Source organism: Paenibacillus sp. FSL R7-0163, assembly GCF_037969975.1.
Lineage (GTDB): Bacteria > Bacillota > Bacilli > Paenibacillales > Paenibacillaceae > Paenibacillus_AQ > Paenibacillus_AQ odorifer.
On the sequence record NZ_CP150224.1, the window covers coordinates 2595215 to 3056587 of the forward strand.

A 461373-nucleotide genomic window follows, 5' to 3' on the forward strand; every position below is an offset into this window, starting at 1 on the left:
TAACTCATCATTCAGTGCCCCCCTTTTCCGTAGATTGATTAGGATGATCCTTCATCCATTTCTCCATCTCAGCTTCTGCTGGATTATTGTTGAACAAGCGTCTTAGCACGATTACACACATACTGCCGAGAACGATGTACAAGAGCAATAAGGCGAAGAATATAATTCTTACATTCGGTGAAGACGTGGCCGCCTCCTCAACACGCATATATCCACGGATAATCCACGGCTGTCGGCCAACCTCTGCATAAAACCAGCCCAGCTCAACAGCCAGAAAAGCGAGGGGGGCGCTCAGTGCGATGATGCGAAGCATCCACTTGTTAAGCTCATTACGCTTTTTCCAGAACACAAACAGAAAATATAGGAACGAAATCGCGAGCAGAGTAAATCCGATTCCGACCATTAAATCAAACAGATAATGAACGAGAAGTGGTGGCCATTCTTCCTTGGGGAATTCCTCGAGCCCCGTCACCTCTGCATTAAAGTCTCCAAAGGCCAGGAAGCTGAGCAGCTTCGGAAGATGAAGAGCCCCTAGAACTTCATGCTCTGCATTCAGCCATCCCAATAGAACCAAATCCACCCTGCTACTCGTCTCAAAATGCCACTCTGCCGCTGCAAGCTTCTCTGGCTGATGCTCGGCCAAAAACTTGGCGGACACATCACCGGCTAACGTGTTCAGCAAACCGAATAGTAAAACGACCGCCATCATGAGATTTAAAGATTTTTTGTGGTATGCGGACACACCTTTTCTCAGCATCGCGAAGGCTGCAATCCCGGCTAACAAGGCAGCTCCTGTTAAATAGGCCGAGCTTAATACATGGAACACTTTGGAGAACGTCGCCGTATTCAGCATCGCTTGCACCGGGTTAATCGCTGTGAATTGGCCTGCTTCCATGACAAAGCCTTCAGGCTGGTTCATGAATCCGTTCACCGTCGTAATAAAAACGGCAGACATGCCTGCCCCGGCGACAATCGGTATCGTCAGCAGCCAATGGGTATATGGATTTTTGAACCGATCCCACGTATACAAATAAATGCCCAGGAAGATAGCCTCGAAAAAGAACGCGAACACCTCCATGAATAACGGAAGTGCAATGACATTCCCAGCCAGTTTCATAAAATTCGGCCATACCAGGGCCAGCTGTAGTGAAATCGCTGTACCGGTCACAACACCAACCGCCACAGAAATGACAAATCCTCGAGACCACCTCTTTGCCATAAGTGTATAATGGGGGTCTTTCTTCCGGATCCCGATGAACTCTGCTATAGCGATCATTAGCGGTATACCGACGCCAATCGTCGCAAAAATAACGTGGAACCCGAGAGTCAAGCCTGTCACTAGCCTGCTCCATAGCACCGTATCAATTGCCATTCTTTACTGCTCCCTTCAAAACTCTGTTCATTTTTCGTCTTAAGTTGATACTTATGATTAGGCCCGCTAACTGTAGGCTGCATTCAATATCAGGTTTAGCAAGGCTCAGCGACATCGTTTCCTGTTCGTTTTAGTATGACATTCCTCGTTCTTTGCTATGTAAAAAGAGAAATATTTCACAAAGCAAGAGTTGGCGAACCTGATTTACCTGTTACTGAGCAGTCAAATTAATAACGTGGCCTAATAATTAAAGTTATCTTATCTTAAATTTTAAGTATTTCAATCATCGACATCTCTTAATCCCTAAACGTTCAAGAAAGGGACAAATCTTTCTAACAACTCAGTGAATAACACAAAAAGCACCCGAAGGAGCTATTGATTGATTAGCGTATATGTGATGTCACAAGTTTCCTCCTACTTCGATGCTAACAAAAAAACGAAATTTTCTGATTTTAAGCCGTAATATACCCCCTTTTTGCAACAAAAAAACACTGACTTAAATCATCAGTGTTTTTGAATTCAAGCTAATGTCATCTTCGTCATGACAAATCTTGAACTGCCACTATCATTTAGTACGACCGTAGAAAAAAGAATACCCATCTGACTTCCCAAGCTTAGTTGTCTCCGTTCCGTCCACTAGCTTGACCGCTTTCAGCAACGATACAATTTGCGTATGCATTAGCTTTGCATCAAATTTGTCCATCTCTCTGTTGTCACTATCCACGAGCAGATAGTCGGGCATTGGAATGAATCCAATCACCGGTATCCCTGCTTCAAATAAGGGCTGACTCTCTCCAAACTCAAACTTGTTATGTCCACGCAATAATACAGTACGTGTGCTATCTGTCTTTTCAATAGCCTTCAGCCAAATGGCTGCCATCATTTCATTGCCTGCATACGTATATTCTGTACTTATTTGTCCAGTTGGACCATAATGACCCGTATCATCGTCCTTCCACTCCATGCTGCCTAAATGCTCAACCGTAATTCCAGCTACAGCTTTTAAATGACCATTCTTGCCATCCCACAGCTCTCGATGCCCCTCCATCCAGGTGGAAGTTGCCTGAGAGGACCCTTTGAACTCCGGTAATCTAAAATGTCCTGTCACAAAAGCGAAAATCATCGTACGTTCCGGCTGCTCCTGCTGTAAGTAACGAATCATAGACAGCATGCCCACAGCGCCATTCTCCTCCACTACATTTATCCCATCCGTATGGGTATTTACGATAATCGCTTCGTCTTTATTCTTACCGTCAATTTTCACATAAAAGGATTCTGTTGGGGCATCTTTTTGAATTTCCGCTTCTAAAATAACCGTACCTTCTTTATGCTCCTGAGCTGCGCTGATCACCTTTTTCCCTTCCGTTTCATTAACCCAGATTGCAGGGATTCCTGCATAATCGGTGGTAAAAGGCACATATTGCTCTTCAACCTTATCGTCAGATACCCCTTTCCAGACTAAAACAACAGCTTTTACGCCCATTTCCGTCGCTTGCTCCAATTTAGCTTCTTTTAAAGCTGTAGTGAGGACCAGATCGCCTTCATTTGGGGCAATTTGGTTGTCCATTGGAGATGAATCCCGCATATTCATAACGATCCCACTTGGAAAATTTCTAAAATTCTCAATTTCAATGACAGCAATTTTTCCACTGGCCTGGCCATATTCACCACGCTTCGTATACACCAGCTCCCCTGTCACACCTTTTTCGTCAGTTTCCCCGGAATAGGGAAAAGCTGAAGAGACATGAATTGCCTGCTGATCAATCATTAAAGCACTGTTCTTTTCTTCCCATCGGTCAAAAGTATAGCGATCACGATGTACTTGCAGCCCCATATCCGTTACCTGCTGCTCCAGCCAAGCAATAAACTGATTGTGACCCTCAGAGCCGGTTGTACGGCTTCCAAAAGAATTCATTACTTCAATATCTTTCAGCATCATTGCTGCAGAATCCAATTTACGTTCATCGATCGTCATAGCCGCATCAGCTGATAATGCCACAGGTGTTGTAATAGGTTTTGCATAGATTCCAATCCCCCAAAGTGCAGTAACGATAAGTGCAGTAATGCTGAATAACACTTTACGAACGGCTAGAAACGGAGTGACTCTTTTGCTCCCCGATTGCCCAAAGAGTCCTCTACATATGCCCGCTACGATCAGCAGCAGGATAGAAAGCGCAAGCAGCCAAAATTCTCTTGTTAGTAAGAATAGCCCTTCTGCCACCATCACACTAATAAAAACCACATGTACCTTCTCACGTTTCTTTAAGAGTAAAAAAGAAATGCCTAAATCTGCTAACAAAAAGATAATGGTCACGATCGAGATTACCATTTCTTTGCCAATGAATACCGTAGCACAGAGTGCTAGGATCAAAAGCAGCACCGCTGACAATCGTCTATATAAGATTTCTAACATGACGCCCTCCCATTTTAACTAACGATTATTTTGACATTACATTTGTAATGCCTTATGGTTTTAGCATATTGAAAAGACTCATGAAAAACAATGAAACGAACATCAGAATGTACAAACGGAGGGGAAATGTCATCTCAAATCATGAATTATACAGTCCAAATACCTCTCAGCATCGTTCCAATAAAGAAACTAACCGTTTGACAAGAGAAGCCATCTGCACGGCATTAGTCTTCTTGATCCAGGAACAGTCTTTTAGTAAAATCACCATCACCGATATTGTGAAACGCGCAGGGGTTTCTCGAACGGCCTATTACAACAACTATTCCTCCAAGCAAGAGATCCTGGTGGATTTGGTCGATTCGCTTATTTTCGAAATTAATCAAAAACTCTTACCTTACACCAATGAATTAACAGGCAAAGCTAAAGAACCTCAAAAATTTATCAAAGTGCTTTTTGAAGTTATTTTTCAGCAGCGGAACATCTACAAAGCACTTCAAAGTGCAAAATTTGATCATGTAATTCTGGATTGCTTGAATGAAATGATGCTTTCTACTGCTCATGACAAAAGCGACGAGAATGTGTACCGAATATACTTTAAAGCAGGGGCCCTCTATAATGTTCTCCTTAAATGGATACAATCAGACTTTGCAAAATCCATTGACGAAATGACCAAAATTTGTCTTGAGGTATACCATACTCCAATGTCCCAGGAATAAGGTTTAAAAATCGTGTTTATAAATGAAAAAACAAAGAAACCACGGAACCAAGTTCGGCTCCGCAGTTTAATTATCAACCCTACTATTGAATTTGAATTTGTTTCATGTACTCTTTGAATGCCTCAGCGATTTCTTTATATTTTGTATGATGCAGATAATGTGAACCTTCCATTGGGATCATTTTGCCCTGTGCGGATTGTTTGACTTGCTCCTCATGCAGCGGAATCCACTGTTTATTGTGCTCGTTATTCGATTGAACGAAGAGAAGCAACGGCAAGTCATTTGGCATTGTGATTTTTTCTCCATTTTTGAAATTGGAACCGAGGTGGCTCAGTTCATTCATCAACGTTGGATTGGTCGCGACTTGATTCGAAATCAAACGCATTTGTTCTTTGGTATGCTCATCGAATGCAAGCGATTCATACGGATCTCCGCTCACTTTTTGGACCAATCTCATTAGACCTGATTTTTGAAGAAATTGCATGGCTTTCAAAGGTAATTTGACATCCATTCCGGGTTGATTGGGAACGCTGCTATCGATGCCGACAAAAGCAAGAACTTCATCCGGATATGTGTTCACATAGGTCGCTCCGTAAAGTCCCGCGATGGAATGTCCCATTAGAATGTAACGCTCTACACCCAGCTGCTGCAAAGCTTCGTGAACCTCACTTACTATATTTTCCGTAGTTCTTTCCTTCTCGGTTTCATCGCTCAAACCATAACCGAAAGGCTCGACCACTACGACTTTATAATTAGGGGTAATTTCATCGATCAGTAATTTGAAATCAAGAGCAGGCGTCGGGGTTCCTTGTCCCGGTAGGAGTACAACGGTTTGTTCTCCGCTGCCTTGAATAAGCACATTCATCTTTTTCCCATCCACATTGACATACTGGCCATACGATTCGATTTTCTTTTTCTCTACCCCGTCGCTGATTGCATCAACGATAAAAACGATGCCCATGAACAACACGAGCGCCCCTACAATACCTCCGATTATTTTTAACCATAGGTTCCGTTTCTTGTGGCTCTTAGTCCCAGTTGTTTTTATTTCCACCTTATTTGCCACGTTCATCTCTTCCCTTCCTTGTCCCTGTATCTGAAGTGCCGCCTTGACGACATATTCAAAGTGTAATCAATCAAGATGTACTCTTCGTGACGACAATATGAACGGAATATGAACAAGCCAAATAAGAGGTTTTAGATCAACATCAAATCGGAAATGAAATAATGTTCTTGTCCTTTACTCAAAAAGCAGCGCCTCTCATTTAGAGGATCGCTGCTTTTTATTGTTTACTTCATTTAATTATGTGTAGGTTCTCACTATTATATTATTTTTCAGCACAAATCATGAACATCGGTGTTGACCGGTTTAAGACTTGCTGTTTCTCATCCAGTACTTTGGCGTTCAAATTCTCTTCAGCAAAAATAGTGGTGAATCCTTCTTCCTTGAGAGTCCGTATATCCCATTCGGGACGCCACTCTCTGGTCAGTGGCAATACAAGACTCAGACGGTCTGTCTCCTCTATGTCCTTATGATGCGGGAGCTCACCAAAGCCCTTATCTACATAGACTTTCTGATCCTCTACTCGCTTTTGCTGCATCTCTTCGTCCCAGAGATGGCGATTCCAGTTGGCATCAAAAACCAGTAGCCGTCCCCCAGGCTTAAGTACTCTTTTCCACTCTTTGTAAGCTGACTGCGGATCGGTAAGGCTCCAGGTAACATTGCGGCACACGATCAAATCAAAGCTCTCCGCAGCAAAGTCAAGCTTGTGCGAATCCATCTTGCGGAAGGTAACGGTGACACCCTCCCGACTGGAGTGGGAACGTGCTTCTTCCAGCATATTGTCGGTACAATCGATCGCAGTAACCAGATGCCCGGCACTTGAGAGAATCACAGAGAAGAAGCCAGGCCCGCAGCCAATATCTAGAACCTGCAATCTTTCCTTCTGTGGTGCGTTAGCGAGGATAAGCTTCAGCCAGGCCTCCCGCTGGAATCCGTTCAGTTCCTTCTGAATGCCTTCGCTGTACAGCTCGGCTTCGCCTTCCCAATACATTTCCACCTCTTGTTGTATACCCATTTATCATTCACTCCTTCTTGGCAAGTATCATGAACCGGTTTACATTCTGGTAACCGTATTTCATATAATCTAGCGGCATCGCACGGGCAGGGATAAAGTTTCGGTGAACATCTATGCTGCGGAACCCGGCCTGTTTCAGCGCTTTCTCGTCAGCTTCAGGCCGTTGTACATTAACAAATGGCAACTCGCTTAGCAGGTTTTTATCTTGACTGCTTCGCTGGCGGATTCTTTGTTCTGTGAGCAGAATCAGCGTCCAGGACAAAGCATACCAAAGTTTACGGAATACAGTCTTGCTCTCTTTATATAAATAGTTGCCGTCAAAAATAATCAGAGTCCCGCCCGGTTTTAGAATCCGGTACCATTCAGCATAAGCCCTCTGTGGATCAGGAAGCGTCCATACTACATCCCTGCAGACCACTGCATCAAAGCTATTCTCTAGCTCCATATGCAAGTCGGCAGCATCAGCGACATAAGCTGGAACTTTGTATCCATAACTCTCAAAATTTCGTGAAGCTCTATCTATCATTCCCTGAGAGGCATCCACCGCTGTAGGCAGATGACCCATCTGTGATAAGAGTATGGAGAAAAAGCCAGGTCCTGTTCCCACATCCAGCACCTTTTGCTGGGGAGTTGTTCCCAACCCTTTAATAAGCAGTTGTTTCCAGAGGTTTATAGTTTTTTTACTGCGGAATTGAGTCTGTATGACTTTGTCATAACTCTCCGAGCTTGATGTCCAGTATTTCGAAATCTCTTTTAACATCATTTTTCTCCTATGTCGAGTAGATTCCAGAAGACCGGCATAAATGTGGAGTACCCCGGTTTAAATCCAGTCACTCTATTATTTACTGCCAAGATATCGTCAGGGAAATAAATAGCTGCAAACATAGCCTCCTGATACAATTTGGAAAAAATGGAGTCATATGCGGTCTGACGTTCCTGAATATCGGTTGTTCCTACTGCTGTGTCAATTTGAGATTCTAGTGCAGGATCAGACCATACCACAGCAGATGCATCAGCTGTTTTATGAAATAAGGAGAGCAAGAATGCATGCGGATTATAGGCATCGTCATAAGTCCGGTACATAATTAGATCATAGGCTTTGCTTGTCCATAAGGCATCGTAATAGGCATTCGGCTCAAGAACCTGAAGATTCACTCTAATGCCAATCTCCTTTAACTCAGACTGAACCAGTTCACTGATGGACTTCCATTCGGGATACTCAGCCTGCTGCAGCACGAAATTAAGCTCAAGCTGCGCTCCGTCCTTCTGTACCATTCCATCTCCGTCCGAATCCGTGTAACCGGCAGTTGCTAGCAGCTGCTTCGCTTCCAGCGGATCGAAGCCGTACCAGGTATTATTGGATTCCGTCACATAAGGAACCGTCAACGGGAACAGACCTTGGGCTTCACTGCCGATACCGTCCATAAGATCATCGACAATGCTTTTTTTATTAATTGCCAAATTGATAGCTTTGCGCACATTCAGATCTTGAAGTGCAGGCGTTTTGTAGTTAAAGATCATGAAATGAGAGTTTGTTCCTTGTGCTTTTTGCAAGGTCAGTGAAGAAACCGCTTCAATCACTGGCACGCTTTCGACTGGAATCTTTCCCATTTGTCCCCCGGCAATGTCAACATCTCCAGCTTGCAGCGCTAGTACTCTGGACTGTGGATCAGGGATTACCTTTAAAATAATTTTCGACAGCTTCGGCATTTCTCCCCAATAATTCGGATTTCTGACGAGTACGGCTTCCTGATCTGTTTTGTAGCTCTCAGCCATCCATGCGCCAGTTCCAATCGCTTTGATGAATTTACCCGTAATATCTCCTGCGGGTTCCACAGCGGAAGGGCTGATAATTCGGACCGGTCTTGCAAAGGATAACTCGGTTAAGAAGGGATAATACGCTTTGTTGAATGTCATTGTAATCGTATGTTCGTCCACAACAACAAGGGATTGCATCGCAGTTGCCACATTTAACGAATTGGCGGGATCCTTAATCCAGCGTTCGAAGGAGAATTTAACCGCGTCGGCATTAAACTCCGTACCGTCAGAGAATTTGACGTCATGGCGAAGATGGAACGTATATACTTTCCCATCTTCTGAAATATCCCAAGACTCCGCAAGCGACGGCAGTATTTCGCCTTTTTCACCATACTCCACTAACCCCTCATATATCATCGCGTGCACATTCATCGAACCATCATAGGCACCGGCATCCAATCGGTCTATACCGGCATCGGACGATATAGCAACAGTGACTGTCTTGTCCTGAGCTTCAGATCCTTGTGCAGCTTCATTATTGGCGGTATTATTGGCTCTAGCCGTAGAATTGCTGTTATTACTGTTACCGCAACCTGATATCACCATAACTACCACAAGAAGCATAAAGAATAACGATTTTGATAATAGGCTTTTTGTCTTAAGGTTCGTTCTCATTCTTGGTACATCCTTTCTCTACTTAACATCATAGGAATGGCTGGGTTGCCACTCTGTGCCCAGTCTCTTCTTCCTTAAGCGGGGGTCCTGCACGGGTACCGAAGAGAGTAATGTTCTTGTATAAGGGTGGTCTGCTTGCTGCAACATAGTTGCACCTGATTGCTTCTCTACTATTTCCCCTTGACACATCACTGCCACACTGTCGCAAAAACGATTTACAACTGACAAGTCATGTGTAATGAATACATAGGATAATCCCAGCTCATGCTTCAACTCCTGCAGCAGATCCATCATTTGCTTTCGCAGGGTGACATCGAGACTCGAGAAAGGTTCATCACAGATAATCAGCTCCGGCCGCAAGGTGATCGCTCGTGCAATTCCGACCCTTTGCTGCTGTCCACCGCTGAGTTCATGCGGATAGCGGTGAATATGCTGCCGTTCAAGTCCCACAAGCTCAAGTGTGTCTGCTACCGTAACCCTGCGGGCTCCAGCCTTCCTCTCTCCATAGTTTCGAAGAGGCTCCCCGATAATCTGCTCTACCGTAAACAACGGATTAAATGAAGCCAGACTGTTCTGAAACACCATCTGCATCTTCCTGCGGATCATGCGCATTTCGCTGAAGCTCCAGTCCGTATAATCCTCGTTCCGGTACATAACTCTTCCGGAGGATGGTTTCTCCAGTCCCAGAAGAAGTCTGGCCAAAGTGCTCTTACCACAGCCACTTTCCCCCACTAATCCAAGGGTTTCGCCGCTCTCCAGACTGAGAGACAGGTTGTTGACGGCATGAACACTTCTGGCATTACGTGTGAACCACCCCCTTTCCATCCCATATTTCTTGTTCAGGCTTACCGCTTCCAATAACTTCAAGATCACCACGTCCCTGAAAAATGTAATATTACCGTTGTTATCTGCACTCCATTAAGTATTGAGTATAGGGATGCACGGGATTAGAAAAGAGTTCAAACACATTGCCTGATTCCACGATCTTCCCGGACTTCATCACATATACATAATCTGCAAGCTCCGCAACAACGCCTAGATCATGGGTAATTAATAGGATGCCGACATTGTTCGTCCATCTGATTCGGTCCAGCTCTTTAAGAATCTGGGCTTGAATGGTTACATCCAATGCCGTTGTAGGCTCATCTGCAATTAATAATTTTGCACCGGATACCAGTGCGATGGCGATCATTACTCTTTGACACATACCACCGCTAATTTGAAAAGGATATTTATTGAAAAGTAATTCAGGATCGCTGAGCCCTGCTTGCTCCATCTGCTTCATGGCAAGTAATCTTGCTTCTTTTCCCGACACCCGCTTATGCAGTTTAATCGTCTCCGTGATCTGCCTGCCAATAGTAAGTACCGGATTCAGCGCGTTCATAGGATCTTGAAAGATTACGGCCATTTCTGTTCCCCGAAGCTTCCGTAACTGACGGCTGGAGCACTCACGAAGATTGTTACCCTTAAGCCAGATTTCTCCACTCTCAACTAAGCCTGGAGAATCTAATAATCCTAATATGGACATTGCCGTAACACTTTTACCGCTGCCGCTCTCGCCTACAAGTGCGACAATCTGCCGGGATTTCACCTCGATACTGACATCATCAACTGCCGTAACTTTATAACTGCCTGTGTGAAAGCAGGTGCGTAAATGACTGACCTTCAGCAGTGGAGACTCTGCCATCATGTTCTGGCCCCCCACTTCACTGCAGAATCGAAAACACGCTCTGGTTGTCGCAAGCCATCTCCCAACAGATTAAAGCCCAGAACCGCCAGCATGATCATCATTCCCGGAAATAGCATCAACCGTGGCTCCGTTTGAATATAGGCACGGCTGTCGTTCAGCATTACTCCCCATTCCGGTGTAGGCGGCTGAGCTCCCAAACCCAGAAAGGACAAACCCGCAATGGAGAGCATAATCGTACCCACTTCCATAGAAGCAAGAACCAGAATAGGCCGGGCTGCGTTCAGCAGAATATGCCTGAAAATAATTTGTAAATGAGAAGTGCCTGACGCTTTGGCCGCTGTAATATATTCACTTTCCTTGATTTGAAGGACCATGCTGCGTATCACTCTGGCATACCCCGTCCACCAGACAGCAGCAAATGCGATTAGCAGATTCTTCATACTGGGACCTAGCATGGCTGTAATCGCAAGGGATAGGATTAAGCTGGGAAAGGCAAGCAATATATCTATGATCCGCATAATCAAATGATCGATCTTGCCGCCAGCGTAACCAGCCAGTAAACCAACAGGGATGCTAATCGCAAAAACAACGATCAACACCATAAACGAATAATTCAGGGTGGTTCGGGTCCCATAGATTAATCGGGATAAGACACAGCGTCCCAGATGATCCGTACCAAGCGGGTATTGCCAGGAAGGCATAGCCAGTTTGTGTTCCATGTGAATCTGCAGCGGATCGGAAGGTGAAAGCCATGGGGCAAAGACTCCAACGCATATGAACAAAAGTACTATGCCCGCTCCTAACCTTGATCCCTTATTCTTAAATAAGCTAATACGAAATATGACAATCCGCTCCTTCTAAATCGTCACCGCAGCCTGATTCGCGGATCCAGCAGCAGATGTAATAAATCCACTGTCAAGTTAATCAGGACAACGACAACAGCCATCCATAATACGTAACCCTGAATGACAATATAGTCTTTCGCAAAAATCGCCTCAATGGCATACTTACCGATTCCCGGCCAAGAAAATATAGTTTCAACAATAACGGAACCGCCCAATAGCCCCGCTATGTTAACTCCAAGGAGGGTAAGACTCGGAAGAAGCGCATTACGAAGTGCATGCCGAATGATTATTCTCCATTCCTGCAGCCCCTTAGCTCTAGCTGCTGTGATGTACCGCTTGCCCAAAACGTCTAGAAGACTGGAACGAATCAAGCGGATGTAGACTCCTGCCATTCCAAATCCTAGTGTGAGGGCAGGTAGAATGACACTGGATACCCCATCCATTCCCATCACAGGAAATAGCTTAAACTTCACCGCACCATAATAAATTAGGAGCAGACTTAGCCAGTATCCCGGCATTGAAACACTGAGCAGTGCACATACTCTTCCCAGTCGATCAAGCAATTTACCCGGATTTAGTGCAGATCCCACTCCTATAGGCAAGGCAATAAGAATAGCGGACAATACGGAACAGGCACTGAGCAGTATAGTTGCCGGAAAGCGACTCATTAGCTCTGTGAATACTGGACGACCGCTGCTGTAAGATAGGCCTAAATCGAGATGGGACACCCGGTTCAACCAATGAAAATATTGCTTATGTACAGGACCATCCAGACCAAGTGCAAGTCTGGTCACCTCAACAGCTTCCTGCGTGGGTTTAATGCCGTCAGCACGCAGCATGATCTCCGCTGGATCACCTGGCGTTAAGTGCATCAGCGCAAAGGTAATGCAAGAGATACCGAGCAGCACGGGGATGAGCTGCAATAAGCGTTGCAACAAGTATCGATTGATGGCATTCAACTCCAAGATCTTAATCGTAATAATTACGATTATAGCATAATCTTTTTAAATTAATAGTCTTAATTTGATTTATTTCATGTAGGACATAAAAAAATCAACCCATATTAAATGAGTTGATCTTTAAACATTTGGCCTCTGCACAGTCGCAACTTTTTTTTGCAATAATATTGTCAAATCCTTAATAATCATGTCATTATAAGTAGGTTCATATTAAAAATAACAATAAAGGAAGTGTGTATTTGAATCGGTTCAATTTAGTCCTCATCTATGTTTTATCCATCATGATAGCTTTTCTTTTAGGAATTTACGTGGCCCCTAGCGTTGAAACACGCTTGAATGGGCAGAATGTGGCAAGTAATCCCGTTATCGAAGAAATACCACCTAGTACCGCAGATAAAGCTGCTATTGCTGCTGAATCCAACACTACTGGGTCCAATTCTATTGAATCAGATCCTACTGAATCTTCACCTTCCCCGGAAGCCGTTGTCTTGGAAGATATGCCTTCGGACGATGATACCGGACCCGCCGGTGATGAAGCTGAAGATCTGCCAGCAGCAGATACCCCATCCGGGCAAGGGATTGGTGCGCCATTAGAATTCAAGTATAGTACGAACTCTGCCGATGCTGTTAAGCTGACCTGGGAAGCTGACAACTTAACCGGTAAAAGGATCAATTATTACACAGCCCACATCAGCACGTTTAATCCAGTAGGCGATCCTTCCAATGATCAGCTGAACGGCAAGAGCAGCTTTTCGCTTAAATATGTGGGGCCGGTTGAGCCCAATGATACTTTATTTATTTTCAGTGATTTTACATATCAGAATACAATACATACGATTATTATTGACCAGCTCACACTTCAATATGATGATGGTACTATCGAGACCTTCGACTATGGTTACGAAACTACCGATGATAGCGGCCTATAATCCATATGATTTGCAGCCCTGGTGCGAACCAGGGCTTTTTGCGAGGCACAATGAACTAATGGTAATGTAAAAAACGAAGAGCGGCCTGGAATCCGGCGCTCTTCGTTTTTTACTGTTATTGTTACTGCCATTCAGTTTAGCGGATGACCGTTACCTTGATCGTATCACTGGCAGTTACTCCCGCCGCGTTGACCAGCTCCGCCCGATATTCGTACACACCGGCAGAGCGTCCGCTGATGGTGGTTGCTGCACTTTGCGCCGAAGGTGTATGGGCATTCAGCGGCTGTGAGTCGATGAGCTCCCCGTTTTCATACAGTCGGTACTCTGTAGCGTTAGTTCCCCACCAAAGATTCATCGACACCTTATAGGTGCCATCTCCGTCCCAGTTATCTTCGGACAGAATCGGCTTGCCCGGCGCAGAGTCACTTATGGTGACCGTAAGCGAATCGATCTTGGTCGTGCCATATTTGTTGGTTAACTCCGCAGTGTATACATAAGTGCCGTTCACCTTGCCATGAAGCTCTGTGCTTGCCGTCTGGGCAGCCGGCGATACATCCTTCAGTGTCTTAGAATCAATCAGTGTGCCGTTCTCATAGAGTTTGTAGCTCGTGCCGTTATTACCCCACCATAGGTTCATGGTGACCGTATAGTTACCATCACTAAGTCCATTAGCATAGCTGCTGTTGGAGGAAAGATCAGCCTGTCCTGGCTTACCAGTCGCAATCACCTGGCCGCCAATAACCTGGAAAGTATAGCTCTTTTCAGTCGTATTGCTGGCCGCATCCTGCACGGTGTATTTCACGGTGTGGGAGCCGGCCCCTAAATCGGCGGCGCTCAGGGTCTGGCCCTCGGCAATCGTTTTCCCATCTAATAGAAGCTGTTTCGAGGTGACACCTGACAATACATCGTCAGCAGTCAATTCAAAGTAAAGCTGCGCTCCTTCTTCTACATCTCTCACCTCATGGCCGGATTCCTTCAGTTCGGCAACCGGTGGAGCCGTATCAATATTGAGGTTCAACGTCTTGGGATCTTCCGATTTGCCTTTTCCCGGCACAGCATGGTATGTCAATGTATGCCGCCCGTCTTCCTTCAGGTCCACAGGTGTACTGTACTCAGCTTCCTTGTTGCCGTTAAGCGAGTAATAAACATTAGCTGTATCTGTATTCGCCTTCAGGGTAACGGTGACCGGCTGGTTAAACCAGCCGGAAGCATTAGGCTCGGCAGACAGCGTCGCCGTTGTCACCGGAGCCCCCTCTTCTTCTGCTGCGGCGAAGTCATCGAGGCTTCTCGGCTTGAGCTGGTAGATGCCTTTAAAAATTGCGGCAACACCTGTGATATTAAGTTTTTGTCCCTCAGTATAAGGGAAGATATCCTTAGTAATGCCTGTCCGGGCATCCACGCGCACATGATTGCTTGTCCCATCGGCGTTGACTGCGTCGAATTCAAAGGAGCCGCTTGGCGTAGCGTTGATAATGTTCGCCACTGTCACACCGTTCAGTTGAACCAATTGGCCTTGGTTGGCATCATTCACCATGTTCGCCGCAATCGGCTGCGGCAGTGCCGCCGTGCCCGTCTTCGCAATTTGTACTGCTTCGGTCAGCTCCAGCTCTGTGTTGTACAGTGCGGTGGACGCTGTTACCTTGACCTTATCGCCCACGTGGAAGCCGCTCTGACTCTGGAAGACATAAACCCCACCGGTTCCATCTTGGAGATAGAAGGACTGTCCGCCAAAGATACCCGGCTCGGTCGTCACGGTCCCCTCCACCGTTACCAGTGATCCGGCTGCCTTAGCCCGGGAATCGCCGATAGAGATTGCAGCCGGTATGGGATCTTCCTCAGCCGGAAGCGGTTCAGCAGGAACATTGCCCAGCGTCACCGATTCAGTCTTGAGGTTTGTACTGTTCAGACGGAGGCGCAGATTGGATGCAGCTGTGGTGCCCGGCTTGATCTGGATCGTCAGGTCCTTGTAGGCATGACCGTTCAGATCAGCCGTCAGATTGAATGAGGAGCTATAGCCGTAGTTGCTTGGCCAGGTGCCGTCGCTGTTCTGAATCTTGGCGATTTGGGCGCCGCTGCTTACCTGGTAGACACCTACCTGGAAGCCGGAAACGCTTGTGCCTGCTGGAAGATTATCTGCACTCACCCGAATCTGAAAATTCTGTGCATTTGGCAGCACAGCCTGGTGCGTGAAGTTATAAACCGCACTTGCAGTGGCTGCTGGTCCGCCGTAGGAGCCTGCTTTGAAGGTGCTGCGATCATACCATTTGTAGCCAGCATTTGGTTGAGCCCAAGGCTCCGGTTGCGGCTCAGTGGACAGCGCTGGCTCCTCGAATGGCAGCAGTGCTGTCGGCTGATCTAGCATCAGGCCATTCACCTGGGTGAAATCTGTATAGCTCTCCTGCTCAGCGAGCCAGTTGACGGTGTTAACCAGCAGTGTGGCATCGTCCACTTCCTTGAAGCCATCGTAAGTTGTTTTCTTGGCGCCGGTATCTTCGCGCAGGTATTTCGGTGTTGCATCTTCTACAGGAGATGAGTCACCGATAAAGGCTGCCTTGCCGGCGCCTTTTTTCGCAACTGCCACATAAGGACCTTCTGCCACACCGCCGCCGTTATAGACCCCCTGGTCTACGGCATTGGCCCAGGCAGCATTGGTTTGCGGCAGGTAGACGATACCTTTCGCACGTGCTGGGTCTAGAATGGCCAGCGTGGAACCGGCATGCATAGCTACCGCCGATACGCCCGTTGTAATGCCGAAGGCTTGATCGGGAGCCACGATGTTGGTTGCGTTAATGTCGCCAAGCGCATTGTAGCGGAAACGGACACCGAACTCGTCCGCCAGCCAGTCAGAGCTAACCACACCCTGCATGGCTGCAGAAGCGACCTCATCGGCATTCATGCCTTTGGCTGGATTGTCCCACGCTCCACGGCGGTAGCCGTTGAAAGCTTCAGAACCATCCCAGCGGTTTTTGTTGCGGTCGGCATTATAATGGTCGCCGATGAAGAAAATACTGCCGCCATCCTCCACATATTCCGCCATCGCAAGCTGCTCGCTTGCTTTGTAGGGCACGTTGGATTCGGCGACGATGTAGACATCATAATCGGAAAGATCACTCAAAGTAATTGGAGTCGTCTTGCGGAGTTCTTTGACATAATAGCCTTCCTGGGCAAGGGCATTCCCAAAGTCTGAAAAAGCGCCGTCAATCACCCAATCGGCTGCTCCCGCAGTCTGCTCATGGGTATTGTCAAACAGGATCTTCTGGCCTGCATGCTCATTGACCACTTTGGCCTCAATGTACGGTGCAGGATCGTTTGGTCCTTCTGCGAATACCGCCGAACCGGCTCCGAACGTGAACAGCTGAAGTGGTACGGCCACCGCCACAGCTAGAGTGCTGTTCATCAGCCTCTTTTTCCAAACTGAATTCTTCTCCTTCATACCCTTCCTCCTCAAGAAATAGTCCGGTGAGTAATTACCATAAATACCCACCTGCTTGACATCTACTATCCTATCTCAAAACAATTAAAAAAAAGATAGATTTATGTAAACTGCTGTAAAAATTATACTTTTGGCCTATAAAACGGGTCGAATATAGAAAGGGTATTATGAAAAAAGTCACAGTTGCTGAGGCTCATGATGAAGGATTGGGCTATCGGGATATTAGTACAAAAAAAAGCGAAACGGATAAATGCTCCGTTTCGCTCTCTCCTAAGTTACTGATAACCAAGTAACAAATTCACAATCGTATCAAGCTGAAGCTCTAATGAAAAAGGGTCCTCCATTACGAATTCATCATGATAATTATCGCCATACAAATAAACTTTGCCATTTTTCACTGCAGGGATGCCTTTCCATATGTTACTTTCCATTGCTTTATTGGTTGCATCCGCATCGCCATTATATACAAAAACATAATCACCTAAGTATTCTGGAAGCACTTCAAGTGAAATGGATTCAAACCCCTCCGCCATATTTTTGGCACTTTCTGTTGGAGGCAGCTTCAGCATATTGTATATAGTGGAAGAACCATAATTTCCTCCCTTTGCCGCTAAGACGTACACGGCCTTTTGTGAAAACTGAACAATCGAAACGGTTTCCCCTTCCTTGATAACCCCGGCAAGTTTCGACTTTGCTTCAGCTACTTTCAGTTCATATTCCGTAATCCATTCTTCTGCTTCTTTTTCTTTTCCGAATATTTTGCTTACACTCCTAAATTTATCAAGCGGCCCTGCTGTTTTTAACCCCTCCCAATAAGGCAGAAAAACAGTGGTCCCAATTTTCTCATATTGTTCTATGTTCTCATCGATCGAACCGATAATTAAGTCCGGATCTAGCATCGTTAATTTTTCCAAATTTAAAGGAAAATCCCCTAAGTCCTCAATTTTCTCGATCGTTTCTTTGGGTATGTCCGCTTTTTCCATCCACCCTTCATCCAGCATAAACGTTCTTGCTCCGATGGGTATAATTCCTAATTTCAATAAATGCCCCATATATTGGTCAGCCGCCACTCTTTTCGGCTCTGCTGGTACTTCCACATCTCCCTTAGGCGTTGATACTATTCGAGTGTTCGTACTTTCTTCTGATGTTGCTTGATTTACGGTTCCATTCCCATTACTTTGTTCCTTCGTAGCAGTACCCGTCCCGCTTGAGCAAGCACCTAATAATAGAGAACTGCAAAGCAGTAAAGCTGCCGTCGTCTGAGATTTTGTCATTTTAAACATAGGTAATTCCCCTTTTTCCGTATTATGATAATGATTATCATTATTAATATACTGTTGAACGATGGGTTCAAAAATAGAGGATGTGGGGAAGTTTAATGGACTTTCAGCAACTTTAGGCCGCTGAAACTCTCTTGTTCTAAAATGTGCAGGGGATACACCTTTTCTTTTCTTGAAAATTCGGCTGAAATAATATACGTCTTTATAACCAACACTTGCTGATATTTCCCCGACCGAAGCATCTGTTGTCATTAAAAGCTCCGTTGCAAGTTCAAGCCGAAACCGAATTAAGTAATCAATCGGACTCATACCTGTGTGCTCTTTAAACAAGGATGACAAATGATAAGCACTGAAATTAAATACTTCCGCAAGCGAATCTAATGTAATTGGCTCCGCATAGTACTCCTGGATATAGGTGATTACCTGGACTGCAACACTTGTTTGTTTCACTTCAGTCTCTTTTCTATGTAATTCTTTTAAAACCTGATGAATGAATTGATAAAAAAGTGATTTTACATTGAGTCTCTCTTCTTGCTCGTTCCATTTTTGATACATCAATTGCATTTTGTTATAAAGTAAAATGGGTGCATCTGGGGAAAAACAATATTGTGTTTGGAACAGATCCTCCTCTTGCATCCATGCACGGTAATAAATGATATAGTAAACAAAATTCTTGCTTGTCGGAACAATATTAAGGGTCGCTCCTTTCCCGCTATGCAGGACTTGAAATCCTGTAAAAGAAAATTCAGACTGATCTAATTGAACTTGAGCGCTCCCTTGTACCGAAAGTAAAAATATACTGGCAGGAATCTTATATTTATGAAGAATTTCGCCCCGAACCCTTTCAATACGGCGCACATCCAATAACTTGACCGTCGCTTGGTCCCAAAGCAATATTTGATTGCTTTTGTGCATAATGACTACCCCTCCGTTATCTGTCTAATACTCATCATAAATGATAACCATTATCAATAACAGTCAAGATATTTAACTTAATAACAAAAATCCGATTGCCCTAAAAGGTGCAATCGGATTTTGTAATATAATTTTATTGTTCAGACGCCAATTGCAGAAAATGATCTGCAGCCAAACGGACAGCCAGGATACTTGCGCTATTGAGTGAGTTATCAAAGATAAGTACATGATTGTTTTTCACTGCTTCCAGTGAGTTCCACACGTTCGAAGTTTCCTTGTCCTTGATGGCTGCCTTTGCGATATCCATATCATGCTGGATAATAATATAATCTGGATTCATGCTGTATATTCCCTCCAGAGAAAGTGCCCCTCCCTCTTCAGGATATCCCTTTGGTGGCAACAACCCAAAGCCTACAGTTTGATTGTAGTACATCGTGTTTTTAGAGCCTTGAGCATTAAAATTGGCTTTTCCGTCGACCCGTAGTAAAGCAAATGTTTTATTCTCAAGACTACTTAACTGTTCTTTTGTTTTTGCAATCATTTCTTGGGTTTCCTTAATGGCTTGTTCCGCTAATGTCTCTTTACCAACAATCTGAGCACACAGCATGGCCGTTTTTTCCCAGGTATCGGTGTAGTCAATTAAGATGACTGGTGCAATCTTATTCAACTCTTCATAATTGCTATCAACAGAACCCTTGAAGGTTACAATCACATCTGGCTTTGCATCCATGATCATTTCCAGGTTCGCATTGCTGCTGCCCAAATCAATAATTTCAGCAGTTCCAGCATAAGGCTGTAAAGTAGCAAAATCCTTCATCGCTTCCGCTGCATTGGTTGATGCGATTGGAGGCGTATCTAGAGCAAAAAAGTAATCTAAATACAAGGGATGCAAAACCGCTATACGCTCAGGACGTGTCTTAAGCACCACTCCATTGTCGCTGGCATCCGCAATTGTTCTTGGCCATCCCGCTTCATCGATCTTGCCGGCTTCCGGTGTAGGCGTGACTGAAGTTTCGGAACATCCAGCCAGTAATCCTGCAAGTATAATTAAGGATGCAATCCATCCATATAGTCTTTTCATTTGGCTCCCCCTTGAGTTGTTATCATTACTGTCTGTATAAATGCTTCATTAAATCACGGTTTTTCTGCGTGAACAGGTCATTATGTGAAGACACCATCCCGGACGAATTTGCCTCCGGTGTGATGTATTGTTTGGCTTGGTTTACCGCATTGGCAGCATCCTGGAATGCCCCCGCGATCAGGTGCAGTTTCCCATCATGGTGTAGAACATCACCTGCCGCATAAATACCCGGCACGGATGTCCCGCTCGTTACTGATCCTGAAATCTGATGTTCCCACAGATCCATTTTAATTTCACTGTTCACCAGCAGTTCTTTGTCGCGCTCATAACCGTGATTAATGATGACCTCATCGACAGACAGCTCAAATGCCTCTCCGTTGTCATTACTTTTCAGCAGTACAGTCCCTATTCTTTCGTGATCCGGTGTGGCAATCAACTTTTCGATTGAAGTATTTAACAAGCACTCTACGCCATTGTTTGCCAAGCGTGAAATATCGGCTTCATGCCCCTTTAAGTTCTCTTTCCGGTACGTCAGAGACACCTTTTTGGCAATCGGAGCCAGTTCATTCGCCCAGTCAACAGCAGAATGGCCGCCTCCCGATATTAGGATAGTCTTCTCTTTAAATCGGGCAAGTGACTTCACCGTATAATGCAAATTTGTGATTTCGAATCTTTCGGCACCCTCGATTTCGAGCTTGACCGGCTTCAGAATGCCTCCTCCAATGGCCAATATCACAGTTTTAGTGAAATGCTTCCGGTTTGCGGCGGTGTGTAAAATAAAGTAACCTGCTTCATCTTGCGAGATGGATGTGACCTTTTCATTAAAGGCAACCTCCGGTTGGAAAGTCATCCCTTGAGCAACCATTTGTTCAATAAGTTGTGAGCCAAGAATAGGCTGTAAGCCTCCTACGTCCCAGATCATCTTTTCCGGATAGACATGCACCTTGCCGCCAAGCACAGGTTGGAATTCTATAATTTTGGTTTTCATTTCACGGAGTCCGCTATAAAATGCAGCAAATAATCCAGCCGGACCTCCGCCAATAATCGTAACATCAAACAATTCCTCTTCATGCATCGTTCAATCGCCTCATTTCTCTTTTTTAAATCCCTAAATGCTCACGGAAAGTGCTTCCAGTATATTCACTCCGGAATAAACCTCTTTCAACCAGCTCCGGTACGAACTTCTCAAAAAACAACTCCATAGATTGTTCCGAGCCGCCTGGCAAGGCGATGAAGCCATCCATAGCCTCCGCATCAAACCGTTCAATAATATCGTTCAGCACATCCTCTACTGTCCCGACAGATACCCAATGTGCAGATCCGACAATCTCCGGCCTGTCCAAGATTTCTTTCACTGTAGGCTGGTTTTTGATAATATACCGCCGTAACAATTCGGCATGAGTCCGGCTGCGGACGGCCTGACTGGAATCGGGTAATATATCGTCAGTTACTCGCTTATCTAAGGGATAACCGCTTAAATCAAGACCCAGCACCGATTTGAGCGAAGCATGTCTGCGTTCAAGGCTTAAATTCGCATGTGCAGCCTTATGTAATTTAAGTGCTTCTTCGCGCGTATCGGCCAGGAAAAAATATAAGCCCGGCAAAACTTTGATAGCATCCGGATCACGGCCCTGCTCAGCCGCTCTTCTTCTCAGATCATTCCTTAGTTCCACTCCCGATTCGATATCCGGCATTGCCGCAAAAATAGCATCAGCTACAGATGAGGCGAAATTCCGTCCAATGTCTGAAGCACCAGCTTGAAATAGCGGCGGTGTTCCTGATTTGTGAGCAGGCAAAGTAAGCGGCCCTTTTACACTGAAAAATTCCCCGGAATGATTAATGGCAGTCACTTTATCCTTATCCGAAAACATACCTGACTGACGGTCGATAACAATCGCTTCATTCGGAAAACTCTCCCAAAGCTTGCGTACAACATCCGTGAATTCCATAGCCTTGGCATATCTTTCTTCCGGTGACGGCATAGGTGAATCGCTGAAATTATCGGCACCTTCAATCGAAGTGACAATATTCCAGCCGGCGCGTCCATTGCTCAGCCAGTGTAAGGACTGCAATTGCCTTGCAACAACATACGGCGGATTAAAAGTAGTGGAAATCGTCGTTACCAGTCCGATCCGCTCGGTTTCACGAGCTATCGCTGCAAAAAACAATGCAGGGTCGGGGCTGCCGAAATTTGAGGAGTCTCCTAACATCTGCGGGCTAACATACAGATAATCAGCCCTGAAAAGAAAATCGAGCTTTGAATTCTCAGCCATTTTTGCCAAATTAATATAGTAATCAATAGACTCCATCTTCTCTACTCCGCTATCCGGGTGTCGCCAGCCGTCTCCTTTCATCCAGGTTGCATTTAAGGACAGGCCAATACATAATTGTCTTGGTCTTTTTTCTGTCATATCTACCAGCCTTTCATTTATAAATCAATTTACTGATAATGATTCTCAGTTACAAAGGTGAGTTTATCAAAAATTTAAATAAATTCAAATGTACAAATCTCAAATCCAGCATGCATCATTATTTAATCTAAATAAAAAAAAGTCTGCACTTCTGGCTTATCACCAGTAGCTGCAGACGTAGTTCAAGTACAAGAAGCTCATTATGTACATTACTTATAGGCAGAGGGAGAAACACCGAATTTCTTTTTGAATAATCGGCTGAAATATAGTGGATTGTCATAACCAACACGGTCAGCAATCTCGCGGATAGGAAAATTACCTGCTTTGAGTAATTCACAGGCCCGTTCCAAACGATAATTAACGACATAGTCGATTGGTCGTAGTCCCGTATATTTATGAAAGAGGTAAGAGAAGCGGTTGGCACTCATTGCATGCTGTTCCGCTAACTCACCGAGTGTAAGTGAATTCATATAATGAAGTTTAATATACGCAAGAGCTTCGTCTACCATTTTTTGATTCGGAGAACTATCGTTCTCTCTGTAACTGCACGCAATCAGAACCTGATGCATCAGGCTTAAGAACAACTCCTTGATACGCAGCTTCCCAATTTCTCCGGATGGATGGGCATTCTGATGGAGCATAATTAGTAATTCAATAATCTTTAGATTCGCTCCCGGCTCCAGCTTGAAATGAGAGTCAAATTCGTGAGTACTATTCATTTCTTCCGGCATATCCAATTTATAAAAAAGTGAGTAATACTCGAGCTCAGATTGTCCTATAACCTGTGAATCCATCTGCATGCCCGGAGCAGCATGAAAAACTGATCCTGGCCGTAATTCATATACCGTTCCATTCACACGTATTCTGGCTCCCCCGCGAATGATAAATAGAAATCCATGCTTAACGGTGGTGAATTCACTTAATAAGCTTTTGGGCTGGATGACTAAGCGGCTTCTATCTTCTATTTCATAGACACCTTTAGTAAATGCCTTTGCTAATTTGTCCAAATTTATCAATGTTCTGCACCTGCTTCCTAGCACCATGCTTCTTTTAAAATCAGATCCAATTCTGATATTTATTTAAAACAGTATAGACAATAGTGTGCGAAATTGCTAGAAGTGTAGTAGATATTCTAATGTACATTGTACCCAAGAAGATGCTCAGGAGATTTTGGTTGAAAATATGCCGTTTTCATTACAATCAATTTGAAGAAGTTCATCCTGTAAAATCCAAACATCAGTTTTTTCAACAAAGAAATGAAATCCGCCAATGGATTGAACCCATGCGGGATCGATCGGTGTAGCACTTGCATTAATTCCAACAGTGAAGGCATCTGAGCCTCCATTGGCATATTTTGCATAAATTCTTACATATTGGTCCTCTTCCAAACCCCATTCATTCTTAAATGAATCCAATGCTTTTTCGGATACTGCAAATGATATCATTCCTCTTCTCTCCTTTCTGCTGTTCAATCACATTTTTTTATTTCGCCACGATAATTGGCCATTCTGAAACTGGCTCCGCATCCACATGAAGCTTTTGCATTAGGGTTATTCATAGTGAATCCGCCTACCATTCCACTCTCTTCATAGTCAATTTCAAGACCGTCAATATAAGGAATACTATTCGGGTGAACCAATATACTAAAATCCTTTTTATTTAATACAATATCCTCTTCTGCCTGCTGTTCATCTACGACTAGGGTATAGGATAATCCACTGCATCCCCCTTCATCAACACCCACTCTAAGGAATGGATTTCGGATATTCGCACTTAATAAGATTTCGGCGATTTTTTCTGATGCCTTATCACTGACCTCGATGATCATTGTGAACTCCTCCTTCGTTTATTTGTTTTTCAAACCTAAAGATTGGATACCCGTTCCTATCTGTTCAGCTACTGGTGAGATCCGAGTGCTCGCAAATAAACTCATTACAATCAACAAGAGATGGAAACCCATTGCTACAATTAATCCGGATTGGAGTGACATTCCGCCAGCCTGACAAACCACAAGAATGGAACCGCCGATCCCGATAACTACACCGGGTGTAAAAGAATCCGCAAATTGCAGATTTGCCGAGGTGTTGCCGACACCTCCTTCTCTTGTCTGAGAAAACGCCACAACACCGCTAATCGGATGCGCCAATCCAATGCCGATTCCAGCGATGATCTGTCCAAAAACTGCAACGGTAACGGTCACCACGGGTATCCAAAATACGATAGTAATCCCTATGGCAAGCAGCAATACACCCAGAATAATTCGCGTATGCCGTCCACGCCCCTGATCTGCCGAATCCCACCGTCCTTGCAGATACGCTATGACGCACCAACTCAACGCAGCACTCGCTACAATCAATCCGGCCTGAGAAGGCGTTATTCCCTTCACATCGATTAGAGCCAATACCAAGAAATTCTGTGTGCTGGTATAGGCAGCGAAGAACAGCCCACGTGTTGCCAGGATAGCTGGCATGCCTCTTCGAAGCGTAAGAGTTCCCTTCGGCAGCAGTTTGCGGAGCGGAAATATCATCAGTACTAAGCCGATAAGGACTAAAACAAATCCCATAATACTCGGAAGCATGCTTAGACCAACCAAGAAAACCCCTGTACCCATCGTTAACAGTAAAGCCATCCAAGTCGATGAAGCTCCGATATCCCCTTGTGTCTTCGGTGTTTTTAATTTCGTGAACGCAGGTAAACTAAGCAGCGCTGAAATTATCAGGATCGGTAATATTCCCCAGAAAACAAACCGCCAGGACCACTGATCTGCGATAAGACCTGCAACGTATGGACCGAGCATGGACGGAAGAACATAGGCCGTACCAAACGCTCCTAGTATTTTGGCGCGTAATTCATCCGGGTAGCTTAAGGATATTGCTGTGTACACACAAGTCATCATAGCTCCGGCACCCAAACCCTGCATGGCCCGTGATCCTATCATGGTATACATATCGCCTGATGTTGCGGCAGCGATCAACCCAACGATAAACAAAAGTAGTGCGATAGTGAACGGTACTGCAGGTCCTCTTCTATCTATGATTCGACCGACGACCAGAGTTCCGATAATCTGCGCAAGCAGATACGTGCTGAATATCCAGCCAAACAGGCTAAGGCCGTTCAAATCTCCAGCAATCGAAGGGGCAATGGTGGTTACGGACAGACCTTCGAATCCAACGGCCATCACTGACAGAATAATACCTATGGATAGTGCAAAATAACGTGGGCTGAAAATACTTTGATGATTAGACGACATGAAATGTGACCTCCAAGAAAATTGGTATGTATACATCGTATCCGGACACTTAGTAAACATTTTTGTTTATAATGTCTAAACTACAGTTCAGCTTTGACTTTGTCAACATTTTTGTTTAAAATGTAGTCTGTGATGTAGATTTAGTTGCTTCAAAAGGAGGTGCACCTTGAGCCGAAATCAAACCAAAAAGGATGTCTCAACCAAGACCCGAAGAGCGATCATTGATCTGTTAAAGCAGCAAGGGGGAATGGATGTTATGGCACTCTCCTCGCAGTTTTCGCTATCTGGAATGGCTATTCGCCAACATTTGAATGCGCTGAAAGAAGAAGGGCTGGTTACTAATAAAGAAGAGGCCCGTCCCATGGGGCGGCCCACCAAGCTATGGATCTTAACCCCCGCGGCCGATCGGTTTTTTCCAAGCGGATATTCGGATTTATCCGTCAGTCTGATCCATTCCATGAAAGAAGCTTTCGGAAACGAGGGGCTGGACAAGCTGCTGGCTGTTCGAAATAAGAATATGCAAGAACAATATCTTCAGCAACTTGGTGATACAGCAGACGTTAGAGGGAAGCTGGAGAAACTGGCCGAGATTCGAACAAATGAAGGGTATATGGCCGAGGTTAAGGAGCAGGATGATGGCAGTCTTTTATTCATTGAGAAACATTGCCCGATCTGTGAAGCTGCTGCTGTATGTACCGGGTTATGCAAAAATGAGTTACATCTATTTAAAACTGTTCTAGGTAATAATGTTCATATTGAACGGGGGGAGTACATATTAGCGGGAGGAAGAAACTGTGTATATACGGTTAGACAAAATAAGCTCCTGTTTCCAAGCTGCCATGCTGAATGACCGCGCCACTAAGGGAAGGGTGTTCCCGTTGAAATATTCATAATTTGAAGCGGTACCTTGCAGCGGTTTTACATATTGTAACAAATTCATGGGGCATAACTTTCCTTTTCTGATATGGTCATATCATGCTTTATTTCATAAATGGAAGTTTTAATAGAAAATTATGGATGGTTATGTTCATGGGAAAATGGTAGATTATTCTATGGTTGATATTTCAGCTTGTTCGTGTTCGATATATGTTATTAGGATTACGCGCAAGTCGGGAGATATGTTTAGGCTTATATAATCTATATTTGGGGCGGGTGTCTGCATGGACAAAAATTCTGGTCATAGAACAAACGTTATAGGCGCGGGTGAGGTTGGCGTCGCCATCTCGGTCGATATGAATACGAATGCTATTCATGAAACAAACAGCTTATTTTGGGATACAAAAGGAAATGATGTTTTAGGAGCTACCGCACTACCTTTATATGGAGCATTTGTCTCAGAAGAACAATGTCAACTTTTTGGTGATGTCTCAGGGAAAAAGTTGCTGGAGATAGGCTGTGGAAGCGGTCAATCTTTGCAATATTTGGGGGAACGCAATGCATCTGAACTATGGGGTACGGATATATCAGAGAATCAAATCGAAAAGACTAGGCAACTTTTGACGGCGCACGGACTTTCAGCAAATTTGATCTGTTCTCCCATGGAAGAAGAATGTGGCCTGCCAGAGGATTATTTTGACTTTGTTTATTCGGTTTATGCCATAGGCTGGACAACAGACCTTGAGGGTACTTTTAGCCGGATTGCTTCTTACCTTAAAAAAGATGGATCATTTATTTTCAGCTGGTCTCACCCTATACACAAATGTGTTGTTGCAGAAAATGATATGCTTGTTTTCAAAAAATGTTATTTCGATGAATCTTGGTATTCAGTATCTCTTGAAGAAAGTACGCTAACCTTATCGGATCGTAAATTATCAACCTATGTGAATGCGCTCTCTAAAGCTGGATTTGTTATTGAGCAAATGATTGAGCAATCTGATGATGAACTTATGCAGTCGCGGGACGATAAAAGCGATTTTGCAAAAAAAGCAAAGATGCTTCCTGTAACTTTTGTAATTAAAGCAAGAAAACTCTAGCATCCGATACCTATTGAACAACCTTACAACGTAATAATTATTATTCTAAGCCGATCCAGAAAAGGATCGGCTTATTTGATAGCTTTTTTAAGATCAATCTTGTCTGTTCTCAACAGATTTCATACGGTTTTGATCATCTGGCACTCGGTCATTACTGAATTCCTGGCCTGCTTCTACTTCACCATGACCGGAAGCACTTCGGGCAAAATTTGTGAACTGCCTCTTCTGCTCATCTAGCTTATGTTTACTTTTAAGAAGCTCCTGCGGATCTTGATTTGTCATCATTATCACCTCGCAAAATGGATTCATGCTGTTTATTCGCACTACATAAGTTTTCCATAATAGAGCGGTGCTTATGCAAGATAAAAAAACTCCTGCTCACCATAAGCAGAAGTTTCTAAATGAAGTTCTATTTAACGAAAAATATCAATTATTTTATGCAAAACAAGGTATTCCAAAACAACAATCCCACCGCAAATGAGTATAAAAAACTGAAGTCTTGCCGTATTCATTCTATCCAATACTCTCCCCGGAATAAAGAAATGATGTTAGGCGTAAAAGTATGCCTAATCGATTCGTTATAATCATCATTATCCACGAAGAACACGCGAAACAAAAATCTATATACTGGAATATTTAAGAACAGTAACAAAATGATCATCACAAGACTCAATGTCCTCTCCTCCCAAGATCCACTTATCTTAATTTTACCACATGAGTAAATGTAGAAATCGGAAACTGATGACAACTTTATAACCGCTCCACTAAAAAAGACCTTTCCTTTATAGGAAGGCCATTATTGAGTAATATTCACTTTCAGCTGCGTAAACGACTATTTATGCTCCAACCACTTACACTCAGTAATTTCCATTTCCGTGAAGACACCTTTAAATGAAGAATTCTCTGGGCTACAAGCATATAAGCCAAAATTTATTTCCTCATTCCCTTCAAACAAATGAAAAATACGCATCTGTTCAAATGTAGTTCCATCCAAAGAGCTTTCAATACAGAAATCACTTTCACGTCGACTTAGTCTATAATACATTGTTTTAATATTTGCATCGATATCTGTTGTTGCCCAATCTGAATATCCGTGATTTGTAACCACACTTCCAAGTCTTTGGAATTCCTCATTTTCATATTCTACCGATGCTTTGAACCAATTGTCACTGTCCTGATAGATGACTATCCCACACTGCTCGTATCTATTTGCACTATCATAATCTGTTCTTACTATAAATGAAAAATACTTCTCAGCAGTTTTCATTAACAGTGCAGGTGAATTATCATTTCTAAAACCATAATAGGTTCGTTGCCAAAAATCTGTATTCGGCATCGTTACAAATTTAATCCTGTTTTCTGTAATAGAATAGTCATTGATTGGATTTATCCAAAAAAGCTGTTCTTTATTAAAGTTCATTGCTCTACTCCTCACTTTTTATAAAGTTTTGTCAACCATTTTCATTGCTAAGATTCCAAATACAATTTAAATAGTTTTCAGCAGTTCATCCTAATAATACCATTTGAAGAATATAACGCACATCATTTTCTAATCTTTTATATTGAAGTATCCAGAGAATTAAATAAAAAGGTTGTCCCGTTCCCATAAGCTCTCAAAATCGCTTGAGCATATGGCTGCTCTTCGATCAAACCCTCGGTCTCTAGCGGATTCTCTGCATGAAAGCTATAGGCTTCGATTATTGCCATGACTAAGAAGCACTCTAGCTTCATTATATGTTCATCTTCCAGCTTTCTGATTCTCTGATATCCTTCGACGAAATAAGCTCTTTGTGTTGGGTATAATCCCATAATAGCCTGAGCTATATCGTAAAGATGGTAGCCGAAGCCACACCTGCCAAAATCAATAGGGTACGGTTCATTATCCTGAAAAATGACATTTCCATTATGTAAGTCCGCGTGGATCATCCCGTAATTTTGTTCATGTCTTGTGAACGTTTCGAGACATGTTGCCACTTTAGTGGCAGCTACGGAATACAACTTAAAACCCTCATCCGATATGAAATGTTTGCGATGTAGACTTAGGTGATCCCAGTCCCGTTTAAAGCTCAGTGCACCCCAAGAAGGACGAGTAAAGCCGCTGGAAGTACTAAAATCAGAGCTGGCCTCATGAAGCTTTGCCATCAATGATCCTGTTTTACGGATGCCCTCCTCCGTTAGTTCGCTTTTGTCTACATGCTTTCCCTCGACCCATCTCATTAAGCTCGAATAAAACCGTTGTCCGTCACACACCGACGTTTCCGTAATAAAGGCCCCTTCACGATTGATTACAGCTTCGGGCAAGATGAGGCCCTTACTCTTCAATGCGAACAACCACTCTATTTCTGAAATGGTTCCTTCGCGTTGTTTGTTATTCGGGTGAATACGGAGCAAGAACTGTTCCCCCACTTCGCTTACAATGCGGAAGGTGACATGTTCGGATACTTGAATGAAGTGAATGGAGTTCCAGTCTATTTCGTATTCCTGCAAAGCATGAAACGCCGCTTGCTTTACTTGTCTCAGAGTTCGGAGTCGATTCTCCTCAGTATTGATCTGAAAACCGTTATTCATTGCTTATCTCCTTTGTCTACCATACTTCCATCATTTTAACAGTCTAGACGGATAGCTGTAATGATAAAGTATGAATATAAAAAGAGTTTTCTCTTTTTGACTCACCTATAAAAATAGGGAATTCATTGCCATTTAGGCCTGAAATTCCCTACTCTTCAAATCTAATAAGATTCTTCTACAAGCGAAATTGCAACAGGTTCTATGACATTAGTATAAGTGCCATCACCAAGCTGGGCTAATCCATTATACCCCCAGGTCAGCAAGGTCCCCTCCTCACTAACCGCACCGCCGCTCATATAACCTGCACTAATAGCGACGATACGACTGCCAATGTTGAGCTTAGAAGCGAGGGAACGCTCCGACTCAGCACTACCACCGAGCTGGCCCTCATTGTTCGCTCCCCATAACCATACGTTTCCATCGCTTTTCAGAGCCATGCTATGCAAGGCGCCAGCGGATACACTGATAACTGAACCAAGATCCAAGGCTTGAACGGGAGTATAATGATCTTCGGTTGTCCCATCCCCCAAGATTCCCTTAACGTTCGTTCCCCAGCTCCATACGGTTCCGTCCTTTTTCACTGCCATGCTGTGATAAAAGCCGGCAGATACGGAAGTAACGCTGCTTAACTCAGCAACCTGCACTGGGGTCACGTGGTCGATTTTTGTGTTATCTCCGAGCTGACCGTAGGCATTGAACCCCCATGCATAAACCTGACCATTGTGGCTAACCGCGAGATTATGAAAGGCTCCGGCTGAGATCGATGCGATTGAGTCCAAACCTGCAACCTGCACCGGTAATGCACTATCCTCGGTGGTTCCATCTCCAAGCTGCCCATATGTGTTAAGTCCCCATGCCCACACCGTTCCATCGGACAACAACGCTAACGAATGCTGCTCACCTGCTTGAACCGCTATGACATTCACTAATCCAGTCACTTGCTGCGGCACAAGCTGGGGCGCCGACGTACCATTACCCAGCTGGCCCACGCTATTGCTTCCCCATGTCCAAATCGTTCCGTCCGTCGCGAGCGCGATGGAATGGTCTTGTCCAACGGATGTGGCGCTTATCTCCGGCAAGCCAACAATTCGCACAGGCTTATTACGAGCAATGGTTGTGCTATCACCGAGCTGGCCCATCCTATTATTGCCCCAAGCCCATACGGTACCATCCGGCTGTACAGTCAATGTATGAAAGGAATTCCCGTTGCCCATGCTCATAATGGGACCAACATTACTTACAACATCAAGTGTACTAACCTTCAACTCGTTACTAATTGCTGATTTGTTCCCTGCTTCGTCTATAGCTTGTACTACAAAGGTATACTCCTGTCCAGCCTTCAAGTCGACGGCCGTGTAGACCGTTGTGCTAACTGTTACTTCTGCCAACAGATCAGAGTCCTTATATAGAACATATTCCGCAACTCCGACATTATCCTCGGATGAAATCCATGCCAAGCTAATGCTATCTGATGTGCGACTGAAAAGAGTTAGCTCGGGCGTACTCGGTGATTCTTGATCGGCTAGAGGGAGTTCCTCTTCCTTCGTTGTTGGTGGGTACGCTTCCGCTGGAAGCGTACTTGCGGTTAAAGGTGGACTTGTTTTTGACACGGGTCCGGATATGTTTACGGCTTGGACCGTAAATGTATAGCTCCGGTCGGAAACCAATCCCTTCACCGTATACTCCGTTAATTCGCCTGAATCGAAGGTATAGACCACATCGGTTACGCTAGGATTGGTAGACTCCATTAGATTTACCTTATAACTCACATCCGTGTTAGAGGTTCCCTCTACGGCATCCCAGGTAAGGCGAATGCTTGTGGAGGTTGAATCGCTGACTGCCAGATTCGCTGGTGCAGCCAATAGCTTTACTTGTTCAAAAGAGCGTCCTTTTGCATCTCCTACAGACGGGAATTGAATGACGGATGGAAATATAAGAACTAACACCAACATTAAGCTCATTTTTTTTATCGGAAATAGCTTCCTTGCCATTTTTAATCACTTCCTATCAAATAAAATGGATGGTTCCTACCTCAAATCTTGAATTACTTAATCTCAATTCCGGCGCTGGCATAACCTGTTACAGTATTTATCAAGCTTAGACCGGAAGCCGTCGAAGAGAACACTAACATTAAGCGATCGCCAGCCTGAACAGCCGTATTTATGCCTTTGACTGATCCGTCACTAGTAGATCCAATAGAAATTATTCCTGTCAAACTAGGCGCCAAGGATACTGCTGAACCAATAATAGGTGTAAAACTGTTGCTATTACTATCCGCTTTATATATTTCTGCTTGAACGTTTATGGTCGTGCCTATTAAAGAAAACGCTAAAGTTGGGCTGAAAAAAGCATATATTGAAGTGATCGTACCATTACGTGGAACGATAAAAGCTTGGTTGTACGGATCTTTTGTAGGATCAGAACCATTACTTCTGGTTAAATCTATTTTTCCACCTACTATACTAGCTCCTGAGTACGAACTGCCAAATCCAAGCATCGCAACTGTACCTTTTAATCCCCCGACGATTGTTGTTACAGTAATTGGTGATCCGGAAGAGAATGGAATTATAGTTGATGCGCCAGATGCCCCGGTAGCTCCGGTTACCCCTTGAATTCCTTGTACTCCCGTAGCTCCGGTTGCGCCAGTTACTCCTTGAACTCCTATTGCACCTGTAGCTCCGGTAGTTCCAGTCACCCCTTGAACTCCTTGTGCGCCTGTATCGCCAGTTACGCCTTGAATTCCCTGAACTCCTTGTGCCCCGGTAGCTCCGGTTTCACCTTTAGAGACAAGCAGGGTAAAGTCGTTATTTATATCAGAAGGTACTCCAGATGGGTTGTTTATAGTAACGATGTAGATACTTCCTAAATAAGTAACGACTTGTCCTGCATGATAGGAAGTCGCTGAATTGAACGGAGCAATGCTATCAAGACCAATGCCAGTTGCGCCAGTCGATCCGGGAGCACCGGTTATCCCTTGAATACCCTGTGCACCCGTTACGCCAGTTGACCCCATCGCTCCATTAGCGCCAGTTGCACCGTTAGCACCCGTGGCACCTGTTGCCCCATTTGCTCCGGCTGCTCCAGTAGCCCCGACAGCACCAGTTGCTCCAGTTGCGCCAGTAGCTCCAACAGCCCCAGTAGCCCCGACAGCACCAGTAGCCCCGACAGCACCAGTCGCTCCATTAGCACCATTCGCCCCGGTTGTGCCAGTAGCTCCAACAGCCCCAGTAGCCCCGACAGCACCAGTTGCTCCAGTTGCGCCAGTAGCTCCAACAGCCCCAGTAGCCCCGACAGCACCAGTAGCCCCGACAGCACCAGTCGCTCCATTAGCACCATTCGCCCCGGTTGTGCCAGTAGCTCCAACAGCCCCAATTGCCCCGACAGCTCCGGTCGCACCAGTGACACCTTGCGGTCCACTTGAACCAGATACCCCATTTTGACCCGCTGGACCGGTAGCACCTGTGTCTCCTTTTTCCCCTTTCGAACTAGTCTGGCCTACAGCCCCTAATCCCAACACTTCAACGAAGGATGCCATTCCTCCATTATGAATAAGCGTCACCAAAGACCCCGCAGGAAACACGCCCTTGCCATTGTCCCCGAACAGAACAGATTTGCTATTGATTTCGAGCTTCTCTGTCTGACCGCTGCTGCTTAAGAGTTCGATCGAATTTTTGGACATCGAGACGACAGAGCCATGGATAATCCGATCGGATACCTTGCTCGCAAATATTTCAGTCTTAGACAAGATAGCTGCAAACTCGGCGCGAGTAGCCGTCTGCTTAGGCTTGAAAGTATTATTAGGGAAGCCAGATATGACCTTGCGGTTAACTGCGGCATTAATGTAGCCTGCTGCCCAGTCCGATGCGTCTGATGCATCCGAGAAACCTATGTCGCTATCCCTAAACTCGATAGCTTCGGATTCTTTGCCTGCGGCACGAATAATTAGACGTGTTATCCACTCTCGACTTGCTTGCTCTTTTCCCCAGATGACGGTGTTGGGTCTCGCTTCCTCGCTTGGAATCACGAGGCCGATGTCAATCGCTTGCTGAATCCAAACAGTAGCCCAAGAATCTACGGTGAAGGGCAAGCTGCCGCTAGTAGCCTTAGGTTGCTCATATCCCATGAACCTGAGTACCATAACAACCGCTTCCTGATTCGTGACTGGTCGGTTAGGGCTAAAGTTTCCGGAACCGTCTCCTTCGATTACCCCAAGCGCGGAAGCTTTAGTGATATACTGATATGCCCATGAGGTAGAATCGACATCACTGTAAGCTGCTGCACTTGCCCGGGGTAGAATACTGCTATAAGCAGGGCTCAAGGGTGCAATCAACTGACTCATCAGAATAAATGCCATTGAGCTCTTGTAAGCTAACTGCTTGCCACTTTTCTTGCCACTTGCCTTCGTCCTCTTTAATCTTGCCATTACTAAATCCCCCTCAAATTTATAAAGTTATGTATTGCTTCAAATAATCGCGATTAACCATGACGCTCGGATAATCCGGTACATAGCCCCCAGCTATCTCATTGTGATAATGCGCTTGTTCGTATTGTCCTAAGCGATCGTAACAGACGCATAATTGCAAATGCGGCAGCCACGTCCATGCCGGAAGGTCTACTCTAGCGTTAAGCTCAGTCGGCTTTGGTACTTCCGTGGCTAGCTTGTACCAAAAAGCAGCATTCTCGAACCGTTGTTCGATTAGCTCATAAGACCCTAATTGACAACAGGCTTCGGCTCGGGGAGGCGACAAGGCAAAAGCTTGAAGTACTTTAAGCTTGGCTTCTTGAAAGAGACCTAATTGTGACAATGCATCTCCGGCACGCCGACTCGCAAGTAGCTTGTCCTCCAACCAGCCATTCGGCATGACTATGAAGGCATCGTATTGCTCTATCGCTCGCTGCCATTGGCCGTGATCGTATAGCTCGTTGGCATAATAAAATAAATCCCGCGGAGTGAACCTCGTTTGCGCTTTCAACATCCCCTCATAGATGAGAAGATTACGCGAGGACTGCGTATGCTTTCGATCATGTGTTATGCCTAACTCGGCATAGAACACATTGCCTGCGACCTCAAGGTACTCATGAACGACTCCAATCCAACGGAATTCACAATTTCGTCTTAGAAGGCGATTACGTCTCAAGCTCGAAGTTACACTTCCGTCTTTGTCACGGTCGAGATAATAATGCATCGATACAACATCGATATCCCATGGTAGATCGGATACGATGGACTGGAGAGCCTTTGCATCCTCTAACTGCAGATAATCGTCCGCATCCAACCACATCAGGTACTCTTGAGTAGCGAGACTGAAGGCATAATTTCTTGCTTTGGAGAAATCGTTCACCCATTCGAAATCATAAACCCGTGCTCCATAAGATGCCGCGAGCTCTTTGGTTCCATCACTCGAACCTGTATCCACAATAATGATCTCATCGACAAGCTCCCTCACGCTGGATAAACAACGCCCTAAGGTGTACTCTTCGTTTTTTACGATCATGCATAGGCTGACAGTGACTTTCCTTGTGCCACTATACAAGGAAGAAGTTAAATCGAATCCCCACTTGCTTATGGCCATAGCACGATTTAAGATTAATCGGTTATTGTACCAATCAGGATCATTGGGATCTACTGAAGGAGGTTCATTCCGGAAGACTACGCATCCTTCGGCTATGTAAATATCCAGGTTCATAGATAACGTGCGATAACACAGATCGTCATCCTCGTAAGATTCGACCTCAAATCGCTCATCAAAGGACCCGATCTGCTCAAAGTAGCGACGGGGTATCATCATTAGTAAACTGACAAGTCTAGGAACCCGGGTCCAAGACATTGATTTCCCGATGGAAAGCATCGATGACGACTGATAGAGTTGCTCCATGTTCTGATATACAATCGGAATCCGTTGAGCGCCGCTAACATCATTCATCCTCGGACCCACGATTGCAGCATTGGAATGATGGTCCAGACAGCCCGACAACTGTTCTAACCATCCCTCGTTAACCATAATCTGATCGCGGATGAATACAAGATGATCTCCCGAAGATGACACCGCGCCCAGATTGAATGCTGCTGCAACCCCTTTGCTCCGGCTATGAATGACATGAACGCCGTATTCATACGCAAGGTAATTCGACACTTCGGCAGATTCGTTATCCGAGACGACAATCAGCTCATAGGACATAGACGTATATTTCTTAATCCGATCCAGACATTGTACGGTCAGGTTAAAGTGCTGAGCCAACAATATAATGCTAATATTCAATCGCTTTTCCTCCTATATTCGACATTTTCCCTAAATCTACCATTCTATTAGCGTTGCATTCAAGACAACCAAAGTTGCTATTAGCCAGTTTCACAAATAATGATAAGCTTAAAAAGACAGCCGGGTATGCAACTCTGCTCTATTAATGCAATAAATAATTTTTACAGAATGCAGGAAATTTCCACCTACTAATTCTGGCATGCAACGTATACCGTATTTGTTACGACTGGCAACGAAGGTATCGCTGTTTCCATATTCCAACAATATATATGTATAAAGAACATTTAAATAGTGTGGGTTGTCATCACTTTTGTCATATGACAATATGGTATTTAATGGGTTTTACATGAAAAGATAGGGTCGTTAATCATTTATCTGTTCCTATTGAGATTCAACATTCGATCGTCTTACATAAAAAAACTGCCTCTGAGGGCAGCTTTTTTTCTTAATATATCGTTTTTACGAATGGAGCGAATGAACCTTTAAAGCGCTCTTGTATCGAAAATTTGCACAGTATTGGCTATATAACTCCAACACACCTGATAGTGATTGAAAGGGATAGAGATTTCACAATTGGATTGTATTTTTTCTCAGGAAACTCTCATAAAAAAAAGGGTATCCCAAACTGGGACACCCTCTGATTAGCTTATCGTCTCACCCTCCGAGCAAAATCCACAAACTGAAATTTATCCAGCCGGTGTCTAGACTCGGTATATTGGTAAAGCACCGTGTTCTCCAAATAAACATAGTTTCGTACTACTACAATATGCGTAAAATTCTTCAAATCGAGCAGTCTATGATCCTCCTCTGTGGAAGGTTCAACAGATATCAGCTTCTTCGCATAACTGATCTTAAGGCCCAATTCCAGCTCCAGATATTCATAGATTGAGCCCTCGGCGATTTCCGCACTCAGGAAGGAAACGATATCCGCACGAAAATAATCCTTATCCAAAATGATCCGTTCACCTTCAATCTCTCTGGCACGAACAACCTTCCAAACCAGAGTTTCAGGTGGAATCTGCAGATGTCTGGCGAGAGCGGAGCCTGCCGGCTCTTGTATCGTCCGCTCTACCAGTGTCCGCGAGGCAGTACCCAGTGTATCGGCCATCTCTTTAAATGAAATCAAACCGGTAACGGGGAAATCCATTCGGGTCATGTCAAGCACAAAGGAGCCTCTTCCCTTAATTTTGTGAATATATCCTTCTCGGAAAAGTAGATTCAGCGCTTTGCGCACGGTCTCTCGTGAAGTGGCGTAAGCTTCGGCGAGTTCACTTTCGGAAGGCAGCTTGGTTCCCGGCAGCAGTTGTCCAGAATGGATTTGGTTGCTGTATTCATTATAAATTTGCAAATATTTATTTTCTCTCAATTTTGATCACCGCCCTTTATTGTATCACGTCATGCCTTTGGAAGCATCGATTCAATTGGAGGGGAATTCATAGCGTTGAACATATAAATTCTTATATTTATAGAAAAACAGCCCCCAAGGGGCTGTCTTTCTATAGTATAAAGTCTTTGCCAATATAGCCTTTATCAACCCTTGAGATGAATAGTCAAGATGCTTGTTTGTTTGGCCGTAGCTGGTCCGGTCTTCTCTTCAATCTTCTCGACCATCTCCTGACCTGCAGGAATGATGATTGGAGTAATCACCGGGTAACCTGCTGCGCGGATAGCTTCCATATCAAATTCTAGTAGAAGCTCGCCTGCCTGCACCTTATCACCAATATTCTTCAGGCTGGTAAAACCGCTACCTTTAAGCGCCACCGTGTTAATTCCAACGTGGATTAATACCTGAACACCGCTGGCATGCTCCAGTATAAGCGCATGTTTGCTCTTAATCACATGAGCTACTGTAGCATCAAAGGGAGCATATACTTTCCCCTCAGAAGGTTCGATTGCAATTCCCTCACCCATTTGCTTTTCAGCAAAGGCAGGATCGGGTACCTGTTCTAGCGATACTGCAGTTCCACTAAGCGGGGAGACAAGCTCCAGAATATTAACTGATTCCTGTGACCCTTGAACTGAATGACGGCTGCTCAATTCCTCTGGTTCGCTCGTAGTACTAGAAGCCTCTGTAGCTGTGTTCTTTTCGGAACGACCCACTACAGAACGTCCGTACAATACTGTGGCGGCAAATGGCACAACGAGAACAATAACCATACCTATGAAGAATACGCCCCACTGGTTCGGGAAAATCGAAAGGAAACCGGGAATTCCCCCTACGCCAATGGATGAAGCGCGAACCTGGTTAACGGTAAGGAGCATACCGGCAATTGCTGAGCCGATCATCCCGAAGATGAAAGGGTAGCGATAGCGGATATTCACCCCAAAGATTGCCGGTTCAGTCACGCCGAGGAATGCAGAGACGGAAGACGTAGCCGCCAAACCTTTTGCCTTTTGTTCTCTAACAACGAACATCATCGCCAGTGCCGCAGCGCCTTGTGCAATATTGGAGAGCGCCAGCATCGGCCAGAGGAAGGTGCCCCCCTCACTGCCGATGAGCTGTACATCGACTGCCAGGAAAGTATGATGCATCCCAGTGATGACCAGAAGTGCATAGAATCCGCCATAGATCAAACCACCAAGGAGCGCAAAATGATCAAATACATAGATCAAACCCGAGGTGATAGCATTGGCAATGGCGAACGTAACCGGTCCGATAATGGTGAAGGCCAGAAAACCTGTAACCAGCAGGGTCACTGGAGCAACGACCAGTAGTTTAATGGAATCAAGCACCCGACGGTTGAGGAACTTCTCCAGTCTAGCCAGAATATAGGCCGAAACCAGTACAGGCAATACTTGCCCCTGATAACCGATCTTCTCCAAATGCCAGCCGAACAAATTCCAGGTCGGAACGGTTCCCTCAGTTGAAGCACTTGCATAACTGTAGGCACTTAATAGATCCGGGTGTACGAGAATGAGACCTAGCACGATCCCGAGCAGAGGACTGCCCCCGAAACGTGTAACAGCTGCCCAACCGATAAGTGCTGGTAAAAAGGTGAAGGCTGTGCTGGCAATCGTGTTAATAATCGCAGCAATGTCTTTCCATGCAGGATAGACATCTACCAATGACTTACTATCAAAAAAGATACCAGGTCCGGTCAAAATATTATTAATCCCAAGCAGCAAACCTGCGGTTACGATGGCCGGAAGAATCGGAATAAAAATATCAGCCAGTGTTTTGATCGCCCGCTGCAGTGGATTCTGTTTCCGTGCTGCCGCTGATTTCACGTCATCCTTGGAAGAGCGGGCACCACCAGTGATCTGAATCATTTCATCGTATACTTTATCTACAGTTCCTGGTCCGATAACAATCTGGAACTGCCCCTGCGTAGAGAATTGTCCTTTTACGAGTTCGTTACGGTCCAGGGCTTCCGAATCCACCTTGTTCTCGTCATACAGCGAGAATCTCAGCCGGGTTACACAATGCGTCGCAACTTCAATATTCTCCTTGCCCCCAACCGCCCGTACAATATCTTCAACATTTTTGCGGTCTATAGCCATATCTTCACTCCTTACAAAATTGATGTGTGCTCCTTCTTAAGTACACCTCGTTAGCGGACTAACCACATGTAGGAAGCATAAGGACTGAGCTGAAGCTTTTGTGTTAATTTAGGTGCATCTGCTGTATTCCCAATCAGAAGCTCGTCCTTACCACTTGGCGACAATTCAGTCCAGTGATTATCTTCAAAGCGGAAAGAGATCTCTTTACTGCTGAAGTTCGAGACCACAACAAGTGTCTCTTCATCGCCTGTTCTGGCGTATGCGAATACTTCGGGATGACCTTCATCGAGTCTCTTGAAAATACCTTCTATAAATATTTCATATTCCTTGCGTAGTGCAATCAGTTTACGGTAATGGTGGAAGATGGAACCAGGATTTTCCAGCTCCTTCTGCACATTGATGTTTCGATACCGCTCATCTACCTTCAACCATGGAGTACCAGTGGTAAATCCGGCATTCCGGCTGTCATCCCACTGCATCGGCGTACGTGAATTGTCCCGCGAACGTTCTTGGAGAATGCTGAGAGCAACCTCCGGGCTTTTCCCCTGTTCACACAGAATGCGGTACATATTTAGTGACTCAATGTCGCGGAACTCATCGATGCTTTTCCATACCGGATTCGGCATACCGATTTCTTCCCCTTGATATACATAAGGTGTTCCCTGAAGGCCATGCAGAGTTGTCGCGAGCAGCTTGGCGCTTTCCACACGGTAAACCCTATCATCAGTGAATCTGGAAAGGGCACGTGGTTGATCATGATTGTTAAAAAATAGTGCGTTCCAGCCTCCGCCTTTCTGCATTCCAGTCTGCCACTGCGAGAACAACCGTTTCATTGCCTCGAAATCATAAGGCATCAGTTCCCACTTCTGTCCATTCGGATAGTCGACTTTTAAATGATGAAAATTGAAGGTCATGGAAAATTCCCGCTCTTCGGGACTTGAGTACCGGATACAATGCTCCAGTGTAGTTGAGGACATCTCTCCTACAGTCACCATCTCAAACGGACCAAACACCTCTTTATACATTGCTTTGATGTATTCATGGACCTGTGGACCGTCAGTATAGAATTTACGTCCATCCCCCGGTGGAACACTCCCGTCATCGTTAGGGAAGCGCTGATCTTTGGAGATTAAATTAATTACATCCATGCGGAAGCCGTCGACACCCTTTTTAGCCCAGAATAACATCATATCATTCACTGCTCTACGTACCTTCTCATTCTCCCAATTCAGATCCGCCTGGGTTTTATCGAAGAGAGTAAGATAATATTGTCCCGAAGTTTCGTCGAACTGCCAGGCAGGACCCCCGAACTTCGACTGCCAGTTGTTGGGTAAGCCCCCGTCCGGAGCCGGATCCTTCCAGATATAGTAATCACGGTAAGGGTTGTTCCTGCTTGAAATGGACTGTTTGAACCACTCATGTTCAGTCGAAGTATGGTTAACCACGATATCGATCATTAGCTTCATTTCGCGTCTATGCAATTCCTGTACCAGCTCGTCAAAATCCTCCATCGTACCGAAATCCGGGTTGATATTTTCATAATCTGCTACATCGTAACCGTTATCATGTTGCGGCGAAACATAAACCGGCTGTAACCAGACAATATCGATTCCAAGCTTCTGCAAATAATCTAATTTCTCTATAAGTCCTTTAATATCTCCTGTTCCGTTGCCTGTAGTGTCCTTAAAGCTCTTCGGGTACACCTGATACACCGTGGAGCGGCGCCACCATTCCGAATACTGGGACTGAATCAAGTTGAACACCTCCAAAAAGAATTCCTTTATTTCATCCATTAAACCTGTATATACAAGTTCAAACACTTCACACAGTTTAAACCTGTATATACAGGTTGTCAACACTATTACTATCGAAGGAGTAGCATGAGTAGAAACTAGATTATTTATAACGTTGTATTAGAATGCGATTCATCGAAAAAAGGATTAACGACAGGTGGCTATAAAATTAACCCCTTTAATAATTGATTATTACCCTAATAATTGATCCGTAATAACAAAAAAAGCCGCTTACTCGGCAGCTTTTTAGATACGAAGATGTGTAGATAAAAAAACAAACAGGATACCATTTACTAATACAAGTTAGGTACCCTGTTTCTATTCAAAGTGTCTATTCAAATTAAGTTTATTTAAGCTCCTGTAGGAGACTCTGACCAAATTGGGGCATGGTCACAACAAAGTTATCAGCAACTGTTGCTCCAATATCCGAAAAAGTCTTCGATATAGGCAGCTCCCCTTGTCGATTGAAACTCTTACTGTAGAGGAGTAAAGGAACATATTCACGGGTGTGATCCGTGCCCGCATGAATGGGATCATTCCCATGGTCTGCCGTAATTATAAGAAGATCATCTTCACATAGCTCCGCTAGAACTTCATGTAATCGATCGTCAAATTCTTCTAGCGCTTTCCCATACCCGATCGGATCTCTACGATGGCCATAAAGTGCATCAAAATCAACAAGATTCAAGAAACTAAGTCCTGTAAAATCAGTATGAAGGGTCTCCATGAGTTTATCCATGCCATCCATGTTAGACACTGTACGCAAAGACTTGGTGACACCCTCCCCATCGTATATATCTGCGATCTTGCCAATCGCTAGTACATCGAACCCGGCATCCTTGAGCTCATTCATCACGGTTCTTCCATAAGGCTTCAAGGCATAATCATGACGGTTCGATGTTCTTTTGAAATTTCCGGGCTGCCCGAGGAATGGTCTAGCAATCACTCTGCCTAGCATGTACTCCTCACGTAAAGTAATCTCTCTGGCAATCCCGCAGATTTGATACAGTTCTTCTAAAGGAATAACCTCTTCATGAGCCGCAATCTGAATCACGGAATCTGCTGAAGTATAGACAATGAGTGCACCTGTGTTCATATGCTCTTGTCCAAGCTCATCGAGAATAGCTGTGCCACTAGCGGGTTTATTCCCAATCACCTTTCGTCCTGTTCTTTCTTCTAATTCATTAATTAATTCATAAGGAAATCCTTCAGGAAACACTTTGAAAGGAACGTCAATTCGTAGGCCCATGATTTCCCAGTGACCTGTCATCGTATCCTTTCCATTAGAAGCTTCCTGCATTTTGGTCCAATAAGCTAAAGGGCGCTCTACTTTGGGAACTCCGGGTATTGGGTCAATATGACTTAACCCTAGCTTGGATAACGCAGGAACATGTAGCCCATTCATTTTTTCTGCAATATGCCGTAATGTATGTGATCCTGCATCCCCAAACTTTTCAGCATCTGGAGCTTCACCAATGCCTACAGAATCCATAACGATGACGAAAATCCGCTTAAACCGGGGTGTTTGTTTCATGTTAATACTCCTTGCTTCAACTAGAATATGATACCGATAATCAAAGCTGATAAAACGCTTACAAGTGTGGCGCCAAATAACAGCTTTAATCCAAATCGTGCGACGATATTCCCTTGCTTTTCATTCAATCCCTTCACTGCACCCACAATGGTACCAATCGACCCAAAGTTAGCAAATGAGATTAGAAAAACGGAGACAATGGCTGTAGTACGGCCACTTAAACCTTCTTGAATCTTAACAAAGTCAAGCATAGCAACGAATTCATTCGCAACAAGCTTTGTCGCCATAATACTACCGGCCTCAACAGCTTCATGCCATGGCACACCGATAAGAAAGGCGATGGGTGCAAAGACGTAGCCTAACACTCCTTGGAACGAGATTCCGAATATGCCACTGAAGACCCCGTTAATCAAAGCAATGATTCCCACAAAACCAACTAACATTACCCCAACTACTATGGCTACTTTAAAGCCATCCATAATATATTCGCCCAGCATTTCAAAAAACGTTTGTTTTTCTTCTACCTGAACTTCAACAATATCTTCTTCAGGTGTAACTTCATACGGATTAATGATGGATGAAATGATAAATCCGCCAAATAGGTTTAATATCAATGCAGCTACTACATACCGAGGTTCTAGCATCGTCATATAGGAACCAACGATTGACATGGAAACCGTAGACATTGCAGACGCACATAATGTATACAAGCGATGTTTCGGCAATAGTCCAAGCTGGTTTTTCACTGAAATAAACACTTCATTTTGTCCGACAATTGCGGCTGCAACTGCATTATAAGATTCCAATTTACCCATGCCATTTATTTTACTCAGTACCAGTCCAATATACTTTATAATGAATGGCAGTATTTTGTAATGTTGCAAAATCCCTATCAATGCTGACATAAAAACAATGGGCATCAAAACATAAAGGAAAAATGTATGCGCCCCTTCATTTGCAATCCCGCCAAACACAAAGTCAGTACCTTCATTGGCGTATCCAAGTAATTTTGCAAAACTATCAGCAAACCCTTTAATCAAAAATTCTCCAATGCTCGTTTTTAGGATAATTAATCCCAAACCTATCTGAATAGCAATCATTACAATGATTGGACGATATTTAATCTTTTTCTTATTGTTACTTCCTAGCCATGCCAGTAATAGAACAATAACCAGACCAGCAATAGAAATTAGATAATGCATTTTTAGCCCTCCAAATTATCGGTTAATTTTCTTGGAATCCTCATATCGGAATGCATCTTTCCACATTAACCCTTGTTCCAAAATAATCGCTAACAGGCTTCCGCATATTAATCCATTATTTAAAATGGCTATCACGATCGGAGATAAATGGGCCGTAGCTGATGCAGGAATAAACATTAAACCTACACCCACTAAAAGGGAAAGCCCACTGACAATAAATGTTCGCTCTTCATGAATAACCTTTTTCAATTCCTTTAGCGCTAGTCCGACCATCTTCACAAAAATGACGAAGGTAACAGAATAGCCTATGGGAGCTGGAATCGCAGATATGAAATTCATCATAGGCGGAAACAAGGATATTGAGATCACTAAGCTGCAGCCTATTAAAAATGATCTGCGCTCCCTCATCCCTGTTTGCTCAACATATCCCGCCGCTCCCGAAATAGGGACTGAGCCGATCGCTCCTAAACCACCACTAATAAGATGCGTAATTCCAGAAGTAAACCCGGCGCGCAAATAACGACGATGATCCCCTTGCTTGGGTTTCATAACGGTCTCCATCAAACGGATGGATGCCACTGCATTGGTTATTAATAATAGGGTTAGTAAAAATGCAGTAGTAATTGTCCCGGCATCGAATCGGGGTTTTCCAAATGGGAATATTTCCGGCAGCTTAAATAGAGTATCCGCACGAGAAACCGCCGGCATACTACCGCAGATTATAAATAATAGGCAGCCTATCACTATACTGAAAATTATTGAAAACTGGCTGAGTAATACAAAGCGGCTGTTGCCTAACCAAAAGGTAATGCAGACCACAATCACACTAAGGATGAACACTTTAACATCTAACATGGTGTGGGATATGGTAATCCCCATCATCCCTTTCATAAAAGATCCGCTTAATTGAAAGATCAATAAAAGTAAATAAATAAAGGTGATGGTTGGAGTAAATAGACGAGCGATTTTATCCATTAGCTTAAATGCTGAAATTAGGATAAACAACACTCCGCTAATGATCATCGCTCCACTTAAAGCCTGTAAAGCGCCGTTGTTAGAGGAATAAAGCCCCCCCACTAAACTCGCGTAAATGGTAAAAATGCTCCACCATAACCCTGCCGGACCTTCATGAATAGGGAATTTATGACCCATCAGGCCTTGTAAAAATCCAGCTATTGCTAAAGTAATCATGGTGCTCTGAATGAGTCCGGAAGTCTCTATGGGTGTTAAGTTATATAAATCTGCGATAGCAATGGGTGCAGCAATTGCACCAGCGATCATAAAAATCATCCACTGCAATCCTGACAGTATTACCTTCATTTCTTTCTCACTCTCTTTTCTAACAACACTACACTCTTATCAATAAATCAGCCTTCAATGACTGTGTTAAGAGCTACTTCGACCATTTCATAAAAGGATTGTTCACTTTCTTTATGAGTTAGGTGTTCCTGTCTTAACAATTGACTGCCGACGGTCAAAATCGATAAAGCTTTTACACCATATTTAGCGGCTAAAGTGTATAGGGCGGTACTTTCCATTTCTACAGCTAATACACCGAAATCCATAAACTTGTGAAGCCGATCTAAATTTTCACGATAAAATTCATCAGAATTATAGATGTTACCAACAAACACATTGGCATTTTTAGCTTGTGCTTGTTGATATGCTTTCATTAGCAATGAGAAATCTGCCGTTGGTGCAAAATTACAGCCATGAAAGATCTTTTCCGTCATATTACTGTCTGAAGATACTGCTTGGGCTAATATAATATCGCGGATATTGATTTCTTCCTGCATCGCGCCACATGTACCAATGCGAATCAATTTCTTAACTTCATAATCGACGATCAATTCTGTCGCGTAGATACTCATCGATGGATTTCCCATCCCTGTCCCCTGAACCGACACAGGCACACCCTTGTATAATCCAGTGTATCCATACATCCCTCTTACTTCGTTATAACAATAAGCCTCCTCTAAAAAGTGTTCTGCCACAAACTTTGCACGCAAGGGATCTCCTGGGAGCAAAACGAGCTCTGCTATTTCTCCCTTATTTGCACCTAAATGCCTACTCATAGTTCTTCCTCCAACTTTTAATAGTAAACTGAGGTTTACCGAAATCGCTTTCCACTTGCCTTCAAGTAAAATCAGTTTCGAAACTAGATTGAGCATAAGGTTTTTTAACATTACAAACTAGACCAAAAACTTACGGAGCTTACGGAAAATAATTGGTCAAATTATAAAAGCAGTTCTTTACGAATGTTGTCTAAGTCTCTTTTAGAGGGGATCGTAGAAATAATAACAACAGGCACTGTCTTTAATGCAACCGGGATATTACTAATGACAAGATCGATATTATTTTGCTGCATGATCTCGTCGGTCAGGCCTTTCATTATGGAAGTATTAAGGATCAACTGATCCCCAATTTCTTTTTTTATCAAATCTGCTATGTAATGACGAATTGAAAATTCTTCCCCGATCACTAAAAAAGCCCTCTTACTTTTGTAACGTAAACTCGAGCGGACAATTAAGGTTAGCTTTGTTAAATGAAAGTGATTAAACAAAACAGAAGGGTAAGTTTTATTCCACGTTTGCATACAGGTTTGCAATTCTTGATAAATCTGCTGGCACTCCTTTTGAACATATGTTGTTAAATGACTTGTTGAAATCATCATCCACTCAGGAATGGCATTTTCGATTAATAGCTTGTCAAAGAACCCGTAAATCTCCAAAATAAACCGTTCTTGCATATGCAAGTTCGGGTATACCTTTGCTAATAACATTAGAAGCAGATTCCCCATTTGATATTCTTCTTTATCCTTATGTAATTCTACTTCTTTCATCGGAGTGATCTCTGACCCTTCATAATAATGATATTGGCTGAGACTAACCATGGATTGCATAAAGAATATTTCACTGTTTGGAAATTTAAGGGACAGCTTGTCCTCAAGACGTTTTGCAATAGTTTTCACTGGAAAATAAAACATCCCCTTTTCCCAAGGGTAAGCATTTTCGTCTATTTTCACACACTTTCCTTTAGCCACTCTTTCTATAACAATGGCCAACAAAAACGATAATCTCCTTTTGGAATTGATAAAATATACAATGTTATTTTCATTTTCTATATTTGTGATTAACTGATTAATATAAGCAAAATCAACATTCGCAAAGGGCCAGCCTGTAAACTCATACGCATCACAATATAACTTCCAATAAAAATATCGAATATTCATTTCATTCCCTTTGATCATGGGGGTAGAAAAACTAATGCGTAGCTTATAAGCTTTTAGATCATCATTATTTAATTGCACAATCAATTTCTTCAAAGACGAGGTACTCATAAACATGGCTTCGGAGAGCTCCTCCACAGACAGTCGCCCTACATTCGTAAACAAAAAATCCATCAGCCGATAAAAGATGGTTTGTCTGAACATAGAAGAAATCACTTCACTAATCGTACTTCGCCCATCACGTTGAAGAACTATTCCCTTTCCTCTAGAAACCTCAATGGTTACAGTAGATGGTAATTGCTTGCTGATTTCCTCCACCATCTTCCGGATGGTCTTATCAGAGATCCCTAAACTTTTTTCAATTTCCGCTAAGGTAAACCATCTATGTTCCGTATCAAGCAGCGTTAATAGTTGACTAGCTAAATTAAATCCCTTATCCATTTTTCTACACCCACTTCAATTTCGTTTTAATTTTTATAGTATAAACAAATTCGCAACCATAACCCTATTATTTTTCAATAAAAAAACCCGGGTTTTATTTACCCGAGTTTCACATCACATTATATTTGTGTTTTTTCTTCAATAGGGCTAATTGCTTTCAGCTGCATCGTTATAACGGCTGCAATAACGGCTTTAATGATGTCTCCCGGAAGAAAGGCCAACGCTCCGACAAGACCAGCCCAGATCGAAGTATTGGTTATCAATGCCATGACAGGGGCACCAATCAGACTCACTAGTAATACACCGAAGATTATGTTGATAGCTACCAGCTTCCAAGTTCGAACCTTCGGCCAGATTTTTTCGGAATACCAGCCAATAAGGCCGGCCGCAATTGGAAAGCTAAATATGTATCCTGCAGAAGGTCCAACTAGCACCGAGATTCCGCCGCGACCGCCGGTCAGTACAGGCAGCCCAATGGCTACTAGTATGATGAAAATAATTAGACTGAGAGCGCCCATCCGTTTCCCCAGAAAACATCCAGCCAACATGACGCCAAGTGTCTGGGCAGTGATCGGAACGGGGATGAAGCCGAGTGGGATGGGCGGTATCATCCCCAACACCGCGATAAGTGCTGCGAATAATGCAGCATAAATAAGTTCTTTTGTCTTCAAAAAAATGACCTCCATTGGATATCAATGATTGTATTCTGGTTAGTAAATACGTCCAGTAAGCTGAATTATAATGGAGATATTCTTTATTGTAAACCATAAATTATTATATGGTTTACAATAGAATAAAATACCATGCTTGAGTTTTTCCTATTGTTATATAGAATTAGAGTATTCAGTCGCAATCGTTGGATGTTAATCTATTCAATGGGTTTTGGTCGGAGAGTTATACTTTTGGAGGTTTAAGTTCATGACAGTAAAAGAACATATTCTTGCCTTACTCGACAGTAATAAGGGTGAATATTTTTCCGGGGAGGAAATAGCCGTTCAGTTATCCGTGACGCGCAGCGCGGTCTGGAAAGCCATAAAATCTTTACAGACAGACGGTTATTCCATACAAGCTGTAACCAATAAAGGATACTCCATGTCACCACAAACGGATATCTTATCAGCCAGTGCAATTTCAAAGTACCTGGATACTCGGGGGCAAAAGTTACGAGTTGAAGTCTTTAAGACCATATCTTCCACGAATGAAGCCGTAAAAAACCTTGCCTCAAATGGAGAAGCTGAAGGTAAGGTGATTCTTTCGGAAGAACAAACAGCTGGTCGCGGGCGAATGGGCCGGAAGTTCTTTTCTCCACCTGGAACGGGTATCTATATGAGCATCCTGCTGCGTCCAAAGCTGTCCGCAACAGACTCAGCTTTATTGACCACTTGCGCCGCAGTAGCTGTAGCCCTTTCTATCGAGAGCGTATCCAGTAAAGAAACGCAGATTAAATGGGTAAATGACGTTTTCATGGAAGGGAAAAAAGTGTGCGGGATTCTTACCGAAGCATCCGTGTCACTGGAAAACGGCTGGCTTGATTATGCTGTTCTCGGCATCGGTATCAATGTAGTCCTCCCTTCCGAAGGCTTTCCCACTGATCTTACCGAGATTGCAACAACTGTAATTTCCGAAAACAATCCTTATGGTGATCTCCGCAACCGTCTCGTTGCAGAAGTACTAAACAATTTCATGAGATATTATGAGCATTTAACGGACAGATTGTTTCTTTCCGAATACAAAAAAAGGTTAATTTCACTTGGAGAACCTGTGACCGTGATAAAGGATAATGAACAACGTAAAGCAACAGCCATTGATATCGATGACGATTGCCATCTGAAAGTCAGATATGAGAATGGTGACGAGGAGTATCTTTCAAGTGGAGAAGTCAGCATTAAAATTTAACTGGAGTTTCGCCTCCAAAGCAGCTATGTGCTGCCTCATGGCAGGCTGCGTCATCATACGAGCCAAAAAAACCTTGCTGATCCAAGGTTTTTTTAGATGAACTTAAAGTATCAACTTAAAGCTTAGGATTTTACTGTACTAAAGTATCTAAATCAGGCTGCAATTTGTTCCGCAGAACATACAGCATGATGGCACCCACAAGGAACGCAACAGCATCCGAAATGACGAGCGACCAGACTACTCCGTGAAAACCGTTCATTCGATTAGCGATATACAATACTGGAATCAGAGTAATACCTTGAATAATTGACATAATAAAGGCGGCGGTTCCTTGTGCTGTCGCTTGGAATATCCCTGTAAACAACGCGGTCGTTCCTGAAATGAACAGGGATAAGAACGTTACATGAAGAATGTAGCTGCCCAGTTCAATTAATTGAGGGTCATTCGTAAATAAACCGATTAAGTGGTCTGAAATCAGATATACAATAATGCCGAACACGGCTGCTAATGCCACAGTCACTTTGATTGTAAAAGTAATGGTGTGCTTCATGCGTAATTTGTTAGCTGTAAAAGAGAAGGCAATCAGCGGCACGACTCCCTCACATAAGCCCATCAGGATAACCTCTGGAAATTGTAATAAACGTGATGAAATCCCGAAGGCCGCAATGGCCTGCTCCCCATATTCGACCAGAAAACGGTTAAAGATGAGTGACATTGCACCCATGAAGAGACTCATAACAAAGACTGGAACTCCAATTTTAAATACATTGCTGAGAATGTCTTTGGAAGCTTTGAACCATTTTACGGAGATGGTTAAGAATTGGCTCTTATATCCCATGTGGAAGGCATAGAATGCACTAGCAACCAAGTTAGAAATGACTGTAGCAGATGCAACCCCGATCACGTCCCAATGGAAGACGAAAATGACTAGCGCATCGAGAATAATAATTCACAACAACACTGAGAAGCATACCGATCATCGAAGTGATTGCTGCCCCCTCCGAGCGCACGATATTCTCCAGCGTGAAGAATAGAACGACGAAAGGTGAACCAATAAGCATAATCGTGACATAGTCCTTCGTGAATCCGAAGGAGTCAGGCGTCGCTCCCAAGCCATGAACGATTGAATCGATCAATGGGATGCCGGCAGCCATCAAAATAAGACCGAGAACTAAACTGCTGTAAAAGGCGAATGAAGACACATGCTTTACATCATCATATTTTTTCTCTCCCAGCAAACGGGAGATAAATGCACTGCTACCGATGCCAATCAAGTTACCAAGCGCCATTATGGCGGCAAATAACGGTAAAGTTAGTGCGAGTGCGGTTAACATCGCAGTATTGCCCAGTGTACCAAGGAAATAGGCGTTCAAAATGGAGTATATGACACTCATCGACATGCCTAGCATCATCGGTACTGCGAAGTGAGCTACGGCTTTTGCGACAGGTGCTTTTTCAAAGTAATGGAGGTTTTCTGCATCCATAGGGTTCACCACTATCTTTCTTTATTTTGTTTTTTGAAATTACTTAGAATTCTAACTATCGGTCCAATATGAACCGTGACGCAGCAACAAGCAAACCTGTACCCTAACGTCGAGTTCTCAGATTTGGCATACGAAATTTGATTATTCTTCAGTTTCACATTACGCTGCCTTTGCCGTTCATCTTTCTCTGGTGGAAAGGCAGCGCCTCAGCTACTGTTTGCAAAAAGACTCTAATTACTTATCGTCCGGGCCATGTGACTTGTCAGGTGACGAATTACTGTCATCTCTGGAAGGCCAGCCGAATCCGCGCATGTCACCATGCCCTTCTCCGCCAAACCCAGGGAATCTGCCGCTAAAGCGTTCGTCCCTAGAATTTCCCCACATTTTGTGCATTTGTCCGCGCATAGCCATCAGTTTTTCAAATTCCTCTGTTCCCATACGCTCCTTTGCGGCTTCCATCCACATAGCCATCACATCACGTTCTCCGTCCGTTCCAAGTTCTTCCTCCAAAGCTGTAATGACGCGAGTTAGGTAATCCCCGAAAGCTATCTGCTCTTCTGGCGATAAGCGAGAAAATATGTTGCCGTTGTCTATCTCTTGTTTCTCTTCCTCTTGCCCTTTTTGCGTTAGGTAAATCAACATGATACGTTTGTCTGTTTCTGAGGGCTTACGGGTGATGTATTCTGCTTTCTCCAGTTTACCAAGCAATTCATTGAGGGATGATACACGGATGTCCAGCATATAGGATAAGTCTTTGGTGCTGATACCGTCTTTCATCCGAAGAAATGCTAATATCCTGCCTTGCCCACGTGATGCGTCGGCCATAGGACCAACCGCGGCGTGAGTTTTCAAGTGTTGCCTTTGCAACAACCATTGCAGTTTCGCGAGTTTTTCGTATAACTCATCATTCATGTCCATAATGAATCCTCCGTTGAATTTTTACGGTACCTGTTGCTCTTTGTGACGGTACCTGTTGATTTGTATTATAACGGTACCTGTTAGATATGTCAAAATGTTTTTTGCAGGTACCGTTAGTATGTTGTTACGATGTTTCTGGGAGATGGCTTATAAGCTTGCAAACAAATACAAAACCCGCGCCCCGCGCGGGTTATTTTAAAATTATATTGTGATCAGTTTTCATTTTATATATCTGCAAGCAATCCTTCAAAGCACTTTAAAACGGTTTGCTCGCCTATTCGATGTGCCTTGATATTCTACTTATCACCGGCAAGTGTAAGCCACTTGCGGTTATGATGTTCCTGTACTTCAACAGGGGTATCGAAGAAATCGCTCAAGACATCCGACTGCAAGCAGTTTACTGTCTCATCCCCTTTGTAGATTTCGCCGCTCTTTACCAGCAGCGTGTGCGTAAAGCATGGTGTTATCTCTTCGATATGATGGGTTACATACAGCAAGGTTGGTCCACCGGGTTGCTTTGTTATCTTCTCGATCATCTGCAGCAGCTGTTCTCGGGCAAAAATATCAAGTCCCGTGCATGGCTCATCAAGAATTAGTAGATCTGGATTGGCCATTAGTGCGCGTGCTATGAGGACTTTCTGCCGCTGTCCTTGCGACAAGGTATCATATGTACGACTAACTAAGGAAGAGCAGTCTAGAAATTCCATTAACTCTTCGGCTTGTTTTTGATCCTCTTCATTTGTCTTATCATACAGACCAATGGTCGCAAATTTTCCGCTTAGGACGATGTTCAGGGCAGTCTGATGGCCGTACAGCTTCTGCTGCAAGGAGGTGCTTACCCAACCGATTCGTTTGCGTAGCTCTCTCAAGTCCACATCGCCGAAGCGATGGTCCAGCACCTCGACTTGTCCTGTTGTCGGCCAGATATAGCCGTTCACTACATTTAGCATCGTCGTTTTTCCTGAACCGTTCAGACCGACGATACACCAGTGTTGTCCCTGCTTCACTTCCCAATTCATATCGCGTAAGATCATTGTCGTATCACGTTGCCATGATACATTTTTGAGTGATATAATCATGCCCAATTTTCCCTCCTTAAACATGCTTCAATGAGTTCAATACTATCATGGTACAGCCCTTCCCGTAAAAAAACCATAACCTCAAGATTTTTTTACCAGTGGTTCTACGGACAATTAATCTTTGATTCTCTGTTTGTTTCGGTATACTGTCGGAGGGATCCCATTAAGCTGTTTAAAAATCTTGCTGAAATGATATTCTTCGTAGTACCCGCATAATTTGGCTATTTCCTTAACTGGATAATCGGTAAAAACCAGATAACGACAAGCTTGCTGGTTCTGTAAGTGCATATGGTATTCCTTCGGCCCCATCCCCGTAAATTTCAGGAACATCTTCCGCAAGTAAGATGGCGAAATGCCGTATTTCTCCGCCAATTTTTCGATCCGGTGATGATCCTTATAGTCGTTCTCGAGTGTTTTCTTGATCTGTTCGAAGGCGGCGAAAGCTCCAGACTCCATCAGATTCCAGTCCGGTTGTACGGTCTGGTGCAGCATATGCAGCAGGATCTGCATTTTAGCCCGGGATACAGCTATGCCATCGGTTAGTCCGGGCAGCCAGTCCTGGTGAATCCCCCAGACCAGCTTGCTAATTTCCTCAGCTTCCTGTTGATTATATTGGCTTAAGAAGGGAAGTCTCAGTTTTCCGATTGGCTTGACTTCCTTCCATAACGCATCATAACCAAGCTCTGCACAATCGAAGAGCAGCATCGTTATGCGAAGTGGAGCATCCATCTGCGAGCGCATGGACAGTTTAAGGCCTGGTTTTAAATAGCCTAGCATTCCAGCCTCTACTTTGTGCTCAACATTGGTCAGGAAAACCCCTTTACCTTCATGAATCCAGTACAAGCTGTGCACATTTACCATGTTACGGATGTCCTCCCAGCCGGGATAAGTAGCTTTGTCGAGTACAAAATGGATATGCACGGTGAGGTCATTCAGCTTGTAATCATTTTCTTCCAATTAATATCCCCTCCTGCTGCTAAAAGAGCGATTTAAACAAGACGGTAACGTTTTTTTCTATTCAATGCTTAAACTCCAAATGTTACTATCCATATTATCAAGATGTCTGAAATTCTCAATACATTACAGGAAAAAAAAGGAGGAACACACTTGTTAAGGACTTTTAGCGAGTATCAAATTCGGAGAACTGAGCTGTTGGATGGGCCTTGGGATTTCATGAAGGATCCGTTAAATACGGGTGTTCAAGAAAAATGGTTTGAGCGATTTCCACATTCTAGGCAGTCTCTTTATGTGCCCTCGTGCTGGAATAATGAACTGGGAATGTACGATTATGAAGGTGTCGGTTGGTATCGTAAAAAAATACAGATTGTGAATTCGCAGCATGTCAGACTCATCTTTCATGCCGTGCTGGGCCATGCCGATGTCTATTTGGACGGGCGGCACCTTGGGTATCACTATGGCGGATTTACACCTTTTGAATTTATTGTTCCTTCCTTAGAAGCAGGAGAACATGAGATTATCGTCCGGACGGACAGCACCTTGGACCTACTTACGATTCCGACAGAGCAGGTGGATTGGTATCATTACGGGGGGATCGTACGGTCGGTGGAGCTGCAATATTTGCCTGATATTTACATCGAACAGCTGAAGATTGATTATGCACTGCATGGATCAGATGCAGATGTTACTGTTCAGGTGCAGCTCCATTCCTTCCATAAGGAGCAGCATACTACCAAGATCACATTCTCCGAAAGCGGACATGAATTGCACTCGGAAGAAGTACAGATTGAGACTGGCCAAACCCTCAGTCATACGTTCAGGTTGCTTATGCCTGAAATACGTTTGTGGAACGTAGGTCTTCCAGAACTGTATACCTTTCAACTGCGGACAGAGGAAGACGACAAGATTGAACGGATCGGTTTTCGCTGTATTGAAACAAAGGATCATCGGATTCTAATTAACGGTTCACCCGTATATCTTAAGGGGGTGAACCGACATGAAGAGCATCCTGAGTGGGGTTTTGCCTTCCCACCGAAGCTGATGCACAAGGAGCTCAGTATCATTTTGGAATTAGGTTGCAACTCCGTCCGGGGCTCGCATTATCCCCAGAGCCCATATTGGCTTGATCTACTCGATGAGCAAGGGATTGTATACTGGAGCGAAATTCCGATATGGGGAGCCTTTCTGCCGAACGAAACGGTAAGTGAGCCGCTCTTCCAGGAGCGTGCACTGTCTATGATTGAAGAAATGATTGGCCTGCATTTTCATCACCCAAGTGTGATCTTCTGGTCCGTTCATAATGAGATTGATACCCGGACTCAAGAAGCATATGCTTTCACACAAGCTCTAGTCGGATTGGTGAAGAAACTCGACAGCACTAGGCTTGTCACCTACGCTACGATGCATCCACTCGAAGATATTCTACTTCCATTATTCGATGTTATCGGTATAAATAAATATTTTGGCTGGTACGAAGGCGATACAGCCAGCTTCAAAGACATGCTGGAACAGTTCCATGTGCGTGCGGAGCAGATGGGAGCCGGTAACAAGGTTGTGCTCATGACCGAATTCGGTGGTGCTGGACTATTCGGGGATGTGGGCTGGGAGCCGAGATTGTTCAGCGAGGATTATCAGGCAGATATTGTGACTGAAGCGCTGGCAATCTTCAAGAATGATTCGAAAATTGGCGGGACCTACATCTGGCAGTTTGCAGACATCCGCGGCGATCTGAAGAGCAGCAGTAAGAACTTCCGCGACCGGGCCCGCGGCTTCAACAATAAGGGTCTGGTTAATGAATACCGTAAACCCAAACAATCCTTTCGTGAAGTGCGCCGTATCTACCGATCTTGGACAGATTAATATCCACATTGACTAAGAAGCCCATCGTCAGCATGGGTTTTTTTAGTGTCTGCATTCTTAGATCCTTACAGCTGGTTTCGGATGCCGTATATATAGTTAAGCTGGGCGTATTAAGCCGGTTCTATTCTTTGCGTACTCGGGTAGCAGTAAGTTGATTGACTATTTTCGGCATTCGATACAAGTGCTTCTCCTCTTACATTGCAGATAGATAAAGGAGTTTTAATCTAGAGTGATCAGTATGGTATGAATAATACTTGTTAATTTTTTATGATCCGTTGCCGTTTTTACCATTGTACGCAGTCCTAACCAGGCATTCATTAAATAATGAGAAATGGCCTCGGGCTCCAGTGAAATTCTAAGTTCACCTCTTTGCTGGCCAGTCTGAACGAGGTCATATAACAACTTCTCCGTTTTTGAATAGCTATTCTCAACAAAGGATGCAACCTCCGGATCCAGTACTCCCAGCTCCACACCCGAATTAACTATGAAACATCCTTGAGGTTCTCCTTCGCTCCTCATCGAGGATTCTAGAAATTGTCGAATGATCTCCTTTACCGGTTCTTGCTTCTCAACCAAGAATCTCATTTTTTTGTTTTGAGTAGATTCGTACCGTTGGAGTGCCGTCAAATATAAGGCGTGCTTATCACCAAATGTATCATAGATACTTCTTCTGTGAATTCCCATACAGTCTACCAAATCTTGCATTGAAGTTTTCTCGTAACCTTGCATCCAAAATAGTTGTATCGCTTTATCTAGTACTTCATTAATTTCAAATTCTTTGCTTCTTGCCATTGTAATCACCTCAAGCAATCATTATACATTTAAGTAAACGATCCGCAAACTAATATATAAAACGTAAATAAAATCAAGCAAGATGCTTGATTTTATTCATAACATGATAACTGAACTGATGCTTACCATTGGATTCTTACTTTGGCTGTTTTTAAACAATCCAGAGTCCAATCTTTTTCCAACGTGTGCAAAAGTTGTACCCTACGTTTAAGAATAGGGAAGCCAGTTCTTTTTGCTCCAGTTTCTTCGACGATCGTTTTCGTGACTAATATCTAATTCGATTTAAAACTCAGATATAATTGGATAGATTTGATCTCTCAGATTGAAGTTATAATTCTGGTCAACAATCCCTATCATATCATTGCTATTATAAAGTTCTACCATGAAACTCGCCATTTGTTTGGCAGTGTGGTACTTAGGCATGTTTGCTTTGTAATCAAATTCTTCAGCATCTATTGATTTCTTCACAAATTCCGTTTCAGTTATTGCTGGAGCTAAAACTTTTGCTTTTAATTTCGCGCCTTTAAGCTCTAGTTCTTTTGCAAGCCCTTCGGTGAAGGCACTAACATAATATTTAGATGCAGAATAAGCAACGCTCCCAACAGCAATGGCATATCCGAGTGCGGATGATACGTTAATTAACTGAGTTCCTTCTACATCAGCATAATCTCGCACAAATAGTGTAGAAAGGATCGTCAAGGATTCGATGTTAACACGTAACATAGTTTCAACTTTATCTAAATTCTGTTCTACCACAAAAGAAGCTTCACCAAGTCCTGCATTATTAATCCAGGTTTCTATTTGGTATTCCTTCAAAGTGTTATACAGTGTGTAAGCCTGCTCTGTAACAGACAGATCACTTGAACGAACAAGAACATTTACATTAGGATCAATATTCTGAATTGTTGATTTAAGTTCTTCTAATTTACCTAATCTTCTAGCTACCAAAATTAAATTTTTACCGCGTGCAGCAAACGCCAATGCTGTTTCATACCCAATTCCTGAGCTTGCTCCTGTAATCACTGTATATTTCATATTATTCTCTCCCTTTTAAGTTTTTTGATCATTTAACAACATTTCGATAGAGTTTTGTTCACGATTAAACTTGTATCTCGTTCATCCCTCCCTTAATAAATTTCTTCGAAATATTCAAGAACGATCATTCTAGTTACAGCAAAAAAAACTACACTATTAACTCTAATTTAAATCAGTATATCAATTCTAGAATGATCAGTAAAGAATTTTTTGACAACCAATTGAGATATACTCCTTAAAATCTGATAATAACTTTCCCTTTAGGATGACCTTCAGCAACAAAATTCAGTGCTTCGTTAATCTCTTCTATGTGGAATTCTGTTGGGTCCACTGCTGGTACAATCCCATTATCTTCAATAATCTTCGTGATTTTCTTTAATTGTTCGCCATCACTGCGAACAAAAATGAAATGATATTGAATCTTCTTTTTCTTCGCTTTATGATCATACCTAGCCCCGGCGATGGTGAAGAGCTTTTTTTTCCAGCCAGAGAAGCCCAGATCTTCTGCAAAACGTTCGTTAGGACCGGTCCGCAGAGAAAGAAGGCGGCCTCCTGCTTTAATAATTGAAAGCTCATGATCAAATTCGCTTGGTCCCAAGGTATCAATCACATAATCTACATCACCAAGCTGTTCCCAATAGTTCTCAGTCGTATAATCAATATATTGGTCTGCACCAGCGGCCATTGTCCGTTCACGTGCTTCTGGATTTCCACTGATGATGACCTTGAGCCCCATACTTTTGGCGATAGGAATGGCCATTTGGCCAAATGAACCAGAACCTCCAGGGATAAACACGATTTCGCCAGCTTTAGCATCTAATTCTTCATTTAATCCTTGATAGGCTGTCAATCCTGTTAATGGCGCAGCTGCACCAGTCACAAAATTCAAATTAGCGGGTAGGTGCCCGATGGCATTTGCATTAATTGCCGCGTATTCCGCAAAAGCACCGATTTTTTGTAGTGGCAGACGTGAATAAATTGCATCGCCAACTTTGAAGCCTTGCACCTTCTTACCTACTTTTTCAATAACACCCGTCAGCTCGTTACCAAGTACCAATGGGAATTCATAATCCTGAATCAGCTTTACGCTTCCGGTACCAATGAGCAATTCCAAATGATTAACTGCTGCTGCTTTCACCTGGACCAAGACTTCGTTATCACTTATTTCTGGGATTGGAATATCGTTCACTTTTACTATGAACTTTTTTGAATATTTGGTGATCTGTGCTGCTTTCATAATTAATGACCCCCCATGCGTTAAAAAAAGTAACATTTATTTATTTTTGTAACTTATACAATAAGCATAAAGCAATAAGTTACAAAAATCAACAATTGTTACTGATTATTTTATATGTTAAAATATTCGCAAGTGTATTAACGATAAAAAGGAATTTATTGAAGAAAGAAGGATTGGCAGTACTGTGGCTAAAATCACACAAGAGCTCATTATTGAAACAGCTGAGGCATTAATTAAACGCACGGAAAAATCCGAAGTGACACTCTCACAAATTGCGGATGAATTAAGTATCACCCATGCAGCGCTCTATAAGCACTTTAAAAATAAGCAAGAGCTCTGGGCAGCCGTATCTAAGAGCTGGTTCAACCGGATGATTTCAGAACAAATTAAATTAGATATGACTAGTTTAACTAAACCGCAAGAATTGCTTCACGATTGGTTATGGGCATTTGTTAACGCAAAAAAACGGGCTTATAACGAGAATCCCAAGATGTTTGCCTTGAATACTCAATACGTGGATAGCAATCCACTGGTATTACGCGATGTTCTCTGGGATTCCTACCAAATTATTGACGGCTTCATGGACTATCACGATCCCCACTTGGAACGGGCTGAGGCGATTCTCTCTGCGTTTGCAGTATTTAGCCTCCCATCCTTCAAAGAATCCTGGAATTTACCTGACTACCAAGACAGGTTTGAACGCATCTGGAGTTTAATCAAACAGGGCCTATGAATTCAAATCCTCTAGTTTTTAAAAAAATTATTCTTCAATCATAAACATGGTCCAGAAGCTTCTGTCTTCTGAAGTACTGCCGTTGCTCTCCCACTTTTGTCCGGTTCCCCAATTTTCGTAAAACTCGGAATAAAATTATCATTACGAAGTCCTGTTTTGGTGGAATACGCGGAATTCCTGAATTCCTCACTGAGCATGCCAATATGTGCGGGTTACGGACGACTTCTGGAACCTGTGGCTGGTGAATGGCAAATTCAAGTGCGATTATCTTTAAATCTCTCCTAAAAATGGTTTGCTAAAAAAATGTAAAGCCGGTTATTCAGGATCATCCTGAAACCGGCTTTTTATTTAGAACAAATTAAAGGTATAAATTTTTTGCCGAGTCTGTAAATGCAGTCCTCAGTTCTAATCATAAAAATGGCCCCTATAGTTCCCTTTAACTCTAAAAAGTTTAGCTTTTTTCTCGGCTTCTATTCCGCAAGCCTGTAAGTCCAAGCAACCCTAAGAGACCCAACCAGCTCCAATTAGTGCCTCGATTCTCATCCCCGACTGCCTGCGCTCGGTAATTTCCATTCTCGACCGCTGTTGAATTATGATTACCCGTTGCATTAACATTCCTTGCATTCAGGTTATCATTTGTTTGATTAGCCGAGTAATGTGTTTGTATCCCTAGGTTTGCTTCATCTTGGTTCGCAAATGCTGGAATACTTAAAAGTAAACTAAGACATGCAACTGATGCAAAAGTAGCAATCTTCTTCATTTTTTTCCCTCCAGAACAATATTGGGCAGGCAGCACCCATTGCTATTTTCCCCTATTTAATCCTTCCTATCCGAGAATTTTGAGGAATAGCTTTGCTTCTGATTGTTCTTCCCTCCTGTCTTTCCCTCGCTTGGAGTAACAGCGAATAAGGATAGCAGTCACGTTCCGCCCCTACGGCTGCTATATAAAGAAGTGATCGTGCCTCGATTTCTTTTTCAATTCCTTCAAGGGTGCATACCATAACAATGTACCTAAATAAGCGCCGAGGACAGGGCTTAACATTTTACCAAAGGTGTTGGAAGCAATGACTCCCATTCCATCCCTGCCTCGATGGAGATACACTCGACTCTCTCCAGTGATAACCAACTTCATTGAATGCAAAGGCAATTATACTTGCAAGCGGTCCGTTAGAACGATTACTGATAAGTCCTCTCTAAAATAGTATCTGCCATCGTCCATGGAAGTATCTATCCAATCATCACGATGAAAAACATTTGATTCCTCCACAACTCGTGTTCAATTTTATCGTTCCTTATTTTCACATTTATCCTATTATGAGAAAATTAGTGCTATTTATTCTTAAACTTGCACGGATGTCGAAGCCTCAAATTGACATACCTATTTTATGTGAAAAGCTGCAATTTTCTTGTTGTTGTGGGCATGCTAATGTTTGTTCAAATCCAACAATAAAGGAGACTATTTATGACAGGGATTCTAGGCGGTAACCCCAAAGAAGAACCGATGCATTATGGAGAGATTTTTACGGTTTGGCAAGCCTCAATGGTCGCAAAGGGAGCCCTCTCTTGTTACAGAGCTTATATGTACCACGCGGGCGACAATGACCTGAAAAAAATATTAGGAGCTTTAATTGATCAAGCGGAGCTTGAAATCAGTGAGTGTGATACACTGCTCTCAGAGCAAGGTATTGCATCTGCACCAGTAATGCCAAATCGGCCCGATGCTAAACTTGAAGATATTCCTGTAGGGGCACGTTTCACAGATCCTGAAATTGCAGCCAAACTTGCAGCTGATAATGCTGTTGGACTTGTGGCATGTAGTCAGGCAATGGGACAATCGATCAGAGAAGATATAGGGGCTTTGTTTGCTAAATATCACCTTACCAAAGCAGCCATCGGCCTTAAAATTCTACATTTGACTAAGAAAAAGGGCTGGTTGATTCCTCCACCTCTTCTTGTTAAAAGACCTGAATCCGTGAAGGCGTAATTCTACTCACTCTTTAGTTTCTTATAAAAGAAGGCCCGCGATCTTCCGCGGGCCTTTTTTTGGTTGTCCTACCACTGCCTTTATCAGAATAAGCTATCTATATAAAGGAGGAGGACAACATTAACGTATTTATAGGTTATATGATTATAGGATTATCCCTCTCGGCACCTCTCGGACCCATTAATGCAGCACAGCTGGACAAGGGACTCCGCGGAGGATTTATGCCTGCCTGGATAGTCGGTTTAGGGGCGGTTAGTGCCGATATCATCTACATGCTGCTTGTTTATTTTGGCCTCATTCATCTGCTGGATGCTCCGTTTGTTAAAGTGTTTTTATGGTTGTTCGGATTCTTTGTCCTCGTCTATTCAGGTGTAGACAGCATTAAAAATACAGGTGACATTTCAGCTGACGGGCTGAGGGGCAACGATACCTCACTATCCAAATCTTATCTGTCGGGATTTCTCATGTCCTTGTTCAATCCCCTCTCGATCCTTTTTTGGTTGGGTATTTACGGCTCAATATTAGCCAAGGCGGTCAGCGAGTATCCGATGCAGCAATTATTGATCTATAGCGGAGCAATCGTACTAGGGATTCTTTTCTGGGATGTAACCATGGCTGCCGCCTCCAGTCTCTTTCGTAAATTTCTAACCGTTCGGGTATTGAAGGCGATCTCCGTTCTGTCAGGTCTGTCGCTGATTGGATTTGGTTTTTATTTTGGTGTACAGGCTGCCCGACTTCTCTTTTTTCATTAAACCTTGTTTTTTCGCATCCTTATGCCCTTAATCCGAAATTCAGGACCGCCCGGTAAAGAATGATATTCATGGGTCTGTTCGTCCGCCCCATGCCCCATAACATAACTGTCCTTCTTATTACGGATGTGTTGAACGATCCAATCACTCAAGGCAATCAGCGAAACAATTAGCAGGCTGATGTAGAAGCCTGGACGACTGAGCGCATGAAATAGCGTACCTGCTACAGCAGTAGCGATCAGCACTAAGCCTAGCCAGCGTTTCACCCCGTTTAGAAGACTGGGCTTAAGCAGCTTGCGGGAGGAGAGCAATATAAAGGACCAGTTATAGAGGATCATCAGTCCGGCAGCTGTTGTAATGTATTCGTATACTTTTCCTGGCAACCACAATGACATCATAATGGCACCCCCTAAACCTCCAGCTATTAAACAAAGGGCAAAAAACGGATATTTATCCTTCCATTTCTTCGAAAAAACCTTGGGTGCATCCCCTTCCTGTGAAAGAGTGATCATCATCGAGGTAATGGCATAAAGCGAAGCTGTCATCGTGGAGAACCCAGCTATGATCAACACCCCGTTAAACAAATGCGGTATAAAGGTCAGATGGTCGCTGCTGAGCGCGAGCACAAAAGGACTTTCTTTTGGATTAAAAGCACTAAGCGGCACCATGATTACTGCAAGCCCGATTGAGAGAACGTATACTGTAGCCAGTCCCAGCAACATCACCTTTCCTGCTTTTGGAGCTTCCTCAGGTTTCTTTAGCCTGTAGGACATAATTCCCAGCACCTCAATGCCACCATAGGCATAAAAAGCAAAAATAAAGGCAGACCACAACCCGATACCTCCAGATGGAAACAACGCTTTAAACCCAAGTGGAACTTTCGGTGAGAACTTAGAACCGCCGATCCAACCCGTCAGAAGTACGGCAGCAATAACAAGGAACATTTGTATAGCCGCCACTTTAATGATGGCCAGTATATTTTCAACCCTGTCAAAGCCCTTATTACCAAAAAACACAATCAATAGGCTCACGGCCGCAAAGCTGGCAGCAAATACCCACATCGGTACGGCCGGGAACCAAAAACGCGAGAATATAGACAATGCTGTGAGCTGACTTCCCATAATCAACAGTTCCGAAAACCAATATACCCAGCCGCTCCCGAACCCTGCCCAATTTCCAAATGCTTTTTTTGCATAGGATCGAAATGAACCCTGCTCCGGATCTTCCGCTGTCATCTGAGCCAGTGCATCAAATACGACATATGTTCCAATAGCAGCTAAAATGTAGGCTAGCAGTACTGCTGGCCCTCCCATGGAAATTGCTAGACCTGAGCCAAGAAAGTACCCGGTTCCTATAGTGCCTGCTATGCCTAACAAGCTTAGTTGCCACCATTTCAGTTTATCGTCTTCTTCAGTTTTACTGGAAGGTTGCTTCATGAATTCCGTCCTCATCCTGATTAGAATTTGAGATGTCTCTCATCTCTAGAATTCCCTTCAGGCGGGTACGTTATTTACAGGAATCATAATAAATAAGCTTCCCGACCAGAAAGGCTGACAGGCTTATAGTTATTCATACCGGGCGCTGTTCTTTTAAGAATAGCTAGGATACCCAAACGTGCTTCTACAATCATTTATCTCACTCCTAAATACTCCAAACCGTATCCAGTAGCTCGTCCACTGCTTGAATTCTGGTCACAGAGGGTGTTTGTATTAAATTCCCTCTGACCATAACCATAGCTACATCAGACAAAGCTTTTATGTTCTCCAATGGGTTTTGCTCCATCATGATTAAATCCGCATATTTGCCCACATCTATAGAACCTGTCAGGTGATCGATTCCCAAAATATCTGCATTTGATTTGGTTACTAGTTCAATAACCTCACTTGCGTTCAGCTTTGTTTGTCGCATGAAATGATCAAGCTCACGCCAAAGATCATAGTGGGTTACATAGGACATAGCAGCGTCCGTTCCCACACCGATTTTGATATCATGTTCTATAGCCTGCTGTAGCCCTGTTAACATAGAGTCATACACAAGCCGGGCATTTTCCTTAATGGTTGTATTCAACTTTGTCAGGATCGGATCTAATTTCGCACTGGGATAAGCTGCTTGTAAAGTAGGAATCACAGCGGTGTAGCCCTTTAAGGCTCTGGGATTATTTTTGTACAGCCTGATCATATCCTCATCCATCTCCGCGCCGTGTTCAATAGTATCCACTCCACCCTTTAACGCAACTCTTACACCTTCGGTACTTTCTGCATGTGCCGCCACACGCATACCAATTTTGTGAGCTTCCTCGCAAATGGCAGCCACCTCTTCTTCCGTCATTTGCAAGCGGCCTGCTTCTCCGATCCTTTTGGCATCGGTGACCCCGCCAGTTACACATATTTTGATTAGGTCCACTCCGTTTTTTACATTGATTCTTACATTTCTTCTCCCTTCCCATGGTGAATCACCGACCAAAGCCAAATAAGGTGCACCGTGGCCATCCGTTACGCTCAGGAAATACCCAGATACCAAAAGATTAGGTCCAATAGATTGATTTGCCTTAATATCATCCCTCAACTGAACATCAGTATAAAAAAATTCACCTACGCTACGCATCGTTGTTACTCCGGAATGCAGTGCGGTTAGGGCATTTTTTTTCATCCGTCTCTTCAACATGTATCTGCCCAGTCTCGTATCCAAAATATGATGAAACGCAAAATTCAGCAGCCCTTCACTGGCCGACAGCGTAAACGGCTTACCATCGGCAAAAAGATGGACATGCGCGTTGATGAGACCGGGCATCACATATTTCCCCGAACAATCGATCGTTTGGAAATGGGTGGGGACAGTTACAGCGCTTGCTTTCCCGATCTCCAGAATCAAGCCGTTTTCATCAATCAAAATCGTCATATGGGAATCAGTCCCTTTTTTCGCATCTCCATAAATAACATTACAGTCCATAAACGCATAACCTGTCTTCATTGTAACTTCCCCCGTTTCTTGATTACACCGCCCAATAATGAATAAATAATTCATTATTGGATTAAAAAAATAGGGACCCTCGTAGATGCTAAATGTGCATATCCACTTGGTTGTCCCTCATTGCAGCGTTGCGCCCCAGTTCCACCCCACACCTAATTTCGGCGCATTGATGTTATTCGTTTAAGCTTTTTAGTCCATGCAGCCAGTATAAGCTTAATGCCTCAAAAATCCTTCTCCGGCTATCGGCGTTCATCTCGTACTTTAATAAATCCAGAATCATATTGATGACATTGTTCGCGATGATCTTCAGCAGAATCATATTTTCTTCGGTTCCGATTTCGTATCTTTTATAATGATCTTTTATAAAGGGTCTTTTAGTTTCGATCATCAGATCGATCAGCTCGTTTTTGGCATTGCTATATACGGTCCCTTTATTCTTTTCAAAAATAATGACAATCTGCCTGCTGTACTGGGTTAATATATTTATTTGCTCTTGAACGATAGCTGATTTTTTCTCATTATTAACATCATCAAAAAAAGTCTGGTTATCGATACGAATATTTTCCACTAGCACATTCTTCAAATAGTCCACTAAAGACGGCGGAACAACCGAATAGAACAACTCTTTTTTATTTTTAAAATAAGTATAAATATTGCCAACAGAAATTTGAATTTCATCGGCAATATCATTCATTTTGGCATCAGAGAAGCCTTTTCGGAAAAATACCTTTAAAGCGGCGGATTCAATTTCCTGTTTTACTTCTTCTTTTTTAGACTGCATATTGCCCCTCACCTTTAATAATGAATTAATAATTCACTATTAAAAATAATTCAAAAGATTCGATTTGTCAAACTACATTCGTGATTCAACCATTACAATATTTCGATATAGCCTTCTGTACCATGCACACGAATTCGTTGCCCATCTTTTATCAATTTGGTAGCATTCTCCACTCCGACAACTGCTGGTAAGCCATATTCACGCGCAATAACTGCCCCATGGGTCATTAGTCCACCAACTTCAGTAACTAGGCCTTTTACAGATACAAACAATGGAGTCCAGCTAGGGTCAGTGAATAAGGTAACTAATATATCTCCATCCTCTAGATCAGCATCCTCCATGTTTAAGATGACACGCGCTCGCCCCTCTATAACACCGGAAGAAACCGCTAGACCTACAATAGCTTCTGTTGGGAGGTTTTCTCGGTTGTACTTACCCGCAATAATTTCACCATCAGACGTGAGAACACGTGGTGGAGTTAGTTTTTCATATAATTTGTACTCTTCTTTTCGTTTGCTGATGATCTGGTAATCCAGTTTGCATGTACTTATGACTTCGCGAAGTTCTTCAAACGATAAATAGTATATATCTTCTTTTTCAGGAATAACTCCTGCTTGTACGAGTTGTTCGGCTTCTTTTAATAAAGCTTGCTTATAAACGAAGTAGCGATTAACCATACCGTATTTGGGGTATTCCCTAAACCCGCTGAAATTCCGGATGAGATCAATCATTCGTTTTGTTTCTTTAGCTTTTTGTTCACCATCGGGTAATTGCTTCAATCGATCTAATAGCTCTTGTTCTTTTTTCAAAGCTTCCTGTCGACCTTGCTCAAATTTCCGATGGCCAGCATTAGGTTCAAAGTTTTTGATATTACTAAGAATCATGGGGACAAGTGTAGTTGGTTTTTCGCTCCAACGAGTTCTTGTAAGATCGATTTCTCCGGTACATCGCATTCCGTATTTACTGAGATAGTCATAGAAAGCCTCTTGGGTTTCCTGCCCACCCTCAAAACTAACCAGTTCATCTAAGAAATTATCGTCTTTAACCTGCTGTAAATAATCAATGACTTCCGGATAAGGCCGAATCACATCAGCGAGATTGAGTAACGCCAGACCCATTTCCGAAGTAATATTGCCCTGTACAGATTGAGAAAGCGTATCTGCTACGTTTTTTTCACCTAACCATTCGTTTATTTTTTCATTGATCCATGCTGAAGCATCCATAGCCGCCATAATCACACGCATACTTTGTGGGTTGAATAGAATCTTCTTTAATTGCTGCATATCTTCCAGAATAAAATCAAACAACTCCGCCCCTGATTTGGTTTGAATGTTTTGTTGCAACTCTTCTATTGATGCTTGGTTGCTCTTAATGAGGTCAGAAACGATTGTCGGATCATTTTCGAGTTGTACTTGAGAATCACTAGGTGGCAGGCTTGTATTGCTTTTACTCGGAGTAGAAGCTTTTTCATTATCTGCCGAAAATTTTATAAAATCTTCTCGCTCTACGAGGGTTATGAGTGCGTCTTTTATGAGGGGATCAGATTTACCTAAGGCTTCTATGATCATTTCTCTGCTGCCAGGTGAAGCAAGACTTGATGTGACATCAACAAACAATCTTCCGCCAGCTGTACGCATAGGTGCAGGAGTCGTTAACAGGTAAAAAGCCAATCCCAGCGCTTTCATGGGATCTGTCATCATTTGTTGATGACCAACAGATACATAAACGTGGTTTTCTTGATCATTCGCTTCAGGGATGGGGAATAAAGTCGTGATTGGCCGACTCTGGACGATATAAAATGTATCCTCGTCCAAACACCATTCGATATCTTGTGGGCAACCAAAATAGGCTTCAATCTGTCTGCCTATCCTTGCTATTTTTAAAATTTGTTGTTCAGTAAGTGTTTGAGTCTTTTGCTGTTCGAGGTCGATCTGCCGGGTCTCTGTTCCGCCTTCTTTTAGTCCGTAGATAGCCAATTTTTTGGTTGCTATTCTCTTATCGACAATTTTCTCTTGCTGTACTTTATAACAATCGGCAGATACCAAGCCAGAGACCAGTGCTTCGCCAAGTCCAAAACTAGCATCGATGGATAGCAGTTTCCGGTTAGAAGTAATCGGATCAGCGGTAAATAAAATCCCTGAAGCCTGTGGAAAAACCATCCTTTGAACGATAACGGATAAATAAACTTGACTGTGGTCAAATCCATTTTGCATACGGTAGATTACGGCACGATCCGTAAATAGAGAAGCCCAACATTTGCTGATATGCTGAAGGATTGCTTCTATGCCGATGATATTTAAATAGGTATCTTGTTGACCTGCAAAAGAGGCATGTGGTAAATCTTCAGCGGTGGCACTAGAACGCACTGCATAAGCATGTTCATCACCAAGCTGGGTGAGATAGTGAGAAACTGCCTTCACAACATCGGAAGGAATTTCTGCTTCCATAATGATTTGCCGAATCTTCCTACTGATTTCACCGATTTGATCCCGATCTTCTACTTTTAGCATAGTTAGTTGATCCAACAAAGCATGATACGTTTGGTTCTGTTCGAGGGCTTGGTGATATCCTACTGTTGTAATACAGAATCCTTCTGGTACTTGTATTCCTTCTATTTTTGATAATCTCCCTAAATTTAACCCTTTTCCGCCAACGAGCAAAAGCTGTGTATTGTCCACTTCCTGAAAACCGAGAACTAAAGAACGCATTTATTATCGCTCCTAACTATTAAATTGAGAAAAAAATTGACAAGAATTTAACGGCATGATAATATAAATATATAAGATGCAATTATTATGCCTAACCTTTGAATATCAGTCGTGAGTTGATTATATCATCGTGTCTTTTCATATGCAATATATAAGAATCTGATGAGATAAATCAGGTTCTTTTTTTTGATTTCAGCTATCATTAGTGTTAAAGCAAATAAACCGCAGCCCCTCAAGTGGCCTACGGTTTATTTGCTGTAATATTAGAATGTCGTAATAGGGTATATTATAATCCCTTCACTTCAAACTCATAGATCCGCGCTGCCGTATCGGCTCCCTGCGTAGGTTTGAGAATCAATAATTTTACATAGCGGGCTTTTACTAACGCAATTGAATCAGTCGACTCGGCAGCCGAGTTTCCTTGGACGTTGACAACATCCGTCCAGTTCGTTCCGTCGCTGCTGATCTGAATCGTATAATCACTGGTATTAAAACCGGACCACTCTCCTCCGCTCTCAGCATGCTTGATGACAAAAGTGCTGAGTTGATGTTCGGCGCCGAGGTCAACCTGAAGCCAATGGGGCAGATTGCCAATTGCGCACCATTTACTGTTATCCGTCACTTTACCATCTACGGCGTTAGGTGCCCCTTCCTTTTCCCCGCAGGCATGATCGGCTGTTGCAGTTTTACCAAGTGCCAGATTTTTCACTGCGCTAGCTTCCTTGCTCACTGTGATGAGTGCTTTTTTCGTAATTGTGTCTTGGCCCGAGCTGTTGGTTGCAGTCAGCGTCACGCTATAAACGCCTTCCTGAGCGAACGTCACAACTGGGTTCTTCGATGTGCTGACCGCCGGGCTTCCGCTTTCGAAGGTCCATGACCATCCTTCTGTCACTTCAGTCGACAGATCAGTGAAGTTAACGCTCTCGCCTGGAGCCACTAGGGTACGATCAGCCTTGAACTCCGCAATCGGCTTAGGATAAGCTGGCCAGCTGATCTTCACGCTAGTGGTTTGACCTTGCTCGTATCTTCCATTGATGGCAACAACCTTCAATACTGTGACCGTTTCTTTGTCTATTCTTCGCATCTCAGGAACGTAAAACACATGATTTGGTGTTGCACCTATGAACATTTCACTACCATCTGGCAGTACACGATAGATTTCGTATTGTTTGACCTGCTGGTCAAGCTGTTTCCACTGTAATCGGGCGTCTCCATAAATACCATTGCGGAAATCGGATTGAGTGACCTTAAGATCGCGAACCGCGGGCAATGGTTTGATCGAGTCATTAGCATTTTGAATAGAGAGCTGGCCAATTTGAATGTTGTAATTATTAATCGCATCCTTAGAGTCAAAATACAGTGACAACGCTACGATCCGTTTCCCTTTGTATGGGGTCAAATTCAATGTTTCAGTAGTCCAGTCTGGCGATGTCTTATCCTTCACGTTAAGGAAGACATATTGGTTGGGATGGTCTGCGAAAGCGAGACCAACCTTCAGGCTTGGCTTATTTTGTGTTTTGTACGTAATAGACAGCTTTGTGCTTGCTTCGATCTTAAGGTCGGTCTTGTAGAGCTTCAGATGTGTCGCATTGTTAGGGTTCAGCACGCCTGATACCTTCAGCGAACTGCCGCCGTAATAGGCATCGGACCAATCGAGCACTGGTGAAAGCGGGGTACCTTTGCTGTCTGCAATCCAGCGCCAGGAGGGAAGAATATCCTGCAGACTCCGGTTGTTCCAGCCCTTATCCCGCACCTGCTTCCCTCGTACAAAATATTTCTGTCCGCTTCCCGTGTTGAAGTTAGTGGTGAAAGGCAGCTCATTTACTGGTGATGATTCGATCACATCGTTTGCGATACCTTTCCAGGCTTGATCGCTCGAGGTGTTACTCGGATTCCCGTTTGGACCCACCCAGAATTTGTTCTCGCGTACGAAGAATTCTTCCATACTCTCTGCGCTGTTAAAAGCCCAATCCGGGCGGTAAATACCAAGGGAAGTAACGGCAGGATCTTTATCCGGAAACAACAGATTCCAGTTCACCTTTGTATCGTAACCCTTGGCTTCGACATCGATGCCTGCATACAAGTCATATGGACTTCTGCCCAAGCTTCTAGCCTTCTCTGCCGAGCTTTTAAGATCCTTCCACCAAAAGTTCAGGAACATATTGTCTGTAATTTGCTTTTTATTGTCTTGCAGGAACATCGCATTCTTGTCGTTAAGTGCATTTTGCCAACTGATACTGCCCTCATTGGTCATGGAATCATACCATACGATGTGCATAGAATTTGACTTGTGTGATTCCAGATAACTTAGGAAAGCTTTCATTTGCTGTGCGTCGGCCGGTGTTCCGCCCTCAGTCTCCTGGTTAATAAACCAGCCGTCAAATCCGTAATGGCTCGCAACCTGGATCAACTTGTCAGCAGCAGGAAAGGAGCCGTCACTATTCTGCTGAAGCATCTGCTTGACCCATTCATACTTCCCGCCATATACGGTTGGTGGGAAGAACACCGTTCCGATAATCGGCACGCCATTTTTATGAGCTGCGTCGATCGTATCAGCGCTTGGAGGTACGATGATCCCTTCGCCCGCGGAACCACCCCAATAGACCAGCTTGTCAACATATTGCCAATAGGTAAATGTGTTAGCTTCGAATTTGCTTGAACCCTGCGATGGAACTCCGCTTGTTCCCGGGTTCAGTGCTGATAAAGCCATGACTTTTGGCGCTTTGGTTGCATGAGCGTTGACTCCATCTGCTACAAAACGGTCCTGCAGCGGGACTGTGCTCCGGTTAAATGCCGCATCCGGGTCGGATGCCGGACTCCACTGAAGCAATTGCTCCGGAAACCAATAGGATGAATAAGGCTGTTTCGCGAACGCAGTTGTGGATAAGGCTGCGCACATCACAAGTAAGAATATAAAACCTGCCCCAATCTTTTTCATGCCATACTCCTCCAATCGATAGATTAAATGATTGCGCTTACATTTTATCAAGTTGAACAAAGCTATAGATAGTGGATTAATGGCAAGTTCAGGTGCAATTATTACAGGTCGTAAGTCTAAGGTCAATAATCTCAGTGGGGAATTTGCTCCTATAAATTTGATATTTATATACAAAAAGCCGCAATTATGCGGCTAGTAAATGTAAATGTATAGGATAAGGTAAAGTGTATAGTTATTACGCTTTCAGGTTTAAAAGAAAATGCCGTGTGTCCTGATAAGCATCTGTCCAGCCCATCTTAGCATAGAATCGAAGTCCATCGAGTCCCTTAAAATAATAGGCACCGATTAGCCGCTCCTCAAAATTCGGGGTCACTATTCTAGCTTTCTCTTGATAGTTTTGATACGCGTTAATGACATTACACCAAGGCATATGCTTGTCGAGAATCGCAAGGTCTATGAGAGAATCGCCATACATGCAATTTCCATCAATAATGCTGGTTATCCTTGTTCCGTTGGACAAAATATTCCACTGTTGAAAATCTCCGTGTATAAAGCTTCTATTAGATTCATTATAGGGTACGTAGGTCATCAAACGACTATAGATTTCTTCGTATACGTCTCTTTCCAAGCAAGACGTGCGGAAGAGTTCATGCCAATTCTCCCAGAATGTCCCCGTCTGATCTTCCGCATTTACAGCAATGACGAAGTCTTTCCAAGATGAATAGGAGCCATTGCCGTCAGGCCCGATCCAACCATACCCGTTAGTTCCCCCAATATCCGTTTCGGCCATTCTTGTTAAAATGCCGATAATTCCAGGCATCAGCCGGGTTTGTTCCTTTGCTGAACAATCGGATAGATTGCGACCTTCCATTCGCTCCATGATCAAATAGGTTAACTGATTAGTCCTCCCTAACCCCAAACATTTTGGGAAAGGGATACCTTGGTCGAGTAGCAAATTGGATACAAATTGTTCGGTCTCATATGCTCGTTCCAAATCGCTGAATTTAACAACATAGTCTTTTCCTTCGAGAATAAAAGAAAACACGTTGCTAATATTGCCGCCAGACATCGGTGTAATCTCAGCTGCTCCCTGTCCAAGATGATTCCACAGTACTTTTTCAATTTCACTCATGGTCAATTCCGGTTTTTCGTAAACCATTTTTACTCCAACTCCTGCTTATTTGAGTCTACTATGAATTTATCCGCAGCATATCATAAACACCATCATCCTAAATATCTCGTTCCTCATACTCAAAGGGTTCATCACATGAGTAAATTTCATGGAAAAACCCTACATATGGGATATCGTCTTCTAGACATTTTATACGATATGACAGCTCTTCATCGCATTCCGGCTCTTCACCATTGTTCCGCATTACCTCGAATGCATCAACGATGTTTTCCATGAGGGTTACTTGGATAAATAATGGCAATGTATCTAACATCGAATCTTCGATCCTGGTCTCGGATCTGTAGCCACCAAGGACTGTTTTAAAATAATCATCCATAAACTTTTTGCGTTTATCAGTATCTTGTTCAAATTGTATCCAGCCCACTCCAAGTGTCCAGAGATTTGCCAGGTCATACATATACCAACAAAAACAGGAGTTATCGAAATCAAACACAGTTATTTGTCCTGTATTAAAATCGATCATATAATTCCCATCGCAGTAATCAAAATGGACCATCCCAAAAGACTCGTGATGCCTGTCCATCCCTTCTAACGTTGTAAGGAGATCTACCAGCTTCTCCTTCAACAGAGATAACGAGTCAGGTATTAGCTTATCTATATAATCGGCATTGTATTTATCAAAAAAATCATACCGAGAATGGACAGGCGTATATCCCTTCGATAATTGATGCATTTTTCCAAGGACTTTACCGCAGTTATAATAGTATTCCGTAATAGGAACGCCTTCCCGATACTGATAATTATTTTCCACGAGCATACCCCCCTTGGCCTTTACAAACAAGCAGACAAAAAAGGTATGATTATTAAGAGTTATCGTTTCCAGCAGATTCCCCTTCTGGGAGTTAACCACATTCGAAACACTGCCGCCATGCTCGTACAAGTACCTGATATATTCCACTTCACCCAGAATATCTTCTCGGCTTCTGTCGCTTAAGAAGGCAATTCTGATTATTTTTGCTTCAGAATCAGCTTTATCACAGTTATATGCAACATTCCGTCCTCCTTCATGTGCATTGATAAGCCTGATTTCATAACCTTCCAATCCGTACAATTCCATCACTAATGGAAGTATGTGTGTATCAGCAATTTTAATAACCTCGTTATAATTCAGAATATCTCTCCTCTCAACTCCTTCAATATATGGTTAGTTTACCAGCTCCAGCTGATAAACTGCATGGAGAAAACAACTATAACTGAAATATCCTGCTTCATTAGGTCATCGTTCCTAGGTACACACGAATTAAAATATCTTGGTCATGATTACCGAATCCAGCCCCATAAAGTGTCAAACCACCAACATTAACAGCCTTCTCGTCAACTGCGAAACGAAGCGTCCAGAATTGTTCCCGTAGCAAAATATCTGCGACAGTAATGTCCGACATCCTTTCTTCATCAATAAATGTGCCCGAAGTATCAATGCGGATCGTCTTCAATAACCCGTATTGATTTACATTCCGATGCCACCAATCCGGAGTATATATGCCTCGTGCCGCTCTTCCAAAGTCTGCCGGACTGGTCCAAGTTCCAAGCTTCACACCGTTAAAAAAGAACTCAATATCCGAAGGCCAATGATCTCTCAAGCCCGGGGCTTCAGAAGCAATTTCCATTGAAATCTCGATGGCGTCGGGCATTTGACCGGGAAGTAAGTAGTTAGGCGTTTTGTACTCTACGTAACCTCTCCCAAACCACAAAATGCCGGCGTTGACCCGCTCGGGATCCAGAAAATAGCGGGGATCGTCCCAAACCCCAATTTCTTTCTCTTGTGTCCCAAGACCACATGTAGGCTGAACATCAAACGAAGTATAATGACCGACTGAAATGGTCTGCTCTCTGATCCTCGGGGTTTGAGTGGCAGTGGGGAGTTCGATCTCAACTCTTTTTTGTTTAAGGAAGCACATTTTGTGCGTTCCTCCGTTTAGGCGTACCCTGTGGCTTCCTATAAGTCCAGCTTGTTCGAGCTTTCGGATATGCATAGTAACTATGGAAGGGCTAAGCTCTAACTTAGCCGCGATCTCCTTCACATTCATTTCATTATCTGCAATGAGGCTCATAATCCTCCATCTGACTTCGCTTGCCAGCGCTTCATACAACGCCATGAATTTTGCTTCACCGTTTGCTTTGATCATCATCATAATCACCTGACCTGTGCTTATTGAAATTACATATATATTAATTTAATAAATATAACGTATATCTTCAACCCCGATTCATTGAAAACCCATAAGCAATAGTGTTTAATTTTCTTAGTAGTTAAATATATTGAATTCATATTTATATAAATTTATTAATGAGGTGGAGAAATGAAATACAATAATCCGGTCATCAAAGGGTTTTATCCTGATCCCAGCGCATGTAAAGTTGAAGACACTTATTATTTGGTCTGCAGTTCCTTTCAGTATTTTCCCGGTGTTCCGATTTTTGAAAGCAAAGATTTAATTAATTGGACCCAAATCGGTCATTGCTTAACCCGAAAGAACCAGATTCAACTGGATACTGTGGACAGCTCCGGTGGTGTATTCGCCCCCACCCTGCGGTACAATAATGGACGATTCTACATGACGACCACTAATGACACTTTGCGCCAGAACTTCTATGTCTGGACTGACAATATTTACGGCGAATGGTCTGATCCGATTAATGTAGATCAAGGCGGTATTGATCCGGACTTGTATTTTGAAGACGGCAAAACGTATTTCATGAGTAATGGGACAGACGATTACGGAGTTAATGGTATAATCCAATGTGAAATTGAAATTGAAACTGGGCAGAAGCTGTCGCCAAGCCGTTCAATCTGGCAAGGATCCGGTGGGCGTTATTTGGAGAGTCCTCATTTATACAAAATTAATGAACAATACTATCTGCTAGCAGCTGAGGGCGGAACCGAATATGGGCATATGGTCACTTATGCAAGGGGCAATTCTCCTGCTGGCCCATTCGAAGCCTATCCGCATAACCCCGTATTGACTAATCGAAATTTAGGCGGTTACGAGCTTCAGGGTGTTGGTCACGGAGATTTGGTACAAGATCATGAGGGGGATTGGTGGCTGTTACATCTTGGATTCCGGCAGACTGGCCAGTATCTTACCTATCACCATTTGGGGCGTGAGGTTTTTCTAACTCCGATTACCTTTGGCGAGGATGGATGGTTTACAGCAGGTCATGAAGGTACCACTCTAATAAGTTTCGAGACTGATCGTATTGCGGACACAGTCATTCAGCAGGAGAAAGAAGTCTATACGTTCGAGAACACAGATTGGAATTTGGACTGGTGTTACCTGCGTCACCCGGTTACAGAAAATTATCGGTTAGAAGCTGATAAAATAAAGCTTAAAGGAACTCCAATAACGTTAGATATCCCGGCTACCCCGACATTTATTGGTATTCGTCAAAAAGACTTTAACGCGATTATTTCATGCGAAGTCAGCCTTACGAATGGTGAAGCCGGAATTACGCTTTACATGGACGAAAATCACCATTATGACTTGGCCTTGCGTAAACATCCAGAGGGTTATGAGATTATCGAACGGCTGAATATCGGAGATATCAAATCCATTGCAAAAACAAAACATATAGGTCAATGTAACCATGCTTCATTAGTTGTCAAAAGCAGTCCAACGCATTATCACTTTTATATCCAGGTAGACGGTACTGAGATCTTACTCGGAGCTGCGCAAACCAAATATTTATCCTCTGAAATAGCCGGAGGATTCACAGGTGTGCTTATTGGTTTGTACGCCACTGGAGAAGACCAAGATTATAATGCGATATTCACAAATTTTAGCTGCCTTTATTCTTAAACCTCCAAATTAGAATGAACTGTACAAGGCTAAGGGTGTTCTTATAAATAAAAGATGGGTTAACCCCTTAATTATGGTTAACCCATCTTTTATCAAAACCAATAAGATCCTAAGAAAAATTAGATATCCAGCTTCCTAGTACTTAACGCTTTTACCATTACAGGATCTCTATGTGAAAAGAACAAACTCTCTTTTGTGTCTAACAGCGCAATTTGTTCTATATCCTCTGAATTTAATTCAAAATCAAAGATATTAAAGTTTTCAATTATTCTTTCTTTCCGGACAGACTTTGGAATCACAACAACTCCTCTTTGCGTCAACCAGCGTAAAACCACTTGGGCAACAGATTTATTATATTTTCGAGCTATTGATACTAAAACTTCGTTCTGGAACATGTTGTTTTTACCTTCAGCAAATGGACCCCATGATTCGATCTGAACATTGTTTTCTTTCATGAATGCAGCACTTTCAATTTGTTGGCAGAATGGATGTGTTTCAACTTGATTAACGGCAGGCGTTACTTCATTATGAATAATCAAATCAATCAGACGATCGTTCTGGAAGTTACTTACGCCAATCGCTCTGATTTTTCCTTCACGGTACAATTCCTCCAGCGCCCGCCAAGAACCATGCACGTCGCCAAAGGGCTGATGAATTAAATACAAATCCAAATAATCAAGTTGCAATCTTGAAAGGGATTTTTCAAATGCTTCCTTTGTACGTTCGTATCCGGTATCTTGAACCCATAATTTCGTAGTAATAAATAGATCCTCTCTTGGTACTCCACTCCGTTTGATGGCTCTTCCCACCGCTTCTTCGTTTAGGTAAGAGGCTGCGGTATCTATCAGTCGATAACCTGACATGATCGCATCGTAAACAGCTTGTTCACATTCAGCTTCATCTTGAATTTGAAAAACTCCAAAACCAAGTATCGGCATTTCAACACCATTGTTCAAAATAACTTTTTGCATAAAAAATCCTCCTATTAGTTGATGATACACCTCTAGTTAGAAGTGTGTACTATCAATTTCCATTTTAGACAAAGCTTCATTTAGTCTATCTACATCTTCCTTTGTTAATTTCAGATCAGCTCCATATAGGTTTTCTTCTAATCTGTTTAATTTTGTAGTGCCTGGAATTGGAATGATATATGGTTTTTGAGCTAATTCCCACGCTAATACGACTTGAGCCGGTGTTGCATTTTTACTTTCTGCAACTTGAGTAATTAAATCTAATAACACTTGGTTATGATCAATCACATCAGGTTTGAATCTTCCCATGAAACTTCGATAGTCATCTTCATCATATTTGGTTTCCTTAGTATATTTACCACTTAAGAAACCATTTCCTAATGGACTGTAAGCGATAAAAGCAATTCCTAACTCTTCACAAAGTTCAAACAACTCTTTTTCCGGTTCACGCCACATCATGGAGTACTGATTTTGGGTTGCAGTAATCGAACAAACAGCATGTGCTCGTTTCATATAATCAATCGGTGCATTTGAGACACCCCATGTTTTAATCTTCCCTTCAGCTATTAAATCTTTCATTGTTTCTGCGACAGCTTCAGGTTCGACATTCGGATCCACTCGGTGCTGATAATATAAATCAATACAATTGACCCTCAGCCTGTTTAATGAACCTTCTATTTGCTCACGAATAGAATCTGGTGTGCTATTTAAAATAAGTTGAGGTTGACCGTCTACAGCTTCTTGTCCTAAAATTCCAAATTTAGTTGCAATCACAACTTGATCTCTTTGTGGTGCAAGAGCTTCGCCTACTAATTCCTCATTGGATTGTCCATAAAAAGCAGCAGTATCAAAGAAATTACATCCTAGTTCAACTGCTCTGCGAATTAATTTAACCATTTCATTACGATCTGCTGGCTTTCCATAGGCATGATCCATTCCCATACAGCCAAGCCCTATTGCCGAAACTTCCAAGCCACTATTTCCTAATTTACGCATTTGCATCTGAGATCTTCCTTTCGCATGAAGTTCAGTCAAAGTTCAACGTTCAACGTAGTCTGCATTATTTTCAGCACGTTAATTCAGCTAAATTAGTTTGGGTACTATTTTAGTATGCAACAATTTTTCACAAAACAGATATCATAATAGTATTAAATCATTGCCTATTCCTCTCATTTTAACGAATAGACAGATATATGAGTCACTTTATAGCGACTACAAGGATTTCAAACCGAATCTTAAGATTAGATAAATATTGATTCTGCTCCCTTTAAAACAAATTCCCCACAGGTAATAATGGATACAAACCTACTATTGGAGTGAACAGTAATGATTAACATACTCGTTGTTGAAGATGATAAGCATGTAAGAAGACTTCTTGAAGCTGTTCTGAAACGCGAAGGATACGATGTAGTAACTGCTGAAGACGGAGTTAAAGCTTTGGAGGTCCTAGATTCACAACATATTGATCTGATCATTCTGGATATTATGATGCCTAATATGGATGGTTATGAATTCGCCAAGGAAGTAAGAGATGCCGATAGCTTGGTCCCCATTCTTATGGCTACAGCAAAACAGCTGCCTGAAGATAAGAAAAAGGGGTTCCGGATTGGAACTGATGATTATATGACCAAACCCATTGATACCGAAGAAATGCTGCTCAGAATCCAAGCGCTGCTTCGCCGTTCGCAAATCGCAAGTGCCCGTAAATTAGTAGTGGGTAAAGTGATCCTTGATTATGACGCATTGACAGTAACCCGGGAGGACGAGAAACAAACGCTTCCGCAAAAAGAATTCTATTTGTTGTATAAGTTATTGTCCTATCCTGAACGGATTTTCACGCGCATCCAGCTTATGGACGAAATATGGGGCATGGAAAGTGAAAGTACGGATACAACCGTTAATGTGCACATCAATCGTCTGCGGAAACGGTTTGACGCTTATCCAGAGTTTGAACTGGTTTCCGTCAGAGGTCTTGGATACAAGGCGGTGCGAAGCCAGTGAGCAAAATAAGTAACAAGCTTAACAACAGAATCAGCCTTCCCATCTATTTTTCCCTTATCATATTTTTCATCTTTCTTATTACCGTTGTGATTACAGGACTACTCTTCTTTCTCGCACAGGTTTTTGGTTTGTTGAACGAAGAGCTTGCCCAGGATGGATTCGTACTACCCATAATGGTATTAATCGCTTGTACAATTATCGGTACCACGATATCAGCCATCACAAGCCGGAAAATGGTAAAATCCATCCGGATATTTATTGAGGCCACAGAGCGTCTTGCCAGCGGTGACTTCTCCATGCGGCTCCAGCTCAAAAGCCCGCCAGAGTTTGAAATTTTATCAGAGAATTTTAACCGGATGGCTGAAGAGCTTGGGGGTATCGAAATTCTGCGAACCGATTTTGTGAATAATTTTTCCCATGAATTCAAAACACCGATTGTATCTATCAAGGGATTTGCCGAAGTCTTAAAGAACGATGATCTTACCAAAGAAGAACGGAATGAATATCTAGATATTGTCATTGAGGAATCGACCAGACTTGCCTCCCTTGCTTCGAATGTACTGGAGCTGACACAGGTTGAGACGCAAAAGATTCTGACAAACAAAATGAGGTTTAATGTTGGGGAACAAATTCGCCAATCTGTGCTTTTGCTAGCTGCCAAATTTGAGAAGAAGCACCTGAAGCTAAATGTTAATATTCAGGATTATGAACTCTCCGGCAATAAGGAGCTTTTAAATCAAGTTTGGTTAAATTTATTGGATAACGCGATCAAATTCACTCCTGAACATGGCGAAATTGAAGTTAACATGAAGAGAAACGAAGATAACGTGGTGATTCTAGTTCGTGACTGCGGAAGCGGTATTCATCCGGAGGCTCTTCCCAAGATATTCGATAAATTTTATCAGCAGGATACTTCCCACTCGACTGCAGGCAATGGACTTGGATTAGCAATTGTTAAAAAAATCATTCATCTACACAATGGAACCATTTCTTGCGAAAGCATTCCATTACAAGGAACCACATTTACAGTAACGATTCCAATTGGAATATAGTACGAGCCCTGGAGAACCTCATCGTTCTTTCAGGGTTTTTTCATTTTTCAGAAAAGTTAACTTTCAGTTTATCTTCATTCGTTATCATATAAGCAACACCACATAAAGGAGTCAGATGTATGGTAACTATACTTAAGTACTTAAAACCGAAGGAATGGGCCCTAATCGGTATCAGCATCCTATTCATTGTTACACAGGTATGGTTGGATCTGGAATTGCCCGGTTATATGAGCGAGATTACTCGTCTTGTACAGATACCAGGAAGCGAAATGAGCGAAATCATTGCAGCCGGAGGCTGGATGTTGCTCTGTGCCCTCGGCAGCTTAGCCACATCAATCATAGTGGCAGGGATCGCCGCTAAAATTGCCGCTAACTTCTCTTCAAGATTACGCTCCAAATTGTTTGATAAGGTACAGTCTTTTTCTATGGAAGAAATCAACAACTTCTCTACAGCTAGTTTAATTACCCGTTCAACGAATGACATTACACAAGTGCAAATGCTGATTGTCATTGGTCTGCAACTGCTGGTGAAGGCTCCCATCCTTGCCGTTTGGGCAATGCTCAAAATTACAGGCAAGAGTTGGCAGTGGTCGCTTGCTACCGGTGTCGCAATTGGGGTATTGATTCTTATTGTCGGCATAGTGATCGTGCTTGTGCTTCCGAAATTCCAAAAATTGCAGCAACTGACTGATAATCTTAATCGTGTTGCAAGAGAGAATCTTACCGGTCTTCGTGTCATTCGTGCTTATAATGCGGAAAGTTACCAGGAAGATAAATTTAGCGTAGCCAACAGCGAGCTTACCCGAACGAATTTATTTGCCAACAATGTACTGTCCATGATGATGCCAAGTATTTCTCTCATTATGAGCGGTTTAAGTCTCGCAATATATTGGATTGGTGCTATTTTGATTCAAAATGCCAATGGTACGGCGAAGATGGGCTTATTTTCAGATATGATTGTCTTCTCATCCTATGCGATGCAGGTGGTTATGGCATTCATGATGCTGATCATGATTTTTATCCTGATGCCTCGTGCCCATGTATCCGCTAAAAGAATCAATGAAGTGTTGGATACTAAGCCAAGCTTAGAGAACGGATCACTTACTACCTCCAAGACAAATCGGTTGGGTGAAGTCGAATTCAAAAAAGTCAGCTTTAAATATCCGGATGCAGAAGAATACGTTATTGAGGATATCAGCTTTACGGTGAAAAAAGGAGAAACTGTGGCCTTCATCGGTTCAACCGGATGCGGAAAAAGTACTGTAGTGAACCTGATCCCTCGCTTTTATGATGCTACAGCAGGTGAAGTGTTGGTGGACGGTATTAATGTTAACCAATATGAGCAAACTGCACTGCGCAATAAAATGGGATATGTATCTCAGAAAGCGATTTTGTTTGGCGGCACGGTGAGCTCTAATGTTGCTTTTGGCGACAATGGCAGTGATCTGTCCTCTGATGTTGTAGATGCCATTTACACCTCTCAAGCTTCAGATTTTGTTGAAAAGATGGAAGGAAGCTACGAGGCTCATGTCTCTCAAGGCGGTACGAACTTGTCTGGCGGTCAAAAGCAACGTCTTTCCATTGCCCGAGCCATTGCCCGTTGTCCTGAAATATTGATCTTCGACGATTCCTTCTCAGCACTTGATTATAAGACGGATCGCAAATTGCGTAGTGAATTGAAGAAGAAATCTAGCGGTACGACGATACTAATCGTTGCGCAGCGGATCGGTACAATCAAAGACGCAGATAAAATCATTGTACTGGAAGCCGGACGAATGGCAGGCATGGGAACACATGATGAATTGATGCAGACCTGTGATGTCTACCAAGAGATTGCTTACTCACAACTTTCAAAGGAGGAGCTAGCTTAATGAACAAAAGCAAAGAGCAACTCAACACGTGGAGCAAACTTCTCCACTATTGCAGAAAATATATCCCTGTAGTTCTTATAGCTATTATTAGTGCAGCAATCGGTACGGTTCTGACTCTGCTTGGACCGGATAAGCTTTCGGAGATGACAGACTTGATCACTGCGGGCCTCGTCACCGGTATTGATATGGAAGCAGTAACTTCTATCGGCCTTTTCCTTGTATTTATCTATATCCTTAGCGCTGTGTTATCTTTGGTACAAGGATTAATTATGTCCGCAGTTACGCAAAAGGTCTCCAAAAACTTAAGAGCCGATCTCTCACGCAAAATGAACAAACTTCCGATCTCTTATTATAATAATTCTACAACCGGTGACATCCTGTCCCGGGTTACCAACGATGTGGATACGATCGGGCAAGCTTTAAACCAAAGCGTCGGCACACTGGTAACTGCCCTTGCCCTCTTTACGGGATCCATCATCATGATGTTCAAAACAAATGTGATCATGACTATTACGGCGGTTGTTGCAACTATCATTGGCTTTGGCCTCATAGCGGCAATTATGAAAAAATCCCAAAAGTATTTTCAAAGTCAGCAAGAATACTTAGGGAAAATCAATGGCCATGTGGAGGAAGTATATACAGGACATACTGTAGTGAAAGCCTACAATGGTGAATCGCAAATGCGCAATACATTTGAATCCCTGAATATGAATCTTAAAGATAGTGCATTTAAAGCGCAGTTCCTCTCCGGTCTTATGATGCCGATTATGATGTTTATAGGCAATCTAGGTTTTGTGGCCGTTTGTGTAGTTGGTGCTGTACTTGCTATGAACGGAACGATATCCTTTGGGGTCATTGTAGCCTTTATACTGTATGTCCGTTACTTTACACAACCGCTCTCTCAGATTGCTCAAGCCGCACAAAGTCTGCAATCGGCTTCCGCGGCAAGCAAACGTGTCTTTGAGTTCCTCGATGCTGACGAAATGGACAATGAAAGTCATAAAGAAAGACATCTTAAAACTGCTGTGGGCAAAGTTGATTTTGAACATGTGCAATTTGCTTATGAAAATTCAGATAAACTTGTGATTAAAGATTTTTCTGCAGAGATTAAGCCTGGGCAAAAAATTGCTATAGTCGGTCCTACCGGCGCAGGTAAAACTACACTGATAAATCTTCTAATACGGTTTAATGAATTAAAGGGCGGAGAAATATATATTGATGATACCCCCATCAGCAGCTTAACAAGAGAAAACATCCATGATCTATTCTGTATGGTCTTGCAGGACACCTGGCTTTTTGAGGGCACTATCAGAGAAAATCTAGTGTACAACAAAACAGGTGTAACCGATAAAGAAGTTGAAGATGCTTGTAAGTCGGTAGGCTTGCATCATTTCATTCAGACCTTAAGTGCCGGTTATAATACCATACTAAATGACAAGGTTAATTTATCCACGGGCCAAAAGCAACAGCTTACGATCGCCCGCGCGATGCTCAAAAATGCCCCAATGCTCATCCTCGATGAAGCTACAAGCTCAGTCGATACAAGAACAGAGCTCTTGATTCAGCAGGCAATGGATAAGCTCATGGAGGGAAGAACCTCTTTTGTTATTGCGCATAGACTCTCAACCATTAAGAACGCCGATGTAATTCTGGTTCTGAAGGAAGGCGATATCCTGGAAAGCGGCAGCCACGAAGAACTACTTGCCAAAAATGGTTTTTATGCGGAGCTTTATAATAGCCAATTCGACCAAGCCTCTTAAAGCCTAGTTGACACTGTGAATTATATAGCGAAAGTCAAAAGGACCTACTCATTGTTCTTATCCAGAACAATGAGTAGGTCCTTTATTTGCTATGAACACATATCATCTACTGGCAAGGAATTCATCAAGCTGTTTTTGCTTTTCAGCAATGACTTTATCTAGGCCGGCCGATTTTTGGGCGGCGATAAATTTCGGCAATTCTTTGTCCAGATCAACCGAGCCGGTCTCAAGCATCTTTTGATATTCTCTTAGAACGTTTGCTAGTGCTCCGACTTCGGATTTGACTGGCTCGCTGTCAAAGGTGAAGCCCAGTGCCGGCGATGATTTAGCGCCTTCGTTGAACTTTTTGAACTGCTCCCACTTGTCTGGAGCTTCCGAACTCCAGACATAGTTCAGGAATTGATTTCCCAGCTCCCAAGCGACGCCCGGTGCGTACTGTCCTGACTTCTCCGTCTGCGTCATAACATTACCATTAAGTGTAAAGTGTGTACCTTCAATACCGAAGTTAAGCAGATTAATAATCTCTTGATCTGTATGAAGCAGGTTAATCAGCATCATGGCGCGTTCCGGGTTCTTAGACGTTGATGAGATGGCTAACATGGCGCCGGTAGTCTCCGATGTGGCGACCGTTTTACCTGTTAAAGTAATTTGTGCAAGCTTGCCATCAAGTCCTGTCGCGGATGCGATTTCTTCTGCTTTGCCTGGCTTAAGAGGCTCTACAGTGGAAAATACATTGCCCGTCTTATAAGCATCAAGGGATGACGTTTGGGAAGTGGCCGCATCTTTGTTAAGATACCCCTTCTGGAAGAAATCACGGGTTACTTTTAATGCATTTAAGTATTGTGGATACTCTTCGGCCGGTTTGACTGTCGCTTCCGTGCCATTCTTATCGATAGCGCCAGGTATCGTCGTATCACCTAAAAAATCCAATTCCACAAAGGAGTGAGAGGCGAACGTGCCACCCGTTGTATACAGCGGATACATGGTTGGCTTCTTCTCTTTAACGATCTTATAAACGGCATCTAAATCTTCGATCTTTTGCACTTTACTCATGTCAATGCCGAGTTCATCAGCGATATCCTTCCGGTACACAATGCCCCCTGACGATGCCAATTCTTTATTCGTAGGGACTGCATAATTTTTGCCGCCGATTTTGGAGCCATCGAGAAAAGCTGGATCTAAGCTATCCTTAATGCCCTGGCCATACTGATCGAGCAAGGGACCGAGATCTAAGTAAGCACCTTTGGCAACGTTCTTTGCATACCCGTTCCATGAGGCTGTAAATAGAATGTCTACGGGCTCTCGAGAAGCGATGATGAGGTTAGTCTTATCATCCCATGCTCCCCAATCGATTGGTGCGATATCTACCGTCGCGTTGATTTTTTCGGTCAAGATCTTGTTCAGCGCTTCCTCGACGATAGCCTCGTCCGCCTGTGGAGCTCCTTCGTAGACCAACTTTATTTTATAAGGCTCCAGCTTCGAGGGCTCATTGGATGTGTTATCGGTGGTTGAATTCGCTGATGAGCTCGGTGTGGCGCTTTCTTTTCCGGCATTATCCGGTGTAGCGTTGTTCGAGTTGTTTGAATTGCCGCAAGCCGTAGTGCCTACTGCTGAGATAAGCATCAGTGTGAGAAGCAGTGAAGCCTTGCTTTTCGTATCCTTCATTTTCAAGTAATCCCCCCGTAAAATAGAATGATATGCTAAACCATATACTGGTTTTAGCCGTTTCCGTGCCCACGTAAGTGATCGGCAATCTTAGCCTTTAACGGAGCCTACTGTCAGGCCTCTGATAAAGTATTTCTGGAAGAACGGGTAAGCAAATACAATAGGTCCAACACCTACAACCACCATCGCCATACGCACGGTTTCACTCGGGAAGTTGATCATTCCGCCAGCTCGGGTAATTTCAGCCATCGCGTTCGGGTTACTGGATAAGTACTGGATGTTGACCATCATCTTGTAAAGAAAGTACTGCACGGATATATTGTGGTTGTCTGTAATAAACATTAGGCTTAGGAACCAGTCGTTCCAGTATGTCAGTGTTTGGAACAGTGCAACGGTTGCCAGAACCGGCAGAGATAATGGCAATACAATTCGGATAAATATCCGTAGCTCCCCTGCCCCATCTATTTTTGCTGACTCCAGCACAGCTTCAGGTACGGTCTCCTTAAAGAAAGTGCGCATGATCAGTACCCAGAATGCGGACATGATCAGCGGCATGATCAGTGCCCAAAGTGTATCTTTTAATTCCAGCATCTGTACGTATACCAAGTACCAAGGGACTAAGCCGCCGGAAATCAGCATCGTTAGAAAAACAAAAAATGTAAAATACTTTGCCTGCGGAAAATTATTCCGTGAAATGGGGTACGCATACAGAGCTATTATGATGACACTTAGTATCGTACCTATCACCGTGACGGTTAGTGAGATTCCATAGGAATGAACGATTTGACTGATATCTTTCATTAGGAATCGATAGGCTGCCAGATTGAAATTTTCGGGCATAAATCGATATCCGTGTGTCATAACGGACTGCTCATCGGAGAACGATACCGAAAGAATCAGCAAAAGCGGTAGGATACAGAGCGCCGAATAGATGACAAAGAAGATGTTGATGAGGGTTGACGCCCATCCCGACAGCTGATTCTTTGGATTGGACCCAGATAAGGATTTACTCATTGTATTGGTCATAAGGGCTCCTCTCTTAGAACAGCGCGTTCTCGCGGTTAAAGCGGCGAACGACCCAATTAGATACAAAAACCAAGATGAAACCAACGACTGATTGGAACAGGCCTGCTGCTGAGGAAAGTCCGATATCCCCAACGGTCAGGAAGGTGCGGTAGACATAGGTATCGATAACGTTTGTCACAGGGAACAATGCCCCCGATTCACGTGGCACTTGGAAGAATAGGCCAAAGTCGGCATTGAAGATCCGGCCAACCTGCAGCAAAGTCATAATCGTGAGGACAGGCATGATCAAGGGAATCGTGATTTTCTTGATCTGTTGCCACTTGTTTGCCCCATCAATTGTCGCGGCTTCGTAGTACTCCTCGTCGATACCAATGATTGCTGCCATATACACAACCGTGTAGTACCCCATGTTCTTCCACGTGTTAATGATCGGCAAAACGATCGGCCACACTTCTTTCGTGAAGTACCAGCGTACGGAATCAAGACCAAGCGCCGGCAGCAACGTGCCGTTGAAGTATCCTCGCTCGTCGCTCATGAACCCATACACTAAGTACGAGATGACGATCATCGACAGGAAGTATGGCAGGAACATGATCGTTTGGTGTAGCTTCGAGAGGAAGCGGTTCTTCATCTCATTAAGCATCAAGGCGAACCCTAGAGGAAGCGCCATGTTCAATACAATAAACAGCGAATTATAAAGCAATGTGTTGCGAATGATGATGTACGAATCCTTCGAGGCAAACAGGTATTCGAAATTTTTCATCCCTGTCCAGGGGCTTCCCAGGATACCGTCCTGGTAATTGATTGTTTTAAAGGCAATAACGATCCCGAACAAAGGGATGTAGTTATTTATTACAAGCAGAACGATTCCCGGCAGCATCATTGCGTAGAACATCCAGTAAGTACGAATATTCTTCACGATGGAAAAATTACGTACAGTACGTATTGGTTTCCTATTTGTAGGAAGCGGCATAGCTTTCAATAGAGTTGTTGCACTCCTTTCACTGTCTTACACACTCCCCACACCGTTGTTTAGGCGGTAATGGGGAGTTCAGGTTTTCACTATTGAGCCGTAACGTCAATTGTGACGTTACTTATTGAGGTTCTGTTCCCCACTGAAGAGCGCCTGCGATATAGCCAGTTGTATGGCTCCAATCGATGTAAGTCGAATCGGTCGGATCGAAGGAGTAATCTCCCGTCTGCGTGTAGTTCGTCCAATCGGTCTTGTTCACGCGGATCTGAAGCTCAATGCTGGCTCCAGCTGCCAAACTTCCGGCTCCGCTCGTAAAGCCGATTTCCAGATAATGATCAGATCCTGTCAAAGGAGCCGGCAACTTGACGAAGTCGCCAGTTACGTTGCTACTGCCGACAGTGGACCAATCGCACCAGAAATTCTGGTCCTTCTCCCCATCGATCGTGTAATAATAATGAAGCTTCACGTCGGACAGATTGATGGCAGTGGTACCGGTGTTCTTCAGCTTTATCCGAGGGCTCAACGAATTGCTCGTTGCCGTAACAGGAGAATTGTACTGCTGCACTTTGATAGAACCACTTTCGGCAGTGGGGGTATCGACCACGGAGACCTCAAGATTCGCACTTACTCCTGCGCTAAAGTTGAACGTCAGCGTTGTTGTTCCCACCGGTTGGGCAGCCAGATATGCCTTCTGAATCGTCACTGTCGTGCCTGATACGGTGTAGTCCGTACCAGCAACTAGGGCAGTCGTGCCATTATTAATGCCGATGAGTGTGTTATCGTTCAGCGTCAAGGTCACCGGAATGTCGGTCTGATTCGCGGGTTGCTTGTCAAAGGCAGCGGTCGTCGGACTGATCGTCGAGTTAATAACCGACGAATCGTTCACAGCAACGGATAGCGTAGCAGATGAACCGGCGTTAAACAGGAAAGTGAGGTTGACCGTGCCGATTGGCTGCTGCGCGAGATAGCTCTTGTGTAGAGTGACCGTGTTACCCGAAACGGTATAGTCTGTGTCCACAACCAGAGATGTCGTACCGTTCTTAATGTCGGTGAGCGTGTTGCCGTTCAACGTTAGGGTCACCGGAATATCAGCTTGATTTGCGGTTTTCTTATCAAAGGCAGCAGTCGTTGGATTAATGGTCGAGTTGCTGCTATTTCCGGTTGCGAATGCGGCAATGAATACCAACCCTGAATTCCAATAAACGGTATGTTCATTTGTAGTCCATTCTTGGAAGTTATCGGTATAGTTTTTGGCTGCAAATCTTGATATCTGGTTTCCTACAGTTATGTCGTTGGAGTATTTATTCGGTCCTCCGACCAGATATCCCTTAGGTACACCAGGTAAACCATCCGTTCTATACATGATGCTGAACGGATATTTCACGCTGTTATCGCCGTAACCTGATACAAAAGATACGCCTACCGGGTTCTGCCCCAGAATCCAGTCTAACTGGCTATTGTTAATCTCATTAATGATAGCGCGGTTGCTCTCAAAAGTTCCCAGCAATTTCGTACCGATGATCATTTCCATCGGTGTGTCCGCAACCTGCATGGTGATTCCCCAATAGTAGTTACCATCTTTTATGATGCTTTTCCAAGGGCTGTCGTTGTATCTGCTCACTTTGTCATTGAACCATTGCTGGAATTTATCCGAATACCAGCTTAAGACTCCAGAGTCCGGATTAGCGGCTTTCAGATAGCTGAAGAAGCCTGTATTCCAGGTGTTTGCCCAACCACTGGCGAAATCAAGGGTATCCTCAAAAAATATTCCCATATCAGTGTAATTCGCCAGAAAATAATCGTTGTATTCGGCATCGCCGGTCGATCGGTACAGAGAGCCAGCAGCCCACAGACGATTCGAAGCGTCATCCGTCACATCGTAAGGCCATCTGCCCGTGTTAGGCGTCCGAATATTTTCCGGATGTGCTTCCAGGTACCCCCATGCGTCTATTGCCGCATCCAAGCAACTTTGGGCAAAAGCCGGATCAATATTCTGATACATTAAGTAGGCATGTGCCAATACACCGGCTGCGGTAGCTGTATCGGCGGTCGTTTTGATATCAGTACGCGAGCTTACCGTATCCTTATCGATAATTTCTCTGTCTACCATATTGTCGTCATCCTGAAAGGTCACTCGCGCATAGAAACCGCCAGTTGCAGCATCCTGCATTTTGAGCATCCATTCCAGTTCCCATCTTGCCTCATCCAGGATGTCGGGAATGCCGTTTCCGCTCTCAGGAATATTAAATTGATTGTCCGTAAATTTCTCCGGCATCATTTCATAGGCCCAGAAGAGATCCGACAAGGCTTTGGCTCCTGCGTTAACGTACTTGCCTTTATCGCCCGCATCGTACCATCCCTTGGAAACATCTTTTTTGATGGAAGGATTGGACATTAAAGGCACTGCGGTGTCAGGAGTAAAATCTGTTCTTTGATAATTTTGAGTGTATGGGCTGGTAATATTAATCCCGGTTCTCTGGTAATAGAAGTATCTCGTTACGTCATTTAAAAAGGGTTCATAGATTTCGTTAGCTTCGCTGATAGTGAACTTGGGCGAATTCTGAAGACCCTGAACTGAAACATAATATTTTCCCGGAATCGTTAAATTTGTGAAATCGGCGGTAAAAATACGCTCCCCGCTGTCAATAGCATCATAATTCTTGGTGAGTACAAGCGTTCCGGAGTAAGCTGTGGAATTATTTGTGGCGTTAATAACGTTAAACGGAGTACCTGCATCGACCGTGAGCACATCCTCAAAACCGGTTACGAGCGCTTGCTTTACTCCATCTACGGGATAACCTAATTGATTGACCTTGATGGGTGCGTACTCTTTTTCCTTATCGGGAGACGTAACCCTAATGTCATTAAGCCAGACTTTTAAAGGTTGAAAACCATTATTCTTGATGGATAATGCATCTATGGAAGATACATCAATTCCTTGGGAGACCTGAATTAGATCCTTTAACGGGATCTTCACATGGGTCCAACTTGTAGTAATGCTGACGTAGTTGTTAATGTTTACTGTAGTGGTAATTTCATTGCCGGCAGCTCTTTCGAATACCCGGTCTTTGAAGCCCAGTAAAAAGGACTCTCCACCCGCATTTCCTTTGATATTAAACTCAAGGAATCCATTTGGATGATAAGAGGTAAAGTCATACGCTTTCCAGCCGGCAACCGTAATTAAAGCGTTGTACCAGGAAGGACTGGTAGGCGTCTTCGCATTCAACAATAATGAAGGCAATCCATTGTACATTGCTGTAGAATCTATGGGCAGCTTGCTGTTCTCCGTCTCCAATCCAAACCCGCTATCTCCTGCCCAGCCATCGGATATATTACTGAATATTTGGTAATCTAGTAAGTCTCTCCATCCTGCAGGCGCTTCGGGGGTTGCCGCATTAGTCTTGATCGGATTTGAAAAAAAGATAGTCACAAACATAGTTAATGCCAGAAACACGCTTACTTTTTTCCTCATTACCTCTCCTCCTAAAAAGTTTTGTGAGCATAAACTGCTTCGCTCCGCTTCAAACAAAACTCAGTTCGAAAGTTTACACTTAGTTGTGAGAGTTACTCTATGATTAGCTTCGTATACCATCACCTCTTTTTATTGAAAACGCTTTCTAATAAAATCATTTTAATTCAATAAGTTAATCCTGTTATATAGAAGAAATAAAGGAACATAGAAGAAAACAAGCCACAATATTATGGCTTGTTTTCCATGTACCAATTATTTACTTCTCTCGTGATTACGTCGCCGCCATTCTTGTAAAATTGGGCTACGAACTCATCAAAGTAGGAGAGCGGCTTCTCGCTATAAATGATGCTCAGATAACTCTCCGTTGCGAGTTTCTGCAGGAACACTCCGTGTTTCTCCATCCCGTCCGTTAAAGGTCCGTGGTACCGGTTCGGGATTTCGAGTCCCTGCTCGGCAATCGCTACCCCAGCCGCCGTAAGTTGAGCCGAATTCAAACCTTTAATGGCTTGTTCGATCGGCGTCGTCACTATGGCTTCCGAATTTTCAGATAATTTTCTGATTGCATCCGCATTCATATAAGGCAAGGCTGGAGCGCCACCTGTCAGCGGATAGAGCATCCAGCGCATATCCATTGAAGACCCGTCCGCAAGCGGCCACTTATCATTCGGCACGCCTTCAGTCGCAAAATTGACAGTAATGACCTTGTCGTTCATGATCACATAATCGTAACCTTCGTGAAACCCTTGTGCGAATCGGGGATCGAAGTACGGATCATCCGGTCCGAAATTTTTGGCAAGCAACTTGTTATAATAAGCGAACCAGGCTTCCATATTCGTGAAATCCTTGCTGAACACCGTATAGATACCGTACAACGGCTTTTGTGCCTTGCCCTTTAACCCATCCGGTCCGGCAGGAACGGAATAAGCCTCCCAATCCGCTTCCGGGTCGACCTTCACTGTATCGCCGAGCGGCCAGGCTCCCATCCAAAACGGGCCGAACATGACACCAGCCATTCCGTTAACCGCCAGTTCGGACGCTTGGCTCGGGTCCTGCATGCCTGCATCTCTGTCCATGTAGCCCTTCGCCATCCAGGACGCCATCGTTTCCAGGTATTTCTTAGCATCCGGATGTACGGCGCCAAACATCAAGCTGCCCTTCTCGTCCTCATTCCAGAACAGTTTGATGTCAGACGTGCTAATCATCTGCCTTGAAAAAGCTCCGGCGATCGCATCTGTCTGCCCCATCCAGCTCCAGGGACCTTCCTTTAGCGGAACCGCCAGACCAACTTCGTCATCTTCACCATTCCCATTAGGATCTTGTTCAGAAAATGCCTTCAGCACGTTCTCCAACTCACTTATCGTCGTAGGCGGGTTCAGCGACAGTTTCTCAAGCCAATCCTTACGGATCCACATGACCGTTCCCTCATCTCCTGCACTAAAACGGGGAAGTCCATATATCTTGCCGTCTTTGGTCACTTCTGCCATAGTATAAGCGTACTTCTCGAGCGCTTCTTTTAGCTTAGGATGCGCATACTTCTCGATGGCATCATCCAGCGGAAGCAGCTTGTCGGCTTTCAGCAGATACTTCAGGATGTCTCCTTCAGCGCTAAGGGTGTCCGGCAGCTTGCCATTCACAGCCAGCGCCAGCCGAATTTTGGTATCTGCATCCTCGAACTTGCTGACAATCCAATCAAACTTCGTGACGATTCCCAGATTATCTTCCATCCAGCGGGTGTGCACGTTGTCTGTAAGGCTCTCATCTGGCTTGAATGCGTTAGGCCGATTCTCGTCCACGATTCCTGTTGTGATGGTTATAGGCGGATCGTATTTAAAGTCCCATACCGGCTTCGTTTCCCCATTGGATGTACTGTTCTGTGCCGTTTTCCCTGTGTTACTTAAACAGCCGGAAACTAGCAGTACTCCGCTCAGAACTGCCCATAGAAATCTGGCCTTTCTTTTTTGCTTCTTCACCGGCCCAATCACTCCATTCCCGATCGGTATCTATCCCTGAATTCCTGCGGTGTCACCTGATAATAGTCACGGAATTTCCGAATAAACCAGTTGGTATTGGGATAGCCAATACTTTCACCAATATGGTAGATTTTATTATTTGTATGCTTGAGCACCTCGCAGGCTTTGAGCATACGCTGCTCGTAAATATATTGGGATACGGTAGTGCCTGTACACTGCTTAAAGATTTTTGACAGATGGTTAGGATGTACGAAGACGCGTTTGGCCAGCAAAGTAAGTGATAAGTCCTTGTCCAGCTCTTTCTGGATGTAGAGTTGCGTCTTCCGGACGATCACCTGGCTGTGGTCCTCGGTCTCCTCCCCTAGCTTATCGCGAAGTGTGCGTAGTAAGTCGAGCGCCCAGCTTTCCAGCTGCGACGCGTGCAGCATCGCTTTTCCTTTAACGAAAGCCGATTGCTCAGGAGTGAGCATTTGGGCCAGCGTCCTGCCACTGCGATTCGCGATATACTGGAAGGCATTGGAGAGAAAGAAAAAGACGTCGCGCATGAGGTTAGGTGAACCCGTATGCAATAGCGGTGACACGAACGCTCGGATCTTAGCTTCCGCCGCTTCCCATTGCTCCGTTTCCAAAAGATGTGTCAGCAGAGGCGTTTCATACAGCTTGCGCATAAGACGCGCTTCCTCTTCATTCCGCTCTGGCACCTGCCCACCCGAAAAACCGTCACTATCTAATCGCGATTTAGCTGTCATATAACTAGCTTGCAGTCCTTCCGGGAATAGACAGTCGGTTTCCCCTACAGAAATTTTACCTTTAAGCAAACTCTGTACTTCTTGCTTTAATCGCTCTATCCGCTCAAGCACCCATTCCGGATCGGGTGGTGCTCCTGACAGGTCGTATACCAAAGCGAGCAGGTTTCCTTCATCATCCGCCGCCGACCAGCAGTCATAGCGGTCCATCAGCAATTCTTCCAGCATGTTTGTTACCGCGAACCGGATCAGTGACTGCGAATAGAGGTCTTGTCCATCGAAGGGGGAACCCAATCGGACCAGGCACATCGAGACATGACCTGGTATCGGAAGAGGGAGGTCAAACAGCTTTAACTTCTCTGCAAGCGCCTTGCTATTCAGATTTCCGCTGAGCACTTTGAGCAACAACCCTGCTTTCAGTTCTGCACTATTGTCTCGGTAGATACGGAAGCCCTGTTCGATTGATCGCTCCTGCTCAAGCTGCTTAATGATCCGGCCCATTGCCGTAAGTAGCTGCTCGTCCTTCGCGGGCTTCATCAGGTAATCGAGCGCTTGCAGCTCAATCGCTTTTCGGGCGTAATCGAAGTCCGCATAACCTGTGAGCAGCAGGCACTTCAGCCCTGGAATACGAAGCCTGGCCTGTTCGATCAGTTCCAGGCCGTTCATGCGCGGCATACGGATATCCGTCATAAGGATGTCAATGGGGAAGGTGTCTATCAGAGCAAGTGCCTCGCTCGCGCTGTAAGCCTTCCAAACGCGGGAGATACCAAGTGTCGCCCATGGAATTGTATCTGCCAGACTGTCCGCATAATGTTTCTCGTCATCAACTACAAGCAGGCTATTCATTGCTCTTCCTCCTTCGTTTCGTCTTTCATCCCAAGTCTCCAAATCAGCCTCACGTTTAGCCCCCCCAGTCTGGACGGGCAAAACTCAATTTGAGCGTCTGAACCGAAGTTGCCTTGCAGTCTTTGATATACGTTCCAAAGACCGCAGCCTGCATATTCGCTGGCCGGAATATGAAGCTCCATTTGCAGTTGGTCCATCCGTTCTTTATTTAATCCTTTTCCGTTATCCTCCACTTCCAAGTGCAATTGGTCTTCATTGACGTAAACTCTAATTTCAACCCGGCCTGGATATTCGACGTTCTCAAGTCCATGCACGATCGCATTCTCCACGATCGGTTGGATAAGAAGCCGGGGAATTCGCAGCTCCGCCAACTCTTCAGGCAGTTCGATGCTGTAGGACAGCGTCTCATTGCGAAGCCGAAGAATCTCGAGGTGAATGCGCACGAACGCCAGTTCTTCCCCCAGGCTGACTCCTTGATTATCCATTCGCGTCGTATACCGGTAATAGTCGGCCAGATGATACGCCATGTCTATGACAGCCCGATTCTTTCCCATCTTGGTCATATTAATGATGAAACCTAAACAATTGTACAGAAAATGAGGATGAATCTGTGCTTGTAGCTGTTTTAGCGTAGCATCGCGCGCAAGGATACGCGATTGTAGGACATTCTCGATGAGATCTTGGATCTGCGTCGCCATCTCGTTAAAGTTCTGCATCAGGAACGTGAATTCATTGTTTGATTTCTTCGGCAGGCGGTAGGCGTAATCGCCTTCCTTAATCCGCTGCACCGCACGCACAAGTTGAAAGATAGGCCGATGTACGTTCCAGTACAAGGCAGACGCGGCGGTAATACAGGATAGGAGCAAAATAATCGAAGAAGCTCCAAACAATAACCGCTGTTGCTTGATAGGTCCGATAATCTGGTTAAGTGGAACAGAATCGACGAGATGCCACTCAAGAATATTGGAATAATAATAGGTAATCAGATAAGGCCTGCCGTCGAAGGAATGAATTAAAAAACTTGAATCCCGGCTATTGATCCTGTCGCCTAATTCCGTGATAATTTGGTCCATCTTGGGCCCATCTGCGGACCGGCTGGCGATGATGGCATGTCCTTCTTTGTAAAAAAACGGGTTGTCAGAGTGACCAGATTTGTAGGTATCAAGCAAATTTTCGAAGCTCCACTTGTAGAGGTTAATGCGAACGGCAACATCCAGATCGTCCGGACGGGCTGGTTTGTAACCCGTAGTGACATAAGTTCGAGTAAAACCGGAGCCAATCTCCAAATCTTCGCTGTAGCTCCACCCTAGCGAAAATCGGCTTTCAAACTCTTTAAGGTCATATTCATAGGAGGGGGAAGAAGAAATACTATCGTCTCGTTGCGGGAAATAGACGGTTACGTCATTGCGCCAGTTGCCCGATGCGCTGGCCAGCGACAGCTTCTCTTGGATCAGCAGCCTTGTTTTCATTAGGGAATAATCGCTCATGTTGAGGTTGTAAAGGTACTCCAGCACGTTCGTGTCAACGAGCATAGGTGCGGAGACTAAGTCGAACTTCTCAATGCTGGCATCCAGTTGTGCCACGAAAAGCTCCATCCGGTTCAGGCTGGCTTTGATAAGCTCCTCCTGTATGACGTTGATGCTCTTAGAGGTAGAATAATAGTACAGCGCCACAACCGGAGTTAGCAGAATCAGCAATAACACTAACATTTTCTGAAAAATATTAAATTTGATCCGCATGGGATTTCCATCCTTGTTTTGTAATTACACCTCAACCTGTATTTTACAATGGATAGAAAGCGTTTTCTATACAAATTCTTTGCGTTTCAACAAATTAAAATAACCTCATTCCCAATGAACTCTACTTAGGAATGAGGCTTCGTTAAAATTTAAAGGCATTATCAACCGTTATTTTAGGACTCCCCAAAAAGAATCTCCGCATTAAATATCTAGCGATCCTGCTATTTCCCATCAGTTTCATGCACGCTAGCGAGAAGTTTTTAATCCCTTTAGGGGATTTAACGATCATGCTGATTATCAACTGTTGAGCAAAATGCACTAAACGAATTTCCCGATTACGAATGGACTGCAAACGATCTAAACGCTTGTATTCATGATTTGGCTCTAATTTTGATGTAACAATAAGTTCAGCTGTGACCAGCGCTGTTTCAAAAGCCAAGGACAATCCGATAGCTCCGAGTGGAGAAGAACAATGTGCAGCATCACCGATTAGAATACAACCCTTATCATGCCAATTGTCCACCATAAAAGTCTCTGATTGGATAGAAACGAACGATTTGAAATCACTGATTTTTTCAATGTCTTCTTCAAGCTCAGGAAAGGCCTTTATGAATTCAAGCTTTAATGGTTCGATGCCTTTTCTTTTTATGGTATTCCATTGGTCTTTCTTCATTGTAAAACCTATTTGCACACAATCAGAGGAATAAGGAAGCCCTATGAAGTTACTAAAATCAGACAATCTGAAAAGGAGTTTTTGATTTAGCTTGAACTCATTAGTCGATATTTTGCACCAGATTAAATCAAAATCTTCTTTTTTATACTTAAAAGAAAAATCGCTTGTCTTCCTAACCGTGGACATCCGTCCATCCGCTCCGACTACTAAAGAAGCATGGATCTCAGTCATTTGTCCATCTACTAAGGCGTTTACCCCGACTGTTCGATTTGTACTTTTAATAGTTGAAGTGACCTTAGCGTTAAAAATGAGCTCAAAATTAGTATAATCCTTTGCTAGATCGTAAAGAAAAGTTAACAGGACGGATTGTTTTATTTTAATTGCGTAAGGTGCCTCCGGCATTTCTTTTTCATAATCAATTTGAGTGATATATTTCTTATTATTCCATATTTCGGAATTAAATAATTTTATATGCTCATACTTTTCAAGACACTGTTCCAGGTTCAGCTCTTTCATGAGCCTTACAAATCGAGGCTGGAGAACTTCTCCTCTAAACTTGCGATTAAAGCTTGTTTGACTTTCCAGTACGGTAACTCTAATTCCGTTTTTGGCTAACAGCAGCCCTAGAAAGAGGCCAGAAGGTCCACCACCAACAATGCAAATCTCCGTTTCTTTAATCATTCCTATCACTCTGTGGGTAAAGAAGCAGCCCGTTCATTTTTTACTGCGGGTTCCCTAGCCGATAATCTAAGAAAAAGAGAGATTAAAAAACCTAATAAAAGAATAGAACCTAATATAGTAAAGGATAACGAATAATTTTCTGTTTTTAATAATTTCAAAGCTAATATCGGGCCTGTGCTAGCGCCTAGGAATAGAATAAATGCATTGAATGAAATAGCAGACCCTCTTGCATTTCCCCCTAATTGACTGACAATTGAGATGATAACGGGAGTTACCAGCGCGATACCAGCCACAAATACAACGCTCATTAGGACAAGAAGTGGCAGGTTCGTGCTAAAACCTAGAGCAAGCAACCCAATTGCAGCTAAAGCTAAGCCTCCCCTTAGAACAGCGGCCATTCCAAGTTTTTGAGCAATTCTTCCGGAAAAGGGTGCTAAAAGCATCCCCGCGATTCCAAATGCACGAATATAAAGGATATCCTGTGAGGAAAGTCCAAACTTAGCTGAGCTTAAATAACTTCCCAAAACAGTGTACATGCCAACTAAAGTTAATAGAAGCATAAAGGTTATCGCAAAAGCCAAAAGCAATTGTGATTGTTTTAGCAGAATTGTCATTTGTTTAAACTTCCGCAGAACATTTTCTTTCGGTCTTAGCATTTCATCTTTAGGAAGGAACCTTATTACAATCACTGAAGTAATACCATACACAATCCCCAAAATAAAGAAAATAGCACGCCAGCCAAGAGCTTCGTTAACAATCCCACTAAAAACCTGGCCTACTATGCCTGCCATTAACAGTCCTGAGCTTATAAATCCAACGGCTGTTAATCTTTTATGAGGCGGAAACATTTCCCCTGCATACACTAGCGCAATAGGTGCAAATGCAGCAGCCACTAGGCCTTGCACTCCTCTGAGCATAATAAGCCCGTAAAAACTATCCACAAATCCTAGCGCAAGCGTAACTACGGTTAACCCAATAATGCTGGCTACTAAAAATACTTTACGTCCATACCTGTCTGAGAAAGGTCCATACAAAAGACAGCCCAGCGCATAACAAAGAGAAAATGAACTCCCAATCCAAGCCGCCTCACTCGGGCTAATCTGGAAGGCATGCGAAAACACTTCGGATAATGGAATTGTAATATACATGCTAGTTAGAATAACTAAACCACACCAAAATAAAATAATCGTCATTAATGAATAGTTCTTATTGTAATTCTGAACGTCTATCGTCTGATTCATAAAGTGAATATCCCCCGGTTTACTATTAATTTGCAACAGTGATGCCTTCCAAGACATGGATCAACAAATCGTTTATGTAATCCGCATCCGGAATTTTTTTATAGATGAGAATTTGAAAGTAAATGGGACCATAAAGCAGATCTAAAGTTATATCCAGGTTAATTGTTGACTTCAATTCTCCCTTATCTATGTCTGCTTGGAGTAATTGTTTGGCTTCATTTCTTTTAGTCATTAAAAACAATACGTAAAAATCTTTCGCGATTTCTTCGCTCTCTGTAACTATAGTTAAAGTGGATTTCCCGATTTTGCTATTGAGGATACGAGCTAAAGCTTCAAGCTGTTGTTTAAAGTTAACCTCAATGGATTTATTGCTATCAAATTCAAACTCTGATTCTACGGTCATTAGAAAAGCGTCCAATACAAGACGTGCTTTATTTTCCCACCATCTATAGATGGTTGTTTTACCTACTCCAGCTTGTGCTGCAATCGCCTCAATCGTTAATGATGAATAACTGTTGGATTCTAACATTTCAATGGTTGCAGTAAGAATCTCCTTTTTACTTCGAGGTTCTTTGTTTTTCCCTTTCATATTCATTTCACCTCCTAGATGTTATTTATTAAAAGTATGTAATTATAGAACGATACGTATCGTTCCACTGTTACATTATCTTATATCATTTTCATCAAATTTAAAATAGCTAATTTGAGAATTATTATTTTCTGGATTTAGGCATGCGTTAGATGACTAAACATAACTTGTGCATACAAAAACTAACGCTTCGGAATGGTCCGAAGCGTTAGTTTTTGTGGATATTTGCAATTTAGGATTTGATGACTAGTCCAGATACATCATTCCACTGATGATGGCTAAAACTTGAGCTACATCTGTTATCGGTGCAATATCCTTTAAAATTCTTTCCTTTGTTGGATAGATTCTTTTATCCAATCATTTAAAACGGATGTACTAACAAAAATTTCATCTCCGATTTTAATAATGGGAAACAACACACCGGTATATGCACCTTGTGTTTTCAACATTGTTTCTTCTGTAGTAATAATCTTGCGCACTTGAGATTCAGTGATGTTTAAATATTTAGCAGTTTCTTTAAGTGTCATTAATGGTTTATTTGAATATTCATTGTTAATTGTTGGACTTATAGATGACTGACTGCCTTTGATAATAAAACAACCAGTAATGATTGCAATTCCTAAAATTATTGAACTAATAACGTTACTAAGATTTTTCATAGATATTCCCCCGCTTATTTAGTTCTTGTAATTTTTGCAGCTAATAAACTTCTTAATTTTATTTAGTTTGCTACCTTTAATAGAAACTTGTTCGTTTTTTCAATAAAGCACCATTTCTAATTCTTATTGTAATACATCAGGAAAAGATGAGTGTTGTACTTAGTTACATATTACTCCTCAATTTTATTCGACACACCACATATTTTCAGCTGCTCTCATTTTAAAGTGAAATAACTAAAACGTTCAGCAAATCATTAGACCCATGAAGATTGTGATAAAAGTCAAGCAAAGGGAACGCGATCGTTACAAAGTTGCATCTGGAGAGAAGTGCCGCTTATCATACTTCCATCGTAAAACACTCTGGATTAAACGAAAAATGTGCATATTACTATTCATTGTTTCTTTTCTTTTAGATTCTATATTAGCATTTAATACTTTTAGTATAAGCAACTATTACAAATCATCTTCATGAAATAATTACTTATCTCCTATTTTTATATTAATAATATATTTTTCTAAAAATTAAAAAAACTTATTGGTGTAAATGGTGCTAAACTTTGTTCTTTATTATTATAAAGAAGTTTTATTTCTGGTTGAAAAACTATATTCTCCTTTTTCTTAATAATATAATTACATTTAATTTCATAAACTTTCAGTTCTTTTAAAATTTTTTTATCAACTTTATTTCTGAATTCTTCCTTAATTTCTTCCTCTGCATATATATCTGGATTAACTTCTACAGTAACAATTTCAATAAAACTCTTTACTTCTTTCGGATAAATTAATTCTGCTTTTATATCACTAGTAATAATATGATTTGAATCTAATATCTTATACGAGTATGAATACTCTTTATTTAGTGCTGTTACATTTTTAGGGGATATCGGAGATTCCATTACGGAAATTCCATTTTCCTCACCAGAATAAAATTGTAAATATACTGGACTAATATTTTTTTTAAAGGTTTTACTTCCTAGTTTTATTTTGATTTTATCAAAACCCAATTTTTCTAAACCTAATATCCTATCAGAATTTAACCTTATAGAAAATCCTTCTACTAAAAAATTCTGGTCAGTCAATTCCCATTCTATATCGTCTGGGCTAAATTCAATTTCATCCTTTTTTTCATTGGATAAAGTTATTGTTATATCCGATTTATTTAATTTTTCAAAAGTATCTTTTTTTAAATTTGATGTTGATCCAAATAGCAGCAATGACGAACCATTATTTTCTGAATGTTTTATATTGATCGTATATATCCCAACTGCTTGGTTGAATTCTAGCTTATTTAGTATATTACTAATGCTATTAGATTCACACCCAAATACTATTAATAGAAGAGCTACTTCAATCAAAAACATTATTTTTTTCAAATAGTGTCAATTCCCTTCCAGTTATACAGATATAAAAAAGGAGTGAATAGTATGTATCCACTCCTTTTTTACATTAACTAAACTCTTAAACTCTCAAACCTATTTCTGCTGTTATAACTCATCTTTAATATCAAATCTATAGAGCAACCTGCTGTAATGCGTAATATTGGTCATGTGCTTCAGTAAAAGCGCTGCCTGCATATTTAACACCTAACTTAGTAACATCATAAGTATACTGTTCTTGGTAATATCTTAAAATAATCCTACCTTTGTATCCTTTAGTAGTTGGGTACGAAATAGTCTGTGTCGTTGTGAATGCAGCACTTGAACCGATCGTTCCTGAAATATTGGTTTTTAAAAACGCTACGTCCACTCCACCACCACCCGTAACTGAAGCAGTGACAGTTGTGGTTACTCCTTTCGAAACTGAAACAGTACCAGGATAAGCAACGTAATCTGAGACTGGCTTAAATAAATTATAACTTATAGGCTTACTTACATTAGAAAGTGTGTATGTCGCTCTTGCCAAATAATTTGTTGCATCGGGTTCATTCGGCGTAATTGTTTCCAGTTCTGGTGTAAAGCTGCGCTTGGTTGAATAGTCACCGATATATGTTTCAATTGCACCTGGTTCATTTAAAGTAATTGTATCCTGTTCGGATTTAAAGATACTCTCGGATGCATAGTCACCGATATAAGTTTCAGTTGCGCCGGCTTCATTTACAGTAATTGTATCCTGATATTCTGATGCTGCAAAAGCGGTTGTGCTTAGACCAAAACAAAAAGAGCATGCAAGCAGCATTGTAAAAACTTTCCTAGTTTTTTGTGTTCTTACAGCTCCACCCCTTTTTTTTAAACCACCTATCTTAGTACAGTTTTTTTCATATCGCATCAAAGTCACCCTTTCGAATTTATGGAATTTTTCGTTAAAATGTGTTATCCAAATAATAGTTATTTACATCATCAACAATTTAGTTTCAAAAAATATCACAAGAAAAAAGTAACAACAATTGTACTTATTAATAAATCAATATGACCACCCACCTTCATATGAATAAAAATAAAGACATGTATGTACTTTTAACATTAACGCTTAACATTTAATGTGTATGGATAAATTACCATTTAAATCATTATTTTGTCAACGATAATTTAATAGATACCATTATTCTCTTAATTATTAATATAAAGTAAAAATCAACGGTTGATATAACGTGAAAATCGATCTATAATTTTAAGATACTATATTATACTGGGGGAACCTTTATGTCCTATACAAAATTGACTAATCGGGAATTAGAAATCATGCATATTTTATGGAAGGAACCCCACCCTCTTACCGCGACAAATATTTTTGAGAAAATCGAGGAGAAATTTAGTATATACAGCATACAAAACGCCTTACAATCGTTACTTACTAAAAATGCAATTGAAGTTGCAGCTTATACAAAGGTTTTTAAAACAACTGCAAGAAAGTACAGACCTATTATCACTACAAATGATTATGCAGTTATGCAATTTGCTCAATATTACTCAACGGATGATGCTCAAACTGGTATTACAGAATTAATCTCAACATTATTTAAGTTCGAGGATGAAAATATTGATATACACACGATTGATAGATTAGAAAAGTTAATAAAAGCGAAAAAAACAGAGCTTGAACAAACGAAACTGACGCAAAAAAATGGGGAGGTCGATAGATGATAACCATTTGGAGTATACAAACTACTCTATTAGTAAGTAGTTTGTTTATTTGCTTATATTGCCTTATAACTAAAAAATCATCTACTATTAGTAAAGTTGGTGTTCCGGTTTTATCCCTATTGCTGTTACTTATTACAATCAGATTACTTGTTCCAATAGAAATACCTTTTGCTCATACTATCGAATTACCAAAATTCCTACCCATAATAAATGATTTTTTTAATTTTTCTATTTATTCATTCAGCGATCAAATAAAGATTAACTTATATCTTTTTTTGGGTGTTATTTGGTTATCGGGAACACTCATAAGTATTAGTCGGATTTTTCAAAGGTACTCTAATTTGTGTAAATTAATAATGACGTGTTCTATCAAGAAAAATATAAACTCTGAACTTTTAAGTGTCCTCCAGAAGGAAATTAAAATACCTAAAAATTTAAAGTTAATTGAAACCTCATTGACTTCAGTTCCCATGATGTATGGTTTTTTTAGACCCACAATTGTTTTTCCAGTACATAATTTTACTGATCAAGAGGAATATTTTATTATTCGGCATGAATTGCATCACTATTTTAATAAAGATAATTGGATTAAAACTATCATTGAACTGTTATGTGCTTTTTATTGGTGGAATCCTTTTGTATATCAATTGCGTAACCAAGTGGATAGAATTTTGGAAATAAAAAATGATCTTACCATAACAAAAAATTGGGAGGAATATAAACGGCTTAATTACCTCGAATTTCTTGTGAATACCTATAAAAACTCTATAAAATCTAAATATATGCCCTTTACTATGGACCTTATTGATAAAAACAGATCTACTTTCATGAACCGCTTTGAGCTACTGTTATCAAACAATAAACCTAAAGAATCATGGTTAAGGTTTTCAACCACGAGTATATTAGCCTTATCATGCTTTGTGTCTACATTATTTTTTGTTGTACAACCACGATATTCTTTTCCAGATAATTACGCTAGCACAGCTATTGATATAACGCCTGATACAGCTTACATAATAAAAAACAAGGATGGTACTTTTGATATTTATCTCAATAAATTAGGTTATTTCACTACCATACAAGAGATTAATCCGTTTTACGATAAGTTACCTATCATAAAAATGAAAGAGGACGATATTAAATGAAGAACCAGAAGATTTTCAAGAGGATCATTGGAAGTATTATAATCATTGCTTTTTTTAGTAATTTTTTGAGTGTACATATAGAAGCTAGTTCATATACAACACCACTCGAACAAAGTGACTTTAAAATATTTGCAGACGTACTGGAAAATAAGATAGTACTTATTGACGGTAAATGGTATGAAATCGTATTTAATAGAACTACGGGGAAGATCATTAGTAAAAAAGAAATTAAGCGGAATTAGATTATCTGCACGAATATAATTTTCTGAAAAATGATAAATGAGCTAAAAAAACCTTAAGATGCACGAGCTACCAAAGTCAAAAATTAAAGCGAGACCGTACTTCAATATAGAGAGTACGGTCTCGCTTTTTCAATATAAATTAAGATCATGGATAAACAATACCTAGCAATTTCACAGAAAAGTGTGGCTACACTAGCTGCGCGGCTCGGGTAATTTATCCACTAGAATTGTAAGGTCAACAACATCGGATAGTTCAGTTAGCGAGCTACAATTCCCTTCAGAATAATTACCTTTGAAGGGAATTTTGTAATAGATACGCTTTAATACCATTCACAGACGAAAAACGAAAATGGTTTTATTCTGTGTTTTACCACTAATCATTAATTATATTATAGTGTCTCAGTTCACAATCTTCCATTTATTACCAGATTATATTTTTGCTCCGTTGTATAGGAGTCACATTCATCATTAGTGATATTCGCTTCGAAGAAGTTATCGTACTCTATGACTGTAGCATCCAAGTAAGAAGCAACCTCAGCATCACAATAAATTCACTAGTAACACTGCCTCCATCCAAAGACTCGACCAAAGGGCTGGTTCGTCCAACCCAACGATCCTTAATAACAGAAATAAGTGGCTGAATAGCGTCCTGTGATTAGTGTGATAAATGCTATTCTTCCATGTTTACCACTCCTTACTTCAAAAGATATTTATTAATAATTGTAGCTGTTAATGGATACATGTGAAAGGAAACAACATTTTTAATTATTAGATCTTTCGCCACCTATTAATAAACACTTTGTAAGCAAAAAGAGCTGGAGCCAAGTGAACTTGGCTCCAGCTCTTCTCTGGTGCTTACAATTCCATTACTCTGTAAATTAAAGCAGCGGCTTCTGCACGTGTGGTCAGGCTCAGTGGTCTGAAGGTACCGTCGGTATAACCGTTGACAATTCCTGTCTCCCGCATGTACTCAACCGCATCCATCGCGTAAGAACCGATTTGATTCTCATCGGCAAAAGTTGCTGCCTTGCCGGAGATATCCGACTGGAGAGCAGTTAAGCTCAGAGCGCGAAACAGAATAACAGCCATTTCTTGGCGGGAGATAGGTTCTTTTGCGGCAAATACGCCTTCGCTACGTCCGTTAACAAGCTTTAGCGCCTGAGCTGTTGAGACAGCTTGGTAATACCAAGCATTTGAACTCACATCTTTGAAAGTACTGCTACTCTCGGCTTGAAGTTCTAGCGCTGATACTAACAGCTGAACAAATTCCGCTCTTGTAATTTGCCGGGCAGGCTCGAATTTGCCCCCGCCTGTGCCATGAATAAGATCACGGGAAGCCAAAGCTTCCAAGATGACTGTGGAGCCTGAATCAACATCAGAGAAGTGGATATTTGCATTAGCTGCAGCATAGAGTCCAAAATCACTTGATGTAAACGTAATTTTTCCAGTACCTGATACGTATTTGGAGTTTTTGACCACTTTGGCCACTCCCTCTCCGGTAACAGAGTAGACGATGGCTTTATGTGCGACCTCGTCAGGGGTTAATTTATATCCAAATGATACCTTCATTGCCGCAGAAGGGCTTAATGTTTCTTTGGACTTGCCGTCTACCGTCATTGAGATCCGGAACAAAGCATGCGTTTTCCATTTCTCTTTTAAGGCAACTGGAAGGGTTGACGCATCAACAAAATGGATAGATAGCTCCAACTGCCGGGCACCCTCTGGAATATTCTCACCTAAAGTGTTAATTGGAAGTGTTATTGTGGCAGCACCTGCTTTTACAGTTAGGGAAGTAACATTATCTTTTAGTTCGGGAATGGGCACTTGAAAAGCCACACCGCTGGCAGTCGCATCCTCTTCAGCAAGCTCAAGTACTAAAGCTCCATCTTGCACTCCCTTCATCGCTTTTTGGAGTTCTCCTGTGGGAAGCTGTGCAATTTTCATTCCTTCAGCACCGGGTGAACCCTGAATGCGAATACGGCCCGCTGAAATTATATTCACTGGATTAACTATTTTTCCTCCACTACTTTCATTTGTGTTGCCACTATTATTGCTGCCGGACGAATTGCCGGTCGTATCTGTTCCCCCACCTTCTTCACTCCGCACTACATTCAAAGTGTAGGTCTTAGTTGTTATGCCGTTCGCAGCGGTAACTTTAACATCGATTCTGTTATCTCCTACCTTAAGCTCACTTCCACCTGTTACCGTCAATTTGGCTTCTGCATCTGAAGGTGTCCCAGTTACAGCCACCGCTGTCTTGGAAAAGGGCACATTTATTTTATAGTTCAGTTTCTTACGGTCAAACTCAGGGATGTCTGTACCGTCCATTCTCAAAACGCTCAAATCGGCATTATCACTCAGCGGTGTCTCTTCTTCACCTTCTACGTTCATAAACTGGAAGGTGCGGAAAAGTGAGGCGTCCTTCGCAGCGCCAATGCCTGATCCCCATTCAATATATCCTTTTCGACCCGCGCCATCATTATCGTTAACCAGCATGGAGAAGCTTAAGATATCGCTCGCCGCTGGACGGATCGGGCTTATTTCGCTCCAAGGTAGTGCCAGAGCATATGATGTAACCTTGGTCGCCTCATCTCTGGCCACACTTAAAGTTCCCTTAGTCAACACTCCGGTAGCTGCACCTTTCATGGACAGCCAGCGATATATTTGCGGCCCCTCTGGTGTTTGCGAGATTCCGTATTCATACCAGGATTGACTATCGCCCGGGACACCGGGAGCAAGACTGAACTGAATACTGTCATTTTGCCAAATATTAATCCCGGCAGCATTATGGCTGAATACATCATCGCGGATATCGGCGGTCAAATAAATGTGTTCTTCATCCCAGCGTAGCTGCGCTGTTCCACTAAGATCATCCGCACCCTTATATCCGTTGAGCAAAGGGGTTCCGTCCGCAAGATCAATCAGAGCGGGACTTCGTGTATCGGACTGATGCTGCATCCGGTTAATATCTATGTTTTGCTTGAGGTGAACTGTCTCATAACCTTCAAGGTCAACTGTCAACTCAAGAGGATATTTAACCCCTTCAGAGAATCCCGGCAGTGGAATTGAATAAGTAAATCCACTATTTGGGGCAATTTCAGACAATTGCGATTCACTACCGCTGATCTGACCAGTCTCTTCCCCTAGGGTCCAGGAAATCTTTTTAATTCTCAGAGGATCCACACTGGAACTGTTCGTAAATTGAAGTTGCAGCGACATGCCGCCGTTATTACCATCTGTAATATGAGGAGCAATTTTTAAACCTTGAAAATATAGTCGCAGATCATCTACAGGGGCTTCTGGAAGCGTAGCAGGATCAAGTCCGGGTCCATTATAAGCTCCAATATTCGGTGGAGTTGCTGCTGAAACGGGATTGCCCCAGTAGTCCCGTCCCCCGTTGTCTGCAATGATGGTACCGGCCCCAAGAGCAGGAGACCCCTCCCTCAGCTTGTAACCGTCCACTGTATTCCAGCCAATTCCGCCGGTGCCCTGAGCAACTAAGAGTGGATTTGCTGTGATAGGATTGGTATTTTCCGGCTCGCTTACTGGATGGTTGCCATATAATAGATTATGATCGAAGCTACCGTTCACCCCTGGCAGATTATAACCTCCTTGACCAAGGTTGTAGACCAGATTGTTTCTAAAAGAATATGGAGCGTTAATATTTCCTGCGTCATCCCATTCATGATCGATAATTTTGGTGTTTTGCCCAGCTCCGATATAGATAGTATTGTTATAGATTTGTGTATCTGGCGTAACCCCGCCTGCAAAATTAAACGTATGCGTTAGATCATTCTGGCTGATGTTGTATCTGACTACATTGTTAGAGGAGCCTGTCAGCACTCCCGGAGTCAAACGGGCATCGACAAAAAGCATGAATCCGCCTTTGTTGCCATGGCTGTAATTATATTGAACCACACTGTCCATCGTATCGATATCCAGATTGAAGCCCTGACCATCTCCCTCTGGTTTGTTCGTGTTAAAAGACTCATTGAACTGGACGATATTATTCTTGCCGCGAGTCGGCCAAATTGCGGCAGAGCCGTTAAACTCGCCTTCTTCGGAATAATTTCCGCCTTCCTCCGCTATGTTATGCTCAATCACCGCTCCATCCGCACCGAAGGTGAGAATACCGTCGCTGTCGGCTTGTTTGACATAATTTCCACGGATCGTAACATTGACCGTAGCATAGTCTGCTCCGTTAAAACGCTGATCCCATACCACAATACCGGTCCGGCCTATCCGTTCCACTGTATTGCCCTCGATCCATACCCCATCGAACTTGTCCGTGCCCGTCGTTCCGCCCACATATACGGAGATACCTCCAAACGCATGCGGGCCACCTTCGGCTCCGGAAACCGTCGGATAACGGAAACTGCTTGATACATCATGGACATAGTTATCCTGAATGCGGATATTACTTAATGTTCCTCCATTAGCATCCTCCACCATAATACCTTCCCGGTAAACAGTTCCCCTCTCGGAAGCATAATTAGTGACCTCAAGATCCCGAATCACCCAGTTCGAGGCGTTACGTAGGTATACAGCTGCTCCGGCCATGCCTCCACCGTTGATAATCGGTTTGCTTCCATTCCCATAGGCAGATATTGTAATCGGTTCTTCATCTGTGCCGCTGCCCTTAGGATATAATTGTTCGTTCCAGATTCCACCCTTCTTTAACAAAATACGATCCCCAGCTTCAAAGGTAGTCTGATTCACTACAGAGAAGGTCTTCCAGGCAGTCTCCGGTGTTTTTCCATCGTTGTTGTCGCTGCCTGCAAATGAATCCACATAATATTCTCCGTCTCCACCGCTGCTCCCTCCATCTCCAGGCAAGCGGTTGGATAAGGTGACCGATCCTAGTTGCATCAGCCAGGGTGCGGAATCACCGCTAAGCTCGATTTTTAAATAATGAATGCCGGAAGGAATCCCTTGTGCCGGACTATAATTCATCCCAGTCCAAGCCGCATCACCAGTGGCCTGTGGAGGTTCATGAACAGCAGAAAGTTCTGTCCAAGTGGATGCATCCGCCGAACCATAGAACTTGATAGTCCCGCTAGACCCGGCAAAGGAATGCATGCGGGTTGTGAAATGTTGCAGATTATGCAAATGGTACACGAGTGATTCTGCTGAGTCTGCTGTTCTCACCGCACGAGAATGATCTCCACCAAAAAAAGCGGGATTGCTTGTATCTAAAGACCAATTTGTACTGTGTGCATAAAGCTGTGCAATGTCGTCAAGCTCATCAACAATCGTTTGTGGTGCAAGCGACACATTGGAGAGCGTAAGGTGCCCAAGCTGCATCAGCCAGGTATCGAGGTCACCACTGACTTCAATTTTGAGATAATTGACACCATCCGGCAGCGCCCCCGAGGGTGTATATACTGTTCCGTACCAGCCAGAACCGGTTGCCGTGGGACTGTCGTTGATGGCTGGAAGCTCCGTCCAGATATCTGCATCTGGCGATCCGTAGAACTTGATAACAGCCGTGGAACCAGAGAAATAATACGCTTGAAGCGTAAACGACTGAACTCCAGTCAAAGGGTAAATGGCATAGCCAGTCTCCGTGGAGGTTCTGACCAGCCGGGCTGCATCTCCTTCGAAAAACTGAGGATTACTACTGTCAATTAGCCAGTTCTCGGACCTGTGTTCCGCTGCCGGAAGGGTTGAGAAATCATCGGCATTCGTCTCTTCAGCATGGGCAGAAACGCCCATTACAGGAAGCACCGCTGTGAAGATCAGCACCATTATAAGCAGTGATTTTGCGAGTTTTTTGAACATTATTGTATTATTCCCCCTTGAACATTTATTGGATGGTATGGTTTGCGAGATCTTCAGCCATCGGGTAATTCCATTCCACGACAGCTTCGGACAGCTTTTCGTCCACAATGGATCTATACTTCTGCTGCGCCAAATTCAGTGCGATGGCATCCTTCACATGATCGAACGGCTGAATAGCTGCATCATCTGCCGACAGGCAGTAAAGTAGGTGGATAGCCCCATTTTCAGTAATCAAACCGCTAAACTCTCCCGGCACCAGTTGCTCTGCGGTAAGCAATACCTTTGGATTTTCCAGAGCTGCTGTTCGACGTGAAGCACTTGTTATTTTCACCTCGCCAACGTTTACGCCAAACTCCTTTGCCTGGCCTTGGAAGCCTGTGCCTGAAGAATCTGTTGCTGCTGTCGCTGTTGCTATTGCATGGAGCTTTTCCATTCTTTCTAAGGCTTTTTGCTGATCTTTGTACTCTGTTTCTGGGCCAAAGGGAAGCGTTGCCCATTCCAGACGAATCGTTCCCGGCAGAGAATATTTCGCAATTAGATTTGCTTCATATTCCAATTTCACCTGTTCGTCTGAAATCACGATACTTCCGTTACTGCGCATGGCCTCAATCGTGGCATCCTCAAGGTTGCTCATGTAATAACTGAAATAGGCCTGCGTCTCCAGATGAAGAGGACCATATACCACCTCCTTATTCGCTGCTGCCTGACTCCGCCGATTATTCTCGCGCTCCATCTCCTTGAGAAAACCTTCAAAACTGATATCCGTTACGACTCCTGCTTCTTGAGCAAGCTGTAGCTCCATCCGCTTCGTCAAAAGCTGAGTTTGAGCTGTATTGATCCATTTCTGCATTGGATTTTCGCCGGAATAGTAGGCAGACCAGAAGTCTATTGAATAGTCGGCGTTGTAAGTTTGTTTAAAATAATCAACAATCAGTGCCCGATTCATTTGAAGATGCCAGTTGAACTCCGCTGCTGTGGCCTCCTGCCCGTTAAGGGTCAGAAGCATTTCTTCTGCTTGTGGAGCTTGCATATTCTTCGCACCAATCAGCAGCAGGCTTCCTGCTAACAGAGCGGTCAGAATAACGATTAGCTGATTTCTTTTGGAATGAAGTTTTAGAGTCATAAGTTATTTCCTCCTCTCTCATCCTCGATGTTAAGCGCTTTCATTCTCTTCGATATTAGACATGTTTACGTTGAAATAACAGGCGGGAAAGCTGCGAAATGGTTTGCCATTTCACGATTTGACCGTAAAGCCCAGTTTTCGCCCTATAAAAAAATGCTGTCGGAGAATAGAGAAGTTACGTATTCGAACGTGGAATGTTGTACAATGTGCAGGAATTCAGCGCGTTTGTCGGGAGTGAGCAGCAGCTTGTTGTATATCAAGCATGATTTCCATGCAATTACGGGATCGGAGTGATTTATAGAAAAGTCGATTTGCATTCATCACTGATTCAGTGTGTTCCTCAATTTTTTTTGATTGTAAAATCATCTAATAAAAACAAAGGCAGTCCGGAATTTTCCAGACTGCCTTGCATTGTTCTTAAGACTGATCTGTGCCCGAAAACATACAGAAATTCAAGACTCCACCTTTGGCAATCTCATCATGTGACAGAGAGTGGTGCTGCCATAGCGATCCGTTCCAGTGGACGGATTTACTGTACACATTGGCGGGGCTGTTGTTCTCTGCTTCAATGATCCATTGCTGCCCATTTTCAAGCTGAATAGTTACCTTATCAAAAAGCGGGCTGCCGAGCACATATTCAGGAATTCCAGGACTTAAAGGGTACAGGCCGATGGCGCTCCAAATAAACCAAGCACCCATGCTGCCGTTATCTTCGTCGCCGGGTAAACCATCCATCTGGCTGCTGAACAGTTCGGTCATGGTTTTGCGGACCCAATACTGCGTTTTGCACAGCACACCGAGTCTGGCAAATATATAAGGAATGTGGAAGCTCGGCTGATTGCTGATGGCAAACTGCCCCAGATCGGCGGAGGCCATTTCCGACATTTCGTGTATTTCCAAACCATAGGATCCCACTTTAAATACAGGTTCCTCAGCCATCAACTGATCCAGACGCTGGACAAAAGCCTCTTCACCGCCCATCAGCCCGGCTAGTCCCGGGAAGTCGTGGGGCACAGCCCAGCTCCCCTGCCAAGCCCCGCCTTCACAAAACGGATTACCCCACTCCAGAGGATCAAATGCTTCCTGCCAAGTACCGTCCTCATTGCGACCTCTCATAAACCCAACTGTTGGATCAAACAGCAGCTTATAATTCTGTGCCCGAGCCATAAAACGCTCATAATCATCCATTTTGCCAAGTGTTTTGGCAATCTGCGCAATACAGAAATCTCCGTATACATAATCCAACGTGTTGCTTACACTTTCATGGAAACGGTCATGCGGCAGATAACCATGCTGCAAGTACAATTCAAGGCCCCTTCTGCCCAGCTTCTCGTCCACTGATGGACGATCTGCATGCTTCAGAAGACCTTCATACAGTACCTCTGTATCAAATCCGCCGATGCCTTTAACCACGGCATCCACAGCTGCGGCATCAATCAGTGTGCCGGGCATGGCACTGCGCTCCCCTGGTGACAGCCACTTTGGCAGCCAGCCGCTCTCCTTGTATGCCAATGTCCACGCCTGCATTATCTCACCCAATAAAGATGGGAATAAGATACTGTATAAAGGAAAGCTGGTTCGGTATACATCCCACAGCCCGATATCCGAATACATTGGACCCTGGCAGATGCTGCCATTAAAAGGGCTGTAATGGATTTTCTCGTTCTGCTCGTTATATTCATGCCACGTTCTCGGGAACAGGCAGATTCGGTACATGCAGCTGTAAAAGGTGCGGAGGTTCTCTTCATCTGCGCTTTCAGCAACAATGCGCCCCAACCGTTCTTCCCAGCTTGCCTCTGCTCTATTCAAGATCTCTCCGAAGCTGTCTTCCCCAATCTCTCGGTTCAGATTAAGCAGCGCCTGCTCTCCGTTAATAAAGGAAGTCCCGCACTTCACTCCCACTATGCCAGATTCCGGTGCAGCTATTCCTACGTAAGCGCCCAGTCGTTCGCCAGTCCCTTCATGGGTCTCCAGTGGCTGATAATCTCCGTTAAAGATTCCCGACTCCTCCATGTGAAAATCCCTGTCGAACTGGAACACGAAATACATCGCGAAATTATCGGGAACCCCGGCGGTATGGCCTCTTGTGTAGCCGGTAATTCTACGTTTATCCGGCTGGAAGGTGATATGTGACTCACCTTTCAGGGGTGCTATAATAAGCCTGTTCTGCTGCCTCTCAGCGAAAGTTATTCTTATCGCTGCACAACGTTCGGTTGGAGTCAGCTCCAGCCGGGTGCGGTAACGTTGAAGAAACACATCGAAATAGTGAGGGGACACTTGCATCTCTTCCGTTTTGAAGGAAGAAGAACGTGAACCGGGACTGAGGAGCAGTGGACCTGTCTGCGGCAACAGGGTCAGATGCCCATAATCTCCGATCCACGGGCTGGGCTGATGGGTCAGCCGGATGCCCTCTAGGTGGCGATGGCGCGGGTGGAAGAACCAGGTTCCACCTGCTTCATAGGTTTGCGGGCACCAAGCCGCCATACCAAATGGCATCGCTGTAAGTGGCAGTGTATTGCCATGTGAATACCGGAAATCTGACTCCGTCCCCTGTAATGGATTTACATAATCTAACCAACCCAAATAGATACACTCCTTTGGCCAGTTTTCACCGACTCTATATTCTCCGTTCTTTATTGACACCGGTTAAGATAATCGGAATACTTGAACATCTCCAGCTTCCACAAGCACAGTCAGTTTTGTAGTTGTGGGTTTCAATAGATTCATTGGTTGAATTTCAGCGCTGCCGTCATCAAACCACGGTTCAACTGAAGTATAAATGATACCCAGCGTAACGTCAGCCTTAACCGCCATATCCCCTTCATTATGAACATAAAGAAATGCCCCTCGGTCCTGCTCACCTTCCCACTCGGAGAGATCCGCGCGGACACCGCCGCTTGCTTGTACATACGGCTGCAGCTTTAGTTCCTTCTGTAATAGATCCCGCACCAGCTGAAGCGTTCCGGGATGTCCATCCTGCCAGTAGGCAGCCGCAAGCAAGGTACCGAACCATACGGCACGCCCGTTGCCATAAGCGGCGGTAGTCAACACAGGCATGCGGTCCTCGGCAAATTCAGCCAGTACCTTCACATGGCTTTCCAGCTCGATATCCGATTTGTAATAGGATCCGTGCGCCGTATCGTCTGCTGCCGATTCCTCCGCCTTGCTGTGCTCCATAACATTCCGCAACGGAATCGCTGTCCGTGATTCGAACGCAACCTGATGATAGCTGTGATCCAGGTTCTCAGCGGAATGAATCCAAGTCTCACGGACCCCGAACACCTGGTCAAATCCATAACCGGGCACCGTATAGCTGTGGCAGCCATTCTCTGCCTGAAGTGCACCGAACGAGCATTCCGAAATCAAGATCCCGCCCTTTTCCACCCACTGGCGTAGGATGTCACACAGTTTGCGGTTCAAATATAGAGGATAAGGCATCCACAAGCAGTGGTATTGCTCCAGTGTCTTCTCGTTAACATCCGTCTCATGCAGAAATTCAACTTTATAATTGAGCTCATGCAGTAGTTTATGGGCGCCTTGTAAGGAATCGTTGTAGGTGTCCAGATGATCATGTGCCGCAAAGTTAGCAACCTGGTTCTGCGGACTGAACAGAATGGCAATCCCGTCTCCGCGCCGTTTTGCATGCATCAGCTCTTGCTTATTGTTTTGCACCAGCTTATTTAGATGAGCCATATCCTTGTACCATGGGGTTGGACTTCCGTCCAAATATACACTGCCCCATGCAGGGGCCTCCTGTCCCAATATCTCTGGTCTGTACTGCCAGAACAAATATCCCGTGATGCCACGAGCGAGCGGGGTCAGAATATGCCGTTTCATTTCCCGCAGGTCCGGCTGACGCGGCTTCATTGCAGTATTGCCTGGCAAAGCATGAATCTCCGAATTGATAATGGGTTTACCTTTGGCGGCAGAGATCAGTAGATCAGCAGACCAGGCCGAGGACCCAAGGCTATTGCCTGTCAAGTCACAGGGCTCAGCCAGCTTGAAGTCGTCCGAACCCGCTGTAATCATATTAAAGATAGGGGCGGGCACAGTGTGGGCCATAACAGGATGCAAAAGATCCAGTGACTTCACTATATCTACCCGGCTCCGCAGCTCATCCGTTAAAGTACCGGACATGAACAGGCGCCAGTCCACCAGATCATTAAATACGCCTTGTCCACGCGGTGCCTCTACTTCCTCCCAGCTCCCGTAAGTCCGCTGCCATGATTCATTGAGAGCTTCCAAAGTAACATATTTATTTTTCAGCCATTCTTGGAACACCCACAGCGATTGCTCGCAATAACACACCTGGTTGTCAAAAGACAACTTGCGCTTGATTCCTGTGGTTAGTTCAGGCTCATTCCATAAATCCCAGACCCAGAGCGCCGGATGATCCTTAAAAGTCTTCACCGTCTCCGCCAGAAACTTTGCCTTTTCTTCGGCGGCAGCTGGATGATGATAACAGGGCCCCGGCGCTCCGCCGATCTGGCGGCAGTTAATCGCCCTTGGTTCCAGAATGGAACCGTCCGCTGTAACCATTTTGGAATCAGGATATTTTTTATAGAACCAGGCCGGCGCCACGTCGAAAATTACATTCAAAATGACCTTCAAACCATTCCTCTGCGCAATATCCATTAGCTCCTGAATATCATCGAAATGATAGGTCCCTTCTTTGGACACACTCGCGCGCCATTGTACCCAATATTTCACACAATTGAAGCCCTGTCCGGCAATATTGCTTAGGTCTTGTTCCCATTGATCACGGAAGGGGGTCGGGGAACGGTAATATTGAAACCCAAATGGAATAAATGAATCTTGCATCTAGTGTACTCCTCCTACAACGTTCAATTTCGATCTCTCTATGTTTATAAAAGCGCTTACTGCTCTTTTACGCTTAAAGTCTATCACAGTGGATTTTGCAAAAGTTAGGATGGAATCCTATGAAACGGTTTGCGAAGCTGTTGAAATGTTTGATCCTTACGCTACGTGGCAGTCACTGCGCAGAGTCACCGGGGAATATACTGCGAAATCGTTTGCGATCCTGACAACCTCAGAAATTATACCTCCTCTTTAAGAGGTTTCATGTTTATAATGGCTGTAAGACATATTAGAAACTACTTCGAGGTGAAGCCAATGTTGAAAGCGCTTGTAGTGGATGACGAATATCTGGTCCGCATGGGCATCACCCAGACCATAGACTGGGCAGAATACAACGTCGAGATCATAGGAGAAGCCAGCAATGGCGAGGAAGGATTGGAGCTTGCCCTAGTGCACCGTCCAGATGTGATCATTACCGATATTCGTATGCCGTATATGAACGGTCTTGAGCTCATCGAAAAAATACGGGAACAGGACATGCTCGTAGGGATTGTCGTGCTCAGCGGTTATGACGAATTTCAATATGCGCAGGCTGCTTTGCGTTATGGCGCCTCCACCTATTTGCTAAAGCCCATTAATATAGAAGAACTTGCAAATACAGTTCGAAGCGTCGGGGATGAAATCCTTGGCAAAAAGCAACTCTCCAAGCGGTATTCACAGCTTAATGAGGAATTGGCCTCGATCTCCAAGCAGTTCTGGCAGGATTTGCTGCATGACCAACTGCATAACGAAGAGTTTATTTCAAATAAGATAAAATTACTGGAACTGCAATTGGAACCTGGAAAAGCTATCCTACCGCTGTCCATTACCTTTCCTCCTGATAACGGCCTTCAAGGAAATACTGTAGGCAAAGCGCTGGAGGATGCAGCGGCGACTATTCTGGAAGCGCATTCTTTTGAGCAACTGTGTCTATTCCGGGACAGCCATCTGGAGTGGGTTATGATCCTTCGGACCGGGGAACCAGAGCTGGCCGGAGATTCTGCACGAAAATTGGGCAAACAACTATCTGAATGGAGCCAACAGCACTTCGGCCAGGCCTTAAGCGTCGGCATAGGTAAACCTGCGGGAGAATGGAACGGGATCGTAGATTCATACCGGCAGGCTGTACTTGCTGCGCAGCGTGCCCTTTCTGGCATTGAACGTGTGCTGTATGCTGAAGAAGAGGCTGGGGCTCGGTGCCGGCGTGAAATCAGGGACGCACTCGCTTTTATCCGGGAGCACTATGCCGGAAACATTACCGTTGAGATGGTTGCTGCGGCGGTCTTCGTCAGTCCAACCCATTTGATGCATCTATTCCGTAAAGATCTGAACAAAACCTTTTACGAATGTCTGACGGAATACCGTATCGAGGAAGCCAAACGTATGCTGCGCAATCCGAAGTATCGGGTGTACGAGGTTGGCAATCAGGTCGGCTTCACCGACTCCAAATACTTTAGCCAGATCTTCAAAAAAATGACGGGCATCCCGCCGAGTGAATATGCAAAAACCTATGGGTAAGCGGAGACTAGCCAACCGGATGGATTCCTGGATGAGGCGGTTCAAGATCAAAAGCCGGATTGTTGTTGTTCTGTTAGCAGGACTGTCTCTGCATCTGGTGCTGATGCTCGTTATTTTCAATTTTTATTCCTATACCTACCTGCAAAAGGATCTGTACCGCCATGTCGTTCAGACTCAGCGCCAAATTGGGCTTAGCGTGGAGCTCATGGTCGATGACATTCAAATGTTGTTTCTGCGGTTTCTGGTGAACAGTGATATCTACCAAATCATCAATAATGATTCCCTGCCGTCAGCTGATAAGGAATCGCGAATCGGAGCTATCATCGACGGTATGCTGGCCCAGAACGACCTGGTGGGTAACGTGATTATCAGCACCAACGATAATATGCTTTATTCTTACCAGTCTAAGGAGCAGATGCTGGAGGTGCCTGAAGCCCTGTTCATCAAACGCATTCAGGAGAGCAGCATGCCTGTTGTCGGTGAGATCAAACGGGATGGAGAAGGCAATGCGTATATTCCATTCGGCCAGCAGTTCCGCAATTTCAATACAGGGCAAAATATCGGGGTCGTGATCATTTATGTCAGGGAGGCTGCTTTGGCGGACCTGTATTCCTCCAGCTTCACTGGCATCGGCTACTCCTTCCTGACTTCCGACAATCGGATTATTTCTCACCCCGACAAACGGCTCTTGGGCAATTTTTTGGAGGAAAACGCCCCTCTTCGCCCAGGTAAAAAAGAAGGCTATCGTACCTGGTCAGATAACGGAAATTCCTACATCATTGCTACTTATCCTTTGAATCCCCGGTTGGAGACACTTGGGGTCAGCTGGGAATTCACCAGCGTGATTTCCAATCACAAACTGCTCTCGGGAATCGCCAAAGGCAATCAAAATGCGCTTCTGTTCGCCAGCGTTACCTTTATTGTGCTGCTGATTTTTTCCTTCTATCTGGCAGCCAAAATCACCCGTCCACTGCTGAACTTGAAGAAGAAGCTGAGCCTGTTTGGCAAAAAAGATCTGGCCGCTGTTTATGAACAGCGCGGTCAGGTTGATGAGATTTTTCAGCTTGAGAACAGCTACTATCAGATGGTGGAGCGGATCAGCCAATTAATGCTGGAGAAAGATGAGGAGAAAGAAAAGCAACGGAAAGCTGAGCTGACCGCACTTCAATCACAGATCAATCCCCATTTTCTCTACAACACACTGGATGCAATTGCCTGGATTGCCCGACTGAAGAAGCAGCCCGATATAGAACGACTGATTTCTTCATTAGCTACCTTTTTTCGAATCAGCCTGCATAAAGGCGACAAGTTCGTGACCGTGGACGAAGAAATCCGCTTGGTGCAGAGTTTTGTGACAGTTGAGCAAATGAGGTTTCCGGATAAGTTCGAGATTGAATACGAGATTGAGGAATCGCTGCGCAAGGTTCGCATTCTGAAGCTGATTCTTCAGCCTATTGCAGAGAATGCGATCAAACACGGCATCAGCGAGAAACGCGGGATGGGCCGAATCTGGATTAAAGGCGAATTAGTGGCAGATGAGATTCGCTTCACAGTGACTGATGACGGGGTGGGATTTTCCAACGGTGCGACGCTTAGCCAAGCCAAGGAAGATGTGTTGTTTCAGAGCGGGTATGGACTAAGAAATGTGGACGAACGAATTAAACTGGAATATGGTCCTCAATATGGTTTAAGTATCTCCAGCACACCGGGGCAAGGCACCACAGTTACGATCAACTTGAAGAAGGAACTGCCCAATTAGCGAATTTAGTTTATAAATGCGGACACAACAAAGAAATCGATCCTTTTTGAGTGGGTAGGCGGGACTTCTACTTTGCTTAAAAAGACGATTGAGTAGTGGAAAATTAAAGATACTTTCGAGAATTATAGGTGCTTTAGTTGTATTTAATACAGCTAAAGCACCCTTTTTTGCAGCGAGCAGAAGTTTAAGTGTATTTGGTACATCTATACGTTCCAATTCTGTTGGCAGCAACTAACTTTCCGAATAATAAGTGTACTGAATACAACTATATCTTACTTCATCCGTTTATTGCCCACGCTAGATGTATGAAATACACTTCGGTTAGCGATTTTCATGATTCAGACTCCATCTTATCTTAGTCTTTCATTGTTGAATTAATCTTCAGGTACAACTGCTTCAGTGGATTAACTATACTGCCGCTAAGCACTGAGATCAGCAGCCAGAACACTATGAACACTACGATGTTCAGGGCGAGCATTAAATACTTAAACGTTCGCAGCTCTGCATTCATGCCATCTGCTGAGATATAGGTGACAATCCGCTCTGCCGATTCCGGTAGTGGATAGAGCAAAATCAGGCCGTCAGCCGTTTCCCGCTCCAGCAGATCTGCATCACCTCTGCCTGTACTATTTTGATCGATACCCTGTGTCACTGGCTCAGCCAAGGTAGCTTTTTCCGAAGTAACTAGTGCTGCTTTGATCTCCTGCAGTCGCTCCTTCGGGACATCGGCAGCACTCAATAGCTTCCCGTTTCCGGTCAGTAGGTAAACTTCATTTTCCCCGTAGATTGTATTCTCGCCAGATAGGTAGAATCTGTAAAGCTTGTCAATCTCCACTTCGAGCGAGAGCAGACCGAGGACGTCTCCCATCGAACCCTTAATTTTCACTTCAAGCAACAGACGGTCGCGCAGATCCGAAGGTGCATTCATTAGATGCTCCCGGTTCAGCACCGTCCAGCGCAAAGCCTGCTCTCGGTTATTTAGAAATTGTTCCATCCCTGGTTTTTTTTTGATCTCTGCAAAGGGCAGCAACCCGGAAACATTGCTCGAGGAGTAAGTTCCCCCTGCTTCTCCCCAAATGTAAATGCCGAGAATGTCACTACTGGAAGAACGTATGCCCTCAAGTATCGGAGAGATTGCCCCGTCATATGTTGGTTTTTTCAGCGCATTCTGCACCACCTGGTTGTTGGATATAAGCTTCGAGGTCTCCTCCAGCCAGTTCATGAACAGAAGTGTGTTCTTATGCTGCTGGCCAGTGTACTGAACGGATAGCTGCCGCAGCATGTCAAGGCTTCTATGCTCCATAGTACGGTACAGAATGAAGCTCGAAGCGACAATATAGACAGTAATGAACAACACCAGGACTAGGCGGATATTGCGGCCGAACGATCTGAACATATGACTTCCCCATCCCCCTCCGGTGTATGAATCATGAAAACAAAATCAACTGAAATCAGACTAACAGCTAAGGTGACTAATGTCGATCTCCTTGTAAAAGGAACCCTCATCTGTCTCATGCACTTCATGATTAGGCAGAATTATTGTAATTGCCGATCCGGTTTGCCAGGAAGCTTTCATGTGGAAGATCTCCTGTCCTGTTACTGAACGGATCTCCCATTTGATGTTTATTGGGCCGATACTTGTATTTACGGTTCCGCTGGCCTGCCGCAGTTCTCCATAGTGGGGCTTTATAGTTATTCCCTCTATTCCTTGTTGGACACCCAATATCCCTCTGGTGAACTCAGTGATCGGCAGTGCGCTCCATGCGTGGCAGTCACTTCTGGTGCCGGTTGAATCTATTTCTGGAAGTGTAGTGAGATTAAGCTCCAACTGCTTCAACCACCGTGTCCATAGTCCGAACGAGCGGTCATACATTCCGCATTTCTCTAGCGCGCGGAATAGATAGTAGCTCATCGGCAACGAAAGCTTAGCCAGTGATGTGTCTGTTAACGTTGACTCCAGCAGTGCCGCCCCTTCTACAACATCCACTGTGCCCGCCAAAACCGCCCAGACCTGCGTGTGCTGGCTATGCTGCGTTCCCGCAGTTGCCTCCGGACTGTCGCGGAACAGCAGACTGTTCGTTAGCCGGCAGCAATCCATTACCGCAGCGTTGACCGCCGCTTTGCGTTGACGCAGTTCACCAGCAATCTGTGTCCAACCGCTGGCTGCAAGCAATTCAGCCGCTTGCTCCAGCGCGGCCGCATACATCAGGCTCAGTACGGTTGCGGGTGCATCATCCGTACAATCCGGTGCGCCGAGCGGCCATTCCTCCACCCAATCGAAGTAATTCCAATATTGGCGGGGCGTTCTGTCCACCAGACCCTCCGGAGTCAGATGTTGATCGAACCAGTCCAGCACAGATAACAGCGCTAACCGGTACTGATTCACCAAGGCCATATCCCCGAAGGATCTGTAGTGGTCATGAATCATTCCGATCCAATATAGGGAGAAGGAAGGAATGACCTGCGGCAGCACAGAGGGATAGCGACTTTGCAGCATCCCGTTTGGTAGCTGAGAGGCCTTATAATCTTCCATAGCTCTCCGCGCTAACCGGTCGTCCCCTGATAATAGGTACGTAAACTCCATCATCAGTTTGGTATCCATGGTATACTGCAGCTGTTCATAATACGGAGTATCCTCGTAGGTCTCATGCATGCAGCGCTGAAGTGTTCGTACACTGAGCTCCCATAGTTGGTTATATTGTTCATCGGAGCAGTGAAAGTTTCCTTCCGGCTGCAGTGGATATCCGGTCTCCCTATAGCTAAAGCTGGAAATCGTTAGAGGCTCGACACCAGCCTGCACTTCCAGCCGTACATAGCGGAAAGTACGGAACCAGAACGGTTCGTAGATTTCCATCCGCGCAGAGATGCCGTAACCTGCCGGGTGATAGCTATCGTAGCCCCCTCTTAATACATGTTCCTTCGTATTATCGCGGACAGCTTTGCGGCGAATCTAATCATCCCCCGTTTCTTCTTCATAACACTCAGCGCATAGTAGGGTAATCCGGCTACCTTTGCCTCCAAGAAGTCTAAGCTGCAAATACCCTGTGGTTAGCTCGCCAGCATCCAACTCCAACCAAAAATGTTGCCCTGCTTCTATTGTTATTCCAGCGGAAGGCAGTACTGCGTTGGGTGAAGCGCCGCCATCTCCATTTCGCAGCTCCAGACTATGCCCTTCCTCAAAAAAGGCTTGCCCTACCCCGCTACTGCTGCGCATTAGCTTCAGAAAAAATTGCTCCCGCTCATACAACAGCGGAATCGGACGCCGGGCCAGCTGCCAAGGGGTTAATTGGCCATATTCATCCCGCACCGGTTGCACAATTCCGGTAGCAAGCCAGGCACTGTCATCATATTCGGGCAGTGTCCAATCCAGCAGCGCTGCGTCACCCTCCACTTCTTCCAGTCCACCCATCCAGCGTATGATCGGAAACTGCTGGAGCTTATAGCTGCGATCCTTAATACTTTTCCATGAGCTATCCGTATTTAGCTCCTGTACTAGCTGCCCGCCTTATGTAACTGCCGCTTCCACAAGCAGACCGCCTTTTTGCGAGCGCCAGACGGACAAAGGTCCGTCTTCACCCAGTTCAAAGGGCGTAGTCCCTGCATAATGAACGACCATAACAGCAAGCACATTTAAACCTGGTTGTAGAACATTGTCCAGACTGAATTCTTCATAATACTGTATATGACCATGTCCTTTACAAGGACCGGCCCATAAACGCTGCCCATTGACGAACAGCCTGTAGCGGCTGTCTGCGGTAATGGCCAAATCCAGGGTGCAGGTCTTTCCGATACCAGCTGGCAGTTCGAACACTCTGCGAAAGTACGCACGCTCGTGCTGCTGTTCCCTATCCGCTGATCCTTGCTCCTCCTGCGGCCAGATCCAGCGTGCTCCCCAGTCTCCCCATTCTTTTGCTGCCATGTTATGCATATCTCCTTTATCTCATTTAAGTAGTTAAGGCAATCTACGCAGAAACGGCATCGCCGCCCTTCAGAAGGACGACGTCGCCGTTGGTCTGCGTTTTATTTAACCTTATCGAGATAATCACGTTGGAATTCTTCGGCAGCCCTATCCAAGATCTGTTGCGGATCTGCGTTCTTGTCCGTCAGTACGGTTTGCAGTACGATATCCAGCTTTTGGTACAATTCCTGTGCGTTGACTGGTTCTTCCGCCCGCATGCCTTTGCTGCCATTGTCCATATAATCACGGAACAAATCCAGATTGACGTTGTTGTATTTGTCGAGAATCTTTTGTTCTTCTCCAATCCGTTTCTCATCAGTCCAAATCCGCAACCCGTAAGGCCCTACGATCAGCCCTTGATCGCTCAGTGTCTTCTTCTCAATATCCCAACCGGTCAGTGCCTCTTCAGAGGACTCTGGTGTAAATCCGTAGGTTTTTAGCCATTTGAATCCGGCATCAATCTGCTCAGGTGTTACATTAGGCGAGAACATATATAGGCCGCCACCGAGCAGGGTTACAGGTTTCCCGATCGGTCCTACTGGAAGCGCGGACATTGCCACATTGTCCTTGGACATCTTAGTCTGTTGCTGGATGACCGGTGACCAGTCATTCGTGCCGAAGCTCATAGCGACCTGATCGGTTCCGAACAAGCGGAACATATCGTTCGTAACATCGACCAGATTGTTGTCGGGCAGTACATCATATTTCCATTTTAAGTCCTTCACATATTGCAGGGCCGCTGCTGCTTCCGGCGAATTGAACACCGCCTGCCATTTCCCGTCCACTTGTTTTTCAAATTCTGCTCCGTATGCCCAGGCAATGTTCATGAACATCCAACCGCCTTGACCACTTTTTGTAGGCAAGAACATTCCGGCTTTACCGGTCTTTTGTTTAATAATCTGCGCAGTTTCTGCTAGCTCTTCATATGTTTTAGGAAATTTAGGAATCCCCTTGTCGTCCAGCAGTCCAGCCTCCTTGAAAAGATTCATATTGTAGAGCATACCGATGACGTATCCGTCCTTCGGAATCCCATAATACTTGTCGTCCTTGGTAACCATTTTCAGCAGATCTGGATTGATCGCCTTGTCGTAGCCATATTTTTTCATCGTATCCGTTATGTCAGCCGCGTAATTTGCCTTGATGATTTTGCTTGTTTCTGTAAAAAAGGTTTCGTATACCGTCGGAAGCTGGCCGCTGGCCGCTTTTGGCAGGAATGAGCTGACATCATAACCCCATTCATCTTTGTCCACAATAATTTCCGGATAATTGGCTTTCATCTTCGCCATGACCTGCTCATACTGGGCGATTTTGGCTTCCTCATTCGGCTTTGGCCAGTTACTGACCTTGATCGTCACCTGTTGATTGCCCGCTGTCTCCGTCTTTCCTCCGGCATTCTTCTCATTGGAGCCGCCTCCACAGCCAGCCAGTCCGGCAGAAAAAAGCAGCGTAAGTGCCAGTGTAGCTGTCAGGTTCTTGGTGTGTCCTTTTTTCAATGTAATTCCCCCTAGTCTTATTGTTAAAGCATTCTTCGCAACATGTAAAGCGCTTTCTTTTTGAATCTGAAATCATCTTAACATGCACCTTCTGCAGCACCCTACGGGGCAAAACTGTGAAATGGTTTGTGATCGGGTGATGTTACCCTTTAATACTGCCGCCGAAGGATTGCCCGTTCATAATGTACTTTTGGAAAAAAATAAACAGGATAATCGGCGGCAGAATCGCAAAAGTCAACGCAATAAACTGTATGTCCTGCGGCAATGTCGCCTTCAGATTGTAAATAGCCACAATGACCGACCAGGTCGATTTATCCTTCAGCACCATAAAGGGCCAGAAGAAGTCCTGCCAGACACTGTTCATCGTAAGGATTGTAATTGTAGCCATAACTGGTCCGCTGAGCGGGAGAATGACTCGAATAAAAATACCGATTGTGCTCGCTCCGTCAATTTTGGCGGCTTCCAGCAGCGCTTGTGGGATGGTATCGAAAAAGTTTTTGAAGATCAGAATTACCACCGGATTCACAGCAGCCATAAACCACATCGGCCAGTAAGTATTGGTCAGGTTCAAGTGCAACAGCGGAAAATCAATCAGATTCTTAAACAGCGGCACCATGCCCACTGTATTCGGCACCATCATGGTCCACACGATCAGTGCAAACAGCAGGGCACTGCCCCGCGGCTTTAGCTTGGAGAAGAAATATCCGGCCAGTCCGTTAAAAGTAAGGCAGAACAGTACAGAACCTGCGGCCAGATAAGCCGTATTCAGATAATAACTGAGGAAGTTAAACTCCTGCCAGGTCTCCCATAGCTTGCCAACATTGAACGAGCGGGGGATCAGGGTGGGCGGGATTGCATAAAACTCTTTGATGTCCTTCAGACTTGAGACCATAATCCAGACCGGAGGCAAAATACAGACAGCGGCCAGCACAATCATCAGAATGAACATGCACCAATACAGCAGGCGCACCCAAGGTGATCTGTATTCTATATTGCCGATAATGCCATATGCTTCTTTAGTTTTCATAGCTTCTACTCCCTGTTCAATTTCTTATCCAGCCGGAAATAAATAATGGTAAGCACCATCAGGACTAGAAAAGTAATAACCCCGAGCGCCATTGAATGGCCTGCTTCAAAACTCCGGAACGCATAATAATAGCTTTGCAGCATCAAGGTCATTGAGGCATTGTTCGGTCCACCCTCAGTCATTACTAGGGGTTCATTGAAGATCTGGAATACACCGCTGATCTGCAAAATCATCATCAGTCCGATCATGCTAGAGATTTGCGGAATGGTGATACTTTTGAATCTCCGCCATACATTCGCACCGTCAATCGAGGCTGCTTCGTACAGATCATGATTAATACTCTGTAGACTTGCCAGATAAAGCAGCACTGTTCCCCCGAAATTTCGCCAGGTAATCGTGAAGATAATCAGCATTATCGTCATTTGCGGATCCTGAAGCCATTGCTGCACCGGAAATCCCATGGCACTCAGCATAATATTCAGCACGCCACCCTTTCCGGGCTCAAACAAAAACATCCATAACATCGAAGCGGCAATGCCGGGAACCATACTCGGAAAAAAGACCGAAAAGCGAAAAAATGACTTCCCATGTCTCAATTCATTAATCACGACAGCGACAATAATGGGTACGGCAAAACCGATCAGTAGTGACCAGAACACATACACAAAAGAGTTGGTCAATGTCTGTTGAAACGCCGAGTTCTGTATAACATCCTTGTAATTCTGCAGTCCGGCGAAGCTTACGGCATTATAACCCTCAGTATTGAAAAAAGAGAGCACAATGCCCTTCACGAGCGGCTGCCAGGAAAAAAAGAAAAAGGCAAACAGTGTGGGTACAATTAATATCCAGGATGACCAATCTTTGAATAAACGCCGTACAGGATACCCTTTCTTTTTCTCTGTCATTAAAGGATTTAGTTCACTGGTTTTTCCAATCATGCTCCTGTCCTTCCTTCCTCCCGGAATCAAGCTTTAATCCGGTCAGGCGTTGTATAGTTGTTATACCTAAATGATAGCGCTTCCTACTGAGCGCCGAAATCCGGTAACCCTGCGAAAGCGTTTGTAAAGCTACTTATTTGTTGGCAAAAAAAAGCAGTGCACGCACCGGAATGGCCGCACACCGCTTATGTTCATGTTATGGTGAATCGTTTAGGCCTCACTTAACCCTGCGCTGATGCAGAGGACGGCCGCTTCCGCCCGAAACGCTTCGCTCGCCGGATTGGGCTGCTCCTCCAAAATACGAAGCACCGACTGAGGCTCTACGCCGGGCTGTGGCACACGGGAGGGAGAAACTACGCTCCACTTCTGCTCACCCTTGAGCCTGTATGACAGCTCATAAAGATAAAAGCCCGCATGTTGTCCGTCAGTGAGCTGGCTTACGCCATCCTGCCACGAGCAGAGTTCAAGCGGATGTTGTTTGTCCGGCAATACACCGGACGCCAGTGTGATGCGCTCATTTCGAACTACCTGCTGCTTCTGTTCCCAAGCCTGCTGATCTAGGATTCCCAGATCCAGGCGGTATTCCATTCCCGGCTCTCCATAAAGAGTCCAAGCCACAGGGCTACCCACCGCTACGAACTTAGGTGCTTCCAGAAAAACGGGTTGATGAGTTGGGACAAAACGTTCGGTCTGCTCCCACTCTCCCGCAGCCGGACTGCGTCTGCGATAATGCACCGTGCCCGTGAATTCGAGCTCCTGTTCCTGTAGCAGAGCTATTAGACATAGAGTAGCTTGCTCGTAAAGATCCGTGCAGTTGTTATGGCCGAAGCGGTATCCGATCTCATGGCGAAGCGGTATCCCGCGACTCCGAACCAAAGCCGCGAAGGAAAAGCTGAAGCGGCTAAGGGTAAAGGCATCATGCGTGCCATGGTTAATCAGCAGCTTTGTGCCACTCGCTTTAAGACCCTCCAGAAAAAATTCGGATTCCAGTCCGGTCGTTTCCTTTAGACTTGCAGAGTCAATAGTTCCCGTCAGAGTCTGTAGCAGAGTCTCGATTCCCGTGCTGCCGTTCTGTGGATGCTGCCAATCTTTCTTCCAGATTTCCCGGTAACCGGTGTCTACTTCCGCCACATGCCAGATCAGTGGGCAAGCTCCTTCGGCAAACTCACGGGTGAGCCCGTTCAGAATCAACGGCGGTGCATAACACAGTGTGTAGCGCACCCGATAGGGTAAGCAAAGCGGATTGCCTCCAGCCAGCAGCGCAGTTAAGCCGCCGCGCGAACCACCTACAGCCACTACCTGCTCTGCATCACCGCCATAACTTTCTTGACCTCTGGTAATTGCCGCCCCAATGCCAGCATAGATGGAGCCTTGCAAGGAACGGCTGCCGATATATCCTCCTCCGTTCCACAGAATGCCGACAACGCCTTTGCCGGTGCTGGCCAGAGTCTTGCCGATGATTTCCAGAAATGAGGGACCTACCGTGCTGAAGGTATTCTCATTGGCATCATAATAACCATTGAACAACAGTGGATATCCCTTAACATTTGCCGCACTCCAGAAGGGCGGCAGAATATAGGAAGCAAGGCTATGCTGGTCATTCTCTATAACTAGCAGACTGCCGCTGATGAGCTGAAATACAGGCGCATTGCTTAAAAGTGCAGCATTGTCTGTGGATGCATTGCGGAAAACCACCGGAAATCCGAAGGTCTTAAGGATGCGGTCGCTCAGGGAAACTGCAACTAGATCATCTACAGCATAGAGACTGTAGCGGTCACCGATATAATGCTCGAATTGCGGAGTTTTAAGATTCTTATTCCCCTCGTTGCCTCCGAACAGCTGATGATCTTCCGTATTGTATACATAAGGGCTATCTGGGTCGCTATTGTAGAGCCGCGCATGCTCGGAAACAACCTTTTCCCCGGCTTCGTCCATCCGCAATGTCCCTATGCCATCTGTTCCGCCATAACGGAAGCCTCCTTTTCCCTCAGCAACGCTATTATCCCAGTGAGACACTACAGGAAGCATATTGGTCAGCAAAGGACTGACTAATACAAATACCCCCTCCTCTTTCTCGGAGATCTCTTCTGCTGCTTCAGCTTCAACAATGTCTTCATGGAGGGTTGACCAATTCGCTTTCTGATAAGCTACTTCGCCGCCTCGCAAGCAAGCAAGCAGCAGTGGAGCGTTGTGCAGCCTTAAGTAATCAGCCACTGCTCTGCTAACAGGTATAGCGACAGGTGTAGATCCCTCGGCTTGAATAAACCGACTTAGCGGAACATATGCCTCCGGTACAAAACACAATGTTTTACTCACGATTTTTTTCTCCTCCAACCTGTATCATTCTGCTCTGTGCTGTTAGGAACGACATGAATCTAATTTCTGGCAAGCCATCTGTGATCCTATAATTTTCCCCAGACAGGAATCCTCCTGAGAGTTTAGGAGTGCAAGTAACCGTTACTGTTTTGGTCTCACCCGGAAAGAGGGTATGGAACTGCTCATCCGCTTCCATCCAGTAGCGGTCTCCCCTTTCCTCTGCATGTACATGCAGCAAAACTTCACTACCGGTATTTCGGACTGTAAAACGGGCCTGCTGGCTCTTCTCCTGAGCACCCGTCGGCTGCCATAAACTCTCCTGACGCACCTCAAGATTGCCTCCTATAAGTGCAAGCGCGGGAGCATATGGATGCTTTTTATTGGTAGAGAATACATATAAATTCTGCTGTGGTGCTTCATCGCCGTCCTGGTAGGACAATCTGACGAAATATAAAGCATCGTCATGCTCTGGCACGTTGAAATTCAGCACCCCAGCGCCGACAGCCTGATCTTTGTTTCCCTCTGCCTCAAATGATTGCTGATAGATGCACCGTCCGACTGCATCGAAGACTTCCGCGTCGACTTCTACCCTGTGTCCATTTCCTCCATGCACGTATACATCTCCCTGAAATCCGGTGCTTGGTGTAAGCAGTAGACTGCGGTAGTCCAGCGAAACATGTAGCGGACGGAAGGCAGATTTCACCCAATGGTAGGCCATCTTCGTTTCACCGTAATAATCGACAAGGTTAGTGCAGGACACATTCGGCCACGGCTCGTTGAATTGCCAGACAATGCTGCCGCTGTTTCGGAACTTACGGCGGCGGTTAGCCTCCAGCACGAACCGGATTCCTTCCGCCTGTATCCACTGGCTGCAGGCAGAGAACTGCTCCAAATCTGTCATGCTGCCGAACATTTCTTCTTCACGGCTCAGCGTATCCCACCACTCCCCGTGATGTCTCCATATCGCGTTGTTCTCCATAGAAACCGGTCGCCGGTTGGTCTCACTCAGAAATTTCTCCAGACTTTTGAGAGAACTCAGACCGTCCACCCCAAATTCGCTGTGCAGCAGATTATCGTTGCTGCCATATAACTCGTAGTGATAAGGGTTTCCCATATACTTCCAGTAACCGTGCACATCATGCCCCTGACCTTTTGCATCCGTAATATATTCTACCGGGCCGGAAGCTGAGGTCGGTAGGAAGAGTCGCTGCGGATCATACTGTTCTACCAGTTCTTTCAACATCGCCAGATTGGAATCGCTGCTGTCGGAAGGCTTATTTGGCTCACTCATTAATTCATTGCCGCCGCTCCATACCGTTAGCGATACATGATTGCGTTTGTCACAGAGCGCTGTGCAGGCAGTCTTGTGAAGCAGCTCCAAAAACTCCGGCTGCTTCGAAGGGATATTGTCAATACCTGAACTGGACTGAATGAACTCCTGCCAGACCATAATGCCGTTTACATCACATAAGTCGTAAAAAGCCTTTTTCTCAATGATTCCACCGCCCCATACCCGAACGAGATTAATATGAGCTGCTTTCATCAGACGAATCATCAGTTGATATTGTTCAACCGTTACATTCCCGTAGAGATGGTCCAGAGGGGTCATATTTACCCCTTTCATATAGATCTTGCTTCCGTTAATCACCACTGTATATGGTAGGGCGTTGTCTGGACTGTCTACATTGTGGATATAATCGAGCTTGCGAATGCCCGTTTGAAAGCTCTGGGTATCCAATTCCGTTCCAGCTTCATCCAGTAGCTTTAGTTCAAGATTGTACAGTGGCTGCTTTCCATAACCGTTTGGGTACCATAGCTCAGGTTCGGGTATTTCCAGCTCCGCGTTCAGAAGCTCTCCAGCTCGAACTGGTCGCGATTGAACCAGCAGCAGATTCCCCTCCGGATCAGTACAGGTGATGCTCGCTGTCAGTGTCCCATCATCTTCAGAGCCAGCCATTCGCTTGATTCCTGCTTGAATGGTGATTCGACCAGACGAGATCTGATTTCTATCGTTCTCGCCAAACTCCGCATCTGTAGTGATCGACACATCATCCCAAGAGCACTGTTGATGTACCCTCAATACCACATCATCCCAGATTCCGACATTGACCAACCGGGTAGAGAAATCCCATTTATAATTAAAACGGCTCTTCTGCGTGAAGGTAGCCGAGGTTTTGCCGATTTGCCCCATTTCATCTGGCGCCTGCTTCAACAGCACTGAAATTTCAAGGCTTTCCCGCCCGGAGAGCAGGTCTGTAACATCAAATACAGCCGGCTCGAACATACCTTTATGTTCACCCAGCAGTAAATGATCAGCGTATACCGAGGCTTCATAGTCCAGTCCCTGAAAGACCAGTTCAACTCTGGCTGCTCTCAGCTCAGGCTGCTTCAAGGTCGTACGGTAAACCCACCAGCGGTTCTCCACCCATTCACAACTCAGGCTATTTAACTCTTGATAAGGGTTGGTAATCCAGCCCTGTCTGAAGAGATCATAGTGAACTCCACCCGGCACAGTGGCAGGCATCCAGTCCGTAACCCCCATCAATTCCTGTCCCAGCTCCATACTGGTGCCCTTTAGCGGAACCCAGGGCCAATACCCTTTGACTTCCCACTTCAAATCGTTCAATAGAATTTCATTCATGTCTTCTCCCGTTCCCCCAAACCCTGCTAAATTTGGCGCTGTTCCTGACGATGAGCGGCTCTGGCGCCATTCGTTAATGCGCTTACAACTTTAGGTGTGCAGCTTCATTACCAATGATAGCACCGGGTTAATGTTTTCAAAGGTCTCCAACCCTGTGAAATCGTTTGTAAAACTGCTCAGTTGCTGATAAACACAAACAACCCCTCTAGGCTGGAGTGAGGGTTATCAGCAATCATCTATAGAGGTGACTTTTTAAGGCTTGTTTTGTTTCGGAGCCTCTGACTCCCGTGCTTTACCAATACGTGTAATACGTCGAACGCGAAAAAAGGAGTTCCCTTCAGCCGCGAAAGGCTGCTTGGTGAACCCCTTTACTTTTTGTTCGATAGAAGTTTTAAGAACTATTGCAACAATGTAGCACCATCTATCGGACATAGATGACGCTAAAAGCAGTATTATTGTACTTTTGGTGGGCTAACGGTCCCCATAGTCACTATTTGCATAAAATACACCACATATGAACCTCTTTATAAGCAATAGCGTCACTGGAGTCCGAAATGTTGTTCAAAAGGCTGGAAATTAGCAAATAGTGTCATCTGAGTCCGAAACCCTCAGAGGCTCAGATAACGATGACACTGTTGAAGCTGGCGGCTACCAATAAACTAAAAGCAGCAAAAAACTAAGAGCAGCGAATCTCTCTTCATTAAGAGAATCGCTGCTCTTCAGTTTTTTACGATGCGACAGTCTGTTTTACTCAAGTGGAGAACGTAGTTTTCACTGTAGCCCCATTGGACTATTCATCCATATGAAATTTGACAGGTAACCTTAGCAATCGCCTGCCTCTGCCTATTGGATCAGCTCAAGAAGTTCTGCAACATTCGCCTTGTACTGTGGCTTGAAATCATCTGATTTCATATAACCCGCAAGACTGAATAAGAACTGTCTGCCTTCCGGCGTATCGCTAACCTTATCAGCATCCAATGCGCATATCAGCAGGTTGCCTGCTCCTACACTGCATTCCACTAGGAAACTCAGCTTATGATTGCGTTCAAAATTATCGATAGTCTGCACAACGGGATTCCAATCGCGGTCAGCTGCATCCATGATGAGCGATTTCGAATTCTCAACAATACTCCACCAGGGATAGGTAGAATATTCCTCGCTCGGGAACTCACGAAGCACCGGGTGCTTGTTATCAATCAACAGCCCCATAGTACCAATGGGTACTGGCCGGTTCATGCTCTCTGAGATCGAGCGGAACATTGGATAACACCAGAAATCTGTGCAGTAATAACCTTCAACGGCATTTTGGAGAGATTCCGGTTTCGGCATAAGCAGCACATTCTCACCTTGCTCCAGCAATGCAAGCGCATCATCAGACAGCTTGTCGAAGACATGGACACCTTCCAGCATGTTGCCACTCTTCACTGGATAAATCCACAGGTTGTAACTCTTACGGATATCTGTTCCCTGTATGGAGAGGGACAATACGATAGTACTCATACGGTCAACTTCAGGTAGTTTTATTGCCAGATCGCAGATATCGATATAATTCGTTCCTGCAGGTACGTCCACCTCGGTTGAACCTGCGGCGAGAATACCATTATCCGCGGTAAGCTCCCAATGCAATTCAAATGCACTCGGCATACCACTGCGGAAACAGCTCAGTTCAACATGGGCATCGAACGATTCACCAGAGACATAGTTATACTTAGGGAATCTTGCCAACAGAACGGCATCATTACAAAAAGTTCGCCAGTCCTCAGGACTTATCACTCCTTTGGAATCCATAAAGGCGTCGAGGACACCCACCAGCGCCGTTCCCTGGCCACTGAAATCCTGCAAATCAAGCAGTTGGAAGCCCGCAAGCCGCCGGGAGCGGAATGCCGCCTCAAGTTCCTCTTTGTAGCAAGCTACTGCCAGTTGCCCCGAGGATTCAAAATATTTGGCGGCCAAATGACCCAACCCTTTACTTTCCAGTCGTTCACGGAAAATTTTGAAATTCTCAGCTTTGAGCGGACCGTTGTATTTATCGATTTCCTCATAATTAGGATAGGTAGCATACTGTCCGATCTCATGCGAGATTACCGGAATGTGCGGTATCCATTCTGCGGAAGCGTCTCCAGCCTTCACCGTCTTGGCTTCCGTACCATACTGGATCTGAATCTCTCCGCCAGCGGCAGCTTCCATCCCCTCTCCGTTGAAGAAATCCTGAGGGACGATCTGATCGTCATAGTCTTTCATCGTGCCTGGCAGATCGATCTGGACATGACCTAATGGAGCATCACACATCGCATAGGAACCTCTGAACAGCCGATCTCTGGAGAAGCGCACGCCGCTGAAGAAATCGTCATGTTCCAGAATTTCTGGCACCCATTGGTGGTTATTGGACCCCTGTGTATAGAGAATCCGGTTATCAAATGCTTTATAGTCCTTTAGGAAGGAATCAATCTTGGCTTTGCTGCCCCATAGCTCGTTGCCAAGCGACATCATCACGAAGGAGGGGTGATTGCCAAAAGCCTGAAGTATGGCATAGCCTTCGCTGATCAGATAGTCCTGCTCCGCTTGATTATGTCCCTCGTCGGTTTCTTCTGTGATTGTTCCCCAGAATGGAAGCTCTGGTTGCATGTAGATACCGAGCATATCCGCTGCGGTGAAAGCAGCTTCCGGCGGACAGCAGGTATGAAAGCGATAATGATTGATGCCGTAAGACTTGGAGATGCCCAGGATTCTTACCCATTCCTCGACGTCAGTCGGGGCATAACCGGTTAGCGGGAAGATCAGGCCGTCATGTTTGCCGCGGAGGAAGGTTTTTTCTCCGTTGATTGTAAACTTATCGCCCTCTGCCCGGAATTCCTTCAATCCAAAAACGAGCTCCTGTCGGTCCGTTATATATCCATCGCTGTCTTTCAAAACAAGGTTTATGTTATAAAGATTGGGAGCGCCTTCACTCCAGAGCAGCGCGTCTTGACCAAGCTCATAGTTGACGGAAAAACTACCCGGTGAGACTGGGTACTCCCTCTCGTCCACAGCATGTGTATTGTCGCTGTTGAAGCTCTGAGCAGACACTGTAAGTATAGATTCGTTCCTGCTGTCCAAGGTTGCCGTGATTCGGACTGAGCGGGCTGAGAGATCCGGATCGAGCCGGATGCCGCTGAGCCGTGACTCACCATAGAACTGAAGCTCCATACGTCCGGTAATCCCGTTCCAGTTGGTCTGGGTATCCTGCGACGTTAAATGTCCACCTTTGGTTGGATAACCAGTATTGTCCACGCGTATGATGAGCGTATGATTCCCAGGTTGAAGCTGCGGCAACTCGTATATATGTGGGGTGTTCAGACTGTTACGGCTGCCTATTTCCTGATTGTCCAGCCATAGAGTCGTCAGCCTCGTGCGTTCCAAATATAGGAAGCAGACTTTGCCGGCTAGTTCTTCCGGAATGACGACCTCTTTTGAATACCAGACTTGCCCTTCAAACAAATACTCATCCGTTAATGCGCTTACTAAAACATCCTCGTTCTTCGAACCTTTGCGTGCGTAGGACGTTGTTCCCGGCAGTGTGATAACATCTGTAAAAGGCAATGTCAGTCCTTGATTTCCCTCATCCAATTGCAACTTCCATTCGCCTTTCAGGCTGATCTTTGTCTGCAAAATATCACTCCTAATAATGATAATCTCTGAACTCCTGAGGTGTAGTGCCGGTTGTTTTCTTAAAAAGGAAGGTAAAATAAGCCGCGGTTTGAAAGCCCACTTGCTCGGCAACCTCGTAGACCTTAATATTGGGGTCACGAAGTAGTTCCTTGGCTTTGTTCATACGCGCTTCCTGCACGAAGTCGGAAATCGTACGGCCCATTTCTTTCTTGAAGAGAACACTTAAATAGCTGTGATTCAAGTGAAACTGCTCAGCAAGCTGCTTTACAGTCATGTTCTCATGCAGATGCTCCTCCAGTTGGCGGGCGACCCGCTGGATAAGGTTATGCTGCTGAGCGACCTGCTCTCTTTGATTAAGCTTAGCATATTGCGCCAAATATTCCAGTACGACCTTCCTGACTTCATCTACGCCTGTACAGTCGATCAGCCGCTGCCACATGAGGATGTTCATCTCTGTATCCTTTTCATGTATACGCTTCAGTTTTCTGGCTAGTTCGCTAAGCAAACCCATTCCGAAAGCCTGCACATAGGAAAAGGATACAGGCTCTCGCGCAAGTAACACTTCGAAAGCATGATTGAAATATGCGGAAGCTTTATCGCTCTCTCCTCTGTCCAGTAGCTTAACGATTTCCGGAATGTATTCTTCACGCAACCGGAAATCATGATATTCATTCATCAAGTTCCGGTTGAAATAGAGGATTTGTCCGTAGCCGGCCAGCCTGGCACCGGTCATCATATGCCTTACTTCCTTATACAGCAACGGTATTTCCGTCCAGAACAAACACTCTCTGCTGATTCCGACCGAGACGGAGGCTTTATACTGCTCTCTTAGGATATCTTGGATAAACGCAAGCTGCTTCTCAAGTCTTGCCCGCATCAATGGCGTTGCGTTCAGCACAATGACGGCCAATTCATCCGCTCCTGTCTTCCCTATATAGGTACCGGAGAAGCCAGATAGACCAGTCTTAACGCAGTTCAATAGCCCTTCGCTAAGCAGGATCCGATCCTTGGCATCATGCGGATTATCTAGAAACCTGCGGTCATATCCGAACAGGAATAATGTTGCCTGCCATTCCCCATTAGGCAGATCCAGCAGACGCCGCCAGGATTCGAGCAGCTCATCACTGTGGATCCAGCCTTCGACCATATCTTTGACGAAACGTTCCTGCAGCACCTCATAGCTCTCTGTTACTTTCTCCCTAAGTACAGTGGTTTCCTGTTCAATCTGTTTTTTCTTCTCAACTACTTCTCTGAACGCAGCCAGTTTCATTTCGAGTTCTTCCGTCTTGATGGGCTTCAGAACGTAAGCTTTAGCTCCCAGATGTATAGCCTCCTGCACAAATTCAAACTCGTCATATCCACTGATCATCACAGTCTGTAAAGACTGGAGTAACGGATAATCCGCTCTGCATCTTGCGAGCAGTTCGATCCCTGTCATACCGGGCATCGAGACGTCAGCGATCAGCACATCCACAAGAGTTTCTCCTAGGATTGTTAGTGCTTCTTCACCAGATAATGCAGTTAACGGTTCCTCATACCCCAGAGCTTTCCAGCCAATATGACGAAGAAGCCCTTGAATCTGCATAGGCTCGTCGTCGACAATTAATGCCCGCATTAAGCTCCATCCCCCTTTTTTATCTCAGGACTTTCCTTGCAAACAGGGATATCAATGGTTACACAAGTCCATTCGTCTTCTACACTGTCAATCTCAAAGCCGCCCTCTGTGCCAAAATACAATGCAAGACGTTCACGGATATTGTTCATCCCGAATCCGTTTTGCGTACCCGTGTAGCTGCCGGTACGGATCTGTTCCAGCTTCTCACTGCCAATCCCTTTTCCATTATCAAAAATCTGAAACTGCACCGTATTCTCCACTCGTTTGATCGTAATTTGTATAAAAGCATGAGTTCTAGTTGTGATGCCCCCGTGCAGATAACAGTTCTCGACCGTAGGCTGTAGGATCAGCTTAATGCTGTACAAGTCAAGAACGTCAGGCTCTACCAGCCACTCTACGGATACCTGACCGGGATAACGCAGCTGCTGAATTTCGATATACGCCTTAAGATGCTCAATTTCGTCACGGATCAGCGTCACATTAACCCGGTTATTGAGTGCCAGCCGATAGAATGTCGTCAGCGCATCTATGGTTCGGATTTGCAATTCGTCCTGCTGATCTAATGCCCGCCAACGGATCAGACTTAGCGAATTATAAATGAAATGAGGGTTAATCTGTGCCTGCAACGCCCTGAATGATTGCTCCCGCTCTTTGAGCATGGCCTCTGTATGTTCTTCGACCAGTTTTCTCAAACGGCCAGACATGGAATTGAACAATACCTCAAGCTCACCCAGCTCATCGTTGTCACGGTTTCTCACTGTAACTTCGAAATAGCCCTGTGAGATATCTGTCATTCGGGTGCCCAGCTTGCGGATCCGCCAAATCACATTTTTAAGTACAATCATGATTAGAAAGATGGACAACAGCAGGAAAAATGCAATACCTGCTCCGATATAGTACATAATCCGCGTAGACTGCTCCTCCAGTCTGTCAAGATGCACAAGCGCGGCAACCGTCCAGCCAGACTTAATCTCCTGAGTGATCAGCATCATCCCGCTTTTTGTAGCCGATGTTTCCAACGAGTTATTCCAGTACTGACCTAAGGAGGATGAGGATAACCGGCTGCCAATTTCAGAGGGCTCCGAGGATGCAATAATTCGTTCGTTGTCGTCAACAATATACAATTCTCCGGCCCCTTCAAAAGGATGCTCGAACGATTCCATGAAGACACCGTTATAGTTCAGTAACAGGTACACAATCCCGTAAACATCTCCATATGCGTTCAGAATTTTATGGGATACTACTAGCTTAGTCCTGTCGTCCGCTGCATTAGTCCATACCAGATTGTCTGTTGTGCGAAGCATTTTCGTATACCATTCCCGCTCTCGAATTCCCGAAAGGCTCCGTTTTTCCGGCTTCCACAGAAGCCCTCCATCTTGCACTAGTGTATCGTTGGTATGATAGATCCGGAAATTCTCAATACCTGGCAAGTATTTACTGGTGAGCAGGAAGGAACGGTCCACATAATTGACCGTACCCAATTGTTCATCGATATCCGCATAGTCCCTGGCTAATCTAGAGATCAGCTCACCATCCGTAGCCGTCCGGGTAGCCAGCAGATCATAGCTTTGCTTCCTGAATTCAATACTCTGCGCACTTTGCCGAACGGCTTCCCTGATCGTCAGCATATAATTGGCCCGCACCGTATGTAGCATCATGTACCCTGCACCTGCAGCCAGCAGTACGGTGGGGAGAAATACAATTAGTCCGTAGAATAATACAATCTTACTCCTCAGGTTCATAGAACGGGTCATACGGATGATCCATTTCTCTATTTGTTGTTTAATCATAGATTCCCCCCATGAAGTGCAAAGGGAGCCCCCTCCAAGTGAGAGGTGCTCCATTAATTTTTTTATCGTTTAAGATCCGTGACTGAAAGAGCATCACGGTTGTCTATTGCAAGGCGGTTACTTCCTCCTTGTACGTATCCAGCCACTCCTGCTTGACTTCACTCCAGTGCCCACGCTTCTCTAGTGCTGCTTGGAAATCGCTCCAATTCTTCTCGAATTGCCCCTCGTCTTTGGCCATTAAAAGCTTGGCTCGATATTCCTTGCGGATATTTTCGATCTCCGGTGAATATTTCTCCCATGCGCCGCCCTGTTTCATCTGGAATAGATCATAAGGCTCTGCCACGCGGATAGTTCCCATTTTGCCGATAGCTTCTGTGAACTTAATTGTCTTAGCAGCTCCGGCTTTTCCTGCATCCTCTGTGTTCCACCATGGGTACCATTCATTGCTGTAAGAGGCAGTCATGTAAAGCTCCGGGGTGACTTTAGCTTTTTGTGCGGTGTCTCCGGAATTGCGGCTCGTCTTGTAGGTTTCGTCTGTGAATTTCCATTTGCCCAACGGTTGATCAATCCAATCCCAGTATAATCCCGCCGGTCCTTCATTAATGACCTGCTGCTGTTCGGGTTTCGGCTGCAAGGTATAATCGAAGAATTTCAGAATAGCTTCCAGATTTTTAGTTTTTTCACTAACATAGACATCATAGCCTGGATTCGGATTGGTAACCTGATTAATTCCGACTTTCTCTACACCATCCACTTTAGGAAAAGGGATCGCTTCGTAAAACCACCCTGGCTCTGTTGGGCCGTCCAATGTCTCCCAGGCTGAGGCAGGAATGTTCCAGAAGCTGCCGACATTGAAGGCAATACGACCTGATTTGTTCTTTTCTGTATACTGTTCTTTTTTGCTGGTAACGACCTCTGGATCGATCAACTTCTCCTGGTACATCTTGTTCATCCATTGATAAGCTGCTTTATAATTGGGATCGTCGTAAGCGAATACAAAATCATCGCCGCGTTTGTCAACGCCATTACCTGCTGTAGTCACCCCAAATGCTGTCAAAATTGCGTTTTCATCGCTCCAGCCCAGATTATCACTAGTGTCCATCAGGAATGATAGAGGAATCAGCGATTTGCCGGAAGCATCCTTCTCTTCTGCAGCTTTCCGAAGGAAGGTCTCAACTCCTTCTAACGTTGCTAAGTCCTCTTTGGTCATACCTGTTTTCTCCAGCACATCACTTCTGACAATCCAGGCTTGAGATGCCCAACCTGGCCACGGATCTTCCGGGTTTTGGTCAAACCAGGTAGGTATGGACCAGATATGGCCCTCATTATCCTTCATAAGTTCCAGATACTGCTTTGGAATAGACGCAAGTCCTGGATATTTGTCAGGCATGTCGAAATACTGCTCTAGCGGCATAAGCTGTTTCGACCGGTTCATCGCGCTTTTGACCGTTTCGTTTCGGCTGAAGATAGCTGCATCCTCAAAGCCGCCAGTGTTTATCTTCAAATTAAGTGCAGTCATCGCGTCGCCTTGAGTGGTTTCCAGCTTCACATTTACTCCAGGCTCCTGTTCACGCCAATATTTCTGGACCAAACTATCATTATTGATGGTTGCCGTCCATCCGAGCCAGAGATTAAAGGAAGTCGAGCCACTGGCGGGCTGGTTATTTGACGTTTCATTGTCACTTCCAGGCTTGTTCGCAGTATTCCCACCTGATCCGGAGCATCCGGCAATAGACATCAGTAAGGTTGCTGCAGCCAAGGCGACTAGACCCGTTTTTTTGATCATCATTGTTTAATTCCCCCTGTTCTATTATTGTAGATCAACCTTTTACTGACCCTACAAGAACTCCTTTCACAAAATATTTCTGCAGGAACGGATACACGCACAGGATGGGGATTGCACTCACCATAACGACTGCCATCTTAATCGACATCAGCGTAATATTCTGCATTTGTGAGCTCCTCGCCAAAGCTTCCTGGTTGGTATTCGAGCCAAGGACAGCGGATAAATCCTGAGCAGCGAGCAATTGCTGCAGGAAGGTCTGCACCGGAATCAGATTCTGCTTCGTGACGAAGAAAGCACCGGCGAACCAATCATTCCAGTGTCCCACTGCGGTAAACAGTCCCAGCGCTGCAAGCATAGGTTGAGAGAGTGGAATAATAATCTGAATCAGAGTACGAACAGGACCGGCTCCATCTAGTTCAGCGGATTCTACCAGAGCTTCAGGGATTCCCTGTATAAACTTCAGCATGACAAACATGTTCCAGACCGAGAACAGCCCGGGGAAAATATACACCCAGAACGTGTTGATAAGCCCGAGATTATTAAGCTGAATATAGAAAGGAACCAGTCCTCCACTGAATAACATGGTTAAAAGAATATAGCCTAGTATCGTGCTTCTTAAGGGAAGACCGCGGTAGGACAAGCCAAATGCCACCAGAAGTGTGACGATAAGTCCTGCGAATGTGCCAATGACTGTCCTAGCGATTGTAATTAGATAAGACTGCCGGATAATTTCATTTCCTAATACGATCTCATAATTTATTAATGTGAAATTCTTGGGCCATAGATACACGCCACCTTTGGCTGCACTTGCACCGTCATTCAGTGAGATTGCCAGCATGTACAGGAATGGATATAGTACAGACAAGCACAGACCGGCCAGTACTATGACGATGACGTATTGAGCTATTTTTTCACCTCTGCTGAGCTTCATATGCCATCACCATAATCCTTCACCATTTATTTTTCTGGATAACTGATTAGTCGAAACAACCAATATCAAGCTGATCACTGAGGATAACAGTCCTACTGCGGTCGCCATCCCAAAATATCCCTGCTGCAATCCGTTGCGGATGATATACGTATCCAGTACATCCGCGACCCCTTGATTAGCAGAATTCATCAGCGGATAAATCTGATCCATCCCTACTGAAATCAGGCTTGGGATACTCAGAATTAGCACAATCGATATTGTCGGTAGAATACCCGGGAAGGTGATATGCCGAATCTGGGCTAGCTTTCCTGCACCCTCTACTTTGGCGGACTCATACAATTGCGGATCAATCGTTGTGATCGCAGCCAGATAGAGAATCGTGTTCCAGCCGGTCTCTTTCCACAAGCCGCTTAATATAACCATGGGCCGGAACCACTCCGTGGAACCTAGAAAAAATACGGGATCACCACCTGCTTTCTCGATGAACTGATTGACCAGCCCACCATCCAAAGTCAGAAAAGACTGCAGGATGTAAGCGACTACAATCCATGAGAAAAAATGTGGCAAATAGCTGACCGATTGCACGAATCGTTTAAATACAGGCCGGGTTACCTCGTTAATCACCAGCGCCAGCAGAATCGGTGCCGGGAATCCGAAGATGAACTTAAGCACGGATATATATAACGTGTTTTTGACAACAGTTAAAAACTGGGGATCTTGCAGGAAAGAAAAGTTGTCTAATCCCACCCATACGCTATTCCAGATCGAGGTGCCAATCTGAAAGTCGCGGAAGGCGACCTGAATCCCTGCCATCGGAATATAGCTGAACAGAAATAGCAACAGAACTCCCGGAAGAATCATTAAATATTGCCATCGGTACTTGTAGAACTTAGCGTACAATTTACATCCCTCCTTGATATTTCTATCATAAGCTGCAGCGGGAACCCTGCCTATATAACAGTGATTGGTTATCTATTGCTCTGATTGGATATTTAAAGCGCTTACGTTGATAGACAAGCTCCGCGCGCACGCAAATAAACGCAGCCTTAAACGGCTGCGTTACATTTTTTATGACGAAAGCTAAATATTGAAATTCAAATTAATATTATTGTTAATGTATGGCTTTATGCCCTGCCGGTTGAGATGCCTTGGAATAGCGGTTCTCAGGCAATGGAATACCGAGATTTCCACGCAGGGTGCTACTTTCGTATTCAGTGCGGAACAGACCCCGCTCTTGCAGAATCGGCACTACCCGATCGACGAATTCCTCCAGTCCGTTAGGAACAGCAGCTGCGATCATAAATCCGTCTGCTCCTCCACCCTCAAACCAGGTTTGAATCTGATCCGCCACTTGCTCAGGTGTGCCAATAAAGCTGCTACGCGGGGTAGCGGATTGTAAGGCGACCTGTCTTAGTGTTAAGCCTCTCTCCTTCGCGTCCTTTTTGATTTTATCCGTGCCGCTCTGAAAACTATTGCGCCCCAACTCGCCAAGCTCAGGGAACGGTGCATCCAGCGGATATTGCGAGAAATCATGATGCTCGAAGAATCTGCCCAAATAGTTCAGTGCATTCTCAATCGTCACGAGACCAGCAACCTCCTGATATTTGCGCTCTGCTTCCTCTGGTGTGTCGCCAATGATTGGTGCAATGCCAGGAAAGATCAGCACCTCATTCGGATCCCGGTCAAATGAAGCTACCCGTGTCTTAACATCGCTATAGAATGCCTGGGCATCTTCTAGCGTTTCGTGGCCAGTGAAGATAGCATCCGCTTCCTTTGAGGCGTAATTTTTACCAACTTCTGAGGAACCTGCCTGAAACACGACTGGCTGCCCCTGCTTCGAACGAGCAATATTGAGCGGTCCCTTCACGGAGAAGAACTCACCTTGATGGTCCAGGGTATGCATTTTTTGCGGATCAAAGAATACACCTGATTCCTTGTCTCGGACAAACGCATCATCTTCCCAGGAATCCCATAATCCGCGCGTCACCTGCAAATATTCGGTAGCAATGCGGTAGCGCTTGCCATGGTCAGGATGCTCTTTTTTGCTGTAATTAGAGGCAGAGCCTTCCAGCGGTGAAGTCACCACATTCCAGCCGGCCCGGCCTCCGCTGATTACATCCAGTGAGCCGAATTGACGCGCGACAGTAAACGGTTCACTGTAGGAGGTGGACAGGGTACCAACCAGACCGATGTTGGTGCTGACGGCGGCGAGTGCGCTAAGGATGGTCAGCGGCTCAAACCGGTTAAGGAAATGCGGAATGGACTTTTCATTAATGTACAAACCGTCTGCGATGAAGATCAGATCCAGCTTGCCTTCTTCTGCCTTCTGTACCCACGCTTTGTATAATTCAAAGTTTACACTTGCATCCGGCTTAGCATCAGAATGGCGCCACATCGACGTGCTGCCTCCTACTCCATGCAGCAGTGCGCCTAGCTTCAGTTGTTTTGGTTTGGTCATGTTCATTCCTCCTAAAAGTTTTGTGAGCATACGATTCCCAGGTTTTACTTTGTGCAAAACTCACTTTATAAGCATTTATTGCACGAACGATGCATTGGCAGCGCCCTGCTTGATTCGCTCGATCTGGCCAAGATGCCTTTCCACATGTGCGGTGAAGCTATGGACGATATCGGAAATTTTCACGATCTCCCCCTTGAAGTTAATCCCGCTTTTCTCCCAATCCTCTGCGCTGAGCCGTTCAAACAATAGACTGTTATAATAAAGCAGGCTGCGGAACAACTCCAGGCTATCGGAAGCATAACCACTGTTGGCGTACTGGCCGCTGACCCAAGCGTCCTGATTGAAGACTGGCAGCTGCGCAGTTGTAGCAGCGAGAATATCACGGATGCGGAACGAAACCACAATGCTGTGATCAGCTAGATGAGCCAGCACCTCAGTGACACTCCAACTTGTTGGTTCCGCCTTCCATTTCAGCTGTTCCTCTGTTAACCCTGCAGTTGCATGCACCAGCTGGTTGTAAGTACTTAAAAAATTACTGATTTGAACTTTGCTCATTAAATCCCCTCCAATATAAAGCCTGCTTGCGAATGATCAGGTGCAAAACGTGATAACGAAAAAGGTTGGATGTTGTGGTTGGTAGCTCCACTTGTCGCCATATCAGCAAGTATTTCACCTACAACACTAGAAAATTTAAAACCATGCCCTGAGAACCCTCCGGCTACCAGCACATTGGAGTGGAGCGGATGGCGGTCAATAATGAAATCTTCATCAGGCGTATGCTCATATTTGCATACAGAACCTTTAAGTAATCGGCCAGCTGCACCCGGCATATAAGACTCCAGTACTCTACGAAGGTCTTGCTCATCGCTGGCTTCACTGCCAAAGGGAGCAAGTAGTGTGCCTGGTTTCCATTCCAGCCCCGTATCGTGCCGGCCGATCTTCAGACCGGTTCCATCAATGCTGGGAAAGCCATAATAGCCACCTTCCTCAGCCCCTAGCGTGAAGCCAGGGAAGTTACCGGCTGCAAAAGCAGGTGAGCTCTCAAACCAGCCCACAACTTTGCGGATCGCCTTGATTGGCAAATGCACAAAAGGCGCCAACGCACCAAACCAGGCTCCGGCACTAAGGATAGCTGACGCTCCGTGATAATCGCCGTTTGTTGTATGAACTGTCACACTGCCTTCGCGGGCGGTGATGTTTACTACCGAAGTGTTCGTCAACAGCTCCGCACCCTGTCCAAGGGCAAGCTGGCGGTAGGCGGAGATACAGCGCTCGCTGTACAAATACCCGGCATCTGGTTCATACATTGCTGCGAATGTTTCTGGAATGTTCAATCCCGGCCAGCGCCGCCGGATCTCTCCGGCATCCAGATGCTGAACCTGCACCTTCCGTTTCTTCGCTTCCGCGAGACGACCGCTGAAGGAATACACTGCACTATCTGCTAGATTCAATACGCCCGAGCGGACAAGCAGTTCTATTCCGCTCAACTGCTCGGCTTCTTTCCATAAACGATCTGCCCGCAGAGCCAAATCAATGTAAGCGGGATCACCACTGTAAGCGTGCCGGATCAGCCGGGTTTCCCCGTGATGGCTTCCCTGTGTATGTGGAGGATTAAAGGCATCAATTAGCAGCGTCTTCACTCCGCGCCTCGCAAGATAGTAACCGGCGCTCATGCCCATCGAGCCTGCGCCGACGATAATTACATCGTAACTGTTATGTTCAGCTATAATTCTGCACCTCCATCGGGACTGTACTGCACTAGGGAACGAACAGCTACATCCGCAAGGAAACGTGCTGCCACAGGGAGTGCACGTTCATTCAGATTGAAGGCCGGATGATGCCATTCCTGGCTTCCTTCAGTGCCTACAAAAACGAACAGTCCGGGTACCACGCGCTGATAGAAGGCGAAATCCTCTCCAGCCAGAGAAAGCTCTGGCTGAATCGCTCGGTAACCAAGAGCTTCGACCGATTCAACTCCAAGCGCTGCTAGGGAGGGGTCGTTGATAACCGGAGGTGGCCCTTCTATCCAGCGAACGGTAGCTTCTGCTCCAAGAGCCGCTGCTACACCGACCGCCACTTCCTGAAACCGGTTCAGCACTTTGCTGCGCACCGTTTCATCAAAGGTGCGGATCGTCCCTTCAAGCACGGCTTTTTCGGGGATAATGTTCCATGAATTGCCGCTGTGAATCTGCGTCACACTGACCACCGCACTCTGCAGTGGGCTGACATTGCGACTTACAATGGACTGGAATGCCGTCACAATATGCGAAGCCGCTACAATCGGGTCTATGCCAGCTTCCGGAACGGCAGCATGAGAACTGCCACCCTGCACTTCAATCACAAACCCGTCAGCTGCTGCCATTAAAGGACCACCCTTAATACCGATGGTTCCGACTGGCAGGTCTGGCTTGTTATGCAGCCCGATCACTGCCCGGACGTCTTCTAGTGCCCCGCTAGCAATGATTCGCTGTGCACCCTGCGCCTTCTCCTCCGCTGGTTGGAATAACAGGCGCACCGTTCCCTGTAATTGCTGCTCTCGCTGTTTCAATTGAAAGGCGGCACCAATCAAGGCAGCCGTATGGAAATCATGCCCGCAGGCATGCATTTTGCCGGGATATAATGAAGCAAAGGATACTCCGCTTTCCTCCTGGATTGGCAAGGCATCAATATCTGCGCGCAGTGCGATGACCGAACCAGGCTTTTTGCCGCCAATCTCTGCGATCACGCCGGTAGACAGACCGTATTCTACGATCCTGACTCCTGCCCGCTCCAGCAGGGAAATAATATATTCTGTTGTGCCATATTCTTCATTGGACAGTTCCGGGTGCCGGTGCAGATGACGGCGTATCCCGATTAATTCTTCTTCAAGCGCTTCCGCACTCAACTCTTTAGCTTTACTTGTCATATACAGTCACCCTCCTTTACACGATTTCCTGTGTGATACCGAGCCCGCCCGCTTTATGCCTCTGCAGCCACTTCAGCGATTGCTTCGCTCAGTAGCTCAAAGGATCGGAGCCGTTTGTCAAAGGGCTGTACATTCGTCGTTATGATGAACTCCTCGACACCGGATGCCTCTGAAAGTTCCAACAACTGTTCACGGACAGATGATTTTGTTCCCTTGGTAATCTCCGATTCCAGCTCTTCAATCGTGTAGGCTTCATTGCTCTGGCGGGCAAATTCCTCCGCCTGTTCCAAGGTCCCTACTGTCAGCTTCTTCCCGCTCGCCAGTTGAATCCGGATCAGCTTATGCGCACCTGCCAGTTCTTTCGCTCCCTCCTCAGTCTCAGCCACCACTAACGCTAAAGCGATAATCGCTTGCGGTTGTCTGCCCTGTGAAGAAGCGAAACCGCTGCGGTAAGCACGAATGGCATCCAGCGCTACCGCCTTATCGCTGTTAATAAACAGGGAGAATACGTACGGTAACCCCAGTTCAGCGGCAATTTCCGCGCTGCTTACACTCGCGCCAAGGACATACAGCTCGGGAGGAATACCAGGAAGGGGACCTGCCTTCAACCCTGCCAGCGGATGGTTTTCTTCGAGGCGGTTATGTACATACTTTTCCAGCTCGATGATTTTGCCCGTAAGGTCTGGGGTTTCAGCTTTTCCCTGCTGTAGTGCCTGTGTGCTGCGTGGGAGTCCACCGGGAGCACGTCCCACACCGAGATCCACTCGTCCAGGAGCCAGTGTAGACAGCACATTGAAGTTCTCCGCTACCTTATACGGGCTGTAATGCTGGAGCATGATTCCACCGGAGCCAATGCGGATTCGCTCTGTTTTAGCCAGAAGATGTGAGATAAGTACTTCCGGGGAAGAGCCGGCTACCTGCTCGGAGTCATGATGCTCTGAAACCCAGAACCGGTGGAATCCAAGCTCTTCGGACAATTGTGCCAGCTTGATCGTATGCTGGAATGCTTCCTCCGGCGTTTCTCCCGGATAGATCGGACTTTGATCAAGTACGCTGATTGTAATAGCCATTGTTTTTCCTCCTATATGGAATAGTTAAATTCAGGTGTGATCCGCTTCAGGAACTGCTTCGTTCTTTCTTCGCGCGGATGGTTAAACAGCTCTGCCGGAGTCCCTTCTTCAACAATGACGCCTCCGTCCATAAAAACCACATGATTCGCCACATCACGAGCAAAGCCCATTTCATGAGTCACCACAATCATTGTGATGCCTTCCTTGGCAATTTTACGGATGACGGCCAGCACCTCACCCACTAACTCTGGGTCCAACGCCGATGTGGGTTCGTCGAACAATATAACCTCCGGCTCGAGTGCCAAGGCACGGGCAATGCCAACCCGCTGCTGCTGGCCTCCGGACAGCTGACTTGGATAGGCGTCCAGCTTGCTGCCAAGACCAACCTTTTCAAGTAGAGCAATACTCCGCTTTTTCGCTTCTTCCTTCGGAAGCTTTTTGACAATCAGCAGTCCCTCCATCACGTTCTCCAGCGCGGTTTTATGGCGGAATAAATTGTACTGCTGGAACACCATTGCCGTTTTTTGCCGGAGCAGATGAATCTCCTTTTTACGGGCATGCTTGCAGTTCACTTTGAAATCGCCGATGGCGATCTCTCCGCTGTTTGGCTTCTCCAGATAATTCACACAGCGTAAAAGTGTCGTTTTTCCTGAGCCGCTGGGACCGAGAATGACGACAACTTCACCCTTCGTCACCGTTAAATCTATATTGTTGAGCACCTGATTCCGACCGAATGACTTCGAAATTTGCGCAAGCTTGATCATGCTACTCCACCTCGATTGTACAGATTAATTCTTTTTTCAATCAGCGACGTCACGCGTTCGATCAGGAACGTAAGTCCCCAGAAAATCAGTGCTGCCGCCAGATAAGCCTCAAAAAACTTCCAGTTCGTTGAAGCAACAATTTGCGCCTTAGCATTGATATCCACCACCGAAACGGTAAAAGCAAGGGTAGATCCATGCAGCATACCAATTACCGAATTTGACAGATTGGGCAGACTCGCCGCCAGCGCCTGAGGAAAAACAATCCGCCGCAGTGCCTGGGGCGTGGTCATGCCGATAGAATGTGCCGCTTCCAACTGACCGCGATCCACCGCAAGCAGACCGGAACGGACGACTTCGGACATATAGGCTCCCGCTGTAATCGAGAACGAAATATAGGCAAAACCGATCATCGGAATCGATACTGACCTGAAGCTCCAGCCGAACTGTACCGCCAGACCATCGATTAATACGGGAAGCCCAAAATAGATGAGCAAAAGATGCGTCAGCATCGGTGTCCCGCGGATGAACGTAACATAACCGACAGCCAGCGGATACAGCAGCGGAATTCTGTATATCCGGATCAACGCTACAGCCACACCAATCACAAATCCAATGAGTACTGAGACAACAGTAATAGATAAGGTCACAGGAATTGCACTTAAAATTTGCACCAGAGCAGTCCAGATAAAAGATGGGTCCAGCTTCATAATCCGCTACCTCCTTTACCCGGTCCAAGTTCAGCAATGATGCGGCGGTAGGACCAGCTTTTGTTGATTTTGAACGATTTTTTCTCCGGTGTATTCCGTTTCTCATGCCGCAGCAGCCGGCGTTCTGCTATAAGCAGCAGTTTCTCGATTGTAAAGCTGATGACCAGATAGATTAGCGCAAGCGCGATATACGTTTCAATAAAATGCTGAGTTAAGCTGCCTAGCGTCTGTGCTTTACCTGACATTTCCATCACCCCAAGAGTAAAGGCCAATGACGTATCTTTCAGTAGAGCAATCACCAGATTGGAGAATACCGGAACTGCGATTCCGAGCGCCTGCGGCAGCACGATTCGCGTAAAGGCTTGAAACCCCGTCATTCCTGTAGCATAAGCAGCCTCTACCTGCCCCTTATCCACCGCCATTACAGAAGCCCGGATCATTTCGGACATGTATGCCCCCGTATGCAGCCCGTAAGTAAGTATCACAAAAACAAGCACGGGAGTCCGGGTCATATCGACATGAACCAGCTTCATAATTTCGGGCAGACCATAATAAAACAAGAAGAGCTGGATAAGAATCGGAGTTCCCCGAAAAAAAGAAATATAGATTTCGGAGATGGTTTTTAACACAGGCACTTTATAAAGTCTTGGCAGAGCTACGAGAAAGCCGACAAGAATTCCTGTCAGTAGAGAACAGGCGACAATCAGAAGCGTGGTGCTTAAAGTCCCTAGTAACTTAGGCAAAAACGAAAATACAAAGCTGATATCAAACTGTGCGCCCATATATTCCCTCCCTTCCCGTGCTCACCGGCTCAATCATTTCACCGAATCCGCTGTAACATCCGCACCTAACCATTCCGTACTAAGCTTGCCTAGTGTGCCGTCTGTCTTCAGCTCTTTAATCGCACTGTCAATCGCATCTGACAGCTTTTGTGAATCGGCATCATCCTTACGGAAAACATAGAGAATGTCCGCGGAGGACAGCTCGTCGCCCGTTGCTTTTAGCTGATTCTGCGGATCAATGATCGGCAGGACAAAATCTGCAGCCAGCGTTGCGTCCACACGCCCAGTACTGATTTGTGCGACGGTATCATTCGCTGCACCATTCTGATACACGATATCAATCGCATTGTCATTCTCTTTATTGTAGTTCTCGAGTATTTGTGCTTGTGCACTCGTTGCACCTACAAGCACCTTTTTCCCTTTGAGATCATCAAGCGATTGGATTGAATTATTATCCTTTGCCACTACAATGCGGTTTCTCCAGTGGGCATAGGCTTCTTTGTTAAAAGAGTACTTCAGCTCCCGTTCCGGATTTTTCTCCATGACATGGGCGACCAAATCGATTTTTTTGGTTTCCAGGCTCAGCAGCAGATTGCTGAAATCCATGGTTTGAAATTCGAATTCATATTCTGGCAGCTGCTTATCGATTTCTTTGAGCAGCTCCACATCAAATCCGGTGAGTTTGCCGTTCTCATCTATGAAGCAGACTTTCGGAAAAGCAGTACCCGTGCCCACAATGATCTTAGTTACCTTTGCCGAATCCTTTGCCGGTGCCGCAGCTTCTGCTGCATTTCCCTTCTGATTGCTGCTAGCGCTGTTACTGTTGTTTCCGCAGCCGGCAATCGCCAGTGTCAATATCGATGCAAATACTAGTGAAATGGACTTTTTCATTGTTTTATCCCCTTTGAATGAACTGTGGTTTGTCTGTAAGTGTTTTTTTCAGCAGATACATAATGCCGTCACCATTCTGCTGATCCAGTTCTAGAAACCGTTCGTACCCCCGGCGTTCATACATTTGAACCAACCACGGATGTTTCTTCGCCGTTGCCAGCGTGACCGCAGCCGAACCTAACTGTCCAGCAATAATGTTCTCTTCCACCCAATCCAAAAGTTTTCCACCATAACCTCTGTTACTGTAATCTGGATGAGCAGCAAACCATTTGATAAAAGGCAGTGGGCTAATCTTCTTAATCTCTTCTTCCTTTGAAAGGGTTATGGTCGCAACTATCGTTCCGTCAACTTCAAGCACATAACACTCATTCGTAGCTATATTGTCTTCAATAAGCGCCAAGTCGGCTGTGGCCGCCGGCCAATGCAGCCCAAGTTCACGAATCAGCTGATAGGCACGATATGTAACATCCAGCAATTGCTCCGCATCCTTCAGTTCTGCCAGCCTGTATACCTCACTCATCACATGCCCTCCAGCCTTTCGAAAATTAACTTTATAATCCCTATCGAAATAGTCGTGATTATATGCAATTAACTTTATCACTGCATGTGTCCATGCGCTAATAGAGTTTTTTAATACATCTATACAATTAGTCGATCTCCCACTTTACCAATCCCCAGTTCTAGCAGGGTTTTGATGAATTCTGCGTTCTCTCCATTTAGCGAAATCAGGCTGGTTCGCAAGGAGATGCCTTCCGTCTCCGCAATATCCACCCGGATCAGTGACCCAACCGCCACTTCCTCCTGCACACTGAGGGCGGGAAGAAAACAGATGCCTGCTTTTTTCAATACCAGCTTTTTGGCTGTCTCCAGGTTATCTACCTGATATTCAATCTTCGGCGGCTGTTCCATACTCTCAAAAACACGATGCAGCCGCATCCAGTCCAAAGAGCCACATTCAAAAAAAACCAACGTCTCCTGGCGGATATCCTCCAGTGAAGCCCGCTGTGCTTTAGCAAAGCGGTGTCCCTCATGTACATACAGTGAGATGGGGTCCTCGCAGAAAGGAAAGGTTTGAATTGCCGGATTTACGATCTTACGGATAAAAGCCAAATCAAGCTCCTTCGATTTCAACTTTTCAGTCAATACTTCCGTAGAAGCTGTCATCAGCTTGATTGTGATATGAGGATATCTGCGCTTTAAATGGAGCATCAGATGGGGCATTAAATAATTGGAAACCGAGACCGTACTGCCGATTCTCAGTTCATTTGGAATGTGTCCCTTAGCCTGAACCTGATATTTACCGTTCTGATAGATCTGGAGAATCTGCTGGGCATAGGGAAGAAACTGTTTACCTTTATCCGTTAGGTTAATCTGCTTGCCCAACCGATCAAACACTTTGCAATCCAGTTCCCTTTCTAGCGATTGAATCCGGGCCGTTACTGTCGGCTGTGAGATATATAGAACTTCGGCCGCTTTATTGAAGCTTCCATAATGGTTAATGTAGACAAAAGCCTCAATATTTTCAATGTTCATCCCTAATCCCCCTATGCTTTTATTAATTTTACTATTCCGATGTAAAAACAATGAATTAAAGCGATGCTACCCTATAGATTTTGTTTATATCTTAGTCATCACCCTATTTTTTGTCAACAATTAATTCCATGTAAATCAATCGGATTTTGAACTGAAAGTCATGTTTATTTCATATAGAACTTTTCTATTCCTAAATCAGAATTATGAAACCCCTCTTATACCACTAGGATTTATCATGTATAATAATTTCATTCGAATGAACATTACATTTGTCTGAAAGGGGATAGCGAAAACATGTCACAAAAGATCATTATCCGTGAAGCGGAGAATAAAGATCGAAATGCTATCGCCGATTTGCTGTTAGATGCATACCACCAATATTCGGAGATCATGCCTGAGCCGTTGTGGCTGGAGTATCGGAAATCGCTTCTTGATTCCGTTCATGGTGATACCCCGCTCGTTCGGATCATCGCTGAAATCGACAAGAAAATCGTTGGTAGCGCACTCTTGTTCAGTTCCTCGGAAACGGCTTACGGGAAACCGGAGCTCGGGATTCACTCCCCTATCCTACGTCTGCTAGCCGTATCTCCATCCGCTCGTGGTCTTGGCGTTGCAACCCTTCTGATTCGCGATGCTGCACGGAGATCACTACAGTTGGGTGCCACCACCTTGAACCTGCACACCTCGGAAATGATGTCTTCAGCCATCAAACTGTACCAGCGCTTAGGCTTTAATCGTGCGTATGAGACCGATCTTATGAACGGTGACACTCTAGTACAAGGCTTCCGGCTAGACCTGCTGTCCTCCGTCCGTTCTACAGCGGGACAAATATAGAATTCGAGAATTCTTAAATATTTGTCTTTTAAATATAAAAAGAAGCCTCGGAAAGCTTACCCAATGATCTTGTGTGATCGTTGCGGTGAACTCCCGAGGCTTATTTATTTTTCTTTTTTATAAGTAATTTCTTTAAAACTCACAGTGATTTCCCCCGTATTATCGGCATCGCCCATTCGAAGATCTGTAGAAACGGTAGCACGGGAAGGGATGGACGAAAAGCTTGCCCCCTTCTGCTTCTTTTTTACATCATAGAGATAATAAGAAACATCCTTAACATTAAGCCCTATATTATCCTTGTGCATAAGTTCTACAGTATATGACTTTATCACGGCTACATTAGCGTCCATCCACCCCACAACTTCAATAGCCGTATCTTCATGATTGCCTTCAGTCTTAATGGATCCGATGGAAAGACCATCCTGATTATAAAAATTAATTTTTTGTGCAGCTATTTTCAGATAATCGATATCGATGTCAAGAATTCGGTTTTCGTTGATCTCTGCTGTATCCATCCAGGCAATCGTGCCCGCCGGGTTCCACTTTATTTTCTCAGAAGGTACATATTGCTCTTGTGGTAACGGTACAGTACGTAGCGAAACTCCTTTATTATCGTAAAAAGTTAATTCGCCGCTCTCATCATCATGTACAAATCTCTTAAAAGTTGGTGAGAGGAACATGGATGGCGCCCCGGTCGTCGAATGTGGGATTACGCGATATTTCAGAAGATGGACATCGTCCTTTCCTGTTTTCAGATCAAAGATCCATACATTGCCGAGATAACTCTGCATAAACAATTTTTGCTCATCAGCTTTCCATTGAAATTTATAAATGTAATCATAATCATCAGAAAGCGGCCAGAAGTTTTCCCGAAGTCGTTCAATCTTTCCTGTAAGAACATTATATGAGGACAAATGATATTGCCCAGCTTTTTTCGTCACATCCGATTCCAGAAATAATAGATGATCCTCATCCAGCGGGATTAGCATATTATAGTTGCTCATAAAAGCATTATTCCATAGATTATTGGAATCGTTGAGCTCGTCACTCCATTTCACCTTTACCTCATCCGTAGCAGGATCATGGGCTAATAAAGCGTTGACAGCATTATGGTCGCCATAGAAAAGATGAATGGTATGATAAGAGATCCCTTGCAGTTCAACTACTGCTCCACCGTTTAACAGATAGTTATTTTCGGATAGGCCAACCGGTTTGGCCACCAGATCTCCAATAGAGTTCCGTTCTGTATTAAACTCCAAACCATTAAATTTTGCTTCCGAGAACAGAATCTTCTTTAACTCGGCAGTTGATTCCTTAGTAAGTGTGTAGCCTGTATCCGTTTTGTTCACATTCATTAACATGCCTTGCTCGCTTGTCTCGTTAATCCATAAATGAAAGGCATATTTATTATTATCTGAAATTAGAACGATATCGTAGTTAGGCGTTGCGGTATTTAAATTCCCTGGTATTTGTTCAGCAGTACGGATGGCTCGGACGAAAGTATCTATGGTTTCATGATCTGTGTATTCATCCTTTATGTTAGCATTCACTGAACCATGTGCTAGAGCGTTTGCTAATGTGATTCGCTTGATGGTCTCATCTAATTTTAGATTATCTGATTCTACTTGTTGTTCAGTTGATTGAAATAAGGTAAGCAAAGCAGCCTTATCCGTTTCAGATAACTTGTAATGCCCATTTACTCCTGATTTGGTGAAAAGACCATTATTATTGCCCATAATCCAGAATGAGAATTTTTCGTTTTCTTTACTCTTCAATTCAACAGTAACCTCATAATCAGGTGCTGCAATATCAAGCTTCGCGTTGTCATACTCAGCAGTATGTATAGCTTTATTGAAACGTTCTATTAGCTTTTGGTCCGTTATGGTTATTAATCCGCCGCTATCATTATGGATTGTAATGGAGTCCACAGAACTCAGATCGATTAGCTTTTTATTCGCTTTATCTTTACTCCCTGTATTGGCACATCCAACAAAGATTATTGAAATAACTGCTAAAAGGGCTAGTAGATTTAACTTTTTCATATAGGCTCCCCCTTCTTATTCTCTCTTCTTTGACGCCGGATAGAGGATAAAGTTGCAAAAAATGAGATTTTACACCTATTTAAAAAGATCTAATTAAGCCAAATCTAGCCTGTAACCATTGGATCTGATTCTTGGCCTGAACAAAAGTACAGTGTTTGTAGCGATAAAAAAAGCCACCGCACAGGCCTGTTCTCCTGTAAGGCAGCTTCTTCTTTATCTCATTATATCTTTTACAGCACCCGTCAGTACACCAATAACTTCTTGCTCGGAGGCCAGCGGAGAGTCTCCTTCTACTGTGTGGGCTAGCATTCCGGCCGCGGCCGCAAAGGCTACAGTATGCTGAGGATCAAAACCTTCCAGCTCACCATGAATTATACCACTGGCATAAGCATCTCCAGCCCCGACTCTATCAAGCACCGGAAAGCTTAAGGTCTCGGAATATGCGAAGCGACCGGATTTGAAGATATAACCGCGCAATGAATGGCGGTTATCATCATGGATGGACCGATGCGTTCCTGCTACCGTACTTAGACTGTAGCGTGAAGCTACTGTGGGAATCAGCTCCTGAAGTTGTTCTTCTCTTGAAGTTCCTTCGGGCTTCATACCAAGGATTAGCATTGCGTCTTTTTCATTCATCAGCACGATGTCGGCCAAATGCAGCATGTCTTCGTAATGGGAGCGCGCCAGCTCATAGCCTCTCTCCCCCCAGAGCGATGGGCGGTAATTGCAGTCAAAAACGACTAGACCACCGTGTTGCTTAACCGTTTTTGCATAAGTTTTCATCGCTTTTCGCACATCATCGTTCATTGCCAGTGTTATCCCGCAGAAATGAACAGCATCCGCGAGGTCTGCCAGCTCTGCGAATGGATAAGTACCCGGAGGAGCAGTATTGAAGCTGCTCTCCGGGCGACCGGAATAAGTCACTCGGGAGGGGCGAGCCCCGAATCCGTTTTCAAGAAAGTACATCCCTATACTTGAGCCCCCGCGTTGGATATGCTCCGGCTGGATGCCCAGTCGCCGAAGATAGGCTGTTGCTGCGTCACCAATAGGATTCGCAGGCAGTCTGGACACCAAAGTCCCCCGATGTCCGTATCGGGACAATGCGGACAGTACATTGACTCCGGTGCCGGAGAACGAATACTTCAGCAGGTTACCCTGAGATAACAGTTCAAAGCCCGGTACCTGTAGCCGCATCATTATTTCACCAAAAGCGGCGATATGTTTAGGCATATTGATCTGCCAGCTTTTTCATCGTCCGATACAGCTGTTGTATGTCCGCCACTCTCGTTCTTCCGCTCTGCGGATCGATGATCGATGTATAGACATGGGGAATCACCTGCGGCACTCCCGCTTCCAATATAATAGACAAGATCTCTTCAAAGTTGTCCAGATCGATACCGCCGGTCGGCTCCAGCGCAAAACCCTCTTCCGCACAGGCTTTGGCCACAGCGATTAGCTCCGCTTTACGGCTCAGCCCCTGCATCGGAAAATACTTTAAAGCATTTCCGCCCATATCCCGAACCAATGCAATCGCCGCATTTACGGGAATTACAGCGGGTACAGATTGTGCCGCACTGGCCGGGCCGGTGGAGATATTCACAAAACCAGGTTGTCCCGTTGGTGCGATCATGCTGTTAATCCAACTATCTTTCGCTCCAAGGTTAGCACGGGTCGCACCAACTGCTGGGAATACCTGATTAATGTGGCTGCCAGCATAGGATTTGACAATCTCTGCAACAACAGCAGCTTGCCGATTATCACCCGCACCTAGTCCTATTGATACCGCACCGTCAATTTCCCGCCCATATGCCTCCATCGCCTGCACGGCTTCTTCTACCGTTGCATAGTCTTTGGACAATACACCGACCAGTACATAACCTTCGGCAGCAGCAAACACCTCTTTGGCATTTTCTATATCCTTAGCCAATACGTTTAAGGCCACCCGACCTTTATAGAACCGCTTGTTAATTTCAGACATTGCTTGCCCCTCCTGTCAATTCCCTTATCCTCGCTGTAATCATTTCTATGTCATCACCCATTAGCGGACGCGGGTCAATATCAAAATAACCTTGCCTTACCCCATAGTCTCTAGTGTAAATAGCCACTTCACCTTGTTGAAGCTGCTGGGACAGCTCAAGTGCTGTTATTGCGCACTGATTCGGGTCCACATGGATGCGTCCACGGTAAATCGCCCGGCCTGCTTCATCCTGCACGATAGTTACCCGAATTCCGGGAAGCCCATCGAGCGGCATCAGCAATTGGAGCGTAGCTTTTTCCTTTTCGCTTGTATCCTGTTTGTGAGCATATTCATCCAACGCTTGCATCAGGCCGAAGGATGTTTCCTTACCAACCTTCATGCTGCGTCCAATGCCGTGAAGCTGCACTTTTAGCCATTCAATATAAAGACGTTTTCCCGCCACAAGTCCGGATGTTGGACCTTCTATGGCTTTGGAGCCACTATAAATGACCAGATCGGATATTTGCACGTATTTCTGCAGATCCTCTTCCGCTGCAGCATCTACAATAAGCGGGACGTTATGAGTTTGAGCCACAGCCCAAGCTTCCTCTACAGAGATCATATTCTTCTGAACGGCATGATGAGATTTGACATACAAGATAGCCGCAGTCTGATCCGAGATCGCAGCAGCCAAATGCTCCGCCCGTCCTTCATTGGCATAACCTGCTTCCACCACTTTACCGCCGCCGAGATAAACCATGGTTTCCACTGGTGCACCGTATTGTACGTTATGACCTTTTAACATCACAATTTCATTTCTAAAAATGCTATCCTGATGGAGCCGTAGACTTGTACGAATATTACCGCGGGTTACCAGCGCCGCCACGGATAAAGCAATTCCACTGGAAGCCGAGTTCACGATCACCGCTGCTTCAGAACCTGTATGACGTGCAACATAATCCCCCGCTTTATCCACCAAATCGGCGATTTCCACATAACTCTGTCCGCCTTGACGCATAGCTTCCATCACCGTATCGGTCGGTGCCGATACCCCGAGGATGCTCATCCGGCCGCTTGCATTAATAACTCTTTTCAGGCCGTATTTCGCATTCCATGTATTTGTCACCTATGATCACTCCTATTGCTTGAATGGTTTGCTGTGCTACCCGGCGTTCCCCCTCAGAATCTACCAGTTCAATCTTCTTATCCGTCACACGAAAAAGGGTCAGATTCGCCTTGTTATTGATCCGAATCTCCCCAAGTTCCGGGCGTCCCAGCCACTGGGCTGCTCTGCTTGTCACCCGTGCAATTGTATCTTCAAGGGAATATCCCAGTGCAAGGAATTTGTTCAACAGATTCGCCATGGAGTAGACGGGACCATTGATACGGTTGCCTCTGTATATGTCTGTGCTGATCGTATCCGGATCAATACCGTTTTGTTTGGCCGCCTCGGCCACAGCGAACGAGAAGCTAGCCGTACCATGTCCCACATCCAAGTGAACTCCACGCTCAATAGCATCTCTCAGCACTTGGAGCGGTCGATTCTCCTTATCGAACAAATTGTTGCTTTTACCATTTAGATAATGGGTTATCACGTCGTTGCGTTGAAGTAGCGGTAAAACCTCACGGATATCCGGCGGTGCGGAGCCTATATGTACCATCAGCGGCAGCCCGGTCTTTTCCGAAAGCTCCAGTGCATGTTGAAGCGGTTGAATGCCATTGTCACCCACTACGCTTTTGCTGATTCTGGCCTTCAAGCCTACGATAAATTCAGGATAAGCAACTACCGCCTGAAGCACCTTTTCATGATCAATCCACTCTAGTTGGGACAACTCGTCAATTCGCATCAGGCCAATCTTTGAAATGTTAAGAAAAGCAAGCAGTTGCGTTGCTGACTTTTTCCCCGCCTCTGCCAGCTCACCAATACGCTCCGCTCCGCAGCTACCTGCGTCCACGAGCGTAGTCACGCCACATTTGATTCCGATTTCATCGATCTCGTCTCCATACGGATTCAATTCTGCAAACGCATGTACATGCAAGTCGATCCAGCCGCTAGAGACATACGCCCCATTGGCTTCCACGACCTTGAAACCATGGTCTTCGGCGGTGCCACCGGGAACAATCTGGACTACGTTGCCATCAGCTATGACAATGTCCACTTCCGCTCCATTCAGGACTTTCGCCCGGCGGAGGAGCAAACGTTCTGCTGTCATCGTCACACCTTCTTTCCAAATTCAGAACATTACCGTCCTAGGTCTTTCCCGCACAATCTATAACACAAACAGTCCCAATGGATGTAGGATCTTTTTTCACAGGGACTGTTTGAATGAACTATTTATTCTTTATCACTACCGTGTTCAGACCCGAAAACCCTTTAAAAAATTCACAGCCTGGCGGATATCTTCCTCCGGATTAGTGCCAACTTCCCGTTCTATGGTCAGGAATCCTGTATAACCGATGTCGTTCAGTGCTTGCAGATAGTTGTTCCAATCAACAGAACCCGCTCCGAGCGGAACTTCACGGAATGCCGAGCCGGTCTCGGCCATTTCAGCGATTTTCTCATGGTCTAATGCTGGTGCTTCATAACCATATTGACCGTAAACATCGCGTGGATCGATATCGGCAAGCTTGAGACCATCTTTAGCATGGGTGTGTACAATGTAGTCTTTTAGAGTATGAACACCTTGCACCGGATCATCACCAGTCACCATGACCATATTGGCCGGATCAAAATTAACGGAAACCCCTCTGGAACCCAGACCGTCGAGGAAAGTCTTCAGACGTGCAGCGGGTTCTGGCCCAGTCTCAATCGCAAAATAAGAATTCATCTCATGTGCATATCTGCTAAGTTCCTCACAGGCAATGTGCATGGTTTCATAAATTTTACTGGCTGGGTTAGAGGGAACAATACCGATATGTGTAGTTACGATATCTGTACCTAGCTCCTTAGCCAGCTCCATAATGCGCTTGGACTTTTCAATTTTGGCACGGTTCTGGGCAGGATCCTGAAAGCCATGTCCGCCTAAATCTCCAACGAGGGCAGAGATTTCTAAACCCAGCGAAGCAATGTAATCCTTCCATTCACGGCGTGCTGACTGAGAGAGAGTAGCGGGATCAAATTCGCCTTGCACCGCATAAATCTGAACTCCATCTGCCCCAGCTTCTTTTGCCTTACGCAATCCCTCTTTCACTCCAACCTGAAAGCTGTCTACGATAACACCGATTTTATTAGTGATAATTGGCTTAACCATGGCAATAATCCTCCAGTATAATGAATTAGATTTGGTTCCAAACCCGCTTGATGTATTCCAGCCCCAGTCTTGTTCCCTTACGGCACTCTTCCATTCCCTCAAATTCTACAGAGATATATCCGTCGTAACCGCTTTCTTTAACGATTCGAATTACACTTGGCATGTCGATGTCTCCTTGACCAACGATGGCACCTCTCAACCAGTTCCCACCGGAGGATTGGAACCAACCTTCGCCAGGCTGGCGGTCTTGTGGACGAATATAGAAATCTTTGAAATGCACCATCGAAGCAAGCTTGATGTTGTTAGGTACAGCTATTAGCGGGTTCTCATCTGTGCACAGGAAATTCCCAATGTCGAGTGTTGTACGGAAGTTGTCTCTTCCTACGGCATGAACCAGCGCCTGTACACGATCGCTGTGCTGAATAAAGTATCCATGATTCTCCACACTGGTCGTAATGCCCAAACCTGAAGCATAATCGGCAATTTCTCGGCAGGCTTCAGCCAAACGTGGAAGCTCTTCCAAAAAATGCGTGATGGATAGATCGTTTGAGGAGGCTACATCATGCCGCATCCGCTGAATGCCTAATGCCGCGCACACGTCTACTTCCCGCTTTACCCGCTCGACTTCCCGCTGCATTTCCGCTGTCTCTAGCCCGGCAAAGTTCGCCCCGATAGCATAATTGGATAACTCTAGTCCACGACCCGCTGCTGTTCGTACAATCTGATCAATTAGCTCAGGATTTTCAACCAAATTGATACCCAAGGGTACAATCTCCGCATGTTCTGCGCCCAGATCGGCGATCGTCTCAATGACTCCTTCAAGCGTGAGCTCACCCGTCGAAAAAGCTGAATGCAGACTGTAAGTGCTGATTCCTAACTTCATAGTTTCACCTCTTCACCTTTGGCTGCGGATTCATAGATCGCGCCGAGTACCTTCATGATTGTAACGCCGTCTTGCACAGGACTAATCGGTGTAGAGCCGGTACTGATGTTGCTCGCAAAATGATTAATTTCATTCTGGAATGCACTGTTGAACTCAAATCCTTTATTATCAGTCTGCGGATAGGTATTGACGATCGTATCCGCCTGTTCTTTAACGATGACTATCTCAGGATCGATTTCAAAACCACCCTTGTCCCCGTACAGGCGTACTGAGCGCTCGTCTTCTTTGGCATGCAGTGTAAAGCTGACATCGACCATCAGCGAAGCTCCATTCTCAAAGCGAATTAGTGCATTTGCTAAATCTTCCACCGTATTGTTCGCTGCGTCGTAATCCGCGGCTTTATAGAAAGAGAGATTCTTAATATTAGAACGATTGCCGAGCTTCCGGTAGGTATTGGCACTTACCGATACTGGATTCGGACGGCCCATCAAATACCAGCAAAGATCGATCACATGGACGCCAATATCGATCAGCGGTCCGCCGCCTGAGCGTTCAATATCACTGAACCAGCCGCCGGGATTGCCTAGTCTACGGAACGTCGTTGCCTTTGCATAGTAGATTTCGCCGAATTCTCCTTGTTCCACCAATGTCTGAAGGAGCTGGGCATTGGAGTCATAACGTCGTACAAAGCCTACTTGCAAAATCTTGCCGCTCTTTTCCACTGCTTGCTGTACCTGAAGCGCTTCTTCAACCGTACGGCAAAGCGGCTTTTCCACAAGCACATGCTTGCCTGCCTCAAGCGCCGCAATGCTGATCTCGGCATGAGAGTTGTTCCATGTGCAGATGCTGACTGCATCTATTTCGGAATTGGCCAGTAGTTCACGATAATCCGTGTATACCTTCTCGACGTTATATTCTGTAGCAACTTCGCGTGCACGCTCTTCATTCAGATCACATACCGCATATATGGTTGTCTGCGGATTATTCCGATAAGCACTTAAGTGCATGCCGGAGATAGAGCCCGTACCTATCACGCCAATTTTGATCTTATCCATTAACACTCGCTCCTTTATTTTGCATAGGTTATGATTCGTATTATAATGATTTCAACCCTAAACACCATGCAGAGCCTTGCGGTTTCATTTGTACAATTGTGCTATAGGAGGTGCAGTCTATAAATGTTGGACTATGATAAACATCTACAGGAACCCATGGACATGCCGGATCCCGAGTTTCCGATTAAAGTACATACCCAGCGCTTCAACCAAGAAGGAGTTATGTTGTTCCCACATCACTGGCATGAGCATCTTGAGTTTATATTTATTGAAAGTGGTGAGGCTGTTTTTGAGTGCGGACGAACACCGATCAACGTTCGAACTGGCGATTTAGTTGCTGTGAACAGCAACGAGCTGCATTATGGGGTAAGCGCTTCTTCTGATTTATTGTATTATGCGATTATTGCAGATACTTCTTTGCTGCATAGTGCGGTAAGCGATGCTGCCGAAACCAAGTTCATCGCCCCGATTCAGCGGAACCAGCTGCTGTTACGTAACCATATCCGGGGGGATCAACATATTACAGACTGTGTGTTGGCGATTATCCGGGAACTGGAACGTCGCGAATTTGGTTACGAGCTGGCTGTCAAATCCGAGTTATACCGCCTGCTAACGCTGTTGTTGCGCAGACATATCGTCACCGTACTCTCACAGGCTGAGCAAGAGAGGCGTATTCAGACCGTTGAACGCTTCGCACCTGTTTTGCGTTATATCGATACCCATTACCAGGAGCCGATTCAAGTTGACGAACTTGCGGCGCTAACGGGTCTAAGCCGCTTCCATTTCAGTCGTCTCTTTAAGGAACTAACTGGGCATACGATATCGGAATATGTAAATGCTGTCCGTTTAGACCGTGCAGATTATTTGCTCCGCCATACCCAGCTAACGATTTCTGAAATCGCTACCACTACTGGCTTCAGCGATATCTACTATTTCAGCCGAACCTTCAAAAAGCATAAAAAAGTAACACCTAGCAGTGTAAGGGGATTCTAGTTAGAGTGAACAAAGGACTGCCTCTCGGCAGTCCTTTGTTATTGTATGTATCGTTCCTCTAGTTAAACTATCATTGCCATACAAGCTGTCCCTTTCTTATTTTTGCTGCATAAATGATTTGGCCTGTATGATAATGGACTTCTCTCACCATCGCTATCATGAGATTAAGAGCAGTAGTCTCGTTATTTACTTGGCTATATGTAAGTGGTGGTAAATTAAGAAAGGGTTGTGACATCAATAACTCCGGGTTAGATTGGAGCCGTTCAAGATATTGGATGATAATATCAAAAGCATCCCTGGTCATGGTTATGGCTTGTTCTTTTGTCATTTCTAGGCCTCTTTCAAACTCCCTCTCCCTATCTCTAGTATCCGGAATATCTAAAAGGATGGTTTCAATTCGTGAGTGTACTGCCCCGCTAATATGAGCAACCAAATTTGCAATACTGTTACTTTCCACGGTTGGGGACCATGTAATATCCTCTTGGGTACATTGCTCGATTGCTTGGAGCGTCCATTTCTTTTCCGATCTAAATTTGACTAACATACTTTCAATTAACTCAATGGCGATATCCATTGCTAACCTCCTATTAATAAAACCTATGTATAATTTTACCAAACACATCTCCTCTGTCAAATGAAATCTAGTCCCAATGCTATTTTTATGCCACAATGTTTTGTTACATTCTTATCCTGGCTCCTGAGAAAAAATAACTCTTTCATTTAACACCAAGAAGATCAGGTTAGGGTAGTTCCCTCTACTGACCTTCTTTTATTTTATTAATTGTGTAAAAGAAACTATCTTCCATCTTATGGGTATAATTAACATAAAGCTCTATAGGAGGGAAAATCATTGAGAAAATTAAGGAAGCTGATTCTTTTAGGATTTTGCATCATGATTTTACCGGGAACCGTGATTTATGCTGCAGCTGGCTCATCTGAAGTATCATTATATTTGAATAATGTGCTTCAAAAACAGCCCGCAATATTATCCGAAGGTTCGATTTCCTTGACGACTGAACAGTTGTCTAAAGATTTATTTGCACTATTCGCCTTGGATGAATCAGGTAAAACGGTTCGAATCTACAAGCCTAATATAAACATGGTTATGCTCGATAATAATGGAGAGATTTTTGGTAAAGTAAAAAGCCCGTCACGTTTTGCATTTTCTACTCTATTACAGGTGGATCATTTAAAAGCAGAAATTTCAGATATTAAGGTTGTGATCACCGATCCTGCGGACAAAACAGAAACCATTGATGCTCAACAAATTAAGAACAGCGAAGAAAACTTTTGGTTCAAAACCAACGAGTATACATATTCCTTTAATACAAAGGGCACCTACACTATTCAAGTGTTTTTTAAAGATGTGGCTTCGAAGAAGTGGTTTCCTGTCTCCGAAATCGATATATTTGGCATTTGAATTCCAGTTATAAGGGACTCAGCTCATTCTATTCTTATCGCAATATTACCAAATTGTTCTCCCTGCTGCATTCGGTGAAATGCCTGAACTGTGTCTTGTAAAGGATACACTCGATCAATGATAGGTCGAATCGAATGATGTTCCATAAACTGAAGCATATCCGCAAACTCTTCACTACTTCCCATTGAGCTACCTATGATACTAATTTGCGGGAAAAATATGGCTCGCGTCGGGATTTCCATTCGATCTCCTGAGCTTGCACCTAACGTGACAATACGTCCATTGGGTTTAATAATATCAAAGTAATGTGGGAACGTCGCAGGCCCAATGCTGTCGAGGATGAGATGAACGGTGTCTCCATTCATGCTTTCCTTCCAATTGCTATGACTGTCAAAAGCATGGTCAGCTCCATGAGCGAGTGCAGCTAGTCTTTTCGATTCACTGCGTGAAGTGACACTGATACGTGCACCCACCGCTGAAGCCATCATCATGGCATAAGTCGCAACCCCACCACCAATGCCAGGTATAAGAACGCGTTCACCTTTCTTTAAGCAGCCTCTAGTAAACAGCGCCCGATAGGCTGTTAAGGCTGATAAGGGCAGCACGCCGGCTTCTTCCCATGACAGGTAAGCTGGCTTGCTGACGGCATTTTGCGCTGGAATGATGATTGACTCAGCGAATGTACCCTCTGAAGGTCCCCCTATAATGGCTGGAACGTTAGGAACATTGTCGGCATATTCCCATCCGATGCACGGATTAATGATGACATCTTCACCAACATTATGATCAAGTACACCTTCACCTATTGCTTCAATTCTCCCCGCGCCATCAGAGCCGATAATCAAAGGAACATCCTGTTTTGTTCGGTCATCCATGATAAACAAGTCCCTGTGGTTCAGCCCTGCAGCCATTAACCTAACCTTCACTTCTCCAATCCCCGGTTTTTTATCCATAATCTCTTTATAGTTCAAGCCCTTCAGGCCACCTTCTCCAGCATGTACAATGGCTTTCATCATCCAAGCCCCTTCCTCAAGTTGTTATTAATGAATCTATAATAAATTTTACATAGTGGGTGTAATCCAGTAAAATGATCAAAACTGAAGGTGACTATCATAAATCATCATACCAAGAAGGTGCAAAGGAAATGGAAAGTGGAGATTTGAGAATATTTCAAGCGGTTGCTCGCGAGGGTAGCATAACGAAGGCTGCTCAAGTCTTGAATTATGTCCAGTCAAATGTGACGAACCGGATTCAGTATCTAGAAGCTCAGCTGAAAATCCCCCTATTTCGTCGATCCAATCGAGGGATGACGTTAACGCCGGCAGGTGAGAACTTACTGGTATATACAGACAAAATATTATTACTAATGGACGAGGCTGTGATAACCACACAATACTCTGAGCACCCTGCTGGTCCGCTCCGTTTAGGTTCCATCGAAACAACAGCGGCTACTCATCTGACACCTCTGCTAACCGAATATCACTTACGATATCCCGAGGTTAATCTATCGCTTATAACGGGAGAAACGCATAACCTCTTACAAAAGGTGCTTGATTACCAACTAGATGGAGCCTTTGTTTATGGACCCATTGACCAGCCTGATATAGAACATGTTGTTGCTTTCGAAGAGGAGCTGGTGCTTATCTCACAACCAGGTAAGAGCGAAATGCGCGAATTGCTTACAAAGCCAATGTTGTTTTTCGACGTCGGATGTACACATCGTGCCAAAGCTGAGAGTTTCCTAAATGAAAGCGGGATGAGCTCTTATAAGATTATGGAATACGGAACATTAGATGTAATTCTAAGTGGGGTTTCAGCTGGACTCGGCGTGTCAATGATGCCCCAATCTTCGATTTCCAAGGCCGAAGAGGCGGGAGTAATTACTTCCCACCGTCTGCCTGAAGGATATCGAGATTTGCAGGTATTGTTTGTGTATCGCCGGAACGCGGTTTTTTCTAGTGCGTTGTCAAAATTAATCCAAATGATCGAAGAAATATAGCAAACATACATATTGGGGATTGATTATATTCGAGCGCAAAGCTTGTTTATTAATCAAACCCTTTTCAGCTTTTTACGATTATACTTGGTATGTCTTGTTCCCATTTACTCACCACGAATCACTCGAAAACCTTGATCAGGGCCCATACCATTCGCTTCGAACTTTCCCCGAAATGAAATCTCGTTGTTGCTAATGCCGCCGATCCACCCGCCACCCTTTACAACCCGAAAAGAACCGCTCTTACTATCTATATCTCCGTACCAGTTCCAACACCATTCCCTAACATTCCCTGACATATCGTAAAGACCTAGCTCATTAGGTTTTTTGCCACCAATAGATTTTGTTTTGTTATGGTTGTTTTCTATGATCGGCCAGTTCCAATCTCCTGATAAGTATTTGTCTCCAGCGTTTTGCCAATACCATGCTACTTCATCTGCTTTATTGCTTCCACTGTAGGTGTAACTTTTGCTTAACTGTCCTCCACTTGCAGCATATTCCCACTCTGCTTCAGTAGGCAATCGGTAACCATTAGCTCCTGCATTGAGCGTTACTGTCCATTTTAAATTATCATTATCACTCTTATTATTCGGATCTTTTTTATTTTTATCTATATTGTAATAGGGTTTGAACCCCTCTTTTATACTTCTTTTATTACAGTAATCTATTACGTCATACCAGTTAACCATTTCTACTGGCAAGTTGTCGCCTTTGAATGCTGAAGGGTTGCTTCCCATTATTTCAACCCACTCTTTCTGAGTAACTTCATATTGCCCGATATAAAAATTTGATATAGTTGTACTTTTCTAGTTGGAATTTGTGTTAATGAAAGCCCCGCCTTTGACTAATACATAAGTATCCTTCTGTTCAGGCTTTTCTTGCGAACAAGCGCTGATAACAACTACTATTAAAAGAGAAATTAATAGTTTTCTCATGGATATATCTCCTTTCCAACCACTGGTATGTAGTTAAGTATCATTTGTTGAATGATCTAGAATGATCTAAGGCTGCCGGTTGTGGACCGACAACCTTAGCAATGATAGTGATTACTTATAGATAACCTGTTATTACCACACTGTTACGTTTGAGCTTCCGCTACTTTGATATCCTTCTGTCGCTAATACCTGGTAAGACCAACTGCTGCCCAGATTCATTCCGTAACTTTTCCAAGCATTAACGTGGTTGGCAAAAGTGATCGCGACATTGCTTCCCGTTGCTCGCTTGGATTGTCTTACACTCCAAAACTGTGTGAAGGTTGCCGTACCATCAATAGAAGGGGCGTTCGTTCTCGTAGTCGTATATATATCATATGTGCCTCCATCACTAGTCACGGTACCTTTATAGGTTCCAGTAGGTCTATAAGTGCCCCAACTATCAACGACGTAATATTCTATGAGGGAGTTTCTCGTCCACCCATAAAGAGTTAAATACCCATTGCCGGATGGTGCCCAGACGCCTGCATTGTAGTTTATTGTTCTAGATGGGGATCCAGTATTCCAACCTTTACCAACAACAAAGTTACCAGTATTTGACCATGTAACACTGTAATTCCCACCAGATCCATTAGTAGCATTTACTGTCCCGCCACCATCGGTCCAATTTTGCCAATAGTCTGTCGCTGCACTTGAGGTTGCTGCAAACAAGCTGAAACTCATTGAAGCGGCCATAATTACAGTCACGATTTTCTTGTTAAATTTAAACATAATCTACCTCCTGAAATTTTTTTGTCACTACATACCTACATACTGCTTGTCTGTATTTCTAGTAGTCGAGCAATTTCTTGTTGGGGCAGATTCGCAACACCACTTCCTTCCATATATATTAATGTAAGCGATTACATATGGAATCTTATCATAGATCGTTTACTATTTAATCTCTTCAAATTAAAGATTTTACCCTAAAAAGTATTGTTCTTTTGGGATACCTAATTCACTGGATTTTTGTATCTGCCACAATTACAATCCAGTATTTTTTAGTAACACGTTCATATACCATGGCTTAATCAGTGGTACAACTACTGCTGGCTGCATAGCTTTTGTATGGTCCATCTGGGCTCCCGAAAGGATTTCAACATCCCAGCCTAAATCCGCCAACTGCTCCTTATTCTTTTTTAACAACCCGACGATGTCAACGGTAACGCTCCCGAAATTTTCACCGTATACGATCGTATCATTTCCACCTGCAAAAGCTAGTTTAGGGAGACTAGGCAAATGTTGAATTCTGCGATCATCAAAGGCTGTGAGGCTCTGGTATAGGGAGACAAATTGTGCTGTAACACGGGTATCTATGGTAACCTTTATATTGTCCCAATCCATTTCGTTTGGATTATCCGGTCCAGCAGGGCTTTCCACAGATTCATTTTGGTTACTCAAAGCTTGTGTATGTGTTTTATGGGTCACAACCCTCATTTCTTGATAGGGGCCATTATAGGGTGGAAAACCTCCCATTACCAAACTCTCCAAGCGATCTGTTCTTATAGCCATTTGCAATCCAATCAACGCAAGCCAGGAATAACCGTAGTAACTAAAGCTTGTAACATTCATTTCATCCGCAATGTGGAGAAGATCCTTCACAATATGATCTGCTGTTAGATTTTCCACTGGATGTTGAAATAGATGACCTTCATAATCGAAATAAAGCACTTGAAAAGTGTCCGCTAATCCTTCAACAAAATGTTTACCTAATTCGGGATCTACTCCCCATAGCTTTAAGTTTTCTGCTTCTTGATTGTACACAGATTTTTTAGCGATGGGTAACATGATGGTTGGACGATCTGGAAGCCCTGCCATACCTACTTCTATTTCTGATTGGTTTGCTAATTGTATTATCTTTTTCAATGAACTCACTCCTTTGTGTTCTATAAAAGTATCATATAACATTCATGCAATCTTTCGGTTTATCCCTTTACCTCCCTTGATATATCTGCCTAAATTCGATTTAATATTGTTGTAGCACTTGAAGGTTCAACTTTAATGTTTCGGGGCGATGATGATTATGGAAGAGATATATACACCTACACTGATAGCTAAGCAATTAAATGTGAGTACCACTACTTTAAGGAGATACGAAGATCAAGACTTAATTCCAGATGTATCAAGGACCGCCAGCAACCGCAGATGTTACACTTCCATCCATGTACAAGCTTTTATTACCATTCGCGCATTATTGCAGGGATATGAAATTCCGGTTGTGTACGATGTGATGAGGAAGATTAAAGGCCAGCAGATGGAGTCTGCTCTTTGGGCAATCAATCAAGAGCAACATAAGACCCAAGTGGAAAAAGAAAGGTTAGAGGAAGTTTTACGCATGTTTCGGGATGTTGATTTATCAAAATACAAAGATTTAACTGTAACAGATTCAATGACGATTGGTGAAGTTGCACAAATGGCAGGAGTTAATCCATCAGCTATTCGGCATTGGGAACAAGAAGGGCTAATCTCTTCGAATAGGAACAAAGATAATAGCTACAGAGTCTTCACTTTAACGGAATTAAGAAAAATTATTCTTATCAGCAGTTTAAGGAAAACCGTTTATTATATCGAGAATATGAAACAGCTTTTGAATGAAATAGAAACACATAACTACAAAAAAGTGGAGGTATCCTTTCAGCTTGCCTTACAAAAATTGAATTCTCAATTAACGAAGCAATTTTTCGCGATAGCTGAACTTACAAACTATGTTAAATTGTATAAAAGTAATGCCAAGTAACATATTGATCATAGAAAAAGGACTACCTTGCGGTAGCCCTTTCGTGCCTATTTGAACTTGATGTCAACAATCTTTCCGCTTTCCACAAAACCAATATTTCGATAAACCTTATTGGAGTCAGGATTCTTTAAATCAGCATAAAGCATGGGCACTAAATCCTCCGATAAAAGAACAGAACATAACTCTGCTACTAGTGCACTTGCATAACCTTTTTTCCTGCAAGACGGAGGTGTGTATACCGCATTTAATCTGGAATATCTTGCCGACCGATGTGCAATGTACGCCATCGATACAGGTTTATCGTCTACAAACCATAAATACAAGTCACCTGTCTCAATCATCCTCTTGGCATCTAGAATTTTAGTTTCTGGGTTCACCGTAATCCCATAAGCTCCCTCTGAGAAACCCGCCAAAAATTCTGCTACAATGGCCACATTTTTTCTCGTTGCTTGTTGCATTATTCCCTTTACGTTCAAAGGTTTCTTTGGATCTGTACAGAAATAAGATTCTATAGTCATCGTGGACTCATATTGAAGATTATTTGCCTGAGAATACAGCTGCGCAAAACGTTCTGTTGTTTTTGGTTCTCCAGATACTCCCGATAATGTTGTCCCTTTAAGGAATTCTATAAGTTCTTCGTAGAGAACGATCTTCTTATCCTCGGCAATCTCCTTAGAACTCCAAAGCCATGCGTTATGTCCCGTTGACTGGGCATAGATCATTGTTTCACCAGAATCTTTTAAGCATCTAGAACTCTTCGACTCGCAAATAAGGTGAATCAGGTTGTATTGAACCTCATCAGCAATAAACATATCCTGGCTTAGTATGCGATCGGAAACATTGATTTTTTGGAACATCGTTACTCCTCCTTATTTATTTATATGAACGCAAAAAACTCCGTCCCATTAGGGACGGAGTAGATTCCGCGTTACCACCCTGATTAGTGTATTCGTGAATACACCCTCTCTGCCATCGTCCAACAACGATGCTTCTTTGTAACGGCAGAATCCCGGGCCCGCCTACTATGATTTCGGGAGCCAGCTCTGAGGCGATTGTTCGATTCGGGTGTCCACTGCCTCGCACCAACCGGCAGTTCTCTGATCGACATTTCCGGATTTACTTGTCCTCTTCGTCGCATTTGATTGCAATGTAATTAGATACAATATAAAGTAATAGGGATTTTATGTCAATAATATATTATTGTTCATTGCGAAAAAACACTAAACACCAAATTGTCTTAAATGATGGTCTAGATGTTTATAAATCCCTTTACCCCATTGCTCTGGAGTGAATTTCCCGAAAAAAGGATGTGGATGGGATGAACATTTCTCCGGACCGTTACTTTGAAAATTCATAATCTTTTGTTTCAGTATTTCTTTTTCTTCTCCAAAATCTCTGTCATCTAAAATAAGTATGGTCGGAATTGTTGACATATTGTGTGGTACCGGTTTGTCATTGTAAAAAATAGATTTTACAAACCTTCCTATTAATATTCCTAGCCAATGTCTTGGGGGAAAGGAACTTCCGATTGCGATGTCTTGAAACGCTGAACAGTGAGCCAACATTTGAGCAACATTCATCTTTCCCCATTGTGGTTTAGAATTTGGACTTAAATTCTCGATACGGCTCAGTATCTCAGCGGTATTTAATTTGTTATATATACTTTCCATAAACACACTCCCCATTGCGTTTTTCGGGTTTCGATTTTTTCATTATTAGGTCTGTTGATCCATACATTACGATAGGCTATTGTATTCATGATTGCATCATTATAATTTTACAGCATACTGCCGATCTAATATTCACCATTTTATATAATTATATCCTTTATTTACCATAATGTCCGTTAACGTAATAAAGCTATTCATCATGCAGGTAGCTCATCGTCTTAAAATGTCTTTAAATATCGTGTCCCGTAATTTCAGCAACCTACGGATTTCTGCAATACAGAAATACTTTCCTTTAGGAACGCCCTATTCTTTTCAATCCCTCTATTTTTACACCAGACAACAGCACTAAAAGCATGGTAAAAATCATAAAAGGGTAGTATTGTTTCCAAATCCATTAGAGGACGAATTGTTGAATATCCCTCTTTATACGAAATTCTACTTTGAGGATTCACTTCCCAAACATATCGGTTAATTTTTGTGAAATCAATTTCCGAGGATCCACCCCGTGCACTCTCAAAATCAATAATTCCAACAACCACATTATTATTTGTTAGTATATTACCTTGTCGAAAGTCCATATGAACAACACAGGGGTCATCAGGAGGAGGCAAAACTGAAAAAACACTCTCAAAGTGATTAATACATTTTTCGAAAAGTCCTCTCTCAAGGACTTCCTTGCAAGGTTCTATAAATTTTTCAAAGCTATTTCTTATATAAAGTCTCCAATTGTTCTGATTAAAAAATTGAAAACCGTCTAATCCTTCCACACCATATCCCGGCATTTTAACTTCATGCAGCCTTGCGTGAAGTAACCCAATTTGAAATGCTAATTCATCGTCAATAGCACCTGTACATGGTATACCTTTAATCTCAGATAAAAATAATGCACCAGAGATTAAGTCATCCCCACTCCAGAAGTCTAACACCTTTGGAACCGGTAATACCTCTCTCAACATTTCAAGCATACAATATTCGCGATATAGCTTATCCCTGTTATAAGGGATCTTCGCATACACCGTTTCTCCATTAGTAAGATTCAGCTTGTATACTTGTGAACTAAAGGACTCAGGAACATTATCTATACTTAATACATTAAGGTTAAATCTTTTTATGATCGTTTCTACTAAGTTCAACTCGCACCTCACATGTTATGAATGAAATAGTAATTAGTTCAGCTATCTTTTTCTTAATTTTATTTGAACTATCCTAACCGTTAGTGCAATAAGATTACACTTAGCTCTTTTTCTTTCTTGCTCTCAGGTAAATGAATGAAATCACTACTAGTCCTATTGCAATTACGACATACAAATCAATATCCTGCTCAAACATAAACCCCATCTTGTATTCTATGTGTACTTGCTGTTTGGGTCGAAGTCCTTCACCGAATAGTTCTGTTGCTTGGTTAAGGTTATTCATTTCAATTGTTGAACTGCATGGACTACTGCTTGTTACGCCATCCACTTCGCTAATGTATATTAAGTATTTATTACCTTCCTTAAAATCAAAACCCCAAGTGTAGTCTGTTCCCACAATAATTTGAGAGTCAACTTCAGTATTCCAACTTCGTTCAACATCCACTAATATATATCTGATTTTCTCTTTTGGCCCCGCAAATCCTTCTTGTTTCAAATCAACCTTTATTTGTTTTACTTCACCATAAATAGCTCCACCGTAGACCTCTAGGGCTTCTTGGGGACTTCCTATCTCGACACAGGATAAAGCTTTAGCATCTTGTCCATTTGCAATAAAGAACGCGAATGTGAAAAAACATATTAACGTGATTAAACGAAGATTCAATTTACCACCTGCTCTTATGATTTTATTTCATAACATCTTTATTGACTTTATTAATAGGTGAAATGTTGCACTAATTTTCCAGTTCCTTCAATGCAATAGGGAGTACACCTCGACGGTATGCTCCCTATTTAGGTTGCCTATAGTATTCTGTTAGCCGTGGATGCAGCGCAAGCGCCGCACCTCAGGTGATAGAAGCTAATGAATTCTTCCAAGGAGCTGAAAGCTTTGAAGAAGTATTACCCAAGGAGTTAATTCAACTTTAATCCCTAATTCATTTACAGTTAGATGTTGAACTGAGTTTTTATTAAACTAACGCACCTGTTAGCTCAATAGCAAAGATGTGCAACTCCTTACTTCTCCCAAAGCTCGATCAGTCGACCTTCTGGGTCTTCAATCCAAATAAACTTTCCAAATTCACTAATCTCTATTTTCTTTGCAAGAGGTACACCAATCTGTTCAAAATGCTTAATCGTCTCGTTTAGATCATGCACTTGGAAATTTAACATCACTTGTTGTTCTGTTGGAAAATAACTATCATCCTCGGTAAAGAAAGAAAAGATAGTCTTATTTCCCACTTGAGGTTTTATCACAGTCCCATTCCAATTCTCTATGTCAAGCTTCAACACCTCACTGTACCACTTTTTTGTAGCTTCAAGATTTTTAGTTCTCCAGAATATTCCTCCGAAACCTTTAATCATCGTATCTACACTCCTGTCTGCATTAAATTATCTAATAATATACCCTTTAGGATTAAGGAGAATCCACCGTTAACCTCCAGTCATTACATCGAATGGTAGTGCCAACGGGGTATTCAACATCATATTCACCAATAAACGAGAAGCCAAGCTTAAGACAAATGACAATAGAAGCATGAGTGAAGTCTATCGGACTCCAGAGTCGCTATTAGCCATAATTCGGCTCATTTGAGAACCTATCGGACTCTATGGACCTCTGTCAAGAAAGTGGACAGTCACGCAACAGACATTCTAGTCAATTGCTCAGCAAAACGAACTGGAGAAAGATACCCCAGCGCGCCATGCATTCGCTTGCGGTTATAGTAAAACTCAATATATTGAAAAAGTGTCTGGTAGGCTTGCTCCTTAGTTTTGAATCGTGGATTACAATAAATGAGCTCCTTTTTCAAAATGCTGTGCCACGACTCGATACAGGCGTTATCATAACAGTTACCTCTGCGGCTCATGCTGGACTCCATGCCATACGCTTTCAACTGCTTCGTGTATTCATGAGAAGTATATTGAGAACCTCTATCGGAGTGATGTAATAGACCCTTTTCCGGTTGTTTAGCTTCGTAAGCATCTTGTAAGGCGCCCGAAATTAAGCTAGTTTCCATATGGTTCTCCAAGCGCCACCCCACGATTTCGCGCGTGCAAAGGTCCATTACACTAGCCAGGTACAAGCGCCCTCCCCGGCAAGGAATGTACGTAATGTCGGTAACCCATACTGAATTGGGTTTGAGTATTTTAAATTGCTGGTTCAGCGTATTCGGGGCAATCGGATGGTCATGATTGGAGTCGGTGGTCTGTACGCGATACGTTTTGGAGACAATGGAGCGAAGCTTCATATGTCGCATGTACACACTCACCGTGCGTTCGGTAACGGTATAACCTTCTTGATGCAACAGGCGGGTGATCTTCGGACTCCCATACCGCTTTTGATGGTCTGCAAAATGATACTGAATTCGCTTCATTATCGCAGCCTTACGAAGCATATGCGTACTGGTTTTTTCTGTCCGCCACTTGTAGTACCCGCTCCGTGACACATGTAGGGTCATGCACATCTTCTCCAAGAGAAACTCGGAGCGATGTTTTTCAATAAACTGGAATCTCAGTTCCTTGGTTTGCTGAAGATGTGCACTGCTTTTTTTACGATCGCTAATTCCTCTTCCACATCAGCAATCTTGTTATCTTTTTCTTGAAGTTGACGGCTCATTTCTTTCAACTGTGCCTCGAGTTCCCGTACTCGATCCACGCTAGCTGCCGGTTCATTCTTTAGTTCTCGATACTGGCTCATCCATTGATGCAGGGTACTTTTTGGGATGTTGAGCTCTTCCGCCAAGTCGCCCACTGTCTTTGTTTGCTCTTGAATGAACTGCACTGTCTGTTTTTTAAATTCTTCGTTGTACCGTTGTCGATGTTCTCCCATGTGAACACACCTCCGTGGACTCATTATCGCCAGTCTGTTAACTACTGTCCACTTTTTATTCTAGCTTCACTATAGTCGCTATTGGCTCGAAAATCCCTCATATCGCGCATATTTGGAACGAATAACGCCTCTGGGGTCCGAAACACTTCTTAAAAGACAAAATTCAGCCAAATAGCTGCAACTGAGTCCGATCGCTCATCGTGAAGAGAGAGTGTGGGAATGCAAAACTTACAACAAGCAGCAAGCAACAAAGTCGCACATCCGGTATCACAGACGCCAAACAAACAGCAAAATAGCACATTCGGTATCACAGACGCCAAACAAGCAGCATAGTCGCACATCAAGTAATACAAACGCCCTACAGCAAATTCGAGTACTCAAGTGTTCAAGGAGTTACATCATGCTTCTTCCATGGGGAGATCATTCCTCCTAACCCCACGCAGTGTCCATTGCTCATTACTTCTCCTTCTTATGTAAATAATCTTCATTTTAGATTCTAGATTAGAATTATTTGCTATAATGTTCTCATGAAAAATAAAACTATTCTAAACAAATTAGCTATCATTCTACTTTTTATAAGCATTCTCTTTGGCCTACGCTGCATTTGGTTGAGTATATTTAAGGTTTCCAACCCTGTACCTGTGATTAACAATGGTGTACTGGATTTACGCGGCCAGGATCTGGAGCAGTCTAACTTATTCAGGCTGGATGGTGAATGGAGCTTCTATCCTTCGCAATTCGTAACGTCCAAGGATATTTCAACTTTACCAGAACCTTCCCTCCCGCTTCAAGTTCCCGGAGACTGGAGCCGCGCGATAGGAACGGATGACCCTTCTTCGTACGGTTTTGGTACTTACCGTCTGCGAATTTTGGTAGAACCCCTTCAGCAGCCTGTAGCATTGTGGATCAAACAAATCTATACTGCATCCAGCGTAGAAATTAACGGTAGCCTATTGCTCAATAATGGGACAATATCTCTTGATGCCGATACTTATGTGCCCAAAACCACCTCATATAAAGTATCCTATTTCACAAAAAACACAACAGTAATTGATGTGCTTATTCGTGTAGCAAACTTTGATCTACCTTATAAGGGGGGGATTGCAGGGCCTGTTTATTTTGGTTCTCAGGAAAAAGTTGACCGTACATACTTTTATACCGTAGGTTTTCAATTGTTAACAGCAATTATCCTGTTATTGCATGGGCTCTATGCCTGCATTCTTTATTTATTTAATCCTAAAGAACGTGCTTTGTTTCTTGTAGGGTTAATGACATTATCCGTAGCTGTTATCATTTTAGCCCGTAATGACAACTTACTTCTTGCAATAGTGCCGATTAATTATACCTGGTCATTAAAGATCCGATTGCTTGCTTTTTTGTGGCAAAATCTTTTTATTCTGCTTGTTTTTAGAAAATTCACCTCAGTTGCCAAAATCAATAAGGGGTTACGTGCATACGTAGTGAGTCTTGGTCTTTATTCTGTTTTTATACTTACCGTCCCAGCTTATTGGGTCAGCACATCCATTCATTTGGGAATCATTCAAGTGTTCCAGTATATTCCCTTCATTTGGTTGCTCTATAGCTTAGGGCGCTTATTATTCAAAAAGCAAGATGATAAAGATGTTGTTTTTCTGCTGTTATCAGGTGCGGCGATCGTTTCTAATTTGTTATGGAATTTGTGGGATAGTAACGGACACTATTCAATTGTCTATTATCCTTTGGATATTATCGCAGCCATCGTGGGCTTCTCAGCATATTGGTTTAAAAAGTATTTTCAAAATGCTAAAGAGAACATGGAACTGAATGAGCAGCTGAAAAAAGCAGACAAACTTAAGGACCAGTTTCTCGCTAACACCTCACATGAGCTGCGCACACCGCTTCACGGAATCATGAATATCGCACAAAATATTGTCACAAAGGAAAAGGACAGACTTTACGAAAGTAGCCGTCAAGATATGGAGCTGCTGATTACAATCAGCCGCCGTATGTCTCATATGCTTGGTGATCTACTGGATGTGGTCCGTCTTCAGGAGCATCGTGTTATTTTACAACAGGAACCTATTTCGGTTCAATCGGTAGTTCCCGGTGTGATTAGTATGCTTCAATATATGATTGAAGGTAAGCCAGTACAGCTATCTATGGATATCCCGGAAGCTATGCCGCCAGTTCTTGCGGACGAGAAAAGACTGGTGCAGGTTTTATTAAATCTGGTGCACAACGCGCTCAAATACACCGAAGCAGGACTTGTAGCTGTTAAGGCTGAGGAACAGGACGGACAGGTTCTTATCTATGTGACAGATACCGGAGTGGGCATGACTGAAGAGACTATGGCAAGGATATTTCTACCCTATGAGCAAGGCCCTCACGGAATAAATGACGGGCGTGGAATTGGGCTGGGATTAAGCATATGCCGGCAGCTGGTAGAACTGCATGGAAGCAGCCTACGCATTCAATCAGAGCTTGGTAAAGGTTCAACTTTTAGTTTCACACTCTCTCTTGCCGATTCTTACAGCGAACAGATAATAAGACAGACGGAACCTACAGTTTCGTATATGGCAGATGAGATTCATAGACAGATGACTGAGTGGGGAATTTCCGAACATCAGCCAAGTAATCACTCTGAAAAAATTCCACCGCTTTTTACAGAGATTAAGGTAAATATTCTGGTGGTAGATGATGATCCTGTCAATCTGAATGTACTAAAGGGTATTCTTGAAACCGAACCTTATATCATAACTACCGTGAACTCAGCCCATGAAGCATTGGAATTGTTGGATAAAAGGAACTGGGACTTACTTATTGGCGATGTTATGATGCCACAGATGTCGGGATACGAATTAACACAGAAGGTTCGTACTCGCTACTCCTTATATGAGCTTCCAATTCTATTGCTTACTGCCCGTAGTCAGCCTGAGGATATTTATACTGGATTTTTGTCCGGTGCCAATGATTATGTCACAAAACCTGTGGACGCAGTGGAGCTTAAATATCGTATTCGGGCTTTAACTGCAATGAAGCTATCCTTCAATGAACGGGTGCGGATAGAAGCAGCATATCTACAAGCACAGATACAACCACATTTTTTATTCAATACGTTAAACTCTATTGCCGCACTCAGTGATTTGGATACTAAAAAAATGCAGGAGCTCATTGGTGCGTTTACTTCTTTCTTAAGAATCAGTTTTGACTTTTTAAATGTCGGAGAGCTCGTGAACCTCTCCCATGAACTGGAATTGGTAGAATCTTATCTGTATATTGAACAGACTCGATTTGCAGAAAGGATATCTGTTGTCTGGAAGATAGATCCGAATATTGATATCCTAATCCCTCCTCTATCCATCCAACCGTTGGTAGAAAATGCTGTTAAGCACGGTATACTTAAGCGCCAACAGGGTGGAACTGTTCAAATACGTATTATCCGTCTGCACAAGGCTGTAAAGATTGAAGTGGAGGATGATGGGCAAGGCATAGATTCCGGAACACTCTCTTTACTGCTGAAGCCATTGATGGAAGGCAAAGGTGGCATCGGGCTGGCCAACACCCATCGGAGGTTAAGTCAATTATATGGTCAAGGTCTCTCGATCCAGAGTAAGCCTGGAGAAGGCACCTTGGTATCCTTTGTTGTACCAGAGGACAGTGATAACTTTTCAAGCAAAAAAGCCGCTCCATAAGGAGTGGCTTTTTTGTATCGTTATCTATATCCTCTTAGAGTACGCTTAAAAAATAGTCGGCACCATTCCCCCATCCATGCGAATTGGAGAACCTTTAAATGCAGAGGCATAAGGACTGCATACAAATGCTGCTAGTCTGCCTATTTCAAAAGGTTTAATAAATCGTTGTATTTCAGATTGAGGAAGATTTGTAGTCAAGAATTTTCTTTCTTTTTCTGAAAAAGTCATATCCTCATTGGAGTATATCCCATCAATAATTTGATGCACATTTTCAGATAGTGTTGGTCCTGGCATGATTGTATTGACTGTAACTTCAGTTCCTATCGTTAACTTAGATAAGCTTTTTGACAATGATAATAACATTGATTTGGTCATTGCATATTGAGGCATTTGGCCTGAAGGCATAATGGCTTCTTCACTAGCAATAAAGAGAATGCGGCCATAATCTTTTTGTAACATTTTAGGTAAATAGAATTTTGTTAATCCATTCGCAGCAAGGACATTAGTGCGGAAGTATTTTTCAAATATTTCGTCGTTAACGTCCTCATATTTCATAATTTCATAGATACCCATATTATTAACTAAAATATCTATATTAGGGTATTTTTCGAATAAGGCTTCTCTTTGCGCAATATCCACAATATCCGCTGTAGCATTTTGTGGAGAGGTAGCCGGGAAATTCGACTTTATTTCATTTACAGTCTGTTCTACCTGATCATAATTCCGTCCATTAATTAGTACATTAACTCCTTCTTTAGCGAGTTCAATGGCGATTGCTTTACCAATACCTTTTGTTGATCCTGTAATTAAAGCTGTTTTATTATTTAATCCCATATCCATATTACATTTCTCCTTTTATCACGGCGTGCTGAGTAGTTGTCATTTTAAGAACAGTCCTGTGTGCCGGCTAGGATTATATTATCGTACCGGGGTTGTTCAGTAACTAGCGGATTGCGCCAAAGTTCTTGTTTAACACGCCAATGATAAAACTCTGAAAATACTGTCTTTATGAAGAGGGTATCGTGTTTAACCCTAAATGTTCATTACGCCAATTTGAAGGAGTATCACCTTCCCAAAGACGAAAGGCACGGTAGAACGAGTTCTGGTCTTCATATCCAATCAAGAAAGCCACTTCTTTAATATCAAGCGAAGGATCTGCCAGATACTCTCGTGCTTGCTCATGTCTAGCTTGTGTCAGCAATTGCTTGAAGCTTGTGTTTTCTTCAGTAAGCCTGCGTTGCAAGGTACGGTCACTCATACTTAATACCTTCGCAACAGCTTGAATGTCAGGGCGTCCTCCGCTGAAGCTGCGTTTCATGATCCATTTGACCCTCTCGGTTATAGAGCGTGTGCCCTTCTGTTCAGCAAGCGTCCGGTCCAAAACGGGAGTCAGAATCTCCAGCAACTCTTCGTTGTACGAGATAAAAGGATGATTCAAATCATTTCGACGCAACGTCAAACGATTATATTGAGCATCTATCTGAATTCGGCAACCGAAATAAGCTTCAAGAATCTTTACATTTCCTATAGGCTGTGAAAACTCGACAAGCTGTGCTGTCAAAGGTAGACCTGTGCCTCGCCGTCCGAGTTCTAGAAGAAATGCCAAAGTGAGGCCGAGCAGCAGCGGTGGACCAGAATGCCCGGGATGCTGCCATTCCAATTCGATTGTACATAGCTCGCCTTCCTCGGTAATACGCAAGCTTTCAGGAGGGCACATTTGTTTGTATCGTACCATTCGGTTAAGAGCATCGCGATAGTCCTTAGCATGGTATGTTGCTAAAACCGTCGGCGGATATTGTGTGGTTTCAAAGACGGTTGCAAGCTTAATGATTCCTTCGGCAGTATCCCCAATGAGATCGTTATATGCCTGCCAGACTGCGAAATATTGAGCAGTGGTGACTTCTGACTCTCTGAGATGGCTAAGTGGAAGATTTGCTTTGCTGGCTACATCTTGTGCAGTTATCCCTAATTGACTTAATCCAGCCCAAAATCCTGGTGGGATTTTAATTTGATCAGAGGTATGAGACTTCATACATATGGACCTCCTTTATTAAGAACTCCAGCACGCTTGGGCAAGCAGTTCGAACGAATGCAATCGTTTCTCATAATCTGGAATCATGGTAACGATAATGAATTCATTAACTCCATACAAAAGAGATAACCGTTCCAACTTACCTTTAACACTTTCCGGAGTACCTACCAGCAGCTTGCGTTCCAAGGGCTCAGACTTCGCTTCGGCAGAACCTTCTTGTTGGAATAATGCCGTACCAGATGAGGCCAATCGCTCTGCCTCTTCCTCAGTCTCGGCGCAAATGACGCCAACAGCAACCATGGCCCGCGGTTCAGGAGAAAGTGAAGAAGGAGTAAATGTTTCACGGTAAGCTTGCAAAACCTCCTCCCCTGCTACATCGCTCATGAACTGGCCGAACACATAACCTGCTCCAAACTCGGCAGCATATGCCGCGCTTTTCTTGTTTGTACCCAGCAGCCATAGCTCTGGAGATACGGGTGGGACCGGCCGGGCGGTTATTGAACGTCCTTCATAGGAATAGTTGCCCTGTAATAATTCAGTGACTCCTTTAAGTAGTTCTGGCATTTTCCAAACATTTTCGAGAAAATTGCCACTCAGTGCTAAACTTACTTCAGCAGTACCTCCGGGAGCTCTGCCTAATCCAAGGTCGATGCGTCCGGGGTACAAACTGGCCAGCAAATGAAATGCTTCCACCACCTTTAGCGGCTTATAATGTGGCAGCAATAAAGCGCCTGAGCCAAGGCGAATGTGTGCTGTTTTCGCTCCAATATGCGATAAAAGCACCTCCGTAGAGGTACATGCTAATCCCGGCATATCATGATGTTCAGCAACCCAATAACGAGAATATCCCAGTCTTTCTGCTGTCTGAGCCAGCTTCACTGCTTGTCCCAATGCGGTAATAGCATCCACCGTATTAAAAACAGGTACGAGATCTAATACACTAAGCTTAATGGATGTTCTTGTCATGATTAAGTCCTACTCGAGGGTTTCGGTAAAATTCGATCATATCGATAAAAATAAGCTTGTAATCAACTGCAACCGCGGCCAGATCATACATTTGGCCATGGCCGTCTTCTTTGGAGGCAAAAACAACATCGTGCCGCAGCTTATCCATAATCATTTTGCCGATGAACTGATGCTCGTATTCCGCGTACTTCTTTTTGAAAGCTTCATTAAACTCCCACAGCTCTTGGTAAGACCGCTCTAGCATTGCGTTTACCAAAGTCAGCTCATTGCCCTCTTTTTGTACAGCTACGTAATAATTTCCGCGATCATCCTTGATCAAATCCTTATATAACTCAACATTCAAAGTTAACGTCTCCTCTCTGATTACCTAGAACTCAATTTTATAGGCTTGCAGTCAGCACCGTTGGCTCTGTCGTGATTTCTACATTTCCTGCAACAGCTCTGGAGATCATGCAGGAGCCTTCTGCTTTATGGGCAATACGGATGGTTTTATCAATATCGTCCTGTGACGCATCTTTGGTAAGGGTGATTAGGGGTGAATGTTTGATGGCTTCATATGTAAAAATGTTATTCGTTACATCGACCGTCGCCTCTGAGGTTAACGTCAGCTCTGAAGTCGTCAGCCCTGCCCGCTCCAGCATTGCTGCAAGTGTAATGAGATAACAGGTTGCTGCTGCTCCCAAAAGCATCTCATCCGGATTCGTTCCTACTCCGGGTCCTCCCATTTCTTTCGGAATGGAAATTTGAGTCTTAAGCTGTCCAGCTTCAATAGTTCCGTCACTGTTACGGCCACCGTTCCATACGGCGTTCAATATAAATGGGTGCTTCATTTTTATATATCCTCCCTAGCTTGATATTGCATGATATATTTTTCATCGAATACTTTACATGCTAACATAGAAGAATGTGGTGAACAAACAGGCTCAGGCCTACAATTCATGAAACTTATCTATAAATTAAAATCCAGGAGGTTCTACCATCATGATAAACGACACGGATATAAAACATCTCAAGCGTTGTATTGAACTTGCCCGAATTGCACTAGAAGCTGGGGACGAACCCTTTGGTTCAGTCCTTGTATCAGCAAGTGGAGAAGTGCTGGCGGAAGACCGCAACCATGTAGGTAACGGTGACCATACTCAGCATCCCGAATTCGCTTTAGCCCGCTGGGCAGCTCAGAATATGACACTGGAAGAACGTAAGCAGGCAACAGTGTATACCTCCGGAGAACATTGCCCTATGTGTGCAGCGGCACACGGTTGGGTTCGTTTAGGACGAATTGTATATGCCAGTTCCTCGAAGCAATTATCGGCGTGGTTAAATGATATGGGAATTGCAGCATCACCCGTCCGTAATTTAAGGATTCAAGAGGTTATTCACGATGCGTTCGTAGATGGCCCTGTACCGGATCTTGCAGAACAAGTACGGGAGCTTCATCTACAATTTCACGAGAAAAGACTTCTTCAGTAATACGAAGAATCAAAAATATTCTATTTTTCCGTAAAAAAAGAACCTTCGGATAAAGGTTCTTCGGCTGTCGAGAAAGTCTCGACAGCTTTATTTATGTCCAGAAAAGGGTGATTTCACATCCCTTTACCTTTTATTATTCTTAATTACTTCGCTAAAGCGGTCAGGGAAATTTGTATGTACACCATCTACACCCCAAATTACGGCTTTATCCATATTCACTTGATAATTCACAGTATATGGAAACACCTTTAGCCCTGAATTTTTTGCCTGCGCGACATATGCCGCATTTATTTTTTGAAAGTTAGGACTTATGCCTACCGCATAAGTTTTTAATCTATTCACATAGGATTCTGATATTTTATAAACAGGAAAATCATACCATACAATTTGATAAAGAGGGACTGCTGGATTTATGGAATGGAATCTACGTAAACTCGCTTCACTAAATGAATGTATAGCAACATGAGCCGACAGATCATAATTTAAGATTTCTTCATTTAACAATGCCTCGATGTTCGAATTCGACGTGGGATCTTTAATCTCAATCATATAGTCCACTTCTTTTCCGAACCTTTCAAATACCTCTTTTAGTGTCGGAATACGTAAATCTACATATTTATCTCTAGCGAACATGGGATATTGTTCATTAAACCATGAACCCGCGTCTAATTTTGAGATCTGCTCTAAAGTAAAATCCTTTACATACCCTTTAGCATTCGTGGTGCGATTTACGGTCCCATCATGAATAACAACAGGAACATGATCTTTTGTTAACTGAATGTCTAACTCGATATAATCGGTCTTCATATCAATAGCTAGTTCGAATGCAGGTATTGTATTCTCAGGAGCATATCCTGAAGCACCACGGTGAGCGATGGTATATACTTTATCCGCAGGCATGATAATTTCCTTTACTTTAATGCGAATCCAGGGGGAATAAGCATACAAAGAGGTGAACAATAAGATTAACAAAAGCACATGTATACCTATAAAGTAGATTCTAGAATTTTGAATTTTTTGCATTAAGCTAACCTCATCTTTTAAAAAATATAATGTGGAATACTTGGTGACTTTCGCTCTAACATTCATTCTTGTGTAAAATTATGATTTATATTCCCTTATGTTAATCCCACCTCAATGTATTTGTAAGGTCAAAGCTTGGAGATTTCTATTGTACCAGATTATCTAGAGAAAATATTGCGAGGCAGCATAAATGAGAAAGGGTCTGCAAGGTCAAGAAGCAACATCTAAACTTTGTGGGGTATAAACTATAGTTGCTATATATACAGAGTCCTAAAGTTCTTATACCATTAACTTTGTAAGCGATTAACTTTATAGGAGGAAATGACTTGACAAAGCCAGTGCAACCCAATGAACCTCTCGTAACTCATATTTATACTGCGGATCCTTCTGCTCATGTATTTGAAGGCAAGATTTATATTTATCCCTCTCATGACCTGGATCACGATATGATCTCTAATGACAACGGTGACCAATATAATATGGAGGATTACCATGTTCTGTCTATTGATGGAGATGGCTCCCCTTGTATCGACCACGGTGAAGTACTTCATGTGAAGGATGTTCCATGGGCTAAACAGCAAATGTGGGCTCCGGATGCAGCATACAAAAACAATACCTACTATTTGTTTTTCCCAGCCCGAGACCATGACGATATTTTCCGAATCGGGGTTGCCACCTCAACTTCACCTTCCGGACCCTTTACACCTGAACCAAGCTACATTCCTGGCAGTTATAGCATTGATCCCGCTGTTTTCGTTGATAATGATGGCAAATCATATATATACTTTGGGGGTCTTTGGGGCGGTCAACTTGAAAAATGGCAAACCGGCTCATTTGTTGCGAATGCCGAGGGACCGGCTGAAACGGCACCAGCTCTTGGACCTATCGTAGCGGAGCTGAGCGAGGACATGCTGAGCTTTGAAGGTACGCCTAGAGAAATATCCATCATCGATACGAACGGAAATGCGATTCTTGCTGGAGATGAAGAAAGAAGATATTTTGAAGGTCCATGGGTTCATAAATATAACGGTTATTATTATCTTTCTTATTCCACGGGAACTACCCATAATATTGTATACGCTATCAGTAAAGATCCGCTTGGGCCTTTTGTATATCAAGGAAAAATACTTACACCCGTCCTGGGCTGGACAACACACCATTCTATTGTTCAGTTTAAAGAGAAGTGGTATTTATTTTATCATGATAGTTCTTTATCTGGTGGTGCTGACAACAAGCGATCTGTAAAATATACGGAGCTGAAATACAACGATGATGGCACCATTCAAACCATCCATCCTTAGTTTTTATTGAAATGGAGTGCATGCTGGAGTGCACAGGAGGGGAAATATCATGCCAATGACACAACAAGGTGCTTTTTATACGGGGAAATATCGCAATTTATTTAAGGAGTTTGGCTTTTCTGAAGATGAAATCAACGCTAAACTCGAAGAAACTTGGAGTGATTTGTTTTACGGAGATCCGAACGTACGAATCTACTATCCGCTGGACGAGGATAAAAGCTATATTCTGGATACAGGTAATCTGGATGTTAGGTCTGAAGGAATGTCCTACGGGATGATGATGGCTGTTCAAATGAATAAAAAAGATGAGTTTGATCGTTTATGGAAATTCTCCAAGACGTTTATGCAGCACAAAGATGGCCGTTATGCCGATTACTTTGCTTGGCACTGCAAGCCTGACGGCACAAGAATTTCTCAGGGACCCGCACCGGACGGGGAAGAGTTTTTCGCCATGGCCCTGTTTTTTGCCTCGAAACGTTGGGGAAACGGTCCGGAACCTTATAATTATTCTGAGCAGGCTCGAACAATATTGCGTGCTTGTGTACATAAAACTGAAACAGGCGCTGGTGACTCAATGTGGGACGCGGAAACGAAACTGATTAAATTCGTACCGGAATCCACCTTCAGTGATCCATCTTACCATCTCCCCCATTTCTATGATTTGTTCGCTTTGTGGGCTGATGAAGGTGACCACATGTTTTGGCGAGAAGCGGCGGAAGCCAGCCGCACTTATCTACACACTACATGCCATCCTGTAACTGGTCTCGCTCCCGAATATGCCAATTTTAACGGCACTCCGGCAGAACCCCAGCCTCATGGTGATTTCAGCCATTTTTTCAGTGATGCTTACCGGGTTGCGGCTAATATCGGTCTGGACTGGGCATGGTTCCAAAAGGACAGCTGGCAGGTCGATCAATGTAACCGGATTCAAGCTTTTTTTAGGAATATCGAAGTTTCCAATTACCGGCGGTATACTATTGAGGGACAGGCATTCGACGAACCGGCGCTGCATCCGGTAGGCCTTTTGGCAACCAACGCCATGGCTTCGCTTGCTTCGGATGGCCCGGAGGCAGAGCATTTTGTCCGTTTGTTTTGGGATACACCTTTGCGAACTGGACAAAGTCGTTATTATGATAACTGTCTGTACTTCTTTAGTTTATTGGCCCTAAGTGGAAACTATCGCATTTATTGAAGTATATCGAACAAAACAATAGGACTCCATTCCTCGAAAAGGTCGAGGAATGGAGTCCTATTAATCGTAATAAAGCTTTGCTATTATTTAATTACTACATATTCCAAGTTAACAAGTTTTGCGTAAGCAATAATTTGGTCTGTTGTAAGAGTTAAAGAAACAACGGTGTGGTGACCGCCACCATTTTCGATCCAAGCTTTTACCCCGTCTTGGAAGTTTGGTTTAACATTCCAAAGCACACGAGCTACTGGTAGGTTTGGAGCTGGAACAGTTGGTTCAAAAGCAGTCACTTCGTTGATCAAAAGTTTGTAATGCGTACCGAAGTCAGCCATGGAAACCACTACACCGTCTCCTGCTTTACCGTCAAATACTAAACGGGCTGGATCGTCTTTGCCACCAATACCTAGTGGAGACACGATGATTTTTGGTTTGTTGCTTGCCAAAGTAGGATCTACTTCAAGCATATGGGATTGAAGAATAGATTCTTGTCCAACCGTCAATTCATAAGTGTAATCTTCCATAAAGCCAGTGGATTGGTTATGGCTCATCACTTTAAGCAAGCGGTCGAGAGCTGCAGTCTTCCAGTCTCCCTCTCCAGCAAAACCATATCCTTGTGCCATCAAACGTTGAACAGCAAGTCCTGGAAGTTGTTTCATTCCATGTAAATCTTCGAAGTTTGAGGTGAAGGCATTGTAGCCACCTTGATCAAGGAAACGTTTGATAGCAATTTCATAGCTTGCTTGAACTCTTACGCTAGCTTCCCATGCTTCTTTGCTGTTAGTGCCATAGTCGAATTCATACAGCTCTGCATATTCAGCAAACAAACCATCGATTTCTTCTTCTTTAACTTCATTAATGACTTGAACCAGGTCACCAATACCAAAGTAGTCAACCGTCCAGCCAAATTGAATTTGGGCTTCAACTTTATCTCCTTCAGTTACACCAACGTTACGCATGTTGTCACCAAAACGAGCAACTTTGATATTGAAGCTTTCGTTATAAGCAACGGCTACGTCCATCCATTCTGCAATTTGCTTTTGAACTTCAGGGCGTTCCCAATAGCCTACAACCACTTTGTTTTGTTTGTTCAAACGGGCGTTAATAAAACCATATTCACGGTCACCATGAGCTGCTTGGTTTAGATTCATGAAGTCCATATCAATTGTTGCCCATGGAATACTTTCATTATATTGCGTAGCTAGATGAAGCAAAGGTTTTTGCAGCATTTTTGTTCCGCGGATCCACATTTTTGCAGGTGAGAAAGTATGCATCCAAGTGATGACACCGGCAACTTCGTCACGATAGTTAACTTCTTTCATAATGTTGGTGATTTTATCTGCGCTGACAGCTAAATCCTGCAATACTAGTGGGTAAGGCAAAACTCCGCTTTTATTCAAAGCATCTGTCATCGTTTGTGCGTGCGCTTTAACTTCAGCCAATGCTTCTTCCCCATAAAGATGTTGCGAACCTACGACAAACCAAAATTCTTTTGCTACTGCTGTTGACATATTCATCCTCTTTTCATCATTTTGTAGTTTGATTATTTTTGACCGTAATAAGCGTCTTTCCCATGTTTGCGCAAGTAATGTTTATCTAGAATACGTTGTGGCAATTCTTCCGCAAAATGGTTCAACTCTCTAGCAAATAAATTCATTTTTGATACTTCATCCAACACTACGCTGTTCATTACAGCGGATTTTGCATTTTTTCCCCAAGTAAAGGGTCCGTGGCCTTTAAGCAAAACACCGGGAACCGCCATAATATCTATCCCGCGTTGTTCAAAGGTTTCGATGATTACATTACCTGTTTCCGCTTCGTAACCCCGATCGATTTCCTCTTGCGTCAAGAAACGCGCACAAGGAATGGAGCCATAGAATGTATCAGCGTGCGTAGTTCCCATTACAGGAACGTCAAGTCCTGCTTGTGCCCAGATAGTTGCCCAAGTGGAATGTGTATGCACGATTCCGCCAATTTCGGAGTAATGTTTATAAAGTACTGCGTGAGTAGGTGTATCGGAGGAAGGTCTCATTTCCCCTTCAACCACATTGCCATCCAGATCAACGACTACCATATCGCTGGCTTTCATTGTTTCATAATCTACACCACTAGGTTTGATTACGAATAATCCACTTTCGCGATCAATTGCACTCACATTTCCCCATGTATACTTGATAAGTCCATGTTTCGGCAATTCCAGATTGGCTTGAAAAACCTCTTCTTTAAGTTGTTCTAACATCTTGGTCCCTCCATTCTCAGACTAAATTATCAACAGCGGATTGCTCAATCGCCAGACCTTTTTTATAACGTTCGATAAAGGTTTCAAACCCTTTAATGTCGGTTGCATCGGGATGAATTTCTTCTCCCTTTACATCTTTGAACACTTTTTGATCGAGGAAGTCCTCCAAGCTTTCTTCCTGATTTTTGCTCATCATGTATGAGGCAAGAATAGCCATTCCCCATGCGCCGCCTTCTCCAGCAGTCGACATTACGGAAACAGGAACATTCAGTGAAGCTGCCATCATTCTTTGGCCAACAACCGGAGTCTTAAATATACCGCCGTGTCCTAAAATACTATCTATGGCTACATTCTCTTCTTTCGTCAAAATGTCCATTCCAATTTTCAAAGCACCAAAGGCGCTGAACAAATGTGCACGCATAAAGTTAGCCAGATTAAATTTGCTCTCAGGCGAACGTACAAATAGCGGACGGCCTTCTTCTAACCCCGTAATGTTCTCACCCGAGAAATAACCGTAACTGAGCAATCCACCCGCATCTGCGTCTGCTTCCAAAGCCTTATTCAGCAGTACGCTGTACAATTTATCAGCTTCTACGTTTTGCCCCATTGCTTCATAGAACTCACGGAATAATCCGAGCCAGGCGTTAAGGTCACTTGAACAGTTATTAGCATGAACCATACCTACCGGACTTCCGTCTGGTGTAGTCACCATATCAATTTCCGGATAAACCTTGGAAAGATCTTTTTCCAATACGATCATGGCAAAAACAGAGGTTCCTACGGAGACATTTCCGGTACGTTTTCTTACACTATTGGTAGCAACCATACCGGTTCCCGCATCCCCTTCTGGAGGGCTAAGCGGAATCCCAGCTTGTAATTGCAATGATGGATCCAGAGTTTTGGCTCCTGCTTCGGTTAATAGACCCGCTTGCTCACCGGCAACATACACCTTAGGAAGAAGATCGCTGGTCTTCAGCGAATAACCTTTGCCAGCAATAAGCTCATCAAACTGTTGTATCATGGATTCATTATAATTCCCTATGGATTCATCAATCGGGAACATACCTGAAGCATCCCCAACACCAAGTGCTTTGTTGCCGGTCAATAACCAATGAATGTATCCTGCCAACGTCGTAACAAACCGAATCTCCGGCACATGTTCTTCTTTGTTTAAGATCGCCTGATAAAGATGAGCAATACTCCAACGTTCCGGGATATTGAATTTAAATACATCCGTCAATTCTTTGGCTGCCTTACCAGTTGTTGCATTACGCCAAGTCCGGAACGGAACGAGCAATTGATCCTGTTCGTCAAAAGCCATATATCCATGCATCATTGCAGAAAACCCGATTGAACCAACGGTTTGGAGGGTGATTCCGTAATTTTGTTGAACTTCTTGCTTCATCTCACGATAAGCATCTTGTAGACCTTTGATAATATCTTCTAGGCTGTACGTCCAAAAGCCGTCTTTCAATTGATTTTCCCATTCATAACTTCCAGAAGCGATCGTTTGAAAACTATGATCAATAAGTACTGCTTTAATACGCGTGGATCCAAATTCAATCCCTAGCGAAGTTTCTCCCTTATTGATTGCTTCTTCGATGCTTAATCGATTCGATATCACGTTAGTCACCTCTCTGACAGCGCTTTTTTAATATAAAAGAATTCGCTTTCTTAATTAACAGCTTTAGTATAAATTTTTGTACGTACATTTGTCAATAAAATAGTTATATATACATACAAATATGGAGATGATAATAATTTAACTCCGTGCTTAGTTTGTTTATGATGATCTAAAGGTACGAAATATTTACATTTTTTCATAAAAAAAGAGCCCCTTTATATTTAATTCGTAGTCATGCTATAATTTGTACATACAACTTAACGAAATGAACGAATCAAAAAGCGAACAAGTATGGAAAGAGGAATTACATGAAACCAAAGTATCAAGTGATTATAGAGGATATAAAAAGCAAGATCCTTTCAGGAGATTACAATGTAGGCGAACAAATTCCTACGGAGTCTGCCTTGCAGTCCTTGTACGAGGTTAGCAGACAGACTGTTAGAAAAGCCATTTTAGAGCTATCCAACGAAGGATTCCTCCGCAGCGAAAAAGGTTCTGGCACGTATGTCAGCAACCAATATCGCACAAAGACCGGCGGGAGTTCACATAAGAAGACGATCGGTGTAATTACGACGTATATCTCTGACTACATCTTCCCTTCTATTATCCGGGGGATTGAAAGCCGAATGAATGAGGATAACTATTCTCTATTATTGGCTAGTACCAATAACGATGTTGCGCAAGAAAAAAAAGCTCTCGAAATGATGTTGTCCTACGGCGTAGATGGTTTAATTATTGAACCTACGAAAAGTAATCTGTATAATCCCAATATTGCGTATTATCTGTCATTTAAGGAGCAAGATATTCCACTCATTATGATTAATGCTTTTTATGAGGAAATAGAGCTCCCCTTCCTTTGTCTTGACGATGTGCAGTCCAGTTATCTGGCAACAAAAGAATTGATTTCCAAAGGCCACTCTCAAATTGGACTTATCGCAAAAATGGATGATTTACAAGGCAAATATCGAATGAAGGGTTATATCAAAGCCCTCGAAGAAGCTAAATTGCGGTTTTATCCAGAGCAAATATTTTCGTTCAACACCGAGACCAAACAAACCTTAGCTACGAACTTGAAGGATTTCCTAAATAAAAATAGAGATACCCTCTCTGCGATTGTCTGCTACAACGACGAGGTTGGTTTGGAAGTGGTCAATGCTTGCAGACAGCTGAACATTTCTATACCAGAGGAATTATCAATTATTGGCCAGGACAACTCCTATATTGCCCAAAATGCGAACATCAAACTGACCACTTTAACGCATCCCCAAGAAACTATGGGCCGTGATGCAGCGGATTGGGTCATTAAAAAATTACAAGGAAAAAAGGATCTTCCCAACAATACTTATTATCAACCTGTGTTAATTGAAGGAGAAACAGTAGTCGAGAGATAGAATAAATTCTGAGGGATTTGTGTTTATCTTCATATATAAATGTAATAACCCACCAGTTGTGACTGGTGGGTTATTTGCAACTGTTATCTTAGTATTCTTTAAAGGTTCGATTCTTGTTTTGAAGTCAACAGTACAGAAGAAGCAAACTGTTTCACAAGCTTGCCGGGATTTATCCCGTATTTATCCCGAAATCCCTCGGCAGCCCGAGGGGTGATAGCCCCAAGGCTTGAATATGGTGTTATCTGGATACACCATCTAGGAAACACTAACATTTCTTTTACTTAATTTCTTAAATACCGAGTATTCCTTATTGGACTTAATAAAACTTAATATCTTTTCAGCACATTCTAATGAATTCATCTCTTCCGTATTTACTTCGAGGTCATATTCTTCAAAGCAATATACTTTGCTAAACTGTGAAGCTGCTAGTCCAATCATTCTATCTCCTCTTGTTTGCTCTCTTCTTATGAGTTCTTCTTTCGAGCATATTACACCTATAAATAACGTAGGGTGATCGAAAAATTGATCAAGAAACACATTAAACCTCTTATCGTTGTCGATTACGGTATCTACTATTACATTAAAACCAAATTCTGATAACAATTTAATTGTCGAATGGTACACTGAGAATATGGAATCATCCAATATTTGGGAAACGACTTGATGATCTATTTCTCTTGTAGGTTCATCTGGAAATTTATTATTAATAAAATCATTGTAATTATTAAAAAAATCATCAATTGATAAATGATAAAAAGGAATCTCTTTCTGTTTTATCAGTTCAGTCGATATGGAGGTCTTTCCGGAACTTGAAGTTCCATTTAGAAAAACTAATATCCCTTGCTTCAATTTAATCATCCCTTCAAATAATAATCATTGCAACTCAGAGATTATTCGAGAAAAGATTAAATTATCCTTTACTGTTTGATATGTTCCTTGATTTGTTCGGCTATTTGCTCCAACAATGCTTCTTTTCCTAAAGCAAAGAAAGCCTCATTATAATTTTGTCTGCTTGTCATACGATATATATTATTCGATTTTACAGCTTTCAGATTGCTCCAGACCTTGCTTTGGTCAAGAACATTCTGGTCATTATCGGATAATAAAATGATATGGTCTGGATTAAAGGTGGACAGTGCTTCTAGACTTGTCACTTTCCCTCCCCATGGATCTGGCTCCGGTGTACCTGGCGCGATGGGTAATCCTAGATCATTAAAAATCATATCCGCAATACCTGTGCGGGAATAGATGCGTATTTCTTTCTCTGTAGCTTCGATTACCGCAAACGTCTCTTCCTTGGTTATCTCAGTGATTTGATCATGTAGTAGTAGAGCACGTTGATCATAGACCTTCAACCACGCTTCCATTTCCGCTTTCTTATCAAGCACCTCCGCAACAAATGCAAATCGCTCTCTAAAAGCGTTAAAGCCATAAGGCACCCTCACTGTTGGAGCAATCATATTTAGTTGATCATAGATTTTTTCTTGGGTAGGTCCTGCCAGTATCAAATCAGGGCTTGCTGCAATGATCGCTTCTAAGTTGACTTCCGTCTGAAACCATCCAGCGGGAGTTACATCAGGCAGTTCTTTTTTGAGAATAGGAGTGATTTCTAATGAATTAGCCATATCTGTATTCCCAGTAATAACAGGTTTATATCCAAGCACCAGAAGTTCTTCCGTTGAGCCGGATACATCGGCAATTCTAACCGGATTCACCGGTAATTCAACATCTCTAGCCTCCTGACCTGAATTCCCACACCCGTACAGCATCACCATCATGATTAAGGCGATTCCGACAAAAGAGATCCGTTTTAAACTGAACATTTTTTCCAACCCTCTCCAATCTATTGATAATCATTCTCACTTCTAGCAAGTCCGATCATACACTCTGCTGATAGGACAGAACTACCGGCAGAGGGATTGAATAACGGTTTGGCGGATATTTATTTAATTTTTATCGTTTTTTAATTACTTCTGAAGGATTAATTCCATATTGCTTCCGAAAAGCTTCGGCAAAATGACTAAAGTTGTTGTAACCTACCATCGTCGCTGTTTGGCTGACACTAATATCCCCGGTACTTATGATTTCCCATGCTTTTTCTAAACGTTTGTTCCGTAAATATGCAAATACAGTTGTTCCGTACTCTTCCTTAAATCCAACTTTTAATTTGTATTCGTTAATGCCTGCCAGCTTGGACAATTCGATTAGCGATGGTGGGTTTGCCATGTGGTCAAGGATGATATCCCTGGCTTTCCGAATGTTTTCTCGGTCACTACGTGATAAATGCAAACTGCGTTTAATATGCTTTTGCTCAAAAAGAAAAACGTCAAAATATACAGATAAGAGTTCTAATGCCTTCCCCTCTACGTACAACCGGCGCATGAAGGTATGATATGGACAGTCTCTCAATTGCACCAATAATCGGGTGGTTTCTGGAAGAATAGGCATACGGAACATTCGAAAAGCACGTGAATCTAACAGTCCGGATAAGCTGCGAGCATGTGAAGAGCCTTGATCCTCCATCCATGAATCAAATAGTGTAACTGGTACACCTATGGACAATAAACGGATAGGTTCAGCACTGCGATAGTGAAATTCCGCCTGGAAATCCTGCATGAACTGCAATGAACAACTATCGGGCATTAACTCATGGCTAGTATCTGTAACATGAACTTCCCCGCTCCCCTGCAGACAAAAGCTTAACTCAATCATTGCTGCTTCGGATTGAACCTGAACTAGGCGATCATCAGCAAAACGGTAATCACTATCAACAATTTCGATCCCGGAGGGTGTGATCACTCTATCGACGTATCCTTGGGTACTGGATTGTGCAAAATGTTTCCTCTCTGTAGTGTCCCTCATAGACGGAGCCTCAAACAAAGCATCGAAATACCCGTTATAGATGTTATGAATAGATGAACTTGTCATTCTGTTATACACTCAGCAGGTAAGCTGCACTCCGTAATCCCAATATTATGTTTTATCATGAGCAGATCACCTTTTCTCTTCTATTAAATGATAACGATTATCATTCAGATCATTATATGCGAGATATTGGATAACCTGCAATGTACAGTTTGTAAGGATCACTTATCTCCGCCTCCTCAGTAAAGCGGTAGCACCTCTTGTGTCAGCCCTGAAAAGAGGTCGCTGGTTTGAACAAAAAAGGCATCAGGCAAATAATAATAAGCATCACCCATAGACACCACCTTTAATTCGGGAATGATATACATGGCGATATAAGTCCCGTCTTTTAGGTTGAACTGTAATTGATATGATTTCCCTTGGGATTGCGCCGCTGCAAGAGCTTCATATTCCTTATTGCTTAGCTCTGTTTTTTTTGCGCTGTACAAACCTTCGATAATGGACACAACAATAGGATGATCAGTGATAGTCTTTTGCACGTCATTCCCCACATGATTCAGAATATTGATATCTTTTGCATGCTCCTTCAGATTAGCCAGATCTAAATACTCCTTCGCGCTCATTGCAGAATCGTCTACCTTCGCCACAATTTCAGCTAGATAAAAATATTGCTCATCCTTAACTGCAATACGAAAATGGGATGGGTATGTTGGGATTTCATACAGCTTTCCACCAATTGCGAACGTAGCGGCATAATCCTTTTCCGCATTCTTATCCCCGTCTTTCTTTCCGGGCTCTTGGTTGAGATCAAACTCTAATGCACCAAGCGATTTGTCAGGCTCCATACCTGTGAACTTAAACTGAGCGCCATCTGCTACGAATGCATAACGGTATCCATTGTAATTCAGAATTTTGCGAACCCCTGTGGGAGACGAGACTGCTGTCTGCTGCGATATTTGTGGTGAATTAGGCAACGGCGTCTGTGGAAATTTATAAACGGCCACACCTAACACCAATGCAGCACAAGCTGCGAATGAGCCCCACTTTACATAAGCTTTTTTATTAGTGCGTCTCGCGGAGTTGGCTTTTTCTATCAAATTTTCGTCTATGTAACCGATTGTTTTGAAGAGCTCTTTATTATTCAAAGGAAATAACCCTCTTTCTGAAGATATATTTGGAGTTTTTTGCGTGTTCTGAAAAGAATTGATTTGGTTTTGCTTTCACTGATTGAGAAGCGTGCGGCAATATCGGCCAAAGAATCAGAATACCAGTAACGCCTCAAAAAAATATCCCGCTGATCTTCCTTAATGTTGTGTAGAAATTTGCTTATAGATTCGGCTATTTGTGCTTCCTCGTATTGGGTTTCAACGTTGTCTGAAGAGGATAAACAATCGTTTAATTCATCAAGAATCGTATCGAATTTTTTATTCCGTTTTTTAGCCATGTAATAATCATATTTGTTCAAAGCAATATTTCGTGTGATTCTCCCCAGAAAAGAGGACAGCTTTGCAGGAGACTTCGGCGGTATTGCTTCCCATGCACCAAGAAAGGTATCGTTAACACATTCTTCCGAATCTTCAGCATTAGACAAAATGTTATGAGCGATCCGAGTACAATAATTTCTATATTTTTTCGATGTTTCTTCTACTGCCCTTTCTTTACGTGCAAAATACAATTGTATGATTTCACTATCTTCCACTCCATCACTTCCGTTCGATTTGATTAAGCATTCACTTATAAAGTAGGAAAAGAAGTGTTTAGGTTGCATAAAAATATAATTTTCTATAAGCTTCGGCATTCAACGCTGATAATATGACATAAAAATACAAATATCCCCTCATCCTAAAGGATAAGGGGAAGTTATAATATCATCTAATTTTTAATTAATTCTACTTCCTTCATTGGAGCCTTTGTCTTACGGAGCATCATCCAGATCCCCCCCAGACAAAATAAAACACTACACCCCATGCCAAACAACGCACTGGCGTTTAATGCCTGAGGTGAGCCTTTCATCGTAAGCACAGCCATTTGAGTGACAACAATGGAGACTACGGCATCAGTAAAGCTAATCATTTTTAATGTTGATATAATGGGATTGTTAAGATGACGGTTAACAATGTTTCCATGAATGGCAAAACCAAGTTTTGTAAAAGCGATCAGTGCTACCAGATATACAATGTAACCTTCATAAACCAAAGCGTCCCCGATTAGATAAATCCGCAGGCAGACCAACAGATATGAAACACCTAGAAGACAAAGAAAAACACCGCCACGCTTATAAACATAAAGCTCCATGGAATACCTTTGCTGTGGTGAACTGACTTTTTTAGCTAATGTATATTTATGAAGTACCTGTCCTTTGGCTATACAAAGAATCAGATAATAAAGTGCATTTGTGATGAACCATCCGGACAATAGATATAACCCAAGAATTAATTTGCCTATACCAATAAAAGCATTGATGACTAGGGAAGCGGCGTTGAACATGGCGGTTCGATCTTGCGGATTTCCGAAGTACCGAACTAAGATTGCCTTAATATATATCATCCTTTCAAGAAAACCTTCATATCTCATTTTATGTTTCTAAGGGGACAATAGTATCATACTTGGCTCAACCCAGCAATAAAGCAATTAAAGTTCTGATTTATGATATATTAGAAAAGGTTGTGCTAATTCGGCAAGAGGAAATAGCAACAGCAATTGTTAATGGAGGCAGGTCGTATATGTATAGAAAATTAACAGCAGCAGAGTTGGATGTTATTTTAAGCTCGATTAATAAGGAACAGCATTTTTTATATTATTCATACCTTACTTTTCGCAGACAAAACACAGTGCATTACGGTCAGTATTCTGACCAGGGCGAGTTGCTTGGAGTATTAGCCTTTTTAAGTGGCCTTCCGTTTAATGCTTTTTCTGTATATCCAGTTCAGCAATCCTTTTGTCTCAGCTCAATGTTGGCGTTCATGAAAGATGAATTACATCTACATAACCATGCGGTGGGTAGCTTTATTATTAACGAACAAGAGCTGCAGGTCTTTGCTTCTCAGCTTGAGTTCTACAGCCCTCCCCAAAAATTGCTTCTAATGAAACATATTCATGAAGATGTTCTACCAACAGCGGACAAGCATGTTATGCACTTAGGACCTGCTCATTTCCAGCGAATTGAAGCAAAGATGAACGAGCTGCAAACCATGGCTTTTTCAAAAGAAGAATTACAGAATCCGTTCTATGGTGTGATGGCACAAGACGAGCTGATTGCTGTAGGAGGATACCACATATATAGTGAGGATTACGTTGAACTAGGAAATATCGGAACAGATGTGGCCTGGAGAAGAAATGGTTATGGAAAAAAAGTCTGTGCAGAGCTAACACGCCAAGGACATGCCATTTCAGCTAACGTATATTTGAATGTTTTTGAGGAGAATGTAGGAGCCATTTCTCTATATCAATCGCTGGGATATGAACTCATTTGCCAACAATACATCGTTGAATTTATTATTTAATCTAAAAACGTACTGCATTAGCTGCAGTACGTTTTTTCTATCTAAACCTCTTACGCCGTAGGCATATTCTTCGTAGAAGAATAGATTAAAGCATCTCTCAAAATGTAAATGTATTGGCTGCGCCCATCATCACTATAATCATACAATTCACCATGGCTCCCAGCCATATTTTTCCTGTGCACTTAAAGAGGTAACGCGAAATATAAGCTGCAATAAAAAGCTGGAAAACGAGAGGGAAAAGGACTAGTATTCTGAGCCAATCTTGATTTTGCCAAAAAGTTACGCCTGTTGAAAATAACGTTCCGTATTGTACCCCAATGAGCACTAGAATTCCAAGCACACCGCCTGTCCCGCTAATGAGCAGATCCCTCCATTCTTTCTGCCCTTCAACTGGGGTGGTAGAGTTCACGGCAATTGACTGTGCAACATAAAATATAAAGAAGAAAAGCATATAACGTAAGCCAATTAATAATTGATTCGGAGTGAATACTTTAATTGCCAGTACCCATAAGCGGAAGTCTGTCTGAAAGAAATAATCTGCAAATGCAACCAAAGCATAGAATCCAGTGAATATACATACCGCAAGTGCAAAAGTCTTCAGCAGTTCTTTCAAATTTGTTTTTATTCCCCAGCTTTCAGAGTGCTCATTATAATTTTTTCCTGATAAACGAGTGGTTAACCAAAATAACAATAGACCCACAAGGCCGTTAAAGATCGCCCAGATTAAAATAAAGTTCATGGCGGTTTGTGGAAATAAACTACGAGGCTGAAGGATATCCGATCCAGCTATAATACTCCAGCGACTGATCGGAAGGTATGATATTGCGGAAATTACCCAACTCATTATCCAAGAGCTCCAAAAAAGAATTTTGCTTTTTCTGGTCTTAGGTTCCGGTAACTTGGCAGGAGTAGGTTGAATTAGACTATTGAAACAAGGAAGCTTGAGGAGCAATACCGCAAAGGGGACAATAAATAAAAAGGATCCTAACAAGCCGATAAAGTTAAAGATCTCTTTCCATAACCATAATTGGTTGCCGGCAGATAACGGATTATTGATTTGAAACGCTTTCGTAAAAAAGTCTGCTAAATAACCAGTGCTCGCCACCGAAAAGTGTTGCCAAGGGTGGATCTCCGCTGGATTGTACACGACGCGCAAGGTTTGATCAGCTGCATTACCGTAATATTTGCCGATTTCCACAGCGTTTATTTTTTGATTCTCCGGCATTACTGAATTTATAGCAGCTAGTGATTCTGGGGCATCGCCCGAAAGATCGGCATTCCCCTTCGCAAATCCGGAGCCGCCCTCATCATATTTGCCAACATTGATGCCTACATTGGCATGGATGTTTTGAAAAGTCTCATCGGTAGACTGTTCGACCTGAGAAACAATGAAAGCGGATGCAACTTTATTCGAAGCATCAGCCTTGGCTTGTTCACTTACCGTAATAACTGCGCCGTCTTCCGAAGAGGGACCTTTCGCCGCTTCGAGCTCCGCCAAATAAAGTTGGCCATAATACTGGAGTGTACTCCAGGTAATCATTCCACCCATAGAATGACCACTAATGCCGATTTTTGTAGAGTCTACATAATCAAGACTGGATGATGCATATTCCACCAGAGGAATCATCCCATTATTCTCTGACATTATCGTTGGGAAAAATGGCATATCAGGAGAGCTCGAGCCTCCATGCCATAAGAAATCCATTGCAATCACAGCAATTCCCCGACGGGAAAGTTCGATTGCGGTACTATCCTGCATCTCTTTATTATTTAAAAAACCGTGACTAGTAATGACGAGTGGAACTTTATGCTCTGCATTTGCTGAGACAGGCCTGAACAGGTTTCCCTCAATCCAAGTACCATTATCGGACGGAATCTTAAACTTACTAATCTGGACCTTGCCGAAATCTGTTTGCAAGAAAGAAGCTCCCACACAACTGATCAAAACCATGGATAAAGCGACACATAAAAATTTCAATGCTAATCTCGTAGACAGAAACTTTTTCATCTGGTCTCCCCCCCAAAAAAAGTATCAAATCAAAATGTGTAACACAAAATGGGCAAAAAAAATAACCTGAATCCGAAAAATTCATTAGTAGACCCCATGAGTAGATATCCCTCGGATTCAGGTTATGTGTGATTCTTATTTCATTGCTTTTGCCAGCTCTGTGAAAATAACCCCAAGTGCATGAGCACCCGCATCCGGATAACCGATGCTGCGTTCCCCTACTGTGCCGGCTCTTCCCATACGGGCAACGATTTCTATAGTATTTTTAGAACCTTGGACAGCTGCTTCCGCTGCTTTACTTGCCGCCACTTTGATATCGTCGCCTTGTTCTGCACTTTGGGTCCAGGCATCTGCAAACGGTACAAGCGCATCAATCAATGTCTTGTCTCCGACAACAGCCCCTCTGCCAAAAGATCTTTCACCCGTATCTTGAATCCCTTTGACAACAGCTTGCATCATATCAGCAAACTCCTGAATGGTCAGCTCTTCCTTCTGTTGAACATTTTTGCTCGCTGCGCGGAAGCCTGATCCCCAGATCGGTCCGGATGCTCCGCCGCAATATTCCATAATGACCATGGAGCAGGCGTCAAGAAACTCACCGATATTAGTGAGATGATGAGCTAAAATATCTTCCCACTCGACTTTCAGCTGTTTAAAGCCCTTAGCTACACTCATCCCGAAATCTCCGTCTCCAGCGTGGGAGTCAAGCTCACAGAACGGAACTTCATTCTCAATAATAACCTGGCTCATTTGATCGAGCAGATAGACGATATTTTGCAAAGTAAACCGATTGTTCTTAATCACCGCTGCAGCAGCATCCGTATTATTCTTAAAGGATACATTGCTGTCTGCTTTCTCTTCCTGGATTACTTCAGTATAGTTCACAGGCTCAAAGGGGCCTTTAATCGACAAGGCTGGTGTATCACAAGGCGCAGTTAACCATTTCTTCAGCGTCTCATCCAGCTTCATTATCGTCACCGATGCACCTGCCATGTCAATGCTGGTCATGTAGTTACCAACAAACACTTTAAACACTTGTTTATTCTTAGCAGTTAATTCGCGGATGACAGAATTGTTCAGCAAATATAACTCTTGCAGCGGGGTGCCGCCAAATCCATTAATTAATACGGCTACTTCCTCCTGCTTCTGATCATTCATTTGGAAGTTGTCTAGCAAAGAGGTAACCATTCGCTGTGCTAATTCATCTGCGGGTACAATTTTCTCCCTGCGTATTCCAGGTTCTCCATGGATGCCAACCCCGTATTCCATCTCGTTCTCTTCAATATGAAATGTCGGAGTACCTTTGGCAGGCACGGTACAAGAGGTATAGGCGAAGCCTATGCTGCGCACATGATCAATTGCATGTTGGGCCGCTTCTTTCACTTCCGCTAAGGACAATCCAGCTTCTGCTGCTGCTCCGGCTACCTTATGAACAAGCACTGTTCCGGCTACGCCTCTTCTCCCTACTGTGTAAAGGCTGTCTTCAACGGCAATGTCGTCGTCTACTTTGACATAATCCACTTCGATGCCGTCTTCAGTTGCTAGATGGGCCGCATTTTTAAAGTTCATGATGTCACCGCTATAATTCTTGATAATAAGCAGCGAACCTTTTGTGCTTGCTGTGCGGCGAATCGCTTGATAAACCTGGATTTGGGATGGTGAAGCAAACACATCACCGCATACAGCTGCATCCAGCATCCCGGTTCCTACGAACCCGGCATGAGCCGGTTCATGCCCGCTTCCGCCACCACTGATCAGGGTAACTTTATCTTGATTAATCTCTTTCTTAGAAATCACTTTAAATTTCGGATCGAAATCCAGCTCGGGATGCGCCAAGACAAGCCCGTTACACATTTCCCTAACCAGAGTCTCCGGCTTGTTTATGATTTTTTTCATCTTAAAGCTCCTTACTTGATTTATATTGACGGCCTAATTGATCGGCTGCCATAATTGCTGATGCAACCGCATCCTCCGTAATTGGGAACGGCATCGAATGGATAGATTCCTCAGCAATGCAAGCTTTTTTAGCAACCTCAAGCAGTTCCTCATAGGTTACATGCTCAACACCAATATCCGCTAAGCAAACTGGGAGACCAATCGAAAGACAGAAGTCCAACACTTCTTTTAATTCAGTCCGGTCTGCGTTTTCAAGAACCAGTTGAGCAATCGTGCTGAAGGCTACCTTTTCACCATGATAATAATGATGAGTTCCTTCCAAAGCAGTTAACCCATTATGAATCGCATGAATCGCTGCCAAACCACCGCTTTCAAACCCAAGACCCGATAAAAGAATATTCGTCTCGATTATATTCTCCAAAGCTGGGGTTACGATATTCAGATCGCAAGCCTGCTTCGCCTTGAATCCATTCTCAAGCAATGTCTCATAACAGAGCTTTGCAAGTCCCAGCGCTGTTACTGTCCCTTTAGCTTCACCGCAAACCCCTTCACGAACTCCGCAAGGTAAACCTGCATTCACATTGGAATACGAATTTGCAGTAGCTCTTGCTTCAAAATAGGTTGAAAGTGCATCTCCCATGCCTGCCACAAGAAATCTTGTAGGTGCATTGGCAATAACTGTTGTATCAATCATGACTACACTCGGGCTTTGCTTGAAATAAGCATAATCATCAAATTCACCTTCCGGAGTATAGAGCACCGCTGAGTGGCTTGTCGGAGCATCAGTTGCTGCTATCGTTGGAACGATAATCAGTGCTTCTCCTTCAGCTACACATTTTGCCGTATCAATCGCCTTACCTCCACCCAAGCCAATCGTACATGCACATTGATGCTCCTTGGCTAGCGCTTGTAATCTGGCGACTTCTTGTCTTGAGCATTCCCCGTGGAAGCCGCTTTCAACAAGAGTTATATTAAATTTCTGTTTAGTTGACTCCAGTTTGTCTTTCACACGTGTTACATCATCTGGATGGGCAATTAACAAAGCAGAATCACCAAAGGTTTTTACGAAGTAACCTAAGTTCAATAATTCATTCTCACCTTGTACATATTTCGTCGGACTGATAAATGCTCTTCTCATTTTTCGTTCCTCCTCAGTTGTTTATAGTTATCATTATAGATTGCTCTAATTTAAGAAACATGAAACAATAAAAGCTTATTAAAGCGTTTTCTTATCGTATTTTTTTGTCATAATCGTGAAAAATCGAACTTTCATGTCATTGTGTTGAATTATTCTGTATAATGTTCATTAAGATTCTATAACTTACATAGGAGAATTTTGTGATGTCAAAATCCCGGTTCAATCTAGAAGAAATTATTGATTTGAAGAAATGGGAAAAGCTCCAGGATTCCTTATCTCTTGTAACCAAAATGGCTATTCTTACTGTTGATTACAAGGGTGTTCCCGTGACCAAGCACAGCTATTGTCAGCCTTTCTGTCAAGGTGTGCGCCAGGACTCCCATCTCTCTCAATATTGTCAAAAATGTGATGCCCGCGCTGGAATTGAAGCGGTTCGCCAGAACAAACCGTTTATTTATTTATGTCATTTCAATATTATAGATATCGCGATTCCAATCATTATAGATAATCAATACCTAGGTGCAATTATGGCCGGACAGCTCAAGCTTCGTGAACCTGACGCGCCACAACTGGAGCAGATTGTCTCTCGGCCACCGAATGTGGAGACGAACATGAAGTTTCAAACACTCAAAGAGGATTACCTGGCACTGCCTGTTTTATCCTACGATGAAGTAACAAAGTGTGTTGAGCTGCTGCTGCAGTTAAGTACCTATATCGTGGAGGAAGCCATTCAAAAGCATACTACCGTGGATTTGTACAAAAAGGTTCTGACCACCAATATAGAAGAACCCGCTTCTGCCGAAGCTATGGACGAATCAGACCGTACGTACCGAAAAATCCAATCCATACAGCAGGAGTTATCCGGGGCGTTGATCGAGACCAAATTAAAAAATGGTGTTCAAAAGTTCGTCTCAGCGAATTCTGTGCTTCAGCCTGCTTTTAATTACATTTATACACATAAAAATGAGAATTTCAGCCTCAAAGAAATGGCTAAGCTTTGTCATATCAGCCCCAGTTATTTCAGCCGTATTTTCACAAAAGAAACTGGAGAGAATTTCTCCGTCTTCATTGCCAGACTCAAGATTGAATGGGCTAAGCAACTGCTGGAATCCACGGATTCCCCGATCAATCAAGTCAGTGATGATTTGGGCTTTTGCGACACGGGCTATTTCATTAAAACCTTCAAAAAATACGAGAACCTCACCCCGGCTGTATATCGGAATATGTATATGAGGCGATCAGCAAAAGAAACCCTCCGTTAATAAAATTAGCGAAGGGTTAGTTCCTCATTCCCACCAATGCTTCATTTCACTAAATCCTACATCCCATAACTTCACATTCCCTTTAAGGATAAAGGTTATTTCTTTTACGGTAACTAATGCCGTATTGTTGAGTTCAGCTTGGGAACTATATTGTTCACTGGATTGAAGGATCACGTTGCCATCAGCTATAATCATTAGTTCACTGCTAGAATTTTCATTTTCCGGGAATCCAAAGCTGAAATATAACGATACCTCTTTTTTATCACCCAAAGTATAGGTGTATTTTTTAATTTCTTCACCTTCACTGCTGTATAAATTCATTTTTGGTATTATATTTTCACCAGCGATAGTGAAACTGGGAAGATTATGCGTGATAGGCATGCTTCCCGTAAGCTTTTCCAACTTTTGTAATCCCTGCACAGGTCTTTCACTTTTCTTCAGAGTTAAATCAATGATCTCAGAGATTCCCATGATTCCAACCAATAGCACAACAACAGATAATGTCGAAGTAAAAAGCGATCTCCTGGTGATTTCCGGGGAAAATCCAATCTTATATGCACAAAATCCGATCATTGCCCCTAACGTATTGGAGATGACATCGGCTACATCAAAGGAACCTAAAAAAGTTAAAGCTTGAAGAGTTTCCAGCCCAAAAATTGTTAAGATAAACAAACAAATAAACTTCTTAAAATGTGTACGATACAGCAAAGGGAATAATACGCCAAAAGGAATAAAAGCAGCGATGTTCCCAAAGTCATAAACCCAAGAAAAGGATAGGTCAAAGAGATCAGGAAAAAGAAGCGGAACACTTTCAGGAATCAACATAAACGTGTATTCATACTGGCTTGTTGCATGCTCAACTCTATTGAAAGCAAAAAACAAAAAATATAAGATCAACAGTGTATACAAAATAGTTCCTATAATAAGGATCTTCCGTAATTTCACTCCCATAATAACTTCACAATTCCCTCCATATGTCGATGGAAATAGTATATCTCTCCAAGGTGACATTCCCGTGACACTGAAGGTGACGATTTAGTCATTCAAGGCTTATTTCGATAAAAAAGCCATCACCCTTAGTTTGAACTGTGACCGTATTTGTGGAAAGTTGAAAAAAGAAGACCTTTAAGAAGCAATTAATAGGTGACTCCTGAATTCATCGGGAGTCATCTTTTTTAATGTCCATTGATATCGCTCGGAGTTATAGTAGGCGATATAGTCATCAACCTTTGTTCGTAATTCCAAGAGAGTCATACATGTCTTGTACTCCAAATCATCCTTCAGATGGCCAAAAAAGCTCTCCATGGCGGCGTTATCCCAGCAGTTCCCTTTCCGTGACATGGACTGTGTAAACCCAGCTTCGCGTACGAGAAGGCGGAATCTAGGGTGAGTATAGTGCATTCCTTGATCCGAATGCAAAAGGGCTTCTGGATGAATATTGCCATCCAGTCGTTCAAGTAGTTTCTCCAGTGTTCGTTCTACAATTGGCATAGCCAATGAAGAAGAGAGGTAGTGAGCTAAAATTTGTCTCGTAGCCCCGTCTTTCACCACGGATAAATAAGCACATTGTCCATTACCATAATGCATATAGGTAATATCCGTCAGCAGCACTTTCTCAGGCTCTCCTTGGTCAAACTGGCGCTTGAGTAGGTTGGGACATGTTTGGTGCTCTTGTGTGGCTTTTGCCATCTTGCGATAGGGATTTGCTTGCCGGATCGTAGCAACAAGCTTATATTTTCGCATTAATCTTCGAATCTTTTTATGATTCATGATGATACCATTCTCCCGTTCCAGCCACATCTTCACGACCAATGCTCCAGCTTTACCATTCAAAGCGTCATAGTGTTTCTTGATAAGGAAAGCGTCTCGTTCGTCTGCCTTCTCTCGCAACTGTCTTGCTTCCTCAGCGACTTGCCAACGGTAATATCCGCTTAAGCTCACACAAGCTAGCTTACACAAATAACGCGTCATTCGCTGCAGACCGTGCTTACGTATCGTTTGGTTAATAATTTCGTAGCGCTCGGAGGGGGTCAACGTTTCCTCTGCATCTTCTGCTTTTCGAGCGCCTCCAGCTTTTTTAAGAAGTCGTTCTCCATCTCCAGAAGCTTGATTCGTGCTTCTGCACGTTTTAACTTTTCCTCGGTAGAAAGTTCCCCTGTCGGTCGTCTGCCCGGGGATCCTTTTCCTCGTTGTTCCTCTAGTAGTCCAGCCTCTCCCAGAGCATTATATGTATTACGCCAACGGGTTAGGCAATGCTTAGGCTTCTTGCGACCGATAATATCTAGGTTAAATCCTGCGCTAAGGAAGATCTCCATTGGGGCTTGGCCTTCCTTATAGGCCTTAACCGCAGCCAACTTAAACGTTGGTGAATAGGTAATACTCTTTTCCGTCACGTTCTCTACATTTGGATTGTTCTCTAGTTGTTTGATCTCATTTTCGTTGAATATCCTTGAGCTTCCTCTTGTTTTGTTATTCATGAAGGCTTCCTCCGTTATTTCGATATTTCGATTAAAACACAAAATGACCCGTAAGAGGGTCACTTTTTTCAAAGTTTCCATCTTACGGGTCACAGTTCAGTTTAAGGCCGATGACTTTTTGATACATGATATTTTATCTATTCGTGACTAGTTTCCAGTGCTGGCTAGCAGAACCTGTATTATTTGCTTGAATAATATTTGCACCCTCTGTCGTTGAACCCTGATCTACTGCCAGAACTTTTCCACTGTTACGATTAATAATATTGTAAAACTCACCTGAGGGTTCCAAAGTCCACTGCTGGTCATTCGATCCGTTATCATTCCATTGAACACTTTGAGCACCGTTAGCTAATGAACCTCCTAAAATGCCCAGGTTTTTACGACTATTAGTATTGACCAGTTTCGTATAACCATCAGCTGTGCTGACTACAAACCAATTTTGGTCATATGATGAAATTCCGCTGGTCCACTGAACCGCCTTCCCTCCATCTGCCATCGAACCTTGATAGATTCCCAACACTTTACCACTGTTCTCATTAACCAATCGATAACTGTCCACCATAATATGTCCTTCATCTGGAACCAACTCCCACAGCTGATCAGTGCTGCCTGCATCAGCCTGCTGCATAACTTGGGCACCCTCTTCAGTAGAACCCTGCGCTATACCTAACGTCTGACCACTGTTACGATTAACAATCTTGTAGTAGTTACCAGAGGCTTGTAAAGTCCACTGCTGGTCATTGGAATTGTTTTCAGTCCATAATACGGCTTTAGCTCCATCAGTTGTTGATCCTTCTAATATTCCGGCGACCTTACCACTCTTTGCATTCACAATGGATTTGTAACCGTTAGGAGCATAACCACTTTCCGCAGTGGAAATGAGCCAATATTGATCCAAGGAATTAGTCCCACTGCTCCATTGCACGAGCGGATTGCCATTCGCAGTTCCGCCTTCCAATACACCTAAAGCCTTCCCACTCTTCACATTAATTAATTTGTAGTAACCTACGGACATATCACCGTATTTCACCGTGTTTTTCCCACTAAAAAATCCGGCTTGTGGGATAAATAAGCGGCCATTGCTAAGCGGCAGTAGTTGGCGGTTATACCCTGCGTCTACGGGTGGATTATATGGAACCCAGCTGCCGGATGCATCCACTCTAGAAGAGTTGATCAGCACTTCTTTTTTTCCTGCAACGTTTAATACGAGTCTCCCATCTCCCAAAGCAGAAATATAGGGACTTCCTCCGTACCCTACAAGAGTTCCTACTTCAGTTGGATTCCAGCTCTCAGGATCTGCTGAAATTTTCAAATAATTGGGCACGCCCGGGTATCCGACCATCTCATAGGTCATTGCGTAATTACCATTGCCCAGCTTAGCGATTGTAGGCATTCCTGGACGTAATTTACTGTCTGCAAATGCCACATCAGCTACCACAGGTCCCCAGTTCGTGCCCTCCAACGTAGTCTGATGAACTAACTTCTGGGCATGAGCAGGATCACGTTCATCTGAATAATAAACAATGAGTTTGTTGTTGTGAACCAAAAAGAAAGGCTCCCAAATGGGATCGTAACCAATATCGTTTCGTCCACCTTCAGCAATGGTGCTTACATATGTCCATGTTCTACCTAAATCATTGCTTTTATATAATTCCAACTTGGTAGCTGCTTTGTTGCTTGGCACAGAATTTCCTGCAAGAAGCATAGTACCCGCAGGCATGTTACCTATAGATTGGGGGAGTTCAAACAATTCAGGGCAATTTAACATTCCCCAACCGTTTTGATTATCCTCCACTTCTCCAACCTGATTCCAAGTGACACCATTGTCAACGCTTTCATAAATAGGGAAAACAGGTGTGGTATTAGAGGTTTGTTCAAATGTAGCATACATTTTATTATTGTTGATGCCACTATATTTAAGCTGGATTGCCCTAGGTGATAAAGCCCCATAGGATGGTGAATCTGCTGGTGGTACATATAAGACATTAGGTCCGAAAGCGTTTACAATATTTCCATCAAAGCTAATCCCTGTGCCAACCACTGTCACTAAAACCAACAAAAAAGTCAAAACCTTTCTCAGTTCTCTTCTCAAAAGTAATTTCTCCTTTACTCTGGGATTTTTTAAACGAATACAGCTTCAATATAATTAATAAACGGATGAATGAGAATGTAATATCTCGACCGGATCATGCAATATGATTACTCAAGTAGATTATCATCCCCTCAATAAAGTTTTGGAGTTAGATCTGGTTTATAAAATAAGGGTGCCCCTTAGCCTTTTCATGGCTTTTAGGGCACCCCTTGGATGTGCAATACAAATGTTAAATATCAAATTTATGTTTAGCGAGTCCTTCTACGATTTGGGGATCATTATGCGAGAAGAAAACACTCTGTTTCGTATCTAATTTAGCTATTGTCTCTAAATCTTCTTGGTTTAATTCGAAGTCAAAAATATTAAAATTTTCGATGATCCGTTCTTTATGCGTAGACTTTGGAATAGCAATCACGCCTCTTTGAGTTAACCAACGTAAAACTACCTGAGCAACGGATTTCTGATATTTTTCAGCGATAGAAACTAATACTTCATTATTGAAAAGGTTGTTTCGTCCTTCCGCAAAAGGTCCCCATGACTCGATCTGCACATTCTTCTCTTTCATATAATTCGCACTTTCGATTTGCTGCTGAAAAGGATGTGTTTCAATCTGGTTGATTGCAGGTGTAATTTCATTGTGGCTAATCAAATCAATTAGACGATCCATTTGAAAATTGCTGACTCCAATCGCCTTGATCTTACCCTTACGGTACAATTCCTCCATAGCACGCCAGGAACCATATACATCACCAAATGGCTGATGAATTAAATATAAATCTAAATAATCCACTTGTAATCGATCGAGCGATTTGGCAAAGGCTTTCTTAGTACGCTCATAACCGGCATCCTGAATCCAAAGTTTAGTAGTAATAAATATTTCTTCTCTTGGTACACCACTGCGTTTGATGGCTCTACCGACGGCTTCTTCATTTTGGTAAGCTGCTGCAGTATCAATCAGGCGATAGCCTGCCATAATAGCTTCATAAACGCTCTGCTCGCATTCGCTAGCATCATTCATTTGATAGACACCAAAACCAAGGATAGGCATCACTACACCATTGTTCAGAGTTACTGTTTGCATATGAAATCCTCCTATTTACATGTTCTGTGATTAAGATTACAATAATTAGCCTAACAGGTTCGAGTAACACGAAGTCAAGCGATGCTGAGTTCTTTTCGCATCCATTTTCAAGGAGAATTACAATGTATACTGTGAAGGAAGTTGCCAAACTACTGGGTTTGACTGAACATACCATCCGTTATTATACGGATAAGGGTTTAGTTCCAACGATACAACGGGACAAAAATAACATTCGTCTTTTTGATGATGACTCCATTAATTGGCTAACAGGTGTAAAATATCTCAAACAATGTGGGATGTCAGTAGAAGACATTAAAAGCTATGTAGACTTGTGTTTACTAGGCGATTCTACCATCCACGATCGTTATCAAATCATAATGGAGTATAAAGCCGCTGCTGCAGCTCAGTTGGAAGAGGCCAAACTTAAAGTCAAATATATGGAAGACAAAGCCAATCATTATCTAGATATTATCAATCAGGTAATCCCGGATGACACGAATCCAGCTAAATGGACAAAATCATGAACAAGAGGCAGATGAACAACTTTTGATTATCAAAGGTTGTTCATCTGCCTCTTAACTTGTTAGGAATCTACTTTTCTTCTTGATGTGATATCTATTCATTGTGATAAAGGACGAATTCGTATTTATTCCCCGTTAGTTGATCATTATAAAATACAATTTTACGGTTCAGTATATCTAAGTTTTGTTGCAATGCCTTAATTTCTTGTTCCACTTGTTGCTTACGCTGTTCAAGTAAATTTTTCCGTTCAGGAATTGTCTCGTCCCCCATAGCCCGCCACTCGGTATATTGCTTCAATTCTGCCATCGTCATTCCTGAATCTTTTAAATGAAGTAAAAATTGAACCCAACCTATATCCTGATCTGTATATTCGCGTAAATTATTGTCACTTCGATGTGGAGTAAGTAATCCTTCCATTTCGTAATATCTGAGCGTGCTCTTGTTAACACCGACGATTTCTGCAAATTCTCCAATGGAATAAGGCATGATCCCCACCTCCATTTCTAATTTTGTTTCTATCCAAAGGATATACTTAAACTAATAAAAAACCAAATGTCGGAGTATGAATCCATTTTTATGGCTTGCCTTAAAGTGTACTTTAAGGTCTATACTTCATTTTGAAGCAGTTAATTTCGTTTTATGTAGGGTGGCCTAAAGCTTGGTCGGCATTTAATATTGCCAAAGAAATTTATAAAAATTAAACGAAAGAGGTTTTTTATTATGGCTAATGAGCAACTAAGCAACAGTACTATCTTTCCACTCGGACAAAAGGTTGAAGCTAATTTTATAGGTGATGCATACTTGCAGATGATTTATACTGACGCGACACCTTTGAATGCGCCTATTGGGAACGTAACCTTTGCCCCGGGAGCTCGCAATAACTGGCACTCTCATAAAATCGGACAAGTATTATTAGTTACCGGTGGTGAGGGTTGGTATCAAGAAGAAGGCAAACCAGCTCAATTCCTCCAAACCGGGGATGTTGTGAATATTCCAGCGAACGTAAAACATTGGCATGGTGCTACAAAAGACAGCTGGTTTGTTCACTTAGCCATTTCACCCGGAGAAACAGAATGGTTAGAACCTGTTGATGGTAAGCTTTATAATCAATTGTAAAAAAACGCATCGGGTCTATGGACTCGATGCGTTACTTTTCTATATCGTCTTTTTGAGAAAACTAAACTCTATTGCTCAAGAAATTGGTAAACTGCCATCATCTCTTGTTTATTCAACTCACGAATACGATTGAAAATTGGAATATCAGCTACAGCCTCAATGTTTAAGCTTTTAGAAACAACGTCACTTATTTTACCCGTTAGCCAAGTTTGCACATCTATACCTTCAACGACTTCCTTACGCCCTTCATCATTGATGCCACTCGCATAACAACTTACACAAGGAATCGTTAATTTATATACGCCATCATGAAGTCCATCTTCCGAAATAACTTTTTTCCCTTTACAGAATGGACATGGATGGCTTGCTTTAATCTTATTAATTAAGGTGACGATTTTTTTGTAACCAAACGCTTCATAGACATAAGTCAGCTTTTTATATTTTCCATTAGTGAAATACTTATCTATGATATTTTCTCTTGTTTCGTGGATATTGGCAAAATCACAGATCGTAATCTGGTTTTTCCTGCTGATGGATTCGATACTGCTGCTAATGCTGTCCCAGAATGGCAAGGCATTTTGTAACACCATTTCATATTGCGCAAAACTTCCTAACTCTAGTTCAAGCATTTTTAGAGCGACTTGTGTTTCCCTGGGTAATAGAGAGACCTCTTCTGTCAAAACCATATCTCCGCCCACGATGGCTTTCATTTTTTCTAGTACCTGTAATTCACCAACGGTGCTAATGACTTGATCAAGGGGCATCCCAATAATCTCGCGAATATCAGTGTCGCCGAATTTAAGCTTTTTATGATGATTTAACACCGTTCCTTGACAGATTGGACAAGTAATCATTTTTTTGGACGCTTTAATATGCTCTTTAATAATTGATTTCGAAATGACCATATAGTTCCCGATAATGGTATTAAAGCCTTCCCAAGTTCTCGAGGCTTTAGCTGCTTTATCATAGAAGGACTTTTCCCAATACCCGTATAAAAAGGTGTGTTTTTCAGCTTCTGTCATCTCATTATAACTTTTGCTAATATCTTGTCCGAGCTCATTCTTTAACTCATCAAAGATGAATTTTATTTTTGGTAATTGATAGAATTTCAGAATCTCCATCGCATCTGGATGTAATGAGCCGTCCCAAAAGGGGACGTTCTTGTCCTGAAGTACAATATCAAAATCAAATTCTTCAATCACACGGCGGCCCTTACAGCTTGGACAATGATTGTCTGATTGATAGAGATCAAAGCTTTTTGTATCCTTATTAGTGGGATGCGTTGCCACAATATGGTTGATCAGTCCACCCATTTCATAAAGGAAAGTAAACTGACTATACAAGTGTCGTTCCAGATCAATGGCGATGACAGGTGCAATCGTATCCGATTGATATTCACCATAAATCAGGCGGGCCATGGAGGATAAGCTTTTTAAGATGCCACCTTTATAGATGTTCTCTGCATTTTTAAAATAGGCGATCTGATCTTCTTTTAAATAGTCAATTCCATTTTGTTGCTGGAGTGTTGAAGAAATGTGCGCAGGCGCCACGCTATCTGCACTGTTTTGTTGACGATAATAATCATCATGACTGAGAACATCAAGATGCTCCACAGGTGCAAGCTGTCTTTTGCCAAAATCAACGATAAAATCAGAGTTATCTAACATATAAGAATTATGTTCAATCATGATTATGGAGACAGATTCATCCTGCAAAATGTCCCTAATGCTGTCAATGAATTGATTTAAAATATTTTGTGATAAACCTTTGGAAGGCTCGTCAAAAATAAAAAGTGTATGTGGATTTCTTGAGCCCGCAAACAGCTCAGAAACTAAATGGACACATTGAAATTCACCCGTGGATAAGGACTGTGTTTTTCGCTCCAACGTCAAATAACCAAGGCCAAGCTTGATCAATAAGCTTAGTCTTTTATGAGCAATGTCCTCATTTGGCAGTTCAACAATAATATCTTCAATCGAGCGTTCAAAAATATCATCAATATCCTCACTGTATTTTGTCAGTTTCCTTTTAATATCAAGAAAAGTGGCAACGGTCGAGCGACTGGTAATCGACTGATTTCGATCTTGCCCTACGATCACCAGCTTATCTTTGGAATAACGCTTTAGAAAATCTTTGACCATACATTCATTAACCAGCGTAGATTTACCACATCCGGACTCACCTGTAAAAGTTACCAGCCTATTTTGGGGAATCTGAATCTCGGCCATTTGAATATTACGACAATAAAGCTCATGAAATTGATAATATTCTGCAGGTGCTGCCTGATTTAGTTCTCTATTGATGGGCTCAGGACGTGGTGATTCCTCAACTATTTTCCCGCCGTATTTGCCACTGCCAGGTCCAAAGAACAAGTGTTTATCCGCTGTGTCCAGCACCGTGTCAGAATGGTCAATGAGCCAAATTTGATTTTTATATCCCAAATGTTTAATCTCCGCTAAAATCTTCAATAGGGTTTGGTGATCGAGACCCACGGAGATTTCATCAATGATAATCACGGTGTTTTCACTTGTTGCCATAAATTCTGCCAAGTAAAGTCGTGTTAATTCTCCGCCTGACAATGTACCCATAATACGATTTAATGTTAAATAACCAATATTCATATTGATTATATTTTTCAGGATTTGTTGTTTACCCTCACTTATCTTAAGCTTTTCTGCTAGTTTAAAAATGGTTTCGATGCTAAAGTCGTTTAGATCGGAAATACTCTGTGCTTGATCCAATAATTCAATTTTATATTGTTCAGCTGCTTGATTGTAGCGTTTTCCTTGACACTTTTTACACTCGATATTTTTTGTAGTTCCACGCCCCTTACAATCAGGACACCAACCTAATTCATTATTAAATGAAAAAACCTCTGGAGAGAGATTATATTTTTCAGCAAGAGTGACACGAATTTCAGTAAACACACCTGTATGTGTGCCAATGGTTGACCGAGGATTTGAAGATATGGATGACCTACCAAGAAAAAGAACAAGGGGCATTGCTTCCATTTTGATCGCACTGAAATTAGTCTCCATAATATTGGGGAATAAATACTGGTATTCAGCTTTTGGCAATAAGGAAACGAGACGTTTTTTTGATTCTTCCCCAATCGTTTGACAAAAAGTTGTTTTACCAGATCCAGACAAACCAGCAATTCCTAACGACTCATCCACTGGCAGTACCGTTTCTAATCTGTTAATATTGTTCGCAATTAATTGATTTATTTTCATAGTAAGCTCATCTCATCTCCATTCTCTTCATCTAGTATTGCCATGATTTATTCCATTAAAAAGGGCACTTTCCTTGTTCCAGAAAAGCGCCCTATTCTTGAATTACAATTCTGCTAATACCTTTTCGAGCTGACCACCCATATTTGTCCAAGCATATTTAGCACCTTCGATGGCTCCTTGGCGGGCTTTCGTCTCTTCACTAAATCCTGATTGATCTAGATGGAGATTAACCTTCCCCTCTGAATCTTGACTCACAGTCCAAGTAACAGTAGTACTTTCTCCCGCACTATTCCAAGTATAAGATAACGTATGAGGCTCATCCACGACGAGTACTTCGCTATCTACAATTCCATCCCACCATTCATTTGGCTCAGCACGGAATTGAAATTTATGACCAACGACGGGTTTAAAATCATTACTCCAGATCCATTTCGCAAGCGTATCCGAATCCGTTAAAGCATTCCATACCTTCTCGATCGAACTTGTAAATTGAAAATCTAATGATACATCTGGTTTCATAGTTATTCCTCCAATATAAGTTTTAATTTATCAATTCTTTGCTTCCAGAATCCTTCATAAAAAGATACCCAATCTTGAATTTCTTTCAAAGGATTGGCATTCAACCGATACCTCGTCTCTCTGCCAACCTTTCGAACAATTACGAGACCAGCATCTTTAAGTATATTTAAATGCTTCGAAACGGCTGTACGACCCATTTCAAAATGAATCGTTATCTCATACAGAGGTAATTCATCAACATCAGCCAGAATTTGAAGAAGTTTTCGTCTTGTTGGATCCGCAACAGCATCATAAACATCCCTCACTTGACTATTGTCGCTCACAACCACCCCCACCTTTTCCGTAATATTTCCTGTAATGTCACCTAGTATCCATCATTATTACCCAATAGGACACCATTTGGTGTCTAATTGATTATAAGACACCAAATGGTCACATGTCAACAATCCAATAAAAAAAGCATTACCAAAAGCAAGTTCCGCTTAGGACTGCTCCTGATAATGCCTCCAGATGAATCATTTCGTTTTACGATTTAATAATTAATCTAATTGTTCTCCATTAGTAGCGATAACATTTTTATACCAATAAAATGATTTTTTCTTCGAACGTTTAAACGACCCGTTTCCTTTATCATCCAGATCAACGTGAATAAAGCCATAACGCTTTTTCATTTCACCCGTTCCAGCAGAAACAATGTCTATGCAGCCCCAAGGTGTGTAACCTATCAGATCCACATGATCAATTTCGATAGCGTTTTTTATTTCTTTGATATGATTTTTTAAGTAGTCGATACGTTCATCATCATTGATACTACCATCTTCTTCAACCTTATCTATGTTGCCCATTCCATTTTCAACAATAAACAGAGGTTTTTGATAGCGATCATATAGCTCATTTAATACAAAACGCAGACCTTTTGCATCGATTGGCCAACCCCACGGTGTTGCTTTAAGATACGGGTTAGGCGAACCTTGTTGTCCACCAGTTGTTGTTGTGTTAGGTGAAAAACGATCAAATACAGTTGTACGGTAATAAGAAAACGCTAGAAAATCGGAAGTATACTGCCTTAGGATCTCTTCATCACCAAACTCTGTTTTTAACTCGAAATTATATTCATCAAAAATGGCTTGGGCATAATTTGGATAATAGCCTCGTAAAATTACATCTGAGAAAATTAACGCTTTTCTTCTGAATTCATAGGCTCCAAATACATCATCTGGATGACATGTTGCTGGATAGATCCCTGATAATGCCAACATAGCTCCCATCTTAAAGTCAGGATTAATCGTTCGTGCCAGTTTATTAGCTAAAGCCGAAGCAACCATAAGATGATGGATAGATTGTAATTTGTCACCTGCATCAGCGAGGGGAGTTTCGCCTTGATTAGAATGGGTTCCTTCCTTGATATTATTTGAAGCTAACCCCAAAGTCCAATAGCCTCCAAGCACATTCACTTCATTAATAGTGACCCAATATTTCACTTTGTTTTTCCAACGCACAAATATAGTTTCGGCGAATCTTAAATAGAAATCAATTAGCTTACGGTTGGTCCAGCCCCCATACTTATCAGCCAGATTAAGAGGCATATCAAAATGCAATAATGTTACCAGAGGTTCAATGCCGTATTTCAGCAATTCATCTATAACATTGTCATAAAACTCCAGTCCCTTTTCATTAGCTATTTCATCATCACCATTTGGAAAAATTCTCGTCCAAGAAATGGATAATCGATAAACTTTAAATCCCATCTCCGCAAATAAAGCAATATCTTCCTTGTAATGATGGTAGAAATCCGTCGCATTATGACTTGGGTAATAATATCCTTCTTTTAAAATGCCTTTAGCTCCGATTGGTATGCAGGCACCTTGTCCAATTACTCCTTCGCGGCCATCGGGAAATTGATAAAATATTTTGCGCGGAGAATCTTTTGTGCCATCAGTCATCAGATCAGAAACGGCTAATCCTCGACCTCCTTCATTGTAACCACCTTCATATTGATTAGCTGCAGTTGCACCACCCCATAAAAATCCCTGTGGAAATCCCATGCTGTTACCTCCTTCTTTTTACTCAATCTATTTTTTTGCTACTACGCTAAAACGCTTTCAGTTTCATTACTACGGCTATCCTGTTCTTCTTTATATTTCTGGTTATCTAAAACTTTGAAGAACGGGAAGTAGATAAGAATCGCTACCACGAAATTAACCAGCTGCAAGACAATTCCCGAGATACTTTGCGTTACTAAATATCCTGAAATAAATATCGGCGTTGTTGGAGGTGGCAATGCTCCGATTGGTTTGGCCACGATTCCTAAAGACATGGATAGATATGCGAGCAGAACAGTAACGATTGGAGTGATGAGAAACGGAACTAACATAATCGGATTCAATACAATCGGTAGTCCGAATAGAACGGGTTCATTAATGTTGAATAAGCTTGGTCCAATACCTATTCGTCCTATTTGCTTCATCTGCTTACTTTTGGAGAACAGGAACATTAAAACAACTAGACTTAGCGTGGTACCTGCGCCACCTATCCAGATAAAGAATTTGAATTCTGCAGTAGCGATATTCTCAAGAGGCATGCCTGCAGAGAGTGCAGAGGCATTGGCTGCTGACAGCTGAAGCCAGACGGGCAACATAATGGTGCTGCCGATAATAGAAGAACCGTGCAGACCTACAGCCCACAATAAATTGGCAAGTAAGAAAACAATAATAGTTCCTACTAAGCTTGTCCCAACAGCAGTTAAAGGTTCTTGGAGAAGTTGTGCCACAATTTTGTGAACGCTCTCAAAAGAGGTGAAGTTCTCAACGAGCAAACGAATCGCGACAACGCTCATGACTGCTACAAACCCCGGAATTAGGGCTGTAAAAGATCTCGCAACTGTTGGCGGAACTCCGTCCGGCATTTTGATAACAATATCCTTTTGGACAATCTTGCGGAATATTTCTGTTGTCAAAACGGCAATGATCAATCCTACGAACAATCCTTGGCTAGTGAAATAAACAACATTCACCGCTGTGGTAGTCACATTATCTACCGTAAAGGTTGAATTAGGTGTGATAATAAAGAACGAACATAAGGCTACTATCCCAGACGATAGCGGATCGACTTTATAACTCTCTGCTAATCGGTATGCCACGCCAATAGTAGCAATTAAAGCAATTAGGTTAAATGTGCCACCGTAGGGATACAACAAGGCAGTTTTGATACCTGGATGAGCAGTTAAATAATCTAAATAGGCTGGAATGGGCAGATAAGCTAGTATTAAGAATACTGAACCAATAATTATAAATGGGATAGTCAAGACCATCGCATCACGGAGTGCAGATAAGTGCCTTTGTGCAGCTATTTTCCCCGCAACAGGCATTACCTTTTCTTCTAAGAAGTCCGTTATTTTCATATGTGCTACACTTTCCTTTCTTGAAAGGGGTATTTTGCAGCGTTAATTTATTTATTTCGCACGCTTATATAGTTCAATCATTTCTGTAACAAGCAGAGAAATGGTTTCTACACTCATTAGTTGATCTTCAGCATGAACAAGAATCAGTGAGAATTGAAGTTGTTCTCCATTTGCTTCTCTTTTGATTAATGATTTATGCATTTTATGGCCTTCTCTAAAAAATTGCTTTGATTCTTCTAACTTTTCTTCCGCTCCTTTAAAATCCCCCTCTTTTGCTGCATAAAGCGCCTCCATTACTGAGCTTTTAGCTGCGCCAACGTTGCTTATGATGTTAAATGCTACAGTATAGTATTCCTCTTTCACTTCATCTACCATTACTTACCGCTCCCTTCGTCTCTCTCTATTTACTTAATTGCTTATTTGCTCTCAATTATCTTTAATGCTTGTTCTAGTACTTTATCGCCGTTCATCATACCGTAATGCAGCATATCAATCGCTTCAATCGGAATATTTTTACCGACCAGTTTAGCTTCTAGTTGTTTTTTCATAAATTTCACTTGAGGACCTAATAGGATGACGTCTACGTTTTTTTCTTGTAACGTAAGTTCAATTTCAGTAACTGGTTTCGCGAAAATATTAGCTTGTATTCCTTTTTCCTCAGCGGTCTTTTGCATTTTAGTTACTAATAAACTTGTACTCATCCCTGCATTACACGCTAACATAATTGTATTCATTATTGTTCTCCCCCTTAAATACTGTTGTATTTACTAACAACCTCAGTTTATCGCTAAACAGCTTTCTTTTTAAGCGAACCTTTTTCCAAAAACAATAGGAAACGTTTGCAGTGTAAAAACGCAGATTCATTTCAGTAACTCTAAGATTTCTTCCGCAGAATCTTTAACAAGAATTTGCTCAACGATCTCTTTATCATCAATAAGCGAACCAAGTTTCTTATACATGCTATCTAGATCGCCACTATTTCCTTCTTTTATATTTAACAGACATATTAACTGCACCATCTGCTTATCATTCCAACGAATAGGCCGCTTTAACGTACATAACGTCCAAAAGGTTTCTTTCGTTACGGGAGTAGTTGGATGAGGAATGGCCACCAGATTACCAAAGCTTGTTGGAGCCAGTACCTCCCTTTCTAATACTAAAGATTCATAATGGTCGGGAACAAGACCTTGCTTAATCAGCTCACTACTTAAAAAATGAATAACACTTTCCTTTGTTGTTAATTCTTTTTTCACAAATATCCGGAACGGATCAAGATAAATATGAGCTTCTCCCGGCTGTTCTGAAGAAGATAAGAGATTCCTGATCTGATCCAGATCCGTATCGTCTAGAAAGGTTTTTACTACATGAACAGGTATTCCTATATTTTCCTTGATAGGGATTGTACTGATGACTAAATCAATAGAGGATAGATCGGTTTCTGCTAATTTATAATAGCTAATTGTATTTACAATATGAATCTTGTTTTCGAATAGATTGATTAAACGGTAATAGAGTAATTTTGCACTTCCGACACCTGAGGCACATACAAGAATAACTCTTTTGACCTTTTTATTTTTACTTTTCATTCTTTCTAAAGCAGCACCAATGTGTAAAGCAATAAAAGCCACCTCATGTTCCCCAACTTCTAAATCTAAAAAGTTGTTAATACACTTGCTGGCTATAAGAGCTCCTTCAAAAGCCGCCGGAAAATTTATTTTAATTTCTTTTAACAAAGGATTTCGAATATTCATTTTATACCTGATTCTGTTCATCGCAGGCCTGATATGAAGGGTCAGAGCTTGAATAAATTCAACGTCACCATTAAAATCCCAATTAGATTCGTTTTTTAATCTATTCAGTATACATCTTACAATGGTTCCCACTTCATCCAGCTTACTGTACTCTGACAAACTTTCTTTTGGAAGCAACTTCGTACCCACCAAATGGATAATAACATAGTTGATCTCCGAATCAGGAAACTCTAGTCCGGTAAAGTCTTCTATTTCTTTAACAATTTCTTGGCTCACTATTTTTTCAAAAGGATAATCTTCTTTTAGATGTACTGAAGGATTATCAATTAGAAAGCCCTCTTCAATTCTCTTGCAAGCTATAATTAAATGGATGGCAAGGTTATCTAAAGAAATATCAGATATTTCGATTTTGTAATTGTTTACTTTATCAACGATTATTTCCTTTACTTTTTTGTATGTATCTTTATCAAATAAACTAGAGCTCACGTGAGTTGGATCGAGTTCTTCTTCTCTTTTGTATAAATAATTGGACAAACATATTCGTTTCATAAATTCATCCCCCTCTATATACAAGCCGTAATGGGGGCGGTTTACTATACTCAGGTTGTAATTTTCTAGTATTTTACGCACTTCTTTTAAATCATTTTGTATTGTGGATTTAGAAACAAACATCTCATCTTCAATCGTCGCTAATTTGATATAGTTATTTTTCAACAAAAAACGGTTCAACAAATAAAAGACCCTATTGTCTTGTTCAGAAAAGTCAATCGTAGTATAACTGATCTTATCACTTGTTAAATCACCAAATTCCTGATGAAATAGATTTATATCAGTAATTTTTGCTGCGAAGCCTTTCCCACGAATCAATTCTATTTTCAGGCCTAATACGGAAGATATATTTTGTAGTTCCTTTAAATCATTACGGATCGTTCGATCGCTAACATTCAGTTCTTTAGAAATCCATGCAGCTGTGACAGGTTGATTAGAATTAATTAAATATAAAAGTATTTCTTTTTGCCGTTTTGAAAACAATTCTATCCCTCTTTCTTATCCAGAGTATGAATATGAGCTAATATTAACTGAAGCATACATTTACATACATTTGCTCATTTTTTATATCGGTTACAATATCACTTCCTAAGAAAATTTGATAGTGTTCTTACAGTACCAAACGAAACAGGCGTCCTCATTTAAGAAGACACCTGTTTGAATTTCAGCCAGGTTATCGAGTCATAGGCAATGATTTTGCGGGTTAACTCAACTTCTGCTGTAGTATAATTGCTAGTTCTTCTGCTGAATCCCACACAATAGGACGAATATCCTTAAGCTGTACAAAAAGTTTATCCGCCTCAATACTGTTTACGGTCCATAATACGGGTATGTTTAAACCAAGTGCATATCCCGCCGAAAAATACACCTCTGGGGATTGTCCCGTTAAATCTGCGATAATCAGTTTGCTATCTGCGATTTGTTCCAACTCGTATTTTTCACCGTTCTGAGTTTTCGTATGTGTTAATAAGCGCGGAAGAAAACCACACTGCTCTATTTTGGGCAATAACTTCTCCAGCCATGTTGTAGACAAATTCTCTTCATCCGACACGAGCACGAGGCAAGGTTTTAGTTTCTTACCTCCAGCGCTTTCCGCAGCTTCATTCCAGCCGGTTTCAGTAAGCTTAAAGGTCATGCCTTCCCTGATCAAAAGCTGATCACTTATCAACTTGTCTATGATGTATACCAGCTCTTGCAGATTGGGAGAATACGTCAAGTTATAGCTGCTTGAGAGGGGTTGAATGACAACCGCTTCCCCCGGGCCTTCAGAATGTCTATATAAATATTGCAGTAGACGGTTTCCTTTATCTTCAATGCTCACAGGTATTTTGGGTGAATTTACAATGGACTCTAAATCATCAGCAGATATAGTGATCTTTTCATCACAATCAGTCAGCTCACGTATGTAAGCCGATACTACATGCAGCATGTCGCGTTTCTTTTGATGCGGGAGTGAATTAATGGGTTCGTAGCTGTCTCTACGTAGACTATAAAACCCGCCTGGTGAACAAGAACAGCCTATATATCTATCGTTATCGCCTTCTGGTTCAATGGAAACAATCTCATCACAGAACAAACAGTGTTTCTTAATCATGACAACTTTTCACCTCTTATTAAGTGTTAGCCTCTACCTTACCAAGATTTTTTTGAAAAGTAGACAAGAAGATATTTCCTGTAGCAGGTTATCCTAAGGCGTAAACGTAATATTTTGAGGCTCCATAGAAGCATTTATACAATAAAAAACCGACATAGGAATCAGCTGTAAACTGAACCTTCTGTCGGTTGATATAAGCTTTGAGCCAGGCATTTAGGATTGAGATAAACCTTCTATAACTTTATCAATATTCCATTTGATCATCTTAATGTATGTGTCGCCCTCTTCGCCTTTCTTAGCTAAAGAATCGGTGAAAATCTTAGAATGTATCGGTACTCCCGTTTCATTTGCGATAGTTTCCATTGTTTTTGGATTTACGCTAGTTTCCAGAAATAATGCAGGCACTTGATTTTCATCAATGATCTTAATTATGTTTTTCATTTGTTCTGGCGTTCCTTGACTATCCGTATTGATCTCCCAGATAAAAGCCGATTCAAATCCGTAAGCTTTAGAAAAATATTTGAATGCTCCTTCACTGGTAACAAGGATACGTTTCTCTTGTGGAATTTTTTCGACTGCTTCTTTTGCATATTGATCCAATTCATTCAGTTTCTTAACATATTCTGATTGATTATTAAGATAAAATTCTTTGTTGTCGGGATCTTTTTCGATTACACGTTTAGTGATAATATCTACATATTTTATTGAATTCTGAATATCCAGCCAGGCATGAGGGTCAACCTGAGTTTCTTTTCCTTTTTCTGTTAGGTACATTGGAGATACTTCATCTGAGACTGCAAAAGCAACATCCTTTTTATTAGTCACATCTAGAAGATCTTGAAACCACCCCTTACCTGTTTCTAGGTTCAAACCGTTATAAAACACTAAATCTGCGCTAGAAACCTTACTTGTATCCTTGGGTAATGGATCGTACATATGCGGATCTGTTCCGATGGGTACCATACTGTAAACTTCAGCCTTCTCCCCTACAATGTTTTCGGTCATATCAGCGATAATGGAGTATGTTGCAACAATCTGCAGCTTATCATGGTCTGCATCTCCTTCACTAACCTTTGAGCATGCGGTAAGAAGTACGATAAACATTGTCAAAGAGAGTATTTTTATGGTCTTCATCTTTGTTTCAACCCTTTCCTGAAAAAATTATTTTTTGGTGAGATTATAAATGAAATTCCGAACATACTTACGCCGACCAGAACAATCGTCGCACTTGTAGGTAAATTGAATTTAAAGCTTACAATTACACCTATAATCCCGGATACAGCGCCGATTGTAGAAGCTAGGATAATCATGTGGAACAGCTTATTCGTCCAGAGATAGGATGTAGCAGCCGGAATAACCAGCATTGCAATCACAAGCACAATTCCTACTTGAGATAACGAAGATACGGTAACTACAGATAGGAGCATCATCAATAAATAATGATAGAACCCTGTTTTTAACCCATAGGCTTTGGAAACAACCGGATCAAATGAACTCATTAAAAGCTCTTTATACAGCAATGAAATGATGGCAATAACAACAAGCATAATAATAAAGGATTGCATTAACTCCGACTGTGGGACGGCCAGAATATTACCAAATAGAATGTGAGTTAGATCAAGCCCGCTTTTGGCGAAAGTAATTAGGACAATGCCTAGCGCAAAAAATGAGCTAAGAATAATGCCAATAGAAGTGTCACTTTTAATATTGCTGCGACTTGTTATAAATTGAATGAGAACTGCTGCTAATAGTCCAAACAGTGAAGCTCCAAGAAGGATGTTGATTCCTAAGATATAAGATAACGCCACCCCGGGTAACACCGCATGTGATAACGCATCTCCCATTAATGACATCTTTCTGAGCACAATAAAGCTTCCTAAAACCCCTGATACAATTCCAAGAATGATAGCAGATAATCCCGCGTTAAGTGCATATATTGGAATGTTTAATACCCCTGAGAAATAATCAATCATGATCTGTCGCCCCCATCCCTTTGATCACCAGATTACCTAAGGAGGCACCATAGGCGCTGAGGATATTCTCTGGCGTAAAGGTGTCTTTAACGTCACCAAAAGCAATTAATTTCTTATTGAGAATGATGACTTTGTCAAAATATTCTTCGACCTCATGCAAATCATGATGAACGATGAGTATGGTTTTCCCTTCTTCGCGAAGTTGTTTTAGCAGCTTTACAATGATTTTCTCACTGACTAAATCTATGCCTACAAAAGGTTCATCTAAAAAAAATACATTTGCTTGTTGTGCAAGTGCCCTGGCGATAAAAACTCTTTGGAGTTGTCCCCCGGACAGATTGCTGATTTGTTTATTTGCAAGATCACTTATATCCACCATCGCCATACATTCCTCGACTCTTTGCCGCTCTGTTTTTCCGGGACGCTGGAAGATTCGCAAATTAGGGTAAGTTCCAGTCAGCACTGTATCCCTTACCGTGATTGGAAAAGAAAGATCAATGTCATTCTTTTGCGGCACATATGCGATCTTCCGTTTGTACTCAGAAATATCTTTTCCCTCCACCATAACTGATCCTGTTCTCTTCTTTATCACCTCTAACAAAGACTTGATAAATGTAGATTTCCCGGCACCATTTGGTCCGATAATTCCGATTGCATACCCAAAGGGAATATCAATATTTACATTTTCTAGTGCAGAATTACCGAAATAATCTACGTTTAGGTTTCTGATTTCAATCATAAAAAAAACTCCTTATCTCTGTTAAGTTCATATGTAGCACTGTTCTGTTCACCCGGTTAATTTATTTCCTAATAGAAACAATGATTCCTTTGGTTCAATTTGTTTCCCTCGGTAAACATTTATTCTTATATACAATATATTTACCCAAGGGCAATATGTCAACAACAATCCTTAAATCAACAAAAAAAAGAACCCAAGTGATTTGAGTTCTTTTTCATTATTACAATATAAAAATATCATAGTTGCAGTAGTTTTAAACATCTAGGCTGCATCAAATAACCCCCTGTAATAAGCTCTGCCTGCAATTGAATCGTATATTCTCCTGCCGTGGGGAGATACAGTTCACCTACTTGAAAGCTTTGAAAATTATTAACCTCATCGGTAGAAATAACTTTAGCTTGCAAAATTTGATCCGCAGCCTTGATGAGGTAGACTCCGCCACCGCCATTCTCTCCTTCTTCGCTGCGATATGCGATACTAACTTGAAATCTTACCGGACCTAATGTCCGGACATGCCAAACTGTGGTATCCTCTCTATCCTTCCAGTCCAACAAATTATCATGGTCTTTTTTTCCTGTATCGTAACGGAGGGTTGGACCAAAGATCTCGCTTTCAAATACCCCCAATTCTAGTAAGGTATCTTCTCCAAAGTCCAATAATCGGACTGGATTACCTTCTACAGGTTCTGCACAGACAATTGCGATGACCAGCGGCATGTTGTTAGAATTTTCGGCAAAGTTCGGTAAGCTGGGGAGTTCGACTTCCAGATCCTGCTCAGATAGCTTTGTGAAAAACAGCTCCTCCCCTCCATCTAAAGCAAATACCTTTTGAACAGCGGTCTTCAGACCGGGAACGATTAGCTTATTTCTCTTCTTAAGATTGAAAACATGCAGATATAATGTGTTTCCTTTCAAAGTGCATCTACCCCAAGACGGTTTAGCTGTGGGCGATTCTCCAGCACCGTAAATGCTATCCCCATTGGTATTTAACCAATCTCCTACTTCAAGCAAAATGGATTCGGATACCGGATCCCATTCCCCTGTCGCTGTTGGGCCGATATTGATAACCAGATTCCCATTTTTGCTTACCACATCGATGATCTGGCGGATGATAGTTACAGGAGATTTCCAATGGTGATCGGATCTCTTATACCCCCATGAGTCATTTAACGTAATAATATTCTCCCAGTACTTACCAAGGTTACGAGTCGTAAGTTGATTATCAGATGTATTTGAATAATCTCCAAGTGGTGCTTTCCATACTCTGCTATTGACCAAACAATCTGGCTGAATTGCATGAACCGCCGCCAAAAACGCTTCTCCTTGCTCACGGGTCAGTTTGCCCCCGCAATCAAACCACATTAAACCAACTTTTCCGTAGTCCGTCAGCAGCTCACGGACTTGAGGGATTGATTTGCTGTGCAAATATCGTTCAAAGCGGGTGTGTTTATCGATATCATTTAACCAAGTTTGAACGTCATCATAAGCGCCGATATTCAGTGGATAATCCCAGGTATTCCCTTGAGAGTCTGGATCATGCCAATCCATCGCATGGGAGTAGTAAATTCCGAGTACCATTTCTTCCGCACTACATGCCTCCATTAGTTCCCGAAGGGGGTCACGGCCTAATGAGGTGTGCTTGACGATCGAATATTCGGATACATTCGAGTCATACATCGCGAAGCCGTCGTGATGTTTAGCTGTAAAGATGATATATTTTAGGCCAGCACGCTTGGCAGTCCGCACCCACTTCATTGCATCAAAAGCTGATGGACTGAACGCTGCGGCCATTTCCTCATATTCAGCAACTGGGATCTTCGCGCGTAGCATAATATGCTCACTGTAAGAAGCTTGTATTTCTTTTCCCTTCCATTCACCCGCAGGCAGGGCATAAGGTCCCCAGTGAATAAACAAGCCGAGCCTTGCTTCCTGCCACCATTCCATACGCCGAGCCTGCTCGTTATCTATCGGAGTGTCGACCGACTGTATACTATACGGATCATCGAGAAGGTTTTCTGTTGTTTTTCCGTTCCTTACCATAACTGAAGAACGGCTCCGCGGAGTTTAGAAACAGCCTCGACGAAGAAATAATCGCCATAGATCAGTGGCGTATCAATATGCACACCCCCTGGAAGATTGGATGTTCCAGAAAGAATCAATCCCTCCTCTTCCGGAATGTCCCAAGCCCCATAATTCTCATAAAGTGAGCGAACGATTTGTTCTGCTGCTCGGAGGTAAAAAGAGGCTTCTGCCTGTGGTACGATCTTTGCCAGCTCGATCAAGCCACATGCCGCACATGCACCAGCAGAGGTATCACGCGGCTTTTCGCCTGCATCAGGTGCCCTGAAATCCCAGTGAGGTACATGATCCTCCGGAAGATTAGCCAAGAAGAAGTGCGCAGCTCTTTTAGCTCCCGATAGAAACTTGTTCTCTCCGGTATAGTGATAAGACAAAGTAAGACCGTAAATCATCCATGCGCTGCCCCGTGCCCAAGCGGATTCTTCCGCATAACCTTGGCCGGCCATAGCGCCGATTTTTTCTCCTGATTCCGGGTTGAACTGCAGAATATGATAACTTGATCCATCCGGACGTAAAAAATGCTCCACTACCGTTTCCGCATGCGCAGCGGCGATATGCCGGAAACGCGGATCCTCTGTAACTTCCGATGCCCAGTATAATAAGGGCAGATTCATTACAGTATCAATGATGGACCATCCCGCCCGGTTTATCTTCTCCGTGTCATGCCAGGCTCTGATAAATGACCCTTTCAGGTTAAAGCGGCTGGCCAGTTGAGCGGCAGCCATCAACCCGCGCTGCTTGGAGCGTTCATTACCAGTCACGCGGTAATTGGCCAAAGCTGAGAGTGTCCATATAAAACCGGCATCATGATGAACGGAAAGAGCATAAAGAGGTTCATCCAGTTTCTCTTCAATTTGCTCGGCGATTTCTTGCAGCGCCGGATAATTCCCCTCTGCGGCAATCTGCCACAAAATACCCGGCCAGAACCCTGCTGTCCACCACGATGGACGCATGTTATCGTATACTCCGCTCACGGAAGCATGCGGAAAACTAACGCCAATTCGCTTACTAGTCTTTTCCACTTTATTTATAATTTGTTGCCATGCGCTATCCGCCCATTCCAGAGTTGACTCCGAAATTACCAGTTCGCGATTTTGTTGAGTTGGTATTACATCTCCCATTTTAGTACCTCCTGTTAACATTGATGATATTTATGAAATTCAACCTCTTAAAGCGTTGTCCTTAGTGGAATGACCATATTCCAAGTGTGCTTCGCATTTCGGAACCCTCCCGGTCCATCTGCTACCGCAGCGAATAAATGGGTAGGAACCCCTTCCTGAAATAATAGGAACGGCCGTTCAAAGCTGCCCATCCACTGCTCAGTGCCGTCCTCCCAGAGAACTCGTCGGGAATACGATTGCGTTGAATCAGCCAGTTGCCAGTCGGTTCCATTCTTAGAAGATGCAAATATCCCACCGTGCTTTTCTCCACATATCCGGCCATCCATATCCTTGGCGATCATTTGGTACCCGTCCGCCGTCCGCCAGATAAATGGATCTTCAATATGAGACCGCTCTGGTGGAAACAGCGGTGCGTTGTTAATTACTCTATATGGCCCTTCGTCCTTAGATGAACCGGCAATGCCAAGCGTCATCTGTCCATAGGAATTGCCTTCGTATTTGCGGGCTTTATATACCAATAGCAAGGAGCCATCTTCGCGGATACAAGGAGCCGGATTGGATGTGAGGAAGCTGTCGAACCTGCCCGGACGTGTAGGCAGAATAGGTGCATCCATCCTTGTCCATGGTCCGAATACACTGTCGGCTACAGCTAGGCCAACACGTTTGTTGGCACGAGCGGCAATCACCCGATAGTCGTCAAGTTCCACTGTTTCATTAGGCTGCGGCTCAGCGAATGGATGAGTTGAGCCCATATAATACAACAGAAACTTATCGCCATAACGAAGGATATGCGGATTATGGGTGCTTCGTCCGTCCCAGTATTCCGCTCCCCTTGCGGGTAGTACGGTTTCTTCGTACGTATAGGGTCCTTCCGCGTTATCGGCAGATGCGCGGACAATTTCTGAGCGAAGTAACCATCCCGGATGCATCGGCAGCCACTTCGGCCAACGGGATGCGAATAAATGAAAACGCCCATCCTCGCCACGCACAGCTGATCCGCACCACACCCACCAGTCCTCCATACGGAATCCTCCGTTCAAAGGAGCAGGCAACATTCGGTCCATTAATGAAAAAGTCATTTTCTCCCTCCATGGCTTATTGCTTAACATCCGTTAGTCTATAACGTTTAGCAGCACTGCCATGCAGCCATTCCGCAGCAATATCCAGCGCCTCATCCCGGCTGATCCAGCCTTCCGCTATTTGACTTTCCAAAAAGCGCGCAAGTATTTTTTTAACGATCAGCAGCTTGCCATATGTCCATTCGATACAGCGCGCATCCGAGACAATGAGCGAACACTTGAGCGGGGCGAGTGCCTCCAACCGATACTGCATGCTCTGCAAATAGGTACTGGGTCTGAAGTTATACCACCACATCCCGCCTACATGAACGTTAGGGAAATTCCATGCAGCCTGCACAACATCCAGGTTATTTAATTCCGAAGCCACCACCAGCTCAAACGGAATGGAATACCGTTCGAATAAACCGTACAGTTTAACAATCCGTAGCGAATCGTTAACTGGCGCAGCTGATGTATTACACCATCTGCGTTCGACGCCGAGAAACAACTGCAAGAACATTCCTCTTGCTTGCAGTTCCGAACAAATATGATGAAAGAGCAGCATCATGATTTCATCCGGTCCAGTTACGTTGCTAAGATTGTAAACATCATGAGCTTTGGCTTCAAAAGCTGGCAACGTAGTCATGATTCCTGGACAGCCCATAGTCTGATAAGACTGCAGCTGCTCGCTAATAAATTTTTTTGCTTGAGCATAAGCAGCCTCCCGGCTGGGATCATAGGAATCTGCAATATTCTTTGCCAGCTCAGGCAGCCAAGAGTCAATTCGAGGAATCAGTAGAGCATTTTCCCTCATGTGTGCAAAGTTGGCATGTTCCGGACGGTTTACAATAAACCGCTGCACATGCAGACGGTCAGCTACGTTCTGCGCCCAGCCGGGATCGTGACTTTGCTGTTTAATCGTTATATCCGCTTTGAACACCGACTCTGAATCTGTGATGGAGATACCGTACAGATCTTTCATGATTGCTGTAAAAGCACGATTCATCATCGTATTACGGGAAGCGTGGTAGGCGCTAACAAAAGAGTCAGCCCGTTTCTCTTTCGAAAGTTGGTCCGCATTCGCCGGATATCCTGCTGACTGAAGCTCTTGGTTCAGCCAGAAATAATCGGCTATTTCCCAGAAGTCAGCCGCGTTTAGCTTATCGCCGACGAGATGGGTATGTGTATCGATTACAGGCAGACGCATGATTTCATCACACAATGAAGTTTGACTCATCGTTCTCCCTCCTAACTGGCAGGAAGCCCTTCGAATGAAGAGGCTTCCTTAGAATCTATCTATTTCCGGCTTTGCTGATTAAGGATTCCCTCATTGTTTTTGTAGCGTTCTGTTGCTTCTTTTAAGATTTCTTCGCCGCCCTTTTGCTTATATTCCTCGATGACTTTTGGGAAATCGCTAATCGGTTCTTTGCCATAAATCATTTTGACCATATGGTCTATGATCAGTTTTGGTGCCTGATCGGGACGTTTGGAGGCAAGATCAGGAAATTTGCTGAATGACTCCAGATCAGGTACAAAACCGATGCCCCCTAAGCCTTCTTTACTCAGAGTTTCATCCAATGCTTTCAAAACATCTTTACCACCCGTAAGCAGTTCAGTTCGTTCGCGGTTGATCGTTCCGTCCCCTACCCAGCGCAGCTGTGTGCGGAATTTCTCTTCGTCTTGGGCAGCCTTGTTCTCTGGGAGCTTATAATCAACTTTTCCGTCTTTTACCGTGTAATTCTCGCCTTCAATCCCAAAGCTATAGAAATTACTGGCTTCCGGGGTCTGCATCCATTCAAACATTTGAATAATCCGGGCAGCCTTTTCTTTACTGACCTTATTGTTGATATACAGTGAGGTATTGACCGAACTATACAAGCCATATCCTTTTTGTCCATTGTCACCGGTTGGCGACGAGATAATATCCACTTTCGCTTCCGGATTGGATGCGGCGATTTGGGTCCGGAAATCCAGTAGATTCTGCGCGTTAGCTGTCCAGATTCCTGCATTGCCTGCAGCAATATTTTCGCCATACTGCGCCGTCTGAATTGTTGCAAAATCCTTTTGAATGAGGCCTTCGTCATACATCGTTTTGTATACGTTCAGTACTTTTTCCATATTCTCGGAATTATAAAATTTGGGTACGATCTCTCCATTATCCTCTGTAAACTGATAGCCAAGCGCGTCATATGCACCGAATGCGATATCTGCATATTTGAAGTTCTCACGCATCTGATAAGGCGCGCTCACACCGAGTTTCTTAAAAGCGCGTAGCACATTCAAGAAATCTTCAATCGTTACAGGTACCGGGAGACCGGTTTTCTCCAATAAATCTGTTCGGATAAAGGTGGCACGTCGAGACGGATTGCTGAGCCAAGTCGGAATGCCATATATTTTTCCGTCGTAGCTGACTTCATCCCATGCTTCCTGCGGGACAACCTTCATCAAGTTAGGCGCATTCTCCTTCAGCAGATCATCTAGCGGCATAAAAACACCAGCCTGAACCGATCCAGCCATCGATTTATCTGTAGCCCCTCCGACATTTTGAACCACATCCGGAATATCACCGCCTGCGAACATAACAGCCATTTTGGAATCAAAGTCCTTCAAAGGAATTAACTTAATGTCTAAATCGACATTCGCCCGTTTTTCCAACTCCTTGACCCACTTATCGGTGTTAATGTCTTTAGAACTTTCCGTGTAAGCGTTTCCGCTTGTGTTTAACGAAATACTAAATTTAAGCGGTTTTGATTCGCCTGCTGCATCGGCGTTACCGTCCGATGTTTCATTGCTTCCGCATCCTGCGACGAGACTTGATACAAGCGCCGTGGATAGGATCAGACTAACCCATTTTTTCATCTGGATAATCCCCCTTATTAGTATAAAAAGGTATTTGGTTTACCTGTACCCATCATAAAGCTGTATCATCAGCACTCCCATGGGGTGGATTATTATGGGATGTGTTTTTTTGTGATCGGTTGCCGTTATAAAAAAAGGCCATCCCCAAAAGTCCGCGGCTCGGACCTCAGGACAGCCTTTTGATCCTCGTTCTCTTCGGCGAGTAGCGCCTATGCGTTAAGCACTTGATGTTCCTTCCTTCCGGAAATCGGCATTCTCATGATCATGCGTGTTCCCCATTCTGGACTGCTTTCTACGTCAACACCGCATTCTTCCCCAAAGACAAGTTGTATCCGGCGGTGGACATTTTGCACACCGATGCCACCTGGGCTTCCTTTACCTTCCTCCACATCGGCGAGTCGATTTTCGCTCAGTTTGAGGCGAAGTTCTTCAAGCCGCTCCGGGGTCATCCCGCTGCCATTATCCGTAATGCTGACCCAGAAGATATCGCCATCCTCTCCAGCATCAATCGTAATTGTGTGATGATCTTCAACACCAAAACGAAAAGCGTGCTGGAACACATTTTCGACAAGTGGCTGTAAGGTCAAACGGACCATTTTGCGCAGAAGCATTTCAGGCTTTATCCGCACATCGATTTCAAACGGCCTTCCGATCCGGTGATTGATAATGACCATATAATGGATGACATGCTTCAGCTCATTGGCCACGGTTATCTCTTCAAGATTGGTGCGCACCGAATAATGCAGCATGTAGGACAGGGCTCCGACAATTTCTGATATTTCATCTGAATCCTGAATTACTGCATAGCAGACCACCGTTTCGAGCGTATTATATAAAAAATGGGGGTTGATCTGTAACTGTAAGGATTGGAATTCGGCCTTCTGCCGCTCGGCTTCCACTTCCTTGTTCTTCAGTTCTGATTGATACACGGTGTCCACAAGCTCTGACAGGCGCGTTACCATCAGATTGTAACGAACGATAAGCCCAGTGACCTCATCCTGGCTTTTCGGAAGGGAGATTAATTCCCAATTTCCTTTTTCGGTCTGGCTCATTCCTTTCATCAGTGTACGGATTGGTGTAGTAACAGACTTACCAAATCGGCTTGCCAGAAACAGCGCTATCATAAATGTCAAAATCGCGACAGCAATAATATAATTCCGGATGGTAATTAGCGGCTTTTGCAGCTGAGTGTCTGGAATGGATACAACCAGATGCCAACCGGAATATTCCGCATTACGGCTGATATAAGATTTTTCCACTCCCTCTGCCGAGCTGCGGAACATCGCATCTCCTGCTAACTCAATTTGCTTGCCAAGACTATCGGGAATCAACGTCCCTACTTTGTTTTGATCGTTATGATATTGAATCCTGCCTTCGCCATCTACAATAAAAAAATAGCTTTCGGGACCAAGATCGATCCCTTTCCATAACGTGGAGAGCTCCTCCGCTTTGACTTCGATGCCTACAAATCCTTTCATCTCTGGTGACTGAAGGCCACGAATGCTGCGGATTAAGGTCAACATCGGCGTTTGATCCCCACGGATACTGTAATTGATTACATTCAACTGTCCACTGACATCTGTATGTTCTTTGAAATACCTAATCTGTCTAGCGGTGTCTTCCTGTGTAAAAGATGGCGCTGAACCGCCATTATAATAATAAAGCGCATTTCCGGAATACCCGATAATATATAAGGCTTCAATCTCGGGATTGCGAATCCATACTGGTTCGACAATTGCATCGCGAATATCGGTCGTGTAGCGGTAATTTTCATATTCCTCACGGTCTGATGATAGGTCAATATATCTTTTAACTCTCAAATCCGTTAGTAGCGCCACGGTCGACCGTTGATAGGATGAAATATAGAGATTGGTATGATGAACTGCATTATTTACGATCTGAATCATTTGGTTTTCAGTGCTTGCCTGCAATTGCTTGGCAGAAATGCTGTAGAAGGAAATCCCCAGCGCTGACAGGGAAAGTAAGATGACAATGGTAAAATAAAATAGCAGCTTCCGGCTGAGGGTTGCTCTCATTATTCAATGCCAAACGAAGCACGGTATTCCGAAGGTGACACACCCACGAGATTTTTAAACGTCTTCGTAAAATGGGGATAATCCTCGTAACCTACATGAATCGAGATATCACTGATTGTCATGGTAGGTACGGCAAGAAGTCTGCGCGCTTCCTCCATTCTTCTTCGGATCCGGTAGTGTACGAAGGTTTCCCCCGTCATTTTTTTGAATAATGCGCTGAAGTAGGTGCGGGCAAGTCCCACCCGTTTGGCTACTTCTTCTAACGACACATCCTCAGCCAAATGTTTATCAATGAAAGCTTTTGCTTCTTCAACCGGGTCCTTATAGTTGCCTTTGCGAGTAAGTTGCAGCTCCGCAAGTATACCGTTTATTATTGCGACAAATGCTAACATCGTTTCTTTTTTCGTATTGGCGGCTTTCACATCTCCACAGCACCGGGACTGAGGCTTCCAGCCTCGGCGTTCCAAGCGATCTACGATCATTTGTAGACAATCATTCAGGACTGCATCCATGCTAAAGACGTTCAACCCTTCAAATAAACCGGATGTTTCTCTGTCATCAAGCAGACGGTTTGTCTCATCACGTTGCAGCAGCCAGATATGTTGTTCCAGCTGTTCGGCCCAATCCACGTATTTATGAACAGGAATAATGTTGCCTGTCATTCCGGATATAAGTTCTCTCAGCATATCATGCACATCCTGCTGGAGAACCGGCTTTAACAAATATCGCTTAACGCCGTATGCCATTGCTCGTTGAGCATATTGAAAGTCATTGTACCCGGAAATGACTGCCACCTGGACATGACTGTAATCACGGTGAATTCGTTCACATAAATCAAGGCCATCCATCCGCTTCATGCGCAAATCTGTCAGTACTAAATGCGGTTCTAGCTTTTGGATAGTTTCTAAGGCTGCTTCGCCATCGTCGGCTGTATAAATCGCGGTGAATGAGACCGGATAACGCTGGACCATCTTCACCAATCCTTTTTGAATGACAGGCTCATCTTCTACAATCAATACTCGCACTTGTATCAAATCCCTTCCGGAATGGAATCAGAATCAGTTGTCTTGTGGTATGAAATTGATTTGAAGTTGCGATCATTGGCAACGCTTCCATTTTTGAGTTTGGATTATATCTTACCATATTTTGATAAGCAGATGGCTGTTTCTTTTAAAGGATGATGCAAGCTGGTTGATTTAAGACTTAATAGATCCGATTAACATCCCTTTGATAAAATACTTTTGCAGAAACGGATACACGATAATAATCGGTATGACGGAGACGACAATAACTGCCATTTGCACACCTGCCGGAGATACTTCATTTACGTTTTCTAATAAGCTGCCCGCTTGCCCAAGGTCGTTACTCAGTACGATTTCTCGAAGCCGCAGCTGAAGTGGATAAAGCGCTCGTGTATTGATAAAATACAACGCCGATGAATAAGAATTCCAATGGGATACCGCGTAGAACAAGCCCATAGTTGCCATAACAGGTTTGGACAAAGGAAGGATGACGCTCCACATCGTGCGCAGCTCTCCCGCTCCATCCATTCGCGCGCTGTCTATCAGCTCAGTAGGCAGGGCTGAGAAAAAAGAACGCATGATGAACAGGTTATATGCACTGATGGCCGATGGGATGATTAATACCCATAAAGAGTCGATCAAGTGCAAGTTTTTGATGACCATATAGTTCGGTATGAGCGGAGCGTGAAATATCATCGTAATTAGGATTAAAATCAGAACTCCTTTGCGCATCGAATATTCGGATCTGGATAAAGGATAGGCCAGTGATGCAGTTAAAATCAGATTAATAACTGTTCCGACAACTGTAATAAATATACTTACCATGAAAGCTCTCCAGATGGAGGTATCCCCAAGAATAACTTGATAATTCATAAGCGTCCAATCTACAGGGAATAGCTTAACCTCGCCTGCATTAATGGCATGAGTGCTGCTAAATGATTTGGCGAGCACATGCAGCAGAGGGAAGACCATCAAGCACCCGACCAGCATCAGAAATATATAGTTAAAAACGTCAAACAGGCGACCTTTATTTTTCATTTACTCTTCGACTCCTCTCTAGTAAAGCCCATCCCCTGATGCTTTTTTGCTAAGCGTATTCCCGATCATGACTAGCAACAGTCCGACGACCGATTTAAAGAGGCCTATAGCTGTTGTATAGCTGTATTGCTGATCAATAAGACCCACTCGGTATATATACGTATCGAGAATATCTCCATTGGTCTCATTAAGCGAATTGATAAATACAAACACTCGCTCGAAGCCAAAATCAAGGAAGTTACCGATATGAAGCAGGAACATAATCATGATGGTGGGCAAGATCGTCGGGATCGTAATGGATAAGGTTTGTTTCCACCGATTTGCTCCGTCAATTCTGGCCGCTTCATACAGCTCGGGATTCACAGCTGCGAGTGCGGCTAAATAAACAATAGTTCCCCATCCACTGTCTTTCCATATGCCTGTTCCAACCAGGATGGTACGAATATACGAGTCCTCGCCCAGAAAATAAACGGAGTCGAGCCCAAAAGCATTTAAGATCTGGTTCACGATACCTGTCGTTGGGGACAAAATGCCGATCATAATCCCCCCAATAATGACCCATGAGAGAAAATGGGGCAAATAAACGACGGTCTGCAAAATCCGTTTATAGAAAGCTTTTCTCACTTCATTAAGAAGGAGGGCGAATATTATGGGAACCGGAAACGCAAAGACCATATCATATAGGCCGATCAGGATAGTATTTTCAAGAATTCTCAAAAACTCTGGATAGGTGAACATCCGCCGGAACTGATCAAGGCCAACCCAAGGACTGCCTGTAAAACCTTTGAATATGTTGTAGTTTTGAAAGGCCATGATGGAACCCGCCAAGGGTAAGTATTTAAATACGATAAAAAAAATAATGCCCGGCAGTGAAATGAGATATAGCGCCTTATATTTGCGCAAATTGGTCATTCGTCTTTGGAATGGGGAAAGATCTGGCCTGCTCGCTGGCAATGCGGCTGGCACTTGTTGTGGCATAAATATCGCTCCTTTGGTTGCAGTTTGGATTTTGTTGTATGGCTAATGTTAATCCAATATCCAGGTCTTCAAAATGGAGATTTTTTGGCTTGCCTGTGTTTTATTACGATTGACTATTGTGCACAAATCTTGCGGGACTTCCCTGCAACTGAAGAAAAAGTATATTCAAATCCCTGACCATCGCTAATAAGAGATTGTTCTGGCAGATCAAGCGGAACAGCAGACCAAATTCGATATTCAGCGGTTAACGTAGAGTGAATCGTCGCTTCATCAAGCTTTCCTTGGCTCCAAAAAAGATCAACGGTAAAACCACCTCTTGCTCTCATTCCCCTTATGCTGCCTGAAGCCCACTCCTTAGGAAGAGCAGGTAATAGTCGAAGTTCTCCTCGGTGGGATTGCAGCAGCATTTCTGCTACGCCTGCTGCTCCACCAAAGTTTCCGTCTATTTGAAAGGGTGGATGGCAGTCTAAAAGATTCGAATACGTGGAGGAGGCTAAGAGATTAAGTAAATGCTCGTAGGCTTCTGCACCCATACCGAGACGGGCATAAAAGTTGACGATCCATGCCCTGCTCCAGCCGGTATGGCCTCCACCTCCATCAAGACGGCGTTCAAGCGTTCGCCGGGCTGCTGCGGCAAGCTCAGGGGTGTGCCTCATGTCAATCTGTTCACCCGGATGTAATGCGAACAACTGAGAAATATGCCGGTGACCTGCGTCTTGCTCTTCGTAGTCAAACAGCCATTCCTTAATCTGTCCATGACTGCCCACACTCGGCTGTGGAATGTGTTCAAGCGTCTCATGTAGTTCAAAGAGAAACATTGTATCTTCTTCTCCGATAATTAATGCCGCTTCCGAACAGGCGGAAAGCATTGCATATGCGATTTGCAAATCCATAGATGGTCCCATACAGAGGCTGCCGCTGCTTCCGTCCGAAAGAAGGAAGCGGTTTTCAGGGGAGACCGAAGGCCCAGTAATCCGTACACCACCTTCCTCTACCATGTAATCAAGCAGAAAAAGCGCTGCTTCTTTCATCACTGGATAGGCCCTTTCCTTGAGAAAAGAAAGGTTCAGTCCAAACCGGTAGTGTTCCCACAAATGAAGGCATAACCAAGCAGCACCCATTGGCCAGACCGTACAGGTAATTAGGATGCCTTCTGGTCGGGTTTCCGCCCATAAGTTAGTGTTATGATGAGCAACAAAACCGCGACAGCCGTACATTTTTTTCGCCGTTTCTTGACCGTTCAACTGCATCCGTTCGATCAGATCAAACAGCGGTTCATGACATTCAGCCATATTTAGGACTTCGGCAGGCCAGTAATTCATCTGGAGGTTAATATTAATTGTATATTTTGATTCCCATGGCGGGGTAAAGCTATCATTCCATATGCCTTGCAGATTAGCAGGCAACGTACCTGGTCGAGAACTGGAAAGCAGTAAGTAGCGCCCATACTGTACATATAGTGCAACTAGTCCCGGATCACCAAACTCATTGGAATTGCTTCTTTCATCTTTTGCTTGCTGTAACCGCAGTAATCGTTTATCGGTAGGAAGCTCGGCGTACGGGTCGCCATCCCTTGTTAAATCGATTGAAAATCGAGCAAACCGGGACTTGTATTCCTCCTTATGCCGCTTTATTAGAGTTGCAAACGACTGAGCCGTGGCTTGATCCAATTGCTCCAGACAGGCTTTTTCAGGTTGATCCACACGAAAGGTACTCTGCGCTGCCAGCATAAGGGTGACGGAGTCTGCTCCCTCAATAGAGATGAAATCCCCTATGAGCCTCTGGCGGCCTCCTTGTTGAACTGCCCTTAGTGCTGTGCAAAAGCGAACACCATCCGCTCCGCATTCCCCATTCATTAGAACTGTGTTTGCAGGACCAGTACTACAGCCGGTATCGAACGGACGACGCATAAGATTCGCAGCCAACGTGATCTTGCCAAGTCTGTCAGCTGTCAATCGGACTACTAATACACCGTCCGGTTCACTTACAAAATATTGCCTGTAATAGCGAACCCCGCCACAACGGTACGACACCGTAACAACCGCTTGCTCCAAATCGAGCTCCCGCTCGTATTCTTCAATAACCTCACTAGAATCCAGAAACTTCAAAATCAAATCGCCAAGTGGCTGGTACGGCTGTTCATATTTTGGTGAAGCAGTCATAGCCATTCGAGCCAAATGCTCTGCCTCCGCCTGCCTGCCGTCTTTCAGCATTTGCCGAATCTCCGTCAAATACGGCTGAGCTGCAGGATTAGCTGCGCGTCCAGGGCCGCCGTACCAGATTGAATCTTCGTTAAGCTGGATTTTATCTTGGCCGATCATACCAGACACCATCGCCCCAAGGCGCCCGTTTCCTATGGGAAGAGCCTCATTCCAATTTGACGCCGGGCTTGTATACCATAATCGAAGACGTTCTGATTCCCGCATGGTTGCCGATAATGCCACCTCTTGTTTCGCTCGTCTTCTTTCACTCAACTCTTGTTCACCTGGCCTTTCCTATTTTCAGGTCATATCATTCGTCAGTAACTCCACTTCTTATGCTACTCTTGATTCTGATGTCTCTCCATGGCATAGATTGTTAGGGGTTGTGTTTTTTTATGATCCAAACTAAAAAGGATGCGGAAGATTCCGCACCCTACTGTAAATTATTTTTTTATATTACTGAGCGCATTTCGACCTAAACGTTCGATCAGCTGCTGCTTGTAGAGACTATTAATGACGACATGTTGACCGCAACTGCACCAATATCCATCTTCACGGGGCCGGGGATCATAATCGTTAGGAACCAGTCCGGGTACCTTGTTACCAACATGGCCAATGGCGTAGTTTTGAGCGGTTGGTGGCCGCTGTAAAGTGAGTTCTCCTTGCGTATTCCAGGTTACATAATTCGCGCCTGCCCAGCCATGTCCGCTGCCTAACCACGCCCTATCCCGAATAGAGATGGGAGCTTTGATATTATCGAACAGGCCTCCGACTGACCAGCGATGATGAGGCTCACTGGTGTTATAATTGTTAACAGCTTCCCCATCCAGAAATACATTTGGCCCCGGTACCCAGCTATCGACGGTGAACGCATGCCGCGCCGTTTCTGTATAAATACGTTGAGCGAGATTTAGCTGGCCCATCTGATGTATGACATAACGGCGACCCCCAGTAACCACACTGATCATATCGTACATTTGACAATCCTGAACCGTAATCCATTTGGAATAACGCTTCATTTGAACGAGAGAATAGGACAGATGGTAACCCGTCACATCTCGAACCCAGCCATTCTTCACACTGTTGAATACGACAAAACGCTCAGCATGCTTTTCGTCCGCATAATAAGGATCCGTTGTATCGTTATCCATCTTAATATCTATAATGCTCGGGTCAAAATCGGACTCTACCCTCATATTCTCTACCCCCACCTGCTGAATGCGGGAATGGTCTGTATATTTATAGATCTCTCCGCCGCCCCACTGAAGTTCGATAGCATTCGCTAGTGGGGCATCGACCGTAATCGCATTACCTACAATAGCAGTGATGACTCGGTCAAAATCCAGATTGAACGGTGACCATTGGGTTACGGTTCCACCCGGGCGCTTATATATGTTATCCATGCCAATTTCGTGAATCCAGTTTTTATCACCTATTCTGCGGACTATGATCTGATCGCCTACACGATAAGCATTCCCGTCTTCTACATGGAAAGTGCGCGAGCCTGAGGGTACATACAAATCTGAAATCATCCGTTTCGAGTTGCTGTCCAGCATAAGATCTGCATTTTCACCAATTTCAATTAAATTTCGTGGTTTCGCTCCGGTACCATAGATAATTGTGCCCTCTTTGTCCTGACCTTCGCCGCGAAGGACGATCCCGCTTGCTTTAATGAATAACGTGCCTCCGATTTCATATCTGCCTTTTTTCAACAGGATCGCTCCGCGGAATCCGTTCTTATCGAGCGGGAGCTTGGCCAACTGGTCAATTGCTACTTGAATACGTTCCGTCGCGTCTCCGTCCAAGGGTAGAACGGTCGACTTAACGGGGATATTCGGGATTTCAACACCGCCACCCCTATAACCCGCATTGGAAAAATCCAAGATCCGATTACCTCGATAATCACCGATATACATCATCATTCCATCGTTACCAAGGAAAGCAATTGGGCTCTGTCCCGCGGGGATGCTCTTTGGATCCAGCACGGTAAAATAATATGAGTCATACTGAGGAGATTTTCCGTCCTGTTTGAGGGTCATTCGCAGTTCATAAGTACCCAGTTGTTCTGCCGTGCCTAACGGTGTCCATTCCATTAATGAGTCTTTGACCATAGGAGTCTCAGGCAAACTATCAACCAGCTTCGTTCTATCAAAAATCAATTCACCGGCAACCCTTCCGTCAACACACGATGTGAAGGAAACCGTCGGATAAACCTCCCTAGGCTTGAGGATAGCTGGTTGACCAATTTCAGTAGTCATGTGCGTATGCTTTAACGTGGAATTAATAATAAAGAGTTCACCTCCTTTTCTATATTCACTCTCACATGTCGGATACATATTACCTTGGCTAAAGAAGAATTAACATGTCATTTTTATTGATTGGAATGTGTTTTCTTATTCACCTATTTAAGCAAACCCTTGCACCCGCATGGTGCTGAGCAACGATTAAGCCAAACTAAAGATAAGATTCTAAAGGCACTAAATAAGGGATGAAAGTTAACTTAGATAAAAAAAGGCGCGATCCCAAAGGGCATCACGCTTTTTTATCTAGCTTAGACTTCCTATAACTGGGTGTGGCACATAAGGCTCTTCTAGTCTCGCTATATCACTTGGCTCCAGCGTCACTGATAACGCTGCAACGGCGTCCTCCAGATGATTCGGTTTGGTAGCACCAATGATAGGCGATATTACTGGCTTTTTTTGCAGAACCCAAGCAAGCGCAACTTGTGCACTTGGAATCCCCCGCTTAGCCGCAATTTCGGCAACTACCTCAACAACCTTGCGGTCAGCTTCAGCCATTTTTGCATAAAATGCCTTTCCGACTTCGTCTATCTCTGAACGAGCTGTTTGTTCATTCCAATCACGGGTTAGTCGGCCTTTAGCAAGCGGACTCCATGGGATCACACCGATTCCTTCTTCCCGGCAAAGAGGCAACATTTCCCGTTCTTCTTCCCTGTAGAGCAGATTCAAGTAATTTTGCATAGAGACAAATTTAGTCCAACCATTTCGCTAAGCAACATGCTGCGCCTGCAAGAACTGCCATGCATACATAGAGGACGCTCCTATATATCTAACTTTCCCTGCCTTTACTACGCCATGAAGTGCCTCCATGGTCTCTTCGATGGGAGTGTCATTATCCCAACGATGAATCTGGTATAGGTCCACATAATCCGTGCCCAGCCGTCTTAGACTGTTGTCTATTTCGGTCATAATCGCTTTGCGTGAAAGTCCTGCCCCATTTGGTCCCTGATGCATCCGGAAAAACACCTTTGTCGCAATGACTACCTCATCCCGGCGAGAGAATTCTTTTAAGGCACGTCCGACAATTTCTTCGCTAGTTCCGTCAGAGTATACATTAGCCGTATCAAAGAAGTTGATCCCAAGCTCCAGTGCTCTTTTAATAAAAGGTCTGCACTGCTCCTCATTCAGCGACCACGGAGCCATTCCACGTTCAGGTACTCCGTAACTCATACAGCCAAGACAAATTCTAGATACGTCCAAACCAGTACGTCCAAGTTTTATATATTCCATTCGCTTGTGCCTCCTTTAGATTTTGGGTTTGTTTACTCCTAAACTGCGGCGAATTTCCATATCTGGTGACTCGGCCAATTTAACAACTAATGCAGCCACACTTTTTCGCGACACTTCTCTGCCTTTAAAAGGTTCACCTTTCTGAGTCGTCTCGTAGTCAATCTCGTCTTTATAGGTAAACCATCCAGATCTCAAAATCGTATAGTTAAGATTTGAAGCTTCAATGATTTCTACTGATTTTCGATATGGATCCAATATACTGCTGTACTTCTCTCCGGGAACTTCATCGTAAATGCCCATTGAGCTTATAAAAATCAAACGTTTAAGACCAGTTGTATTCATTGCCTCTACGATAGATCTAGACATTCCTTCCAAATTACCAGCCAGATTAGCATAAACAACATCTTGCCCGATCATCGCTTCTTTTAATTGCTCACTATCCAACACATCTCCTTCAACTACTCGAGCACGGCTGGATGTTATATGGCTTAATCTGTCCGAGTTACGGAGATAAAGTATTAACCGGGCATCGGTTTCGTTCAAGAATAAATCAATCGCATGACGAGCAATTCCACCGTTAGCGCCTAAGATCAAAACATTTCTCAATTTCAAAACCCCTTTCTTAGTTCTAATTATGCGATGTATGAAGTTGACAGCGTTATCTCAATTATCTTAAATGATTGCCTATTCCTCTCACTAGCACTAACACAAAAGATGCTTTTACTTTATAATTGAGTAAGAATAAAACATTAGGAGGAGCACATGTCTGAAGAATTACTAGAGCGGAAAGAAGAACTCGCCAGATTGATTGAACATCATTCGTGCCAGGATGGAGTATATGAGACCGCTATCCCCTCATTGTTTGTGATTCGTAACTCCAACGTGACTGAGCCAGTATACAGAGTATACAAACCTTCTTTATGTTTCATTGCGCAAGGAACAAAGGAGATCATACTGGCCAAGGACCGTTTTGAGTATGGTCCCGCAAATTATCTAATATCATCAATGAATTTACCGGTTATCGGTCAGATTATAAAAGCTTCTCCCAATGCACCCTATTTAAGCTTTAAGCTAGAATTTACGCAGAGTCAGATATTGAAGGTACTAAATGATTCCGAATTTAAACTCGCTCCGAAAGAAAATGCTAAGCGAGCTATGTATGTCGGGCAGATAGAGTTATCACTATTGGATGCGATCCTGAGATTGGTACGTTTGCTGGATGATCCCAAGGACATTCCGTTTTTGGCTCCGATTTATACTGATGAAATTCTATACCGGCTTCTGCAGGGACCATATGGAGTTACACTCGCTCAAATTGCGATGGAAGGTAGCAGCACCTACCGCATTCGGGAGGCCATCGAACAGATTATCGAGAACTGTGATAAACCTTTGCGGATTGAAGAGCTTGCTGAAACAGCCAGTATGAGTATTTCTTCGTTCCATAGACACTTCAAAGAGGTAACTGCCATGAGTCCTATTCAGTTTCAAAAGCATCTGCGCTTACAGGAAGCTCGCCGCCTTTTATTATCTGAATCAGCGGATGCAGCGGATGTCGCGTTCCGTGTTGGCTATGAAAGTGCATCACAATTCAGCCGCGAATATTCTCGGATGTTTGGTTCACCACCTAGAGCAGACATCAAGCGTTTGAAGGAAGATATGCTCATTGGATAAAAGCGAACGTATTCTTCATTCACAATATGGAACTATCAGCTTAACACCAACTTGTATGGGTAACCTTTGCGCACACGCTGAATCTATCGGGCTTAATCGCTATTGAGCTTATTACTATCGGACCCAGAGGACCTTAAACGCAGTATTATCTCACATTTGGGATGCTAAAGGACCGCATAGCCGCTATTGGCTCAAAAAACACTCAATCTGAATCGCTTTCCAAGTAATAGCTGCACTGGGGTCCGAATCTATGCTCAAAAAGTGATAAATACGCAAATAACGTCCTCTGAGTCCTTAAGCCCAAGAGGTTTATAAATACAAGCTGAGGCAAACAACCAACGACAACCAAAAAACACAAAGCAGCGATTCATCCATACTTGGAGAATCGCTGCTTTGTGTTTTCCACAAGCTAACACTGCTTTTTCTGACGAACACGTAGCCGACCGCTTTTTATTTCTTTTGATAGCTAAACCAATCATAATAAGCAGTTGTTTGATTAGGAGAGTAGTTATACATACCGAAAAATACTCCAGTAAATCCGCCTGCGACTTCAGTAGATATCAAGTGTGTCTCGGCTTCGCCAAGCTGATGCCATATTTGATCCACACCTCGATAGTAAAACATATATTTTTCATGTGATGCCTGGATTCTCAAATCTACCCCTGTACTTTCTAAAGCCGAAGAATATGCCACATCACTAATGCTCCCTACCTGTCTGCGCAGCGCAATAACATTTTTACCTTCCATCTGCGTTAGTCCAATTGCGTAGTGATACTTCTGATCCATAAAAGCTACAAGACCAGCTTCGTCACCATCAAGAGGGCTAAATTCCATTTTGGTGGTAATTTCACAATTCAAATGCCGCTGTCTACAACCAATAAAAGCAGGCGTTCCCTTCTCATTTAATCTCACATCTGATCCACGTAAAGCTAGCCACCCTCCCCGTTCCTGCAATGACCAATCCACCTTATTAGCATTACGAATGAAATTCCAGCTCATTCTTAGGTCAGATTGATTAAAATCGTCGGTTTCAGGCTCTTCTTCCCACGGCATTGGTGAGGGCAGGTCAGCTTCTATTTCTAATCCAACCACTCCGTTATCCCCAATCATTGGCCAACCCTCCTCCGTCCACTGAACCGGAGCCAAATATGTCTCTCTACCAAGATGATGACGGTAAGGATAACCTACTGGTCGAATCCCCAGAAATACCGCCCACCAGCTACCATCCTGTGCTTCAACTAAATCGGCATGTCCTGTAGCTTGAATGGGGTAATCTGAACTTCGATGAGTCAAAATCGGATTGTGAGGAGACGATTCATAAGGCCCATATGGCGATTTACTTCTTGCAATAGTCTCCATATGTCCATATTCTGTCCCACCTTCTGCACACATCAAATAATAGTAATCGTTTATTTTGTAAAGATGTGGACCCTCAGGGAATTTCCCTCCGCTGCCAGTCCAGATCAAGCGTGTATCGCTAAGCTTATGGCCCGTTTCAATATCAATCTCACATTGGTAGATCCCCATCCCTTGCTCGGAGCCTGTGCTTGTGAAATAAACCTTTCCATCATCAAAAAACAAGGAGGGATCAATGCCTTCCTGCTCCACATAAAGTGAATCCGACCATTCGCCTGCCGGGTCATCCGCCCAAACGTAGAAATGACCTCCGCTATCCTGATTTGTCGTAACCATATAAAAACGACCGTTATAATAACGAAGAGTCGGCGCCCAAACACCTCCGGAAACCACTGATTCATCAAATTGAAGCTGATTCTCACGAGTCAAACAATACCCAAGCTGCTTCCAATGCACCAAATCCTTGCTGTGCCAAATAGGTATTCCCGGAGAATAGGCAAATGAACTGTTTACCAGATAATAATCCTCGTCTACTCTGCAAATGCTTGGATCTGGATAAAACCCCGGGATAATCGGATTGTTATATTTCATGTAGTATTCTCCTTCTCTATCCTAATCACTGAAACCTATGTCAAGGATTATACTGCTTCAGCTGGATAGAAAGCCTTGATTATTCGGTCCTAAAATAGCATGATATAGACATTCATCTAGACAAGCTTTTGGAGGGTAACGAGTTGAGTGAATTTTATTTAAAATGGTTTACATCTGATCGTCAATTTCCATTTTTTATTCAATACGGCTATCACGACAAAGACACCGATTTACATAGACATGCGGACTTTTCAGAGCTCGTAATTGTATTGAGTGGCACAGCTACACATATTGTTAATACTGAGGAGTCTTTTATCAAAAAGGGAAATGTGTTTGTAATTAATGGTTCGACCCCGCATGCTTTTAAAGATCCTCAGGATTTCAAGATCTGCAATATTATGTTTCAGCCTGAAATGCTATCGACAGCTGGGCCAGATTTGCGGACATCCAACGGCTTTCAAGCATTATTTGTGTTGGAACCCCTGTATCGTCATAAACATTCCTACACAAGCAAACTCAGCTTGCCGATTCCTAACCTGGAGTATGTCTCTTTTCTCATAGCGGGCATGATTGAAGAATATCACAACAAGCTACAGGGTTATCAGACCATGCTGGGCTCCAAGTTTATGGAACTGGTTGTCTATTTGTCCAGACATTATGACCAACAGGAAAAAGGGATTCAAGGGAACCATCTGATGCATTTGGCGAATGCACTCTCATATATGGAAGATCGTTATCTTGAGCCCTTAACACTGGATCAGATCGCCAAACATTCGGACATTTCAGTCAGACACTTAAACAGGATCTTTCGCTCCTACTATCAGGCAACCCCGATCGCTTATCTTCATCGTTTACGTCTGGAACGGGCTTGCGGGCTATTAAAGCATTCTAAACTCAGTATCACCCAAATCTCACATGAATGCGGATTTAGTGATAGTAACTATTTTACCCGCCAATTCACCAAAATCTATGGGATGTCACCCAAGGTCTATAGGAACAAGCTTTGAGGGTAAAAAAAGAACACCAGGCAGCGATTCTCCTATTGTTGGAAAATTACTGTCTGGTGTTTTTGGATTAACCAGCTTACCTGATCAGATTATGGGCAAGTGAATATAAACAAACTAATGGTCCGCATATCGCTTATAGCAAACCTTGGAATGTAACCGATCGGAATGCCCTCTCCGTATTCTCTTAGTTCTGTGTCTTAATCGAATCTGGGAGATAACTGCATTCTATACACTTATTCCGTACGGAAAAGGAACCTTCATACTTTAACTGCATTCTATACAACTAAAAACGATCAAATCCACCTATTGGGTAGAAAATCAAGGAAATAGATGTACGAAGTACACTTATATCCCCGAGCTGAGTGATTTGAAGGAATATAGTTGTACGAAATGCAGTTAAACGTTGGTACACATCGCATCCATCGGCTATCTATTCAGCGTTAGCGTGCTCGTCGCTTATTAGTTAATAAGTTAATTCATACCAACAATGGAACATATGTCTTTTCCAGAAACGCAATTTCTTCATAGGTTAACGCACATATTTAGATTTTTGGATCTGATCTGTTTCTGTGCGATGAGTTATTTCTGCTCAGTCTCACGTAAGTCTTCTTGTTCATCCGCCTCTTTCCGAGTAAGCCTGTGTCCAAAGAATCTTCATTTCATAAAATAGCTTAGTAAGGTTTCTGCGCTTCTACTTGGGAATATGAGGTGACATGATGTTATTTTCTGCACAAGGGGTACCACCCCAAGGATATTACCAAAGCATCTGGGACTTTACTTCCCACAACGAAAACAGTACAAAGGAAGCTGGGAATGTCGTTCCTTTTGACTTCGGACGGGCGGCTGAGTTCAGAGCGCCCAAAAGCATTGAAACGAGTATTGCTCCAGCACTAACACCTTATTGTTTAGAGCCCTTTGGCGGATACGTAGCCACCATTTCCAGAGGGAAGGTATGGGGAGAATCTGGTGCCCTTCTAACACCAGAAGGGAAATTGATCTTTGATCTTTCCCAAGAATATGATGCCGAACAATACAGGATGCTTGAAGCAGATGAGCACCCAGTGTTTCACCGGTGGAACGATCCTCAGCTTCAACATTTTGCCGGGACCGCGGCGGTGTTAACATTTTGCGGAGCCCATAACTATTTTCATTGGATGTATGATGTGCTCCCTAGGCTAGCGATGCTTCGATCGAGTGGAATTACTTACTCCTCTATTATCATGAATCCAAATCCGTATGGACCCTTTGTCGAACAAACGTGGGCCATGCTTGGGATATCCGAGTCATTGGTGATCCGGACGAATTCAGAAGCATATGTTCAGGCTGACCAGCTACTTGTCCCTTCCTTAATGATGAATTCACATTATCCTCCTTGGACCACGGATACACTGCGGAGATTTTTGTTACCGCATAGAGAAACAACACTAGTCACTCCAGAACGAATTTATATCTCACGAAAAAAAGCAAGCTCAAGAAGGTTGGTTAATGAAGATGATGTCATCCGCTGCCTAGAGAAATTTAATATCGTACCGATTTGTCTAGAAGACTGGACGGTTGCCCAACAAATCCAATTATTCGCCTCAGCGAAAGTAATCGTAGGTCCGCATGGTGCTGGACTCGCTAATCTGGCTTTTTGCCAGCCTGGAACACAGGTCATTGAAATTTTCCATGCCCAGCATGTTGTTCCAACCTATTGGATGATCAGCAACCATAATAATCTCGAATATTATATGGTGTACGGGCAAGGTGTAGCAGATCCTGCGATTCGTTTTCCAGGACTGGAAGACATCTATGTGAACGTAGATCGTCTGAAACAAACGATGCATCTGGCAGGCTTGGAATGAGAAGCTTGCTTACTACTTTCTCGAATTCAAAAAGCGCAAAGCATATTTTGCTTTGCGCTTTTTAAGAAACATAGATTTAATCACGCCGTGTTACATACTTCAACCATAGCCCATCATCCGCAAGTTTTTCTACACTTTTTAAGCTGAAATTTGCTGAGGGCTGTTGTTTCATAGATGAATCCATTTCAAATAAGGTCACAGAATTAGAGGCTCCATCTACGATGGGAACTATAACCAAGCTCAACTCATCAATTAAATCTTCATTCAGGAAAGAGCCGTTTAAAACGCCCCCACCCTCCAGCATCAATTCATCGATTGAGAATAATTGTTTCAGCTTTCTCACGACTACAGAAAAATTCAATCGTTCTTTTCCACCGAATATATATGAGATTCCTAGATTTTTCAGATAAGCTAGATAAGCATCAGATACCTGTTCTGTAAGCACTTCAATGATATGATGCTCTGTTCTATTGTGACTTCCTTCTGAAATGTAGTTTTTGGTCCAGCCCAGTTTTCCCGAGGGATCTACAGCTACTGCATATGTTGAGGCATCATTTTGAGCGATAAAGTCTGTTCTAGGAATGCTTGAAGTGTTACTCTGCTCTAATTCTAATTTATTGCCTAACGTAAAATTTTCCTCCATGGTAATCCTGCCACATATCCAAGCTTTACATCCATACCGATCATGAATGTTTTCGTACTCATCAATAAAATAGGCAGTCCGTTCTTCATCCAAGTAATCTCCGATGGTTTTACCATCCAATGAGGTAAGCATATGGCAAATAATATAGGGCCTGTCCATAATGATCCCCTTTTAACCTACTTGAACTGTTGGGCGAATAATCATTTCATTGATAGCCACATCTGAAGGTTGCTCAATGGCAAATGTGATGGCACGAGCGATGCTGTCTGCATCAATGGCTATTTTGTAAAATTCATTCAAGCCAGCTTTTGACTCTGCATCTGAGGTAGTATCTAACAATTCGCTGCTGACGGCTCCTGGAGAAACATTGGTAACACGAATATTGGTTCCACTCATCGCTTCTTCTTGACGAAGCCCTTCAGAAATTGCTCTAACCGCATGCTTGGTGCCACAATATACTGTACCCCCTGGGTAAATGTTATGGCCAGCAACCGATGATAAGTTAATAATATGACCAGATTTTTGCTCTCTCATTGATGGGAGAACAGCTGCAATCGCATATAAAACCCCTTTGATATTTACGTCAATCATTTGATCCCATTCATCCAGCATTTTCTTAAAAAGAAAAGCTTGTGGCATGATTCCCGCATTATTAACTAATACATCAATTTTGCCAAACTCTTTAAGTGCATAAGCTGCCAGTTCTTCCATTTGTGCTTGGGAAGTCACATCTGTCACTTTGTAGATGGCTGTTCCACCACTTTGTTCAATTTCTCCTTGAAGCTTTTGAAGACGTTCCTCACGACGAGCGGCTAGAACAAGCTTAGCACCTTTAGAGGCTAGTTCTTTCGCGGCGGCTTCCCCAATCCCACTAGAAGCACCTGTAATAATTACGACTTTATCTTTGATATTTGACATGTAAAAAAACACCCTTTCGATATTGTATATTGATTTATTAATAGACTATAATCTATTATTATAAACAGTTACAGAATACATTCAATTGTACGATGAGTCTGTTTTGTTCAATACTAAACAGATCCTATAAATGTGTTTATTATTTTTAGAAAGTAAGGTGAACCCCGAATGTCTAAAGTGGATAGAAGAATACTCAAATCTCAAGATGCGCTTAAAAAGGCCGTCATTGAACTGATGACTAAGAAAAATTTTGACGACATTACCATACAGGATCTCTCCGACACAGCAAATGTAAGCCGGGGAACGATCTACCTTCATTATCTGGATAAATATGATTTGTTAGATAAACTTATCGAAGAACATATAGAGGTCCTAAGAGCACTTTGTGAATCGGCGTCTGAATTGGATTTTATCGAGGCAACGTTGATCTGGACGGAATACTTCGATAAAAATTATTCTTTCTTCTCTATGATGTTAGCGAGTAAAGGTGCTCCTTATTTTCGAAATCGTTTCTTAAGCTTTCTTCTCGATGAGTTTCGGCATGAAGTAAATGTCACCGCAGGAATAAACCAAGGGTTAAATGAAGAGGTTATTATTAGTTTTGTTGCATCGGCTTATGCTGGGGTAGTGGAATGGTGGTTCAAGAATGAAAGACCTGTAGCACATCAAGTCTTGGCTGAACAACTCGGAACGTTATTAGAGAGGAATTTATAAAAAGAGCGGCGATTCTCCTATAATAGGTGAATCGTCGCTCTTTTTTATCGGGCATTAATTACGCAATAGATTACACATCTTTTTAAGGACTTCGGACCCTGGGATGCTATTCCTTCACCCCAATAGCTGCAGTGGGGTCCTTTAACATTCTGAAAATCAGAAAATCTCGCCTTTAAGGTCAGATGAGTCCGATAAAAGCATCTACTTACAAATGTTATCGGTTCAAGTAAAGATTCTTTTAAATCGCTCGTTTGAACTGGGTATTGTACAGCTCGTAATAAACACCTTGCAGCGCAAGAAGCTCTTTATGACTGCCTTGCTCGGCAATTCCGCCACCCTGAATAACGAGTATACGATCAGCATCCTGGATGGTACTAAGCCTATGGGCGATCACAAAGCTTGTTCGTCCCTTCATTAGCTTTTCCATCGCCTGTTGAATATGCATTTCCGTACGCGTATCCACACTGCTGGTTGCCTCATCTAGGATCAAAATAGCTGGATCAGCTAGAATGGCGCGGGCAATCGTTAAAAGCTGGCGCTGGCCGTGGCTCAAATTACTGCCTTCCGCATGAAGAATAGTCTCATATCCATGTGGCAGTCTATTGATAAAGGCATCTGCATTGGCCAATCTTGCCGCTTCTTCTACCTCATGGTCTGTCGCATCAAGGCGGCCAAAACGAATATTTTCCCGAATCGTTCCCGAGAATACATGCGCGTCTTGCAATACCATTCCCAATTGACTACGAAGTGCGTTTTTATCCAGCTCTCCAATCTCGCGTCCATCAATGAATATGGAGCCGCCGCTCAAATCGTAGAATCTGATCAGCAAGTTGACAATGGTCGTTTTTCCAGCACCCGTTGGACCAACAAGCGCAATTTTCTCTCCGGGTTTTGCTTCAAACGTAACCTCACTCAGAATTGGTGAATCCGACTTGTAAGCAAATGAAACGTCTTTGAAAACAACATTCCCTTTTAACCTCGGCAGATCGTCACTTTGTTCATCACCGTCACCGTATTCGGATGGCATATCCATGACTTCAAACACACGCTCCGCACCAGCAATTGCCGACTGAATTAGATTGTACTGGTTAGCAAGATCGGAGATCGGTCGTCCGAACTGTTTGGAATACGTAAGGAAGCTAACGATTACGCCAACTGTAGCCATGTTATGAAAAGCCATCCAGCCACCCACCCCGGCAATGATCGCAAATCCAAAGTTATTAATCATGTTCATAACCGGTCCCACTAATCCGGATACAATTTGTGCCTTAATGCTGACTTTATTCAGCTCTCCGCTGATTTTGCGGAACCGTTTCACTTCTGTCTCTTCCCTGCTGTATTGTTTGACCACTTTTTGTCCGCTGATGGTTTCTTCGATAAATCCACCCAATTCACCTAAATGGCGTTGCTGATTTTTAAAATAAGTTCGACTTAAACCTATGATTTTACGGCTGGACAATAACACAAGAGGGATCGTTATCAGTGAAACTACGGTCAACGGAACGTTCATCATTAACATGATCACTAGTGAACCGCTTAGTGTGATCAAACTGTTTAATAACTGGGTCACACTCTGATTAAGTGTACTGGATACGCTCTCTATATCGTTGGTTGCCCGGCTCATTAGTTCTCCGTTAGCTTGCGTGTCAAAAAACTTGATCGGTAGCTGTTGATATTTGCTGAACAAATCACGACGCAGCTCGAATACGGTATTTTGTGAAACGGAGGTCATAACATAGGCTTGCACCCAAGCAACCACACTGCTTAGCCCATAAATACCAATTAGGAGTAGACAAAAGCGAATTAGACCCTGATAATCGTGGGGAATTACGGCAGTGTCAATGGCTTTACCGATTAGATAAGGCCCAATCAACGAAAGGATTGCATTCAACACAGTAAATACATATACAATGATTAACCCGAACCGCTGGCGGTTCAAATAAGTCCAGATGCGTTTGAGTGTGCCCGCTTGATTCTTAGCGCGTACGATCGGCACAGCTCCGCCGCGTCCGGGACCAGATCCCTGTCCAGGTCCGAATCCTCCTGATCGATTAAAAGGAGTGGTGTTCATGCCGTTATTAAGCTTTGACATAAGGTACCTCCTCTCCCTTCATCTGTGATCTCCAAATATCTCTGTATATTTCACTGCTATTCATAAGACCATCATGTGTACCTTGTACAGCAATTCGGCCGTTTTCTAATACCAGAATACGATCAGCGTCAATTACAGAGGTGACACGCTGAGCTATCAAAATATTCGTGCTGCTGCGCAGCCGTGTTTTTAACATCTGCCGGATTCGTGACTCTGTCGCTGCATCGAGCGCACTAGTGCTGTCATCCATAATGAGGATTGTTGGCTGAATTAAAAGTGCCCGTGCAATCGAAAGCCGCTGCTTTTGCCCACCGGACAGGTTAATGCCACGCTGGCCGAGCTCTGTATCGTAACCCTGTGGAAGTTCTAAAATGAAATTGTGAGCTTCAGCGGCTATTGCTGCTTCTTCCACATCCTCATCTGTGGCATCCGGTCTGCCATATCGGATATTATCGCGGATAGTACCGCTGAACAGAATAGCCTGCTGCATAACATATCCGATTCTGCTGCGCAAATCTTCCAGAGCAATCATACGAGTGTCGGAGCCGTCAATTGTGATTGCGCCAGAGGACACTTCGTAAAACCGGGGAATAAGGCTGACCAATGATGATTTACCAGTACCGGTGGCACCAAGAATGGCCACTGTTTCTCCTGGCTCCGCAGTGAAATTAATACCGTCTAACACTAGATTTTCATCCGTAGGATCATAAGCAAAAGATACATTGTCAAATACGATCCGACCGTTGTGTATGGCATCTTTTTTAGCGTTGGCAACTTCTGTAATCTCACTAATGGTGGAAAATACTTCATTCTCCCGATCGGCAGAAACCTTGGCTCGTGAGAAGAAGGTCAACATATTGCTTAACATCAGCATTGACATCAACAATTGGGTTATATAGTTAATAAAAGCGATCAGCTGACCAACTGGCAGCCCACCGTTCCAGCTTTGCACTCCCCCAAACCATAGTACAGCAACAATACTGGCATTGAGTACAAGCATCATTAGCGGCATATTTAATGACATTAACCGTACCGCTTTTATCGCAATTTCTGTATAATCCTTGTTAGCTGTATTAAAGCGTTTCTGTTCATGATTAGCGCGGACGAATGCTTTGACTACACGGATGCCGGATAAATTTTCCTGCAACACTGTGTTCACACCGTCTAATTTGACCTGCATTTTTTGAAACAAAGGAAAAGAAAGTCGGATTAACCCATACAATATTAAACTCAAGAGTGGCACGGCAACGGCTAGGATGAGGGTCAGCATAGGACTAATCCGGATGGCCATCACCAAGCTTCCGACTAATAGCAATGGAGATCGAATACTCCGCAAAATCATTTGCACAAAGGTTTGCAGCTGCACCACATCATTTGTTAATCGCGTAATCAGTGAGCCCGTCTTCAATTGATCCAGGTTCTTGTTAGAAAATTTCTGAATATGTTCAAACAAGCTAATCCGCAAATCATTACCGAAGTTTTGAGAAGCAATACTCGAAAAAATAGTGCAGCCCACCCCACCAATTAGACCGATAAACGCTACACCAAGCATAATCAGTCCGGTCGAGAAAATATGAGACAAATCTTTTGTCATAACACCCTTATCCACAATGCTCGCCATGAGCGTGGGCTGCAGTAAATCCATAGTCACTTCGACCAGCATCAGCAATGGTGCCAACACACACCACACCCAATATGGCCTCAAATAATGCTTAAGCTTCCACATTCCGCCACCTTCAATTGTTTAAGATAAATACGTGATTTTAGAACTAATCGGTGTTCTGGGTTTCGCATTCGGCATTTCCTCCGGATAACCCATTCCAAATATCCCAATAACATCGTAATTTTCTTGAACATTAAGAATCTCACGATTATGAGGCAAAGCCCCCAGCGAAGCCCAATACGTACCTACACCTGCTTCATGTGCAGCTAATAGGAAATTTTGTACGAAACAAGCAGCAGCCATAACATTCTCATCGCGTTCAAACGCAGTTGCGGCAGGCTTAGACAGAACTGCAAAAACAACAGGTGCGTTGCCAAAATCCGTCTTATGTTTTAATTTCGCTCTAGTATTGGATCCGATGAAAAGAAGCTCCCAAGGTTCGGTCATACGATGATTAGGAGCGTAACTTGCAGCCTCCAGCCATGAATGTAACTCCTCTTCACCTATTGGAGTCTGTTTGAATTGTTTTATACTTCTACGGGTTTTAATGAGCTCAGTTATTTTCATCTTTTTCTTTACTCTCCTCTTTTTTAACATTTGATGTTGTATCTTCTGGAGCGATCTCATGAATCTGAAAGATTTGTTTAAACTCTTCAATGATCGCTTCCGTTGCTTTTAATTCACCGCTAACCACTTGTTTAATCGATTCAAGCTCAGGCTGATTTAACTGCCGCTGTAATGTAGCCCGGTTAACCATAAGCTTATCTAAAAAAGCGATGGCTCTGCCACGGCGAAAAGTTTGAGCACTTTTAGGATGTTGATCCATCGGTTCTGTCATCCCATGTTTCATAAAGCCTCGATCTCTGTGTTCTCCATGCTCCCTATGACCGCCACGTTTGCCGATATGTCCTTCACGCATTTTATTTCCTCCTTTTGCAGTAGTGTATACATTTGTATACGCGTTCTTCATGTATACAAATGTATACGATAGAATCCATTTCTGTCAAGATCATTTTTCCATTTTGTAACATCATAATTGCTCATTTTATATCTGAAAAAAACAATAAAAACCCGCATAAAGTGCGGGCTTAAAGAGAAAAATCATAAAATTCAACGGAGTGATTTATAGGGAATAACTATTTTTCTTATACTCCTGAACGGATACTCCCATTACTTTTTTAAAACAGTTACTGAAGTAAAATGGATCTTTAATGCCTACCTTTTCAGCAATTTGATAAGCTTTCCAATCCGTTTCATTCAGAAGCTTCACCGCTTTTTCCATTCTGCACTTGAGAAGATAATCCGTAAAGCTAATCCCTATGTCCTGCTTAAAGATCCGGCTAAAGTAACTGGAATTCATGTGGAATTTATTCGATACATAGGATAAAGACATCTCCGGAATGTGCATCTCCTGTTGAATAAAATCTTTAACTTCATGGATAATATTATTAGTTTTTTTGCTTCGTGCCTGGATTACTTGAGAGGTTACCTTCTCTGTGAGTTCTAGCAATGTCTGTTGCATGTCTGGCAGGCTATCGAGCTCGAAAATCCTTTTAAATGGCGAAATATCGAAAGAAAGATTATTATCTATTATAACTCCCATTTCAGCGAGTGAATTGATTAATGTGGAGACAAATTGGGCGGAAACCAACCTAGCTCGTTCCACAGAAAAAGCCTTGGACTTCTCCAAATCCTGAAACATTTTCTCGATGGATTGCATAGCCTTGTCTAAGACACCAGCTTTTACAAAAAATAAAATTTCCTCAATTTCATTCGTCTTAACTTCCCAGGATCGGCCTCCGAAATGAATTTCATCATTAAAAAAATAGATGGCGTTACTGCCCTTTAACTTACCATATCTAACTGCCTCCAGCGCCTCTTTATAGGATTCTTTGATCCTATTGAAATCCGTACAGGTACTACCTACGCCAATGCAAGCTTTGCATTCAAGCTTTTCATGGAGCGATTGGGCAAGCCACTCTCCAATCTTCGTAAGATTCTGATTATCTTTTCTATTAAGAAGGACAATGCGTTGACTGTTATCAAAAAAAACTTCAATTCCCTCATACTCTTCAAGCGCGTAATCAATAAACCTCTTACAACGCAAAGACTGCAGGATTCGTTGTTCCTCCCCTTCTTCTAAGGGAATTTGAAGTTCAATGAGCATGATTGAAAACAAGCTGTTCGCTGAGTCAGGAAAAAAGTAATGGAATCGGCTAACCAGCTGATCGGGGTCCCAGAGGCCTGAAAGCAAATCATTTAGAAATTTTTCTTTTAGTTGAACGGCGTTTTCTTTTAACTGTCGATTCAGCTCCTGATATTCGTTCCACCGCTCTGTCTCTTCCCGGATTTTCCCATGAAGATCTACCACAACTCTTCGTACTTCCTCGGCTTGAAGCGGCTTCAAGATAAAATTTTGCACTCCAATCTCCAGGCTTCTTTTTGCATATTCGAATTCGGGATGTGCAGTGATGATTACAATTTTGACTAGCGGATACCTTTCTTTTATCAACCGGCTTAATTCCAGTCCATCCATAAAAGGCATACTGATATCTGTAAATACTACATCCGGTTTCATGGTTTCGATCAGATCTAACGCTTCGCTTCCATTCGAGGCCTCACCTACGAATCTGTAACCAACCGCTTGCCAATCTATAATGATGGGAACAATTTTTCTCGCATTCATTTCATCATCTACAACAATGGCTCTGAGCAGTTCAAGCTCCATGACTATTCCCCTCCTCAAGCGGTAGTTCCAATTCAATCCGAGTTCCTTCTCCCGGTGCACTGACCAAACTACAATTCATGTCCGCACCATAGTACAGCTTCAGACGCATCAAAGTACCGCGTAACCCAAAACTGGACTCATTTTGCCCATAGGGCTCAGCTTGCATTTCCCGGCGTTTGTCTTCATTCATCCCCACACCATCGTCTTCCACGATTAACTTCAGTCGATTCCCCTGAATTCGGGCAAGGATGCGAATCTTACCACACTCCCCTAAAGGGCGAATACCATGATAAAGCGCATTTTCTACAAGCGGCTGAAGCGTCAATTTGGGTATCCGAACATACTCAGCTTCTTCCGGCACCTCAATTTCACTTGTGAAAATTTCTGGATAGCGAATATTTTGTATACTCAAATAACTTTTAGTGATCTCTACTTCTTCTCTTAACGTTACTACCTCACTGCCCCTACTAAGACTCTGGCGATAGAAGGCTGCAAGCTCAGAAATAATCTGGTACGCCTCATTATTATTTCCTGACAAAGTTAAATAGCCAGCTGATTCTAACGTGTTATATAAAAAATGTGGTTTAATTTGCTGCTGCAAAATATCCAATTCGAGTTTCCGAATCAATTTCTGTTCTTCTTTCTCCCGCTTCAGCGCTTGCTCAATGGTCATAATCATATTGTTATACCTATCTTTCAACTGGTTCAGTTCATCAGTTCTCGCCTCGTACCGAACCAAACTGAACTCTCCAATCTCCACTTTTTTCATGGATCGCAGCATATGTAAAATAGGTGTTGTAATGAATCTAGAAATCCAGACGGAACCTAAAAATATAGAAATGAAATTAAACAACATAATCATTAACAGCATTAGATTAAATTGACGATAGGGGCTTTCCCATTCCCCCAGAGGCTGAGCGCTAGTAAACTTCCAACCACGATCCATTGAAACCAGAGAAGAGATCAGATAATTATGATCTTTGATCTTTACGATTTTGCTACTGCCGAGCGGCACATCAAGCATAGAAGAGTTTGTATAAGTCGATAATTCAGGCCTTGTAAAATCAAGGAGTGTCTCATATCCAGTTTCGATCATTAAATCAGGTTTATTATCGTTGATCGAACGTTCATAGCTTTTTTTCAGCTCCTGAACGGTAATGTTCACGACTAATACTCCTATTTTCTTGGAAGTGTTCATGTCGTTTACGATGCGAATCAGAGAAATATATTGTGGATCCTGCTGGGGTTCCTTCGTCTCAAAATTGAAGATACCTCCGGCATTTTTCCTCCAAATTGCTTTTCCGTCCAAGGCGACCGCCTCGGAGTACCATTCCGCTGACTCGATCCCATCCAATCTGATCGGTTTTGCAGACTGCAAATCAATCGCAAACTTACGTCCTGCATTATCGAATAGATAAACAGAAGAGATAGAGGGCTCTGCGAGCATAAAATCTGACAGAGCCACCTCTAGCTTGTAAGTTAAAATCCCGATGTCGTTACCCGCCAGATCACTGCCCAAAATTTCCTGAACTGTGTTGTTCGACACGATCATCTTGGAATAATTATTCGTGCTGTCAAGAAGTGATTCGATTCCGGAATTCATGGCGTTTAAGGTTTGAAGCGATACCTCACCTACCTTTTCCTCGGTGAATTTTTCATTGATTCGTTGGTACATAATACCGCTTGCAATCATGGAAACCACTAATAAGGCCAAGTAGTAAAAAACGATTTGTGATCGGATACGTGCAAACCTCATCGGTAACCTCCTGGCCGACAATTAAGCGAATACGGACTTTTATTTATAGCTACTTCAATACGAAACTAGTATAGCATTTTTCGAAGGATTCCTATCCCATTGCTTTAGCCCTTAACTGCCCCGGCAATAATGCTTTTTTGGACTTGGTTACTTAGGAACAAGTAGATAATGATCATGGGTAGTGTAGCCACAACCATTCCAGCGAACATAGGTCCGAATTCTGTGGCATAGGCACTTTTAAACGAATTGATGGCGACGGTAATTGTTGCTAAGTCAGGATCATTAATGAACGTATTAGCAAACATCAGTTCGTTCCAAGCGGATAAAAAAGTAAAGATGGAAGTGGTTACGATAGCCGGCTTTACAAGCGGAAGCATAATACGGAAAAAAACCTGATAAATATTGCAGCCGTCTACAACGCTGGCTTCTTCCAACTCCCCTGGCAGCGCTCTAAAAAAACCAATCATGATAAAGATTGTAGTAGGAAGTGCACTAACGGTATAAGGAATGATTAAAGCCCACAGTGTATTCAGCAAACTTGTCATTTTTAACATCTGAAAGACAGGTAGCAGCGTAGCATGTACGGGGATCATCAATCCCAGCATAAAGAAAGTAAGCACCACATTATTAAGCTTCCACTTCATTCTTGCGACAGCAAAAGAAACCATTGCCGATAACAGAGCAGAAATAATGACAGTTACCGTTGTATACATAAGGCTGTTCAAAAAGTTACGTGCGATATTCGCCTTAAAAAGTGCGTAGTCGTAATTCGCCCACCGCCACTCATTAGGCAAGCCCATCACATTTGAGCCTGTAATTTCTATGTTTGTTTTAAAGGATGAAAATACAAGCCACACGAGCGGATACAATTGAATAACGGCGAAGATTAGAAACGCAAGCTGCAAAACAACCTTTGGCCAGCGGCGGTTATGTGTTGTTGTCATTAGCTCTCCTCCTTATCATCGTAGGTTCTGATCAGTTTTTGTAGAACTAAGTAGAAAAAGAGACATTCCACAACCATAAACACGGCCATCGTACTGCCGTACCCATACATATTGCGATTAAAAATCGATGAATACATCAACGTACTTGGAACACTAGTTTCCGGTGTTGGGTAGCCATTGGTCATAATGAAGACTAAATCGAAAAACTTCAATGATCCCAATACAGCAAATATGACGCATACCTTCAGGATCGGTGAAATAAGTGGAATGGTGATAGAGAAGGCGGTTCTTATACTTGATGCTCCGTCAATTTTTGCAGCCTCGTACAAATCTTCAGGAATCCCTTTGATGGCAGCGTACATTAGAAGCATATGGTAGCCGATATATTGCCAAACGATTGGAATCATAACACTAATTAGTGCTGTTCCGCTTTCCGTTAACCAATCATGTGTCCAGGAGGACAAGCCTAATTGATTGAGTATCGTATTCAGTAAGCCATATTCAGGCTGATAGATTTTCAGAAACATAACCCCGATGACAGAGGAGGATACCAAGACTGGAATGAAATACAAAGTACGATACAGCTTTTCACCCCAGACCCCTCTGGCAAGAACCAGAGCGAGCACCAGAGCTATCGGAAGTTGCATGAAAACAGAAAGAACTGCCAGATACAACGTATTAAGTATCGAATGATTAAAATCCATGCCGTACGTATCTGTAAAAAATAAATCCTTATAAGAAGCTAAACCGATAAATTTAGCCGGTTGAATCCCATCCCAGTCCAGCAGACTGTAATACATGGACTGAAGGATCGGGAAAAAACCAACAAGAATGTATAAAATCAAAGCAGGAACAACAAATACGGCGATAGCCTTTTTGTTTCCGAATACTTGATGCATGCTTCACTCCACCTTTAAATCGATCAGGCGGCGAACAATTCTCGCCGCCTGACGCAGATTATTGTCCTTGATTGACCTTGCTCTGTAATTCTTTCGTGTAGTCTTCAGCTGTTGTTTTTCCGGCAACGAATTTCATCAGCGAGCCGAACATAGATTCAGTGTCATTACCATTCAGCATTTGATCCCACCAGTAGGAGAAACCTGTTGCTGAAGAAGACAATTCACCAATTTGCAGAGCCAGTGGATTCATTTGAGAAGTGTCACCTACATCAACTTTCCATGCTGAGGAGCCTGAACCAGCCAGAAATACTTCTTTAGACATGGTCTCAATAAAGAACTTGTATACTTCCCATATTCTTTCCTTGTTTTTCAGATCGGCATTGAGCACGAATGTTTCACCCGAACCTCCGAACCACTCGTCAGCATTTCCTTTCCCCCCTGGAATGGTTGGAAATTTAATCGGTACCACTTTACCTTTGACCAAAGAGTTATCATCTTCAATCTGTCCGTTGACCCAAGCACCCATGAACATCATAGCTGCTTTGCCTGATAGGAACATATTTGTCGCGTCATCATAAGAAGTTCCAACAAAATGTTTGCCGAAGGAGTCCGCATCAATCAATTGTTTGTATTTCGCAGCAGCTTCTGTGAATTCAGGTGTGTCGAATGATCCTGTTTTCGTTAAAGCGGCATTTACAGCATCCACGCCTGCCATCCGGATGGCTAGAATCGCGTTCCATTGCATGGCTGGCCATCTGTCTTTAGCCCCAAGTGCAATCGGCTGAATACCTTTTGCTTTTAGTGCTTCAATCGCAGCAACAAGCTCATCCCATGTTTCCGGAATTTTTGCTCCTGCTTGCTCAAATAGTTCTTTATTAACGTACATTTGAGCAGTAGCTATATTGATCGGCAGACCGTAAAGCTTGCTATCGAAGACGAAATTGTCTGTCGTACCTGGTACGATTTGGTCCAGCGTTCCATCTTTTGCGAGATCATCAATGGACAGAATCCGGTTCCCCGCTATAAATGGCTCAGAGAATCCGCCACCCCAGGTGTAAAAAATGTCGGGCAGTTCATTGGCTGCTGAAGCCGCTTTCACTTTTGTTTTATAAGATTCGCCCCCAACACCTACATGCTCGATTTCTACATTAGGGAATTTAGCCTTGGTTGCCTCAAGTGCTTTATAAAAACCAACAAACCCGCCATCTTTAGAATTTGGATCCGCGAATTGAGACCACATGGTAATCTTGAGCTTCTCTTCCGCCGCAGTTGTTTTTCCCGTATTGCCTGCGTCTGCATTAGCCTCGGAATTCACGTTATTCCCGTTGTTCCCACCACAAGCAGTGATAAGCATGGACATAGCCATCAACACTGTTAGAGTTAGGTTCATCCTTTTTTTGTTGACTTTTTTCATTCTTTTTCGCCCCCCATTTTTATATTGCTTACAGGACTAATTATATAAATCAATTTATCAAGTGAACATGAAAGCGTTTTACTTTATGATGTATTCTCTTTACATTAGACATTTTTCTTTATTAACTACACATAAAGAAGACCTCTGATTTCTTCAGAAGTCTTCTTTTTTCATTCATATCAAAACCTAGGGCATGAACACCTCTATATAGCTGAGTGGCTTAGGTTCTATCCAAATTAAAGTTTTCTCTTTTATCAGAAGTTATCTCATGAATCTGAAACATATGAATGAACTCATCGATGATCGCTTCTGTAGCTTTTAGTTCACCACTAATGACTTGTTTTGCCGATTCAATCTCTGACTCTTTTAGCTGCTGCTGCAACGCCGAACGATTAATCATTAGCTTGTCCAAAAATGCGATAGCCCTAGCACGACGAAAGGTCTGAGCGCTTTTGTGAGGATGCTCCGAACCCACCTTGACTCCATTTATATTCATTTCTCCATGCTCTCCGTATTCTCGATGCTCGTTATAACCATGCTTATCTATGTGTCCTTCGCGCATGTTATTTCCTCCTCTAACTCCGATTACAAATGTATGGCCCATTAATAAGACCGGGCAAGACGGAAGCCAAGATCATCTACGCTAAATGTTGGATGACTACGACGGCGGCATGTGGCTCCACATCCTCTGTCCTCTTCTGCCCAGCTGCCTCCCCGAAAAATTCGATAGGAGCCATACACTTGTTCATCATATAAATCCCAGCACCATTCCCATACATTTCCTAACATATCATAAAGTCCCCAAGCATTGGGTTCCTTTTGTCCTATTTCGTGGAGTTCGCCACCTGAATTTTCATTATACCAAGCAATTTTATCCAGTTCTCCATATTGATAACCGGAAGTTCCTGCTTTACATGCATATTGCCACTCTGCTTCTGTTGAAAGTCGATATCCGTTTGATTCCTTATCCCAAGTAATGAGTTTACCATCTTCACCTATAGTATAAGCTTCTATAAATCCAGCTTTCTGGGAAAGCAGATTGCAAAAAGAGATGGCTTCAAACCATGAAATATTCACAACCGGTTTTAGATCTCCATGAGATGAGTTATTAATTATAGCATTGTATAGATCCACAGTTACAGGATAAGGTGCAAGAAGAAACGGTTTGATTTCTGCTTTCCATCTACGCTTTATCCGATCGTCTCTTAATTCTATTTCTCCCCCTGGAATTGCAACCATAGGATAGTCCAAATAGCTCTCAATTTCGATTGACACTCTAGCTGCCTCCTATCTATTATTTTAATCATGTATTGACGGGTATACAGAATAGAACTATAATCTATACAATTCCTAGAAACATACTATGAATTATAAAAAATAAGAAACATTAAATCATCCTTAGTTTGTCCACAAGAAGGAGTGTAAACACATGCCAAATGTTCAAACTTTCAAAGCAACTGCTCATTTGCAAGACGGCGTTAGGGTCGTTACTAATGTAAGACAATTCGAGCTGGTCATCGACGAACCGACAAGTCTAGGGGGTACGGATACAGGAATGAATCCTGTTGAAGCTTTGCTCGCTTCTTTGGGTGCCTGCCAATCCATTGTAGCTCGGGTCTACGCCTCTAAATTTGAGGTGGAGCTAGAAGATTTCAGAGTAGATGTGGAAGGTGACTTGGATCTCGACGGATTCTTCAACCGCTCTGAAGTACGTCCTGGCTATTCCGATATTCGGTATACATTCTACATAAAGACTCCATCCCCTGCTGAGAAGGTCGAACAGTTCGTACAATTTCTGGAGAGCAAATGCCCTGTAGGTGACACCATTGCTGCTCCGGTTAATCTCAAGCTACATCGTATTGTGATTGAAAATTAACCGTTTTATAATGCAAAGAGAGCTGCAAAGTTGCGTAAAAGCGACTAAGCAGCTCTTTTTCATGACCTGTTCTCCGACTTCATATAATGTTAAAAATGATGCCTTCGGAGGAACCCAAAAAATGACGGATATACTAAGAAAAGTAGATAAAGAAATCGAACGTTTGACAACGTTCTTGCTACAACAGCAGAAGGATGACGGCTCATGGCATTTTTGTTTTGAGAACGGGATTGTGATCGATGCTTATATGATCATTCTCTTTAGGGTGTTGAACCGACAGAATGAAACCCTCATTCGGCAGCTACATGAACGCATTCTTGACGCACAACAGCGAGAGGGTTTCTGGCAGTTATATAAGGACGAAGAAGCTGGGAACTTATCCACATCGGTCGAAGCTTATTATGCCCTGCTCTACTCTGGGTACAGTAAGATAACAGACGAGCCAATACTGCGGGCTAAGCGTTATATACTGTCTAAAGGTGGATTAGGCAAAGTCACAAGTATCTTAACTAGAGTCATTCTCGCCGCAACGGGTCAAAGCAAGTGGCCTTTAGCAATTTCTTCGATTCCACTGGAGGTGCTTTTGTTTCCGTCTTACTTCCCTATTAACTATTTCGAATTCTCTGGCTACTCTAGGGTACACCTCACTCCTATGCTCATTATGGCCGATCGGCGATTTTCGATCACTACAGCCCATGCTCCTGATCTGTCAGATCTTATGGAGACACGGTTGGATGCAGATGAATCGCCTACTCGTGGATATCAGGAGCTGCAGGATGTTATTCAAATGGGTTTGAGCAGATTACTCGGGAGTCCACACTACATACATGAAGCTGCCAAAAACAAAGCAGAGCAATATATGCTCCAGCGAATCGAATCCGACGGTACCTTTTACAGCTATGCCAGCAGTACAATTCTTATGGTTTTTGCCCTGCTTGCTCTCGATTATGATCGGCAGCATCCAATAATTACAAAGGCCATTCAAGGTCTCACCGCGCTGCAATGCCAATCAGATCATAAAACTACAATTCAAAACTCTCCATCTACAATATGGGATACAGCGTTAATCTCCTATGCTTTACAAGAGGCTCAAATTCCGGTTGATCACAAAGGAATAAAACACGCTGCAGCTTATCTTCTGGATAAACAGCATCATCAAACTGCTGATTGGAGCATCCATAATCCGGATACAGTTCCCGGTGGATGGGGATTCTCTGAGTCTAATACAATCAATCCGGACGTAGATGATACAACGGCAGCCTTGCGAGCCATCCGAAGCTTATCAACAATTCACCCTTCATATCTGGAATCATGGAATCGTGGACTGAATTGGGTCCTATCGATGCAAAATAACGACGGTGGCTGGCCGGCATTCGAAAAAAACACCAATAAAGAAATGCTCACATGGCTCGCAATCGATGGTGCTAAATCTGCAGCTATTGATCCTTCGGAAGCAGATCTTACCGGACGAACTTTGGAGTTTCTCGGAAACTTCGCTGGTTTAAATACACAACACGAGTTCATTAAACGGGGTACGAAATGGCTGATTCAACATCAGGAGAAGGATGGTTCGTGGTATGGAAGATGGGGTGTTTGTTATATTTATGGCACTTGGGCATCATTAACAGGCCTGCAGGCTGTTGGGCTCCCTATAAATCATGATACGTTGCAAAAAGGAGTGAAGTGGCTCCTAAGCATTCAGAACTCGGACGGCGGCTGGGGGGAGTCTTGTCACAGTGATCGGCTTCTACAATATGTTCCTTTAGGAGAAAGCACACCTTCTCAAACCGCCTGGGCACTTGATGCACTCATCGCTGTTCAGCCGGAGCCAACAGTAGCGGTGGAAAAAGGGATTCAAAGACTAATCACGTCTATTCATGAAGAGGATTGGAAAACTTCTTATCCAACTGGCGCTGGACTCCCCGGTAATTTCTATTCCAATTATCATAGTTACCGCTATATCTGGCCACTACTCACATTGAGTCATTACAGAAAAAAATACGGTCAAGGATAATACTCGGTAATACTCGGTAATAACTAGCGTTGTCCTGCTCCACTTCTTAACTGTCTCGAAAAAGCTTGGATCGCCAGAGCAGCAATCGTCCGTTACTGGAGAATCTCGTTGCTCTGATGTTATGAATCGAGAGATGAATGCTTTTGTCCGTTGCACCTACCTAAATCACCCAGTCTTGATCAAGCTTAGAGCTTTTCGGACTCAGAAGACGCTATTTGCGTAGGCTTTTGAGTTAGATTAAGGACTCCAGTGCAACTATTCCTTAAAAAGAGAGTCATTTCGGGTGTTTTTCATAGTAATAACTGCGATAGTGTCCGTTAAAATTCCAATTGTAAGCTAAATCTGCTCTTAAGGTCAGCTGAGTCCGATAGCAAATACGTGTGCGCAAAATGTTACCTATCAAGCCAACTTGCCATTTGGATCAGCCCTATAGGAATTACTTAAATTACTTATGAGCTAGCTCCATTTTTGCATTTGAGTCAATCGAGGATAGTTAGCATAAAGCTAATTAGAATCAGGCAGCGATCTCCGATAATCAAGGATCGCTGCCTGATATTTTGGATCACTGGCGGTTTGACTCAGCAAATTATGACTGTAACTTCTGATATCCCCACTCCGTATATTTGTAGCGCAAGATTTTAACGGAAGCTATTAAGTAACTGCATTTTATACACTTAATCCGTATTGCTAGGGAAAAACTCCGACTTTAACTGCATTCTATACAATTAAAATCAAGAGAAATCACCTAGAAGCCTTAATCTCATGAGAATAGATGTAAGAAATACAGCTATTTTCAATGCGCAACTGCTTTGAACGATTATAGCTGTACAAAATACAGTTAAACACATTGCTGCTTCCCATTTCCTTCATCCGCCTCCATACTGGCACACAGAGGGTTGCATCATTGCTCGATTTACTTTTTGGAGCACGGTACCGAAAGATCACCATTCAAGAAACAGGCGTAATCGTTGGTGGTTTCGGTGCTCTTTCCCAAGCACGGGTTACCTGCAATGTTGCTGCATAGGTGATTAACGAAACGAGCAACGCTCCGAACAGTTCAATGATCTGCCCCAGGTCCAATCGTTCCAGAATTCCGTGAGCCGCCAGCCCGCTAAGCGCCATGACAATTCCTCCTGCTCCCACCTTAAATACAATACGAAAGTCAAAATAAAATCCGATCGTTCCTGCCACAGATAAAAAATTCAACAGTGTCAGCAGCAAGAGTCCCAGTCCGAATCCCATGGCCACCCCTTCGATTCCAATATTAGAACCAAGAACAAAGATCGCAATCACTTCGAAAATATTCGTAAGAATATGGTTCCACATAACGGTTGATGCTTTCCCCAAACCAAGCAAAATTGCTTGCAGTGGCGCTCCAAAATAATAAAGAAAAAATAAGGGTGCAATTAACCTTAGCAGCTCGCCCGCTTCTGGCGAATGGTAGATCATAGTCGTTAAGGGTACAGCCCATAGGTACAGGATGATTGTACATGGAAAACCTACTATAAGCGCGGATCGCATAGCCATATCCATCCGACTATGCATAAGCTTGCTATTGTTGCTCACACTTGCTTCGCTGATCGCCGGAATTAATGCAGTCGACAACGATTGTGTGAAGAAGCTGGGGAGAAACAACATGGGAAGAGCATAACCCGCCAGAAGTCCGAATTGCTTGGTTGCCATCTCAACACCTACACCAAACAGTACTAGACTTTTCGTAATCAGCAGTGGTAAAAAGGCATGATAGAGAGAATGAATAAAACCGCTGCCTGTCATCGGTAAGCCGATGCGCAGCAAATCTCTTAACGTACTGTCTCCTTTAAGTGAAATTCTTGACGTATGTGGTGGAGAGGTTTTGATCTTACCTCGATTTGCCCATTTGAAGACAGCGAACAAATAGAGCAAACCAAAACCTTCCCCAACAACGGAGGCAGCCATCGCGCCAGCAGCCGCATAGGCAATACCGTAGGGCAGCAAAACGTTGACAACACCGATAATGACAATGATTTGCGCCAGATTCTCAATAATATCGGAAAAGGCAAGTGGGTTCATGTTCTGTTTTCCACGAAAATAACCTTTCAGTACAGCAGACATCGCAATAATTGGAATGATCGGCGTAATAGCAACCATAGCATAATACGCCCGCTGATCGGCCAAAAAAATCGATGCGATCCATTTGGAGCCAAATAGAGCCACTAAAGTTAATATAATACTCAACGTACCCGTAATGCTTAAGGATACAGTGAGAATACGCTTTACTCGCGCTTCATCCTGCTTAACCTCAGCTTCCGATACAAGCTTTGAAATCGCAACAGGAAGCCCCAGCTCTGTCAGCGTAATAAATAAGGGAAGCAGTGGATGAGCAATCATAAGCAGCCCTACTCCCTCTGCTCCCAAAAAACGTGCCAGCAAGACTCCGTTCAAAAAACCAAGCCCTTTTGTGAAAAATGACGACACGGTTAATATGAACGTGCCACGAATAAAACTTTGTTTACGCATCCCCATTTATACGCATCTCCACCTATGGTTTGTCCTGTCCTTCTTTCTAACTTATTCGAACAAACACAAGTACATGCAGACAAGTATTTGTAAAGTATTTAATCAGCAATAAGCCGCCACATCTTGATTGGTATACCAGGCAATTTCCCTCACTTTCATTATCTTCTGTAGCAAAAACATTTTTCATAGACCAGAGATACTTCTCTGTATCGCTCATTAGTACTGTTTTTGTATAAATTTCATCCTCCGCAATAAAAGATATATTAAGAAATAAATAGATAATTTACCAATGACATGTTATCATTTTGAATGCGATTTCAATAGCTTTGTTATAACGTTTTTTTTACTCTTCTTCGTGAATGTCTTTTTGCAAAATCTTTGATATGATAAAAAAGAATACAAAGGCTTTACGGAAATCATTCACATCGTTAATAACCACTTCTAAATTTTCCAAAGATAAAGGAGAACTTCATTCATGAGTCAGAAAACAAGATTAAATAATGACTGGTTATTCAGCAAACAGCCGCTTAAGTCTACTTTAGAATCGGTGATAGCAGCTGATTCGGAGTGGATCGACGTAACCTTACCCCATGACTGGCTAATTTTTGATACACATAATCTATATGAAAGCGGAGAAGGCTGGTACCGTAAAAGCATAGTTATAGATGAGCACGTGCCAAATAGCCGTGTGTCGCTTCGTTTTGAAGGCGTATACATGGACTCCACTCTCTATGTGAACGGCCATATCGCAGGCGTCTGGAAAAATGGATACTCCACTTTTGAATTAGATATCACGCCATACATTATTGAAGGTATCAACGAAATCTATGTTCAAGTGGTTCATGAGTCTCCTAACTCACGCTGGTATTCTGGTGCGGGCATCTATCGGAGTGTATGGCTGAAGACGTATCCAGGGACACATATTGTGCCTGACGGTATTTATATCTCTACTCGCAAAAAAGAGGATGTCTGGAATGTTGAGGTAGATACCGAAGTATTGTGCAATGATCTATTGCAAAGCGCAAAGCACTACATAATTCGTCACAGTATACTAGATGCTTCAGGAACTTGTATCTCTCATGTAGAAAATGAAATTCCAGTACAAGTCGGGTCTGCTGTACCCAGCTCTGCCCTCTTATCCATCAATAATCCAATGCTCTGGGATATTAACCAGCCTTACTGTTATAACCTAAAAACGGAGCTGTTAGAGAACGAACAAGTGATCGAGGAAGAAGTCCAAACCTTCGGATTCCGTACGATGGAGTTTGACAGCCAACAAGGTTTCTTTTTGAATGGCCGAAAGGTGAAGATTCATGGCGTATGCCAACATCATGATTTGGGATGTTTGGGGGCTGCGGTGAATAAGGTAGCTCTAAAAAGACAGATTATCCTCCTGCAGGAGATGGGCGTAAACGCTATTCGTACGGCCCACAATATGCCAGCCGTTGAATTGATGGAACTAGCCGATGAGATGGGCGTGCTCATAGTTTCCGAAGCATTCGATATGTGGGAACGCAGTAAAACTCCTTTTGACTACGCCAGATTTTATCCGGATTGGTGGAAACAAGATATTGCCAGTTGGGTACGCCGGGATAGAAATCGCCCCTCCATGCTCATGTGGAGTATCGGAAATGAAATATACGACACCCATGCCGATGAACGCGGCCAAGAGTTAACCATAGAATTACGAGATCTGGTGCAGGTTCATGACCCTAAAGGAAATGCAGTGGTTACTATCGGTTCCAACTATATGCCTTGGGAGAATGCACAGAAATGCGCAGATCTAGTGAAGTTCGCAGGGTATAACTATGCCGAAAAATACTATGATCAGCATCATGAGGAACATCCAGACTGGATTATTTATGGCAGTGAAACATCGTCTACTGTACAGAGCAGAGGCATCTATCACTTCCCTTTTGCTCAGTCTGTATTGTCTGACGATGATGAACAATGCTCAGCTTTAGGAAATAGCTCCACTAGCTGGGGTGCCAAGAACACAGAAGCTTGCATCATTGCAGATCGTGATGCGACCTACTCACCGGGACAATTTATTTGGACTGGATTTGACTATATCGGGGAGCCGACCCCGTACTTCACTAAAAACTCGTATTTCGGTCAACTGGATACCGCGGGATTCAAAAAGGATTCCTATTATATTTATCAAGCAGAATGGACGGATTACAAGGTCGCCCCGATGATTCATATTTTTCCATACTGGGATTTCTCTGAAGGGCAGCTTATTGATGTGCGAGTATGCTCCAACGCACCACAAATCGAATTGTTCTTTAATGATCAATCCATGGGCACTTTTAACATTGACCATAAACATGGTAAAAAGCTGCTTGGGGAATGGCAGCTCCCATTTAGCGAAGGTACTCTACGAGCAGTCGCTTATGATGAACACGGAGTACAGATCGCTGAAGATACGGTAACTTCTTTCGGAGATTCAACTACTGTGGTCATGAAGCCTGATAAAACTCAGATCACTGCTGACGGATCGGACTTGGTATTTGTTGAGATCTCGACCCTCGATCAAGAAGGACGTCCCGTGGAGAACGCCAATAATCGTATCCAAATCTCTGTAGAAGGACCGGGGCGTCTTGTTGGTTTGGATAATGGTGACAGCACTGACTACGATTCATATAAAGGAACAAGTCGCCGGATGTTCAGTGGAAAATTGCTTGCAGTCATTGCCTCTTCATTGGAGCCAGGTAAAATCGTTGTACGTGCATCTTCCCAAGGCTTACAGTCCGCTGAGCTTACACTGACTGCCGAAGCACGAGAGCTAGATCATTCTAAGGACGAAGAGCTTGTACTTTATCAGCATTCGTCACAATCACTATCGGATGTGAGCGAGTTATCCCAAGACTATTTATCAGATGAAATTCCCGTTCGCAAGCTGGAAATCATATGCCCACAAGGAAATCAACTAACGAAGGACACCCGAGCACTTCCGGTTCGTGTGCAAATTCATCCAGAGAACGCAACCTATCAGGAAATTGAATGGCGAGTTACGAATGCTGCCGGCATTGACGCCAATATAGCCGTTCTTGAGGCAAATGGGCATGAAGCAGTAATATCGGCTTTGGGAGACGGAGACGTCTATGTACGGTGTGCAACGAAAAACGGTGCAGATCAAGTGCGCCTGTACTCGCTTATGGAATTCCATATTCGAGATATGGGAGCGGCCTTTTTGAATCCTTATGAGTTTGTTTCCGCTGGTTATCATAGCAATACGAGCCGGAACTTAACAAATGGGAATGAACGCGGAGTGGCTACTGCAAGAGAAGGAGAAAGCTGGATCTGTTTCGACAACATCGATTTCGGTGATTATGGAGCTACTGAACTTACCCTTCCTATCTTCGCGCTAGATAACGATAAATATACGATTGATATATGGAAAGGTACTCCGGATGCTCCAAACGCAGCTCTGCTGACACAGGTAACCTATCAAAAACCTTCTATATGGAATGTATATCAAGAGGAAACCTACTCATTACCTGAGCGAATAAAAGGTGTCACCACCCTTTGTTTTGTTCTTCATAAAAAGATTCATCTCAAGGGCTTTCAGTTTAACAAACCTTTAAAAGCGTACGAACAACTTAACGTTCTGGAATACAATCAGATTTATGGAGATTCCTTTACACTGGCAGATGGACAAATCAAAAATATTGGTAACAACGTCTCTCTCATCTTTAAAGATATGGACTTCGGTGATACTGGAAGCACTAAACTAACCTTATGCGGGCATTCGCCTATCGATAAAAATACTCTGCATATTCTATTTAGCGGACCAGAGGGTGAAAAGAGACAGCTTGTGGAGTTTACACAGTCAAGTGATTATTGCGAAAGAGAATTTGTGTTGGAGCGCGTAACCGGTCCACAAACCGTCACCTTTATATTTCTACCGGGGAGCCAGTTTGACTTTAAGTGGTTCCAGTTCCAAGCAGAATAAGGTAGTTTCAACTTTAAACTAATCGCTTACCAAAAGAAAACCCTGCGCATTAGCACAGGGTTTTTCCTTTAACTTATATTTAGAGCTACTTAGTCAACTTTATTAAATTCGATCCAGTCGATCTGTAAACCTGGTTTAATGAATTCCAGTTTCATTTCATAAAGACCTGCTTCGAGTTCTACTTTCACAAGCTTTTGTCTAATCCATTGACCTTCTGTCCCGTTGGTTTGAATGGTTGTCATCAATTGATCATTCAAATTAACATTGCATGCACTTTGAGCCAGCTCAGGCTCTGTTGACATGATATGCACGAGGATCCGATATTGACCAGCTTGGCCAACTTCAAAGAAAGTCGATCCTTCAACGGCTGGCTTAACCTGTGGATTTTGAGATAAGGATTGTACTTGTTCTGCAGTAAGTGAAGGATTAGCCTTAAACGACTCAACCGTTTCAACAATTTGCTGTTTTCTCGAGAATACTGGAGCATGCATGATGAACTCACAAATATTCATTGCAGAACGTTGCAGCTCTCCTCTAGTCAAAGATCCATTTTCCAAGGATTCAATGGTGTTGTCATTCCATCCATTAATTTCGGCGCCATAGTTAGCTACAACCATGTACAGGTCATTTTGTGCACGGACCATCCAATTTGTAAATTTCCGGTCTGCAGCTCCACCATTAACGACATCATTCATGATGGCCCACCAGTCTGTCATGACAATACCTTTGAAGCCCCATTCTCCGCGGAGAATTGTAGTGTTCAAATCGTAATTTGAAGCGGCCCAATGTCCATTAACAGGGTTATAAGAGGTCATAATTGAATTTGCCCCACCCTGCTTCACAGCAATTTCGAAACCTTTCAAATAAATCTCGCGAAGCGCACGTTCCGACACAACAGCGTCAACCTTACTGCGATGTTTCTCCTGATTATTGCAGGCAAAATGCTTCAGTGTGGCATTAGAGCCACCTTTCATAATCCCACGTGTACATGCAGCGGCAAACACCCCAGAGATCAAAGGATCTTCAGAAAAATATTCAAAGTTGCGGCCATTAAGCGGGCTGCGACGAATATTCAGACCTGGTCCAAGCAAGGTGTCTATGTTGTTTCTTACCAACTCTTGTCCTTCTAACACATACAGCTCTTCGACTAATTCGGCATTCCAAGTAGCTGCAAGAAGCGTTCCGATCGCAACCTGAGTCGCTTTTGCTCCACTATCCATACGAATTCCTGAAGGACCATCTGCCGTACATGCAACAGGGATTCCTAAGTTATATAGACTATCACTTACTCCTCCAAATGCAGAAGCTGTACCCGGTGTAACTAAAGGACTGCTCATGCCTTCACCCCGGACAATGGCAGCCAAGTCATCGTCACTAAGCTGGGCAATAAAAGCTTCCATACTAACTTTTTGTTCAAATACATCTCTTAATTTATGCCCTTGATTGCCTGTCTGGGAGATCGTTATTGGTAGATTGCTCTCGATCCGTTCTGCTAACGAAATCTTGCGTGTTGGAACCTCTACATACAGAAGTTCATACGAACCGTCTGCATTTTGAACGCCAGGTTGCATTCTTGTAAAGCTTTGCGTTGGTGCAAGAGCTTCTTGTAACTGTTCCACAACTTGAAGAGTTTCCACGACATAGCCGCTATTCCCTTCAACCTTGACTTCCTCCACTTTTTTAACACTCGTTCCCGCAAACACGCGGTACGTGCCTTCTTCTAGCACATAAGCAGAAGCATGCCCTGTCACACCAGCGTCATCATAGGAAGCCATAGAATGAACAGGAAAACTCACAGTAAGACGTTGTGCTTCGCCTGGCTGAAGGACTTTTGTTTTTGCGAATGCTGCCAAAGCTTTAGCAGGCTGTCCCAATTTTCCTTGTGGAGCTTCATAATAGACCTGAACGACCTCTTTTCCAGCAAAGGTAGTTCCTGTATTGGTTACGGTTACGCCGACTTCAACATTAAGTTCGCCAGCTTTGTTAATAAGTTTTGCTTCTTCTGGCTCGAGCTTAAACTTGGTATACGATATTCCATAACCAAACTCATATTGAACCTTTTCTGGGCAAAATGTCTCGAAATAGCGATAACCAACATAGATATCTTCCTGATAAAGGTTTGTAAATTCATTGCCGTAGTTATGTGTTGACGGGTAATCGTTGATGGAATATGCGATCGTGTCTGTTAATTTACCGCTTGGAGTCACTTCTCCAGCCAGCACGTCCGCAATTGCATTACCACCTTCCATTCCCCCCTGCCAAGAGTAGATGACAGACGAAATCGGATTTTTATAACTTTCATCGTTCAGCCAGCTCATATCAATAATATTAGAGACGTTCAGTACAACAATCGTTTGCTCAAAATATGTAGTTACCTGCTTCAGCATCGCCTTTTCATCAGCTGTTAGTTGGTAGCTCCCTGAACCATCGACATTATCCTGATCTTCTCCTGCTGTACGTCCGATTACAATGATTGCTTTGTTCGATTTTCTTCTAGCCTCTGCTACCAATTCGTCGGATAAAAGCATTTCCTTCTGGTTCCATGGCTCTGCAGCCCAAACGCCGCCACCATTATCAAATGGATTTTGCGCAATCCACTTCTCATATACTGCTGCCAAATCTTCGTTGACCGTAAGGTTCTTTTTACTGCGAAGACCGCCTAGCAGGTTGGTCGTATAAGTAACATGAACACTACCGCCCGAACCAGTACCACTGCGATAATAATTCACTTGAGTTCTGCCAAATACAGCAACATTATCATTTTCACCAAGCGGAAGCACCTGATGATCATTCTTCAACAGTACCGCACCTTCAGCGGCTACCGTTCGGCTAAATTCTGCAAAACCTTCTAATGGAATTCCCACACTCTGTGTACTCAACTTGTTTCCTCCTGTTGTTCAATTCTATAGGTTGTTTCTTTAGGCATCAATTACATATCATAAAGTTTAACTATACCATTATAGTACATTGGATAACTGTAATATATATAATAATTATCTTTATTAATATAATAATATTGGTCTGTTAGAGTTGGAAATTTTCAATCGATGTTAAAAATATCAGCTAAGTTCAATGATCTTCGTGGCAACATTATGGCAAAATTCGCGATCATGCTCCACAAAAACGAATGTTGGTGTATATTCAAGCAATAGCTCTTCAATTTGCATACGTGAAATAACATCAATAAAATTAAGCGGTTCATCCCAAATATACAAATGAGCTTTTTCACTAAGACTTTTGGCGATCAGGACTTTTTTCTTTTGGCCGCCACTGTATGTGGAAATATCCTTATCAAATTGAATTCTGGAGAAATCAAGCTTTCGCAGAATAGATTTAAAAAGACTTTCATCTATCCCATTCTCTCTAGCATAATCTGTTAAATCGCCCCGTAGATCAGAAGTGTCTTGCGATACGTAGGAAATGATAAGCTGGCTATCCTTAGTGAAGGTGCCGGTATAATCTATATCCTCGCCGCAGATCAATTTGATGATACTTGATTTCCCGGAACCATTTTTACCCGAGAGTGCAATTCTCTCCCCCTGCTCAATGGTAAAGCTTACTTCTGAACATACCCTTTTCTCTCCGTAAAAAACCGAAACATTGTCCAGCTCCGCAAGATGACGTTTATGATAAGCAAGCTGCGTGATCTCTAAGTTCTCAGAATTTTCAATATTTTTAAGAAGCTTAGACTTTTCGTTGATGGCAGATTGCTGTCTTTGCTCGATGGCTTTAGAGCGTTTCATCATTTTAGCGGCCTTGTGCCCAACATAACCTTTATCTAACTTAGATCCAGAATTTCTAGTTCCGTTTTTAGTTTTTTCCACCTCATGTGACCAGTTACCTGTCCGTTTAGATGATGCTGACAAGCGTTTGATATCTCTTCTAAGTTTTTCGTCTTCTGCTAACTCAAAGTTATCTTGTCTGACTTTATTCTCCCACCAGCTAGAAAAATTGCCCTTTTGAATCTCTATATTAGTTTTATTAATCGATAAGATGTGATCCACACAATTATCAAGAAAGGATCTGTCGTGAGAGACCAGAATATATCCACTTTTTGAATTGAGGTAATCACTGACAAGCTTTCTTGCTGTCATATCCAAATGATTTGTAGGTTCATCAATCAACAGGAAGCTATTTTCCTTAATGAATAATGTGGCTAACAGCACTTTCGTCTGCTCTCCGTTAGACAATGAATCAAAGGGACGATATAACACATCCTCAGAAACCTTTAGCAAAGAAAGCTCACGCATTAACTTCCAATGAATATAATCCGGAAAAATCTCGCTGATCACATCTATGGTGTTAAGCTCCTTGTTATTCACCTGAAAAGGGAAATATTCAAAGCTGACATGAGCAGAAATATTACCGCTGTATTCATGCTTTCCAAGCAATAAGCTAAGAAATGTAGTCTTTCCTCGACCATTTCTCCCTGTGAAACCTAATTTCCAATCGGTATCGATTTGAAAGTTTACGTTCTCAAATATGTTATCGTAGCTGCCTTCATAGGCAAAGGTTAGATTTGTGACATTTATTAATGACATAAAATAATCCTCCTGTATTTTAAAAAATAAAAGCCACAAGAAAGTTACTTTCTTGTGACTCAAATAAATACAGCAAATCCAGCCCCAAATGGAGTTAGATATGGATATATTTTCGAGTGAAAAGAAGTAGTAACTTTCTTGCATACAAAGAATAAAACAAACGAAATAAACCATTGTTGTTGTTTTATTCATCATAGGACGCAAGAATAATTACTACACTATACTTTTCAACTCCGATCATTAATTTGTAATTATGTTATCATGCATACTTATTATTTTCAACTTCCTACCCATAATTCGTTAAAAAAGTTCAAATTCTTCTTCTGTAAGATCCATATTTACACTCATAGCTGTCCGACTCCCGTCAGCCGCGGCAAACACTAGCTGAGAAGGCATAAAATAAGAAACATCTCCAGCCGAATATAATCCTGGAATCGAGGTTCTCCCCGCACCATCTGTGCTAAACCCACCAGAATCATTCCGCTCTACAGCCAAATGATCTACGATCGATGCCGTTTGGATCAAATTCGGAGCAATAAACCCTCCCGTTCTTATGATCTCAGTACCATCCGCAAAACGAACCGCCTGAAGTTGCCCGTCATGACCCATAAAAGAGGAAACTAATGATTCTTTGACTACAACCCCCTTGGCCTCAAGACTTTTTTTCTGTTCATCTGAAAGGAATGTCTGGCCGTTCGTGCAGATAACCAAATCTTTACTCCAATTGAGCAGCATTTTTGCCATATGAAAAACATGTGGATTTTCGGAAACAACGACAAGGGGTTGATCTCGTAATTCCCAGCCGTCACAATACGGGCAATTAAACAGACTTTTTCCGTATAATGGACGTAGGCCCTCTATCTCAGGAAGGACCTCCTTTAACCCAGTCGCCAAAATCAATCTGCGAGCTTCAATGTGACGACCAAACGAATCAAGTACTGCAAATCCAGAATCATTTTTGTTAATCGAAATAATCTCAGTCTGGATATGCTCAACTGACGGATAACGTAGTACCTCCTCATACGCAATACGACGAAACTCGGCTGGTGTAACCCCGTCTCTTGTAATAAAACCATGTGACGCATGGGTAACAGCATTTCTTGGCTGATTATTATCAATTAAAGCTACTTTTCGTCTTGTCCTACCAAGAACAAGGGCTGCGTTCAAGCCTGCGGGTCCACCACCAACAATAATGCAATCGTAAATCACATGAATCATCTCCTATATGCAGATATTAAAGACTCTTTTTGTCTATTATTAAATCAAAAAAATATCTGTTACATCATAGATTTAATGAATCTATAATATCTCCAAATTAACTAAAGTGTCAACCCAAACCTCCCGATCCTCCATGAGTTTTATTTAGTGTAGTGCTAGAAAAAAGCAAATAAGCCCATTACCGTATGTTTGGAAGTAACTTAATACTCCAATATATAAGGTAAGAGCTATATCTTGAACTTACTTGGCAGTGTAGGGCTTCCTCACTAATCAAACTTCCCCGTTTGCTAATTCTAATTCATCAGCCGAGGGTCCATAAAGACCAGGTACCGGCACGTCAAGCAGCCGCAAATATACTCCAAGCTGTGCCCGGTGGTGAACCATGTGATTCAATCCGATGGTACGAAGCGCAGCAGCCCGGGTCTGACGACGGATGATCTGCTCCCCGTTCCGCAAGGTCCACTCGGCGCCGAGCATCTCCACATTGCTTGCAGTAATTAATTCCTCAATCTCACGAGCTTTCAGGTCGAACTCTTGTAGAACCGCATCGGGACTCTCCAGTGCTTCTCGTCGGTATGCCACGGATGCCAAATCAAACTCCGAGTAAAGAAGAATTGCGGATTGCCAGCTCAGAAGGTTAACGAGATGTGTGGCCAGCCCACCCAGGCTCATTGACTTAGAGTGTGGTTTCCATGTCATATGCTCCTGAGGCAGCTTCTCCAGTATCCGACGCGTACCAGCCAACTCCTGCAAAACATCCCCAATGATCAGCTCTTTAACCATTCATCTCTCTCCTCTCTTCTGTAAAGCAATTTCTTTTGATCATTCGTGTGATACTTTTGTTCCTTTTCCCAAACAGTTTCTAACTCTCCGCTGGATCGGACCGTGGGGCTCTTATTTCGAAAATTTATGGCATTTCACCAGGTTATCGGACCCAGATGCAGCTATTTCCCTAAAAACACTCCGATTCTGTGCCATTATAAGCCAATAAGAGCTATGCAGTCCGATAAGCTTGAAAAATGCTGCGAAAATCTAAAATAGCTGCAATAGAGTCCGATACGATGGACATTTGGCGAAAGTCCGACACAGAATACATCAGAAGGAAGATCAGATTGGACTATGAATAACGACTTCGACATCGCTTAAGAAACATCCTCCTGAGCATTCGCTTTTCAAGTCTTCTCTCTGCAACTTTTTAGATACTTTCTGCCAATTGCATAGTGGTAACACATGTATTATCACTCTTAAAAGTGGAAAGCTCAGATTTTGCTGCTTTTCCATCCTGCTCAATGGTTACGTTATATTGTTTGTCCCGGGGTAACCAAAGATCAATAAATCCGTTAGATAGCGATTTCATTTCTTGATCCACAATCACATTGCCTTCGCTGTCTTCGATATATACTTTAAACTCATCATCCGTTAATTCCCCTTGGCAGCCAGTCAAGCTATGTGTTGCGCAAGGATGCGTATTCTCCACATATGGAGCTATAGAAACAAAAAACTCATCTTTAGGCAAGTCGTAAGTTTTCTCTTTATTGTTACTATCGGTTACAATAAGTTGCTCAGAAGTGATAGAAGCGGACAGGTTTTCCATACTGCTTGAACTATATTCTTGCACTAATTGCTTAATGTCGGTTGTATCTTGTGCTGAGGGCGTATCCTTGTCGATACCTCCCAATAACAAATACGCACCTAATGCAACAACCGCCGCTCCAGATACCAGCAAGATATTTCTTTTCATTTGTAATCATCTCCTTCGCTTATTCGCCAGATTATGTACTCTCTCAGAGTATCTTCCATTTCTTTTAGTATAACTAGTTAAACTAAACTAACACAATTATGAACAAGGCAAAATAGTGAAAAGTTATGTATTTGATTCATCCTCTATCAACACAAAAAAAGGCCTCCTCACTGGTTTTTCAACCTCGAGGAAGCCTTTTATCTTTTATATTATTATGCTTGTAAATTACCGACCATAACACGAATGACATCCGCAAGAGGAGTAGCTGAACGTTTCAGCAGTTTCTCTAAATCGCTACTTTCAATATTAAGCCAACCTTCACGAATACCACGTTGTATAGCTACAACTATTGGAAGCGCAGCTTCTGGGACACCCACCTCCGACATGGTCTTGGCATAAGCCTCGTCGTCAACCTGGATTACTTTGATTTCTTTACCGATTACAGTGCCTATGATCTCAGTCAATTCCTCTTGTGTTAAAGGTTTGCCAGACAATTCATACACTGTGTTCTCATGTCCGTCACCTGTCAGAACATTTGCTGCAGCTTCTGCATAATCTCCGCGTGTAGCCCAGCCAACTTTACCGTTCCCTGCTGAAGTCACCCATGGGGCACCTGCTAGAGCGCCTTGAATGGAGCCGATCTCATTCTCCAAATACCAGTTATTACGGAGGAAGCTGTAAGGAATGCCTGTTGCGCGAATAGCTTCTTCGGTGATGCGGTGAACTTCAGCAAGAAATAGTTCACTCTTGTCTGCTTGTCCTACACTTGTGTAGGCAATGAAGCCAACGCCTGCTTTTTCCGCAGCAACAACAGCTGCTTTATGTTGACGAATCCGGGTTTCATTATCACCATCTGCGGATACAATTAATAGTCGATCCACACCGGCAAATGCTGATTCCAGCGTCTCAGGTTGATCAAAATCACCATGACGGACTTCTACTCCACGCGCCTGAAGATCACTTGCTTTTTCTGGGTTCCGCACACTAACTACAAGATCACCTGCGGGTACAGTTTTAAGTAAAGCTTCTATCACCAATGATCCGAATTGACCTGTTGCTCCTGTTATTGCTATTTTCATTTTTACTTCCTCCTCAAATTAGGATGATAAATTTATTTTTAACCACTACCTGTAACTATTGTAGTTACAATCAGTTTAGATGTCAACTTATTTATGATCCCAACTCCGGCTGGATAATACACAGAAGAATTAAAAAACTATATTCACAACAAAAAAACCACCGTCATTTCCGTTAGGAAAAACGCTGGTTCTATGATCAGCTCCATATCAACTTAATAATGGTCCCTTGTCCAGGGCTACTCTCAACAGCAATCCTGCCCTCCATACATTCGATTAATCCCTTGGAGATCGCCATGCCAAGGCCGGATCCGTTGGAGCTAGATACGGTGTCCGTTCCTCGATAATAACGTTCAAATAGACGGTTAAGTGTGACTTCATCCATTCCATCGCCATCATCGGAAAATTGAATAGTAAATCCACTGTCCTCATCATTCATAGTAAGCGAAACCGTTAAAATCGTATCTGAGGGGTTATGAAGTAAAGCATTCGCAGTCAAATTGTTGACCACCCGCTCTAGCCATGGAGTATACAATCGAGCTCTCACTTCGTTTGGTGCCGGCACAAATATAATTCGTTGCTTCCCGTATTCGGGATTTGCAGCAGCTTGATCAAGGGCTTGATGTAGCCAAGTGTTCAATTCCACCTCCATCAGCTCTGGTGGCTTGATCCCTGTTTTTAGCCGATAGGTCATGGCAAGATCACTAATAAGCATGTCCATATGGGCTGATTTATCCAGCATAGTCCTTGTAAACTTGCGAACTTCCTCTTTCGGCCAATCATACGAAGGCTCCGCCAGTAAATGGGCATAACCAGTTATAGAAGATAAAGGAGTTTTTAAATCATGAGTAACACCTGCGATCCATTCTTCCCTCAAATTCTCTGTTTGTTGCCGCAACGCTTGATCTCTCTGCAAATTAGCAGATAATTTCTCTATGGATACCATAACATCAGAAAAAACCCGGTATCTCCGTCTCCATTTACCTACGTGTGTTCGACTACGACGATTTCCTTTACGGTCCATAGGCTCTGTATATATGGCATTTCCAATGGAATCGAGCCATACAAGCATATGCAGCATTGGCGCTCCAAACCTATGAGCTTGCCATAAAGAAAGCAATATAAATGCAAGCAATAAAGCCGCGAGCATTGCTAATGAGCCTTTAATAACAATTTTAACCTCTTCAGGTACCCATACCTTTTGGCCTGTATCTGCTCCCTTTACGTTTGGTTGTCCAACGATCCATGTTTGGCCGGTTTGTTTATCAAAAGAAGATCGGACATGATAGCCGTAACGTTCACTGTAGAGAGTGCGTAGTGCTAGCTCTGGCACTGAGTACTTGGTGGGAATCATCTTTGGCCTATTATAGGAGAGCAGCTCCGTACCCGATGAATCAATGAGTTGAACAAAAGCCTGTGATGATTTAATTTCTCTTTCAATCGAATCAGGCAGAACCAGATCTCCATCTACTGCATCAAATGTACCTTCGCTCATTTTTTTTAACAGAGGATCTAGTATATTTGGCGCGCCATAAAGAAGCGTGAATTGTCTCCCATTTTTCTCTTGAATCCATACAGCCAGAGTATACGGAAAAGGCTGAGTCCCTGTCCAATAGGCGACTACTTCACCCGGTCCATATTGAATTGGGACATCTTTTGGAGTGTTGTAGGCACTTTCAACTTTTCCATTTTCATCGATGTTTTGCAGCCAGCCCTTATTCTTCTTCACTTGCTCCAGCAAGCTCGGGGAAAATTGAATCCCCTTCTCATCAATTTTGGAGGATTCAACCAGTTGCTCTAAGCCAACATTAGCAAAATCACGCGTAATACTGATATCGAGAAAACGCAACAGCATCCAAGTAAACGTTACTGCTGCAATAGCGAGAACAACCATTCCCGTAATAGCTAGCTGTAGAACGAACCTTAACGTTAACCGGCGTTTGATATTCATGGCATGGACAACTCCTGGCGGTCTACCTTCACCAGCTTATAACCAAGGCCCCTAACGTTAACAATAAATTTTGGATCGGACGGGTCTGCTTCGATACGTTCTCTAATTCGATGAATATGAACCATGACCGTATTATCATCACTCAGTGCTTCATCGCCCCATACTTTCTCATATAACTCACTTTTGCTGAAAATCTGATTGGGATGTTTGCATAGGAAGACCAGCAGTTGAAATACAAGTGCCGGACAAGCAACAGACTGACCCTCTACCAGGAGTTCTCCCGCTGTCTCATCTAGCTTAAACCTTCCGTAATCATATACATTTGCAGATTTATGGGGGACTATTTCTACACTCTTGCCAGTAGCCTGTTGGTTAGCAGAAGCAAAATATCTCCGCAGCTGTGCTCTTATACGAGCCACCACTTCAAGCGGGTTAAAGGGCTTAGTGATATAATCATCTCCACCTATAGCAAAGCCCGTTAATTTATCGAAATCAGACGTCCGAGCAGTCAGAAAAAGAATAGGAGCATCCGTCGTCTGCCGGATAAAAGGGCAGATTTCGATGCCACTTCGTCCGGGCAGCATTACATCCAGCACAATTAAATCATATTTTTTGGATTCACAGGCACTTACTGCTTCTTCACCTGTTTGCACTGTATCTATATTGACGTAGCCTTCCTTACGCAGCACTGTCTCCATAATGTCTAAAAGTGATACCTCATCATCAACCAATAAAATTGAAGCCTCATTCATATAAATTTTCCCTTTCACAATAGACGTTTTTATCATCATAGCATGATTTTTTTGGCTAGCAATCTTACTAATCTTAACGGAAGCTTAATTCGTATTCATTAAATAGCTAGTAAATTATGTAAGTGTTAATATAGAATTTCAGAAGAGCTAAGGATAGACTGCTACAATCGTAATACTGGGAGGCGATATATATGAACAAAAAACCTAAAAAAATCATTCATAAAGTTATTTTGAATACAAGAACTGTCTTGGCTGTAGGGTCATTGTCTTTATTAATGGCTGCCTGTGGAGGAGAGAATGCTGATGTGCCGACTACTGAAAAGGCGGAGCAGACAACAAACCCGGCCACAGCTGCCATTCTGAGCGGATTTGCTCCAGATGAACTATCAAAGATTCTACTGGACGGGAAGTATAAGGAGTTGTATGCCCGCTTTAACCAGCCTTTAAAAGATGAAATAAGTGAAGCAGAATTAGCAGAGACAGGAAAAGAATTCACTAAGGGTATCCATACATTGGAAAAGGCATCGACCATGCAGCTTAATGGATTTGATCGACGCACATGGGTTAGTGATGCTGGCAATAAGGGGCTCGTCGGGATGTTTGATCCGGATGGGATGATTACATTAATTCAAGTTCAAGAGTTTATCCCTTCTCCTGAAACCGACAATGTACTAAGTAAACATGAATACGCGCTGCCGTTTGAGGGGGATTGGTATGTGTTTTGGGGTGGCGAGAATGTGCTTGTGAATTATCATTATGAGTTAGAAATCCAGCGTTACGCTTACGATTTTATCCAAACCAAAGATAACTATTCCTATAAAGGAGACCCACTAAGAAATGAAAGCTATTATGCCTTTGGCAAAAACATTCTCGCTCCAGCGGACGGCACCATTGTATCGGTTGTGAATGACATTAAAGACAATGAGCCAGTTGGGGTCATGAATCCGAATCAAGCTACCGGAAATATCGTTGTCATTGATCATGGCGGGGAATATAGTCATTTGGCGCATCTCAAACAAGGGTCAGTTACTGTAAAACCGGGGGATAAAGTCGAAAAAGGGGAGGTTATTGGCTTAACAGGTAATTCTGGTAATACGAGCGAGGCCCATCTACACTTCCAAATCTCAGATGGAGCTGATCTATTCACTTCCCGGGCAATCAGAGTTAAATGGGAGCAAGATTTAAAACCAATTCAAGGCGAGACTATTTTCGCCGCTAATTAGCGCTAAATTCCGGGTCGCTAAGGTTGTCTCTCATAAATAATAGATCAGATAAGACAACCTTGATCTTCCCTAAAAAACTTCCTGTATTCTGAGGAAAGGAAGTGTCAACCCCGATGTCTTTACTCCTAGGCTCTCATGTGTCTATGACCGGAACAAAAATGCTCCTTCGAGCTAGTGAAGAGGCAGCTTCTTATGGAGCGACCACCTTCCTTTTTTATACCGGAGCCCCACAAAATACACGCCGCAAACCCATTGAAGCTTTGAATATTGAAGCAGGACATGCTCATATGAGAGATAACGGTATTTCTAATATTATTGTACACGCTCCATTTATTGTTAACTTAGGAAATACACTTTCGGCACAGGTCTTTGAGCATAGTATAGAGTTTCTTCAATCAGAAATCATAAGAACAGAAGCTTTGGGTTCAACCCAAATCGTCCTACATCCTGGCTCTCAAGCCGGCATCTCTCGGATCGTGGAAGGCTTAAACGAAGTGCTAACAGATAAACGAAATGTTCAGGTTTCATTAGAAACTATGGCTGGAAAAGGTAGTGAATGTGGAGTCTCTTTTGAATAACTTCCAGCTATTCCCAAACTCCTAGAGACTCCCTCCATCGGTGAAAAGAAATATGTAAACGCACCCTATAAGCATGAGATTTCCTTGTTAAGGGGAGAAACAGATGAGCTGGTAAAAAAATAAAAACCGCCAATTACGCGGTTTTTTATCTGTGCAGCCATGATCGATTATCCTTTAGTAGGATCACTGGTCACTATAGATGCATTTACCTGGAGTTTTTTTAACGAGTTTTTCTTTGCTGTTAATTCTTTGGAAAGATCAGCTTGCAGGCGATTCATGTTTTTAATTTCATCGTTAAGCTTTTTGATTCGCGTCATTTTACTGCTCAAATCTGTGTGAGACTTGCTAAATTTCATATCCTGTTCTAATTGATTAATTTTGAATTTGGATTTTTCCTTTTTGTTCTTCACGTTTTTGAGCTTGCTCTCTACCTCTATGATTTCTTGTTCTAACCTTTGGATCATTGGTTTGGTGAAATTAATCGCCATTCTTACACCCCATATCATTTAGTGTTGCCGAGAATCAATTCTACTATAAAAGAACAAAAAAGCACACTCATTAGAGTATGCTTTTTAAAAATAATCAGAGAAATAAGGATGTTCTGGCCTGATTAACCCTTCCAAGAACTGAACTGTTGCTTCATCTGCCTGGATCCGACCGATCCTAGCCAAATAGGTAGGTCGCTTATAGCCCATTAACATCGTGGTTAAAGTAGGAATGTCAATCAACAAGGAAGGGTTAGTCCCTCCTGCGTGCAAAACACCTGTTCCATCTTTATCCACATTAAGTGTAAATGTACCCCGGTTCCATTCCAGCATCGGATCACTCAAGGTGAAGATAAGGCAACCCTCTTTATCCTGTTTTTTAAACGGATACTGTTCGATAAATAATTGCACATCCACTATCCGGGCCATAAAATAAGGAGCAATGGTTTCCTTGATGTCACCATCATCTAAAACGAAGGAAAGCGGCTCCCCTTTATAAATATCCCCTTTGACAAGAGTAATCATCGAAAAATGTGCACTTATAAAGTTCCATAATCCCACCCGAGCTTCTTCGTTGATATAAACCATTTCTTTGATATAAAAGATCTCCTCAGCAACCCAATACAACAGATACCCTGTGGGCAAATCATCATTGTTATAATAGATGCCTACCGTCATTTCATCCAGATCCCAGCGTAAATATTCTTCCCAAGCCAACTTATTTCGAAGCATAGCTCCATGATGCTGCATGGAGAACTGATCATATATCTCCTTGATATCCGGATGTTCAATAGTTACCCGCTCCACGTTCCCAGGAACTTTTTTAGTTTTCGGCAGCTGGGTATCCGGAACTTCAAATGAGATTTTATCGGTAATGATCTCCCAGCCTTTCCGCCTATAATATGGAATGGAATACGGAAATAGATAAGAAATTGATTGCTTGCGGCCCCGCATTTTAGTTAATGCATGCAGCATCAGCTTATTCATTAAACCTAAATTAGCATATTCGGGATAGGTTCCAACACCCGTCAGGCCACCCATCTCATAAATTCGCCCAAAAATATTTACTTGAAATGGGTATACTGCTAACTGTGAAATCAATTTATCACCATCAAACCAACCGACTACATCAGCATACTTTAGAACTGGCAGCTTCGCTTGGGTGATTTCACGATTTTCCCAACCAAAGATTTGTAAATCACGATTCGTCACTTGAAATACATAACGTAATAAATTATTAAATTGCTCTGCATGTTTAGTCTCGACATTTGCTAACCTGATTCTATCCTGCAACTTATTGCGACTCACTATCAATACCCCCGCTGAATTACCCAGATATAAATCAGAAATCACTCTTATTATTCTTTATATCCGTTCAATAAATACATTCTTTCAGAGAAGGTTAGCCTAACGAGTTCTTTTGCAGCTTCGGGATCAAAGCATACGCAAACGTGATGAATGGGCTTAACCACAGAAGGGTGGCATAAGGTATATATTCAATTACCGGTACACCTAGTGTAGCAGCGAAAAAAGCACCGCTAACTCCCCAAGGAATTAAAGGATTAACAAGGGTTCCACAATCCTCTAACGTACGGGATAGTGTCTTTGCTGGAATGCCGCGGCGATTATATTCATCTTTGAACATTTGACCGGGCAACAAAATAGAAAGATACTGTTCACCAGTCATCCCATTAACCGCAATGGATGATGCGCCGCTCATAAGCACGATACTGCCTTTACGTTTGAGGGGTTGAATGATTTTGCGAAAAAAAGCCTCTATGACACCACAATGTTGTATTAGTCCGCCTAATGATAAAGCAATCAAGATAAGTGAAACGGAACTCATCATTGATTGCATTCCACCTCGGTTAACGATAGAAGCAACGGTTTCATTGGCAATAGTACTTTCGTATCCATTCTGCATCACACTGAACCAGACACCGATTTCTGCCTGCTGCTGAATAATAGCGGTCACCAGAAGACCAGTGACAATGCCAACCATCAGTGTAGGAAGGATTGGGATTCGTTTGATTGAGCAAATAATAACGGCAAGTGGTGAGATCAACGTTAACCAGTGAATACTAAATCCATCCTGTAGAGCAAACTTAATCCCCTGAATCGACGATAAATCAATCGCATCGGCTTTTGGTGCGAACAAGAAAAAGACAGTAGTTATAATAAGCGCTGGAATCGTTGTGTACATCATATTACGAATATGTGTGAACAAGGATATACCTACCACTGCAGGTGCGAAATTTGTAGTATCAGATAAAGGAGACATTTTATCACCAAAACAAGCTCCACAAATAATCGCTCCAGCAGCAAGTGTTGGAGAAATCCCTGTCGTCAAAGCAATACCCATCAAAGCTACACCAATCGTGCTAACGGTGGTGAATGAGCTTCCAGTAAACATAGAGACGACAATTGTGACATATAACGCGCTTACTGCAAAGTAGTTCGGATTAATATAATCCATACCATAAAATAAAAGTGTAGGCACCGTACCACTCATCATCCATACAGCGATCAATATTCCGATTAGCATGAGGATAAGAATGGGCATTATAGCTGTTTGTATGCCTTTGATGATAGCAGCCTCAATATCTTTCCATGACACGCCAAATAAACCCAATAAGACTGCTGTGCCAACTGTGGTTGCGAGAAGCGGGATATGAGGTTCTGCTTTTAATAGGAAAATAGATACAAAAAGAAATGCAAGAATAAAGGCGATGATAATCATACTTTTTGAAAAACTAAGCTGACGGTCCATAACGATAGTGCTCCTTAACATTGTGATTGGGATAAAATCCGAAGAATGCGGCGCTTCCTTACTTTTAAGCTTTTAGGCTTTTGGGCAATGAAGCACAGAGGTAATATTAACGATAAGAAAGAGAAGAGTCAATGTTAAGAACATACAATGAAGGTATTTCCATTAAAAAACAGAGGGCAAAATGCCGCTCTGCTTTATATTCATCCTATTCACTTTACAATTGCAGCTTTAAAATATCCTGCGGAGTTTCAAATTTATATTTCGCGGGAATATGCTCATGCTGCTTGCATCCCCATAAAGCTAATCCAAAATCGACACCAGCATCTCGTGCACATTCATAATCATAAATCGTGTCCCCTATGTAAATAGATGATTCAGGGTTTGCTTTTGATACTCTAATAAATTCTAGCAAGGGGTCTGGATGTGGCTTATGCTTTGCTGTATCTTCTGCGATAACGGTATATGATAAATATTTAGTTAAGCCAAATGGAACGAAATCGTCATTTAGCTCATCTCTTGTCTTGGAAGTCACAATTCCTTGAACGATCTCTTTTGACTGTAATGAACTCATTACATCTACAATTCCGTCAAAGATGTTAATAGTATCATAGAAATCTTTCATGTAAACATTCCATCTCTCATTGCCCTCATGAATATCTTCGATCCCAAGTTGCGGTAATGAAGCTGAACCTGGAATACCTAACACAAAATTAAGCTCTGACAATTCATACTCTTTGTTGTGATCCACCTTTAACATCTTTTGCAGAGAACTCAAAACAGCAATTTCTGTATCAATTAAGGTTCCATCCACATCAAAGATTACAGTGTTATATTTACGCATAACTACCTCCTATAGGATTACAACAAATACAAGATTATTAATCGTTAAGCTTAATCTATTACTTAGAAAATAACTCTACGGCTTGCGTATCCATAATCGGATTGATATATTTCTCTAGCGTAATCGTTAGTGGTTGAGGATAATCTTTCGCTCCCTTTCCAAAAGTATAACGCATTTCATCCACGGCTGTACCATCCTTTGAAGTCATGTAGCCACCGAAGTTTCCTGCCGAAGTTGTTTTGATTGCTCTTTTATGCACATTTCCTTCCGCATCAGTAAAAGTCTCAGCAAGTCTAGTGTAGTATTTTAAATATTCGGCATCAGTAATTGTATGCCGTAACAAGATCTCTCCTTCATCTGCATAATTCTCTTGCGTTGGAGCAACAAGCTCAAGGCCGCTTCCCGGTGCTTCAATGATTTGCTGCTTATTGAGATCGACAACAATTTTCATTTTATTTTTTTCGACTGCCGAGATACCAAAGGTTTTTAATGAAACGGTGTCTGGCTGATGCTTTAGGCCGCTCTGGCTGTTCCTGAACACCAGCGTAAACTTGGTGTTGTCCGAATAGACTTCAGAATTGTCAGAGTTGACGATGTCGGGGTAAAATAATTTTTCGGTAGCACCCCCATTTGTACTAATCAGAACTGGATTAATCAATTGGAAAATTTGTTTATCATTGTTCAGATCATACTCCAAATCTGCATAGGTACTAAGCGGTGTATATTGCACTAGATTCACTTTAATCTTTTGCCCGTCAACTGTCAGCGTTTTATCCGTTTTTAGAATTCTTTCCTGTGCTTTGAGCATATCAGGATTAAGTTCGAAAGCAACATCCAGATTAGTCCGGTATTTATTACTACTGGATTGTAGCGCCTTATCTGAAGTTTCAGTGAGAATGACATTATAGTTTACTTCCTTTGGATATTTAATCGTTGGTGAAAGACTAGTGGTGTATATAAAATCCTTAGACTGGCCTGGTTGAATTCGGTTATCGCTGGCAAGCATACTTAGTGCAGCACCTTTATGTAGATTCGACTCCTGTATGCCTTCATATTGAAGCGCAAAATCCGCATGTATAACTTCTTTGTCTGTATTGTTCTGAACACTGTATAGAATATACACCTTCCTTCCATCTGTTACTGCACCAGTTACATCCACTCGGTACCCTTTGTTTTCCGCGCTCTGACCCACCGGCATCACGAGATTCTGTTCCAGAGCACTTGCAAGTGCTGGTTCTAACCTTGAAAATGAGCGATAAGCTGCAAAATCATCTGTATTTTTAGGGCTGGCGGTTTGAACTGAAGGTTGGGCCACTTCCTTGGCCGGCAATCCGATTGAAGAGTATGTAAATAATAGGGCTACGGCTGCAGCTGCAATCACTCCCAAACCTGCGGTATAAACACGGCGTTTCTCACGTTTTTTTCCTTCCATAATTCCCTTTCGCATCGCGTTATAAATTTTCATTTCCTGTAAAGTCTCAGTATTCTGATTCATTTCATCAACATTTTTCTGCAAAATACGATCTTCTTTATCTGTCACTCTGTTCACCTCCCATATCACTTCAGCACATTACGAAGCTGTTTAAGTCCCTCACGTAACCAGGTTTTGATTGTACCTTCTGGTTTTTTTAGCACTTTTGCGATTTCGATTGTAGTCATGTCATTGTAATATTTAAGAAGTACCACATGCCGATATTTGGGCTTTAACCTGTTCATAGCGCGTTCCAGATCAATCCGGTCGTTGCTTTTCATTTCCTGAGTGGCAACCTCTGCTAGCTTCTCCGTAGGAATCACTCGTTTTTTTCGTCGTAGTTCATCCATACAGCAATTGATCGTAATTCGAATCAACCAAGGTGTAAATGACTGTTCATCTTTAAGCTTCTTACGTTTCATCCAGGCCCGACATGAAGCCTCTTGTACAACTTCTAACGCGTCCGCTTCTGTTCGTAGATAACTATAAGCGACGGTGTACATTTTCCGATGCTCCACATACAGGCGTTTAAAGAAAACTTCCTCATCCATACGGGCAAAATCAACCATTCTGACCTCGTCCATCGTCCTATCCACCACTCACTACACCCCCTCTTTTTTTGTCAGTGTCGGTATTAGGATAAAGTCATCGTTCTGATGTTCTTATAAGTAAGACGGAGCTGAACGTAAAAACGATTGATTTTTTTCATAAAAAAGTGCTGGCAAAGATGCCAACACTCCATTTTTATATTTATCGATCACGATTAACCATATAATTCAATAGATGTTTTAAAAAATTGATATTGCGGGGGATCTCTTTTAACGCCTCCATGGCAAGACAATAGTGCTCCCACATCTCTTTTCTAGCACCTTCTGAACCCAGAATGGATACAAACGTTGCATTGTTATTCTCAACATCCTGCCCTGTCGGCTTACCTAGTAATTGTAAATCCCCTTCCAAGTCGAGTAAATCATCTTTAATCTGAAAAGCAATCCCCGCATGATAAGCGAATTTCTTCAAATCTTCAATTTCTGTCTCCTTAACCTGTGCAAGAATCGCTGGCATAACTAGTGAAGCTTCGAACGCAATGCCCGTCTTATAGAAACAAATCATATTTAATTGCTCTAGCGTCAATGCTTTTCCTTTAGAATTCAAATCCATCGCTTGCCCCATGCAGGTATCTTCCGCCTTTTGAGCTGAATATTGCATTAAAGCAATTACGGATTTAGCATCGAATGTATGAAGGGATGCCTGTTCCTCAATCGACTTCTGAATTAGAAAGAGTCCTGTCAATTCCGCCGTAGCGCTATTATACACCTCATGTAGAGTTGAACGGCCTCTTCGAGTGGGGGCATTATCCTGAGAGGGCAGATCATCGAAAATTAAGGATGCAGTATGCATATATTCCAAAGACCTCAAAAGCGGCACAATTGCTGCGCTGTCTAATCCGTATTCGTTCACACCCATAACCCAAGTCAGGATAGGTCGTATTCGCTTGCCATCACCCTCTAAACAATAATTGGCTGCATCAATTAACATTTCTTTCATAGCTGGTGTCCCAACAGGTTTATTAATCGGCAATTGATTGTTGATTTCACCACGAACCTTTTGAATCGTATTGTGAAAATCCACCTTTTCCTGCTTGTTGTTTTTTAAATTCGTAAGCAGTTGATCTCTTAGTAGTTTGTCAAAAAAATCCACATCATCAGCTTTCAACACCATTTGCTGCACGAGATGATTAAATTCGGGTTGACCCGAAGCAAAGATCTCCATAATCTCTTTATACTTTTCAGTACCCACACGTTCTTTACAACGCTTCAAACCGTTAATTGCTCGATCTAGAATCACTTCACGGGTTTTGGCATCGGAGTGATATACGGAATGGATTAGATGAGAGATGACGGTCCAGTATAATTCAAAAGGGTTTATCAAATCTGAACGTTGATCACGGTATTTCAGAAAATAGGTATACGGCGTTACCGCTCCCTCTTTCATATCGTCAAACATATCCGCAAAATCATCAGCCAGTTGATTGTAAAGACCATAATAAAAAGTACGTTGATCAAATCCATCATCTGTAGGAGCACTAATAACGGATCGGACAATTAAACGGGAAGAAGAGGATTTTAAGATAATGGGGATATAAAGCTCTTCATTGGTGTATTTAGCGTTGGAAAGTTCCTTAACACGGTCCAGCTCCTGAGATTGAAAAAACACAAAGGATTGCTCGAAAAATATGTTCTGCATTTCTGGACGTTGATAGCTTTTAATATATTCGAAAGCTTCACTAAGCTCCGAATGTACGTATCGAATGAATTCCATGTTCTCTCCGGACCATTCTCCAAGCTCAGGCACAGATCTAGTAAGGATAGCGTCGCGTATCATGAGGGAATATTGCTCTTTTTCTTGAAGCGTTAAGACACTGGAATCGAGAAGATCATCAATAAAAGGGTAAGTCAGCCCATAAGAATAACCAAGTCTAATGGCTTCACTAAGCTTCTTAGAACGTTCCAAAGGTGGGGTACTCTCCCCCATTTCCTCCATTACATGCAGAATGACCCCGATAATGATCTTAATTAACTTACGCTGCGCTTGTTCGGCATTCATTTCCTGCGGAATATGGGTTGATACGTTCTTTAGCTTGTCGATCATCCAGATGGTGGCGGTCTCGACGCCTTCTTTTTGCGCCCAGCGATATACTCCTGCCAAGCTCATAAATTCCGATTGTTCTCTTATCATTGTTGAACCGTCTGGGATCAATTGAGATCTAATGTCAGCAACCATTCGCTTAATCCTGTTTTGTGTGTCAGGAGAATCCAAGGCTTTGCCCAGATCTCTCATATATAAATAGGAAACGCTCCGATCTAAATAATCATCCAATTTACCGGAAAGATTCAGCCACCCTATATACTTATGATAATCCTGAGAATCAGGTTTCCTCTTCCCTCTAGAGAAAAAGGACAACCATGAGCGGCGATGAATATGATGTTTTTTCCATAATTGAATATCTTCAGTCAGAGTAGATACATACGTTTTTTCTTTGAACTGCATATGCAGTGAAACAAAATACTGAGCCGCCCTCTGCTCGGCTAGCGAATAGGCTGAATCGGCATGATCGGTTAAATTTACATTCATAGGTGGATTACCTCAACTTCTCTTTTGGTTAATTGTCGGTCATGTTCATATCTTATACGGAGAAGTGTCTTTATGGTTACGAATTCTTAGCCATTCGTTTCCCAATAAAGTCAAAGATCAGACCCGCTGTCCTTTTTATAGGACCCAATGAAACAGGATAATAATAACCCGACTCAAACCAGCCTTGTTCTTTGTAATAACGATAATCCCTGGAATGATCATCAAGCATTGTTTTTATACTTGTACGTGACATTCGAAACAGCATTAACCTGAAAAATGAAGGAACCGGAGTCTTAGGTGACATGAGGTCCTTATAGAATCTTTCGGAGGCTTTCTTAATTTCTCTCGTCATTTTTTTCTGCGCAACTTCTGTTCTTGGTTCCAAAGTAGTCAAGACACAGCCTTTTGTGACTTGAAATCCGAAATTCTCGCCCATATTACTAAGATATTTTTCAATTTTGTTGCCTCCAAAGATCCCCTGATTGACAATAGCCGTGAAGGTTTTTCCGAAGAAACGAGGTCTATGAAATACAAAGGCAAGCCGATCCAAGAGGTTCTTCATCGGTGCCGATACATGAAATGCATAATTAGGGGTAGCGAAAATAACCCCGTCAGAATGAATCATTTTCTCCATCAATACATCACGATCATCCTTTAGTGGACAATACTCCTCACCTTTATTGAAACATATCTTACAGCCCCGGCAATATTCAAGCCGATAATCTTTTAAAAAGACATACTCAAATTCAATATCACCATATGCTTTTAAATTATTGCCAAATTCACAAACCGCTTCAAAGGTCGCATGCTTTTGCTGATTCCCAATAAATGCAGTAACTTTTTTCATTTGGAGTCCTCCATATATCGCATATTTTGAATAATCCCGATAAATATGAATGAATTTATTTTTGTTCATTCATATTGTAGCACCTTGATTCCCTTTATGCGATAAAATTCCATTTGAGAATGCAAAAAAAGAAGCCCTACTTAATTAGGCTTCTGTTAACTTCCCACTATATCTTTTTAGCGTAATTATGTGTAACAAAATCAACTAGCAGATTCACACTGCTCTCCATATTGTAAATCTCTGTGTCAACTGTCAATTCGGCATGTTTAGGGGGTTCATAAATAGCATCAATACCTGTAAACTCACGAATTTCACCTTTTCTAGCTTTCTTATACAACCCTTTAGGATCACGTTGTTCGCAGGTTTCTAATGAACATTGCACATAAATCTCTGCAAACTCGCCAGACTGAAAACGATATCTAATCGCTTCTCTAGCAGCTGAAGAAGGTGAAATCATCGGGACAAGCACTATAAAGCCAAGGTCCAAAAACATAGACGCTACTTCGGCCGCGCGCCGCATATTTTCTTTACGATCCTCTTCTGAAAAACCTAAATCGATATTTAAACCTTTTCTTAGCTGGTCGCCGTCGATCACAGCACATCTTATGCCTTGCTTAAACAATTCTTTTTCAGCTTGTTGTGCTAGTGTACTTTTTCCTGAACCTGATAATCCTGTGAACCAAAACACGCCCGCTTTATGACCGTTCAACAGCTCCCAATCTTTTCTATTCATTCTATGACGCCCCTTTCTATATGATTAATATTATACTAGTTTACCGCAGTCTTGAGAGAAATTGCTGATCCTAATTCCTTCTGTATATACGCTATATCAGTCAGCTGCTCAATATGGTAAACTCCACCTGGGGGTGGTGAATCATATAGATGTTTTGCTACTGCCGCTGTTACTTTTGCCGTAATGATAGATTGATTCTTTCCTTGTAATAAAAAATCCGCATGAAGTAATTTACCTTCTAAATTTCTTCCACTTGCCTCAACCTTAATAGCGAACCCATCATCCCCCAAATGCAGCCGCCCCATAGCACGAACAATTAAATTCTTCAGCCAGCCTATTTGCAGTAAGCGAACGGCTCCTGTTTTTTTCGTTATTGCCAGTATTTTAGTAACCATAGCTGAATCAAGACAAAATCGTGTGGAGATAGACGCTGCTTTCAGTGTTCTGCTCAGTGTCTGTTGATCTGAGAATGGAAAACGGTAAGCATATCGATTACCCATCTTATCACCAAAATGATATAACCTTCTGTCTGTAAAGCTCTCCACCTCAACCTGGCGATTACCCTGCTTCACTTCGAACTTAGCTGCTAAACTGTCGACTGTCCATTCTAGCGCCGCTTTGCCATGAGAATCACCTAGTCCGAGCATAATTGCAATTTCTATCTCCTCGATCTGATCCATCTGCCGCTCTGCTTCAAGGGCCAGGAGATTAGTGATGCCGGGAGCAAGTCCTACACTTAAGACAGCACTTGACCCATTATCTTCAGCCTCTCTCTTGTATTTCTCAATTTCATTCAAAAACAAACCGTTCGCAGATACATCCACATAATGAATACCGCTTCGAAACACAGCTCTTACAAAATCTGTATCCGTTTGATCTAAGCACATAATGATTAATTTAACTCGTTCTAACTTATCAGTAGGTAAAGGTTTATTAATATCCACCTGCATCGGCTTAATTTTCCCATCAGTTGCTTGACTGAATTGCTTTGCTTTTACAAGGCTTCGCCCTGCAGCATATACCTTTCCAGGATATTTTTTCTCTAAGATTTCACAAATGGTACGCCCTACATGGCCATATCCACCGACGACTACAATATCTTCTTTTCTCTGCATTTTATCACCGCATCCTATATAATAGAAATAATTAAGAACCATTCTCAATTATACGGATATGGTTTACATTCACTATCCCATAAATGTGGGATACCTGTTTTTATACTCCATGACTAGAGGGCTGACCTATGAAAACCATAAGACAACTTAATCATATTAAACAACAAATCATAAGGTTAGGTGCTGTTTCTGATTCTTCACATAGCTACCGTACTTCATTACTGTCGATTTTACGCGATGCTGTACCCTTTGATGCTGCCTGCTGTACCCATGTTGATCCACGTACACTACTCTCGACAGGTGCAGTTACAGAAGATAACGTGGAATCCATTCACCATCACTTGTTCCAGATCGAATACGGTGAAGACGATATTAATCCCTATGAGCAAATGGTTCATAGTAAAATGCACGTAGCTACTTTATATGAAGCAACCGAAGGGCAGCCAGATTTGAGTGCTCGCTATCAAAAGGTACTATCTCCGGCAGGATTTGAGGATGAATTACGCGCTGTACTTGTTCATGGAGATGCGTGTTGGGGGTATCTGACACTTTACAGAAAGTCGGGTCAGCCTGTATTTTCGCGGGAGGATTGTGAGTGGATAGCCTTAATGCTTCCTGAGATTGCCGCAAGAATGCGGGCTTTCAGTCTTGAGTTGCCTGAGAGAAATCAGACTTGGCTGGAAGAAGATTACGGTTCCGGAATTGCTGTCCTTTCTGATCAACTAGTGCTCCTCTCCTCCAATCCTACAGCAGACCGCTGGTTAGAGAAACTTCGTTCATTAGAAAAAATTGATCACCATATCCTGCCACGTCCAATTCGGGCGGTGAGCACACAAGCAATCAATAGTCCCTCTGAATCTTCGGGGATGGCTAAGTCCTGTATCCGGATGTCAGAAGGACCTTATCTAGTGATCCGGGCTAGCCGGCTTCATGCATACGACGGTCAGACGCAAATCGCTATTTCATTCGAGCCTGCACGTCCAGCAGATATGCTTCCTATCATTGCAGAAGCGTATGATCTGACGAAACGGGAACAGCATTTACTTGAAGGAGTAATTCGTGGATTATCTACTAAAGAATTGGCTGCTGAGTTACATATTTCTGCTTACACGGTTCAGGATCATTTAAAATCCATTTTCGCTAAAGCAGGTGTCAGCAGCCGTAGAGAGCTTATCTGGCATTTACATTCTCGATATAGCATTTCAGAGAAATAGGATCGCCGAGCTTCTTATCAAAAAAGCCCAAGCCTTTATTAACAAAGGACTTAGGCTTTTATTTTATCTTTTATTTCCTTAATGCGATGCCGTAAATTCTTCCAGCTCAGAAGCAGGATCAAACTTCTCCCTGCTCATCACAAATGCCGCCATTAGAGCTATAACTGATGGAATAATCGCCCAAGCAAAGGTATGAACAAGAGAAGAAGATAATCCTTCGGTGATTTTATCAAGAACCTCAGAGGGAATTTTGGCCCGTGTGTCGGGAGTCAAAATTGTACTTGGATCACTTAGATTAACACCTTCTGGTGCCGCGCCTCCTTTACTGAACATGGAAGTTAATTTATTCGAAAAAATGTGACTTTGAATAATACCAAATACCGTAATACCAAGTGTCATTCCCAGCTCCCGTGTGAAGCTAAGTGTCGAACTTGCAGAACCCCGTTGTCTTGCTGTAAATCCATGAATCGCTGCATTGCTTAGAACAGAAAATGATGAACCTATGCCAAGACCCACCAGAAACATAAAAATAGTGACCATAAACCGGGAGGAGTCTGGTGTTAGTGTGGTAAGCAGAGCAATACCTGCAACAAGGAGTACTAACGTAGAAATCATGATCGTGCGATAATTAAATTTAGAGAGCAAGAATCCTCCGCCAGCAGCAGTGATAACAGAACCAATCATCATCGGAAGTAGAACAAGCCCCGAATTTGTGGCAGACCCGCCAAGAACCCCTTGAATATAAATTGGAATGTACACCGAGGCTGTAATAAATGCCGCTCCGCTAAATATCGCCATAACATTACTCGTAGAATAGAGACGATTCTTGAACATGCCAAAGGTAATGATAGGCTCTTCTGCACGACGTTCGATAACAATAAAACCAATTAAAAACACAACAAAAGCCATAAACAATCCCAGAATCATTGGCGAGTCCCAAGCGTATTTCTTACCCCCGAGCTCAATCGCAAACATGAGACAAAGAATTGAAGCTACTAGTGTAAAAGCCCCAAGATAATCAATTTTCTCTTTGGAATGCTCAACAGATTCTTTGTAGAAGAAAGCGATCATAAAGAATGCAATAACACCAATGGGTAAATTGATATAAAAGACCCAAGACCAATGAATATAATCCGCTATATAAGCGCCAATAAGGGGACCGAAAATACTGGAAATACCATAGGCAGCACCGAATAACCCACCGATTTTCCCCCGTTTCTCCGGGGCCACTACATCGAACATAATCGTGAATGCGATAGGAACGAGTGCCCCTCCACCAATACCCTGAATCGCCCGATAAATACTAAGCTGGACAATAGAATTTGCCGTACCACATAAAGCTGAACCAATCATAAAGACAATAATACCGAAAATAAAAAATCGCTTACGTCCATACATATCCGATAATTTACCGAAAATCGGCATACCCGCCATCTCAGCTATCATATAAGCGGACGTAACCCACATCAATTTGTCAAAACCGCCAAGGTCACCTACAATGGTTCCCATTGCGGTTGCAAGTATAGTATTATCCATTGATGCCATAAGGGTGGCCAACAATAGAGCTACTATAATAACCCCAACTTTATTTTTCTTTTCCATGCTCCTTTTTCTCCTCCACTTTTCCCAAATGTTTAGTTCTGCTCTAATTGTTAAAGGATTGTGCACAGGCTTCATTCCAAACCACGTGATGTTATACCCTTTGCAAATTAGTGAATAATTCGATAAAATCAAGACAATTAATTAGATGTTCATCAAGCATCTTGTTTATTAATTATCTTGACTATCAAGATATAAACATTTTAAAAGGAGGGTCCTCTTTTGTCAAGAGATCGACACAATCAAGTTACAATTCAGCAGGAAGACTTAACTTTACGCATGCGGGGCCTAGGCAGCCGAACGGTTTTGTACCAGCAAAAAGTAGCAACTTCTTTAGGGTTATACAATAACGATTTTCTATCTATAGATATCCTTCAGGAAAAAGGTCCTATCACCGCCGGCGAGCTATCCAAATTAACTGGACTTACTACAGGCAGCATTACCACATTAGTTGATCGACTTGAAAAAAACGGCTTTGTTCGCAGAGAACATGACCCAAATGACCGTCGTAAGGTGATCATTGTCCCTTTATATGAGAATAACGAGGTTGGAAATGCCTACCTTCCTTTGCACACTAAGATGGTTAAACTGGCGTCTTCCTTTACTGAGCAGGAGCTTGAGTTGATAACAACATTTTTAGGCAAAGCAAGTACCATCCTGGAAGAGCAGATTCATTATCTCAGCACTACAACTAGTAACTAAAACTGTATAATCATCAAAAAAGGACGATATCCCATGAAGTCAAATGACTTTGAGATATCGTCCTTTTAATATAAGTATGGATCAAAGAGAAGCTGAAGCTTGAGCAACTAAAGAGACCAACTGTGCAGAATCAAATGTGTCTCCTTTTCGAAGCTTTAAGGTTTTCCTTTCAGGTGGTCCCTCAAATGCTCCCTCTGGAAGCGTTAGCTCGGTTGTATTAAAGATTACAAAGCTGACTGCGTCTTTTGATATCGAGATGGCCGCAGCGTATTTTCCATTTTTCAAAAAATGAGGTTTCTTATACTGAATACGTTCCTGCACATCCGGTATAGCCAGATGAACAACCTCACGTAGTGAGGTGGACAACTCCACCTGCCATGATTCTTTTAGCGCTTCAATAAAATCGATTACTTCCTGATTCATTTTTCATCTCTCCCTTTAAGTAATTAAATGGTTTGCCTGAATAAGCGCAGTAAGTTGTTTAACAAAATCAGGAGGTCCTTTGAGATCCGACGCATCTGCTATGACGAACATGATGATGAAATCAACACATCTGCAAAAGATTTTCAAAATTTAATAGTTTAAATTCCCTTACATTAATTTCTTGTTCATGTAGTCATTATCCTTCTTGCAAATTAGAGATATTAGCTCGTTACAAGCTAAAAAGGGAAAAGCTCCTAAGAGCTTCTCCCTCAACCTCGTACATAAAATTAATGAATCGTTAGATTAAAACCGCTCTGAATATAATTCAGATTCGGATAAGCAATGTTGGAAGTTGTCAGGTTATTAAAGGTTGCCGCACCATTGCCTGTATAGGTGTAAATAGCTGCACCTTTATGTGGACCTGAGAACCGTGAAGTTGTTATTCCATCAAGTCCTGTACCGTTAATATTGATGTTGTTGAACACGATGTTCTCGAATCCACCACCATATCCAAATTGAATCGCATCACGCTGGGTATTAATGATGTCTATGTTGTTAAATGTAACGTTCTTGATAGCATCATTTGATGCTTCAAGATCAATTGCGCCACGTTCACCCCCATAAAGATCTTTACTCGTGCCACTGTTAATAATGGTTGTGTCTGAGAAAACTACACCCGTATTATTCTGGAAATGATAACCTGGAAAAACGGTATTCATACGTATGCCGGAACCACCAACTGTATCAATGATATAGTTATGATCAGCCTTATGACCACTTCCTCCAAAGAAAGCAATCGCTGCCGCACGCCAGTTATTCTCAATGGTGTTATACGAGAAGGTATTATTCACACCAGCAGGTGCACCATTTGTGTTACTGGTCCATACTGCAAGACCATCGTCACCATTATTTCGCACACTGCTATTGCGTACAATTGAATTGCTAGTACCTTGCGAGAAGTTGATGCCGTCTGCAAGATTGTTCCGAATCCGACTGTTTTCAACTACCAGCCCGTTAGCATAAATCGCAGGTGTATGAGCGTAGTCGCCTACCCACATTCCGCATTCAAAATGCTCTACCCAGACATCATGGATAATAGAGTTGGTTCCAAAGTTATCCATAAAACCTTTGTAAATTGCATTTTGCCCATAACGTGAGCGCAAATTAGAATTCATATATACATTACTGAAATCTAGCTTACCTGTAATACGGAGTGAAATACCACCGCCCGCAGCATTAGGATTGGTAAACTGAATATTGGTGTGCCAGAGACCAGCACCAGTAATAGTGAGGTTATTGATCATATTACTAGCAGAACCAATCTCCCACATACTGCTAAGATTAAAGGTTCCTGCTGGAATATAAATAGACTTCCCGCTTGCCACGGCTGCATTTACAGTAGCTTTAAAAGCTGCCAGATCATCTTGTCCGTCGTTTGCCACAGCACCGTAATCTGTTACAGATACGGAGTTAGCTGGGCGGGCAATTGCTGTTGGAACAGATTCAATTTCAATGAAATCCACACCATATTCCAAGCTATCTCCATTGTTCTTCTGGATTCGAATCTTGTCCCCAGGTTGGAGGGGTGTATCCATCTTCCAGTGAACTTCATCAAAACGGAATAGTGGACGTCCTGCACTAGGTGTATCGCCAGGCATATCACCTGAGAAATACTGCCAGCTGTAGTATGAGGTTAAGGAAACTGTTTTTACTTTCGCTCCATTCACATACACATCCAGTGAACCATTCAATCCCATCCCATCTGCAGAGTCAGGCATTGTAAATCTCATCGTTACACCTGCGCCGCCTTGACCCTGTCTGACCGTCCACTCTAAGTTCGAACCATTCGAAGGAAGAGCTATATAACGCTGGCCAGAAGCTTCAGAAGCGATTAATGCTTGATCAAAGGTTGGCGCCGATTTCAATGTCGCGCCACCCCCGAGAGTAGCGTCCTCGGTATCATATCGACTATACGGCATGCTTGCACCACGCGCAGCATAGACAACGAGATTAGAAACACTTACATTATTCGCTTGCTTGGCAGCTATCTCATTAGCATCCACTTCAACAGTAGTGGTGACTGTGTAGTTACCATTAATCGCTGTCCAAGTCCCTGGAATCGCAACATTAACTGATGCCCCCCCTGCTAAGGCACCGTTATAAGATCCATTATAGGTTTGAATAGTGGAACCCGCAGAGTTTTTAAGAACAACGCTTATACCATGTGAACCACTTGCAGTGGTGACGGTTCCTTGATTCTTAAGATTTACATTGAACGTTACATTGTTATTAGCAACAGGATTACTTGGTGTCCATGTAACAGTTCCCACTAAGTCAGAGCTGGACACTGGAGCGATAATAAGTGACGCTGGGTTCGTGTAGCTGTTATTCGCTTCATTTTGTTCGATAACTAGGTTATCTTCATCAACTTTGGCACTAACTGAATACGTTGCTGCAGGCTTAACTCCTGCGGTAAGTGTCATCGATGCTGTTGTCGATGCTCCAGTTGCTAGTACACCTACCGGAGCTGAGCCTACAAGCTCATTATTCAAATAGAAATTAACAGTAGTAGCTGGAGAGCTGGCATTGCCGATATTCTTTACGATTGCGTTCAGCGTAATCGCATTAGACTCAACCGGATTCGTTGGTGACCAGGACATGCCAGTAATCACCAAATCCGGATTCGGAGCTGGAGTACCGTACACTTCTAATTCGGCGATCTGTCCAGCTGGAGCACCCGAGTTGGCAGTAATATTAAGCTGTAGACGTTTGACAGTTGCGGTAACAGGAATGGTTACTGTATTTCCTGAAGCTGGATTAAACGAATACGATTGTGCTGACACCAGATTTCCAAATGTCGTTGTGTTTTGATTGTGACCGAGCACTTGAATCGTTTGGGTACGTGCTCCCCATGCAGCGGCTGGATTTAACTTTAGAACGATTGAGGAAACGTTGTAGTTTGACCCCAGGTCAAGTATCAATGAACTAGGATTACTGCCACCTTCCCAGTATGTGTTGGTGTTGTTGTCATTAGCATTTGCTGCCACAAATGATTGCGTATTAGAGGATGCGGTAATCGATTTGCCAAACGCGATATTACTGCCCGCAACAGGCGTAGCCGTTGGCGTTGCTGTCGGTATGGCTGTTGGCGTTGGTGTGACAGTTGGCGTTGGTGTGGCTGTTGGCGTTGGTATGGCTGTCGGTGTGGCTGTTGGCGTTGGCGTTGCTGTCGGTATGGCTGTTGGCGTTGGTGTGACAGTTGGCGTTGGTGTGGCTGTCGGTGTGGCTGTTGGCGTCGGTGTTGGTGTGCTAGCTCCATAAATTTCGAATTCAGATACTTGCGCTGCCGGCCAACCCGTATTGCCTGTTACATTCAGGCGTACATAACGAGTGCTGGTTGCTGAAAAATCAATCTTAACGGTGTTCCCTCCTGCTGAAGGATTGAACACATAATCAGCTGAACCAACAATGTCAGTGAATGTAGATCCATTTGTGCTGCCTTGAACGGCGAGTGTTTGCGTACGCGTCTCCCAGCCCGTTGGCAGCTTCAATACGATTTGGTCAATACTTGTCTCTGTACCAAGATCAACTTGGATCCATTGCGGAAATGCATTATTGCTGCTTTCCCAATACGTCTCTTGATTGCTGTCTTTCACATTGTTTGGACTATACGTTTGTGATTGACCGCTAGCCGTTACAGTTTTGCCCAGCGTCAAATTCGCGCCACCAGAGGCACTAACAAATGTGAACGGACCCGCTGCCAGGTATAAACTTGAAATCAACAGGGTTACTACAAGCGACCATACGACATACTTGTTGCGCATTATAATCCTCCTCTTAATGTAGATTATCACTAACGTGTCACCCTATCTGAGTGCTCAAATGATAGCGTTTACATTCAAATTCATCTCAGAGCACATTAAATAACAACCGATCCTCCTTTCAATGTGAGACACTTTCATTATAGAGAAAGAACAGTTCAAGCTATAAGATGTAATTCTACGGAAAAGATATGTGATACCAATATCGCCAAACTACCCTAAATATGGAATCTATCAACATCACGCCAATCAAATATAGGCCTGATTTCTCAGGCCCTTGTTTTTTATAAAGATTAGCTTGTGGTTTTAAGTTCTTTTTCATCAGCTGAATCTGGAGAGTTTAATAAAACTACACCTCCAACTATTAATACTATGCCTGCAAGTGTAAGCACACTAAATGGATCCCCCCATATTACTATGCCAACGATAGCGGTTAGAACTGTACCTACACCTGCCCAAATCGCATAAGCTAAGCTTAAAGGTAAAACTCTGAGACTTATAGACAAACTATAAAATGCGATTATAAAACCAATAATAACACCTATAGTAGGCAATATTTGTGTGAACCCTTCTGACATTTTCAGCATAGTTGTACCTATTACTTCGCTTATAATAGCTACCCCTAGTACCAAAAAACCCTTATTCTTGTTCATAATAATTCCTCCAAGCTCTAATGAGATCCACCAGAAAGTTTCATAATGACTACTCCACCAATGATAAGAATCAGGCCGAGTAATTTCTTCAGATTGAAGTTTTCTTTATAAATGATTACTCCAATTAACGCAGTTAAAGCCGTACCTACCCCTGACCAAATAGCATAAGCCGTCCCTAGAGGAATCGTTGAAAGCGCTAAAGAAAGACAATAAAAGGCTGAACCCATGCCGAGTACGACTCCTATTGAAGGTAAAATCTTTTTAAACCCGTTAGAAACCTTAAGCATGGAGCTACCAAATACCTCGCAGATAATCGCTGTTGCCAGTAACACATATGAATTCAACAATAGCCCCTCCTTACTCCGTCATATTTATTAATTCTTGAATCACTTTACTGCGTAACTCCTTATCTAAAACTCCTAATCCGAACATTTCTGAATACCATAAACCGTCCGCTGCCAGCCTGACAATCGTTGAACGTACAGGATCTATTCCATCGTTCTCTATATTGTTTTGCCATACTGAGTATTGATCTTGAAATTTCTTAAGGATATCCGGATTCGTAAAAAGAGCAGCCGAAAGCGCTGTGCTAATCTCCTGCTCTTCCTTAAGATCGTCGTCAATCGCCTGAACAAACGCTCGTCCCCACTTCCCCGTTTCTCTAGATGCATTCGCTACTCTTTCTTGAACATTACTGAAAAAATCGCTTGTTAACTCTTCCACCATACTTTTTATTAAAGCTTCCTTATTCGGAAAATGGTGCAGCAGTCCACCTTTACTGACCCCGGCTTCTTTGGCAACGGCTTCAAGCGTAAGCTTCTCCACCCCATTATTTTTAACAACAATAGAAGCTGCTAATAAAATACTACTTCGTTTTGAATTACTGTTCACGATAATCACCCCTGTTATTTACTATACCGTCTGGACGGTTTTATTGTCAAATAAAAAATCATTATCTTAGAGCAAAAAAAGCCTGGTAATCCAGGCCTCCAACATTTTTAAATCAATTACATTAAATTTTTAATATACCAAGCATCACAAGCAAAATGCTCCGACCCAGCAAGTGGTTTTTCTAATAGCTCAAATCCATTTTTTGTGTAGAAACGGTTGGCTGCGTGCATATTTTGCAGTGTCTCCAAATAACATTGGTTGTAATGAAGCTTGGCAAAGTCCAGCGCTGTATTTAAAAGTTCGTTGGCTATCCCGTTACCTCTAATCGACTGAGATAAATACATTTTTTGCAACTCACATATCTTGTCATCATTCCCGAAAGGAGCAATTCCACAACCTCCCAATACTTCCCCTCCCTCTTCAACAACCCAATAAGCCCGATTCTCACTATGATTATAATAATCTGATAAATGATGCAGGCTGTCATCCTCCCAGGCGAGACCCGCGCGATTCCCGCCAAACTCAATTAGGCAGTCCCTGATGACCTTTTCAATGGAGCTATTATCTTTCATTTGTAATAGTCGGATATTCATGAGTAACGTTCTCCTATCTTTTGATTAGCTTTCTTCAGTTATTATATTGTATCAGCCTTCAGAATGGATAATTATAATGGGAATCAAACATAATATAGAGAAATTTATTTAGGAGGGGCTTCAATGAAAATGGCAGCTAAGCAGCTCTCGATTGCAGCATTAGGCGGGGTTCATGAAATCGGTAAAAATATGTATATCCTGCAATACGCAGATGACATTGTCGTTATTGATTGCGGCTCTAAATTTCCAGATGAAAGTCTTTTAGGAATTGACCTAATTATTCCTGATGTTTCGTATTTATTAAATAATATTGATAAGGTACAAGCATTGGTGGTTACTCATGGACATGAGGATCATATCGGTGGGATTCCTTACCTGCTTAAACAGTTGAATATCCCGATATATGCTTCCCGTTTAACCCTAGGATTAATCGAAAATAAACTTAGGGAACATGGGATTTTACGACAAACGAAACTCAATTGTATTGATTCAGAATCTACTTTAGCCCTGGGTGCCATTACTACAACATTTTTTAATACAAATCATAGCATTCCAGATTGCCTTGGCGTAGTATTCGATACACCTGAAGGTACCGTAGTTCATACGGGAGACTTCAAATTTGACATGACGCCCGTCAACAAGCAGTATCCAGATATACATAAAATGGCCGATATCGGTAAAAAGGGTGTAAAGATCCTGCTGTCAGAAAGCACCAATGCTGAGCGCCCTGGCTTCACCCCTTCTGAGAAGCTTGTTGGCGCTCACATAGAAGAAGCCTTTTTAAAAGCAGAACGTAGAATTTTTATTTCTACCTTCGCCTCAAATGTACATCGTCTACAGCAGATCATTGATGCTTCTCATTTAACTGAACGTAAATTGACCTTACTAGGCAGAAGTATGGTTAATGTAGTCGGAGTAGCCCAAGAGCTCGGTTACTTAAACATTCCGGACAATATGCTGATCGAACCTGCAGAAGCTGCTAAGCTTCCTCCGGCTCAGGTAACTGTTTTATGTACAGGCAGTCAAGGAGAGCCCATGGCCGCCCTCTCCCGCTTAGCGAACTCAAGCCATCGATTGATGGAGATCCAGGCTGGGGACACGGTTCTGCTCGCAGCCAATCCCATCCCAGGAAATGAAAGAAATGTTTCAAGGATTGTCGATAATTTATATATGCTGGGTGCTAAAGTCATCTATGGTTCACGCAGTGAGCTTCACGTCTCAGGGCATGGTAGCCAAGAGGAACTTAAGCTAATGCTGACTCTAATGAAACCTGAATACTTTATTCCGATCCATGGTGAATACCGCATGCTGCATCATCACAGCTTGTTAGCGGAGGCGGTAGGCGTCAAACCAGAAAATATCTTTATTCTAAAAAATGGGGACATCGTCGAGTCATCGTCTGGTGTTGTCCGCCAATCCGGTCGAGTGACTGCTGGGCAAATTCTAGTGGATGGCCTTGGGATCGGTGATATTGGAAATGTTGTGCTTCGCGATCGTCGCCAGCTGTCAGCAGACGGCATACTGATTACGGTGATTACACTGAGCCAAACCGATGGACGTCTATTAAATGAGCCGGACACCATTTCCAGGGGATTCGTTTATGTCCGTAACTCCGATAATTTAATGGACGAGATCAACCAGCATGTAACATCGACCCTTAAAAAGATGAACGAAACTGATCTCGGCCAATGGAATATCATCAAGCAGACCATCAAAGAATCATTAAGTAAGTTCCTATACGAGAAAACGAAACGGCGTCCAATGATCCTTCCAATCATCATTGAGGTTTAATGTAGGAATGCATCCAAATAGATATTGGCGGATTCTCACTCCATTATGAGTAAGAATTCGCCTTTTTGTGTTTTATAGTTTTAATACTCTTCTTTTATATATTCTGCTGATAGTATTAGATTCAGGTGCAAATTTCTACATACTGAAGTACAACTAAGCAAGAATTATCAAAATCCCTTTAAATAGATGAGGTATATTAAGACCAGAACAAGGAGGTGATCAGGCTGTATTACAAGATGATTCACAATAGTATTGAATTTATTGAGAACCATTTGGAAGAAGAAGAATTGAATCTGGACAGAATTGCGAAAGAGGCTGGATTCTCCAAATATCATTTCCATCGGCTCTTTCAGAAATATGTCGGCAAAAGTGTAGCTGAATACATTCGTTCCCGTAGGTTGAGTTCTGCTGCCCAACTGCTGCTCTATTCCGAAGAACGCATTCTAGATATTGCACTTCTTTATGGTTTTGATAGTCAAGAGGCTTTTACAAGAGCTTTTAAAGGACTTTATGCTCTCCCCCCAGCCCAATACAGGTCACAGATAAAACTATTGATTCAGGAAAGAGAGGAATTTACCATGTCCGAAATTAAAGGTTGGTTCATCACCGGAACATCCCCCAGCAAATATAAGGCATCATTAGATATGCAGATTTACCATAAGGGAAGGAACTCTGTATCACTGGAATGCGCAGAAACTGAACCACTCGAAGGGAACGAATTCGGTACTCTAATGCAGCAGTTTGACGCAAAAAATTATCTTGGGAAACGGATGCGGTTTGCCGGCTTTATCCGGACCGAAGAAGTAAGCGACTGGTGCGGCTTATGGATGCGTATTGATGACAAGCTCCAGAATATGCTGGGTTTTGACAACATGCAGTACAGAAGTATTAAAGGAACTGCTTCCTGGAATTTTTACGCTTGTGTGCTGGATATCCCGGCAGAGGCGGATTGTATCAACATAGGTATTCTCCTATCCGGATCCGGAAAGATTTGGCTGGATGACTGCACCTTTGAAGAAGTAGGCCTGGACGTTCCCGTCACTGATTCCCGTGCACGGACAGAAGAATTTCCGACGGAACCGCAGAATCTGAAGTTTGAAGCCTAAAGTTTGCTTACCGGCGGAAAGTTTTGAGGAGTGATCTATTGTTTGTGTTAATTATGGAAATCATGAAGACAGCCATTCAATTTTTGACGGATTTGTTATCTGGGAATCTGCCAAAATACTTTTACCTCTGGTGTGGTCTATTTATGCTATTTGTAATCATCTACGCCTATCTTGAGGTACGGATGAAATATAAATCAGCCGATTTTATAAAAGGCATCTGCATTGAAAGTGTCTCCCAACTTGCAGGCTGGATCATCGGTATCCTGGTAGCTCGATTATCCGGACATATCATAGAAGGTGGAATCACTCCACATGATGATCTTGATTTCTACTCAGACGCCAATTTAATCGCCACAATTAATGCAGATAGTGCCTCGGGATAAAAAAAACAGGATACCCTTCGGAGAATCGAAGTAAGGTATCCTGTTTAAGATTCGTTAATTGAACTCGTATACTTAGAATACTTTCGTCGTCCAATCTTCGCAATTCCAGATATCGGTTACGATGTCCTGATAAAAATCGGGTTCGTGAGAAATCATAAGAATGCTTCCTTTGTATGCTTTTAGAGCGCGTTTCAGTTCATCTTTGGCATCGATATCCAAGTGGTTTGTCGGCTCATCTAATACGAGAATATTGGTTTCGCTATTAATGAGCTTACATAGACGCACTTTGGCTTTTTCCCCACCACTTAGAACAGCAATCTTACTCTCAATATGCTTCGTAGTTAATCCGCATTTAGCAAGGGCAGCACGTACTTCGAATTGTGACAGAGACGGGAACGTGTCCCAGATTTCCTCAATACAAGTCTTGTAATTGCCTTCCTTCATCTCTTGCTCAAAATAGCCAATCTCCTGATGGTATCCACGTTCTACCGAACCGGACAATGCAGAGATTTCACCTAAAATGCTGCGCAGCAAAGTTGTTTTACCAATTCCGTTTGCCCCAACCAACGCGATCTTCTGTCCACGCTCCATCAGCAAATTAAGCGGTCTGGACAATGGAGAATCGTAGCCGATAACCAATTCTTTTGCTTCGAAAATCATCTTGCCCGCAGTTTTACCTTCTTTAAAGTTAAACTGTGGTTTCGGTTTCTCCTTGGCAATCTCGATGATCTCCATCTTGTCGAGCTTCTTCTGTCTGGACATTGCCATATTACGGGTTGCCACGCTGGCTTTATTACGAGCTACGAAATCCTTCAGCTCTGCTATTTCTTGCTTTTGACGATTATAAGCAGATTCAAGCTGTTGTTTTCTCATTTCGTAGACTTGTTGGAATTGCTCATAATCACCCACATAGCGGGTCAGCTTTTGATTTTCCATATGGTAGATCAGGTTAATAACGCTGTTCAAGAATGGCATATCGTGAGAGATCAGAATAAAGGCATTATCATACTCTTGAAGATAACGTCTCAGCCACTCAATATGCTGCTCATCCAGATAGTTCGTAGGCTCATCGAGGAGCAAAATATCTGGTTTTTCAAGCAATAGCTTCGCAAGCAAGATTTTGGTACGTTGACCACCACTAAGATCGGCTACATCACGGTCCAATCCAATGTCAGTGATCCCTAGTCCACGCGCAGTTTCTTGTACTTTCGCATCAATCATGTAAAAATCTTGATTTGTAAGTGTATCTTGGATGGTACCTACTTCTTCAAGCAGCTTTTCCAGCTCTTCAGGTGAAACGTCACCCATTCTGCCGTACATATCATTCATCTCTTGCTCAAGATCAAACAGGTATTGAAAGGCACTTCTCAGTACATCTTGAATCGTCATTCCTTTGGTTAACACAGCATGCTGATCGAGGTAGCCAACACGCACCCGCTTGGACCATTCGACTTTACCCTCATCAGGTTGCAGTTTGCCTGTAACAATATTCATAAAAGTGGATTTTCCTTCGCCGTTAGCGCCGAATAATCCGATATGCTCGCCTTTTAGGAGACGGAATGAAACATCCTTAAAAATCGCACGATCCCCAAAGCCATGACTTAATCCTTCAACATTTAATATGCTCATTTATGGACACCTTTTTCTTATTTTTCTCGCTATATTATAAGCAGGATTAACTAAAAACTCAATGGAGAAGCAAAAAATTATCATTTTTCAGGCTAATTTGCGAACAATTTTAGTTTTTGTGGACCGTCACTTGCCGAGATTAGGTTTGCGCTGGCGATCGCTCGTCATCTTTTATATGATAGTATGCATAGATACACTTTGGAGTTGACTTGAGAACTAAGGAGAATTAGAAATGAATAAACTTGTATTTTTTCTTGGTCCAGCTGGAGCAGGCAAAACAACGTTAGCTAAAGCGATTGCTTCGCGGCGCAAGATACCATTTTTCGATATGGATATTCTGCTACGGCCTGCTGCCGACGCCATAATGACTTTACACGGACTGGATCCGGCAGATAGAGACTCAGCAGAGTACAAAAGGTTATGCCGCGATTTAGGTTATCGAATCACTATGGATGCTGCGCTGGATAATATAGGCTTGGACGTCGATGCTTTTGTGGTTGGTCCCTTCACCAAAGAGGCAGCCAATCCTGACTGGATCAGCAATGAGTTAGTTCGGATCGGACGTTCCCTCCTTGATGTTGAAGTCAAGGTTGTCTTGGTAGGTTTAGCCAACGAGGAATTGTACCGGGAACGAATTCAAGACAGAGAATCACCACTAGATGAATGGAAGTTCCAGCATTGGAATGAATTCCGCACTTCTCTTGGCAACCGTACGGTAGAATGGCCGCTCCCGGCTGAAAATATTGCGTTGATCGATAATTCTAACCCGGATATTAATGCTACCGTTGCGGCAGTAGAGCGATTTATTTACGTCTAAACTTTCGGACCCAGATGACGTTATTTCCGCTTTTATCAGCTTTTGCGCAGAGTTTCGGACCCCAGTGCAGCTATTCGTTAGAAAAGAGTGCTTGGGGAGTGTTTTTCGTGCCAATAGCGACGATGCGGTCCGTTAGGATTGCAAAAGTGCGATAATGCTGCGTTTAGGGTCAGCTGAGTCCGATAGCTGCTGCGTCCCCCGTAAAATAATGACATCAAACGATGTTTAAGGCTTTGACAAAGAGTTTTGGCTAAACTTTTGGACTCAGATGACGCTAGTTCCACATTTATCAACTTTTGCGCAGAGTTTCGGAACGCAGATGACGTTATTCCCAGAATTCTTTTATTGAATATACTTCTGACTGACCAAATCATCAGCAAGCACCGCGGTTGGTATCACAAATTCAACGGAGCCCATATAACCCGGTGCGACATCGTATTTATTAAACACAATCACAAGCTTACCTTCGGTATTGATATAAAAGCTTTGATCCTTCGTAATGGATGTAAACTGATCCGTTGGCACATCATCGCCATACTCAGGGATCCAGTAAACTTTCTCAGAGTCTGCTTTCATTTGAGCAATCATCTGTTCTTTAATATTTTCGCTGATGCGCTCAATGTATTGATCATCTTTAAATAACATTGGTAATGTAATAAGGATCTGATTTTCTTTGTCTATCGTATCAAAAGTAACTTCCATTGAAGATGAACCAGCGGTTTCCTCAACATATCTGCCAATGGAGAAAATATGCTCATTATCCGTTTTCACTTCATAACCAACATCCAGCCCCAAATGGCCCCCACCTTGTTCCTTCAACGCTTCGATCTCCGCTTGGAACTTTTCGTATAGTGCTTTATTCTCACTTAAATATTTGCTGTTCAATCCAAGCTCCAGTTCTTTGTTCTCCATATCCGTTACGGCTGGAACTTTGATATTAGCATCGTAGTTCTCTTCTTCTACAACGTATTCTTTAATAGTTAGCACTTTTATTATCCGATCAACGCCTGGGATGGAAGATAATGCACTAGCTACGGTTGTACTGGTGTTTATGGCTACTAGAAAAATAACTGCGGCCGCTCCAACACTAGCCACCCACTTAGTTGTTGTGTGTTTTTTTCTATTGGCTTTAAGTGACTGCTTTATAGAGCGGTTTACAATCAAATCAAGTTCATCCGGAATGGGAATATCGGTATACTCTTTATGTAATTCTTGTATTCTTTCGTCCATCTTACTTTATCTCCTTTAAGGCTTCATCATCCAGCTTCACTCGCAATAACTGAAGGGCCTGATACAGCCTTGTCTTTATTGTATTGGTGTTCTCATTAAGAACTTCAGCCACTTCATTAATCTTCATATCCTCAAAATATCTAAGCACGATCACACTTCGGTATTTCGCCGGCAGCTCTTCCAGTGTTCTTTTCAAATCCATATCTGTATAGTTATCCTCAACAGCCGGACTATAGGTTTCTATTATCTCTGGCTCCATCGTCTGAACCTTCTTGTTTCTGCGCAAAAAGTCTAAGGAAGTATTCACGACAATCCTGTAAAACCAGCTTTTCACGGCATCGTGATCCTTTAGCAAATCCATCCGTGTCATCGCTTTATAAATAGAATCCTGCACAATGTCGAGGGCATCCTCTTTGTTTTTCACATAACTGTAAGCAAGCCGGTATACATTTTCTTTGTTTTCTTTGATACATCGCGTCAATATTTTCTCGGTTTTCCTATTCAACATGGTCGATTATCCTTCTCTGTTTGTGATCTGGTGTTGTAACAGGAGTAAGACGTTTGGTGAGTATAAAAAAGTTTGGAGATTCCAAATAAATTATTTATTTTCTTTTTCCAAAGCTTTAATTAGAATTGATGCATAATACTTGGCACCCTCACGTTTCAGATGAACACCATCTTTGTAGAAGTAGTCGTCTTTTCCTTCACTAGCTGAGTACCAGTCTACTATGGTCGTATTCCTGAATTCACTGGAAACTTTTGAAAGGGTGGAATTCACAGTCTGCTCCCACTTTCTCGGCACACGTGTATTGACCAAAATAATCTGCTCCGCATCGCTTAACGAGTTTAATAGTTTACGTAATTGCTTGGAGTTAAAAGCTCCATTCGTCCCCAGCTCTATGATCATCCGCTTCCCTAACCGTCCTTCTGCTCTAAGCTGATCAACCACCTCCTGTGCCTGCAGCATCTGTCTGCCGACCTTTCCATCGATAACAATACCAGGGAGACTTTCTACCAAAAATGGTGCCGCATCCAAAATGACAGAATCGCCAATGGCCGTAATATTCTTTCCGGTTTGATTTTTTTCGGTTATCGCTATGTTTCTTTCTGGTTCAGCTTGTTTCTCTTCAGTGTCAGGTTTTTGCTTCTCAACATCCGTCGTATCTTTTTCTACGGGTGGTGCCAATGAGTTGTGATCTATTGGATCTTGCGCTGTTCCTTCTTGCTGTACATTCTGCTTATCTGCAACTTCGATTGTAGGCGTGTCAGATTCAGCATTGGATAAATATCCATTGCAGGCAATCGGAATAAGAATCAAAAAGATCATGGTCATAAGAAAGACTGGGCGGTAGCTGCGGCGTTGTTTCGCACTCCAATGGTTCCAAATGTTTCTTAATGATCCCCGCCGGAGCGGCTCCTCCACATATTTGTATGATAAGGCTGCCAGTAGAAAACTTCCTGCTAACTGAAGGATCATACGAAGCACGCCGCTCTCATCTGGATTCCCATTAGGGCTGGTAAGAATAATTACGGGATAATGCCAAAGGTATAAGCTATATGAACGTACACCTATCCATCGCAAAGGTTTGCAGCCTATTTTCCGGCCAAGAGAACTGGCAGGATGAGCAAGCACGGCAATCACTACTGCAGTAATGATAGAGATGATCAAAAATCCACCACGATATAGTGATTCATCAAATTCGTTAATCCGGTAAACTAGCACCATTAATACCAGCAGTCCCAGAGCACCAATGATATCAAACATATAACGAGATCTTTCTGTGACTGTATTTTTAAGTTTCTGACTAGGCCATGCAACGGCAAGCGCCGCTCCAACTAGAAGTGCAAATATGCGAGTATCTGTTCCATAATAGACCCTGCTTGGATCTGTGCCCGGTACATAGAACATAGCCATGGCTAAAGCTGAGACAGCAGCACAAGCCAGAATCCAGGCAGTAAGTTTACCTCGACGAGGTATGATCTTTAGTCCTAATACGAGCAGCAGCGGCCATAGAATATAAAACTGTTCTTCAATAGAAAGTGACCATAAATGTCCGATCGGTGAAGGAGGTCCAAAGCTTTCGAAGTACGAAACATCATGAAATATTAACCACCAGTTATTAACGTAAAATAGTGATGACATGAAATCTCCTGTCAGCCCATTTAATCTCGTGGGATCTATGATTAAGAGCCATAAGGTGACAACGATCAGCATGACTATCGTCGCCGGCAGCAACCTCCGTGCTCTACGTATCCAAAAGTCCAGAAGGTCCAATCTTCGATGACGCTCCCATTGGTTAATGATTTGGTCTGTGATGAGATAACCCGAGATCACAAAAAAGATTCCCACTCCCAGCAGTCCACCCCCAGCCCATTTCAAATTCAAATGATAGGCTATGACAGCGAGTACAGAAAAAGCTCTTAGTCCATCAATTCCAGGCATATAACGCTTGTTGTCATTCATTCTGTTTCAGTCCTTACCCTTAATTTGTTGTTCATAGGCAGGACGCAGGAGTAGCACAAAAAGTTCTTTTAACTGGTTATTCTGTTATCAAAAGTAAAAAAAACACCCACGCAAGAATTACCCTGCGGGATGTTTTTAAAAAATCTAACTACTTTCACAAACTTCTAAAAGGTTATTTCTGAACTTCAACCTGTAGAATTTCTGATACGAATTGAACAGGTACATAGGTTTTGTTATCTTGTAGAACAGGTGCAGCACCTAAAGCTTTAGGAGTCATTTTTGCGAAGAAGTATGAATCTTTGTTAAGCGTAACACTTGTCCACTGTGCACCTTTCATCAATTCAGCGGTTTTGGTAGACTGATTCCATTTCAATTCATAGTTTAGTTGACTGGCCACATCACGAAGCGATACCATGCGCACGCCTTTCTTATTCGTGAAAGTAGCTACTTTTTTCAAATCTAGCTTGGTTGTATCCGTTGAACTATGATTTAAGCTGAACCGAAACTCTGGTGAACCTACATAACCTGGTGCAATGCTGTATTTAGGGAATACGATTACTAAGTTACCTTTATCGATATAGAACGACTGCTCAGTTGAAGTTCCTGTGTACTCTTCTAAGAAATACTTATCTGAATCCTTTTTAATTTCTGCCAGAATGTCTGCATCGAGCTTCTCTTTGTAGTTAGCGCCCAGTAGATCCGTTAGTGTAACAGGTTCTGCCTCAGCTATATTTTTCACATTATAAGTATCGATCCGCGGCATGCTTGTTCCACCTTCAGAACCTTCAGTAGTAACAGTCAAGGAGATAACGCCTGCTGGAGAACCTGTTCCATCTGATTTCAGATCATAAGTAATGTAAAGAGTATAAGGATGAAATTCCATTTGATCAGCCTGTGCTTTTTTGCCCATTTCTGCAGCGTCTTTCTCCCACTGTGCCAGATCCTTTTCAGCATGAGAGAGGATAATATCGTTCAGTTCATCTTGATAATGAGTATCCAGCATTCCTGTTAGCTGAGGTACTTTTAAATCTGCAATCAGGTATTTACTTGTTGTGTTAAGTACTTTTTCTTGTACTTTAATGCCAGCAAGGGCTGGTGTCTTGGACGGTAAAGCCGCAGAAACATTAGCTGTTACTTGTGTGGAAACCATAGCATGAACCGGTAAAGAAGCTGCACTCACTCCCATAATGGCTACACATCCCACTGCACTCATTTTAAATAGATTTTTTGTTCTTTTGTTCATATCTCGTCATCCTCCATCTCTATTTATAAGTGCCTTCCGATGACACTCATTAGCTAGGACGCAGGAGGACCTCTAAAAAGTTTGCTGGTTTTCTAATTTAAATATAATTTCTTCAACTTCTGTACCCCGTAACTCTACGTAAAAAGGCTGTACCTCATCATTTAGACAATACTCCAGCCGCAGTCTGAGGTTTTTCCATGTGACCATTTCTAATGCTTGTTCTATCGAGAAAAACCCAACTTCTAAGCTCTCGGAACTAGTAGCAGGTTCGCCGCCGATGGCATTCCCTAGAAATAGGTTAGTACAAATAGATCGATCAACATTTTGAAAAACTCCGCAGAACTTATTAATCTCTATATCAATGCCCGATTCTTCTTTGGCTTCCCTGATTGCTGCTTCTATAAGGGACTCCTCCTCTTCAACCTGTCCGCCTGGCATCTCCCAGCCTCTACGTGGACCTTTTATTAATAAGATTTCTTCTTGATCATTGAATACAACTGTAGCTGCTGAAAGAATATGTTTGGGGGGATTCATATCCATTGTTACCTCGCTCTAAATTTATTCTAAGCCCTAATTAATTCTGAATACAGGTCCTTTGGGTGAGAAAGGCAAGTCATTACCCTTGGGCAAAATATAAGCATGGTCTCTTTTAAGGATCAGCTTGTCACAATAACCATCTGTAATAATTAGAAGCGGTCCTTTTTTCGGGAAATCCTCAGCTTGTTGAATCAAATCAATAGCTGGTTGTAAGATCGTTCCCCCTCTTCCCTTCACTTGTACCCGATCCGCGATAGCCTCGGGGGGCATGTAACCTGCATCATAAGGACAAGCATCACAAAAGATAATCCGTGCAAAAGGAACATCACGAGCCTGCGCATAACTTGAAATGGCCCCTAATGCTTTGGCCAGAAGTTTTTTATCCATTGAGCCTGAGGTATCTAAAATAACGCCAAAAGTACGGCCATCATCTGCAGCACCGCTATGAACCCACTGTGGTCGAGGGATATCAGGCGTAGAAGATTGACGTCTGCTAATTCGTGAATAAGATCTGGTCTTCTCAAGCGGTGAAAAATAATGATCAAACCACCGAGCAAGCTCTACATCCCATTTAATAGGTGGCTGGCCCAGCGCTCTAATCTCTTCAACTAGGCCTGATGGCAAAAGACCGCGACTTTGCTCTTCATGATACATAAGTCCCTGTTGCATAGCATTTTTACAGAAATCATCTAACGTCTGTCCTTCTCTCGCATCCCAAAAACTTGATGAACCGTTATCTAAAATGTCACCGAGTCCATTCCCTCTCAAGGTTGCCAGTTTCTTATAAGTGCGGATATCTCCGACCATACGATCATAAATCGTTTCAGCAGATAAACCTTTAAGCTCAGGATCTAATAAGAGTCCAATTCGCGGATACTCCCCTACACTCATTTCCACTAGCCATAAATTTATAACGTAGTCACAAGCCACATTCCAAAGATAATGATCCCGGCCAAGACATCGCTCGTGATGCTGAAGCCCCGCATGCAGAAGCTCATGCGCCATCACGAAAATACACTCCTCATCGTTTAGTCCAGCTGCAGGGTTCATGAATATTTTGCGATCAATAACGTCAATGGCAGCTATGGAAATATCTAATCGCCGACATATCGCTGGATCTTCTATAATCTCAAAGCCGGCGGCAAGCGCTCCTAATAAAGGATATCTGTCCATAAACCATCGTTTTGCCCGTTGTGGAGCTGTTAATGAAAGTGCAGGGTCACTAATAGTATTAGCATGTCCTCCAGCAACACTTACTGCATTCGTCACAGCATTAGATAACCCATAAGCAAAATAGGCTTCCCAATCCGGCGCTTTTCCCCAGTATCTTTTGGTGGCATCTCGAACATTCATGTCCGGCTTTGAAACACCCGCAGTCCCAAAATATCTGGAGTTGTCCGGAATTCCTTTTATCATAAATTGCTCGTAAAGCTGTTGTTCATCTTTAATTGTAAGATCAATTCGCGACTCCATATCTGCGGGTATTTTCCCAAACTTCAAGTCATTTAAAAACTTTGCTATGTACACATCACATGCAACGTTCCACGCCACTTGATTCTCTTTAATCTTTAAATGTCCAAGACCTAAATGAAGAAAACAATGTGCCAAAACGTACATCCATTCAGCAACCTCGCCACGCCGTTTAGGATGAGTGTAAATATAACCGTTATTAGTGACAATTGCCCAGCCGTCTTCAGGATAGGGACTATTTTCATTATGGATAATCGAAGCTCGAACAGATAACGGCGCAAAAATAGGATGATCCGCGATTAACGAACATGCTTCATTAAAATTTTTCAAAGCGGGATTATCTGGAGTTGTTTTTTTAGCCATATTTACCCCCGCTCTTTTATTGCAAGACGTGGTAAATCACGTACAATTTCAACCATTAACCAATCTGGAATATTATCACTTTGCTCCTGCTTAGCAACTACTAGCTGTGCAATTTCAAAGCTAATGACGGACAGGTCTTTAATCAGCTTTTTAACCGTATGTGCAAATTGGCGATGTCCATCTCGTACGTTATCTTTAATCGGAGGGAGTTCTTTGATAATCTGGGCACGCAAGGATTGCGCCAGAAAATACAGGAGATCCCGATCTTCTGGAGCCGTTGGAAATGAGGATTTACCATCTATAATTTGATTAAGTTCATATTTTCCAGTTAGATTTTTATAAAAAGCCCTGAATTGTGTGGCGTGAGAAGGTGTCAGTGAACCATTCGCTAAAATCCCCACGGTATCCACATTTATATCATCGCCAAACTCATGTAGTGCATCACTAAGCATATGCCAAGAGCGTGGCGTGGAGAAAGGCTCTTCAGTCTTTGGAGGTGCACTCCACAAATGATCGGGACGCAATTCCAGATATTCAATAACCATAGGATGAATGCTATGCTCATATGCCCAAGAGATCCAATTCTGAAACGATACATTTAACTGTATATGGAACATCCGATTGATAAGCGCGGAGGACATAGGTTTAACAATTGCACTATCTTGTGCACGGTTACCAGCTCCTATTACTATAGAGCCCTCAGGTAGGTGATAATCGCCGATGCGGCGTTCGTGGATGAGACTATAAAAAGCTTTTTGCACCTCTTGAGAACAGGCATTAAGCTCGTCCAGGAACAAACAATATGGTTCATCCCGAGCAATCATTTTTGGAGGACAGAATTGGCTCTTACCGTTAACGATTTGCGGGACTCCAATGATGTCTTCAGGTGCTAATTGAGAACCTAATAGTGACACACAAGGAAGGCCCACCTGATCAGCAAAAGCTTCTACTAGCGAAGATTTCCCAATACCAGGCGCCCCCCAGATAAAAACAGGGCGAATCACAGAAACGTTTAGAAGTACTTGCATAAGTTGAATAGGTGTTACAGGAGTTGCTAGATTCAAATAAATGCTCCTTTTTAATGAAATAATAATAAAGATAACTGTACACAGTATAACAAATAATTCATTAGCTCAGGAACGAACTTCAACAACAACACTCTATTTCATTCGAAAAAAACAAACCTTTTCTTGACGAGATATAAAAAAGGATGATATATTGTTTCACGCTTTAATAATTAAGTAGTTAATCATTTAGTTGTTATCTAAAATTTAATGGAATTACTTATTCCGCCCTATTTCATAACTTTAGGAGGCGTGATTTGGCTAATAATGAAGATTTTCTTCAGATTTCTACTATGTTCAAATCCTTTTTAAAAGGAATCTCCCAAGATTGGAACAAACAAGACTACCCCTTAAATATTACACAGTTCAAAACCCTCAGGACTTTATCTAAGAACGGTCCACAAAACGTATCACAGATTGCTGCAGCTCTGGGTATTACCTCAGCAGCAATTACAGGCGTAACAGACCAATTAATCGCTGAAGAATACGTAAATAAGGAACGCGCCAAAGATGATCGAAGGGTTGTACACATCACCATTACGCAGAAAGGAGAAGCAACGATTAAAGAGGTGCAGGAACGCCATCAAGAACTTATGGAATCTTACTTTAAGATACTGCCCGATGAAGATATTGAGCATTTAAGAAGAATTTTCGCAGTAATAATTTCTGATTTAGACAAGAGATAAAATTTTAAAAGTGGCGGGGAAACAATCGAATGGAACATTTATCCAGCAAACGAAAACTTAGTATTATGATAGCTATTATGGCTGCAATGCTGTTCGCAGCGATTAATCAGACAATTACAAGTACTGCTATGCCGCGTATAATCGCAATTCTTGATGGCATGGATTACTATACTTGGACTATTAACATTTATTTATTAACATCAACAATAGCAACCGTTCTTGTCGGTAAGTTATCTGATATGTTCGGACGTAAACCCTTTCTATTAGCAGGTATTCTCTTATTTATGGTTGGGGCTTTTCTGACAGGTACATCTTCCGATGTTTATCAATTTATCATTTACCGTGGGATTCAAGGGGTAGGTGCAGGTATTATTCAATCCACCGCATTTACTGCCGTAGGTGACTTATTTCCTCCGCGTGAACGTGGTAAATGGATGGGGTTGATGATGGCAGTATTCGGCTTCTCCAGTGTGCTTGGACCAACGCTTGGTGGCTTTTTGATTGACAATATGGATTGGCATTGGCTGTTCTGGATCTTCCTACCGCTTGGTGTAGTAGCCTTCGTGATGATTCTTACCTTATTTCCTAAAGGCAAACGCGGGGAGTCAACAAGCATAGACTATTTAGGTTCCTTGCTAATGACAACTACCATCGTGCCTCTACTGCTTGCCTTCACCTGGGCAGGTACAGAATATGATTGGGGTTCTTCGCAAATTCTCGGCCTGTTGGCGGGAACGGTCGTTTCGGCACTTCTCTTTATTTTGGTCGAATCCAAAGCTAAAAATCCAATTCTTCCGCTTCATCTATTTAAGAATAGCGTAGTTACCATATCTAATATTATTGGTTTTATTATGAACTTCGGTATGATGGGAGCTATGATCTATCTTTCCTTCTTCGTACAAGGTGTTCTGGGGATCTCCGCGACATATGCAGGGTATGTTACTATGCCAATGTCGATCGTTATGGTTGTAGCCAGTGCCCTTACCGGACAAAAGATGGCGAAAAAAGGGAAGTATAAACGTTACGCATTAATTGGAATACCCATTATGATTGCTGGTATGACAATTATGGTATTTATGAATAATGTACCGATGGCTGTCCTAAGTATGATTGTGTTTGGTCTTGGGTTAGGATTGGGAATGCCAGTATTCTCACTAGCTACTCAAAATGCGGTTTCACACACAGAACTGGGTGTAGTAACGGCCTCCTCACAATTATTCCGTAATTTAGGCGGTACGATCGGTATCGCAGTCATGGGTACCGTTATGTCAAATAGTCTTACCAAAAACTTGAAGGAAGCTCTGCAATCGTCATCAGCACCGGATTTCACACAGATAGATCCAAAACTTGCTGAGCAAATGCTCTCCTTCGCTAATCCACAGGCATTAATGAACAAACCATTGCTTGAACAGACTCAAGCTAGTCTGCCAACCGATGTACAGCCTATCTTCTTACAAATGATTGAGGGGATCCGTGACGCTTTAGGACAGACATTGTCATCCGTGTTCTTAACCGGGACCATTGTGCTTGTTGTAGCTTTCGTGCTTGTCTTCTTCCTGAAGGAGCTTCCACTTCGTACTTCTAACCAAATGCCAGTTCCTGAAGAAGCTGAACAGGACCCGTCAAACATGAAATCTTCAAAACTTGCAGTGGATAAAGCCTAACCGCAAATTACTTTGAAGCTGACTATAAAACAACAAAAACTGCAACGTACTCATGCGTAACTGAGTAAGTTGCAGTTTTTGTGTTGATCTATTATTTTACAGGTGAAAGCTCATCTTCTGTTACCCACTTATGATTTTTCACTTCATCTCCACCCGTAGTAGGTTTGTAATTAATCATATAGACAATGGTTTTTTCTGCGGAGTTAATCTGAGCCGTTGCACCCTTCATATCCTTCATATGATCAGATTCCATAATAACCTCTGAGCCTGGTTGATAGGATATATCATCTGCTTCTTTTATTTCTTCATGAATAATCCACTTATGATTTGTGACCGGCTGACCTCCTGTAGTAGGTCTATAGGAAACATTATATGCTGTCGTCTCATAAGCTCCCACAATTGTCGCAATGGCTCCCTTCATCCCTTCCATATGGTCAGTTTGGATCACAGCTTCACTTCCTACTTTGTAAGTAGGATTCTCCGCTACCCGCAGATCTTTTGGAACTTCACCTGAACTTGAATGTGAGTTATGTTCCATTTGTGTATCGTTAGAAGACATTTGATTGCCATAGCTATTGTCATTACTACAAGCACTTAAGCTGAAAGCAGCTGCGACGACTAGTAGAAATAATTGCTTTTTCATATAAAAGACCTCCGAAATTTTATCTGCCTATAAGTATTATTTTACCCATTTCAGAAAATCACAAACTGAACTAAGGATTCACAGTTTGTAAAACAGTAATTTATTTTCCATTAAATGAGTGTTGTCTCAATGATTAAACTATATTTATAATGTTTTCTGAAAGGAGGCTGCTATAATGAAGACTAAAATATTCACTTTGTTGCTTCTTTGGGGTCTGGTGAGCATGGCTACTATGATCGGTTCTGCTAATGCAGCTCCGGTATTAACCATAGGAAGTTCTTCAGGAGATGTATGGGATCTACAATATAGATTAAAAACCCTTGATTTCTACACTGAGCCCTTAGATGGGGTATACGGATCACAAACGAAAGCAGCGGTTGCTAGATTTCAAAAGGCCTATGGAATAAGCGCTGATGGAATTTCGGGGACAAAAACTTGGAATATTTTAAAAAAACACACGCTTAATATTAATGAAATGGATATTTTGGCTAAAGTTATCTACAGTGAGTCTCGCGGTGAGCCTTATGTTGGACAAGTTGCAGTGGGTGCAGTAGTCATGAATCGTATACAATCAAGTCAATTTTCAAATAATATTAAAGAAGTTGTATTCCAAAAAGGAGCTTTCACAGCCGTATCTGACGGTCAGTATTGGCTTACACCAAATCAGACAGCTTATTTAGCTGCTCTTGATGCTGTTCGAGGTTGGGACCCCACAAACCATTCAATCTATTATTTCAATCCGGATACAGCAACAAGTGCATGGATCTGGTCACGTCCGCAAAACTTAAAAATTGGTAAGCATATATTTGCAAGTTAAACGCATCAAATAGCTAAGATCAACAAAAGCCGATCTAACTATGATAGTTAGATCGGCTCTTCAGTTCCAAGCACTAAAGCCATATTAATCTGCCCTACTTCGTCCTTATGGTTATACCCCATTTTATTATAGATTCTGATCGCATTTCGATTTTCTTTATCTGCTGCTAGAAAACTCCGCTTAGCGCCGTTGTTATTCCCCCAGCGTATACCTTCAACAGCTAACTTATGTCCGATACCTTGGTTATGATATTTCGGATCTACAGCTAATTCTCTAAGCCATAACACAGGTCCCTTTTCATTTTCAAATCCGTAGATGTTCAATAAACATACTCCAACAATGCTTTTATTCAATTCTGCTACAAGAATACAAGAATGATCCGATTCATTCCATGTTTGTATGAAATCCAACTCTTCACCATAGAAACCTCTTGAAAGATTTATACATGCTTTGGTGATCATACTAACCTGTAAATAGTCTTTAGGCTCAATGTTTCTTATGAATGGTGATTCTGCTTGATCGGTGATCTTCTTTGAGATATCCTCATTCCAGAAATCAATAAACTGACTAACTATCTTGAACCCCAAAGACTCCATAACTGGCATGAGATCTGGATGTATAAATTCGATATACATTCTATGAGTTCCACCCACAGGTAATTGAATAAACTTACTGGTCAGATCTATTAGTGCAGTCCTAAATAATTCTGTAGACTCGGCAGCCCAGTGAATATTATGACCCTCATCAACCGATTTACATAATATAAACACACCAGGTTCATCAATAAGAATATCCTCAGGCGCCTGTAGTTCCAGCTCTTCAACATCCAAATATTGCAAAGAACTGTACTTATAAGCTTTCGCTTTTAGGAATGAATTCTTAAACATAACTTCGAAATAATCCCCTTTTATGAATTCGATAATTTTGATTGGTTACTAAATGTAAAAATCATCTTTAATTCATCATCATATGACTTCCCGCATTCCTCTAAATAACTATCACCAGTGTATTCTTTTAAAGTTTTCCTCCAAAAATGCTGTGCTCTCCCATTTGTGCCCGTGGGATTTGTTTGCAACTCCCAGTTACCCAAATGAAGCTTAAAGACTTCCTTAGCTGCATATTCAGCAATTCCCTTACCACGGAAGGGCCGTAGAATAAAAAATTCATTCAAATAGAATTCACAAGCAGACGGTGTGTAAGGCGGTGTAGCAACTAATGCAAATCCTACTGGAATATCATTTTCTTTTATTAAATAAGGATACAAAACGCCAGCTTTCTCCCACCAAATGTCGAAGACTTTATTCTGTTCCTTCAGTGTCTGTGTCTCGTCCTCCTCGAATACCCCGTATTGATTAGGAATCGTCCCCCATATTTCTGATAGATTGTGTAAGTATAGTGGGTAGAGGTTGTTAATAATAAACTTCGAGGCACTATCAGTTAAGGTGATTGTGATATTCATATCGTTACCTTCCTACCTTCTATCGAATTTTTGAATATATTAATGGAGATCACTCAAATAACATTCTGTATAATTATCTTTTGTATACTCTGTAAGTACTTTCCGTTAAAATATTATGGCAGAATAACTTTTTATCTTCAATGGTTCAGGAACAAACTTAATCTCCAACATCCCCCACAATTTCTTCTCCATAATTACTTCTTTTCTCAGTATAATTACGACCTCGCTCTAGTTATATGCCATATTCGATTAGAATTAATTTTTATATAATGTCACCATTTATATTTGATAATTAAGCTAAGCGTACCTGTACTTCTATATACTCGACTCGCCTTAACTTCTGCGGATATAGTACAAACCTCTAGCATATTATAATTGTATAAAAATGGGAGGTGTGCTCAGATATGCCGGATCCTTTTGTTTCGAGATCTCTAGATGAAATACGATTCTGGTCACGAATCATGAAAGAACACTCTTTTTTTCTTAAATTAGGGTTTCGTTGTGAAGACACGCAACTAATTAATGAAGCAAACCATTTCTATGCCACATTCGAAGCCATAGAGAATAGATCACTCGGATTTACTGTGGATTCTGATCCAGCAGTAATACGGAAGTTTAATGAGGAAGTTCATAGTGCAGCTTCACATATCTGGGCGTTCAAAAGAAAAATACTAGGTCTAATTCTACAATGTAAGCTTCCAGGCGGAACGAACTTCCCCTTATTAGTGGATCATGTCAGTAGGGAAGCCAACTATTTTCGAAATCGACTGGAAGAACTGAATCAGGGTAGGTTAGATCCTTTACCAGACGCAATTATTAATGAAAATGTATTCTTCCTACGTATAATGGCAGACCATGCTAAATTCATTGGTCATTTATTGGACCCTTCTGAACGTCAACTTGTTGAACAAGCAAGAAATTTCAGCCATGACTTTGATGTTTTGCTGTATCAAGCTATTGATCTTAGCTCCATGCGTCCTCAATCCCAAACCAAACCCCTGCTCAGTCAGCAACTTGACGAGAATAAAGTCTCAGTTAAATCTCTCCGTGACTTTAAGAAAACGGCACGAGATCTTATTGAGGAATGTCGAATAAAGAGCATCATCCATCCATTGCTTGCGGATCATGTATTCCGAGAAGCAGAACGATTCCTGTATATAATTGATGCATTTGAAGCCTCTTTGAATATGAATAAACAAATCGTATAGCATTACATATTTAATGGATAGGGCGACAACTTGTATCAAAAAATACAGGTTGTCGCCCTATCTATCTTTATATTTGACTTCATTAATTCAGTAATCATTCCCAATCGATGTATAGAGATTTAAGCACAAAAAGTAGTTGGTAATTGAGAAAAAACACTTTATAGTAAAACTCAGGGAGGAATAGTAAGTTTATGTAATACGGGATTGCTACCAGTAAATACAAAATCAATAGATAAGGATGATTGAAAATGAAAAGGTTTGGTCGATATTTGATACTATGCACTATGGTTATTGCTCTATTATGGTATTTAAGATTAAATTATAATCAAATTCCAAAAACCACGTCAGAGTTTCCTCTAACGTGGTTTTTTTGGATGATAAGCTATTTTTTTGAATAAACAATTTTCTTGATACTATCTCTAGAAAGGCAATATTCATCTGAAAGCTGGTCAACCGTTGCACCAACAGCAAATCTTAGACAGATTTCGATATTTCTAGATCTTAAGTATTTTCTGCTCCCTGATTTTTCGCCCCATTTTACATGTGATTCTTCAGGCTTAGGGATATAAACCATACCACCGTTGATATATTTCTGAATTTCCTCTAATAATTCTTTTGGGAAAATCGTATCTGCATTTACATATTTCATAATCGCTCTGCTCCTTAAACTTTTTAATGAGTTTGAAGGTAGCAAAGTCTATTCTGTAAACAACCCATGCACACTGCACTAGCGGTAAACTCAATTTTTCGCTCTATACAAACAACCGCCGTTGTTTATAAGTCTAGACTTTGCATAGAGCTGATCGCTAATCTTCTCACGATTGTACACCCTCCTTTTTATTGTATAGTTACTTGTTCCAAAATACGCTCAGCTGTCTTTTCTCCATTCGCAATACAATCCGGAATACCAACTCCATAATAAGAGCATCCGGCAAGGATAACATTAGGATACCTATCTGTCATCTTCTTCTCTAAGGATACTACAATTTGATGATGAAGTTTATGGTAATTTGGCATTACATCATGCCATTTGGTCACATCATAGGTAGCTGGCTGTCCTGTTATCCCGAGACTGGTCTGTATATCTTTCAAAGCCACCTTCAATAGTTCCTCTTCAGATAGCTTGATCAACGAATCATAATGAGGGTTTGAGCTCTTATAAAAGAGTCTGACAAGCAAACGCTGTTGTCCTGACGTATGCTCCCACTTGCGACTTGTCCACGTACACGCATTACATAGAACATCATCGCTGTTGGCAGTGATGAACCCTGTGCCATTCGCAGGCAACTGACTATCAGGGATATTAAATCCTAAATATACACTAATCATTGAACTATTATATAACTGATTGAAATCTTCATTTAGTTCTTCGTCTTGAAGTAGCGCTTGTGCAGTAGAATGCATCGTTCCAAGTACGACAACATCGGAGTCTATGATTCGTCCATCTGCCAAAGTTACCCGGTACTGCTCTCCACGTTTCTCAATTCTCTCGGCACGAATCCCTTTGATGATCTCCGAATTAGAAAGATGTTCTTCCATAGAATCGATCAAGGCAGATACACCTCCCTTGAATGACATGAACTTCTTATCGCCATTTCCTTGAAATTTGGCTTTATTAGCGGATAAACCCTGAATAATACTGCCGTATTCATTCTTATAATCAATCAAATAAGGCAGCGTTGAGGCTATTGTAAGTTCGCTTAGCTTCCCGGAATATACACCTGAAAGAACCGGTGAAATTTGCTTCTCGACAAGTTCTTTTCCAAAGAATGCTTCTAGAAAGTCACCCACGGAATCGTTTTTCGTAAACTTATTATTGGGAGTGTAGAAATCTTTGAGTGCTTCAACCTTTCCTTCAGCTGAGATCAGTTCTGTTGTAGCAAGCGACTCCATACTGAGCGGAATGCCAAAGACTGCATCTTTAGGAATTTGCTTCAGTTTACCTTCTGTATAAATAAAGGATATTCCTGTCGCGTTATATACAACCTCATTTTGTATACCCAACTCTTCAATCAGAGGTGCAACATTCGTTTTACGGGTGACAATAGAATCTGCCCCAGACTCCATAATGAAGTCTTCTTGTTTTAGTGTTCTGATTTTGCCTCCCAGTCTATCGCTGGCTTCAACCAAAATGATTTTTACATCTAGCTTGTTATGCTCTATAGATTTCTGTAAATAGTAAGCGGTAGACAATCCAGTAATTCCCCCGCCAATCACGACAACTGTTCTCAATTCGTTGACACCTACCTCGTGGTTATAATCTGTATCAATTCAATTGTGTACATTATATCATAGGAATTTATAAGAATTTACATACCAACGTGTCAGATATGACACAAAAAAGCCGCGTTAAACGCGGCAATGATGGGCTAATAATTATATATTTTCCTGTTTTAATGCATCAATAATGTTCTCTTTTTTCACTTTTGAGCTTGAATATAACATGGCTGCGCTAACGATGATAAATACAGCCGCTATGACACACAAGATACTCATCCACGGAAGTGTGAATCCATAAGAGAAGCTATTCATCATTGATCTATAGATCAAGTACATAATAACTATACTAATCGGAAGCCCATAAAGTAATGACTTTATTCCATAAAAAACACTTTCGTAATTAATCATTTTATTAAAACCATTTGGCGTCATCCCTACAGACTTCAGCATCGCAAACTCTCTTTTTCGAAGGGATATGCTAGTTGATATCGTATTGAAAATGTTCGCAATCGATATTAAAGTAATTAAAGCAATAAAACCATAGGTGAAAATAGACATTAACATGATCATCTGCTCACTATTTTGTCTATTTTGATACACATTTTGAACATAGATATTACGCTCTTTCATTTCCTCTATGGCTTGCTGTGTCGCTAATGGGTCTGTGCTGTTCAAGTTAAGCCGACTTTGAATATCTTTACTCATCGTATCATTTGTTAGTTTATCGAAGACTTGTTCAGAGACGATGATGTTTATTCCACCAACCATTGCTGAATGTACACCCATGGGACGTTTATCAGTTAGAGCGGCAATTTTTACGGGTAATAAATCCGTCTCTTTTTTTGTATCCCAATCCGTATAAAAAAGATCAAGCTTTTGGCCGACTTCAGAGTGAAAAGCTTTGGTCTCGACAATTTTTTTGGCTTTCTCATCCTCAAAAGTAACCGTATCATTCACAATAGCAGTCATCTGATCAAGCTTCGTTAGTTGTTCATAATTTGTGCCGACCGTTTCTGCATAGGTTTTCAAACTCTGTTCATTTAGTGCATAAATCTGAATGTAGTAAGGATATTTCCCGTTCTTTAGAACACTCTTATCCGCCTGCACAATCTCTTGCAATTCTTTCGCCATATTTTTTTCATCAATCCATGAACTCACACTAAGTTCCCTAGTCACATTATATTCCGTTATATTAGGTAATTTGGATATCGATTTCGTCAACCGATCCACTTTTTGAGCGTCCTCAGTCCCCATATATACTTGGATATCATAGTTCAACCCATCCTGTGAGAGTTCTACCGACCTTGTCATATTAGAAGTGAACGCTGATACAGATAAAAACAAAACGATACTAATGACAAGTGAGAACACGGTTGCTTGGTACCTGCGTTTATTTCTCTTTAAATTCTTCAAACCAATTTCTGCTTCAATACCAAACAATCTGCGCACGAACTTGGATGTTTTCACAGCTTTACCAGAGAGCCTAACATCGGTTGTTTGTCTGATCGCATCAATAGCCGAGATCTTTGAAGCCTTTCTGGCTGGAAGATAAGTGGATATAAAAATTGTCAGTATTGAAACTAAACAAGCGGTTAGTAGAGACAGAGGTGTAACAACTAACGTTAATTTTTCTGTTATGCCTAATACATCTTGAATCATTGAATTGATAAACATAAAAGTGATCCCGATGCCTGCTATTCCGCAAATGATCCCAATGGGGATACTAATTAAACCGATAATCATTCCTTCAAAAAACACTGAATTCTGCTTCTGCCACTTTGTAGCCCCTACGCTGGAGAGCATCCCTAAATGACGTGCACGCTCCGAGACAGAGATCGCAAAAGCATTATAGATTAATGAAACGGAACCAATGATAATCACAACCATAATGATCACTGACAATGAAAGAAGTGTGTTACGTAAGCCATCGTTATTCGTCACACCATAGTAGCGGAGCAGACTATTATTATAAGAGATCGACTCGATATTGTTTTCTTTTGCCAATTCCTCTGCATGCTTGTATATGGAGCTATCCACCTTGTTTAATACTACCGTCGCTGTGGTTTTTTCGGCTGCTCCAATCAAGCTTTCATCCACATAACTTAAGGCAGTATAGCCCGGAGACCATGTTGGTTCCCAAGTAGGACGCTTTATCACTCCCACAATCGTATAGTTCATTGTTTTTTTATGAATAATCTTTTCAAGCAGGGTGTCCTCTTCAGTCCGTAATCGTTCATTCTGAGATAGGGGTTGGCCACTATTTTCATCATCGCTAGTGACACGTTCACCAACATCAAGCGTTAAAGTTTCCCCCATCTTGTAAGGGACTTTTGCATTCTTTGCAATCTCCTCAGAAATGACTACTTCGTGGTTTGTCTTCGGGAGTCTACCTTCCAGCAGTTCAATCGGAAATTGTTTAAAACCAGCTGCATTATATTCCTTGATATACCAATAAGGTTTATTCTCATTCTTCCCACCCTCTAAAGGGGCGTAACCACGATCGTTGGAGATCACTAGTGCTTTTGTCGCATCATCTGTTTCTATCGCTTTGAGCTGAGCTTTAGTAACATTTCTATATTGGACATGCCATTCTCCATTTGTCGAGATACTTTGCTTCTTCATTAATTCCATAAAAGAAAAACCTAAGGTCGCGACAGCCGTTACCATAGCTACAGAAATAATGACTCCAATGATAGTAACCAATGTTCTTCGCTTATTCTGTTTCAAATGTCTTATAGTTAATTTGTTTACGATATTCACGGACGAATCACCTCATCTTTAGCGATCCTTCCATCTTCAATAGTAATGACCCGATCTGCTTGCAAGGCAATACGTTCATCGTGAGTAATAACAATAAGTGTTTGATTGTACGTTTTATTAAACATTTTTAATAATTCAATAATTTCACTACTATTCTTGCTATCTAGATTACCAGTTGGCTCATCTGCCAGCATAATTGCAGGATTACTAATTAACGCTCTGCCTATGGATACCCGCTGCTGCTGTCCGCCTGATAGCTGATTCGGCAGATGTTTTAAACGATTGTCCAGATTCAACGCCTTCACGGTATCCGCAAACTGTTTCTTATCCACCTTATGCTGATCGAGCAGTAACGGTAGTGTGATATTCTCTTCGACCGTCAACACCGGTATGAGATTATAGAACTGATAAATCAGACCAATTTGTCTGCGTCTAAAGATCGCCAGCTGTGTTTCATTCAAATCGTAAATATCCGTGTTATCTACAAATACTTTGCCGCTTGTCGGTCTATCCACTCCACCTAATAAATGCAGAATGGTTGATTTTCCTGAGCCAGATGGTCCGATAATCGCTACGAATTCACCTTTTTTAATTGAAAACGATACGTCATCCAGAGCCTTTACTGCAGTCTCGCCTTTACCATATGTTTTAGACAGATGTTCAATCTTTAAAATATCCATTGTTAGACCTCCATTTGTTGATGAGATCAGTATATCTGTCTACAATGACTCTCCAGTGACTCTTAAGTGACATTCTAGTCACTAAGCTATAAGTGTTAAATCACTTGCTTGTAAAATTTGATCTGAAATTGTGTACCCTTCCCTACTTCACTCATCACATCAATCGTTCCGTTTTGTTCAGTGATAATACTTTGCGCCAAGGCAAGTCCAATTCCAATGCTGTCTTCGTTTGCATTTGTCCCCTTGTAGAATCGTTTGAAAATATAGGGGATCTCTGCCTTAGGAATTCCTTTGCCATTATCAGTAATGACAATTTCCGTGAACAGCGTGTTTTCTGCAAAAGAAATCGTGATCACTCCCCCAGCAGGTGTATGCTCTACACAGTTTTTCAGAATATTAATCATCGCCTCAGTTGTCCAATTGTAATCGCCTATGAATGAGGTAGCGTCTTCTCCTTCGATTTGGATCCGTTGCTCCTTAATATCCATTGGAATCAGTATGGGCTCCATAGATTTCTGAACAAGCCTCTTTACTTTTATTGAATCTTTTTTAAATTGAATGGTTCCGGCATCGATCTTTGAGAACTTTAATAATGAAGAAACCAGCCAGCCAATCCGATCGAGCTGAAGACTGATTTTCCGCGTAAATTCCATTCTTTTCTCAACGTTCAGTTCAGGGTCGCTTAATAAATCTGCCATCACGGTCATGGAGGTAAGTGGTGTTTTGAGCTGATGGGAGATGTCGGAGATCGCATTGGTAAGCTTTATTTTATCCTCTTGCAACAGCAAACGCTGCTCCGATAACATCAACGTCACCTTATAAATATCATTTTTCAGAATACTAAGCTCGCCTTCCTGATTATCACGAACATCGAGCGAATAATTACCGCTGCTAATTTGACGTAGATACCCTGAAAGCTTCTCAATTTCGCGGTATCTCCAGCGGGTAAATAATAAACAACAACCTATAAGCAGAACTGAAGTTACCGCCGTGATCCCCATCGCCCCTGATGAAATAAATGCCGTTACTATAATCGCCAGAAGGCTGATCGTAGACATCGTTAGTAATAACCATCTAAATTCTTTGTTACGTAACATCCTAATCACCAACCTTATACCCTAAACCGCGTACTGTTTTGATTAAGGTGGGCTCTTGCGGGTTATCCTCTAACTTTTCCCGTAAGCGTTTAATATACACAGACAATGTATTATCATTTACAAATTCTCCGGCGACATCCCAAATCCGCTCTAACAATTGATTTCTGGAAAGGACTTGTCCCACATGATTAGCAAATATCAGAAGCAGACGATATTCTAATGCTGTTAGCAGAACTTCATTGCCGTTCTTATACACTTTTCCTTCTAGCGTATTAATCCGTACATTCTCTAGTTCAAAATTAGACGGGGTCTGAGCCTGCTTGTTATATCTCCTTAACACCGATTTAATGCGTGATAACAGCTCACGAATCCGAAATGGCTTAGTTATGTAATCGTCTGCTCCCATATCAAGTCCCATCACTACATTGACCTCATCATCAATCGCAGTTAAAAAGATGACCGGAATATCGCTCCGCTCCTTCACGATCTTACACAGATCATATCCGCTGCCATCCGGTAGAGAGAGATCAAAAATGCAAAGTGTTACTTCAGATATCTGCTCCGCCAACACCCTCCTAGCAGAGGTTGCATCATAACATAAAATAGTTTCAAAATGATCCTGCTGCAAGGAATATTCAAGTCCTGACGCAATGGTTCTATCGTCCTCTACGAGCAATATTTTCATATATGTTCATCCTAACCTAATAATTTGCGAAACCGTCATATTGAAAAAGCGCTACACTTATATTGATGAATTTGCTGAAATCCTAAACGAAGAGCTAGCTTTTGGGAAGCTTCATTATCTAATGAACAGTCCCAATAAGGTGTAAAACCATTTGCAAGTATATCTCCCGCTACTAAAGCCGCTAAATGGGTCCCCACTCCTCTATTCTGATACTTGGAGAGGGTTTCAATTCCGATAGCATGAGTATCCACAGTAACGAAACTAGAATAACATACACCAATGATCTCAGCTCCCTCAATAGCAGCATATCCATAGCCTGTTGCCTTAAAGCCTTTTTTCGATGACCAGAATAAATCAATATTCTCATGTACAAATTCCATGTGCTTTAAATCTAAGTTCTCCCAATCCTGTATTTTAAGATTTATAGTTCTAATCCCATTATTAAGGGACTCAGCGGGCTTGTGGAATAACTTGAACACCATTTGTTCAAAAGGATATAGCTTCCTAGAAGGAAACATCAATGCCAGATTCCATTCATCGTGTTGACCTGAGACTTCAAAATACTCCAGCCCAAGCTTTTTCATCCTCGGTGCAATATGACTGGATACATAACTATCTAAGCTTTTGATAAATATCTCATTGGTGTGATCGCCTATAATATAAAATCCTTGCATCCCCTTACTCCATACCAACGCGCTTTTCGGTGTTACAAGTTGATCTACAAAAATCCAGCCCGGATTATTTCCCTCGATGATGGAGAGAATTTCAGGATGAATAGGAGCACCTGTAAGTAACGGTTTCACTTCAATAAAATCCTGTTGAGATAATTCAAGCATATGAACACTCCTCGCCAACAATTTATCTAAATAACTGAGCAATACTTAAAAGAATAATTCCCCTTTGTATATTCTATAAGATAATTCAACAGATTGCTTATTATTAAATCCGATCCGGGTATCCTAAATAAAAAAGAATTGAACCCAATGCTTAACGCACAGGCCCAATCCTTTATTTGGAGTATCCATGATGACCGAAATCAGCTTGCATTATTGACCTATCATACCACCGTCGACTGTATATAGAGAACCCGTTACGAATGAAGCCTCATCCGACAGAAGGAAGTTCATCACAGCGGCAACTTCTTGCGGTTCACCGTAGCGACCCATTGGTGTTGCAGCTTCGTTAGCTGCCTTGTATTCTTCTGCACTTCCGAAATTATTCTCAATTTTACGCATCATTTGTGTATTGATCGTTCCTGGCAGTACCGCATTAACACGAATGCCAAGTGGTGCAAGCTCATTTGCAGCTACGCGAGTCAGACCAATTACAGCATGCTTAGACATAATGTAAGGGGCCATGCCTGGTGCGCCCATGAGTCCTGCCAGAGAAGAAGTGTTCAGAATAGCACCTGAGTTTTGTTTTTTCATCACAGGAATTACATAGTGTAGTCCAAGAAATACACCACGTACATTGACGTTGTATACAAGATCAAGTGCTTTGACGTTAAGCTCTTCGATTTGACCTGCTGGACCTTCAATTCCGGCATTGTTTGCAAAATAATCAATGGCACCAAATTTTTCTACCGCTTTATTAACATAATTCTGAACGTCTTCTTCATTAGAGACATCCGCAGCTACAGCTAAAGAGTTAGATTCATTTAAGCCTAAATCTTGGATAACATTTTTTATCGCTTCTTCATTCAGATCGACAAGTACAAGATTCAGTTTACGATCAGACAATCGACGGGCAAGCTCCTTACCGATTCCTCCTGCAGCTCCAGTAATTACAGCAGTTTTTACATATGATTCACTCATTGTATATTCGCATCCTTTGTTATGAATTGGCTATATATTATAGTCTTAGGAGATGGGATAACCTATCTCTATTACTAGAGTACACCCCATTAGTTAATCTGTTCAATAATCAGAATTTTAATCAATGTCGCCTAACCAACAGAACTGATCTCTGTGTTTACTTATGTCTAAATCTTGAACATTGGCTGATCTTTTGTTACTTTTAAAGTAGGAATTATAAATGAACGATAAAAAGATCATAGCTGGGGGTAGTTTTTTTTGATACAGGAAGAGCATGAAGACAGAAGAACCAGAAGAACACGCCAAGCTCTGAAATCTGCATTCGTTGAACTAATATTGGAAAATAGTTATGATTCAGTTACGATATTGGACGTGACTAATCGAGCGGATTACAATCGAGGGACTTTTTATAAGCATTTTGAGAGTAAAGAGGCTTTGCTTAAGGAAATACATGATGAATTTCTACAGGGCATAGGTGAAGCGCTAATAGACCCTTATGAGGGATTGGATCGTATTGAGGCAACAGAGGTTTTCCCTTCCATTTTGCAATTGTTCGAATATATTGAGGGGCATAAAGCTGAGTTTTTGGCCTTATCCGCTGTGGAACGTGGGAAAATGACTGTTGAACTGTTCGACCGTTTACGGGAATCCATGCGTGAGGATATGCGGATTGAGATAGAAGCTGATGCTGCTCCCGTGGATTATGAAATTATGTTGAGTTACCAAATGTCTGCTACAGTAGGTGTCATTATGCACTGGGCTGAAGTCAATTTCAAATATTCGGCGAGCTATATGGCAGAACAGTTAATTACACTGGTTAACAGCAAAATAGACCATATAGCGTTTATGAAAAAATCAAATGGATAAGAAACGAAACGCAAGCAGCTAATACGGAAACAAAAATTCAAGAAACCAGAGCATTGAGAGATGATCTCAAATGCTCTGGTTTTTTAGTGTAGCAGTGCTCTACTCAGCGAATATCTTTTACTCGAATATTATTTCCTAACAGACTGGCATCACTACTTAATTTAAATGTAGGGTAATTTGCATCTGCTTCAAGTCGCATCTGTTCATCAAATAAAGATTCCTGTTGACGATCAACAAAAAATGTAAAAGGCTCTTTCTGAACTTCAATATCTGTAGCATAGGGTTCACTAATGATCTGAATTACGATCACGCCATTACAACCACAACCCTCTGTATCGAAGAACAATTTAAAATCACCTGGCCGTTCCCCAAGGTTCTCTTTTAACTTATCTACTGTTAGTGCGTTTAGTTCTATGTGCATAAGATACTCTACTCCTTATTTTGTAATTTAGACTACCCTTCAATCGATTCATCGTTGCTTGCCCCAGGCGGGACAATTGGATAGACATTTGTTTCTTCGATGACATCAAATTCCATAATAGCAGGACCTTCGGTATTCATAGCATGTTGGATTATGGCTTTAGCCTCTTCTTTAGTGCTGGCTTGATAACCTTGTGCACCAAAGGATTTAGCGAGTGCGGCAAAGTCAGGTGAACTAATCTGTACGGCTGAGTATCTTTTGTTCAAGAATAGTTCCTGCCACTGACGCACCATTCCTAAATAACCATTTTTCAAAATAACTACTTTTACATTGAGCTGCAAATCTACAGCTGTCATGATTTCCTGCATATTCATTTGAAAGCTTCCATCCCCACTTATACATACAACCTGCCGTTCCGGAAAAGCAACTGCTGCTCCAATAGCTGCAGGAAACCCGTAACCCATAGTACCCAATCCTCCAGAGGTTAGAAAGGTACGCGGCTTTTTAAAATTATAGTGATGTGCTGTCCAGATTTGATGTTGTCCTACATCCGTGGAAATAATAGCATCGGAGACAGTTGCATGATCAACGTACCGAATAACGTCTTGAGGTGTCAATCTCGATTCATGATGATCTCTAAATGGTTGAATTGGACATCTGCTCCATTTATTGATCTGGTCATGCCATTCAGGAATCTTTCTATCTGATAAGCGATTAAGCATTTCCTGTAATACGTTTGTTATAGAATCACAAAGAGCTAGATCCATCTCTATATTTTTATCAAATTCAGCTTCATCTATGTCCACTTGGATTTTATACGAATGAGGAGAGAACGCTCTGCGTTTTCCTGTTACACGATCACTAAATCTGACGCCGAGACAAACTAGAACATCAGCTGCTTGTATAGCGCGGTTCGCGGCCACCGTTCCATGCATACCTACCATTCCTAAGTGCAATGGATGATCAGATGGAAACGCCCCTATACCCATCAGAGTAGAAGCAACTGGAAGATCGAGGCGTTCTGCCAAATTAAGCAATAAGGAAGGGGTTTCACCTGCTACACATCCCCCGCCGATCAATAGTAAGGGTCTGGCAGCATTCCGAAGTTTCTCCGCCATCGTATCCAAGTCATTCCCATTAGACTGATTAGCAACTGAATATCCACGAATAGAAACAAATGATTGTTGTTCGGGAATTTCGTATATTATTGGAGTTGTGTCCATCATAACATTTTTAGGCAGATCAATAAGAACTGGGCCAGGACGTCCTGTAGTTGCCAAATAAAAAGCTTCATCAATGATGCGTGGGAGATCACTCTTATTCATTACTATGTAATTATGCTTCGTGATGGACATGGTCATGCCATAAATATCAACCTCCTGAAAGCTGTCTAATCCAATCATATCCGTGGGGACCTGACCAGTTAGTACAATCAGTGGAATGGAGTCCATAAAAGCTGTCGCTATCCCAGTTATAGCATTGGTGGCTCCAGGACCACTAGTTACGAGTGTAACGCCTACACTTCCTGTCGCTCTCGCGTAACCATCTGCGGCATGTACTGCAGCCTGTTCATGCCGTACTAAAATATGCTCTAATCCTTCACAATCGAACAATGCATCATATACAGGCAGTACAGCCCCACCGGGGTAACCAAAAATCGTTGAAATACCTTTCCTCAATAACAAGTCTACTAACAATTCTGCTCCCGACATTAGATAATTTCTCCTTTCCTTCTATGCTCCAGATTTACTGCTTTGGCAAAGTATAAATCGATTTTCTTCTCCTCTCGTGTGACTGCCATCACTTCTAATTTGACAGTCATGCGTCCGAGAATAGGTTATTCATAACAAAAAAAAGCATGAACCCTATGGGTCCACGCTTACAAATTTATTAGCTCTATTTAGAGGATTGATTTAAGCCGACTTTTGAGTCTCCCGGGCACCGCCTAGCTTAAACACTAGAATACCGCCAACAATCACAAGTACTCCGACCAACTGCTTCCAAGTGAAAGGAACCTTCTCAAGCCCTAACCAGCCGAGGGAATCCCACAATAAAGCGAATCCAAGCTGAGAGATTAACACGATAGAGATCGCATAGGTTGGTCCAAGCCGCTTGGTCCCTTGCACGAGACAGATTACAACTCCCACTCCGATCAACCCGCTGATCCAATACCAGGGCTCCATGTTTCGCAAAGTAAATATACGGTTGCCTTCAAAGATAAGACTCATGATAAAAGAAGCCAGAAATCCCATGCCTAACACTAATGTCGTTGTAGCCCAAGATCCAACCTTCTCATTAACCTTCGTATTAAATATATTTTGCAGGCTCACTAGTGAGCCCGCGATAAGCGCTAATATCAAACCTATAATCATAACTTCATTCCTCCATTTATCGATTGTCCATCAGGATCATTTAGAATTTCAGGATCACGACGCCAGCAATCATTAACGCGATACCGATAAATTGTGGCAGTCTCATCTTTCGTTTTTCCATCCCGAACCAGCCTTTAATATCGATGATGAAGGTCAAGCATAGCTGAGCAATCAGCAATGTGGATATCGTAAACGTTACACCAATCTGCTGAATAGCTGTTACCTCACTGAAAATAATGACTGCGGCAAAGGCGCCGCCAATCAAATATAAAGGTTTTACCTGTTTAAAGCCCTGTGATTTGCCATCTCGGACGAACAGCAGGATTAATAAGGACATTATAAACCCAGTTAGCTGTGTAATTGTCGCAGCTTGCCAAGTCCCAATATCTTGACTAATTCGAGCATTAGATACTCCTTGCAGAGTGATACAAGCCCCCGCTAAAAACGCAAATATAATTCCTCTCATTTCTCTCTCTCCTCAATTTCGATCTCTTACATATTAAAAAGCAATTCAGGTCTTTAAAAAAGGACATCTGTCCTAAACCAAAATAAACGATGTTGTTGCCCCTATAAGCCTTTCGTATATTTTCAAAAAAAAGACCGCCTCAAGCCATCTCTTAGGCTTAAAACGGGCTTTCAGAACTTTAAATTGTAGATTAGGAAAGTAATTTATGCTCATGCAATTGATCAAAAATGATCTGTGTAACGACAGAAACTCGATTTCGATCCTTATAAGATAACCAGGATAACTCATCAATTTCCGACGCAGGACTAAGTGAACCTTCAAAATCCGCGATATAACATGTCATTTTAACTATGACGCCTTCAGCTTTACCGTGAGCTTCCGCTTCAAAGGTTCCAAAATAGGAGATGGTTTCTGGTTTAATACGAACAGAGATCTCTTCCTCGATTTCCCGCACGAGCGTCTCCTCGTCTGTTTCTCCAGCTTCTCTTTTTCCTCCAGGCAAATAATAGGTATCTTTCCCTGTGGAACGCGCACACAAAACTTGTCCATTCTGAAAATGAATCCATGCAATTTTATCAATGATAGTAGTCATAAAGTTCTCCCCATATTTTTTCTGATAATTATATCATACAGCCAAGACCATCTATTTATACAACGTCTATATTTGATTTTTGTATGTGCAGCTTAGCTTTGGCCTGAGGTACATGATGGAGCAAATAGTACGCAGCAAGAGAAAGAAGTGTTACTCCCCCTGCAACCTCATACATCATTCGGTAATCTGTATAAGAAGCAATCAAACCCATGAAATAGGAGCCCGCTCCATAACCCAAATCAAATAACAAGAAAAAGGTCCCATTTGCACTACCTCTACGATCTTTAGCCGCTAATTTAAGCGCAAGAGTCTGGAAACATGGCATAAGTGCACCATATCCAATTCCCATAATGACACCAGACATCATTAACATCAAACCAGACCGAGCTTGACTTAAACTAAGCAATCCAACGGCGAAGATAATAATTCCGGGATAGATGAGAATATGCTCATTATATTTATCGAATACTTTACCTATAACCGGACGAAACAATACAATCATAATTGCAAAAGCCACAAAAAAATAACCAGTAAGCTGTGATTGATGGATTTCTTTCGTGAAAGAAGCTATAAATCCAGACAATGAGCTATAGGAAAAAGCAAGTGTAAATCCGACAAGTGAAATCGGCAAGGCTTTTGGCTCGATTACGTCTCTCCAGCGGAGCCCTTTTCGCGTCTTCGCAGGTTCCTTAATAGCTTCAATAACGTTAGCCTTATCTTCTTTTGGCATCCGAACACCTAACGTGAATAACAGCGAAAGAGCAGCAATCACACATACGCCTAACAGTAATACATTAATATTCTCATCTTTCCAGAGAAAAAGCCCCCATGCGGGTCCAATGACCATAGCAATGCTCATAAACATGCTAAAATAACCGATGCCTTCTCCTTGACGTGAATAAGGAATTAGCGTCGAGGCTATTGTACTTGTAGCTGTAGAGGCAACAGCATAACTCATTCCGTGTAGGAAACGAATCACCAGGAATAATACAATTCCATTAGATCCGAAGTAACCAATACAGGCGATTAGAAAAATGGTTAGGCCAATAACCGCCATTTTCTTTTTACCGAATTTATCGACCCATTGTCCCGAAAAAGGACGGATCAATACTCCCCCTATTACATAGATAGTAATCGCTAACCCCATTTGCTGCTGATTCCCGTGCAAACTTTCCTTTACGTATAACGGGAATGCAGTTGCTAGAATGTAAAAGGTCAGGAACATAAAAAAACTACTTAAGCAAACAACAATAAAATTCCGGGTCCATATTTTCTCTCTAATCACAACAGACTCTCTCCATCCTACCTATAACTTTTTATATGTTACAATAGTATAGGACTGAAAATTAATTAAGTAAAATACATATTATATGATCGATAGATCACATTAGAGTTATAAGTAAAGTGAGGTTTTTGTTATGGAATTCCTTCAGCTTCAATATTTCCAGGCAGTTGCACGCCATGAACACATGACTAAGGCCGCAAAAGAATTAAATGTATCTCAGCCCTCCCTTAGTAATTCCATACAGCGTTTAGAGAAAAACTTAGGTGTTCCCTTATTCGAGCGACAAGGCAGAAATATAAAATTGAACGAATTCGGCAAAACCTATCTGCAACGTGTCGAGCAAGCTTTTATGGAACTTGAAGAAGGACAGCGTGAGCTCACAGATATGGCTGGACTTGAACATGGTGTAATTTCTATTGCGGCCACACTCCCGTATGTATTGCCCACTTTACTAAAAGAATTTCTTACCCTTCATCCGCATGTACGGATTATCCAACGCCAGCTTGGCTCTGCGTTAGAAATGAGAAATGATTTAGAGAGTGCAGCGATTGATTTTTGCATATCATCTACACCTGTTACCGGACCAGATATCGAGTGGCTTACCTTAGCAGAAGAAGAATTATGTTTGACTGTGCCCAAGAATCATCGCTTTGCTAATCGAAAGAGTATTTCTTTGATAGAAGCAGCAGGTGAGAATTTCATTTCTTTATCTTCTAGATATAATTTCCGTGAAATTTCAGATGAATTTTGCCGACAAGCTGGATTTGAACCTCAAATTACGTTCGAGCTTGAAGAAGTAAGCGCCATTCAAACCCTAGTAGAAATGGGACTAGGAATCACCTTCACCCTCCCTCTCTCCTTAGGCAGAAGAAGTCAAAATACCGAAATTGTTCAATTAAAAATAACAGATCCGCTATGTCAACGCTCTTTTGGCATCGCATGGAGCAGAAAGCACTTTTTATCGCAAGCAGCTATACATTTCCGGAAATTTGCTGTGGATTTTTTTAGTAAACCTCATGAATATAATTAAGGTGAAAACTACTATGCTAAGCATTTTTAGTTATACCAAGATGATTGTAAAGCGTACATATCTGCATAAATCCCTTTATTATTTATTAAGTCTTGATGCTGCCCCACTTCAGCTATACTTCCATTATCAATAACATAGATCGTATCCACATTTTTCGCCCAGCCCAGTCTATGTGAAATGAAAATGGCAGCTTTATCTTGGCAGATATCTAATAATTGTGTATAGATCTGCATCTCAGCATTCGGATCAATCGCAGAAGTAGGTTCGTCAAACACTATAAGATCCGCATCATTATATAACGCACGCGCTATCGCCAGCTTTTGCCACTGTCCGCCTGATAGCTGCCTGCTTCCTTCAAGCATTTGACCTAACCTTACATCTAGTCCCCCTAATTCGTAAAACAAATCCATCAGCTCACATTTTTCCAGAATACTTAGTATTTTCACATCGTCCGGCGAAGATTTGGCATCACCCAACAGGATGTTTTCTCTTAGTGTCATTTCGAATTTAATAGAATGCTGGTACACGACGGATACTTTACCTTGAGATTCTGGACTGTCTTTCCAGTAAATAGATCCAGAACTAGCAGTGTACTGCCCTAATAACAATTTGATCAAGGTAGACTTTCCTGCTCCATTTTCTCCAACAATGGCTATTTTCTCACCGGGCTTTATGACCATATTGATGTTAGATAAAACATACTTACTGGATTTGGCGTATTTAAAATAAACATTTGAAACGGTAATAGGAAGCATAGATTCAGAGCTATTATTGATATTATTTTTTCGGAAATCTCTATTTTTATAGGTAAGCACTTCATTTAAGTCATATAATTTACTGCTGCTGATGTAAAGCTTGCTTAGCGGCCAGGTCAAACTCATGATTTTACCACCACAAGTTAACAAAGCCAGAAATAATACTGAGATTGTCCCCACAGTAACTGTATTTGACTCCCCCATTTTACTTAACAGATAGACCAATACGATAAAAATAGCACTCGTCTGAACCATAGCCACAATCATCCCTGTTTTGATTTCGAATTTCCTCGCACTATACCTTTTATCATGCTGCTTCTTCATAAGCTTTGCCCAGAGATCCGTAAAATAGGAGATAGAGTTATAGATTCGCATTTCCCTAATCGCATTAGGATCTTCCAAAGTTACAGCTAGATAATCCCCCATTCTTCCGTCAAAAGTAAGCTCTCGCCCTGTTCTTCTAACTTTAATCTCAGTAAACATTCGAAAAGATAAAGTAGATACGATCATTAAACCCACCACCAGTGTGACTAAAAAATATCCACTTGTAGCCGATAACCAGATGATACTTATAAGTCCTGAGATATTTCCTACACTGGACACCAAAAAACCAGTAATTCCCTCTAAATCTTCTCCAACTATTGTTTTAGCTCTTTGCAGCTTGTTCCCAAACTCTTCATCATCAAAATCCTCAAAGTCAACTTGGTTTGCAATATCTATCAGCTCGGATTGGAAAGCGAGAGTTAGTTCCGCATTCATTCGACTTTTCATTATGTTGGTTATACTCAATGAACAGGCTTGTACTCCATGAATTAAAACAAACCATAGAATCGGAATAAAGGTTATCGCACCAGCAGCAACTGCATTAATGATATGAACTTGAACAGAATACGAATAAAAAGTTAATAATCCACTGATTATAGGAACTATGATCGTTATTATTGAGATTACTGGACTTTTTCCAATCATCCGTGCCAGTATCGTTAAAATATTCTTAAGGTCTCTTCTCAGCAGAATCTCTCCTTTCTCAGCCATATAAAGAGGACTGGCGGTTAAACATTCCCCTGTACTTACCATCCAACTTCATTAATTCTTCATGTGTTCCACTTTCAACGATTTCTCCATGCTCAAACAGAAAAATTCTATCTACGAATTTGGACATATATAGCCGATGTGTCACAATAATGGAGGTCTGCTGCTCTCCTAATTTCATAAAGGTTTCAAACGCCTGCTGTTCCGCGTAAGGATCGAGGGCTGCAGTAGGTTCATCAAAAATCGTAAGCGAGCCGTTGTTGAGATAAGCACGTGCAATCGCAAGTCTTTGCCATTGTCCACCAGACAGATCGATCCCCCCAAACTGTGGACCTACTAGAGTGTCCAACGCAACACCATAAGAATCGGCTTCTGCTTTTCTCATCGCAGCTAATAATCTTGAATCGTCATACATGGCAGCAATATTCCCCATGGCTATGTTTTCTCGAATCGGTCTATGTAACTTAGTGAAATCCTGAAAAACAACTCTCACACCCTTTGTGATGTTATGAGCCAGCACTTCCTGCTCTCCATTAAACCACTGGATGTTTCCCGCTGTTGGATGATATAACCCTGCTATCAGCTTGATGAGCGTGGATTTTCCGGAACCATTCTCACCTACAAAAGCAACTCGTTCACCAGGATTGAGAGTCATGTTTATACTATTAAGCGTGTCCTGTGCATTGCTTGCATAACGAAAATTCAACTGCTGAATTGTGATCTGCATCGCATCGGTATTCCTTATGGAATCTTCCGGATCTCTTTGAACTTGCTCTTCAAGTTCCAAATACGCACTATACTCATTGAAGCGCAAGCGACTTTTGGTCAGATCAGAATACATCCTTGTTAGTGCAGGTATGACAATAAATATTTGACTAGATATTTGAAGTAATAATACGAAAAGTCCGGCGCTCTGCCCGCTACCTCCAAGTGTAATTGCTAAAATAGCAATCGTAAGCCCGTTTAATAAAGTCATAAGTATACTTTGGGAGAAGCTTAAGGTCTCAGATAAAACAACTTTTCGGTGCATTTGTTTGAAATTTCCATTGAAGAGCTCTTTCATTGCGGAAAACAAGTAGGAGGACATTCCGTACATTCTTACTTCCGGGAGGGTATTTCTACTAATCAGCAAATCAAAGATATAATTAATCATTCGTACAGAGGAGGTTTGATTCGCTGAAATAGCCTCTATTTTCCGAGAGATCCATCTCATGAGGTAAAGCTGCAGAATTTGTACAACTAAAATGAACACTGCCAGGATATAAAAGCCATAACAGGATAGGACTAAGATTAGTGCGATTAATGTTATAAAGTGGATTGTCACTCCGGTCCATTGATCTAACAAATCGATCAAGGAAAGCCGTTTTGCTTTTTCTCTAATCGTTTTTGTTGCGGGGTCTTCCAATAAAGCCATCGATAATTTAGAGGTCTTAGCCAAAATTTTATGTTCCAGTTCATAAATACTGGTTGCCGTTAAATTGGTTACAGAAATGGCTCGAAGAGAACCATTGATGCCAGCTAGATATAAAATTAACATCAGTGAACTTACCAATAGTAAGATATGTAGGTAGGCGTTAGGCGTGAAGTTCTGAATGAGGTCAACCACATATTTCGTTATGAACAGCTCGGCAAATAGAATTGGTGGGCTCAGCAGGTTAGTGATAAAATATAAAAGTGAGTTTCTTTTGTCTTTTACATAGAGTAGTTTTACAACGTAGAGAAAGTCAGGCAGATAGCATCTCTCCTTAAATGTATATTTTTCACTGAAAACTCTTTCCTTTTTAAACGTGGAATCTGATTATAACGTTAATTGTTTATAATTGGAAGAAGTAATTTCGATCTTACCAAATTATAGGAGTGTGAATTCATGAAACTTCAATTCAACTTATTCCCAGGCGGATTACCTAAGGCGCTCACTATGAGCTATGATGACGGCCAGAAACACGATATCCGCTTGGCAGAAATTTTTGATCAATATGGAATCAAAGGGACCTTCCATTTAAATAGTGCAATGATCAATGCACCTGGGTTCTTAACTCCCGCTGATGTTAAGCAATCACTCAGGAATCATGAAGTGTCCGCCCATTCCGTTACTCACCCACATCTAGAGCGTCTACCTTTACCGATGGTAATTGAAGAGCTGTTCGAAGACCGTAAACGACTGGAGAAGCTGGTGGATTATCCAGTGCGAGGCATGTCCTACCCCTACGGTACATACTCACAGGAGATAATTGCACCACTTCAGTCCGTTGGAATTGAATACAGCCGCACTGTTCACTCTACCAAACAGTTTGATATGCCTCTTAATTTCATGGAATGGCATCCAACCTGCCACCATATTGAAGATCTGCATCAGGTTTGGGAGAGATTCACAATGGAAGGACCCTCCCAGAAACTAAGACTCTGTTATGTTTGGGGCCATAGCTATGAGTTCGCACAGCAGAACAATTGGGAGCTTATCGAAACCTTTTGCCAACAAGCAGGTGGGCATTCAGATATTTGGTACGCAACCAATATTGAGATTTATGATTATGTCACTGCCCTGTATTCACTGAAATTAAGTGCCGACAAAACGATTATCCGCAACAATTCTGCCATAGATGTTTGGGTATCTATAAATGATCAACCCGTTCAGATTAAGGGTGGAAGTATGATGACGACGAAATAATCATAAATACATAAAAAAGAGCGATGTTCAACATCGCTCTTTTTTTGTACTAATTATATTGATGTGATTCCGAATTATTTCGCTTGAAGTGTATATGTCACTGTTTTTGCTTTTTCCTCAAGGATTGGCGTGTAGGTGAAGGTCAGTACATTCCCCTTACGGCTTTTCATCCCTAACATTCTGCTCAGAATGTATTGATCTCTGCCATCATTTACTTTATCCCATTCTTTACGATCCTCACTAGTAATCAGTTGTTCACTGAGATTGACGATTTCTCCTGTACTGCTGTAGACAATATATAATTGTGTTGTATCTAATAAGCGAACGAGTGCCACATCCTCCGCGGCGTACTCCACTATGAAATCACCGGTTGCCCCGGTTAATTTCTCCATCTCAAACAACTTGCCCAAACCGCCATCCTTAGTAATATACTGAACGTTCTTCCCATCGGTCATATACACCTGAGTGGAGGGCACTTGAGGCGCATGAGGATAAGCAGAGATCATATAATGATAATCCATTTGCTGAATTATTGTACCTGCTTGAACTAGTACCTGATAGCTGTTGCTGAAATCATTAAACATAGCATAGTGATTGTCTGTTAACTGGAGCAAGTACTTGCCATTTCCAAATTTCTTGATCTCAAATCCATGATTGTAAGCGGATCCCTTGAGCGGTAGTTGGCCAATAATTACTGGTTTCCCAGCTGCTGTAGCCCGGTAATATAAATCACCGTTTTTTTGAGATATCCAATAGGATCTTCCTTCTACAGAAGCGGCAACAAATCTAGGTTCATCAACGATGTGGATAATTCCATCCGTTTTATTTAGCCCCGCTTTACCCCCAAGTACACTGACCGCAGAGACCAATGGCACGTACAACGAACCTTTTATGATACGTGGAGATTTTGTTAATCCCATCGCTCCCCCGTTCACTTTTGACGTTGTAGCACCCGCAGTGAAGATGACTTCACGCTCTGGACGTACCAGCTTGGCCGTTTTTAATTTTTGATCCCACGATAACGTATAACCCATAGCATCTGCAAGTGATTTCAAAGGTACAAAAGTTGTATTCTCCGCGATGACTTGTTTACTGCTGATTCCAATTTCTTTATAGTTGAATTGAATTTGCTTGTCTGCTTGCGCAGATGCCGATCCATACCCAGTACTTAAAATCAAAACAGCAAAGATCCCTAGCGTTACTTTCCATTTATTCATTTCTATCCGTCTCCTTCGACATTATAATCATATGTAATTAGACGGAAGATAATGGAAAAAGTTTCATTTCACCCTCTAGCAAACTCATAAAAAGCCAAAGCATCCTCCCGAGTTGGGAATCCTGCTTGCGCCAGTTTATCGCTGCCCCCGCCTTTACCGTTGTAGCTGCCTAGATGAGCTTTGAAAAAAGCTCCACAGGAAATCTCCAGGCTCCCATTCTGCGCAAACACAACCTTATTCTCCGCAGAAGTAGCTAATAATACAGGAAGATCACATTTCGAAGTCAGCTTATTAGCTAAGCTCTGTAGATCTTTTAGCGATTTATCCTCAAATACTTGTGCGATTATCTTTCCCGCTTGCTCATTTAAAAGCTCTTGCACGACATAGTCGTCATTTTTTTCTTTAAGCAGGTTAATTTCAGCTTGCAGAAGCTTTTGTTCATTTTCCCATTTTTCAATTCGATCGATAATTTCATCTTTGCCTGTATTGAATTTGGAAGATAGTGTACCAAGGATTTGCTGACTGGTATTAAATTCCTCTAAAGCCCGGTATCCACATTTAAAATAAATCCGCGTATTCCCTTTTATTTTTTCAGCTTTCAGAAGCTTAATCATTCCAATTTCACCTGTTGAGGACACATGTGTCCCCCCACAAGCGTTGTATTCAACATCTTTGATCTCAACAATCCTGATGTTCTCTGTCACTTTTGGCTGTTTAACCAATTTAAGCTGTGAAGCCTCTTCCCCTGTTACGAAATAGCTGAGAATATTGTGATTTAAGTAAATCTGCCGATTAACTTCTCTCTCTATCGAGGACAGTTGACCAGCATTCAGTTCTGGCACTTCTATATCAATGGTGCAATAATCCTCACCTAAATGAAAGCTTAAGGTCATAAAGTTATGTTTTTCTAGACAAACCGCTGAGAGCAAATGCTGGCCACTATGCTGCTGCATATGGTCAAATCTTCTATTCCAATCGAGCTGGCAAGCTACCGATTCATCATTAGGTAAACGTTCCAGCTTATGTAGTACAAGCTCTTCCTCACTGATTACATCAAGCACAGGAATTCCCTGAATAGATCCTAGATCACAGGGTTGTCCACCACCATGCGGATAAAAAGCCGTCTCCTCCAAAAGAACATAAAGACCATCTTCTCGTTCTATGGTTTCAGTCACACGGGTTTGCCAATCAGTCAGGTATGTTGAATTGTAGTATAATTTGTTGGTCATAAATGGTTTCCTCTCTTTTTTACGTTATCGACATATTAAGTTTATAGTATCATAACGGATAGTGTGAATCTTATTATTTCAAAAAAACCAGCTCCACGCAAAAGCTGCGTAGAACTGGTATTAGGGTAATTAACAAGAACAAGTAGCATCTTTTAAATTTCTAATGGCAATTGCATTTAGTCGAAGCGCTTCTACTATTGAGTCTCTTACTGCTAACAATTCAAATCTTTCACGACTGCCAATAGGCAACCTGCAAAGAATGGCTTCAATTCTTTTAAGACTTTCTTTCAGAATCACTCTTTGCTTACGCAATGCGTTCAAAGCTCTTTGAATTTTTCTCTTCTCTGCAGCAGTCATAAACTACCACCTCTTTTCGATTGTGATAGTATATGAGATGCTTATTCCCCCTTATTTGCTTGTACAATCCGGAAACCAAATAACTATATTTACTCTTTTTTGCTAGCTTCCATGATAGGAACGGACCAGTCTACATTAGTATACATTCGATTGTTTATCGTGCGTATTAATTGAAGCTGCTCGGGAATTTGTGTAAGGCCTTCGGCACGGAATTGGAAATATTTCTTTTGATTATTTGACTGAGATTGAACAATTATAATATATCCATCCTTCCATCCTTCCCCTTTGATAGAATGCGCTCCTTGTTTAGTGAGTTTGTATTCCTTGCCATCCATTGTCTTGAACATCCATTCATCATTCATAAATTCATTTTTCAATCTTCCGCTAAAATGTAATACACCTTCCTTCGCTGATACATTGTTATCGGGAGACGATTCCACTATAAAATCATTTAACATCAGCTCATCCCCGTCAAAAGCAAAGGGAATCGGATGTTCTTTCAACTTGGCTGGCTCAAATTGCACACTAGAACCATCCTTCTCTGGGATAAAATATCCATCCAATACGAAAGTATAAGGCGTATCCTGTGGTAAATATTTAAACGTATAGCTCCAGTGCATAAGTCCCTTTGTTGCCCCGGGAATGTTAGAGTAGGACATCACGCTATTCTTATTAGGAAACTTTCTAGCATTAACACTGTGAATCTCTTCTCCTGCTGTATCCTCAAAATGGAATTTCAAGCCCTGTTGCTTCCATAGTTCGCCAGGAGAACGGGTCAATGCCTCTTCACTCAATTGCGTATCAAACTCAAAACGAACACCTTGCACCATATGAGTTAATTTTTTCAAGGTCACAGTTAAACCGTCCGGGGAGGTGTAGCTACCCGTTAGTGGCATGGAGGTTGTTTGTTTATTCGCTTCTGTCATATCCATAGAAAAATCGAAATTCCAATCGCCTTTAAGAGTAGGGATGTTCTTGCGTTCACTTCCCAATTCAGTAATATGACCTTCGACCGTAATTCGATCAGTTTGCAGAGGTTCAGTGAAATTAGCGATCAAATAGTAAAAGTCACTGGTAAATCCTATATCGTATAACTCCCCAACAACCTTCCCTTGATCATCCTTAATCGCAATACTGTTCCCATCATTAAGGGCCAACCGCTTTTTATCATGCTTTCCATCTGGTCCAAACAATTGTAACGCAACAATTACCCGTGTAGGATCTGCCACTGCTTCATCTATTTTGATTGTGTAGCCCTTATCCTTCACCTTAATATTAGGATGCTCTACCAACCCAAATTCTTGTGCTCGTAGAAGGCCAATGTCCATGTTGTTTTTCACAAAAAGAGAACGTAAAGTCTCTGCCAGTGTAGGAACGGAATATAAGATCACGGCACTTAGCACAACCAGTAACAACGCCGCACCCATAAATAATCTCAGCAATTTATTGCGCTTCGGATGCTTGCGATTCCTTTGTGTTGGAGTAAATTCCTCAAGCTCTACTTGTTCCAAAGAAGCCATTACTTGAGCAGTAAATGAATCTGGTAAGCGCTCTTCATACATAGCCTGCGACCATTCAGCTTGTTCTTCAAGCTCTGCTTCGTAGATCATATTACAATGCGTACAAGTTGCCATATGTTCAGCTACGGCTTGATCTCGTAAGATAGATTTGCTTAAAATATATTCTTCGATCTCATAGGAATTTAAGCACCTCATCGGTCTTCACCTCCTGGAGTGTAATTAGCTGCTTCAAACGCTGTTTAGCCCGGTATAAATCATTTTGAATCTTGCTTAATGGAACATCTAGAACCATACACATTTCTTCATAGCTTAAATCATTGGTATAACGAAGCAGTAAAGCCGTACGATAATTAGACGGGAGCTTCTGCATCAGGTGAAGCAGCTCTGTGCGATGCTCCGATCGCATTAATTCTTCTTCTGGATTATCCGAAAGAGAATGTTCGGCATTGTTGTCCGGCAAACTCGCTGTCGGTCGGTCTTTTTTCCACAAATCCTTCAGTAAATTAGTAGCGATAGCATATAGCCACGCCGCAAAATTCTTATCCAAATCATGTGAGGCCAGCTTGCGGTAAGCTTTAATAAACGTCTCCTGTGTTATGTCTTGTGCATCTTGATGATTGGCTCCCATTCCTCGCATAAGCCCATAAATTTTATTCTTATATCGATTTACAAGATACGAATAGTCTTCTTTATGTCCATCGAGAATATTTTGGATCCATAGCCTCTCATCCTCTTTTTCAACTTTCGATACATGTCCCTTCACCCTGAAGCCTCCTTGAAGCACGATACTTTATAGACGATCCCTATTAAAAAAACTCTCACTTTATACAAAAAAAAGTAGATCTTCAAATAAAACAAAGACCTACTGTGTAATCTACCGATTACGTTTTAGAACAAAATACAACAATTGATCACGAAGTTCAGCGTCCTGCTCAAACCCTAATCGCTCTAGCAGCATTAAGGATCTAACATTCTCTGGCTCAACTGTAGCGTCAATACTAGTAAACCCCAAATTCAAGAATCCCAAATCAATAATCTCTTTCATCACTTCGTACATGTAGCCTTTGCCCCAGAACGCTCTGGATAAATCATAGCCTACCTCTGCTGTAAATTCATTGCCTACTCTTCTTAAATAATGATATCCGCAGGTACCGATAAACTCATTATTCGCTTTTTCGAACATTCCCCATCTGCAACCCGAATCGTCCAAATGATACTGAATGATCTCTTCAGCTTCTTTTAGATCTTTGCAGGGCTCAATGTCCATATATCTAGTTACTTCTTCATCAGAAAAATGTCTAAAGACTACATTTGCATCCTCTAGATTTAAAATCCGCAATTCAATTCTTTCTGTATGCAACGCAGGAAACACAACACTTTGACTGTTCAACTTAACACCTTCCATTTCTACAGCAATAAAATCACTGAAGCGCTAAAGAAACATCTTTACTCCAATAAATTAACTCTTCATCCCTACCATATGCCCCGATACATTGAAACCCTAATGGCATGTTATTTATAGTGGCAGCTGGAATACTCACCGCAGGCGCTCCAGCATATGACCAAATGGCCGTCATTCCGGTCCATCCGGTTCGTGTTCCCCACAGCGGAGCTGTTCCTGCCTGAGCCGGCGAAACCCACAGATCAATCCCCTGTGAATTCTGCACATCTAATAGATCATTTCTGAGCTTGAGTTGTCCGCTACGATATCCTTCCAGTTCTTCCTCAGTAATGGTTCGTCCAGATAAAATAGCCTGCCGTACGGTATCATCATAAAGATCTTTATAAACATCAAATAGTGGATCATGGACTTGCGCCATTTCTCCATGTACAAACCGCACCATGGCATCTCCGTAGATAAAGCTATCTTCCCACGGCATCGCAACTGTTTTTATGCTGAACCCTGCTTCCTCAAGCTTCTTAAGCTGCTTCTGAAAGGTTATCTTGGTGTCATCCTCCAATAATGTCATGTATACACCTTCGGGTATCCCCAGTACAGGTTTACGAGCTTCTTTAAAAGGTCTCCATCCCGTTACAAGCTCAGCGGCGAGAAAGTCCATACCCTCCATATCCTGAGTGAAAAATCCAAACGTATCAAAAGATGGCGACATCAATTGGACACCATCTATAGGGATACGCGCATAACTAGGTTTAAAGCCGACCACTCCGCAAAATGAAGCAGGTGCCATAACAGAACGCAAGGTTTGTGTACCTATCGCAAATGGACAGATGCCCGCGGCAACCGCAGCAGCAGAGCCTGCACTAGAACCGCCAGGCGTATGTTCCAGCTGATAAGGATTGCGGGTTGTGATAGGTCCGGCATAAGCAAATTCCTCCGTCACTGTTTTGCCGGTGAACCAAACCCCCTTTTGCCGAAGCTTTTGAATAAAACTACCTTCAGACTTCGTCAAAGCTTGTGGGGGGAGGTTCGACCCTGCACGGGTAGGCAACCCATCTAAGTGAATTAAATCTTTGATTCCAGCAGGTATTCCATATAGCGATGGTTTAGGAATTTCTGAATACTTCTCTCTTACCCCAGCCACTTCATTTTTTATTCTATCTGCTCGGTTCTCCTCTAGCACAAAAGCACGCACGTGTGGTTCTACCTTATCGTAAAGATCTAAATATTGTGTAAGATATCTATCCATGGTTACATCTGAGGTCTTATTGCCCTGAGCAAACTGAGCTAACGAAGATTTATTAATGTACATGTCTGATTGGAACCCTCCTTAATATTCACTTAAACCAGGAAGCCATTTGAAGACGATTGTATTAATTTGGAACAGCTTCATGTTACTAGTTAACCTTATCTATGGCTATACTTTAGTTCTCTATTTCTATTTTCATCCACAATATTGATTACACGATCCACCCACCCTTGATAAAATTGCTCCTCATGAGAAACCAGAATCACTGTACCTTTAAATTGGATTAAAGCTTTCTGTAAAGCATCTTTCGTTTCGGCATCTAAGTGATTGGTGGGCTCATCTAAGATTAAGAAATTACATGCTGTAAGCAATAAAAGACACAGCTTAACTTTAGATTGTTCGCCACCGCTGAGTGTACGGATAGGCTGTGTAACGTGACTATCTTTTACAACACATAATGCTAGATGACGACGTATTTCCTTAATAGTCAATTTTGGATAAAACGATGAGACGATTTCAATAGGTGTCATGTTATCGTTTTCCCAAATTAAATCTTGCTCGTAGTAACCAATAGAGACTTGTTCGGCAAAGCGGAAAGCCCCGGCAACACAGGGGATTTGACCAACTAATGTTTTCAGCAATGTTGATTTTCCGATGCCGTTAAAGCCTGTAATGACTATCTTTTGTCCTCCTCGAATCGAGAATTTTAATTTTGGCAGCAGCGGCTTCTCGTAACCAACCACAAGATGGTCTACTCTAAGCGCTACTTGTGCATTAGCAGGAAGCTCTTGAAAACGGATAGATGCTTTAGTGACAAACGTCGGTGCAGCGACTCTCTCCATACGATCCAGCTGCTTCTGACGGCCACGGGCAATTCTAGAATTAACACCAGCACCATTTTTCCGGATATATTGCTCAGTGGCTTCAATTTTCTTCTGCTGTGCATGGTACTGCCGGATATGGCTCTCGCGAAAATGCTCCTTCTGTCTCAAAAAATCAGCATATTTGCCATGATATTTCTTAATCGTTTCCCCTTCAATATCGCAAATGCTTGTTGATATTTTATCGAGAAAAGCATAGTTATGAGAGACCACAATGAAGGCTTGATCGAACGCTATCAGATATTCAGCAAGCCAGTTAATATGCGTGGTGTCAAGATAATTGGTGGGCTCGTCGAGCAATAACACATCAGGTTGTTCAAGCAACAGCTTTGCCAATATAACTTTGGTTCGCTGCCCCCCACTAAGCTGATCAATAGGACGGTCCATCCCCATTGCGTTTAATCCTAGCCCCGTAACCACTTTACTGATATTGCTCTCGATAGAATAATAGTTGAGCGCCTCGAGTCGTTGTTGAAGGTCTGCTGCCTTCTGCAAAAGCACTTCATTGCCAGTAACTGCACATTCCGCATAAAGTGCATTCATCTTTTCTTCCATTTTGTATAATTCAGTGAACGCTCGCCTTAAATAACTTTGAACTGTACTTGACCCATCAATAACCGCGTATTGATCAAGATGGCCTATTTTGATATTGGGCTGCCATTTAATCGTTCCACCATCAGGAATCACCTCGCCCGTCAGAATACCAATTAATGTGCTTTTCCCTGTTCCATTCTGACCCACCACACCTACATGCTCCCCTTTGTAGACTTCCAAAGAAACCTGTTTATACAGCACTTTATCTCCAAAAGCATGTGATAAATTAGAAACCTCAAGTAAACTCATTTACTTTCCTCTTTTCTATAATTGTTTTTAAGCACAAAAAAAGCAGAAGACACCGCGCCCTTGGGCGCAAGCCTTCTGCTTATCCGTGCACGAATAGACGGCACAAATAGATAATTGTCAGTTTGGAAACTGAACATTATAAACACAAAAGGCTGTAGACGAAAATTGTCTACAGCCTCTTAATCATTAACATCGGAAGATGGCGTAATCAAATAAGCATGAATAATCACACTAAAATGACCTAGCTATCTTTCGATGATATAAAAAGCGATTCGCTTTTTGATTAAGCTCCGGACAACGTTTCATCGTTTGTATCCGATTGTTCGGAGCAGCTTCTGGTATATAATTTTTCAGTTTCCACATGAATCATGTTGAACCATCCCTTCGTTTGGTAACAGTTTAAAACGCATGCCGTTACTTGTCAACCATCATCCGAGAGGTCCTCTTATTTTTTGCGGGTGCGTTTGACCGTACCGATCCTAGTCCCTTGAGGAATTGTAATGAACTGGCTCTTCGATACACCGATAAGCTGTGAAGTATAAATACTACTATGTCCGGAGAATAAATAACTCACCACACAAGCGATAAACATGTATATGGCTCCTTCCGAACCAAACAGCTCGATCCCCATTAAAAAGCAAGCGATAGGCGTGCTAGTAGCTCCACAGAAGACAGCAATAAAACCGAGGGCACCTAAAAAGGGTCCATACACATGTAATATTTCAGCCAAAGCATTGCCTAGTGTGGCACCAATCACAAATAACGGAGTAACCTCACCACCCTGAAATCCTGTTCCTAAGGTAAAGGCAGTAAAGATCAGCTTCCATAAAAAAGCGAACGGTGAGATATCTCCCTCAAAAGAATCCTTGATTAATGGAATTCCGAGGCCTAAGTAATCACGAGACCCTACAAGGAATACTAAGGCAATGATAATTAATCCACCTACTGCACCTTTTATCATTGGATTGCTTATCATGGCGGTGAAGGTTCTTTTTAGAAAATGAGTCAGTTCACTGAAAAGCATACTCACGAGACCAAAAATTACAGAGGCCAATACCACTTTTAGAATAATCATTAAACTTAAGGCTGGAAATTCATTCACTACATAGTGTGTATGATGAACGCCCCACAATCGAGTGGTGACCAGATCACCAACAAAGCTAGCCACAAAACATGGAAGTAATGCCTGTTGACTAATAAGTCCAATGGTTACTACCTCTAGACCAAACAAAGTTCCTGCTAGTGGAGTGCCGAATATAGATCCAAAACCACCGCTAATTCCGCACATTAACAATATTTTGCGATCCATAGGACTGATTTTAATCAGCTTTCCGAACCATTCCGCAAGGCTTCCGCCCATTTGAACAGCTGTCCCTTCACGCCCAGCGGATCCACCGAATAAGTGGGTTACTAATGTTCCGAACAACACCAATGGAGCCATTCGCAAAGGTATGGTTTCTTGTCCGTCCTGAATTTGTTCTAGAATGAGGTTATTGCCTTTAGAACTGTTCTTGCCATATCGCATATATAAGAAACTAACAAGTACTCCCCCAAGAGGCAACAAATAAAGTAGCCACGGATGCTCTAAACGTACATCTGTAACGTAATCCAAGCTTTTCAGAAAAAAAGCAGAGGCGGTGCCGGATAAAATGCCAACCACACTACCAAGCACAATCCATTTGATAAAAGTACTCCAAAGTGCAAAATAACTTCGCTTCTTAGTGATTTCAAACCATCGGGTAGACCATGGATTCATCTCGACAGCTCCTAAGGACAAAATAAATTAGTCTCAACAATAAAACAGACCCCTACCAGGGAAGCTCACACTGGTAGGAGTCATTAGTCTCAGAGAGACAGTTATGGCGAACTCCATCGCCCTTTATAAAACTTAAATTATTCTTCTTCTGAATCTACGTTATGATACACTTGTTGAACATCTTCCAGGTCTTCCAAAGCATCAATCAATTTCTCGAATTGAGCTTGAGCATCTTCTGGGAGTGCCACATAGTTTTGTGGAAGCATGTTTAACTCAGCAACAGTAAATTCAGTGATGCCTGCATTTTTGAATACTTCTTGCACTGCATTGAACTGATCAGGCTCTGCATAAACAATAACTGCATCATCCTCTTCCAGCACATCGCGTACATCAAGTTCTGCATCAAACATCATTTCAATTACTTCATCAGCAGTTTTACCTTCCACACCTATAACGGCCGTAGAGTCAAACATGTAAGCTACTGATCCGCTGACACCCATATTTCCGCCATTCTTACTGAAGGTTGAACGGATCAATGGAGCTGTCCGGTTAACGTTATTTGTGAGCGCATCAACGATGATCATTGAACCGCTAGGTCCAAATCCTTCATAACGAAGCTCTTCATAATTTTCTTCAGCGCTGCCTTTAGCTTTATCAAGCGCACGGTCAATGATCGCTTTTGGTACATTGTAAGTTTTTGCACGTTCTAATACAACTTTCAGAGCCCGGTTCGCTTCTGGATCGGGTTCACCCTTCTTTGCTGCTACATAAATCTCAACACCAAACTTTGCATAAACACGACTTGTGTTTGCGTCTTTGGAAGCTTTCTTTTCTTTAATATTATTCCACTTACGACCCATATTGTTCCCGCTCTCTTTCAACATGAATTAAAAACAATTGTTACTTATTATACCCTTCTTCGATAGCTCTAGTAAAGTGCAGTAGTAGGTTAATCCTCTAAGCTGTCACAATACGCATAGAAAAAGGCTTCTGATTCAATCAGGAGCCTGCTAATTTTTTATAGATTACTGCCATATTTCATCTGCAATCTCTTTAATAAACTGCAGTTTGTCCCATTGTTGTTGATCTGTCAGATGGTTTCCTTCTTCCGTAGAGGCAAAACCACATTGTGGGCTCAGGCACAACTGATTGATATCCACATATTGCGAAGCTTCTTTAATCCGTCCTATGATTTCTTCTTTATTCTCAAGCTCACCTGACTTCGAACTGAACAAACCTAAAACCACTTGTTGATCTTTAATAAATCTAAGGGGTGCAAAATCTCCGGCCCGATCCGTATCGAACTCCAGATAGAAACCATCTACATCCACCGTTCCGAATAACACTTCTGCGATAGGCTCGTATCCGCCGGATGCTGCCCAAGTGGACGCATAGTTCCCACGGCATACATGCATCGTAATTACCATATCTGCTGGATGATCTTTTATCGCTTCGTTATTTACAAATGCGTATAGCTTAGCGATTTCGTTAACATCTACACCCTCTTTTTGACGAGCTTCCCAATATCCTTTATCACAGAGCATCCCCCATGTGCAGTCGTCCAATTGCAGATTACGGCAACCTGCCTCATAGAAGTCGCGAATAACTTCACGATAAGCTGCAGCAATATCAGCCACTAGTTCATCCTGGTTGTTGTAAACCGCTACAGTTGTCTTTTGATTGCGCTGAAGTTCAGCAAGGAACTGCGCTGGCGAAGGAATCGTTTGGCGAGCTACTACATCATTTCCCGCTATGCTAACCAATTGTCTGTAGTCAGCGATCATCGGATGGTTAGTCCCACGGATTTTTCCGGATAATTCTGCAGTTTCCGCTCTAGTCTCTACACCATTAAACAGGTAGCCCACTGGGCTGACTTTCTTTGTTACCCCTTCAAGGCCCCACATAAAATCTAAATGCCACCAAGAGCGGCGGAACTCTCCATCCGTTACACCTTTTAATCCGACCGCTTTTTGTCTTTTCACGACTCTGGTAATCTCTGTATCTTCAACCTTGCGCAATTCATCAGCGGAGATTTCATTATTTTGATATTGGACACGAGCTCTCTTAATCGTTTCCGGACGTAAGAAGCTGCCAACGATATCTACTCTGAATGGCACTTCAGTTCTTTGATTTCCTTTTTGGATGGTACTCATAGGGGTTCGTCCTCCTTCTTTGTCTGTGCTTTTCTGTTGAATTCACTATAGCACTGTACAATCAGGACAGGGTAACTCCTAAAAACTATGGCCTACCATAAGCTTACGCTATAGCAGGCCACCAAATTAGCTTATTTAATTATAACCAGACCTCTCGGGCGGTTTCGATCACAAGGCGTACTTTATCCCACTGCTCTTCTTCGGTTAGAATATTTCCTTCCTCCGTAGAAGCAAATCCACACTGGGGACTTAGGCACAGCTTCTCAATATCTACATATTGCGCGGCTTCTTCGATCCTTGCCTTAAGCTGCTCTTTACTCTCCAGACCCCCATGTTTGGTTGTCACTAATCCCAACACTACAAATTGGTCTTTAATAAATCGTAAAGGCTCGAAATCACCAGCTCGTTCATTATCATATTCCAAGAAAAAGGCATCAACTTTTGTATTGGAAAAAAGCACCTCGGCAACAGGCTCATAACCACCAGCAGCGAACCAAGTGGAGCGAAAATTACCTCGGCATACGTGCAGAGCGATGGTCATATCATGCGGACGCTTCGCAATACTCTCATTAATCAGCCTAACATAATCCTTTGCTAACTGATCTGGATCTGTACCTCTACTGCGTAAATGTGCGCGATGTCTACCACTGCTCAGCGTTCCCCAAGTTGTATCGTCTAACTGGAGGTAACGGCAGCCTGCATCGTAAAATGCTTGAATCGCAGTTTGGTAAACCGCTATGATATCTTGAAATAAAGTTTCCTTATCAGGGTAAACTTCATTTCCATTAAACTCCTCCACAAAGTGAAATAATGCAGGTGAAGGAATCGTCATTTTGGGTATTCGGTCTCCCGCCATTTGCTTGAGCTTGATAAATTGCTGGAGCATCGGATGATCTTCAAAGGAAATTCGGTCAACAATTCGGAATGATTCCGCGCGCTGAACCGTTTCCGCTCTTCCACTCCCTTGGTTTAAGTTAATTTTTTCAGTTCCTTTAATTCCAACAAAGAAATCAAGATGCCACCAGGAACGGCGAAATTCACCATCTGTAACTGCTAATAATCCTACTTCCTTTTCTAGTTCCAGTAGTTTAGCAATCTCAATATTCTCTATTTCATAAAGCTCACTTCCTGTGATTTCACCATTCTCATATTGGAGGCGGGCTGCTTTAATTTCTTCCGTACGCAAGAAGCTGCCGACGATATCATAGCGAAAGGGTGGAGCATTTCTCTGGGTGCCAGTTACGGGTCTAATCATACCGATCCTCCTACAGCTATAGTAAAAAATGATTTAGATCAAAATAACTTCCGGAAACCAAGTCATTTAAGATTTCTATATACTTGGATGCCATCACACTAGGTCTGCGATCTTTATGTGCAATCCAACCAACCGTGAATACTTCATTACTCTCAAATGGAATCGTCTTCAGTCCATTACCGTTCAGATCGGATGCCATGATTCCTGTACCCACCGTATAACCGTCCGTGCCCATTAATAAATTGGTCAAGGTTGCCCGGTCATTCACTTTAATATTCTTCTCAATCTGAGAAAAACTTAACATTTCCTCCGAGAAGTGAAGTGAATTGTTCTCACCTTGTTCAAAAGTAATATACGGAAAAGGTAAAATATCGTCCTGCGAAATCCTTTCCTTCTGGGCAAGCGGATGTTCAGTTCTGACATAAAGATGTGGGTCGGTATTAAAGAGTGGCGTGAATTTCAGATTACCATCACTGAACAGCTTATTCATATGCTTATAGTTGCTCTCGTTAATATAAAGAATCCCTAAATCGCTACGGAGGGTACGCACATCTTCGATGATGTCGTAGGTTTGCGTCTCTCTCAAGCTGAAGTTGTACTCTGAGACATCACTTTGCTTCATGAGACTCACAAAAGCATCTACCACAAAAGCATAATGCTGAGTCGAAATGGAAAAATAGATTGGGCTACGCTTTTTCCCAGTATAACGATTCTCCATAAGCTCTGTTTGTTCAATGATTTGACGGGCATATCCGAGAAATTCCATTCCTTCTACAGAAATGCTTATTCCACGGTTCGTCCGTTCAAAGATGGTAATCCCAAGTTCATTTTCAAGCTCTTTAATAGCGTTGGACAGGCTCGGTTGAGAAACAAAGAGCTTCTTTGCCGCCTCATTCATGGAGCCACTATTTGCAATTTCGATAGCGTAGCGGAGCTGCTGCAACGTCACTCCTATTCCCCCTGTTCCAGACCTATTCGTACTGCATTCTGTTTCATACTAGCTGATATCGTAGCATAAATACATCTCTCATTCCAAGATAATCCTTTTCAGGTGCCCAATAACGCGTACTTATTGTGTTCTCTTTTTCCCAGCATCAATCTTGGCAGGATCTAGTCCTTTCCAAATATTTGGCATATCAACCTGTTCTGGATGCTCAAAAACTAAAAAGGCTGTAGGCAAATACCGCTCACCATATTGGGATGAAGGTTTATTCATAATCTCATTGTCTTTTACAAGTACCGTAGAAGATCCACCATCAAGATTAGCCGCTATCACGGCTCCATGCTTAAGCAAAATTTGCTGCACATCATAGAGATTTGCTCCAATACTATAAGTAGGCTGTCGACCGTCAATTACCACAAAAATAATAGCGCCATCTGCCCGCTGACCCATTGCTGTTCTAGGTGCAATCCCCCAACCTTCCGCTGCATTCTTAATCAATCCTTTGCCATTGACGATTAGCCGCGGGCTAAAAGTAACTGCCTCCTGAACCCCCATTTTACTAATCTCATCTAGTGTATAATTCCCGGCAACCATTTTTCCTTGTTTATCAAGACCAACAATCTGTGTAGATTTTTTACCGCCTAGACCGTTGTAATATAATTTACCTTGAGAGACTACAATTCCTATAGGTTTAAAACCGTTACCTTTCCAGTTCGGATCAGCGAACCCACCACCGTTAACTCCGGCGACAGCGCCTGTACGCTTCACCATACTGGTTACTTTTTCACCTGAACCAATCTTATTAGGTATTCCTAGCCGGACTTTGGTTGGATCATTAACAATCATTACATATCCGGTATAACCACTGCCTGAGACATTCTCAATCTCGACAAGTGGCTTCTCTACCACCTCAGGTTCGGGAGCGATCGTATGTGTATCTATTTCGTCCCCCATCTCTTCAAAACGGGCGGTATACTCGGTTACCCGGTCCTTCAGTTGATCTTCACCTATAATATATTTAGCCATATAGCGATGTTGTGTTGTAATTAGCGTATCTGCGATCGTATAACGTAAGTTCTGAGCCGAGGGTGCAAAATAAAGCCATCCACCAGCAGCGATCATTAAGAATAAGCAGAATAAAAAAACTTTGGATAAGGTGCGAAAAAAACTCCGTTTCTTACGCTTTTTTATTGGTTTCTTAACAGGTTTCTTATTGCGTGCATTGGAACGTTGAGGTAATGATGAAGTGCTCACTTCTAAGTATTCCTCCCTAAATATTACTAATTTGATAATATGTACAACTCGTCCTTATCATAGACGATGATTTTCGTTAAAAGTTTCTATTTGAGTAATAGTCATCATTTCAAAAACAAAAAAGAGCAGGTTTCCAAAGTTTTGGCTACCTGCTCACATATAGCTAATCAAATTCTAATGTCTTCCTACTCCACCTCCGCCGCTAGCGCTACCGCCGCCACCTGATGAGCCACCACCGCCGGAATAACCTCCTCCACCGGAAGAGCCACTATCATTGTTAGATCTGCTGCTGCTTGAAGAGCTGGAAGAATGTCTTCCTGCTCCGCCACCACTGCTGGAACCTCCACCACCATGGTTCTCGTTGCTTGAGGAATACCTTCCTGCACCGCCACCGTTAGTAGAGCCTCCGCCACCACTGTTTCCCCAGAAGCTTGACTGTGAGTTATTGGATGGTGTATTTCTATGATGATTATGATGGTGATGATAATAACGTCTGTGCCATCGTCTGCCATAACCGTAATCCGCTTGACCATGCCAAGGACCATAACGGCGTATATTCCTTTGACTATATGGATTAAATGGCAAACCATACATTTCTATATATCTATTGCGTCGTGAAGCAGTAAATCCAAATAAGATGAGCGAACCAAAAATCGCTGAGAAAATTAGAAAAGCCTTGCTTTTACTAACCGCCTCACCTCCACTTGTAGCTGTAGTAGAGGAAGTACCAGAATTCGTTGTAGTTCCAGGATTAACATTGTTTCCGTTGTTTCCAGTGACTCCTTGCGGATGATCCGCTCTCGCTAACAAGAAACTGTAGAACGAATTAACTGTCGTTGTAGCTCCCGTTCCGTAATCTTTTTTCACAAATTGGGGTTCAAGCACGGTATTTAAAATATTACTAATAGCCTCATTGGTTAAAATCTTGTCGATATCCTTGCCTTGTAGAACATGATAGTTGTCTCCGCCTATGTCCAATACAAGCATAACATCCTTAGGACCAGCACCTACCGAAGCAAACTTCATATAGGTATAGTCCTGCAATGTTTTATCTCCAGCATTTTTTACGGTAACCACATAAATTCCACTTCCGGTTGTTGTTTTATATCTGTTGCTGGAATCGTTCAGATAGTCTTTAGTTACTTTTTTGAGCACACCCGCATTATCGGATACGTAATTTTTGGTGCCAACATTTTCTGCCCAAGTACCGCCCATAGCTTGAATAAAAGCTCCATACGTCTTCCTAGCACCATTACTGTATGTTTTAGCTGCGAAATCCGGCTCAAGATATTGTGAAAGAATCTCTTTAATCTTACTGTTAGGCAATGATTCCTCTATACCTTTACCTTGTACCGCCCAATAATCATCATCTTTTATAGAAAGGAGCAGCAGCAGACCGTTATTTTTATCCGCAGCCCCCACACCCCAGCTATTGAAAAGCGATTTTGCATACTCTTCCATCGAAACCCCTTCAGTAGAGTCGACAGTTACAAGCACAACTTGAGCTCCAGTAGCCTGATGTAATCGAATACCGTAGTTCACCATGTAATTCTCTGCTTTCTCGTCAATCACATTCGCAAAATCATTCACATAAAATGAACCCGTATGCTTAGGTACAGCAGTTTTGGCTAAACTTACAGCCGGCAAAAGCAATACACTTAACAATAAGGCAGCAAGTGTGGTACGTAGCAGTATTTTTAGAGTTCTCGTGTTCATATGTACCTCCTGATCTATCATTATCTCTCTTATTTATCGGTTACGCGCGGTTAGCGGAATAGTTCCATTTTATTCTAAACTGGAAATTACACAACAGGAAAAAACGATTAGAATTTGTGAGGCGGGTGATTTAAGGCGTGCGAGTCGCTTTAGGGGCAATCATCGTGTTGTGTTGATGGATCAAACTCAAGAACATTGGAGTTTTGGAATCCTCCTACTGGATAACATACTTTTCGCTGATGGATCGGACTCAGGAGACGTTATTTTGTTCATTTGCGGGTTTGTGGCAGTCTATCGGACTCAGTTGCAGCTATTTACTTAAAACCACACCACTTATCCATAAATGTTGGCCAATAAGTGCTATACAGTCCGATAACGCAGCAAAATGAGCTTAAAAGGCGAAATAGCTGCAATACGGTCCGTAACACACTGAACTTCCTTGGCTACTATGCAAAATTGGAGTTTTGGATTCCTCTTAAACTTCTTAGTTACTTGAGTACCCGTTATCTTGAGATACCCAGCCAATACTCCAACAACAAAAAGACTCAGCATATTGCTGAGCCTCATGAATTTAAAGCCAATTAGTTGGATCTCGAGCTCATGTTCCGTTAAAAATCAAACAGAGTAGTTGTTAAGTAACGCTCACCGGTATCCGGCAGAATTACCACGATGGTCTTGTCTTTATTCTCAGGACGCTTAGCGATTTGTGTAGCTGCGTAAACAGCTGCTCCGGAGGAGATACCCACCAGCAAACCCTCTGTTCTCGCAAGTGCACGTGATACGCTATAGGCATCATCATTTTTCACCTGAAAAATCTCATCCACTACCTCATTATCGTAATTCTCCGGAATAAAGTTAGCTCCAATGCCCTGAATCCCATGTCCCTTAGGACGGCCTCCTGATAAAACAGGGGAGTCAAACGGCTCGATAGCAACGATTTGGACTGCGGGGTTCTTTTCTTTCAACGCTTTTCCAACACCCGAGATAGTGCCTCCAGAACCAACACCTGCTATAAAAATATCTACATCTCCATCGGTATCCCGCCAAATTTCCTCAGCTGTAGTCGTTCTGTGTATTTCCGGGTTCGCAGGATTGCTGAATTGTTGGGGAATAAATGAATTTGGAATTTCCGCAGCTAATTGTTCTGCCTTTCTTACAGCTCCGCTCATCCCTTCAGTTCCCGGTGTTAACACAAGCTCAGCACCTAGTGCCAGCATTAATTTACGGCGTTCAATACTAAATGTATCTGGTAGGACGATGATCAGTGAATACCCCAAGCTAGCAGCTGCAAAAGCAAGTCCAATCCCAGTGTTTCCACTGGTAGGCTCAATAATGACAGAATCTTTATTGATGAGACCTCTCTCTTCCGCATCTTTGATCAATGCATACCCAATACGATCCTTAACACTACCTGCAGGATTAAAGGATTCCAGCTTGGCAAGAACCCTTGCTTCTACGTTTTGGGTTTTACTATACTTTGAAATCTCTAATAACGGTGTATTTCCGATCAGATCGGTTAAGCTCTTGTAAATATTAGCCATAATGATCCGCACCTCATTTCTTAATTTCCAATCAAATTACTCTGTATTAAGTCTAGCAGGATTTAAAGGATTTACAACCTATTGATTCTTATTAGTCGCAAATTAAGGCCGTTAATTCGTACTACGTCTAACCGAAACACTCGACTCTCGCACGATTAATCGTGGATCAAGCTGCACCCTTTGATACTCCCCGGTAATATTATCCTGAATACGTTGTAAAAGAAGCTGTGTGGCTAAACGCGCCACTTCATTCCCCATGATGGAAACCGAACTAATCTGAGGCGTTGTAATAGTTGTCCATGAGTTATTATCCACCCCAACCACCGCCACATCTTCCGGAACACGAACGCCTAATTCTTTAAAACGATTTACAATACCTATCGCCACCATGTCATTCACTGCATAAATAGCGTCTGGCATATGTGTCAGGCTGTAGAAATAATCAGCAGCTTGTAACCCCGTTTGCAAGGAAAAGTCTTCGCCAAAATAAACAAGCGAAATATCCACTTGTTTTAAAGCTTGCTGATAGGCAAGATAACGATCTTCAATAAGATCTTTTTGAGCTCCTGCATATGCAATTCTAGTTCGACCGATATTGATTAAATGCTCCATCACTAATTGACCTTCAAAACGTGACAAGCTGACGATGTCTGCTTTCACATTTTCTGTGATTCTTTTCCCGTAGTTAATGATGGAGACCGGAACACTCGATTTATTAATTAACTCTACCATGGTCTTTGGATAAGCAAGAGGCATGATAATGAGTCCATCTACATGTAATTTTTTGACCTCACGAATCGTTTCGAGCTCAGTGCGCGGGTTGCCAGAAGTATTAATTTGAATTACCCGATAGCTATGTTGTTTAGCGGCTTGCTCTACGGACCAGGCGATATCCGGAATAATTGCGTTGCGGATGTCAGGAACGGCCAGAGCAATTTGCTTCGTTTGGCGGATTTTGAGGCTTTGCGCAGAGGTGTTCGGAGTGAAACCCATCTCCTCAATCACTTGAAGTACCAGCGCCTTGGTCTTGGAACTAATTCCCTCTGAATTATTAATGGCTCTTGAGACAGTAGCAATACCTACCCCCGCCCGTTTCGCTACATCCTCTATGGTTACTTTGTTTTTATTAGCCACTCTGATAGTCCCCTTATTTCCGGAATCGTTTTCGTATTTATCTTTATTCCGCTCATCTAAAGTCAAAATTTCAATGTATAGATTATAACATAATAGTACATAGAAGAATACTTATCTCAGCTGCTAATGCGAACCTAAAGTCTTGATATACCTCTGTTTTAGTGAAATATTTCACTAATTTTCGATATTAATATTTTCATTATTTAAATTTGACAATATGAAAATTATGTGACATATTTGTTCTCGGAAACGTTTCCTCTTTTCCAGAAATAAAACACTATTTATTATCAATTATTAATCTAGGAGATGAATGATATGCAAGCATTAAGATGGCATAACGTCAAAGATCTACGGTTAGAAACGATTGAAGAACCAGCAGCCCTTGAAGGAAAAGTGAAAATCAAAATCGAATGGTGCGGAATTTGTGGCAGCGATCTTCACGAATATGTAGCCGGCCCTATTTTCATCCCCCAAGGTACTGATCATCCCCTTACTGGTGAAAAAGCTCCAGTCGTAATGGGACATGAATTTTCTGGACAAATCGTAGAAGTAGGTAAAGGCGTTAGCAAGTTTAATGTTGGTGATCGCGTCGTCGTTGAACCTGTTTTTGCATGTGGTGAATGTGTGGCTTGTCGACAAGGTAAATATAATCTTTGTGAAAAAATGGGCTTCCTAGGTTTGGCTGGTGGTGGCGGTGGATTCTCAGAATACGTCGCAGCAGACCAACATATGGTGCACAAAATTCCAGACAGCTTATCCTATGAACAAGGTGCTCTCGTGGAACCTTCTGCCGTTGCTCTACACGCTGTTCGTTCCAGTCAACTAAAGGTTGGAGATAAAGCTGTAGTATTCGGTGCTGGCCCAATCGGTTTGCTGGTCATTGAAGCTTTGAAAGCATCCGGTGCAGCGGAAATCTATGTTGTAGAACTTTCTGAAGAACGTAAGAGTAAAGCTGAAGAACTCGGTGGTATTGTAATCGATCCTAAACAATATGATGTGGTCGAAGAAATTCAAAAACGTACCGATGGTGGCGTAGATGTTGCTTTTGAAGTCACTGGCGTCCCTCCCGTTCTAACCCAAGCCATTAATTCCACTAAATTGAGTGGACAAATCATGATCGTTAGTATTTTCGAAAAAGATGCTACGATTACTCCAAACAATATCGTACTTAAAGAACGCAACTTAACTGGTATCATCGGATACCGTGATGTTTTTCCAGCTGTAATTAGCTTGATGGAACAAGGGTACTTCCCTGCTGAGAAGCTTGTTACTAAGAGAATTAAACTGAATGAAGTGATTGATCACGGGTTTGAGGCACTTTTGAAAGAAAAAAATCAAGTAAAAATCCTTGTAAGTCCTAAACAATAACCATAAGCAGCCTATTGGCTGAATCATAAAAGAAGGCGCTGCCCCTAGCAGCTCTTTCTAGAATTTGTAGCGGTCTCTGTTATTAAAAAAACAACCAGGCAGCGATACTCCGGGAAATGGAGTATCGCTGCCTGGTGTTTTTGATCTGTGGCGGGGCTTAAGCAAATTTATGGGCAAATCCTTATATACTCTGATTTAACCCGCTTAAACATCCGCTGATCCACCAAAGTATAATTGTCCACACACTATGCTGGAGCTGCCAAGTCTGATGCTCTTGAGGGATCCTTTCGGACCGTCCGTAGCTTCCGGTATCCCCTCTTAGTATACTTCTAGCACCTAATTTAAAGGATTTGAATGAGATAATGGGGAGTGATATAGGGTGAATGTGAAATAACTGCATTCTGTGCACTTATTCCGGATGAAAAAGCAACTATACTTGTTTTAATTGTATTCTGTACAATTAAAAACCTAAAAATCTACCTATACGGAAGTAAATGAGGAAAATAGATGTACTAAATACAGTTATATCTATGACCCAACCAATTAAGGAATTATAGTTGTACAAAATACAATTAAACGCTCTGCTTCAACTAATTGCTTCCATCGCCACTCTGATTCATCTATTCTAGATGAAGTGTAGCACCCTATGGAACAGCCCCTAGCCCGTTTGTTTGCTACTATCTATACTTATGCGTATTTATCATTTATCAAATAATGCAGATTTTCTTTTACAGCAGGCCATTCGGTATCCAATATGCTAAAGACCACATTATCATGAATCGATCCGTCAGACTTGATTCTATGCTTGCGCAGAACTCCTTCTTTAACCGCCCCAATTCGTTCTACTGCTCTTTGTGACCTCAAGTTGTTCGCGACCACTGTAAATTCTACACGGATCAGCTTAAGTTCTTCAAAACAATAGTGTAGCAGCAGCGACTTGCCCTCTGTGTTCACACTAGTTCTCCAATAATCAGGCGAGATCCAGGTACATCCGATTTCCGCATTGCGATGAACCAAATCCGGATGCATAATCCTTGTGGTTCCGATAATTCGCTCCGTTGCTTTATCAATGATAGTAAAGGTAATTTGTGAACCGTTTTTTTGATTTGCTAAAGCTGTTGAGATTAATCCTTGCACCTGCTCGTCCGACGTTATTTTTCGCCAGGTAAATTCCCAGATGTCTGGATTTCTTAACACTCTCGCCAATCCTTCTGCATGACTTTCATCTATTGGAACCAGCTTAATTGTTTTCCCGTCAAGTAGTTCAGTATTCATAACACTCATTTGGTGCACCGTTCTCTCAATGAAATATGCTGAATGATATCTGCAATTTCTTCCACACGAAAGGCGATATGGTCTGCTCCGGCTTGTTCAAGCTCTTCCTTGGGACCATAACCAAAAGTCACTCCAATAGATTCGACACCACAGCCAATAGCACCGATCATATCATGCTTACGATCTCCTATCATTACCGCTTCCTCTGGATGTATGTCATTCTCATCAAGCACGTACTGAATAACCTCTTGCTTCTTAGAACGGGTACCGTCCAGATTACTTCCTCCGATATGTTTGAAATAATGATCGAGCTTATAATGCTCAAGAATCTGTGCTGCAAAAACAGTCGGTTTGGAGGTTGCTACATACAATGAGTATCCATTCGTCTTAAGTCCCTCCAGCAATTGGGGTATACCTTCAATCACCATATTCTCAAATAATCCCGTGGCACTGTAACGCTCCCGGTAAAAAGCAACCGCTTGAAGCGCTTGTTCCTCAGTGAAATGGTGCAGCTCGATAAATGAATCATATAACGGAGGACCTATGTAAGGAAGAAGCTCATCCAAATGTTCGATCTGTATATCAAATTTGTTCAAAGCGTATTCTACGCTTTTGGTAATGCCTTCTTTGGGGTCTGTTAAAGTACCATCTAAATCAAATAAAATGTTTTGTAATCCTCTTCCCACGGTTGTCTTGCTCCCCTCGACTGTTATTATTGCATATATTTATCATACCTTCGTTTCCACATACTTTCCACATACTTCTCGAATACGATAAGTAACCGAAGCTATTACATATTATCGGAGGAGTATCTTATGAACATGACGCATTACATGTCTTTGCTAGCGGACAACCAGCCTTGGAACTTGATTATATTCATGGCAATCCCCGTGATTTTTGCTGAGACGATTACCATTACAGAGTTTATTATTTTATTCACCAAGAACCTAAAAGGCCCACTACGATCCTTCAACAAAGTCTGCAGCATACTCGCAGGGTTATATTTCACAGGGGTATTCCTTTACTTGTTCCCAACTGCGTTTATTCCTTTGTCTGTGAATGGGGAATGGCACACATGGGTTGATATCGTAGCCGTGGGCTTCTATTTAAGCGGAGTACTCTTCTTATTGCCACTGGCTTTGTTAGATCTTGATCTGATTGCCCGTAAACGATCGGAAGAGCACAAGATGAAGCTGCATTTTCTGCTAATTAGTGGCTTCTTGGTCGTGGCGCATATAGCGATGATATTTGGGATGATTAATCCGGAAATTGTGGGCAGTATGGGTGGAATGGGCGATATGATGCATTAAAGTTTATTAACATAACGTAATCTAAGTCAAAAAGCAGATCAAGGATAAAACCTTGATCTGCTTTTTTTCTCGTACCGGTTATCCCGCGCTTTGTACAGTTACCACAGTACGCTTCTTGCGTAATAAAAACATCAGCGGAAATCCAAACAACACGATAATGGAACCTACCACAAAAACATCATTCACACCCATCGTGAACGATAGTAAACGTATCGAATCTGTATTACTTGCACCGGAGCTGATCAACTCTTTAGAGTGGAGTAAAGATCTACTCGACAACAGGGAAGTGAATACTGCAATCCCAAGTGAGCTTAACACATTGCGGACCCAGTTGTTGATCGACGTAGCATGCCCAGACCATTCGACGGGAATTTCCTCCATTGAGGCTGTACTGCTTGGAACATTGGCTAGTCCAATGCCGAGATTACGAACGACCATCGCCCACATAATAAAGCTATAAGATATGTTCGTTTGCAGCCGACTAAGCATGAATAAACCGATGAATATAAATAAAATACCCGCAGAAATCAACTTCACAGGTCCGAACTTTGGATACAGCTTACCTACGATTGGACTCAGCAAGGCAAGGAGGATCGAGGACGGCAATAAAATCAGCCCTGTTTTAAGCGTTGTAGCCCCTTCTACCGTTTGTAAGAACAAAGGGGTTAAATAGGTTCCGGCATACATCGCAATCGTAACCAAACTATAGATACTAAGCATGGCGGTAAAACGGCGATTACGGAATACACGCAAATTCAGCAGAGGCACCTCCGCCTTCAGCTCGCGCAAAACAAACAAAATTAACAACACAACCCCCAAAAGGATTAACGATAAAGTTTTCCATGAAGTCCATCCCCAGCTGTTGCCTTGGCTAAATGCGGTTAATAACGATAAACTACCGAGGACAACGGTGAGGAAACCAGGAATATCAAATGACTTCGGAATATTCATTCGATAATATGGGATTAACGTTAGGGTTAGAATAACAGCTATAATTCCAATAGGAATGTTAATTAAGAATAACCAATGCCAGCTGGCATATTGGAGCAGCCAACCGCTAAACGTCGGACCTATGGCTGGCGCGACCATCGCGGATAGCGACCAGAGGCTTACAGCAAACGGTCTGCGTTCTCCCGGTATTACTTGAAATATGATGGTCATCGTACAAGCCATAATGAGACCGCTACACGAACCCTGAAGCATCCGAAATACAATTAATGATGTTGGATCCCATGCCAAAGCACAAAGCAAAGAGAACATGGTGAATCCCATCAAGGCGAAAAGATAAAGCCTTTTGTAGCTGAATCTTCCTCCGAGATATCCGGCGAGTGGTGCGGTTACTCCTGTCGCCAGCATAAAACCGGTGACCATCCATTGCATGGTGTTCAGACTCGTATTGAAATGATCCATTAAAAGAGGAACAGCAATGTTGATCGTCGTTGTACTTAAGACAGAGACGAAATTTCCGAAGAATATGGCAATCATGATCGGCCAAAAATGTATTTTGCTTGCTTGATTTTCTTCCATGCTTCCCCTCCTCATTATTTTTTATATGTCTACTTTTACATATATAAGGTGACTCGAATAATGTTATAATCGTATGATCAATATGTCAATGATGACATATCCCCGAAAAATTCAATGAAAACGGATTTATAATAACTGGAGGGCTTTATAGTAATGAATACACTGTCTTATGGACTTCTAGCTTTACTTAGCGCTAACTCATTGTCTGGATATGAATTAACTCAGAATATCAAGCCGCTCTGGCGTGCTGGACATAGTCAAATCTACCCTCTATTAATGAGCATGGAGCAACAAGGTTATATCACCTTTAAGCTCATTGAACAGACCGACAAACCGGATAAAAAAGAATACTCCATTACGGAAGCAGGACTGGAGCAATTGCGGCAATGGGTGGAAACTACTGCAGAGCCTCCGGTGCTACGGGATGAACTGCATTTTAAGCTGTATAGCTTATGGCTATCCAACCCCGCAGAAGCCAAGGACCTATTACTAAAACGTGCAGAGTTTTGTAAGAGTGAGTTGGAGCGATACAAGGTTTTGCTCAAAGCAAACGAAGTCTTGCGTGATGAACGCGGTGAGACTCGTGAGTTAAAAGCCACAACTTTTGGACGTTATTTACTGATCCGCAAACGTGTGCTTGATATGGAGAGCTCTATACAATTTTGCGAATGGGCACTTGAAGAGCTTGAGTCGAATCAATAACATTATAAACAAGCAAAAAAGAGACCTCATTTTGTATCTGAAGTCTCTTTTTACTTACATTTATTCGGATTTAGATAGATTCAATAGTTGCACCTCGCAACGAGTACCCGCTCCAGGCTGACTTATCATTCGAATCTTGCCTCCATGCAATTCCACCAGCTTTTTAACAATGGAAAGTCCCAGACCTGAACCGCCGTATTGTCTTGAACGTGATTTCTCTACCCGGTAGAAACGCTCGAAGATATAGGGAAGCTCTTCCTCAGGAATACCTATTCCTGTATCTTCAACTATTAGAGTTGCAGCATCCGCTGCAAATTCCATATGAACAATAATCTCACCTTCATCCGTATAACGAATTGCATTTTCCAGAAGGTTCATAATAATCTGTTCCATACGTTTTTGATCTCCACGGATCATATACGCATCTCCGCTAAGCTGAAGCTTCAGCAGTAACCCCTTCTCCTTTGCTTTCAGTTCAACTCTGCGCACGGCTTGTTCCGCTAGCTGACTGAGATCGATCCACTCTTGGGTAAGAGTAACCTTTCCTTCCTCCATCTTTGCCAGTTCAAATAAATCATCCACAAGATGCTGGAGCCGATGTGCTTCCTGATGAATGATATCCAAGTATAGATCTCTTTCCCCTTCGGTCTCGTAAAGTCCATCTTTTATTACCTTGGTATACCCCTCCAAATATGTAATGGGCGTTCTCAGCTCATGTGAGATATTTGCCAGAAATTCCTGACGTGTATCCCTGTATCGTTGCAGATCGACAGCCAGATCATTTATAGCCTCTGCCAAAAAACCAATCTCATCGTTGCTACGTATAGAAAGTCTCGTTTCCAGCTCGCCAGCCGCGATTTTCCGGGTTGCCTTTTGCATCTTGATCAGAGGTCTGGACAAAATCATGGCGATCACACCAGTGATCCCTATAGCCAATATAAAAGCCCCTATTCCTGCAATCAGCAGCAGATTCCGGATGGAAGCCAAAGATTGCTTCATACTCTCTGTAGAGGACATTACATAAAGTGCAGACTGAGTTGTATCCCCCTCCATTATTGGTTTTCCAATGATAAAATAAGAATGTCCAGCAGGATCTTTATACTCAAAATCAACACTTTTCCCAGCGAAAATCCGGCTAACATCCGAAGCTTGGATGAATGAACGATCCGAACGATCATGTACACCCGAGTGGAGTATCACATTGCCATCCTTCGAGATATTAAAGATACTGACATCCGAAAATTCTGCAAAGGTACTCATCATCTGCTCATTTGAACTATCCTGCGATTCCGCCATTCCGATAAAATGTGAGGTGAGTTCCTCCGTCTCTTTTTGCATCTCGTTGTAATAGAAGCTTGTAAACATCCGGTCTATAGTAATTCCAAGGACAAGCAAAACAACTAAAAAAACAGACATTATAATATAACCAAGCTTAAGTCCGATGATGTTATTTTTCATACCAGATTACCTGGAACGTGAAATTTATAACCTAACCCCCACACTGTTTGAACCGGATTATAGGAGAGGCCTGCCTTATGCAATTTCTCACGGATATTCTTAATATGGGTGTCGATAACACGATTCTCCCCCTCATAATTATTCCCCCATAATCGTTCCACCAGTTCTTCTCTCGTAAAAACCCGGGTAGTGTTTTGCGCCAAAGTAGCCAGTAAATCAAACTCCTTGAGAGTGAATTCAATGGATGTATCCTGAATATGTACCTCCCTAGCTTCTGGGTATATTTTAAAATCAGGGTATGTGAGCACCTTATCCTGAGGTTGGTGGGCAAATGTAAGTGTTGAACGCCGCAGCAGAGAATAAATCCTAGCCACTAATTCTTCCGGCTCACACGGTTTAGTAAGATAATCATCTGCTCCTATACCGAGACCACGTACCTTATCCTTGGTTTCAGAACGTGCGGTTAGCATTAGAATTGGGATAGAGCTTGTCTCCCTCACCAGCTTGCAGACCTGCCAGCCATCCATATCCGGCATCATCACATCCAGCAAGATTAGGTCAAAGCTGTGTTGTTTCAACAGTTGGAGTGCCTCATGACCCGTTGACGCCTCTTTTGTAGACATCCCTTCTTTACTTAAATAAATCCGCAATAAATTCCGCATGTTCCATTCATCATCTACGATCAGTATCTGTAGCTTATTCAAGCCGTTCACCCTCTTTATGACCTAGTTCTTCTCATTATACAAAAAAATACAGAACAAGCCGACATCATCCCTAAATGATGCCAGCCTGTGATTATGGTTAGTGGCCGGAATGCGGATTGCCTCCTGCAGTAGGTGAGATTTCTAGCATATCATCAATTTCACTTTGTGCTCGCTCATTTATTGCAAGGTTATCTCCAGTTATCCAAGCATGATTGTAAGGACCTTCCGCTGGTGAATCTTGAAATTTAGGTTGAAGCTCCATCATATACTCCATTACTGAATCTGGCAGCCCGTCTTTTTCTGTAAAAATAAGCGGCGCATGTTTCCCCAAATGGGAAAAAGGCGCAGCGGTGATAGCGAGCATCGTTGAATCCGTGGTTAACAAAGACAGGTTATGACCGGGTGTAGTGATTCCCCAGCCGAATCCGTTATTGGCATCCTTAAAACTTGCAAAAGCTATAGCGTTCTTAAAAACATCTTGTCCAGCTATACGGGTAACTGTTCCGTATTCTTTTAATTGCTTTTCTACATCTGCTGAGACAATGTCTTCTGGTCCTAGTATGTAAATGGTTGCGCTACCTCCACGTTCTTTTAAAGCCTCGTCCGTTGAGTTAGGAATTTCGTCTTTGGTTACATAGAGTAGAGGTTCCGGCATATGTGCGATCCAATTCACTGCTGGCAGCGTGTACTCAGGATTATCCATAGAACCAATAATGACCGACTTTGGAAGTTCGCCGGCTGCTTTAGCGTAATAAGTATCTATAGCCTGAGCTACAGCCGCTGGCTCATCCCCTTCTATCCGGTCTACTTTTAAATCAATGGCCTTTAATTGTTGTTCTACATTAGATGCCATAGGCCCAACAAGCACTACCTGAACCCCATTATTGCCATCAGCACCTATTGGATTCAGTCGCTTAAGTTCTGCGAGGGTAACCTCAGGAACCCCATCTTTTGTGGTATACAGGACGGGGCCGTTACTGGGATGATGAATCAAATCTGCACTAACTGCGGCAATCTGCCAATTACTCACATCCGTCAAAACTACACTTGAGGGTCTATTATTCTTTGTTTGCGCAGTCCATAAAGTCTGAGAAACTAACACTGCGGCTTGAATCGGATCTGAAGTGTTAATGCGAGTAGTATTCTTCGTAGCTATCCAAGGTGGCTCCACCGTTGCAGAACTAGCATGCGAATTAACCTTAGATGGAACATTATTGCCTGATTGGCAGCTTGTTATCACTGTACTCAAAAGCAAACTAACGGCAACAAATGGTATGATTTTTTTCATCCTAAACCCTCCTGTGTGATGTTCTCGCTTGATTTAGAGTAGTTTAGTCTACAAATGTGTGGAAAGTATGTAGAATTTAAAATAAATAAAATTTGTATATAATGCAAAAAGAGCATCCCGTAAGCCATGAATGACTCAGGATGCTCTGGGTCTAGATTTTTCAATGCTTACCAGTGTTTTGCGATAAAAGTATCCCGACCGGATTGCTCCCGATCTTCTTTGTAGTGCTTAGGATTCTTATGATGATAATCCTGATGATACTCTTCTGCACGATAAAAAGTTGGCGCCGGAAGAATTTCCGTAACGACTGGACCGGAGAATCTGCCGCTGCCCGCAACCTGTTCCTTCGAGGCAAGAGCCGCTAACCGCTGTTCTTCATTATAATAGAAGATAGCTGTCCGGTACTGAGTCCCTCGATCCTGGAATTGTCCACCATCATCGGTAGGGTCAATCTGAGGCCAATATAATTCAAGCAGCTTCTCGTATGAAAAAAGCGCTGGATCAAACGTAATCTGCACAACCTCGTAATGCCCCGTTGTTCCGGTTTTGACTTCTTCGTAGGTTGGATTCTCAGTTAACCCTCCCGCATATCCCGATACAATTCCATGAATGCCTGGTAATTCCTCAAACGGTGTCACCATGCACCAAAAACATCCGCCTGCAAACATCGCTTGTTCCATATGATCAAATCTCTCCCTATCTATCTTCATCTAATAAATAATATATGCTATGACGATAAAGCCAAAAGATCATAAAGTCAATGGAAGTCAGCAGCACCATTAGAATTCAAATCTCCAAAACGTTATAATATAACAACAACAGAAGTAGAAAGGAATGCGCTATGAGAAAAAATCGTTTAGGACAATCCGATTTGTATGTAAGTGAAATAGGACTTGGCTGTATGTCTTTGGGTACGGATGAGGCGAAAGCCATTTCCATTGTTCATGAAGCACTCGATCAAGGAATCAATTTTGTTGATACAGCAGATCTTTATGATGAGGGCCGTAATGAAGAGATTATTGGCAAAGCCATTCGTCAACGTCGTCAGGATGTAATCCTAACAACAAAAGTTGGCAACCGCAGAATTCCCGGTCAAGAAGGCTGGAGCTGGGACCCTTCAAAAGCCTATATTAAAAATGCAGTCAAAGATAGTCTCAAACGGCTGCAAACGGATTACATCGATCTATACCAGCTGCATGGCGGCACTATTGAAGATCCAATTGACGAAACGATTGAAGCTTTTGAAGAACTTAAGCAAGAGGGTCTTATCCGCTATTATGGGATCTCTTCTATTCGTCCTAATGTAATTAGAGAATATGTGAAAAAATCAAATATTGTAAGTATTATGAGCCAATATAGCATTTTAGATCGACGTCCTGAGGAAGAAATCCTTCCTCTGCTAGCTAAGCATGGAATTAGCATGATCGCACGCGGACCTTTAGCAGGGGGCATTCTATCAGAGCGTGGCCGCAGCAAGGCGGAAAAGAATTACTTAGATTACAGTAGTGAGGAACTTCTGAATTTACATGATCAACTTTCGCAGGAAACTAGTGACTCGCGCAATCTTGCGCAAACAGCGCTGCATTATCCACTAGCTAATCCATCTGTAGCCGTTATTATTCCTGGGGCAAGCAGTCTGGAGCAATTAAAAAGCAATGTAATGGCTGCTGATGTAGCTCCACTCACTTCGGAGGAACTTGCAGACATTCAGCAGATGAGCAAAGCAAATCGTTACAAGCTTCATGTATAGATTAGTCACTTTCGTTAAAAACAATGGGGTGTCCATAGCCATACAATGGCTGTTGGGCACCCTTACTTTTTGAATCTAACTGATCGCTGATCTAATCCTTAAACTTGGTTTGATTAGATATTATTCACACGAACGAAGCCGCTATAGGACACAGTTGACCTTATGCGCTACTTTTTACTATATTAAGGGTGCTCGCGGACTCCATAGCCGCTATGAGCTTGATAATCACCATATATCATCCTCTATTTAAGGAATAGCAGCACTGGAGTCCGAAATCATGCTCCAAAGGCTAAATATATGCAAATAACGTCATCTGAGTCCGAAAGTATTCAAGTCACCCCGCGTGACACATCCAGCCTGCCATAATTCCAGTAGAATAAAATCGAGTGATTCTCGTGAAGCCTGATTCTTTCAATAACTCTTCAATTTGTTTTTCAGGAAGAAAAGATATTTTCGTAATATTGCTACTTACATTATCAAACGCTTCGGGAGATTCATACCCTGCAACCCAAAAGCTTTTCCATACATTTATTCTGTCGTGGAGTTCAGGATCATCCAAATCTCCATATGCACTTACGAGAACAAATGGAGCACCCGGTTTCAGATTATCCTTTATGGAGCGAAGCAATTTCAATTTTTCTTGAACATCATGAATGAAGTGAAGGACCAAAATACAACTTGCCACATCGAACTTTGAGTCCTGCTGAGGAAGATCATCGATTGTCCCAGGAATCAGACTGACACGGCTCTCTAAGCCCAGTTCATCTATCTTTAACTTCGCGATCTTAAGCATATCTTCCGAAGGATCCACTCCAGTAAATGTCCAGTTTGGGTTAGATGGACCCCATGCCGAAAATTCATTTCCTCCCCCCGCACCGACCACGAGCAAAGATACAGGGATGTCACCTAATTCGAAGCGAAAATAAGATTGGATCATCGAAAATAATGAATCATAAGAGGGAATCGAAATACGAGTTGTTTTTTCATAGGTCGCCCTCTTGGCATTTAATTTTTGCTCATCAGTCATTGTAATCATCCTCCATTGTTTTAAACTTCACATTTTAGTATCAAAACCCACATTAAAGTTATTACGGATTTATATTATCTCTAATAAGCCCGAAAAAAGAACGGATCTTTACTCCGTCTTCATCGTTTTTGCCAAATCTGCAATTTTCGTGTTCTCTAAGTACTGCTCCATCTGTCGCTCAGCGTCAATCACAACCTGTTGAATCAGACATTCACTTCCGTGATCTAGACTGCATTCAAAAAAGGAAGCAGTTCCTTCAATCGCATGGATAATATCCAGAAAAGAAATTTCCTCCGACTTGCGTCTGAGACGATACCCACCATTAGCGCCAGGCGCAGATTGAATTAATCCAGCCTTCACTAGCTTAGTCATCATTTTGGACAGATAGGTTTGGGAAACACCCAGCTTCTCAGCAAGCAATTGAACACCCACCGGCTTATCAGACGCTACCGTCACCATATAGAGCATTGCATGAAGTGCATAATCTGTCGCTTGGGAATATTTCATTCAGCACCTCCATTAACGACTTTAGAAATCTATGATAACTCTAACATTTTTAAAAGGCAAGTATATAATTCCTACACTCGCCCATTAAGCAATCTTCTTCATCCTCAACTAATTGGAGTATACTCTCCATTAAACTCAAATTCATAGTCATTAGCGATACGGATATAGCCATATACGCAATGCCAGCGATCTCTGTAGAAAACACTGGAATAATTCTGATTATCCCTATTTCCTTCAGCAACTAAGATCTCTTTGTCATCGCATGCTAAAACAATACCTGTATGATCGTGAGGGTCATTAGTTAGCAATTTTTCATAAATCACAATATCACCACGTTGAGGAGTAAACCCCTCTTGCCCGTCAAAATAAAAAAATGCGGTCTCAGGTAGTTGCGCCCACTCTAACCATGCCCCTACGCCAGCTAATCGAAAATCAGCATTCGGATATCGAATCGGCAGCAGAAAGCCAGCTTGCATACAGCAGTAATATACAAATGCTGCGCACCAATTGTTTTGTAATACTTTATAAATCCCTTGGTCAGGCCAATATTTACAGATTTCTCGATATCGTTCGTTTCCTGGTATTCCAACAATGTTTTCTTTTCCAAATGCTTCAGCAATATTAGCCAACTTGCCTCGTTTATCCGTAGGCTGGTGAACTTCAGCCCCGCTACTGTAATCTATCTCTTCCAAAAAATCCTCTGGAATCGTCATTTCACGAAGTACATTCCGAAGCCTATTCGTGTCCTGTTGTGTTACATTACAGTCCCTATTCTGCAAATGTAATTGTAGAACTTGAGCATCCTTTAGAATCTCTTCATAGTGACCCTTAACTTTATTCCTATCCCCTTGATGGAAGATCGCCTTTAGAATTTGAGTCAGCTCTTCATTGGTGAACATATTCAAGTCTCTTAATAAAGGCCTTACGGTATCTGCACTGTTGGGACCTGGAAAATCCTTGACTCCGGTTTTGAAGAAATAATAATTATGAAGCAGTCCTATAATGGCTGCCAATTCCTGATTTTGTTCTCTTTTCATGGCAAGCAATGAAGCGAAGCTAGACACTCCGTACAGGTGAACACACGCTTCCTGTTTCCGTTGTTCGCTACCTAAAGACATGATCATTTCTTGAACCAGCACACGCACACTATCGAGGCGCTGGTTCACTTTTGTTATCAGTCGTTGAGTCACTGGAAACCTTCCCCCTCCGTTACTGCTCAGCTGTAATAATACCAAAGCTAAAACTGACATAAATTTTTTTATCAATTCAGTCCCTAAAGACTACCTTTTTCTGTCCATCCTTGACGAATTCCACACCAAAATAATCGGTATTACCGTTCGCCCCGAATTCAGCGATCCGAGCATCAGGCTTACTCTCAAAGTGAATGTTATGTTTAATATTAGATCTTGGTAACAATGTAATCTCTTGCGGCTGAACCTCTGCGAATGACCAAATCCCTTGAGAATTACCATACTCTCGAAAGATTGGACGAATCATAACGGTTTCATTTTGCCCGCCATAGTTGATTAGCCTGATTGTACATTGAACCTTCACTATATCCTCTTGAGTACCGTACATACAGTGCGAATCTTTTTCCAGAAAATCCACAACTTCAATTCCTTCATTGTTCATATTCACAAGATAATACAATCGTTCTGTTAGAAATGGATATAACGTAATGAAAATGATGATAGCAAGCAAAACGGTTCTGCCTACATATTTTTTATAACGCTGTCTAAAGTGCTTTATAGTTAAACTCCCACTGACGATTAACATAATAATCCCGAATATCGCTGAGTAATGTAAACCATGGTTTGTCGCAGGCTCGCTCCAAGGCGGAATTCCAATGGTTCTGAAGAGGTAATCCCCAAACATAGTCCCCTGATGTGTGATTCCCACAAAAACTAAAGAAAACAGCAAAAATAAAACAGCCATCCATCCTTTACCCTTGATCATTTCATCCCTCCCAACCAATAACAGTTATGTCTTCTCTATCCTCCAAGGAAAGATTCCTATGCATATGCAATTCAATTTTTTTACCGCTAAAACTTAAGGTGTAATCAACTACGTAAGGGGTTTCAATGTAATATACCGTGAGGATTAATTTAGAATCAGCATATTGCCAGCTTGCAGATGTACAAACTTCCTGCTCACTAAGGGATAAGTCTTTAATAAATAAACATTTTGCATAGGCAGGCTTTAAAAAATTGAAGTTAAATTCATCTAAATGATCGTCGTAAAGTAAAGAAAAACTAAGGTGATCTTCTTCAAACTTCAGTGTTAATTCTTTGATTTTATGCTTATTATCTTCAAAGATATAAATTCCACTGTACGATCTATAATCTACTTTAACTATCCTGTCTACTAAGGAGGTAAATGTAGGAGGTTTAATAATGTTAGATACAACCGTTGGCCAATCAAGGTTCAGTAAATTTGCATATATGATATCTAAAAAATCCTGTAACTTCTTCATCTCGGTAAAACTTGAAGTTGCAGCAATCACAATCTCTCGACTCGGATCAATGAAGCACAATTGACCAAAAGCTCCATTCCCCATCTTACATCCATTCCTGCACATAAAGAACTGATAACCATATCCGTTTGACCAATCAGCCTTATTTTGTCCCCAACGATTATCGCTTTGTTCATTTAGCGCCAGCTTTAAATAATCTTCAGAAACAATTCTACAGCTATTGTAAACTCCTTGATTGAGGAGCATCTGGCCAAATTTCGCAATTCCATCTGTTGGTATGCTTAGTCCCATTCCACCAGCAACAATTCCTAACGGGCAAGTCTCCCAATCCGGTCTTTCTATGTCCAATGGAGTAAATAATCTTGGCATTAGAAAATCAACAAGATTCTCTCCAGTCGTCTTTTCGATAATAGCCGAAACCATATAAGTGGCGTGTGTATTGTAATTGTAATAACTTCCCGGTTCATCTTCTACGTCCAAAGCTAAAAAGGCACGAACCCAATCATTTTGCTTGGCTATCGCACCATATATATTATTGTTATGCCCCGTATTCATGGAAAGAAGATGATGTATCGTCATCTTATCTAAATTAGGTGAAATTGAGCTAGGAAGCTGATCTGGGAAAAAAGAAACCACTTTATCCGTTAATTCAAAATAACCGTTATCCCATGCTATGCCTGCTGCAATAGATGTAAAGCTCTTACTCAGAGAAAATAAAATTTGGGGAACGTTTTTGCGATACGGTTGACGATAAAACTCGGTAATAACTTCTCCCTTTCGCAATAGCATAAAAGTATTAACCGGTAAATTAGATCGTTCAAGTTCTTCATAAAACTTAGACAGCGCTTGAGTCAAAATCTCTGGCTGATCCATATAAACCTCGCTTGTCATTATATTTTTGAGTTTTTTAATAATTCTCAGGTGGAGCGCTAAGTCTCGTGTCAGGTCTAAAATACTTGATATAGTTGTGGTATATTTCCGTTTCTTTAAACCCAAGGCTCTCATATAAGGCTTTCGCAAAATTCCCCTTCACTACTTCAAGTATGACCTTATCTTCACCTCTACTAATGATTTCATTAATAAGAAATTTCACAAAAGATCTTCCATAACCTCGTGATTGATGTTCTATCGAAATAGCAACCATACTTATTTTATTTCCTGCTATCTTGCCTACTGCTACTATCGTTTCATCAACTATCATTACAAACATATTATCTTTATTCTCCGCATACTGTTCCCGTTCCCATTCCACAGGTTTATAAAAAAACGAGGGATACATTCCTACACGTTGACGCATATGATAAAAAGCTAATTCGCAAACTCTGTCCCATTCAAAGTAATCCTTTTCCTCATAATTTCTAACCAGGATATTCTCTGAAGGAAAGGGAGCGCCTGTTCGTTCCATATTATAGATGGCAAAGTATACGCGATAATTATTTTTTTCCAAAACGCTGATTAATTGAGCATTGTTAGAAAGAACATTGAATACTGTATGCTCTACTGTTTCATTATGTATAAGCATGTTTTCATATTCTTCTATAAGCTTGGAGCCGACTTCCATTGTGTCATACTCATTATTAACAAACAGGATTGCTTGTGGTTTTCTTCCAAACCCGTTAAATGAAAGAAAGCCTATGGATGTATCATTCATAATGGCAACCACAATGTTCTCTCTGTTGCTTTCTTCATTTTGATAAAAACTCTTTAATAAATCCTTATTGTGAAGTAACATATGTTCAATTTGCGCCTTATCTCTTTGCGGACTATATTTTTGTATTAAAAATGAGTTCATCTTGCTCCTCCATTTGTTCATTTAGACGGCAACCTTGTCATACTTAACCTAAAGACTTGTTATACCAAAAATAATCTTCAACGTTTTACGACTCTTCTTACTTATTTTCAAGCCTTGTCTTAAGTCTAGAATGATTACGGTTTTGCCAATCCAAACTCTAAAATATAACGAGCGGAACTTTACCGGTTTCACTATGCCTTTTTCTTCATATTCCGTTCCATCCTCTAACTCCGTTTCAGTTCTAATAAGCCATGTATTGCCAAGACCAAATTCGATATACTTCAGAATCTATCTCCCCCATACAAGAGCTGCTTTTATTGCTCAATAGTTTTTATTAGATAAAGGCAGAGATCATCGTCCACACAAACATGTGCCCCAGGCTCAACAGGCTTATTATCGTACATGATTCCCCGCCCATCAGGGATAAAACCACGCTTTATATACATCCGTTGTGCGGTTCCATAGTCAGCGTATAATCCAAATCCAATACCAATAGTATTAGATATAGTAAAAGCATCTTTTTCAAGAGCTTCAATTAATACACTTCCTACCCCACGTTTCCTAAATGGCGGGATGACGTCAAAGTTTTGAATTTCAGGTATATTATTCTCTGCAAAATAAGGATATTCCGACCTGTATACCACATGTCCCCATCCAACAAACTCATTTTCACAAAAAGCTAAAATTGTAACTCGCTTTTCATTTTGATTTTCTTGCCAACAACGCTGGACATAATCAAGAGGTTGGCTTACGTCATGCTCAGATAACCCCGTATGTATAATAGCAATATCGTTTTGTGTCATTCGACGGATTTGTAAAGGTAAGGCCATAATATAATTTCCTCCTAACTTATTAAATGAGTCCATTCCTATATTAACATACTAATTAGGATTAATCTGGTAAAAAACAATTATTGTTAAACTACCCTGTCAGATAAAAGAACAGGCTGCAGAATATACCGGCAGCCTGTTCTGATTTTGTTATTTTTTTATTTCTTTAAGGTAAAAGTCATATAATTGATCAATAGATGAACTTGAAAAGATAGACGTGGTTTGTTCAATTTTCTCACGTTTCCAATCGAACCAGCACATTTCCTTTAACTTTTCGATTTCTTGATCTGTAAACCGTTGCTTGATCACTTTAGCAGGATTGCCGCCTACTATCGTATACGGTGGGACATCCTTTACAACAACTGATCCTGCCGCAACAATAGCACCTTCGCCTATTTTCACACCGGGCATAATCATTGCATTCATCCCAATCCAGGCATCACTTGCAATGATTGTATCCCCTTTGGATTCGTAAGAGTTTGCAATCTGATCTACAAAAGGATACACGGTGATCCATTCAGGATGATGATTGTGATTCCCACCCATGAGAATAATTACACCACTAGCAATACAAACATAATTTCCTATAATCAATTTATCTAAATGCCAACCATAATCTTCACTGGGATTAAACAACTTTCTTGATTGTTCATCACCCCAAAGGTATCTAACACACCCATCTTCAAAATCAAGATTATCGTAATAACCAGAATAGTAAGAGTACTCTCCTACCTCAATCATTGGGTTGGTGACAATATCCTTTAAATACTTAATTTCAGACCAGTGGCTGAACTGATGTTGTTTCATTTTCTTTCCCTCGCTTCTAAGTAATGTAATTCATTTATACTTAGAAGCTTGATGCAGTAGCGACATTCTTAAACCTTTTCAAACGACGAACCATCGTCCTCATCCTTTTCCTAATTGATGCCGTCATTGTAACAAACGAATGATTTATTCGTCAAATCAACCGTATTGTCCGAACTCAGCTCAATTATGAATTTATCGGATTACGGTTAGCCTTAACATGTTTAAGCTGGGCAACTATAATGACGCTAATGATCACTAGAAGGAACCACGAACTGATCTTACTGAAACTAACCAGTTGCCACGTTTGATATTGATCAGGATATTTCCATGCATTAAAAAATGTAGCGATATTTTCAGCTAACCAGATAAAAAATCCTACAATAAAAAGGGCCAGTGTCAAGGGCATTCGATAGGTAACCGTCCGTACCCTATAAATGATCCATGTTTTCCAGAAGACAACAACCACAAGCGCTGTCAGCCACCAACGAAAATCAGGAATGAAATGATGTGTGAAAAAATTTAAATAGATGGCTCCTCCCAACAATCCCGCTGAAGCAAGCCCCGGCCAACCGGTCATATCCATTTTCAATCTTCGCCATATCTGGCACATAAAGCTTGCGACACTTGCATACATAAATCCACTATAGAGGGGTACACCAAACACCTTCGTAAACCCTGGCTCAGGGTATGCCCATGAACCCATCTTTACCTTATAGATTTCCAGCAATAAACCAATAACGTGGAACACACAGATTACTTTTATTTCATCCAGTGTCTCTAATCCAGTACGGTACATGAGGTACTGCACTGTAAGCAGTATTAGAAGAATGGCATCATAACGGTAAAGAAAAGGCATTTCTATTATGTTAGAAAGAGCTAAAGTCCCAAAAATCGCAACTGGAAATATGCAACTCATCGCCTGATGATATCCGAAATGCAGTAATTGTGTTATTGACTTCATTCTTATGTTTCCTCATCATTTTTGTATTCTAATAGATCTCCAGGCTGACATTCCAAAGCCTTACAAATTGCCTCTAAAGTTGATAATCGCACCGCTTTTGCTTTTCCATTTTTCAATATAGAAAGGTTAGCCATTGTTATTCCAACTCTCTCCGAAAGCTCAGTAACACTCATTTTTCTTTTAGCCAGCATCACGTCGATATTAATTATAATCGCCATTGTTTTCACCTCAGACAGTTAAGTCATTTTCTGATTTTATATCAATAGCTTCTTTTAAAAGCTTTTGCAGAACTGCTGCAAAAACGGCAATCACCATGGAGGCAAAAATGATAATCAAGCCGATGACTATAATCCCGGGGGCATCATCTTTCTCCGCCATGAGGTAAAAGAGTGGCATACCAACTACATACAAGCCACTGATGATGATTGCACAATATTTTATTTTCTTTAAAACCTGTACAGACATTTCCGAGAAAGCATTGTTCTTGTCAATATAGCCTAACAGTTTAAAAGCTTGATACAGTGCAAAGTAAAAAGGTATCGCCGAGGCATACAAATCAATGGCAAGGAGATATTTCAATAAACTATAATCCGGATACAGTTCTGCTGCGAAACTCGCTATTTCCGGCACCACAAATATGCACAAAGCAAGCACCGGGATACCTATAAGAATAACCGCTGCCCTTAAAAAAAGTGTTGATCCTCTTTCCATAAAAAACACACCTCACAGATTTATTGTGAATTGAATTTATCACATTATTTATCGTTTTACAATATATTTTAATCGAAATACAGTTATTATTGGCTGTTTTATAATTTTCGACTAAAAGGCCGAGCTAATTGACTATTAGAAGTCATTAGCTCGGCCTTGGTACCTTTTCATATCTCTTTATCTCTATTTTTCTATTCTACAAGTAATTCTAATACTGACCGAGATCGATAAAATTCAAATCCATGTTAGTTTCATCTTCAGCCTGATTTGCAGCCTCCGTTGATACTACTTTTCCTTCGTATTCAAGGTTACCGCTTGTCAAATTGAATACATATAGACGATTACCTTTGAAATTCTTATAACCCACAATATAGAGATAGTTTTGTTTAAAATCATAGGTAATGTTTTCACTTAAATCTATATTTGTATTCTTCAAAGTAGTCTCATATTCTTTACTCACGAGATCGTAAGAAATAACAGTAAATCCTATATTCTCCTTACCCGATACAGCTTTTTGCAGGAAATAAATTTTCTGTCCATACGCATTCATAATATTATTCAATAACATTTCATGCCCTTGGAACGCGAGCGGCGAGATTTGTCCTGTTGCAACATCTACTTGATATGCCTTTTTATGATTATCTTTACTAACCGTTAAAATCCATTGATCCGTGTGATCCAGATTTTGATTGGCTAACCTAACGAATTGATTATCCCCATTTGCTGCTTCAGATTTAGCTCCTGGTAACACGAGCGGCTCATTTGTAATCTCCTTTGTTGTTAGATTAACACGGATAATCTGCGGTTCAGATACATAACCTTTGGCGCTGTGATTCAAAAACACCATTGCAACAAGCTCTTGATCAACAAGCTGTACATTTTGTACATACATATCTGAAACATCATGATCTACATTGATATCGGATGTGATTTCCAGCGTATTGTTCTTCTGCTTGTTAAGCACAGAAATACTGAGCTTAGCATTTTTCTTCGCTGAAGGATCATTGGATTGCTGCTTATCTACGGTCCAATTCACGTAAGCAAGCATATCCTGATTTTCATAAAACCCAGCTAAGTTCTTCTTTCCACGCATGAACTGACGATGCTGATCCCTCCATTTATCCAATTGTGTGTTCACTGGTCTTCGGTTTAAGCTTTGGCTGATCGTTAACTTTTCATCTGGATAATCTGTACCATTTGTAGTGATATTAGCTCGTTTGATGCCAAAAACACTATCCTTAGTCAGATAATTTCCGTATAAAGCTATATCTTCAACGAGAGAAGCATCCCCTTGAACCATCGTCAGCTTATAATTAGGTGGTGTCTCTTGTGAAGCCTGTACATAATACGTCCCGATTGTAACAACCGCGAACACTACAAGAACGGCGGTAACCATATATTTTCTCATTCCTTAACCTCCATTCCCCTTCAATTATACCGATATTTTCTTACGCAATAGATACAAGCTGTACCAAAGCGAACCTCCAGCAATAATCACTATTAATCCGAGACAAGCACCTAAGATTTCTCCGGGATAGAAGTAGCTATCGTATCTGCTATAACCCATAAGATAGGGTATTGAGGCTAATCCAGCTAGAACCGCTAAGTATAATACGATAAAGCCGATCCCTTTCAGTCTGTAGCTCCGCTCCATTAGAATCGCTGTGAACAAGACGATCAAGCCCGTAATGCCCAGTCCATAATATAGAACAAACTCAGAAAAGTAGGGCGGAACCAGTACTCTAAGCACAGTAGGATACTTCAAATAATCAAATACCGAGATGTTCCGATATAGTTCAGCAGGAAGAATCGACTGTGCTATCAAACGCTCCAGTGGCACAAGCACAATTTGCAGGGCAACAAGTCCAAATGCGAATAGCAAGATCGTAACCAGCTTGGCAAAATACAAATTCGCCCGATTGGATGGCAAGGTGAGCAGGCGATATACTATCGTATTTTTACCTCTCCAGTCACGGTACCAGATGAAGCAGCTATATATTAGTAACACTGTTATGCTCAAGAATATGGGTCCGAAATATAGAAGTCCATTATAGCGAGCATACATCATACTGTTTAGCTGAATATATCCAGTCACATTGTGATATTGCTCAAGCGTCCATTGATTCACTCTCATTGCCTCATTCGCAGAATCCAGCCAATGATTAGCACCGATGGTGACTGCTGCAAGCTGCAAGGCAACTGTCAGCACCATGAGTCCAATATATATTTTGGCAAATCGGTTCATTTCAAAATTCAATAGCTTCACAAAAGCTCTCATTTCATGTACACCTCTCTCATTACGTCCGTAATGGACTTACCTTCCTGCTCGCGAACTTCTTCACAGTAGAATTCACGCTCTACCTTCCCGTGCTGTAGCAAGACCGCTTTATCAATTAAATGCTCAATATCGTTAATTTCATGAGTTGTAATAATCACACCACGGTCCTCGATCAATTCACTCGTGAACACATCAGTAATTTGCTCGCGGCTGAACATATCAATCCCCGAGAACGGTTCGTCCATTAGGATGTAATCACAATCCAAGGCTAGTCCCAGCAACAAATTTACCTTCGCAGCCATCCCCTTCGACAATGAGGATACGCGATCCGAAGAGCTCAGTTGGAAGAGCTTAAGCAATTCCTTTGCACGTTCAGCGTTCCAATTCCGATAAAAGTCAGCCATAAAGATCAAGCAATCAGCAATTCGCATATTGGAGGGCATCGTTAACGAATCTGGAATAAAAGTGATTTTCTCATACATCACAGGTGTTAGTGATACATTATCGATTAAGACTTCACCTTTGTATGGTGTCAGTCCCATGATGGACTTCAGCACCGTTGACTTCCCGGCACCATTGATTCCGATCAGGCAGGTAATCTCTCCTTTGGCAGCAGTGAAGCTAACGCCATTAAGTACCTTCTTGAATCCATAATTCTTCACCATCTGATTCACTTGGATCATCTTGTGTCACCATCCTCTGGAGATAACTTTCGCTCGGATGTATATTTTGTCTTTATGATATCTACCAGTTCTTCAACTGGAATTTGAATATTCTGAATGGAGCTGATGAATATATCCACTGCACTTTCGATTAATTCAGCTCGAATCGAGTTAAGTATTTGCTGATCCTGTGTAATTCGGCTCGGGGAATTCCCTTCTGTTACGATCAAACCCTGTTCCTCCATTTCCTTATATGCCTTCTGCGCCGTGTTCGCATTAATCTTCATTACTGATGCAAGTTCACGCCGTGAAGGAATTTTGTCTCCCGCTCCGATTTGCTCTGTGGCGATCTGTTCCTTGAAATGACGCACAACTTGAATATATACCGGCTCACGAATATTAAAGCTGACGCCTGATTTCTGTTCTTCTGTCATACAACCAACTCCATATACTAAGTGTGTGTACTAAGTGGTTCATACATCTTATTTATGTACTATACGTGTAATACACTTTTGTGTCAATAGTTCAGGTTTGAGCAGAAAAAAAAGCTGCCTTTCGGCAGCCCTTTTATTACTAAAACACCTTTTGATTAAAAACATGTTCTTTTCCACCTAAACCCAGTGCAGCTGCTGTTGTAGTGTGAATTTTCTGCAGAAGCACGGGATTATCCATTAGTGACAAGCCATAAGAAGGAATCATTTCTTTTATTTTGGGTTCCCATTCTTTTATATATTGAGGGAAACATTTGTTAAGCACTTCAAGCATCACGTGAACAGCCGTAGAAGCTCCAGGGGAAGCCCCTAACAGTGCTGCGACCGAACCATCAGCGGCACTAATAACCTCGGTACCAAATTGAAGTGTGCCTTTGCCAGCTTCTGTATCTTTGATAACTTGCACACGCTGACCAGCTACAACAAGATCCCAATCTTCAATTTTGGCATTGGGGATAAACTCTTTCAGTTCTTCCAGACGTTTTTCTTTCGATAACAGCACTTGTTCGATCAGGTATTTTGTTAATGACATGTTTTTAGCACCTGCCGACAGCATTGTTATGAGGTTATCCGGTTTCACAGAAGTTATTAAATCAAACATTGAGCCCGTTTTTAAGAATTTAGGTGAGAAGCCGGCAAATGGCCCAAATAACAGTGATTTTTTATTGTCGATAAATCTTGTGTCTAAGTGCGGTACGGACATTGGAGGGGCTCCAACTTTAGCTTTGCCGTATACTTTGGCATGATGCTGCGCAATAACTTCCGGATTATTACACACCATAAAAATACCGCTTACTGGGAATCCTCCAATATGTTTTCCTTCAGGAATACCGGATTTCTGCAGTAAGTGCAGGCTTCCTCCCCCGCCACCAATAAATACAAATTTCGCTGTATGTTGTTCAATGTTACCGCTGGCATTTCTGATTTTTAGATCCCATGAGCCAGCACTGTTACGCTTCATACTATTGACACTATGCTTGTAGTGGAGATCGACGTTTTTACTCTTTAAATGCTCAAATAAGATACGCGTTAAAGCACCAAAGTTAACATCCGTTCCAGAGTCAATTTTTGTAGCCGCAATGGATTCGTTCGCTGGACGATTTTGTATAATAAGCGGAATCCATTCCATCAGTTTTTTAAAGTCAGCAGAAAATTCCATACCTTGGAATAATGGATTTTTTGAGAGCGCTTCAAATCTTTTCTTTAAAAAAGCTATATCCTTCTCCCCTTGCACCAAACTCATATGAGGTAACGGCATAATAAAGTCCTGGGGATTATGTATCAGCTTACGATTTACAAGATAAGACCAAAACTGCATCGAAAGCTGAAACTGTTCATTAATCTGAATAGCTTTGCTAATATCTATAGATCCGTCTGGCTTTTCAACAGTATAATTAAGCTCACAGAGCGCCGCATGCCCGGTTCCTGCATTATTCCATTCATTAGAGCTTTCTTCCCCTGCTTTTTCAAGCTTTTCAAATACTTTAATTTTCCATTCCGGTACTAATTCCTTCAAAAGTGTTCCTAAAGTCGCACTCATGATTCCGGCACCAATTAAAATGACGTCTGTATCAGTTGCACTTTTGCCCATTATTACCATCCTTATCCCCTGAATTTTGCAGAAAGGATGTGGGCGCTCCTTCTTAGGCGTCACACCTTTTCTGTATCAATTATAACCTTATCATGGTGTATTACAATTATTTATAAATTTAATATCTACTATTATATGAAAAAAATAAAATATTTAAAAGCTTGTAAAAAAGATAGAAATAAGTCCTCAAGATTTATGGAATAAAAAAAGCTGTATCATCCCCTGTTCTCATTGTAGACAATTCCGTTTTGATATCCCAACCCTACTATTGTTTTTTGAATTTCCTGATCTACTTTTCTTTTAAAAGTTGCAAACTCTAATGTAGTTAAGCCAATTGGAAGCTCTTGTTCTATAAATGAATCAAAATCGATCGCCGTTTTGAAAATACGAAGCTTGTGCAGAAAAGGTAATTGCTCCATTCCCGTCAAATGAGCCAATGTTTTACAATTCATAATCGTTAGCTCTTCCAATGCCTTCATCTGCTGATCAAAGTTAATCTCACGTAGCTGGATTTGATCTTCAATCACAAGCTTTTTTAACGCACGAAAAACCGAAATATTACTCAGATCATGAAAGCCACGGACTCTACAAATTTCCAGGCTCTCGATCTCATTCTCTTCGATGTCCTGAATATGTTCTCTGCCTCCAAGTAAAATGCGAAGTTCTCTCAATTTCTTTAGCCGATTAATAAAATGTAAGGGTTTGTTGCTGATGGAGTGCAGCGCGAGATAGGTAAGATCCTCCAGATCTCCAATAGCATCAAGGTTTTTAACCTTTCCTATTACATGCAACTGTTCTAGACGAGAGAATTCTTTTAGGTATTCCAGATTAAGCGTCTTTTTCTCCGAACTAATATTTAAAATGCTTAAAGACCGCAACGTATCTATACTCAGAATCTCCGAATTCTCAAGCTCATAAATACCCACGCTCAGACTATACAGGTTATTCAGCTTAGCCAATACGTTCGTGTTATGTGCCTGGCGAAGACAATTCAGCAGCAGCATTTTAACATTTGGAATCTGCAGGAGTGTCTCACAATCAAAGGATACAGAATAATGGCCATAAAAACGCACTCCAAAATTTTCATCAAAACGCGCGCAAAGCTCATTTACTTCATCCAGAATCGAACCATAGGTCGATGGATCAGAGAACTGAACAATCACTTGGTTGCCGCTGTACAAGTCTTGCTGAATCTGAACTGGATCTAGTGAAATAGGATCATTGATCAGAATCCTTCTTTTCCATGTAACACTCATTCCTAACCCCTCCTACCTGCCGTTAATCATCATTTTATATTTATTGTAAATCTACGAATTACTTACCCAAGAACATAATTACATAAATCAACCCCATGGACAAGCTAAAAAGGTAGGTTATAGAATATTTAGAGTTCCGTTGATTTATGAGGATTGAGAATAAGTGATTCACATTAAAAATACAATAAGCTGTATCATTCGTAGAGTAATCTACTTTTGATACAGCTTATTTATTATTTATTCAGCCTTTTGCGATGAACTATAAATCCCCGCCACCAACGCCAACGCTTTTATCCCTTCAGCACCATCCAACCAAAACTTTTGACCCCTGGCGACATGCTCATAGAAGTCCTCAATCAGTCTCTTATGCCCGGTACCCCAATAGGATTTACCTTCCGTAGCACTAAATCTAGGCTCACACAGCAAGGTTTCCTTTCCATCCTTCCAAAGATATAAATGATCTCTGCGGAGGTTGATAGTACCTTCTTCAAAAACTAGCTCCAGCTCCACTGGAGAATTCTCCAGATAGGTATTTGTACCATAAAAGAGCCCTCTGACATTACTAGTGAAATCGATGCAGGCATGGGCGGTATCTTCTACCTCTATGACCCCATTTAGCACATCCGTGGTAATACTGCCTTTCACCGATGCCACCTCTCCACCAAACCACTGAAGTAAATCCAGTGTATGAATGGTTTGGTTAATTAGCAGACCTCCACCTTCCGTAGACCAGCGTCCTCTCCAGTCACTATCGCTATAATAACTTTCGCTGCGGTGCCAGGTCACGATTCCTTTCATGCAGAGCAGCTTCCCATATATTCCTGAATCAATGACCTGCTTAATATATATGGAGGCATCATTATAACGGTTCTGAAACACCACACCAAGCTGACCTGTGCTTTGCTGTGCGGCTTCAAGTATTCGTCTGGCTGAAGGAAGATCTGCCGCCATAGGCTTTTCGGTAAGGACATGTTTTCCTGCTTGTAACAACTCCGTAGCCATTTCTGCATGTAAATAATGAGGCGTACAGAGATGTACAACATGAATACGGTCATCCTTTAAAATTTCTCTATAATCATTAGTAGCTTGGCAGTCATATTCTTTAGCCGCATGTAATGCTTTGTCAGCATCAATATCTGCAACTGCAAGTAGGCTCACACCATCGATGCCTGTTAATGTTTTTGCATGTAGAGGGAAAATGGCTCCGCATCCAATAATGGCTGCTCCAAGTTCTTTCATCTATATTACCCTCCGTTCATCATTCAATCGTTATCTGAGTATTGCCGGGGTTAGATTGATCGCTTGTTCTTGAGCCTTCAGACATAGCTCGGCAGCTTTGAACACATGGCTCTGTGTCATCGCCAGCTCTGTCCGATTCAGACAGTCAAGGATTAGCTCACCAAAGAAAGGAAAACCAACCTTCCCAGCTACATGCTCATAATGTTCCCCTTCCCCATTGACCCAGTACACATGATCCGGTGTATTTGAACGACCCATATCAGTATATTTACGCAGTTCAATATATCCTTCAGTGCCCATAATCATCGTGCGCCCGTCTCCCCATGTGCCCAGCCCATCAGGCGTAAACCAATCCACGCGAAAATATTGTGTTGCCCCATTGTCACCTACAAGAGTAGCATCACCAAAATCCTCTAATTCGGGATAAGTCGGATGGTTGTAATTGGCCACTTTACTATGAATAACCGAAGCATCCTGACAATCTGCATAATACAAAAATTGTTCTATTTGATGACTGCCTATGTCACACAAAATCCCACCATATTTCTCCCTTTGGAAAAACCATTCCGGCCGGTTAGGAGCATTTAGACGATGTGGCCCTAATCCAATGACTTGCAGGACACGGCCGATAGCTCCTTGCTGAATCAGCCGCCCAGCATAGATAGCGCTTTCAACGTGAAGGCGTTCACTGTAGTAGACCATATATTTCTTATTAGTTGCTGCTGCCACTGCTCTAGCGGATTCAAGCTGTTCCAGGGTTGTAAAGGGTGCTTTATCCGTAAAATAGTCCTTCCCGTGAGCCATTACTCGATTGCCTAAAGGTCCGCGTTCAGATGGAATTGCTGCCGCTGCTATTAATCGCACTTCGGGATCTTCCAGAACTTCTTCCACAGATCCAGCAGCTTTGATACCGGGATATTTACTAATAAAATTTCTGACCTTTTCCTCATCCGGATCATATACCCATTTCAGCTCTGCCCCTGCTTCAACCAGTCCGTTACACATCCCGTAAATATGACCGTGATCTAGGGCAATAGCGGCAATGATGAATTCACCCGGCTTCACTACTGGTTTGGATTCATATGTTGGTGCATAGGTCATCCCATTTTTCCGATTCATAAAACCCCTCCTAATCAGTATTACTCCATTCTATAACGTATTAAGAAGATAACGCAGACTGATCTCCAAGCTTTCAAAAGGATCACGACGGCAAACATCCTGCTCCACTACGAACCATTCAACACCTGTTTCGCGACAAACATTGATAATTTCTTTATAGTTCATATTCCCTTCACCGATTTCAGCAAAGATCTGTTTTCTATTAACGATCGCCATATCTTTTAAATGAACTACCTGCATTCTGCCTGCAACTTTGCGTATCCATTCAGCCGGACTCCCTCCGCCTGCTTGAACCCAATATAAATCCAGCTCAAAACCAACGGCAGGATCAGACTCGGTGAGCAGAATTTCCATGCCAGTCATTCCATCAAAGCGTTCAAATTCAAAATCGTGATTATGATAAACAAATTGCAGATCATGTTGATCTTTTAAAGTAACTGCAATGTCCGACATCAGCTTTGCGAATTCACGGTAACCTTCTTGTCCCGTACGGAATATTTCCGGTAAACTTCCTAGTCCAATATTTTTGCAGTTCCACAGCTTATGTTCAGCGGCTAAAGCATCCAAATCGTTCGTTAGGCGATCCCATGACACATGGGTTGCACATATTGCCAGACCTGATTCATCCGCATACTCTTTTACGAGTTTCGGATCGATCGGCCCGATGGCTGAAATCTGAATAGCTTCATAACCCATAGCAGATACCTTTTGAAAAGTGGATCTTAAATCCTCCGCAGTTTTAGTAAAATCACGTAATGTGTACATTTGAGCAGCAATGGTTGAACGATTCATAGGATCTTTCCTCTCTGATTAGAATTTAATGAGTTCCCTTAACATCAAAGGTTTGGGCGACTGTGGTTTCTTTGTTGAAGTTAGAATTCTCTACCTTTTCCATGAGCTTCTCATAAAATAAATCTTCATCAATCGGTAACTCCACCCAATCGTCGGTCCAAGCCGATAAATACATTCCATTAGATAACGTTAGACCGTGAATACCTTCCTCACCCGGAGCTAACAATTTCTCATCGTGTAGAATGGCATTCGTAAAGTTCCGCAAAATTCCTTTATGCTGTTCACCGCCACCTTCTTCTACAGGAATCTCACATTTCCAACACTCTGGGCTGCCGAATCCTCCCGTAAACTCTGCATTGAATTGCGGCTCCGGCGTGCGTAGACGCCAAAAGGTTAGCTTCCCGTCTTCCACTACGATTTTTCCTTGATCGCCAGTAATTTCGAAACGGTTAGTTCCCGGTGCTTCACCTGTTGTGGTGATAAAAAGCCCTGTCGCACCATTTTCATATTCCACATAAGCGGTTACATCATCTTCAACCTCAATATTGCGGTATTTACCAAAATGACAAAATGCTCTGATCCGCTTAGGCATCATACCTGTCGTCCACTGCCATAAATCTAGTTGATGAGGATCTTGATTCAGCAGCACCCCACCACCTTCGCCTGCCCATGTAGCCCGCCAACCACCGGAATTATAGTAACTTTGTGATCTGTACCAGTTGGTGATGATCCAATTTGTGCGGCGGATTTCGCCTAGTTCACCAGACTTTATGAGATCCCTAAGCTTTTGATATAAAGGATTCGTCCGCTGGTTATACATGATTCCGAATTTGCGATCAGACTTTGCTGCAGCTTCGTTCATCTGCTTAACAGCTTTGGTATAGACCCCAGCCGGTTTCTCTACCAATACATGATAACCAGATTGAAAAGCCTCGATAGCTAAAGTTGGATGATCATAATGTGGAGTACAGATTAATACTGCATCTATGAGATGAGACTCATATAACTCTTGGGGTGTTGCAAATTTCTGTACACTTTCCGGTAAATGCTCTTCTGCCCATTTCAAACGTTCTTCCCTTACATCACATACAGCTGCAAGCTCAGCATCTTTAATATGATTCAACAGACTTTGTGCATGTGCACTCCCCATATTCCCAATTCCAATAATGCCATACCGTACTTTATTCAATCAGATCACTTCCCTATTTGAGGTTATGTTATGAGAATATACTTAATTAATAGACATGAACATGATCGAAACTAAGCATTATTTGCATAATAATAAGATGATTTAGTTAAATAAATTCGTTATAATAAGGATAATCAAGTCATAGAGGAGCTAGATGATGAATAATCCAGGTAACCTTACCGGCAGATTCCTCCAGAATCTTACCGTAAAAGTGACCCATGCCCAACTTAGAAGCGGATATAGCGGGTGGAATCGTACGCTGGAAACCCCAACATTTAATCGGCTGTATTTTATTGACCGCGGTGAGGGAAAAGTTATCATTAACGGTGTTACTTATTATCCGAGAGCAGGTCAGCTAATGATCATGCCCGCAGGAAGCACTCAAACTACAGAAACGTCAATGAATGATCCCTATACACGCTATTTCTGCCATTTTGATGCTGATATTGGGGAGTGGCCCTTATTCCATTCGGCAAACAAACTGTTTATCTGTGATGCGCCCGACCCAGATTCCGTACGGGTTATTTTCACAGAAATGATCGAACAGTTTCAAAAAGATGATGTATTGTCCATTCTGCGTACTCAGGCGAACGTCCTCAATCTAATTGCTACTTGCCTTGAATCGAACGAGAATATCAAAACAGACTTTATGCAAGAATTTATACATACGGGGGATCAAGGAAAGCTCGCCTATGTTCTTCAATATATCGATGAGCGGCTGGATAAACCCATAGAAATAGAAGAGTTAGCAGAAATTGTCCACTTACATCCGAACTATTTCATCCCCTACTTCAAGAAATTTATAGGGGTTCCCCCCATGCATTATGTACAATTGAAAAGAATGGAGCATGCTAAAAGACAGCTTTCTTATAGCAATTTCAGCATTTCAGATATCGCGGAGCAAGTAAGTATGGAATTAGCCCATTTCTCTAAATATTTCAAAAAGACAATAGGAATCTCCCCTTCTGCCTATCGTAACAGCACTAAGTAAATTTATTAGGGAATGTCCGGATCTATGTGTTGGAACAATTAGGAGAACGACTACAAGAAATCGGAACCCATAAAGATCATGCTGTATATGTAGCTGAATCAGATCACCGATTGGTAGGATGGATACATGCGACCGTTCGAATTTTGCTTGAGTCTCCTTCATTTGTTGAAATCGGAGGTCTTGTTGTTGATCAGACTTGCCGCGGAGAAGGAATTGGCAGACAGCTTGTAGAAACCTGTGAACGATGGGCAATCCAAACAGGGATTAGTTCGTACTTGATAAGGAACTTTAATCACACTCAGGACTTTTAGGGAGGCTCAATGGTTATGCTAGAATTAACTTTGCATCCAACATTAGAAGGAAAAATCGCTGTGATTACCGGAGGAGCCGGTGTATTATGCCGGGTTATGGCGCTAGAGTTAGGTCGACAAGGAGCTAAAGTCGCGATTCTAAATCGTACCGCAGCTAAGGGAGATTTGGTTGCCGCTGAAATTACTGCCGCAGGCGGTCAAGCAATTTCACTCTCCTGTGATGTTACAGATCAACAGAGTGTTATGAAAGCCGCAGAAGCTGTTAAGAATCACTGGGGTCCTTGCGATCTATTAATTAACGGTGCTGGCGGAAATGATTCCTCAGCAAATACGACCCAAGAGATTTTCAAAAATGATGACCTGGAGAACCCGGACATATTCACTTTTTTTGACCTTAGTGTAGATGGATTTCGCAACGTGATGGACCTTAATCTGATTGGAACATTGATCCCAACCCAAGTTTTTGCCAAGCAGATGCTCGGCAGAACGGGCACATCTGTTATTAATATTTCATCCATGAGCGCACCTTCTCCAATGACCAAAGTACCTGCCTACAGCGCTGCCAAAGCAGGAATTAATAATCTCACCCAGTGGCTCTCCGTTCATTTCGCTGAGTCTGGTATACGTGTGAATGCCATTGCCCCTGGCTTTTTCCTTACTAAACAAAATGAGAAGCTGTTGGTTCGTGAAGATGGCGAGCTTACAGACCGTTCCCAAAAAATCATCTCTCATACTCCAATGCGCCGCTTTGGACAGCCGGAGGATCTGCTTGGCACACTACTCTGGTTAGCAGATGAAGCAATGTCCAGCTTTGTGACCGGAGTTACCGTCCCCGTTGACGGTGGATTCTTGGCTTATTCGGGAGTATAGACTAATCTAATGAGGGATTAAAATGATTGTAGATCCATTACGCGTATTCGTTACTGTAGCTGAACTGAGTCATTTTTCCAAAGCAGGAGAAGCGCTGAATTTATCTCAACCCGGTGTCAGTCTGCATATCCGGAATCTTGAGAATGAGCTCGGTGCTAAACTCCTGCATCGTTCTTCTAAACAGGTTAGATTAACAGAAGCCGGTAGTATTCTTTATAAACACGCCAAACAAATATTGGCTCATTTCGATGAAGCAAGTCAGGAAATCCATATGCTTCAGGACGAAGTCACTGGGAGTATACATATCGGCGCTAGTTTTACTATTGGTGAATATATTTTGCCGGCAAGACTTGCTGATTTTGCCAATCAATATCCGCAGGTCAAGCTGCAAGTGACGATAGGCAATACTGAGGAGATTATTGGAGGCGTTAAATCCAACGAACTGGACATAGGGTTTATTGAAGGCGAGGTCCATGAGAATGATCTCAACGTCACTCCTTATATGAAAGACGAGATGATTATGGTCGCCCCTGCTACCCACCCTCTGTCAAAAGCGATTTCTGTGGAGCAGAGCATGTTGCAGGATCAGGTTTGGGTGCTTCGCGAGCATGGCTCGGGCACACGAGCTTTCAGCGATCATTTCCTACAGGAGGAAGATATTTCTGTTAAAAGATCCTATGTCTTCAACAGCTCTCAAGGTGTTAAAGAAGCTGTGGCCTCCGGTCTCGGAATCGCCATGCTCTCCAGATGGATTGTACGGAAGGAACTGGAAAGTGGTGAGATCAAGGAGCTGCCAATCAGGCAACATCATCTGGAAAGGCAATTCTCGATCATCCGACATCAAGAATGTTCTTCTTCCTTAGCTACCGATGTCTTTATAAAAAAGCTACTTGTCTTTAGAAAAGACAAGTAGCTTTTTTTCTTCCACACTATGAAATTATACTTGATGTTCAACCAAATGCCCGTCTTCCAGATGCAGAACGCGGTCACACCATTCGAGCATCCGTTCATCATGAGTGACCATTACCGCTGCTTTCCCCTCACTCTTCACCTCATCAGCGATCATGCGTACAACTTCTCTTCCGCGTTTGAAGTCCAGACTGGCTGTCGGTTCATCTGCAAAGAGAATCGCTGGTTTATTCATCCATGCTCTAGCGATAGCTACACGCTGCTTCTCCCCACCGGATAGCTGCTCCGGATAGTGATTACGCCGTTTCCAGATATCCAATCGTTTCATCAAATCGGCAGCCCGTTCCTTCGCTTCCTTAGCACTCATTTTCCCCTGCTTAGCTACAAAAAGGAGTTGCTCCTCTACCTTCAAATAAGGCAATAGTTGAGCGCTTTGGAACATAAAGCCTATCTTCTCTAAACGGAGCTCTGTCAGCTCACTTTTACTTTTATCTGTAAGTGATTCTCCATCTATAAAAATCTCACCGCTAGTAGGTGTTAGAAGCGCACCAGCCGCTGAAAGGAATGTACTTTTCCCTGTTCCCGAAGGTCCAAGGACAGCAACGAATTCCCCTTCATTAACGATCAGATTCAAATTGTTCAGCACAGACACCGTTGTGTCGCCATCACCGTAGTTTTTGGTTACTTGCTTCATAATTAGTTTTGCACTCATGCTCCAGCCCTCCCAATAGCTTCTAATGCATCTACTTTTGCCACTTTAGCGACAGAAATTAGTGATCCTAAAAGAGACATCCCAACGAATAAACAGCTGGTTAAAAGAATGGTGGAAGGCTCTAGTTGGAATGGCATCGAATCTGGCAGGACCTTATTCATCCCAAAGGTAAGCAGTAAGCTAATGCAAAGACTTGATATAGCTAAAATCATGACCTGCCCTACCACGCTCCAAGCCAAGTAAGACATTTTAGTACCCATCGCCTTCAGAATACCAAACTGACTTGTTTTCTGAATCGTAATGACATAGAAGAATACCGCCAGAACAAACGCTGCGATCACAAACAGGAAAACAATCATCATTAGCAGTGAACCCTGCTCTGCCGAGTAGCCCGGAATATTGGATATAGCTACTTTTTGCGTAATGACCTCTACATCTTTTACATTCGTTGAAATCTTATCTACTTGATCAGCATTCGCATTCAGGGCAATCACATTAAACGGTACCGACGAAGAGGTTTCTTCTCCTTGGTTAACCCCCTGCTTCATAGCTTGCCAATCCTGATTGTTGATATAAACTACTGGGGTATGGCTGTATGAGCTATCCTCAACAAAACCTGCAACAGTAAATTCCATCCCGGTTGCCTGATCACGAATAATACTGCCAAGTTTGATTCCTGACTGTTCGAGGTCACGATCAACAAGGACTTTACCGTTTGTCTCATTAGTAATCTTGTCACCTTCAGCTACTTTAGGGGCTAATAACCCATTCATATCTACTGCAAAAAAAGTAATATCTGCTTTAACGTCTGCATCATTAGCAGTGACAGTGCTCATCTGCATTGCAAGTGAAGACGCATTATTGTCTCCAACTACTGAACGTACATTCTGGAGCTCCGTATCTGTTAACTGAGAACGTCTAAAGGTCTGATCCGCATCACCTTGTACTACAAAATAATTCGCCGGCATGTTCTCTACTGCAGAGATATTTGCATACGCTAATCCTCTGGCTAGTCCCGTGACGAAAAGTACAAGAAAGGAAACCAATAACATGATAACCATAATTAATAGGTATCTGGCTTTAGAATGTCGCATTTCCCTTAAGGCTAAAAACATATTACCACTCCTTCTAATCTGTATAGTCACAGTTTAGAAGATGAAAATGAACGGAGTATGAATAATGAATTACAAAAGCGGAAGTGTAACTGTAAAGGTAGTCCCTTCACCCAAAGTACTGGTTACTTCAATGGTTCCGTTATGCGCTTCTACGATTTTTTGAGAAATCGCAAGTCCAAGTCCGCTGCTATGTGTTTCATGCGTTCGTGCTCGATCTACTTTATAGAAACGATCAAAGATTAACGGTAACTCCTCGGCTGAAATGCCTTCACCAGTATCCGACACAGAAACAATACAGTTCTGTTCCACTAGCTTCGCGGAAATCATAATGGAACCTTCAGCAGGTGTGTATTTTATGGCGTTGGAGAGCAGGTTCATCCATACCTGGAACAATAGATTTGAATCACCTAGAACGCTGATGTCAGCAAGATTCAAACGCACGGCCAGTTGTTTCTCCGTTAATCTCCATTCCATGATTTGTACGACCTGTCTTAGTTGTGCACGCAAGTCTGTCGACTTTTTCTGTATGGAATTAGGATCATAATCAAGTGAAGACAAGGTAAGCAGCTGTTTGCTAAGCAATGAAAGACGATGGCTTTCTTGGTCAATAATATTGAGATACTGTAACCGTTCATCCTCAGGTAAGGTAGAATCTTTTAAAGCTTGGGCAAATCCCTGAATAGATGTTAATGGCGACTCAATTTCATGCGATACATTAGCGACAAATTCCTGACGTGCCCGATTTGTTCGTTCCAGCTCCCGGCTCATAATCATAAAATGGGAAGCTAGCTGACCAATCTCATCACGCCGCCACGTATTCAATTTGATATCGTATCTGCCTTTTGAGATCCGTTTAGTGGCCGTCGTCAAACGTGTAATAGGTCTGACCACATGCAGTACGCTAATCATTACAAATCCTAAGCTAAACAACACGGTGAACCCAATGATCACAGCAAAAAAAACGCGCAGCTCCCCGAACTGTACTTCAGCATCCGGCCGCATAAACAAAGCATACGTCTCATTGTTTACTTTTACAGGAACACCAATTGAATTGCGCAGTTGATTATCAAAAAAGCCGGTAATAAATGCACTGTCCGGAAACTCAGCAACCCCATGATAAATTTGCCCATTCAGAACCTTTTGTAGTTGCTGCTCATCCAAATCTTCTTTTCTAAAGGGCTTACCGTAGAATCTTGATTCCCCTTCAGCATCTGTTAAATAGATTTTATAACCCAGCTTGGCTATACTCCGCAGATAATCCTCCATCGTCTCCGGATGTGATTCTGCGAATTGTTGAACTTCTATTGCCATTCCGGTAAGTTTGGCATCGTTCTGAGATTTAATCTGGGCTTGATAGTAAATATTAGACACCAAAAATCCAAGAAGGCTACTCACCACAATTACTGAACAGAAGACAATACACATCCGGACATACAAGGATCTCATACGTTAACCATCTCCAATTTATAGCCAATACCTCGAACTGTTCGGATCACAAAATCTTCCTGATAATCTACGAAGCGCTGACGCAAACGTTTGATATGTACATCGACTGTTCGCTCATCACCTTCATAATCCATGCCCCATACCAGTTCAATTAACTCACTACGTGTATATAACCTGCCTGGATATTGTGCCAATTGAGCCAGAAGCTCAAACTCTTTTACCGGCAGCAGCAGAACCTCATCACCATCGGTTATTTCATAATTTTTGCGATCAATAACTAGAGAATTTAATCGAATCCGATCATCTGAAGCAATGGAATAGCGGCGGAATAAAGCTTTGATCCGAAATAGCAACTCTTCAGGCTCAAAAGGCTTCGTTACATAATCATCCGTCCCCCGCAAATAACCTTGCTCTTTATCACTCAGCTGCTGGCGTGCTGTCAATAAAATGATCGGTATATCATACGTTTCTCTAATATGCTGACATAGCTCTAACCCATCTACATGTGGCATCATTACATCTACGACCGCTAAATCCGCAATACTGTCCTGCAATTTATGTATCGCATCTCGGCCATCACTGGCCTCCATCACCTGATATCCTTCCCTTGTTAGTACATGTTTTAATAATGTTCGAATATTCACATCGTCATCTGCTACTAAAATCTTCTTCATCATTTACACTCCCTGAATAATGGATGAACTCATAGTAACAACTTTATAACGATAGAACAACTAAAGTCAGATCAAACAAAAGGCTTGATACTCTCTCTAAGTGTGGTAACCGGCCGCTCCATCAGTCTCTCCAGATCTTTTGATGTAGAAGCAGTGTCTATCTTCGCAAGAAACGAATATATCCAATGTTGAACGCTTGAATCCTCGCGAAACGTAATTCTTTTCCCTGATAACTCTGATAATACATCAACTAATTCGTTAAAGTCCCAAACGCTAGGTGCGGCTAGTTCGTAGATTTGGTTCTCATGTCCACTTGTTGTAAGAACCTTTGCCGTAGCTAAAGCGAGATCCTCACGAGTGACTGAGTTAAACTGCCAGTTCCCTGGATAAGTGGTTAACTCGCCGCTTTCCATGGCTTCCTTCAACCCAAGCACACCCACAAAATCTATATACAAAGCGTTACGCAGAAACGTATAATCTATCCCTGATTCAAGAATCATCTGCTCAGTTAGTAAATGAACATGATAAGAAGGAATCGGACCTTTGGGGGGAAATGCAAATCCAGTATAAAGCAGATGTTTCACATCGGCTTTTTTTGCTGCATGAATGACCTGAGCATGCTGATTTAATCTGATCTTATCATCGGTATGAGAGCTGGAGATTAGAAGTAACGTTGTGACCCCTGTAAAAGCTTCAATCAGCGAATCTAACTGGTCATAATCGCCAAAACGGACTTCGAACCCTTTTTCTAAATAATTAGCAGCTTTCTCTCGCTGACGAACACAAGCAATAACTTGACTAGCCGGAACATACTTCTCAAGGTTCTCCATAATTAAGCTGCCTAATTGGCCTGTGGCTCCTGTAACCATAATCGACATACATAACACCCTTTCTGTTATTCGAATGTACTCAGTTTTTGTAATAAAAAGATAAGTTGGTGCAGCTCCTGATCATTCAGATTCTGCATTCTCTCTGCAACAGCCTGACGATTCTCTGGAAGATGCTCTAAAAGTAATTGCTTGCCTTCACTTGTAATCGAAATGACGCTTTTTCTGCCATCCTTGGTATCATTCGAACGGGTTATTAATCCATCTCGTTCCAATGGTATTAACAGCATGCTTATATTAGCTTTGGTAACTCCAATAATTTGAGCCAATGTAGAAGGTAAAATCGCACCTCCCTGTTTAGAGATCTCCACCAAGATACGAATTCTTGCTCCGTTCAATCCTTTCGACTGCCAATATTTCTCAGAGACAGAAACCAAATTTGCAGTAGCTTCAACTAATGTAAAAAATGCTTTGGTATGCAATGGCTGATTCAGCACAACTTGTTGTAAATGATCCATATTCTATAATTCAGCTCCAATATAGTTAAGTCCTTAACTTTTTTCAAACATACTACAATCCCCATGCGTTGTCAAAAAAAAGAAGCTGCCTCACCTAGCAGAATAAATCTGCTGATGAAACAGCCTCTAAATATAAACTCACCTTAGATTAACACCGTTTTTGTGGAAACAGGCTCTTCACTGTATTTTTTAGAACCCTCCAGCATAACCTCCAGCTTAATGATCTCCGACCGGCTTGCTAAACGAATTGGGGGTCCCCATGTTCCATAACCTGACGACACGACTACATGCAAATTGTCCTTACGAAGATATCCCCAGTCCAGCTCGAACAAACGTTTAGTGATCCAGTGATTTGGAGCAATCTGTCCTCGGTGTGTATGACCAGAGAGTAGAACGTCTACCCCAGCTTGAGCGGCTACGTCGAAGCCTGTAGGCTGATGATCCATCATAATCACAGGACGTGTAAGATCAAGTCCTTCGAGCAAGGAGCTTACACTTTGTCTGCCACCGGCTTCCATCGCCTCGGCTGTCTTATCTTTTCGGCCTACAATATAGGTTCCTGCGACTTCTTCAACCTCATCTTGCAGGACCTTGATCCCAATACTACTCATCAAATCGGTATATTCCTTAATTGATCCACCATAATATTCGTGATTGCCCAGTACTGCGTAGACACCATAACGAGCTTTTAACTGTTTAATCTGTTCACTCATACTATTGCGGATAAAAGGTTCAATGCTGTCATCCAAGACATCTCCAGCCAGCAAAATCACATCGGGTTGCATAGCGTTCATTTGTGACACCATTTTTTTGAGATGACGATTGCCCACGATATTCCCTAAGTGCAGGTCTGAAGCAACCGCGATCGTTAATGGCGTGCTGGTGCCAATAGATTTATCAATAGGAATGGAATGTGTGCGGATCACGGTACTCCAGGCGTTGATTGAACCCCAGACCAGAAAAACTGCCAGTAATATCAGAATTGTCCCGCCCGCTTCTGCGATGTAATAGGTACGATCGATTCCCGACCATCCCAGTATCACGTATAATAGGTCTGCCAAAGGTAACGTAATGATAGCAAATTCCATACAGGCTAGATAATACGATCCAATCACTTTAAAGAATCTGGCGATCGGTTTAACCGATTTTGGCCATGGAATCATTCCAATGACATACGCAAAAGCGATGAGTATAAATAATGTCCAGATTACTGCTGACGAAACACCTGAAAACCATTCATCAATAAGCAGCCAACCGTGATAGCCAATGTAGAAATTAACAAGACCCAGAATGAGCAGCATAGCGAATCCTGAAGCTAACATTCGTAATGTTTTCATCGTTTCTCTCCCCTTTACCTAACTACTTCTCTACCTCTTATCTCAAATCATAACACAAACCGTTAACCCAGTATAAACTGCAATGCGGTGTTCGGAAAACATCGGAACTAAAAAAAGAAAATGCCCTTCGGCATCTTCTTTGGAGGTTTATCTTATATCGCTTTATCACGTGTGGCCATACATTGACCAATCAGCTTATCGCATTTATTGATGTGATTTATCAGCCAGTCTGTTAACGTTCGATTAAGCTTGATGGTTGAGAGTACGGACACTCCCTTTGTTTTGACCGTTTCTTCCAATTCGAGAACTGCCTTCACGAAATCAGCATGCGTCTGACGATGTTCAGCTAGTTCAGGGAAGTTGATCTCCTCCATCAGCTGCTCTTCATTACTGAAATGTTCAATCGTGTATTCTTTCAAGAATTTCAGCGTTTCCTCAATCTTTTCTTTTCCTTGCTGATTACTGCATGCTTCAAAGAACTCGTTCAATTTCGCTAACAACTGTCTGTGCTGGCAGTCAATTTTTTCTACACCGATATCATATGAATCTTTCCAAGCGATCATGAAATCACCATTCCGTTTCTTGAAAATTACATTTCAATTTTATTTTCCACCTTTCTCCACAAAAGAACTATTAACAACATCACAGGCGTCTATATTCAACCTTTAGCTGTACATATAGCACCTACTGATTTGGTACCTATTTAATAATCTCTACTTCATCACGGGTTCGATATGTACAAGTACATTGGAAACTTGGTGCCGGTCTTTTAACTGTTCTTCAATTTCTTCCGTAATATCATGGCTCTGCACCACACTTAGCTGAGAATCCACTAGTACAGTTGTGTCTACTAATACGTTATTCCCATGGATACGGGCTTTGATATCTTTTATGGATTGTACGCCATCAATTTCTGCCACAGTTTCTTTCATCTGTTCAAGCTCTTCCGCATCAAATCCGTCCGTTAGATCATGCGTAGCCTTGCTAAAGATATCCCATGCCGTCTTACAGATGATTAGTCCGACAATGATAGCTGTAAGCGGGTCAAGCCAAGGAACGCCTAAGGAGGAAGCCACAATTCCGATAAAAGCGCCCACGCTAACTATAGCATCTGATCGATTATCCAGTGCTACTGCCCGCATTGCGTTACTGTTAATGGCGCGGGCCAGCCTAATATTATACATATAGACAGCCATCATAACTACAGCACAACCCACTGCCGTCCACGCCGCTATAAGATCAGGACTTTCCAGTGCTGGTTGAATAAACTTGTTCACAGCTTGATACAAAACTTGAAGCCCTACCGCAATCATAATGAATGAAGCAATTAATGAAGCCACGGTCTCCGCTCTAAAATGCCCGTAGCTGTGGTTCGAATCCGGCGGTCTTCTGGAAATCTTCAGGCCAATTAGTACCGCGATAGAAGCAATAATATCGGTACTGTTATTCAATCCATCAGCAAGCAACGCTTGAGATCCTGAGACTGTACCTATGAACAGCTTGATAGCTGATAAAAAGATATAAGCAACGATGCTTAGCCAAGCTCCTTTTTCGCCTTGTTTAATGTCGTTATAAGTTTCCAAAAAAAAGAACCCCCAAAGAATAGTATTGTTCTATACTACACTTTGAGATTCGGGTGGGTCTAGAGAAACAGTGTTGCTACGGGGCGTAATAGTTCCCTCTGTCAAATAGAGTTGCAAGGTCGTAACTGTTTTGCAGAACGTAACATAGTTTGCCCCCGTTCAACTTTGCTTCCATTCTTCTGGAATAGTAACTTTTTGCTATTTTTATTGTCTAATTATAGTAATGACAAATTTAAAGGAGCGTGGAGTGATGATTCAGTCTTTGCCGAAGAAAATTGTTACATGTTTAGCTATAGGGAGTATTTTAATTCCAATAACAAACAGTGGATCAACGTCAGTCATTTCCGCAGAAAAAGCAGTTGTAAGCCTAAGTAACACTTATTACAGTGAAGTCACAGCCCCGATCCTAAAACCTGTTTGGTCAGCACAACTCGCCATTTTAAAAAAAGACAGAATCACCGGACAGGACATTACAGCACTCGCGGAAAACGGGAAGATCTTTGCGTTGCAGCGCAATGAAAAATTAACCGCAATGAATGCGGCAACAGGCAAAAAATTATGGGAGTTCGGAAGTGGATTAGCGCCGCTATTCACATACAGTAATGGATTTATCTACGGTCTGACCCAAAGCGGCTCCCTATATGCCGTTAGTGAGGCAGGTAAAAAAGCATGGTCGGCTTCCATAACACTCCCCAAAGCTACAAATATACAGCGTTTAGGATCTACTATTTATGTTACACAAGAGGAACAATTAGCAGCAGTTGACGCCGTAACCGGAAAGATCAAATGGAAGGCTGTAGAAAAAAGTAATAACTTTACAGGCTTATCAGATCTCATGGAAACAGATGGAGTCGTTATTCGCAGCTATCTGTCTCAAGGGGCCTTAACAACTGCTGGACTAGCCGCCTATGACAGTCTGACAGGAAAAAAACTATGGGACCAGACCCGGCAATGGATGCCGTTAGCAGTGAAGGATGGACTTCTCTACTCCATTACGAATACATTTATGATGGATGATGACCCGGTAAATCGTAAAGTCAAAGTATCCGTGTTCAACATAAAGACGGGAGAATTAAAAGGAGAACGTTTATATAAATGGACAGATACCGAGAATAAGGATGGTGTGTACACTTATAATGGGATGAATGGAAACGCGTTTTTGGATGGAAAAGACTTTTATATCTTTCAGGGTAGTAAGTTTGTGAAATATGATTTCTGGAATTATTCTGCAGAGGGTAAACCGGTGCAAACCTGGACCTCGATGGTTAAAGAAAAAGACTCTCCACTGAACCAAGTTTATCAACAAAGAATGTTATTTCAAAATCAAGATAAAGGTACTTTATCCGCACTTAAGCTAGGAACTGGACAGCTTGTCGACCTCAATATTGGAGAGAATCCAGTGGTACAGACGGATCTGTTCGGAAACGTGGTTTATAGTGGACAATCTGATGGCCTATTTCACGCTTATGACATGTTAACTCTGAAGCCTATTTTCACTGTGAACACAGGCTCTCGTAACTTTGCCCCTTCCCTTAAAACTGGAGGGATGCTGATGATTCGAACGGATAATAAGCTGCTCGCCATTAAACTTCCTGCATCTATAAAATAAAAAAGCCTGATTTCTCAGGCTTTTGGGCTTCAATAACTTATTCAGCCGGAGCTGTAAAAGTACGTGCAGCAAACTCGGCATCCAGCATGTAGAAGGCGTTGCTATCTTTATCAATTCGTTTCAGTTTACTGATGATGTTGCTAAAGAGTGCTTCTTCTTCTACTTGCTCGTCTATAAACCATTTCAAGAAATAAATCGTCGCATGTTCACGCTCATCCAGAGCAAGATCAGCCAAATGATAGAACCGTTTAGTGTTCTGTTGTTCATGCGCGAAGGCATGTTCAAAAGCATCTAACATCGAGTTATATTCGTTCTTCGGCTCTGGTAGTGCTTCTAGCGTAGCACGGTTATCCCGATCGTTAAGGAACTTATAAATCTTCATGGCATGGAACCGTTCTTCTTCGGCTTGAATTAGAAAAAAGTTTGCAAATCCATCCAGACTTTCGCCGGAACAATAAGCAGCCATCGCTAGATAAACATGAGCGGAATAAAACTCGAAATTCATCTGTTCATTAAGTGCTTGTACTAATCCATCTTTCATTGGACCGTCACCTCATTATTCAAATTTAATATGTAAATATTTAAGTTTATCTTATCACCGTGCTTCTAAGTCAGCAAGGATTCCTCTCCCAATATCTAATTTAGCTAACGAAAGGACGACTATTCAGATGATTAGATTGACCCGTCACAGCCTAAAGCCTAAGATTTCCGGTACACTCTTCATTATTGCAGCTATGGTGTCACTGTTCCTCATAGCTGGCTGTTCCAATAGCAGCAATAATTCACAATCTGAAGCTACCGCTACACCGACCTCCCAATCCACACCTTCACCAACCACCAGCTTGGGTCCCACCCCCTCAGCAGTCAGCGATCCAATTGCTCTTCAGGTTGCTGAGATGACTTTGGAAGAAAAAATCGGACAAATGCTCCTAGTTGGAATTGATGGAACTGTCCTTGATGAGCAAGCTAAAAAGATGATTACCGAGGACAAAATCGGTGGAATCATCCTCTATAAGGACAATATTAAAAGCCTGAAAGGGATGATCAGTCTTATCAATTCTATGAAAAAGAGTAACACTGGCAACCCTGCCCCACTATTCATTAGTGTTGATCAGGAGGGTGGAAAAGTCAGCCGGATGCCTAAAGAATATGCTACATTCCCTTCTAACGGAACAGTGGGTGCAAGTAATGACGCTGCTGCAGCCGAGAAAATGGGAAAGCTGCTCGCAAGAGAAGTACGTTCAGCCGGATTTAATATGAACTTTGCTCCCGTTCTCGATATCAATAGCAATCCAGACAATCCAGTCATCGGAGACCGGTCGTTCGGCAATGCTGCTGGCCAAGTCATTGCACTAGGGATTGCCGAAATGAAGGGAATTGAGAGTGAAGGCGTCATTCCTGTTGTCAAGCATTTCCCAGGACACGGAGATACTTCCGTCGACTCCCATCTGGATCTGCCGATTGTGAACAAAACAGCCGGTCAGCTAGCCGAATTAGAATGGCTCCCCTTCCAAGGAGCCATTAAAGAGGGAACGGACGCCGTAATGGTCGCTCATATTTTGTTTCCAAAATTAGATCCAGACAAACCCGCATCCTTATCGCGTACCATTATTGGTGAACAGCTTCGAGATGAAATGGGCTACCAAGGAATCGTAATTACAGATGATCTAACCATGGGAGCCATTATGAAGAACTACGATCTGGCCACAGCAGCTGTAGATACTGTGAATGCAGGTAGTGATATTCTCCTTGTTGCTCACGGCTATGATAATGAAAAACGGGTCATGGACTCTCTCCTGCAAAACGTAAAAAACGGTAAGATTCAAGAAACACGGATTGATGAAAGCGTCTATCGGATCTTAGCCTTAAAAGCCAAATATAACCTTTCCGATGAGCAAATCCCGGTTCCTGATCTTACCGATCTTAATAAAGATATTAACGTTTGGCGTCAAACAATTGAGAAGTAAAACCAAGGGTTAGTCATTTTTACTGAAGAACAACAACATCTCCAACCTTCAACCCAGAGAGAACCTCTGTTTTGTCCGTTGTTTCCAGACCCACTTCGATATCTTTTCGTTCATATTGCCCGTCCCCTTTATCCAGCATAACGTAGGAGAGGTCTCCTTCATGCATTACAGCTATGCTGGATACAACGGTGGCATTTTCTTTGCGAACTGTTTCAATTTCTCCGTTTAAGCTTAAGCCACCGATCAAATGCTCGTCAGGCTGCAGCGTGATCACCACTTCGAATTGAGGAACTGAACTGGTAGTGGCATTCTGACCTGAAGCAGTCTTTGCAAATTTCGCTACCTTCGTAACTTCTCCAGATAACTTCAAATCTTTTATAGCTGTCATTTTTACGTCGACCTTCATGCCTGTCTTTATACGGAAGACGTCTTGTTCACCTACAAGAGCAATGAATTCAAGCTTGTTCATATCTACTATTTTTCCGATATATTGATTATCTGTCACTGTTTGCGGAATTTCGCTTGCACTGTCAAATAAGAAAATGCCGGATGCCGGAGCATAATAAAGTGCTGTTTTGAGTTTGGTTTTTTTCTCTGTTAATTCGCGTGCCTGTATTTCGGCATTGACCTGATTAAGCTCGTCCCCTAGCCGTGTTGCTTCTTGGGCTGTGAGTGCTTTAATCCGTTCTGCTTCAGTCGCACCAAGGGCTGCATTCTCCTCGTCTTGCTGGCTCACAAATTCATTCAGCTCTGCTTCCAGCTTTGCTTTTCGGATAGTCGCCTCTTGTGTAGCAATCTCATTCTTTAAGGCTTCCTGATCGAGAGTAAACAGTAAATCGCCTTTTTTGACTTGTCCACCGTTCTCAACCTTCCACTTTGTCACCTTTGAAGCATATGGAGCATAAACAAGCGTTTCTTTTTCATAATTAGAATTACCTTTAACCTGTATGGAATTGGTAATGGTCTCCTGTGTGACCTCAAAAGTTATTGCTTGTGGGGGTTCAACAGGCTCTAACTGCGCTTCAGGCTTATACATCTTATTGTATAGAAAATAACCTGCTGCAATTATAATCAGTACCAATACTATCCACTTGATTCTCCTCTTCATCACTTTGGCTTCCTTTCAACTTAAAAATAGCTAATCCCGTTTAATCGCCGTGAGTGCATTCGTTCTGGATGCACTGATCGCCGGATAAATACCTGATAATACCCCTGTCATTACCGCAAATGCGATCCCTACCGGGAGAGTCATCAGAGGAATATAAATCACCAAAGGCTCGCCTCCACCCATTCCTGAAGAGGTACCGATGAGCTTATTAATTCCTAATACAATCAAGTATGAAAAGACTATACCAAGCAATCCGCCCAACATCCCGAGCAATGCCGCTTCTGTAATGAACATATTGCGGATCTGGCCCATATTGGCGCCCAGCACTTTCATGATACCGATCTGCCGCCGTCGTTGATGAGTGGACATAGTCATCGCAACGATAATGGAGATCGAAGCAATAATTAGAATAAATACACCTACACCGAGAGCCGCTTTCTTGACCATGCTGAAGGTATCAGCGAGTGCCTCTTTTTGATACAAATTCGTGCTTGTCGTTAGTGTAAGTTTCTGAATAAGCTTCTCTAGTTCCACGATATTCTCAGTGCTGTCTACCTTTACAATCGCTGAGTTATAGACACCCTTTTGCCCAGCGGTTCCACTCGATAGCTTCATTTGTTCTACAAGCCGCTCGCCAGTCTCTAGTGACACATAGATCTTCTTGTCGTACATAGCCATATTCTCGTTCGTTCCACTCGGGTTGTCGAGGATCCCCACCACTTGAATCGGTGAGCTAACTAACATCCCTCCGGTTTGAGAGGCGGGATCAAAAGATTGTAATTGAACCTGTTGCTTGTACATATCTGTTGGAAGCATACTTAAGCTGTTGTACTGTTCCATCAACTTATTGTTATATGGATCTGTACTCAGTTGTTCAAAAAGCCGCTGCCGAGTTTCGTTATCAATCAGTCCAACGGTTGCACCATAGTTCAGTACAGCCATTCCCACTAAATCAGAAGCCCCGCCTTGTTTGAATTTCTTATCATATTTCGTTAACAGGCGTAGATCGGTTCCAATAAGCTGTACATCTGTTATTTTATTATCGATAGTCAACATCTGTATGTACCCTAGCTCTTGAAAGGGAGCTGCTGCAGTTACATGCCGCAAGCCTTTAATAATCTCCAGCTTTTGCGCCGTCAGCCTGCCGGGATCAAGCTTTTCATTGGCCGCAGACGATCCGCTGCCACCGCTGCCTCCTCCTTGGGAGGGTATACCTCCGTTGGGCGACACCGTAATTTCATCCATTTTGAAATTGCGGTTGATTTCCCGCTCCGTGTAGCTCTGTGCGGAGTCTCCTATACTTAATGCAACTATGATTGCAGCACATCCAATGGATATGCCAGCCATACAAAGACCTGTGACAACTTTCCGCCGTTTGACCTGTTCCCAAGCCAAGCGGGAAATATCACTAATCCTCAATGAGTATACCCCCTTCGAGTTCAGTATCCGAAGAAGTTTGGTTTTCAGTAATCATATATCCGTCCCGAAGCGTGAATATCCGCTGCATTTGCTCCGCGACTTTTAGCTCGTGAGTTACAACTATGAAGGTGGTCTTCATCTTCTTGTTCAGGTTAAGCAGGATATTGATAATTTCTTCTTCTGTCTTCGAATCTAGGTTTCCGGTTGGTTCATCTGCAAAAATAACAGACGGTTCCGTAATTAAGGAGCGCGCAATACTGACACGCTGCTGCTGTCCGCCAGACAACTGGGAAGGGAACAAGTCGGCTTTATCAGGAATGCCGACCCCTTCCAACAATTCTAAAGCTTTTTGTTTACGTATAGAGGGTGCAACGGATTGAAAAACCAGCGGCAGCTCTACATTTTCACGGACTGTCATGCTAGTAATCAGCTCATACGCTTGAAAGATAAACCCGATATTTTTTCTGCGAAATTCCGATAGCTTATTCTCACTCATCTTCACGATATCTTGATCGGCAATATAAATATGGCCTTCAGTAGGCTTCATTAGTCCTGCCATCAGATTCAGCATCGTTGACTTACCGGAACCCGAGCTCCCCAGCAGTGCTACCATCTCCCCCTCTTTCACAGAAAAGTCAATTTGATGAAGCACTGCTGTAGTTTCATTACCGTTTTTATAAGAATGCGTTACATTTTCCACTCGCAACATTGGAGCTGCTCCTCTTCGTACAATAATAGATATGAAATGCTATTTCTCAGTTACAACTGCTCTATCAATCTTGATGTTATAAGCTTGACTAGCCAGCTCGATCCGTTCGCCTTGGAATTCATCGTACAGCGTGATCCGGTAGGTACCTCCTGACAAATTCTTATACATATTATTGCTAAAGCTTGCTGTATACGAGTTGTTGGTCCCTTCAAGAATATCAGTACCGATGTTCAAGCTTCGTTCCTGAGAAAGACCATATGGGTCCGTCATTTTCAGGACCAGTTTATGCGTGAAGGTACCCATATCATAGCTGCTATCACGAAGAAGATTGTAATTCATAACTATATTTATAGAGTCACTGCCTTGTAATGAGCGCCCTTCTGAACTTAGAACGGACATGGTATACGGATAAATTGCCACCTTCGTCAAGTTTTTCTCTGGTGGAGTGGTAACCGGATTTAATGACAGTGAAGCCATATTAATAAATCCAGTGGATTCCTGACCCGGTTCCGTCAGCTTATTCCCAGTAATCCCTGGCCCTAGGAACAGGCTAACATCAGAAGTATTAACGGCCTTCGGAACCTTCGCCCAGAAGGTGATTAATTGCTTACCGCCCGGAGTAGCAGAAGTATCTGGTTGATTGGCTGTAGCTTCGAATAGCTGACCGTCTCCCGTTTTGTAATAAGCTTGGAGGCGAGCCATTTTGCTTTGTCTTTTCTCTTCACTGCTCAAAAGGAGCTCTGTGTATACGAGATTGGAGTTAAGTCCTTCATAAATAATGGTTTTGTTCTCTTGCACTTTAGCGTTCTTACCTTTACCAGAGATAACATAACTTCCTCCAGTTTCAATAGAAGCTACAGCGTTCATCATGCTGTTAGTAGTAACTGATAGGAACGAGCTCTTCTCTTCTTTTACCATAGAATAAAGATTTAATTTTAGTTTATCGAACTCTTGTGTATAAGGAATTTTGGCAAACACATAGATTTCAGCGTTTTTACCTGGTCCAATCGTTGAAGTTTCCTTATCCATAAACAGTTCCGTTGAAGATGACATGTCCTCATTGTCTACCTGAACAGCTCCCTTTAATTCCGGCAGAGACAAGGCAACCGATTGGGTATTCGTAATATTTAATCTGGCAACTACGATATCGTCGTCTTTCCATGGAAAACGCTGTAAGGAAACTAAACTGTAAGTAAACGTCCCATATTCATTTGTTGCTCTATATTCGAGCCCTTTCTGTATCTCTGGACGCAAGGTATAGGAGATTGTAAAGTAAGCAACCGGAACAGTTAGTTTAGCTGTGTTGCCCGTAACGACATTGGTTCCACCAGTGCTTCCAGTTCCTGCTCCGTCTCCGGTAGTTCCCGTCTCACTATTATCTGGAGCAGAAACAGCCTCAATCATCTGCAATTGCAGTGAATTCTGTTCTACTTCAAGGGGGACTTGTGCGGTAAGCGGGATGATTTTTTCCTCCAGAGGTTTTATGGTTAATCCGCTCAAGCCCTTAGAATTGATCGGAAAGGTTGTCCCAGTTGAGGATTTGACGGCAAGCTCATAAGAAGGTAACGTAACGGCTGTCTTCCCTGTATTCTTCACTCGCAGCTGAAAAGTCCAGAATCCCTTATTGTTCTCTGCGTATACGGTTGCGTTATTTAATTGTGTTTCAATCGTATTGTTATTGATGGTAATTTTCTTGATTACACCTTTGCCAACTACCAAATTTGGTGTTGTAGCCGCAGGCAGCTTGTACGAAGATTTGGCAATCTCCAGCTTCAGCGCCTCATCCTTTTGGGTGAATTGCAGTTTCATATTATCCGTCTTCATATACGAAGGAATTTCTGTAAGATAATAAATGGTCTTTTTCTCTTGTGGCTGAATTTTATAACTAAGCTGAGAACGGTCAAGGGCTAATTCATACGAGCTTCCCCCTGCCGAGACCAAATATGCTGCGTAACCAGGATCACTTAATACTTTGCTGCCTTTATTGGTCAAGCTTATGCCGACCTTGGCATAAACCTTTCCGCTGTATTTGTAGAGCTCCAAGGATTCACTTTTAGCAACAACCGGAATGTCATTCATTGTAGTGCTTACAGTTTTACCGTTTACAGCGGTTGGCGAATAGTTGGCGGGTATATTAAAAGTTCCTACTTGCTTGAGATACCCCTTGGTTTTGGAATCCCAAACGTACATTGGAATCTTGATACCTTTTAACGAGTTTACCTGGCCGACATTAACATAATATGTAACGCGCAAGCTTTCATTAGAACCCACTTTTTTCTTAGTAGAGTCAGCACTTAGTGGATTCCCTGGAATGACAGAGCCGCCAGAGGTCATAACTCTCGAAAAATAATACAATAGGCTAGCACTTTTGTTGCTGCCATTCGAATAGTTAATTGTATAAGTTAAAATATTGCCTCCAGGCTGTGACCAAATATTCACATCTTCCAGTGTAGCTTTGATATTAGCTCCTAAAGAAACGGAACCCAGATTACTAGGAGCTGCTACAGTTGCAGCAGCTACCGCAGATTTTGGCTGAACAGAACTAACTGATGCAGCCGAAGCGGTATGCCCTGTCAACTGGCTTATGACAAAGGTGCTTAAGAGTAAAACAACATATGTACTGCTATGCTTTCTCATTGACTTCCCTCCACGAGTATTTTACTAGAATTATTATAGTGGTTAGAGCAGATCCAATTGTATCCATGTTGTAACACTTACAGGCCTTTTGTAACCTATTTGTTCCAATTTGCATATATTCTGAAAACGATTCTATAATTTCAGTTGATTTTTCAAGGCTGCAATATCAGAAGCCGCAGGCTGGTCTTCTCCGTATCTAACTTTTTCATATATTTCAATCAATTGTTCTGACGCAGCTATAGAATCTTCATCTCCCTTACGTTTATGCTTGTTACGATCTCCCCATAGCAAAACATCCCTTTTTGTTTCCTGCGGCGTAAGATAACTTTTCATTTCATAACCGTTATCGCGCTTTATATTTAGCCACCGCCGATAAAGCCAACGTACACGTTCCTGCTCGCCATTCATCTGTTCCCAGCGATCCTTTCGATGTTTTGAAGGAAGACGTGAGCTCCAGAAATCCTTCAACCCTCGAACGGTTTGTTCCCAAGTAAAGACGCTTTTCTCTTCGTCAAGATATGCTGTATTATTCTTAGGGGCATGTTCCCTACGTAACATCGATAACAATGCATCTATGGCTCTCCGCCACTTTTCTCCAGCATTTCTGTACAACCAGCGAAGTGCATAATAGGCTACAAACCCCAATAATACCGCTGCCAAAATATAGAATCCGTACTCTAGTATAATAGCTAGCCAGCCCCGCTTTTGCTCGCCAACAGGCGGTAACATCGGAGTTGCTGGCGGCAATTCTGCTGGCGGAGGCTCTGGTTCTTTTGTGCCAGAAAATAACTGATTAATAAAATTGAAAAATGAGCGTAAGAGTCTCCATACCAGTGTTCCTATAGCTTTGCCGACACCTGCTGCTAGTACAGCTGCAATAACTCCAATCACAATGACATATATACGATTATTCCGTTGTATCCCTTTGGGCAGCGTTTCATTCTCTTCAGTAAGTGCGCTGTATCGTATATAGCTGCTATTAGAAATAAGTAAAGTCAGTATTAAATACAGACTGCCACACCAGGTCAATAACGGCACACTTGGCTCCAATTCAGGAACTCTATGAAACGCTATAGTAGCTACAAAATAGATTATTATACCTATCCAAAACATTCTGAATCTATTATTTCTAGAGTCTACCGTCATCCCTAAAAATGTACATATAAATCCAGCCACACCTAAGGGAAGGCTTTCGATGGATAAACTCCCTGAAACCGCACCTAATAATACCCCGAGGATTAAGGCGGCAAGCAATTGCTTCCATCTTACATTGCAAAAATTGCGCAAAAGAATGCCCGCTAAAGCTAGTATAGGCAGCGCAATCAACCATATTTGTTCATCTTGTTGGGGCAACAAATAAATCTGAAATAGAACCCAAACCGGTAGAAATAGCAACAATTCAATAACAGACCACAACCAGAGTTTGACTGTTTCCCTTACATAGCCAGACAACGTAAGCTTCATGCGCTCTCTCTCCCTTGTTCCGGAATATCCAGCCATTCCACACCATTGCCTTGCTGCATTAGGAGATCCGTCGCCTTTTGCACTTCTGCTCCTCTATGGCAGCTTATGATTAGAAAGTCTGTGTCACTAATTCCACTCTCAACCTGCAATTCCAATAGTCGACTCATAGGAAGTGTTCTATCCAGCTTCAGCCTTGCCAGCAGCTCTAACATATCTTCGAGCTGAGCCATCGGCTCTGCTTCAATTGGATCTCTTTCGCCAGCATCGTCCAATCTGCCATTACAGATTAATCCGGTCTCAATTCCATGCTGCATTGCGTATTCAGCTATAGTCGCTGCATATCTTATTCCTTGCTCGATTCGTTCCACATCAGTCACCGTTCTCCACATGGAATCACTGTCCTCTATATTCAGACAGATGACGAGCCGGGAGTCAGCAGTATAATCTTTTTTATGAACCTGCATAACACCAGTACGTGCTGTAGCCTTCCAGTTTACCAATCCCATAGAATCTCCTGAGCTATACTCACGAATGCCAGCAGTCAGAAAAGGGTCTTCAACGATCCATCTTTTCACAGGAAGCTCACCCAGCCAGCTATGAATGGGCAATGGAAGCTCGTCTAGATTCAGCAGAACGGGATAGATCAATAACTCTAACTCGAGTGGATACGTTTTGTTTTTTCGAGTCAAACCAAATGGATCTCCCGTTGTCATAGTCACGGATTCCAAACGATATAAACCACGACGCTCACATGTCACCTGATGCCGTCTTTTAATATGACGATAAGATTTTAAATAGAATAAACTAATATGATTCTGAGAGATTTCTCCTGTACTAATCCCAAGATTATCCTGACTCCCAAATTCCAGACCTCTCGCAATACTAGACTCCAATCGGAGCCACGGCAAAGGAAGAAGTTTCGCATTAACGATCTCCTCGATCATCTCAATACGTTCTCCTTCATAAGCAGTCTTGCGTGAAAAATAGCGAGAATAACTAAGCGCTTTCAGGCCATTTCGTTTATAAATGTCAGCAAGAAGTAACACCAACGCCACAGTAATGAAAATGAACCAAGGCAAAGCCATAGGTCATTCCACCTTTCCGCCTCTTAAGGACGTCACGGGTTCAGCAGGCACCTCAACTTCACGAAGCACTTGCAATACAATATCCGCGGCTTGTCCCTCTCTTGAGCCTAATCCCCGATGAAGCAGCAGACGATGTGCAAGCACGGAAACAGCCACGGCTTTGATATCATCCGGTGTTACATAGGACCTGCCTTGAATAAGTGCATATCCCTGAGCAGATCTAAGCAACGCGCCACTAGCACGTGGACTCGCCCCCAGTTTTACTGCCGTAGAATTACGGGTAGCTTCCGTTATCCGTACGATATAACCTAATAAATCATCACTGATACTTACCGATGCGGCTAAACGCTGTGCGGCTTGAATATCTTGTGCCGTTGCTACAGGAAAAGACTCTTCGAGCGGATTATTCTCACGAAAACGCTGTAAAATATGTATCCCTTCATCGAAGGTAGGATAACCCGTAGTAATCCGCATCAAAAATCGATCTAACTGAGCCTCAGGCAGTGGGAAGGTCCCTTGGTTGTCTATCGGATTCTGAGTAGCAATGACAAGAAATGGTGCTTCTAATCTGTGCGTTACGCCATCGATAGTAATTTGCCGTTCCTCCATACACTCTAATAGGCTGGATTGAGTTCTAGGTGTTGCACGATTAATTTCGTCAGCCAGCAGTATATTAGCAAATACCGGACCTGGTCTGAACTGAAACTCTCCCGTCTTCTGATTGTAATAGTTGATCCCGCTTAAATCAGAAGGCAATAAATCCGGTGTAAATTGAATGCGCTTAAATGAACAATCTAATGATTTGGCAAGAACCTTTGCGAGCAAGGTTTTACCCGTTCCTGGTACATCTTCCAGCAGAACATGTCCATTCGCAAGTAATGCGGTCAGCAGCAGGTCTACTCCATCCTCTTTTCCTACAATGACTTTGGCAAGATTGGCCCTAATAGATTTGATAAGTTCAGTAACTTCTTGAAGATTCATGTGAATGCACCATCCAATCTGAGGATAATTATGTAATAAGTGCTTTAATCATAACAGAAAGCGTACCCAATTTATAATTCACACAAAAAAGGCACTGTCCATAATTAGACAGCCCCCGTCATCCTTTCGATTTTCATTTCACAGTCTTATGCCGATATCGAATGAAAGCTACAATCCCATAAAAGATAGGTATGCTTTCTACGATTAGCCAAATGATCACAATTGCAAAGCTTTTATAGTGTTCGTAATATCTGCCGACGTTTCGTGAATATAAGTATGCTATTGTCACTGAAGCCAGTGTTAAAAGAGGAACGTAAATTTTTTTACCATTAGTATTGAACAAACTCGATAGACATTTTGAAGCTATGTAGATAAGGAAAGAGCTGTGAATAAACATAGATGACGACCATATTCCAATCAAAAGCGGGTCAGTATTCCCTAATAAATTCTCTTCTTTCGAACTACGCACCATCTCAAGAAAAGGATATTGGAGCTGCTGACCAAGATGTGGACCAAAACTCAGCATCGTCAATATCCATCCAATTAAGACAGTGATTGATACATAGAGCTGTGCAAATACCAATCTTTTTAACATCTTTGCTTCAATTTTTAAATCAGGTGCAACGAACAAGAGAACAATCCATTCTCCAAACCATGACATGACCACAATAGAGTCTTTCATGGCGATTCCAGGATCATGATAATGAATAAAAGCTGGTAACATATTAAAATCCGCGTTCGAAAGGAACAAATTAAATAAAATGATCGTGGTTATTAGAAAAATAATAAATAATCCGTCGGCCATATATGTAATCGTTACAAAACCTAGACTTGCTGTGTACATAATCACCAAACCAATTACAAGCTGAATAAACAGCGGCGGAGTTCCTCTTAAATAATTTGAACCAAAGAATAGTACAAAGTTCTCTATATCGTAAGAAACATAATAAACACACCAGCATAGTAGGACCAGTAGCATAAATTTGTGTGGCCATTTGCCAATGATCTCTTTTCCAAAGTGAACCCAAGCTTGATTAGGTCGCAGCTTACCAACATAGATTGTAAACCATAATAAAATCAAGCCTAATAAAGAGCCAACTATTAATGCAATCCAGCCTTGATAGGAGGAACTAGCAATAATAGTTGGAATCAAAAAAATGGTGGTTTGTGAGCTGAAAAAAATAGTGATAAACCGGAACAGCTGCCACTTTGTTGTACGCATAACTTTTCCTTCCTCAGTTCTTTATTTTGCTGTTCCAAAATCTACAATGCGAAAGTCCGTTGCCACCTTAATATCTGCCTCGTGAGTGTAGTAATTATCCCAACGTTCTCTTACTTCCTTCCAAAGTTTCGGATCATTCCATTCCAGTAACATGCCGAGTTGTAGAACATCCGCACCTGCTTCTTGGGATAAACGTATAGCTTCGGTCAGATTAGCAGTAATTTTATCGCTTAGTTTCTCTGTAATGATATTACTGATCTCTTCTAGATTTCTTTTCTTAGGGTCCCTTAAATAAATCACACTAGCTTTTCCTTTTAATTTCACTGTGAACACTGGGCCTTTATCCGTTAGTTTTACTTTCTTTGAAGCTTTGGTGCTAACAAATACAACACTTGCCGCACTTTCTCCTCCATCCCAGGTAACAGAATAAACCGACAGCTTAAGCTTGCCTGCGGCCCATGCCAATGCCCTACCTTCTTTAAGCTTTAGTATTCCCTTCATTTTCTCATTCTGAAACAACATGGCCCCTTGAATGCCTGCCCAATATTGTGGTTTACCTTCTTTTGTAGTTTCCTCTTTTTTACCAAATGAAAGATTATTTATAGCAAACCCAACTCCAGATGCCTCGGCGAACAAGCAGTCCTTGATTGTAGTTGAAAACATATATTTTTCTGTTCCAAAGCTCATTAGTACATCAGAAGGCAATTGTTCGTAGATAGGTGTTAATGTATTCATCTCTTTGGCACTGCCGGGACTCGCCATGACATAGGTTCCAAGGGGAAGGGCTGGCTCTCGTCTAATCCATAACAGAAGTTCACCGATTCCTTGTTCTGCATAAGCTTTCCCTAAGACGATTATTTTTAATTGGGAAAGACTAAGCTGACGTGTTAGGTCTTTTTGGACTAGTAACATGGCATCTGCTATCGTATCTGCGGTCTTGGAAACTGTAGAATAACTATTTCCATCGCCGCCACCACTAGCGGGTTGGCTTGATGAGTTAAGACGATTGGGCAAAGGAGAGTTAATCGTAATTTCAACGGTGCCTGCTTCTTTGCCTACATCTATAAACAAGCCGTATACAAAGGTTAATTCGTCCAGTTCCACCTTGGACGACCAGCAGCCTGTTACATTTAGGAGTAGAAGTATAACAACTCCAATTTTTAGAGTTCTCATTTTTGTTTCTGTCTCCTTAGATTCCTGTTGCTATAAATGTTGCTTCGTTTCTTCATATAGTTAGAGGGAAAACGAGATAATGTGTCCTTCCAGTCTTGTAACACCAAAGGAGCAACGGGTTGTAAATACGGTGAACCTAACGGCCTAAGATTAGCCAGATGCCCGTAAATCAAAAAGGCTGTAATATATACCCCGAGTAATCCCATCGTCCCCCCCATAATCAATAAAGGGAAACGAAGTAAACGAAAAGTCAAACCCAGCTCATAATGGGGAATGATGTAGGTGGCAATTCCGGTAATAGAAACAACAATGACCATTGGAGCAGATACAATTCCTGCTTGTACCGCAGCTTGACCGATGACTATACCCCCAATAATAGAAACGGTCTGGCCCACAGGCTTTGGTATTCGGGTTCCAGCTTCTCTAAGGGCCTCGAAGGTAAGCTCCATGATTAAAGCCTCAGTCAAGGCTGAGAAAGGAATATTCTCTCTGGCAGATGCTATCGTAATTAACAGGTTTGAGGGAATGATCTGAGGATGAAAGGTTGTAATCGCAACATAAAGCGATGGAAGAATCATGGATATGATGGAGAACACAAATCGAACGATTCGAATCCAGCTTGCTGCATAGAAGCTTTGATAATAATCCTCAGAGGATTGTAGCATTGTAAAAAAAGATGTAGGTGCAATCATTGCAGTGGGTGTGCCATCCTGTAATATTCCAATCCGGCCTTCCATTAAAGAAGCTGCCACCGAGTCGGGGCGTTCTGTATATTGAAATACCGGAAATGGTGTCAAGTTCCCCTTCCGCAATTGTTCCGATATATAACTAATGCCCAATATTCCGTCAATTTCTATTTCATTTATTTGCTTTTCAATTTCAGCAAGAACTTCTTTTTTATAAAGACCTTCAATGTATACAACATACACATCGGTTTTTGTATATTTACCAATCGTATAATGAATAGTCTTTAGATCCGGATGTTTAATTTTGTGTCGGAGCAGGGACAGATTCGTTTCAATATCTTCAATAAATGCCTCTTGAGGTCCAATCACCACAAGTTCATTTTGTGATTCCGTGACCGATCTTTTCTGATATTGCGTGATCTCAAAATAATAAACATAAGGAAGCTCCTCAAAACAAAGCACTACTTTTCCAGCGACGATCAGATCTACAGCCTTGTTTACGTCAAACTCCTTAAGATACGGGATTGGAAAAACAGCTCCTCGATCCAGTCGTTCTAAAAAATCAGACCATTTGTGCTCTGAATTTGCTTCATTTCTTAGCGGCAATGCAATATCCTTATGAAGACTCAGGGAATTCACAATGAATGGGATATAGATCAAGTGGCAGGAATGCCCGTGAAGGCGAATGGATTGAAAAACTGCATCACTAGATCCCTCTAGTTGTTCTTTAATTGTTTCAATAATTCCAGACATCTGCAGCATACCTCCAAGATTGTGACTTGTTAATCTGGCTTAGTTTGCCAATGAAATGGAAGGTTTATTCTTATATCAGAGCAAAAAGGCATGAGTCCGGTATAGTACCGAACTCATGCCCATCAAACCCCTAGATTTCAAATCAAGGAAATGTAGCACCAATATTAGTTCCGCTAGGTGTTCCAGATCCGATTAGGTCGCTACCCCCAGTTAATTTGAGGAAACTGCCCAGACTAAAAGATCCATCAGCATTTCGCACCACTGAAGGCGTAAGACTTACAAAATCAGCGGCACTGGCTACCAAACCCTTGGCATTGGTACTTGCATTACTCTTCCACCACACATTAGTACTTAGAATATCGGTGCCACTTGTTTTATCGCTCGATCCTCCTGCAAAAGACAAGTTGTTCGTAAATTGGTGAGTACCGGTATCAAAAGCAAAGTTACTCTGTCCGTTACTCCAAGAAGTATTATTTGTTAACTGGATGGAACCTGGATTACTGTTGTAAGTGAATCCGTGTTTTTTATTTTGAAATGCGATGCTATTCAGTACAATGTGGTTTACTGCAATCTTTTCACCACCTAGTTTGAATCCATTCCCATCGCTGTTTGCCGTTGAATTTCCATCTGAGGTCTGTCCGTTCTTATAGGAGATACTATTCTTGATCGTCACCACTCCGATGGGGCCTGTTTCTGATTTACTGTAAAGATCCCAGCCGTCATCTGTATTCCATGCAGCTATACATTTATCAAATACGTTACCAGGACCTATAGTCAGCTTAGCAGCAAAACCATCAGCGTCTTCTCCATTATCTGGATCATAATTATCATGAGAGTATACTCCAATGATTTGATTATAGCTCGGCCATTGACTCATGCTGGTCAGAGATGAAGCATAACGGCTGATTTGCAGTCCCGAATCCCGGTTATGATGGGTTTCAACATTCTCAATAATGTTATAGTTCCCGCCAATAAAGAGCCCATTGTCTCCTGAGCCTCTTATCTCTAATCCTTTTACCTTCCAGTAGTTACCGTATATCTGCAAACCACGTTGAGCTGGGTCAAATGGCTGGGCGTAAAAATCCAGTATAGGCTTCTCAGTCCCATATGCAGCGATGTTCTTTCGTAAGTTAGAGCTTCCGCTATTATCTTGTCCAACAATTATTGTTGAAGAATACGTGTAAACCCCTCCACGCATATAGATGGTTTCCCCGGGGGCTACCTTCGTAATCGCTGAGGCCAGTGTGGTTGGACTACCAATTGTTCCTGCGTTGCTGTCCAGACCATTAGGGGCTACATAAATCGAGCCTGCAATTGGTGTTGCAGTTGGAGTGGCGGTTGGAGCTACTGTCGCAGTGGGGGTTGCGCTTGCTGTTGGAGTAGCCGTAGGAGCTACCGTTGGTGCAATTGTTGGTGCTACGGTAGGCGTAGATGTCGGAGTGCCCGTTGTGATATCGGAGACATTGATATTGTCGAACTTCGCTGCTGTCTTATAAGCTACAAGTCCAATACCTCCTGCTGTCAAATTGTTATCGTGTGCATTTAACTGCAAAACATCATTTACATACATTTTAAGCGAATCTCCACTAAGCTCCAGCCTAACTGTATAGGCAGTTCCAGTGGTTATAGGAAAATCAGTTTTACTAGCCAGTGTTGAACTTGAACCATTCACCTTTTTTCGTATTTCAAGCGTCCCACCATTACTGTTAGACAGAGATGCAGCATAATAGTTATTTCCGTCAACATAGCGCCCGCACACATAAGTTCGATTAGTTCCATTGAAATTATCAATCTTCACATCGGCTTGAACACTGTAATCTGTCCACGTGTTGCTACCGGAGAACGAACGTCCTTCGTTTTGACTGGATTGATAATACATATGATTGCCACTCTCTTCAACTACAGACCAAGTTCCTGTTGTACTCGTCCAATTGTCGGCATTTCCATTCTCAAAATCATTGCTAAAAATATTTGCTGCCTGTGCGGTAGGGTTACTCCATACCAAATTACCTAGAACCAGCGAAGTTGTAAGCGTAACCATAATTCCGAATGAAAATTGTCCTTTTAGTTTCACGTGAACATCTTCCTCCTTGTTTTTGTGATTTAAATAAAAAGCGAGGACATTCCTCCAATCCTGTGTCATCTATAACTCCAGCCTAATCTCAACTATAATTAATATTTTGAAGTTGTACAGCTACTTTGTGCCCATATTATTACATTTATTTAAATTAATATAAAAAAAGCACCCTCGATCTCACTCGAGAGTGCCTTATCTATACCCTTAGTTTTGAATTAACGGTTTCAAAACCTTCAGTGAAGCTTGCAATTGCTCCGAACATTGTTCATACATTTTTTTAGCTTTTTCGTTATCTGTTGATAAACTGAACATCTCTAAATCAGCTTCACACTTTTTCAGCAAAGCATATAATTGTGGCTTATCCTGCGGCTGTGGGACTTTAAAGTTATCGGCATACAAATCGACTGTCAGCTCACCATAAGAATCAACTTGTCCAAGAAACACATTTTCAACAGTCAGACCCATTTTTTCAAGGGCACCATCAAGCCAGCTTCGCGTTAGATTTAGAGTATCTAATGGTTTGTCGAGCACTTTACCATCCATAATGACAACTTGTGACTCTTTCTCTGGAGCAACCTTTATACCCAATTGCTTAGGGGTTAGCGGCTGATTTTCACTCTTAAGTAAAACATTTATGGCTCCATCAGATTCCATAATCGCAAATTCCACTTCCGATATATTGAAAACGTCTTTTTTGCGTAACTCCTCCAGCAGTTCATCTGTGGTTAAACGTTCTTTTTTCATGTGATCTTCGAGAATTTTCCCGTCCTTAATTAGTACGGTAGACTTGAAATCAATAAAGTCTCTTGCTTTTTTACTCTTCATCTGAAGGTATTCGATCCCTAAAGAACAAGCTACCCATACAATTAGTGCAATGAGCCCTAAATGCCATAACTTATCCGTATCCAAAGAAATGTAAGCGGCTAAGCTGCCGACGGTTATCCCCGTAATATACTCGAAGAACGAGAGCTGCGATACTTGTCTCTTTCCCAGTAATTTTGTTAAAAAGAAAAGTACAACCACAGCAAAGAGCGTTCGAACTATAACCTCCAACCACTCCGGCATTACAAATACCCTCCTTTTTGAATCAAAGCTTGTTTACTAACACTCATTATTTGTCAATAAAGCCGCATTCACTCCGGAATTTCACTACTTATTTATGGAAAATCCTCTATTACTACAAACATGAATTTTTTTCCTGCATAACGATAGATGCATTTGAGGACAATAGCAATCGTCATGCTAATAATCCAACACAGAGGAGAGAAACTCAATGACAGTAGCCTCACAAGTAAAAACATGTTTATCTTCTTTAAAAGGTGCTCAAGCCAGTCTTGAACAATTTGCACTAGAAACACAAAACGAGAGTGCAAAAACCTTGTTCACAAACGCAGCTGAGCAAACACAACAAATCGTAACTCAAGTAGAGAACCGGGTAACCGAATTAGAGTCCGAAGAGCCTCAATATAAAGGGTTCTAATTAAAGCTAAAGGGGTCTTAGGCTAGAAAAACTAGCTTTAAGACCCCTTTTCATCATGTACAATATTCGAACGAATGCCACGCATGCCCTTATTAGCCGGAATAAGTATCTGAACAGAAGTGCCAATTCCGACACGACTAAAAATGGTTACGCCATACTCAGATCCATATTGCAGTTTAATCCGCTGATCCACATTACGGACCCCATAACCTGTATTCGTATGGCCCTTTGGATCAAAAATTTGATCAATACGTTCCTGTCTCATGCCGATTCCATCATCAATGATGCGGAACAGAATATCATTGCCCTCTTTACGCCCAACAATGCGTAAATGAATGTGGTCACCACACCAGGCGTGCTTCAGCACGTTCTCGATAAATGGTTGTAGAATCAGTTTTATGGTCTCATAAGGCCAGATTTCTGTATCAAAATCAAACATAACTTCCAGACGATCACCGTATTTAATTTTCTGAATTTCTAAATAAGCGTTTGCTTGTTCAATTTCAGTGGGGACCGGAATCATGGTACGTCCTTCATTAAGCGTCAGGCGATAAAACTTCGCTAATTCCAGCACCATCTGCTGCAGCTTTTCATTTTGACCAAACTTGGCTAATTGAATAATAGATGACAACGTATTATATAGGAAATGAGGATTGATTTGTGATTGTAGAATTTCAAGCTCTGCTTCCTTCTTCTGGAGCTGCGTCAAATATACTTCTTTAATCAACATATCGATATTCTCGCCCATATCATTTAACGCGGTTGCAATCTGAGAGAATTCATCCTTGCCTCGATAGGAAATACGCTTGTGAAGATCACCTTCCCGATAGGCATTCAGCACGTACACGAACTTATTAATCCGAATTGAAAAATATCGGGATATAAATATGCCGACAAAACTAAAGACAACACAACAGATGAGACACATTAAAATAATAAACAGTCGTACCTTCACTGCATCCTGTTCAAGTATCGTAATTGGAACTAGCGCGTTTAATTGCCAAGCTTGGTTAGAAACCGTAACTGTTTCACTAATCGTCAGGTAATCCTTATTAAGTTCGGCTTCATTGGTATAGTGCTCTGGTAGTTCTCCCGATTGGTACATCGTTCTTCCGAACTCGTTTTTTAAAATTAGAATACTTCCTTTTCCTATCTTCGTATAATTCACACTATTAAACAGATCTGGAATGCCTACATTAATCCGCAAGAAGCCAATCTCCTTAGGCACGAGAGGGTCGTATGTATCTATTAATCTACGGAGCAACGAGATCCGATTATTTTCTACATCGCGCTCGATCTGCCACCATTTCATAGTCTCCGCGTATTTCTCGGTTGGAAAATCATAATACCAGGATTTCCCTTCAATCCGTTTCATATGGTAAAGATGATAGAAGCTACTATTATCCAGATAGCCCTCAAGTGAATTCGAATAGATCTCAGGAATGGATTCATTCTTTAAAAATAGCGACATCCCAATCCTCATACCCGTTGATTGAATAGCTACGTCCAGCTTTGGAAGTACCTTCATAGACATCCTATCATAATTTTCCCAGCCTTCTTCATAACTTCGCAAATTCCGATAGAAATCATAATCACTATATAATTGCGTTGATATCCGAATAACTTCCCCCATTTTATAATCAATATTATCGCGAATCTGCAACAACGTACCTTTAATATTCGAACTTGTATGCTCGCGTAATGAATCATTGTACATAGAGTGAGAGACAAAACCGATCACGGATACAGGGATAATAATGAAAAAAATATAGGTCAGCATTAATTTATACCCTATCGGCACATACTTATGTTTTCTTCTTGGTTGTTTCATGCAACATCATCCCCCATCACTTCTCCCGCTTACGATACTCCATAGGTGTCATACCATAGGCTTCTTTGAACTGTCTGCTGAAGTAAGGAAGATAACGGTAACCTACCTGGCTCGCGATTTCATAGATTTTACACTTCGGATCTTTCAAAAGCTTGCCTGCTTGTTCCATTCGCAGCTGAATGAGTACTTCGCTGAACGTTTTCCCAGTTTCCTCTTTAAATAGATATCCCAAATAGTTGGGTGAGAAAGAGAACTGCTGTGCAATATCCTTTAACGTAAAATTCTCGCTCATCTTATCCTTCATCATTTGCATAATTTCTCTAATCAGTTTATTGTTCACTGACTCTGTTTTGCTTCGTAGGTACTCGGATATTTCAAACGTTTTGAGTACAAGCCAAGAGCGTATATCACTGATCGTATCGAATTGAAGCAAAATATCTAAACTATGTAACTCCATACCTAAGATTTCAAATAAATCCTCGCTAACCTCCTTCAACTGCTGATCCAGCTTCCATATAATATACATGGCTAGATTATGAATCGTAAATTTAGATCTTAGACTACTCACGGATCTGAACAGCTTATCGATCTCATCATAAATAAGGACTAACTCATATTCTTTCATCGCTTTAAAAAGCGTATCCATACGGGTATCCAACGTACGGGCATCAATCATTCCAGGTTCGCTGCTAACCGTTTCATACATAATAAGTTTGCCTTTGCCAAGAAACATCTTTCCGTCAACGGCTTCCATAGCTTGCCGATAGGAGGTGTGGACCTGTTCCATAGCAAATGTAGGCTTCCCTACACCTACGGTCATAGTGACAGGAAATTTTGTACGAATCGAGTCATAAATTTCTTCAATAAACCTCTCCATCTCCTGTTCGTTAATCAACAACGCGATTCGATAAGACGATACCTTATAGCAATGAGGCATCCCGTGCTTCTGAGCAATTGTATTCACTTCATATAGAAAGTCCTTGGACATTAGATGTTTAGTTAGATTATCCTGTTCTTGAAACCAGTTGAAATAGTCCAGCTCCAAGACCGCCACACGTATAGGCCATTCCAGCTTATCCAGACCGTAGGATTTCATAAGCTTCAACATTCCAGCTTGAGTATCCCCCTCCCATTCCCCTTCAAACAAGCGGATCAACAAATCATTTTTGGCCATAGGAATCATATGCTGATAAGCTTCTTCAACGTCACGCCGTTTACTTTCATCATCTAAATCCTGCTTAACTTTCTGAAGTGCAGCAATAAGTTCCTTGTCATCCATTGGTTTAAGGACATAGCTATACGCTTTTAGCGAAAGCGCCTGTTTCACATAACTGAAATCCTGGTAACCGCTTACAAAAATCACACGTATATCGTTTTTTTTCTCTATGGCAATCCGAGCCAGCTCTAGACCCGACATATTCGGCATATTCACATCACTAACAATAATATCAATAACATGCTGTTCTAAAATATCGCATGCGGTAAACGCGTTATTCGCTGCCTCCACGACCTGCATACCCAGTTCATTCCAAGGAATGAATTGTCTCATGCCTTCAAGATCAAGCATCTCATCGTCTACTAATAATACGTTGTACATCAACACAATCCTCCTTTGAAATGTTTTTAAACCAACCTGCTGAATTCTACTAACCAATCTTTTTCAGTATACCATTCATTCTCTTACCTAACAGCTTATAAAGCAATGAGCACTAGAAATGGGACGTAAAAACGAAGGCTCGCTAAATAGCAAACCTTCGTATTACAAATTATTATTTACCTAAAGCTTTCTTATTTTCTGTCCATACTTTTGTTACATAATCGAGGAATTTCTCATAGCCAACCTTGATAGAATCTTCATGTGCTTTATCAAGAATTGCTAATGCTTCTGCATCAGTCTTCGCATACATAGATTTTGCTCTTGCTGTTAACCAGATATCTCTGACACTTTGTCTAATAATACCTTCTTCACTGTCTGGAGCCGGATCCCAATTCAGGAACTCCGTAAAGTCACCTTGTGAAGCCCAAGTTACTTCCATCTGCCAACGGTTACTAAAGTCAATCTTGTCAGCTGGAAGGGTTTGCAACATCATTTTCTTTGTATTATCCAAGAAAACTGTATTACCTACCCATACCAAGTCACCGGCTTTTCCGCTAATTTCGGACAGAGCTTCTGGCTCATTCAGATACTTATCTTTATTAAATTTAGGAGTAAGTCCATCTGCTTCAAATCCATCCCAATAACCATCTGGTCCTGGAGGACCCCAGTTAAGAACCATAGAACCTTCTGGTCCTGTCATCCAGTCAAGCATAGCGAATACAGCCTCTGGATTTTTAGCGTTTTTAGTGATTGTAGCAACGTTCCAACCTAACTGATTGTACGTTCCTGGAGTAATCTTACTTTGATCCAAACCAGCTTTGTAAATCGGTTTAATAAACATATAACCAGCTTCTGGATCCGTCTTCTTCATCTCTTCATCAGCAGTGGCGAGCAATTTCATTGGATCAAAAGTCGCAATAACAGCAAACTTGCCATTCATCGCTTTCTCTCTAATTTGATCTTCTGTTTGTGTATTCGCATCCTGCGTCATTAGCTTCTCACGCATTAATTTAGCAGCAAATACAACAGACTCACGGAATCCTTCATCCTTGTATATCGAACCCATTTTGTCGCCATCAGGTACGGCGTATATTCTAGTATACGACAGATTATTCTCTTTAAAAGAGGAAAATAACTGGTCAATTCCGTTACCATCTCTCGCTAAGCCTGTCTCGAACGGAATAACGTCAGGGAACTTCGCCTTAACAGCATTTAAATATGCATACAAATCATCTGTCGTTTCTAGCTTAGGAGAACCAAGCTCTTTGTAAATCTTCTTATTAATAGCATAACCGGCATTTCCGTTTGGTTGAGTTGTATAATAATTCGGCAGCTGATAAATCTTCCCATCAGGGGAACGAAGTAATTCCAAATGTCCAGATGTTAGGTATTTCTTAAAGTTTGGATATTTATCAATATATTCATCTAAAGGAACTAGCATATCCGCTTGGCGAAGACGTTCTACGTCAGCACCTTTCTCGGTCCACACAATATCCGGCAGCTCGTTACCAACGATCATCGTTTGCAGCTTTTGAGCGTTATTACCACCAGAGCTAATTCCTGTGACATTAATCTTCAGATTATCTAAAATCCATTTAGAAGCAGCATCTTTGCCCCATTTCGGCATTTGATACCAGCCGTAATTTCCGTAGAATGAGACTTCAAGCGGTTCTTTCCCTAATTCATACAAATCAGCCGCGGGAGCTTCAGTTGCTGTGTTGACCGCTGTTCCTCCTTCTTTCTCTGGTTCAGCAGTTGCCGCTGGAGCGCTTGAATTGTTGCCACTACAACCCGCCACCAAAGTCGTTAATAGCAAGGTAGACATCATACCGAGAAGCATCTTTCTCTTAGTCTTCAATGTATTTTCCCCTTTCAATTTGTAATCTATGTTCAAAGCAATACGCTCTAAACCCAATCTCATTCTATCATCCTACTCTTTTAATGATCCGACCAAGACCCCTTTAACGAAGAATCTTTGTAGGAATGGATACACACATACAATCGGAATGGTTGCAACCATAATCGTAGCCATCGTTAATGACTTCGAGGTTATTTTCTTAGCCGAGTTAATATGAGCAATGGAGCTTGCATCTACATTAGACAGCTGTTCTGAAGCAATATTAGAGAACAGTATCTGTCTTAAGATGGTCTGAATCGGCATTAACTCCTCTTTCGTAATGTAAATACTCGCTACGAACCACTCATTCCAGTGATTTACTGCTGTGAACAAAGATAATGTTGCTATAACTGGCCCCGACAAAGGAAGTACGATGCGGACAAAAGTCCCCCAATACCCGCAACCGTCAATCTTTGCTGACTCCTCTAAACCTTGTGGAAGACCTTGAAAGAAGGTCCGGAATATGATCATATTCCATACGCTGACCAGTGCAGGAATAATAAACACCCAAAATGAGTTGAAGAGACCTAAACTTCTGATAAGCATGTATGACGGAATGAGTCCCCCACCGAAATACATAGTAATGATACACATAATCATGTAGTATTTGCGACCCATCAGTTCACGCTTCGACATTCCATAAGCGAATATCGAAGTGGCCAGTATCGCTGTTACTGTACCGATTACCGTCCGCAATGTAGCAATGACGAATCCACCCATTAGACGGGAATCTTCAAAAACGATCTTATAATTCTCAAGCGTGAACTCACGGACCCAGAAAGTAACTCCGCCTTTCGAAGTATCCATCCCCTCATTAAAGGAAATAACAAGTGAATTCCAAAATGGATAAAAGGCGGAAAATGCCAGTAAAGTCAAGAATACATATATGAATCCTATAAATATTCGATCTCCTATATTAATACGTTTCATAGTTTGGTCCCCCTATATTGAGTAATTCATTACCACAAGCTGTTCCCTGCTCTTCTGGCAATGAAGTTGGCAAAGGTAAGTAATGTCACGCTGATCACGGCCTTGAACAATCCGATAGCAGTCGCATAGGAGTACCTGAAATTGTCTATACCGACACGTACAACATATACATCAACTGAATCTGACACTTCTCGTAGTGCTGGATTAGAAGCTAGGATCAAAATATCTTCGAATCCTGCATTCACCAGATTACCGATTGCCAAAATCATAAAGATGATTACAACTGGCATAATTGAAGGCAACGTAATCAAATATATCTGTTTAAACCGACTTGCACCATCCATCGAAGCCGCTTCATATAAATGCGGGTCAATACCAGCAATGGCAGCTAAATAGACGATTGAAGCAAATCCAATTTCTTTCCATACATTGGTTGTAACTAAAATGCCCCAGAAATATTCAGTCATGGAAAGGAAGTTGATCGGTTCATCAATAAATTTCAATTTCTCAAGCAGCATATTTATACTGCCGTTATCTACAGATAACATCGAGGTAACCATTGAGCCGATAACTACCCAAGATAAGAAGTGAGGCAAATATGTAACGGTCTGAATAACCCGTTTAAAGAACATCTTACGAACTTCGTTCAGCATTAACGCCAAAATAATCGGTGCAGGAAATCCAAAACAAAATTTCAGTAAGCTGATGATGATTGTATTTTTCATAACCACTTCAAATTCAGGTGCATTAAAAAAGTAAATAAAGTGCTTAAAGCCAACCCAGTCACTGCTAATAAAACTATTCCCTAACTTGTAATCCTGGAATGCAATTAGAATCCCATACATGGGGATATAGGCAAAAATAAAAACTAGAACAAGTGCTGGTAATACCATAAGCTGTAGATCTATTTGCTTAAAAAAGCGTCTGATCCCGCTAGTTCGTTGCTTGTTGAGATTCGGTCCGGATCTCTTGTCTGGTGCGACGCTTGCGTTCGCCATAGGTGAATCCTCCTTGTGATGATTTTGAAGATATGTACAGATAATTAATGTCCTTTCTCCCTCCGCTATAGTTGCAACATTTATAAAATAATCATAAGGTTTAAGCGCTTTCAAAAATATATGACAAAACAACTATTATTGATACTTTGACACTCTCTTGCATTAGCTCGTCTCATATTCCTTAAGCTTGAATAAAAAAAGACACATACAGAGATAACATCTGCATGTGTCTTTGACTTTCTCCTTAATTAGCAAGAGTACTCAGTATTTCTTCATTTATCTTTTCAGTAATTACTTTTTGGACCTTCCCATTATCCAGATAAACAATAGAAGGAACTGAATCTATTCTTAGCTTGGCAGCAAGTCCGGGTGACTTATATACATCTACCTTTGTGACCCTGACATCCGAATGGGATTGCTCAAATCCTTCAATTAGAGGCAATAACTCCCGACAGGAAGGATCTGTGGCATTCCATAAATAAACAACGGATGATTTACCTTGATTTAGAATTTGATGCTCATAAACCTCACATTCAGATATATACTTCTCTGCACCGTACCCTGCAATGGCACCATCGCCAACAGCAGTAGCAACTTGTTTAAGAAACTTATCGCACACATCTCCCGCTGCAAAAACACCAGGGATATTCGTTTCCATTTTCTCATTAATAAATACATAACCATTTCGATTCAAATCTACTACACCTGATAAGATTTCTGTGTTCGGGGTGTATCCAATAAATAAGAAACATGAATCGACCTTTACGTTTTGCAGTTCATTAGATTTTAAATTTTTCAGGACGACGGAATTCAAACGTTCCTCACCTTCGAAAGAACTTACCACCGTATTCCACATGAATTCCATTTTAGGGTTTTCTAGTGCCTGCGTTTTGGCAATTTCATTACAATCCATTTTCCCATGATCATGCATGACAGATACGATCACTTTATCAGCAAACTTAGTTAGAAACATCCCTTCCTCAATAGCTGCATCACCACTGCCAACGACCATAACTGTCTTCCCCGTATTTGCCGCAGCGTCACAGGTTGCACAGAAGGAAATCCCTTTATCATATAAGAACATATCTTCATTAGCTGCACCTGTAATTCTTGGTTTTCCTCCACTGGCTATGATAATGACTTTACACTCATATCGTACCCGAAAGGTCTCCACTACTTTAATGTCTTCTACTACCGAGACAGATTTGACATCTGTCATTTTGAAATCAACACCAAATTTTTTGGCTTGTTTATGAAATAATCCCATAAGGTCTGTTCCGGTCGTTCCTTCAGGAAAACCAGGATAATTTTCTATTTCATTAGTATAAGTCGCAAGACCGCCTACCAGCGATTTTTCCAAAAGGAGTGTCTTCAATTTTGCTCGTCCACAATAGATCCCTGCTGTTAATCCAGCAGCCCCGCCACCGATAATGACGACATCATACTGTTCTGTCTTCTTTTCCATTTCAATTGTCCCTCCTGTGTAGATTTTGATTTCAATAAAATAGGCTGACTCTCGTCAGCACTATAAGCTCAGCCTATTTCACTTTTACATAAAGAATTTGGCTAATAATTTACTGCCTATAAATGCACCAACCAGCAGGAACAATCCAAAAATCCAGCCTGAAAGCGATAAAGAAGCTATAGCCGTAAATAATGCACCTATATTACATCCATTAGCCAGTCTAGCTCCGTACCCCATGAGCAACCCACCAAGTACAGCCGCCACTACCTGCTTTTTGGACTTAATTTTCTTAAGCTTGAACTCGGAAGCAAACAATGTCGCTGCTAATGCACCTAAGATAATCCCTACATTTCGAATGGACCCACCATCATTTAAAAATCCGGAAGATAATGTTTTTTGAGCTTTCTCCGTACTAAAGTAAGCCCAGTTATCTACATTTCCTCCTACCAGTCGATACGCCCAAGCTCCCCAGTCCGCGAAGGCGCTGGTTACTCCCCATCCTTTTGAGAAAACAGCCAGATGTGCTGTAGCGAACACAGCCAGAAGTACAGCTCCAGTTACATAAGTAAACGGTTCTTTGAGCAATTGCTTGTAAAAGCGGTTAGACGATATCTTCAACCAGAATTCGTTCACCGTTTCATTCACCGTCCTTTCCTACTCAGCGATCCTATTTTACCTTCTCAATAACAACTTCCCACTCGCCATCATCGACCTCTTCGATTTCCACATTATGTCCCTGTTTTCTCGCCCATTCTGGTACGTTTTTCATTGCGCAACTATGATCAATAGCAACAACTAAAACGTCTCCAACATTTAGTTCAGTCATCTTCTTTTCTGTTCTCATTAACGGTACCGGACAAGCTTCTCCCATGCAATCAAGTGTAAATTCAGCCATCTTAAAAACCACCTTTATATTTTTTTGAAATACCAATAGTGAAAATATTCACGTAATAACTTATACTAATCTGCGCTTCCCATCTTTTTCTCTTGCCATTTAACTGCAGCGATGTACAACAGAAGAATGATCAGGAACTGAACAACTAGTGCTCCAAGCCAACCAAAGACGTCTGGTAAAAATACTGTTGGTGCATCCTTTATAACGTTAGCTCTCCACCAACCCATATCATGTGATCCCCAAAGTGAACCAATGATAAAAAATACAAGCGACAGCATCTGCATTGTGAACCCTTCACCTACACGCATCAATGTACCCGAAGCGCAACCACCTGCAATAACCATGCCAATTCCAAATAATACAGCGCCAATTATCAAAGCAAAACTGATTTGACCCACATTGTCCATCCCAGGAATCGGTTTACCTTCCAGGAACGCTGGATACTTAATGGCTGTAAATCCGATCGTAGCGAGAGAAAATGCTATCAGTACAGCTCTTGTTACCGATGTGCTGCCTGTAATACATGGATCTCTAAGTGATGCAGTAAAGCAGAATCGTGATCTTTGCAAAATAACGCCAAACGAAATACCGAAAAGCAGGTAGACAACCATTTTATCGTGGGAATGGTCTAGGAAAAAACCAAACCCAATAATGAGAACTGTAACCAGCAACGCGATGGGCAACTGACTCTTTTTAGGTTTTCTAGGAGCTCTGGTTCGGGTTGATTTCGTTTCGGGACTTACGGTTTGCCCCATAGTCTAACACCTCCATCGTTTTATGTAATTGACTATGTGAAAATAGTAACATACTTATTTGAGCTGTGGTTATCTGCTTTCTTTATGCTGTATAAGTGTTACTAATGGCACAGATGGAGCGTAATCAAGTATGCTATAGTGTGCACTAACAGCGGGCAACAGGAGGAATAAGTATGAATATGGAAACGCTTAAATTATTTTTAGATATTGCTTCGTTAAAAAGTATATCTAAAGCCGCTCAGAAATCTCATATCACCCAATCCGCACTTAGTCAGCAGTTGAAATCCTGGGAGAATACCCTGGGTTCTGAGCTTTTTGTGAGAAGTAATAAAGGGGCCAGCCTTACAGAAGCAGGGATTATAGCGGAGAAGTATGCGGAGCAAATCTGTAAATTATATGATGATATGGTCACAGAAATCAATCATTTACAGCCAACACAGCATGAGCTGTCTATTTATGCGATTCCAGAAGTCTGTAATTATGCCCTGCCCTGTACCTTATATGAGGTAAAAAAACATTTTCCCAATTGCCATATCACTCTAAACGAAGGGGCATCGTCACTAGTAGAGGAACGTTTGCTTCTTGAAGAAGGTGATGTTGGCTTTATTTCCGGGCCTTCCCCGAAATCTGAATTATGCTCCAATATGGTGTTTTCTGATCAAGTTATGTTAGTGGCAAGCAGTACGACCGTATGTCCTGATAAAATCACACTGAATGAGCTCCCTAAATATCCGTTAATCTGGTCCTCACAGCTTCATTGTGTGCAAAGGGCTTTGAACAACATATCTGCAGGGGAGCTTAAACTAAATATACTGTTTAATTTGGACTCCCTTGAGGCGGTAAAGCTTGCAGCAATTAGAGGACATGGTGTCGCCTTTCTGCCTTATATGTCCATAAAAAAAGAGTTGTATAGTAAACAACTCAAGATTATTCATATTGATCAGTTCCAGGTAAATAACGATGTCTACATGGTAAAAAAACACAATCAGCGTTGTGACAATGATACGAAACAATTAATTCGTTATATAGAAAAGACATTGATTGATACATTATGTTGAACTTATAGCTCAATCGTAATCTCCCATACCCCATTAATGACTTCTTGAATGGAGCATTTCAAATTTGAACCACGACAGTAATCCGTGATGGAAACTTTTGCACAGCTATGATCAGTAACCAGCATCACCTTTTCGCCATTTTGAATGGCTTTTTGATGTTTTTTTAACATCATTACTGGTACTGGGCAGATTTCTCCCAGACAATCAATTTCAATCATGAGGTTACCTCCATTCCATAGATCATTAAAGTTCTAATAATGACCCAGCATTATTTTCTTCACAAAAGGAGTTGATGTAACTCTTCTAACTGGGTATCACTAAGACTCCGTACACTCCAAGTGAGTATATTTTATCATTTCCCTAAATCTACCTCCCCCACAAACACCGCAGTTCCAGAAATAAACACATCCATTCTATCAGAATCTAGTCGGTACACTTCTACATTTACTTTCCCATCTCTACCGATTTCTTGTCCTTGTTCTACATCAAATTGGATTGAGTCCATGTGCGGATTAATATATTTTAAATAATAAGCCCCCATAACTCCCGATGCTGTACCTGTTACTGGATCTTCAACGGTTCCCGAAAAAGGCGATGAGAAATTCTCCGGAAACAACTCGTTTATCGGTTTCATTTTATTAAAGCTATCTATACTCTTAATTGGAACTAATAGAGTCCATGCGCCAGTACAGCCATAAACAATCGGCATATCCTCATCAAATTCGTCAACTGTTAAGCCTAAAGCATGGGCAAGCTTAGCTCTATCACCGTCAAATTCAATAAACTCGGGATGATCTTGCTTCATTTTTATTAGTAAGTGATTATTGTTGTCCATACTGAATTGAATGGGGAGCACACCCACGTTTGTTTCGATCTTTACCGAGCTTGCCTCTCCAAGGATACCCTTTGTTTTTAAAGCAAATAAAGAAGCCATAGTTGCATGCCCACAAAGATTGATCTCATGGCCTGGCGTAAAATACTTAAGCCTTAAATCAGCTACATCCAATGAGACTACAAAAACTGTTTCATTAAAACCGACCTTATGAGCTATCGATTGCATGTCACTTTCGCTCAAATGAGCCGCATCTAATACTACACCAGCTGGATTTCCTTTGTTCGGATAAGGAGAAAACGCATCATAATGAAGCACTTTGATGTTGTTCACTGGTACGTCTCCTTTATTAAAGATTTATGAAGGTTGGATGACTGAGTATAATAATTCAGCAGTGAATATCCTAACTCTTGGCGTTCACTATTTTTTATTTCATCATCATAGCAAGTTTCATTGATAGCCTAATGGGGAGTGCAGGATTACCCATCTGGTTTAGATCCCCCACAATGAATAAATTTTTAATAGGATAAAAAAAGGCAAACGAACCTGTTGAACCGGAGTGCCCTAGTAACTCACCTTTCCCCATGTAAAGCGTGGACAAGCCATCCAAAGGAATTCTCATATAGCCGCTGCTATAGTAAATAGGTCCCATCGATAATTGAAGTTTATTAGAAGCCGATAGCATCTTAAACAACTCATTTTTAAATAGCATCCCACCAAAGAAAGCTTTGATAAATATCATTAATTCACGAGCTGTGGTGATACATCCTCCACTCGCACGACAACTCCTAATAAATTTGGAACGGTTAATTGATTTATTTTGATAAAAGATATTCGGTACAAAATCGTTGTCACCTTCAGGGAGATATGTACTTACGAGTGACAGGGGATCAAATATGAACCGCTTATAGACTTCTGCTAATGTTGACTGCTCTACCTTCTCAATGATTTCACCTAGTAAATCAAAATTTATATCAGCATAATATGCTTTTCGTTTGGTACGAGGCATAAAATGAGGCTTCAATTTTTTAATTAATGCAATCTGTTCCTCGAAGGTAATATAATAATCCTCCTTAATCGCACGACGCTTGTCATTCTCTTTTCCTTCTTCAAATACATCTGGCAAGCCACTAACCTGAAACAATAAATCGGATATTGTCAGGTCAAACGAATAATCATTACCACCAAAGACATGAAGACCACTTAACACAGCGTTATCAAAATACTGTGTAACCTTGTCATCCAACGACAGTTTACCTCGCTCTTGTAGGGCCAAAATACAGGTGGTGGTAAACAGCTTGGTGATGCTGGCCATTAGCAAAGGTGAGTCTATATTCTTCTCCCCATATCCAATATTATAGGAGTAGTCGCCATCTGTATTCTCAATGTATAGGACGCCTTCGTGAATGTGACGTGAGCTTATCGTTTTTTTGAAGGCTTGTTCTATCTTTTGTGATGTATTAGTTGTCATAGATCATCCTTTCCTCCGCTTCATTATCCAAATAATTAATAAGACAATAACCGATGTTCCCAATAAGAAATACATCCAAATCGTTTTTTCAACCAATTCATCATTGGGATAATGGCCTTTATTATAAGCTTTTACAAAGATACCCTCTTGGGTCTTAATAGCAATAAAATCTTTTGGATCGGTATTGATAATTGAATAGTAGGGCGTACCTTTAGGATAAATATTCGAGAAATTCCCCCTGTACGTTCCTTCCTCATCGGAATATTTAGTTACATGCCCTATCTTCTTATCGATTTCTTCCGAGGGGATGAGTTCATCATCTGATATTTCGTAGATGTCACCTGAATAAACAACAAACGAACCGGCCCAATCCGCGGAGACCGCATGTAATGGCGATAAAGCAATTATAGCTAGAATTACAATAATGAATTTCTTCATCTCAACCTCCTAGCTTGGATTCGATTGGTCTTTTAAATCTTCGAAGAACTCAGTAACTCTCTCCCTCGATTGTTCGAAATCGTTCAAAAGTATCGTTGTTGTGAGAAGCAAAAATGAAAGAAATGCGAAGATGATTATGGGTTTCTTTGATTTCATATATCTCACACTAATCATAGTTTTTAATGAAAATCTTAAACGAGCTCTCAATTGCGTCAAAATCAGTCGAGCCAATAATTTGATCCATAACCTTGCCATCAGAGTTTATAAAAAACAACGCAGGAAAAGCTTGTTCACCAAATTGTTTATGGAGATCACCTGTTTCATCTAGGAGAACGGGATACTTAATGTTGTAATTCGCCACGTATTGTTCTACATCAGAAAGATCATCTTGATAAAGCAAATTGATTCCGTATATGTTCACTCTATTTTTATATTTCTCATACAATGAGACAATCTTAGGAGCATCGTCATTACAATATGGACACCATGAGGTGAAAAATACGAATACAGTGGGTTTCTTCGAGAAGTCCACTTGTATTTTGTTTCCATTCGCCAACTCTTTTAGTTCAATGTTCTCAGGACTTTTAATGGGTTTTGCAGAGTTGTTTACCACGACAAATATAATCGAGCTTAATGCAATCAAAAATATAAATGTACTTACAATAATAGATATTTTCTTCAAAAATAATCCGTCCTTTTATACTTCCTTAGTTACATTAAGTTTTTTCCATTTGCGAATCTTAGAACGAAAAGTCTTAAACGGTGCTACTGAATTAATATGAATCCATTTGACCATAGGCCATCTTGGATTGTTTCCTGTCCATTTCCGCACGCCTTGCGTAAAAAGTTCTTCATCACTTAAAGAATCAATCCAGTTCTGCCACTGATGTTCTGTCTCTTGAAATAAAGATCTTAACTCGTCTAATGAGTAGGCAGCATATGTATGATAAAACGATTGATATAATCCGCCAAGTTGATTCCATTTATAATCCGGTGAAGGTGTAATAACGGTTAACCCTGCTTTTTCATCCTTATCCCATTTCATAACAAGATTCAACCAGCCCAATTGATAAGCAATGATTTCTGCTGGGGTTCGATCAACCCCTTCCATACGATTGTCTCTTTGGGAGTTCTCAATGCCGTCAAATTCTTGATCAAGAGACTGATAGGCAATATGAATCGCATCTTTCAATTCTTCTTTTGATAGATAATCGGTTGACATCATACCCCTCCTTTAAATCACTTTATTAAATTACTTTACAAATGTATTATGTACTCGCTCTGATTTCAATAAATATGCAGTCCAAATTGCACAAGTAAACGCTGACCTAATGATCCTTTTGAGTGAATCTCCATTTCCAAGTTCTCTGGCAAGAGGAATTTGATAAAGAAGTACAACATCAATGATTCCTACTACAGGGATTGCAATATAGAAAATAATCAATAACCGTGGTAAAAATGCTTTTTTTCTGTAGAAATTAATTAGAATATATACACTAAACGCTAATATAGCTATATTGAAAGTGGTTTCAAAAACAATTATAAATCCCCACAAGGGATGATAGAAATCCGAACCTTTAGAAGTAAAAGCAGTCCAGATATCGGCATCAAATGCTGTAAAAGAATCCTGAAAAAGCTGCATCAACTGAATGATAATCGTCCCATAAAGACCGATTTGTACAAGAATCAACCATCCCCCAAGTCCTGATATCCCTAATGGTTTATAATCATTTTTCTTTTCGTTTAAATTAGTTTCCACGTCAACTCTCCCTGTTTATCATCTATCACTGCTATTTATCCATAATATCCCTAAACAATTGTTCTTTTTCTTCATCTAGATCCTGATAAATCCCTAAATAATCAAAGATTTCAAATGAAAAATCAACAAATGCACGGCCTTTAGCAGTAATGATATGTTCATCTCTAACTACTCTCTTATCAACATAATTGTCTCTTGGAAATGGATCCTCTACATTAAGTTTACTGATTCTTTCCACTGAACACGAAGTAGTGAATTTACAATGGTCTAAAATGCCCGCTCGTCCTAAATACTGTGGTCCATGACATATGGCTGCCAGCATCTTCTCTTCTCGATCAAGATGGTTTATCAGATCAGTTAAATCCTGTTTTTGATTTACAATCGGACCTCCGGGAATAATTAGCCCTTCAATATCATTAAGCTTAACTGCTTCTTTGAGGACCAAATCAGGTTGATAAGTCAGACCAGATTCGCTAACTACAGATTCATAACTGTATCCTACGGATAACACTTCTTTTTTTCCAACATTTCTAATCTTATGTAGTGCCAAGGTAATCTCAAAATCCGCAAAATCATCAGATATGAAGCAAAGAATTTTGCCCATCGCACACTCCACCTTTTTTACAAAGTGATTTTATCGCCCACAACAATACACTTACTGTTACTGCCATGCCCAATCTCAGCTGTCTTTATGATAGGAATGGAGGTGGAATGGCTAATTTCCTTCACATACGCTTCTACTATCGGAAATTCATTAAAGTTCTCTAGTTCTGAAAATGACCCTAGAATCAATCCAGCACAAGCATCAAAATATTTCAATTGCTGGAGCTGAGCAAAAAAGGAGACTATTTTGTTAGCTCTGCCACTTAAACTCTCCAACAATAATATTTTGTCCGAAGGATCCGGAAAATAGCTTGTCCCTGCCAGCTTCAAAAAGCAGCGAATATTCCCTCCGATTACTATCCCGCTCATCTGGTTACCACGGACCCAATGATACCGGAAATCGTAAAGATCGTTTTGCCCCTCGAAGAATGTTCGATAAAAAGCCCTCTGCTGCTCTGCCCCATCAGAAGACACTAAATTCATCAACTGATAATGATAGGATTTCGAATTATTTTGCGTAAATAAAGCGTTCAAAATAACTGACAAATCACTCATTCCAAAAAAGGGTTTGGGGTTCATACGGATACTTTCGTAGTCTATGTACTCTAAGATTTGGTTGGCAGAATCCCCACCTGAAATATCGAATATCGCGCTAATTTCAGTATTTTTAAATAGTTGATTCAGCTCCGCTGCCCTTTCCTTTGGATTTCCACTGAAATAACCATCTTTTCTAAACAAAGTATTAGCCACCACTACATGGAGTCCAAATGAATGCAAAACTTTTTTTAATTCCTCTACTTTAGGTAGGTTCTCTACTCTCACACCATCTGAACAAGCAATCAGTCCTACTTTATTCCCGTGTGTGAATTTTAAGGATGTGTTCATTTTAATAATCCTTTCGATTCTACTTTTTAGTTTAATCACCGCAAATTTACGATCATATTTACACCATACCATATTTAGGGAGTTGAATCATTTTCTTCTTGAAATTATGAAACCACAACATGGTAATATAAGTATAATAATGCAAGATCAAATACATTGGGGGTGTACTAATGCGTAAATCACCGTTGATATTGAGTATGATATTATTATCTCTTGCGTTAATTATCGGATGTAGTTCAGAGGTAGATGATGCCACTAAAGCCGCAGAGAAATATAAAAATGTAGAATATACCGTCAAGGCTTCTGAGGATTTAATGTCTGATGAATCCATTCTTGCGCGAAATGAAGAGATGAAACCGTATTTTACAGAATACTTTACTGAAAAGGCTATAGCGAGCCGAATTACAACTATCCCAATTAAAATCGCTGATAAACAAAAGCTTTCTTTAAAACCGGAAAACCTAAAATTTAACCTTTCCGAACAAAAAAAAGATATTATCGAGTTAAAATATACGGTGGATCTTGTCTTATTGGATAAGGATGACAAAGAAAGTAAACGTGTGCCTTTGGAAGGTATATTGACTCTCTTTGATGTGGACGGTAAATGGTTAGTGCAAGGGGATCGATTTGATACTGTAGCATTAATGAACTTGATTGATGGGTGAATTTGAATATCCTTCTTATCACAAAAAGCAGACTGCTCTAATGAGCAACCTGCTTTTTTGAATTACATTATTTTTTTACTCATCCTATAATTGACCAACAGAACACCTTTTCGTTCTACACTTTGTTTCGCAATAAGCTGGTATCCCCGTCGTTCAAAAAAAGGTTTAGCAGTGATGCTTGCTTCGGCATCCATTTCATAAAGACCCAGTTCTTTCGCTTTCAATTCAAGCTTACTCACCAATGCAGAGGCTATACCTAATCCTTGGTAATCTTTGTGAACATATAATCGATCCAAATGTCCATCTGCTGTCATATCAGAAAAGCCCACAATAATATTATCAATTTCGGCTACATAAGTGATATTTTGACGCAAAGAAGCTCTCCAAGTATTATGCTTAAGTACCTCTTCCTCTTTAGGTGCCCAAGCATCTAGCTGTTCCTGTGAATAGTCTTGTTTGTTTACGGAATGAACTGTTTCGTAGAACAATGAGACAATTTGACTAAGATCCGATTCTCGGTAAGCTCTAATATCCATTTTAATCTCCTTGCTGGCGATTGTAGTAACAGAAGTCAATCTCAGAACTCCACTAGATCGATTTTCCGGCCAGATTCAGCACTTTCCAGCGCTCCGAACACCATTGCCATACTATACCGATTATCTCTACAATTCGTCTCTGCAGGACGTTGCTCTGCCAATGACAAGAACATCTCATCCAAACACCCGTGATGGAATGTTTTATTCATCTCAACATTATCTCCATTTATACGCTTTACGTCACGAATGAACTTATCGCTCTGATCTCCTGCAGTAACTACCTCAGCATATGGCAGCTCATGACCATCCCAGATTGCTGTTCCTTTCTCCCCGTTAACCCGCCAAGAAGCTTCCCATGACGTGGATGCACCTTCTGCACACCAAGATCCCTGATAGGTAAATATTGAACCGTCGGACATCTCGAAAATGCACACTGCCGACGCATTCCCCTCATACCATGAACCGGGAGGATTAAACTCCTGACAGTATACGGACACAGGGTTCGCGCCATTAATAAACCGGGCCTGGTCGAAGGTATGAATTGCCATATCCAACAGCAGCGGACTTTTCATAACATCACGGAATCCCCCGAAATGGGCCCCAAGGAAAAAGCTTGCACCGATAAATCCTGTTCTTCCTATGGTTCCTGATTCTATGATTTTTCTTAAAGAACGAATTCGAGGATCATAACGGCGGTTCTGCATCACAGCATGAGCATTTCCAGTCCGTTCCGAGATCTCAACAATCTTATTACATTCCTCCATAGTCTCAGCTAACGGTTTCTCACTAAACACATTACACCCAAGTTCCAATGCAGTACTAGAAATATTGAAATGACTTCCGGGAACGGTAACGTCAAAGACGAGATTTGCTGCGGTCTCCTGAATTGCCTGCTTAATATCCGTAAACGTCAGACATGAAATCCCATGCTTCGCAGCCATCGCCTCAGCCGACTCCAACCTTATATCTACTAGAGCAACGATCTTAGTATCTGGACGCAATAAAGCGTATTCAATCCATGCGTTAGCCATTCCTCCGCAACCTGCAACCGCTACACGGTACTGTGCTGTCATATTTCTCCCCCTGACTTATTAAAGCGGATTAGGCACAAAGCTGCCCCCGCGGCATTGTTTTAAATAATTCAAGGCATGTACTTGACCCATCATTTCCAGCTCATCCCGATAGACAGGATCATGCCAACCTTCAATATCAATGGTACCTTTATAACCAGCCTGACGCAAAATGGAAATAACATCCGTCCAGTTCGTATCACCAAAACCCGGAGTACGGTGCCATACATAAGGTTTTGGGCCGTGGATTCCATATTCTTTTACAATATCCCAAGCGATGGTGGCATCCTTGCCGTGTACATGGAAGATCTTATCTGTCCATTTGCGCAGCTGTGGAATCGGATCAATCAGCTGCACCATCTGATGGCAGGGCTCCCATTCAAGTCCCATATTGTCAGCAGGTACAGCGTTAAACATCTTTTCCCAGGCTATTGGATGATGAGCGATATTCCAGTCCCCTGAAGTCCAATTGCCATCCATGGAACAGTTCTCGAAGGCAATTCGTACCCCGCGATCTGCTGCTCTTTTTGTCAGCTCACCAAATACCTCGGTAAACTTCGGAATCGATTCATCAATGGACACTCCTGGTAGTCGTCCCGTGAACCCTGATACCATATCAGTACCAAATACATGAGCATGATCAATAAGCCGTTCCCAGCTCGCTAATGCATCGGAATTGTCACCAGTATTCGTCAAAGGATTGCCAAAGATGCCAACCGATGAAATCACAAAATCATGTTTTGCCGCAAGTTCTTGCACACGCTTACCAGTTTCCACAAGATCTGTTTCACCTGTAGTCTGCCAGAAGGTTAAGCTAAAAGATTCGAAGCCATGACCTACGATTTGCGGAATCACTCTAACAGCATCTCCGCCACCAACTAATGTGCCTATACGCATTGTATCCTTCATCTTGTGTACCACTCCAATATTGGTTTATAGTAAGTTCTATAACCCGAGTATATACTGCATTTAAGCTTAAAACTCTTATTATATTGTGTTTATATAGTCGTATATTGTGGGAGTTGAATAAATATTGAGCTATCCTAATGATCTTAAAGAATACCCTCAATTAGAAGGAAGCACCTATCCATTTCGATTGTTTTTTAATGAATGCAGACATGCGAAAATCGGCCAGAACATCCTTTTTCTACACTGGCATGAGCATTTCGAAATCATTATCATGCAAGCAGGCAGCGCCATTTTCCACATTGACAGCAAGCCCTACGAACTGCATCCCGGAGAGGTTTTGTTTGTTCCTTCTGGAGGTTTGCACGTTGGATATAGTCTGCGGGATGATCATGTCCGATTTATATCCGTCGTATTTCATAGTTCTTTATTTAAAGATTGGAAGCAAGATCCTCAACATGAGCAGTTCGTAGCTCCCTATTTGGAAAATCGATATCAGCTACCAGTTAAACCAGCAGCACTTGTTCCAACCTGTTCTACTTATTACTCTCTTCTAGACACTATCGTGGATGAAGTGCATCAGAAAGGTCCTGCATTTCAGCTAATCATCAAAAATCAACTTCATCTGCTTTTTGTATTGCTCTCCCGTACCTTTTTGCCTGAGCGGGTTTCTGGCAGAACAAATGAACGTCATTCCTTCAATCGTGAGCGTTTTAAGCCACTGCTGGAGTATATGGAGAACCACTTTGATGAGAAAATGACTATTGAAAGCGCCGCGAGATCCGTTAATCTAAATCCATACCATTTCTGCAAAACTTTTAAGAAGCTCACCGGCCGAACCTTCATCGATTATGTTAATCTTTGCCGCGTAAATGAAGCAGAACGACTGCTGCTGGAGACAGATTTTACTGTAACGGAGATTGCTGGACGAGTGGGCTGCGACAATCCTAATTATTTTACCAAGCTGTTTAAGCAATATAAAGGAACTACACCATCCGGTATTAGAAAATAATTCACACTGGAAAATAGGAGCATGTAAAATGAATTTAAAAGAAACGCTGATATGCATAAAAGAAAATGATTACCAAGCACCTCCCGATACAATCCAGTTGGTACAAGAAATGATAAATAACATTGGTTCTTTAGATGCCCAACTACGGGATGAGCTAATTTATACAACCTTATCACATTGGATCCCAGGTAATGCTCTAACTACAAACGAACTGGAGCACCTTATACCCGTTATCTTGGATAAAAACCATTTGCATTTTAAGCTTGGCGAAACCAATGCAGACTCTGTCTTTACCAGATCTTTCTCTATGCTAGTCATCCCACTCCTCTTCATGAGGCATAAAGAATCACCATTTCTCTCAAGAGAGCAAATTCATCAGATAAAGGAGAAGGTATTTTGCAGTGTGCAAAATGAGCGCGATTACCGGGGGTATGACGAAGAAAAAGGCTGGGCTCATGCCATAGCCCATGCAGCAGATACTTTAGATGAATTGGCTCAATGTTCAGAACTGGATAAAAATGACCTTATAACTATCCTCGATTTGGTTTACGAAAAGATGACCATAACAGATCGAATATACTCCGATGGGGAAGATGAGCGAATGGTAAGATCCTTAATGAGTGTTTTAGATAGAAAAATGCTTAGTCAGACTTATGTAGAGCAATGGATTCGAAGTTTTGGTGATGTGGAGAAAACTCCAGAATTTCTTCCTGCCTTTAAACAAAAAAATAATATAAAGAATTTTTTGAAAAGTTTATATTTTCGAGTTAAATATTACAAAGTAGATGCCAATCTCTGTCCAACAATCGAGCATACATTATACAAAGTAGAAAAAGTATACTATTCCTAATTAAGAAAAAGTGAGGGTTAGAGCACCCTCACTTTCCATCTACTGTTCAAATGCGTGGAGCACTTGCTACCTGTTGACGGGTCTATTAGATTATTCAGTAACTGCTAGCTCCATTCTCCGCACACTCGCAAGCGCGGGAAAAGATTCCAGCACCATCCCTGTATTCCATAACTTAACCAGCTGTCCAACCTGCAAATCCTTAAAGCTGATGGTCTCTCCAGCTTCATTAAACATTTCAGATTTCGCATTGATTGTGAACCAGTAAGATGGATCTTCGTTTCCAGGTTCAAGGATTAGTATCCGCTTTGCCTGTTTAGTGTCGATCTCAACGATTGTACCCACTACATGTGGATCACCTATTTCTGAAATATCATAGGTCAACATCTCTGGATCGATCCACTTTTCAATTTCAAGCTTGGCTGCTTCCGCATCATCAGACGGAATGGTAATAGTTACTTTATTGCCAATCGTATCTACACCAGAGCCGTAGAGATTCAGCTTCTGGTAGAGTTCTTGTTCATGCAACAATTCTTGAGCAGCTAATAACTCTTGCATTGTATATTTCACATCATGAAGCTCATAAGTACCTGCAGTGAAAGCCTGAGCAAAGCTCTGCTCAATCTCCGAGTTCAAACCTACAATGTTAATATGAACCTTGTTATCTTGCAGATAAATATCTCCGTTAGGAATCTTCTGAGCAGATAAGAAAGTCTTAACCTCGCCTGGATCATCCATTGCAGGGTTCTTAGAAGCTAGAATTTGTGGTTCTGAACTAATTACAGGAGTAGGAACCGGCTCCTTATTCGCTTGTTGAGCCTCTGAACAGCCACTGATTAACAAAATAACAACGGGAATCCATATCCAACCAATAATTATCTTACGCATCCTATTAACACCTCCACTCTTCATCTTCTCAAACGAAGACCGGAAGTGATAGGTTGCAGATTCAGGAAGAATTCTCTAATCCAAAGTGTAAGGAGCAAGACCGATTGGAAGTGCCGCAGGACGAGTGCAGGTGCTTTCCATTTCGTAGAATGAATGAGCATCAGAAGAATCATGGAAAGCCCACATTGCTTCTAATACGTGATAAGCCAGTTCTCCACTGGCACGATGCCCTCTACCCGTTCGAATGGCGTAAGCCATATCTGCTGGTCCAATCCCGCGGGTATTCTGATCATACCCGGACAACAACGGCTGTTCCGTCCACTCATTCTCACCCATAAGCCGGAGTTTCACGGGACCCCCAAAGTTATTCGGGTCTGGAACTTGAATCGTTCCTAGCGTTCCGTAGATTTCTATATGCGGCAGGTTGCTCCCGCCAAAGATATCAAAGCTTGTAATCAACGTTGCAATGGCACCATTTTCAAATCGCAAGGTTCCGGCTACGTGAGTTGGAATTTGAACAGGAATTTTATTCCCAAATTTCTTCTCGCTTGTAATCGTACGTTCTTCCAGCGCTTTCCCAGTCATTCCGCTAACCGTATGAATAGGACCCAGCAGCTGCACCAAAGCCGTCAAATAGTAAGGACCCATATCGAACATTGGACCTCCACCAGCGGCATAATAAAATTCCGGATCTGGATGCCAATGCTCATGTCCACGGCCCAGCATAAACGAAGTAGCTGCAACAGGTTCGCCAATTACTCCTTCATCTATCAGCTTCAAAACCGTTTGAATTCCCGCTCCGAAGAACGTCTCCGGTGCACTGCCCACAAGTACTCCCTTTTCCCGCGCCGCAGTCAGAACTTTGCGTCCTTCTTCTCTCGTCACAGCTAGAGGTTTCTCAACGTATACATGTTTACCCGCTTCAATAGCTTTCAGGCATACTTCCGCATGAACAGCTGGTATCGTTAAGTTGATTACGATTTCTATCTCTGGATCATTCAGTAATTGTTCTGTGGTATAGACGTTTGGAATATTGTATTTATCCGCTTGTTCTTGTGCTCTTACCAAATCTAAATCCGCACATGCAACTAGATCAAGGATCTCAAACTTTTGACAGTTCTCCATATAGATACTACTGATTTTACCGCATCCAATAATACCAACTTTGACTTTATCCATTCGCTGATCGCTCCCAGAATTTATTGACTGTCTGCCATTCCACTATAGCTATTACTAACCTCCATAACATTGGACAATGCCTGCGCTTTACCTTCAGCTGCCCATATTAATCCTCTGCGCATCATTTCACGCACTTGCGGCTGATCTACAATGTCCGCATGATGCCCGAGTGAATTATAATAAACTCTGCCCAAGCCCCAACGTTTTGTCCAAGCTACTGGCATATCAACAGCCTTATTATACGAATGAGGCCCTTCAACTACTGGAAAACGAGTCGTAGCAAGAACTTCAACAGCTGGATCTACATGAAGATAATATTGCTCTGAGCAAATGCTGAAATCTTCTAATCCTTCTACCAGAGGAGTTGAGCTTTGACAAATCTCTACGGTATAGTTAACGCCGTCATTACCAGGATGAGCTACCCATTGTCCACCCGTCATAAACTGCCAATCTACATTATTACGAAAAGAATCACACATCCCGCCATGGCAACCGGCAAGACCTGTTCCATGCTGTACAGCTGCTGAGACATTATTCACAAGTTCCTGCTCGATTGTGCCCATTGTCCATACCGGCACGATCAAATCTAGTCCAAGAAGCTTATCTGCATCAGCAAAAGCCTCCAGAGTATTTGATACTTCAACTTCAAACTGTTCCTCTTGCAACATTTTAGCGATTATATCAGCTACCTGCTCAGGCTCATGACCATCCCAACCGCCCCAAACAATCAATGCTTTTCTCATTTTCAGCACTCCTTCTAAGGTTAGATTACATTTCGGATAAATCGACCCAACGGCGTTCATCAATAGAACGTTCTACAGCCTCTAACACCGCTTGGCATTTCACTCCATCATTGAAATTTGGTTCTGGCTGACGACCTTCTTCAATTGCGTTAGAAAGCTCCAGCATTTCGTGAATAAACGTATGTTCAAAACCAATCG

Annotated in this window: 390 protein-coding genes, 5 pseudogenes, 1 riboswitch and 1 other annotated feature (2 of these 397 only partly in view); of the genes and pseudogenes, 70 read left to right on the top strand and 325 right to left on the bottom strand. The window is 42.4% G+C overall.

What is annotated here, in order from left to right; genetic code table 11:
- From NST45_RS11515 to NST45_RS11525, 3 genes are all read right to left on the bottom strand, one after another.
- Positions 1–11, bottom strand: the beginning of a protein-coding gene (locus tag NST45_RS11515) for a cytochrome d ubiquinol oxidase subunit II (RefSeq protein ID WP_036677093.1). The gene continues 1006 nt to the left of window position 1, outside the view; only the first 11 of its 1017 coding nucleotides appear in the window; the start codon lies at positions 9–11; the stop codon falls past the left edge of the window.
- Positions 8–1372: a cytochrome ubiquinol oxidase subunit I gene (locus tag NST45_RS11520; RefSeq protein ID WP_036677095.1), complete on the bottom strand. Its 1365-nt coding sequence runs from the start codon at positions 1370–1372 to the stop codon at positions 8–10. Before NST45_RS11520 ends, NST45_RS11515 begins: the two co-directional genes overlap by 4 nt.
- A gap of 565 nt (positions 1373–1937) precedes the next feature.
- A complete protein-coding gene (locus NST45_RS11525) occupies positions 1938–3785 on the bottom strand; it encodes a hypothetical protein (RefSeq protein ID WP_076143655.1) in 1848 nt (615 codons plus the stop codon).
- 80 nt (positions 3786–3865) lie between these two features.
- Between NST45_RS11525 and NST45_RS11530 the strand changes: the two genes are divergently transcribed.
- Positions 3866–4501 (top strand): TetR/AcrR family transcriptional regulator, encoded by a 636-nt coding sequence (locus tag NST45_RS11530; protein ID WP_200870205.1) that lies wholly within the window; start codon positions 3866–3868, stop codon positions 4499–4501.
- An 82-nt stretch (positions 4502–4583) separates the two neighbouring features.
- Here the strand turns inward: NST45_RS11530 and NST45_RS11535 are convergent, their stop codons facing one another.
- The 8 genes from NST45_RS11535 to nikB form a co-directional block, all read right to left on the bottom strand.
- A complete protein-coding gene (locus NST45_RS11535; RefSeq protein ID WP_036677096.1) occupies positions 4584–5573 on the bottom strand; it encodes an alpha/beta hydrolase in 990 nt (329 codons plus the stop codon).
- A 256-nt stretch (positions 5574–5829) separates the two neighbouring features.
- Positions 5830–6579, bottom strand: coding sequence for a class I SAM-dependent methyltransferase (locus tag NST45_RS11540; RefSeq protein WP_036677098.1), 750 nt, complete (start codon positions 6577–6579; stop codon positions 5830–5832).
- Positions 6580–6586: 7 nt separating this feature from the next.
- Complete coding sequence (locus NST45_RS11545; protein ID WP_256719402.1) at positions 6587–7342, bottom strand: class I SAM-dependent methyltransferase; 756 nt, start codon at positions 7340–7342, stop codon at positions 6587–6589.
- Positions 7339–9012 carry a nickel ABC transporter substrate-binding protein gene (locus NST45_RS11550; RefSeq protein WP_051490950.1) on the bottom strand — a complete coding sequence of 558 codons (1674 nt, stop codon included), beginning with the start codon at positions 9010–9012 and terminating at the stop codon, positions 7339–7341. The genes NST45_RS11545 and NST45_RS11550 overlap by 4 nt, the downstream gene beginning before the upstream one ends.
- A gap of 18 nt (positions 9013–9030) precedes the next feature.
- The gene (locus NST45_RS11555) at positions 9031–9879 is read right to left on the bottom strand and encodes an ATP-binding cassette domain-containing protein (protein ID WP_051490951.1); all 849 of its coding nucleotides are present in this window, start codon (positions 9877–9879) and stop codon (positions 9031–9033) included.
- Between the two features lie 37 nt (positions 9880–9916).
- The gene (locus NST45_RS11560) at positions 9917–10702 is read right to left on the bottom strand and encodes an ABC transporter ATP-binding protein (RefSeq protein ID WP_051490952.1); all 786 of its coding nucleotides are present in this window, start codon (positions 10700–10702) and stop codon (positions 9917–9919) included.
- Complete coding sequence (gene nikC, locus NST45_RS11565; RefSeq protein WP_305953622.1) at positions 10699–11550, bottom strand: nickel transporter permease; 852 nt, start codon at positions 11548–11550, stop codon at positions 10699–10701. Before nikC ends, NST45_RS11560 begins: the two co-directional genes overlap by 4 nt.
- 17 nt (positions 11551–11567) lie before the next feature.
- Positions 11568–12506, bottom strand: coding sequence for a nickel ABC transporter permease (nikB, locus tag NST45_RS11570; RefSeq protein WP_235219393.1), 939 nt, complete (start codon positions 12504–12506; stop codon positions 11568–11570).
- A gap of 239 nt (positions 12507–12745) precedes the next feature.
- On the opposite strand from nikB, the gene NST45_RS11575 reads away from it, so the two are divergent.
- On the top strand, positions 12746–13435 hold the full coding sequence (locus NST45_RS11575; protein WP_052097059.1) for a hypothetical protein: 690 nt from the start codon (positions 12746–12748) through the stop codon (positions 13433–13435).
- Positions 13436–13571: 136 nt separating this feature from the next.
- Here the strand turns inward: NST45_RS11575 and NST45_RS11580 are convergent, their stop codons facing one another.
- The 9 genes from NST45_RS11580 to NST45_RS11620 all read right to left on the bottom strand — a co-directional run bounded on the left by NST45_RS11580 (position 13572) and on the right by NST45_RS11620 (position 25805).
- Positions 13572–16868 carry a chitinase N-terminal domain-containing protein gene (locus NST45_RS11580; protein WP_076213791.1) on the bottom strand — a complete coding sequence of 1099 codons (3297 nt, stop codon included), beginning with the start codon at positions 16866–16868 and terminating at the stop codon, positions 13572–13574.
- Positions 16869–17143: 275 nt separating this feature from the next.
- Positions 17144–19006 (bottom strand): AraC family transcriptional regulator, encoded by a 1863-nt coding sequence (locus NST45_RS11585; RefSeq protein WP_339825636.1) that lies wholly within the window; start codon positions 19004–19006, stop codon positions 17144–17146.
- A 190-nt stretch (positions 19007–19196) separates the two neighbouring features.
- Entirely contained in the window at positions 19197–20144 is a 948-nt protein-coding gene (locus NST45_RS11590) for an ABC transporter substrate-binding protein (protein WP_076213785.1), read from the bottom strand.
- A 25-nt stretch (positions 20145–20169) separates the two neighbouring features.
- Positions 20170–21219 carry an NAD(P)/FAD-dependent oxidoreductase gene (locus tag NST45_RS11595; RefSeq protein WP_036677108.1) on the bottom strand — a complete coding sequence of 350 codons (1050 nt, stop codon included), beginning with the start codon at positions 21217–21219 and terminating at the stop codon, positions 20170–20172.
- Positions 21220–21244: 25 nt separating this feature from the next.
- Positions 21245–22555, bottom strand: coding sequence for an NtaA/DmoA family FMN-dependent monooxygenase (locus NST45_RS11600; RefSeq protein ID WP_036677110.1), 1311 nt, complete (start codon positions 22553–22555; stop codon positions 21245–21247).
- A gap of 209 nt (positions 22556–22764) precedes the next feature.
- Complete coding sequence (locus tag NST45_RS11605; RefSeq protein ID WP_036677112.1) at positions 22765–23571, bottom strand: AraC family transcriptional regulator; 807 nt, start codon at positions 23569–23571, stop codon at positions 22765–22767.
- A gap of 144 nt (positions 23572–23715) precedes the next feature.
- Complete coding sequence (locus tag NST45_RS11610; protein WP_076213782.1) at positions 23716–24000, bottom strand: hypothetical protein; 285 nt, start codon at positions 23998–24000, stop codon at positions 23716–23718.
- Between the two features lie 23 nt (positions 24001–24023).
- Positions 24024–24380: an iron-sulfur cluster assembly accessory protein gene (locus NST45_RS11615; RefSeq protein WP_036677411.1), complete on the bottom strand. Its 357-nt coding sequence runs from the start codon at positions 24378–24380 to the stop codon at positions 24024–24026.
- Between the two features lie 21 nt (positions 24381–24401).
- The gene (locus NST45_RS11620) at positions 24402–25805 is read right to left on the bottom strand and encodes an MFS transporter (protein WP_076213778.1); all 1404 of its coding nucleotides are present in this window, start codon (positions 25803–25805) and stop codon (positions 24402–24404) included.
- Positions 25806–25971: 166 nt separating this feature from the next.
- On the opposite strand from NST45_RS11620, the gene NST45_RS11625 reads away from it, so the two are divergent.
- Complete coding sequence (locus NST45_RS11625) at positions 25972–26655, top strand: metalloregulator ArsR/SmtB family transcription factor (RefSeq protein ID WP_076141253.1); 684 nt, start codon at positions 25972–25974, stop codon at positions 26653–26655.
- Between the two features lie 310 nt (positions 26656–26965).
- The gene (locus NST45_RS11630; RefSeq protein WP_038571275.1) at positions 26966–27778 is read left to right on the top strand and encodes a class I SAM-dependent methyltransferase; all 813 of its coding nucleotides are present in this window, start codon (positions 26966–26968) and stop codon (positions 27776–27778) included.
- A gap of 93 nt (positions 27779–27871) precedes the next feature.
- Here NST45_RS11630 and NST45_RS11635 read toward each other — a convergent pair whose 3' ends face one another.
- The 16 genes from NST45_RS11635 to NST45_RS11710 all read right to left on the bottom strand — a co-directional run bounded on the left by NST45_RS11635 (position 27872) and on the right by NST45_RS11710 (position 48977).
- Positions 27872–28063 (bottom strand): hypothetical protein, encoded by a 192-nt coding sequence (locus tag NST45_RS11635; protein WP_036677120.1) that lies wholly within the window; start codon positions 28061–28063, stop codon positions 27872–27874.
- A 223-nt stretch (positions 28064–28286) separates the two neighbouring features.
- Entirely contained in the window at positions 28287–28451 is a 165-nt protein-coding gene (locus NST45_RS11640; protein ID WP_179086368.1) for a hypothetical protein, read from the bottom strand.
- Positions 28452–28610: 159 nt separating this feature from the next.
- Complete coding sequence (locus tag NST45_RS11645) at positions 28611–29198, bottom strand: DUF1349 domain-containing protein (RefSeq protein WP_076213775.1); 588 nt, start codon at positions 29196–29198, stop codon at positions 28611–28613.
- A gap of 137 nt (positions 29199–29335) precedes the next feature.
- A complete protein-coding gene (locus tag NST45_RS11650; RefSeq protein WP_076213772.1) occupies positions 29336–30346 on the bottom strand; it encodes a phosphotransferase in 1011 nt (336 codons plus the stop codon).
- 161 nt (positions 30347–30507) lie between these two features.
- Entirely contained in the window at positions 30508–32337 is a 1830-nt protein-coding gene (locus NST45_RS11655) for a fibronectin type III domain-containing protein (RefSeq protein ID WP_076213769.1), read from the bottom strand.
- Positions 32338–32390: 53 nt separating this feature from the next.
- Positions 32391–34769, bottom strand: a complete 2379-nt coding sequence (locus NST45_RS11660) for an exosporium glycoprotein BclB-related protein (RefSeq protein ID WP_339825648.1) — start codon at positions 34767–34769, stop codon at positions 32391–32393.
- A 19-nt stretch (positions 34770–34788) separates the two neighbouring features.
- On the bottom strand, positions 34789–36606 hold the full coding sequence (locus NST45_RS11665; protein ID WP_081388082.1) for a glycosyltransferase: 1818 nt from the start codon (positions 36604–36606) through the stop codon (positions 34789–34791).
- A 646-nt stretch (positions 36607–37252) separates the two neighbouring features.
- Positions 37253–37972, bottom strand: coding sequence for a trehalose operon repressor (treR, locus tag NST45_RS11670; RefSeq protein ID WP_038571269.1), 720 nt, complete (start codon positions 37970–37972; stop codon positions 37253–37255).
- 164 nt (positions 37973–38136) lie between these two features.
- Complete coding sequence (gene treP, locus NST45_RS11675; protein WP_036677132.1) at positions 38137–40107, bottom strand: PTS system trehalose-specific EIIBC component; 1971 nt, start codon at positions 40105–40107, stop codon at positions 38137–38139.
- Positions 40108–40157: 50 nt separating this feature from the next.
- Positions 40158–41861, bottom strand: a complete 1704-nt coding sequence (gene treC / locus NST45_RS11680) for an alpha,alpha-phosphotrehalase (protein WP_256721456.1) — start codon at positions 41859–41861, stop codon at positions 40158–40160.
- A gap of 385 nt (positions 41862–42246) precedes the next feature.
- A complete protein-coding gene (gene deoB / locus NST45_RS11685) occupies positions 42247–43434 on the bottom strand; it encodes a phosphopentomutase (RefSeq protein WP_076213762.1) in 1188 nt (395 codons plus the stop codon).
- Between the two features lie 20 nt (positions 43435–43454).
- A complete protein-coding gene (locus tag NST45_RS11690) occupies positions 43455–44636 on the bottom strand; it encodes a NupC/NupG family nucleoside CNT transporter (protein ID WP_036677141.1) in 1182 nt (393 codons plus the stop codon).
- Positions 44637–44651: 15 nt separating this feature from the next.
- Positions 44652–45956, bottom strand: a complete 1305-nt coding sequence (locus tag NST45_RS11695) for a purine/pyrimidine permease (protein ID WP_076213759.1) — start codon at positions 45954–45956, stop codon at positions 44652–44654.
- 47 nt (positions 45957–46003) lie between these two features.
- The gene (deoD, locus tag NST45_RS11700; protein WP_036677145.1) at positions 46004–46711 is read right to left on the bottom strand and encodes a purine-nucleoside phosphorylase; all 708 of its coding nucleotides are present in this window, start codon (positions 46709–46711) and stop codon (positions 46004–46006) included.
- Positions 46712–46872: 161 nt separating this feature from the next.
- On the bottom strand, positions 46873–48306 hold the full coding sequence (locus NST45_RS11705) for a helix-turn-helix domain-containing protein (protein ID WP_036677148.1): 1434 nt from the start codon (positions 48304–48306) through the stop codon (positions 46873–46875).
- A 119-nt stretch (positions 48307–48425) separates the two neighbouring features.
- Positions 48426–48977, bottom strand: coding sequence for a biotin transporter BioY (locus NST45_RS11710; protein WP_036677150.1), 552 nt, complete (start codon positions 48975–48977; stop codon positions 48426–48428).
- A gap of 247 nt (positions 48978–49224) precedes the next feature.
- Between NST45_RS11710 and NST45_RS11715 the strand changes: the two genes are divergently transcribed.
- Positions 49225–50202 (top strand): biotin--[acetyl-CoA-carboxylase] ligase, encoded by a 978-nt coding sequence (locus NST45_RS11715; RefSeq protein ID WP_038571255.1) that lies wholly within the window; start codon positions 49225–49227, stop codon positions 50200–50202.
- Positions 50203–50332: 130 nt separating this feature from the next.
- Here the strand turns inward: NST45_RS11715 and NST45_RS11720 are convergent.
- From NST45_RS11720 to NST45_RS11735, 4 genes and pseudogenes are all read right to left on the bottom strand, one after another.
- Positions 50333–51686: pseudogene (locus NST45_RS11720) on the bottom strand (MATE family efflux transporter).
- 234 nt (positions 51687–51920) lie between these two features.
- Positions 51921–52604 carry a MarR family transcriptional regulator gene (locus NST45_RS11725; RefSeq protein ID WP_051490959.1) on the bottom strand — a complete coding sequence of 228 codons (684 nt, stop codon included), beginning with the start codon at positions 52602–52604 and terminating at the stop codon, positions 51921–51923.
- Between the two features lie 296 nt (positions 52605–52900).
- The gene (locus NST45_RS11730; protein ID WP_036677157.1) at positions 52901–53683 is read right to left on the bottom strand and encodes an ABC transporter ATP-binding protein; all 783 of its coding nucleotides are present in this window, start codon (positions 53681–53683) and stop codon (positions 52901–52903) included.
- Between the two features lie 114 nt (positions 53684–53797).
- Positions 53798–54640, bottom strand: coding sequence for an AraC family transcriptional regulator (locus NST45_RS11735; RefSeq protein WP_076213752.1), 843 nt, complete (start codon positions 54638–54640; stop codon positions 53798–53800).
- 150 nt (positions 54641–54790) lie between these two features.
- Here NST45_RS11735 and NST45_RS11740 point away from each other — a divergent pair, with 150 nt between their 5' ends.
- Positions 54791–56500 (top strand): glycoside hydrolase family 2 TIM barrel-domain containing protein, encoded by a 1710-nt coding sequence (locus tag NST45_RS11740; RefSeq protein ID WP_076213749.1) that lies wholly within the window; start codon positions 54791–54793, stop codon positions 56498–56500.
- Positions 56501–56719: 219 nt separating this feature from the next.
- On the opposite strand, the gene NST45_RS11745 is transcribed toward NST45_RS11740, so the two are convergent.
- From NST45_RS11745 to NST45_RS11755, 3 genes are all read right to left on the bottom strand, one after another.
- The gene (locus NST45_RS11745) at positions 56720–57292 is read right to left on the bottom strand and encodes a TetR/AcrR family transcriptional regulator (RefSeq protein WP_076099173.1); all 573 of its coding nucleotides are present in this window, start codon (positions 57290–57292) and stop codon (positions 56720–56722) included.
- 282 nt (positions 57293–57574) lie between these two features.
- On the bottom strand, positions 57575–58327 hold the full coding sequence (locus NST45_RS11750) for an SDR family NAD(P)-dependent oxidoreductase (protein ID WP_076213746.1): 753 nt from the start codon (positions 58325–58327) through the stop codon (positions 57575–57577).
- A gap of 235 nt (positions 58328–58562) precedes the next feature.
- Positions 58563–59564: an NADP-dependent oxidoreductase gene (locus tag NST45_RS11755; protein ID WP_076213743.1), complete on the bottom strand. Its 1002-nt coding sequence runs from the start codon at positions 59562–59564 to the stop codon at positions 58563–58565.
- Between the two features lie 184 nt (positions 59565–59748).
- On the opposite strand from NST45_RS11755, the gene NST45_RS11760 reads away from it, so the two are divergent.
- Complete coding sequence (locus tag NST45_RS11760; RefSeq protein WP_038571236.1) at positions 59749–60297, top strand: TetR/AcrR family transcriptional regulator; 549 nt, start codon at positions 59749–59751, stop codon at positions 60295–60297.
- Positions 60298–60748: 451 nt separating this feature from the next.
- On the opposite strand, the gene NST45_RS11765 is transcribed toward NST45_RS11760, so the two are convergent.
- Complete coding sequence (locus NST45_RS11765) at positions 60749–61057, bottom strand: WGxxGxxG family protein (RefSeq protein WP_038571232.1); 309 nt, start codon at positions 61055–61057, stop codon at positions 60749–60751.
- A gap of 702 nt (positions 61058–61759) precedes the next feature.
- Between NST45_RS11765 and NST45_RS11770 the strand changes: the two genes are divergently transcribed.
- Entirely contained in the window at positions 61760–62281 is a 522-nt protein-coding gene (locus NST45_RS11770) for a DUF3231 family protein (protein ID WP_036677170.1), read from the top strand.
- Between the two features lie 119 nt (positions 62282–62400).
- On the top strand, positions 62401–63033 hold the full coding sequence (locus NST45_RS11775; RefSeq protein ID WP_038571226.1) for a LysE family transporter: 633 nt from the start codon (positions 62401–62403) through the stop codon (positions 63031–63033).
- Here the strand turns inward: NST45_RS11775 and NST45_RS11780 are convergent.
- The 8 genes from NST45_RS11780 to NST45_RS11815 all read right to left on the bottom strand — a co-directional run bounded on the left by NST45_RS11780 (position 63030) and on the right by NST45_RS11815 (position 75745).
- Positions 63030–64466 carry an amino acid permease gene (locus tag NST45_RS11780; RefSeq protein WP_076213740.1) on the bottom strand — a complete coding sequence of 479 codons (1437 nt, stop codon included), beginning with the start codon at positions 64464–64466 and terminating at the stop codon, positions 63030–63032. The two genes, NST45_RS11775 and NST45_RS11780, sit on opposite strands and share 4 nt — an antisense overlap.
- Positions 64467–64671: 205 nt before the next feature.
- Complete coding sequence (locus NST45_RS11785; protein ID WP_339825657.1) at positions 64672–66000, bottom strand: amidohydrolase family protein; 1329 nt, start codon at positions 65998–66000, stop codon at positions 64672–64674.
- Between the two features lie 172 nt (positions 66001–66172).
- Positions 66173–66781 (bottom strand): TetR/AcrR family transcriptional regulator, encoded by a 609-nt coding sequence (locus NST45_RS11790; protein ID WP_076099182.1) that lies wholly within the window; start codon positions 66779–66781, stop codon positions 66173–66175.
- 92 nt (positions 66782–66873) lie between these two features.
- Complete coding sequence (ppsA, locus tag NST45_RS11795; protein ID WP_076141246.1) at positions 66874–69489, bottom strand: phosphoenolpyruvate synthase; 2616 nt, start codon at positions 69487–69489, stop codon at positions 66874–66876.
- 286 nt (positions 69490–69775) lie between these two features.
- Positions 69776–72427, bottom strand: coding sequence for a discoidin domain-containing protein (locus NST45_RS11800; protein WP_076141245.1), 2652 nt, complete (start codon positions 72425–72427; stop codon positions 69776–69778).
- A gap of 235 nt (positions 72428–72662) precedes the next feature.
- Positions 72663–73586: an aminoglycoside phosphotransferase family protein gene (locus NST45_RS11805; protein WP_038571204.1), complete on the bottom strand. Its 924-nt coding sequence runs from the start codon at positions 73584–73586 to the stop codon at positions 72663–72665.
- 70 nt (positions 73587–73656) lie between these two features.
- A complete protein-coding gene (locus NST45_RS11810) occupies positions 73657–74676 on the bottom strand; it encodes a phosphotransferase (protein ID WP_170914197.1) in 1020 nt (339 codons plus the stop codon).
- 154 nt (positions 74677–74830) lie between these two features.
- Positions 74831–75745 carry an ArsR family transcriptional regulator gene (locus tag NST45_RS11815; protein WP_036677185.1) on the bottom strand — a complete coding sequence of 305 codons (915 nt, stop codon included), beginning with the start codon at positions 75743–75745 and terminating at the stop codon, positions 74831–74833.
- A gap of 174 nt (positions 75746–75919) precedes the next feature.
- Between NST45_RS11815 and NST45_RS11820 the strand changes: the two genes are divergently transcribed.
- The gene (locus tag NST45_RS11820; RefSeq protein ID WP_076141244.1) at positions 75920–77416 is read left to right on the top strand and encodes a glycoside hydrolase family 43 protein; all 1497 of its coding nucleotides are present in this window, start codon (positions 75920–75922) and stop codon (positions 77414–77416) included.
- A 119-nt stretch (positions 77417–77535) separates the two neighbouring features.
- Here the strand turns inward: NST45_RS11820 and NST45_RS11825 are convergent, their stop codons facing one another.
- Entirely contained in the window at positions 77536–78387 is an 852-nt protein-coding gene (locus NST45_RS11825) for an aldo/keto reductase (RefSeq protein WP_036677189.1), read from the bottom strand.
- Positions 78388–78423: 36 nt separating this feature from the next.
- Positions 78424–79389: an aldo/keto reductase gene (locus NST45_RS11830; protein ID WP_036677191.1), complete on the bottom strand. Its 966-nt coding sequence runs from the start codon at positions 79387–79389 to the stop codon at positions 78424–78426.
- Positions 79390–79713: 324 nt separating this feature from the next.
- Here NST45_RS11830 and NST45_RS11835 point away from each other — a divergent pair, with 324 nt between their 5' ends.
- The 4 genes from NST45_RS11835 (at position 79714) to NST45_RS11850 (ending at position 85071) form a co-directional block, all read left to right on the top strand.
- On the top strand, positions 79714–80388 hold the full coding sequence (locus NST45_RS11835) for a response regulator transcription factor (RefSeq protein WP_036677195.1): 675 nt from the start codon (positions 79714–79716) through the stop codon (positions 80386–80388).
- Positions 80385–81440, top strand: a complete 1056-nt coding sequence (locus NST45_RS11840) for a HAMP domain-containing sensor histidine kinase (protein ID WP_081383663.1) — start codon at positions 80385–80387, stop codon at positions 81438–81440. Before NST45_RS11835 ends, NST45_RS11840 begins: the two co-directional genes overlap by 4 nt.
- Before the next feature lie 119 nt (positions 81441–81559).
- Positions 81560–83311: an ABC transporter ATP-binding protein gene (locus tag NST45_RS11845; RefSeq protein WP_036677198.1), complete on the top strand. Its 1752-nt coding sequence runs from the start codon at positions 81560–81562 to the stop codon at positions 83309–83311.
- Entirely contained in the window at positions 83311–85071 is a 1761-nt protein-coding gene (locus NST45_RS11850; RefSeq protein WP_036677200.1) for an ABC transporter ATP-binding protein, read from the top strand. Before NST45_RS11845 ends, NST45_RS11850 begins: the two co-directional genes overlap by 1 nt.
- Before the next feature lie 102 nt (positions 85072–85173).
- Here NST45_RS11850 and NST45_RS11855 read toward each other — a convergent pair whose 3' ends face one another.
- The 13 genes from NST45_RS11855 to NST45_RS11915 all read right to left on the bottom strand — a co-directional run bounded on the left by NST45_RS11855 (position 85174) and on the right by NST45_RS11915 (position 103616).
- Positions 85174–86736, bottom strand: coding sequence for an ABC transporter substrate-binding protein (locus NST45_RS11855; RefSeq protein WP_076141243.1), 1563 nt, complete (start codon positions 86734–86736; stop codon positions 85174–85176).
- A gap of 90 nt (positions 86737–86826) precedes the next feature.
- On the bottom strand, positions 86827–87762 hold the full coding sequence (locus tag NST45_RS11860; protein ID WP_081383287.1) for a carbohydrate ABC transporter permease: 936 nt from the start codon (positions 87760–87762) through the stop codon (positions 86827–86829).
- A gap of 13 nt (positions 87763–87775) precedes the next feature.
- Positions 87776–88735, bottom strand: coding sequence for an ABC transporter permease subunit (locus NST45_RS11865; protein WP_051490977.1), 960 nt, complete (start codon positions 88733–88735; stop codon positions 87776–87778).
- A 121-nt stretch (positions 88736–88856) separates the two neighbouring features.
- Positions 88857–92207: a glycoside hydrolase family 9 protein gene (locus NST45_RS11870; protein WP_076141242.1), complete on the bottom strand. Its 3351-nt coding sequence runs from the start codon at positions 92205–92207 to the stop codon at positions 88857–88859.
- A gap of 227 nt (positions 92208–92434) precedes the next feature.
- Positions 92435–94177 carry an extracellular solute-binding protein gene (locus NST45_RS11875; protein ID WP_036677205.1) on the bottom strand — a complete coding sequence of 581 codons (1743 nt, stop codon included), beginning with the start codon at positions 94175–94177 and terminating at the stop codon, positions 92435–92437.
- 8 nt (positions 94178–94185) lie between these two features.
- Positions 94186–95850, bottom strand: a complete 1665-nt coding sequence (locus NST45_RS11880) for a response regulator (protein ID WP_141118475.1) — start codon at positions 95848–95850, stop codon at positions 94186–94188.
- A complete protein-coding gene (locus NST45_RS11885) occupies positions 95766–97508 on the bottom strand; it encodes a histidine kinase (protein WP_076141241.1) in 1743 nt (580 codons plus the stop codon). The genes NST45_RS11880 and NST45_RS11885 overlap by 85 nt, the downstream gene beginning before the upstream one ends.
- Before the next feature lie 142 nt (positions 97509–97650).
- Complete coding sequence (locus tag NST45_RS11890) at positions 97651–98862, bottom strand: FAD-dependent monooxygenase (protein WP_076105740.1); 1212 nt, start codon at positions 98860–98862, stop codon at positions 97651–97653.
- A 5-nt stretch (positions 98863–98867) separates the two neighbouring features.
- On the bottom strand, positions 98868–100055 hold the full coding sequence (locus tag NST45_RS11895) for an MFS transporter (RefSeq protein ID WP_249267689.1): 1188 nt from the start codon (positions 100053–100055) through the stop codon (positions 98868–98870).
- A gap of 73 nt (positions 100056–100128) precedes the next feature.
- Complete coding sequence (locus NST45_RS11900; protein WP_076141240.1) at positions 100129–100692, bottom strand: TetR/AcrR family transcriptional regulator; 564 nt, start codon at positions 100690–100692, stop codon at positions 100129–100131.
- 317 nt (positions 100693–101009) lie between these two features.
- Complete coding sequence (locus tag NST45_RS11905) at positions 101010–101351, bottom strand: helix-turn-helix domain-containing protein (protein ID WP_036677218.1); 342 nt, start codon at positions 101349–101351, stop codon at positions 101010–101012.
- A gap of 515 nt (positions 101352–101866) precedes the next feature.
- Positions 101867–102724 carry a hypothetical protein gene (locus NST45_RS11910; RefSeq protein ID WP_076141239.1) on the bottom strand — a complete coding sequence of 286 codons (858 nt, stop codon included), beginning with the start codon at positions 102722–102724 and terminating at the stop codon, positions 101867–101869.
- 136 nt (positions 102725–102860) lie between these two features.
- Positions 102861–103616 (bottom strand): hypothetical protein, encoded by a 756-nt coding sequence (locus tag NST45_RS11915; protein WP_143760444.1) that lies wholly within the window; start codon positions 103614–103616, stop codon positions 102861–102863.
- Positions 103617–103990: 374 nt separating this feature from the next.
- Between NST45_RS11915 and NST45_RS11920 the strand changes: the two genes are divergently transcribed.
- Genes NST45_RS11920 through NST45_RS11930 form a run of 3 tightly spaced genes read left to right on the top strand, consistent with a single transcriptional unit; the run spans position 103991 to position 105818 of the window.
- The gene (locus NST45_RS11920) at positions 103991–104431 is read left to right on the top strand and encodes a BlaI/MecI/CopY family transcriptional regulator (protein WP_036677226.1); all 441 of its coding nucleotides are present in this window, start codon (positions 103991–103993) and stop codon (positions 104429–104431) included.
- A complete protein-coding gene (locus NST45_RS11925; RefSeq protein ID WP_036677228.1) occupies positions 104428–105576 on the top strand; it encodes a M56 family metallopeptidase in 1149 nt (382 codons plus the stop codon). The genes NST45_RS11920 and NST45_RS11925 overlap by 4 nt, the downstream gene beginning before the upstream one ends.
- Positions 105573–105818, top strand: coding sequence for a hypothetical protein (locus NST45_RS11930; RefSeq protein ID WP_036677231.1), 246 nt, complete (start codon positions 105573–105575; stop codon positions 105816–105818). The genes NST45_RS11925 and NST45_RS11930 overlap by 4 nt, the downstream gene beginning before the upstream one ends.
- 855 nt (positions 105819–106673) lie before the next feature.
- Here NST45_RS11930 and NST45_RS11935 read toward each other — a convergent pair.
- The 4 genes from NST45_RS11935 to NST45_RS11950 all read right to left on the bottom strand — a co-directional run bounded on the left by NST45_RS11935 (position 106674) and on the right by NST45_RS11950 (position 117543).
- The gene (locus tag NST45_RS11935) at positions 106674–111599 is read right to left on the bottom strand and encodes an S-layer homology domain-containing protein (protein ID WP_339825671.1); all 4926 of its coding nucleotides are present in this window, start codon (positions 111597–111599) and stop codon (positions 106674–106676) included.
- A gap of 25 nt (positions 111600–111624) precedes the next feature.
- Complete coding sequence (locus NST45_RS11940; RefSeq protein WP_036677240.1) at positions 111625–112722, bottom strand: peptidyl-prolyl cis-trans isomerase; 1098 nt, start codon at positions 112720–112722, stop codon at positions 111625–111627.
- Between the two features lie 417 nt (positions 112723–113139).
- Positions 113140–115305 (bottom strand): GH92 family glycosyl hydrolase, encoded by a 2166-nt coding sequence (locus tag NST45_RS11945; RefSeq protein ID WP_076141236.1) that lies wholly within the window; start codon positions 115303–115305, stop codon positions 113140–113142.
- A 63-nt stretch (positions 115306–115368) separates the two neighbouring features.
- Positions 115369–117543, bottom strand: a complete 2175-nt coding sequence (locus NST45_RS11950) for an alpha-amylase family protein (RefSeq protein ID WP_076141235.1) — start codon at positions 117541–117543, stop codon at positions 115369–115371.
- A gap of 270 nt (positions 117544–117813) precedes the next feature.
- Here NST45_RS11950 and NST45_RS11955 point away from each other — a divergent pair, with 270 nt between their 5' ends.
- Positions 117814–119097, top strand: a complete 1284-nt coding sequence (locus NST45_RS11955) for a response regulator (RefSeq protein ID WP_036677246.1) — start codon at positions 117814–117816, stop codon at positions 119095–119097.
- A 31-nt stretch (positions 119098–119128) separates the two neighbouring features.
- Positions 119129–120856 carry a sensor histidine kinase gene (locus tag NST45_RS11960; RefSeq protein ID WP_162164258.1) on the top strand — a complete coding sequence of 576 codons (1728 nt, stop codon included), beginning with the start codon at positions 119129–119131 and terminating at the stop codon, positions 120854–120856.
- A gap of 355 nt (positions 120857–121211) precedes the next feature.
- Here NST45_RS11960 and NST45_RS11965 read toward each other — a convergent pair whose 3' ends face one another.
- The 26 genes from NST45_RS11965 to NST45_RS12090 form a co-directional block, all read right to left on the bottom strand.
- Positions 121212–122252, bottom strand: coding sequence for a hypothetical protein (locus tag NST45_RS11965; protein ID WP_076141234.1), 1041 nt, complete (start codon positions 122250–122252; stop codon positions 121212–121214).
- 60 nt (positions 122253–122312) lie between these two features.
- Positions 122313–123710: a family 78 glycoside hydrolase catalytic domain gene (locus NST45_RS11970; protein ID WP_051490962.1), complete on the bottom strand. Its 1398-nt coding sequence runs from the start codon at positions 123708–123710 to the stop codon at positions 122313–122315.
- 96 nt (positions 123711–123806) lie between these two features.
- A complete protein-coding gene (locus NST45_RS11975) occupies positions 123807–124247 on the bottom strand; it encodes a hypothetical protein (protein WP_076316036.1) in 441 nt (146 codons plus the stop codon).
- Between the two features lie 114 nt (positions 124248–124361).
- Positions 124362–124775: a hypothetical protein gene (locus tag NST45_RS11980; RefSeq protein ID WP_076141232.1), complete on the bottom strand. Its 414-nt coding sequence runs from the start codon at positions 124773–124775 to the stop codon at positions 124362–124364.
- Between the two features lie 101 nt (positions 124776–124876).
- On the bottom strand, positions 124877–126307 hold the full coding sequence (locus NST45_RS11985; RefSeq protein ID WP_081383668.1) for an extracellular solute-binding protein: 1431 nt from the start codon (positions 126305–126307) through the stop codon (positions 124877–124879).
- A gap of 142 nt (positions 126308–126449) precedes the next feature.
- Positions 126450–127334 (bottom strand): carbohydrate ABC transporter permease, encoded by an 885-nt coding sequence (locus tag NST45_RS11990; protein WP_051490964.1) that lies wholly within the window; start codon positions 127332–127334, stop codon positions 126450–126452.
- Positions 127335–127339: 5 nt separating this feature from the next.
- Complete coding sequence (locus NST45_RS11995) at positions 127340–128272, bottom strand: sugar ABC transporter permease (protein WP_197740348.1); 933 nt, start codon at positions 128270–128272, stop codon at positions 127340–127342.
- Positions 128273–128482: 210 nt separating this feature from the next.
- Positions 128483–130588 (bottom strand): hypothetical protein, encoded by a 2106-nt coding sequence (locus NST45_RS12000; RefSeq protein ID WP_076141231.1) that lies wholly within the window; start codon positions 130586–130588, stop codon positions 128483–128485.
- Entirely contained in the window at positions 130581–133229 is a 2649-nt protein-coding gene (locus NST45_RS12005; protein ID WP_036677255.1) for a glycoside hydrolase family 2 TIM barrel-domain containing protein, read from the bottom strand. The genes NST45_RS12000 and NST45_RS12005 overlap by 8 nt, the downstream gene beginning before the upstream one ends.
- Before the next feature lie 843 nt (positions 133230–134072).
- Positions 134073–136877: a glycoside hydrolase family 2 TIM barrel-domain containing protein gene (locus tag NST45_RS12010; RefSeq protein ID WP_076141228.1), complete on the bottom strand. Its 2805-nt coding sequence runs from the start codon at positions 136875–136877 to the stop codon at positions 134073–134075.
- Between the two features lie 10 nt (positions 136878–136887).
- Positions 136888–138492, bottom strand: coding sequence for a helix-turn-helix domain-containing protein (locus tag NST45_RS12015; RefSeq protein WP_076141227.1), 1605 nt, complete (start codon positions 138490–138492; stop codon positions 136888–136890).
- Complete coding sequence (locus NST45_RS12020) at positions 138492–140282, bottom strand: sensor histidine kinase (protein ID WP_076099203.1); 1791 nt, start codon at positions 140280–140282, stop codon at positions 138492–138494. The genes NST45_RS12015 and NST45_RS12020 overlap by 1 nt, the downstream gene beginning before the upstream one ends.
- Before the next feature lie 103 nt (positions 140283–140385).
- Positions 140386–142071 (bottom strand): hypothetical protein, encoded by a 1686-nt coding sequence (locus tag NST45_RS12025; protein WP_036677265.1) that lies wholly within the window; start codon positions 142069–142071, stop codon positions 140386–140388.
- 31 nt (positions 142072–142102) lie between these two features.
- Positions 142103–142999 (bottom strand): carbohydrate ABC transporter permease, encoded by an 897-nt coding sequence (locus NST45_RS12030; protein ID WP_036677267.1) that lies wholly within the window; start codon positions 142997–142999, stop codon positions 142103–142105.
- A 6-nt stretch (positions 143000–143005) separates the two neighbouring features.
- Positions 143006–143899 (bottom strand): ABC transporter permease subunit, encoded by an 894-nt coding sequence (locus NST45_RS12035; protein WP_051490965.1) that lies wholly within the window; start codon positions 143897–143899, stop codon positions 143006–143008.
- A gap of 211 nt (positions 143900–144110) precedes the next feature.
- The gene (locus NST45_RS12040; protein WP_036677270.1) at positions 144111–145457 is read right to left on the bottom strand and encodes an LLM class flavin-dependent oxidoreductase; all 1347 of its coding nucleotides are present in this window, start codon (positions 145455–145457) and stop codon (positions 144111–144113) included.
- A 75-nt stretch (positions 145458–145532) separates the two neighbouring features.
- Positions 145533–146012: a DinB family protein gene (locus NST45_RS12045; protein ID WP_036677271.1), complete on the bottom strand. Its 480-nt coding sequence runs from the start codon at positions 146010–146012 to the stop codon at positions 145533–145535.
- Positions 146012–147184, bottom strand: a complete 1173-nt coding sequence (solA, locus tag NST45_RS12050; RefSeq protein WP_076099206.1) for an N-methyl-L-tryptophan oxidase — start codon at positions 147182–147184, stop codon at positions 146012–146014. Before solA ends, NST45_RS12045 begins: the two co-directional genes overlap by 1 nt.
- The gene (locus tag NST45_RS12055; RefSeq protein WP_076099207.1) at positions 147181–148362 is read right to left on the bottom strand and encodes an amidohydrolase; all 1182 of its coding nucleotides are present in this window, start codon (positions 148360–148362) and stop codon (positions 147181–147183) included. Before NST45_RS12055 ends, solA begins: the two co-directional genes overlap by 4 nt.
- Positions 148363–148415: 53 nt before the next feature.
- Positions 148416–149432 (bottom strand): LLM class flavin-dependent oxidoreductase, encoded by a 1017-nt coding sequence (locus tag NST45_RS12060; RefSeq protein WP_076099208.1) that lies wholly within the window; start codon positions 149430–149432, stop codon positions 148416–148418.
- Between the two features lie 11 nt (positions 149433–149443).
- Positions 149444–150196, bottom strand: coding sequence for an amino acid ABC transporter ATP-binding protein (locus NST45_RS12065; RefSeq protein WP_076144090.1), 753 nt, complete (start codon positions 150194–150196; stop codon positions 149444–149446).
- Entirely contained in the window at positions 150193–150903 is a 711-nt protein-coding gene (locus NST45_RS12070) for an amino acid ABC transporter permease (RefSeq protein WP_036677282.1), read from the bottom strand. Before NST45_RS12070 ends, NST45_RS12065 begins: the two co-directional genes overlap by 4 nt.
- Positions 150900–151685 (bottom strand): amino acid ABC transporter permease, encoded by a 786-nt coding sequence (locus NST45_RS12075; RefSeq protein WP_076125555.1) that lies wholly within the window; start codon positions 151683–151685, stop codon positions 150900–150902. Before NST45_RS12075 ends, NST45_RS12070 begins: the two co-directional genes overlap by 4 nt.
- Before the next feature lie 33 nt (positions 151686–151718).
- Positions 151719–152576 carry a transporter substrate-binding domain-containing protein gene (locus tag NST45_RS12080; RefSeq protein WP_036677286.1) on the bottom strand — a complete coding sequence of 286 codons (858 nt, stop codon included), beginning with the start codon at positions 152574–152576 and terminating at the stop codon, positions 151719–151721.
- A gap of 4 nt (positions 152577–152580) precedes the next feature.
- Positions 152581–153096 carry a GNAT family N-acetyltransferase gene (locus NST45_RS12085; protein WP_036677287.1) on the bottom strand — a complete coding sequence of 172 codons (516 nt, stop codon included), beginning with the start codon at positions 153094–153096 and terminating at the stop codon, positions 152581–152583.
- Positions 153097–153215: 119 nt separating this feature from the next.
- Positions 153216–154109 (bottom strand): LysR family transcriptional regulator, encoded by an 894-nt coding sequence (locus tag NST45_RS12090; RefSeq protein WP_076144092.1) that lies wholly within the window; start codon positions 154107–154109, stop codon positions 153216–153218.
- Between the two features lie 294 nt (positions 154110–154403).
- Between NST45_RS12090 and NST45_RS12095 the strand changes: the two genes are divergently transcribed.
- A complete protein-coding gene (locus NST45_RS12095; RefSeq protein WP_036677290.1) occupies positions 154404–154943 on the top strand; it encodes a GNAT family N-acetyltransferase in 540 nt (179 codons plus the stop codon).
- A gap of 104 nt (positions 154944–155047) precedes the next feature.
- Here the strand turns inward: NST45_RS12095 and NST45_RS12100 are convergent, their stop codons facing one another.
- From NST45_RS12100 to NST45_RS12135, 8 genes are all read right to left on the bottom strand, one after another.
- Positions 155048–156985, bottom strand: coding sequence for a hypothetical protein (locus tag NST45_RS12100; protein ID WP_339825688.1), 1938 nt, complete (start codon positions 156983–156985; stop codon positions 155048–155050).
- 213 nt (positions 156986–157198) lie between these two features.
- The gene (locus tag NST45_RS12105) at positions 157199–158215 is read right to left on the bottom strand and encodes a sugar kinase (protein ID WP_076309427.1); all 1017 of its coding nucleotides are present in this window, start codon (positions 158213–158215) and stop codon (positions 157199–157201) included.
- Positions 158208–158963, bottom strand: a complete 756-nt coding sequence (locus NST45_RS12110; RefSeq protein WP_076184626.1) for a KDGP aldolase family protein — start codon at positions 158961–158963, stop codon at positions 158208–158210. Before NST45_RS12110 ends, NST45_RS12105 begins: the two co-directional genes overlap by 8 nt.
- A complete protein-coding gene (locus NST45_RS12115; RefSeq protein ID WP_076125569.1) occupies positions 158956–160068 on the bottom strand; it encodes a DgaE family pyridoxal phosphate-dependent ammonia lyase in 1113 nt (370 codons plus the stop codon). Before NST45_RS12115 ends, NST45_RS12110 begins: the two co-directional genes overlap by 8 nt.
- Positions 160022–161155, bottom strand: a complete 1134-nt coding sequence (locus tag NST45_RS12120) for an amidohydrolase/deacetylase family metallohydrolase (RefSeq protein WP_076125570.1) — start codon at positions 161153–161155, stop codon at positions 160022–160024. The genes NST45_RS12115 and NST45_RS12120 overlap by 47 nt, the downstream gene beginning before the upstream one ends.
- 144 nt (positions 161156–161299) lie before the next feature.
- Positions 161300–162193 carry a sugar phosphate isomerase/epimerase family protein gene (locus NST45_RS12125; protein ID WP_036677301.1) on the bottom strand — a complete coding sequence of 298 codons (894 nt, stop codon included), beginning with the start codon at positions 162191–162193 and terminating at the stop codon, positions 161300–161302.
- A 25-nt stretch (positions 162194–162218) separates the two neighbouring features.
- Positions 162219–163076 carry a sugar phosphate isomerase/epimerase family protein gene (locus tag NST45_RS12130; RefSeq protein WP_076099219.1) on the bottom strand — a complete coding sequence of 286 codons (858 nt, stop codon included), beginning with the start codon at positions 163074–163076 and terminating at the stop codon, positions 162219–162221.
- The gene (locus tag NST45_RS12135; protein WP_036677306.1) at positions 163073–164131 is read right to left on the bottom strand and encodes a Gfo/Idh/MocA family oxidoreductase; all 1059 of its coding nucleotides are present in this window, start codon (positions 164129–164131) and stop codon (positions 163073–163075) included. The genes NST45_RS12130 and NST45_RS12135 overlap by 4 nt, the downstream gene beginning before the upstream one ends.
- 123 nt (positions 164132–164254) lie before the next feature.
- Here NST45_RS12135 and NST45_RS12140 point away from each other — a divergent pair, with 123 nt between their 5' ends.
- On the top strand, positions 164255–165124 hold the full coding sequence (locus tag NST45_RS12140) for an AraC family transcriptional regulator (protein ID WP_076099220.1): 870 nt from the start codon (positions 164255–164257) through the stop codon (positions 165122–165124).
- 70 nt (positions 165125–165194) lie between these two features.
- On the opposite strand, the gene NST45_RS12145 is transcribed toward NST45_RS12140, so the two are convergent.
- Entirely contained in the window at positions 165195–165698 is a 504-nt protein-coding gene (locus tag NST45_RS12145; protein ID WP_036677310.1) for a DUF1572 family protein, read from the bottom strand.
- Positions 165699–165974: 276 nt separating this feature from the next.
- On the opposite strand from NST45_RS12145, the gene NST45_RS12150 reads away from it, so the two are divergent.
- A complete protein-coding gene (locus NST45_RS12150; protein WP_076099221.1) occupies positions 165975–166544 on the top strand; it encodes a hypothetical protein in 570 nt (189 codons plus the stop codon).
- 23 nt (positions 166545–166567) lie between these two features.
- On the opposite strand, the gene NST45_RS12155 is transcribed toward NST45_RS12150, so the two are convergent.
- Positions 166568–167557 (bottom strand): zinc-binding dehydrogenase, encoded by a 990-nt coding sequence (locus NST45_RS12155; protein WP_339826151.1) that lies wholly within the window; start codon positions 167555–167557, stop codon positions 166568–166570.
- 131 nt (positions 167558–167688) lie between these two features.
- Between NST45_RS12155 and NST45_RS12160 the strand changes: the two genes are divergently transcribed.
- Positions 167689–168543 (top strand): LysR family transcriptional regulator, encoded by an 855-nt coding sequence (locus NST45_RS12160; protein WP_339826154.1) that lies wholly within the window; start codon positions 167689–167691, stop codon positions 168541–168543.
- Positions 168544–168647: 104 nt separating this feature from the next.
- Here the strand turns inward: NST45_RS12160 and NST45_RS12165 are convergent.
- The 3 genes and pseudogenes from NST45_RS12165 to NST45_RS12175 form a co-directional block, all read right to left on the bottom strand.
- Positions 168648–169475: pseudogene (locus NST45_RS12165) on the bottom strand (SUMF1/EgtB/PvdO family nonheme iron enzyme).
- A gap of 132 nt (positions 169476–169607) precedes the next feature.
- Entirely contained in the window at positions 169608–170243 is a 636-nt protein-coding gene (locus NST45_RS12170; RefSeq protein WP_036677315.1) for a glycoside hydrolase family 11 protein, read from the bottom strand.
- Positions 170244–170495: 252 nt separating this feature from the next.
- Positions 170496–171377 carry an alpha/beta hydrolase gene (locus NST45_RS12175; RefSeq protein WP_076272563.1) on the bottom strand — a complete coding sequence of 294 codons (882 nt, stop codon included), beginning with the start codon at positions 171375–171377 and terminating at the stop codon, positions 170496–170498.
- A 157-nt stretch (positions 171378–171534) separates the two neighbouring features.
- Here NST45_RS12175 and NST45_RS12180 point away from each other — a divergent pair, with 157 nt between their 5' ends.
- Positions 171535–172248: a MerR family transcriptional regulator gene (locus NST45_RS12180; RefSeq protein ID WP_076099224.1), complete on the top strand. Its 714-nt coding sequence runs from the start codon at positions 171535–171537 to the stop codon at positions 172246–172248.
- 47 nt (positions 172249–172295) lie between these two features.
- On the opposite strand, the gene NST45_RS12185 is transcribed toward NST45_RS12180, so the two are convergent.
- The 7 genes from NST45_RS12185 to NST45_RS12215 all read right to left on the bottom strand — a co-directional run bounded on the left by NST45_RS12185 (position 172296) and on the right by NST45_RS12215 (position 177878).
- Positions 172296–173105 (bottom strand): GNAT family N-acetyltransferase, encoded by an 810-nt coding sequence (locus NST45_RS12185; RefSeq protein WP_036677321.1) that lies wholly within the window; start codon positions 173103–173105, stop codon positions 172296–172298.
- A gap of 47 nt (positions 173106–173152) precedes the next feature.
- Positions 173153–173390 (bottom strand) — a binding site (T-box leader).
- Between the two features lie 78 nt (positions 173391–173468).
- The gene (locus NST45_RS12190) at positions 173469–173918 is read right to left on the bottom strand and encodes a DUF1569 domain-containing protein (protein WP_076099225.1); all 450 of its coding nucleotides are present in this window, start codon (positions 173916–173918) and stop codon (positions 173469–173471) included.
- 251 nt (positions 173919–174169) lie between these two features.
- A complete protein-coding gene (locus NST45_RS12195) occupies positions 174170–175051 on the bottom strand; it encodes a phosphotransferase (RefSeq protein ID WP_339825691.1) in 882 nt (293 codons plus the stop codon).
- Positions 175052–175151: 100 nt separating this feature from the next.
- Complete coding sequence (locus tag NST45_RS12200) at positions 175152–175715, bottom strand: hypothetical protein (protein ID WP_339212035.1); 564 nt, start codon at positions 175713–175715, stop codon at positions 175152–175154.
- 350 nt (positions 175716–176065) lie between these two features.
- A complete protein-coding gene (locus NST45_RS12205) occupies positions 176066–176413 on the bottom strand; it encodes a VOC family protein (RefSeq protein ID WP_076099228.1) in 348 nt (115 codons plus the stop codon).
- 272 nt (positions 176414–176685) lie between these two features.
- Positions 176686–177612 (bottom strand): IS3 family transposase, encoded by a 927-nt coding sequence (locus NST45_RS12210; protein ID WP_143766647.1) that lies wholly within the window; start codon positions 177610–177612, stop codon positions 176686–176688.
- Positions 177561–177878: a transposase gene (locus tag NST45_RS12215; protein WP_036683594.1), complete on the bottom strand. Its 318-nt coding sequence runs from the start codon at positions 177876–177878 to the stop codon at positions 177561–177563. Before NST45_RS12215 ends, NST45_RS12210 begins: the two co-directional genes overlap by 52 nt.
- 608 nt (positions 177879–178486) lie before the next feature.
- On the opposite strand from NST45_RS12215, the gene NST45_RS12220 reads away from it, so the two are divergent.
- On the top strand, positions 178487–181549 hold the full coding sequence (locus tag NST45_RS12220; protein WP_305953513.1) for an ATP-binding protein: 3063 nt from the start codon (positions 178487–178489) through the stop codon (positions 181547–181549).
- A gap of 45 nt (positions 181550–181594) precedes the next feature.
- On the opposite strand, the gene NST45_RS12225 is transcribed toward NST45_RS12220, so the two are convergent.
- The 5 genes from NST45_RS12225 to NST45_RS12245 all read right to left on the bottom strand — a co-directional run bounded on the left by NST45_RS12225 (position 181595) and on the right by NST45_RS12245 (position 185377).
- Positions 181595–182389: an SDR family oxidoreductase gene (locus NST45_RS12225; RefSeq protein ID WP_076099230.1), complete on the bottom strand. Its 795-nt coding sequence runs from the start codon at positions 182387–182389 to the stop codon at positions 181595–181597.
- A gap of 166 nt (positions 182390–182555) precedes the next feature.
- The gene (locus tag NST45_RS12230) at positions 182556–183581 is read right to left on the bottom strand and encodes an AraC family transcriptional regulator (RefSeq protein WP_038571075.1); all 1026 of its coding nucleotides are present in this window, start codon (positions 183579–183581) and stop codon (positions 182556–182558) included.
- A gap of 18 nt (positions 183582–183599) precedes the next feature.
- A complete protein-coding gene (locus NST45_RS12235) occupies positions 183600–184547 on the bottom strand; it encodes an LLM class flavin-dependent oxidoreductase (RefSeq protein ID WP_076099231.1) in 948 nt (315 codons plus the stop codon).
- Positions 184528–184890, bottom strand: a complete 363-nt coding sequence (locus NST45_RS12240; RefSeq protein ID WP_076099232.1) for a hypothetical protein — start codon at positions 184888–184890, stop codon at positions 184528–184530. Before NST45_RS12240 ends, NST45_RS12235 begins: the two co-directional genes overlap by 20 nt.
- Positions 184891–184927: 37 nt before the next feature.
- On the bottom strand, positions 184928–185377 hold the full coding sequence (locus NST45_RS12245) for an OsmC family protein (protein ID WP_038571065.1): 450 nt from the start codon (positions 185375–185377) through the stop codon (positions 184928–184930).
- 151 nt (positions 185378–185528) lie between these two features.
- Here NST45_RS12245 and NST45_RS12250 point away from each other — a divergent pair, with 151 nt between their 5' ends.
- Positions 185529–186017 (top strand): nucleoside deaminase, encoded by a 489-nt coding sequence (locus tag NST45_RS12250; protein ID WP_038571063.1) that lies wholly within the window; start codon positions 185529–185531, stop codon positions 186015–186017.
- Between the two features lie 123 nt (positions 186018–186140).
- Here the strand turns inward: NST45_RS12250 and NST45_RS12255 are convergent, their stop codons facing one another.
- The gene (locus NST45_RS12255; RefSeq protein WP_052097044.1) at positions 186141–187040 is read right to left on the bottom strand and encodes a glycerophosphodiester phosphodiesterase; all 900 of its coding nucleotides are present in this window, start codon (positions 187038–187040) and stop codon (positions 186141–186143) included.
- A 326-nt stretch (positions 187041–187366) separates the two neighbouring features.
- On the opposite strand from NST45_RS12255, the gene NST45_RS12260 reads away from it, so the two are divergent.
- Positions 187367–188341 (top strand): glycoside hydrolase family 43 protein, encoded by a 975-nt coding sequence (locus tag NST45_RS12260; RefSeq protein WP_339825700.1) that lies wholly within the window; start codon positions 187367–187369, stop codon positions 188339–188341.
- Positions 188342–188390: 49 nt separating this feature from the next.
- Complete coding sequence (locus NST45_RS12265; protein WP_076144117.1) at positions 188391–189533, top strand: glycosyl hydrolase family 8; 1143 nt, start codon at positions 188391–188393, stop codon at positions 189531–189533.
- A gap of 83 nt (positions 189534–189616) precedes the next feature.
- Here the strand turns inward: NST45_RS12265 and araA are convergent, their stop codons facing one another.
- From araA to NST45_RS12280, 3 genes are read right to left on the bottom strand one after another with little or no spacing between them, the layout of a single operon-like run.
- Positions 189617–191041, bottom strand: coding sequence for an L-arabinose isomerase (gene araA / locus NST45_RS12270; protein ID WP_038571054.1), 1425 nt, complete (start codon positions 191039–191041; stop codon positions 189617–189619).
- Positions 191042–191073: 32 nt separating this feature from the next.
- Positions 191074–191769 carry an L-ribulose-5-phosphate 4-epimerase gene (locus NST45_RS12275; protein ID WP_036677359.1) on the bottom strand — a complete coding sequence of 232 codons (696 nt, stop codon included), beginning with the start codon at positions 191767–191769 and terminating at the stop codon, positions 191074–191076.
- 16 nt (positions 191770–191785) lie between these two features.
- Positions 191786–193393, bottom strand: a complete 1608-nt coding sequence (locus NST45_RS12280; protein WP_339825704.1) for an FGGY-family carbohydrate kinase — start codon at positions 193391–193393, stop codon at positions 191786–191788.
- A 308-nt stretch (positions 193394–193701) separates the two neighbouring features.
- On the opposite strand from NST45_RS12280, the gene NST45_RS12285 reads away from it, so the two are divergent.
- Positions 193702–194784 (top strand): GntR family transcriptional regulator, encoded by a 1083-nt coding sequence (locus tag NST45_RS12285; protein WP_036677364.1) that lies wholly within the window; start codon positions 193702–193704, stop codon positions 194782–194784.
- Between the two features lie 255 nt (positions 194785–195039).
- On the opposite strand, the gene NST45_RS12290 is transcribed toward NST45_RS12285, so the two are convergent.
- The 6 genes from NST45_RS12290 to NST45_RS12315 all read right to left on the bottom strand — a co-directional run bounded on the left by NST45_RS12290 (position 195040) and on the right by NST45_RS12315 (position 200196).
- Positions 195040–195633 carry an AAA family ATPase gene (locus NST45_RS12290; RefSeq protein WP_038571047.1) on the bottom strand — a complete coding sequence of 198 codons (594 nt, stop codon included), beginning with the start codon at positions 195631–195633 and terminating at the stop codon, positions 195040–195042.
- Between the two features lie 68 nt (positions 195634–195701).
- On the bottom strand, positions 195702–196607 hold the full coding sequence (locus tag NST45_RS12295; RefSeq protein ID WP_339825707.1) for an ABC transporter substrate-binding protein: 906 nt from the start codon (positions 196605–196607) through the stop codon (positions 195702–195704).
- A gap of 130 nt (positions 196608–196737) precedes the next feature.
- Positions 196738–197712, bottom strand: coding sequence for an AraC family transcriptional regulator (locus NST45_RS12300; protein ID WP_339825710.1), 975 nt, complete (start codon positions 197710–197712; stop codon positions 196738–196740).
- A gap of 176 nt (positions 197713–197888) precedes the next feature.
- The gene (locus NST45_RS12305) at positions 197889–198794 is read right to left on the bottom strand and encodes a hypothetical protein (RefSeq protein WP_339825713.1); all 906 of its coding nucleotides are present in this window, start codon (positions 198792–198794) and stop codon (positions 197889–197891) included.
- A complete protein-coding gene (locus tag NST45_RS12310) occupies positions 198791–199348 on the bottom strand; it encodes a sigma-70 family RNA polymerase sigma factor (protein ID WP_339825716.1) in 558 nt (185 codons plus the stop codon). The genes NST45_RS12305 and NST45_RS12310 overlap by 4 nt, the downstream gene beginning before the upstream one ends.
- Before the next feature lie 173 nt (positions 199349–199521).
- Positions 199522–200196: a hypothetical protein gene (locus tag NST45_RS12315; RefSeq protein ID WP_339825719.1), complete on the bottom strand. Its 675-nt coding sequence runs from the start codon at positions 200194–200196 to the stop codon at positions 199522–199524.
- Positions 200197–200372: 176 nt separating this feature from the next.
- Here NST45_RS12315 and NST45_RS12320 point away from each other — a divergent pair, with 176 nt between their 5' ends.
- Positions 200373–201152 carry a GNAT family N-acetyltransferase gene (locus tag NST45_RS12320; protein WP_036677469.1) on the top strand — a complete coding sequence of 260 codons (780 nt, stop codon included), beginning with the start codon at positions 200373–200375 and terminating at the stop codon, positions 201150–201152.
- A 97-nt stretch (positions 201153–201249) separates the two neighbouring features.
- Here the strand turns inward: NST45_RS12320 and NST45_RS12325 are convergent, their stop codons facing one another.
- The 3 genes from NST45_RS12325 to NST45_RS12335 all read right to left on the bottom strand — a co-directional run bounded on the left by NST45_RS12325 (position 201250) and on the right by NST45_RS12335 (position 206194).
- On the bottom strand, positions 201250–203160 hold the full coding sequence (locus tag NST45_RS12325; RefSeq protein ID WP_339825722.1) for an alpha/beta fold hydrolase: 1911 nt from the start codon (positions 203158–203160) through the stop codon (positions 201250–201252).
- A 135-nt stretch (positions 203161–203295) separates the two neighbouring features.
- Positions 203296–205056, bottom strand: a complete 1761-nt coding sequence (dhaK, locus tag NST45_RS12330) for a dihydroxyacetone kinase subunit DhaK (protein ID WP_339825724.1) — start codon at positions 205054–205056, stop codon at positions 203296–203298.
- A 1-nt stretch (position 205057) separates the two neighbouring features.
- Positions 205058–206194: a glycerol dehydrogenase gene (locus tag NST45_RS12335; protein ID WP_076099237.1), complete on the bottom strand. Its 1137-nt coding sequence runs from the start codon at positions 206192–206194 to the stop codon at positions 205058–205060.
- A 203-nt stretch (positions 206195–206397) separates the two neighbouring features.
- Here NST45_RS12335 and NST45_RS12340 point away from each other — a divergent pair, with 203 nt between their 5' ends.
- Positions 206398–207456, top strand: a complete 1059-nt coding sequence (locus NST45_RS12340) for a PocR ligand-binding domain-containing protein (RefSeq protein WP_036677374.1) — start codon at positions 206398–206400, stop codon at positions 207454–207456.
- A gap of 24 nt (positions 207457–207480) precedes the next feature.
- Here the strand turns inward: NST45_RS12340 and NST45_RS12345 are convergent, their stop codons facing one another.
- From NST45_RS12345 to NST45_RS12360, 4 genes are all read right to left on the bottom strand, one after another.
- Entirely contained in the window at positions 207481–208467 is a 987-nt protein-coding gene (locus NST45_RS12345; protein WP_305953621.1) for a VanZ family protein, read from the bottom strand.
- A 114-nt stretch (positions 208468–208581) separates the two neighbouring features.
- Positions 208582–209933, bottom strand: a protein-coding gene (locus NST45_RS12350) for an IS3 family transposase (RefSeq protein ID WP_141118633.1) whose coding sequence is annotated in 2 segments (ribosomal slippage) — positions 208582–209546 and positions 209546–209933 — 1353 coding nt in all. Because the reading frame shifts where the segments join, the coding sequence is not laid out codon by codon here.
- Positions 209934–210066: 133 nt separating this feature from the next.
- A complete protein-coding gene (locus tag NST45_RS12355) occupies positions 210067–212025 on the bottom strand; it encodes an RICIN domain-containing protein (RefSeq protein WP_051490992.1) in 1959 nt (652 codons plus the stop codon).
- Between the two features lie 229 nt (positions 212026–212254).
- Positions 212255–213106, bottom strand: coding sequence for an aldo/keto reductase (locus tag NST45_RS12360; RefSeq protein WP_036677846.1), 852 nt, complete (start codon positions 213104–213106; stop codon positions 212255–212257).
- Between the two features lie 122 nt (positions 213107–213228).
- Here NST45_RS12360 and NST45_RS12365 point away from each other — a divergent pair, with 122 nt between their 5' ends.
- Positions 213229–213630 (top strand): MerR family transcriptional regulator, encoded by a 402-nt coding sequence (locus NST45_RS12365; protein WP_036677847.1) that lies wholly within the window; start codon positions 213229–213231, stop codon positions 213628–213630.
- Positions 213631–213721: 91 nt separating this feature from the next.
- Here the strand turns inward: NST45_RS12365 and NST45_RS12370 are convergent, their stop codons facing one another.
- The gene (locus NST45_RS12370; protein ID WP_036677848.1) at positions 213722–214114 is read right to left on the bottom strand and encodes a MerR family transcriptional regulator; all 393 of its coding nucleotides are present in this window, start codon (positions 214112–214114) and stop codon (positions 213722–213724) included.
- 234 nt (positions 214115–214348) lie between these two features.
- Between NST45_RS12370 and NST45_RS12375 the strand changes: the two genes are divergently transcribed.
- Positions 214349–214744, top strand: coding sequence for a cupin domain-containing protein (locus tag NST45_RS12375; protein WP_036677849.1), 396 nt, complete (start codon positions 214349–214351; stop codon positions 214742–214744).
- 68 nt (positions 214745–214812) lie between these two features.
- Here the strand turns inward: NST45_RS12375 and NST45_RS12380 are convergent, their stop codons facing one another.
- The 25 genes and pseudogenes from NST45_RS12380 to NST45_RS12500 all read right to left on the bottom strand — a co-directional run bounded on the left by NST45_RS12380 (position 214813) and on the right by NST45_RS12500 (position 247029).
- Positions 214813–217977 carry an ATP-binding cassette domain-containing protein gene (locus NST45_RS12380; RefSeq protein ID WP_036677850.1) on the bottom strand — a complete coding sequence of 1055 codons (3165 nt, stop codon included), beginning with the start codon at positions 217975–217977 and terminating at the stop codon, positions 214813–214815.
- Between the two features lie 102 nt (positions 217978–218079).
- Positions 218080–218496: an SRPBCC domain-containing protein gene (locus NST45_RS12385; RefSeq protein WP_036677852.1), complete on the bottom strand. Its 417-nt coding sequence runs from the start codon at positions 218494–218496 to the stop codon at positions 218080–218082.
- Between the two features lie 2 nt (positions 218497–218498).
- Complete coding sequence (locus tag NST45_RS12390) at positions 218499–218819, bottom strand: metalloregulator ArsR/SmtB family transcription factor (protein ID WP_036677853.1); 321 nt, start codon at positions 218817–218819, stop codon at positions 218499–218501.
- A gap of 216 nt (positions 218820–219035) precedes the next feature.
- Positions 219036–220541, bottom strand: a complete 1506-nt coding sequence (locus NST45_RS12395) for a family 1 glycosylhydrolase (protein WP_076105687.1) — start codon at positions 220539–220541, stop codon at positions 219036–219038.
- Positions 220542–220582: 41 nt separating this feature from the next.
- The gene (gene celB, locus NST45_RS12400) at positions 220583–221896 is read right to left on the bottom strand and encodes a PTS cellobiose transporter subunit IIC (RefSeq protein WP_076105686.1); all 1314 of its coding nucleotides are present in this window, start codon (positions 221894–221896) and stop codon (positions 220583–220585) included.
- A 51-nt stretch (positions 221897–221947) separates the two neighbouring features.
- Positions 221948–222271 (bottom strand): PTS lactose/cellobiose transporter subunit IIA, encoded by a 324-nt coding sequence (locus tag NST45_RS12405; RefSeq protein WP_076105685.1) that lies wholly within the window; start codon positions 222269–222271, stop codon positions 221948–221950.
- Positions 222272–222312: 41 nt separating this feature from the next.
- Positions 222313–222630, bottom strand: a complete 318-nt coding sequence (locus tag NST45_RS12410) for a PTS sugar transporter subunit IIB (protein WP_076203874.1) — start codon at positions 222628–222630, stop codon at positions 222313–222315.
- A 126-nt stretch (positions 222631–222756) separates the two neighbouring features.
- Complete coding sequence (locus NST45_RS12415) at positions 222757–224679, bottom strand: BglG family transcription antiterminator (protein ID WP_339825735.1); 1923 nt, start codon at positions 224677–224679, stop codon at positions 222757–222759.
- A 220-nt stretch (positions 224680–224899) separates the two neighbouring features.
- Positions 224900–225790 carry a hypothetical protein gene (locus NST45_RS12420; RefSeq protein WP_339825737.1) on the bottom strand — a complete coding sequence of 297 codons (891 nt, stop codon included), beginning with the start codon at positions 225788–225790 and terminating at the stop codon, positions 224900–224902.
- 213 nt (positions 225791–226003) lie between these two features.
- The gene (locus tag NST45_RS12425) at positions 226004–226924 is read right to left on the bottom strand and encodes a metal ABC transporter substrate-binding protein (RefSeq protein ID WP_076099247.1); all 921 of its coding nucleotides are present in this window, start codon (positions 226922–226924) and stop codon (positions 226004–226006) included.
- Positions 226921–227763, bottom strand: a complete 843-nt coding sequence (locus tag NST45_RS12430) for a metal ABC transporter permease (protein WP_339810389.1) — start codon at positions 227761–227763, stop codon at positions 226921–226923. The genes NST45_RS12425 and NST45_RS12430 overlap by 4 nt, the downstream gene beginning before the upstream one ends.
- The gene (locus tag NST45_RS12435) at positions 227756–228499 is read right to left on the bottom strand and encodes a metal ABC transporter ATP-binding protein (RefSeq protein ID WP_283160366.1); all 744 of its coding nucleotides are present in this window, start codon (positions 228497–228499) and stop codon (positions 227756–227758) included. The genes NST45_RS12430 and NST45_RS12435 overlap by 8 nt, the downstream gene beginning before the upstream one ends.
- Before the next feature lie 239 nt (positions 228500–228738).
- On the bottom strand, positions 228739–230541 hold the full coding sequence (locus tag NST45_RS12440) for an alpha-L-fucosidase (protein ID WP_339825740.1): 1803 nt from the start codon (positions 230539–230541) through the stop codon (positions 228739–228741).
- Positions 230535–231701: a glycoside hydrolase family 88 protein gene (locus NST45_RS12445; protein WP_339825743.1), complete on the bottom strand. Its 1167-nt coding sequence runs from the start codon at positions 231699–231701 to the stop codon at positions 230535–230537. The genes NST45_RS12440 and NST45_RS12445 overlap by 7 nt, the downstream gene beginning before the upstream one ends.
- Positions 231702–231748: 47 nt before the next feature.
- Positions 231749–232780 carry a glycoside hydrolase family protein gene (locus tag NST45_RS12450; protein ID WP_178420256.1) on the bottom strand — a complete coding sequence of 344 codons (1032 nt, stop codon included), beginning with the start codon at positions 232778–232780 and terminating at the stop codon, positions 231749–231751.
- A gap of 16 nt (positions 232781–232796) precedes the next feature.
- Positions 232797–233996: a glucuronate isomerase gene (locus NST45_RS12455; protein WP_076099251.1), complete on the bottom strand. Its 1200-nt coding sequence runs from the start codon at positions 233994–233996 to the stop codon at positions 232797–232799.
- A gap of 59 nt (positions 233997–234055) precedes the next feature.
- Complete coding sequence (locus tag NST45_RS12460; RefSeq protein ID WP_339825746.1) at positions 234056–235618, bottom strand: extracellular solute-binding protein; 1563 nt, start codon at positions 235616–235618, stop codon at positions 234056–234058.
- 209 nt (positions 235619–235827) lie between these two features.
- Positions 235828–237654, bottom strand: a complete 1827-nt coding sequence (locus NST45_RS12465; RefSeq protein ID WP_339825749.1) for a histidine kinase — start codon at positions 237652–237654, stop codon at positions 235828–235830.
- The gene (locus NST45_RS12470) at positions 237654–238679 is read right to left on the bottom strand and encodes a response regulator (RefSeq protein ID WP_076099254.1); all 1026 of its coding nucleotides are present in this window, start codon (positions 238677–238679) and stop codon (positions 237654–237656) included. The genes NST45_RS12465 and NST45_RS12470 overlap by 1 nt, the downstream gene beginning before the upstream one ends.
- A 171-nt stretch (positions 238680–238850) precedes the next feature.
- A complete protein-coding gene (locus NST45_RS12475; RefSeq protein WP_036677879.1) occupies positions 238851–239714 on the bottom strand; it encodes a carbohydrate ABC transporter permease in 864 nt (287 codons plus the stop codon).
- An 18-nt stretch (positions 239715–239732) separates the two neighbouring features.
- A complete protein-coding gene (locus NST45_RS12480; RefSeq protein WP_051491014.1) occupies positions 239733–240626 on the bottom strand; it encodes an ABC transporter permease subunit in 894 nt (297 codons plus the stop codon).
- A gap of 179 nt (positions 240627–240805) precedes the next feature.
- Positions 240806–243166: a glycoside hydrolase family 95 protein gene (locus NST45_RS12485; protein ID WP_339825752.1), complete on the bottom strand. Its 2361-nt coding sequence runs from the start codon at positions 243164–243166 to the stop codon at positions 240806–240808.
- A 170-nt stretch (positions 243167–243336) separates the two neighbouring features.
- The gene (locus NST45_RS12490) at positions 243337–245052 is read right to left on the bottom strand and encodes a hypothetical protein (protein WP_339825755.1); all 1716 of its coding nucleotides are present in this window, start codon (positions 245050–245052) and stop codon (positions 243337–243339) included.
- 387 nt (positions 245053–245439) lie between these two features.
- Positions 245440–246423: pseudogene (locus NST45_RS12495) on the bottom strand (aldo/keto reductase).
- Between the two features lie 15 nt (positions 246424–246438).
- Positions 246439–247029 (bottom strand): NAD(P)H-binding protein, encoded by a 591-nt coding sequence (locus NST45_RS12500; RefSeq protein ID WP_339825758.1) that lies wholly within the window; start codon positions 247027–247029, stop codon positions 246439–246441.
- 156 nt (positions 247030–247185) lie between these two features.
- Between NST45_RS12500 and NST45_RS12505 the strand changes: the two genes are divergently transcribed.
- Positions 247186–248094 carry an AraC family transcriptional regulator gene (locus NST45_RS12505; protein ID WP_339825761.1) on the top strand — a complete coding sequence of 303 codons (909 nt, stop codon included), beginning with the start codon at positions 247186–247188 and terminating at the stop codon, positions 248092–248094.
- 450 nt (positions 248095–248544) lie between these two features.
- On the opposite strand, the gene NST45_RS12510 is transcribed toward NST45_RS12505, so the two are convergent.
- Positions 248545–250041, bottom strand: coding sequence for a glycoside hydrolase family 43 protein (locus NST45_RS12510; protein ID WP_339825765.1), 1497 nt, complete (start codon positions 250039–250041; stop codon positions 248545–248547).
- Between the two features lie 143 nt (positions 250042–250184).
- Between NST45_RS12510 and NST45_RS12515 the strand changes: the two genes are divergently transcribed.
- Together NST45_RS12515 and NST45_RS12520 are read left to right on the top strand one after the other, a co-directional pair.
- Positions 250185–251048 carry an AraC family transcriptional regulator gene (locus tag NST45_RS12515; protein ID WP_339825768.1) on the top strand — a complete coding sequence of 288 codons (864 nt, stop codon included), beginning with the start codon at positions 250185–250187 and terminating at the stop codon, positions 251046–251048.
- 713 nt (positions 251049–251761) lie between these two features.
- Positions 251762–252892, top strand: a complete 1131-nt coding sequence (locus NST45_RS12520) for a glycosyltransferase family 61 protein (protein ID WP_339825771.1) — start codon at positions 251762–251764, stop codon at positions 252890–252892.
- 76 nt (positions 252893–252968) lie between these two features.
- Here the strand turns inward: NST45_RS12520 and NST45_RS12525 are convergent, their stop codons facing one another.
- Both NST45_RS12525 and NST45_RS12530 read right to left on the bottom strand, forming a co-directional pair.
- Positions 252969–253694 carry a RibD family protein gene (locus NST45_RS12525; protein ID WP_339825773.1) on the bottom strand — a complete coding sequence of 242 codons (726 nt, stop codon included), beginning with the start codon at positions 253692–253694 and terminating at the stop codon, positions 252969–252971.
- A 12-nt stretch (positions 253695–253706) separates the two neighbouring features.
- A complete protein-coding gene (locus tag NST45_RS12530; protein WP_339825776.1) occupies positions 253707–254453 on the bottom strand; it encodes an SDR family oxidoreductase in 747 nt (248 codons plus the stop codon).
- Positions 254454–254621: 168 nt separating this feature from the next.
- Between NST45_RS12530 and NST45_RS12535 the strand changes: the two genes are divergently transcribed.
- Entirely contained in the window at positions 254622–255167 is a 546-nt protein-coding gene (locus NST45_RS12535) for a TetR/AcrR family transcriptional regulator (protein WP_076105670.1), read from the top strand.
- A gap of 238 nt (positions 255168–255405) precedes the next feature.
- Here the strand turns inward: NST45_RS12535 and NST45_RS12540 are convergent, their stop codons facing one another.
- The 11 genes from NST45_RS12540 to NST45_RS12590 all read right to left on the bottom strand — a co-directional run bounded on the left by NST45_RS12540 (position 255406) and on the right by NST45_RS12590 (position 267902).
- On the bottom strand, positions 255406–257259 hold the full coding sequence (locus NST45_RS12540; RefSeq protein WP_339825779.1) for an ABC transporter ATP-binding protein: 1854 nt from the start codon (positions 257257–257259) through the stop codon (positions 255406–255408).
- Entirely contained in the window at positions 257246–258985 is a 1740-nt protein-coding gene (locus NST45_RS12545; protein ID WP_339825783.1) for an ABC transporter ATP-binding protein, read from the bottom strand. Before NST45_RS12545 ends, NST45_RS12540 begins: the two co-directional genes overlap by 14 nt.
- 18 nt (positions 258986–259003) lie before the next feature.
- Entirely contained in the window at positions 259004–259489 is a 486-nt protein-coding gene (locus NST45_RS12550; RefSeq protein ID WP_038570966.1) for a nitroreductase, read from the bottom strand.
- A complete protein-coding gene (locus NST45_RS12555) occupies positions 259476–259841 on the bottom strand; it encodes a hypothetical protein (RefSeq protein WP_052097030.1) in 366 nt (121 codons plus the stop codon). The genes NST45_RS12550 and NST45_RS12555 overlap by 14 nt, the downstream gene beginning before the upstream one ends.
- Positions 259842–260045: 204 nt before the next feature.
- Positions 260046–261650, bottom strand: a complete 1605-nt coding sequence (locus NST45_RS12560) for a response regulator (RefSeq protein ID WP_339825787.1) — start codon at positions 261648–261650, stop codon at positions 260046–260048.
- A complete protein-coding gene (locus NST45_RS12565) occupies positions 261640–263406 on the bottom strand; it encodes a sensor histidine kinase (RefSeq protein ID WP_339825790.1) in 1767 nt (588 codons plus the stop codon). The genes NST45_RS12560 and NST45_RS12565 overlap by 11 nt, the downstream gene beginning before the upstream one ends.
- A gap of 104 nt (positions 263407–263510) precedes the next feature.
- Positions 263511–264350 carry a carbohydrate ABC transporter permease gene (locus NST45_RS12570; protein ID WP_076142098.1) on the bottom strand — a complete coding sequence of 280 codons (840 nt, stop codon included), beginning with the start codon at positions 264348–264350 and terminating at the stop codon, positions 263511–263513.
- Entirely contained in the window at positions 264350–265249 is a 900-nt protein-coding gene (locus tag NST45_RS12575; RefSeq protein ID WP_339825793.1) for a sugar ABC transporter permease, read from the bottom strand. The genes NST45_RS12570 and NST45_RS12575 overlap by 1 nt, the downstream gene beginning before the upstream one ends.
- A gap of 58 nt (positions 265250–265307) precedes the next feature.
- Positions 265308–266663 (bottom strand): extracellular solute-binding protein, encoded by a 1356-nt coding sequence (locus NST45_RS12580; protein WP_339825795.1) that lies wholly within the window; start codon positions 266661–266663, stop codon positions 265308–265310.
- A gap of 220 nt (positions 266664–266883) precedes the next feature.
- Positions 266884–267225, bottom strand: coding sequence for a hypothetical protein (locus NST45_RS12585; RefSeq protein ID WP_339825798.1), 342 nt, complete (start codon positions 267223–267225; stop codon positions 266884–266886).
- 41 nt (positions 267226–267266) lie between these two features.
- Positions 267267–267902, bottom strand: coding sequence for an SUMF1/EgtB/PvdO family nonheme iron enzyme (locus NST45_RS12590; RefSeq protein ID WP_176462527.1), 636 nt, complete (start codon positions 267900–267902; stop codon positions 267267–267269).
- Positions 267903–268092: 190 nt separating this feature from the next.
- Between NST45_RS12590 and NST45_RS12595 the strand changes: the two genes are divergently transcribed.
- Complete coding sequence (locus tag NST45_RS12595; RefSeq protein ID WP_036677906.1) at positions 268093–268539, top strand: OsmC family protein; 447 nt, start codon at positions 268093–268095, stop codon at positions 268537–268539.
- 121 nt (positions 268540–268660) lie between these two features.
- Positions 268661–270553 carry a squalene--hopene cyclase gene (gene shc, locus NST45_RS12600; protein WP_076144166.1) on the top strand — a complete coding sequence of 631 codons (1893 nt, stop codon included), beginning with the start codon at positions 268661–268663 and terminating at the stop codon, positions 270551–270553.
- 948 nt (positions 270554–271501) lie between these two features.
- Here shc and spoVB read toward each other — a convergent pair.
- A complete protein-coding gene (spoVB, locus tag NST45_RS12605) occupies positions 271502–273058 on the bottom strand; it encodes a stage V sporulation protein B (RefSeq protein ID WP_076099270.1) in 1557 nt (518 codons plus the stop codon).
- A 469-nt stretch (positions 273059–273527) separates the two neighbouring features.
- Here spoVB and NST45_RS12610 point away from each other — a divergent pair, with 469 nt between their 5' ends.
- Complete coding sequence (locus NST45_RS12610) at positions 273528–277007, top strand: sugar-binding domain-containing protein (RefSeq protein ID WP_339825801.1); 3480 nt, start codon at positions 273528–273530, stop codon at positions 277005–277007.
- Between the two features lie 89 nt (positions 277008–277096).
- On the opposite strand, the gene NST45_RS12615 is transcribed toward NST45_RS12610, so the two are convergent.
- From NST45_RS12615 to NST45_RS12650, 8 genes are all read right to left on the bottom strand, one after another.
- Positions 277097–279886, bottom strand: coding sequence for a glycoside hydrolase family 3 C-terminal domain-containing protein (locus tag NST45_RS12615; protein ID WP_076272532.1), 2790 nt, complete (start codon positions 279884–279886; stop codon positions 277097–277099).
- A gap of 180 nt (positions 279887–280066) precedes the next feature.
- Positions 280067–281548: an Lsa family ABC-F type ribosomal protection protein gene (locus NST45_RS12620; protein ID WP_339825805.1), complete on the bottom strand. Its 1482-nt coding sequence runs from the start codon at positions 281546–281548 to the stop codon at positions 280067–280069.
- Between the two features lie 300 nt (positions 281549–281848).
- The gene (locus NST45_RS12625; protein WP_339825808.1) at positions 281849–282757 is read right to left on the bottom strand and encodes an NAD(P)/FAD-dependent oxidoreductase; all 909 of its coding nucleotides are present in this window, start codon (positions 282755–282757) and stop codon (positions 281849–281851) included.
- A 279-nt stretch (positions 282758–283036) separates the two neighbouring features.
- Complete coding sequence (locus NST45_RS12630; protein WP_076099273.1) at positions 283037–283549, bottom strand: DinB family protein; 513 nt, start codon at positions 283547–283549, stop codon at positions 283037–283039.
- Positions 283550–283961: 412 nt separating this feature from the next.
- Positions 283962–284507: a CueP family metal-binding protein gene (locus NST45_RS12635; RefSeq protein ID WP_076105660.1), complete on the bottom strand. Its 546-nt coding sequence runs from the start codon at positions 284505–284507 to the stop codon at positions 283962–283964.
- Positions 284508–284719: 212 nt separating this feature from the next.
- Positions 284720–285586 (bottom strand): SDR family oxidoreductase, encoded by an 867-nt coding sequence (locus NST45_RS12640; RefSeq protein WP_339825810.1) that lies wholly within the window; start codon positions 285584–285586, stop codon positions 284720–284722.
- Positions 285587–285782: 196 nt separating this feature from the next.
- The gene (locus NST45_RS12645; protein WP_339825812.1) at positions 285783–287534 is read right to left on the bottom strand and encodes a HAMP domain-containing sensor histidine kinase; all 1752 of its coding nucleotides are present in this window, start codon (positions 287532–287534) and stop codon (positions 285783–285785) included.
- Complete coding sequence (locus NST45_RS12650) at positions 287531–288286, bottom strand: response regulator transcription factor (RefSeq protein ID WP_036677929.1); 756 nt, start codon at positions 288284–288286, stop codon at positions 287531–287533. Before NST45_RS12650 ends, NST45_RS12645 begins: the two co-directional genes overlap by 4 nt.
- 191 nt (positions 288287–288477) lie before the next feature.
- On the opposite strand from NST45_RS12650, the gene NST45_RS12655 reads away from it, so the two are divergent.
- Positions 288478–289509: a M23 family metallopeptidase gene (locus tag NST45_RS12655; RefSeq protein ID WP_339825813.1), complete on the top strand. Its 1032-nt coding sequence runs from the start codon at positions 288478–288480 to the stop codon at positions 289507–289509.
- A gap of 113 nt (positions 289510–289622) precedes the next feature.
- Positions 289623–290210: pseudogene (locus NST45_RS12660) on the top strand (TIM barrel protein).
- A gap of 44 nt (positions 290211–290254) precedes the next feature.
- Here NST45_RS12660 and NST45_RS12665 read toward each other — a convergent pair.
- The 10 genes from NST45_RS12665 to NST45_RS12710 all read right to left on the bottom strand — a co-directional run bounded on the left by NST45_RS12665 (position 290255) and on the right by NST45_RS12710 (position 301484).
- Positions 290255–290575 (bottom strand): hypothetical protein, encoded by a 321-nt coding sequence (locus tag NST45_RS12665; protein ID WP_076134909.1) that lies wholly within the window; start codon positions 290573–290575, stop codon positions 290255–290257.
- 84 nt (positions 290576–290659) lie between these two features.
- On the bottom strand, positions 290660–291880 hold the full coding sequence (locus NST45_RS12670; RefSeq protein ID WP_036677937.1) for a GNAT family N-acetyltransferase: 1221 nt from the start codon (positions 291878–291880) through the stop codon (positions 290660–290662).
- A gap of 94 nt (positions 291881–291974) precedes the next feature.
- Positions 291975–293342 (bottom strand): Na+/H+ antiporter NhaC, encoded by a 1368-nt coding sequence (gene nhaC / locus NST45_RS12675; RefSeq protein WP_076222563.1) that lies wholly within the window; start codon positions 293340–293342, stop codon positions 291975–291977.
- Between the two features lie 214 nt (positions 293343–293556).
- Positions 293557–294183 carry an HAD family hydrolase gene (locus tag NST45_RS12680; RefSeq protein WP_036677941.1) on the bottom strand — a complete coding sequence of 209 codons (627 nt, stop codon included), beginning with the start codon at positions 294181–294183 and terminating at the stop codon, positions 293557–293559.
- A gap of 58 nt (positions 294184–294241) precedes the next feature.
- Positions 294242–295723: a DUF4179 domain-containing protein gene (locus NST45_RS12685; RefSeq protein WP_036677943.1), complete on the bottom strand. Its 1482-nt coding sequence runs from the start codon at positions 295721–295723 to the stop codon at positions 294242–294244.
- Between the two features lie 17 nt (positions 295724–295740).
- Positions 295741–296238, bottom strand: a complete 498-nt coding sequence (locus NST45_RS12690; protein WP_036678355.1) for an RNA polymerase sigma factor — start codon at positions 296236–296238, stop codon at positions 295741–295743.
- A gap of 166 nt (positions 296239–296404) precedes the next feature.
- On the bottom strand, positions 296405–298789 hold the full coding sequence (locus tag NST45_RS12695) for a polyprenyl synthetase family protein (protein WP_339825820.1): 2385 nt from the start codon (positions 298787–298789) through the stop codon (positions 296405–296407).
- Positions 298790–298865: 76 nt separating this feature from the next.
- Positions 298866–299636, bottom strand: a complete 771-nt coding sequence (locus NST45_RS12700; RefSeq protein WP_076099278.1) for a flavodoxin family protein — start codon at positions 299634–299636, stop codon at positions 298866–298868.
- A 166-nt stretch (positions 299637–299802) separates the two neighbouring features.
- The gene (cysC, locus tag NST45_RS12705; RefSeq protein WP_038570909.1) at positions 299803–300369 is read right to left on the bottom strand and encodes an adenylyl-sulfate kinase; all 567 of its coding nucleotides are present in this window, start codon (positions 300367–300369) and stop codon (positions 299803–299805) included.
- Positions 300370–300404: 35 nt separating this feature from the next.
- Positions 300405–301484, bottom strand: coding sequence for a saccharopine dehydrogenase NADP-binding domain-containing protein (locus NST45_RS12710; protein ID WP_076099280.1), 1080 nt, complete (start codon positions 301482–301484; stop codon positions 300405–300407).
- 128 nt (positions 301485–301612) lie between these two features.
- Between NST45_RS12710 and NST45_RS12715 the strand changes: the two genes are divergently transcribed.
- Complete coding sequence (locus NST45_RS12715) at positions 301613–302698, top strand: helix-turn-helix transcriptional regulator (RefSeq protein ID WP_076099281.1); 1086 nt, start codon at positions 301613–301615, stop codon at positions 302696–302698.
- 78 nt (positions 302699–302776) lie between these two features.
- Here the strand turns inward: NST45_RS12715 and NST45_RS12720 are convergent, their stop codons facing one another.
- The gene (locus tag NST45_RS12720) at positions 302777–304300 is read right to left on the bottom strand and encodes an MDR family MFS transporter (protein WP_076099282.1); all 1524 of its coding nucleotides are present in this window, start codon (positions 304298–304300) and stop codon (positions 302777–302779) included.
- A gap of 276 nt (positions 304301–304576) precedes the next feature.
- Here NST45_RS12720 and NST45_RS12725 point away from each other — a divergent pair, with 276 nt between their 5' ends.
- Positions 304577–304999, top strand: a complete 423-nt coding sequence (locus tag NST45_RS12725) for a MarR family transcriptional regulator (RefSeq protein WP_169744822.1) — start codon at positions 304577–304579, stop codon at positions 304997–304999.
- An 81-nt stretch (positions 305000–305080) separates the two neighbouring features.
- On the opposite strand, the gene NST45_RS12730 is transcribed toward NST45_RS12725, so the two are convergent.
- The 6 genes from NST45_RS12730 to NST45_RS12755 all read right to left on the bottom strand — a co-directional run bounded on the left by NST45_RS12730 (position 305081) and on the right by NST45_RS12755 (position 311380).
- Entirely contained in the window at positions 305081–305422 is a 342-nt protein-coding gene (locus NST45_RS12730) for a DUF1801 domain-containing protein (RefSeq protein ID WP_076099283.1), read from the bottom strand.
- A gap of 287 nt (positions 305423–305709) precedes the next feature.
- Positions 305710–309246 carry a discoidin domain-containing protein gene (locus NST45_RS12735; protein WP_076099284.1) on the bottom strand — a complete coding sequence of 1179 codons (3537 nt, stop codon included), beginning with the start codon at positions 309244–309246 and terminating at the stop codon, positions 305710–305712.
- 290 nt (positions 309247–309536) lie between these two features.
- Positions 309537–309896 (bottom strand): multidrug efflux SMR transporter, encoded by a 360-nt coding sequence (locus tag NST45_RS12740; protein ID WP_038570897.1) that lies wholly within the window; start codon positions 309894–309896, stop codon positions 309537–309539.
- 17 nt (positions 309897–309913) lie between these two features.
- A complete protein-coding gene (locus NST45_RS12745) occupies positions 309914–310240 on the bottom strand; it encodes a multidrug efflux SMR transporter (protein ID WP_036677974.1) in 327 nt (108 codons plus the stop codon).
- 13 nt (positions 310241–310253) lie between these two features.
- The gene (locus tag NST45_RS12750; protein ID WP_036677976.1) at positions 310254–310787 is read right to left on the bottom strand and encodes a TetR/AcrR family transcriptional regulator; all 534 of its coding nucleotides are present in this window, start codon (positions 310785–310787) and stop codon (positions 310254–310256) included.
- Positions 310788–310903: 116 nt separating this feature from the next.
- Positions 310904–311380 (bottom strand): GNAT family N-acetyltransferase, encoded by a 477-nt coding sequence (locus tag NST45_RS12755; protein ID WP_038570891.1) that lies wholly within the window; start codon positions 311378–311380, stop codon positions 310904–310906.
- Positions 311381–311509: 129 nt separating this feature from the next.
- On the opposite strand from NST45_RS12755, the gene NST45_RS12760 reads away from it, so the two are divergent.
- From NST45_RS12760 to NST45_RS12770, 3 genes are all read left to right on the top strand, one after another.
- On the top strand, positions 311510–313171 hold the full coding sequence (locus NST45_RS12760) for a ribonuclease J (RefSeq protein ID WP_076099360.1): 1662 nt from the start codon (positions 311510–311512) through the stop codon (positions 313169–313171).
- A 236-nt stretch (positions 313172–313407) separates the two neighbouring features.
- Positions 313408–314277 carry a helix-turn-helix domain-containing protein gene (locus tag NST45_RS12765; protein WP_076099285.1) on the top strand — a complete coding sequence of 290 codons (870 nt, stop codon included), beginning with the start codon at positions 313408–313410 and terminating at the stop codon, positions 314275–314277.
- Positions 314278–314321: 44 nt separating this feature from the next.
- Positions 314322–314660 carry a DUF5823 family protein gene (locus NST45_RS12770; protein ID WP_249267731.1) on the top strand — a complete coding sequence of 113 codons (339 nt, stop codon included), beginning with the start codon at positions 314322–314324 and terminating at the stop codon, positions 314658–314660.
- 72 nt (positions 314661–314732) lie between these two features.
- Here NST45_RS12770 and NST45_RS12775 read toward each other — a convergent pair whose 3' ends face one another.
- Entirely contained in the window at positions 314733–316289 is a 1557-nt protein-coding gene (locus NST45_RS12775) for an ABC-F family ATP-binding cassette domain-containing protein (RefSeq protein ID WP_036677991.1), read from the bottom strand.
- 232 nt (positions 316290–316521) lie between these two features.
- Here NST45_RS12775 and NST45_RS12780 point away from each other — a divergent pair, with 232 nt between their 5' ends.
- On the top strand, positions 316522–317106 hold the full coding sequence (locus NST45_RS12780; protein ID WP_076099287.1) for an AAA family ATPase: 585 nt from the start codon (positions 316522–316524) through the stop codon (positions 317104–317106).
- Between the two features lie 342 nt (positions 317107–317448).
- On the opposite strand, the gene NST45_RS12785 is transcribed toward NST45_RS12780, so the two are convergent.
- From NST45_RS12785 to NST45_RS12815, 7 genes are all read right to left on the bottom strand, one after another.
- Positions 317449–318336, bottom strand: a complete 888-nt coding sequence (locus NST45_RS12785) for an RsiV family protein (RefSeq protein WP_036677997.1) — start codon at positions 318334–318336, stop codon at positions 317449–317451.
- Position 318337: 1 nt separating this feature from the next.
- Entirely contained in the window at positions 318338–318844 is a 507-nt protein-coding gene (locus tag NST45_RS12790; RefSeq protein ID WP_036678001.1) for a sigma-70 family RNA polymerase sigma factor, read from the bottom strand.
- A gap of 90 nt (positions 318845–318934) precedes the next feature.
- On the bottom strand, positions 318935–320800 hold the full coding sequence (locus NST45_RS12795) for an acyltransferase family protein (RefSeq protein ID WP_339825828.1): 1866 nt from the start codon (positions 320798–320800) through the stop codon (positions 318935–318937).
- 172 nt (positions 320801–320972) lie between these two features.
- A complete protein-coding gene (locus NST45_RS12800) occupies positions 320973–322043 on the bottom strand; it encodes a stalk domain-containing protein (protein WP_339825831.1) in 1071 nt (356 codons plus the stop codon).
- A 72-nt stretch (positions 322044–322115) separates the two neighbouring features.
- Complete coding sequence (locus NST45_RS12805) at positions 322116–322577, bottom strand: NUDIX hydrolase (RefSeq protein ID WP_052097483.1); 462 nt, start codon at positions 322575–322577, stop codon at positions 322116–322118.
- 36 nt (positions 322578–322613) lie between these two features.
- Positions 322614–324413 carry a peptidase gene (locus NST45_RS12810; RefSeq protein WP_339825834.1) on the bottom strand — a complete coding sequence of 600 codons (1800 nt, stop codon included), beginning with the start codon at positions 324411–324413 and terminating at the stop codon, positions 322614–322616.
- A gap of 2 nt (positions 324414–324415) precedes the next feature.
- Complete coding sequence (locus NST45_RS12815) at positions 324416–325477, bottom strand: MoxR family ATPase (RefSeq protein WP_036678009.1); 1062 nt, start codon at positions 325475–325477, stop codon at positions 324416–324418.
- Positions 325478–325734: 257 nt separating this feature from the next.
- On the opposite strand from NST45_RS12815, the gene NST45_RS12820 reads away from it, so the two are divergent.
- Positions 325735–326163, top strand: a complete 429-nt coding sequence (locus tag NST45_RS12820) for a MarR family transcriptional regulator (RefSeq protein ID WP_339825837.1) — start codon at positions 325735–325737, stop codon at positions 326161–326163.
- A 29-nt stretch (positions 326164–326192) separates the two neighbouring features.
- Positions 326193–327827, top strand: coding sequence for an MDR family MFS transporter (locus tag NST45_RS12825; RefSeq protein WP_076099291.1), 1635 nt, complete (start codon positions 326193–326195; stop codon positions 327825–327827).
- A gap of 91 nt (positions 327828–327918) precedes the next feature.
- Here the strand turns inward: NST45_RS12825 and NST45_RS12830 are convergent, their stop codons facing one another.
- Positions 327919–328470 carry a YdhK family protein gene (locus tag NST45_RS12830; RefSeq protein WP_076099292.1) on the bottom strand — a complete coding sequence of 184 codons (552 nt, stop codon included), beginning with the start codon at positions 328468–328470 and terminating at the stop codon, positions 327919–327921.
- Positions 328471–328693: 223 nt separating this feature from the next.
- On the opposite strand from NST45_RS12830, the gene NST45_RS12835 reads away from it, so the two are divergent.
- Positions 328694–329287 carry a cell wall hydrolase gene (locus NST45_RS12835; protein ID WP_339826159.1) on the top strand — a complete coding sequence of 198 codons (594 nt, stop codon included), beginning with the start codon at positions 328694–328696 and terminating at the stop codon, positions 329285–329287.
- A gap of 47 nt (positions 329288–329334) precedes the next feature.
- On the opposite strand, the gene NST45_RS12840 is transcribed toward NST45_RS12835, so the two are convergent.
- Together NST45_RS12840 and NST45_RS12845 are read right to left on the bottom strand one after the other, a co-directional pair.
- Positions 329335–330174, bottom strand: a complete 840-nt coding sequence (locus NST45_RS12840; RefSeq protein WP_339825840.1) for a GNAT family N-acetyltransferase — start codon at positions 330172–330174, stop codon at positions 329335–329337.
- A gap of 20 nt (positions 330175–330194) precedes the next feature.
- Positions 330195–330746, bottom strand: a complete 552-nt coding sequence (locus NST45_RS12845; RefSeq protein WP_339825843.1) for a GNAT family N-acetyltransferase — start codon at positions 330744–330746, stop codon at positions 330195–330197.
- 404 nt (positions 330747–331150) lie between these two features.
- Here NST45_RS12845 and NST45_RS12850 point away from each other — a divergent pair, with 404 nt between their 5' ends.
- Entirely contained in the window at positions 331151–331954 is an 804-nt protein-coding gene (locus NST45_RS12850) for a DUF2935 domain-containing protein (protein ID WP_036678028.1), read from the top strand.
- A 382-nt stretch (positions 331955–332336) separates the two neighbouring features.
- Here NST45_RS12850 and NST45_RS12855 read toward each other — a convergent pair whose 3' ends face one another.
- The 8 genes from NST45_RS12855 to NST45_RS12890 all read right to left on the bottom strand — a co-directional run bounded on the left by NST45_RS12855 (position 332337) and on the right by NST45_RS12890 (position 341210).
- Positions 332337–332603: a CD3324 family protein gene (locus NST45_RS12855; protein ID WP_038570858.1), complete on the bottom strand. Its 267-nt coding sequence runs from the start codon at positions 332601–332603 to the stop codon at positions 332337–332339.
- Between the two features lie 188 nt (positions 332604–332791).
- Positions 332792–334186 (bottom strand): protoporphyrinogen oxidase, encoded by a 1395-nt coding sequence (locus tag NST45_RS12860; RefSeq protein WP_339825846.1) that lies wholly within the window; start codon positions 334184–334186, stop codon positions 332792–332794.
- Positions 334187–334330: 144 nt separating this feature from the next.
- Positions 334331–336934, bottom strand: coding sequence for an FtsX-like permease family protein (locus tag NST45_RS12865; RefSeq protein ID WP_339825849.1), 2604 nt, complete (start codon positions 336932–336934; stop codon positions 334331–334333).
- On the bottom strand, positions 336931–337614 hold the full coding sequence (locus NST45_RS12870; protein WP_036678042.1) for an ABC transporter ATP-binding protein: 684 nt from the start codon (positions 337612–337614) through the stop codon (positions 336931–336933). Before NST45_RS12870 ends, NST45_RS12865 begins: the two co-directional genes overlap by 4 nt.
- A 95-nt stretch (positions 337615–337709) precedes the next feature.
- A complete protein-coding gene (locus tag NST45_RS12875) occupies positions 337710–338711 on the bottom strand; it encodes a HAMP domain-containing sensor histidine kinase (RefSeq protein ID WP_038570849.1) in 1002 nt (333 codons plus the stop codon).
- Position 338712: 1 nt separating this feature from the next.
- Positions 338713–339396, bottom strand: coding sequence for a response regulator transcription factor (locus NST45_RS12880; protein WP_036678046.1), 684 nt, complete (start codon positions 339394–339396; stop codon positions 338713–338715).
- Positions 339397–339431: 35 nt separating this feature from the next.
- On the bottom strand, positions 339432–340232 hold the full coding sequence (locus NST45_RS12885) for a GNAT family N-acetyltransferase (RefSeq protein WP_076099297.1): 801 nt from the start codon (positions 340230–340232) through the stop codon (positions 339432–339434).
- 210 nt (positions 340233–340442) lie between these two features.
- The gene (locus NST45_RS12890; protein ID WP_036678050.1) at positions 340443–341210 is read right to left on the bottom strand and encodes an SDR family NAD(P)-dependent oxidoreductase; all 768 of its coding nucleotides are present in this window, start codon (positions 341208–341210) and stop codon (positions 340443–340445) included.
- A gap of 258 nt (positions 341211–341468) precedes the next feature.
- On the opposite strand from NST45_RS12890, the gene NST45_RS12895 reads away from it, so the two are divergent.
- Positions 341469–342077 (top strand): TetR/AcrR family transcriptional regulator, encoded by a 609-nt coding sequence (locus NST45_RS12895; protein WP_038570842.1) that lies wholly within the window; start codon positions 341469–341471, stop codon positions 342075–342077.
- Between the two features lie 103 nt (positions 342078–342180).
- On the opposite strand, the gene NST45_RS12900 is transcribed toward NST45_RS12895, so the two are convergent.
- From NST45_RS12900 to NST45_RS12925, 6 genes are all read right to left on the bottom strand, one after another.
- Entirely contained in the window at positions 342181–342498 is a 318-nt protein-coding gene (locus tag NST45_RS12900; protein WP_038570840.1) for an iron-sulfur cluster biosynthesis family protein, read from the bottom strand.
- A 32-nt stretch (positions 342499–342530) separates the two neighbouring features.
- The gene (gene ilvB / locus NST45_RS12905) at positions 342531–344210 is read right to left on the bottom strand and encodes a biosynthetic-type acetolactate synthase large subunit (protein WP_038570837.1); all 1680 of its coding nucleotides are present in this window, start codon (positions 344208–344210) and stop codon (positions 342531–342533) included.
- 201 nt (positions 344211–344411) lie between these two features.
- The gene (locus NST45_RS12910) at positions 344412–344870 is read right to left on the bottom strand and encodes a DMT family transporter (RefSeq protein WP_036678062.1); all 459 of its coding nucleotides are present in this window, start codon (positions 344868–344870) and stop codon (positions 344412–344414) included.
- 40 nt (positions 344871–344910) lie between these two features.
- A complete protein-coding gene (locus tag NST45_RS12915) occupies positions 344911–345336 on the bottom strand; it encodes a DMT family transporter (protein WP_036678064.1) in 426 nt (141 codons plus the stop codon).
- Positions 345337–345526: 190 nt separating this feature from the next.
- A complete protein-coding gene (locus NST45_RS12920) occupies positions 345527–345928 on the bottom strand; it encodes an NUDIX domain-containing protein (protein WP_038570834.1) in 402 nt (133 codons plus the stop codon).
- 55 nt (positions 345929–345983) lie between these two features.
- Positions 345984–347213 (bottom strand): MFS transporter, encoded by a 1230-nt coding sequence (locus NST45_RS12925; RefSeq protein WP_038570831.1) that lies wholly within the window; start codon positions 347211–347213, stop codon positions 345984–345986.
- A gap of 133 nt (positions 347214–347346) precedes the next feature.
- Between NST45_RS12925 and NST45_RS12930 the strand changes: the two genes are divergently transcribed.
- On the top strand, positions 347347–348243 hold the full coding sequence (locus NST45_RS12930) for a LysR family transcriptional regulator (RefSeq protein WP_038570829.1): 897 nt from the start codon (positions 347347–347349) through the stop codon (positions 348241–348243).
- Positions 348244–348269: 26 nt separating this feature from the next.
- Here NST45_RS12930 and NST45_RS12935 read toward each other — a convergent pair whose 3' ends face one another.
- Both NST45_RS12935 and NST45_RS12940 read right to left on the bottom strand, forming a co-directional pair.
- Positions 348270–350033, bottom strand: coding sequence for an ABC transporter ATP-binding protein (locus NST45_RS12935; protein ID WP_339825856.1), 1764 nt, complete (start codon positions 350031–350033; stop codon positions 348270–348272).
- Positions 350026–351567: an ABC transporter ATP-binding protein gene (locus tag NST45_RS12940; protein WP_038570827.1), complete on the bottom strand. Its 1542-nt coding sequence runs from the start codon at positions 351565–351567 to the stop codon at positions 350026–350028. Before NST45_RS12940 ends, NST45_RS12935 begins: the two co-directional genes overlap by 8 nt.
- A 330-nt stretch (positions 351568–351897) precedes the next feature.
- Between NST45_RS12940 and NST45_RS12945 the strand changes: the two genes are divergently transcribed.
- Positions 351898–352698, top strand: a complete 801-nt coding sequence (locus NST45_RS12945) for a polysaccharide deacetylase family protein (protein ID WP_038570825.1) — start codon at positions 351898–351900, stop codon at positions 352696–352698.
- 74 nt (positions 352699–352772) lie between these two features.
- Here NST45_RS12945 and NST45_RS12950 read toward each other — a convergent pair whose 3' ends face one another.
- The 17 genes from NST45_RS12950 to NST45_RS13030 all read right to left on the bottom strand — a co-directional run bounded on the left by NST45_RS12950 (position 352773) and on the right by NST45_RS13030 (position 373145).
- Positions 352773–353915 carry a copper amine oxidase N-terminal domain-containing protein gene (locus tag NST45_RS12950; protein WP_038570823.1) on the bottom strand — a complete coding sequence of 381 codons (1143 nt, stop codon included), beginning with the start codon at positions 353913–353915 and terminating at the stop codon, positions 352773–352775.
- 68 nt (positions 353916–353983) lie between these two features.
- Positions 353984–355144 carry a DHHA1 domain-containing protein gene (locus NST45_RS12955; protein WP_038570821.1) on the bottom strand — a complete coding sequence of 387 codons (1161 nt, stop codon included), beginning with the start codon at positions 355142–355144 and terminating at the stop codon, positions 353984–353986.
- 129 nt (positions 355145–355273) lie between these two features.
- Entirely contained in the window at positions 355274–355501 is a 228-nt protein-coding gene (locus NST45_RS12960) for a hypothetical protein (protein ID WP_036678084.1), read from the bottom strand.
- A gap of 89 nt (positions 355502–355590) precedes the next feature.
- Positions 355591–357216: a DUF4179 domain-containing protein gene (locus tag NST45_RS12965; protein ID WP_339825861.1), complete on the bottom strand. Its 1626-nt coding sequence runs from the start codon at positions 357214–357216 to the stop codon at positions 355591–355593.
- Positions 357194–357784: a sigma-70 family RNA polymerase sigma factor gene (locus tag NST45_RS12970; RefSeq protein ID WP_076213308.1), complete on the bottom strand. Its 591-nt coding sequence runs from the start codon at positions 357782–357784 to the stop codon at positions 357194–357196. Before NST45_RS12970 ends, NST45_RS12965 begins: the two co-directional genes overlap by 23 nt.
- 111 nt (positions 357785–357895) lie before the next feature.
- A complete protein-coding gene (locus NST45_RS12975; protein WP_339825864.1) occupies positions 357896–358411 on the bottom strand; it encodes a GNAT family N-acetyltransferase in 516 nt (171 codons plus the stop codon).
- 31 nt (positions 358412–358442) lie between these two features.
- Positions 358443–359732, bottom strand: coding sequence for an amidase (locus NST45_RS12980; RefSeq protein WP_076213299.1), 1290 nt, complete (start codon positions 359730–359732; stop codon positions 358443–358445).
- 95 nt (positions 359733–359827) lie between these two features.
- Entirely contained in the window at positions 359828–361393 is a 1566-nt protein-coding gene (locus tag NST45_RS12985) for an ABC-F family ATP-binding cassette domain-containing protein (protein WP_076213295.1), read from the bottom strand.
- Positions 361394–361838: 445 nt separating this feature from the next.
- Complete coding sequence (locus tag NST45_RS12990; protein ID WP_076213290.1) at positions 361839–363149, bottom strand: voltage-gated chloride channel family protein; 1311 nt, start codon at positions 363147–363149, stop codon at positions 361839–361841.
- Between the two features lie 67 nt (positions 363150–363216).
- Positions 363217–363279: riboswitch (Fluoride riboswitch) on the bottom strand.
- A gap of 7 nt (positions 363280–363286) precedes the next feature.
- On the bottom strand, positions 363287–364009 hold the full coding sequence (locus tag NST45_RS12995) for a YebC/PmpR family DNA-binding transcriptional regulator (protein ID WP_036678376.1): 723 nt from the start codon (positions 364007–364009) through the stop codon (positions 363287–363289).
- Between the two features lie 165 nt (positions 364010–364174).
- The gene (locus NST45_RS13000; protein ID WP_076105623.1) at positions 364175–365302 is read right to left on the bottom strand and encodes a 5-methyltetrahydropteroyltriglutamate--homocysteine S-methyltransferase; all 1128 of its coding nucleotides are present in this window, start codon (positions 365300–365302) and stop codon (positions 364175–364177) included.
- 139 nt (positions 365303–365441) lie between these two features.
- Positions 365442–366557 carry a 5-methyltetrahydropteroyltriglutamate--homocysteine S-methyltransferase gene (locus NST45_RS13005; protein WP_036678098.1) on the bottom strand — a complete coding sequence of 372 codons (1116 nt, stop codon included), beginning with the start codon at positions 366555–366557 and terminating at the stop codon, positions 365442–365444.
- 16 nt (positions 366558–366573) lie between these two features.
- Positions 366574–367506, bottom strand: a complete 933-nt coding sequence (locus tag NST45_RS13010) for a LysR family transcriptional regulator (RefSeq protein WP_036678100.1) — start codon at positions 367504–367506, stop codon at positions 366574–366576.
- Positions 367507–367626: 120 nt separating this feature from the next.
- Complete coding sequence (locus NST45_RS13015) at positions 367627–368754, bottom strand: phosphodiester glycosidase family protein (RefSeq protein WP_036678103.1); 1128 nt, start codon at positions 368752–368754, stop codon at positions 367627–367629.
- 174 nt (positions 368755–368928) lie between these two features.
- Positions 368929–370470, bottom strand: a complete 1542-nt coding sequence (locus NST45_RS13020; RefSeq protein ID WP_051491005.1) for a TPM domain-containing protein — start codon at positions 370468–370470, stop codon at positions 368929–368931.
- A gap of 608 nt (positions 370471–371078) precedes the next feature.
- Entirely contained in the window at positions 371079–372011 is a 933-nt protein-coding gene (gene cysK / locus NST45_RS13025; protein ID WP_038570807.1) for a cysteine synthase A, read from the bottom strand.
- A 111-nt stretch (positions 372012–372122) separates the two neighbouring features.
- Positions 372123–373145: a LacI family DNA-binding transcriptional regulator gene (locus tag NST45_RS13030; RefSeq protein WP_036678110.1), complete on the bottom strand. Its 1023-nt coding sequence runs from the start codon at positions 373143–373145 to the stop codon at positions 372123–372125.
- Positions 373146–373460: 315 nt separating this feature from the next.
- Between NST45_RS13030 and NST45_RS13035 the strand changes: the two genes are divergently transcribed.
- Complete coding sequence (locus NST45_RS13035) at positions 373461–374513, top strand: 2,3-butanediol dehydrogenase (protein ID WP_036678113.1); 1053 nt, start codon at positions 373461–373463, stop codon at positions 374511–374513.
- Between the two features lie 687 nt (positions 374514–375200).
- On the opposite strand, the gene NST45_RS13040 is transcribed toward NST45_RS13035, so the two are convergent.
- Both NST45_RS13040 and NST45_RS13045 read right to left on the bottom strand, forming a co-directional pair.
- A complete protein-coding gene (locus NST45_RS13040) occupies positions 375201–375797 on the bottom strand; it encodes a GNAT family N-acetyltransferase (RefSeq protein ID WP_036678116.1) in 597 nt (198 codons plus the stop codon).
- Positions 375794–376474, bottom strand: a complete 681-nt coding sequence (locus tag NST45_RS13045; protein WP_036678119.1) for an HAD family hydrolase — start codon at positions 376472–376474, stop codon at positions 375794–375796. Before NST45_RS13045 ends, NST45_RS13040 begins: the two co-directional genes overlap by 4 nt.
- Positions 376475–376603: 129 nt before the next feature.
- Here NST45_RS13045 and NST45_RS13050 point away from each other — a divergent pair, with 129 nt between their 5' ends.
- Positions 376604–377098: a DUF6803 family protein gene (locus NST45_RS13050; RefSeq protein WP_038570801.1), complete on the top strand. Its 495-nt coding sequence runs from the start codon at positions 376604–376606 to the stop codon at positions 377096–377098.
- Positions 377099–377176: 78 nt separating this feature from the next.
- Here the strand turns inward: NST45_RS13050 and NST45_RS13055 are convergent, their stop codons facing one another.
- Positions 377177–378625, bottom strand: coding sequence for an MDR family MFS transporter (locus tag NST45_RS13055; protein WP_038570799.1), 1449 nt, complete (start codon positions 378623–378625; stop codon positions 377177–377179).
- A 153-nt stretch (positions 378626–378778) separates the two neighbouring features.
- Here NST45_RS13055 and NST45_RS13060 point away from each other — a divergent pair, with 153 nt between their 5' ends.
- Positions 378779–379327 carry a PadR family transcriptional regulator gene (locus NST45_RS13060; protein ID WP_076141670.1) on the top strand — a complete coding sequence of 183 codons (549 nt, stop codon included), beginning with the start codon at positions 378779–378781 and terminating at the stop codon, positions 379325–379327.
- A 60-nt stretch (positions 379328–379387) separates the two neighbouring features.
- Here the strand turns inward: NST45_RS13060 and NST45_RS13065 are convergent, their stop codons facing one another.
- The 4 genes from NST45_RS13065 to msrA all read right to left on the bottom strand — a co-directional run bounded on the left by NST45_RS13065 (position 379388) and on the right by msrA (position 383457).
- On the bottom strand, positions 379388–380785 hold the full coding sequence (locus tag NST45_RS13065; protein WP_036678128.1) for a HAMP domain-containing sensor histidine kinase: 1398 nt from the start codon (positions 380783–380785) through the stop codon (positions 379388–379390).
- Entirely contained in the window at positions 380782–381489 is a 708-nt protein-coding gene (locus tag NST45_RS13070; RefSeq protein ID WP_170914243.1) for a response regulator transcription factor, read from the bottom strand. Before NST45_RS13070 ends, NST45_RS13065 begins: the two co-directional genes overlap by 4 nt.
- A 97-nt stretch (positions 381490–381586) precedes the next feature.
- On the bottom strand, positions 381587–382777 hold the full coding sequence (locus tag NST45_RS13075; RefSeq protein ID WP_076099310.1) for an ArsR family transcriptional regulator: 1191 nt from the start codon (positions 382775–382777) through the stop codon (positions 381587–381589).
- Between the two features lie 167 nt (positions 382778–382944).
- On the bottom strand, positions 382945–383457 hold the full coding sequence (msrA, locus tag NST45_RS13080; protein ID WP_036678131.1) for a peptide-methionine (S)-S-oxide reductase MsrA: 513 nt from the start codon (positions 383455–383457) through the stop codon (positions 382945–382947).
- A 161-nt stretch (positions 383458–383618) separates the two neighbouring features.
- Between msrA and NST45_RS13085 the strand changes: the two genes are divergently transcribed.
- A complete protein-coding gene (locus NST45_RS13085) occupies positions 383619–384527 on the top strand; it encodes an aldo/keto reductase (RefSeq protein ID WP_036678134.1) in 909 nt (302 codons plus the stop codon).
- A gap of 334 nt (positions 384528–384861) precedes the next feature.
- Here the strand turns inward: NST45_RS13085 and NST45_RS13090 are convergent, their stop codons facing one another.
- The 22 genes from NST45_RS13090 to NST45_RS13195 form a co-directional block, all read right to left on the bottom strand.
- Positions 384862–385554 carry a class I SAM-dependent methyltransferase gene (locus tag NST45_RS13090; protein WP_036678136.1) on the bottom strand — a complete coding sequence of 231 codons (693 nt, stop codon included), beginning with the start codon at positions 385552–385554 and terminating at the stop codon, positions 384862–384864.
- 108 nt (positions 385555–385662) lie between these two features.
- On the bottom strand, positions 385663–386061 hold the full coding sequence (locus NST45_RS13095) for an Rrf2 family transcriptional regulator (protein ID WP_036678138.1): 399 nt from the start codon (positions 386059–386061) through the stop codon (positions 385663–385665).
- Between the two features lie 104 nt (positions 386062–386165).
- Positions 386166–387251: a CHAP domain-containing protein gene (locus NST45_RS13100; protein ID WP_249267729.1), complete on the bottom strand. Its 1086-nt coding sequence runs from the start codon at positions 387249–387251 to the stop codon at positions 386166–386168.
- A gap of 76 nt (positions 387252–387327) precedes the next feature.
- Positions 387328–388017: a hypothetical protein gene (locus tag NST45_RS13105; RefSeq protein WP_036678141.1), complete on the bottom strand. Its 690-nt coding sequence runs from the start codon at positions 388015–388017 to the stop codon at positions 387328–387330.
- 1 nt (position 388018) lies between these two features.
- Positions 388019–389407: a serine hydrolase gene (locus tag NST45_RS13110; RefSeq protein WP_170914244.1), complete on the bottom strand. Its 1389-nt coding sequence runs from the start codon at positions 389405–389407 to the stop codon at positions 388019–388021.
- Between the two features lie 34 nt (positions 389408–389441).
- Positions 389442–390326, bottom strand: a complete 885-nt coding sequence (locus NST45_RS13115; RefSeq protein ID WP_076141672.1) for a GNAT family N-acetyltransferase — start codon at positions 390324–390326, stop codon at positions 389442–389444.
- A gap of 48 nt (positions 390327–390374) precedes the next feature.
- A complete protein-coding gene (locus NST45_RS13120) occupies positions 390375–390611 on the bottom strand; it encodes a DUF3977 family protein (RefSeq protein WP_076141673.1) in 237 nt (78 codons plus the stop codon).
- A 29-nt stretch (positions 390612–390640) separates the two neighbouring features.
- The gene (locus tag NST45_RS13125; protein ID WP_036678147.1) at positions 390641–391156 is read right to left on the bottom strand and encodes a GNAT family N-acetyltransferase; all 516 of its coding nucleotides are present in this window, start codon (positions 391154–391156) and stop codon (positions 390641–390643) included.
- A gap of 150 nt (positions 391157–391306) precedes the next feature.
- Positions 391307–391963, bottom strand: coding sequence for a CatB-related O-acetyltransferase (locus NST45_RS13130; protein WP_076141674.1), 657 nt, complete (start codon positions 391961–391963; stop codon positions 391307–391309).
- A gap of 184 nt (positions 391964–392147) precedes the next feature.
- Complete coding sequence (locus NST45_RS13135) at positions 392148–392924, bottom strand: DUF817 domain-containing protein (protein ID WP_339825874.1); 777 nt, start codon at positions 392922–392924, stop codon at positions 392148–392150.
- A 2-nt stretch (positions 392925–392926) separates the two neighbouring features.
- A complete protein-coding gene (locus NST45_RS13140; RefSeq protein WP_076129351.1) occupies positions 392927–393142 on the bottom strand; it encodes a helix-turn-helix transcriptional regulator in 216 nt (71 codons plus the stop codon).
- Positions 393143–393152: 10 nt separating this feature from the next.
- Positions 393153–393635, bottom strand: coding sequence for a DUF2975 domain-containing protein (locus tag NST45_RS13145; protein ID WP_339825877.1), 483 nt, complete (start codon positions 393633–393635; stop codon positions 393153–393155).
- Between the two features lie 208 nt (positions 393636–393843).
- Positions 393844–395043 carry a hypothetical protein gene (locus NST45_RS13150; protein ID WP_036678162.1) on the bottom strand — a complete coding sequence of 400 codons (1200 nt, stop codon included), beginning with the start codon at positions 395041–395043 and terminating at the stop codon, positions 393844–393846.
- A 24-nt stretch (positions 395044–395067) separates the two neighbouring features.
- Entirely contained in the window at positions 395068–395913 is an 846-nt protein-coding gene (locus tag NST45_RS13155) for a hypothetical protein (protein ID WP_038570781.1), read from the bottom strand.
- Positions 395910–396596: an ABC transporter ATP-binding protein gene (locus NST45_RS13160; RefSeq protein ID WP_076099319.1), complete on the bottom strand. Its 687-nt coding sequence runs from the start codon at positions 396594–396596 to the stop codon at positions 395910–395912. The genes NST45_RS13155 and NST45_RS13160 overlap by 4 nt, the downstream gene beginning before the upstream one ends.
- The gene (locus tag NST45_RS13165) at positions 396593–397009 is read right to left on the bottom strand and encodes a GntR family transcriptional regulator (protein WP_076099320.1); all 417 of its coding nucleotides are present in this window, start codon (positions 397007–397009) and stop codon (positions 396593–396595) included. Before NST45_RS13165 ends, NST45_RS13160 begins: the two co-directional genes overlap by 4 nt.
- 139 nt (positions 397010–397148) lie before the next feature.
- The gene (locus tag NST45_RS13170; protein ID WP_036678172.1) at positions 397149–398657 is read right to left on the bottom strand and encodes a malate:quinone oxidoreductase; all 1509 of its coding nucleotides are present in this window, start codon (positions 398655–398657) and stop codon (positions 397149–397151) included.
- A gap of 215 nt (positions 398658–398872) precedes the next feature.
- Positions 398873–399913, bottom strand: coding sequence for a hypothetical protein (locus NST45_RS13175; RefSeq protein ID WP_076099321.1), 1041 nt, complete (start codon positions 399911–399913; stop codon positions 398873–398875).
- A gap of 237 nt (positions 399914–400150) precedes the next feature.
- Positions 400151–401152 (bottom strand): Gfo/Idh/MocA family oxidoreductase, encoded by a 1002-nt coding sequence (locus NST45_RS13180; protein WP_076213256.1) that lies wholly within the window; start codon positions 401150–401152, stop codon positions 400151–400153.
- Between the two features lie 30 nt (positions 401153–401182).
- On the bottom strand, positions 401183–402271 hold the full coding sequence (locus NST45_RS13185; protein ID WP_076213253.1) for a Gfo/Idh/MocA family oxidoreductase: 1089 nt from the start codon (positions 402269–402271) through the stop codon (positions 401183–401185).
- 30 nt (positions 402272–402301) lie between these two features.
- Entirely contained in the window at positions 402302–403063 is a 762-nt protein-coding gene (locus NST45_RS13190; protein WP_038570765.1) for a sugar phosphate isomerase/epimerase, read from the bottom strand.
- 25 nt (positions 403064–403088) lie between these two features.
- On the bottom strand, positions 403089–404252 hold the full coding sequence (locus tag NST45_RS13195) for a Gfo/Idh/MocA family oxidoreductase (protein ID WP_076099323.1): 1164 nt from the start codon (positions 404250–404252) through the stop codon (positions 403089–403091).
- A gap of 154 nt (positions 404253–404406) precedes the next feature.
- Here NST45_RS13195 and NST45_RS13200 point away from each other — a divergent pair, with 154 nt between their 5' ends.
- From NST45_RS13200 to NST45_RS13215, 4 genes are read left to right on the top strand one after another with little or no spacing between them, the layout of a single operon-like run.
- A complete protein-coding gene (locus tag NST45_RS13200) occupies positions 404407–405243 on the top strand; it encodes an AraC family transcriptional regulator (RefSeq protein WP_305953517.1) in 837 nt (278 codons plus the stop codon).
- 26 nt (positions 405244–405269) lie between these two features.
- Entirely contained in the window at positions 405270–405554 is a 285-nt protein-coding gene (locus NST45_RS13205) for a GNAT family N-acetyltransferase (RefSeq protein ID WP_076099324.1), read from the top strand.
- 15 nt (positions 405555–405569) lie between these two features.
- Positions 405570–406424: an SDR family oxidoreductase gene (locus NST45_RS13210; RefSeq protein WP_076099325.1), complete on the top strand. Its 855-nt coding sequence runs from the start codon at positions 405570–405572 to the stop codon at positions 406422–406424.
- A 22-nt stretch (positions 406425–406446) separates the two neighbouring features.
- Positions 406447–407337, top strand: a complete 891-nt coding sequence (locus NST45_RS13215) for a LysR family transcriptional regulator (RefSeq protein ID WP_036678189.1) — start codon at positions 406447–406449, stop codon at positions 407335–407337.
- A 24-nt stretch (positions 407338–407361) separates the two neighbouring features.
- Here NST45_RS13215 and NST45_RS13220 read toward each other — a convergent pair whose 3' ends face one another.
- From NST45_RS13220 to NST45_RS13260, 9 genes are all read right to left on the bottom strand, one after another.
- Positions 407362–408045: an ABC transporter ATP-binding protein gene (locus tag NST45_RS13220; protein ID WP_036678191.1), complete on the bottom strand. Its 684-nt coding sequence runs from the start codon at positions 408043–408045 to the stop codon at positions 407362–407364.
- Positions 408042–409160: an ABC transporter permease gene (locus tag NST45_RS13225; protein WP_036678194.1), complete on the bottom strand. Its 1119-nt coding sequence runs from the start codon at positions 409158–409160 to the stop codon at positions 408042–408044. Before NST45_RS13225 ends, NST45_RS13220 begins: the two co-directional genes overlap by 4 nt.
- Positions 409161–409229: 69 nt before the next feature.
- Positions 409230–410606, bottom strand: a complete 1377-nt coding sequence (locus tag NST45_RS13230) for a HAMP domain-containing sensor histidine kinase (RefSeq protein ID WP_076099326.1) — start codon at positions 410604–410606, stop codon at positions 409230–409232.
- Positions 410603–411280: a response regulator transcription factor gene (locus NST45_RS13235; protein ID WP_036678199.1), complete on the bottom strand. Its 678-nt coding sequence runs from the start codon at positions 411278–411280 to the stop codon at positions 410603–410605. Before NST45_RS13235 ends, NST45_RS13230 begins: the two co-directional genes overlap by 4 nt.
- A gap of 71 nt (positions 411281–411351) precedes the next feature.
- Entirely contained in the window at positions 411352–412158 is an 807-nt protein-coding gene (locus NST45_RS13240; RefSeq protein ID WP_076099327.1) for an NmrA family NAD(P)-binding protein, read from the bottom strand.
- Positions 412159–412175: 17 nt separating this feature from the next.
- Positions 412176–412625: a MarR family transcriptional regulator gene (locus NST45_RS13245; RefSeq protein WP_076099328.1), complete on the bottom strand. Its 450-nt coding sequence runs from the start codon at positions 412623–412625 to the stop codon at positions 412176–412178.
- 143 nt (positions 412626–412768) lie between these two features.
- Positions 412769–413962 carry a metallophosphoesterase gene (locus NST45_RS13250; RefSeq protein WP_339825881.1) on the bottom strand — a complete coding sequence of 398 codons (1194 nt, stop codon included), beginning with the start codon at positions 413960–413962 and terminating at the stop codon, positions 412769–412771.
- 152 nt (positions 413963–414114) lie between these two features.
- Positions 414115–414525, bottom strand: coding sequence for a bacteriohemerythrin (locus tag NST45_RS13255; RefSeq protein WP_051491008.1), 411 nt, complete (start codon positions 414523–414525; stop codon positions 414115–414117).
- A gap of 150 nt (positions 414526–414675) precedes the next feature.
- Positions 414676–415545: a cation diffusion facilitator family transporter gene (locus NST45_RS13260; protein WP_036678210.1), complete on the bottom strand. Its 870-nt coding sequence runs from the start codon at positions 415543–415545 to the stop codon at positions 414676–414678.
- Between the two features lie 250 nt (positions 415546–415795).
- On the opposite strand from NST45_RS13260, the gene NST45_RS13265 reads away from it, so the two are divergent.
- On the top strand, positions 415796–417154 hold the full coding sequence (locus tag NST45_RS13265; RefSeq protein WP_076099329.1) for a PQQ-binding-like beta-propeller repeat protein: 1359 nt from the start codon (positions 415796–415798) through the stop codon (positions 417152–417154).
- A gap of 37 nt (positions 417155–417191) precedes the next feature.
- On the opposite strand, the gene NST45_RS13270 is transcribed toward NST45_RS13265, so the two are convergent.
- Positions 417192–417695 (bottom strand): ferritin, encoded by a 504-nt coding sequence (locus NST45_RS13270; RefSeq protein ID WP_036678216.1) that lies wholly within the window; start codon positions 417693–417695, stop codon positions 417192–417194.
- 127 nt (positions 417696–417822) lie between these two features.
- Here NST45_RS13270 and nagZ point away from each other — a divergent pair, with 127 nt between their 5' ends.
- The gene (gene nagZ / locus NST45_RS13275) at positions 417823–419121 is read left to right on the top strand and encodes a beta-N-acetylhexosaminidase (protein ID WP_076099330.1); all 1299 of its coding nucleotides are present in this window, start codon (positions 417823–417825) and stop codon (positions 419119–419121) included.
- 19 nt (positions 419122–419140) lie between these two features.
- Here nagZ and NST45_RS13280 read toward each other — a convergent pair whose 3' ends face one another.
- From NST45_RS13280 to NST45_RS13335, 12 genes and pseudogenes are all read right to left on the bottom strand, one after another.
- Positions 419141–420229, bottom strand: coding sequence for an efflux RND transporter periplasmic adaptor subunit (locus NST45_RS13280; RefSeq protein ID WP_036678218.1), 1089 nt, complete (start codon positions 420227–420229; stop codon positions 419141–419143).
- A 30-nt stretch (positions 420230–420259) separates the two neighbouring features.
- On the bottom strand, positions 420260–421648 hold the full coding sequence (locus NST45_RS13285; RefSeq protein WP_170914247.1) for an ABC transporter permease: 1389 nt from the start codon (positions 421646–421648) through the stop codon (positions 420260–420262).
- Complete coding sequence (locus tag NST45_RS13290; RefSeq protein WP_036678220.1) at positions 421638–422357, bottom strand: ABC transporter ATP-binding protein; 720 nt, start codon at positions 422355–422357, stop codon at positions 421638–421640. Before NST45_RS13290 ends, NST45_RS13285 begins: the two co-directional genes overlap by 11 nt.
- A gap of 39 nt (positions 422358–422396) precedes the next feature.
- The gene (locus tag NST45_RS13295) at positions 422397–424994 is read right to left on the bottom strand and encodes a hypothetical protein (protein ID WP_051491010.1); all 2598 of its coding nucleotides are present in this window, start codon (positions 424992–424994) and stop codon (positions 422397–422399) included.
- A gap of 132 nt (positions 424995–425126) precedes the next feature.
- Positions 425127–426458 (bottom strand): FUSC family protein, encoded by a 1332-nt coding sequence (locus tag NST45_RS13300; protein ID WP_036678223.1) that lies wholly within the window; start codon positions 426456–426458, stop codon positions 425127–425129.
- Entirely contained in the window at positions 426455–427543 is a 1089-nt protein-coding gene (locus tag NST45_RS13305; protein ID WP_076146113.1) for a DUF58 domain-containing protein, read from the bottom strand. Before NST45_RS13305 ends, NST45_RS13300 begins: the two co-directional genes overlap by 4 nt.
- A gap of 3 nt (positions 427544–427546) precedes the next feature.
- A complete protein-coding gene (locus NST45_RS13310; RefSeq protein WP_076146115.1) occupies positions 427547–428524 on the bottom strand; it encodes a MoxR family ATPase in 978 nt (325 codons plus the stop codon).
- A 133-nt stretch (positions 428525–428657) separates the two neighbouring features.
- Positions 428658–429746: a GerAB/ArcD/ProY family transporter gene (locus NST45_RS13315; protein ID WP_038570738.1), complete on the bottom strand. Its 1089-nt coding sequence runs from the start codon at positions 429744–429746 to the stop codon at positions 428658–428660.
- A 21-nt stretch (positions 429747–429767) separates the two neighbouring features.
- Complete coding sequence (locus tag NST45_RS13320) at positions 429768–430919, bottom strand: Ger(x)C family spore germination protein (RefSeq protein WP_036678233.1); 1152 nt, start codon at positions 430917–430919, stop codon at positions 429768–429770.
- Positions 430916–432367, bottom strand: coding sequence for a spore germination protein (locus tag NST45_RS13325; protein WP_076146118.1), 1452 nt, complete (start codon positions 432365–432367; stop codon positions 430916–430918). The genes NST45_RS13320 and NST45_RS13325 overlap by 4 nt, the downstream gene beginning before the upstream one ends.
- Before the next feature lie 133 nt (positions 432368–432500).
- A pseudogene (locus tag NST45_RS13330) lies at positions 432501–433670 on the bottom strand (right-handed parallel beta-helix repeat-containing protein); the annotation flags it as partial.
- 969 nt (positions 433671–434639) lie between these two features.
- The gene (locus NST45_RS13335; RefSeq protein ID WP_036678238.1) at positions 434640–435500 is read right to left on the bottom strand and encodes a DUF421 domain-containing protein; all 861 of its coding nucleotides are present in this window, start codon (positions 435498–435500) and stop codon (positions 434640–434642) included.
- A gap of 208 nt (positions 435501–435708) precedes the next feature.
- On the opposite strand from NST45_RS13335, the gene NST45_RS13340 reads away from it, so the two are divergent.
- On the top strand, positions 435709–435915 hold the full coding sequence (locus NST45_RS13340; protein WP_036678243.1) for a DUF1657 domain-containing protein: 207 nt from the start codon (positions 435709–435711) through the stop codon (positions 435913–435915).
- A 37-nt stretch (positions 435916–435952) separates the two neighbouring features.
- On the opposite strand, the gene NST45_RS13345 is transcribed toward NST45_RS13340, so the two are convergent.
- The 9 genes from NST45_RS13345 to NST45_RS13385 form a co-directional block, all read right to left on the bottom strand.
- Complete coding sequence (locus NST45_RS13345; RefSeq protein ID WP_076141688.1) at positions 435953–437746, bottom strand: sensor histidine kinase; 1794 nt, start codon at positions 437744–437746, stop codon at positions 435953–435955.
- A 16-nt stretch (positions 437747–437762) separates the two neighbouring features.
- Positions 437763–439343 carry a response regulator gene (locus NST45_RS13350; protein ID WP_036678246.1) on the bottom strand — a complete coding sequence of 527 codons (1581 nt, stop codon included), beginning with the start codon at positions 439341–439343 and terminating at the stop codon, positions 437763–437765.
- A 172-nt stretch (positions 439344–439515) separates the two neighbouring features.
- Positions 439516–441201 carry an extracellular solute-binding protein gene (locus tag NST45_RS13355; RefSeq protein WP_170914248.1) on the bottom strand — a complete coding sequence of 562 codons (1686 nt, stop codon included), beginning with the start codon at positions 441199–441201 and terminating at the stop codon, positions 439516–439518.
- A gap of 72 nt (positions 441202–441273) precedes the next feature.
- Positions 441274–442170, bottom strand: coding sequence for a carbohydrate ABC transporter permease (locus NST45_RS13360; protein ID WP_036678249.1), 897 nt, complete (start codon positions 442168–442170; stop codon positions 441274–441276).
- Positions 442171–442199: 29 nt separating this feature from the next.
- Positions 442200–443168, bottom strand: coding sequence for an ABC transporter permease subunit (locus NST45_RS13365; protein ID WP_036678250.1), 969 nt, complete (start codon positions 443166–443168; stop codon positions 442200–442202).
- Positions 443169–443412: 244 nt separating this feature from the next.
- Positions 443413–444633: an FAD-dependent oxidoreductase gene (locus NST45_RS13370; protein ID WP_038570727.1), complete on the bottom strand. Its 1221-nt coding sequence runs from the start codon at positions 444631–444633 to the stop codon at positions 443413–443415.
- An 84-nt stretch (positions 444634–444717) separates the two neighbouring features.
- Positions 444718–445278 (bottom strand): YeeE/YedE thiosulfate transporter family protein, encoded by a 561-nt coding sequence (locus NST45_RS13375; RefSeq protein WP_232061338.1) that lies wholly within the window; start codon positions 445276–445278, stop codon positions 444718–444720.
- Positions 445279–445300: 22 nt separating this feature from the next.
- Entirely contained in the window at positions 445301–445528 is a 228-nt protein-coding gene (locus NST45_RS13380; protein ID WP_036678256.1) for a sulfurtransferase TusA family protein, read from the bottom strand.
- Between the two features lie 65 nt (positions 445529–445593).
- Positions 445594–446283, bottom strand: a complete 690-nt coding sequence (locus NST45_RS13385; protein ID WP_036678259.1) for a YeeE/YedE thiosulfate transporter family protein — start codon at positions 446281–446283, stop codon at positions 445594–445596.
- Between the two features lie 173 nt (positions 446284–446456).
- Here NST45_RS13385 and NST45_RS13390 point away from each other — a divergent pair, with 173 nt between their 5' ends.
- Positions 446457–447341 carry a LysR family transcriptional regulator gene (locus NST45_RS13390; protein WP_038570725.1) on the top strand — a complete coding sequence of 295 codons (885 nt, stop codon included), beginning with the start codon at positions 446457–446459 and terminating at the stop codon, positions 447339–447341.
- Between the two features lie 2 nt (positions 447342–447343).
- Here the strand turns inward: NST45_RS13390 and NST45_RS13395 are convergent, their stop codons facing one another.
- The 9 genes from NST45_RS13395 to NST45_RS13435 form a co-directional block, all read right to left on the bottom strand.
- Positions 447344–447559 (bottom strand): sulfurtransferase TusA family protein, encoded by a 216-nt coding sequence (locus tag NST45_RS13395; RefSeq protein WP_036678264.1) that lies wholly within the window; start codon positions 447557–447559, stop codon positions 447344–447346.
- A gap of 134 nt (positions 447560–447693) precedes the next feature.
- Entirely contained in the window at positions 447694–448506 is an 813-nt protein-coding gene (locus NST45_RS13400; protein WP_038570722.1) for a PhzF family phenazine biosynthesis isomerase, read from the bottom strand.
- A gap of 94 nt (positions 448507–448600) precedes the next feature.
- Positions 448601–449644 carry a serine hydrolase domain-containing protein gene (locus NST45_RS13405; protein WP_036678270.1) on the bottom strand — a complete coding sequence of 348 codons (1044 nt, stop codon included), beginning with the start codon at positions 449642–449644 and terminating at the stop codon, positions 448601–448603.
- 3 nt (positions 449645–449647) lie between these two features.
- Positions 449648–450082 (bottom strand): hypothetical protein, encoded by a 435-nt coding sequence (locus NST45_RS13410; RefSeq protein WP_176462545.1) that lies wholly within the window; start codon positions 450080–450082, stop codon positions 449648–449650.
- 166 nt (positions 450083–450248) lie between these two features.
- Positions 450249–450764, bottom strand: a complete 516-nt coding sequence (locus NST45_RS13415; RefSeq protein WP_051491011.1) for a TlpA disulfide reductase family protein — start codon at positions 450762–450764, stop codon at positions 450249–450251.
- Positions 450765–450779: 15 nt separating this feature from the next.
- Complete coding sequence (locus NST45_RS13420) at positions 450780–451307, bottom strand: ClbS/DfsB family four-helix bundle protein (RefSeq protein ID WP_076141689.1); 528 nt, start codon at positions 451305–451307, stop codon at positions 450780–450782.
- Between the two features lie 27 nt (positions 451308–451334).
- Positions 451335–451841 (bottom strand): DUF2569 domain-containing protein, encoded by a 507-nt coding sequence (locus tag NST45_RS13425; protein ID WP_036678279.1) that lies wholly within the window; start codon positions 451839–451841, stop codon positions 451335–451337.
- Positions 451842–451872: 31 nt separating this feature from the next.
- A complete protein-coding gene (locus tag NST45_RS13430; RefSeq protein ID WP_036678282.1) occupies positions 451873–452445 on the bottom strand; it encodes a DJ-1/PfpI family protein in 573 nt (190 codons plus the stop codon).
- 17 nt (positions 452446–452462) lie between these two features.
- Complete coding sequence (locus NST45_RS13435) at positions 452463–453329, bottom strand: S66 peptidase family protein (RefSeq protein WP_076105583.1); 867 nt, start codon at positions 453327–453329, stop codon at positions 452463–452465.
- A gap of 170 nt (positions 453330–453499) precedes the next feature.
- Between NST45_RS13435 and NST45_RS13440 the strand changes: the two genes are divergently transcribed.
- Positions 453500–453994 carry a hypothetical protein gene (locus NST45_RS13440; RefSeq protein ID WP_076105582.1) on the top strand — a complete coding sequence of 165 codons (495 nt, stop codon included), beginning with the start codon at positions 453500–453502 and terminating at the stop codon, positions 453992–453994.
- A 62-nt stretch (positions 453995–454056) separates the two neighbouring features.
- On the opposite strand, the gene NST45_RS13445 is transcribed toward NST45_RS13440, so the two are convergent.
- From NST45_RS13445 to NST45_RS13455, 3 genes are read right to left on the bottom strand one after another with little or no spacing between them, the layout of a single operon-like run.
- On the bottom strand, positions 454057–454530 hold the full coding sequence (locus NST45_RS13445) for a GNAT family N-acetyltransferase (RefSeq protein ID WP_076141703.1): 474 nt from the start codon (positions 454528–454530) through the stop codon (positions 454057–454059).
- 41 nt (positions 454531–454571) lie between these two features.
- Positions 454572–455603, bottom strand: a complete 1032-nt coding sequence (locus NST45_RS13450) for a Gfo/Idh/MocA family oxidoreductase (protein WP_076141690.1) — start codon at positions 455601–455603, stop codon at positions 454572–454574.
- Positions 455604–455621: 18 nt separating this feature from the next.
- Positions 455622–456509, bottom strand: a complete 888-nt coding sequence (locus NST45_RS13455) for a sugar phosphate isomerase/epimerase family protein (RefSeq protein WP_038570709.1) — start codon at positions 456507–456509, stop codon at positions 455622–455624.
- 124 nt (positions 456510–456633) lie between these two features.
- On the opposite strand from NST45_RS13455, the gene NST45_RS13460 reads away from it, so the two are divergent.
- The gene (locus NST45_RS13460; protein WP_076105579.1) at positions 456634–457518 is read left to right on the top strand and encodes an AraC family transcriptional regulator; all 885 of its coding nucleotides are present in this window, start codon (positions 456634–456636) and stop codon (positions 457516–457518) included.
- Positions 457519–457546: 28 nt separating this feature from the next.
- Positions 457547–458368, top strand: a complete 822-nt coding sequence (locus tag NST45_RS13465; RefSeq protein WP_076141691.1) for a DUF2785 domain-containing protein — start codon at positions 457547–457549, stop codon at positions 458366–458368.
- A gap of 90 nt (positions 458369–458458) precedes the next feature.
- Here NST45_RS13465 and NST45_RS13470 read toward each other — a convergent pair whose 3' ends face one another.
- The 4 genes from NST45_RS13470 to NST45_RS13485 form a co-directional block, all read right to left on the bottom strand.
- On the bottom strand, positions 458459–459253 hold the full coding sequence (locus NST45_RS13470) for a hypothetical protein (RefSeq protein ID WP_076141692.1): 795 nt from the start codon (positions 459251–459253) through the stop codon (positions 458459–458461).
- 75 nt (positions 459254–459328) lie between these two features.
- On the bottom strand, positions 459329–460432 hold the full coding sequence (locus NST45_RS13475) for a Gfo/Idh/MocA family oxidoreductase (protein ID WP_076141693.1): 1104 nt from the start codon (positions 460430–460432) through the stop codon (positions 459329–459331).
- A gap of 20 nt (positions 460433–460452) precedes the next feature.
- Positions 460453–461175: a ThuA domain-containing protein gene (locus tag NST45_RS13480; protein ID WP_339825891.1), complete on the bottom strand. Its 723-nt coding sequence runs from the start codon at positions 461173–461175 to the stop codon at positions 460453–460455.
- Between the two features lie 25 nt (positions 461176–461200).
- On the bottom strand, positions 461201–461373 hold the 3' portion of the coding sequence (locus NST45_RS13485) for a Gfo/Idh/MocA family oxidoreductase (protein WP_038570692.1). 988 nt of this gene lie beyond the right edge of the window; the window shows 173 of its 1161 coding nt (coding positions 989–1161); the start codon falls outside the window, past its right edge; its stop codon occupies positions 461201–461203.

Bases quoted from the DNA above. Each gene is read 5' to 3' on its own strand.
- NST45_RS12025 (WP_036677265.1), bottom strand. From the start codon at position 142,071: ATGATGATCAAAAAAACGGGTCTAGTCGCCTTGGCTGCAGCAACCTTA.
- NST45_RS12085 (WP_036677287.1), bottom strand. From the start codon at position 153,096: ATGAGTGAGGTATACAGGCTGGCAGAACTGAAGGATGCGGAGCAATTG.
- NST45_RS12205 (WP_076099228.1), bottom strand. From the start codon at position 176,413: ATGATTAAAGGTTTCGGAGGAATATTCTGGAGAACTAAAAATCTTGAA.
- NST45_RS11865 (WP_051490977.1), bottom strand. From the start codon at position 88,735: ATGCCGCTTCCTACAAATAGGAAACCAATACGTACTGTACGTAATTTT.
- NST45_RS12740 (WP_038570897.1), bottom strand. From the start codon at position 309,896: ATGAACAAGAATAAGGGTTTTTTGGTACTAGGGGTAGCTATTATAAGC.
- NST45_RS13280 (WP_036678218.1), bottom strand. From the start codon at position 420,229: ATGAAGAGGAGAATCAAGTGGATAGTATTGGTACTGATTATAATTGCA.
- NST45_RS13380 (WP_036678256.1), bottom strand. From the start codon at position 445,528: ATGGCTGAATTTACACTTGATTGCATGGGAGAAGCTTGTCCGGTACCG.
- NST45_RS12575 (WP_339825793.1), bottom strand. From the start codon at position 265,249: ATGCATCAAGTATTCGGAAACAAAAAGGCTATCGCCGTATTTGTTGTT.
- NST45_RS11550 (WP_051490950.1), bottom strand. From the start codon at position 9,012: ATGAGAACGAACCTTAAGACAAAAAGCCTATTATCAAAATCGTTATTC.
- NST45_RS12455 (WP_076099251.1), bottom strand. From the start codon at position 233,996: ATGAGTCAAACTTCATTGTGTGATGAAATCATGCGTCTGCCTGTAATC.
- NST45_RS12735 (WP_076099284.1), bottom strand. From the start codon at position 309,246: ATGCGCAACAAGTATGTCGTATGGTCGCTTGTAGTAACCCTGTTGATT.
- NST45_RS11830 (WP_036677191.1), bottom strand. From the start codon at position 79,389: ATGCAAATGCGTAAATTAGGAAATAGTGGCTTGGAAGTTTCGGCAATA.
- ilvB (WP_038570837.1), bottom strand. From the start codon at position 344,210: ATGTCGGGAGCAGAATTGTTAGTAGACTTGTTATTGAGGAAAGGTATT.
- NST45_RS12100 (WP_339825688.1), bottom strand. From the start codon at position 156,985: ATGAAAAAGTTAAATCTACTAGCCCTTTTAGCAGTTATTTCAATAATC.
- NST45_RS11960 (WP_162164258.1), top strand. From the start codon at position 119,129: ATGAGGCGGTTCAAGATCAAAAGCCGGATTGTTGTTGTTCTGTTAGCA.
- NST45_RS12055 (WP_076099207.1), bottom strand. From the start codon at position 148,362: ATGACAAGTAAAGCTAAAGAGTTGAGTGCGGAAGCGCTTGAAGAAGAA.
- NST45_RS12795 (WP_339825828.1), bottom strand. From the start codon at position 320,800: ATGAATGACAACAAGCGTTATATGCCTGGAATTGATGGACTAAGAGCT.
- NST45_RS13405 (WP_036678270.1), bottom strand. From the start codon at position 449,644: ATGACAACTAATACATCACAAAAGATAGAACAAGCCTTCAAAAAAACG.
- NST45_RS12130 (WP_076099219.1), bottom strand. From the start codon at position 163,076: ATGAAGTTAGGAATCAGCACTTACAGTCTGCATTCAGCTTTTTCGACG.
- NST45_RS12300 (WP_339825710.1), bottom strand. From the start codon at position 197,712: ATGACAAGTTCATCTATTCATAACATCTATAACGGGTATTTCGATGCT.
- NST45_RS13320 (WP_036678233.1), bottom strand. From the start codon at position 430,919: ATGAGAACTCTAAAAATTGGAGTTGTTATACTTCTACTCCTAAATGTA.
- NST45_RS12465 (WP_339825749.1), bottom strand. From the start codon at position 237,654: ATGAGAGCAACCCTCAGCCGGAAGCTGCTATTTTATTTTACCATTGTC.
- NST45_RS11730 (WP_036677157.1), bottom strand. From the start codon at position 53,683: ATGATTATATCACTCAAAAATGTATCATGGCAACGTGATACGACAATG.
- NST45_RS13135 (WP_339825874.1), bottom strand. From the start codon at position 392,924: ATGAAGTCAATAACACAATTACTGCATTTCGGATATCATCAGGCGATG.
- NST45_RS11820 (WP_076141244.1), top strand. From the start codon at position 75,920: ATGAAATACAATAATCCGGTCATCAAAGGGTTTTATCCTGATCCCAGC.
- NST45_RS13180 (WP_076213256.1), bottom strand. From the start codon at position 401,152: ATGAAAGAACTTGGAGCAGCCATTATTGGATGCGGAGCCATTTTCCCT.
- NST45_RS12955 (WP_038570821.1), bottom strand. From the start codon at position 355,144: ATGACCAACAAATTATACTACAATTCAACATACCTGACTGATTGGCAA.
- NST45_RS11990 (WP_051490964.1), bottom strand. From the start codon at position 127,334: ATGAAAACTAAAGAAGCATATGGCATTATCGGCAATATAGAATACAGA.
- NST45_RS12255 (WP_052097044.1), bottom strand. From the start codon at position 187,040: ATGCAAAAAATTCAAAATTCTAGAATCTACTTTATAGGTATACATGTG.
- NST45_RS11950 (WP_076141235.1), bottom strand. From the start codon at position 117,543: ATGCAAGATTCATTTATTCCATTTGGGTTTCAATATTACCGTTCCCCG.
- NST45_RS12595 (WP_036677906.1), top strand. From the start codon at position 268,093: ATGCCAAATGTTCAAACTTTCAAAGCAACTGCTCATTTGCAAGACGGC.
- NST45_RS12245 (WP_038571065.1), bottom strand. From the start codon at position 185,377: ATGAAGCACCCATTTATATTGAACGCCGTATGGAACGGTGGCCGTAAC.
- NST45_RS12230 (WP_038571075.1), bottom strand. From the start codon at position 183,581: ATGAAGTCTCATACCTCTGATCAAATTAAAATCCCACCAGGATTTTGG.
- NST45_RS12045 (WP_036677271.1), bottom strand. From the start codon at position 146,012: ATGAGCAAAGTTCAAATCAGTAATTTTTTAAGTACTTACAACCAGCTG.
- NST45_RS12475 (WP_036677879.1), bottom strand. From the start codon at position 239,714: ATGAAAAATAAAGGTCGCCTGTTTGACGTTTTTAACTATATATTTCTG.
- NST45_RS13390 (WP_038570725.1), top strand. From the start codon at position 446,457: ATGAATATGGAAACGCTTAAATTATTTTTAGATATTGCTTCGTTAAAA.
- NST45_RS13430 (WP_036678282.1), bottom strand. From the start codon at position 452,445: ATGGGCAAAATTCTTTGCTTCATATCTGATGATTTTGCGGATTTTGAG.
- NST45_RS12875 (WP_038570849.1), bottom strand. From the start codon at position 338,711: ATGTTACGTAACAAAGAATTTAGATGGTTATTACTAACGATGTCTACG.
- NST45_RS13175 (WP_076099321.1), bottom strand. From the start codon at position 399,913: ATGAGTGTTACATGGAAAAGAAGGATTCTGATCAATGATCCTATTTCA.
- NST45_RS12680 (WP_036677941.1), bottom strand. From the start codon at position 294,183: ATGCGTAAATATAACACTGTAATCTTTGATGTGGATGGAACCTTAATT.
- NST45_RS12780 (WP_076099287.1), top strand. From the start codon at position 316,522: ATGAATAAACTTGTATTTTTTCTTGGTCCAGCTGGAGCAGGCAAAACA.
- NST45_RS11755 (WP_076213743.1), bottom strand. From the start codon at position 59,564: ATGAAAGCAGCACAGATCACCAAATATTCAAAAAAGTTCATAGTAAAA.
- NST45_RS13075 (WP_076099310.1), bottom strand. From the start codon at position 382,777: ATGAAAAAAATCATACCATTTGTTGCCGTTAGTTTGCTTTTGAGTACA.
- NST45_RS12360 (WP_036677846.1), bottom strand. From the start codon at position 213,106: ATGCAAACAGTAACTCTGAACAATGGTGTAGTGATGCCTATCCTTGGT.
- NST45_RS12830 (WP_076099292.1), bottom strand. From the start codon at position 328,470: ATGAAAAAGCAATTATTTCTACTAGTCGTCGCAGCTGCTTTCAGCTTA.
- NST45_RS13240 (WP_076099327.1), bottom strand. From the start codon at position 412,158: ATGTCGATTATGGTTACAGGAGCCACAGGCCAATTAGGCAGCTTAATT.
- NST45_RS13105 (WP_036678141.1), bottom strand. From the start codon at position 388,017: ATGATCAAGGGTAAAGGATGGATGGCTGTTTTATTTTTGCTGTTTTCT.
- NST45_RS12180 (WP_076099224.1), top strand. From the start codon at position 171,535: ATGGAAGAGATATATACACCTACACTGATAGCTAAGCAATTAAATGTG.
- NST45_RS12990 (WP_076213290.1), bottom strand. From the start codon at position 363,149: ATGAATCCATGGTCTACCCGATGGTTTGAAATCACTAAGAAGCGAAGT.
- NST45_RS12900 (WP_038570840.1), bottom strand. From the start codon at position 342,498: ATGCACATAGAACTAAACGCACTAACAGTAGATAAGTTAAAAGAGAAC.
- NST45_RS12145 (WP_036677310.1), bottom strand. From the start codon at position 165,698: ATGGATATCGCCATTGAGTTAATTGAAAGTATGTTAGTCAAATTTAGA.
- NST45_RS11580 (WP_076213791.1), bottom strand. From the start codon at position 16,868: ATGAAGGAGAAGAATTCAGTTTGGAAAAAGAGGCTGATGAACAGCACT.
- NST45_RS11895 (WP_249267689.1), bottom strand. From the start codon at position 100,055: ATGACGATTATTTTATTTTGGTGTGGTTTAGTTATTCTAACTAGCATG.
- NST45_RS12535 (WP_076105670.1), top strand. From the start codon at position 254,622: ATGTCTAAAGTGGATAGAAGAATACTCAAATCTCAAGATGCGCTTAAA.
- NST45_RS12380 (WP_036677850.1), bottom strand. From the start codon at position 217,977: ATGAAAATAAATCAATTAATTGCGAACAATATTAACAGATTAGAAACG.
- NST45_RS12520 (WP_339825771.1), top strand. From the start codon at position 251,762: ATGATGTTATTTTCTGCACAAGGGGTACCACCCCAAGGATATTACCAA.
- NST45_RS13335 (WP_036678238.1), bottom strand. From the start codon at position 435,500: ATGCCGGAGTGGTTGGAGGTTATAGTTCGAACGCTCTTTGCTGTGGTT.
- NST45_RS12215 (WP_036683594.1), bottom strand. From the start codon at position 177,878: ATGGGAGAACATCGACAACGGTACAACGAAGAATTTAAAAAACAGACA.
- NST45_RS13125 (WP_036678147.1), bottom strand. From the start codon at position 391,156: ATGGCCTTACCTTTACAAATCCGTCGAATGACACAAAACGATATTGCT.
- msrA (WP_036678131.1), bottom strand. From the start codon at position 383,457: ATGGAACAAGCGATGTTTGCAGGCGGATGTTTTTGGTGCATGGTGACA.
- NST45_RS11715 (WP_038571255.1), top strand. From the start codon at position 49,225: ATGACAGTAAAAGAACATATTCTTGCCTTACTCGACAGTAATAAGGGT.
- NST45_RS11540 (WP_036677098.1), bottom strand. From the start codon at position 6,579: ATGGGTATACAACAAGAGGTGGAAATGTATTGGGAAGGCGAAGCCGAG.
- NST45_RS12790 (WP_036678001.1), bottom strand. From the start codon at position 318,844: ATGTTGAATAGGAAAACCGAGAAAATATTGACGCGATGTATCAAAGAA.
- NST45_RS12700 (WP_076099278.1), bottom strand. From the start codon at position 299,636: ATGAAAAAAGTTACTGCATTTATTGGGAATCAGCAAAAGCATGCGACC.
- NST45_RS12940 (WP_038570827.1), bottom strand. From the start codon at position 351,567: ATGTTAATTTTATATCTAGCTGGCATCAATGGTTCTCTTCGAGCCATT.
- NST45_RS12665 (WP_076134909.1), bottom strand. From the start codon at position 290,575: ATGGCGATTAATTTCACCAAACCAATGATCCAAAGGTTAGAACAAGAA.
- celB (WP_076105686.1), bottom strand. From the start codon at position 221,896: ATGAAAATAACGGACTTCTTAGAAGAAAAGGTAATGCCTGTTGCGGGG.
- NST45_RS12630 (WP_076099273.1), bottom strand. From the start codon at position 283,549: ATGGTTAAAGAGCTGATCATTGGGGATGTTTTGCAGGAGTTGGCTGGT.
- NST45_RS12935 (WP_339825856.1), bottom strand. From the start codon at position 350,033: ATGGCTGAGAAAGGAGAGATTCTGCTGAGAAGAGACCTTAAGAATATT.
- NST45_RS13235 (WP_036678199.1), bottom strand. From the start codon at position 411,280: ATGAAGAAGATTTTAGTAGCAGATGACGATGTGAATATTCGAACATTA.
- NST45_RS13065 (WP_036678128.1), bottom strand. From the start codon at position 380,785: ATGAAAAATAACATCATCGGACTTAAGCTTGGTTATATTATAATGTCT.
- NST45_RS11750 (WP_076213746.1), bottom strand. From the start codon at position 58,327: ATGAAATATACAGTGATTACAGGAGCAAGCTCAGGAATTGGGTATGAA.
- NST45_RS13295 (WP_051491010.1), bottom strand. From the start codon at position 424,994: ATGAGAAAGCATAGCAGTACATATGTTGTTTTACTCTTAAGCACCTTT.
- NST45_RS12730 (WP_076099283.1), bottom strand. From the start codon at position 305,422: ATGAATCAGGAAGTAATCGATTTTATTGAAGCGCTAAAAGAATCATGG.
- NST45_RS13365 (WP_036678250.1), bottom strand. From the start codon at position 443,168: ATGGCGAACGCAAGCGTCGCACCAGACAAGAGATCCGGACCGAATCTC.
- NST45_RS12340 (WP_036677374.1), top strand. From the start codon at position 206,398: ATGTCAAAATCCCGGTTCAATCTAGAAGAAATTATTGATTTGAAGAAA.
- NST45_RS13225 (WP_036678194.1), bottom strand. From the start codon at position 409,160: ATGTTTTTAGCCTTAAGGGAAATGCGACATTCTAAAGCCAGATACCTA.
- NST45_RS11860 (WP_081383287.1), bottom strand. From the start codon at position 87,762: ATGACCAATACAATGAGTAAATCCTTATCTGGGTCCAATCCAAAGAAT.
- NST45_RS12540 (WP_339825779.1), bottom strand. From the start codon at position 257,259: ATGTCAAAGCTTAATAACGGCATGAACACCACTCCTTTTAATCGATCA.
- NST45_RS12065 (WP_076144090.1), bottom strand. From the start codon at position 150,196: ATGATCAAGCTTGCGCAAATTTCGAAGTCATTCGGTCGGAATCAGGTG.
- NST45_RS12080 (WP_036677286.1), bottom strand. From the start codon at position 152,576: ATGAAAAAGTCCATTTCACTAGTATTTGCATCGATATTGACACTGGCG.
- NST45_RS12960 (WP_036678084.1), bottom strand. From the start codon at position 355,501: ATGACTGCTGCAGAGAAGAGAAAAATTCAAAGAGCTTTGAACGCATTG.
- ppsA (WP_076141246.1), bottom strand. From the start codon at position 69,489: ATGCGTTCTTTAGTTCTCGGTTTTCAGGAAGTGGACAATACACAGCTT.
- NST45_RS11650 (WP_076213772.1), bottom strand. From the start codon at position 30,346: ATGAATAACGGTTTTCAGATCAATACTGAGGAGAATCGACTCCGAACT.
- NST45_RS11690 (WP_036677141.1), bottom strand. From the start codon at position 44,636: ATGCATTATCTAATTTCTATTGCTGGTCTGGTTATTGTTCTATTACTG.
- NST45_RS13325 (WP_076146118.1), bottom strand. From the start codon at position 432,367: ATGCTGCAGATGTCTGGAATTATTGAAACAATTAAAGAACAACTAGAG.
- NST45_RS11835 (WP_036677195.1), top strand. From the start codon at position 79,714: ATGATTAACATACTCGTTGTTGAAGATGATAAGCATGTAAGAAGACTT.
- NST45_RS12650 (WP_036677929.1), bottom strand. From the start codon at position 288,286: ATGAATGAGGCTTCAATTTTATTGGTTGATGATGAGGTATCACTTTTA.
- nagZ (WP_076099330.1), top strand. From the start codon at position 417,823: ATGATTAGATTGACCCGTCACAGCCTAAAGCCTAAGATTTCCGGTACA.
- NST45_RS11535 (WP_036677096.1), bottom strand. From the start codon at position 5,573: ATGAACGTGGCAAATAAGGTGGAAATAAAAACAACTGGGACTAAGAGC.
- araA (WP_038571054.1), bottom strand. From the start codon at position 191,041: ATGTCAACAGCAGTAGCAAAAGAATTTTGGTTTGTCGTAGGTTCGCAA.
- NST45_RS12170 (WP_036677315.1), bottom strand. From the start codon at position 170,243: ATGTTTAAATTTAACAAGAAAATCGTGACTGTAATTATGGCCGCTTCA.
- NST45_RS12610 (WP_339825801.1), top strand. From the start codon at position 273,528: ATGAGTCAGAAAACAAGATTAAATAATGACTGGTTATTCAGCAAACAG.
- NST45_RS13150 (WP_036678162.1), bottom strand. From the start codon at position 395,043: ATGAGAAAATATATGGTTACCGCCGTTCTTGTAGTGTTCGCGGTTGTT.
- NST45_RS11545 (WP_256719402.1), bottom strand. From the start codon at position 7,342: ATGATGTTAAAAGAGATTTCGAAATACTGGACATCAAGCTCGGAGAGT.
- NST45_RS11935 (WP_339825671.1), bottom strand. From the start codon at position 111,599: ATGTTCAAAAAACTCGCAAAATCACTGCTTATAATGGTGCTGATCTTC.
- NST45_RS12345 (WP_305953621.1), bottom strand. From the start codon at position 208,467: ATGTCACCTTGGAGAGATATACTATTTCCATCGACATATGGAGGGAAT.
- NST45_RS12765 (WP_076099285.1), top strand. From the start codon at position 313,408: ATGATTCACAATAGTATTGAATTTATTGAGAACCATTTGGAAGAAGAA.
- NST45_RS12880 (WP_036678046.1), bottom strand. From the start codon at position 339,396: ATGAAAATATTGCTCGTAGAGGACGATAGAACCATTGCGTCAGGACTT.
- NST45_RS12690 (WP_036678355.1), bottom strand. From the start codon at position 296,238: ATGGACGAGGTCAGAATGGTTGATTTTGCCCGTATGGATGAGGAAGTT.
- NST45_RS12530 (WP_339825776.1), bottom strand. From the start codon at position 254,453: ATGTCAAATATCAAAGATAAAGTCGTAATTATTACAGGTGCTTCTAGT.
- NST45_RS12620 (WP_339825805.1), bottom strand. From the start codon at position 281,548: ATGTCATTAATAAATGTCACAAATCTAACCTTTGCCTATGAAGGCAGC.
- NST45_RS12760 (WP_076099360.1), top strand. From the start codon at position 311,510: ATGGCAGCTAAGCAGCTCTCGATTGCAGCATTAGGCGGGGTTCATGAA.
- NST45_RS11600 (WP_036677110.1), bottom strand. From the start codon at position 22,555: ATGACAGAAAAAAGACCAAGACAATTATGTATTGGCCTGTCCTTAAAT.
- NST45_RS12870 (WP_036678042.1), bottom strand. From the start codon at position 337,614: ATGGATATTTTAAAGATTGAACATCTGTCTAAAACATATGGTAAAGGC.
- cysK (WP_038570807.1), bottom strand. From the start codon at position 372,011: ATGGCTAATATTTACAAGAGCTTAACCGATCTGATCGGAAATACACCG.
- NST45_RS13265 (WP_076099329.1), top strand. From the start codon at position 415,796: ATGATTCAGTCTTTGCCGAAGAAAATTGTTACATGTTTAGCTATAGGG.
- NST45_RS12395 (WP_076105687.1), bottom strand. From the start codon at position 220,541: ATGGGATTTCCACAGGGATTTTTATGGGGTGGTGCAACTGCAGCTAAT.
- NST45_RS12365 (WP_036677847.1), top strand. From the start codon at position 213,229: ATGTATACTGTGAAGGAAGTTGCCAAACTACTGGGTTTGACTGAACAT.
- NST45_RS12825 (WP_076099291.1), top strand. From the start codon at position 326,193: ATGGAACATTTATCCAGCAAACGAAAACTTAGTATTATGATAGCTATT.
- NST45_RS12855 (WP_038570858.1), bottom strand. From the start codon at position 332,603: ATGAAATATGTAAATGCAGATACGATTTTCCCAAAAGAATTATTAGAG.
- NST45_RS12410 (WP_076203874.1), bottom strand. From the start codon at position 222,630: ATGAATACAATTATGTTAGCGTGTAATGCAGGGATGAGTACAAGTTTA.
- NST45_RS11940 (WP_036677240.1), bottom strand. From the start codon at position 112,722: ATGACTCTAAAACTTCATTCCAAAAGAAATCAGCTAATCGTTATTCTG.
- NST45_RS12015 (WP_076141227.1), bottom strand. From the start codon at position 138,492: ATGCGGGCATTAATTGTCGACGACGAGCCTATGCAGATTCAAGGGCTT.
- NST45_RS12930 (WP_038570829.1), top strand. From the start codon at position 347,347: ATGGAATTCCTTCAGCTTCAATATTTCCAGGCAGTTGCACGCCATGAA.
- NST45_RS12565 (WP_339825790.1), bottom strand. From the start codon at position 263,406: ATGAGGTTTGCACGTATCCGATCACAAATCGTTTTTTACTACTTGGCC.
- NST45_RS12725 (WP_169744822.1), top strand. From the start codon at position 304,577: ATGCGGGGCCTAGGCAGCCGAACGGTTTTGTACCAGCAAAAAGTAGCA.
- NST45_RS13185 (WP_076213253.1), bottom strand. From the start codon at position 402,271: ATGAATCGGAAAAATGGGATGACCTATGCACCAACATATGAATCCAAA.
- NST45_RS12375 (WP_036677849.1), top strand. From the start codon at position 214,349: ATGGCTAATGAGCAACTAAGCAACAGTACTATCTTTCCACTCGGACAA.
- NST45_RS12810 (WP_339825834.1), bottom strand. From the start codon at position 324,413: ATGGCTAAAAAAACAACTCCAGATAATCCCGCTTTGAAAAATTTTAAT.
- NST45_RS13305 (WP_076146113.1), bottom strand. From the start codon at position 427,543: ATGGCTTTGCCTTGGTTCATTTTCATTACTGTGGCGTTGGTGTTACTT.
- dhaK (WP_339825724.1), bottom strand. From the start codon at position 205,056: ATGAAAAAAATCATAAACAAGCCGGAGACTCTGGTTAGGGAAATGTGT.
- NST45_RS12915 (WP_036678064.1), bottom strand. From the start codon at position 345,336: ATGAGAGGAATTATATTTGCGTTTTTAGCGGGGGCTTGTATCACTCTG.
- NST45_RS11845 (WP_036677198.1), top strand. From the start codon at position 81,560: ATGGTAACTATACTTAAGTACTTAAAACCGAAGGAATGGGCCCTAATC.
- NST45_RS13435 (WP_076105583.1), bottom strand. From the start codon at position 453,329: ATGAACACATCCTTAAAATTCACACACGGGAATAAAGTAGGACTGATT.
- shc (WP_076144166.1), top strand. From the start codon at position 268,661: ATGACGGATATACTAAGAAAAGTAGATAAAGAAATCGAACGTTTGACA.
- NST45_RS12005 (WP_036677255.1), bottom strand. From the start codon at position 133,229: ATGAATGAAATTCTATTGAACGATTTGAAGTGGGAAGTCAAAGGGTAT.
- deoD (WP_036677145.1), bottom strand. From the start codon at position 46,711: ATGAGTAGGCATTTAGGTGCAAATAAGGGAGAAATAGCAGAGCTCGTT.
- NST45_RS11525 (WP_076143655.1), bottom strand. From the start codon at position 3,785: ATGTTAGAAATCTTATATAGACGATTGTCAGCGGTGCTGCTTTTGATC.
- NST45_RS12510 (WP_339825765.1), bottom strand. From the start codon at position 250,041: ATGAAATATAACAATCCGATTATCCCGGGGTTTTATCCAGATCCAAGC.
- NST45_RS13060 (WP_076141670.1), top strand. From the start codon at position 378,779: ATGAATACACTGTCTTATGGACTTCTAGCTTTACTTAGCGCTAACTCA.
- NST45_RS11520 (WP_036677095.1), bottom strand. From the start codon at position 1,372: ATGGCAATTGATACGGTGCTATGGAGCAGGCTAGTGACAGGCTTGACT.
- NST45_RS11815 (WP_036677185.1), bottom strand. From the start codon at position 75,745: ATGATCAAAGCAAACGGTGAAGCAAAATTCATGGCGTTGTATGAAGCG.
- NST45_RS11850 (WP_036677200.1), top strand. From the start codon at position 83,311: ATGAACAAAAGCAAAGAGCAACTCAACACGTGGAGCAAACTTCTCCAC.
- NST45_RS13145 (WP_339825877.1), bottom strand. From the start codon at position 393,635: ATGGAAAGAGGATCAACACTTTTTTTAAGGGCAGCGGTTATTCTTATA.
- NST45_RS13005 (WP_036678098.1), bottom strand. From the start codon at position 366,557: ATGATTAGACCCGTAACTGGCACCCAGAGAAATGCTCCACCCTTTCGC.
- NST45_RS12580 (WP_339825795.1), bottom strand. From the start codon at position 266,663: ATGAAAAAAGTCAACAAAAAAAGGATGAACCTAACTCTAACAGTGTTG.
- NST45_RS12030 (WP_036677267.1), bottom strand. From the start codon at position 142,999: ATGAAGCTCAGCAGAGGTGAAAAAATAGCTCAATACGTCATCGTCATA.
- NST45_RS12570 (WP_076142098.1), bottom strand. From the start codon at position 264,350: ATGACAACAACACATAACCGCCGCTGGCCAAAGGTTGTTTTGCAGCTT.
- NST45_RS13475 (WP_076141693.1), bottom strand. From the start codon at position 460,432: ATGGATAAAGTCAAAGTTGGTATTATTGGATGCGGTAAAATCAGTAGT.
- NST45_RS12550 (WP_038570966.1), bottom strand. From the start codon at position 259,489: ATGAAAATAACTGAGCTCATTAAAACCCGTAGAAGTATAAAACAATTC.
- NST45_RS12190 (WP_076099225.1), bottom strand. From the start codon at position 173,918: ATGGAAAGTATATATAACAAATTAAATACCGCTGAGATACTGAGCCGT.
- NST45_RS12920 (WP_038570834.1), bottom strand. From the start codon at position 345,928: ATGACTACTATCATTGATAAAATTGCATGGATTCATTTTCAGAATGGA.
- NST45_RS11920 (WP_036677226.1), top strand. From the start codon at position 103,991: ATGTCCTATACAAAATTGACTAATCGGGAATTAGAAATCATGCATATT.
- NST45_RS12695 (WP_339825820.1), bottom strand. From the start codon at position 298,789: ATGAATGTAAATTTAACCGATCATGCCGATTCAGCCTATTCGCTAGCC.
- NST45_RS11965 (WP_076141234.1), bottom strand. From the start codon at position 122,252: ATGTTCAGATCGTTCGGCCGCAATATCCGCCTAGTCCTGGTGTTGTTC.
- NST45_RS12965 (WP_339825861.1), bottom strand. From the start codon at position 357,216: ATGAGGTGCTTAAATTCCTATGAGATCGAAGAATATATTTTAAGCAAA.
- NST45_RS13340 (WP_036678243.1), top strand. From the start codon at position 435,709: ATGACAGTAGCCTCACAAGTAAAAACATGTTTATCTTCTTTAAAAGGT.
- NST45_RS12275 (WP_036677359.1), bottom strand. From the start codon at position 191,769: ATGTTAGAACAACTTAAAGAAGAGGTTTTTCAAGCCAATCTGGAATTG.
- deoB (WP_076213762.1), bottom strand. From the start codon at position 43,434: ATGAAACAAACACCCCGGTTTAAGCGGATTTTCGTCATCGTTATGGAT.
- NST45_RS11900 (WP_076141240.1), bottom strand. From the start codon at position 100,692: ATGAAAGGGAAAAACAAAGAACCTCGAAGTAAAAAGGAGATTCTTACT.
- NST45_RS13465 (WP_076141691.1), top strand. From the start codon at position 457,547: ATGAATTTAAAAGAAACGCTGATATGCATAAAAGAAAATGATTACCAA.
- NST45_RS11620 (WP_076213778.1), bottom strand. From the start codon at position 25,805: ATGTCGTCTAATCATCAAAGTATTTTCAGCCCACGTTATTTTGCACTA.
- NST45_RS11635 (WP_036677120.1), bottom strand. From the start codon at position 28,063: ATGATGACAAATCAAGATCCGCAGGAGCTTCTTAAAAGTAAACATAAG.
- NST45_RS11925 (WP_036677228.1), top strand. From the start codon at position 104,428: ATGATAACCATTTGGAGTATACAAACTACTCTATTAGTAAGTAGTTTG.
- NST45_RS13095 (WP_036678138.1), bottom strand. From the start codon at position 386,061: ATGAAATATTCCCAAGCGACAGATTATGCACTTCATGCAATGCTCTAT.
- NST45_RS12890 (WP_036678050.1), bottom strand. From the start codon at position 341,210: ATGAGTGAATCATATGTAAAAACTGCTGTAATTACTGGAGCTGCAGGA.
- NST45_RS13410 (WP_176462545.1), bottom strand. From the start codon at position 450,082: ATGAAGAAATTCATTATTGTAATTCTAGCTATAATTGCTTTATCGCCA.
- NST45_RS13440 (WP_076105582.1), top strand. From the start codon at position 453,500: ATGCGTAAATCACCGTTGATATTGAGTATGATATTATTATCTCTTGCG.
- NST45_RS13345 (WP_076141688.1), bottom strand. From the start codon at position 437,746: ATGAAACAACCAAGAAGAAAACATAAGTATGTGCCGATAGGGTATAAA.
- NST45_RS12185 (WP_036677321.1), bottom strand. From the start codon at position 173,105: ATGTTCCAAAAAATCAATGTTTCCGATCGCATACTAAGCCAGGATATG.
- NST45_RS13220 (WP_036678191.1), bottom strand. From the start codon at position 408,045: ATGAGTGCAAAACTAATTATGAAGCAAGTAACCAAAAACTACGGTGAT.
- NST45_RS12095 (WP_036677290.1), top strand. From the start codon at position 154,404: ATGTCACAAAAGATCATTATCCGTGAAGCGGAGAATAAAGATCGAAAT.
- NST45_RS13210 (WP_076099325.1), top strand. From the start codon at position 405,570: ATGCTAGAATTAACTTTGCATCCAACATTAGAAGGAAAAATCGCTGTG.
- NST45_RS13165 (WP_076099320.1), bottom strand. From the start codon at position 397,009: ATGACAGAAGAACAGAAATCAGGCGTCAGCTTTAATATTCGTGAGCCG.
- NST45_RS13445 (WP_076141703.1), bottom strand. From the start codon at position 454,530: ATGGATATTAGAGCTTACCGAGAATCGGATCTTAGTCAAATTGTCTCA.
- NST45_RS12040 (WP_036677270.1), bottom strand. From the start codon at position 145,457: ATGACCAAACCAAAACAACTGAAGCTAGGCGCACTGCTGCATGGAGTA.
- NST45_RS13360 (WP_036678249.1), bottom strand. From the start codon at position 442,170: ATGAAACGTATTAATATAGGAGATCGAATATTTATAGGATTCATATAT.
- NST45_RS13255 (WP_051491008.1), bottom strand. From the start codon at position 414,525: ATGATCGCTTGGAAAGATTCATATGATATCGGTGTAGAAAAAATTGAC.
- NST45_RS11590 (WP_076213785.1), bottom strand. From the start codon at position 20,144: ATGAAAAGACTATATGGATGGATTGCATCCTTAATTATACTTGCAGGA.
- NST45_RS12445 (WP_339825743.1), bottom strand. From the start codon at position 231,701: ATGGGAGATGTAATACCAACTCAACAAAATCGCGAACTGGTAATTTCG.
- NST45_RS12315 (WP_339825719.1), bottom strand. From the start codon at position 200,196: ATGATATATATTAAGGCAATCTTAGTTCGGTACTTCGGAAATCCGCAA.
- NST45_RS12235 (WP_076099231.1), bottom strand. From the start codon at position 184,547: ATGACAAGAACATCCATTAAGCTTAGTGTATTAGATCTCGTACCTGTT.
- NST45_RS12505 (WP_339825761.1), top strand. From the start codon at position 247,186: ATGTCTGAAGAATTACTAGAGCGGAAAGAAGAACTCGCCAGATTGATT.
- NST45_RS12105 (WP_076309427.1), bottom strand. From the start codon at position 158,215: ATGCCTAAACATATCGCCGCTTTTGGTGAAATAATGATGCGGCTACAG.
- NST45_RS11810 (WP_170914197.1), bottom strand. From the start codon at position 74,676: ATGGAATTGTACGGATTGGAAGGTTATGAAATCAGGCTTATCAATGCA.
- NST45_RS12135 (WP_036677306.1), bottom strand. From the start codon at position 164,131: ATGGATAAGATCAAAATTGGCGTGATAGGTACGGGCTCTATCTCCGGC.
- NST45_RS12425 (WP_076099247.1), bottom strand. From the start codon at position 226,924: ATGAAGACCATAAAAATACTCTCTTTGACAATGTTTATCGTACTTCTT.
- NST45_RS13230 (WP_076099326.1), bottom strand. From the start codon at position 410,606: ATGAGATCCTTGTATGTCCGGATGTGTATTGTCTTCTGTTCAGTAATT.
- NST45_RS12060 (WP_076099208.1), bottom strand. From the start codon at position 149,432: ATGGCTATTACAATCAGCGTACTTGATCAAAGTCCGATCTATCCGGGA.
- NST45_RS11705 (WP_036677148.1), bottom strand. From the start codon at position 48,306: ATGGATAAGGGATTTAATTTAGCTAGTCAACTATTAACGCTGCTTGAT.
- NST45_RS11980 (WP_076141232.1), bottom strand. From the start codon at position 124,775: ATGGCAGCAAAAGAATGGGGAGACTGGGGAGCACGCTGGATCTGGCCG.
- NST45_RS13190 (WP_038570765.1), bottom strand. From the start codon at position 403,063: ATGAATCGTTCAACCATTGCTGCTCAAATGTACACATTACGTGATTTT.
- NST45_RS13420 (WP_076141689.1), bottom strand. From the start codon at position 451,307: ATGATGTCAACCGATTATCTATCAAAAGAAGAATTGAAAGATGCGATT.
- NST45_RS11530 (WP_200870205.1), top strand. From the start codon at position 3,866: ATGAAAAACAATGAAACGAACATCAGAATGTACAAACGGAGGGGAAAT.
- NST45_RS13170 (WP_036678172.1), bottom strand. From the start codon at position 398,657: ATGGGCAAAAGTGCAACTGATACAGACGTCATTTTAATTGGTGCCGGA.
- NST45_RS12845 (WP_339825843.1), bottom strand. From the start codon at position 330,746: ATGAATATCACAATCACCTTAACTGATAGTGCCTCGAAGTTTATTATT.
- NST45_RS12840 (WP_339825840.1), bottom strand. From the start codon at position 330,174: ATGTTTAAGAATTCATTCCTAAAAGCGAAAGCTTATAAGTACAGTTCT.
- NST45_RS13050 (WP_038570801.1), top strand. From the start codon at position 376,604: ATGAACATGACGCATTACATGTCTTTGCTAGCGGACAACCAGCCTTGG.
- NST45_RS11560 (WP_051490952.1), bottom strand. From the start codon at position 10,702: ATGATGGCAGAGTCTCCACTGCTGAAGGTCAGTCATTTACGCACCTGC.
- NST45_RS13250 (WP_339825881.1), bottom strand. From the start codon at position 413,962: ATGAAAACATTACGAATGTTAGCTTCAGGATTCGCTATGCTGCTCATT.
- NST45_RS12450 (WP_178420256.1), bottom strand. From the start codon at position 232,780: ATGACTTTTTCATTAATGGACCGAATGTTGCCTGCTCCTTTGAACGGA.
- NST45_RS12775 (WP_036677991.1), bottom strand. From the start codon at position 316,289: ATGAGCATATTAAATGTTGAAGGATTAAGTCATGGCTTTGGGGATCGT.
- NST45_RS11955 (WP_036677246.1), top strand. From the start codon at position 117,814: ATGGCTGTAAGACATATTAGAAACTACTTCGAGGTGAAGCCAATGTTG.
- NST45_RS13020 (WP_051491005.1), bottom strand. From the start codon at position 370,470: ATGAACACGAGAACTCTAAAAATACTGCTACGTACCACACTTGCTGCC.
- NST45_RS12525 (WP_339825773.1), bottom strand. From the start codon at position 253,694: ATGGACAGGCCCTATATTATTTGCCATATGCTTACCTCATTGGATGGT.
- NST45_RS12910 (WP_036678062.1), bottom strand. From the start codon at position 344,870: ATGATTATAGGTTTGATATTAGCGCTTATCGCGGGCTCACTAGTGAGC.
- cysC (WP_038570909.1), bottom strand. From the start codon at position 300,369: ATGAATAGAAAAGATTGGGAGCTGTTGAACGGTCATAAAGCGGGCGTG.
- NST45_RS13040 (WP_036678116.1), bottom strand. From the start codon at position 375,797: ATGAGTGTTATGAATACTGAACTACTTGACGGGAAAACAATTAAGCTG.
- NST45_RS13200 (WP_305953517.1), top strand. From the start codon at position 404,407: ATGATGAATAATCCAGGTAACCTTACCGGCAGATTCCTCCAGAATCTT.
- NST45_RS13455 (WP_038570709.1), bottom strand. From the start codon at position 456,509: ATGAAGGATACAATGCGTATAGGCACATTAGTTGGTGGCGGAGATGCT.
- NST45_RS13290 (WP_036678220.1), bottom strand. From the start codon at position 422,357: ATGTTGCGAGTGGAAAATGTAACGCATTCTTATAAAAACGGTAATGAA.
- NST45_RS13130 (WP_076141674.1), bottom strand. From the start codon at position 391,963: ATGAAACAACATCAGTTCAGCCACTGGTCTGAAATTAAGTATTTAAAG.
- NST45_RS12110 (WP_076184626.1), bottom strand. From the start codon at position 158,963: ATGTCTGAAATTAACAAGCGGTTCTATAAAGGTCGGGTGGCCTTAAAC.
- NST45_RS13395 (WP_036678264.1), bottom strand. From the start codon at position 447,559: ATGATTGAAATTGATTGTCTGGGAGAAATCTGCCCAGTACCAGTAATG.
- NST45_RS12250 (WP_038571063.1), top strand. From the start codon at position 185,529: ATGATAAACGACACGGATATAAAACATCTCAAGCGTTGTATTGAACTT.
- NST45_RS12640 (WP_339825810.1), bottom strand. From the start codon at position 285,586: ATGAAAATAGCAATAACAGGAGCAACAGGTCAATTCGGATCATTGGTG.
- NST45_RS11890 (WP_076105740.1), bottom strand. From the start codon at position 98,862: ATGATTAAAGAAACGGAGATTTGCATTGTTGGTGGTGGACCTTCTGGC.
- NST45_RS12225 (WP_076099230.1), bottom strand. From the start codon at position 182,389: ATGGATATGGGATTAAATAATAAAACAGCTTTAATTACAGGATCAACA.
- NST45_RS11785 (WP_339825657.1), bottom strand. From the start codon at position 66,000: ATGAAGACAGGTTATGCGTTTATGGACTGTAATGTTATTTATGGAGAT.
- NST45_RS13470 (WP_076141692.1), bottom strand. From the start codon at position 459,253: ATGCGTAAGATAATTATTGGTTGGATATGGATTCCCGTTGTTATTTTG.
- NST45_RS13000 (WP_076105623.1), bottom strand. From the start codon at position 365,302: ATGAGTACCATCCAAAAAGGAAATCAAAGAACTGAAGTGCCATTCAGA.
- NST45_RS12140 (WP_076099220.1), top strand. From the start codon at position 164,255: ATGTTGGACTATGATAAACATCTACAGGAACCCATGGACATGCCGGAT.
- NST45_RS11790 (WP_076099182.1), bottom strand. From the start codon at position 66,781: ATGCAGTCTAAAAAAGAAGAAGTAAAACAGGAAATTGAATCCGCCGCT.
- NST45_RS11780 (WP_076213740.1), bottom strand. From the start codon at position 64,466: ATGAAGCAACCTTCCAGTAAAACTGAAGAAGACGATAAACTGAAATGG.
- NST45_RS13450 (WP_076141690.1), bottom strand. From the start codon at position 455,603: ATGACAGCACAGTACCGTGTAGCGGTTGCAGGTTGCGGAGGAATGGCT.
- NST45_RS11770 (WP_036677170.1), top strand. From the start codon at position 61,760: ATGACAGGGATTCTAGGCGGTAACCCCAAAGAAGAACCGATGCATTAT.
- NST45_RS12885 (WP_076099297.1), bottom strand. From the start codon at position 340,232: ATGCTTGAATTATCTCAACAGGATTTTATTGAAGTGAAACCGTTACTT.
- NST45_RS12785 (WP_036677997.1), bottom strand. From the start codon at position 318,336: ATGGACGAAAGAATACAAGAATTACATAAAGAGTATACCGATATTCCC.
- NST45_RS11765 (WP_038571232.1), bottom strand. From the start codon at position 61,057: ATGAAGAAGATTGCTACTTTTGCATCAGTTGCATGTCTTAGTTTACTT.
- NST45_RS11825 (WP_036677189.1), bottom strand. From the start codon at position 78,387: ATGCAAAAAGTTATTTTGAACAATGGTGTTGAAATGCCGATACTTGGT.
- NST45_RS12480 (WP_051491014.1), bottom strand. From the start codon at position 240,626: ATGACCAATTTGCGCAAATATAAGGCGCTATATCTCATTTCACTGCCG.
- NST45_RS12585 (WP_339825798.1), bottom strand. From the start codon at position 267,225: ATGCGCGAAGGACACATAGATAAGCATGGTTATAACGAGCATCGAGAA.
- NST45_RS11630 (WP_038571275.1), top strand. From the start codon at position 26,966: ATGGACAAAAATTCTGGTCATAGAACAAACGTTATAGGCGCGGGTGAG.
- NST45_RS12950 (WP_038570823.1), bottom strand. From the start codon at position 353,915: ATGAATAAATGGAAAGTAACGCTAGGGATCTTTGCTGTTTTGATTTTA.
- NST45_RS12325 (WP_339825722.1), bottom strand. From the start codon at position 203,160: ATGAAAAAGTTTCTGTCTACGAGATTAGCATTGAAATTTTTATGTGTC.
- NST45_RS12850 (WP_036678028.1), top strand. From the start codon at position 331,151: ATGCCGGATCCTTTTGTTTCGAGATCTCTAGATGAAATACGATTCTGG.
- NST45_RS12980 (WP_076213299.1), bottom strand. From the start codon at position 359,732: ATGTACATTAATAAATCTTCGTTAGCTCAGTTTGCTCAGGGCAATAAG.
- NST45_RS12635 (WP_076105660.1), bottom strand. From the start codon at position 284,507: ATGAAAAGAAATATCTTGCTGGTATCTGGAGCGGCGGTTGTTGCATTA.
- NST45_RS12335 (WP_076099237.1), bottom strand. From the start codon at position 206,194: ATGAGAAGAGCATTTATCAGTCCGACGAAATATGTACAAGGTGAGAAT.
- NST45_RS12265 (WP_076144117.1), top strand. From the start codon at position 188,391: ATGCCAATGACACAACAAGGTGCTTTTTATACGGGGAAATATCGCAAT.
- NST45_RS13115 (WP_076141672.1), bottom strand. From the start codon at position 390,326: ATGAACTCATTTTTAATACAAAAATATAGTCCGCAAAGAGATAAGGCG.
- NST45_RS12755 (WP_038570891.1), bottom strand. From the start codon at position 311,380: ATGAATATCCGACTATTACAAATGAAAGATAATAGCTCCATTGAAAAG.
- NST45_RS11915 (WP_143760444.1), bottom strand. From the start codon at position 103,616: ATGCGATATGAAAAAAACTGTACTAAGATAGGTGGTTTAAAAAAAAGG.
- NST45_RS13310 (WP_076146115.1), bottom strand. From the start codon at position 428,524: ATGAATCTTCAAGAAGTTACTGAACTTATCAAATCTATTAGGGCCAAT.
- NST45_RS12440 (WP_339825740.1), bottom strand. From the start codon at position 230,541: ATGGTAAGGAACGGAAAAACAACAGAAAACCTTCTCGATGATCCGTAT.
- NST45_RS11870 (WP_076141242.1), bottom strand. From the start codon at position 92,207: ATGAGGAAAAAAGTAAGCGTGTTTCTGGCATTAACTATGTTTGTGACT.
- NST45_RS12655 (WP_339825813.1), top strand. From the start codon at position 288,478: ATGAACAAAAAACCTAAAAAAATCATTCATAAAGTTATTTTGAATACA.
- NST45_RS11855 (WP_076141243.1), bottom strand. From the start codon at position 86,736: ATGAAGGATACGAAAAGCAAGGCTTCACTGCTTCTCACACTGATGCTT.
- NST45_RS11745 (WP_076099173.1), bottom strand. From the start codon at position 57,292: ATGGCAAGAAGCAAAGAATTTGAAATTAATGAAGTACTAGATAAAGCG.
- NST45_RS12320 (WP_036677469.1), top strand. From the start codon at position 200,373: ATGTATAGAAAATTAACAGCAGCAGAGTTGGATGTTATTTTAAGCTCG.
- NST45_RS12295 (WP_339825707.1), bottom strand. From the start codon at position 196,607: ATGTTCAGTTTAAAACGGATCTCTTTTGTCGGAATCGCCTTAATCATG.
- NST45_RS13350 (WP_036678246.1), bottom strand. From the start codon at position 439,343: ATGTACAACGTATTATTAGTAGACGATGAGATGCTTGATCTTGAAGGC.
- NST45_RS11885 (WP_076141241.1), bottom strand. From the start codon at position 97,508: ATGCGGATCAAATTTAATATTTTTCAGAAAATGTTAGTGTTATTGCTG.
- NST45_RS12460 (WP_339825746.1), bottom strand. From the start codon at position 235,618: ATGAAAAAATGGGTTAGTCTGATCCTATCCACGGCGCTTGTATCAAGT.
- NST45_RS12430 (WP_339810389.1), bottom strand. From the start codon at position 227,763: ATGATTGATTATTTCTCAGGGGTATTAAACATTCCAATATATGCACTT.
- NST45_RS12160 (WP_339826154.1), top strand. From the start codon at position 167,689: ATGGAAAGTGGAGATTTGAGAATATTTCAAGCGGTTGCTCGCGAGGGT.
- nhaC (WP_076222563.1), bottom strand. From the start codon at position 293,342: ATGGACCGTCAGCTTAGTTTTTCAAAAAGTATGATTATCATCGCCTTT.
- NST45_RS13055 (WP_038570799.1), bottom strand. From the start codon at position 378,625: ATGGAAGAAAATCAAGCAAGCAAAATACATTTTTGGCCGATCATGATT.
- NST45_RS12545 (WP_339825783.1), bottom strand. From the start codon at position 258,985: ATGTGGAAGCTTAAGCATTATTTGAGGCCATATTGGGTGTGGTGTGTG.
- NST45_RS12985 (WP_076213295.1), bottom strand. From the start codon at position 361,393: ATGAGTTTACTTGAGGTTTCTAATTTATCACATGCTTTTGGAGATAAA.
- NST45_RS13035 (WP_036678113.1), top strand. From the start codon at position 373,461: ATGCAAGCATTAAGATGGCATAACGTCAAAGATCTACGGTTAGAAACG.
- NST45_RS13155 (WP_038570781.1), bottom strand. From the start codon at position 395,913: ATGAGAGCTTTTGTGAAGCTATTGAATTTTGAAATGAACCGATTTGCC.
- NST45_RS12720 (WP_076099282.1), bottom strand. From the start codon at position 304,300: ATGGAAAAGAAAAATAAAGTTGGGGTTATTATAGTAGCTCTATTGTTG.
- NST45_RS11725 (WP_051490959.1), bottom strand. From the start codon at position 52,604: ATGGACATGAATGATGAGTTATACGAAAAACTCGCGAAACTGCAATGG.
- NST45_RS12800 (WP_339825831.1), bottom strand. From the start codon at position 322,043: ATGAACAAAAGAACAAAAAATCTATTTAAAATGAGTGCAGTGGGATGT.
- NST45_RS13140 (WP_076129351.1), bottom strand. From the start codon at position 393,142: ATGGCGATTATAATTAATATCGACGTGATGCTGGCTAAAAGAAAAATG.
- NST45_RS12590 (WP_176462527.1), bottom strand. From the start codon at position 267,902: ATGGTTGCAATTCCAGGGGGAGAAATAGAATTAAGAGACGATCGGATA.
- NST45_RS12385 (WP_036677852.1), bottom strand. From the start codon at position 218,496: ATGAAACCAGATGTATCATTAGATTTTCAATTTACAAGTTCGATCGAG.
- treP (WP_036677132.1), bottom strand. From the start codon at position 40,107: ATGGCTATAGACCGCAAAAATGTTGAAGATATTGTACGGGCGGTTGGG.
- NST45_RS13110 (WP_170914244.1), bottom strand. From the start codon at position 389,407: ATGGATCAGCCAGAGATTTTGACTCAAGCGCTGTCTAAGTTTTATGAA.
- NST45_RS11695 (WP_076213759.1), bottom strand. From the start codon at position 45,956: ATGAAGGTAATACTGTCAGGATTGCAGTGGATGATTTTTATGATCGCT.
- NST45_RS11655 (WP_076213769.1), bottom strand. From the start codon at position 32,337: ATGGCAAGGAAGCTATTTCCGATAAAAAAAATGAGCTTAATGTTGGTG.
- NST45_RS12405 (WP_076105685.1), bottom strand. From the start codon at position 222,271: ATGGTAGATGAAGTGAAAGAGGAATACTATACTGTAGCATTTAACATC.
- NST45_RS12805 (WP_052097483.1), bottom strand. From the start codon at position 322,577: ATGAATCCCCCCAAACATATTCTTTCAGCAGCTACAGTTGTATTCAAT.
- NST45_RS12645 (WP_339825812.1), bottom strand. From the start codon at position 287,534: ATGAATATCAAACGCCGGTTAACGTTAAGGTTCGTTCTACAGCTAGCT.
- NST45_RS12555 (WP_052097030.1), bottom strand. From the start codon at position 259,841: ATGCGTGAAGGACATATCGGCAAACGTGGCGGTCATAGGGAGCATGGA.
- NST45_RS13085 (WP_036678134.1), top strand. From the start codon at position 383,619: ATGAGAAAAAATCGTTTAGGACAATCCGATTTGTATGTAAGTGAAATA.
- NST45_RS12715 (WP_076099281.1), top strand. From the start codon at position 301,613: ATGAAAACCATAAGACAACTTAATCATATTAAACAACAAATCATAAGG.
- NST45_RS13090 (WP_036678136.1), bottom strand. From the start codon at position 385,554: ATGACTGATGAGCAAAAATTAAATGCCAAGAGGGCGACCTATGAAAAA.
- NST45_RS12420 (WP_339825737.1), bottom strand. From the start codon at position 225,790: ATGATTAAGAAACACTGTTTGTTCTGTGATGAGATTGTTTCCATTGAA.
- NST45_RS13160 (WP_076099319.1), bottom strand. From the start codon at position 396,596: ATGATCCAAGTGAATCAGATGGTGAAGAATTATGGATTCAAGAAGGTA.
- NST45_RS13270 (WP_036678216.1), bottom strand. From the start codon at position 417,695: ATGAAAGATGGATTAGTACAAGCACTTAATGAACAGATGAATTTCGAG.
- NST45_RS11970 (WP_051490962.1), bottom strand. From the start codon at position 123,710: ATGGAAATCTACGAACCGTTCTGGTTCCGTACTTTCCGCTATGTACGG.
- NST45_RS11800 (WP_076141245.1), bottom strand. From the start codon at position 72,427: ATGAAAAAGATTGGGGCAGGTTTTATATTCTTACTTGTGATGTGCGCA.
- spoVB (WP_076099270.1), bottom strand. From the start codon at position 273,058: ATGGGGATGCGTAAACAAAGTTTTATTCGTGGCACGTTCATATTAACC.
- NST45_RS13315 (WP_038570738.1), bottom strand. From the start codon at position 429,746: ATGCGTACAACAAAGTGGCAGCTGTTCCGGTTTATCACTATTTTTTTC.
- NST45_RS12835 (WP_339826159.1), top strand. From the start codon at position 328,694: ATGGCTACTATGATCGGTTCTGCTAATGCAGCTCCGGTATTAACCATA.
- NST45_RS13370 (WP_038570727.1), bottom strand. From the start codon at position 444,633: ATGGAAAAGAAGACAGAACAGTATGATGTCGTCATTATCGGTGGCGGG.
- NST45_RS12075 (WP_076125555.1), bottom strand. From the start codon at position 151,685: ATGGGCGCACAGTTTGATATCAGCTTTGTATTTTCGTTTTTGCCTAAG.
- NST45_RS12020 (WP_076099203.1), bottom strand. From the start codon at position 140,282: ATGATTAAACAACAAATAGAGAAATGGATCATCCGTATGACCCGTTCT.
- NST45_RS12710 (WP_076099280.1), bottom strand. From the start codon at position 301,484: ATGCAGAGAAAAGAAGATATTGTAGTCGTCGGTGGATATGGCCATGTA.
- NST45_RS12370 (WP_036677848.1), bottom strand. From the start codon at position 214,114: ATGCCTTATTCCATTGGAGAATTTGCAGAAATCGTCGGTGTTAACAAG.
- NST45_RS13480 (WP_339825891.1), bottom strand. From the start codon at position 461,175: ATGAGAAAAGCATTGATTGTTTGGGGCGGTTGGGATGGTCATGAGCCT.
- NST45_RS13300 (WP_036678223.1), bottom strand. From the start codon at position 426,458: ATGAAGCTTACGTTGTCTGGCTATGTAAGGGAAACAGTCAAACTCTGG.
- NST45_RS11645 (WP_076213775.1), bottom strand. From the start codon at position 29,198: ATGAACTTTAATAAAGAACAGCTTTTTTGGATAAATCCAATCAATGAC.
- NST45_RS11610 (WP_076213782.1), bottom strand. From the start codon at position 24,000: ATGATATCATTTGCAGTATCCGAAAAAGCATTGGATTCATTTAAGAAT.
- NST45_RS13245 (WP_076099328.1), bottom strand. From the start codon at position 412,625: ATGGATCATTTACAACAAGTTGTGCTGAATCAGCCATTGCATACCAAA.
- NST45_RS11995 (WP_197740348.1), bottom strand. From the start codon at position 128,272: ATGATTGGAAAAACCAGTGAACTAAATCCTTTAATGACAGAGAAAAAG.
- NST45_RS12090 (WP_076144092.1), bottom strand. From the start codon at position 154,109: ATGAACATTGAAAATATTGAGGCTTTTGTCTACATTAACCATTATGGA.
- NST45_RS11905 (WP_036677218.1), bottom strand. From the start codon at position 101,351: ATGAAAAATCTTAGTAACGTTATTAGTTCAATAATTTTAGGAATTGCA.
- NST45_RS12560 (WP_339825787.1), bottom strand. From the start codon at position 261,650: ATGGAGCTTGAACTGCTCAGAGCCATTGTTGTAGATGATGAAATGAAT.
- NST45_RS12995 (WP_036678376.1), bottom strand. From the start codon at position 364,009: ATGGGTCGTAAGTGGAATAATATTAAAGAAAAGAAAGCTTCCAAAGAC.
- NST45_RS11805 (WP_038571204.1), bottom strand. From the start codon at position 73,586: ATGGTTTACGAAAAACCGGAATTGACCATGAGTGAAATTGAAAAAGTA.
- NST45_RS12945 (WP_038570825.1), top strand. From the start codon at position 351,898: ATGAAACTTCAATTCAACTTATTCCCAGGCGGATTACCTAAGGCGCTC.
- NST45_RS11660 (WP_339825648.1), bottom strand. From the start codon at position 34,769: ATGGCAAGATTAAAGAGGACGAAGGCAAGTGGCAAGAAAAGTGGCAAG.
- NST45_RS11930 (WP_036677231.1), top strand. From the start codon at position 105,573: ATGAAGAACCAGAAGATTTTCAAGAGGATCATTGGAAGTATTATAATC.
- NST45_RS13385 (WP_036678259.1), bottom strand. From the start codon at position 446,283: ATGGGGCAAACCGTAAGTCCCGAAACGAAATCAACCCGAACCAGAGCT.
- NST45_RS12125 (WP_036677301.1), bottom strand. From the start codon at position 162,193: ATGGTTAAGCCAATTATCACTAATAAAATCGGTGTTATCGTAGACAGC.
- NST45_RS13215 (WP_036678189.1), top strand. From the start codon at position 406,447: ATGATTGTAGATCCATTACGCGTATTCGTTACTGTAGCTGAACTGAGT.
- NST45_RS11595 (WP_036677108.1), bottom strand. From the start codon at position 21,219: ATGCATGAAGAGGAATTGTTTGATGTTACGATTATTGGCGGAGGTCCG.
- NST45_RS12070 (WP_036677282.1), bottom strand. From the start codon at position 150,903: ATGAAGCTGGACCCATCTTTTATCTGGACTGCTCTGGTGCAAATTTTA.
- NST45_RS12120 (WP_076125570.1), bottom strand. From the start codon at position 161,155: ATGACAGCAGAACGTTTGCTCCTCCGCCGGGCGAAAGTCCTGAATGGA.
- NST45_RS12155 (WP_339826151.1), bottom strand. From the start codon at position 167,557: ATGAAAGCCATTGTACATGCTGGAGAAGGTGGCCTGAAGGGCTTGAAC.
- NST45_RS12285 (WP_036677364.1), top strand. From the start codon at position 193,702: ATGAAACCAAAGTATCAAGTGATTATAGAGGATATAAAAAGCAAGATC.